Consider the following 456,771-nt stretch of genomic DNA (forward strand, 5'->3'; position numbering starts at 1 on the left):
ATGAAGAGAAAGGTCATTCGTAAAAAGGTTTGTGGTGAGCATCTAGCTTGCCGCTTGTTCTGTTTGACATTGTAAAGAGAAGATTTGTTCGAACTTCATGAGCCGAAAGGTTTGTGATTTGTCGCGGGAGACGCTCAATCTCCCGCATATGATGGGCTTGCCTAACCGCACCCTCGAACCGATCTCGAGAAGCTGGTCTTTTTGTGTCAATGACATCGAAGTTTGATCCCGCACAGGATCTGCTTCAGGCGACAATTCCTTCGGAATTGCGCGGACGCCAACCCCGCAAGGGAGAGGCTGAAGCGACAATCCTTCGGATTGCGCGGGTGGGCATTGGCAATGAGAACGATCAAGTGTCTTAAGGGCAATTGGTGGATGCCTTGGCATGCACAGGCGATGAAGGACGTGATACGCTGCGATAAGCTACGGGGAGGTGCGAATACCCTTTGATCCGTAGATTTCCGAATGGGGAAACCCACCTAAGGTACTTGGAAAATCAGAGCAGCCAGAAGGTCGCAAGGCTGACTTGCTGCTGTGGTTTCCAAGTATCGATAATAGGTAACTTACCCTGAATACATAGGGGTAAAGTGGCGAACGCGGGGAACTGAAACATCTAAGTACCCGTAGGAAAGGACATCAACCGAGACTCCGGAAGTAGTGGCGAGCGAACCCGGACCAGGCCAGTGGCGATTGAGAGACAAGCGGAACCTTCTGGAAAGTAGGGCCATAGTGGGTGACAGCCCCGTACGCGTAATGCAATCAATCGTCCTCGAGTAAGGCGGGACACGTGAAATCCTGTCTGAAATTGGGGGGACCACCCTCCAAGCCTAAGTACTCGTGCATGACCGATAGCGAACTAGTACCGTGAGGGAAAGGTGAAAAGCACCCCGACAAGGGGAGTGAAAGAGTACCTGAAACCGATTGCCTACAAACAGTGGAAGCCCAAGGTTCGTCCTGGGTGACCACGTACCTTTTGTATAATGGGTCAGCGACTTAGTGTGACGAGCAAGCTTAAACCGCTAGGTGTAGGCGCAGCGAAAGCGAGTCTGAATAGGGCGTTCAGTTCGTCGCATTAGACCCGAAACCGAGTGATCTAGCCATGAGCAGGTTGAAGGTAAGGTAACACTTACTGGAGGACCGAACCCATAACTGTTGCAATAGTTCGGGATGACTTGTGGCTAGGGGTGAAAGGCCAATCAAACTCGGAAATAGCTGGTTCTCCGCGAAATCTATTTAGGTAGAGCGTCGACCGAATACCCCAGGGGGTAGAGCACTGGATGGGCTAGGGGTCCTCACCGGATTACCAAACCTAACCAAACTCCGAATACCTGGGAGTACTAGTCGGCAGACACACGGCGGGTGCTAACGTCCGTCGTGAAAAGGGAAACAACCCTGACCTACAGCTAAGGTCCCCAAGTTATGGCTAAGTGGGAAAGGATGTGAGGATCCCAAAACAACCAGGATGTTGGCTTAGAAGCAGCCATCATTTAAAGAAAGCGTAACAGCTCACTGGTCTAAATAAGGGTCTTTGCGCCGAAAATGTAACGGGGCTAAAGCCATACACCGAAGCTTAGGGTTTGGTCCGCAAGGGCCAAGCGGTAGCGGAGCGTTCTGTAAGCTGATGAAGCCATACCCGTGAGGGGTGGTGGAGGTATCAGAAGTGCGAATGCTGACATGAGTAACGTAAGGGGAGTGAGAGACTCCCCCGCCGAAAGACCAAGGGTTCCTGCTTAAAGCTAATCTGAGCAGGGTTAGCCGGCCCCTAAGACGAGGCGGAAACGCGTAGTCGATGGGAACCACGTTAATATTCGTGGGCTTGGAGGTAGTGACGGATCATTGAGGTAGTCCAATCTTATCGGATTGAACGGGCTGCTGCGTGGTTCCAGGAAATAGCTCCTCCTTATAAACCGTACCCGAAACCGACACTGGTGGTCTGGTAGAGTATACCAAGGCGCTTGAGAGAACTATGCTGAAGGAACTCGGCAAATTGCACGCGTAACTTCGGAAGAAGCGTGACCCTTTTCTACGCAAGTGGAGGAGGGTGGCACAGACCAGGGGGTAGCGACTGTTTATCAAAAACACAGGGCTCTGCGAAGTCGCAAGACGACGTATAGGGTCTGACGCCTGCCCGGTGCTGGAAGGTTAAGAGGAGGGGTGCAAGCTCTGAATCGAAGCCCCAGTAAACGGCGGCCGTAACTATAACGGTCCTAAGGTAGCGAAATTCCTTGTCGGGTAAGTTCCGACCTGCACGAATGGCGTAACGACTTCCCCGCTGTCTCCAGCATAGACTCAGTGAAATTGAATTCCCCGTGAAGATGCGGGGTTCCTGCGGTTAGACGGAAAGACCCCGTGCACCTTTACTATAGCTTTACATTGGCATTCGTAGTGGCATGTGTAGGATAGGTGGTAGGCTTTGAAACCTGGGCGCCAGCTCAGGTGGAGCCACCCTTGAAATACCACCCTTATTACTATGGATGTCTAACCGCGGCCCGTTATCCGGGTCCGGGACAATGTATGGTGGGTAGTTTGACTGGGGCGGTCGCCTCCTAAAGAGTAACGGAGGCGCGCGATGGTGGGCTCAGAACGGTCGGAAATCGTTCGCTGAGTGCAATGGCATAAGCCTGCCTGACTGCGAGACTGACAAGTCGAGCAGAGACGAAAGTCGGTCATAGTGATCCGGTGGTCCCGCGTGGAAGGGCCATCGCTCAACGGATAAAAGGTACGCCGGGGATAACAGGCTGATGACCCCCAAGAGTCCATATCGACGGGGTTGTTTGGCACCTCGATGTCGACTCATCGCATCCTGGGGCTGGAGCAGGTCCCAAGGGTATGGCTGTTCGCCATTTAAAGCGGTACGTGAGTTGGGTTCAGAACGTCGTGAGACAGTTCGGTCCCTATCTGCCGTGGGTGTAGGAATATTGAAAGGATCTGTCCCTAGTACGAGAGGACCGGGATGGACGGATCTCTGGTGGACCTGTTGTGGCGCCAGCCGCATAGCAGGGTAGCTATATCCGGACGGGATAACCGCTGAAGGCATCTAAGCGGGAAACCCACCTTAAAACGAGTATTCCCTGAGAACCGTGGAAGACGACCACGTTGATAGGCCGGGTGTGGAAGAGCGGCAACGCTTGAAGCTTACCGGTACTAATAGTTCGATCGGCTTGATCGTTCTCATTCCTTGTGCCCATCGTGAAACACGGTGGATGGCACAACAAAGACCAGCGATAAGCTCCGAGAGAGCATCAGGATGGGGATCTCCCTATTCGCTACTCTCTCATTGCTATTCGCTCAAAAAGCTTCTCGAACAACGTGCGTTTTGCCGACCTGGTGGTTATGGCGGAGCGGCTGCACCCGATCCCATTCCGAACTCGGCCGTGAAACGCTCCAGCGCTGATGGTACTTCGTCTCAAGACGCGGGAGAGTAGGTCGCTGCCAGGTCTGCTAAACGCACGTTGAAATCTTCTCTCTACGAAAAGGCCCGCCAATCGGGAAACCACGGGCCGCGAAAGCGGCCCTTTCAGTTGGTAAGCCATCTACCTATTTGTAGGCCTCGGCTTACGTCCAATAAAGCAAGCAAGTGCTTGCCTAGGAACGCAAGCAAACGCTTGCCTAGAGGTGACGCGGGGTGGAGCAGCCCGGTAGCTCGTCAGGCTCATAACCTGAAGGTCACAGGTTCAAATCCTGTCCCCGCAACCAAATATCAAAACGGCCCGCCGCGTGCGGGCCGTTTTGATATTCGGCTGTGGTGGCCATCGATCTGCCCTGGCTCAGCGGCCCGCAAGCAGGCCAAGCCGACGCTGCGGGACAAAAACCAAATCCTGTCCCCCCAACCAGACTTCTGTAAGCAAACGGCCGCTCTGCGGGCCGTTTGCGTTTGGAGGCACTGGCTTCTCGGAACACGCCGGAGGGACGCCATCGTTGATCAATCTTGGAGGCTTTAGGAGCCTTTGTCCTGGAGGCGGTTCCAGGCGTGCATGCGGTTGGCGACCTGCACTGCGATCGGATGGAACGGGACCGGCTTCATATTGGTGACCGGAAGCGACATCTGCTCATCCGTGCGCCGCCCTGCCGCCCAGCGGCCGATTTCCTGGCCGAGCGACATCGAGAGTGCCACGCCACGACCGGAATAGACGCCGCCAAACACGAGACCGGGCGCCAGGCGATAAAGGCGTGGCCTGCGGTCGGGCACCACGGCGAACGTTCCGTGCCAGTACTCCACCATCTCCGGTTCGCCGCCAAAGGCGGGAAAGGCCTTGCCCAGCATGCGCGAGACCTTGGCGCGGCCGCGATCGGCCTCGCCGAACCAGAACGTATGCGTCCCGCCGCTCACCAGCCGATTGTCGCGGTCATAGTGGAAGTAACGGATGTCGTTGCGCATATCGGACACGGCTGGATTGCCGACAAGGATTTTTGCGCGCACCTCCTGCGGCAGAGGATTGGTCGCCGCCTGGAACACTTTTAACGGCACCAGCGTCTTCTTGAGCCCCGGCCAGACGTCACCGGTCAACGCATTGGTCGCCAGCACCACCTCCGGCGCGGTGACGCTTCCCGATGCGGTGAAGACGCGCCAGCCTCCTTCCACCTTCTCGATGCGCGTTGCCTTGGAGTTTTCGTGGGCGGTCACGCCTTCGCGTTCCAGCGCCGCGGCAAGGCCGATGGTCATGGCAAACGGGTTGATATGGCCTGAATTGTGCACCATCCAACCGCCGAGATACGGACTGCCGATGCGCGCGGTGGCTTCGTCGCGGTCCAGGCTGGAGACATTGGCGCCGAAGGCTTTCCACTCCTCGTAGAACTGGCGGGTCCGGGCAAGCGTCGCCTCGGTGTGCGCGGGCTGAATCCAGCCCTCCTGCACCTGGTGCGCATCGATGTTGAAGCGCTGCATCAGGCCGAAGGCCACACCGGCCGCATCAGCGACCATACGGTTGTAGCGGGTGCCGACGGTCTTTCCGTATGCCGCTTCGAATTCCGAAGGCGATGCCTTGGAATGGTGGGAGATGACGAGGCCGTTGTTGCGGCCGGAAGCCGCCGAACCGATCTCGTTGCCTTCGAGCATGATGACATCGACGCCGCTGTCGCGCGCGCCGAGTGCAGCCGCCATGCCGGTGAAGCCGCCACCGACGACCAGCACATCCGTCTTCAAGTCGCCCTGCAGCGCCGGGGCCGTCTGGCGCAGATCCGCAGTCTTGCGCCAGAGATGCGGCTTCTTCCAGTCGACCTCAAACATGAAGGACTTCCACGGTGGCGCCGCCGAGATAGTGCTCGCTCAAGGCGGAATGCTCGGCCATTTCCTGTGCGGGGGCGTGAAGCTTCACCTTGCCGGTGTTCAGCAGATAGGCGTAGTCGCCGCATTCGAGCGCGAGCTGGACGTTCTGCTCGACGAGCAGGATGGAGATGCCGTTGCGCGACAGGTCAAGGATGATGCGGAAAATCTGATGAACGATCTTCGGGGCAAGGCCGAGCGACGGTTCGTCGAGCATCAGAAGTTTCGGCTCGGCCATCAGCGCCCGACCAATCGCAAGCATCTGTTGCTGGCCGCCGGACATCCGGCTCGCCATACTGTTGCGCCGCTCCTTCAGCACCGGAAAGAGATCGAAGGCCTCGGCGCGCAGCGCCTCAAAACTCTTGCCGCCGCGACCGACATGGGCGGCGACCAGGTTTTCTTCTACTGTCAGGCGCTGGAAGATCTGGCGGCCTTCCGGGCAATGGGTGATGCCCAGGCGCACGACCTGCTCCGGCCGCAGGCCGGTGATGTCGCGCCCTTCGAAGGTGATGCTGCCGGCGGTCGGACGCGCAACGCCGGAGATGGAGTTGAGCAGTGTCGTCTTGCCGGCGCCGTTGGGGCCGAGAACAACGACGATCTCGTGCGGATCGACGTCGACGTTTATGTCTTCAAGAACGCCGACGCGTCCGTATCCCGAGCTGAGCCCGGCGATCCTGAGCAGCGGCTCGGATGTCGTCGATGTCATTGGCGGTTCCCAGATAGGCGAGTTGGACGTCGGTGCTGGCCTGCACCTCGGCGGGTGTTCCCTGAAAAAGCAGCTTTCCGTGATGCATGACAATGATGTTGTCGCAGAGCGCCATCACCAGATCCATGTCGTGCTCGACGATGATCGTGATCCGGTCGGGCGAGCGCTGGGCGGCGAGCTTCGCGGTCAGATCCGCCGTTTCATGATGGTTCAGCCCGGCGGCAGGTTCGTCAAGCAGCAGCAGGCGTGGATTGCAGACCAGCGCGCGGGCGATCTCCAGCATGCGCTGCCGGCCATAGGGCAGGCTGCCGGCCTCCGCATCGGCATGGCCCTGCAGATCGAAGAAACGCAGGATCTCCATGCATTTTTCGCGTCGGTGGTCGCGGCGGGCCGAGGCATAGGGCGGCCACACGACTTCTTTCCAGGTGCCGCCGACGTCGCTCGGATAGAAGCAGACCTCGAGGTTTTCGAGCGCGGTCATCTGGTCGAAGAGACGGATGTTCTGATAGGTGCGGGCGACTCCCGAATTGGCGATCTGATATTTCTTGAGCTTGTCGAGGCGTTTTCCGTCGAGCGCTATCGATCCCGAGGAGACGGTGTAGGAGCCGGCGGTCATGTTGATGAGCGTTGACTTGCCGGCGCCGTTGGGTCCGATCACGCCGTGGATCAGCCCGGGGGCGAAGGAGGCGGTCACGTCATCGATGGCGACGACTTGGCCATATTCCTTTCGCAATTTGTCGAAGACCAGGGTCATTTGCCGAACAGCCTCCGGATGAGCTTGTCTGGCCCGAAGCTGCGCGGAACGATGCCGGCCGGGCGCACGATGATCAGGAAGATCATCAACAGGCCGAGGAAGAGGATGCGCCATTCGGCGAATTCGCGCAGCACTTCCGGCAGCAGGATCAGGATTGCCGCACCGGCGACGATGCCGAGAATGTTGCCGATGCCGCCGATCACGATCATCAGCACGATCAGCACGGATTCCTGAAGCGTGAAACTCTCGGGGCTGACGAAGCGCTGCGAGGCGGCGAAGATCGCGCCCGCGATCGAACCGATTGTCGCGGAAGTGGCGAAGGCGGCAAGCTTGGCGTTGGTCGTGTTGATGCCGATGCCGCGCGCGGCGTCCTGGTCTTCGCGGATCGCTGCCCAGGCCTTGCCGAGGATGGACCGCTCCAGTCGCCAGGCGACAAGCCCGGCCAGCAGCACGACGACGAGCAGAAGCCAGAAGAAATCGACGGGCCGGGCGATCTGGATGCCGAGGATCGAAGCCTTGTCGAGGCGGGCTATGCCTTTCGGCCCACCGGTAAGCCAGTCGACATTATTGATGATGATGCGCACGATCTCGCCGAAGCCGAGCGTGACGATGGCAAGATAGTCACCGCGCAGTCTCAACACCGGGATGCCGAGCAATATGCCCGTGATCGCGCCAAGGCAGGCGGCGACGACCAGAATGAGCAGGAAGGGCAAATGCAGGTCGAGCTGGGGACTGGCGAGCAGCGCGTAGCTGTAGGCACCGACCGCGTAGAAGGCGACGAAGCCGAGATCGAGCAGGCCGGTATAGCCGATCACGATGTTCAGGCCGATGCCGAGCAGGATGTAGATCAGCAGGCTGTCGATGACGCGGATGTAGTAGTTGGGCAGGAAGGGCGTCGCCGCGATCAGCGCGATTGCGATGGCAAAGACAAGGAACGCGACCGCCCGGCTTGAACGCGGCCTGGCAGCCGCGAGGCTCTCGGCGACGGACATCAGAACTCCCTCTTGTACACGATGCTTTCCTCGGACACGGCCTCGCCCAATATGCCGGCGGGGCGAACGAGAAGCACGAGTATGAGGATCGCGAAGGTGAGCACATCGCGATATTCGGTGCCCAGCACGCCATGGGTGATGACGGGCAGCAGCGCGGTTCCACCAACTTCGACGAAGGCGAGGATGAAGGCGCCAAGCATGGCGCCGGGAATGGAACCGATGCCGCCGAGGATCGCGGCGGTGAAGGCCTTCAGGCCAATGACGGCGCCCATCGTCGGCGACATGATGCCGTAATAGCTGGCATAGAGGATGCCGCCGGCCGCGCCGAGCAACGGACCGACGAAGAACACCATCGAGATCGCGCCGTTGACGTTGATGCCCAGAAGCTGTGCGGTGGGGCGGCTTTCCGAAACGGCACGCACGATGATGCCGATACGGCTGCGGTTGACGAGGAAATGCAGACTGAGCATCAACACGAAGGCGGCGACGAGGATGCCGATCTGCATGGAGGTGATGGTGCCACCCATCACTTCATAGCGGATGACGGGGAAGAAGCTCGGAAAGGCGACCGGCTGCGGGCCGGCAAGAATCTGCATGCCGGTGACCAGCGAGAGCGAAACGCCAAGCGAGGACAGCATCGGCGCCAGCCGGGTGGAATTTCGCAATGGTTTGTAGGCAACGCGCTCGATGCCGACGCCGATGAAGCCCACCAGGAAGACAGCGACGACAAAGGCCACGGTAAGCGCAATCGCGCCCGCCATGCCGACATCGCCGACGAGCATGCTGAGGACCAGAAAGGCGACATAGGCACCGAGCATGAACATCTCGCCATGAGCGAAATTGATCATGCGCAGCACGCCATAGACCATCGTGTAGCCGAGCGCGATCAGCGCGTAGATCGAGCCGATGGTCAACGCGTTGACCGTCTGTTGAATGAGGTTTCCCAGCATGGGCCGGTGTCCTGTGCAATGGGTTCCCGATCGACGGTCCGTCGCACTTTTGTCAGGCGCGGCCGTCGACAGGCAAGAGGAGCCGCCTTTAAAAAGGCAGGCGGCTCCGGCGCCCGGCTGCTATTTCGAGCCGACAAGCTGGAACTTCGACCCCTCGACCTTGTAGAGGTACGATGGGGCAACTTTAAGTTCGCCCGTTTCGTCGAATTCCAGTTCACCCACGGCGGTCTTGACCTTGACCGCGTGCAGCGCCGCATTGATGTCCTCGCGCGTCAGGCCCTTGGTCGTCTTCAGCACCTGTTCGAGGATCTGGCCCTGTACATAGCCATAGATCGAGTAGGGACCTGCCTCCTCGCCGTACTTGGCCTTGTAGAGTTTGGCGAACTCGGCGATCTCGGGCGAGGCATCCATCGGTGGCACCTGGATGGCGACGAGCGTGCCCTGAACGTTGGGCTCGCCGGCCTGCTTGATCAGGTCCGGCGTATAGCCGCCGTCCGGGACGATCAGGGTGGCGGTGATGCCTTGCTCATGCATCTGCTTTGCAAAGAGCGCCAGCTGCGGCATGACGGCACCGAGATAGATGACGTCGGGTTTCTTCGGCTTGATCTGCGCCAGCACGGCGGCGAAGTCCACATCGCTTGGCGCGACCGAAATCGTGTCGATGACCTTGCCGCCGCCATTCTCGAAGTTCTTGGCGAAGATTTCGGAGATTCCCTGGCCGAAAACCTGCTTGTCGTTGACGACCAGCGCCGTCTTGGCGCCAAGCTTGCCAAGCGCATATTCAGCCGGCAGCAGCGCGCCCGCCAGATCGTTCGCGACCGGGCGCACCATGAGCTTGTAGCCCTGCTTGGTCAGCGATGGGTTGGAGCCGAAGGTCATCGTCGGCAGCGAGCAATCCTCATAGATCGGCAAGGTGGACTGGGCGACGCCGGAATTGAAGTTGACGAGGCCGAGGACGACCTGGTCATTGTCGCAGAACTTCTGCGCCACGAGCGTTCCCTCGCGCGGATCTGCCTTGTCGTCTTCCTGTTCATAGGCGACGGTCACACCATTGACCCCGCCATCGGCGTTCAGCTTGTCGACATAGAGCTTGAAGCCATTATGCCATGTGGTGCCGAAATAGGCCTGCGGGCCGGAGAGCGGAGCGGATAGACCAATCGTGATCTGCTCGGCCATGGCTGGGCCCGCGAATAGCGATGCTCCGAGAAGGAGTGTGGCGATAAATTTTCTCATGATGGTTCCCCTTGGCTACTGGTCAACAGCAGGAGCGGCCGTTCCGGTCTTCTCTCCCTTGGAACCCATCGAAGCAGACAAAGAGACTGTCGTCAAGAAAGTGTCGACACTATTGCGTTCAATTTTGTGCTCAGATATCGATTATGCGTCGCGCGCCCTTCGCCGGCGCTTCAGATCGGCGCCGTTACCGGGCGCGAACACCTTGAGCAGGGCGTCCTTGAGCGCCTGTTGCGTGGCGGAGACGGTCATTTCGATATGTTCTCGCAGCAGTTTCATGCCGTTTTCGGCATCCCGCCTGACGGCGGCATCGACGATGGCCGAATGAGAGGTGATCTGCGCCTTGTCATGCGAGGGATGTTCGATCTGGATGCGGCGGATGAAGCGGATGCGCGCATTGATGGAGCTGAGTTGGCCGACAAGTTCCGGATTTCCCGACAGTTCGGCAATGAGCAGATGGAAGCCTTCGTCCTCGGCCAGGATGACATCCGGCGGCTGGTCCGGGTAGGCGTCGACGATCGCTTCCCAGTAGCTCCGCAGCCGGTCGATTTCACTGTCGTCGGCGCGTTCGCACATCAGCTTGAAAGCAGCGCATTCGATGATCGAGCGGAACTCGTAGAGGTCGAGCAGGCCCTCGGTGCTGAGGCTTCTGACGAAAAAGCCGCGATTGGGCGTGAGCGAAACGAAACCCTCGGAGGCGAGCCGGTTCAGCGCCTCGCGGATCGGTGTGCGCGAAACGCCGAGGCTGCGCGAAAGCTGGACCTCATTGATGCGTTCCCCGGGCTTCAGCTTGAACTCGACCAGAAGCTTGCGGATGGTGTTGTAGGCGCGTTCGCTGCTGTCGGCAGCGCGGCGCGTTTCGGCCTCGGCGGCAAGGGACGGATCGCTATCGGCGCTGGTCTCGGCTCGTTCGGTCACGACGATTCTCATCTGATTTGTATGCAGGTTGTGTCTACACTTTGTAGAGCGCCTTTCTTTCCCAACTTCGTGTGAATGGCAAGCAGCAGGTTCAAATCCGGGGGACAACAATGATTGTAGGCATTCTTGGTGTCGGGCATCTGGCGACGTCCATGCTGGCCGGGTTCCTGCGTTCCGGGCTCGATCCCACGGCAATCGTGCTGTCGCCGCGCGGAAAGGCGGCTGCGCTTTCCGCCCTCTACGGTTTTCGGCTGGCGATCGACAATCGCGATCTCGTCGAACGGTCCGATGTCGTCATTGTCGCCGTACGGCCCGCCCATGCGCCGGACGCGGTCGCCGGCCTGCCGTGGCGCAAGGACCAGATGGTGATCTCGGTTTGCGCCGGCGTGCCGCTGTCGCGGTTCGCTGTCGCGCCTGCGCGCGCTGTGCGTGCCATGCCGTTCACGGCTTCTGAAATCTGTGCCAGTCCGACAATCTATTTCCCCGACCTTGAGCAGGCTCGGGCGGTTCTCGACCGGCTCGGCCCCTCGATCGCTCTGGTCAGCGAAACGGACTTCGAGGTGGCCACCGTCAATGCCGCCATCTATGGCTGGGTGCAGGATCTGATCCGCAGGACGACTGAATGGTCGAGTGCCCGAAGTCTCGACCCGGCAATTGGCCGCCGGCTGACGGCGATGACGTTCGTGGCTGCCGGGCGGCTGATTGATGAGAAAGACCAGCCGATGGGTCAGATGCTCGAAGAGCTGGTGACACCGGGCGGCATCACCGAGCGGGGGCTGCAGGTGCTTTCGGCGCGCGGCGTGCCGGCGGCCTGGGAGGAGGCTTGCACGGCCGTGCTCGACAAATTGACAAGCCCAGGCTGATGCGAGGCGTTGCTGATACCCCGCAGTCCGCTCATCGTTGGGGTGCGGCCGGATAGACATGGCCGCCGGGTGCCTGTTCGCTTGGCGCGACAGTCAGTTCGGCGATGTCGACATGGTCCGGCATCCGCAGCGCGGCAACAAGCACGGCGGCAATGTCGCCCGGGCCGAGCGGCCGCTGTTGCGAGTACATGCGCTTGCGCAGGCCCTCGCGGTCGCCGTCGAAGGCCTTCAGGTAGAAATCCGTTTCCACGCGACCGGGGGCGATCTCGGTCAGCCGCACGCCGGTGCCGGCGAGATCGAAGCGCAGGATGCGGCCGGCTTGGGAAAGGCCGGCCTTGGCCGCACCGTAGGTCGTCGTGCCGGGAAAGACGGCCCTGGCCGCCGTGCTGGTCAGGTTGAAGATGTGGCCGCGCTTGCGCGCGATCATGCCCGGCAGCAACAGACGGATGAGCTGCAAGGGCGCGGTGAGGTTCAGCGCCACCACCTCGGCTGTTTCCTCCGCGCTTTGCTCATGCAGCGGGCGCACCGTCGCCAGACCGCCGGCGTTGTTGATCAGCACATCGATTTCCGCCGCACCGAGCGCAGCCGCGATCGCTTCGTGGTCGCGCACATCGGCGATAAGCGGTTTTACGCGTGGCCCGAGCCGCGCCTGCAGGACCCGCAGCGCATCATGGTTGCGCGCCAGTGCATGGACGGTCAATCCTTCCGCGATCAGGCTCTCGACGATTGCCGCGCCGATGCCTTTCGAGGCGCCGGTAACGAGGGCAGTGCGGTAACTCATGGGTGTTCTCCTGAGCTGCGATGTCAAAGCGCGCCGTGTTCAGCCACCGTTTTCAAAATGCCGACCAAACCTGCCTCACGCTCGGCCTTCAGGTCGTCCTGGCTGCGTCCGTTCACGGCGGCCCCTGTCGAAGCCGTGATCGCGCGGATGGTCTCGTTGTCGAGCTTTGCGTCGAGCAGCGTGTCCCAGATCGCCTGATAGGTCGGGCCATATTTGCGCAGGAAGTCCTCGATGCCATCGGCGTTGAGGCTGTTGGAAATGAACGAACCTTGCAGGGTCCATTTCGCACCCGGCCCATACATGAAGGCACGATCCACGTCCTCGACCGAAGCGACGCCGTCGCGCACCAGCGCGATCGCCTCGCGCCACATGGCGCCCATCAGGCGCAAGGCGATATGGCCGGTCACTTCCCGGTTGAGCGTGACCGGTTTCTTGCCGATGGCCTCATAGATGGCGTGTGCCCGGACGATTGCCTGCGGATCGGACGCCTTGCCGCCGACGATCTCGACCAGCGGCATCAGATGCGCCGGATTGAAGGGATGACCGAGCACGACGCGGCCGGGCAAGCGGCACTCGTCCTGCATGTCGGACACCAGCAGGGCCGAGGAGGAGGAAGCGATGACGACCTCGTCAGCGACATGGTCTTCGATTTCGGCCAGCAGCCGGCGCTTGAGGGCCAGGTCTTCCGGACCGTTCTCCTGCACGAAATCGACGCCCTCCAGCGTCTCGGCGAGCGTCGGAAAAAGATGGATCGCGCCAAGCGCGTGCGAGGATCCTTTCAATGCATCGAGGTCGGCCATGAGTGCAGGCAGCACCTCATTGAAAGCCGCTTCGCGCCGCTCCGTCGGATCGAACACGCGCACCGCGTGGCCGGCATGGGCAAAGCAAGCCGTCCAGCGCTGCCCGATGACGCCGAAACCGACAATGCCGATGGTCAGTTTTTGCATCACCTGGCCTTCCTGCCGTCAAGCGCTGCGCGGAAGGCCTCGTTGAGGTCGTTCCACGGGATGAGAAGATCGAGCCAGGCGCCGATTCGTCCGGCAACCAGGATTGCCTCGTCGATCAGGATGTCGAAAGGATGCCGATCGTCCATCGCCGCCTTGAGCCGGAAAAGCAGGGCCGGCGTTTCCTCCATGTGGCAGAAGTCGCGCAGGCGGGTCGCGGTCTTGTCGAGTGCGATTGCTGCCACCTGGCGCAGCACCAATTCGTCCTTCCTGCCGCGCTCGGCGCGGACCCACCACAGGAATTCGTGCAGCACCCGCGCTTCCGACTCCGCGGTGAAAACGGGACCTGCCGGGTGCATGATGGCGCGTGACGCGGTGACCCGGCTGATGTCGGCGGGACAGGACGCCCACAGCGCCTTGCGCGCGGCGATGATATCCTGCGGCAGCGACAATGGCGGCGAAGGCTCGGACACGCCGCCATCCGACCGGACAAGCGTGCCTTCCAGAATACGGCGGCCCTGATCCCGCTTCAGCGTCGCGGCAAGCTCGGCAATGCCTTCCACCGGCGCGTCGAGATGGCCGAGAACGGTGATCTCGGCATTTTCCGCCTGGAGCGGCGCGAAGGTGATTTCGAGGAACTGCCGCACCGGCCAGTAGATGAAGGCGCCGGCGGTTGCGGAAAGCACATGCGTAGCACCCTCGATATCCTCGACGAAGGGAGCATGCCAATAGATGTGGCTGCCGGCGATCTTGGGCGTGTGGAGCTGCAGGCGCATGGGCAAGGCCGAAAGCAGCGCGCGGCGTGTGCGGTCGGCATCGCCGGTCAGGCGCAGCGGCCAGCTGCGCCCTTCAGCCGAGAAAATCAGGTCCATCTTACTTTCCGGGATTGAAGAAGGAGACGGGTTTGAGGATCTGGTTGCGCATCTCGAGAAGATAATCGGTCTCGATCACCTTGTGCCGATAGGCCTGCCATTCGGGATCGGCCTCCATGCGGTCGCGACGCTCTTCCCGATCGGCCAGGCTTTCATATTTCCACAGATGCACTGTGCGCGACAGGTCGCCGATATGTGTCTGGAAGAAGCCGAAGGGCTCGCCCAGATAATGCTGTTGCATCGGCAGGCCGACGTCCTCGTAGAGCTTGAGGAAATGCGACAGCTTGTTGGGGCGGGCGGTGTAGGTGCGATGGTCGAAGATCATATTGGGCACTCCTTCTGGCATCCTGTTCCGGCGTGCTTGACGCCGTCGTCCTGTGGTCTTGTCTGCCTCCCACGGCTGATCCGTGGAGCCAGGCGGCTTGAGCGGATTGCCGGCTCAGCCGGCGCTCCGCACCGTCTCGGAAATCAGCCGGGCTGTGAGCGCCGGCGCCTCAATCTGCGCTACATGGCCAATGCCATCGAGAAGATGGACAGCAGTGAAGCCCGGCGCGCGGGCCGCATGGGTGGTAGGGATGATACGGTCGAGCCTGCCCCAGATGAGTCGTGTCGGTACGTCGAGTGCAGCGAGCGCACCCGTTAGGTCGAACCCCTGCGTGCCGTCCGGGAAGAGGCTTTCGGCCATCGCAGCGAGCGCGTCGCGATTGCCGGTCTTTTCCATCTGCCTGAGCGCGGCCTGCGCATAACCGACCGGCAAGGCCGAGGGGTCGCCGACCATCACCGTCAGCCACCGCTCCAGGGCCTGCGCCGTGGTCGCGCGCGCAAGTCCGGCAATGAAGCCTGCATTGATCTCGGGGCCAAGCCCGCCAGGGGCAAGGAGCGTGACGGAGCGTACCGCGAGATGGCCAAGCCGGGCGAGCGCGAGAGCCGCCGCGCCGCCCAGGGAATGGCCGACGAGATGGGCATTGCCCACGCCCATCTCCTCCAGCCGGTCTGAGAGGAGGAAGGCGATCTCCTCGATGCTCCTTGCAGGCTTTGCCGCTTCCGCACCATGGCCGGGCAGGTCGAGGCTGATCGTCTCGATCCCTGTTCCGAGCAAGGGCACGACCTGCCGCCACACGGAGCTATCCGCCCCGAAGCCATGGATGAGGACCACCGGCACCGTCTGTCGGGCCAGCGCCGGCGCGGCAACAGGCGATGCCTGGACTGCGGTCGTCCGCTGAACTGCACCGTCATGTTCGTTCGAGCGGGCAGCAAGGGCGGCATCGATGTCGCGCTTCTTGATGCGCCCGTGCGGGCCGCTTCCCGAAATGGTGGCAAGGTCGAGCTCGGCCGCGGCGGCAAGCCGCCGGGCCAGCGGGCTTGCGATTGCACGGCTGCCGGGCGGTCGGATGGAGGAAGGCGCTTCGCTGGCCACAGGCTCGCGCGGATTGGGTTCTACAGCCGTCGCAGTGGCCGGCGCGACCGGAGCCGCGTGACCAGGAACGGGCTTCTCGTCGGCGATCGTGCCGAGCACAGCGCCCACCGGCGCTTCCTGCCCCTCGACGAAGAAAATTTCCGCCAGCCAGCCGTCGCGGTCGGCTTCGATTTCGGTCGCGGCCTTGGCCGTTTCGACGGTGACGAGAAGATCGCCCGCCTTGACCGGATCGCCCGATTTCACCGCCCAGGCGATCACCAGCACGGCTTCCATATATTCGCCGCCGGCGCTGTCGATGATGATCGGATGGGTCGCCATCGCCGCCGCCGTCACTTCAGCGTCTTCAGCGCGGCCGTGCGGATCTTCTCGGCACTTGGCAGCATCGCCGTTTCCAGCGGTTCGGAATAGGGGATCGGCATGTCCGGCAGCGTGACGCGCGCGACCGGCGCGTCCAGTTCATCGAAGGCATGGTCCATGATCGTTGCCGAAAGCTCGGCGGCGTAGCCGCAGAAGCGCCAGCCCTCGTTGACCACCACGGCATGGTGCGTTTTCGCGATTGAAGCGACGATGGCGTTGACATCGAGCGGGCGCAGCGACCGGAGATCGACGATTTCGGCCGAAACACCATCGGCCGCGAGAAGGTCCGCGGCTTTCAGCGCCTCAACCACCATCTTGGAGGTGGCGAATATCGAGATGTCGCTGCCTTCGCGCAGGATTGCCGCCTTGCCGAGCGGCACGATCACATCGCCTTCCGGGACCTCGCCGCGGGTGTTGTAGAGCAGCTTGTGCTCAAGGAAGACGACCGGCTGGTCGTCGCGGATCGCGGCCTTCAGCATGCCCTTGGCGTCGGCGGGCGTCGAAGGGGCAACGACCTTGATGCCGGGTATGTGGGCAAGCATGGAATCGAGCGACTTGGAGTGCTGTGCGCCGGCACCGGCGCCGCCGCCGCCCTGCGTGCGCAGCACGAACGGCATCTTCACCTGGCCGTTCCAAATGTAGTTGTAGATCGAGGCCTGGTTGACCAGCGCATCGAGCGTCAGCGGCACGAAATCCGCATACATGATTTCCAGCACCGGCCGCGTGCCGGTCATAGCGGCGGTCACGGCCATGGCAGTCAGCGCCTGTTCGGAGATCGGCGTGTCGCGCACCCGCGTTTCGCCGAATTCCTCCATCAGCCCTTTCGTCACCTTGAAGACGCCGCCATAGCGGCCAATGTCCTCGCCGAAGACGAAGACGGAGGGGTCGGCCTGCATCTCTTCACGCAGCGCCGCATTGAGCGCTTCGGCATACCGCATCATGGCCATGTCAGTATGCCTCGCTGTAGGGGTTGCAGGCTTCGTCGAGCGAGAATTCGGGCATCGGGTCAGAGAGGGCGGCCACGAATGCCTCGTCTACCTCGGCCTTGGCCGCGGCCTCGATCGCGGCGAGTTTCGCCTCGCCGACATCGCCCAAAAGCGCCTTGCGCGAGACGAGCAGGGGATCGCGCGCCTTCCAGGCCGCAATGTCCTCCGGCTTCTGGTAGCCGCCCATGTCGGAGGTGGAAAAACCTTCGATGCGGTAGGTCTTGCATTCGACCATGCCGGGGCCCTCGCCGCGCCGGGCACGCTCGACCATGGTCGACACGGCGCGGTAGACGGCCACCGCGTCGTTGCCGTCGACGATCTCGGCCGGCATCGCATAGCCGGCGGCGCGGATCGACAGGTCTTCGACCGGCGACTGGACCTCGGTGGGAACGGTCAGGCCGAACTGGTTGTGTTCGAGCACGAAGACGACCGGCAGCTTCCACAGCCCAGCCATGTTCATGGCCTCGTGGCAGATGCCGGTCTGGGCGGCGCCATCGCCGAAAACGCACATGGCGACATTGCCGGTGCCGAGGATCTGCATCGACAGCGCCATGCCGGTGGCGGCTGGAATGCCCGCGCCGACTATGGCGTTGCCGCCGATCACGCCCTTTTCGGCATCGGCCACCAGCATGTGGCCGGCGCGCCCGCCGCAGGCACCGGTGGCCCGGCCGAAGATCTCGGCCACCACCGGATGCACGGCCATGCCCTTGCCGATATAGACCGCGTGGCCACGATGGGTGGTGGCGACCTTGTCGCCCGCCTCCAGCACCGCGGTCGCGGCGACGCCGACGGCCTCCTGGCCATCGCAGCGATGGATCGGACCGCGCGTGCGTCCCTCCTTGTGAAGGGCTCCAAGGCTCTCTTCCAGATGCCGCACCAGCAGCATCCGGCGATAGATTTCCAGATGTTGTTCGACGGAAGGAGTGTTTTTCACTGGTATCCCCGAGTTCGTGCCGAAATTAAATACAAAAGTGTCGACACTTTGCAAGCGCTTCTGCAAAATAGGGCAAAACAAGTTTTTGAAAAGGGGATCGATCATGCGTTTGAAGGGCAAAGCGGTCATCGTCACCGGAGCCGGCGCCGGTATCGGCGCCGCCGTCACGGAACTGTTTGTGAAAGAGGGCGCGCGCGTTCTGGCCGTCGACCGCGACGGCGCGCGGGCCAGCGAGGTGGCCGGCAGGACCGGAGCGCTGGCCTCTGAGGCGGACGTCTCGGACGAAGCCTCCGTGGCGACGATGGTGCGCCGCGCGCAAGAGGCATTCGGCCGGGTGGACATCCTGGTCAACAATGCCGGCTACGGCATACGCGGTTCGGTCGTCACCACTGCGGCGGCGGATTGGGACGCGCTCATGGCCGTGAACCTCAAGGGCGTCTTTCTCTGCTCCAAATATGTCGTTCCCGTCATGGCCGCGGGCGGCGGCGGGGCGATCGTGAACACCGCTTCCAACGTGGCCCATGTCGGACTTGCCGATCGGGCGGCCTATGTCGCCTCCAAGGGCGGCGTCGCGGCGCTGACGCGTGCCATGGCGCTTGACCATGTTGCAGACAAGATCCGCGTCAACGCCGTGGCACCGGGTGTGACCTGGTCGAGTTATTTCGAAGCCATGCTGGAAACTCATCCCGATCCTCAGGGGTTTGTCGCGGCATTGAATGCGCGTTCGCCGATGAATCGCGTCGCGCAACCGATTGAAATCGCAAATGCAATCCTGTGGCTCGCCAGCGACGAATCCTCTTTCGCCACCGGCTCGATCCTGACAATCGACGGCGGCATGACCGCCTGGTGAGGCGCGCCTGTCGGTGGCGGAAAACGAAGCCGGCCGCTTCAGGCAACAGGCCGGATGGAACGCAGGGCGCTCAGCATCTCGTCGAGGTCGGCGCAGGGCAGGCAGCCAAGGTCCGCGATATCCTTGGTCACGTCGACCGGCAGGCCCGAATTGGACTCCTTGGGCACTTCGTTCAATCGTCCGCCGATGAGCACCGGCAAGGCAAGTCCGCGTGCCGCCATCGCCGTTTTCACCGCCTGTGCATAACGCAGCGCCACGCCGTTGTAGGTGCTGACAGCGATGGCATCGGCCCCGGTTTCGGCGGCGCGGGCGACGAGCGTTTCCGGGTCGACGGCTACACCGGCATCGGCGATGACGATGCCCAGACCTTCGAGCGCCTGTTCGACGAGATATTTGCCATGCTCATGCACGTCGGTGGTGCCGATGCAGACGGTCAGGGGTTTAGGGCTTTCCAGCGGCTTTTGCGTTGCGACCCAGGCGACGGCCTTGTGGTTGAGCTCGCGTGCCCATTCGGCATGGATCAGCGGCGTGCGCCCGCGCATGCCGTCCGCGCCCGGGCCGAACAGCGCCTCCATGCGTTTCGGCCCCATGCGGCGGATGGCGAACATCAGCGCGGCCGGGTCTTCAGTATCCACCCCCCGCTCGGCCAGCCCCTTCATGACGGCACCGGCAAAGCGGCGCCCGCCTTCGACCAGCACATCGGCCATCGCCTCCACTTTGGCCCAGTCGAAGACGGGGTCGTAGAAGGGTGCGTGCAGCGTGAGCCGGTGCGCGAAGGTCTGCGCGTCGATGATCTCGTCGACATCGGGAATGCGCTGGTTCTCGGTCACCGGCACCGGATTGATCGCATGGCCGGAGGGCCATCGCCCCACAGCGAGAATGTCGGCCAGGAGATAGCTTGCCAGGCTTGCGTAATTGCCTGCCGGGGTCGACTGGTAGGAGACGGTGTTGCCGAAGATCATGGTGCCTGGTGTGTCGCTGACCCGCACCAGCGCGGCATGGAAGGCAGCACGCGACAGCGGATCGCTGAAGTGGTGTCCGTAACAATGGCCGAGCCGAGCGCCGATCAGATCCTCGACGATGTGCTTTTCGACCAGCACCATGCCGAGCGCGCAAGCCATGTCGATGAACAGCCCGGCGAAGCCGTCGTCGAGATTGGAATGGACGAGGATTTCGGCATCCTGCGCGGCAATCAGGCCGAGCGCGGTGACGGTCGCTTCGGTGGTCGCCACATCATCGTCCCAATAAGGCAGCCGGAAGGTGAAATACTGTCCCAGATTGCCGATGGCCGTCGCCCCGGCGGCGATCGCGGCGCGGGTATTTTCCACCGCGCCCGGCAGGCCGAGCATGAAGTCGCCGAAATGAGCGGCAGCGGGCGCGGCATTGGTGATGCGTGCGAAATCCTCCGGGCCGGTGAGCACGATGCCGGTGCCGCGCGCGGCCTTTGCACGCATGGCCTGGGGATAACCCATCGACCAGTCGAGGGTGATGCCGAAACGGTCGACCGTTACGCCTGCCTTGCGGCATTGCTTATGCACCTCGCCGATCGCTGCCACGGTGCGGTCGACGCTTCTGAAGCCGATATGGGCGTGCTGCATGACGCGCTTATCGGCCGCCGCCTTGCGCTTCCATGCGGCCTCGGATGGCATTCCGGTTTCAGCGAGGAAGCGGCAACTGCCGAGGCGCCAGTCGCGCGCCATGGTGCGCCCTTCGGCGAGGAGATCGATGCCGGGCTTGAGGCGCGGATCGATGAGAGCGGGGGCGATTTCAGCGGTCATGATGTTTGCTGTCGGCTCCGGCAATGAAACGGCGAATGATGGCGGCAAAACCCTCGGGGTCGGCGAGGGGATGAAAATGCGCACCGGGAACGGTTACATAGGTCGCCTGCGGTATCGCGGTGGCAATGGCTTCCGAAAGGGCGGGTGGCGTCAGGATATCGCCGGTGGCGGCAATCACCTGAACCGGAGCGTCGATACGCGGCAGGTCGGCAAGGCGATCGTGGTCGAGCAGCATGCGCACGCGCGCGGCGCTCACAGTCAACGGCGCCAAGGTGCGGGGAGCGGCGGCGATGGCCGCTTCGAGCTGACTGGCATGCGTTTCGAGGTAGGACGGTTCGTGGCAGAGCACATGGCCAAGGCGCTGGTAGGTCTCGGCCATGCCGGCCTCCAGCAGTTCGGCGCGGGCGCTGAAAAGCGTGCGGAAACGGGTGTCGGCTCGCGCCCACGAACTGCTGATCGTATAGCTCAGGCCGAGTTCCGCATGATCAAGCGCCAGCACTTGCGCGATGGCGCCACCGGTGGAGTGCCCGACAATGTGCGCCGGGCCGCCCGTCTGTGCCAGCAGACCGGCAATGTCGCTGGCGATCAGGGGAATGGAATAGGGGCTTTCCGGTCGATCGCTGCGGCCGGCGCCGCGATGGTCGGCGACGATGATGCGATGGTCGGCCTCGAGCAGGCGCACCACGCCAGCCCAGAACCTGCCGTCACCGCCGAGCCCCGGGATGAGGATGAGGCGCGGGCCAGCGGTGCCTGATGTCTCGCAGTGGATGCGGCAGCCATCGGCGGCGGTGAAGAAGGGCATCAGCGAGGCCCTTCCCTGTCGAGCAACTCACCAAGGGCCGTGACGAGACTGAGCGCGGTGAGCCGCGAGGTTTTCGGATTGTCGGGCGAGGGGGCGTTGACGAGGCGGAAGGCAGCGGTGCCGGCGGTGCTCTCGACCTCAATTTCATGCGTGTTGCCGGTAGCCCTGGGATCGGCAACCACGCTTACGGTGACCTTGTCGATGCCTGCCGCGAGCGCCACGGCGAAGGCGGCGTTGAGGTTTTTCGGATAGAGTTTTGCCGCTTGCGCGGGCGTGCCCTCGAAGAGGGATACCGCATCGTGCTCGGCCGACAGGCCAAGGGCGGCGAGCTCGGCTTCCCAGGCTGCCGGCGGCTTGCGCGAAGTGTAGCGCACCCGCGCATTGGGAAGTGCCGCTATCGCCCTGAGATAGTCGAGGCCGCCCAACGCGCCTGACGGCAGGACCAAGCGCGCGCCGCCGTTGCGCGAAGCATTGGTCAACCGGGCGGCAAGTATCGGATCGGAGAACGCACCGATCGAAGCGATGATGGTCGGGATGCCGGCTTCGAGAAGTGCTGGCACATAAGCGGCGACTGCCTCCTGGCTTGCCGCCTCCACCACCGCCTTGGGCCGCGCGTCGATCAGCGCGTCAAGCTGCGTGACAGTGCGAACATTTGCCGGCAGTGCGGGGTGAGCGCCTTCACGCACCAGAACTACCCAGCGAACCGAGTCCACTGGGAAAGCCGAGACGATCTCGCGCGCGATCGTGCCGAAGCCGATGAGACCGAACGTGACCATCCGGCTTCTTCAGGGGTTCTGTTTCAGAGGATCGAACTTGTCGGCGAGGTCTGCTCCGAACACCGTCTTGCGCTCGATCTCCAGGACGTTTTCCGGGCGCGGAAAATTGGACGGCACGCGGTCGCCCGGCTTGCGCGGCTTGCCGATCAGTCGAAAGAAGTCCTCGAGCCCGTTCGGCACGATCAACCAGATCCAGCGCAGGCGTGTCTCGCCATCGTTGATGAACATGTGCCGGACATTCTTCGGCAGGAACACCACGCTGTCCGGTTCCAGCGGATATTCCTTGCCGTCGATGACGGCGCGGCCACGGCCTTCGATGACGTAAACCGTCTCTTCGTTGCGGTCGTGCGTGTGTTCACGCACATAGCCGCCGGGCGCCACCGATTGCGTGCCCAGCGCGAAGGGGTGCTCCATGCCGACGATGTGCGGCGCGAGCGCGACGTCGATATGGCCGTTTGCCGGCACCGGCTGCCAGTAGCTTTCGCGCGTTTCGGGTCCGGAAACATGGATGCCTGACGGAGCGGGTTGAAGGCGGGTGTCGTCCATGGCTCTGCCTCTCGAAAGGAGCTGCGAAGGTCGTGCGGGGCACGCTGCTGACCAAGCGAGGGTACAGCGCAAAAAGTGTCGACACAATAGTAGACAGATTAAATTTCCTGCCTCTATAGTGCTGTGGTGATGATGGCAGGGGAATGCCGATGGGCGAGTACGACGTTCTGGTGATCGGTTCAGGATCCGCGGCCTGTTCGGCGGCTTTGCGAGCCGCCAAGGGCGGCCTCAAGGTGCTCGTCATCGAAAAGAGCGAATGGCTGGGCGGCACCTCGGCCATGTCCGGTGCCGGGGTCTGGATACCCGCCAACCATGTCGCTGCGGAGGCCGGCATCGCCGACAGCCGCGAGGATGCGCTCGCCTATCTGCGTGCCGTCGCACCCGAAGGGTGGGAGCAGAAGGAAGATGCCCTCTGGGGCGCGTTCGCCAAGGCCGCACCCGACATGCTTCGCTTCCTGTCCGTTAACACGCCACTCGATTTTCGCTTGATCAACGAGCCGGACCCCTTTGCCGAAGCGCCTGGCGGCAAGCTCTACGGTCGCATGCTCTCGCCGATGCCGCTCAGCCGCCGTATCCTGGGCAGGTTTGCACGGAGCCTGCGCCGCTCCACCTTGCCGCACAGCTTCACCTACCAGGAGATCGTCGACCTCGATCTTTACCACCATCCCATCCGCGCCGGGTTCAAGGTCTGGCCGAAGCTTCTATGGCGGTGGCTGACGAATTCCGGCGGCCAGGGCACGGCGCTGATGACAGGACTCATCAAGGGCTGCCTCGATGCCGGCGTCACTTTTCAGCCGGGAACACGCGCCGTCACCCTGCTTCAGGACCTGGATTCGCGCATCACCGGCGCGGAGGTGGAGAATGAGGGCCAACGCACGAAGATCGTCGCGCGCCGCGGCGTCGTCATCGCAACCGGCGGCTTCGAATGGGATGCCGAGATGCGTGCGCGCCACTTCCCCGGCGCCTTCGACCGGATCGGCAGTCCGCGCGGCAATGAGGGCGACGGCCAGAAGCTTGCGGCTTCCGTTGGCGCGCAGCTGGACCGCATGGACCAGGCGAACGTCTATCCCTGCCTGCCGACGCGCTACCAGGGACAGAAGCACGGCTTGCCGATGACCTTCCAGGCCGAACCGCATTCGATCGTGGTCGATCGCGGGGGAAAGCGCTTTGTCAGCGAAAACGCCTTCAACATCGGCGAGGCGATCGATGCGCGCGGGCCGGATGGCGCGCCTATCCATCTGCCCTGCTATCTCGTTGGAGATCATCGTTTCCTGAAAACGTCGCTGCCTTTCCGCTGGTATGCCTCCTACGAGCGCGACTGGATCAAGAAGGCCGATACGGTCGCCGGTCTTGCCGCCAAGCTCGGGCTGCCGGCAGCGGCACTCGAGGAGACAATCGCGCGCTGGAACGGTTTTTGCGCGAAGGGGCACGATGCGGACTTCCAACGTGGCGACAACGGTTGGGAGGCATACAAGGCGCATGGCCCCGAGAACCGGCTGAAGCCGATCGACAAGCCGCCCTATCTCGGCATGACGATCAATCGCTCGATCCTCGGCACCAAGGGCGGCGCCCGCACCAACGAGCGCGCGCAGGTGCTGAGACCGGACGGCTCGATCATCCCCGGCCTCTATGCGGCAGGGCTTGCCATGGCCAACCCCATCGGTACGCGCGCCGTAGGAGCCGGCACGACGCTGGGTCCCAATTTGACATGGGGCTTCATCGCCGCCGAGACAATCCTGCATCAAAACCGGTGATCGCGGGGCCTTGCGCACCATAAGGGCGCGCGCTCATACCGCCACGACCCGCTGATGTCCCGTGGCCAAGTGGCGGGACGTATCCAGGCCCCTGCGGCATGGCGTCGATGACGCTCGTGCTTCCAGACACTCCGAAGTGTTGGGCACGCGGGACATGGCCATCGGTGGCGGTCGCAACTTTCCGGCCGATCCGCAGCCTTGGTACGCATCATTCGCCGCCGAGCACGGCTTGTCCATCGAGCGCGCGGACGCTGCTGCAGCGCTATGCCGCGTCGGCCAGATGTTTCGTTACGCACCCGGCTCGCGAACAGCCGCAATCGGAGTATTCGGCAAGCGAGATCCGGCACATCATCGAGCGGGGGGAGCAGGTGGAGTGTCTTGCCGACCTGCTCCTGCGCCGCACCACCATCGCCATTTCGGGGGCCTCGGCTTAGACCTCATCAACGCCTCTCTCTACATGCTGGCGGCGTACAAAGGCTGGAGCGCCAACGAGGCCGCCGCCGAACGCTCGACCTTCCTCGCCTTGCTGGCCGCCCGGTACGGCATCGACCTCCAGATGCAACAAAGGAGCGTCCTATGGGAGCGGCGATCGCGGCGGGCACCGGCGTCGGCATCTTCGTGGACTACAGTGCCGGTGCGGCCGCCATGACGGCGGCCGCCCGACATTTTGTGCCCAACGAGGCGGTTGCCGACGCCTATGCACGGCGGTATCGACTGTACGGCGAGATCAACCAGGCGATGACCCCGATGTGGGAGCGCATCGCCGGACAGCAGGCGCGCACGTGACCGAAGCTCCACCGTCCCCGTTCGGCAGTTACGACTACGTCATCGTCGGCGCCGGCTCCGCCGGCTGCGTGCTCGCCAACCGGCTTTCGGCCGATCCGCGCAACAGCGTGCTGCTGCTCGAGGCCGGCGGCAGCGACCGCTACCACTGGGTCGATATCCCGATCGGCTACCTCTTCTGCATGGGCAACCCGCGCACCGACTGGATGATGAAGACCGAGCCGGAAGCCGGCCTCAACGGACGCAGCCTCAACTATCCGCGCGGCAAGGTGCTTGGCGGCTGTTCATCGATCAACGGCATGATCTACATGCGCGGCCAGGCAGCCGACTATGATGGCTGGCGTCAGGCCGGCAATGCCGGCTGGGGCTGGGACGATGTCCTGCCTTACTTCCTCAAATCGGAAGACTTCCATGGCGGCAAGAGCGCCATGCACGGCAGCGGCGGCGAGTGGCGGGTCGAACGGCAGCGGCTGTCATGGCCGATCCTGGATGCCTTCCGGGACGCGGCCGAGGAACTCGGCATTCCCCGCACCGACGACTTCAACACCGGCACCAATGAGGGCTCGGGCTATTTCGAGGTCAACCAGAGGAAGGGCGTGCGCTGGAACACATCGAAGGCGTTTTTGCGCGGCATTGCCACGCGCAAAAATCTGCGCGTGGTGACTGGCGCGGAGACGGAAAGGCTCGAATTCGACGGCCGGCGCGTCACCGGACTCGTCTTCCGCCAGGGCGACCGCCTGCTTCAGGTCCGCGCTGGGCAGACGATCCTTGCAGCTGGCGCCATCAACTCACCCAAGCTGCTCGAACTGTCGGGGGTGGGTCGCCCCGACCTGCTTTCGAGCATTGGCGTGAATGTCCGTCACGCCTTGCCGGGCGTCGGTGAAAACCTGCAGGACCATCTGCAGATCCGCACCGTCTTCAAGGTCGCCAACACCGCCACGCTCAACCAGCGCTACCACAATCTGTTCAGCCGTGCGTCGATGGGGCTGGAATATGCGCTCAGGCGCAGCGGGCCGCTGTCGATGGCGCCGAGCCAGCTCGGCATCTTCGCCAGGAGCGATCCGCGCCTTGCAACGCCCGACCTCGAATATCATGTGCAGCCACTGAGCACCGACCGGCTGGGCGAGCCGCTGCATCGCTTTCCCGCGGTCACCGTCTCGGTCTGCAATCTGCGTCCGGAAAGTCGGGGTACCGTACACATGGGTTCATCCGATGCGCGGGAGGCGGCGAAGATCCGGCCGAACTATCTTTCCACCGAGGGAGACCGCAGCGTGGCCATCGCGTCGTTGCGCCATGTCCGCAGTCTGATGAAGGCCCGGGCCGTGGCGCGCTTTGCGCCGGAAGAAATGCTGCCCGGCACGCAGTATGACAGCGACGAGGACCTCATCCGCAAGGCCGGCGATATCGGCACGACGATCTTCCACTCCGTCGGCACCTGCAAGATGGGGGCGGACAACATGGCGGTGGTCGACGACGGCCTGCGTGTTCACGGGCTTGCCGGGCTGCGCGTGGTCGATGCCTCGATCATGCCGACAATCGTTTCGGGCAACACCAACTCTCCGGTCGTCATGATCGCGGAGAAGGCAGCCGAGATGATCCTGCAAGAGGCCCGCTGACCGCCATCGCCTTCAAGCCATGGCAACGCCGCGCGATCGCCTTTTCTCGGCGGCAGCGAGCAGGTCGACGAAGGCGCGCACCTTGGCGGGCCGGAACCGGGCCGGCGGAAAGACCGCATGGATACCGCCAGTGGGCAAGGTCCAGTCGGCAAACACCGGCACCAGCCGCCCTTCGGCGATATCGTCGCTGACGCTGTAGTCCGGAAACACGCCCAGCCCGATGCCGGCGAGCACGCAAGCCAGGGCAGCCGGGCTCTTGTCGCACATGACCACCGGATTGAGTTCGGTCAGCACTGTCTCAGTGTCCCTGGAGAACAGCCATTGGCCGACGCTACGCAGCTGGGCGTTGCCGACCCAGGCCAGCGATCTTGCCTGGCGCGGCGTCACGTCGGGTGGCAGGCTCGCCGCGAAGCCAGGGCTCGCCACCACGGTTTGCCGGATCGTACCCAGGCGCCTTGCTTGGTTCGAGGAATCGGTGAGCCAGCCGACACGGATGCCGAGATCGATCTGCTCGTCCACCAGATTGGCGACCGCGTCATCGAAGATCGCCTCGACGCGCATATGCGGATAGGTTCTGAGATAGGCCGCCATGACCGGGGCCACCATCTTGGTGCCGTAGTCGAGCGGCGCGGTCAGTCTCAGCGTTCCGCTCGGTTCGACGGCTCCGCGCGAGATTTCGCCATAGGCCGCCTCCGCTTCCCGCAGGATGATCATCGCGCGGTCATAGAAGAGGCGGCCCTCTTCGGTCGGCGTGACACGCCGCGTCGTGCGCTGCAGCAGTGTGGCGCCCAGTTCTTCCTCGAGCTTGCCGATCTGATGGCTGACCACGGCCTTGGCGACGCCAAGCCGGTCTGCCGCTGCGGTGAACGAGCCGGTTTCCATCACCGTGGTGAAGTAGGCCAGCCGATTGAGGTTCAGAAGTTCGGCCAAGACGGCAACCTTTTGTCTGATTGGATCAGACAGTTTGTATTATTGGGCGCTATTTATCGCAAGGTCGCCACCTGCCACATAGGAGCCAAGGCATTCGACGAAGCCGGCAGCCGGACCAAGGATGGCAGCAATCATGAGCAATTCAGAAGTGATCTATCTTTTCGATCCGCTCTGCGGCTGGTGCTATGGTGCGACCCCGATGCTCGACAGGCTGTCGGCCACCGGCCTGCACGTCGACCTGCTGCCGACCGGCCTGTTCTCCGGTGCCGGCGCGCGTCCGATGGATGACAGTTTTGCTGCCCACGCCTGGGCGAACGACCAGCGCATCGAGCGCCTGACCGGACAGGTGTTCACGCCGGCCTACCGGCGCAATGTCCTCGATATCAGCGGGACCCTGCTCGATTCGCATGCCGCCACGCTCGGCATCAGCGCCGCCGGCCTGGAAGATCCCAGCCGCCGGCTTGCCGCGCTGAAGACGATCCAGCGGGCGCGCTATGTCGACGGCAGCGATGTCGTGACGACCGGCGGTGTGGCCGAGGTGCTCGCCGCCGCCGGCATGGCGGACGCTGCCGAGATGCTTGAGGCGCCGACCGAAACATTGCTGACGGCCCACCGCGAGCTGGTCGGCCGCGGCCGCGCGCTGTTCCAGCGCCTGAATGCCGATGGCGTGCCTTCGCTGGCGGTCATCCGCAACGATGCGCTCAGGCTGATCGGCTCGAACGCACTGTTCGGCAGCTTCGACAACCTCGTCGCCCATATCGCGGCGGCGTGATCCCATCTTCCAGAAAACGTCCAACAAGGAACAAGGAAATAGACATGGCAAAAGTCGCTCTCATTGGTGCATCCGGCGCGGTCGGTTCGCGCCTTCTCAGGGAACTCTCCGATCGCGGCCATACCGTCACCGGCATTGCGCGCAACCCGGAAAAGATCGCCGCGCTTCCGGGCGTGACGGCCAGGAAGGGCGATCTCTTCGACGAGAAGGGTCTCACCGACCTGCTCCGCGGCCATGATGTGGTGATCAGCGCCGTGCATTTTCTGGACAGCGATGCCGATACGCTGATCGCCGTGGTGCGGGCCTCCGGCGTGAAGCGCTATCTCGTCGTCGGCGGCGCCGGCAGTCTCGAAGTTGCGCCCGGCAAGCGGCTGGTCGACACCCCCGAATTCCCGGCGATCTACAAGGCCGAAGCCCAGAAGGGCACCGACTTCCTGGACAGATTGAAGACGGTCGGCGATCTCGATTGGACCTTCCTGTCGCCATCCGCCATGTTCGTCCCAGGCGAACGCACCGGAAAATTCCGCCTCGGCAAGGACACGCTTCTCGCCTCGGACAAGGGCAGCAGCATTTCCTTCGAGGACTATGCGATCGTCATGGTCGACGAGATCGAGAAGCCGGCTCACATCAGGCAGCGCTTCACCGTCGGCTATTGATCGAACGGGCGGTGGCGGCTGAGCCTCAATCGAGGCCGACCGACGCCAGCCGCATCAGCGCTTCGCAGACACCGGCACGCCGGTAGGTCTCGGTGACGAGGCCGTCCTGTCTCAGCGCCTCGCGGCGGCGTTCGACAAAGGCGCGTTCCTCGCTGGTCAGGTCGTGCTCCCGCTTGCGGAGCCATTCCTGGTAGGACGGATCGACCTCCTTGACCGGCTTGGCCGCCGTCGAAATCGAAGCCGGCCGGTTGTCGGTATAGCGGGGCCGCAAGGCGCTGTTAGGGTTGTATTCGGTTCGCCTGTCGTTGCCTGAAATGACGAGGTCGGGATCCGAAACCCGGCCTGACGGGCTGTAGACGAATGCCGAGACAACCCGGTCGAGCGCCGCGTCGACCTCCTTTGGCCGGTGCACGACTTCCCGCGGCTGGCGATCGGGGACGGCAAGCCGGGTGATGCCACGATCGTTGATGGCGTCGAGGACCTCGCGGTGATCGCGCGAGGTGATGACCTCGCGCCGGGCCGGCCAGAAATCATAGGGCGCATGCGCGCCGTGTCCCTTGCCGATGTGGAAGGCATAGATTTCCGGATAGACCGTCAATTCCGTGCGGCGGCTTGGCTTGACGTCATAGAACGAAGTGATGGCGATCTGCAGCAGATGGGTTGCGCCGATGCCGCCAAGCGCGTCGTCGATCACCAGGCCGAAACGGTCATGCGGGTTCCAGTCCGGCAAAGCCTCGGCGATCGAAGCGGGCTTGCCGTCGATCTCGACATCGAACATGTTCGCTTTCAACAATGTCACGACATGCATTGGGCTCTCCTGACGGCCTGTCGATTCGCCAAGGCTCCATCAGACCAGCCATGAACACGCTTGTCAGCCCATATCGCCACTCACGCTCCTTTCCCACCGGCGTCCGCGTCGCTCTAACTCTTTGTTTTGGCACAATTCCGGACGGAAAACCGTTTCACACTTTTCCTGGAATTGCTCTAATGTCCCCGACTTAGCGGAGGATTGATCATGGAGCATAGCCGGCTGTCGAAGAAGGAGCGGCATGAGCTCATCCTGTCGGAAGTGCGCCGGTCGGCCTCGATCCGTATTTCCAGGCTCGCCATACGCCTCGGCGTCGCCGGCGAGACGATCCGTCGCGACCTCATCGAGCTTGGTGATGCGGGGCTGCTCAACCGAACCTATGGTGGCGCGACGATCTCGCTGGTGACATCCGAGCCGGTGATTGCCGAGCGCAGCCAGACCATGGTTGAGGAGCGTACCCGGATCGGGCGCGGCGCGGCCGGATTGGTCAAGAAAGGCCAGATCGTGATGATCGACGGGGGCTCGACAACCTACGAGGTGGCGCGCAATCTCTCGCAGCTGAGGCGCGACCTGACCGTCATCACCAACTCCATCGGGGTGGCCTCGGTAGCCGGCGCCAATCCGACTTTCCGGGTTGTCTTGTGCCCCGGCACCTATGACAGCCGCGAAGCCAGCGTGTTCGGCGAGGATACGGTCGAATTCATCAGGCGCTACAATGCCGACATTGCCATCATCGGCGCCTCGAGCCTGTCCGCGGATGGACCCAGCGACATGATCTCGGGGGCAGCGGCGGTCAAGCGGGCGATGATCTCGCGAACGCTGTCGACAGCGCTGGTGGTGACCAACGACAAGTTCGGCCGCAACAGCCTCGAGCGCGTGTGCGGCCTCGGCGAGCTTTCCGACATCGTCACCGATCGCGAGCCGCAGCCGGCGCTGCGCGCCGTCATTGAAGCGGGCGGAACGGAACTTCACGTCTTTGACGGCGGCTGAGCCTATCCGGTATCCCGGTTTGTCAGCGCGATATGACAGCAGCCGGAGCCATGGCCCGGGGTCCAGGTGACATTGTCGAAACGCACGCCGGTCGCCTCGAACAGGCCGCGGTCGAAGGCACCGGCAATGCGGCAGAGCGTGGCGAGTTTCTCATCTCCGACGCCGGCCTCGACCCAGGCATCTTTCAGCGGGCAGCGTTTCACCTTGAAGGCGATATGGTCGTCGTCGCGTTCGACATCGGTCGGATACATCAGGCCGCCATCCGGGCTGACCGCCAGGAAGGCCTCGCCGATCGCACGGGCGTCGTTGGCGCCGAAGCTGGCGAAAGCGACTGCCGCGACTTCCTTGCCGCGCTGTTCGATGGCGCGGATCATGATCGCTTCGGCCTTTTCGGCGCCCAACTCTCCGGTCAGTTCCTCGAGGAACAGGCGGTATAGATCGGCTCGGTTGCGAAAGGCCGAATCGAGTTCGCGCGACAGTTTCGCGGCTCTGGCTTCGGAGTCGGTCATGATGCGTCCTGTGTGGTCCGGTTCAATCTCGGTGCGGCCGCCACCAGCGCCTTGCCTATGGCTGATTGCGGCGCGTCGATGACGGCACAGGCATCGCCACTCTCGGCAATCCGCCCGGCATCGAGAAGGACGACGCGGTGGGCGATCGCTCTGATAACGCCAAGATCATGTGAAATGAAGAGGTAGGCGATCCGTTCCTGCCGTTGCAGGTCAAGCAAAAGGTCGAGGATCTGTCCGCGCACGGAAACGTCGAGCGCCGACACCGCCTCGTCGAGCACGATCAGCGACGGTTTCGTCGCGACAGCGCGGGCAATGGCGACGCGCTGCCGCTGGCCACCGGAGATTTCATGAATGGCGCGCGGGGCGAGATCAGCCGTCAGCCCGACCCGCTCCAGCAAGGCGGCGATGCGGCGCGGGCGCTCGGAGCGGGAGGCGATGCCATGGATGCGCAAGGGATCGTCGAGCACACGCGCCACCGTGGCGCGCGGGTTGAAGGCGGCCAACGGGTCCTGGAACACCATCTGCAGACGTGCGCGGCGTGCGCGCAGCGCTGCGCCGCGCAAGGCCAGAAAATCGTCGCCTTCGAAGTCGATGTGTCCGGCGTCCGGCTCGATCAATCGCAGCACCAGTCGCGCGATCGTCGACTTGCCGCTGCCGGAGGGCCCGGCCAGCGCCAGCGTTTCGCCGGGGTCGATGTGAAAAGAGACATCATCGACGGCAGCGATGGTCTTGTCGCCCCGACGGTAGCGTTTGGTGAGGTTGGACACCGCCAGCAGGCTCATGCGTGGAGCTCGGCTCGGCTCAGAAACGGCTTGGCGTCGAGGCCGATATGGGCGTCGAGCAATGCGCGCGTATAGGGCTGGGCTGGGGCGCCGATAATCTGCGCAGTGGTGCCTAGCTCGACCAACTGGCCATGACGGAAAACGGCGATGCGCTCGGCAAGCTCGGCTGCCAGCGCGATGTCATGGCTGATGAACAGCAGCGTCATGCCGTCTTCGGTCACCAATCGTCGGATCAAGGCGACGATCTCGGCCTGCACGATGGTATCGAGCGCGCTGGTCGCCTCGTCGGCGATCAGCAATTTAGGACCGGCCGCAATGGCTGCGGCGATCGCCACACGCTGCTTCTGGCCGCCGGAGAGCTGATGCGGAAAGGCGCGCAAGGCTGAGTCCGGGTCCGGCAGGCGGACGCGCTCGAGCATTTGCTTTGCCTTTGCATACGCCTGTGCCCATGTGAGGCCGAGATGCGTGCGCGCGACTTCGGCGATTTGTTTGCCGACCGTCACGACAGGATCGAGGCTGGCGGAAGGGTCCTGGAAGACGAAGCCGATGTCGCGGCCGCCAAGGGGGATGTGGCTCGGTGTAGCGAAGGATTTTTGAGGGTTGCGTTCCGTCACACCCCCCTCTGTCCTGCCGGACATCTCCCCCGCAAGGGGGGAGATCGGCAGTTTGGCTGTCGGCCCATATCCGGCAACATTGGTGATTGGCGAAAGCGGAGATGAGGGCGCAATCTCCCCCCTTGCGGGGGAGATGTCCGGCAGGACAGAGGGGGGTGCCTTGGCGCCTGGCGCTGGCGGCTGCCGCAAGAACCAATCGATGCTTCCCTCGATCCGGGCGCTCGCCGGCAGCAACCCCGCAAGCGCCAACGCCAGCGTGCTCTTGCCCGAACCGCTCTCGCCGATGATCGCCAGGCGTTCGCCGACCGCGAGATCGATGTCGATGTCTTCCAGTGCCGCCACCTCGCTGCCGTCGCGGCGGTAGGTCACCGTCAGGTCGCGGATCGAAGCCAGGGCGGTCACGACAGGCCTCTCCTGACCGCCGTCGTCTCGACGATGCCTTCACCGGCGAGATAGACGCCGAGCACGGTCAACACCAGCGCTATGCCCGGGACGATGGACAGGAAGGGTGCGGTGCGCAGGACAGTGCGGCCTTCGGCGATCATGCCGCCCCAGGTGACCCGGTTGGGATCTCCCAAGCCGAGGAAGGACAAGGCCGCTTCGGTGAGGATCGCGGCGGCGACGATCACCGATGACATCGCCAGCACCGGAGGCAAGGCATTGGGCAGCACCTCGCGAAAGGCGATCGCCAGCGGGTGCATGCCGATGACCCTGGCCCCGGCGACATAATCGCGCTCGCGAATGGAGAGGACTTCCGCGCGGGCTACCCTGGCAGGTCCGGTCCAGGTGCCGAGCGCGATGGCAATCACGACGACGCCGAGCGACGGTCCGACCACGCTGACGAAGGCCAGCGCCAGCAGGAAGCTCGGCACGGTCTGGAAGGCGTCGGTGATGCGCATCAGCGCCTCGTCGACGATGCCGCCGGCAAAGCCGGCCAGTGTGCCGACCACCGCGCCGACGACAAGTGCGGCGGCCGCGGCCGCGAGCCCGACAGCCAGCGATGTGCGGGCGCCATGAAAGAGCTCGGCCAGCACGTCGCGGCCAAGCCGGTCGGTGCCGAGCGGCAGCGACCAGTCCTGGAACGGCGGCAGCAGCGCCGGCCCGGCAATGGCTTGCGGATCGCCGGGGAACAGCAGCGACGCCGACAGCGCCATGGCGATCAGCGCCGCCAGGAGGATGGCGCCGGCGACCGCCTCGGGGGTGCGCAGAAAGCGGCGGAGCGGGCTCATGCGTCAACCTCGCTGGCGCCGACACGAGGATCGAGGAAGGCGTAGGCGATGTCGACGGCAAGGTTGATGACAATGACCAGGACGGCGCTGGTGAGAATAATCCCGAGCAGCAATGGGGTGTCCCGCGCCGCCACCGCTTCCTGCGCCAGCCGGCCGAGGCCGGGCACGGAAAAGACGCTCTCGATGACGACGCTGCCGCCGAGCATCTGCGCCGACTGCAGGCCGAGCATGGTGACCAGCGGCAGCAATGCATTGCGGGCGACGTGGGCGAGCACGATGCGGCGGCGTGACAATCCCCTGGCGCGTGCGGCCAGCACGAAATCCAGGCGCCAGACCTCGGCCATGCCGGCGCGCATCATGCGCAGATAGAGCGCCAGATAGATGAACCCGAGGGCGGAAACGGGCAAGACGAGATGGATGGCAATGTCGGCGGCGCGATCAGGACCTGTCTTGTCAGAGGCCAGCGTTTCGATGCCGCCGATCGGCAGCCAGCGCAGGTCGACGGCAAAGACGACGATCAGCACCAGTCCGAGCCAGAAACCCGGCACGGCATAGAGCGCCAGCGAGCCGATCGACAGGAAGCGATCGCGGAAACTGCCGGGCCGTGCGCCGGCATAGATACCGAGTGCCGAGCCAAGCCCGAAGGAGAGCGCGGTGGCGCTGACCATCAGGAGTAACGTGTTGGGCAGGCGTTCGAGGATGACATCGCGGATCGGCCTGGAGAACGTCACCGACTGGCCGAGATCGAGATGCAACAGGGCCCAGAGATAGTTGGCCAGCCGCGTCAGCTCCGACTGGTCGAGGCCCCAGCGATGGCGCAACAGCTCGATCATGCCGGCGTCGCCGCCGGTCGAGACGATATAGGCGTCTACCGCGTCGCCGGGAGCGGCTTCGAGCAGCAGGAAGGTGCCGACGACGACGATCAGCACCGCGAAGACGCTGCCGACCAGGCGACGGCGAAGCAGGGTGAGGGCGCGGGTCATGGGGGCGGCGTGACGCTGTGCCGATCAAGAGAAGTGGGGTGTCTAGGCACCCCCCTCTGTCCTGCCGGACATCTCCCCCGCAAGGGGGGAGATTGGATGTCACCTCTGCTTTCGCTAATCTTGGATGCCGAATTTGTGCGACGGTGAAACTGCCGATCTCCCCCCTTGCGGGGGAGATGTCCGGCAGGACAGAGGGGGGTGTGACGGAACGCGGCCGTAGGCCATGTTTCACCACCGATTTCTTCGCGAATTTTCATCCGCGCAAGTGTGTCACGATTCCAAATACGTGTCCGCCCAGTTCGATACCGCCCAGCGCGGATTGTTGGCGATGTTGCCGACCGTGTCGCGGGCGACGCTGATGAAACTCCATTCGGCGACGTTGATCAGCGGCAGGTCGGTGGCCACCTCCTTCTGGAACTCCTTGTAGAGGTCGGTGCGGGCAGTGGTGTCGAGCGTTTCGGAGGCCTTGGCGATCAGCGCGTCGAGCGCGTCGTTCTTGTAGCCGCCCTGGTTGGAGAACGGGACGCCGTCCGGAATGCCGCTCTGCACCAGGATGGTGGTGGAGATCGCCGGGTCGCCGCGGAACACCGGCGGGCCGACCGCGAGGTCGAAGGCGTGGTCGGTGTAGACCGCCTTGATGTGAGCGGCCGAGTCGTTGTTGACCAGTTGCGCATCGATGCCGATGGCGGCGAGTGCCTGGCGCAGATAGTCGCCGAACTGCTTGGTCTCGTTGAAATAGGGCGCGGGCAGCAGCTTGAGCGAGAAGCGGTTGCCATCGGCGCCTTTCTTGTAGCCGGCCTCGTCAAGCAGTGCGTTGGCCTTGGCGACATCGAAGGCATAAGTCGGCACGTCGGCGGTGTAGAACTGCGGATCGTTCTTCGGCACCGGACCGGTTGCTGTCGCGGCATAGCCGAGGAACACCGTCTTGACGACGAAATCCTTGTCGATGGCATGCGCGATCGCCTGCCGCACTTTGACGTCGGCGAGTTCCTTGCGGCGATGGTTGATCTCGACGACCAACTGATAGGTCAGCCCTTCGTAACCCTTGGAGATCACCTTCAAGCCCGGCACTTTGGAGATGCGGTCGAGGTCGGCCAGCGGCACGGCGGAAAAGGCGGCGAGCTGGATCTCTTCGGCCTCCAGCGCGCTCGCCGCGGACGTGCGATCCGGCAGCACCTGGTAGATGATCTCGTCGAGATAGGGCTCGTCCTTGCCCCAGTAATCCGTGTTCTTGGTCAGCCGGTAATATTGGCCGGCCTTGTACTCGCCGAATTTGAACGGCCCGGTGCCGATGGGCGCGTTGTTGGCCGGGTTGTCCTCGATCTTGCCCACCTCGTAGATGTGCTTCGGCACCACCGCTGCTCAGCGCCGGCAGTGCGTTGCGGATCAGCTGGAAGGGTGTCGGCTTGGCGAACTTGAACACGGCGGTGAGATCGTCCGGCGTGTCGACGCTGGCCAGATCCTTGAACACGGTGCGGCCGAGATTCTGCAGCGGCTTCCAGATCTGCAGCGCCGAGAAGGCGACGTCGGCCGAGGTGAATGGTTTGCCGTCATGCCATTTGACCCCGTCGCGCAGCTTGAACGTCACTGAGAGCCCGTCGGCGGCACCCTCCCAGCTCAGCGCCAGCCGTGGAGCGAGACCGTCCTTGCCGTCGAAGGAGGCTTCGGCCAGCGTTTCGACGATCTTGCTGGAGATGAAGAACACGCCATTGGAGGCGACGATCGCCGGATTGAGGTTGCGTGGTTCGGAATCGGCGGCAAGCACCAGCCGGCCGCCCTTCTTCGGCGTCTGGGCCCAGACTGATGCCGGCATGGCGGTGGAGGCCAGCAGCATTGCCGAGCCGGCAAGCATCGTGCGTCTGGAAATCGTGAAACCTGACATGATCGAACTCCGTCCTCTCCGCGACCCGGTCGGGTGCGCCAATACCGCTCAGACACCGGCAAGCCCGCCAGCATCCTTGCGGTGGCGATTATGAGCCTTGCCGAGGGTTTCGCCAGAGACGGAATTGGCGCATCCTTGCTTGGCTTTGAAATTTTCGTCCGCTGGACCAGTTTGGAGGAATCGGCTCAATCAGCTTAATCTGGTCGGACCAGATTGACCTGATATATTGGTGGATGACGGTATGGTGACATCGAACGGTGCTGTTTTTCCTATTTCTGGCTGGACCAGAGCGGGCAAAATGGTGCAGATTTGAGCCATAGCCAAGGGATCGGGAGCAGAACAGCCGGCGATCCCAGGCAATTCAGGGAGAGAGAGATGAACATTGCTCCGGGCAAGAATGTCGTCGGCAATATCCCGTTCGACCAGGCAAGGGTCGACCGGCTGATGGAGGAGGCCGGCATCGATGTGCTGCTCGCCACCTCCAAGCACAACACGCAATATCTGCTTGGCGGCTACAAGTTCATCTTCTTTGCCGCCATGGATGCGATCGGCCATAGCCGTTACCTGCCGATCGTCGTGTACGAAAAGGGCGGGCCGGACCATGCCGCCTATATCGGCAACCGCATGGAAGGCGGGGAGCATCAGAACAACCCGTTCTGGACGCCGACGCTGCACGCCGCCTGCTGGGGCACGCTCGATGCCGCCAATCTCGCCGTCGAGCATCTGCAAAAGATCGGCAAGGCCGGCGCCCGCATCGGCATCGAGCCCGGCTTCCTGCCGTCGGACGCCTATACGCTGATCCGCAAGGCGTTGCCGGACGCCAGACTGATCGATGCGACCGACATGCTGGAGCGCATGCGCGCCATCAAGACCGATGCCGAGCTGGAGAAGCTGCGCACCGCCTCCGAACTGATCACCGATTCCATGCTGGCAACCATTGCCTGGGCAAGCGAAGGCACGACCAAGAGCGAGATCATCGAGCGGCTGCGGCGCGAGGAAACCAATCGCGGCATCCATTTCGAATATTGTCTGCTGACGCTGGGTTCCAGCCACAACCGCGCCACCTCGCCGCAGGCATGGAAGCAGGGCGAGGTGCTGTCGATCGATTCCGGCGGCAACTATCACGGCTATATCGGCGACCTCTGCCGGATGGGCATTCTCGGCGAGCCGGATGCCGAACTCGAAGACCTGCTGGCCGAGGTCGAGACGGTGCAGCAGGCAGCCTTCTCCAAGGTCAAGGCGGGCATATTGGGCGGCGACATGATTTCACACGCGGAGGGCGTGCTGAAAGCCTCGAAGGTCGCGGCCTACACGGATTTCTTTGCCCATGGCATGGGCCTGATCACGCACGAAGCGCCGTTCCTGATGACCAATCACCCGGTGACCTACGAAGGCACCTATGCGGCAAAGCCGCTGGAGAAGAACATGGTGCTGTCGGTGGAGACAACCATGCTCCACCCGACGCGCGGCTTCATCAAGCTGGAGGATACGCTGGCGGTGACGGATGCTGGTTATGTGATGTTCGGTGATCGGGGCCGGGGGTGGAACAGGGGTGCGACAGCCTAGCTGGTATTGAGGCGGCTGCCCCCTCACCCGGATTGCCATCCGAATTGCGAAGAGCAATTCGGGGCAATCCGACCTCTCCCCGAGGGGAGAGGAGGGAGCCGGCGATGATGCTCGTCTCTTCTCCCCTCGGGGAGAAGGTGGCCGCGAAGCGCCGGATGAGGGGCCCCCCAGCAAACGCGGGAACGGAGGAAAGATCACGGCCTCGGCGGGATCAGCCTGAAATCCGGCAGCTCGCGCAGGACCAACTCCGGGCCGGCCGGCGAATAGACGACGAAAAGCTGCATCGGCCCGTCACTGGTGTTGAGCGTCGAATGAAAGCGGCTTTCCGGCACATAGATGGTGCAGCCGGGGCCGATCTTCTCGACCACCGGATTGCCCTTCTCGTCCTCGACCATCTGCTCACCATGGCCTGAAATGACGAAGATGATTTCTTCCGCACCCGGATGATTGTGGCGCGTGTGGCCCTTGCCAGATGGCAGGTCGACGACGCCGCCGGAAAAGCGCGTTGCGCCATTCACCTCGGGTGCTACGGTCAGCGCCAGTCTGCCCCAGTCGAAGCCGAAAGCGCTGACATCCTTCGGGTAGACAAATATCTTGCTCGTGTCGGTCATCTCTCATCATCCCTTCTTTTTCTTTGGCATCGTCTTCTCGCCACCAAGCGTCACCGCCTTGAAATCGGCGGTCTGCTTGGCGATCGCGGCTTCCGCTGGCAGCCGTTCCATCGAGCTGGCGCCATAGAAGCCGTGCAGGCCCTTGGCATGGGAGAGAATGTAGCGGGCGTCGTCCGGCATCGAGATCGGCCCGCCATGGCAAAGCAGGATGACATCCTTGCGCACCGAGCGGGCGGCATTGGCGATGGCGTCGATCTCGACGATGCAGCCGTCGAGCGACTTGGCCGAGGTGGCACCGATCGAGCCGCCCGTCGTCACGCCCATATGGGCAACGACGATGTCGGCGCCGGCCTTGGTCATGGCGCGGGCCTCATCCGGGTTGAAGACATAGGGCGTGGTCAAGAGGTCGAGCTTGTGCGCCTCGGCGATCATGTCGACCTCGAGCCCGAAGCCCATGCCGGTCTCTTCGAAGCTCTGCCGCATGCTGCCGTCGAACAGGCCGATGGTGGGGAAATTCTGCACGCCGGAAAAGCCCATCGTCTTCAGCTCGGCCAGCAGCAGCGGCATGATGACGAAGGGATCGGTGCCGTTGACGCCGGCCAGCACCGGTGTCTTCTTGACCACCGGCAGCACCTCGTAGGCCATCTCCTTGACGATCTCGTTGGCGTTGCCATAGGCGAGCAGGCCGGCGGCCGAGCCGCGCCCGGCCATCCGGTAGCGGCCGGAATTGTAGATGATGATGAGGTCGATACCGCCGGCTTCCTCCGCTTTGGCCGACAGGCCGGTGCCGGCGCCGCCGCCGACGATCGGCACACCCTTGTCGATCATTCCCCGGAATCTCTTCAATATGTCCTTGCGCGGTATGGCGGGCATGTTTTTGGATCTCTCACTGTCTGGCGATGTCGAGGAAGGCCGATGTTGCAGCCTTTGCGAATTCCGGGTCGTTGATGTGGAGCGGAAGGCGCGTCACGCGACGCTTGCCGTTCGGCCTGATGGTGCGCTCGATGGCTTCGAAGAGAACAGCGTCGGCCTCGAGGTCGAAGAAGGCGCCGCCTTCGATGTCGAGCGCCGAGACGCCTTTCTCCGGAATGAGAAAATGCACCGGCCCCTCGCAGCGGGCGAGCCTGGTGCCAATCCATTCGCCGATCTTGTGGCATTCCTGCGCCGTGGTGCGCATCAGCGTGACGTTGGGATTGTGCTCGTAGAACAGCCGCCCGCGATGGTGTTCGGGAATGGTCGAAGGCGCCCAGAAGTTCACCATGTCGAGCGCGCCGACCGAACCGACATAGGGCAGCCGCGTGCGGGCGATGGCGCCGAAACGGTCCTCGGTTGCCGGCAGGACGCCGCCGAACAGCAAGTCGCAGACTTCTGTCGTGGTGATGTCGATGATCCCGGACAGCAGGCCGCTGTCGGCCAGCTTCTCCATGCTGCGGCCGCCTGTGCCGGTGGCGTGGAAGACCATGCAGTCATAGGTCGAACGGAGCTGGTCGGCGATGGCCGTCACGCAAGGCGTGGTGACGCCGAACATGGTGAGGCCGATTGACGGTTTGCCGTCGGGTGGCGGCGCCGGGTTGGCGGCCATCCCCGATATTGCCTGGGCGGCATTGTGCAGCACGACACGAGAGAGCCGATTCAGTCCGGCCATGTCGGTTACCGATGGCATCATGACGATGTCGGAGACATCGACATAGGGGGCAGTGTCGCCGGAGGCGAGCGTCGAGACCATGATCTTGGGCAGGCCGAGCGGCAGCGCGCGCATGCCCGACGTGATGATCGAGGTGCCACCGCCGCCGCCAATGCCGATCATGGCGGCGATGTCGTTTCGCGATTGGACAAAGCGGGCGAAGGCGACGCCCATTGCGGCAACCGCTGTGCCGCGGTCGTCGATATCAAGCACGGCGACGCGACCGTCGGGGTGATGGCCGGCAATTTCCTTTGCGGTGATGTCGACGGGAATGGTTGCGTCGCGCGTTCCGACATCGACGCGGGACACCGCTGCGCCCGTAGCAGCGATCGCATCGGCCAGGAAGGCAAGCTCTTCGCCCTTGGTGTCGGCGGTGCCCACCACATAGATGCGCTTCATCGCATTTCCCCGCCGGCTGTTTGCCCGGCCTTTCGGCAAGCGAAGGCCATTGCAATTTTTTGAGACGCGCGTATCGTATTGATATGGATGTCTCACGTCAACAATCCACGGCGAGCGACGACACTGAGCGGGGAAACGGCCAGGCGATAGAGCGCGGGCCGCGCGCGCGCACGAAACGGCTGATGCTGGAGACAGCGACGCGGCTGATGCAGGCGGGCGTCACACCGTCGGTCAGCGAGGTCGCCGAGGCGGCACAGGTTTCCCGTGCCACTGCCTATCGTTATTTCCCGAGCCAGGCGGCACTGGTGCAAGCGGTGGTCGACGAGGGGCTGGGGCCAATCCTGACCTGGCAATCGACCTCCGCCGATGCCGAGCGACGGGTCGCCGAGCTGTTCGACACGGCCATGCCGCGCATCGAGGCCTTCGAAGCCACGTTCAAGGCAGCGCTGAAGCTGTCGCTCGATCAATGGGCGCGGCGTCAGGCCGGCACGCTGGGTGGCGAGCCGGCTTTCACGCGCGGCCACCGCATCGACTTGCTGAAAGAGGCGATTGCGCCGCTCAAGGGCCGTTTGCCGCCGCGCGACTTCAAGCGGCTGGCGCAGGCGCTGTCGCTGATGTTCGGCGTCGAGGTGCTGATCGTGCTCAAGGATATCTGGGGTCTGGACAGTCGCCGGACGATGTCGGTCGCGCAATGGGCGGCCGGGGCGCTGGTGCGTGCAGCGGTCGCGGAATCGATCGGCGACGAACACAGCATCGATCTGACGGCAGCCATGAAATAGCCCTATCTGGTTCGACCAGATTCGCATGTCGACTACCGATCTTAACCGCAGTGCGGGGTACCGGACAACACCCACGCGTATCACTGAGTAGGAAAATCTTGGTAAAACAGGCAGATAAAGCCGGAATCCGATAGCAATGGGCAAGTCGAGCTGCCAAGAAAGGGCTTGACGCGCATGCAGAATTGGTAATACCAGATCAGACAAGAAAAGCGGATCGAAAGTGAGGGCTGCGATCCATTTTCCGGCAGGGCGAGGAGGCCCGGAACCGGAAAGGTGCGATCACGGGAGGAACTACCAGGGCCGGCCCCGTTGCTGGCTCGCATGACAAGGTAGAATGCGCACAAGGGAGGAAATCATTATGCGCAAGTTAGTGACCAGCGTACTTGCTGGTATCGGCTTAACGCTTGCCTGCGGAACGTCCGTTTACGCGCAGGAAAAGTCACTCACCATCTTCTGGGCCGAATGGGATCCGGCCAACTATCTGCAGGAACTCGGCAACGAGTACGAGAAGGAAACCGGCGTCAAGATCACGGTGGAAACCACGCCCTGGTCCGACTTCCAGACCAAGGCTTTCACCGAGTTCAACGCCCATGGCGACGCGTATGATATGGTCGTCGGCGACTCGCAATGGCTCGGCGCCGGCTCGACCGGCGGCCACTATGTCGACCTCACCGACTTCTTCAACAAGCATAAGCTCGGCGAGGTGATGGCACCGGCGACGGTGAAATACTACGCCGAATATCCAGGCGGCAGCAGCAAGTACTGGGCCATCCCGCTTGAAGGCGACGCCGTCGGCTGGTCCTATCGCAAGGACTGGTTCGAGGATCCCAAGGAAAAGGAAGCGTTCAAGGCCAAGTACGGCTACGACCTTGACGTGCCGAAGGATTTCAAGGCGTTGCGCGACATCGCCGAATTCTTCTACCGGCCGGATCAGAAGCGCTACGGCATCGCCATCTACACCGACAATTCCTATGATGCGATGGCGATGGGCTTCGAGAACGCGCTGTTCTCCTATGGCGGCGAACTTGGTGATTACTCGACCTATAAGGTCGATGGCTTCATCAACTCCGACAAGGCGGTCGCGGCACTCGACGCCTACAAGGAGCTCTACAAGTTCACGCCTCCAGGCTGGGCCAAGTCGTTCTTCGTCGAAGACAACCAGGCGATCACCGAAAACCTGGCCGCGATGAGCATGAACTACTTCGCGTTCTTCCCCTCGTTGATCAACGAGGCGTCGAATCCGAATGCCAAGAATACCGGCTTCTTCGCCAATCCTCCCGGCCCGGGCGGCGATCAGTTCGCCGCGCTCGGCGGGCAAGGCATCTCCATCGTTTCCTACTCGCAGAAGCAGGAAGAGGCGACGAAGTTCCTTGAATGGTTCATCAAGGACGAGACCCAGAAGAAGTGGGCGGCGCTTGGCGGCTACACCTGCAGTGCGGCCGTGCTGAAGTCGCCTGAATTCCAGAACGCCACGCCCTACAACAAGGCCTTCTACGAGACCATGTTCAAGGTGAAGGATTTCTGGGCGGTGCCCGAATATGCCGAACTGCTGCAGCAGCTCAACCAGCGCGTCTATCCCTACATGATCGGCGGCGAAGGCACCGCCAAGGAAACGCTGGACGCATTGGCTGCCGACTGGAACGCGACCTTCAAGAAGTACGGCCGCGGTCAATAATATCGTGTCTCACGGAGGGGGCGTTGGTGCCTCCTCCGTTTCTTTTTCTGCAAACGGGAGCAGGGTCTTGGCGACCACGATGATCACCACACTGGACAGGTCTTCAAGAGCGGCCGCGCGCGGCCTCAGCGACATTTCGATCCGCAACCTCTTCATCATTCCAACGGTCCTGTTCCTGATCGTCTTCAACATCTTTCCGCTGATCTATTCGCTCGGCTATTCCTTCACCGATTTTCGCGCGTCGACCAATGCGCCGGCGAATTTCGTCGGGCTGCAAAACTATCGCGACCTGCTCAACGACCCCTATGTCTGGTCCAACTTCGCCATCACCGCGAAGTACGTTATCATCTCGGTCGCGGGACAATTGCTGGTCGGCTTCGGCGTGGCGATGCTGCTCAACCGCGACATCCCGCTGAAGGGCCTGCTGACGACGCTTCTCCTGCTGCCGATGATGCTGTCGATGGCCGTCGTCGGCCTGTTCTGGAAGTTGCTCTACGATCCTTCCTTCGGCATCATCAACTACGCGCTCGGTCTCGGCACCTTCGAATGGCTGTCGGATCCGAAGATGGCGCTCTACGCCGTTGCGCTGACCGACATCTGGATGTGGTCGCCCTTCGTCATGCTGTTGTCGCTGGCCGGCCTGTCGGCGGTGCCGAAGCATCTCTACGAAGCCGCCGCGATCGATCGTGCCGGGCCGTTCTACACCTTCTTCCGCATCACGCTGCCGCTGGTGGCGCCGATCCTGATGATCGCCGTCATCTTCCGCACCATGGAAGCGTTCAAGACCTTCGATCTCGCCTACATCCTGACCAGCCAGCCGACCACCGAGCTGATCTCGATCCGGCTCTACAAGATGGCGTTCCAGGAGTGGCAGACGGGGCGCTCCTGCGCGCTCGCCTACATCGTGCTGATCATGGTGCTGGCCATTACCAACATCTACGTCAAATACCTCAACAAGGTGAAGGAGCGCTGAGATGGCTGCCGTCCGCACTTCTTCCGAAATCGGCTTCAACCGTGTCGCCATCGTCGCCGTTCTGGTGGTGACGATCATTTTCCTGGCACCGATCTACTGGATCGCCTCGACGGCGTTCAAGCCGCGCAATCTCGCGACCACCATCCCGCCGACGGTGGTTTTCCAGCCGGAAATATCGCCTTTCGTGAAGCTGTTCACCAAGCGCTCGCAATTGCGCAGCCCGCCGACGCCGGAAGAGTATGCGGCCGCCCCGTGGTGGGAGCGCGTCGTTTTCGACGGCGGTGAGAAGATCGTGCGCGACGGCAAGGGCCAGGTGCAGTGGTCGGGCTATCCAAGCCGCTTCCTGAACTCGCTCATCATCGCCATCACCTCGACGGTGCTGGCGGTCGGCATGGGAACGTTCACCGCCTATGGCTTCTCGCGCTTCAAGGTGAAGGGGGAGGCGGATCTGCTCTTCTTCATCCTGTCGACGCGCATGCTGCCGCCGGTCGTGGTGGCGATCCCGATGTTCCTGATGTACCGGGCGGTCGGCCTCAACGATTCCCATATCGGCCTGATCATCCTCTACACCGCCTTCAACCTGTCCTTCTCTGTGTGGCTGATGAAGGGCTTCATGGACGAGATTCCGAAAGAGTATGAGGAGGCGGCCCTGGTCGACGGCTATACGCGCATGGAGGCCTTCTTCAAGATCGTGCTGCCCGAGGCGGCCACCGGCATCGCCGCCACCGCCGTGTTCTGCTTCATCACCGCGTGGAACGAATATGCCTTCGCGCTGATCATGACCAACCGCCGCGCCCAGACCGCGCCGCCGTTCATTCCCAGCCAGGTCGGCTCCGGCCTGCCGGACTGGACGGTGATTGCCGCTGGAACCTTCCTGTTCCTGCTGCCGGTCGCGATCTTCACCTTCCTGCTTCGCAATCATCTGTTGCGCGGCATGTCCTTCGGAGCGATCCGCAAATGAGCTTTCGCGCCATCAATCAGAAATATCTGGAGCCCGGCAGCCAGGTGCTGATGGTGCTAGGCATCATAGCGCTCTGCCAGCCCTGGAACCTGCTGTTGCACACATACGGCCTGACCATCATCCTGATCGGGCTGATCGGCTTCAACATCACCTCGAAGATCGCGCCTGAGGAGAAGGCCGGCACCGGCCAGGTGCGAAATCCGGGAGCACAGCATTGACCCAGATAGAGCTTCGCGGCGTCCAGAAATTCTTCGGCGCCGTCCAGGTCATCAAGGACCTCAACCTGAAGATCAGCGACAACGAATTCATCGTCCTGCTCGGCCAGTCGGGCTGCGGCAAGACGACGACGCTGCGCGCCATCGCCGGACTGGAGACGATCGACGAGGGCGACATCCTCATCGACGGCAAACCGATCCAGCATCTGAAGGCTGCTGACCGCGACATCGCCATGGTCTTCCAGTCGTTCTCGCTCTACCCGCATATGAGCGTCTACGAGAACATCGCCTTCCCCTTGCGCGCCACGCGCAAGAGCAAGGCCGAGATCGACTCGGAAGTGCGCTCGGTCGCCAAGACGTTGCAGATCAGTGAATTGCTCGACAAGAAGCCGTCGGCGCTTTCGGGCGGCGACATGCAGCGCGTGGCCATCGGCCGGGCGCTGGTACGGCGGCCGAAGGCGATGCTGATGGACGAGCCGATCGGCGCGCTCGACGCCAAGCTGCGCGAGGAGATGCGGGCCGAGATCAAGCGGCTGCACATCAAGCAGGGCTCGACCACCATCTATGTCACGCACGACCAGATCGAGGCGATGAGCCTCGCCGACCGCATCGTCATCATGCATGAAGGCGTGCTGCAGCAGGTCGGCTCGCCGGACGAGGTCTATTCGCGTCCGGCAAACCTGTTCGTGGCGCAATTCGTCGGCAGTCCGGTGATGAACGTCGCCGATGCGGCGGTGGCCGAGACAGGGTCCTCGGTCTCGGTGACGGTCGGCGGCGCTGCCGCCGGCTTCGAGTTCCCGCGGGCGCTGCTGTCGAAGCTCAACGGCCATGCCGGTGGCCAACTGGCGCTCGGCATCCGGCCGGAAGGCGTCCTCATCCGCCGCGATGCGGCCGACGGGTTCCTGCCGGTCGAGACGCAGATCGTCGAGCCGCTCGGCTCCTTCGATATCGTCGACCTCAAGGTCGGTTCCAGGATGCTGCGCGCACGCACCAAGAGCGGCTTCGTCAGCGGTCCCGGCGAGATGGTGTTTGCCAGGATCGATCCGGCCCAGGCGCATTTCTTCGACACGGCAAGCGGCAAGTCGCTGGAAGTGAGATTGTGATGGCCGAAGGACACGAAAGGCCAACGATTTGGCCTTTCGAACAGTCGAACAGCCGGAGCCATAGCGGAGGGCAGACCGCCCTCGAACAGCATCGAGACAACTGACCATGGCCCATATCCAGCTCAAGAATATCTCGAAGACCTTCGGCAATCACACCGCCTTGACCGGGCTCGATCTCGACATCGCCGATGGCGAGTTCTTCGTGCTGCTCGGCGAAACGGGCGCCGGCAAGACGACGACGCTGCGGCTGATCGCCGGGCTGGAAAAGCCCAGCGAAGGCCAGGTCTTCATCGACGGCGTCGACGTCGCCGACTGGGGTGCGGCCGAGCGCGACGTGGCGCTGGTGCTGCAGCAATACTCGCTCTATCCGCGCTATACGGTGCGCGAAAATCTCGAGTTCCCGCTGAAGCCGAAGATCCGCCGGCTGCCCGACGCCGAGATCAAGGATCGCGTCGACCGCGCCGCCCGCACGCTGAGGATAGAGCATCTACTCGACCGCAAGACCGACAAGCTGTCCGGCGGCGAGATGCAGCGCGTCTCGATCGGCCGCGCCATCGTGCGCAAGCCGCGCGTGTTCCTGATGGACGAGCCGCTGTCGGCGCTCGACGCCAAGCTGCGCGAGGCGCTGCGCACGGAACTGAAGAACCTGCAGATGCAGCTCGGCGCCACCTTCCTGTTCGTCACCCACGATCAGATCGAGGCGATGTCGATGGGCGACAAGGTCGGCGTGCTCAACCACGGCCGCATCGTCCAGACCGGCACACCGCACGAGATCTACAACAATCCGCGCGACACCTATGTGGCGAGCTTCGTCGGCTCGCCGCCGATGAACCTCATCGACGGCAAGCTTGTGAACGGCCGTGCGGTGATGGCGCCGCTGAATTTCGAACTGCCTTTTTCAGGGGGAGCCAAGACTTTTGGGGGGCTAAAGGCGAGTGCGGCGACCGATGGTCGCCCGCTCGTCTTCGGCATTCGTCCCGAGGATGTCTATCTCGAGAGCGGCGCGCCGGTCGAGGCGCGTGTCCACGACGTCGAGAACCATGGCGTCGAAAAGATCCTGACGCTGCGCGTCGGCGACGCGACGCTGCGTGCCACCGTGCCGGCCAGGACCGATGTCGCGATCGAGCAAGCGGTGCGCTTCGCCTGGAACCCGGACAAGGTGGTGCTGTTCGACAAGGGCAGCGGCGTCAGCTTGCGGCACGCTGGATAGAGCGAGCCGCTTCGGCTCTGCCGAAGCAAACCCGTGCAAGACTGCGGCTCAACTCGCCTGGCGGATATCAGCCTGTTCCTCGGCGCGCAGGTGGCTGGGCGCTGAACCGATAACGCGCTTGAAGGCGCGGCTGAAGGCGGCATCCGATTCATAGCCGAGACGCGCGGCAACGACGGAGATCTTCATCCTGTCGCGGACCAGCCATTGTCGTGCCTGATGCATTCTGACCTGGGTGACATATTTCGCCGGCGTTTCGCCAACGATGGTGGCGAAACGCTCGGCAAAGCCCGAGCGCGAGGCGCCCATCATCTTGGCCAGCGACTCGACCGTCCAGTCGTGGTTCGGTTCGAGATGGATGGCGGCCAGCACGCGGCCGATCTCGCGGTCCCTGACGGCGGCGATCCAGCCGGACGAGTCGCCGCAGCCGCGCTCGACCCATGAGCGGATAACGGTGGCGGCAAGCACGTCAGCCAGCCGCGCCAGGATGCCGCCGGAGCCGACGCGTTCCATGGTCACTTCACGCGCCATCGACTCCAGCAGATGCGGAATTCCAGGCTCGTAGGCTTCCAGCTCATGCGTACGCATCACGTCCGGCATCATGCCGAGCAGGGGGTGCAGGCCATCGAGATTGAAGTACATGCTGCCGCAAAACAGCAGCGTTCCCGGACGGCAACATTCCGACATGCCTTCGTTCGACATGCAGTAGACGTCCTTGCAGACCTCTTCCACTTCGTAGCCGTGGATCGGCCAGGCCTGGGCGCCGGGTTCGCTGGCAAGCACATGGGCCGCCCCTCGCGGCAGCAGGATCGCATCGCCTGCGTTGAGTTCCACCCATTCGCCGGACGGCTGCTTCAGCCAGCAGCCTTTGCGGCCGATGAAATGAAACCGTGCCGCCGGCTGGGCTGGGAACTGGATGCCCCAAGGTTCCTTCAGTTCGAACCGGCCATACTCGACGCCATCGAGGCGCAAGCCGCGCAATATGTCGGTGAGCGGGTCGCCAGTGATTGGAATTTTGGACGAATGGTCAAGCATGATGGGGTTTCTAGCATGGAAACTCCAAGGGGTCACTCCCTATGTTGCATTTGCAGCCAAATGCTGCGCTGCAAACACATCGGAGACTGACCATGGCCGAACCCGCGACAGGCGTCATCGACGCCGCTCTTCTGAACCCCGCAGACTCCGACGAACGAACCGAGCCGGCATGGGGTGCCGTTGTCTCGCTGGCGCTTGGCGTTTTCGGTCTGGTGACGGCGGAATTCCTGCCCGCCAGCCTGCTGACGCCGATGGCGCGCGATCTCGGCGTCAGCGAAGGCGTTGCCGGGCAAGCGGTGACGGCCACCGCGATCGTCGCGGCGATCGCCGCGCCGACCATGGCGATCATCACAAGGCGCATGGACCGCAGGCTGGTGATGTGGATGCTGACAGGGTTCCTGATCCTGTCCAACCTTCTGGCCACCTTCGCCTCGACGCTTACCGTGCTTCTGCTGGCCCGCGTCGTGCTCGGCGTTGCACTCGGCGGCTTCTGGGCGATGTCGGCGGCGATGGCGTTGCGGCTGGTGCCGATGCGGCTGATGCCGCGCGCCATGTCGATCATCCTGACGGGCGTTTCACTGGCGACCGTCACGGCCGCTCCAGTGGGCGCCTATGTCGGCGATATCTGGGGCTGGCGCACCGCGTTCATGATCGCGACAGTTGTCGCTGCGCTGGCGCTGCTGGTGCAGGTAGCCGCCATTCCGAAGCTGCCGCCTGTGGGTGTTGCGAGCTTCCGCACCTTGCTCGAAGTGCTCGAGCGGCCGTCGATCCGGGTGGCGCTGCTGGTCGTGCTGCTGGTCGCTTCGGGGCACTTTGCCGGCTTCACCTATGTCCGCCCCTTCCTCGAGAAGGTGCCCGTGCTTGACATCGAGACGATCTCGCTGGTGCTGCTGGCCTACGGCATAGGCGGCTTCTTCGGCAATGTCGCCGGCGGCATCCTGGCCGAACGCAGCCTCAAGGCAGCCGTTGCGCTGGCGCCCCTGCTGATTGCGCTGGCCGCCGCCTCGATGCTGGTGTTCGGGGCTTCGCCGACGGTCGCCGCTGCCGCCGTTGCGGTCTGGGGCTTTGCCTTCGGCGCGGTGCCGGTCGGGCTGCAGAGCTGGCTGGTGCGGGCCGCGCCCGATCAGGCCGAAAGCGCCGGTGGACTGATGGTGGCGACGTTCCAGGTGGCGATCGCGCTCGGCGCCGTCTTCGGCGGCTTGCTGGTCGACCATGCCGGCGTGGCCAGCGCCTTTGCCTATTGCGGCGCGGCGACTTTGCTGGCGGCCATCGTGGTGTTCCTGCGCGGCCCGAAGCGCGCCGAGTAGCTTCCCATTAGCGGGACCAGCCTTCACTGACGCTGTGCATCGGCCCGAGAACCATCACGGTTTTCGGGTTGATGCCATTGTGATGGCATCAACAAAGCGGTTCAGGCTGTCCTCGACATGGGCAGCCACTTCGATCGCCGGGTTAAAGCTCCACCACAGCAACGAGCCTTGCCAATGCGAGGCCATCAGCAGGCCGATGTCGCGTGGCGGGTTGGGCGTCTCAGCAAAACAGGCTGCAAGAGCGTCGCACAGGAATGCCTTCCACGCCGCCCCCCGCGCCCTGAGCACGGGATCGCGCAGATCCTCGCGCAGGACCAGCAGGCCTTCGGCATAGGATTCGATGCCGCCATAGCCTTGCGACAGCGCCACCAGCAGCGTGATCGCACCAGTGGGGGTTCTGGGAACGGTGGCTGCCAGCGTTCTGGTGTCGTCGTCGAGACCGTCCCAGGCGTGCAGCAAGGTGCGCTGTTTCAGTTGCGCCTTGTTCTTGAAGCGCTGCACCAGCGTTGCACCGGAGAGACCACAAGCCTTTGCCAGACGCTCGAAGGTGAGTGCTTCCGGACCATGCTCGTGGATCAGCCGGTGCGCGGTCTGCAACACCTGCTCGTCGGACTGGGTTTTTGGCCGTGTCATCTTGACATCCTGATATAACCGAATGATCATTTATATATGATGTGAGCAGCACAGGCCAGCCCGTGTCTGATCGATGAGTGCGTTCTTGGGAGAGTTCAATGACGTTGCAAGGGAAAGTTGCCCTGGTCGCCGGCGGGACGCGCGGCGCCGGACGAGGCATAGCGATCGAACTTGGCGCTGCCGGCGCCACCGTCTATGTCACCGGGCGTAGCACGCGCGCCCAACAATCCGAATATGCCCGACCCGAAACCATCGAGGAAACAGCGGAACTGGTCTGCGCGAACGGAGGCAAGGGCATCGCCGTGCAGGTCGACCATCTGGTGGCCGACGATGTGCGCAAACTGGTTGAGCGCATCCGCAGCGAACAGGGCCGGCTCGACATACTGGTCAACGACATCTGGGGTGGCGAAAAGCTGTTCGAGTGGAACAAGCCGGTCTGGGACCATAATCTGGACAACGGCCTGCGCATGCTGCGGCTTGGCATCGACACGCATCTGATCACCGCGCACCATGCACTGCCGCTGTTGATCGAACGTCCGGGCGGGCTGCTCGTCGAAGTCACAGACGGTACGGCCGAATACAATGCCGACCACTACCGGCTGTCGCCCTTCTACGACCTTGCCAAGGTCGCGGTGACGCGCATGGCATGGGCGCACGCCAAGGATCTCGCGAAATACGACGCAACGTCCGTGTCGCTGACGCCCGGCTGGCTGCGTTCGGAGATGATGCTGGAAACCTTTGGCGTGAGCGAGGACAATTGGCGCGACGCCACCGCCAAGGTGCCGCATTTCGTCATTTCCGAGACGCCGCGCTTCGTCGGTCGCGCCGTTGCGGCTTTGGCGGCGGATCCGGATCGCTCGCGCTGGAACGGGCAGTCGCTGTCCAGCGGCGGGCTGGCGCAGGTCTACGGCTTTACCGACCTCGACGGCTCACGGCCCGACGCCTGGCGTTATGTTCCGGAGGTTCAGGACGCAGGCAAGCCCGCCGATGCGACGGGCTATCGATAGGTAGTTTGGTTCCTGCGCAATTCCGGGCGGAAAACCGCTGCGTACTTTTCCTGGAATTGCTTCAGGCCGAACGCCCGTCGAAATCGAAGACCGACAGGGTCGAAAGGTCCAGATCCGCAACGCAGTTGACGTTGACATAGGCACTGCGTTCGCTGCCTTCGCGAACGTCCTCCGCAAAGGGATGGATGCCGCAGGCCCGGCAGAACCGGTGCGCGATGGCATGGTTGCCGAATGTGTAGGTGCCGAGATCGTCGCCCCAGGCCAGGACCTGCAAGGTCCCGTGCGGGATGGCACACAACAGGGCGCCCTTGCGCGAGCATATCGAGCAATTGCACCTGATGGCGCCGGTCAGTTCGGCCTTGAATTCGAAGGCCACCTTGCCGCAGTGGCAACTGCCTTTGTAGAGCATCGGATTTTTCCTCGTATTCGACAGGGTGCAAAACCGCCTGCGCCGGGTTAAGTCTCGGCTAGCCATGCCCCAAGGACGTTCAAGGCGTCTGGAGTCCGACAGCGAAAATGCAATCAGTCCGTGATCAACTGGAAATCATCCTTGCGCGCCTTGCTGCCCGTGCAGGCGAAGAGCGCGTGTTCACGAAGCTCTATGCCGAAGCCGCACGGGCCGCGGCTGATGCCAGCGATGCCCGCAAGCGGGCGGGGGTGAGCCTCGGCCCACTCGACGGCACGATTGTCTCGATCAAGGATCTGTTCGATGTCGCCGGCCAGGCGACAACGGCCGGGTCGCTGATGCGCAAGACCGCGTCACCCGCCCAAGGCGACGCGGCAATCGTCAGCCGGCTGCGGCAGGCCGGCGCGGTTATCATCGGCAAGACCAACATGACCGAATTCGCCTTCACCGCGATCGGCGACAACCAGCATTTTGGCACGCCGGGCAATGCCGTGGACGCCAGTCGCATCTCCGGCGGTTCTTCCTCGGGCGCCGGCGTTTCCGTCCGCGAGGGGACGAGCGAAATATCGATCGGTTCCGACACCGGTGGTTCGATACGCATTCCGGCTTCACTCAACGGTGTTGTCGGCTTCAAGCCGACAGCGCGGCGCGTGCCACTCGCCGGTGCGTTCCCACTGTCCGCCACGCTGGACTCGATCGGTCCGCTTGCCCGAACCGTCGCCCAGTGTGCCGCCGCCGACGCTGTAATGGCCGGCGCGGAAGCGGCAGCGCTAACGCCGATTGCCTTGGCTGGGCTTCGCATAGGCATCCCGCGGGGCATCCTTTTCGAAGAGACGCAAGGCGAGGTGACGACCGCGTTCGACCACTGCCTTCGCAAAACCGAATTGGCGGGCATGTCGATCGCGGACCTGTCGATCGATGATCAGCTTGCCGACATGCGCGCGGCCACCAAGCGTGGTTCGATCGCCGCGATGGAAGGGGCCGAAGTGCATGCCGACTGGCTGGCGACAGGAGCATCGGTGCCGGTCGACCCGCATGTCAGCGGGCCTTTGTCGCGGGCGGCAATGCTGCCGACGCCTATCTACATCAGGGCAATGCGCCGCCGCACAGCGCTCGTCGCCGCCATGGACGAGCGGCTGGCATCGGTCGATGTGCTGGCCCTGCCGACCACACCGGTGACGGCGCCGACCATCATTTCGATGTCTGAGGATGCCGAGTTGCGCGACCGCACCGAAGGCCTGCTGCTGCGCAACACGCAGGTCGCCAACCAGTTCGACCTCTGCGCGATCTCGCTGCCGATGCCGGGCACGACGCTGCCGGCCGGATTGATGCTGGTGGCGCGCAACGGGCATGACCGGCGTCTGCTGCGGATTGCCGCCGAAGTGGAGAGGCTGCTGGGCTGCTGACAGGCAATTAGCGGATCAGGGCAACGAACAGTGCCTGCGTTCGCTGTCCTTGGCGGTCCGTACGATACGGGTCGCGACCAGCCAGGGCAGGCTGTAGTCCTTGCCGGTGATGGTCTGGGTGCGCTGCTCTATCGTTCCCCTGACCACGATCTTCCCGGCATAAAGCGCGTCGGAATGATCCGTTATCGCCTTGTCGGCCTGCGGCAATCCGCTGGGGTCGATCGATACGCCCTTGATGATCGTGCCGGTGGCAAGGTCGAGTGCACTGTTCGACGGGCACGGCGCCTTGAAGCAGCGCAGGCCATTGTCGCAATAGACGTAGCTGCTCTCGGTCGCGGCAAGCGACGGCAAGGTGCAGAGCGAAGAAGCAACAACCAGAGACGCGAAGCGCAGAGTGAACATGGGTTCAGCGTCGCCGAGAATTGGGGCGAAACAGCGATGTGTTACACGCTCGCCGGGAACCGTCGCCGATAGTGATCGACCACTTCGGGATTGCGCAGGTTGACCGGCAGTTTGCCCGCCAGCACGAGCAGAGCCTCGCCCGCCGCGCCGACACCCATGCGCATCATCGATTCCTCGGTGATGCCGGCCATGTGCGGGGTGATGATGACATTGTCGAAACCGAAATAGGGATGGTTCGACGGCAGCGGTTGCGTCGAAAACACATCGAGCGCGGCACCGCCGATGCGGCGCTTCTGCAAGGCCTCGATCAGCGCGTCGTCATCGATGACCGGCCCGCGCGACACGTTGATCAGCAGCGCATGCGGTCTCATGCGGGCGATCCGCTCACGGTTGATCAGACCGCGCGTCTCCGGCGTCAGCGGACAGCACAGAACGATGATGTCGCTCTGCTCGACCAGAGCGTCGATCGACAGGAAGCCGACCTTCTCCGGCGCCGGCTGCATGCTGCGCGTCGTTGCCACCACCTTCAGGTCGAAGCCGTGCGCGGCGATATGGCCGACCGCCTGGCCGACGGCACCAAGGCCGACGATGCCGATCGTCTTGCCGGCAAGCTCGATGTTGGAATTGGCGTGCTCGCGCCCGGCAAGCCAGCCTTTGGTACGCAGGTCGCGGTCGACCCTGCGGAATTGCCGGAGCAGTGCAAGCGCGGTGAACATGACATGCTCGGCGACCGAGCGGGCATTGACCGCCGGCACGTTGGCCACCAGCACGCCGGCGGCGGTCGCCGCTTCCATCGGGATCATGTCGAGCCCGGCGCCATGGCGGATCGCCGCCCTCAGCTGCTTCGCGTCGTCGAAAAGCTGTGGTGGCAGCGGCGCGCGCACGATGACGATGTCGGCATTCTTCGCCTCGGCGGCAAGCGTGGCTGGATCGATGGCGGAGGCGACGACGAGCTCGCCGGCGCCGGCCAGCATGGCCGAGGCGCGCGGGTGTAGCGGGTGTGTCGTGAGGATACGGGCCATGTCGGTCAGGCTTTTTCGAGCGCCGGGCTTTGCGGTTCCCCGCCATGGCCCTCGATCAGGCCTTTCCAGTAGCTCTCAGCGCCCTGCAGATGGGCGCTCATCAAAGCCTGGGCGAGATTGCCGTCGCGGCGCAGCAGCGCCTCATAGATCTGGATGTGCTCGGCATGCGAGCGCACGCTGCGCTCCGGGTCGTTGAAATAGATCGGCAGGCGCTGCTCGCCCATCATGTAATAGACGCTGCAGACATTGTGGAAGACGCTGTTCTTGGTGGCGCGCACGATCTCGAGGTGGAATTCGCGGTCTTCCCTGGCAAGGCCTTCGCCTGCGGCGATGCGCTCTTCCGAAGCTTTCAGGATTTCGCGCAGCCGCTCGAAATTCTCCTCGGTGGCGCGTGAACAGGCAAGTTCGGCCGCCTTGATCTCGTGGATCTTGCGCAGTTCGACCGTCTCGTAGATCTGGATCGGATCGAGCGGCAGGCCCGCGCGGGCAAAAAGCGCCATGGCTTCGACGCTGGCCTGCTTGGTGTCGATGTAGATGCCGGACTTGGCGCGGCGCTCGACGATGCGCATGGCTTCGAGGATGGCGAGCGCCTCGCGGATCTGGCCGCGGCTGACAGCGAAATGCTCCGCCAGTTCGCGTTCCGACGGCGTGCGGCCGGTCTCCTTGTCCGAATGGGAGAACAGGTAGGCGGCGAGTTCGGCGAGTAGGTTCTTTTCTTTCATCGTCAACCGCGTTGCGCGTGCGCCTCCAGGAACCGCTCCGAAATGGTGAATCCCAGACCCGGTCTTTCCGGGATCGCTATCATACCGTCGGTGGCTTCGACAGTCTCTTCGATCAGATCATGGATCATCGGGTTGGCGCCGAGCGAATATTCGACGGTAAAACTCGACGGCGAGGCGGCGCAGATATGCAAGCCGGCGAAGAAGCAGGGTGCGCCGGCCCACAGATGCGGCGCAAAGCGCAAATTGAAGGCGCTGGCGATGGTGCCGATCTTCATCGCCTCGCTGATGCCACCGCAGAAGGCTGGATCGGGCTGGAAGATGTCGGCGGCTTTCAGCACGGCGAGGTCGCGGAAGGCATAGCGTGTCGCCTCGCTTTCACCGGTGGCGATCGGAACGGAGCCTGATGCGCGCACTTCAGCCATGCCGGGCTTGTCGTCGGCGATGATCGGCTCCTCGAACCAGGCGAGGTCCAGATCGTTGACAAGGTGGATGAAGCGCTTGGCTTCGGCCACCGTGTAGGTACCGTGCGCGTCGACCATCAGCTCGACATCGGGGCCGAGCGCCTGACGTGCGGCGCGCACGCGGGTGGCGGAAATGTGTGCTGCGCCGTCCATGGCGCCAACCCGCATCTTCAGCGCCTTGAAGCCGCCCTTGGCGATATAGGACTTCAACTGCTCGCCGATGGCGTCGGCGGCCGCCCAGCCGCCGGAGGCATAGGCCGGCATGCGATCGAGTTTGCGGCCGCCGAGCAGCCGCCAGACGGGAACGCCAAGCGATTTGCCGAGGATGTCCCACAGCGCGATGTCGACGGCGCTGATGGCGGCGATGCTCATGCCGCGCCGCGCCAGCTGCGGCATGGCGTGGCCGGCGCGGGCGGCGCTGTCGTGGCGCACGCCATTGTAGAGCATCTCCCAGATGACGCCGATGTCGGCCGGATCTCGGCCGATCAACTGCGGCCCAATCTCATGGTTCAGCATGTGGATGAGGGCGCCGTAGCTGCCGGCGCTGCCGGCGGCGTTCTTGCCTTCACCCCAGCCAACCAGCCCGTCATCGGTTTCGACGCGCAGGATGGCGGCGTCGAAGGTCGTCACCTGGCCGAAATCGCTGCGGTGTTGCCGAGCGGCTTCGATCGGGATGCGGACCCACCAGGCTTGGACGGTCTTGATGCGCATATTCTTCCCCAGCCCTGCCGCCGTCTGGCGGAAGGGCAAATTTCCCAACAGGCAGCCGGCTACTTGATCAGCGGCAGCAACGTTTCGGCGTTGATGCGCATCTGGTCGGTGTAGAATTTCTCGGTGAGCACGCTGGAGCCGTGGTCCTGGATGAACTTCAGCTGTTCGGGCGAGATGTCGACCGGATTGCGCTCGACCATGTCGGGATAGGGTGCAGCCGGTGTCCGGTCGACGGGCGCAACGAACTCGTTGGTCAGCGCGCCGTCGTAGCCGATCTCCCGCAAGGTGGCGACGATCTTCGGCCAGTCGATCTGGCCGAGACCGGCGGCGAAGCGGTTGTTGTCGGCGACGTGGAAGTCGAACAGGCGCTTTCCGGCCTGCCGGATCGCGTCATAGACGTTAAATTCTTCCATGTGGATGTGGTAGGCGTCGAGGCAGACGCCACATTCGGGGCTAACCGCGTCAGCCAGCGCGAGCGCCTGCGCGCCGCGATTGAACAGATAGGTCTCGAAGCGGTTGAGCGGTTCGACCGCAATCTTGACGCCGACCTTCTTGGCATGGGTGAAGCATTCACGGGTCGCGTCGACAACCCACTTCCATTCCTCTTCCTCGGTGCCGTCAGGCACGACCTTGCCGACGGTTGCCGGAACCAACGTGATGATCTCGCCATCGAGTTCGCTGACCATGGTCAGCACGTCCTTGACATACTGAACGGAGCGCTCGCGCTGGCCCTGGTTTTTGGCCGCGAGGTTGCGCTCGCCCAGCATCAGCGTCACCGCGCCCCAGCAGCGGATGCCATGCTCCTTCAGCAGCACGCGCGTCTCCTTGGTTTTGTACTGCTCGGGCTCGCCGGAAATCTCGATCGACTCATACCCGAACTTCTTGATGCGCTTGAGCGTCGTCTCCAAGGGTTCCGCGCGCATCCAGTTGTGCGTCGAAAGATGCATGGTCTGTCCTTCCCAATTCGTCTCTATGGTTCGCCTGCGACATGCATCGCCAAAAGGCGACGCAAGGGTTCCTCCCCAAGGCGTCCCCAGCCTTTTCTCGCAAACTGGTTCGACCAATTGGGCCTGAAGGGAGGTCTACAGCAAATTCTGCGGGACGGCAAGAAGCGCGGGAATGCAACTTTCTTTTGGAATTACTTCATTGATTATATTGAGATATATATCATTGTTTCGTGCGAACTCACGGCCTCGATGGCGTATCGCGAGGCTTGACCAAATTCGCATATTTGGTAATACCAGAATGGCGGTGCGTGCAAGCGCCCGTTGAGAAAAGACCAAAGTGGCTGGCCCTGCTTTCAATCGGCGCTATGCTCGGTCGCGAGAACAATGAGGGAGGATGCCGATGCCGACGACAATGAAGGGCCCTGGACTGTTTCTGGCGCAGTTCGCGGGCGACGCCGCGCCGTTCAACTCGCTGGCGTCGATCACCAAATGGGCGGCCGGTCTCGGCTACAAGGGAGTGCAGATTCCGACCTGGGACGCGCGGCTGTTCGATCTCAAGAAGGCGGCCTCTTCCAAGGCCTATTGCGACGAGGTGAAGGGCACCTGCGCCGACGCCGGCGTCGAGATCACCGAGCTGTCGACGCATCTGCAGGGCCAATTGGTGGCGGTGCATCCGGCCTATGATGCGCAGTTCGACGGCTTTGCGCCGGCTTCGGTGCACAACAATCCGAAAGCGCGGCAGAAATGGGCGGTCGAACAGATGAAGTTCGGCGCCAAGGCGTCGAAGAACCTTGGCCTGAAGGCCTCGGTGTCTTTCTCCGGAGCGTTGGCTTTCCCTTACCTCTACCCGTGGCCGCAGCGGCCGGCCGGGCTGATCGAGGAAGCGTTCGCCGAACTCGGCAAGCGCTGGAAGCCGATCCTCGATGTCTATGAGGACAATGGCGTCGATGTCGGCTACGAGATCCATCCCGGCGAGGATGTGTTCGACGGCGCCACCTTCGAGATGTTCCTCGATGCGGTCGGCGGCCACAAGCGCTGCAACATCAACTACGATCCGTCGCACTTCCTGTTGCAGCAGCTCGACTATCTCGAATTCATCGACATCTATCACGAGCGCATCAAGGCGTTCCACGTCAAGGACGCCGAGTTCAATCCGACGGGCCGGCAAGGCGTCTATTCCGGCTATCAGAGCTGGACCAACCGCGCTGGCCGCTTCCGTTCGCTGGGCGACGGGCAGGTGGATTTCGGCGGCATCTTTTCCAAGCTGACGCAATACGATTATGATTCCTGGGCTGTGCTGGAGTGGGAGTGCTGCCTGAAGCATCCGGAAGACGGTGCGGCCGAGGGCGCGCCCTTCATCGAGCATCACATCATCCGGGTGACGGAAAAGGCATTCGACGATTTCGCCGGAGGCGCTACGGACAAGAAGGTGCTGCGCGGGATGATGGGAATCTGACGCGGTGTTACCTCCCCCTTGAGGGGAGGGTCGATCCGCGCAGCGGATCGGGGTGGGGTCGCCGGGCGTAGAGCTCGGCATGAACCGACCCCACCCGGCCCTTCGGGCCACCCTCCCCTCGAGGGGAGGGATATCTCAGACACGAGGGAGAAAAACATGGTCGGCGCATCGAAGTCGGAAACGGGAGGCGGCCCGATCCGCTACGGCATGGTCGGCGGCGGGCAAGGCGCCTTCATCGGCGCGGTGCACCGGATCGCGGCGCGCCTGGACAATGACTTCGTGCTGGTCGCCGGGGCGCTGTCATCGGACCCCGCTCGTGCAAAAGCCTCGGCCGCCGAGCTCGGGCTCGACCCCGATCGCAGCTACGCGTCCTATGCCGAGATGGCCAAGGCCGAGGCCAAGCGGCCCGACGGCATCGAGGCGGTGGCCATCGTCACGCCCAACAATGTGCATGTACCGGCGGCAAAGGCTTTCCTGGAGGCCGGCATCCACGTCATCTGCGACAAGCCGCTGGCAACCACACTGGCCGAGGCGAAGAAGCTGGCCGCCGTGGTCGAGAAGACCGGCAAGGTGTTCGTGCTGACGCACAACTACACAGCCTATCCTATGGTGCGGCAGGCGCGCGAAATGGTCGCCAAGGGCGTGCTCGGCGACATCCGCATCGTGCAGTCCGAATATCCGCAGGACTGGCTGACCGAAGATTTGGCGGCGACAGGCCAAAAGCAGGCGGCGTGGCGCGGCGATCCGAAACAGGCAGGCGCCGGCGGCGCGCTGGGCGATATCGGCACGCATGCCTACAACCTCGCCCGTTTCGTCTCCGGGCTGGAACTGGACTCCCTTTCAGCCGATCTCGACGCCTTCGTGCCGGGACGGTTGCTCGATGACAACGTCAACGTCATGCTGCGCTTCAAGCCTGCGGGCAAGACGCATCCGGCCAAGGGCATGATCTGGGCAAGCCAGGTGGCGCCGGGTCATGAGAACGGGTTGAAGCTGCGCATCTATGGCTCGAAGGGCGGGCTGGAATGGGTGCAGGCCGACCCGAACTATCTCTGGTACACGCCGTTCGGTCAGCCGAAGCAATTGATCACCCGCAACGGTGCCGGCGCGCTGCCGGTGGCGGGCCGTGTCAGCCGCGTGCCGTCAGGCCATCCCGAGGGCTATCTCGAAGGCTTCGCCAACATCTACCAGGAGGCCGCGAGGGCCATCCGGGCGGCGCGTCGCAAGGGCGGCAAGCCGGCAAAGGATGTCGTCTTTCCGACCATTCACGACGGCGTCGAAGGCATGGCCTTCATCGAGGCCTGCGTGAAGTCGTCGAAGAAGAATGGAGCATGGACGAAGCTCTAAAATAAAAAATCCGGGGGGATTCAAGGGGAGGGGGCGTCGATGAAAATCGGCATGTGCATGTTCTTGTGGACGACGGCCGTGTCGAAGAAGCACGAGAAGCTGCTTCGCGACATCAAGGCGACCGGCTTCGATGGCGTCGAGATACCGATCTTCGCCGGAACGCCGGACGACTACAAAAAGCTCGGCGAGCTGCTCGACCGGATCGGGCTGGAGCGGACCGCGGTTTCGGCCATGGGCGATCCGGCGATGAACCTGATCGCGGCCGATGCGGCAACGCGCAAGGCCGGTGTCGACTATATGAAATGGGCTATCGACTGCGCCAATGCGCTCGGCGCCACTACGCTGAGCGGCCCGCTGCATTCGACGCTCGGCGCCTTTTCCGGCGCTGGGCCGACGGTCGCCGAGAAAAAGCGGTCGGTCGCCTCGCAACGCGCCATCGGCGATCATGCCGGCAAGAGGAACGTCACCATCGGGCTCGAGGCGCTCAACCGCTTCGAATGCTATCTCCTCAACACGATGGCGGATCTATCGGAGCATATCGACGCCATCGACCGGCCGCACATCAAGGCGATGTACGATACCTTCCACGCCAATATCGAGGAGGCCGACCCGATCGGCGCCTACACAAAACACCGCCGGAATGTCGTGCACATCCACATCTCTGAGAACGATCGCGGCGTGCCGGGACGCGGCAACATTCCGTGGAAGGAAACGTTCTCGGCCATCCGCAAGAGCGGCTATGACGACTGGCTGACCATCGAGGCGTTCGGCCGTTCGCTGAAGGATTTGGCGGCGGCGACCAAGGTGTGGCGCGATTTTTCCGAGAGCCCGGAAGCGGTGTACCGGGATGGGTACAAGCATATCAGGAATGGTTGGAAGAAGGCGGCTTAGGCGCCCTCCTCATAGTGGGGCTGAGCAAAGCCGCCCGACACCTGCCGCCGCGTTCCTTCACACCCCCCTCTGTCCTGCCGGACATCTCCCCCGCAAGGGGGGAGATCGGATGTCCGTCGGCCTTCGCTAATCTTAGGCGTTGGAAGGACGGCGCCGTCAGCGGAACCGCCCGATCTCCCCCCTTGCGGGGGAGATGGCCGGCAGGCCAGAGGGGGGTGCTGTCCCGCCGACTTTTCGCCCAATTGACGATCATCCCTGCTCGACCTGGATCCTGTTGTAATCGTGGATGGTCTGGCTCAGCCGGCGGCGCAGGAAGTTGGAAATGTTGTCGAAGATGAAGACGACGAGCAGGATCAGCAGCACCATGTAGAAGACGTTGGCCCAGTTCGAGTTGGTGCGCATCGCCTCCCACAGTTTCAGGCCGATGCCGCCGGCGCCGACGGCGCCGATGATGGTTGCGCCGCGGGTGTTGGATTCCCACTGGTAGAGCGTCTGGCTGATGAACACCGGCACCACTTCCGGCAGCACGCCGTAGCGTTGCACCAGGAGGCCGTTGGCTCCGGTCGAGGTGACACCTTCGCGCGGCTTGTCGTCGATGTTCTCCAGCGCTTCGGAATAGGTTTTGCCGAGCGTGCCGATCTCGGTGAAGAAGATCGCCGCGCTGCCCGCCAGCGGCCCGGGGCCGAAGGCGCGGGTGAAGAACAACGCCCAGATCAGCATGTCGATCGAACGCATGAAGTCGAAGAAGCGCTTGAGCACCTGGTTGACCAGCCGGCTGGGCGTGATGTTGCGGGCGGCGAAGAAGGCCAGCGGGAAGGCGACGATGCCGCCCAGCATGGTGCCGAGAAAGGCCATGACGATGGTTTGCAAGAGTTTCGTCCAGACATCGCCATGCTGCCACTGGGCGTTGTTCCAGATGTTGTCGCCGGCCAGCGCCAGATTGGACGTGCCCGGTTCCAGTTCCGGTCCGGAGACGATCAGCGAGGTCACTTCGCTTGCCGACTTGCCGAAGAAAGGCGAGCGGGTGTCGAAGACGAAGTTTGCCCAGCCGAGAAAACGCTTGCGTATCCTGACGCGGTCGACGGCGACGCGGGCCTCGCCGGCAAAGCCCATGTCGGCGACGACCTCATCTTCATGCGCGGTGATCCAGCCGGGAACCGGTCCGGAGATCAGCGGCTTGCCGGTGTCTAGCCCGACTGCAACGGTTTCACCGTTGGAAACTATCGTCGCTTGCGTCTTGTTGAAGGTGATCGACTTGGCGGTGCCGTCGATCAGGATCGTCACCGAACCATCGGCATTGGTCTTGACCCAGTCCGGATTTGGATTCGGGCCGAGCACCGAGAAGCGTGGATATTTGGCGGTGATCTGCGGTTCATCGAGGCGGAAGATCGGCTGCACGTCGTAGCTGATCCACTGGGTCAGAAACAGCGGCAGGCGCTCCCAGTGCGATTCCCGCATGACCTGCGGCAGGTTGAAAAACCACAGCGCGTAAAGGAGGTAGAGAAAGATGCCGCCAGCCAGCAGAAGCGGCCCGAAGCGCTTGTGGAGCGGCCGCCGGAACACCTGCGGGAAGCGCTCTTCGATCGACTGGATTTCATCGGCGGTCATTGTGGCCATGGGTAGCCTTCCTGGTTTGCCATGATCTTTGGACAAAACGGGTTCCCGTTTGTCCGAGAAAACCGGATGCCACTTTTCGGGATCATGGTCATGCCCCCATCACGAAGGCCTGCTCGCCGACAAGCTTGCGGCGCAGCCAGGCGGAGAACTGGTCGACGATGAAGATCGTCGTGAACAGGAGCAGCACAAGAGCTATCGTTTTGGCGCCGAAGCCACGCGAGATCGACAGCTTCAACTCCTCGCCGATGCCGCCGCCGCCGACCGCGCCCATGATGGTGGAAATGCGGACGTTTATTTCAACGCGCAGCAGCGTGTAGGACATGAAGTTGGGCAGCACTTGCGGCAGGCCGGCAAAGCGCACCCGCTCGAACCAGTTGGCGCCGACCGCCCTCAGGCCCTCCTCGGCGCGCATGTCGATGTTCTCGTTGATTTCGTAGAAGAGCTTGCCCAGCGCGCCGATCGAATGCAGGCCGATGGCGATGATGGCGGCAATCGGACCGATCGAGACGATGGCCGCAAACAGGCCAGCGATGACGATCTCGGGAAAGGCGCGCAGCAGTTCCATGAAGCGCTTGACGATCAGCCGCAGCACCGGATGCGGCGTCAGGTTGCGCGCGGCGATGAAGGAGAACGGCACGGCGAAGACGAAGCCGATGAAGGTCGAGACCAGCGCCACGTTGAGCGTGGTCAGCATCAGCTCGAAATATTCAGGGATGTAGAAGCCGCCCCAGACATAGGCGCGGCCAAGCGGAAAGTTGAATTCCTGGGTACCGGTGTCATGCGGAGAGGCGATGTCGAACATCGCCCGCCAGACATCGTTCCAGTCCTTGGGGACGAGCCAGCTCAGGAAATCCAGCAAATGCGGCAGCCGGTCGAAGAAATGTCCGGCATTGGCCTCGTTGGCGAACCACATGGTGCTGCCGAGCGCGACAATGAGCAGGCCGACACCGATGGCTGTGTAGAGCCGGCGCAGCGACGTCTGGCGACGCCAGGCGTCGGCCATCTGGTGAGTGGCGCCGGAAGGGGCTGTCTCGGAAAGGGTCATGATCGGACATGCAAGAAGGGCGGCGTTTTCTCGACGCCGCCCTTCCTGATTTTTGCCGTTAGCCGCCGATGGCTGCCTTACGGGCTTCGACGATGACGTTGTAGAAGTCTGCCTTCACCGGGACGTAGCCGGTAAAATCGCCACCTTCGACGCCTTCGAAGCAAGCCTTGTCCTTCTTGGGCAGGCCGGTGAAGAAGGCAGCAAGCTTGGCGGTCATGTCGTCGCCGAGCGCGGTGCGCACGACCAGCGGGCCGTTCGGAATCAGGCCCGAGCGCCAGACTTCGACGAAGTCGTTGGGGTCGACGGCGCCCTTGGCGACTTCCTTGTGGAAGGTGCCGGAGGTGTAGCCGTCCTTGAAGTCGCCAATGCCGGAGGAATCGTCCACCGCCACGTCGACCTTGCCGTCACGCACGGCCAGGACGTTGTTCTCGTGGCCGCCGTTGAACTGGGTCGAAGCGAAGAAGGTTTCGTTCGAAGCGCCGGTGTCCTTCGGGATCTGGGTCAGCGGGATCAGGTAGCCGGAGGTCGAATCCGGATCGGCGTAGCCGAGCTTCTTGCCCTTGGCCGACTTGATGTCGGTGATGCCGGAGGATTTCAGCGCCAGGCCGATCGAATAATAGCCGGTGGCGCCATCGGTCTGCTGGGTGGTGAGGATCGGGGTGACCGCCTTCGGGTCCTTGAGAACGACGCTGGCATAGCCGGAAGCGCCGAGTTCGGCGAAGTCGAGCGTGCCGCCGAGCAGGCCCTGGATGACGCCGTCATAGTCGGCGGCGGGGAACAGCGAGACCTTTTCGAAGCCGAATTCGGTCTTTAAATGGTCGGCGAGGCACTGGTAGTTGCGCAGCCGGTCAGTTTCGTTTTCACCGCCGAGAATGCCGACGCGAAATTCCTTCATATCGGCGGCATGCGCCATGCTGGTCGCCATGGCGAGCACCGAAACGGCGCCGAAAACCATCTTCCTGAACATTGGATATCTCTCCTGTAGGTTCCGGCCCCGCGCCGGCAGCGTTATCGATTTTGACAGGTGCCCTTGACGTGGGCTGGCGATCCCAGCCGCTCTTTTTTGGTCCATGATCTCTGGACAAAACGGTTCCCGTTTGTCCGAGAAAACCGGTTTCCACTTTTCGGGATCATGGACTCAATATCCCGGGAATGCGGGCTCGAGCGGTCCGGCGGATGCGGCGATCTTTCGGCTGAAGGCAACGGTGGTCGAGGTGATGGCCTCGGAGATTTCCTGGCCATTGCTGTCGGCGCCATAGACGAGACGCACGGCCTCGCGGTTGAGCTCTTCCGGCGGGCCGTCGAAGACGACCTTGCCGGCGGCCATGCCGATGATGCGGTTGCAATAGGTGCGGGCGGTATCCAGCGTGTGCAGATTGGTGACGACGGTGATGCCTTCGCGCAAATTGATGTCCTGCAGCGAATCCATCACCACCTTGGCGTTGAGCGGGTCGAGCGACGCGATCGGCTCGTCGGCAAGGATCACTCTGGGCTGCTGCATCATGGCGCGGGCAATGGCGACGCGCTGCTGCTGGCCGCCCGACAAGGTGCCGGCGGGCTGCAGCGCGGTGCGGGCAATGTCGAGCCGCTCGAGTGCTGCGATCGCCTCGGCGCATTCGGCGCGAGAGAACATGCCGAACAGGTTGGTGATGGTCGAGCGGTGGTTCAGCTTGCCGAGCAGCACATTGGTCAGCACGTCGAGGCGCGGCACCAGGTTGAACTGCTGGAAGATCATGGCGCAGTCACGCTGCCAGCGCCGCAGCGGCGAGCCGCGCAACTGGGAGACCTCGGCGCCGTCAAAAAAAATCGACCCCTGGCTGGGGTCGATGAGACGGTTGATCATGCGAAGAAGGGTTGATTTGCCGGCGCCCGAACGGCCGATAATGCCAACCATCTGACCCTGCGGGATCGCGATGTTGATGTCGCTGACGGCAGTGTTCTTGCCAAATCGTCGGGTGACACCGCGGATTTCGAGCGTGGCAGAGGTTGCTGGCATGGGGCAGGTTCCAGTCCGGACCATTGATCGTCAGGCTCTCGCCTAACGCAGCCACATGAACCTGCCGTGTCGCGATGATGTCAGTTTTGTTACGCTCCACAGGCGCGACGACCGGCGCCTGGCTGGCGATCAGCCGAGCACCTGCAATTCCTCGAAATGCTTCATGTCTCGGAAGGCGCAGAAGGCGGGCGCCTTGATCTCGATCTCTGGTGCCTGCCGGTCGAAAAGTGCCAGGCAATCGTCGAACAGCGCCTGCCACGCTGCCGCACGGTCGTCTGCAAGGCGCTGGATCTGGTAGGCGAAGGTGATGTGGAAGACGTAGGTATCGTGATCGGGATGCCGGTAACCGAACGGCCCGGCCAGCGCGTCGCGCCAGGCGCGCATGATGCGCAAATCGTCGTCGGTCGCGCCGGCAACGGTGAGGCCGGTCGGCAGAACTTCGACGACCTTGATCTTGAACGGGCCGAAGCCCTCGAAGCCCTTCAGGCGTTCCAGATAGAGGCGGGTCATGGCGTCGATGCTGGTGTCGAGCGGCACGTCCTGCGGCCAGTAGGGCAAGCGGCGGCGATATTCGATGATGCCCTGGAACAGCGTCATGTGCAGGCTGGAGACGGGCGTGAAAGCCAGCCGGTCGGCGTCTTGCATCGCCAGCATACGGTCGCGCACCGCAAGCACCACAGCCTCCGACGATGAACCGCTGACGAGGTGGCTGACGACCGTGTTGCCGGGCTCGATCAGGAAATTGCCTGATGTGTCGTAGCGCGTACCGAGATGAACCGGCGGCTTCGGATTTGAGCCGGCAAAGAATGCGGCGAGCGACGATTTGACAGAAACGGACATTGCGATCTCCAGGGAAAGGCCTGCGTCCTGCCCGGGCGATGTGTCAGGGATATGAAACCGGTTAGCCCATGACGATGATGTGAAGACTATCCGCCATGCTTTTCCAGAAAAGCCTCAGCCTCAAGCGAACGAAAATCATCGAGCGACGCGCGTAGCCTTGCATGGTCCCAGTCCCACCAGGCGAGTGCCTGGTAGCGTTCGGCGGTGCGGCGGTCGAAGCGTTCGCGGATCGGCTTTGCGGGTACGCCCGCGACGATGGTGTAGGGGGCGACATCCTTGGAGACCACTGCGCCGGCACCGACCGCGGCGCCATCGCCGACGGTGATGCCGGGCAGGATGGTCGAGCCGTGACCGAGCCAGGTGTCATGGCCGATGGTGACCCGCCTGGCGCGGCGCTGGGCGAAGAACTCGCTCTCGTGCTCGGCGTCGTCCCAATAATCCGAGGCGCGATAGGTGAAATGGTGCAGCGTCGGCCGCCAGGTCGGATGATTGGTGGCGTTGATGCGCACGCTGGCTGCAATGTTGGAAAACTTGCCGATCGTTGCGCACCAGACAGCGCAATCCTGCATCATGTAGGAATAGTCGCCAAGCTCGCTTTCCGACACGCGGCTGCGGTCGGCGATCTCGGTCCAGCGGCCGAGCGTCGAGTTCTGCACCTCCGCTGTCGGATGGACCAGCGGTGTCTCGGACAATTTCCTCGTCATGCGGCGATTTTTCCGGGAGCGAAAGCGGTGACGTCGATGACGCGGTCGGCAACCGCCTCACGCACGTCGTGGTCATGGAAGATGCCGAGCAAGGCGACATCAGCCGCCTTCTTGGCGGCGATGAGTTCGATCACGACATCGCGGTTCCTGGCATCGAGCGAGGCAGTCGGCTCGTCGAGCAGCAGGATCGGGTGCTCGGTGATGAAGCCGCGTGCGATGTTGACGCGCTGCTGCTCGCCGCCGGAGAAGGTCGCCGGCGGCAATGCCCACAGTTTCTCCGGCAGGTTGAGCTGCGCCAGCAAGGCGCGTGCCTTGCCACGGGCAATCTCGCGATCCTCGCCGCGCTCGACCAGCGGTTCGGCGACGACATCGAGCGCCGAGACGCGCGGCACGGTGCGCAGGAACTGGCTGACATAGCCGATCGTCTGCCGGCGCACGGCAAGCACGGTGCGCGGGCTGGCCGTGGCGAGATCGATCAACCCGTCATCGTGCATGACGATGATCTGGCCTTCGTCGACGGCGTAGTTGCCGTAGAGCATCTTCAGGATCGAGCTCTTGCCGGCACCGGACGGGCCGCCGAGCACGGTGCATTCGCCTGCCCTGATCGAGAACGAGACACCGGCGACAACAGGCAGTTTGATGCCGTCGCGCAGATGCATGGTGAAGCTTTTTGCTACGTCGGAAATGACGAGGGGGGTGGGCACTAGAAGGCCCTCCCATAGTCATTCGTTTGTGGGCCATGCGCTGGAGCAATCATCGTCAAACCTGCAGAATCGAGGAAACAAGCAATTGCGTGTAGGGCGCTCGTGGGTCGTCGAGCACGCGGTCGGTGAGGCCGCTTTCGACGACGCGGCCGTCCTTCATCACCATCATGCGCTGAGACAAAAGCCGCGCCACGGCAAGGTCATGGGTGACGACGATGGCCGCCAGACCAAGATCGGTGACCAGACCCCGCAGCAGGTCGAGCAGGCGCGCCTGCACCGAGACGTCGAGGCCGCCGGTGGGTTCGTCCATGAACACCAGTCGCGGCCCGGTGACGAGATTGCGGGCGATCTGCAGGCGCTGGCGCATGCCGCCGGAAAAGGCGCGCGGCTCGTCGTCGATGCGGTCCTCGTTGATCTCGACACGCGACAGCCAGTCGACGGCGGTGGCGCGGATCTTGCCGTAGTGACGGTCGCCGACCGCCATCAGCCGCTCGCCGACATTGGCGCCGGCCGATACCGTCATGCGCAGGCCGTCGGCGGGGTTCTGATGGACAAAACCCCAGTCGGTGCGCATCAGGAAGCGGCGCTCGGCCTCGCTCATGCGGTAAAGTTCGCGGAACTGGCCGTCGCGCATGCGGTAGCTGGCGGTGCCGGAACTGGGCAGCAGCCGCGTCGACAGGCAGTTGAGCAATGTCGTCTTGCCGGAGCCGGACTCACCGACGACAGCCAGGACTTCGCCCGGCCACAGGTCGAAGGAGACGTTGTCGCAGCCGACGCGCGAGCCGTAGAATTTGGAGAGCGCCGAGACGCGCAGCAGCGGTTCGTCGGTCATCGCGCCGGCTCCATTGTTTCAGAGGCAAGATGGGTTTCCGGGGCAAGATGGCCGCGATGGCCGTCCGCCCGCCGCTTCTCGCAGTGATCGGTGTCGGAGCAGACGAACATGTGGCCGCCATGGTCGTCGAGGATGACTTCGTCGAGATAGACATTCTCGGCGGCGCACAGTGCGCAGGGCTGGTCGAAGGTCTGCACCTCGAACGGATGATCCTCGAAGTCGAGGCTGACCACTTCGGTGAACGGCGGCACCGCATAGATGCGCTTTTCGCGGCCGGCGCCGAACAGCTGCAATGCCGGCGAGCGGTGCATCTTGGGATTGTCGAATTTCGGCGTCGGCGACGGGTCCATCACATAGCGACCTTCGACCTTGACCGGATAGGCATAGGTGGTGGCGATGCGGCCGTGCTTGGCGATGTCCTCGTAGAGTTTGACATGCATTAGGCCGTATTCCTCCAGCGCATGCATTTTCCGCGTTTCGGTTTCGCGCGGTTCCAGGAAGCGCAGCGGCTCGGGAATCGGCACCTGGTAGACCAGCACCTGGCCCGCCGTCAGCGGATGCTCGGGGATGCGGTGGCGGGTCTGGATGATGGTGGCGCTGGCGGTATCGGTGGTGACAGCGACATTGGCGACCTTCTTGAAGAAGGCGCGGATCGACACCGCGTTGGTGGTGTCGTCCGCGCCCTGGTCGATGACCTTCAGCACGTCATCGGGGCCGATGATCGAAGCGGTGACCTGGACACCGCCGGTGCCCCAGCCATAAGGCATCGGCATTTCACGAGAGGCGAAGGGCACCTGATAGCCGGGAATGGCGATGCCCTTGAGGATCGCCCGGCGGATCATCCGCTTGGTCTGCTCGTCGAGATAGGCGAAGTTGTAGGTGGCGATGTCGGTCATGATGCGACCTCAAATCCCTTGGCGTAGCGCGCCAGCCGCTCATTGAGCGTGCCGGTGTGCAGTTCGAACATGTGGTTGTCATCGTCGTAGAAATAGATCGAGCGGCCTTCGCCCTCGACGCGCGGGCGTGGCGGCCGCATGTCGAGCCCGAGCTTGCCGACGCGCTCGGCGTAGCGGTCGAAATCGGCGTCGTCGATCTTGAAGGCGATGTGGTTGTAGTTGCGCTCCGGCAAGGGCTCGCCCTCCATGATGGCGATCCAGATGTCGCCGATCAGGAAGAATTTTTCGCGCGACAGCGAGAACTGCTTGGCGTCGCTGGCATAGACTTCGCGCGCTTCGAAAACTCCGGTCAGGATTTCGGTCATCCGGTCGAGGTCGCGGACGATGAAAGTCATGTGGGACAGGCCTTCGATCATTCCGCGGCCTCCCGCTTCTCTTCGACCTTCGCGGGGTTTTCGTGCGCGTCGTATTCGGCGCGCATGCGGCGCACGAGATCGAGTTCGGCCTGGAAGTCGACATAATGCGGCAGCTTCAAATGCTCGACAAAGCCGGTCGCCTGGACGTTGTCGGAATGCGAGATGACGAACTCCTCGTCCTGGGCAGCGGCGACGACATCCTCACCGAGCTCGGAGGCGCGCAGCGCCCGGTCGCATAGCGCCATCGCCATCGCCTTGCGCTCGCTTTGGCCGAAGACGAGCCCGTAGCCGCGGGTGAATTGCGGCGGCGCCTTGGCCGAACCCTTGAACTGGTTGACCATCTGGCACTCGGTGACCCGCACCGTGCCGAGCGGCACAGCGAAAGGCAGTTCCGGCACGTCGAGCTCCAGCTCGACCTCACCGATGCGGATCTCACCGACGAAGGGATGGTTGCGGGCATAGCCACGTTGCGTGGAATAGCCGAGCGCCAGCAGGAAACCCTCGTCGCCGCGTGACAGCGCCTGCAGGCGGATGTCGCGCGCCATCGGGAATTCCAGCGGCTCACGGGTGATGTCGCCGGGGACATGGTCCTGCGGCATGTCGCCGTCCGGCTCGATCAGGCCTTCGCGGGCAAGGATCGCCGAAACGCGCGGCATGGCTTGCGCTTCAGTCTCGCGCTGCAGCGGCTCGGCGACATCGGCGCCGGCCGCAAGCTCGGGATCGAGCAGCCGGTGCGTGTAGTCGAAGGTGGGCCCAAGCAACTGGCCGCCGGGCAGGTCCTTGTAGGTCGCCGACACGCGCCGCTCGACCAGCATGTTGGCGGTGTCGATCGGCTTGGAGTAGCCGAAGCGCGGCAGCGTGGTGCGATAGGCACGCACCAGGAAGATTGCCTCGATCATGTCGCCGCGTGCCTGGACAATGGCGAGTGCCGCCAGTTCACGGTCGTAGAGCGAGCCTTCGCTCATCACCCGGTCGACGCCGAGCGCCAGCTGCTCGACGATCTGGTCGAGGCGAAGGGCCGGCACCGAACGGTCGCCGCGCCGGCGGTCGGCAAGCAGGCTGTGGGCGTTGGCAATGGCCGCTTCGCCACCTTTTACCGCGACATACATCTTACGCCTCCATCGTCTTGATGCGCGTCGTGCGCGGCAGGCAGGCTATGCCATCAGCGGTGGCGAGGATGATGTCGACGCCGCGCGGAAAACGCTTGTTGTTCTGCTTCCACTGCTCGACGAAATGACGCGGCATCTGCGCCGGTGCAATCGTGGCGCTGGTTTCGATGCCGGGACCTTCGAGCAACAGCGGTGTGCCGGAGACGAGATCGCTGACGTGCAGGATCAGTGTGGTCGAGCGGTCGGGATAGTCCTGCGTGCCCTGCGAAAAGCCGTCCAACGACATCATCTCGGCCGGCGTGGCGATCAAAGCGAAATGCGCATCGGCCGGCGTGTTGGCCAAGGGCGCGCCGGTGTGGAAGCCAAGCCAGGATTTGACCGCCGCGGAAGCTTGCAGAGCCGGGTCGAGCCACAGCGGCGTGTCGTTGTCGCAAAGCGCCAGCGCTATGGCGCCGGCGCTTGCCGAGAGCGGCGCCGGCGGGCGAGCGAAGGCCGGCAGGGGTTGCACACTGCCCGGCCGTGCCATCGCATCCATGACCGCTCGGAATACGGTCTGGGCATTGAAGACCGGATCGGCGAAACCGCCCTCGATCGATTGCGCTGCAATGTCCATCAGTCTTCTCCGCGAACCATGGTGAAGAAATCCACCTTCGTTGCCGCCGTCTCGGCGCGGCGTTTCTCGTGCGCCGTGGTCAGGGCCGACCGTAAAGGCGCCAGTATTCTGGTTTCGATATCGGCACGGCGGGCAGGGTCCTGCCACAGCGCGTCGGCGATGGCCGCCAGCCTTGCCTTTTGCTTGTCGCGGCCAAGCGCATAGCAATGGCCGACCTGTCCGGACGGCAGCCGGACTGTGGCGCGGGTGACGGTCGCTTCGCCGACATTGAAGGGCGCGGCCGCCACCACCGATGCGGCCGCGCAGGGTGACCAGGCCGGTCTCGGGGCCGCGCAGCAGCTCAGCGTCCGAAGGCAGGCCGGCCTCGTTCCAGAGCCGGACGATGTCATCGCCGCTGGATTGCGCCAATGTTGCCATGGCGGCCTTGCGTTCGGCCTGGTCGCGGGCTTCCTGTCCTCGCATCAGCATTCCTCTTTGCTAAATTTATCTATTGATATAGACAACTATACAAATTATACCCATTATCTAGCGCGAGTCCATGACGGGTGGATGACAGGGCTAAAAGGCGGGGCAATCAATGGTCGGACGGCTGGCAGCGGACAGCATCGAGCGGCGCAGCGGCGTTTCGCTGTGGCGGCAGATTGCCGACAAGATCCTGCATGCGATCGCCATCGGCGATTTCGCGGAGAATGCCGCGCTGCCGCCCGAGGTGGCACTGGCCGAGCGCTATGGCGTCAACCGCCACACGGTGCGTAGCGCCATATCAGCCCTTGTGCAGGAAGGCGTGCTGCGGGCCGAGCAGGGGCGCGGGACCTTCGTCTTGTCGCGCAAGCGGCTGTCCTATCCGATTGGCGCGCGCACACGTTTTTCGACAGGCTTGCAGGGGCAAACGTCCGAACGGCACATCGTCCTGCTCGCCTCGTCGGTCGAGCCGGCCAGCCAGCGCGTCGCCGAAGGCCTTGGCCTTGCCAGGGGGGCCGAGGTGATCCGGCTGGAGACGCGCGGCGAAGCCGATGGACGGCCGGTATCGCGCGCGGCCGGCTGGTTCGATGCCAGGCGCTTTGCCGGCATCGATGCAGCGATGGCTGAGACCGGCTCGATCACAGCATCGCTGGCGCGGTTCGGCATCGACGATTATCTCAGGCAATCGACCGTTCTGTCGGCGCGCCATGCCGATGCGGCGGACCTTGCCGATCTCGACCTGCAGCCGGGCGCCATCGTGCTGGTCACGGTCGCCGTCAACGTCACGCCGGACGGCCAGCCGATCCAGTTTTCCGAGTCGCGCTTCCCGGCCGAACGGGTGGAACTGAAGCTGTCGGCGCTGTAGGGAGTGACGGCCTAGCTCGGCCGCGCTCACTTGTCAGCGGCTTGGCGTTTGAGGACCGGCTTCCCCCACTCCGTCGCTGCTTCGCAGCGCCACCTCTCCCCCCTCCGGAGGGAGAGGAAGGGCGCCAAGGTCGGTGAACTCGCACCCTTCCTCTACCCCTTCGATCGGGGGAGAGGTGGCTCGGCGAAGCCGAGACGGAGTGGGGGTCGACCTGGCTCGGGCGTCGTCAATTCGGGCCGGGTTCACCGTCTGCCATGTTATGACCCAACCTCGATCACAGCCTTGATCAGGCCGGATTTCTCATGCGCCCAGCGGGCGAGATCGGACGGCGTTTCGGCAAGCGATGTGCGGTGGGTGACGAGCTTGGCCAGCGGTACGGCGCCGTTGCGGATCGAGGCGGCGACATGGTCGAAGTCGGCGCGCAGCGCGTTGCGGCTGCCGATCAGCGTCATCTCGCGTTTGTGGAATTCCGGATCGGAAAAGCTGATGTCGTCCTTGACGACGGAGACCAGCACCAGCGTCCCGCCATGCGCGACATGGGCGAAGGCCGACCGCACCGACTGGGTGTTGCCAGTGGCGTCGAAGACCACATCGAAGCCTTCGCCTGATGTCGCCTCCCTAACCAGATCGGGCTCCGCGCCGCACGAGCCGTCGAGGGTCTGGAAACCAAGCTCATTCGCGGCGAAGGCGAGCCTTTCGCTGCTCATGTCGAGCAGCGTCACGTCGAGCCCGGCGATGCGGGCGAAGATGGCGGTGCCAAGCCCGATCGGGCCGGCACCGATGACCAGGGTGCGGGCGCCGGGATCGGCGCGTGAGCGCCGCACGGCATGCGCGCCAATCGCCAGGAACTCGACGGCAGCGGCGTCAGCCAGTGACAGGCCGTTGGCCGGATAGAGGTTTTGCGCCGGCACCAGGATCCGTTCGCACATGGCGCCGTCGCGATGCACGCCGAGCACCTCGATCCTGACGCAGCAATTCGGCTTGCCGTGCCGGCAGGCGATGCACTTGCCGCAGGAAAGATAGGGGTTGATGACGACGGGTTCGCCAACCGCCAGTTCGACGCCGTCGCCGGTCTTGACGATCGTTCCCGATACTTCATGGCCCATGATGCGGGGATAGGCGAGGAACGGATGCTTGCCCTCGAAGATGTGGTAGTCGGTGCCGCAGATGCCGACATGGCTGACCGCCACTAGCGCCCACCCTGCAGGTGGCGCACCGGGCGCGGGACGGTCTTCCAGGACAAGGTCGCCGGGCGAGCGGCAGACGACGGCTTTCATGCTTCAATCCAGTCTGTCGAGAAATCGCCGGCCCGGCAGTCATGTCGGGCCGGCCATTGATTGTGGGGTTGGCTCACTTGCCGCGACGGCGCAGCCCGTCGAAGTAGACGATGATGATGATCAGCGCGCCGGTGATGATGCGCTGCCAGAACGAGTTGACGTTGAGCAGGTTGGCGCCGTTGTTGATGGTGGCGAGGATGAAGGCGCCGAGCAACGGTCCGTGCACCGAGCCGACGGCGCCGAACAGCGAGGTGCCGCCGATCACCGACGAGGCGATCGCCTGCAACTCCCAGCCTTCGGCCTGGGTCGGGTTGCCGATGCCGATGCGGGCGGCCAGCAGCACGCCGACGAAGGCCGCGCACAGGCCCGACAGCGTGTAGGCCATGTAGATGGTGCGCTGGACATTGACGCCGGACAGGCGAGAGGCCTCGGCGTTGGAGCCGACCGAGAACAGATACCGGCCCCAGCGGCTGTGATGCAGGAAGACATAGGCCGGAATGCCGACCAAGATCACCATCCAGAACAAATTGGGGATGCCGATGAAGGAATTGCGCGAGAACGCGGTGAAGGTGTCGCTGTTGATGTTGATCGAATTGCCGTTGGTCATCAAAAGGCCGATACCGCGCAGCGAGGTCAGCGTCGCCAGCGTGATGATGAAGGGCGGTAGGCCCATCTTGACGATGCCGAAGCCGTGGAACATGCCGATGGCAACACCGACCAGCAGCGTCACCAGGATGGCTAGCCAGATGGGGAAGCCGGCATTGATCATCATGGCGACGACGACCGTGGCGAAGCCGACCACCGCGCCAACCGACAGGTCGATGCCGCCGGTGATGATGACGAAGGTCTGGCCGACCGCCATGATGGCGATCATCGAACCCTGACGCAAAAGATTGGCGATGTTGTTGCCGGAGGCGAAGCTCGTCGTTGCCAATGAAAGCACGATCCAGAGCAGCACCAGCAGCGCCAGAAGCGTCAGCCCGAACAGGACGTTATAGTTGCGCTTCGGTTTTTCGACAGCAATCGCCTCGGTGCTCATATCTGTCCTCCCAGCTTTTCTTGTTTCTCGGCGAGCGCCTGCGTGAGAATGTCCTCGTGGCTGGCGGCGCGGAAACCGTGCGTCGCCACCAATTTGCCGCGCCGGAAAACATGCAGCGTGTCGGCGAGTTCGTAGACTTCCGGCAGGTAGGACGAGATCAGGATGATGCCGGCGCCCTTCGACAACAGCGCGCCGAACAGACGGTAGATTTCGGCCTTGGTGCCGACATCGACCCCGACCGTCGGCTCGTCGAAGATGAACAGCTTGGCACCATGCGCCAGCCATTTGCCGATGACGATCTTCTGCTGGTTGCCGCCCGACAGGCTGGACGCCAGCGCATTGCGCGTCGGTGTCTTGATGCGCAGATCGGCGATCTGGCGATCGGCTTGCGTCTTCTCCTGCGCGCTCGAAATCAGCAGATTGTTCGAAATGCGTTTGTAGATCGGCAGGTTGAGATTGAGGCCGACCGGCAGGTTGAGGCAAAGCCCCTGGTCGCGGCGGCTCTCCGGCGCCAGCGCCATGCCGAGCTTGATCGCGTCATGCTCGGAATTGACCTGGACATCCTTGCCTTCCCAGAGGATCTGGCCGGCAGACTTGCGGTGGCGGCCGTAAAGCGTGGTGACGAACTCGCTGCGCCCGGCGCCGATCAGGCCATAGAGGCCGACGATCTCGCCGGCGCGAACCGTCATCGAGACATTCTCGAAGCCCTTGCCGGACAGGTTTCTTGCCTCGATGATCGCGGCACCTGGCGTGAAATGCTCCTTGTGGTAGACCTGCTCGATCGAGCGGTTGATCATCATCTTGACCAGCTCGGCATCGTTGGTCTCGGCGATGTTGCGTGTGCCGACCAGCGTGCCGTCACGCAGCACGGAAACACGGTCGGCGAGTTCGAACACCTCTTCCATACGGTGGCTGATGTAGATGATCGTGACGCCTTCGCCCTTCAGCCGGCGGATCAGGGTGAAAAGCTGGTCGGCCTCCTTGCGGGTGAGGTAGGCGGTCGGCTCGTCGAAGATCAGGAACTTGGTGCCGCGCACGGTGGCGCGGGCCGCTGCAATCAGCTGCTGCTGTCCGATGGTCAGGTCGCCCAGCGTGACATGCGCCGGCAGGTCGAAGCCGAGATCGTCGATGATCTTCTGCGCTTGCCTGACCATGGCGCGCTGCTGCAGGATGCCGAAGCGCGAATTCTCCTCGCCGAGGAACATGTTGGCGGCGACCGTCAGGTGACGGCAGAGCACAACCTCCTGGTGCACGGCATTGATGCCGAGCGCCATCGCCTCATGCGGCGTCGCCAGGGCAGCCGGCTGGCCTTCCCAGATGACCTCTCCGGAGGTGCGCGGCATGACGCCGGTCAAAAGCTTGATGAGCGTGGATTTGCCGGCGCCGTTCTCGCCGACGATGGCGTGGATCTCACCGGATTTGAAAGCGAGGTTGACCGGCTTCAGTGCGTGGGTGCCGGGATAGCGCTTCTCCAGCCCGCGCAATTCGAGGATGGTCCGCCCCGGTTCCAGCACGGGTGCGGGATGCAGTTCCTGCGCCGTCGAAATCATGACAATCCTCCCAGATTGACCGCACGATTGGCACGCGGCGAGGCAAGGATATGCCTCGAAAACAGCCTAGCTTAAGCCTGTGGATTGCCAAGCCGTTTGTGCCGGCAGCTTATGTCTCCGGGGCCTGAGCCCCGGAGACAATTTCGGATGTGACGGCTTAGAGCTTCGGGTTGAGCAGCGCGTCGATCTTGGGGTCCTTCATATTGTCCTTGGTCACCAGATTGGCGCCGGTGTCGACATTGGCCTCGACCTTTTCGCCCTTCGAGGCGGCAAGCGCGGTCTTGATGCCGTCATAGCCCATCCGGTAGGGATCCTGGACGACGAGGGCGGAAATGACGCCGTCGTTGAGGAACTTGATCAGCTTCTCGTCGCTGTCGAAACCGACCAGCGCCAGTTTGCCGCCAAGGTTGTTTTCGGCGACAGCCTGACCGACGCCCTGCGCCATGATCAGGTTGGAGGCGAAGATGCCCTTGAGGTTCGGGTTGGCGGTGATCAGGTCGGTGGCGATGTTGAGGCCGGTGGTGGCCTGGCCGTCGGCGTACTTGTCGGCAACCAGCTTGAGGCCCGGATATTTGGCGGCCAGCTGTTCGGTGAAGCCCTGCTTGCGCTGTTCGAGCGAGCCGGCGCCCGGTGCGTTGGTGATCAGGGCGACGTCGCCCTCGATCTTGCCGCCGTTGGCGGCGCCGATGGCGGCCGCGAGGCCGTCGGCAGCGACGCGGCCGCCCTGCACATTGTCGGTGGTCAGGAACGAGGTGAAGGCCTTGGAGTCGGCGCCGGAGTCGATGCCGATAACCTTGACCTTGGCAGCGGCCTCATCGATCGGCTTGCCAAGCGCCTTGAATTCGGTCGGCGCAATGACGATCGCCGCGGGGTTGCTGGCAACGGCGTTCTCAAGGATCGAGACCTGGCCGTTGACGTCGGTTTCAGCCTGGGCGCCGAGTTCCGGCACGTTGACGCCGAGATCCTTGCCGGCCTTGCGGGCGCCGGCCAGAACGATCTGCCAGTAGAAGGACGTGGTGTCCTTGACGATAATCGGGATGGTCACATCCGCCGCCGAAACCGGCGCCGAATGCATGACGCCGGCGAGCATCGAAGCTGCTGCCAGCGCCATGACGGCGCGGCGGTTGAGAATGCTGGTCACGAATTTCATGAGGTTCCTCCCTAAGTCGCCCGGTGAACGTTACGGAAGCTCCGTCCGGATAGGCGTGGCCCAAACGGAACTTTATCAATAAAAAACATTTGCCATGTTTTGATAGAGCATCGATCCAGCCGATGCAAGCGGTGTTTGACGCCAGTCTTGCCGAGGTCTGGGCAGGGAAGATTGTGCGCCGCCACTCCCTTGCCGCAGTCAACACTCCCGTTTCAGTTCGTGAGCATATGGAATATTAATTCCACATATTCGTCAATATGGAATGTTCATTCTTTCAGTAGGATCGCAAGAATGTGAAGCACGGGTCACCGTTCACCGTGAGGTGGGTGCGCGTTTCACGCCAGCTCCTGCACCAGCGTATAGGGGCGATATTTGGCGTATTCCGTCTCCGGCACGTCGATGTCGAGCAGCTCGAGGTTGCGGGTCAGATTTGCCAGCTTGGCGGTGCCGGTCAGCACGGTGGCGACCGCGGGTTCATGCAAGGGGAACTGGAACGCGGCGGCGGCCAGCGGATAGCCGCCCTCGGCAGCGATCCGTTCCATCGCTCCGACGCGGTCGAGCACGTCATGGTTGGCAGGGCGGTAGTCGAAATGCGCGCCTTGCACCGGCCCGGTCGCCAGGATGCCGGAGTTGAAGACGCCGCCGATGACCAGGGATGTCTGTTGCGCCCGGCATAGCGGCAGCAATTCCGCTTCGGCGCTGCGATCGAGCAGGGAATAGCGGCTGGCGAGCAGGATGCAGTCGAGCGGCGCCTCGCGCATCACGTCGAGACAGATCTGCACCTCGTTGACGCCCAGCCCATAAGCGGAAATGACGCCGGACCGCTTCAGCTCTTCGAGTGCCTTGAGGCCGCCATCCATCAGCTCGCGAAAGTGCAGCTTGGTCTTCTCGACACCGTGTGTGTAGACGCCGATGTCGTGGACAAACAGGATGTCTATCCTGTTTAGGCCAAGCCGCGCATAGCTGAACTCGACCGATCGCATGATGCCGTCATAGGAATAGTCGTAGTCGAGCGCGAAGGGCAGCGGATCGACATAGGAGTGATCGGGAACCTGATCTTCCGGCACCGGGCGGAACAGGCGGCCGACCTTGGTGGACAGCACATAGGAATCGCGCGGCTTGTAGCGCAGGAAGTCGCCGAAGCGGCGCTCCGACAGGCCGAAACCGTAGAAGGGTGCGGTGTCGAAATAGCGCAGGCCGGCCTCCCAGGCGCCCTGCAGGGTCTCCATCGCCGCTTCACGCGAACAAGCGCGGTAGAGACCGCCGATCGCGGCACCGCCGAAACTGACCTCGGTGACCTCCAGCGCTGTCTGGCCGATGCGGCGTTTTTCCATGCACAACCTTCCCGTTGCCGGCCGCTGTTCGGCTCGGCAGTCTACTCGATATCAGTACAATCTAGAGCGTTGCGCCAAGATGCCAGGGCACGAACTCGTTGTCGCCGTAGCCGAAGTCCTCGCTCTTGGTCTTGCGGCCGGAAGCCGTCTCGACGATCAGTTCGAAGATCTCGCGGCCCATACCGGCGATGGTCTTTTCACCGGAGGCGATGACGCCGCAGTTGACGTCCATGTCCTCTTCCATCTGGTGATACATGGTCGAGTTGGTGGCGACCTTGATCGACGGTGTCGGGCGGCAGCCGAAGCAGGAGCCGCGGCCGGTGGTGAAGACGATGATGTTGGCGCCGCCCGCCACCTGGCCGGTGGCCGAGACCGGGTCGTAGCCGGGCGTGTCCATGAACACCAGGCCGCTGCCGGTGACCTTTTCGGCATAGCCGAAGACGCCGTTGAGCGGCGTCTGGCCGCCCTTGGCGACCGCGCCGAGCGACTTCTCCAGGATGGTGGTGAGGCCGCCGCGCTTGTTGCCGGGCGAGGGGTTGTTGTCGATCGAGGCGCCGTGCTTGGCGACGTGATCCTCCCACCACTTCACGAAGCCGTCGAGCTTCTGCGCGATCTCCGGCGTTGCCGCGCGATAGGCGAGCAGATGTTCGGCGCCGTAGATCTCCGTGGTTTCGGAGAGGATGCCGATGCCGCCGACGCCGGCCAGGATGTCGACGGCCGCGCCCAGCGCCGGATTGGCTGTAATGCCCGACATGCCGTCGGAGCCGCCGCACTGCAGGCCGACGACGATCTCGCTGACCGGGATCGGCTCACGCTTCAGCTGACCGACTTCCTCGGCAATCTCGGCCAGCACGCCCATCGCCTTTTCCACCGATTTGCGCGAACCGCCGGCGTCCTGGATGTTGAAATGGCGTTTGCCGGCGGCGACGCCCTTCTGGCCGTAGAGGGTGAGTTGGTTGACCTCGCAGCCAAGCCCGACCATCAGCACGCCGCCGAAATTCGGGTGACGGGTGTAGCCGGCAAGCGTGCGATGCAGCACCATCATGCCGTCGCCGGTGCCGCTCATGCCGCAGCCCTGGCCATGGACGATGGGCACGAAGCCGTCGATGCCGGGATATTTCGGCAGCAGCGTCCGGTTGGCGGTGTCGGCAATGGAATGGCAGACGGTGGCCGAGCAATTGACGCTGGCGACGATGCCGATGAAATTGCGCGTGCCGGCACGGCCATCGGCGCGACGATAGCCCATGAAGGTGCGGGCGCGGTCGGCCTCCGTCGCGTGCTCGGCCTCGCTCGGCGGCACGACCGGCAAGCGGCCGGATTCGAAAACCAGATTGTGCGAATGAACGTGCTCGCCCGCTGCAATATCCTGTGTCGCGCGACCGATCGCCTGGGCGTATTTCACCACGGCCTCGCCGGCGGCGATCGGCTTGATCGCCACCTTGTGGCCGGGCTCGATCAGCACACTGGCGACGGCACCGCCCGGCAGCGCGGTGCCGATCTCGATGCGGCCGTTGGCGACTGCCACATTGTCGGCGGGGGACAGAAGGATGCAGTTGGAGGCGTTCACGGGCGGTTTCCTGGGTGATCCTGGGATGCGCGGGCGGATTGACACGCGCCTGTTTAGAGATAATGTCTTTTATCGTGAAAAAACAGTTTTGCGTCAATTGTTTTTTCGCTGGGGAGTTCCGCATGCCCTTGGGTGTTCCGGAAAGCGATTTCGCTTTTCAGGGTCGTGGGAACGTCATATTGCGCTTCAAACCGGCCGCCGCAAGCGACGGCGTGCAACGGGTCAGGAATGTCGAAGAGCAACAACGTCTACAAGGATGCCTATAACCGCTGCCTGCGGCTGCTCGACGAAACGCGCAGCCTGCCTTCGGAGCCGGAACTGGGCACCTTGCTTGGCGTCAGCCGCACCACGGTGCGCACCATTCTCGCGCGCATGGAAGAGACCGGCCTGATCGCCTGGAACAAGCGCGCCAAGACGGTGCTGCGCGAACCGCGTCCGGATGATTTCTTCCCCGAGGAAGAAACAGACACGCTGGCCGAGATCATCGAGCGGTCGTTCATGCGCAGGCTGCTCGCCGGCGGCGCCGAGGCCGGCATGCAGATCAACGAACTCGAACTGGCGCGCGAGATCGGCGTTGGCACCACCAGCGTGCGCGAGTTCCTGATCCGCTTCTCCCGTTTCGGCCTGATCGAGAAACGCCGCAACAGCCATTGGGTGCTGAAGGGCTTTACGCGCGCCTTCGCGCTGGAGCTGACCGAAATCCGCGAGATGTTCGAACTGCGCTCGGCGGCCGCCTTTGCCGCACTGCCACAGGACAGCGCGGTCTGGGCCGATCTCGACCGTCTGGAAGACGAGCATCGCCAACTGGCAAGCGAGATCGCCTCTCGCTTCAACGAATTCTCCGAGCTGGACGAGCGCTTCCACCGGCTCATCCACCGGGCATCGCACAACCGCTTCATCGTCGATTTCTACGACGTCATCGCCATGATCTTCCACTACCACTACCAGTGGAACAAGGCGCAGGAACGCGAGCGCAACGAAGTCGCGATAGGTGAGCATCTGGTCTATATCGAGGCGCTGAAATCGCGTGACCTCGGCAAGGTCGACGCCGCCTGCCGCAAGCACCTGAAGTCGGCGCGCCAGACCTTGCTGACCTCGATCCCGGAAAGCCGGTCGCAACAAAAATCCTGAGGCGCGTCGCATCTGAAGGGCTGCGACGCGCCTCAGGGCTTTGTTCCATGCATGTCGTTGTCCCAAAACCGCTATACATTCTTGGGCGACATGCATTGAGCCTGCCGCGTTGCCGCAGCGGCGATTTGGCGATTTTCCACCCGCCAGCCCCGTGCTAGGTATGGTGCGTTGCTGCGAAGAGGCAGGGCTTTGGGCGTATCGAGGAGACGGTGGAGCATACTGGTCGCGCTTGTCGCGGCCTATCTGCTGTTGCTCCAGTCGACGCTTGGTGCCTTCGCCTTCGGCTCCGGTCCCAATGCATCGCAGTTCGACGCCTTCGGCAACGTCATCTGTACCCATGAGGGTGCAACCCAGCTTCCCGGCGGCAACCAGCCGCCGTCCCATCTGCCCGCATGCTGCGTGCTCGGCTGCAGCATGTTTTCGCCGGCCTTTGCGCCGCCGCCCGATGCCGGCCTGGCGCTGGGCAGCCTTTCCTATGAAACTGTCGCCTTTGTCTTCCCGGCGGCCATCCATCTCGACTTCGCGCGCGAGCGCTCGCCGTCGAACCCGCGCGCGCCGCCGCTGACGGCTTGAGCCTGTTTGCCCGGCGGAACCTTTCGTGGGCGTACCCATCCAAAGATCAAACTGCTCGCGACCGGCAACGGCGCGACCATCACTTCATGGAGCAACCATGTCCTATTTTTTCCGTATAGCGGCGGGCGATACGCTCGGCCGCATTCTGTCAGACTTTGAAGAGCGTCTTGGTATTGCCGTGCTGGCTCTTGCGCTGTCGTTCGTCGGCGCCCAGTCCGTCTTTGCGCATGAGTTCAAGGTTGGCGATCTCGAGATCGGCCATCCCTGGTCGCGTGCCACGCCAGCCGGCGCCAAGGTGGCCGGCGGCTATTTCACCATCACCAACAACGGCAGCGCGCCGGACCGGCTGGTGTCGATTTCCTCGGATGTTTCTGAAAAGGCCGAGCTGCATGAGATGGGCGTCAAGGACGGCGTCATGACCATGCGGCCGGTTGCCGGCGGGCTGGAGATTCCGGCCGGCGGCAAGGTCGCCCTTGCACCGGGCGGCTATCATCTGATGTTCATCGGCCTGAAGCGGCAACCCAAGCAGGGCGAGAAGTTTTCCGCCACGCTGACCTTCGAAAAGGCCGGCGACGTCAGCGTCGATTTCGCTGTCGAAGGCATGGGTGGTGGCGCCATGGATGATCACGCCAATTGATCGCGCCAGCTAGACAAATTTTGAAGATCTGAGGGACCATCATGAACAAGTATCTTCTGGCGGCCGCAGCACTTTTCGTGCTCGGGACAAATGCCGCCTTCGCGCATATCACGCTCGAAACCCAGGAAGCGGCCGTCGGTTCGACCTACAAGGCCGTCCTGCGCGTGCCGCATGGTTGCGACGGCAAGGCGACGACCGCCGTGCGTGTGCAGATCCCGGAAGGGGTGATCGCGGTGAAGCCGATGCCGAAGCCCGGCTGGACGCTGCAGAGCAAGAAGGGCAAGTACGACAAATCCTACCAGCTCTACGGTCAGGCGGTGACCGATGGGGTCAAGGAAGTCGACTGGAGCGGCGGCAGCCTGCCGGATGAATTCTATGACGAGTTCGTCTTCCGTGCGACGCTGACGGCGGATCTCCCGGTGGGCCAAAAACTTTACTTCCCGGTGGTGCAGGAATGCGATGGCACTGCCGATCGCTGGATCGAAATCCCGGCAGCCGGCCAGGATGAGGACGCGCTGGAAAACCCGGCACCCGGCATCAAGCTGTTGCCGAAGAAATGATCGTTCGGGCGGCGCGCTCTCAAAAGCGCGCCGCTATTCTCCTGGTGGCGGCATGAGCACGACGTCCTTCCTGCAAACGGCTTCCATGACCGGCCAACGCGCCGGCAGGCTTTTCGTCGGCCTGTTGGCCATGATCGTGCTTCTTGCCATCATGGCCGGGCCAGATCAGGCCTTCGCCCATGCCGCGCTGATCAAGACCGATCCGGCCGACGGCGCGGTGCTGGAACAAGGGCCGTCACAGTTCTCATTGACCTTCAGCGAGCCGGTGTCGCCACTGGTGCTGACCTTGGTGAAGCCCGACGGCACGCCGGTTTCGCTGACGTCATTCCGGCTCAGCGACCAGACGGTCGAGATCGACAATCCCCGGAAGCTTGCATCCGGTACGCATGTGCTGAGCTGGCGCGTCATTTCCGCCGACGGCCATCCGGTCGGCGGATCGCTGCTGTTTTCAATCGGCGCGCCCAGCGCGCCGCCGGCGGTGTCCGAGGCCGTCGACTGGCAGCAGCGGTCGGCCATCTGGGTCGGCAAGGTCTTACTCTATATCGGCCTTTTCCTCGGCGTCGGCGGCGCCTTCGCTCTCGCCTGGCTGGCCGGGGACGGACAGGCTGGCCGGCGTTTTGTCATCGTTGCAATCCTGTGCGGGCTGGTCGCGGCACCCTTGTCGCTCGGTTTCCAGGGGCTTGATGCGCTCGGGGTGCCGCTCTCACATCTGGCGCAGCCGGTCATCTGGCGCACCGGGCTAGGCACCAGCTTCGGATGGACGGTGCTGGTCGCCCTGATCGCGATGGGGCTCGGCCTGCTGTCGCTGGCCGGCCCCCGCGCCACCGCCAGGCCATTTGCGGTGGCCGGTCTGGCCGGGGTGGGGATTGCCCTTGCCGCCAGCGGCCATGCCAGTGCCGCGGAGCCGCAATGGCTGACGCGGCCGATGGTGTTCCTGCACGGCGTCGGCATCGCCTTCTGGGCTGGCGCGCTGGTGCCTCTCGGCCTGGCGCTGAAGGGGCAATCGGCGGAAGCCGCGCCATTCCTGCGGCGGTTTTCTCGCATGATCCTGCCCGTGGTGGCCGTGCTTGCCGTTGCCGGCATCGTCCTTGCCATCGTCCAGGTGCAGACACCCGCGGCGCTGGTCAACACCGCCTATGGCCGGCTGCTGCTGATCAAGCTGGGGTTGCTGGTCTTTCTGTTCACGCTTGCCGCCGTCAACCGCTGGAAACTCACCGCGTCGGCAGAGGCCGGATCGACGGAGGTTCAGCGCAGGCTGGTGCGCTCGATCGGCGTTGAGATGCTGATCGTGTTGGCGATCTTCGGTGTTGCCGCGGGCTGGCGCTTTACGCCGCCGCCACGGGCGCTGGCGATCGCGGCCGCCCAACCGGTCTCGGTCCATATCCACGCGCTGCAAGCGATGGCTGACCTCAGCATTACGCCTGGCCATGCCGGACCAGTCGCCGCCTCTATGATCATCATGAGCGGCGATTTCGGCCCGCTCGACGCCAAGGAGGTGACGCTGGTGCTGTCGAAGCCCGATTCCGGCATCGAGTCGCTGAAGCGCGCTGCGACCAAGCCCGGCGACGGCAGCTGGCGTGTCGACAATCTCGTCATCCCGGTACCCGGCCGGTGGACGGTACGCATCGATATCCTGGTCTCGGACTTCGAGATGGTGAAGATCGAGGCGCCCGTCGACATCAGGCCGTGACCGCCGGGCGCTTCAAGGCCGAACTCATCATGGTCTGCCGCAACACAATTCGGCGAGGCGGTTGACGCGGCCCGAAAGGCCCGTCAATCATCCCGTAAAGAATGGGATCCCCGCAAATCGCGGGCTCCAACCAACAAGATCCGAAAGCAGGGAAGAAACGATGGAAAAAGCCGAAATCGGCCTGATCGGCCTTGGCACGATGGGCTCCAACCTGGCGCTCAACATCGCTGAACACGGGCATCGCATTGCGGTCTTCAACCGCACCAGGGCACGCACCGACGCTTTCGTCGAGAATGCCGGCGCGCTCAGGGATATGGTCGTGCCCTGCTACAGCCTGGAAGAGCTCGCCGCCGCGATCCGGCCGCCGCGCCCGATCATTATCATGGTGCTGGCCGGCAAGCCGGTCGATGAACAGATCGCGGCTCTGCGCGGCGTGCTTTCGGCCAACGACATCGTCATCGACGCCGGCAACGCCAATTTCCGCGACACGATGCGGCGCTTCTCCGAGCTTTCCGGCTCGGGTCTCACCTTCATCGGCATGGGTGTTTCCGGCGGCGAGGAGGGCGCGCGCCACGGACCGTCGATCATGGTCGGCGGCACGGAGGACTCGTGGAAGCGTGTCGAGAAGGTGCTGACCGCCATCTCCGCCAAGTTCAAGGACGAACCCTGCGCGGCGTGGCTCGGCACCGACGGCGCCGGCCATTTCGTCAAGACCATCCACAATGGCATCGAATATGCCGACATGCAGATGATCGCCGAGATCTACGGCATCCTGCGCGACGGTCTCGGCATGGGTCCGAAGGACATCGGCACGGTGTTTTCCAACTGGAACAAGGGCCGGCTCAATTCCTATCTGATCGAGATCACCGCCAAGGTGCTGGCATCAGACGATCCGAAGACCGGCAAGCCGGTGGTCGACATCATCCTCGACCGCGCCGGGCAGAAGGGCACCGGCAAATGGTCTGTCATCGAGGCACAGCAGCTCGGCATTCCGGCGACCGCGATCGAGGCAGCGGTGGCGGCGCGCGTTCTGTCGTCGATCAAGGACGAGCGGCTGGCGGCGGAAAAGGCCTATGGCAACGCCGGCGTGACCAAGATTTCCGGTGACAAGGACGCCTTGCTGAAAGACCTCGAACTGGCGCTGTTCGCCGGCAAGATCGCTGCCTACGCCCAAGGTTTTGCGGTGATGAGCGGCGCCTCCAAGGAGTTCAACTGGAACCTGCCGATGCCGACCATCGCCAGGATCTGGCGCGCCGGCTGCATCATCCGTTCGCAGATGCTCGACACCATGGCCGAGGCCTTCAGCAAGGGCGGCGCCTCGACCAACCTTCTGATGGCGCCGGCCTTTATCGCGTTGATGCAGGAGGCGCATCCGTCGCTGCGGCGCATCGTGGCGAGGGCATCGGAGGCCGGCTCACCGGTTCCGGCGCTGTCTTCCGCACTGGCTTATTTCGACAGCTACCGCCAGGGCCGGGGCACTTCGAACCTGATCCAGGCGCAACGCGACTTCTTCGGCGCGCACGGTTTCGAACGCATCGACGGACCCGGTGCGTTCCATGGGCCATGGGGAAGTGGTGCGGCTGGCTAGCAAAGCCGGCCCATCAGCCATGCTTTAAGCGGGCACTGGCTGGTTTAGTGCCTGGACGCCGCTGGCCACGACCAGGCTCTGCAACGAGCCCGGCGCGGCGCCGCCGATCCAGCCGAGCACCGAGCGGGCAAGCTCGGAGCCGGCCAGCCGGAAGTTCTCGTTGACCACCAGCAACTCCGGCCGGAACAGGTGCAGCAGGTCCGACGACTGCTTGGACACCACGTCGACGTCGCGGCCGAGCTTGAGGCCGGCATCCTCGATGCCGGCAACGATGGCCAGTGTCGCGGCGGCAGCGCTGCTGACGAAGCCGTCCGGCCTGACGTCGCGGCGCATCACCTGCGCGGTCCTCATCCTGATCTGCTCGATCGTATGGTCGATCGAAACGGTGTTGAACGGAATTTCGCTCGCGCCGACCTCGCTCAGTGCATCGGCAAAGCCGTTCAGCGTATGGCCGTAATAGGTCAGTCCGGGCGGTGGCGACAGAAGCGCCAGCCTGCGCCGGCCCATGCTCGCCAGCCGGCGCACGGCTTCCATCGCGAAAGCGTGGTTGTCGAAGTCATGGTAGGGGTGGACGAGACCCATGTCGGTGCGGCCATGCGTGGCAAAAGGCATGCCGTGCTCCAGCATGTAGCGGGCACGCGGATCGTTCGGCTGGGTGCGCGAGATGATGACGCCGTCGGCCGAGCCGGTCTCGACGAGATAGCGGATCGGCTCCATCGGATCCTGCGAGCGGGAATAGGGCGTGACGATCAGGTGATAGGGCGTTTCGGCGAGCACTTCCGAAACGCCGTAGATGATGTCCGACACGAAGCTCATGATCTCGCGATCGGTGTTGAGCACGAGGCTGATGACATTGGTTCTACCGGTGCGCAGTCGTACGCCGGCGCGGTTCGGCCGGTAGCCGATCTGCTTGGCGACGAGCTGGACACGGCGCCTGGTCTCGGCGCCGATTTCCGGCGCATCCTTCAAGGCGCGCGACACGGTGGTAACGCCGAGCCCGGTCATGAAGGCGAGCGTCTTCAATGTCGGCCGCCCTTGCGCCGAGGTCTCCTCGTTCTTGTCCGTACGCTGTCTGTCCATTCGTCCCGCCCGTCCGGCGCATAGCAGCCGCAGGCCGGGTCGGCAATCGCCGCCATTGCAATACGATATGCGCTCCAGCCCCGGCAAAGTCTCAATATACTGAAACGTTACAGATTGCCAATATCGCCACCACGAAGCCACCAGTCCGTGGTTTTGGCGAGGGGTTTTGCGGCCAACGGTGTCGTGCAACCAAACGCGGCCTTGGCGGATTTCTTGCGCTGCAGCATGATTTTGCAGCGCAGCAACGACGTCCATGCCTTGCTTGCCGGTTTTCGTGCAGGGAATTTGTTCGCGCCTCGAAAAAATATCGGACCGCCTTTGCCCGAGGGGTTGCGCAGTCCAAGCAATTGCCGTATCGAAAATCTGTAACGTTTCAGATTCTGGGAGGAGCCGAAATGCGATACAAACTTTTGACTGCTGCGCTGACAGTGACGGTTGCGCTGCAACTTGCTGGTCCGGCCGCCGCGACGGACCTGGAAGTCACCCATTGGTGGACGTCGGGCGGCGAGGCGGCGGCGGTTGCGGAACTTGCCAAGGCATTCGATGCGACGGGCAATCACTGGGTGGACGGCGCCATTGCCGGTTCCGGCGGCACGGCGCGGCCGATCATGATCAGTCGCATCACCGGCGGCGATCCGATGGGCGCCACGCAATTCAACCATGGCCGGCAGGCGGAAGAGCTGGTCCAGGCCGGCCTGATGCGCGACCTCACCGACGTCGCCACCAAGGGCAAGTGGACGGAAGTCGTCAGGCCGAAGAGCCTGCTCGACAGTTGCACCATCGACGGCAAGATCTATTGCGTGCCCGTCAACATCCATTCCTGGCAGTGGCTGTGGCTGTCCAACGAGGCCTTCGAGAAGGCCGGCGTGCCGATGCCGAAGGACTGGAATGAATTCGTGGCGGCAGCGCCCGCGCTGGAAAAGGCCGGCATCATCCCGCTCGCCGTCGGCGGACAGGCCTGGCAGTCCTCCGGCGCCTTCGACGTGCTGCTTGCGGCAGTGGGCGGCACGGATACGTTCCTCAAGGTCTACAAGGACAAGGATGCCAAGTTCGCCGCCGGGCCCGAAGTCGCCAAGGTCTTCAAGGCCGCGGACGATGCCCGCAAGATGGCGAAGAACACCAATGTGCAGGACTGGAACCAGGCGACCAACCTGGTCATCACCGGCAAGGCGGGCGGCCAGATCATGGGCGACTGGGCGCAAGGCGAGTTCCAGGTTGCCGGCAAGACCGCCGGCAAGGATTATACCTGCCTGCCAGGCCTTGGGCTTAACGAAGTCATCGCAACCGGCGGCGACGCCTTCTACTTCCCGGTGCTCAAGGATGCCGACAAGTCCAAGGCGCAGGATGTGCTGGCCGAGACACTGCTCGATCCCAAGACGCAGGTCGCCTTCAACCTCAAGAAGGGTTCCCTGCCGGTGCGCGGCGACGTCGATCTCAATGCGGCGAACGACTGCATGAAGAAGGGCCTCGCCATCCTCGCCAAGGGCGCCGTCATACCGTGGACGGACCAACTGCTTTCGCAGGACACCCAAAAGCAGAAGGAAGACCTCTTCGCCGAATTCTTCGCCAAGCCGGAGCTGACCGTTGAAGATGCGCAGAAGCGCTTCGCCGACCTCATCGCTTCGGCGGACTGACGTTGGAGGCGACCCACCTTGTTCCCGGCCTTGCGAACGCTGGGCCGGGAACGCAACGCCCTTACCCAGCCGGCTGACGAGATGAGCAAGAGCGAACGCCCCAACCCGCTGTTCCGCAACCTCAATGCGAAGGTCGCGTCGATCCCGATGATCCTCACCGCAGTGGTGGTTTTCGTCGGCGGCACCATTTGGACGGTGCTCTATTCCTTCACCAATTCGAAGCTCCTGCCACGGCTGAATTTCGTCGGGCTCGACCAGTACTACCGTCTGTGGGCGACGCCGCGCTGGCTGATCTCGATCGAGAACCTGTTGATCTACGGCGCGATCTCGCTGGTGTTTTCACTGGTCATCGGCTTCCTCCTTGCCGCGCTGCTCGACCAGAAAATCCGCTTCGAGGACACGTTCCGCACTATCTTTCTCTATCCGTTCGCGCTCTCCTTCATCGTCACCGGCCTGGTCTGGCAGTGGCTGCTCAATCCGGATTTCGGCATCCAGCATGTGGTGCGGGACCTCGGCTGGACGAGCTTCAGTTTCGACCCGCTCTACAATTCCAGCATCGTCATCTACGGCATATCGATCGCTGCGCTGTGGCAAGGCACCGGGCTGATCATGTGCCTGATGCTGGCCGGCCTGCGCGGCATCGACGAGGACATCTGGAAGGCGGCGCGGGTGGATGGGATACCGATGTGGAAGACCTATCTGTTCATCGTCATCCCGATGATGCGCCCGGTCTTCATCACCACGCTGGTCATCATCGCGTCGGGCATCGTCAAGGTCTATGACCTCGTCGTGGCCCAGACCAGCGGCGGCCCGGGCATCGCCTCTGAAGTGCCGGCCAAATACGTCTACGACTACATGTTCTTCGCCCAGAATCTCGGCCAGGGTTTTGCTGCCTCGACCATGATGCTGCTCTCGGTGGTGATCGTCATCGTGCCGTGGGCCTATCTCGAATTCGGGGGCAGGAAGCGTGTCTGAGCAAGCCGTTTCCATTGCCGCCACGGCCAACAGGCTCGCTGCGTCCGGACCGAGCGGACCGCGGCCGCGGCATACGTTCTCGCGCCGCAACATCTTCCTCTATGGCACGCTGATCGTGATGGCGGTTTACTACCTTCTGCCGCTCTACGTGATGGTCGTCACCTCGCTCAAGGGCATGCCCGAAATACGGCTCGGCAACATCTTTTCGCCGCCGCTCGAAATCACTTTCGAGCCCTGGGTCAAGGCGTGGTCGACGGCCTGCACCGGCCTCAACTGCGACGGGCTTTCGCGCGGCTTCTGGAATTCGGTGCGCATCACCGTGCCGTCGGTGCTGCTGTCGATCGCCATCGCCTCGGTGAACGGCTACGCGCTGGCCAATTGGCGCTTCAAGGGCGCCGATACGTTTTTCATCATCCTGATCGTCGGCGCCTTCATTCCCTACCAGGTGATGATCTATCCCATCGTCATCATCCTGCGCGAGATCGGCCTCTATGGCAGCCTTAGCGGCCTGGTGATCGTCCATTCCATTTTCGGCATGCCGATCCTGACGCTGCTGTTCCGTAATTATTTCTCCTCGATGCCGGAAGAGCTGTTCCGGGCGGCGCGTGTCGACGGCGCCGGCTTCTGGGGCATCTTCTTGCGCATCATGCTGCCGATGTCGCTGCCGATCTTCGTCGTCGCCATCATCCTGCAGGTGACCGGCATCTGGAACGACTTCCTGTTCGGCGTCGTCTACACCCGCCCCGACACCTATCCGATGACGGTGCAGCTCAACAACATCGTCAACTCGGTGCAAGGCGTGAAGGAGTACAACGTCAACATGGCCGCCACCATCCTGACCGGGCTTGTGCCGCTCATCGTCTACTTCATTTCAGGCAAGCTTTTCGTGCGCGGCATCGCTGCCGGCGCGGTGAAGGGGTGATGGCGATGACGGCAGCCAGCGGCACCAGTGTTTCGATCCAGGACCTGTCGCTGAATTTCGGCGCGGTGACCGTCCTGGAGACACTCAACCTCGATGTCGCCGATGGAGAGTTCATCGTTCTGCTCGGGCCGTCCGGCTGCGGCAAGTCGACCTTGCTCAACTGCATTGCCGGCTTGCTTGACGTCTCCGAGGGCCGCATCTTCATCAAGGGCAAGAACGTCACTTGGGAAGAGCCCAAGGACCGCGGCATCGGCATGGTGTTCCAGTCCTATGCGCTCTACCCGCAAATGACGGTGGAAAAGAACCTGTCCTTCGGCCTGCGTGTCGCCGGCACGCCAAAAGAGGAGATCGCCAAGCGGATCGCGCGGGCGGCCGAAATCCTGCAGATCGAGCCGCTGCTGCAGCGCAAGCCGGCGGCGCTGTCCGGCGGCCAGCGCCAGCGCGTGGCGATCGGACGGGCACTGGTGCGCGATGTCGATGTCTTCCTGTTCGACGAGCCGCTGTCCAATCTCGATGCCAAGCTGCGCGCCGAGCTGCGCGTCGAGATCAAGCTGCTGCATCGCAAGCTGCAGAACACCATGATCTACGTCACCCACGACCAGATCGAGGCGATGACGCTGGCCGATCGCATCGCAGTGATGAAGGGCGGCGTCATCCAGCAGCTCGATGCGCCGCAGACCATCTATAACCGCCCCGTCAACCGCTTCGTCGCTGGCTTCCTTGGCTCACCCGCGATGAATTTCATCGATGGCGAGTTGCAGGACGGCGCTGGCCCGGTGTTCAAGACCGATGGTGTTGCGGTGCCGCTCGACCGCTATGGTTTCGAGGGCAGCGATCGCCCCACCGGCGCTTGCGTACTGGGCATCCGGCCAGAACATATTGCCTTCGGCGAAGCGGCGAGGTCGATGCCCTTTGCCGCTGACGGGGCTGTCGAGATTGTCGAGCCGATGGGCTCGGACACGCTGGTGTGGACGAAACTCGGCGGCCACAATCTTTCCTTCCGCGTCGAGGCGGAAAGGACACTTCGCAACGGCGACCCGATCCGGATCGGCTTCGATCCGGCGCGCGCTTCGCTGTTCGATGCCGCCACCGGCAACCGCTTATAACTCCCAAGCCCAAAGAAACGGACAGAGACGATGAACTGGTCATTCCAACTTTACAGCGCCCGCAATTTTCTGCCCTGGGAAGGCGTGCTCGCCACGCTCGGCAAGCTCGGCTACACCCAGGTCGAGGGCTTTGGCGGCGTCTATGACGATCCCAAGGCCTTTCGCACTGAGCTCGACAAGAACGGGCTCGCCATGCCGACGGGGCATTTCTCGATCGACGCGCTCGAGAACGATTTCGACGGCGTGCGCAGAACAGCCGACGCACTCGGCATCACGCTGCTCATCTGTCCTTTCCTGATGCCCGACCAGCGGCCATCCGACGCCGCCGGCTGGCGCGGCTTTGGCGAGCGCCTGGCCAAGGTCGGCGACGTCGCGAAAAAGGCCGGCTACGGCTTTGCCTGGCACAACCATGATTTCGAGTTCAAGAAACTTGCCGACGGCTCGGTGCCGCAGGACCACATCCTGTCGTCCGCGCCCGACATCAGCTGGGAGATGGACGTCGCCTGGGTGGTGCGCGGCGGCGATGATCCGCTGCCGTGGATCGAGAAACACGGCAAGCGCATCAGCGCCGTCCACGTCAAGGACATGGCCAAGCCCGGTGAAGGGCTGGATGAGGATGGCTGGTCGGATGTCGGCCATGGCACCATCGACTGGGCCGGCCTGATCAAGGTGCTGCGCGCCAAGAGTGCTGCCCAATACTACGTCATGGAACAGGACAACCCCAACGACATCGAGCGCTTCGCCAGCCGATCGATCGCAGCCGTCAAGACCTACTAGGAGCAATCAGCATGGCAAAGAAACTTGGCATCGGCGTCATCGGCTGCGGCAACATCTCGAAAGCATATTTCTCGCTGGCGCCACTGTTTCGCGGCATCGAGATGCGCGCCTGCGCCGACATCAACATGGAGGCGGCCAAGGCGCGGGCGAAGGAGTTCAAGCTGCGCGCCGAAACCGTCGAAGACCTGCTCAAGGCCGACGACATCGACATCATCGTCAACCTGACCATCCCGGCGGTGCACTACGAGGTATCGAAGCAGATCCTCGACGCCGGCAAGCACGTCTATTCGGAAAAGCCGTTCGTGCTATCGGTCAAGGAAGGGCTCGACCTGAAGAAACGCGCCGAGGCGAAGGGCCTGCGCATCGGTTCGGCGCCCGACACGTTCCTCGGCGGCGCGCATCAACTGGTCCGTGAACTGATCGACGAGGGAAAGCTCGGCAAGATCACCAGCGGCACCTGTCATGTGATGGGCCACGGCATGGAGCACTGGCACCCCAACCCGGACTTCTTCTTCCAGCCGGGCGCGGGTCCGGTGCTCGACATCGGACCGTACTACATCACCAATCTGATCCAGTTGATCGGGCCGGTGAAACAGGTCGCGGCCTTCGCGACGACACCGGCCAAGGAGCGCACAATCAGCTCAAAGCCACGCGCAGGCGAAAAAATCCCGGTCAATACGCCAACGACCATCCACGGCCTGCTGGAGTTCGAGAACGGTGCCGTGGTCACACTCAACACCAGCTGGGACGTTTGGGCTCATGGTCACGCGCCGATGGAACTCTATGGCGAGACGGGGACGGTGTTCGTGCCGGATCCGAATTTCTTCGGCGGCGACGTGCGTTTCACGCAAGACAGCAAGCCGGTCAAGAAGCTGCCGAAATGGAAGCACCCGTTCGGTGTCCCCAATGAAATGCATGGACAAGGCATGATGGCCAACTACCGCACATCAGGCCTCGCCGACATGGCGGTGGCGATCATGGAAGGCCGGCCGCACCGCTGCTCGATGGAACTGGCGCTTCACGCCGTCGATGTGATGACCGGCCTGTTGCGCTCCGGCGAAACCGGCAAGTTCGTCGCCATGCAGACCACCTGCGAACGGCCGGCCGCACTTGGCGTCAAGGAAGCCAAAGAGCTGCTGGCAAAGAAGAAGTAGTCCGTGCACCTCAACTCTCTCCCCGTTCCGATGGGGAGAGGGTAAGGGTGAGGGGGCAGAGCCGACTCGCCGCAATGGCAGTAGCCTGGCTCGCTTCCATTTGAGGATTTTCCGATGCCCTATAGTCCCGCCGAAAACCGCTACGAGAAAATGATCTACAACCGCTGTGGCCGCTCCGGCCTGAAGCTGCCGGCGATTTCGCTGGGGTTGTGGCACAATTTCGGCAACGACACGCCGCACAAGACCAAGCAGGCGATCGCGCGCAAGGCCTTCGATCTTGGCATCACGCATTTCGACCTCGCCAACAATTACGGTCCGCCGCCCGGCTCGGCCGAGACCGCTTTTGGCGAGATCCTGCGCACCGACTTCGCCGCTTACCGCGACGAGCTGATCATCTCGACCAAGGCCGGCTACGAGATGTGGGCCGGGCCTTACGGCGAATGGGGCGGCCGCAAATACATGCTTGCCAGCCTCGACCAGAGCCTGAAGCGGATGGGTCTCGACTATGTCGACATCTTCTATTCGCACCGTTTCGATCCCGACACTCCGCTGGAAGAAACCATGGGCGCGCTCGACCATGCCGTGCGCTCGGGCAAGGCGCTCTATGCCGGCATCTCCTCCTACAATTCGCAGCGCACGCGCGAGGCTGCCGATATCTTGAAGCAGCTTGGCACGCCTTGCGTCATCCACCAGCCGAGCTATTCGATGCTGAACCGCTGGGTGGAGGAGGACGGCCTGCTCGACACGCTCGAGGGGCTCGGCGTCGGCTCCATCGTGTTCTCGCCGCTGGCGCAAGGCATGCTGACCAACAAGTATCTCGGCGGCATTCCCGACGGCAGCCGTGCTTCCCAGGGCAAGTCGCTGAAGACAGCGTTCATCAACGACAAGACCATCGCCAACATCAAGGCGCTCGACGCCATCGCCGGCAAGCGCGGGCAGACGCTGGCGCAGATGGCGCTGGCCTGGGTGCTGCGCAAGGGCAGGGTGACCTCGGCACTGATCGGCGCCAGCCGGCCGGAGCAGGTCGAGGACTGCGTTGGCGCTCTCCAGGTGCTCGATTTCAGCGATGCCGAACTCACCGAGATCGATACCTATGCGCGCGAGTCCGACATCAATCTGTGGGCGGCTTCGGCTGAACGCAAAGGCCCGCCAAGGAAATAAGCTCTTTCGATAGCCGGCAAAACAAAAACGGCGGGCACTCCCGCCGTTTTTCATGTGAAGGCGAAGTGGCCGTGGTTCAGGGCGTCTTCGGCTTCTGCGCGGTGCCCAGTCCCGGCTTGGGTTTGGCAGGCGCCGGAGCAGAGGTTTTCATCTTCGCCTCGATCCAGCCGGTATAGTTGGCCAGCCGCGTGTAGATGCCGTAGGCGTCCTTGTGGCCGCAGGCCGCACTGCCGTCCGCCGGGCCTTCGCCCCAACTGACGACGCCGACCTGGACCGGGCCGTCGGCGCCGGTCATGAACAGCGGGCCGCCACTGTCGCCGTTGCAGGCATCGCGCACGCCACTGGTGGTGCCGGCGCAGATCATGTTGCCGGTCAGCGGGTCGGTCATGTCGGCGGCGATCGCGTTGGCGGCAGCGTCGATGCCTTTTTCCGAATAGCGCATACGGCGGGACAGATCGCCAAGTGCTGCCTTCAGATCATGTGCATAGATGGCCTTGATGCCGGTGTTGCAGGCGGTGTTCGGCTGGAGATCGAGGTCGGCAACCATCAGCGTTGTTGGAAAGGTGCCATCTTGCATCTTGCCCCAGCCGGTGACCGTCGTCTTGCCGGTGTCGGGCGTTGCGTCATGGGTGACCTTGATGGTCGGCGCATCGGCCGGCTCGGCAAGCCGAAGCAGGCCGAGATCATTGTCGAGCGTCTGCTCGCTGTAGCCTTCGTTGACGATGACCTCCACCACCTTGTGGCGCTTGCCCTCGCTGAGTTCTGTGGCTCCGGTCAGAACGGTGACGCTCTCGGGCGAAATCGGCTGCCCCTTGTCGTTGAGGCAGTGTGCTGCCGTCAGCACCCATTGCGGCGCGATCAGGCTGCCGCCGCAGAACTGGGCATTGGCCTGCGAGGCCGGATTCTCGTCCAGCCTGTCGGTGGTGAGCAATGCGACCTGGAACGGGTAGGCGCCTTTTTCGGCCTGGTTGCCGCCATAGACGCGATCGGCGCTGTCGGGATTCTCCGCCGCGGCCTTCGCCCTGGCTTCCGTCACGCGCTTCATTGGCGAGACCGCTGCCTCCGGTCGGGCGGCGCCTTCGTCCGCCTGGGCAGTGTTGGCGGCCGCAAGGGCCACTGCGATGCCGAGCAAAGACGCGGCGGCGATCGGCTTGAACCGATGGATGATGTGCACCTGAAATCCTCCTGAGACACGTTCCCGAACGAGCCAGCCCCGGCGCATGATCAACGAAACAGTCGCCGGCAAGCAGGCGTTGCTTCGCGGATCGCGTTCCCGTGCGGAACCCACTCAAAACCCTATAGCCCCCCACGGGCTACGTGGAAGCGATTTGTCATTCCAATGTTGTATTAATTTAGGCAATATATCCGTGCGGGTGTCTTTGGCGGGGGCCTTCGACAGACCGCATGGGGTGATGGTCAGGTTCAGGTGCTGGTAACCAAACTCATTTTTCGACTTCACCACGATCTCGACAATATTTCTGTATTTTGATCCAGTCCTTGCTGACTTTTGGGAGAGTCTCACCATGACAAAACTGACAAACGCACTTATTGCGTCCGCATTGCTTTCCACCGCGATGTGGGCAGTCCCGGTTTTTGCCGCCGATCCTGGCTCCGCCAGTGCTGGCAATGGCGAAAGCATGCGGGACGTGACTTCAGGCGACTACAAGCCCGGGCGGGCAAAGCCAATCGCACCACCGAAGCTGACTGACGAAGACAGCCGCGCCGCGCCGCTTGCTGACGAGGCAACGGCTGTCAAATCCTATGGCATCGTCGGACGTTCAGCCGATGGCAAGGATATCAAGATCGAGCCGAGCGAAGCGCTGCGGGAGCTTATCATCAAGGAGCTGAATGCTCCGGCCAATGGGAAGGACGGGGCTGAGCGCAAGACCGAGGATCCGGATCTCGGCGAAGGCGAAGCTGGCCGCCAGGTTTTCGGCACCGACGATCGCGAGCAGGTCAAGAACACCAAGACGTATCCGTTCTCGGCAATCGGCTATCTCGAAGCCAAGTCGCCGAAGACCGGCAGCTTTGGCAGTTGTTCGGCAACGCTGATCGGCCCCCGCACGGTGCTCACCGCGGCGCACTGCCTCTACAGCCATGAGGACAAGGACTGGCTCTCCGACTATCTGTTCGTGCCGGGTCTCAACGGCAGCACGGCCGACGACGCACCGTTCGGCGCATTCTCCTTTGAAAGCGCCTATGTGCTGCAAGGCTTCATCGACAACTACCAGGGCTATTATGGTTCGGTCCTCCTGTGGGATCTCGGCATCGTCACGCTGAAGCAGGACGTCGGCACCAACCTTGGCTGGCTGGGCTATGCCAACTATGACGATCTCGGCGACTTCACCGCCAATCTCGTCGGCTATCCCGGCGACAAGCCGATGGGCACGATGTGGAAGGCGAACTGCGAAGTGCATGCCGAAAACATCGCCCCGGAATATTTCCAGTATGACTGCGATACGTTCCCGGGGTCGAGCGGCAGCTCGGTCTATGCCTACGACAACAAGGCCAAGCAGCGCATCATCACCGGTGTCAACGTGGCGGAAAAGCCCTGACGCGAACACCGCCGTGCGTCTGAACGCTGCCAACGTCCAGTGGATCAACAGCCTGTATAAATAATCGCTGCGCATTCGCGATGGAGACAAGGCGGCGGGGCAATCCCGCCGCCTTTTTCTTGGCGGGCACTTCCTTTGCGGTTCTCTTGCACGAGGCCGGCTCGCCGACTACGGTTGATCTGCCAAGAGGTTGGGCATCCAAAGGGGTTTTTGGAATGGCGCGGGCAGGGGCAATGTTCGGGATCGCGGCCGCATCGATGCTGGCCGCCTTGATGCTTTTGCCTGCCTTTGCCGATCCGGCCGCCGCCCCTGCCAGCGGGACCTGGGCGGAACGGGTGCAGATCGTCTACCAGGCGGACACGCGCTCGGTGCTGCGCAGGACGGTCCGGGTGTGGGACTTCCATCCGGAAAAGAATCTCGACTTCGTCTGGGAGCCGGCAGCGGGCCAGTCGCCTGACCGGACGATTGCCCAGGACGGTACCATCAATGGCAAGGGCAGGTTGGTGTGGCGGGTGCGTGGCTCGGCGAGCTACGATCCCAAAACCATCTATTCCAGCTATTTCGGTGACATCAGGAATGGCCGGCCCGACGGGCAAGGCCGGCTCGAGCTGCGCTCGGGCGAGGTTTTCGACGGGCATTGGCTCGCCGGGGAACTCAACGGAAAGGGCATCCACGTCGATGCCGACGGCAACCGCTATGAAGGTCGGTTTGTCGCCGGCGTGCCGAATGGCGAGGGGCGACTGCTGACAAAGACGGGCGAGATTTTTGCCGGCTCATTTGTCGATGGGTTGAAGAATGGCAAGGGCCGCACCCGGCTTGCCGGCGGAACTGTCTACGACTCGCAATGGGCAATGGGCAATGAGGTCGGCGGCTCGCGCCCCGACGTGCTGGCCGATGCCAGGGTCGGCGGGCTCATCAAGGCGCAGACCGGCGGCGGCGACGCCGACAAGGTCGAGATCGGCGTCGTGGTCGACCAGCGCATGACCCAGCAATCCGACATGCAGTACCAGCATCTGGTGCGTGACGAGGACATCGCGATCTATCCGCAGTCCGACCAGTACAACGACAGCTGGAACGGCACCGGCCAGGTCGCCATCGGCAATGTCTATGAAGGCATGGACTGGGAGGAGGCGCCGGCCTTTGCCGAGGTCGATCTCAAGACGTCGGACCGGTCCAAGGTCAAGCTCGACAGCCTGGAGATGAAGGTCGCCGCCAGCGATGCCTATCGCAAGCCGATGCTGTCGATATCGGAGCATTTCGGCTGCGTCGGCTTCCGGCCGGATTTCTCGATCGTCAACAATGGCTGGGGCGACGCCAAGGACACGAAGATGTCGATCCAGTTCACCGCGGTCGACGACGAGGGCAACCCGACCGGTGAGCCAAGCCGCATATACAGCAAGGACATCGGCAGTTTCGGCGACGGCGTCGACGTGTCGGTCAAGAGCGTGCTCACAGAGGCCGGCGTCGACACTGCCAGCCTGGAAACAGGGCGCTTTCCCTGTCCCTCGGTGGACAGTCTCAATGTTTGCCGCAGCCAGCTGACCAACAAGATCAAGTTCGGCGAGGTCGCCGACTATCTCGGCAACATGCAACAGGCGATGACGCTGAATGCGATCGGCAAGTTCGACTATTCCTGGGCGGATGACGAAGGTCACGTCTACCAGCAGAGCGAGCCGTTCCGCACCTCCATCACCATGGCGGTCTTCGAAACGCCGGAATCGATGGCTGAATGCGGCGACGGCGGCGGCGGCACGCCGGAGGCGATGCGCTACCAGAACATCGAGTTCCCGATAGGCAAGCACGACTACACCATTGCCATGCCGGTGCGCGGCAACAAGAAGATCAGCGCCTATACGGCGCGGCTGAAGATGTGGTCGTCGATGTCGTCGATCCATAGCTTCAGCATTGCCGCGCATTTTGCCGACGGCAGCGTGCGCGAGAGCAAGCCGGTGACCTTCTTCTATTTCCGGCCGAAGCAGTCGCTGTTCGAGACCAAGACCGAGCCGGCGGCCTGCTATCTGCCGCGCGACATGGTCGGCTGCGGCTAGGCTATTTCCTCCCCATCTCGAAATAGTTGGGCAGCGGGATGAGCCTGACAAAGATCGTGCCCTGGGCGAAGACGCGCAGTTCCAGCATCGATCCTGACGACCGTTCGGCGCTCTGGTCGAACAGGAAATTGCCGAGTGAATAGACCTCCGCCACGTCGCCGCCGGCCAGCGGGACAATCGCTTCGCTCGATACATGCGGGTGGCTGCCAACGATGGCTGAGGCGCCGCGCAGCCGCATCTGGTCGGCAAGCATGTCTTCGCGCTCCGACGGTCCGGTCTTGTACTCGCGGCCCCAATGGACGAAAGCGACCACCGGCCGCCCGGCATCCTCGTGCAGCAGCCGGTCGAGCAGGGCAGGGGTGATAAGGTCGGTGTTCTTCGAACCGTTGGTGTCGATGTCGGTCAGGCCGACAAGGTCGAGATCGGCAAGCGCCAGCGTCTCGCCCTGGCCGAAATGCGGGATGCCAGCCTCATCCAGTGCGCGCAGCGTCTCCGCATAGCCTGAGGGGCCGAGATCATAGGCATGATTGTTGGCAAGGCCGACGCCGGCGACATGCAGCCGCTTCAGCATGTCGACAGCCAGGCCTTGCGGCATCGCCAGCGTCATGTCGTCGATCGCTTCGGGCACGTTGGGCAAGATGACGCCCTCGAGGTTGACGATCAGCGGCCGCGATCCGGTCAGGGCCAGGACGCTGTCGACGATGCGGTCGGCAACACCGTCGCGGACCAGGATCTTCTTCATGGCTCGGCCGAAATTCACGTCGCCGGCGAGGTAATAGATCCTGTCCTTCGGCCGCGCCGGGTTGTTGAAGCCGGGGCCGAAGGCGCCGAACAGCGCCACGACATAGCTGGTGGTCCGCTCGACATAGTCCGACGTGTGCTCCTGCGAGTTCTCATTGGCGACGACCAGCGGCTGGGCGCCGAACAATTCGCGCTGCAGACGGGTCTGGATGTAGAGTGCGCCGACGGAATCGGCATGATCGGGCTGGCGAAGTACCGATATGCCGTCGAGCGAGCCGGCGGCCAGCATGTTGAGCGTCTGCTGGTCGAAGCGTCTGGAATCATGCTGCGGCAGATAGTGCGAGAAGTCGGTGGATTCGACGATCAGTGTGTCCTTGTCGACAATCGGCTTCAAAGCCTCGGCCAGCCTGTCCCAGTCACTTTTGCGCGCCTTGACCGACATTGCCACCGGCACGATTTTCGCCTCGGGGAAATAATGGTGCAGGAAGGGCAGCATGGCGCGCACGCCATGCTCCTTGTCGAACAGGCAGGACTCCTCGACCATGTCGCTGTTCGTCTCGAGCCGCCGCACGGCGTCGGTGTCGGCGGCGACCGGGCCAAGCACGGTGTCGAAGCCGCGCAGGGAGGTGGCGTACAGTCTGTGCGTCTTGTGGAAATGGTCCGGCGACAGGATGACGATGCGCTTGTAGCGGAAGCCGGAAGCCGCCCGGAAACCGAGCGCCACCAGATCGGCGGCCAGGAGATGGTGCGGAACGGTGATGCCGGTCAGCCGCTGGTTGGATGGTGGGACATCGGCGACACTGGCGATGGCATCCTTGAACAGCGTGGCGTCGTCGTAGAAGGGCGGAAAGTTCTCGGTGCCGGGCGGGCAGACGACAGGCGCGGTGTGCGCCGCGCCGATGACAATCAGCGAAAAGGCGATAGCCGTCAGCAGGCGGGCAATCATGGCTCGGCGAGCACGATGTTCTCCACGCCGCCGACATAATAGAACGGCTTTTGCTTCGACGATGTCAGCCGCACCACTTCGCGTGAAATATAGTCGGCAAGCCCGAACAGCGTGACGCCGCCGTCCGACGTCCTGGCCTTGCCGCGCAGGCCTTCAAGGATCGAATAGGTGAAGACGCCATGGCCGAGTTCCGGCAGTTCGGCAGCGGTGTTGTTGGCGGCGGTTGCCGAAAACACCACGATGCGCGCGTCCTGCGCGTCTTTTTCCAGGCGTGGATTGAAGGCGTTGGCGGCATGGCAGGTGTCGAGCAGCATGAAGCGCATGCCTTTTGCACGCTCGACCGATTTCTGGATGTCCGACCAGTCGACAAGCGAGGAGCGCTTCCAACGCTCGGCATCCTGTTTGCGGCCATCGGTCGGGATGAAATAGTAGTCCTCGTCGATGTTGATGCCGTGGCCGGCGACGAAGATGATTGTGGTGTCGTGCTCGCCCGGCCGATCGAGGAAATCGGCGAGCTGGTCGTCGATCGTGTCGGAGTCAGGCTCCATGACGGTGTCGGCACTGGCGACGGCGTAGGTCTGCTTGGCCTTGTCGGGGCTCTCGTCGAGCGCCTCGCGGTTGACCAGAACCAGCGTCTCCATCGACGAGAACAGCGGCGACGATTTCTGCGAGATCACCTTGAGGAACTCGGTGGCGTCATCGACGGGGTAGCGCAGGTCGCAGGCGCGGCCCGAACAGGCATCGGTCAGGAACGGATATTTGTCGACGCCGATGACCGCGACATAGAGCTTGCCCTTGGCCTCGGCCTTCTCGGTCTTTCTCGCCAATGCCGTCACGCTGCGTTCGGTCAGATAGCCGAATTCGTTGGTGCCGGTGATGCGGATTGTGTTCTCGCCGTTCTCGACCGGTATCTCGACAATGGTGCTGCTGCCATCCACCGAGCGCGCGGTGACATCGCCGACATTGCGGCTGTTCGACAGGATCGAGAAATCGGCGACATCCGTTCCAGCTTCCCTGGCGCCTGATATCTCGACGGCGACGTAACCGTCGCGAACCTTGCTCTGATCATCTGCCACGCGGATGGCGAACTCCGGCGGCTTGCGCTGCAGCAGCTTCTGCAACTCGTTGTCGACTCCAGGCCGCATCTCCTTGACCGCCTGTTTGGCGCTGCGCAGGATGATTGCCCGACGCACCATTTCCGGGCTCCAGAGATATTTCTTCAACTGGCCGGCGCGGATGAAGCGTCCTTCATGATCGCGGCCCTGGTTGACCTGCCAGCCGATCAGCTTGTCGCCCTCATCGGAGGAATAGTAGTAGCCTTGCGGCATCCAGACGATCCATTGCGAGCCGGCAAAGAACATCGACACGATCAGCTCGTGCGTCTTCAGGTTCCACAGTCTCAGCGTCTGGTCGGCACTGCCGGTGACCAGCAGGCCGGCCTTCTCCGAGGCAACCATGGCGTTGATCTCGCCGGTATGGCCGGTGAACTCGCCGGACACTTTCGCGGTCGCGGTCCGGTATTCGATCAGCGTGCCGTCATTGCCGCCAGTGATCAGGCCAAGGCCCTTGTCGATCAGCGTGTAGGCCGAATGGACGAAGCCATTGGTGGCGTCGTTTTCGATGCCGCGCACCATTTTGCCGTCATTGACGATCTCCAGCACCGCATTTTCCAGCGTGTCCTTGCCGCCCGCTGTGGCGCGCAGCGACCACTGGCCGTCGGCCAGTGCGGCGCGCGCAAAAGAGCCCGGCTCGATCAGCGGCTGGGGATCCTCGAAGAAACGCTCCGTGGTCGGCAACGCCAGCGTTTTGTCCAGCGCGCCCTGTTGTTCAGGGCAGGCCACGCGATCGGGGCAAGGGTTGGCATTGCCCCAGGCGATGACATCGTTCGCCGCGTCGATGCCGACCGCCGTCACGGGTTCGCCGACCCCCTGCAGCAGCGCCTTGCGCTCGCCGGTCATGGGGTCCCAGACCTGGATAGCGTTGCGCGTGCCGCCGGCCGTCGCCAGCAGCGCGCCATCGGCATTAATGGCGCTGGCATAAACCGTGCCGTCATGGCCGGTGTAGTCGAGCACCTTCTCGCCGGTGTCGGTGTTCCAGACGATGGAACGGTGCTTGTCGGCGCAGCGATAGCCGCAGGAGGCGACCAGCCGCGACCCCTTGGCAAAGGTCAGCGAGCCAATGAGGAAATCCTGTTTCGGCATGGCGCGCGCCAGCGTGCCGTCGGCAGCCCGCCAGAGCTGCACCAGCCCGTCCTCGCTGCCGGTGGCAAACAGGCTGCCGTCCTGCGACACAGCCAGCGCCATGACGCCGATGTCCCGCAGCGGCTCGGCTTCGTCAGGCAGTGCGATCTCTTCGCCCTTCACGACGTCCCAGAGCCGGATGCCGTTGTCAGTGGTGGTCGCTGCCAGCCTTGTTCCCGCTGCGGCGAAAGCGAGCTTGTCGATGTGCCAGGAATCGGCGTCGAGCTTCTTGTCCAGCGTCCATCCACTCGCGGATTTGTCGTCAAGCCGCCAGAGATAGACGACGCCGTCGGCGCCACCGGCAGCCAGCGTCTTGCCGTCGGGAGAGAAGGCGAGATCGTAGGTCGCGTAGTCGGCGGCCTTGAGTACGCCCTTCATCTTGCCGGTGGCGAAGTCGAACAGCCTGATGTCGCCATAGGGCGGCTTGTCGCCAAGGCTGGCGCCGAAATAGCCGCCGGCGGCGATCGTCTTGCCGTCGGGCGAGACCGCGATCGCGAAGATCTTGCCGTCGCTGCCATTGCCGAGATAGCCGCGAATGGTGCGCAGCGTCACACCGCTCTGCCAGTCCCAGACGCGGATGGTCTTGTCATTGGATGCCGAGACGATGTCCTCGCCATCGGGTGTGAAGGCGAGGTCGGTGACCTGCGCGCTGTGCCCACCGGTGTCGAGATCGAGGTGGAAATCCGGTGCGTCCTCGGCACGGGCAACCGAAGCGGCAATCAAGACGCCGGCCATGGCCAGCCAGCGGCAGCTGCGCATCAGGAGGCCAGGTTTTCCCATCTATTTGGCTTCAGCCGCTGCTGGCCCGCTGCGCACATAGGTCTCGATTGCCGACGCGAAGGTGGGGGAACCCGCCTTGCGCTGCTTGTCGATGTAGCCGGCAAAATAGCTCCAGAAGGAGACGGCATAGTCACGGAAATAGGCGTCGGTCACCTTGCGCGAACACAGATCGCCGTCGACGCAGAAGGAGAGACGGTTGAGGAAATAGACGATGCGGTCGAAATTCTCGCTGAAATCGGCGAGCGGCATGTCACCGCCGGAGGCTGTCATCGCCTCGATGCCGATCCGTTGCCGGAACACCTGCTCCTCGGTCGGCGAGGGGTTGGCGCTGAGCAGATTGTCATATTTGGCGTTGAGGGCCGTCAGACGATCCTTCAGGGCGCGCTGCGCCTGCTGGTAGTCCTTGTTTTCCCAGAGCTCGACCAGCGACATGGTCTGCTCGACGCGCTTCTGTTCCTGGTTGGCCAGGAACTGATAGATCGAGAACATCAAGGTGAAGATGATGGCGAGACGCACTGCCATGCCCGACCAGGCATAGACCAGCATGCGCCAGTCGCGGTCGGTGAAGGGATTGCTCTCCTTCTTGATCTCGTGGCTGCTCGGCCACGGAAAGCCTTCGGTGGTTTCCGGCAACGCCGGTTTGCCGGCCGGCGCCGTTGCGGGTGCGGCGGCTGCTGTTTGTCTGGTGTTGCCCGCCGGTTTCTTCATCCGCAGGTGTCCAGTTCAATGGTGGCGGAGGGATCAAGCACGATGCCTGGCGCCTCCAGCTTCTTCTTCAGGCATTGCAGCTGCGGGCGCGATATCATGAACTGTACGTCGGGCTCCGCCGCCGCCTTGTTCGGTGATGGCAAGGCTTCGACGACGCCGCGCGAGGCGCAGTTGCTGAGATCGACGACAACCGCGCCGCTGCCGCTTTTGGCGATCTGGTCGTACTGATCGAGAAAACACGTCGCCAGTTCCGAGTTGGTGACGATCTGCTTGACGCACAGGCCGCAGGCCTCGTCCGCCGAAGCGTTGGCGATCAGCAACAGTCCGCCGGCAAGGCCGGCCACCGTTCCACGCCAGGAAAACACAGAATTCTTCACAATCGATCCTATCCGTTTCATCCGGCCGTCATGCGTCAAGGCTGCGGCCGGGAATGTTCTCATATCGCGCCGATCGCGCAAGGGCCGGCACAACAGAGCCATTACGGCCTTGGGCGCCGGCATTCGCTCAGGGGCGTGGCACCGTTTCCATCGGGAAGATCATCACCGCGCCTTTCGGGCCGCTCTTGTCGGCAAGCCGCATCACCGAGCGGGTTGCCGGCGCCATGCCGAGATCGGTCAGCATGTCGGAGAAGCCGGCGGAGCCCGTTCCGCGTGTCGCCGAGGCGACGCCGTCCTGCGCCAAGAAGCTCAGATCCTCCTTCTCGCTCTCCGGCGGCGCCTCGGTCAAAACCGCGATCATCCGTTCCATGCCGAAGCTGGTGTCGGTGAAGGCCAGCAGTCCCTCCTCGAGCGTGGCCTGCGGGGCGAGACGTTCGGCAACGATATGGGTGATCGAATAGTCGCTGCCGACATAGAGCACGTTGATGTCGACCAGAACGTCCGAGCTGTTCTTGGCCAGCACATGGACTTCGTCGCCCGGTGAGACGCGCGGCACCACCGAAGCCTGCAGCGGTTCGAGGCCATCCTTGTCGCGACGTTTGACCTGGAACTGGACGTCGACGTCCTCGGGCTTGTAGTCGGAGGCCGCCGCCAGCCGCGAAAGCCCGGTGGCGCGGAAGATAGTGCGCAGGTTCCTGGCCGTCGCATCGATCAGCTTCTGCCGGTTATCCAAGTGTATGATGATCAGCGGTGGCTTGCTACCGTCCTTCAAGGTCACGTCGCCCGACGCCGGCAGGAACCACAGCGCCGGCTTGTCGGTCGCATCCTTGGCGGCGCCGGGAACAGCATTCTCGCGCATCACCGCAAAGCGGAGCTCGGCGCTTTTGCCGGGCTCGACCAGCTCGATGTTGAAGCCGGTCTCCTTGGCTGCGGCCAGTTCGTCGAGAACCGAATTGACGAGAGCGGTTTCCTTCTCAAGTCCCTTGGCCGCGGCCGGTCGCGCCACGACGAGCTTGTAGTCGACGGCGATCTCCGCCACCCGCGCATAGGCATTGGCTGGAATGTCGGCGACTTTGAGCGCCGGCTTCGTGTCGAATTCGACTGGCTTGACGCGGCTTTCCAGGTTCTTGGCCGACTGCACTTCCAGAAATCCGACCGCGTCGGAAAGCGGCGACAGCGCCGAAGGCAGGATGGCGAGCTTGCTGCCAGGGGTGAGGCGGTGCAGCAGGCCGGCGCCGATCGTCGCTTCGCCGTCCTTGATGACGACAGGCCACTGCATGACCGCGTCGGTCTTGTCGGTGCCGAACACCCGTGCGTCCAACTCACCCTCGAACAGTGGTGTCGGCCTGGTGCGGCTGTCGGCCGAATATTGCTGCAGCACGGCCTGGCCGAGCTGGCGATAGGTGACGTTGGGATTTTCAGCCAGTTTCGACAGGATGGTGAAGGTGAACAGGCCGAACCGAGGCGCATCCGCCGTGCCCTTGGGCAGCGGCATTTCCGGCGTCGTCTCCACCGTCTGTGCGGCATAGAAGGCGACCAGCTTGCCCTTGGTGATCGGTTCGCCCCCGGTCGGCGTCAGGCTGAAGGCGGGCTTGCGCGTGCCGTTGTCGTCGATGCCGCGCGAGCCGGCGGCCGAGATCACCTCGTCATAGGCTTTGATCGCGGCGGCCCGCTCGTCTTCGTTGCCGCCGACAAGGTCGGCGAATTCGACCTTGCGCTCCATTTCGTCGTCGACCTCGACGGCGCGCGTCGCGGTGCCGGAATGGCAGCAGTCGAACACGACCCAGACGAAAGCACCCTTGTCGCGGATGGCGTCGAGCGCTGCGCCGATCTCGTTGTCGATCAGGGCATTCGGCACGCCGGCATCGCGGTTGATCCATTTGTCGATGTCGACGGGCAGGAAGATCTCGTCGAGCCCGTCGGTCTCGTCGCCCTTGACCATCTGCGGTTGCTGGGCGCCGTGACCGGACAGATGCAGATAGACGAAATCGTCGCGCTGCACCTTGGCCGCAAGGTCGGCCAGTGCGGCTTTGATCGCCGCATGGGTCGGCAGGCCAATGGCGCCGGGGACATCCTTGGCGAGCAGCGTGACGTTCTCCGGCGCGAACCGCACCGGGTCGGGCACGTTCTTCAGGAGATATTCGTGGACGAGGCCGGCATCGTTCTTCGGCCCGATCAGCCAATTCCTCTGCGGCAGAGCAGGATATTCGGTGCAGGCAATCAGCAGCGCATGGTAGGTGCGCGATGCGGCCATGGTTCGGAACGACACCATGCCGGCCATCGTCAGCGCAGACGTGCCGACCAGCAGCGTTCGCCGCGTCAATTGGATCATGATTGCTTCCCCAAGCCCGATCGAATTTCCAAGCGACATTACACTCGTTGAGGATTTTGTCAGTATTTTGAATGTTGTGCCGGCGATTTGCCGACAATCCACCTTCGCCTCATTTCCATCATGCCCAATCGACAATATCGTTACAGCACTGGGTTTTGGTGGAGATGGCCATGCCGGGCGGGCGGGTGCCGTGGAAACGCGCGACGGGCGCACAATGGGTGATCGCATGGCTGTTTGTGGCGATCATCGCCACAATCATGCCGGCCGGATTCGCGCATGCCGGACTGAAACCGCTCGACAAGGCGCCTGAGCCATCCACGTCCCTGGCCGTCGCGGCGGCGGATGCCTACTACGAATATTTGCTGGCGCACGTGCCGGGCGCCGTCACGCCGCTCGTCGATTACGCATCCGAGACAATTGCCGCGCCAAAATGCGACCGCTCGGCCCCGTCCAGGATGCACGCGGTGCTGATCGGCTCGATCAATTCCGGCGATCCGTTTCCGCCGCTGCAAGGACCGGACAACGACGTCAAGCTGCTCTATACCTCGCTTGTCGCGCGCGGCGTCGCCGACGACGACATCGCGCTGATGACCGGCCGCTTTGCCAGTCGGGCCGAGATCGCCAAGATGTTCAAGCAGACCTTGGAACGGGTCAATTGCGGTGACCGGCTGCTGCTTCACTTCGGCGGCAATTCCGTTCGCGCCCGCGACCTGATCGAAGGCCTCATCCCGCTCGACGTACGCGACCCCTACAAGACCATTTCCATCCAGGACATCTGGCAGGCGGATATGGTCAATCAGGGTCGCGAATCGGCACAGGCCATGGGCTGGGTCGAAAGGGCCGGCCTGTTTCTCGCGTTGAACAAACAGCAGGACGGCGTCGTTGAACTCATTTCGGCGCATGATCTCTCGGATTTCATCACCAATCTGCGCAACCGGCAGGTCGACGTGGCGGCGACCGTCGACACCAGCTTTGCCTCCGAAGCCGACATCGCCGGCTTGCAGGAGAAGGCTGGCGGCAGCATGATATGGAGTCTCGACACCGGCAACGACGGCGTCTCGACGAAGGCGCCCGACTACATTGCCACCACACACTTGCAGCCCAACCACGGCCAGTTGGCCGTGTTCTATGCCAGCATCGGCGACTCGCATTCGATGGAATTCACCTTCGGCAAAGAGGGCGCCAAAACCGCCTATGGGATCTTCACCTTCCGCCTTGCCAACGTCATTCAAAATCGGGACAGCGTGACGGTGCGGGCGATGGCGGAAAGCCTGAAGAAGCTGCCCGAGGCCGAAGCCAATATGCGACAGCAATATCGCGTCGAGTCCACTGATCCTGAGTTCGCCCTGTTTGCGGACGGGTCGCTCAGTCTGCCGCGGATCGATCCTATCGTCATCACCAAGCCGACGCCGAAACGGGGGGCGGCGGCGATGGAAAAGGCGGAAGTCGAGATCGAAGGCCAGGTCAGTTGGTCTTCCCCTGCGATGGCGGTCATGGTTGACGGCAAGATCGCCGAACTCAGGGCCGATAGCCGCTTTGCCTATACGTCCAAGCTCAAGGCCGGGCTCAACACCGTCGAGATCGTTGCCTTGACGGCGGACGGGCGCACGCATGAGAAGCGGCTGGAATTCCTGTTCGAGGGTGACAAGCAGGCGCTCGAAGGCGAGGGCAAGCGCTATGCGGTCATCATCGCCAACCAGGACTATGATCGCACCCGCACCGGCTTTGATGCATTGCGGACGCCGTTTGCCGACGCTGACGCGATTGCCGCCCAGCTGACCGGAACGTATGGGTTCGTCACCGAGGCCAGGCTGCCGGGTGGCGCCAGCTTTCCGCTGTTCCTGAAAGACGCGACCCGGCACGACATCGAGACGCTGCTCTACAAGATCGGGCTGGTTGCCGGCGAGAAGGACACGGTGCTGATCTACTTCGCCGGCCATGGCATCTATGAGGAGAAGACGACCATCGCCTTCTGGGTCCCGGTCGACGCCGAGGCCGGCGTGCCGATCAGCTATCTGTCGGCATCGACGATCTCGGAAGCCATCCAGCGCATGCAGGCCAACAAGGTGATGATCATCTCCGATTCCTGCTTTTCCGGCGCGCTGTTGCGGGGCGGAGGCGAAACGGCGCCGAAGATCGGCGATGGCGACCGCGAGCGGGCACTGCTCAGGCTCGCCCAGCGGCGCACGCGCATCCTGATTTCATCCGGGAACAACGAGCCGGTCGAGGACACTGGCGGCGCCGGCCACTCGATTTTCGCCAAGGCGCTGCTGACCGGGCTGGAGGACATGAACCACGATGCGTTTTCGGCGCGCGAACTCTATGACGGCTATATCCTGCCGCTGGTTGTCGGCAATGCCGATCAGGAGCCGCAGTACCGCCCGATCGAACGCTCGGGTCATGAAGGCGGCGATATCGTCTTTGTCAGGCAGAAGCAGTAGCAAAAACGGCGGTTCGTCGCTATCTCAGGGACAAGGATCGCGCGAGCGACGCAAGACGAGTTGGATCAGGACCATGGCGGCAAGGGATGTGCTGACGAAGAACCAGGTGTGCGTGCTCGAGAAGCTCGAGGCTGCCAGCGGCCCGCTCAGCGCCTACACCTTGCTCGACCAGCTGCGCGAGCAGGGCTTTCGCGCGCCGCTGCAGGTCTATCGGGCGCTCGACACGCTGGTAAAGTCCGGCTTCGTGCATCGGCTGGAAAGCATCAATTCCTTCGTCGCCTGCGCCGAGCCGCACGACCATAGCCACTCGATGACCGCCTTCGCCATCTGCGATACTTGCGGACAAGTCACCGAAATGTCCGACCACGATGTCGGCCACCGGCTGGACGAGTGGGTGCGCTCCACCGGTTTCGCCGCCAAGAGGGCGGTGATCGAATTTCGCGGGACCTGTGCCAAGTGCTTGGCTGAGGCCGCCTAAGATCGTCGTCGGTGACAAGCAGCCTGACGGTGCCGCGCCATGCTCTGCCCCGTCGCCATCCGGGTTGGCTGATCGGGTTCTCGTCTGCCGTCACCCCCCGCCTTCGGCGCCATGCCAGAATTCCTATCGATTGCGGGAAGCTCACTTGAGGGCAATGAGTGGTTCACACCGCTCCTGTGTTGCCCCAGCGTAAATTTGCTATTGTGCAGTGCAACAACGATGTTGCTGATTGTGCATTGTGCTCGAACTTCGCCACCCCGGCGGTCAAGGATCTCGTTTTGCGGAATATCTCAGATACGATCACTCGCCTGAGCGCGATGAGGGGCCAGACAGGCCTACAAAGCCACCATGACAATTTATCCGACATGGCGGCATTCGGGTCCAATCCAGGCGCCTTGCGGGCGCGCTTCCACGTTGCCGACAATCTGCCGCGCGGAGCTGCACTGGTGGTTGTCCTGCACGGCTGCACCCAAACCGCAGCTGGCTACGATCACGGGTCTGGGTGGTCACGCCTGGCAGCCGAGAAAGGGTTTGCGGTGCTGTTTCCAGAACAACAACGCGCCAACAATGCCAATCTCTGCTTCAACTGGTTCGTGCCCGAAGATGTCACGCGCGATCGCGGTGAAGCACTCTCCATCCGCCAGATGATCGAAGCCATGGTGACAAAACATGGCCTCGACCGCCGGCGCATTTTCATCACCGGGCTTTCGGCCGGCGGCGCCATGACGGCAGCGATGTTGGCCACATACCCGGAGGTTTTCGCCGGCGGCGCAATCATTGCCGGCCTCGCCTATGGCAGCGCTGCAACGATCCCGGAAGCGTTCGATCGCATGCGTGGCCATGGCGGTCCATCCAGGGCGGAACTCCAGCGGCGCCTGGCGAAGGCTTCGCCCCACAACGGGCCATGGCCGACGATTTCAATCTGGCAGGGCACGGCCGACAATACGGTGGTGCCGTCCAACGCGGACTCCATCTTGGCCCAATGGCAAGAGGTTCATGGTTTGGGTACCAGCCCCGATCGAAAAGAAATGGTCGATGGACAAACTCGGCAGGTCTGGAGCGACGCCGATGGCAACGTTTTGATCGAGAAATACACCATTGCCGGCATGGCTCATGGCACCCCCCTGAAGACGGCCGGTGATGACGGCTTGGGCAATGCCGCGCCATTCATGCTGGACGTGGGAATATCGTCGACACGCCGCATGGCGGCCTTCTGGGGGCTCACAAGCCAGGATGCACGAAATGAAGCGAGCTTCCAGGCTGCCCCGAGACCGCTCCCTGCAACCACGGCTTTGCGGACATATGTTGCTCCGGAAAAGTCGAGGCCAGCCCGTGTTGGCCTCGCCGAAGCTCCGCGTCCGGATAATCCACGCAGTTCCATAAATGGCATTGGCAAGGTGATCGAAGACGCTCTTCGCGCAGCCGGGTTGATGCGTTAGCTATCGCATTCTGCGCTCAGCAATGACCGATACCCTCGGTCCCGCGCCACTGGTCACGGTCACGGTGGCGATCATCGCGGATAAGAGCCTGTCCATTGGCTTTCCCGAGGGAAGTGTCCCTTTGGTGCGGCCGTGCTAATGCGCCTCGTCCCAGTTGTTGGCGGCCCGCGCATCGACATGCAGCGGCACCGACATCGATACCGCCGGCATCGCCGCGTTTTCCATGACATGACGCACGACCGGGATCGTCGCCTCGACTTCTGCCTCGACGGTCTCGAAGATCAGTTCATCATGCACCTGCAACAGCATGCGCGCTGAAAGGCCTGCTTTTTCCAGCGCCTCCTCCATGCGGATCATCGCGCGGCGGATGATGTCGGCGGCGGTGCCTTGCAGGCGTGCATTGATCGAGGCGCGCTCGTTGAACGCGCGGAGCGAGGGATTGGACGATCTTATATCGGGGTAATGGATGCGGCGCCCGAAGATCGTTTCGACAAAGCCGTGCTCGCGGGCATAGGCCTTGGTCTCTTCGATGTAGTCGCGGATGCCGGGGAAGCGCTCGAAATATTTCTTGATGTAGTTGCTCGCCTCCTCACGCGGGATCGACAGCTGGTTGGCGAGGCCGAAGGCCGAAATGCCGTAGATGATGCCGAAATTGATCGCCTTGGCGCGGCGGCGGACTTCCGAAGGCATGCCTTCGACCGGCACGTTGAACATTTCCGACGCAGTGATGGCGTGGATATCCGCGCCGTCGGCAAAAGCCTGCCGCAGTTGCGGAATCTCGGCGACATGGGCGAGGACGCGCAACTCGATCTGGCTGTAGTCGGCCGAGACCAGTCGATGGCTCTTGTCGGTGATGAAGGCGGTCCTGATCTTGCGGCCTTCGGCGGTGCGCACCGGGATGTTCTGCAGGTTCGGATCGGAGGATGACAGGCGTCCCGTCGTCGTCGCGGCCAGCGCGTAGGAGGTGTGAACGCGCTTGGTGTCGGGGTGGATGAAGCCCGGCAGCGCATCGGTGTAGGTCGATTTCAGCTTGGTCAGCTGGCGCCAGTCGACGATCTTGCGCGGCAGTTCATGGCCCTCGGCAGCAAGGTCTTCGAGAAGTTGCGCCGAAGTCGACCACTGGCCGGTCTTGGTCTTGGAACCGCCGGGCAGGCCCATGCGCCCGAACAGGATGTCGCCGAGCTGTTTTGGCGAGCCGATGTTGATGCGCTCGCCGATGAGCTGGTAGATTTCCTCCTCGAGGCGGGCAGCGCCCTGCGCCAGTTCGCCGGAGAGCCGCGACAGGATCTGACGGTCGACAGAGATGCCGCGCTGTTCCATGCGCGCCAGCACCGGCACCAGCGGCCGTTCCAGCCGCTCATAGACCGACACAAGGCCCTTGGCGGCAAGCCGCGGCTTCAGCACCAGCCAGAGCCGCAGCGTCATATCGGCGTCTTCGGCGGCATGAGCGGTCGCCTTGTCGATGTCGACCTGATCGAAACCGACGGAGCTTTTGCCGGAGCCGGTGACGTCCTTGAGCAGGAGAGGGGTATGACCCAGCCATTTCTCGGCGAGCGAGTCCAGGCCGTGACCATGGGGAGTGCCGGCATCGAGCACGTAGGAGATCAGCATGGTGTCGTCGAACGGTGCGACATCGATGCCGTAGCGGCTCATGACGACAAGATCGTATTTCAGGTTCTGCGCGATCTTGAGAACCGATCTGTCTTCCAGCAGCGGTTTCAGCAGAGCCAGCGCCTCGCGGAGAGGAATCTGGTTTTCGACCACGCCGCCGCCGAGCAGGTCACCATTGCCGCTCTTGTGGGTGAAAGGAATGTAGGCGGCGCGACCGGGCGCCGTGGCGATGGATATGCCGATCAACTCGGCTTGCATCGGATCGGCCGATGTCGCCCTGACGTCGAAAGCGGCAAGGCCGGTCCCGGTTGCCTCGGCGACCCAGGCTTTCAAGGTCGCGACATCGCGGATGCAGTGATAGGCCGATGTATCGATCTTGCGGGTAGCCGCACGCTCAAGCCGCAGCGCGGCGAGCAGGGAAGGGGTGTCGCCGTTGATGGGCTTCTCGGTCCCCGGCGCCCGGTCTGCAGCGCCGTCTTCGCCGGTCCCGGCAGGTCGCGCCTCGCTGGAAGCTCCCGCGCCGACATCGGGGCCATGCGCGTTATCGGCTCGCTCGACGGTCACGGCAACAGCCTGGACGTCACCGGCTTCGGTACTGGTCGCCTCCGCCACGCGGCGGGTCAGAGAGGTGAATTCCATGGTCTTGAGGAAGCCGATCAGCTTCGGTCCGTCCGGCGCATGCAGGACGAAATCGTCCAGCCCCTCGGCCACCGGGACGTCGTTCATCAGCGTCACCAACTGACGCGAAATGCGCGCCTTGTCGGCGTTGGCGATGATGGATTCGCGCCTCTTGTCCTGCTTGATCTCGCCGGCGCGGGCCAGCAGCGTGTCGAGGTCGCCGAACTGTTCGAGCAACTGCGCCGCCGTCTTCGGGCCGATGCCGGGTACGCCAGGCACATTGTCGACGGAGTCACCGGTCAGCGCCTGCAGGTCGACCATCTTCTCCGGCGGTACGCCCCATTTCTCGATGACCTCGGGAATGCCGATCTGACGGTCCTTCATCGGGTCGTACATGCCGACCGTGGCGCCGACCAGCTGCATCAGGTCCTTGTCGGAGGAGATGATGGTGGTGTCGCCGCCTGCTTCGCAGGCCAGCCTGGCATAGGTGGCGATCAGATCGTCGGCCTCATAGCCTTCGATCTCGATGCAAGGCAGGTTGAACGCCCTGGTCGCCTGGCGGATCAGGCCGAATTGCGGGATCAGGTCTTCCGGCGGGGCCGAGCGGTTGGCCTTGTATTCGGGGTAGAGGTCGTTGCGAAAGGTTTTCGACGAATAGTCGAAAATCACCGCGAAATGTGTAGGCACAATGCCTACATCGGTGTTGCGGGCGTCGAGCATCAGCTTCCACAGCATGTTGCAGAAGCCGGAAACGGCACCCACCGGCAGACCGTCGGATTTGCGGGTCAGTGGCGGCAGTGCGTGATAGGCACGGAAGATGTAGCCGGAGCCGTCGACAAGGAAGAGATGATCACCTTTTTTCATGTCGGCAGGGATAGCGCGGCGCGGCGGCTTGGTCCATGCCAAAGGCACCGGCACCCACCGGTTCCGGCAACACCCTGACAGACCGCTGACAGGCCCGCCCCGCTCACGCCCATGTTACAAAAGTGTAATGCTCGTGCCCTTGAATCGCCACGTTCAAAGACACAAATAAAGGTCATCGGCAGTTTTCGCCGAGTCCGGAGCAAGGCCCGTCCCCCGCCTATCCCGGACACCTGCGGCAGCCTATCCCCCCTCTCCGGGCTGCCGCATCGTTTCGAGTAGAAGGCCGCCGTGGTTCCCCCTCCACCACGGCGGTCTTTTTTTGCCTCAGACAGACGTTTGCAGCCCGTGGTCCAATGATCGCGGGCTTTTCGTTTTCCTGTCCTGCCTTTACGGTTCCGGTTCTGAATCGAAAGGCTTCACACATGTCCGCAGTTTCCCCCGTCCTCGACCGTCTCGACAAGAACCTCGACCAGAGCCTCGAACGCCTGTTCGGCCTGCTCAGGATCAAGTCGATCTCCACCGATCCGGCCTATGCCGCCGACTGCCGCAAGGCGGCGGAATGGCTGGTGGGCGAACTCAAGCTGATCGGCTTCGACGCCAGCGTTCGCGACACACCCGGACACCCGATGGTGGTCGCGCATCATGACGGGCCAGATGGTTCGCCGCATGTGCTGTTTTACGGCCATTATGACGTGCAGCCGGTCGATCCGATCGAATTGTGGGAAAGCGATCCGTTCGCGCCTGACATCAAGGAGGTCGGACCGGGCCACAAGGTGATCACGGGACGCGGCTCGGCCGACGACAAGGGCCAGTTGATGACCTTCGTCGAGGCTTGCCGCGCCTGGAAGCAGGTGCATGGCAATCTGCCTTGCCGCATCACCATCCTGTTCGAGGGCGAGGAGGAATCCGGCTCGCCGTCGCTGAAGCCGTTCCTCGAGGCCAATGCCGACGAGCTCAAGGCTGATTTCGCGCTGGTCTGCGATACCGGCATGTGGGATCGCGACACGCCGTCGATCTGCGTCGGATTGCGCGGGCTGGTCGGTGAGGAGATCACGGTGAAGGCCGCCGACCGCGACCTGCATTCCGGCCTCTATGGCGGTGCCGCCGCCAACCCGATCCGCATATTGGCCAGGGTGCTGGCCGATATCCATGACAGGGACGGCCATGTCACCATTCCCGGCTTCTATGACGGGGTCGAGGAAACGCCGTCGCAGATCCTGAAATCCTGGGAGACGCTTGGCGAGACGGCGGAGACGTTCCTGGGACCAGTCGGCCTGTCGATCCCGTCAGGCGAAAAGGGCCGCTCGGTGCTGGAACTCACCTGGGCGCGGCCGACGGCCGAGTTCAACGGCATCATCGGTGGTTATACCGGCAAGGGCTTCAAGACGGTGATCGCGGCGGAAGCCTCGGCGAAGGTTTCGTTTCGCCTCGTGCACAAGCAGGATCCCAAGAAAATCCGTGCGGCGTTCCAGAAATTCGTCCAGGAGCGGATTCCGGCCGACTGTTCGGTCGAATTCCATCCGCATGGCGGCTCGCCGGCAATCCAGCTTTCCTACGACTCGCCATTCCTGGCCAAGGCCAAGGATGCGCTATCCGACGAATGGCCGAAGCCGGCGGTGACAACCGGCAGCGGCGGGTCGATCCCGGTGGTCGGCGACTTCCAGACCTATCTCGGCATGGAATCGCTGCTGGTCGGGTTCGGCCTCGACGACGACCGCATCCACTCGCCCAACGAGAAATACGAGCTCAGCTCCTTCCACAAGGGCCAGCGCTCCTGGGCGCGGATTCTCGATGCCTTGACGCGCTGAGGCAGCGAAACCCTCGTTTTCCTGTTGATTTTTCAGCGGATCGCGGCGAGGACGGGCCACAAGACGAAGCGCTACAGCGTCCCTTGCGGGTCAAGAGACGCGCAAGGCCCGACCGGAGAAGACAATGGCCGATATCCGTTTCCACAAAAATGACCTGCCCGACCTCTCGCACTACAATGTCGGGGCAGTGGCCATCGACACCGAGACGCTGGGTCTCAATCCGCATCGTGACCGGCTGTGCGTGGTGCAGATTTCGCCTGGCGACGGCAGCGCCGATGTCATCCAGATCGCGCCCGGTCAGAAGAAGGCGCCGAACCTCGTCAGCCTGCTGAGAAATCGCGGCATAACCAAGCTGTTCCACTACGGACGCTTCGACCTTGCCGTGCTCTACAATGCGTTCGGCGTGATGCCCGATCCGGTATTCTGCACCAAGATCGCCTCGCGGCTGACGCGCACCTATACCGACCGGCACGGGCTGAAGGACATCTGCTTTGAGCTTCTCGGCGTCGGCCTGTCCAAGGCGCAGCAATCGTCGGACTGGGCGGCCGAGACGCTGTCGCCCGAACAGCTCGAATATGCCGCTTCCGATGTGCTCTATCTGCACCGGTTGCGCGATGTGCTGGCCGGACGGCTGGCGCGCGATGGGCGGACCAAGGAGGCCGATGCCTGCTTCCGCTTCCTGCCGACGCGTGCCAAACTCGATCTGATGGGCTGGGACGAAGAGGATATCTTCGCCCATAGCTGACGGTCGTCGCGGCGATCTGCTGCCGATGGCCGGCTGGAACCAGATGCAGGCCGCCGCGTTCTGTCGGCTCAATGGGGAATGACATGGCGGACAGAAAGCCCATAGCGACCGCGCCGACCGACGGCTCCAAGGTCTCCGTCACGTGGAAGGACAGCGACGGCGTAATCAACGAATCCATGGCGCAATATCGCGACGACGGCTGGTGGGTCTACACCGACAGCCACACGCAAAAGAAGGTCGAACCGACCAGCTGGCGGCCTGCCGCAAGCGATGATGACGATCAGTGAGCGCGCCGCTGGCGAGGCCGGCCGCTTTCGAATAGCCTGAAGCCGTTGATATCGAGGCCGATTCGGAGCTTTCCGTTCCGTCGTCGCCCTCTTGCTCGGAGGAAATCGCTATGGGCGTCGAAAGCCTGCTCGTCTTCATCATCATCGGTGCCATCGCCGGCTGGCTCGCCGGTCTCATCGTTTCCGGCTTCGGCTTCGGCCTGATCGGCAACATCATCGTCGGCATCGTCGGCGCGTTCATCGCCGGCTGGCTGTTTCCGCGGATCGGCTTCTCCATCGGCGGCGGCATTCTCGCCTCGATCATCCATGCCACCATCGGCGCCATCATCCTGCTGGTGCTGGTCAAGGTCCTGAAGCGAGCTTGACGCTCGACAACGAAAGAGCGCGCCATGAAGCAGAACACACTCTATCTCCTCATTGGCGCGCTCGTCGTCGTGGTCATCGCGCTTGGTATCTATGTCTATCGCGAGCAGACGAAACCCAAGGGCGTCGAGCTCAAGATCGACGACAAGGGCATCTCGATCCAGCAGAACTGAGCCGTCGAACGGCACATGCAGGAGCGCGACATGGTGGCTTCTGACGCTCCGGAAGACGTCGATCAGCCCAGAATTACCGTTGCGGAATGGGAGAGGCTGAACAGGCCGCCGAGGCGCGAGGCGTGGCTGCGTTATCATTGGCGGGTGTTTCGCTTCCTGAGGGCATCCGCGCCGGTCAGTGAATTGCAGGGGCAAGAGCAGGTATTCCGCGATGCGGTCGTCGCCACCGTGGCCTTCAACCGGCCCGAGGTGATCGAATGGCAAATCCATCTCGTGCGCCGATACCTGGCCGAGCACGACAGCTACATCGTCTTCGACAACAGCAAGAAGGACGAGGCCAGGAAGGCCATCCGCGACCTTTGCCGCCGCCAGCATGTCCCCTATGTCGCGTTGCCGAGGAACAGGCTGGTCGTCAGCAGATCGCACGGTCAAGCGCTCAACTGGATCGTGCGGAATTTCTTGCCCAGGTTCGGTCCGAGGCTCTTCGGCTTCATCGATCATGACATCTTTCCGACTGAACCATTTTCGATCCGCGCCCGGATGGAGGGCAAAAGCCTCTACGGCAGCGTGCGGCGCGACACGCCAACGCCGGGCGGCTGGTTCCTGTGGCCCGGGTTCTGTTTTTTGGATGGAAGCCTGTTGCGGCGACGGCTGGATTTCGCCCCGAGCTACAAGTTTCATATGGATTCCGGTGGCGGCAACTGGCCGTTGCTCTACAGGTCGATCGATCCGGCGCGGGTTCGGTTCGCTGAAAACAAATCGCTTCGCTTCGGCGCGGGGCATGACCAATCCGAGGATTTTTTCATGGTGGTCGATGGCTGGCTGCATGTGACGAACGCCTCGAACTGGAGACGGCAGCAGGTTGACAGGGGCGAACACATTCTCGCGCTTTTGCGGCAAGCCGGCGGTCCTGACCAGCCGGATGTGAAGTTCGAGCCTATCTGACCAGACATCAAAGCCCGGCAGGGTTTGGCAATAGCCGGGCCGACGAGACAGATTTTCAGCCTTCAATGCCAACGAGAGGCGCATGACGATACACCAGATCGATTTCAAGGCAGGCGACGCCGTGCGGGCCGCGCTTGCGGAAATCGGGCGCACAGAAGACCTGCGCTTTTCGCCGGACAACCGGCTGCTGGCAATTGCCGGATATGCCCGCAAGCGCTGCCTGATCCTGCGCATCGACGTCGAGACGGGACCTGATGGGCCACGCGTCACACTTCAAAATTTCATGGAATTGACGTCCGACAGCATGGGCGAGATCCATGGTCTAGATTTCATCGATGACCGTACCTTGGCGATCGCCAACCGCGATGGGCTGGTTGCGCTATTTGCGCTGCCGCGTGAAGAACCAGCTGGCCAGAGTCGCGAGATCGCGGCCATTCGCCAGATTCGAGGCAGGCGGCCCTACAAACTGAACTCGCCGGGCTCGATTGCGGTCAGGCTCGAGTCACACGGCCGGGTCAGCTTGCTCGTCTGCAACAACTACACGCATCTGGTCACCCGGCACGTCGCCAACCGGTGGCTTGGCTATCGCGCCACCAGCAATCAGCTGCTTCTGAAGCGTGGTCTTGATATACCGGACGGCATTGCGCTCAGCCATGATGGAAAGTGGATCGCCATCAGCAGCCACGGCACCAAGGATGTGAAGATCTACAGGATGTCCGCGTCGCTCGGACCGGACAGCGAACCGGTCGGTGTCCTGCAGAACGCCGGCTATCCGCACGGCGTGCGCTTTACCGCTGACGATCAGCACATCCTCGTCGCCGACGCGGGCAGCCAGATGGTGCATGTTTATGCCGGCGACGGTGGCTGGAAGGAGCATCGCGAGCCCGCGCGCTCGGTTGCGGTGCTCGACGAGGCAACCTTCCTGCGCGGCAGAGCCAGTTTTGATGAGGGCGGGCCGAAAGGCCTCGATATCGACCGGTCCAACAGCATCGTCGCGATGACGTGCGAAGAGCAGCCACTGGCCTTTTTCACGCTGGCGACGATACTCGGTGGAGTTGAAAATTGCCGGCAAGGCAGGGCCATTGCACCGGCGTAGCGCCGGAAGAGAGCCCAATCCGACATGGAATTAGAATGACGGATCGACGCTTCGGCGCTATCATGGCGGCAGAGGGCGTTTGGGCCAACCAACCTAACCATTAGGAGGTTGCCATGAAACACCAAACACTGGACCAACTGCATGCAGTGGCCGAGATCAACACTACACAGCCGGTAATGAGCCGAACCCAGCGTCTCGTACGTTGGGCCGAACTTCTTGAACGTGAGCCCAGCCGGCTCCTGAACGCGCTTGCCGGGACCGAATACCGTGCGCCGCCCGAGCGCGATGTGATGCGAGGCGATGGCTCGCCGATAGCGGTTGCCTTCACGGACCCCATTTTGCACGACGAGGGTCTGAAAGACGACAGCTATGGCGAAGCCAAGCGCTTCTTCGAGCTGACCGACCACCAACTGCACGAGATTGTCTGCTACTGCCATGTCGGCGAGGTTATGCAATCGTCCAGGGCAGCGTTTTCGGTTCGTGCGGCGATCGGCTGACGCATGCCCGCCAGGTGATCACCTGGTGACGAGATGAATTAGGGCGCGGTCCAACGCGAAGCTGCAACCACTTGCGATCGCGCCCTAACGAGGAACATAGTTGCAATGCCTGCAAAGGCTTGCCCGCGCAGCGGCTGGCAGGAGGTGGGTCTTTGGTGCCCGAACAAAAATGCTACGGTTTCTGATTGTTCTATCTTCGAGGGTGTGGAGCGCTTGCTAGCGCCAAAATAAGATGCCTCGAACCGAGCGACAACGGCCGGACCCCAAGCATTTGATTATCAATCCCTTTGAATTTTTCCGACTTAACCCGCCTTTAAACCGCCGCATCTACTCTTCAACCCGAACGCCATAGGCATCGGGGATATCAAAGCACAGCGCATGGCGAACCGCAGAGACAGCCGCATCGAACCCAGTTTCGAGGGGCCGCCGCAGGCGCGATCCTCGGCGGGTCTTTCGGTGAACGAGGAGGATCGCGTCGTGCCGAGCAATCGCAAAGCCTCCCCCAAACGCAAGCCGGCCAAAGGGAAATCGTCGCGAGCCAAGCGCGGCAGGAGCCGGCGCGGTCTGTTCGGCGTGCTCGGCCGGCTGTTCTACTGGTGCTTCGTGCTCGCCATCTGGGGTGGCATCGCGGTGGCCGGCATCGTCGTCTACTACGGCGCCAAGATGCCAGCGGCGACGACCTGGTCGATCCCCGACCGCGCGCCCAACATCAAGATCGTCTCGGCCGACGGCCAATTGCTCGCCAATCGCGGCATGAGCGGCGGCGAGGCGGTCGGCCTGCACGAAATGTCGCCCTATATCCCGGAGGCCGTCATCGCCATCGAGGACCGCCGCTTCTATTCGCATTTCGGCATCGACCCGATCGGCCTTTCCCGCGCCATGGTCACCAACGTGATTGGCGGGCATTTCTCGCAGGGCGGGTCGACGCTGACCCAGCAATTGGCCAAGAACCTGTTCCTGACGCCCGACCGCACGCTGGAACGCAAGGTGCAGGAGGTGCTGCTGGCGCTGTGGCTGGAGCACAAGCATACCAAGGACCAAATCCTCGAAATGTACCTCAACCGGGTCTATTTCGGTTCCGGAGCCTATGGCGTCGAAGCGGCCTCGCGACGTTATTTCGGCAAGAGCGCGCGCGACGTCACCCTGTCGGAAGCCGCATTGCTTGCCGGCCTGTTGAAGGCGCCGTCGCGGCTGTCGCCGGCACGCGATCCGAAGGCCGCCGAGGAACGCTCGCAGCTGGTGCTTGCCGCCATGCGCGACGAAGGCAAGATCAGCGCCAAGGAACTGACCTCGGCGATGAGTGCGCCGGCAACGCGCGCGCCGTCCTACTGGACCGGCTCGGAGAACTATGTCGCCGACACCATCATGGAAGAACTGCCCGACCTGATCGGCGACGTGCGCGGCGACATCGTCGTCGACAGTACCGTCGACCTGAACCTGCAGAAGCTCGCCGAGCAATCGATCCGCAGGCTGATCGACGACAGCGGCAAGAAGCTCAACGTCACCCAGGGCGCCCTGGTGTCGATCGATGATTCCGGTGCGGTGCGCGCCATGGTCGGCGGCTACGACTATTCGACCAGTCAGTTCGACCGCGCTTCGGAAGCGCGCCGCCAGCCGGGCTCGGCGTTCAAGCCGTTCGTCTACATGGCGGCACTTGAGGCCGGCCGCACACCCGATAGCGTGCGAAACGATGCGCCGATCAAGATCGGCAACTGGACGCCCGACAATTATGGCGGCAAGTATTTCGGCAAGGTGACGCTGGCCACCGCATTGGCCAAATCGCTGAATTCGGTCGCCGCCCAGCTGACAATGGAGGTCGGGCCGAACGCGGTTGTCGAGGCGGCGCACCGCATGGGCATCCAGTCCGACCTGATAGCCAACACCTCGATCGCGCTAGGCACTTCGGAAGTGACGCCGCTGGAATTGACTTCGGCCTATGTGCCCTTCGCCAATGGCGGCTACAAGCCGGACATCCATTTCATCCGCCGCGTGACGACCACCGACGGCAAGGTGCTCTACGACAGCGGCGGCGGCAGCGCGCCGCGTGTCGTCAAGCCCGAGATCGTCGGCATGATGAACTCGATGATGACCGGTACGGTCGAGATCGGCACCGCCCGGAAAGCGGCTTTCGCCTGGCCGTCAGCCGGCAAGACCGGCACCAGCCAGAATTCGCGCGACGCCTGGTTCGTCGGCTACACCGCCAACCTCACCACCGGCGTGTGGTTCGGCAATGATGATGGCAGTCCGATGAAGAAGGTCACCGGCGGCGCACTGCCGGCGCAGGCCTGGCACGAATTCATGGTCGCAGCCCACGAGGGCGTGCCGGTGCGGCCGCTGCCCGGCACCTGGAAATCGACGCCGGCCGACACCATCGTGCCCGACGAGATACCCTCGGCAAACAACACGCCGCCGGCGCCGGTTCCATCCGCGTCCGTCGGCCAGCAGACGCCGCAGGCGCGGCCAGCCGCGCCGGTTGCCCAGGCGCCGGCACCGGCCCGCGCGGCCCGTCCCGCCCAGACCGTCGATGCCGATGGTCTTTCCATGCCGGAGGATGACGGCGCCACCGCCTCGATCAAGCACCCGGTACCGCCAGGCGATGTCGGCGGCCCGCGCAAGAAGCGGCAGACCTCGATCCTCGATCTCCTTGGCGGCTGAAGCGCGTCGCGCGCTCCAGCTCTTTGTTTCCATGCATGTCGTTGCCTCAAACCCGGGGCCACTTTTGAGCGACATGCATTAGCGGCAACTCGCCTCTCGCCACCTCGGCGGCGTTCGGCTACATCTGCCGGCCGGAGACCCTGAAATGGCTGAACTCGACACCAGAAAGACCATTGTGCTGACCGGCGCCAGCCGCGGTATCGGCCACGCCACGGTCAAGCGCTTTTCGCGCGAGGGCTGGCGCGTCATCACCTGCTCGCGCCAGGCCTTTGCGGAGGATTGCCCGTGGCCGGCGGGGCCGGAAGACCACATCAAGGTTGATCTCGCCGACCAGGAAGATGTCGGCATCGCCGTCTCCGAAATCCGCCACCGGCTGGAAGCGCATGGCGGCCAGCTGCACGCGCTGGTCAACAATGCCGGGATCTCGCCGAAGCTCAAGGACGGCAACGGCCGTATGGACTCGATCGACACGCCGATGCATGTCTGGCGCGATGTGTTCCAGGTCAATTTCTTCGCGCCGATCATGCTGGCGCGCGGCCTGTTCAAGGAACTGGCGGCGGCCAAGGGCTCGATCGTCAATGTCACCTCGATCGCCGGCACCCGCGTGCATCCGTTCGCCGGCACGGCCTATGCGACATCGAAGGCGGCACTCGGCTCGCTGACGCGCGAGATGGCGCATGATTTCGGCCCGCACGGCATCCGCGTCAACGCCATTGCGCCCGGCGAGATCGACACCGCGATCCTGTCGCCGGGCACGGACAAGATCGTCGAGACCATTCCGCTCAGGCGCCTTGGCACCACGGCGGAAGTCGCCGACATCATCTTCTTCCTGTGCTCACAGCAGGCTTCCTATGTGACGGGTTCTGAAATCCACATCAATGGCGGCCAGCACGTGTGAGCGGCCGGCTTCAGGCCGAGGACTGCTCATTCGGCCATGGTGAGAACAGCCTTGCCGCTGAAGCTGCGCTGTCGCAATGCGTCCAGTGCTTGGGTGATGTCTGTCCACGGCATGGTCAAGGCCACGCGCGTTTCGAGCCGGCCGGCTGCGACCAGAGCGAGCAGCGAGGCGATGTCCTCGCCAATGCCTGGACCGGAGGTGTAGTACGCAAAAGTCTGAAGCCTCGCGCCTTCATGATCCGGAACGAACTGGCGGAATCCAATGGGCGTGAGTTCGCCGCTGCTGGAGCCGAACATGACGATCGTCCCGCCAGGTGCGACGCGTTCGATCGCGTGGGCGAGACTTTCGCCGCCGACTGACTCCGTTATCAGCGAAAACGGTCCCTCAGCCAGATCGATCGACTCGACCACCCGCTTGGCTCCCAGACCGCGGAGATCCCCGGCGTGCCGGGCACCGGCGACCGCGGTCACCGACGCGCCTTGCTCGCGGGCGATCTGGACCTGGAAACGACCGACCGCACCGCTTGCCCCGGTGATCAGGACCCGTTGGCCAGTCAGCTCACCGCCATGGCGCAAAGTCCTCAGCGCCGTCGTGCCCGCGACCGGAAGCGTGGCTGCGGAAACGAAGTTGACGTCATCCGGCAGGACCGCGAGACGGTCGGTTGGAACGGCGACCCGTTTGGCCCAGCCGGCCTGGTCGACCAGAGCCGCAACCCGGGCGCCCACGGCTGGCCCCGAACCATCGGCTGCTGCCCGTTCGACAAACCCGACGATGTCCTGGCCCGGTATCCAGCCGTCCGGGCGAATGGCGAGCAAGCGCAGCTCGCCGCGGTTCAACGAGGTTGCGTGGACCGAGACAAGCGCCTCGTTCGAGGCTGCTTGAGGCTCGGCAAGCTCCGCGATCCTCAGTCCGGTCACGCTATCGGAGGAGATGACTAGGGCGAGCATGGTTCATACCTCACTGCTGCGCGATGGACGCCTTCGAACGTTGCTATGCACGGTCTTGCTGGTTCGACTTTGGGGCGACGGCGGCCGCTGGCTGAAGAAAATTCGCCAGCTCCGTGCGCTCCTGAACTGCTCGTTCACAAGCGGAACCTATCGATTTTCCGCTTCGAATAATCTAGATATTGAAGCATCTGATCGCTAAAAACAGTCAATCATGAGACAGCCCCTCCGCTACCCCTGGCTCAATCTCGATGTGGATGATCCGTCCGCGCCGGCGATTGCCGTGCGCGTCGACGTCCCCGAGACTAGAGCGGAGGTACCCGCCCACCGGCATCGCAAAGGGCAGCTCGTCTTCGCGCTCGGAGGCGGTGTCACATGCCACGCCCCCAGCGGCCTGTGGATGGTGCCGCCTCATTGCGGGGTGTGGATTCCCGGTGACATGGAGCACAGCAATGTCGCCCACCGCCAACGCCCGGATTTTTTTCGTGTATATCGAGCCGGGAGCCGCTTATCTGCCGGACAGGTGTTGCACGCTTTCGATTTCGGCGCTGCTGCGCGAACTGATCATCGAGCTGGCTGATGGTGTGCAGGGCGATCAGGCGCGGGATGAGCTGTTGACCAAAACCCTGCTCACTGAGCTGCCGCGTATGCCTGTCCAGCAGTTGCATCTGCCGATCTCATCCGAGCCGCGCTTGCGGCGGATCGCCGAAGCGTTGGCGCAAGATCCTGCCGACCGCAGCACACTGGCAGAATGGGCCAATCGCGTTGCGCTCAGTGAGAGCAGTCTCGCCCGTCTCGTCGTGAAGGAGACTGGCTTAAGCTTCGGGCGCTGGCGTCAGCAATTGCACTTGATCGTCGCGATCCGAGAGCTGGCCTCCGGCGCCAGCGTGCAGCAGGTTTCGGGCGATCTCGGTTATGAATCCGTCACCGCCTTCATCACCATGTTCAAGAAGGCGCTCGGCAAGCCTCCGGCAAAATACCTCGCCAGTGTCGTGCTCCATGGCGGCTCTGCATTCGTCGCGTGATCAACCTGCCTGCGAGCAGATGGCCGCCTGCGAGCAGGCGGTCGAGATCGACACGGCAATCTGTCGCCGAGCAGGATCGGCTTAGGCAGCGGACGGTTCGGCAGCCCCCGGCTTGTGGCCAAGCACCTCTTCGACAATGCCGCGGGCGATTTCGCGCTCGCCCATGATCACCGTGTCGGCGCCGAGGCCCTTGAGGTGCTCGACCTCGGCGTCGGAATGGGCACGGGCGATGACGTTGATGCCGGGGTTGGCGGCACGTGCCCTGAGCACGATCTGGCCGGCCTCGAAGGCATTGGGAATGGCCAGGATCAGCCGCTTCGCGCCTTCGGGATTGGCGGCGGCAAACACTTCGGCGTTGGCCGCGTTGCCGGAGACCGTCTCGATGCCATCGGCCTTCAGTCTGGCCAGTGTCTTGTCGGCATCCTCGACCACCAGGAAGGGCAGCGCGGCCTCTTTCAGCGACGCACCGACGAGACTGCCGACGCGGCCATAGCCGATCAGGATGGCGTGGTCGGTGAGGATTGTCCTGGGCGGCGGCCCGTCTTCCGCTTTTGTCGGGGCTGCAACAGAGGCCACATGGCCCGGTTCCGTTGCCGGACCAACCGGCTTTGCCTCGACCGGCGGTGCCGTCCTGGCAGCGCGCCGCTCCAGCCATGGCTTCATCCAGTCGATGGCCAGGAACATCAGCGGGTTCAGCACGATCGACAGGATGGCGCCGGCCAGAATCAGGTCGCGGCCTTGTTCGGGCAACAGTTTCAGCCCGACGCCGAGCTCGGCCAGGATGAAGGAGAATTCGCCGATCTGGGCAAGGCTTGCCGAGATCATCAGTGCGGTGGCCAGGGGATAGCCGAAGGCAATGACGATGACGAACGCCGCCAGTGATTTGCCGATGACGATGATGGCCAGCGTCGCCAGGATTGGCCAGCCATTGCTGATCAGGCTGAACGGGTCGAACAGCATCCCGACCGAAACGAAGAACAGCACCGAAAAGGCGTCGCGCAGCGGCAGCGATTCTTCCGCCGCGCGGTGGCTGAGCTCGGACTCGCTCATGATCATGCCGGCAAAGAAGGCGCCTAGCGCCAGCGAGACCCCGAACAGCTTGGCCGCGCCGAAGGCGACGCCGAGCGCTATGGCGAGCACCGCCAGCCGGAACAATTCGCGCGAGCCGGTGTGGGCGACATAGTGCAGGATCCAAGGAATGACCCGGCGGCCGACCACCAGCATGACGACGACGAAAGCGGCGACCTTGGCCAGTGTGATGCCGACGACGCCCCAGATGCCGTAGCTGGCCGGCAGCGACAGCAGGCCGCTCGCATGGGTGTCCACCTGCTCCTGGCCACCGAGCACGCCGGCCAGCGCCGGCAGCAGCACCAGCGCCAGCACCATGGCCAGATCCTCGACGATCAGCCAGCCGACGGCGATGCGGCCGCGCTCGGTCTCGATCATCCGTCGCTCCTGCAGCGCGCGCAGCAGCACCACGGTCGAGGCGACCGACAGCGCCAGGCCGAAAACCAGCCCCGCGCCCATCGACCAGCCGAGCATCCACGACATCCCGGCGCCGAGCGCGGTGGCAAAGCCGATCTGGACGATGGCGCCGGGCACGGCGATGGCGCGCACCGACAGAAGGTCCTTCAACGAGAAGTGCAGGCCGACGCCGAACATCAGCAGGATGACGCCGATTTCGGCCAGTTCGTTGGCAAGGCCGGCATCGGCGACGAAGCCGGGCGTGTTCGGCCCAACCAGCACGCCGGCTACGAGATAGCCGACCAGCGGCGGGATGCGGAAGCGGTTGGCGAGAGCCCCGAAGACGAAAGCCAGCCCCAGACCGGCGACGATGGTGGCGATAAGGGGCGTGTCATGCGGCATTGTCTATGGAGCGCCTTTCAGAACCAGCAATGTTGGATGGGCGCCGCCCGAAGCCGCCGCCTGTTTGCAATATGGTGGATCGGGTGTCGGCGATGCAACCCGCAAAGCCATGAAATCGACGGTGCGGCCGCAAAAACTTGACCGGCGGCCGAAGAAGCCGCCGGTCGGATTTGAAGTCGCGCGATGATGTTCCGTTTCGATCCGGCGCGATCGATCGACAACGATCAGGCTGCCTGCAGCAGGGCCTCGATCTCGAATATGGCGTGGTTGGTCAGTGTCTTGGGAATTTCAGCGGTCACTTTGTCCCCGACTTCCTTGTGCAGCTTCTTGCGCATTGTCCCAAGCAGCATCGGTGGTGCGACAAGCACGATCTCGTTGAACTCGCCGCTATGCGCGAGCTTGTAGAGCCGGGCGGCGATCTCGTCGGCGAAACGCTCCTTGCCGATGCGGTGCCAGTCCGTATCCTCGACCGCGCTGCGGTGTACGGAGGGACCATCATTGTATCGGCCCGGGCTGTCACTGCCTTGCTCGCGGGTGGGCGGGTTGTCTTGCTGCATTTCCTGCACCACCTCGAGATTCGGATATTTGTTGTCGCCGGCGTTCCTGAGGAAAAGCGCCTTCTCGCCATCGGCCACCATGACCCAGATGCCGTGCTTCAGATTGATTGTGCTCATGATGACAGGTTCCTTCTTGGGCCGCCCGGGCATCTTGTGACATGCCGCGGCCGGGTTTCGATCCGACGTGATGGGCTTTTTGGGGAACGCGCCCCGAACCGGTAATGTTCCAACCAGGCCCTCGCGGGTGTGGGCCGTTCGGGTTGCCCAACGCCTGCGGCTTTAATCTACTAAATTGGTAGAATTTAGAAAAAACTGTTTTGCGACATTTCTCGTCGGGCGCTAAAAGACCTACAAATCAAGGCCTGCGACAGCAGCTTGAATCCGCTCCATCCGCCAACGAGGAATATTTTTCTCTTGGTCGGGATGCTTTCAGAAAAGCGATTGCATCCCGACAGGCGATGCGCGAGTGCGTTCCTTCTGGTTTTTCGCGCCCGCGCGTAGAACTGCAAGCCCGTTCAGGATTCCGCTCGCGCCCATGTCGCACACTGCTCCCAAACTCAATGCCTTCCCCGTCTTCATGCGGGTCGAGGGGCAGACCGTGGCCATCGTCGGCGGCGGCGAAGAGGCGCTGGCCAAGGCGCGGCTGATCGGACAGTCGAGCGCGGTCCTGCGGATCATCGCGGAACACGCCGAGCCCGACCTGCTGGCCTTCATCGCCCAGACCGGCACGAACCATTTTGCCGCCGCTTACGGCGCGTCGCAGCTCGAAGGCGCGGTCATGGTGTTTGCCGCCAGTGGCGACGAGGAACTCGACCGCCGCGTGGCCGCAGATGCGCGGCGCTTAAGCATTCCGGTCAATGCCGTCGATCGGCCCGAGCTTTGCGATTTCTTCACGCCGGCGCTGGTCAACCGCGCGCCGGTCGCCATCGCCATCGGCACGGAAGGTGCGGGCCCGGTGCTTGCCCAGATGCTGCGCGGCCGCATCGACCGCATGCTGTCGCCGTCGCTCGGGCCGCTGGCAATTCTTGCCGCTTCGTTTCGCGGTGCTGCCGAGAAGCTGCTGCCGAGAGGCAATGCCCGCCGTCGCTTCTGGAATGATTTCTTCGCTGGCGCTCCTGCCCGAGCTGCTGAAGCCGGCCAGCTTTCGCAAGCACATGACGCCGCCGTCGATCTTCTGCTGTCGAACACGCCTGCTTGCGGCCATGTCGCGCTGGTCGGCGCCGGCCCTGGGGCCGAAGATCTTTTGACCTTGCGTGCCCATCGTTTGCTGATGGAAGCCGATGTCATCGTCCATGATGCGCTGGTGCCGGAGGCGGTCGTTGCCATGGGCCGCCGTGATGCCGAGCGCCTGCCGGTGGGAAAACGCAAGGGCTGCCACACCAAGAGCCAGGCTGAGATCAATGCGCTGCTGGTCGAGCTTGGCCGTGAAGGCAAGCGTGTCGTGCGGCTGAAGTCGGGCGATCCGCTGGTCTTCGGCCGGGCCGGCGAAGAGATGGCGGCACTGCGTGATGCCGGCATTGCCTATGAGGTGGTTCCGGGCGTCACCGCGGCCTTTGCCGCCGCCGCCGATTTCGAACTGCCACTGACCTTGCGCGGTGTTTCCTCGTCGATGGTGTTCACGACCGGCCACGACCTCAAGGGCAATTCGCTGCCCGACTGGGCCAAGCTCGCCATTTCGGGCGCCACCGTCGCCGTCTATATGGGCCGCTCGGTGGCGGCCGAGGTCGCCGGCCGGCTGATCGAGGCCGGGCTGTCGCCGGATACGGCGGTGGCCGTGGTGGAGAACGCCAGCCTCGCCAACCGGCGTCGGTTCCATGGCACGCTTGCCGACCTGCCCTCGCTGGAAGCGCGCGCCGATCTTTCCGGTCCGGTCATGACCATCATCGGCGATGCGGTTGCCGGCGCCAACTTTGAACGGTCCGAACCGCTCGCGGCACACAGGCATGAAGGCGCGTCCAGTTCGGTCGCCGAAGGAGTTCAGCAATGAAGATACTGACCGCCAACCGCCTCACCGACGGCATTGCCGTATGGTATGCCGACGGCGGCTGGGCCGAGACGGTGAACCATGCCGATCTTGCCCATGACAAGGCGGCGGAGGATCGCCTGGAGGCGATTGGCGCCAAGGCCTATGCCGCCAACGAAGTGGTCGACGTCAATTTGATCGATGCCGATGTCGTCAACGGCGTCGTCGAGCCGGTGCGGTTGCGCGAGAAGATCCGTGCTGCCGGCCCGACAATCCGCAACGATCTCGGCAAACAGGCTGGCAAGCAATCGACTTGGGCAGCCTAACCAAGACACCAGGCATGGGCGGACGCGCCCTGAAAGACGAAGCATGTACCGTTACGATGAGTTCGACCACGATTTTGTCCAGGCCCGCGTCGCCGAGTTCAGCGACCAGGTCCAGCGCCGCCTTGCCGGCGAGATCACCGAGGACCAGTTCCGGCCGCTCAGGCTGATGAACGGCGTCTACCTTCAGTTGCATGCCTACATGCTGCGCATCGCGGTGCCCTATGGCACGCTGAACGGCAAGCAGTTGCGCATGCTCGGCCACATCGCCCGCAAATACGACAAGGGCTACGGCCATTTCACCACGCGCCAGAACATCCAGTTCAACTGGCCGGCACTGTCGGACATTCCAGCGATCCTGGCCGATCTGGCAAGCGTCGAGATGCACGCCATCCAGACAAGCGGCAATTGCATCCGCAACGTCACCGCCGACCATTTCGCCGGTGCCGCAGCCGATGAGGTCGCCGATCCGCGCCCCTATGCGGAAATCCTGCGCCAGTGGTCGTCAGTGCATCCGGAGTTCTCGTTCCTGCCGCGCAAGTTCAAGATCGCGGTGACGGGCGCCGAGCGCGACCGCGCCGCCATCCAGACCCACGACATCGGCCTGCACCTGAAGAAGAACGCTGCCGGCGAACTGGGTTTCGCCGTCTATATCGGCGGCGGCCAGGGCCGCACGCCAATGGTGGCCCGCAAGATCCGCGACTTCCTGCCGGAAGCCGACCTTCTGTCCTACTGCACGGCGATCCTGCGCGTTTACAACCTCTATGGCCGCCGCGACAACAAGTACAAGGCGCGCATCAAGATCCTCGTCCACGAGACCGGCGTCGAGGAAATCACCCGCCAGGTCGAGGCCGAATGGCAGGAATTGAAGGACGCCGAGCTGAAGCTGCCGGAAGCGGATATCCGCGCCATCGAGGCCTATTTCGCGCCGCCGGCGTTGACCGAGCGGCCGGAAGGCGACCAGGCGGTCAAGCTGGCGCGTCTGGATTCCAAAGGGTTCTCGGAGTGGCTCGACCAGAATGTCGTGACGCATCGCCATCCCGACTACGCGGCGGTGACGATCTCGCTCAAGGGCATCGGCGAGGTGCCGGGTGATGCCTCGGACAGCCAGATGGAAGCGGTGGCCGACATCGCCGAGACATATGCCTTTGACGAGCTGCGCGTCAGCCATGAGCAGAACCTGATCCTGCCGCATGTGGCGCGCGCCGACCTCAAGGCGGTCTATGATGCGCTGGTCGGCATCGGCCTGGCGACGGCCAATTCCAATTTGATATCGGACATCATCGCTTGCCCGGGTCTGGATTATTGCGCGCTGGCCACGGCGCGCTCGATCCCGATCGCGCAGGAAATCTCGCGCCGCTTCGCCTCGCTGGAGCGGCAGCGCGAGATCGGCGAACTGAAGCTGAAGATCTCCGGCTGCATCAATGCCTGTGGCCATCACCATGTCGGCCATATCGGCATCCTCGGTGTCGAGAAGAAGGGCTCCGAGCTCTATCAGGTGACGCTGGGCGGCTCGGCCGACGAGAACACCTCGGTCGGCGAGATCATCGGCCGCGGCTTCTCCTCGGAAGAGATCACCGACGCCATCGAGCAGATCGTCGAGACCTATCTCGGCCTTCGGCTCGACCCACAAGAGAAATTCATCGACGCCTACCGCCGAGTCGGTCCCGCGCCGTTCAAGGAGGCGCTCTATGCTGGCGAAGCCAAGGCCGCTTGACCGTATTGCCGACGTCGATGACGGCATCGCCGCCAAGGCGGCGGGACTCGATGCGCTTTACGGTCATCTGAAGCCGCTCGAGATCATCGAACGCTCGGCCCGCGAACTGTTTCTCGACGAGATCGCCGCGGTGTCGTCGTTCGGCGCGGACTCGGCTGTGCTGCTGCACATGATCGCCAAGATCGACCGGACGCTGCCGGTCATCTTCCTCGACACCGGCAAGCATTTCGAAGAGACGCTCGGCTATCGCGACGCGCTTGCCGCCGATTTCGGGCTGACCAACATTAGAGTGATCAAGCCCGAGGAAGCGGCGCTCGAACGGATCGATCCGACGGGCAATCTGCATCTGAGCAACACCGACGCCTGCTGCGACGTGCGCAAGGTTGAGCCGCTGGCGCGTGGCGTTGCCCCCTTCCGTGCCTGGTTCACCGGCCGCAAGCGCTTCCAGGCCTCGACCCGGGCAGCACTTCCGGTGTTCGAAGCAGTCGGCCCGCGCATCCGTATCAATCCGCTGGCACACTGGACGACATCGGACCAGGCCGACTATATGCGCGCGCATGCGCTGCGCGAAAATCCGCTGGTCGCCTATGGCTATCTGTCGATCGGCTGCTTCCCGTGCACGCAGCCGGTGCAGCCGGGCGAGGACGCGCGCAGCGGCCGCTGGGCCGGTCATGCCAAGACCGAGTGCGGCATTCACCTGTCGGGACTGGAGAAGTCGCTGACCGACGCATCCCTTTAGGGTATTTTGATATTCAGCCGGCCTGCAAACGGCAGCTTCCTGCGCTTCCGGTGCTCACGTACTTCAAGTACGCTCCGGTCGTCGCAGGGCGACCCCGGAAGCCATCATTTTCGGTGCGGCCTGACCTGACCCTCGACACACAATGAGCTTCTTTGAGTTTTTAGGAATTTTTGATGACTGAACCGACGATACTGGAGACCCGCCTCTGGACCCCGACGGGTTTTCGCGAGGACGAGTGGACGCATGCCGAAAGCGCGGACGCGCTTTTCGGCAATGGCCGCTTCATCCTGCCACTGCAGGCGTTCCTCGATCTCGATCCAGAGGTCCGCCGGTCCGCCAGCGAACGGCTCGGGGTGGCGCTGCAGCCGGGCGATCAGCTTGAGAAGATTGCCGACCTGCTCGACCAGTTGTCGCTGGTGGCGCTGGCCTTCCCGGCCTTCAGCGATGGCCGCTCCTTCTCCAAGGGCGAACTGCTGCGCAGCCGCTATCATTTCGAGGGGGCGGTGCGCGCCACCGGGCAGGTTCTGGTCGACCAGTTGCCGCATATGTTGCGGCTTGGCTTCGACGAGTTCGAGATTTCGAATCCGGTGCTGTTGAAGCGCTTGGAAGAGGGCCGTACCGGCGGGTTGGGGCTCTACTATCAGCCAGCCGCCGTATCGGAGCCCAACGGCCCAAAATATTCCTGGCGCCGCCTTCGCAACAGCTGACGCAGCGGTAATTCCCGACGTCTTTACATCGGCTCTGATCGGGCCTTCTCTGGGGCTATCCGTACGGAAATATCCGCCGGGTGCGAGGAGGAGACCATGGATTTCGACTACGTCATTGCCGGCGGCGGTTCCGCCGGCTGTACGCTTGCCGCGCGGCTCTCCGAAGTTCCATCGAAAACGGTCTGCCTGATCGAAGCCGGCGGCGAGGGCAAGGATCTGCTCATCCGTACCCCGGCAGGCGTCATTGCGCTGCTGCCCGGCCGGCCGAAAATCAACAACTGGGCTTTCGAGACCGTGCCGCAACAAGGTCTTGGCGGCCGCAAGGGCTACCAGCCGCGCGGCAAGACGCTGGGCGGTTCGAGCGCCATCAACGCCATGCTCTATGTCAGGGGCCACCGCAGCGACTATGACGAATGGGCCGATCTCGGCTGCGACGGCTGGTCGTGGGACGAGGTGCTGCCCTATTTCCGGCGTGCGGAAGGCAACCAGCGCGGCACGGATGCCCTGCACGGCGGCGACGGACCGCTGCGCGTCGCCGAGCAGCAAGAGCCGCGCGCTCTCTCGAGGGCCTTTGTCGAGGCTTGTGGCGAAAACCAGATCCGCCGCAACGATGATTTCAACGGGGTCGAACAGGAAGGGGCCGGACTTTATCAAGTCACGCAATTCTGGGGCGAAGGCCGCAGCGGCGAGCGCTGCTCAGCGGCCGCCGCCTATCTGCATCCCGCCATGGACCGGCCAAACCTTACCGTCGTAACTGGAGCGCACGCCACGGGCATCGTCCTTGACGGCAAGCGGGCCACCGGTGTGCGCTACCGCGTGGGCAAGGGCGAAGCTGTCGCGAAAGCCAGGCGCGAGGTCATTGTCTGCGGTGGTGCCTTCGGCTCGCCGCAGCTCTTGTTGCTGTCCGGGATCGGGCCGGCCGTCGAGCTCGCAGCGCACGGAATTCCGATCATTCATGAACTGCCTGGTGTCGGCAAGAACCTGCAGGATCATCTCGATTTCATCATGGGCTGGACATCGAAGGATGCCGACATGATGGGCATCGGCCTGCGCGGCCTGCCTAGCCTGCTGCGGCATCTGCGGCGCTGGCGCAAGGATGGCGGCGGCATGATCGCCACGCCCTACGCGGAGGGCGGCGCTTTCCTCAAATCCGACCCGGCAGTCGACCGGCCCGACCTGCAACTGCATTTCTGCATCGCCATCGTCGATGACCATGGCCGCAAGCTGCATATGGGCTATGGCTTCTCATGCCATGTCTGCGTGCTGCGGCCGCAGTCGCGCGGTGAGGTCGGGCTGTCGACGCCAGACCCGCTGGCGCCACCGCGCATCGATCCTCGATTTCTGTCCGACGAACGCGACGCCGAGCTTTTGCTCAAGGGCGCCAGAATGATGCGCGCCATATTGGAGGCGCCGGCGCTGGCCAAATACCGCCATAAGGAAATCTACACCGCCGGCGTTTCGAGCGATGCCGAGCTGATGGCGCATATCCGGGCTCGTGCCGATACGATCTATCACCCGGTCGGCACCTGCAAGATGGGCATCGATGACATGGCGGTGGTCGATCCGCAACTGCGCGTGCGCGGCATTCAAGCCTTGCGGGTCGTCGACGCCTCGGTGATGCCGACACTGATCGGTGGCAACACCAATGCGCCGACCATCATGATCGCCGAAAAGGCAGCTGATATGATCAAGGCTGCCTGATCGGGATTCTGGTCGAACCAGTGGTGCTGGTTTTGCCTGTTGTGGAATATCCTGTGATGATGCCGGCGCCAATCGACATCAACTGGTCGTACCAATTGTGCGATTTGCGCTTTCCCTTTCGCGATCCTGCCCTTAGGATAGGTTCATTATTTCGCGATCCGAAATAAATATGGCCACAAGGGAGGAATCGGGAATGGCTGGCAAGAAGATACTGATGCTCGTTGGCGAGTTCAGCGAGGAATATGAGATTTTCGTCTTTGAACAGGCGATGCATGCGGTTGGCCACACCGTGCATGTCGTCTGCCCGGACAAGAAGGCGGGCGATATATTGAAGACGTCGCTGCACGACTTCGAAGGCCACCAGACCTACACGGAAAAGCTCGGCCACGACTACATCCTCAACAAGACGTTTTCCGAGGTGGACCCGGCCGGATACGATGCCGTCTACGCGGCGGGCGGGCGCGGGCCGGAATACATCCGCATCGACAAGCGGGTACAGGCGCTGGTGCGGCATTTCCACGAGGCCGGCAAGCCGATCTTCACCATCTGCCATGGCGTGCAGATCCTGATCGCGGTGGATGGCGTGGTGCGGGGCCGGGAAGTCGCCGCGCTCCATTACTGCGAGCCGGAGGTCACGCTGGCCGGTGGCATCTATATCGACGTCGCGCCGACCGGCGCCCATGTCGACGGCAATCTCGTTTCAGCCAAGGGCTGGCCGGGCCTGTCCAACTTCATCCGCGAATGCCTGAAGGTGCTGGGCACCGAGATCCGCCATGGCGAGATCCTGATGCGCGACGAGCGTCAGGCGGCCTGATCCAGGATTTTGGAGGCCGCCGTGCCAATGGCGCGGCGGTCTTTCTACACCGCCAGCCGCGCCTCGCGGAACGACACCAGTTTGCGGCGGTTTTCGTCCCACAATGCCAGTTTGACGCAGCGCAGGCTTTCGAGCAGCGTGACGCGGCCGATGCTGCGCAGTTCGGGATAATCCCGCAGCACTTCCTGCAGCCGGTAACACGGTACCTTGGCGGAGAGGTGGTGGACGTGGTGGACACCGATATTGCCGGTAAACCAGTTCAGCACCGGCGGCAGGTCGTAATAGGACGATCCGTGCAGGGCGGCGTGCTGGAATTCCCAGTCGGCATCCTTCGCCCATTCCGTTTCCTCGAACTGGTGCTGGACGTAGAACAGCCAGATGCCGGCCGAACCGGCGAGGATGACGATCGGCAGATGGACCACCAGGAACGCGCCGGGGCCAACGAACCAGATGAGGAGGGCTGCTGCAACTGCGATACCAAGATTGGTGGTCATCGACGATACCCAGGGCGTCAGGCCGCCGCGCATCATGCCGACGGGCAGCCTTTGCTCGAAGATGAACAGCCAGATCGGCCCGAGCCCGAACATCACCAGCGGGTGGCGATAGAGACGATAGGCAAGACGGCCTCGCCATGACATTTGCCGGTATTCGGCAACGGTCAGCGTCCTGATGTCGCCCATGCCGCGTTCGTCAAGATTGCCGGCGCTGGCGTGGTGCGTCGCGTGAGCGCGCCGCCAGCAGTCGTAGGGTGTCAGCGTCAGGATGCCGAGCGCGCGGCCGATCCAGTCGTCCGCGTAGCGATTGGCGAAGAAGGAGCCGTGGCCGCAATCGTGCTGGATCATGAAGATGCGAACCAGAAACCCGGCCGCGGGAAGGATCAGGATCAGTCCCCACCAATGGCCATAGGCATAGGCTGCCGAGGACAATCCCCAGAGCACGGCGAACGGGATGAGTGTGATGGCAAGTTCGATGGTGCTGCGTCGCCTGTCAGGCTTCTTGTAGCGCGCCAGAATCTTCAACCAGGCGCGCTTGCTGTTGGCGACCGCCTCAGGGGAAATCATGTTCATCAGGAAGCATAGGCGGGGTGCCCCGCCACCGCAAGACAACAATCACGCAAAATTACTGTGCGTAATTGTCGCGTGGCTTGGCGGCCGAGCCAGCCAACCGCAAGCCCGACCCGCTTGATGATACGCCGCCGAAGCGGCTGGCTTTCAAGCCCGATCGTTCAGGAATCCGAAGCTCTCTTTGTCGTCTGAGCATCGGGTTTTCCAGTTTTGGGGGCCGATCTTCATTCGCGATCGAGGATAGGGCAGCCGCGCTCGGTTCCGAAGGTCACGCGCACGCGGTCGCCCCGCTGTATGCCACGGACCCGGATCTCCCGGCGGCCGACGGCCTCTATCCTGGCGCGGCGGATGCCCATTCGGTCCGCCTTGTCGAGAGCCCGGTCTTCCGTGCAGCCTCGCGACTGACGGCGGTCGCGCCGGTCGTCGCGACGGGGACCTTCACAATCGTCATAGGCGGGATCGCAATCTTCCATGAGCTTCAGCCGCGGGCCATGTTTGCCCAATTGCAGCTGCAGATCTTCTGCTTGTGCCGGAAAGGCCACCAAGGTGACGGCGCCGAGGCCGACAAGCGCCGAAAGCAATGATGTGATCGAAACCTTGCGCATTACGTCCTCCATTTGAACCACAACGCATCCATCCTTAGATGGTTCGGCTCTCTCAGGCTATTGCCGATAGAGGTTTGCTGCCAAGATTGGTCGTCGTGTTACCGTCGGCGCCAGCCGACGTCACCGTTCTCCGCTCCGTCGAGGCGGTCGAGCAGCTCTCTGAAGCGGTCGGGAAGGTCGGCCTCGGTGCGGAAGGCCGGCAAGGTGCGCAGAAAGCGCGTCACCGTCTCGGCGCCGAACTGACGCCTGACCTCGGTGGCCAGCCCTTCTACCTTTTCGCCCTTGTTGCGGGTCATCATCTCAAAATCCTGTGTCGGCTTCGAAACTCCTCCAGCAGGGGAATGGTTCCCCCATCACGCCGTTGTGGCAAGCAAAGCCGGCGGTCAGGGTAAAATTTGAATTAAAATCGAAATGTCTTGCCTGTCGTTGCTCAGCCCTGACTGATCGCCTCCACAATCGCTTACCCCTTGATTTTTGGCCGCCGAACCTCGATATCGGGCACAAAATCCACATCATTCGAGATTGACGGGAAACGGCGATGAGCGACCAGGCAAAAGACGAACGCGCGCCCGATGAAGTCGAGGCAACCGAGGCCACTGCCGAGCGCACGGAAGGCAGCATCGACGGCGACTATGAAGCCCTTGTGCGGCTGCTGAAGGAAAATGAAGAGCTGAAGGACCGCGCGCTGCGCGTGGCGGCCGAGATGGAAAACTTGCGTCGCCGCACGGCGCGCGACGTGCATGACGCGCGCACCTACGCGGTCGCGAATTTCGCTCGCGACATGCTGTCGGTGTCGGACAATCTGCGCCGCGCGCTGGACGCGATTCCCGCCGAGGCCAAGGCGTCGGGTGACACCGGCTTCAAGGCGCTGATCGAAGGCGTCGACTTGACCGAGCGCGCCATGCTGTCGGCACTGGAACGGCACGGGGTCAAGAAGCTCGCGCCGGAAGGCGAGAAGTTCGATCCCAATTTCCACCAGGCGATGTTCGAAGTGCCCAACCCGGATGTCCCGGCCAATACGGTGGTCCAGGTCGTGCAGCCGGGCTATTCGATCGGCGACCGCGTGCTGCGTCCAGCCATGGTCGGCGTCGCCAAGGGCGGCCCGAAGCTCGCCGCTGCCGAAGCGCCAGTCGAGCCGGGGCCTGTCAATGAGCAGGCCGAGAAAGATGCTTAATTGAGGGCAGTAGGGGGGGTAAGGCAGTAGGGCAGTAGGGCAGCAGGTAAAAAGGGGAGTCGCACCAAGGGTGCGGCTTCGTGCTAAACATACTGCCCTATTCCCTTGCTCCCTGGCCTGCCATGAACCCCATCGCGCTTCTCGACTATGCCGGTGTCGCCGTCTTCGCGGCGACCGGGGCGCTTGCGGCTTCGCGCAAGCAGCTCGACATTATCGGCTTCCTGTTCCTGGCCAGCGTCACAGGGATAGGCGGCGGCACGCTTCGCGACGTCATCCTCAACCTGCCGGTTTTCTGGGTCGCCAACTCCGGTTATGTGCTGATCTGCGCCGTGGTTGCGGTGCTGGTCTTCTTCAGCGCGCATCGTGTCGAATCGCGCTGGAAATGGCTGCTCTGGCTCGACGCCATCGGGCTCGCCGCCTTTTCGGTGATGGGCGCGGCCAAGGGACTGGCGATTACCGGTTCGCCGGTCGTCTCCGTCGTCACCGGCGTGCTCACCGCCACCTTCGGCGGCATTCTGCGCGATCTCCTGGCCGGCGAGCCATCGGTGCTGCTCAGGCCTGAAATCTACGTCACAGCGGCCCTTGCGGGTGCCGGCCTCTACACACTTGGCGACCTTGCCGGGCTGCCGCCGCTCGCCTCCGACCTCGCCGGTTTTGCGGCGGCGTTCCTGGTGCGTGGCGGCGCGCTCAAATTCGGCTGGTCGTTTCCGTCCTACAAGAGCCGACCAGGCCGGCGGCCGGAAGATATTCGGTGAAGAGAGGGAATAGGGAATAGTCACAAGAGCGTGAATCGTGGCGTCTTCTCTACTGCCTACTGCCTACTGCCTACTGCCTACTGCCTACTGCCTACTCACGCAGCGAAGCGCTGGGCTTCCCCGCCATAATAGTTGACGTAGCGGGCGCCGATTTCCTTGACCGGCATCACGACGAAGACGTCGACCGTCGAGAATTCGCGGTCGATGACGCAGCCGTCACCGATGCGGGCACCGACGCGCAGGTAGCCCTTGACCAAAGGCGGCATCGCAGCGATCGCCGCCTTGGCATTGACGGCCTCGATCGGCATCAGATCCATCGAGCAGTAGCGCCCGGACACGGCGCGCACGTCCCAGGCCGAATTCGTCCGGCAGTGGTGGGCGAGGTAGGTGAGCGCCTCTGCATGCGCTGCAGGCACGGTGCCGTGGAAGGACGCGCAACCGGTCATCACGCCGATTTCGTAATGGTTGATATAGGCCCAGATCCCTTGCCACAGCGCCTCGATGGTGCGCTTCGAGCGGTATTCCGGCAAAACGCAGGAGCGGCCGAGCTCGAGAAAACGCTGGCCGGGGTGACGGGCAATGAGCTTGGTCAGCTCAAATTCACCTTCCGAATAGAACCCTCCGGCCGTGGCCGCGATTTCTTGCCGCAGCAGCCGATAGGTGCCGACGATGCGGCGATGTTCGGGACCGGAAAGCGTGGTGTCCAAAACCAGCAGGTGGTCGCAGAGCGGATCGAACCGGTCAGCGTCACGGCGGTCATGGGCCCGGAACAGGTCCTTCTTGGCGCCAAGTTCATCGTAGAACACCCGGTAGCGCACTTCCTGCGCGGCCGCGATCTCGGCCTCGTTGCGAGCGAGCCGCACTTCAAGATTGCCTATACGGCCCAGTGCCGCGCCCTTTATGACGGAATCGACGTTACGTCCGGCAAGCAAGGCGCTGCTGGCGTTCGGCCGAGTGTCACATTCCGGCATAACTGTATGCACGAGTGATTCTCCTTCGAGCCATCCCTCTTGGCACGGGGATACGGTGTAGGTGCAACAGGATTGTGACAGTACCGTGATACGAGGTCGTGGGCAATACTTCGTCGGCTGGCGAATACGATCAACCGGCTACGTTTAAGTGATCGCACGGCGCGGAATGGGCGATGGAAAGCTCAGGCCGCGACCTGTCCCTCGACGGCATTGACCAGCGCCTCAGGGTCGAGCGGCTTGGTGACAAAGCCGCTGGCGCCATGGGCCAAAACCGCATGGCGGGTCTTTTCCTGGCTGTCGGCCGACAGCACCATGATCGGCACCGGGGACACGGCGGTTTCTTCCTCATGGCGGCGGATGGCGGCAATCGCGTCCAGCCCGTCCATGACCGGCATATGCAGATCCATCAAGACCACGTCGAAGCGGTCCCTGTGCCCGGCGCCGGTGACAGCTTCGACGGCGGCCTTGCCGTTGCCGACCACCTTGACGCGATGCCCTGCCTTCAACAGCGTGGCGCGGGCCAGCATGGCATTGATGTCATTGTCCTCGGCGATCAGCACCGACAGGCCCCGCTGGCGGTTGCCGACGGCGCGCAGCGACGGCGCGCCGCGCTTTTCCGGCTGCGGCTGGGCGAGGCTGGGAGCATGGCTGCTCAACAGCACACGCAGAAGCGTTCCGCCACGCACTGGCCTGGCCAGGAAGGTCGCGTAGCCGCTGGCGCGGAACTCGCCAAGCATGCCGCGGTCGGTCGGCGCGATCAGCGTGATGGCCTCGCAGTCGGAGAAACCGCTCTGGCGCAGGCGCTTGAGCAGCCTTCCATCGCTTTCTTCCATGGCCGCATCGACCAGAATCACATCGCAGCCGGCGGCGAAGGGCGCGGCCTGCGCAGCGGTGGTGGCGACGTCGACCGCGCCGCCATTGGCGCGGATGGTGCGGGCGATGGCGTCGGCCTCGACGGTGTTTTTCGACAGGATCACCGCGTGCCTGCCCGAGAGCGCGTTCTGGCGGCCCTGCGGCGCTTCGGTTGCCGCTATCGCCGGGATTTCGAAGACGAATTCGGAACCTTGGCCGAGCCGGCTGGATACCGAGATCGTGCCGCCCATGGCGGCCACCAGGCGCCTGGAGATGGCAAGACCGAGGCCGGCCCCGCCATGCGTGCGCGTCGACGTGCCGTCGGCCTGCTCGAACTCCTCGAAAATGCGATCCAGGTCCTCATCATGCAGGCCCGGACCGGTATCGGCGATGGTGAAGCATACGCGGTCGCTGGTTTCGGTGCGCGCGCGTGCGATGCTCACCAACACGCCGCCGCTGTCGGTGAACTTGATGGCGTTGCCGATAAGGTTGAGCAGCACCTGCCTGACCTTACCCGGATCGGCGGTGATCAATTGCGGCACGTCGGGTTCGACATGGCAGCCTAGCCCGATACCCTTGGCGAAGGCGCGCGCGGCCAGCAACTCGATGATGTTGTCGGCGATCTCGCGCACCGACATCGGCTGTGGCTCCGGGTCGAAGCGCCCGGCTTCGATCTTGGAGTAGTCGAGAAGATCCTCGATCAGGGCGAGCAATGCGCTGGCCGAGGTCGAGACGGCGCCGACATAGGTCTGCTGCTCCGGCGACAGGCTGGTGTCGGCCAGCAACCTGGCCATGCCCATGATGCCGTTCATCGGCGTGCGGATTTCATGGCTGACGGTGGCGAGGAAGCGCGATTTGGCCTGGCTGGCATATTCGGCCCGCTCACGTGCGGTGATCAGCGAGGATTCGGCGCGTTTGCGGGCGGTGATGTCGCGAGCGATCGCACGATGCGAAACCGCATCGCTGTCCTTGTCACGCACCGACAGTTCGATCCACGAGAACCAACGCGGGCCGCTCGGCGTACTGATGGCGACATCGGTGGAACTCAGGCACTCATGGTCGGAAAAGGCGGCATCGGGAACGATGCCAACCTCAATGCCGAGTGCCGCCAGGGTCTTGCCGGCAAGGTCGCGTTGATCGACTTCGACGAGATCGGCGAAGACCTTGTTGGCATAGACGATGTAGCCATCGCGGTCGCGATGGATGACGAGATCACCAAGCGCGTCGATCAGGCCGCGAAAGCGCTCATCGCTCTCCTGCATTTCCCACATGCGGTCGGCCAGCGTCTCGATCTCGGCGCGGCTGCGGGCAGTGGTTTCGTCAAGAAGGGCGGCGGTGCGGTGTTCGCTCCGCCTGGCGCGCAGATGTACGGCAAGACCGGCAAGGCCGGTTGCCAGCAATGCGACGCTGATGAAGATCGGTGCCCCGGTCAGATGCGCCAGCCCGGCCACCACCACGATGGCGACGAATGTCAGAAAGGGCAGGCCTTCGCGCCCGGAGAATTCCGGCTCGGGCACCAGCGACGGCGCGGCGACGAAGCGCCGCGTCGACGTCGGCGGGGGCGCCGCATCGACGTCGTCGCCAGTGTCCGCCTCTTGGCTGCCGGATTCCGCGATCATGCGAAATCCTTGCCAGACAGAGATTATGGAAAATTGCGGCGGATCGTTCGAATTTTAGCGGATGAGCGCTTTTTGCCGCCGCAGCGGCGGATTTGCCACCAGACATGGCGGTTTCCGTCCGCCTTCCCGGCAGTCGAGCGGGTTCACATGTCCACGACGACGCGGCCGCGGATCTTGCCGTCGACGATGTCGCGCGCGGCATCGATGATACCGTCGAAACCGATGGTCCTGGACAGGCTGGCGAGCTTCTGCAGATCGAGATCGGTGCCGATGCGTCGCCATGCCTCGAGGCGGACCGCCTTCGGCGCCATCACCGAATCGATGCCGAGCAATGAGACGCCACGCAGGATGAAGGGGGCCACGCTGGTCGGCAGGTCCATGCCGCCGGCCAGGCCGCAGGCGGCGACCGCGCCGCCATAGGAGGTCATCGAGAGCACATTGGCCAGCGTGTGGCTGCCGACCGCGTCGACGCCGCCGGCCCAGCGCTCCTTGGCCAGCGGCTTGGCCGGCTGGGCAAGCTCGTCGCGCGATATCACTTCGGCGGCGCCAAGGTCGATCAAATAGGGGCTTTCGGCATTGCGGCCAGTGGAGGCAATGACATGGTAGCCGAGGCTGGACAGGATCGAGACCGCGACCGAGCCGACACCGCCGGCCGCCCCCGTCACCACCACCGGGCCGCGATCGGGCAGGATGCCGTGCCGCTCCAGCGCCATGACGCAGAGCATGGCGGTGTAGCCGGCGGTGCCGACGGCCATCGCGTCATGCGGGCTGATGCCTTGCGGTAGCGGCACCAGCCAGTCGCCCTTGACGCGGGCGCGGCCGGCGTAGGCGCCGAAATGGGTTTCGCCGACGCCCCAGCCGTTCAGGATGGCCTTGTCTCCGGCGCGCCAGTCGGGATGGGAAGACGAGATGACGGTGCCGGCGAAATCGATACCCGGCACCAGCGGCCAGCGGCGGATCACCGGCGCCTTGCCCGTGATCGCCAGACCATCCTTGTAGTTCACCGTCGTCGCCTCGACCGCGACGGTGACATCGCCTTCCATCAAGTCGGCGTCGGTGAGATCGGTCACGGTGACCGACTGCTTTTTCTCGGCGTCACGCGAAATGAGGATGGCTTTGAAGGTTTCGGACATCTCTTTCTCCGCGATCTTGTTTGGTGACATGAACTGTGCGGCGATGGCCGCACGGGGTCAATCTTTGGAAGGCCTGGCTTTTGAAGGCTTGGCGTTTGAAGACCTGGGCTCGCGCCGCCAGCCGAACAGTTCATCGAAGACGACCAGTGCCGCGCCCACCGAGATGAAGGCGTCGGCAAGGTTGAAGACGGCGAAGGACCAGACCGGCGTGTGGAACAGGATGTAGTCGATGACGTGGCCGTAGACGGCGCGGTCGATCAGATTGCCGAGCGCGCCGCCGACGATCAGCGCAAAGCCGGTGCGGGCAAGGATCTGGCCCGGTGCGATCCGCGTCGCCAGGAACAGCACGAAGGCAACGACCGCAAGCGAAATGACGATCAGCCCGGTGTCGCCGAAGGACGAGAACATCGAGAAGGCGATGCCGGTGTTGTAGGTGCGAAACAGCGCCAGGAAGGGCACCAGATCGTGCTTTTCCTGAAAGGGAAGGCCGGTCTCGACCAGGTGTTTTATCCACTGGTCAAGCGCGATGGCCGCGACGACGAGCAGCGCGTAGGGAGACCATGATCTCACGGGCAGGCAACCTTCATTGCTGATCCAAGATTGGTTCGAGCTTCAGCGCGCCGCGCCGGATCTCGAACAGCATGATGCCGGTGGCAACGGCCAGATTGAGCGAATCGGCACGGCCCGCTTGCGGAATCCTGAGCAACCTGTCGCAACTCGCAGCCAGGCTCTCTGGCAGTCCCTGCTGCTCGTTGCCCATCATCAGCAGCACGGGCCCGCGGGAAAAGTCGACCGAGCGGTAGTCGACGGCGCCTTTCAGGTGGGTGCCGGCGACGAGGCCTGAAAACCCGCCTCGCCAGGCAAGGAAAGCCTCGGTTGTCGCCCTGGCCACCGGCACGGCAAAGATCGAACCCATGGTGGCGCGCACCGTCTCCACCGAAAAAGGATCGGTGGTGTCGCCGACCAGGATGACGCCCTTGGCGCCGACGGCATCGATGGTGCGGATGACGGTGCCGAGATTGCCGGGATCGCGCACCCGGTCGAGCGCCACCCAGACGTCGCCATTGTCAGCGCGGACATCCTTCAAGGCCAGGAATTTTTGCGAAAAGACGCCGACCACCATTTGCGGATTGTCGCGACGGGTGATGGCGACGAGTATCTTTTCCGACACTTCCAGCACCATGCCGCCGGCGGCAACCGTGCGTGCCGCGACCTTCTCCACCGCCGCGTTGCCACGCCCGGCCTTGGCGAAAACCAATGTCCTGATGTGCCAGCCGAGATCCAGCGCATCGATGACCAACTTCAGTCCCTCGGCCATGAAGGCGTTCTGCTGGTCGCGGAATTTCTTCTGCGCGAGCGCCTTGATGTCCTTGACCAGCGGATTGGCGAGGCTGGTGACCTCCTTCACCTGGCCGGGTGCGCCTGCGTGCCGCTCGTTCATTCAGGACTCCGGGGCATTCAGGCCACCCAACGCGAAAACAATGAGGTCGAAAGCGCCCGGCCGGCGGACTTTTCGCGGATGATCAGCTCACCCGATTCGATCTTGCCGCCCATGCCGGCAAAGGTGTCGCGCATCAAGGCATGGATGGCGAAGAAGGAGGCGCGGATCGAATAAGCGGTCAGCACCACGGCGAGCGGCTTCGGCGTCAGGATCGCGCGGCAAAGATCGGTCAGAGCAGGCAGGTCCTCGAACAATTGCCAGACCTCGCCCTTGGGGCCGCGACCATAGGCCGGCGGGTCGAACAGGATGATGTCATAGCGGCTGCCCCGGCGCTCCTCGCGCTCGGCGAATTTCACCGCGTCGTCGACGATCCAGCGGATCGGCTTGCCGCCGAGGCCAGCCATCTCCTGGTTTTCACGGGCCCAGCCGATCGCTTTCTTCGAGGCATCGACATGGGTGACCTCGGCGCCGGCGCGGGCCGCCACCAACGAGGCAAGACCGGTATAGCCGAACAGGTTCAGCACCTTGACCGGTCGCTTGGCCGACGCGATCAGCCCGGCCATGTGGTCCCAGTGCGAGGCCTGCTCGGGAAAGACGCCGACATGGCGAAACGAGGTGAAGCGGCCGAGATAATCGATTCCGCCATGCTTCATCGGCCAGGTCTCGCCGAGCGGCGTCTTGGGGAAGCGCCAGCGGCCGATGCCTTCCTCGTCGGTATCACCGGTGAAGATGGCGTCGGCGCGCTCCCAGTCTTTTGCCGGCAAGGCCTTTTGCCAGATCGCCTGGCCCTCGGGCCGCACGATCCGGTAAGGGCCGTATTGTTCGAGCTTCTGACCGGTGCCGCTGTCGAGCAGCGCATAATCGGCATTGGGCAACACTTCGAGGATCACAGGAAGCTGCTCGCTGGGCAGGGCGCCTTCGCGGCGGGCCAGGATGCGCGGCGCCGATTTCGGCTCGGAGCGGTCGTCCACCTTCGCCTCATGCCGCTCGCGCGGTTGCGCCTCCGGTTTGGCAGGAACGGGTCTGGTGCGCGGACGTGACACGTCCGCCGCACCCTTCGCGGATGGGTGCGGACGGTTGTCGCGGCGTTTGTCGCGAAAAGACTTCAAGCGGGGGCAACTCCGAGCGGCGTGGCCGCTTTTGACATAGGGCAACCGGCTTCGCAACCAAGTCCGACACGCCGGCCTTTCCGGTTTATGTCGGCCAGCGATGGACCAATGTCAAAGAAACAGGCAAATCTGCCGGATGTCCCGCTCCGAACGCCTGCTCGACCTGATCCAGACGCTGCGTCGGCACCGCCGGCCGGTGAGCGGGCAGGCCCTGGCCGATGAGCTTGGGATTTCGATCCGCACGCTCTACCGAGACATCGCAACGCTGCAGGGCCAGGGTGCGCCGATCGAGGGTGAGGCGGGGCTGGGCTATGTGCTCAAGCCCGGCTTCATGCTGCCGCCGCTGATGTTCAGCGACGAGGAGATCGAAGCCATCGTGCTCGGCTCGCGTTGGGTCGCCAAGCAGCCGGACCAGCGCCTCTCGGCCGCCGCCACCAATGCGCTGGCCAAGATCGCCGCCGTACTGCCGGACGATCTGCGTGAGGACCTCGATGCGAGTACACTGCTGGTCGGCCCTCCCGCCGCGGCCATCGAGGGCATCGACCTCGGTCTGGTGCGGCAGGCCATCCGCAACGAGCGCAAGCTCGGCTTTTTATACCGTGATGCTGGCGGCGCTGCGTCCGAACGCGTGGTCTGGCCGTTCGCGCTGGGCTTCTTCGACAAGGTGCGGGTGGTGGTGGCGTGGTGCGAGATGCGGCAGGACTTCCGCCATTTTCGCGCTGATCGCATCGCCGAACTCCAAGCAACAGACACGCGCTATCCGCGTCGTCGCCAGGCGCTGCTTAGGGAATGGCGGGCGACGCTAGACAAGCCGCGCGGTTCGTGATGGCTACTGCCAGAATCTGACAGTAGCCTATCTTATGTTCGCCAAGTCGAAACACCGAACCTTGGAGAGCAGACATGACCGCCCCGAATTTCGTCATCCTCTACGTCGACCAGCCGCAGCAGAGCGGTGCCTTCTACAGCGCGCTGCTCGGCCGTGAGCCGGTCGAAAGTTCGCCGACCTTCGTGCTGTTCGTTCTCGACAAGGGTTTCAAGCTCGGCCTTTGGTCGCGCCATAGGGTGGAGCCGGCGGCTGCCGCGGCAGGTGGCGGCGCCGAAATCGTCTTTGCGCTGGATACGCCTGATGCGGTCGATGCCACCCATGCCGACTGGTCCGGGCGCGGGCTGACAATCCTACAGACGCCGACCGACATGGATTTCGGCCGCACTTTTGTCGCGCTCGATCCTGACAATCATCGCCTGCGCGTCTACTGGCTGTCCGATGGGGAAGAGAAATGAGCGCGTACTGGATCGCGGTGGCCTCGGCCGAGCATGTCCGGCGCGGCCGCGCTAGCGGCTTCATGCAGGTCAACCACGGCAAGGCGGCACCGCTGCGTCGCGTGAAGCCCGGCGATGGCATCATCTATTATTCGCCGACCACCATTTTGGGCGAGAAAGACGGCCTGCAGGCCTTCACGGCGATCGGCACGGTGCGCGAAGGCGAACCCTATCAGGGCGAGATGGGCGGCGGCTTCACGCCGTTCCGCCGCGATGTCGAGTGGGCCAAGGCCGAGGAAACACCGATCAAGCCGCTGCTCGACAGGCTGCATTTCACCGCCGGCAAGTCGAACTGGGGTTATCAGCTGCGCTTTGGCCTTTTCGAAATCGGGAATCACGATTTTCGCGTCATCGCCGAGGCGATGGGCGCCAAAATGGCTGTACCGGCGAACTAGGCAGTGAGCGCCTTGTAGACGGCAATGCCGGCGGCAAGATCCTCGAGCGCCGCGCCGACCGACTTGAACAGCGTGATCTCACCGGCGCTCTCGCGGCCCTTCTTCTGGCCGCGCGCCAATTCGTGCAGATCGGCGACGATGGCTTCCGGCTTCAGCACGCCGGAGGCCAGCGGCTGGACGATGTCGCCGGCTTCCTTGGTGGCACCGGCGCGGGTGTCGACGTATACGCGGGCGAGCCTGATCGCGTCGTCATCGCTTTCGCGCATCGTAGGCGTAAAGCCGCCGACCAGGTCGACATGGGTTCCCGGCCGCAACAATGCGCCCTTGATCAGCGGCGTCGTCGTGATCGTTGCCGAGGAGACGATGTCGGCCTGCCCAAGCTCGGTATCGAGATCACTTGCCGCGCTGGCCGCGAAGCCTTCGGCGCGCAGATCGGCCGCGACCTTCTCGGCATTGGCCGGGGTGCGGTTCCAGATGCGGATGGTCTTGATCGGCCGCACGGCTGAGTGCGCCTTGGCGAGGAAGGGCGACAGCGCGCCGGCGCCGACCACAAGCAGCCGTGAGGCATCGTTGCGGGCAAGATAGGAGGCCGCGAGCGCCGAAGCGCAGGCGGTGCGCCACTGTGTCAGCCGCTGGCCGTCGATCAAGGCCTCGGGCTCGCCGGTGGCGCCATTGAGCAGGAGATAGAGGCCCATCACCGCGGGCTTGCCGATGGCGTTGTTGTCGGGTGAGACGGTGACGATCTTGACGCCGACGTGACCACCGGCCGATGTGCCGGCCGCGTTGAGGTCGGTCCAGGCCGGCATCAAAAGCAGGGTAGACGCCGCGCCGTCGGGCCGCTCGATCGTATGATGGTGCCTGACCGGCTGCACCGCGCCGTCGCGAAACGCCGTGCGCAGCGTCTCGACCAGTCCGGGAAAGGTCAGCGCATGGTCGACCTCTGCGGCCGAAATGGTCAGCATGAAAAACTCCGTGGGGACAAAACCGCCGACCGGCGGTTCAAATGGTCGGCTTCGGCAAGGCCGACCCTTGGGTCGACCCTTGAGCCACCCCCTGGGCGGGGCTTTGCGGTGCCGCCGGCGCACGGCTGACCGCCTGGCGCAGGTTCTCGGCCTCGACGCCGCGCTGCCGGGCCAGCTTGCGGTAGCGGCCCTGCTTGACCCAGGTTGCCAGGCTGCCGACGATCATGCCGATGGCAAGCGCCAGGAACAGGAAGATGAACAGCGGCAAAGTCAGCGTCAGCTTCGGATTGCCGGGGTTGAACGGATCCAGCGTGAAGGCGACCAGTTCGCGGTTGGCAACGGCGAGTGCGATCAGGATGATCGCCAGCGGCACGAAGATCACGATGAGAATGAAGCGATTGAACATTATGTTTTCCGTCGGAAGCTGGCCTGTCCGAAAGGCCGTCTGGCGCTGACGCCGCGCCTACTTGCCGCCGTTCAGCCTTTCACGCAATTCCTTGCCGGTCTTGAAGAACGGCACCCATTTCTCCTCGACCTCGACGGATTCGCCGGTGCGCGGATTGCGGCCGGTGCGGGCGGGACGGTTTTTCACCGAAAAAGCGCCGAAGCCACGCAGCTCGACCCGGTTGCCTTCGGCAAGGGCGTCGGTGATTTCATCGAAGATCGCGCCGACGATGTTTTCGACGTCGCGCAGGAAAAGATGCGGATTGCGCGTGGCAATAATCTGCACAAGTTCGGACTTGATCATGAGACGGGTCCCCGTGAAAGCAGTGCGGTCAAAATTATGAGGATGATTTTATTTGCTTTTTTCACTTGCCCCAAACGGCATCTCAAGGGTGCCAGACGGAAACGAGACCGTCAAGAAACAAGCGGTCGGCACCGAGTTCATGGATGATGTCGCCACTGTAGGCCGGCAGGCCGAGCGCACTGCCAATCGTTTGCGCCATCGCCTTGGAGAACAGGAAGCCGCCGCCCCGTTCAGTGTCCTTCCATTCGATGACCTTGAGCTTGGCGTCGACGCCCTTGGTCGCCAGCCAGTCGACCGCTTCGGTCTCGCCGCCGACGGCGTCGATCAGTCCGTTGGCGACACCCTGGCGACCGGTGAAGATCGAGCCATCGGCAAGCGCCAGCGCTTGCTCGCGGGTCATCTTGCGGCGCTCGGCAACGATGCCGACGAACCAGTCGTAGCTGTCGAGGATGAGTTTACGGACCATGGCGCGCTCATCGTCATTGGTCGGCTTGAAGGGAGAGGGGGCGGCCTTCAGCGGCGAGGATTTCACTTCCTCCAGCTTGACGCCGAGCTTGTCCATCAGGCCGCTGACGTCGGGATACTGGATCAGCACGCCGATCGAGCCGACGATCGAAGTCTTGCGAGCAACGATGTGATCGGCGGCACTGGCGATCATATAGCCCGCCGATGCGGCGAGCGTGCCGACTTCCGCCACCACCGGCTTGTCGGCGGCCAGCTTGCGCACCTCTTCGTAGATCGATTCACCGCCGACCGTGGTGCCGCCAGGCGAATCGATCGACAGAATCACGCCCTTCACCTTGGACGACAGGCGGATGGTTTCCAGCCGCTTGATCAGTTCCTCGTCCTCGGTGATCGTGCCTTCGATCTTGACCTTGGCGATGTGGTCGACCGTCGAACCCACCGAAATCGTCGCCATAGAACCAGGCTGAAAGCGCGATCACACCAAGTGCAACGATGCCGATGGCGACGACGCGCCAGAATGTCAGCTTGCGCCGCAAGCGGCGGCGGTCGATCAGGTCGTCGGCTCTCAGTGCCATGGTCAGCCTTTCAGTCGGCGGGAGGAGACGCTTTTAGACCATGATCCTCCCATCTGGAAGCAGTTCTCTTTCCCGGTAGTGTCTCAGTTTGAAATTTGCGGAAACGCCTAATCCTTTGGCCGAGTTGTGCAAACGCCCTATATACCTGCAAAAGGCATAGGAGACGTCATGATCGCCAAACACACAACCGCCGAGGATATGGCTCGAACCGTAGGCGTCGACCCGAACACATTCCGCCAAGCGTTGCGTAATGTGAAGCACCCTCGGAAACGCAACACTGATTGGGAAGTAAAAATTGGCAGCCCATCATATTCGGGAATGCGCACCGTTCTGGTTGGTCTCATACAGCGGAAGGCGGCCTGAAGCCGACCCGATCCAAGGCCAGAAGCGCCCCGCCGACGTGATCGGCAACGCCGTATCGACTGGGCCGGCCAGGCGGAGCATCCGACATCTCCCCTGGCGTATTTGCGCAATCACCGCGAGGTCGGGCGGCGAGACAGACAGCTGATAAATTTTACGCCGCGGGTCTGTTTCTGCTATGGAGAACGTGCGGTTGTGCAGACCTCGTTTTCAACTGTACAAGTGCGACTGTCACATTTTTGCAGTTTTCGTGGGCTTGTGCTTGCTTGAAGGCGCCGGCGTCCCACCTATAGGCGGTGCTCCCGGGTGGGCAGGGGTTTAGAAGAAAGCAGTGAATGTTAGCGCGACCGATTGAACCGACCGACGCCGAGATGGAGTTGGTCCCCCAGGCGGACGACCGGACGCGTGGCGACGCATTCGACCGCGCGCAACGTCATTCGCGCCGTGTGCGCATTCTCAAGTTTGCAGTGCCGCTGGCTGCGGCCCTGATCGCCATCGCTTTCCCGGTCTACTCCTATCTGGCCGCCCCCGTCTCCGTGAAGGTTCAGGCGGAAGGCACGGCTTTTTCCAATGGCAAGCTGGTGATGGCCAATCCCAAGCTCAACGGTTTTACCAAGCAGAAACAGCCCTATTCGATGACGGCGCTGCGCGCCATTCAGGATGTCAGCACGCAAGGTATCATCGAACTGGAAGGCATCGACGCCAAAGTGCCGATCGCGCCCGACAATGTGGCGGCGGTCAAGGCCTCGCACGGCACCTACGATCGCGACGGCAACACGATGAACCTGACCAGCGACGTGACGATCACCACAACCGACGGCATGCAGGCCAAGTTCAAATCGGTCTTCCTCGACATGGGCAAAGGCATTATGAAGACGGGAGATCCTGTCGATGTCAGCCGTGGCGGGTCGCGGATCACGGCGGATTCGATGTCGGTCCAGGACAATGGCAAGATTCTGGTTTTCGAGAACAAAGTGCGCGTCAACATCGATTCCGCCGCCTTGAAGACGGCAGAGGGAAACAGCGGAGAGACCAATGCGGCTCAGTAGTTCGACGCGGCTCGCGGCTGCAACTTCAGCGTTGCTGCTGCTCGGACTTGCGCCGTCATTGGCGCAGACCACCAGCCAATCAGGCCTCAAACTGTCCGGCGACAAGCCGATCCAGATCGAAAGCGACAAGCTGGAGGTCCGCCAGGCCGACAGTGTCGCCATCTTCACGGGCAATGTCAGCGTCGTCCAGGGGCCGACATTGATGAAGGCCGGCAAGATGATGGTCTATTACGTCAAGGACCCCAACGCCGGCGCCAAGGGCGCGGAAGCGGCTGGCGCGGCAGCCATGACCGGCTCCGCCAACATCGATCACCTGGAGATCTCCGACAAGGTTTACATCAAGTCGGATGCGCAAGTCGCGACCGGCGATCAAGGCAGCTTCGATATGAAAAGCCAGGTGCTGGTGCTTTCGGGCAAAAAGGTCGTTCTGTCGCAGAACGACAACGTCCTGGTCGGCTGCAAGCTCACCGTGCAGATGAAAAGCGGGCTGGCGCAGGTTGATCCATGCGCTGGGCAACGCGTCCAGATGTCGATCACGCCGCCGCCGAAATCGGGAGCGACGAACCCCTGATGGCCAGCCTGTCGTCGCTGACGGCGCGTCTTCCGGGACGGGCCGCCGGCAAGATTTCGGCGCCGGCCACGGTGACCGTCGATGCGGGAAAGTTCAAGGGAACCCTGATCGCCAAGGGTTTGACCAAGAGCTACAAGGGCCGCAAAGTCGTCAGCGGCGTCACCATCGGCGTGCGTGCCGGCGAGGCCGTCGGATTGCTTGGCCCCAATGGCGCCGGCAAGACAACCTGTTTCTACATGGTTACCGGCCTGGTGCCGGTGGATGAAGGCACGATCGAGATCGACGGCTTCGATGTCACGTCGATGCCGATGTATCGTCGCGCACGCCTCGGCATCGGCTATCTGCCGCAGGAAGCGTCGATTTTTCGTGGCCTCAATGTCGAGCAGAATATCCGTGCCGTGCTGGAAGTGGTCGAAAAGGACCGCAAGGTGCGCGAGCGCAATCTCGACGAACTGCTCGAGGAATTTCACATCAGTCATCTGCGCAAGGCGCCATCCATGTCGCTTTCCGGCGGCGAGCGGCGACGCCTGGAAATCGCACGCGCGCTGGCGACGCGTCCGGCCTACATGCTGCTCGACGAGCCTTTTGCCGGCATCGATCCGATCGCCGTCGCCGATATCCAGCAATTGGTACGCCACCTGACGGCGCGCGGCATCGGCGTTCTCATCACCGATCACAATGTACGCGAAACGCTCGGGCTGATCGACCGCGCCTACATTATCCATGCCGGCCAGGTGCTGACCCATGGAAGGGCCGACGAAGTGGTGGCAAACCCGGATGTTCGGCGGCTTTACCTCGGCGAGGGTTTTACGCTCTGACTCTTGACGCAATTTCCAAGGGAAAGGGCTGTGCGCTTTTCCCGGGAAAACCGTTTCACACTTTTCCTGAAATTGCTCTGAGCGTGAAATTTGTTTCCTGACACGATTTTTGCGGTTCGCCCGGCTCTTTTTCGTCGATTATGCTCCGAGATAACGCTCCGGTAAGCGGGTTTTGCTAGCAATTGCCTTGACAAGCAAAAGCCGGGCCAGTTTCTATGGCCGGCTGCAAAAATTCTTTTCCGGAAGTCCGGATGCGTAGACGAGGCGTTTGAAACCGAACCATGGCGTTGGCGGCCAAACTACTGCTACGACAATCGCAGTCGCTGGTGATGACGCCGCAGCTGATGCAGTCGATTCGGCTGCTGCAGTTCACCCATGTCGAGCTTGAGCATTTCATCGACGAGGAAATCGAGCGCAACCCGCTGCTGGAGCGCGCCGAACCGCAGGACGATGCCGCCAGCGACCAGCAGAAGATCGAGGCGGAGCCGCAAGCCACCACTGACGGAGACTGGTTCGAAAACGAGACGCAGTGGAGCGCCGAGGCGATCTCGGACAAGCTCGACACGTCGCTGGAAAACCTGTTTCCCGACGACCCGGGCACCAGCGAGCGGCTCGGTCCCGACCTGACGGCGCAATGGAAGTCGGCTTCCGGCAATGGCTCGAGTTCCTCATCCGAGGGCTTTGATGCCGGCGACATGGCGGCCGCGGCCATCACGCTGCGCGACCATGTCGGTGAACAGGTCGCGCTCGCCTTCGCCGACCCGGCCGCGCGGTTGATTGCCGCCGACCTCGCCGACGGCCTCGACGAGTCCGGCTATTTGCGCGCCGACATGGCCGAGATCGCCGCTCGTCTCGGTACCGACACCGCCGCGGTGGGTAAGGTGCTGGCGATGTGCCAGACTTTCGAGCCGGCCGGCCTGTTCGCCCGCGACCTCGCCGAATGCCTGTCGCTGCAGCTTGCCGTCCGGGACAGGCTCGATCCCGCAATGAAGGCGCTGATCGCCAATCTCGAACTGCTGGGGCGGCGCGATTTCCACGCGTTGAAACGGATCTGCGGTGTCGACGAGGAGGACCTGCTCGACATGCTGGCCGAGATCCGGGCACTCGATCCCCGGCCGGGCATGGCATTTTCGGGCGGCGCCAGCGACGCGATCGTCGCCGATGTCGAGGTGCGTGCGGCCAATGACGGCACATGGACCGTCGAACTCAACGCCGAAACGCTGCCACGCGTTTTGGTCGACCATATCTATTTCGCCCAGGTCTCGCCGCAGGCGAAGAACCAGGCGGAAAAGGATTTTCTGGCCGAATGCCTGCAGAACGCCAACTGGCTGACGCGCAGCCTCGACCAGCGGGCGAAGACCATCCTCAAGGTCGCCTCGGAAATCGTTCGCCAGCAGGATGCCTTCCTCGTCCATGGCGTGCGCCAGCTGAAACCGCTCAACCTGCGCACGGTGGCCGATGCCATCGGCATGCACGAATCGACGGTCAGCCGGGTCACTGCGAACAAATACATGCTGACGCCGCGCGGGGTGTTCGAGCTGCGGTACTTCTTCACCGCCTCGATCGCTGCGTCGGGCGGCGGCGATGCGCATTCCTCGGAAGCCGTGCGCGATCGCATCAAGCAGTTGATCGATGAGGAAAAACCCGTCGACGTGCTTTCCGACGATGCGATCGTCGACATGTTGCGGGAGAGCGGCGTCGATATTGCCAGGCGCACGGTCGCCAAGTACCGGGAAGGCATGAATATTCCTTCCTCGGTGCAGCGCCGGCGCGAGAAACGGGCGCTGGCCAGCGCCGGGCGCTGAGGTCGCCCGATTTTCCACAGGCCCGCACTTCATTGACAAGCCGCGGTGAAGTGGCTAGAAGCCCGCCCGCATGAGACGGGCTAGATGCCTGCATGCGGATGGTCCGTCACGACGTTGGCCTCGGGACGGTCAAAGGGCGGCTTGTGATCAACCGGAAAGTTCGGATTTAAAATCGGCGCGAGTGACGCCGCAAAGCTTGTGCGCACGGATCACGAGTATAAACTCGGGCCAGTTTGAAGCCTGAGCAAGGAAGGTCAGTTTTCAGATGAATCTGCGCATATCGGGAAAACACATGGATATCGGCGATGCGTTTCGTACACGCATCAACGATCGTGTCGGCGAAGCGATCGGCAAATATTTCGATCGCGGCTTTGCCGGACACGTCACGGTCATCAAATCGGGCTCGCGCTATTCGGCGGATTGCATGATCCGGTTGGATTCCGGCGCTTCGCTGCAGGCCACCGGCGATGCCCAGGATCCGACTCTTGCCTTCGAGGCGGCGGCGGATCGTCTGGAGACCCGCCTGAGGCGTTACAAGCGCCGGCTGAAATCGCACAATTCGGGCGCCGCCAATGGCGAACCGACCGACATTGCCTATACGGTGATGGCGCCGCTTGCCGATGACGACCAGGATATTCCGGAGAATTTCGCCCCGGCCATCGTCGCCGAATCAACCATGACGCTGAAAACCATGTCGGTGGCGTCGGCGGTCATCGAGCTCGACACCAAGGACAGCCCGGTCTTCGTCTTCCGCAACGCCGGAAACGACCATCTCAACATCGTCTATCGCCGGCCCGATGGAAACATCGGCTGGATCGACCCGTCCACGACCAAGGTCGCACAAGCGTGACGACTAGGATCGCACGGGCGTGACGACCACGGTCGCACGGGTGACGACAAGGGTCGCACTGGGATAAGAGCCGGCCGCACGAGGGGTGAGGACTGGTGACGGCAGGCGAACAAGGGATTTTCAAGCATGGATCTGAGCGATCTTATCAACGTTCCGGCGATATTGCCGGCGTTGAAGGCGAACTCCAAGAAGCAGCTGCTGCAACTGCTGTCCGAACGGGCAGCTGCGATTTCGGGCATTCCGGAGCGGGAAGTGTTCGACACCATCCTGCAGCGTGAGCGGCTGGGCTCGACCGGCGTCGGCAACGGTATCGCCATTCCGCACGGCAAGCTGGCCGGTGTGAAGCGCATCGCTGGAGTTTTCGCCCGGCTGGAGACGCCTGTCGATTTCGAATCGCTGGACGATCAGCCGGTCGATCTGGTGTTTCTGCTGCTGGCGCCGGAAGGGGCTGGCGCCGACCATCTCAAGGCCCTGTCGCGCATCGCGCGGGTGCTGCGCGACGCCGACACGGTGGCCAAGATCAGGGGTACGCGCGACGCCGCGGCGATCCACGCGCTGCTGTCGGACACCCAAGCCTCGCACGCGGCCTGATATTTTTATCTGCTCTTACGCAATTCCGGACGGAAAACCGTTACACACTTTTCCTGGAATTGCTTTGAATTGGGACGCCCTCAAGGGCCGCCATGGGCGGCCCTTTCCGTTTCAGCCGGAAATTGCTGTCAGTGAATGGCGACCGTGGTCAGGTCGTTTTCCATGGCGCCGGCCAAAGCGCGGTCACGCGCGTCGGAAAGCAGGATCGGCTGGCCATTGGCGGCAAACAGCGCCCACAGTTCCATGCCGGGAGCGATTTCGCCGAGATTCGGGAAACGGCCGAGCAATTCGTCGCTCGAGACCTTTCTGAGATAGGCGACCGAGCCCTCGCCGAGATGGGCGAATTCGCCATTGGTCATGGTGATGTTTTCAGTTCTGGTCATTTCAAAGCCTCCTTGGCGCGAGGACGCCGCTCAAGGCCATCCCGCATGAGAGCCATCGGTAAAGATCAGTCTTTCACCGATATGTTTATTTTCCGTACCAGCCGTTCGGACTCCGGCCGATCGAGATCGATCGACAAAAGGCCGTTCTTCAGCTCCGCCGCGATCACCCGCATGCCGTCGGCCAGCACGAAACAGCGCTGGAACTGGCGCGCGGCGATGCCGCGATGAAGAAATTCGCGCTCGGTGTCATCGGTCTGACGGCCGCGCACGACCAGCTGGTTTTCCTCCGTGGTGACATCGAGATCGCTTTCGGCGAAACCGGCGACCGCCAATGTGATGCGCAACCTTTCGGTCATGCCGTCGGCGCCGCTGAGGCGTTCGATGTTGTAGGGAGGGTAGCTGTCACCAGACTTCGCCAAGCGTTCCAGGGTCTTTTCCATGGCGTCGAAACCAAGGAGAAGCGGGCTGGAAAAGGGCGTCATTCGGCTCATGTTACACTGTCCTCTCAAGAGCGACATAAAGTGGAAAAACCCAGATGGCATTTTTCCCGATGGTCTTGATATGGTCCGCCCCGCGACCAAGTTCAAGCCGTCAAAGACCCGCCCAAAAAGACCAGGTCGTGGACTCACAGGAATGATCGACATGGCGCTTGAAACGGCAAGCAGATGCAAGGAGAAGCGCGCAGGTCGGGATTGTCTTCCCCGGTCGAGCGGTTCGCCATGGCAGCTCGCGGCCGCTTCGGCGTCATTTGAATGTTTCGATCAGATTCATTCAGGTCCATGGCCTCGCCAAACAAGGAATTGAAATGCCTCAATCACGCAAGATCATCATCGACACGGATCCTGGCCAGGACGATGCCGTCGCCATTTTGCTGGCGCTCGGCAGCACCGAGCTGGAGATCGTCGGCATCACCGCGGTTGCCGGCAACGTGCCGCTGAAGCTTACCGAAAAGAACGCCCGCAAAATCTGCGAGCTGGCTGGCCGCCCGGACATCAAGGTCTATGCAGGCGCCATCCGGCCCCTGATGCGCGAACTGGTCACCGCCGAGGAAGTGCATGGCAAGACCGGCCTCAACGGACCGCAATTGCCCGAACCGACGATGAAGCTGCAGGACCAGTACGCGGTCGATTTCATCGTCGAGACGCTGATGAAGGAAGAGAGCGGCACGATCACGCTTTGCGCGCTCGGGCCGCTCACCAACATTGCGCTGGCGCTGATCCGCGAACCGCGCATCGCACCGCGCATCAAGGAAATCGTGCTGATGGGCGGCGGCTTCTTCGAAGGCGGCAATGTCACGCCGACCGCCGAATTCAACATCTATGTCGATCCGCATGCCGCCGATGTCGTGTTCAAAGCCGGCATCCCGATCGTGATGATGCCGCTCGACGTCACGCACAAGGCGCTGACCACCGCCAAGCGCACGCAGACGTTCCGCGCGCTCGGCACCAAGGTCGGTACCGCGACCGCCGAGATGCTGGAGTTCTTCGAGCGCTTCGACGAGGAGAAGTACGGCACCGACGGCGGGCCGCTGCACGACCCCTGCGTCATCGCCTATCTTCTGAAGCCCGAACTCTTCAAGGGGCGCAACTGCAATGTCAGCGTGGAAACCGCCTCGGAACTGACCATGGGCATGACCGTGATCGACTGGTGGGGCGTGACCAAGCGGCTAAGGAACGCCATGGTGATGCGCGACATTGACCACGATGGCTTCTTCGCCCTGCTGGTGGAAAGGCTGGGGCGGCTGTGAAAGCTTCCTTCTCCCCCGTTTACGGGGAGAAGGTCCCGGCAGGGGATGAGGGGCGGCGCAAACATTGATATTTTGTCTGCAGACCCGGCGCTGCCCCTCACCCGATCGCTTCGCGACCACCCGTACCGGGGCGAGCCGCCTGTCTCGCCCGTCCTTCGGACCCCCGTAAATGGGGCGAGGGAAGAGGCGCTTACTTCGATCGCGAAAACGCCAGCCAGAGGCCGCCGCCGACCATGAAGCTGCCGCTGATCCTCGACAAAAGCTTGATGCGGCTGGCCGACAGCAGGCGCCCGGCGCGGCCGGCGGCCAGTGCATAGGTCGAATCCGACATGGCAGCGAAGATCATGGCGGTCAGGCCCATGACGGCGATCTGCAGCGAGTAGTTGCCTTGCGGCGAAATGAACTGCGGAAAGAAGGCGCCGAAGAAAATCAGCGTCTTGGGGTTGCTGAGCGCCACCAGCAGGCCCTGCAGAAAGAAGCCGCCGCGCGGCTTCCTCGCCGTTCCATCGGCGTTCAGCGTGCCCTTGGAACGGAACATCTGCACGCCCATCCAGATCAGATAGGCGGCGCCGATCAGCCTGACCCACTCGAACCAGTGGCCCATGCCCGAGATCAGCGTGTTGAGGCCGATGCCGACGATGGCGATCATCACGGCAAGCCCGGCCTGCGTGCCGGCGACATTGGCGAGACCGGCGCGGGAGCCATGGCGGATGCTGTTGGCGATGATCAGCGTGACCGTCGGGCCTGGCACCAGGATGATGACGATGCAAGCGAGGACATAGGCGGCGTAGAGTTCGAGCGACATGATCTTCCCGTAGTTGGAGCATGATCTTTTCCGAAAACCGGTTCCCACTTTTCGGGATCATGCTCTAGGAATGCCGCCGATGCGGCGCAGCTGAGGACAATCAATGCATGGCGGCGATAGCGTTGCAAGCCGGTGTGCGAAGCGTCGCGGCACGCCGGTGTTCCCAGCTCAGGCGCCGGCGCCGGTCTGCCAGGGCAGCGTCGCCTCATAGGCCGCCGCCGCCTTCAGCACCGCGAGGTCGCCGCGCGGCCGGCCGATCAACTGCATGCCCATCGGCCTACCCTTGTCGTCGAAGCCGACCGGTACGTTGACCGCCGGGCAGCCGCCCAAGGTCGCGAAGGCGGAAACCTGCATCCAGCGGTGGTAGCTGTCCATCGCGCGTCCGGCGACGTCACGGGGCCAATGCGTGCTTACTTCGAAAGGGAACACCTGCGCGGTCGGCAGCGCAATGAGATCATAGTGGTCGAAGAGCGACAGCAGCGCGCGATGCCAGGACGTGCGGATGACCGAAGCCGCGCGGATCTGCGGCGCCGTCAGTTGCATTGCGTTCTCCACTTCCCAGATGGCTTCCGGCTTGAGCAGGCGGCGCTTCGCGGGATCGTCGTAGTGGGTTTTGAGCGCGCAGCCGCTGCTGGCCTGGCGCAGCGTCACGAAGGCCTGCCACAGCGCTTCGAAGTCGAAATCTGGTAGCAGCGGTTCGGTCGCGAAGGACGCTTGCGCGAACCGACCAAGGGCTGCTTCGCACAGATCGAGGATGCCGGGTTCGACTGGCAGATGACCGCCGAGGTCACTGAGCCAGGCGATGCGACCGCCAGCCGCTTTTGTCGCGAGCCCTTCGAGGAAGGAGCCCGGTTTCTCGTAGGACAATGGCGCGCGCGGGTGGTAACCGGCCTGCACATCGAGCAGCAGCGCCATGTCACGGACGTTGCGGCCCATCGGCCCGTCGACGCCCATTTGCGCATGAAAAACCTCAAAGTCGGGTCCGCCGGGGACAAGTCCTTGTGACGGGCGAAAGCCATAGACATTGTTCCAGGCGGCCGGATTGCGCAGCGAGCCGCCGAAGTCGCTGCCATCGGCGACAGGCAGCATGTCGAGCGCCAGTGCCACAGCCGCGCCGCCGCTCGAGCCGCCGGCGGTCAGGGCCGGATCGAAGGCGTTCAGCGTCGGTCCGAACACGCTGTTGTAGGTGTTGGAACCAAGGCCGAATTCGGGGACGTTGGTCTTGCCGATGATGATGGCGCCGGCGTCGCGGATACGCTCGACGAAGAAATCGTCTTCCTGGGGCACGAAATCGGCGAAGATCGGCGAGCCGAGGGAGGTCCTGAGGCCCGTGGTCGAGGCGAGGTCCTTGATGGCGATCGGCAGGCCGAAGAGCGAGCCGGCTTCGATATTTGTCCGCCTGATATCGGCCGCATCGGCTTCGCGCAGGATGTCGCCGCGGTCGCGCAAGGAGACGATGGCGTTGACTTGCGGGTTGACCGCCTCGATGCGGTCGAGGAATGCCGCCACCACTTCGCGCACGGAGAGTTTCTTTCGGCGGATCGCGTCGGCGAGCTCGACCGCGGACAGGCGGCAGATGTCGCCGGCCGGCGGCACGGCGTGTTTCGTTTGAGGGCGCAGCATCTCAACGGGTTTCCTGCAAAGCCTGATCGACATCCTTGGCCAGCGGGATTGCCGGCTGGGCGCCAGGCTTCAGGCAGGCCAGCGAGCCGGCCGCGCCAGCGCGCACCAGCGCCTGTTCGAGTGCAAGGCCGGCCGACAGGCCGGCGGCGAAATAGCCGCAGAACGTATCGCCGGCGCCGACCGTGTCGACAGGGGTGATTTTTAGGGCCGGGATGGTGAGGAAATCGGTCGGCGTCGCCGCCATCACGCCGTCGCCGCCAAGCGTGACGACGATGGTGCGGCTGGTTTTTCCGGCAAAGTCGCGCATGCGTGCTGCCCGGTCGCGGCCTTGCAGCGAAAGAGCCTCGCCATAGAGGTCGAATTCGGTTTCGTTGGCGACGGCATAATCGGCCTTGGCGAGAAAGGCCGCTGCTTCGCCCTGGAAAGGGGCTGTGTTGAGCACGGTGATGGCTCCGGCCGCTCTTGCCTGATCGAGGGCGGCATCGACGGTCGCAAGCGGGATCTCATGTTGCAGCAACACGACATCGCCCTTTTTCAGGAAGGCCTTGGCGAGGTCGCCGGGCACCACGGAAGCGTTGGCGCCGGGCACCACGGCGATGATGTTCTCGCCGTCGTCGCCGACCATGATCAGCGCCGTACCGGTCGAGGCGAAGGTCTCGGCGACACCTGACAGGTCGACCTTGCCGTCGCGCAACAATGCCAGCGCCTCGGCAGCGAAGCTGTCCTTGCCAACGGCGCCGACCATGCGCACCGAGGCGCCGGCGCGCGCGGCGGCCAGCGCCTGGTTGGCACCCTTGCCGCCGGGAGCGGTGGTGAAGGCCGAGCCGCTTACCGTCTCGCCGGGGCTCGGCAAGCGGTCGACATTGGCGATAAGGTCGAGGTTGATCGAGCCGATGACGATAATCAAGCAAGGCCTCCTGGCAACGCAAATTCAAAGTGTCGGAGCGTCCTCTATGCGTTCGGGCGAACACGGGTCGTTCCAGTCGCGTGGGAAGCTAACCTGTAAGGCCGCGGCTTGCCAGACCACGCGAATGGTCCAGCTCGATTTGAGGTATCGTGGCCTTATTCACAGCGCACGGTAACCATGCCCTGATAGTTCCCGGCGGGAAAGATACCGCTCGACTTGGTGGCGGTGAGGTCGACCTGCATTGGATGGGTGCCGTTGACAACCCGCTGCGGCACACTTCCGTTGATGTCGACCCCCGAGCCATCGAGGCGGAAGACCGAGGCGAAGGTCACGTTGGTGCCGCCGCCGCTCGGCGCGGACGAGAATGCGGCAGGCGCCGGCGCCGAAACCGAATAGCAGTCCAGCAAGTTGAGCAAGGAGCACAGCAGCGAGCTTGCCACGATGGTGGCGCTCGCGCTCGATCCGCCTGCCTGCTTGGAACCCAGTATGCCGATGGCCGGGTTTGCTGTCATCGTTCCCGATGCCCCGACCATGATGGTGCAGGTGCCGATGATCGCGGCCTGCACCGGAAGGCAGAAGCCGGCAACTGCTGCCATCGCAAGCAGCGCGCGGTTATTTCTTCTTCTTTTTCTTGCCATCGCTTCCGGTCCTGATGCTCCAGCCTTCGTTGGCCCATCCGGGCGATGCGGCCGCGGGAGCGGTGGCGGCAATGCTCGCCGTCTGGCCGTCGGCGCCGAGGCCCATTTTGAGGAGTTTCAGCTCCAGCTGCAGGCGCTCGACCTCAAGCTCGTAGAGGCGGCTGCAATCGACGCGCTTCGGCGTACGCCCGATCGGGATCACCACCCGACCATAGGTGGCGACGTCATTGTTCGACTGGTTGTTGCCCCTGATGACGCCGAGATCGACATAGGCGCCGGTGCCCGATACCGCGGAACGGCAGGTGGTGCCGTCGGCAGCGTGGACCTCGTCCTGCCCCTGCGGCAAGGTCACGCCGGGCAGGTTGAAGCCGCTCTCGTTCTGGTTGAGGTTGTAGACATCCTCAGCCAGAACCTGCGAGATCACCGCCGACATTGCCGCGAGCGCGACTATCAGGATTTGCGGCGCCCAAAAAACTTTCCGCATATCTGTGCCCTTATCTGCGTCTGTTGATTGGGAAAGGGGATGCTTTCGGTACAGATACGCACTTTACGCTCGGCGGCGCCGTCAAAGGGCACGACCACAAGGACAGGACGGGAAGCCTGGGAAGCCAGTTGGAAGACATTTGGAGAGATCCTGGCGTCTACCGGCTGAAAATCCTGGTCGTAGACGTGGATTTCGACCCGGATCTTCCTGTCGTATGGATTGGCGGGGAAAACGCGGACCGCGAAGACGTCGGTGAAGCTGTTGACCTCGCCACGCATCGGCGACATCGACTGGGCCTTGGCGGCAATGGGCGCCAATCCGACGGCCAGTGCCGTCGCCAGGATTCGAGCATGTTTCAAGGACCCCTCCTTCGCTACGGCGTCATTCGCAGCGCAGTGTTACCGTTGCCTGATAGTTGCCGTTGGCGAAGCGGTTGCTGCCGCCCTTGGTGCCGGCGAGGTGGACCGAGACGAGGTCGGCGCCGGGGGTGCCGATGCTGGTTGCCGAGCCGGTCTCAACGATAGAGTGCGCACCGGCGGCGGAGTAGGTCGGCGTCCAGGTCGTCGATGTGCTGTCGGCCGATGGCACCGTCGTGGTGGTGACCGGATCGACGCTTAGCGAGACACCTCCGGTCGTCGTCAGTGTCACGGTTCCGGCAGAACCGCCGCTGTTGTGGGAACTGAGGGACTGGAGATCGGGGCTGGCCATCATCGTGCCATTGGTGGCAACGACAAGCGTGCAGGTCGGCGTGATCGTGCCATTGAAAATGACATTTTGCGTGGTGGCCAATGCGGGCTGGCCCAGACACGCGACCAGCAATACTGCACCGAAAGCGGTGCGGAACAAATTCATCGAGACCTCCTGTTAAGTCGGATCGCCCGAATTAATAGGAGTCATCATCACTTTATCGTAGTTAATTTAGGGTTAACTAAAATAACCTTTGAAGATAACAGACACGATAACCAGAGGTTGCCTTCGGTTGCAGGCAAGAAAAACGAAACAAGAAATCCTAATTATATTAATCGATATCTATATATTCCTTCGGCAATAATTGGAAAATCGATGTTCACGACACCTGCCCCGCTTCCCAGCCCAGGATGGCACGCTTGCGGGTCAGGCCCCAGTGATAGCCGGTAAGGTCGCCGGATTTGCCGATGGCGCGGTGGCAGGGCACCACGAAAGAGAGCGGATTGGCGCCATTGGCGGCACCAACGGCACGGCTGGCGGACGGCGCGCCGATGCTGGCGGCGATCGAGGAATAGGTGCGGGCCTTGCCCATCGGGATCTTGAGCAGCGCCTCCCAGACACGAACCTGGAAGTCGGTGCCGATCATGACGACATGCAGCGGCTGGTCGGGGCGCCACAGCGTCGGGTCGAAGATGCGCGCGGCATAGGGGCCTGTAGCAGTCATGTCCTCGACATAGAGGGCGTTCGGCCAGCGGCTGGACATGTCGGCGAAGGCGGCACGTTCCTCACCGGGGTCGCTGAAGGCTAGGCCGGCAAGCCCGCGGTCGGTGGCCATGATCAGGGCGGTACCGAAGGGCGAGGAATGGTAGCCGTAGCGGATGGTGAGCCCGGCGCCGCGCGTCTTGTAGTCGCCCGGCGACATCGCCTCATGGGTGACGAACAGGTCATGCAGCCGCCCCGGGCCGGACATGCCCAGTTCGAACGAGGTTTCGAGCAGCGGCATGCCGGAATCGAGCAGCCTGCGCGCATGATCCAGGGTCACCGCCTGCAGGAAGGCCTTGGGCGACAGGCCTGCCCAGCGGGTGAAGAGTTTTTGCAGGCCGGTCGGCGTCTCGCCGACTTCCTCGGCCAGCTCTTCGAGGGAGGGCTGGTCGCGATAGTCGAGGCTGATCTTCTCGATGGCACGGCGCACGATTTCATAGTCGCTGCCTTGCGGCGTGATGTCCTTTTTGAGGACTGCTGTGTGGGTGCTCATGGAACTATCTCCTTGAGCCGGAATATCGCCCCTTGGGGCGTCGATCGCCACCCGAAACTTGCCTTCTTGCGGCGCATACCCAGATAGACTCCGATTTCGAGCCCAGGAGTCGCTCATGGCCGGCGAAAAAGTAAATCTCACCGGGGCAAAAGAGACCTTGCTGATGACGCTCTACGGCAAGGCGCTGGAGAGCAGGTTGCCGGATTCGCTGCTTGGGGATCATTTCGCCGACGAGGCGGTTCGCAAGATCGACTATGATTTCTCTCGGCTCAAGGTTGACGACAATCTCGGCGTCGGCCTGGCGATTCGGGCAAAGACGCTGGACGTCCGCGTCGAGGACTTTCTCGCCAGAAATCCTGACGCCATCGTGCTGCATCTGGGTTGCGGGCTCGATACGCGTATCTTCCGTGTCGATCCACCACAAGGCGTGGACTGGTTCGATGTCGACTACCCCGAGGTCATCGAACTCAGGCGTAAGCTTTACCCGTTGCGCGACCATTACCACCTGATCGGTTCGTCGCTGACCGAACCGGATTGGCTGGCTGAAGTGCCGCGCAATCGCCCGGCCATCGTGGTGGCGGAAGGACTGACGCCCTATCTCCCAGCAGAAGAGGGGCCACGCCTGTTAGCGCGGCTCGTCTCGCATCTTGCCAGCGGCGAGCTGATCTTCGACGCCTACAGCCGTTTCGGCCTGAAGCTGCTTCGCCTCAATCCGACCATCAAGGCAACGGGCGCCGAGGTCCACTGGGCCATCGACGATCCGCACGAACTGGAGTTGGCGGTTCCGAAGTTGCGATTCGTCGAGGATATCTCGGCCTACAAGCCTGAACACGCCGCCCGCATGGGCTGGTCCGCGAAACTGTTCATCCGGCTGTGGCGACATATTCCTGCATTGCGAAAGGTCGGCAGGCTTTTGCGCTATCGGTTCTGAGACGTCCTCTTTGTTTGGCACAATTCCCTAGGGAAAGCGCCGCGCTTTTCCCGGAAAACCGCTTCACACTTTTCCTGGAATTGCTTCTAGCGCGTCTTGGCGGTCGCCAGCGCGCGTGAAAAAGCCGTGGCAAAGCTTTCTCGGGAGTCTGGGTCCAGGAAAGATCCGATCGGCACGGTCTGGCCTTGGCCTTCCACCGTCATCCTGGTGATGCCGATCTCGGCGTGACGGGCGACCGAAAACCGCGCCCAGAATGGATTGAAGCGATGCGATTCCGATTTGCCGGATGGCGCCGTCTTGCGGATATCGAGGCTGGTGCGCGAGACCGAGACCTCCTCGCGTGCGCGGGCGGCCCGGTAGTTGGCGCGAAAGGCGATGTACACGGCGACCACGTCGAGGCCGAAGAAGCCGAACACCGGCCAGGCGCCGCGCGACAGGAAAAACGCGCCTGTCACCAGCCAGCCGAACAGCAGCGCACCCATCAGGATGAAGAAGCCTGTCCGGCCCAGCGACCGGTGCGGGGTCAGCAGCGCCTGAAAGAATGGCTCGTCGGCCTGAAACGAGGCGTTTGTGTCGCTCATGAGGGGATATTATAGGAGGGAAATGGCGAGCCCCAAGTCCAAAGATTCTACCATGTCCAAAAAAGAGCTGTTGCCCGGACGACGCGATGGGTCGAACGCCAAGCCGCGCCCGCGGCCTGTGCGACGCACTTCGCGCTACAGCCCGGCCGAAGTGCACGAGATATTCCGGCGCTTTTCTGTCCAGCGGCCCGAGCCGAGGGGTGAGCTCGAACATGTCAACGCCTTCACGCTGCTGGTCGCGGTGGTGCTGTCGGCGCAAGCGACGGACGCCGGCGTCAACAAGGCAACACGGGCGCTGTTCAAGGCCGCCGATACGCCGCAGAAGATGCTGGTACTGGGCGAAGCCAAGGTCGGCGAGTACATCCGCACCATCGGGCTTTGGCGCAACAAGGCGAAGAATGTGATCGCGCTGTCGCAAGCGCTGATCCGAGACCATGGCGGCGAGGTGCCCGACGACCGCGATGAATTGGTCAAGCTGCCGGGCGTCGGGCGCAAGACCGCCAATGTCGTGCTCAACATGGCCTTCGGCCAGCACACGATGGCTGTCGACACGCATATTTTCCGCATCGGCAACCGGCTCGGGCTGGCGCCCGGCAAGACACCGGAACAGGTCGAGCAGGGGCTGCTCAAGATCATCCCTGACGAATATATGCGCCACGCGCATCACTGGCTGATCCTGCATGGCCGCTATATCTGCAAGGCGCGCAAGCCGGATTGCCCGGCCTGCGTCATTGCCGACATCTGCAAGGCGCAGGAGAAGACGACCGATGTGCCGGCGCCGCTGGTGCCGATCGCACCGCTTGAAACGGCTTCAGCGGTAGATCAGTAGCCGTAGCCGCGCGCCATCGCCGCGGCGAAGACCGGGATCAGCAGGAAGATGAAAGCCTCGGCGCGGATGTATGTCTTCACCGACGCAAGCTCGGTCGCCGGCACCAGGAACGAGGGATTGGCGCTCGCCTGCCTGTTCCAGGAAATGAAGCGGACGGTCGGGGTGATCGACAGCAGCCCGACCATGCCAAACGCCGCCATCTTGGCCCAGAACACCCAGTTGTAGACGTAGAATTCCCAACCCTTGAGGCCATAGAAGACGCGGCCGATGCCGACGATGATGATCAGCGTGGCGATGATGCCATAGTGGCGGTCGATGCCGGCGAGCCGCTTGAGCGTCGCGGCAGGAAGGTCGCCGCGGATCAGCACGAATTCGGCGCCGATGATCCCTGCCAGTGAAAACACCAGCAGATGATGGAAGATCGCAAGCACAAGATCGGTGGTGTCCATGCTCTTTCCCTTGGGTTTGACAGCACCAGCCCGCGCCTGAAAAAGGGTCGCGCTGGCAGGTGTTGAATCAGCCTGTCGTGAAAATAACACCGTCGCGCAAGATTCCCATAGTGGAGCCTGGATGATGGGCCGCGTTGCCCTGGCCCTTGCACCACACCGGCGATTTGCTAAGCGCTGACGATCCGTGCGAGGCAAATCCATGAACAATCCACCAGCGACCAGCGCTCCTGTCATCGAGACGAAGCGAACCATCCTGCGGGCACACCAGCTGGGCGATTTCGACGCCTACGCCGCGATGTGGACCGATCCCGTCGTCACCCGTTTCATCGGCGGCAAGCCGCGCACGCGCGAAGAAAGCTGGATGCGCTTCCTGCGTCACGCCGGCCTGTGGTCGCTACTCGGCTACGGTTTCTGGGCGATCGAGGAGAAGGCAACGGGCCGCTTCATCGGCGAGGCCGGTTTCCACGATCTGAAGCGTGATATGGAGCCGTCGATCGAAGGCATTCCCGAGGCCGGCTGGGCACTGGTTCCGGCCGTGCACGGGGCGGGCTTCGCCACCGAGGTGGTCGGCCGCGTGCTCGCATGGGGCGAAGAGACGTTCGGGAGGGAGAAGACCGTCTGCATCATCGATCCGGAAAACACGGCTTCGCTGAGGGTCGCGGCGAAGTGCGGTTACCGGGAAGTGGTGCAGACCACCTATCACGACGCCCCGACCATCCTGCTGGCGCGGTGATCCCAAGCGGCGTCATCGACTGGACCTACCCGCTCTGCTAGCATCGATCATAATGCGAAGGGGGACGATCGATGCGTGCATTCAAGACGATAGCCGTCACATTTTTCTGGGCGGTGCTGGTGCTCATGCTGGCCGGACGGCTGGCGGCAGCCGACGCAACTGTGCCGACCGCCGATATCGAGGGCGGCGCCGACAACCATCTCGCCAAACGGTACGAAGGCTCGTTCATCGTCTCCTATGAGAAATTGGCCTTCACGGATTTCAGCGTGCCGCTGTCGCCGCTGAAGCCGAGCGCCGACCCGGACGCGCGCGATGCGATGAACAATCGTGTCTTCACCCCCGACAAGAAGGCCGAGGTCGAGGGGGCTTTGACCCGCATCGCCTATGTGCTGCCGGCCGAGCGTTCGCCGCTCGAAGTGCTGCGCAACTATCAGGATGTGATCGAGGCGGCCGGCGGCGAAATCCTGTTCGAATGCAAGAAGGAGGAATGCGGCGGCGCCGCTGACCGCTCGTCGAGCGGCGGCGGCGGCGACATGAGCCTGACCATGTATTCCTTCCATGAGAGCGATCTGAAAGACGCGGCATTCTCCAATGGCGCCTGCGCGCTAACTTCCGGCATCAACGACCAGCGCTATTTCTCGGCCAAGGTGCCGCAGGACGGCGGCGACGCATATGTGACCGTGCAGACCTATACGATGACCGACGATCTCTACTGCAAGGAGCTCAACGGCCGCACCGTTGCCATCGTCCAGGTGCTGGAACCCAAGGCGCGCGACAAGAAGATGGTCGTCGTCGAGGCGGCCAAGATGGCGGATTCGCTCTCCGCCACCGGCAGCATTTCACTCTATGGCATCTTCTTCGACACCGACAAGGCCGACATCAAGTCGGAGTCGGAACCAACGCTGAAGGAAATTTCGACGCTGCTGGCCAACGACCCGAACATGGCCGTGATCGTCGTCGGCCACACCGACAATCAGGGCGCCTTCGATTACAATCTCGACCTGTCGTCGCGACGGGCGCAAGCGGTCAAGGCAGCACTTGTAGCAAAATACGGCATCGATGGGGCGCGGCTGACCGCTGCAGGCGCCGGCATGATGGCGCCTGTCGCCAGCAATGACGATGATGCGGGCCGCGCCAAGAACCGCCGCGTGGTTCTGGTCAAATTGAACTGAGCGAGCCTTCCCGACGAGGACGCATTCTAGCTGCTAGCTGGCCTTGCGGCGTAACTTCTGCGCCAGATCGACCCATGGATCGGCGTCGGTCTCGGCGGCCGGCGCGACGCTTTTGCAGAGCAATACCGTTGAAGCGTCAAACGGCTGCGGCCTGGCGATGGCATAGCCCTGGGCATAGTCGACGCCGATCTTTTTCAGCGCCGCAATGATGCCGTCGCTTTCGACGAACTCGGCGATGGTGCGCTTGCCCATGACCTTGCCGATGTGATGGATCATCTCGACCATGGCATGGTCGATACGGTCTTCCACCATGTCCTTGACGAAGCTGCCGTCGATCTTGAGATAGTCGACCGGCAAGTGCTTCAGATAGGCGAAGGACGACATGCCCGAGCCGAAATCGTCGAGCGCGAAGCGGCAGCCCAGGCCGCGCAGATCGGCGATGAAGCGCATGGCATTGGTCAGATTGGCAATGGCGCTGGTTTCGGTGATCTCCAGGCAGATCATCGCGGGCGAAATGCCATGGATGAGGAATTGCTCACGCAGGAAGCAGAGAAATGTCTCGTCGCCGAAAGTCGCTCCGGAAAGATTGATGGCGCAGGTGGAGATCGGCGCCGTGCGCGGATCGGCCTGCCGCGCGGCCAGGATGGCGAACGTGTTGCGCACCACCCAGCGGTCGATCGACGGCATCAGGCCGTAGCGCTCGGCTGCGGGAATGAAGCTTTGCGGGGTGACGAAGCTGCCGTCTTCATCGGTCAGCCGCAACAGGACCTCGATATGTGCGCCTGCCTCGGTGGCGTCGTCGTTGAGCGGCCAGATTTCCTGGGCATGAAGCCTGAAGCGGTTTTCTTCGAGGGCGGCGTGCAGGCGCTGCACCCAGGCCATCTCGCCGAAGCGCTCCTGCAAGGCCGTGTCGCAATCGCTGTGGATCTGGACGCGGTTGCGGCCCTTTTCCTTGGCCATGTAACAGGCGACGTCGGCGGCCCTGAGCGTTTCCTCGATGGTCACTTGCGCATTGGCGATCTGCACCATGCCGATGCTGACGCTGGTGTTGAAGGGCCTGCCATCCCAGGCGAAATGCAGGTCCTGCACGGCTGCGCGCAGCCGCTCGGCGATGTCGGCCGCACTGTCGGCATCGCAATCGACGAGCAGCACGCCGAATTCGTCGCCGCCCAGCCGGGCCAGCACATCGCCTGGCCGCAATTCATTGGTCAGCAGCGATGAAATCCGGCGCAGCAACTGGTCGCCCGCGGCATGGCCGCAGGTGTCGTTGACCAGCTTGAACTGGTCGAGGTCGAGATACATCAGCGCGTGCTGGCGGGGTCGGTCAGCCAAGTCCGCGATCGTTCTTTCCAGCCGGCTTTCGAAGTCGCGTCGGTTGGCCAGTCCGGTCAACGCATCATGCGATGCCTGCCATGAGAGCCGCTCGATATAGTCCTCTTCGCGCGTCATGTCGTGGAAGGCGAGCACCGCGCCGACGACGTAACCGGAAACGAGCAGCGGCGCGCCGGTCAACGCGACGGGGACAACCGAGCCGTCCGGTCGCTGCAGCAATTGCGGACGCGCGCTGGAACGGCACGGTTCCCCGGCTAGCAGGCGCTCGATCAGCCTGACATCCTCGACGCTGGTGTCCTTGTCCACAAGGCGAAACAGCGACTCGATCGGTTTGCCCCGGGCGGCACTGAGCGGGCATGCCAGCAATTTTTCGGCGACGGCGTTCATGTACTCCAGCCGTCCGTCGGCGCCGGTGCTGATCACTGCCTGTCCGATCGAAGCCAGGGTGATCTGCGCGCGCTCGCGCTCGGCGTTGAGCGCCAACTGGAACGCCTGACGTTGCGCCAGGAGTTTGCGCGTCCGCCACACGGCAAGCAGGATCAGCAGGGCGGCCGTGACGAGATTGGCAAAGGTGAGCAGCGTCTTGATGAAGCGCGATCCCTCGCCGAGGCTGTCCGAGAAGGCCTTGGAAAGCGGGGCGATCTGATAATCGAGCCGATGGATCTCCGCCTTCCAGGCGCTGATCTCAGCGGCTGATGCCGGACCCTTGCCCAGCGTCTCGTGCATGGCGTCGCCGAGTTGCTGGATGGCGAGGATCATGGTGTCGGCAGCCGTCCAGTGCCGGATGGCGGCATCGAGATAGCTGAAGCCGCGGAAATTCTGGAACAGCCAGATCATCCCGGTCACGTCGTCGGGGTGGTTTCTGCCCTGCAGGAAGCCAGCGCGCGCCGCGTCGGTGTCGGGCTCGGGCTGCTCAAGCGCCAGGCGCGCCGAACGATCGGCCAGCGGAACGGCGATCGCTTCACGGTACTCGCTGAAGAATTCCTCGTTGCCGGTATCGGCATAGAGGCTGAGAAAATAAATGGCGTGCTTCTGTCCCTTGGACCACTGACTCTCGCCGCCGACATAGGCGCGAACCGCCGACAGCGTGTAGAGACTGAGGCTGGCAACCAGGGCCTGAACAAGAACGACGGCGATGAAAGGCCAGACGAGTCCCGGAAGACGGGAGCTTGCATACATCGATGACGGCTTCATCGAATTTCCATGGACTTGCCATGATCCCTGTCAGTGCGTCTGTCCGACTGTTTCATCTGTCGGTTGAGACTGTGTTCGTCCCTCATGTCGCTCCGCTGGCGACAACAATCCGGTTATCATGGGGGGCTTAACAGCAAATAAAGACTTCAAATATTTCCAAGTTCGATTCTTGCTGCAGACGACCGAATATTATGCGGCGTCAAGAAATTGCTTCAAGTTGAATCGGATTGTATTCAAAGTCAGCGTGGGGCAACCAAGCCAATCGGCGCTATGCATCCGCCGCGAGGCTTGCCTGCTCGAGCATGGAGGCGTCCTCGCCGAAGGCGCGGGTGGCGCGGGCCGCGGCCTCGAGCAGCGGACGTTTCATGCGCTGGAGAAACGCCGCGTCGACGCGCGTGCTGGGTCCGGCCAGCGTCAGGGCGCCGAGCAGGACGCGCCCCGGCCCGAACACCGGTGCCGACACGCCCGCCGTGTCGGGGTCGCGGTCGCCGACGGCGAGGCAGTTGCAGGTCTTGCGAATGGTCTCGTAGGGTTCGCCCGGCTGGCCGGAAAACGCCGCAAGCACGCGCCCGCCCGAGCCGACCAACAAAGGCAGCACGTCGCCTTCACGGATCGTGTAGCGGATCGGGTGCTTGGATTCGACGCGGTAGAGACAGGTGCGGACGTCGCCCGAGCGAACATAGAAGGCAACGCTTTCCCAGCTTCGTTCGGAAAGGTCGCGCATGATCGGCAACAGGATATCGACCGCCACCACCGAACGCTGATAGAGCGCCCCGAGGCGAAACGTGGCGGGTCCGACGCGGTAGCGCCCGTCGTCGAGGCGCTCGAGCAACCCCCCGCGCAAAAGGGAATTCGCCAGCCGCAGGATGGTGCTCTTGTAGAGGCCGGTGCGCGCCGCGATTTCGGCCAGGCTGAGCGACCGGTCGGCTGTGTTGAAGGCATCGAGGATGGCGATTGCCCGATCAAGTGCTGCAACACCTTCGGCCGATGCGCGCCGGATTTCCGCATCTGCCGATTTGCTTGGTGAGTCCATTGCGGTTCCAGTTCGAAGAAAGCCGAGCGGAGCGACTGTGTCGCGCCACCAATTCGTTCTGTCTAGTAGAATATCGTTTCCGTTGACAGAACTCCGTAACATCTGCTTGAACTTGATTACGGGTCTGGATGCAGGCGCGTTTTGGCAGGCACCGGAGGAGGTGTCGTGATCTGGAGGAATCCCATGCTGAACAGACGCAGATTTTTGATGAGCACCGCAGCCGCCGGCGCCGCCGGGCTGGTGGCGTCGCATCTCACTCCCGCTTTCGCCGAGGGTGCACCCCAGATCCAGATTTTCGTACCGGCGGCACCGGGCGGCGGCTGGGATCAGACCGGGCGCACGATGGACCAGGTGATGCGTAGCGAGAAGCTCATCTCCGGCTCGCAGATCACCAATGTCGGCGGTGCTGGCGGCACGGTCGGGCTGCCGCAGTTCATCAGCCAATGGAACGGCAAGGGCAATTCGCTGATGGTTGCCGGCATGGTCATGGTTGGTGCCATCATCGCCAACAAGGCTGCCAACAATCTGACGCAAGTCACCCCGATCGCTCGCCTCACCGGCGAGTTCGAGGCTTTGGTCGTGCCGGCGGAGTCGCCGTTCAAGACGGCTGCCGATTTTGTCGCTGCGCTCAAGGCCGATCCGACAAAGGTTCCTGTCGCTGGCGGTTCCGCCGGCGGTTCCGATCACATCCTGTTCGGCTTGATTGCCAAGACGGTTGGCGTCCCGGCGACAAATCTGTCCTACGTGCCGTTCGCTGGCGGCGGCGAGGCGTTGTCGGCGCTGCTCGGCAACCAGGTCGCGGCCGGCATCTCCGGCTTTGGCGAGTTCTCCGAGCAGGTCAAGGCGGGCGCGCTGCGGCTGCTCGCCATCTCGGCAGACAAGCGCCAGGATGGCATCGACGCGCCGACGCTGAAAGAAGCCGGCATCGATGTCGAGTTGTTCAACTGGCGCGGCGTCTTCGCACCGCCTGGCGTTTCCGATGCCGACAAGGCGGCGATGATCACGCTGGTCGAGACGATGGCCAAGAGCGATGCATGGGCGACCGAATGCAAGAACCGCAACTGGACGCCTATCCTGCTCACCGGCGACGACTATGCGAAGTTCGTCACCGAGGATACGGCTCGCATCGAGGCGATCCTCAAGGATCTCGGGCTTGCTTGATCTCCCCGAGGGGCGGCGCGCGCCGCCCCTTCTCGAATGGAATGCAAAGCCGGCATGAACCTGCGGTAAGGACCGGCCGTGCGGTGCCGGGTATCTTAGCCAACCATATTGGGCCAGCTATCCTGGGGAGGACAATCATGAGCACCAGTGACCAGCAGGCGGCGCCGCCGCGCCTTGCCGTGCCGGAATTGTTGATCGGCGTCGGGCTTCTGGCCTGCGCTGGCGCGGTCGCCTGGCAGACGCTGGCGATCCCGGTGTCGCCGCTCTACTCGAAGGTCGGCCCGACCGTCTTTCCCTACCTCACCATGGTCGGTCTGGTGGTGCTTTCCCTGCTGCTTATCCTCGCCGCGCTTCGCGGCGGCTGGCAGCCGGAGGAGGAAAAGGAAACGCCGACAGACTGGAAGGCGATGGGTTTCGTCGTCATCGGCCTGATCGCCAATCTGCTGCTCATCCAGCCGCTCGGTTTCACGGCGGCATCCGTTATCATGTTCGTTCTCGTCTGCTACGGCTTTGGCAGCAAGCGCACGCTGCGCGACGCAGTGCTCGGCCTGATCCTGGCGCTGGCCGCCTATTTCGGCTTCGCCAGGGCGCTCGGCGTCAACATCGGCGCCGGCTTCATCGAGAACCCGCTGAACACGGTCATCGATGCGTTCATCGGCATGTTGAGGGGCTGACGCCATGGAAACGCTTGGACATCTCGCACATGGCTTCTCGGTCGCCTTCACCCCGGTCAATCTTCTGTGGTGCCTGCTCGGCACCACGCTCGGCACCGCCATAGGCGTGCTGCCCGGTCTCGGGCCGGCGCTAACCATCGCCCTGCTTTTGCCGATCACCTACCAGGTGGCGCCGGAAGCATCCTTCATCCTGTTTGCCGGCATCTATTACGGCGCCATGTATGGCGGCTCGACGACGTCGATCCTGCTCAACACGCCCGGCGAAAGCGCCACCATCGTCACCGCGCTGGAAGGCAACAAGATGGCGCGGTCCGGCCGTGGCGGTGCGGCACTTGCCACCTCGGCGATCGGCTCTTTCGTCGCCGGCACGATCGGCACGATGGGCGTCGCCTTCCTGGCGCCGGTGGTGGTCAAGTTCGCGCTGGCCTTCGGTCCGGCCGAATATTTCTCGCTGATGGTGCTGGCCTTCATCACCGTTTCTGCGGTGCTCGGCTCCTCGTCCGTGCGCGGCCTGACCAGCTTGTTCGCCGGCTTCGTCATCGGCATGATCGGCGTCGACCTGCAGACCGGCCAACCGCGCTTCACCTTCGGCATGGCCGAACTGCTGGACGGCGTCGACGTCATCATTGCCGCCGTCGGCCTGTTTGCCGTCGGCGAGACGCTCTACATGGCTTCGCGCCGCTATGCCGGCAAGGACGAGATCGTGCCGCTGAAGGGCTCGCTCTACATGACCGCGGCCGAGTGGGGGCGTTCGTGGAAACCCTGGCTGCGCGGCGCTGCGATCGGCTTCCCGATCGGCGCCATGCCGGCAGGCGGCGCGGAAATCCCGACCTTCCTGTCCTATGCGATCGAGAAGAAGCTGTCGAAGCACAAGGAGGAATTCGGCACGGTCGGCGCCATCGAGGGCGTCGCCGGCCCGGAGGCCGCCAACAACGCGTCCGCGGCCGGCGTGCTGGTGCCGATGCTGACGCTTGGCCTGCCGACCTCGGCGACGGCGGCGATCATGCTCTCGGCGTTCCAGAGCTACGGCATCAATCCCGGGCCGCTGCTTCTGACGACCCAGGGCGACCTCGTCTGGGGGTTGATCGCCAGCCTGTTCATCGCCAACGTCATCCTCGTCATCCTCAACCTGCCGCTGATCGGGCTGTGGGTGCGGCTGCTGAAAATCCCGGCGCCGCAGCTCTATGCCGGCATTCTGGTGTTCGCCACGGTCGGCACCTATGGCATTTCGCAATCGCCCATCGACCTCGTCATCCTCTATCTGCTGGGGGCGGCCGGCTTCCTGATGCGGCGTTTCGATTTCCCGACCGCGCCCGTCATCATCGGCATGATCCTGGGACCACTCGCCGAAACCCAGTTTCGCCGGGCGATGACCATTTCGAATGGCGACTGGTCGGTGTTTTACACACACAAGCTGTCGCTGACGCTGCTGACGCTCGCCTTCATCGGCCTCGCCGGCCCGCATATCTGGGCCTTCATCGAGCATCGGCGCCGGCGCGGACCGGAGCATGTGCCCGGCGATGCCTGATCGATCCCTGATGCCATGACAGAACTGCTTTCCGGTATCCGCGTCCTCGACCTGACCAACGTCCTGGCCGGCCCCTATTGCGCCTATCAGCTGGCGCTGCTCGGCGCCGACGTGATCAAGGTCGAGGCACCGCAAGGCGGCGACCTGGCACGCCAGCTCGGCGGCTCGCCAAAGCTGAACAGCGCCGGCATGGGCGCCTCGTTCCTGGCGCAGAACGCCGGCAAACGATCGGTGATGCTCGACCTCAAGAAGCCGGCCGATCGCGAGCGCTTCCTCGATCTGGTCGCCAGCGCCGATGCGCTGGTGGAGAATTTCCGCCCTGGCGTGATGGATCGGCTCGGCCTTGGCTACGAGGCGCTGAAGGTGGTCCGTCCCGGCCTCGTCTATTGCGCGATATCGGGTTTCGGCCAGACCGGGCCGATGCGCGACAATCCCGCCTATGACCAGATCATCCAGGGCCTGTCGGGGATCATGAGCATCACCGGCACGCCGGAGACGGCGCCGCTGCGGGTCGGCTATCCCGTCGCCGACACGCTTGGCGGGCTGGTCGGCGCGTTCGCCATCGCCTCGGCGCTGGTGCGGCAGAAGACAAGCGGCGAGGGCGCTTTTCTCGACGTCTCGATGCTCGAATGCACGCTTTCCGCACTTGGCTGGCCGGTCTCCAACTATCTGACCGCAGGTGTCGATCCCCAGCCCATGGGCAATGAGAACATGACCGCGGCACCCTCCGGCGCGTTTCGCACCGGCGACGGGCTGCTCAACATCGCCGCCAACAAGCAGGAGCAGTTCGTGACGCTGTGCCGGCTGATCGGCCGGCCTGAACTGGCAGGGGATCCCCGCTTTGCCGAGCGCGAGACGCGCAAGCTCAACCGTGCGGCGCTTAAAGTCGAGATCGAGGACGCCCTGGCGAGCGCCCCGGCGGCAGACTGGGAAGAGATGCTCAATCGTGCCGGCGTGCCCGCCGGCAGGGTGCTGACGATCCCGCAGGTGCTGGCCGAGCCGCAAGTGCTCGAACGCCAGGTGACCGCGAATTTTGATGATGTGGCTGGCATGGACAAGCCGCTGACCGTTCTGCGCGGCGGCTTCATGGTCGATGGCGTTGCACCCCTGCCGACGAAGCCGCCGCCAGCACTCGGCGAGCATATGGGCGAGGTGTTCGCGGACCTGCCACCCCGCGCCAAGGCAAAGGTACGGGCATGAGCGGCACGGAGAAGAAGACTGGCCGTGAGCGCGCCGAAGAATGGTGGCAGACCGATATCATCGAGATACGGCCGGGCGTCATCCGGCTGCGCGGCTACGAGATCCAGGATCTGATCGGCCGCGTCAGCTTTCCGGCGATGATCTGGCTGATGCTGCGTGGCGAACTGCCCAGCGAGGACCAGGCGGCGCTGCTCGGCATCGCCTTGGGTGCTGCCGTCGACCACGGGCCACAGGCGCCATCGATCGCCATCGCACGCATGGCGGCAACCTGCGGTGTGGGCATCAACAGCGCCATGGCCTCGGCCATCAACGTTCTCGGCGACGTGCATGGCGGTGCCGGCGAACAGGCATTGTCCTTCTACGGCGATATTGCAGTGGCGATGGATGCCGGGGTGACGCTGAATGAAGCGGTCTCGGCGCGGCTCGACCGGTTCTTCGCCGAGGAGAAAGGCTATGTGCCGGGACTCGGACACCGCTTCCATCCCGTCGACCCGCGTGCGCCGCGGCTGCTGGAACTGACCCGCGAATTTGCCGCCCGCAGTGTCGTCAATGGACGTTTTGCCGACATTGCCGAGGCAATCGAGGCGGAGGTCGCGCGGCGCAAGGGGAAAAAGATACCGCTCAACATCGATGGCGCCACCGCCGTCATCTATGGCGAACTAGGCTTTCCGCCGCCGCTGACGCGCGGGCTTTTCGTGCTGTCACGCTCGGTCGGCATCCTGGCGCATGCCTGGGAGCAGTCGCAGCAGGGCGAGCGAAACAAGGGACCGCTGCCGCGTGAGTGGCTGTGGGCTTATACGGGCCGGTCGGTACGGCCGTTTCCCGAAGGGGATGACACCGGCGAGTGAGGCTTTAGGCCTGATCGACGGGCACAGGCTGGGGAAGCTTCAGCGTCTTCACCAACGTCGAGAGGTCGGGCTCATCGATGAGCATGGCCGCGTCGGCCGGCGCCAGCCAGGCCCGCTGGCGTCGTTTGGCTTCCTGCCAGTCGGCGAGTTCCTCCGTCACCTCAAGCAGATAGACGATGACGTCGACGCGGACAAAGCGGTTGGCCAGCCGCTTCCAGTAGGAATAAGTGCCCGCCGGCTGTTTCAGCGTCTTGCCGAGCACGCCGGCTTCCTCCTGTGCTTCGATGGTGGCTGCCTTGCGTCCGCTCTTGCCCTTCATCGGCCAGCCCTTGGGGACGATGAAGCGCCTGGTGGTTCGCGACGTGACCAGCATCACCTCGATATCGCCGCGCGCGTTCAGCCGAAACGGAATAGCCGCCACCTGACGGATCCTCTCGCCCTTCTTTGCCTTGCGCACGGCCTTTTTCTTGGTGACTGCCATTCGTCAATCCAGTCGATGCAATGCCGCATAGCGCGACAAGGCATCGTTGCAAAACCAAAACTTTCGCGCGTGCCGGAAGGCACTCGGAACACATAAGTCGGCTAAATAAATGAAAAACGCCTGGATGTCAGCGGCAATTGCTCACGGCGGTGGTGCCGATTATCTGCGTCTGGCAGCTTGGCTTGAGTTGCTGCACGACCGGCGGCGGTTGCCGAACGATCTGACGGTCCTGCGCACGGTACTGCTGCTGTTGCTGCTGATATTGCTGCCGCTGCACCCTGTTTTGCAGGATTTGCAGGTCGTTTTGCCGGATCAGTGCGTTGTTGCCGGTGGCGGAATCGAGGGCCTGCGCGGAAGCGGGCAGGCCAGCGCCCACCAGCATTGCCATGGCCAGCATTGCCGATGTGAAGATCGTTGATGGTTGAAGCGCCGACATCCGCTCATTCCCGCGTGAAAGAAATCCTCGCTTTAATATAGGGCGTCTGTCCGGCTGTGCCATAGCTGGGTATTGATCGAAACGGATCGGCTTGTCGACCGCCGAAGGCCGCTTCGCGGCGGCGGAGAATCTGCCTGGCAACCCGCATTGCACTTGACGGAGGCCGTCGTTTCGCCGCTCTATCGGGTCGGCGCCGGACTTGAGCTGAATGGCGTCAATGGCGTCGGCGTGTCCGTCAGGTATAATGGCGCCTTCGGCGAAACGGTTAAACAGAACGCGATCAGCGCGTCTCTAAGGCCAGTTTCCAGCTGGCCCGAGGCGGAGCCGGGCGGGAGGGGTCTTGATGAGGAAGTACGCGTATTTCGTGGCGATGATGGGCATTGCCTGCGCCGTCGGTGTGCCGGCCATGGCAGCGCAAACCAAGGGCGACAAGGTCGCGGCGGCGCCCGCCGCCGATGCGCCGCAGCTGCCCGGGGGCGCGTCGGCACTGTCCGAAACCCATGGGGACTGGACGGTCAATTGCCAGGTATCGGGCACCACCAAGACCTGCAGCCTGTCGCATCAGCAATTCAACAAGCAAAGCAATCAGCGCCTGCTGGCGATCGAGCTGTCGAGCAAGACCGGCGAGGATGCCACGGGAACGCTTGCGCTGCCGTTTGGCCTGGCGCTGGCCAAGGGGGTCAGCCTGACCATCGACGATCAGAAGCTGGACGGCAGCCTGGCATTCAACACCTGCCAGGTCGTCGGCTGTCTGGTGCCGGTGGCGTTCGATGCGACTGTCACGCCCCTGCTGAAATCAGGCACCACCCTGAAGATCGACGCCTTCGCGGCCGACACCGGACAAGCGGTGAGCTTTTCCGTTCCGCTCAACGGCTTCGCCGGCGCGCTTGCCCGGACCGCGGAGCTTTTGACCAATTGACTGCAGAGGTCATGTCGAGCCGCAGGACTTAAAGCGCGCCGCCTGAATGCCGTCTCGCGGCAGGGGCGGCGCGTCACTGCGGCAGAACGTGGCGGCAGGGCATCTTTCAGCTCAAACGACGATCGTTTTAAGTCTTTCGGCGATCAGGGCGGCGAGCCGAGCCGCCACTTCGTCCTTGCTCATCTCGGGCCATTCCTCGACGCCGGCCTTGGACACGATCCGCACCCGGTTGCGATCGCCGCCCATCACGCCGGAAGGACCGACGCCGCTTCCCTGCGACACGTCATTGGCAATGATGAGATCGGCGCCTTTCTTCTTGAGCTTGGCCTCGGCGTTGCGCAGGAGATCCTGTGTCTCGGCGGCGAAGCCGATAACCAGGCCGGGTCGCTGGCTATGGTGGCCGACGCCGGCGAGAATGTCGGGATTCTCCACCATATGCAGCACCGGCGGCCCTTCACCCGCGACCTTCTTGATCTTCTCATCGGCCGAGTTCTGCGTGCGCCAGTCGGCAACGGCGGCGACGAACACCGCCGCGTCGGCGGGCAGGAGCTGTTCCACCGCATCGCGCATCTCTTGCGCACGTTCGACATGGATGGTCTTCACGGCTGCCGGATCGGCGATGCCGACAGGGCCGGAGACGAGGTGCACATCGGCGCCGAGCCTGGCCAATGCTGCCGCGATGGCATGGCCCTGCTTGCCGGACGAACGGTTGGCGATGTAGCGCACCGGGTCGATCGGCTCATGCGTCGGGCCGGAGGTGACGATGATCTTGCGCCCCGACAGCGGCCTGGGGCCGACATCGAGCAGCGACTCGATCGCGGCGACGATTTCCAGCGGTTCGGCCATGCGGCCTTCGCCCGCCTCATTGCTTTCGGCCATCTCGCCCTTGGCCGGACCGATAAAAGTGATGCCGTCCCTCTGTAGCGTCGCGCGGTTGCGGCGGGTGGCCGGATGCGCCCACATTCTGGGGTTCATGGCCGGCGCCATCAGCACCGGCTTATCGGTGGCTACAAGCACGGTGGAAGCAAGATCGTTGGCGTGGCCATTGGCAAGTTTGGCCATCAGGTCGGCGGTGGCGGGCGCCACCACCAGCAGGTCGGCTTCGCGCGACAGCCTGATATGGCCGACATCGTGCTCGTCATTGCGGTCGAACAGCTCGGTGAAGACATGGTCGGCGGAGAGCGCGCCAACCGACAGCGTGGTGACGAATTCCTGTGCCGCAGCTGTCATCACCACGCGCACCGCCGCACCGCGCTCGCGCAGCCGGCGGATCAGATCGAGCGCCTTGTAGGCGGCGATGCCGCCGCCGATGATGAGCAGGATGCGCTTGCCGGAGAGGCCGCGCGGCATGATTTTCCCCGCGACAACTGGGGCGACCAGGCCGCGCGCGCTCGCCAGTTCGCGCAAGGTCTGTTCGATCTGATCGATGCGGCCGGCCGAACCAAGCTGGCCTTCGACGGCAGCACGGATCATCACTCGCGCCTGCTCTTCCATCGAGCGGTCGTTCTCCGCAGCGAGCTGGCGCAGCAGATCCTTGACCTCGTCGTCAAGATTGCGAATGGTGATGCTGGCCATATGATTGCACTCTGCTCAACATTTCCGAATGCAATGATAGCAATGCAATCACTTTGGGACAAGCCGTTCCTGGCAGACCGCTAGATGATCTTCCAGGCGATATAGACGAGCGTCAGTGCGATAACCCACAGCGCCAGACGGCCGGAGCGGCTGTAACGCGCCTCGGCCTTGCCGATGGCGCGCGCGGTTGTCTCGTCGAAGCGCAAGCCGTGCTCGGCCATCAGGTCGATCTCGCGCGACAGCCGATCGGTGCGCGCCGCAAGCTCGGGCACCTGGCGGGCCAGCGTCAGCAGCGCCTTGGCGCCATCGCGCGCATCGATCATCATGCCACGTGGGCCAAGGTTGCCGGCGATCCAGCCGCCGACCACCGGTTCGGCCGTCTTCCACATATTGAAGGCCGGATCGAGCGTGCGCGCCACGCCTTCGACCACCACCATGGTCTTCTGCAGCAAGATCAGTTCCGGCCGCGTCGCCATGTCGAAGAGTTCGGTCACTTCGAACAGCAGCGTCAAAAGCTTGGCCATCGAAATGGTCTCGGCCGGCTGGCCGTGGATCGGCTCGCCGATCGCCCGGATCGCCTGCGCGAAGGCCGCGACATTGTGCTGGCGCGGCACGTAGCCGGCCTCGAAATGCACCTCGGCGACGCGCAGATAGTCGCGCGTGATGAAGCCGTAGAGGATCTCGGCGAGGAAGCGGCGCTCCTTCTTGCCGAGCCTGCCGGCAATGCCGAGATCGACGGCGACGATGGTGCCGTTTGCTTCGACGAATAAATTGCCCGGATGCATGTCGGCGTGGAAGAAGCCGTCGCGCAGCGTGTGACGCAGGAACGACTGAATGAGGTTGGCGGCGATCGCCTTCAGATCGTGGCCGGCAGCGTCGAGACCAGCAATGTCGTTCATCTTGACGCCGTCGACCCACTCCATGGTCAACACGTCGCGGCCGGTGCGCTCCCAATCGACGGATGGCACGCGAAAGCCGGGGTCGTCCTTGGTGTTCTCACCAAGCTCAGAGAGCGCTGCCGCCTCGAGCCTCAGATCCATTTCGATCTTGGTCGTCTGTGCCAGCGTCTCGGTGACCTCGACCGGCCGCAGCCGGCGTGACGACGGGATGTACTTCTCCTGCAGGCGGGCGGCGAGGAAATAGCTTTCGAGGTCCTGGAAGAAGCGGCGGCGCACGCCGGGCCGGATCACCTTCACCGCCACCTTGGTGGCAACGCCGTCATGCATGGTATCGGCGGCATGGACCTGGGCGATGGAGGCGGCTGCGACGGGATCGCCGAATTGCGCGTAGAGATCGCCGACCTTGCGCCCCAGCGAGGCTTCGATAGCCGCGACGGCTTCAGCCCTGGGGAAGGTGTGCATCTTGTCCTGCAACATGGCGAGATCGAGCGCCATGTCGTTGCCGACGACGTCGGGCCGTGTCGCCAGGAACTGGCCGAGCTTGACGTAGGAGGGACCGAGCCGGACGACCGCCTTGGCCAGCCGGTCGCTGCGCTCATAGGCCAGCGCCCGGCGGCGGGTGAACAGCCGCGCCAGCCGCCAGCCGAATTTCGGCAGGCCCGACAACTCCTCGCCCGGCAAGGCGGCGACGACGCCCTCGCGAACCAGCACCCAGCCGGCCCTTACGAGCCGAAATCCAGCGCTGACCGTGCTCATGGCCGCGCCCGTCCTGCCGGCTCGTTGAACCGGCACAGACCACATCGCGTGCGAGAAATGCGAGCCAGCCTCAAAGCTTCCAGCCCGAATGAAGCGCGGCAATACCGCCGGAATAATTGCGGAAGGAAACGCGATCGAAGCCGGCGCGGGAAATCATCGTCGCGAAATTCTGCTGGTTGGGGAACCTGGCGATCGATTCGACCAGATAGGAATAGGGCTCGCCGTCGCCGGTGACCATCTTGCCGATCTTCGGAATGGCGTTGAACGACCAGGCCTCGTAGGCCTTGTCGAGCAGCGGCATCTCGACCTCGGAAAATTCGAGGCACAGAAAGCGCCCACCTGGCTTCAGAACGCGGAACGCTTCTGCGAGCGCGACATCAATGCGCGGCACGTTGCGGATGCCGAAAGCGATGGTGTAGGCATCGAATGTGGCATCAGCGAAGGGCAGTTCCTCGGCATTGGCCTCGACGAAATCGGTGTTGCCGGACAGGCCTTTCTTTTCGGCCCGGTCGCGGCCGACGGCCAGCATCGAGCCATTGATGTCGAGCACGGTGGCATGGGCATTGCCGTGGCTGGCATCGACGATGCGGAAGGCGATGTCGCCGGTGCCGCCGGCAACATCGAGCACCTTCCAACCCGCCCGTTTCGGTGGATTGAGCCACGTCACCATGGCATCCTTCCACAGCCGGTGCAGGCCGGCCGACATCAGATCGTTCATCAGGTCGTAGCGGTTCGCGACCTTGTGGAAAACATCGTTGACCAGGGACTGCTTGTCGCCAGCCCCTACACGCTTGAAACCATAAGAGGTTTCCATGCCGCCCGCGGCCGTGGCTCTCTCAACTGACATTTTTTTGATCCGTCATAAAACCGGCGGGACCATAGCCGATCGATGGTGCGGGCGCTATTGTTTAAGGCGCGGTGTTCAGCCGCGCTTCCAGGTGGCGGGTTTTCAAGACCTGGACAGATCGACGGGATGACTGAATGCCTTTGAAAGCGGAACTGCACTGCCACATTGAAGGGGCAGCGGCGCCCGAACTCGTTATCCGCCAGGCGCAGAAATACGGCAAGGACACCTCGCCCTATATCCAGAACGGTTCCTTCGTCTGGCACGATTTCACTTCGTTCCTTGCCGCTTACGATTTTTCGGCCGATCTGTTTCGCACCGAGGAGGATTATGCGCGGCTGGCCGACCATTATCTGACCAGCCTCGCCCGCGACGGGGCGATATATTCCGAGGTCTTCACCTCACCAGACCATGCCAGGAAGGCCGGGCTGTCGCCGAAAGCCTATACCGACGCGCTCGGCGAAGGCATGGCCCGCGCCAAGGCCAAGACCGGCATCGAGGGCCGCATGATCGTAACCGGTGTGCGCCATGTCGGCGTCGAGTCGATCGAGCAGGCGGCGCGTTTCGCGGCGCGCTGCGGGCATCCGCTGGTCACCGGTTTCGGCGTCGCCGGGGATGAGCGGATCGGCGAGATGGAGGACTATGTCAGGGCTTTCGAGATTGCCCGCGAGGCCGGGCTGGGCATCACCATCCATGCCGGCGAACTGACGGGCTGGGAGACCGTCCAGGCGGCACTCGATCACATTCGTCCGTCCCGCATCGGCCATGGCGTGCGTGCCATCGAGAATCCGGACCTTGTCCGGCGCATTGCCGACGAGGGCGTCGTGCTGGAGTGCTGCCCCGGCTCCAACATCGCGCTCAAGGTGTTCGACAGTTTTGCCGACCATCCGTTTCCGGCCTTGCAGGCGGCCGGTTGCAAGGTGACCCTCAATTCCGACGACCCGCCCTATTTCTGGACCTCGCTGAAGCGCGAATACGACATTGCCGGCGAGCATTTCTCGATGAACGAAAAGGCGCTGACCGCCGTCACCAGAACGGCCATCGAGGCCGCTTTCGTCGACAAAAAGACCAAGACCGCGCTTCTTGCCCGGTTGAACGGCGCGGCACGCTGATTTCTGCCGACAAAGCTGTGGTCGGTGCGGGCCAAGCGGTTCCTTGGCCGGCGCATTGTCGCTAGGGTTCGCTCAAGCAGCTTGAAGCGCGGCGCGTCCGAAAGGATCATGCGCGCGCTTTCGGCGCAGGCATCAGGAGAACACCATGCAGGGCGTCACCGTCGTCGATCATCCGCTTGTCCAGCACAAGCTGACCATCATGCGCAAGAAGGAAACCTCGACGGCGGGCTTCCGCCGGCTGCTGCGCGAAATATCGCTGTTGCTTGGCTACGAGGTCACCCGCAACCTCGAACTGACGACGACGACGATCGAAACGCCGATGGAAACCATGGAGGCGCCGACGCTGGAGGGCAAGAAGCTGGTCTTCGCCTCGGTGCTGCGCGCCGGCAACGGCTTGCTGGAAGGCCTGCTCGACCTGGTGCCGGCGGCCCGCGTCGCTCATGTCGGTCTCTACCGCGATCACGAAACGCTGGAAGCGGTCGAGTATTTCTTCAAGGCGCCGAGCGACCTCGCCGATCGGCTGGTGATCGTCGTAGATCCGATGCTGGCGACCGCCAATTCGGCGATCGCGGCGATCGACAAGCTGAAAGAGCGCGGCGCCACCAACATCCGTTTCCTTTGCCTGCTGGCCGCGCCCGAAGGCATAGAGCGGTTCACCAAGGCGCATCCGGACGTTCCCGTCTTCACCGCTTCGATCGACCGCCAGCTCAACGAGAAGGGCTACATCATGCCCGGCCTCGGCGACGCCGGCGACCGCATGTACGGGACCAAGTAGTACCAGGCAAAGTTGCCTGGTACGATTTACCAAATATTTACGCAAAGGCGGGGTTTTAGCGTCCGTTAAAGCGGCAAACACCATCCGGGCTTAAGGATCGGCTTTCACGAAGGCCGATCCATGTTGCGCAAACTTCTCATCCTCGGCGTCTTCGCCGGTACGTCGGCATCGATACCGATCATGTACCAGTCGAACCCGCAATTCGTGGAAAACTTGCTGAAATCGGCGACGCCACGCGAACCCGTGATCGAAGCGCAGCCGAACGTCAATCTGGCATCAGTGCCCGATAAGCCGGCGGCGTCGCTGCCGATGGGCCGCAAGGTCGTCGTTGCGGCAGACGAGCGCGGACATTTCTCATCGGCCTTCAAGCTCAATGGACGTCAGGTCGACGGCATGATCGACACCGGCGCCACGCTGGTCGCCATCAACACCTCGACGGCGCGCAGGATCGGGCTGTCACTCAACGCTTCCGATTTCAGCCACGAGGTCAGTACCGCCAACGGCACCATCAAGGCGGCCGTGGCAATGATCGACCGCCTGCAGATCGGCAACATCACGGTCAATAACGTCCAGACCATTGTGCTCGACGACAGGGCGCTGCGTACCAATCTGATCGGCATGAGCTTCCTCAACCGGCTCGACAAATACCAGGTCGAGAACGGCACGCTGCTGCTCGTCCAATAACGGTTTTTGTGCATGTCGTTTTCCCAAAACCGCTGCGCACTTTTGGGCGACATGCATTAACCGCGCGGCAGAATCCGCCGGATGACTGATTTGTCGGCGGGCGGCTTCGAAGGGCCGACCGTATAGGCCGAAAGCACTGCGGCGGCAGCGACCTCGGCATCGGCCAATGAGCGGGCATGGACCAGCGCCAGCGGCTCGCCGCTCCTCACCTCCGCACCGACCGGCAACAGCCTGGTGATGCCGACCGTGGGGTCGACCTTGTCGTCCGGCCGCGTGCGTCCGCCTCCCAGGCCAACCACGGCGAGCCCGATGTCGCGGGTCGCGATGCCGGTGACGAAGCCGTTCGCGGTTGCCTTGACGGCAAACTCGGTCGCCGCCGCGGCCAGGTATTTTTCCGGCTTCTCGATGAAATCGGCGGGGCCGCCGAGCGCGGCGACCATGCGCGCGAAGGTGGCGGCCGCGCGGCCGCTGGCGAGCGTCTCGGTAGCGCGCCGCATGCCGTCCTGATTGGACGAAACCAGTCCCGCCGACTGTAGCATCTCGGCGGCCAGCGCCAGCGTCACATCCTCGAGCCGACGGTCACGAAACCGACCGGTGAGGAAATCGACGGCGTTGCGCACCTCGACGGCGTTGCCGGCGGCCGACGCCAGCGGCTCGTTCATGCCAGTGATCAACGCCGAGGCCTTCAGCCCGGCGCCATTGGCGATTTCGACCAGGCTGTTGGCGAGTGCGGTCGCGTCGCGCGATTTTTCCATGAAGGCGCCGTTGCCGACCTTGACGTCGAGCACCAGCGATTGCAGCCCGGCCGCCAGCTTCTTCGACAGGATCGAAGCGGTGATCAGCGGCACCGATTCGACCGTGCCGGTGACGTCGCGGATCGCATAGAGCCGTCGATCGGCCGGCGCGAGGTCGGCGGTCTGGCCGATGATGGCGCAGCCGGTTTCAAGCACCGCCTTGCGAAACAGTGCGATGTCGGGCTGGCTGGTGTAGCCGGGAATCGCATCCATCTTGTCCAGCGTGCCGCCGGTGTGGCCAAGGCCACGGCCCGATATCATTGGCACATAAGCGCCGCATGCGGCGACGATCGGCGCCAGCATGAGCGAGACATTGTCGCCGACGCCGCCGGTCGAATGCTTGTCGGTGACCGGGCCGGGCAGGTCCGACCAGTCGAGCACATCACCGGAATCGCGCATCGCCAGCGTCAGCGCCACCGCCTCGTCGCGGTTCATGCCGTTGAAGAACACCGCCATGGCGAAGGCGCCGACCTGGCCATCGGTAACGGCCCCTGACGTCACGCCCTCGACGAAACCGGCGATCTCCTGCTCCGACAGCCTCAGGCCATCGCGCTTGCGGCGGATGATTTCCTGCGGAAGCATCAGCTCTCCAGCAGTCCGTCGCGGAACACGTGCTGCAGGATCTTTGCCAGCCGCGCGCCGCCTACCGGCGCCATGTCCTTGGTCTCCTGGTGCGAAAGCTCGGCCCCGGTCATACCGGCCGCCAGATTGGTGATGACCGAACAGGCGGCGACGCGCAGTCCGAGGAAACGGGCGACAATGACCTCCGGTACGGTCGACATGCCGACCGCGTTGGCGCCCATGATGCGCGCCATGCGGATTTCAGCGGGTGTTTCGAAGCATGGGCCCGAGAACCACATATAGACGCCCTTGTGCAGCGTGGTGCCGGTCGCTTTCGCCGCCCGTTCGATGGCCTTCCGGATGCCGGCATCATAGGCCTCGGTGAGACCAACGAAGCGGCGGTCGCTGGGCTCGCCGATCAGCGGATTGGTGCCCGAGAAATTGATGTGGTCCGATATCAGCATCACCGAGCCCGGCGGCATGTCAGGATCGACCGAGCCGGCTGCGTTGGTGAGGATCAGTCTCGTGATGCCGATGCCGGCAAGCACCTCCAGCACCGGTCGCATCGCAGCCGCGTTGCCGTGCTCGTAGTAGTGGGCGCGGCCGGACAGCATCAGCACCGGCACACCGGCAAACAGCCCCGCGACCACTTCGCCGGCATGGCCGGTGACGCCGCTTCTGGGAAAGCCCGGCAGGTCGGCATAGGGGATGCGGATCGGATGCTCGATCTGGTCGACCAGCCCGCCCAGGCCCGAACCCAGCACCAGCGCTGTCAACGGCGCCAGGCCGTCCAGTCTTTCGATGAGATGGTCGAGAGCTTTTTCCGTCATTTCAGCCCGTTGTTCATTTCAGGATGTCGCCGCGGAAGCCGTAGGGCAGCATCTCGCCCATGGTCACGGTCTCGGCCACGCCGGCATTGTCGCAGAGATAGAGCTTTGTTTCCGGCCGGCAGAATTCAGCCAGCCGCTGCCGGCAGCCCCCGCAAGGCGAGCATTTCGCCATGCGCTCGGCAAGGACGGCGACTTCCACGATCTTGCCGCCACCCCCCATGATGTAGTGGCCGAGCGCCGTGGTCTCGGCGCACCAGCCCTCCGGGTAGGATGCGACCTCGATGTTGGCGCCTGTAAAGACACGTCCGTCCTCGGTGCGCAAGGCAGCGCCCACCGGAAATTTCGAATAGGGCGCATAAGCCTTGGCCATGGCAGCCTTGGCGGCCTCGAACAGATCATGCGACATTCAGGTGTTCTCTCCGATGATCGTGTCCAAAACCCGGCACCAGGCCGCCCCGCTGCTGCGGCTCAGCGTTCCTTGACGTACGGCACGCCGCCGGCGCGTGGCGGAATGGCTTTGCCGATGAAACCGGCGAGCAGGATGACGGTGAGGATGTAGGGCAGCGCCTGCATGAACTGCACCGGCACCTTGCCGATGATGGGCAGTGGCGAGCCTTGCAGGCGGATCGACAGCGCGTCGAGGAAGCCGAACAACAGGCAGGCGAACATGGCGTTGACCGGCTTCCACTTGGCGAAGATCAGCGCAGCCAGCGCGATGTAGCCCTTGCCGGCGGTCATGTCCTTCACGAAGCCGCCATTTTGCACCATCGACAGATAGGCGCCGGCAATGCCGGTGAGGATGCCCGTGCAGATCAGCGCCCGGTAGCGCAGCCAGGCGACGGAGATGCCGGCGGTGTCGACGGCGGCCGGGTTCTCGCCGACGGCGCGCAGGCGCAGGCCGAAGCGGGTGCGAAACAGCACCCACCAGGTGAACGGCACCATCGCGAAGGCGAGGTAGACCAGGATCGAGTGACCCGACAGAAGCTCGGCATAGATCGGCCCGACGATCGGCACGTCACGGATGACGTCGGCACCCGGCAGAGTGATGGCCTCGAAGCGCTCGCCCGGTTGCAGCGCCGGCGTGCGTCCACCCTGCTGGAACCAGGCCTGGCCGAGAATGATGGTCGAACCGGCGGCGATGAAATTGATCGCCACGCCGGATACGATCTGGTTGCCGCGATGGGTGATCGAGGCAAAGCCGTGGATCATGGCAAAGGCGACCGAGATCAGGATTGCCATGCCGAGGCCGAGAAAGGCCGAATGGAACACGGAAGCGGCCGCAGCACCGGCGAAGGCGCCGACCAGCATCTTGCCTTCGAGGCCGATGTCGAAGATGCCGGCGCGCTCCGAGTAGAGGCCGGCGAGGCAGGCAAGCAGCAGCGGCACCGAGAGGCGGATGGTGGAGTCCAGTGTCTGAACGATTGCGTTGAACACGTCCATCTCAGGCACCCTTTCCCTTGACCGCTTCCATACCGACCGATCGCGGGCTGAACGAGGCGAACAGGGCCTGGATGTAGGGCCGGAACATGTGCTCCAGCGCCCCGGCAAACAGGATCACCAGACCCTGGATGATAACGATCATGTCGCGGCTGATCGCCGGCATCTCGAAGGCGAGTTCGGCGCCACCCTGGTAGAGCATGCCGAACAGGATCGCCGCCAGGACGATGCCGACCGGGTGCAGGCGGCCCATCAACGCCACGGCGATGCCGACGAAGCCGGCGCCGGAAACGAAGTCGATGGCGACATTGTGCTGGTCGCCCATCACCGGGTTGAGCGCCATCATGCCGGCCAGTGCGCCCGAGATCATCATGGCGGTGATGATGATGCGGGTTTCTGAAATGCCGGCATAGCGCGCCGCTTTCGGGCTGTGGCCGTAGGTGCGCATCTCATAGCCGAGCTTGGTGCGCCAGATCAGCAGCCAGACTAGGAAGGCCATGGCCAGCGCCAGCAGGAAGGAAATGTTGAGCGGTGCCGAACGGATCTTGGCGCCGAACAGTTCGATGATCCAGTTGAGCTTCGGCAATTCGGCACCGGCGAGGAAGTTGCGCGTCTGCGGCGCTTGCGATGCCGCCGGCTTCAACGGGCCCACCAGCAGGTAAACCATGATCGAGGCGGCGATGAAGTTGAACATGATGGTGGTGATGACGATGTGAGAGCCGCGCTTGGCCTGCAGATAGGCGGGGATCAGCGCCCACAACGCGCCCACGAGCGCGGCAGCAACGATGGCCAGCGGAAAGGTCAGCCACCACGGCAGTGTGCTGTCGAAGCTCAGGCAGACGACGGCGATGCCGAGACCGGCAATGTAGGCCTGCCCCTCGGTGCCGATGTTGAACAGCCCGCAATGCGCCGCCACGGCCACCGAAAGCCCGGTGAATATGAACGTGGTGGCATAGAACAGGGTGAAGGCAATGCCTGTGCCCTTGCCGAAGGCGCCTTCGACCAGGATGATTGCGGCGCGGAACGGGTTTTCGCCGACCAGAAGCACCACGAAGCCGGCGACGACGAAGGCAACGAACAGATTGATCAGCGGGATCAGGCCATAGTCGGCCCAGGCCGGCAGTTTGGCGTAAGGCGTGCTCACTCTGCGGCCTCCCGATGCTCGACGCCGGCCATCAGCAGGCCGAGCTCGCCTTCGGTCGCTTCCGGGCCGCGTTCGCCGACGATGCGGCCGGCAAACATCACCAGGATACGGTCGGACAGCGAACGGATCTCGTCCAGCTCGACCGAGACCACCAGCACCGCCTTGCCCTGGTCGCGCATGGCGATCAGGCGCTTGTGGATGAATTCGATGGCGCCGACATCGACGCCGCGCGTCGGCTGGCCGACGATGAGAACACCGGGATCCTGTTCCATCTCGCGCGCGAGCACGATCTTCTGCTGGTTGCCGCCGGAGAAATTGGCGGTCTTGAGCCGGCAGTCGGCCGGCCGGATATCGTATTTGGCGATCTTGTCCTTGGCATCGTTGCGGATGGCATCGATGTTGAGGAACGGTCCCTTCAAATAGCGGGGGTCGTCATGATAGCCGAGGATGGAATTCTCGTTCTCCTCGAAGGCCAGCACCAGCCCGACATGATGGCGGTCCTCCGGCACATGCGCCAGGCCGCGGTCGCGCAACTCGCCCGGATCGGCGGCACCGGTCAGGTCGATCGGCTTGCCGTCGAGCATGACCGAGCCGGAGACGGCGCGCCTGATGCCGGAAATCGCCTCGAGCAGTTCGGATTGGCCGTTGCCGGCGACGCCGGCGATGCCGACGATCTCGCCGGCGCGGATGTCGAAGGAGATGTCGTCGACCATGGTGACGCCGCGCGTGTCCTTCACCGTCAGGTTCTTGACCGCGAGCTTGACGCCGCCGGCTTCCGCCTCGCCCTTCTCGACCCTCAAGAGCACGCGCCGTCCGACCATCAGCTCGGCCAGTTCCTCGACCGTGGTCTTGGCTGTCTCGCGCGTCGCCACCATCGTGCCCTGGCGCATGACCGACACCGTGTCGGTGATGGCCATGATCTCGCGCAGTTTGTGGGTGATCAGCACCACCGTCTTGCCCTGGTCCTTCAACTGCCTGAGGATGCGGAACAGATGGTCGGCCTCGGCCGGCGTCAAAACACCCGTCGGCTCGTCAAGGATCAGGATCTCGGCGCCGCGATAGAGCGCCTTGAGGATCTCGACACGCTGCTGCAGGCCGACCGGCAGTTCCTCGATGATCGCATCGGGATCGACTTCCAGCCCGTATTCGCGCTCCAGCCGCTCCAGCTCGGAGCGCGCCTTGGCAATGCTCTTCTTCAGCAGCGCATCGCTTTCGGCGCCGAGGATGACGTTTTCCAGCACCGAGAAATTGTCGACCAGCATGAAATGCTGATGCACCATGCCGATGCCGAGCGCGATCGCGTCATTGGGCGTCTTGATCGAGGCCGGCTGCCCGCCAACGCGGATCTCGCCGCTGTCGGCCTGGTAGAAGCCATAGAGGATCGACATCAGCGTCGACTTGCCCGCGCCGTTCTCGCCGACGATGCCGTGGATGGTGCCGCGCGCGATCTCCAGATTGATGTCGCGGTTGGCGCGCACGGCGCCAAAACTCTTGTTGATGCCGATCAGCTCAATTGCGGCTTGCGCCATGCAGCCTGTCCCACTCTTATTTTTTTATCGCTTGGTCAAAACGCCTAGCATGACGCTCCGTCCATGCCAATTGGCCGGAGCAGGGTTCACTCTCGACAAATCCCGGTGCGCTTGTCAATTTCCAACGTGGCCGGGGCCTTCACATTCGCTACTATGGCGAAGCCGAAATTCGCATCACGGCGCCTGACATTACGGTGCAAGACCGGGGATATTACATGATCATGCCCGCCGACCGGCTGACGACGCTGGAAATCCGCGCCACCGAACAGGAGAAGACCATCGAGGAACTGTCCGGCCAGATCGCCGAGCAGTGGAAGGTGATCGAACGCATGCAGCGCAAGCTCGACGCCCTGACGGACCGCTTCCTGGCGCTGGAGGAGCAGGCAGGAGATGACGTGCCTGTAACCAAGCCGCCGCACTGGTGAGGAAAAAGGGGAGGGTGCACGCCATGGCCAGTGAAAGCGATCGCATCGCGCGGGCCGGCGACTATGTGCTCGGCCTGATGAACGACAAGGACCGCGAACGGGCCGAGCGCGATCTGGAGATCGACCCGGCCTTCCGCGACGCCGTCGTGCGGCTTGCCGAACGCATGCATGTCTTCGACCGTGCCGAACCGGCGGATGGCGAAAAGCGCTGGCGGCTGATCTCGCAACGCATCGCCGAACTGCCGCAGATGCGTGTGATTGGCCAGGACGGGGCGAAACCAACGCCGGTGATCCGCAAGCTGGAGCGCCACACTTACGGCGTCGGCGTGCATTCGCTAGGCGGCCAGCGCGGCACCGTCATCGCCATCTTGCTGATTGTAGTCTTCGCGCTCGGCTATCTCGTGGGGCTTTGGTCGACGGGCGGTGCGCTCCTGCCCTGAGATTGAGAGCAATCGCATAGGGCGCTGTCCTATGCGACTGGCCTGCCCTGACCTCCGGCCTCCAAAGGCAAAACCGCCGGGCTGCGCCCGGCGGTTTGCAGATCTTGGCTTATGCCCGTGCCGCTCAGTACGGGCAGGCGTTGTCAGTCGTATAGTCGTGCACTTCGAGCTTGCCGGCGATGATGTCGGCCTTGGCCTTTTCGACCGCCGCCTTCATCTCGTCCGTCACCAGCGCCTTGTTGTTGTCGTCCATGGCGTAGTCGACGCCGCCTTCCTTGAGGCCGAGGTTCTCGACGCCACCCTTGAAGGTGCCGTTCTTGCCGTCCATGAAGGCGGTGTAGACGGCAACGTCGACGCGCTTCATCATCGAGGTCAGCACCTTGCCGGGCTGCAGACCGTTCTGGTTGGAATCGACGCCGATGCCAAGCTTGCCAGCATCAGCCGCTGCCTGCAGGACGCCGACGCCAGTGCCGCCGGCGGCCGCGTAGACCACGTCGGAGCCCTGGTCGATCTGCGTCTTGGCGATCTCGCCGCCCTTGGCCGGGTCGTTCCACGCCGCCGGCGTGTCACCGGTCATGTTCTGGATGACGTCGGTCGCACCGGCCGACTTGGCGCCGCCGACATAGCCGCATTCGAACTTGCGGATCAGCGGGATGTCCATGCCGCCGACGAAGCTGACCTTCTTGGACTTCGATGCCATCGCCGCCAGGATGCCGACGAGATAGGAGCCTTCGTTCTCCTTGAATACCAGCGAGCGAACATTGGGCAGGTCGACGGCGTCGTCGATGATGGCGAAGTTGAGATCGGGATATTCGGCCGCGACCTTCTTCAGCGCATCCTCCCAGGCGAAGCCGGCCATGACGATCGGGTTGTGGCCGTCCTCGGCGAAGCGGCGCAGCGCCTGCTCGCGCTGCGAGGCATTGGAGACCTCGAACTCGACATAAGCGACGCCGGTCTCGGTCTTGAACTTCTCGGCGCCGTGATAGGCAGCCTCGTTGAAGGATTTGTCGAACTTGCCGCCGAGATCATAGAGGATGGCCGGCTGGACATCCGCGGCGAAAGCCGGAAGAACCATTGCGGTTGCGGCCAGGAGGCCGAGAACGATACGTTTCATGTGATCCACACCCTGTCGGTTATTTTTCCGTTACGCACCGGATACCCGCCCGGTTCTCCGGCAGGCATACGACGTCAGCCAGGAGTGTACTCCCCTCCCGCTCGGGTCAATCTGGCATGGCCCGAAACAAAATTCACGCGGAATTTTGACCTTTTGGAAAAGCATGGCGCCGGCAAGCCGCGCCGCTGCTTGATCCTTGCGCTTAAAGCGCGTCGCGTCGAAATGGAATCATGCGCCACGCTTTAGATCCTTGTTTCCATGTCTCAAAACCGGGGCCACTTTTGAGCGATATGCATTAGGGCTTCAGGCGGAGGCGGCAGCCGGGATGGCGCAAGCGACGCCGGTGCCCTTGAGGTTGCAAGTGCCGTAAGGGTTCTTCGCCAGATATTGCTGGTGATCGCCTTCGGCAAAGTAGAATTCGGGCGCTGGCGCGATCTCGGTGGTGATCCTGCCATGGCCGCTACCGCGCAAGGCGGTTTCGTAGGTATCGCGCGAGGATCTCGCTGCCCGCAATTGCGCGTCACAGGTCGTGTAAATCGCGGAGCGGTAGATGGTGCCGACATCATTGCCCTGGCGCATGCCTTGCGTCGGGTCGTGGCTTTCCCAGAACAGCTTCAGAAGCGCGGCATAGGAGACGATCTTGGGATCGTGGACGACCAACACCACTTCGGCATGGCCGGTAAGGCCGGTGCAGGTCTCCTGATAGGTCGGATTGGGCGTGATGCCGCCGGCGTAGCCGGCCGCCGTGACCCAGACACCTTCGATCTGCCAGAACAGCCGCTCCGCACCCCAGAAGCGGCCCAGCCCGAACATCGCCGTCTCCAGCCCCTCGGGATAGGGACCCTTGAGCGGTCTTTTCAAGACCTTGTGCCTGGGTGCGGTCGGGATCGCCCGGGCGCGCCCCGGCAGCGCCTCGGACGGCTTCGGCAAATTGAGCTTCTTGTTCAGCATGTCGCTGAGAAAGAACATGCGCGGCTTTCCTCTCTGGGTGGAACGCAAGAAGCGGGTCAACTGGCCGCGAACTGTCCCGTGCGCCGTTGCCGCCTGTAGCCGATCGCATAGAGCAGGAAGGCCAGCACCGCGAACACGGCGAAGCCGGGCTGGTTCAGCACCCAGGCGATGGCGCCGTCCCAAAGCAGCGGACCGGCCTTGGCCCGAACGAAAGTCTCAAAAGCGGCTCGCGTGTCGGGCGAGACGGCCAGCCAGCTGGTGTTGAGCGGGGTCAGCACCAGCACTGAGGCCGCCACGGTGCGCGTTGTATCGAGCACCGCCATGATGACGGAAATCGACAGCGCGATCATTGCGGCAAGGCGGAAGACGAAGCGAAACATTAGAGACCTTCCTCCGGCCTTTCCTCAAGCTCCTCCCGAGGGCCTTCCGGTTTCAAAGCGAGAGATAGAATGCGCATGTCTGGTGCGCAATCGCCATACGCGAATTTGAAGCCCACGCTTCCTCCGGTCGACCCTATGCCGCAGGCTTGCGTTTGCGCCGATGGACACGCCAGACGGCGAAAATGCCGCCACCGATGGCGCCGATCACCAACCCGGCCAAGCCGATGAACACGGCGAAATAGCCGCAAGCGCCTTCGAAGCAGCTCATGTCGGTGCCATTCGCAATCACCGAGCCGGCGAAGAAGCCACCCAAGGCCCCGATGATCGCCCCAAGGATGATGCCGAGCAGGGCCGCGACGATCGAAACGAAGACCGGCGGGGCTTCGGTTCCCGGCTTGGCATAGACGGCCTCGGCTTCGGACCCGCGGCGCAGAAGATAAATGCAGAGAACCCCGATGGCGATTTCCGCAACGGTGATGGTAAGCGCCTTGCCTGAAAAGACGAAATCGGAAATCGTCAGCACGTAGGCCTGCCGCGCCAGCAGCCAGATGATGGTGGCGATCTGCCAGATGGTGAACTGACGCGGGAAGCGCACCGAGCGGCCGAAGGCGAGGCCGAGCAGATAGAGCCCCCATAGAATGGTGATGATGTCGACGGCGAGCCCGCCATAGATGAGATAGAAAACTCCGTCCGGCAGGCTGTAGTCCCACACCAGGCGCCAAGTGGATATCAGGCCGTAGACCGACCATGCCATGACGAAGACGATCCAGCCCGGCGGCACGAAGGACAGCCCGCTGTCCGGCCGCCCGGCCGGCGTCTGTCCATCGCTCGATGACATCTCCGGTCGATCCCCCCCCGCAAAAGCCTTGTCACTCGACAAGCGGCTCTGGGGGAAGTCAAGGGCGGCTGGCCCTGCGGTCCTGCCTGTGCACACAATTGCGGTCGCGGTGCTGCAAAAACGGCGGCGCCGGCGGCCTTACGAAACGCTGTGTGGCCGGCAAAGCGAATAGACTGCCGTTATGGCTTGGCATTCGCCGTCGGATCGACTAGATGAGCCCCGCGCCTGTTGCTTTGATGGCTCAGGTGCGGGGGAAGGCGTCTGCTGGTTGGGCGGCGCCGATGGCGGAAGTTCCGCCTTGCCCGAGGGAGATGCATCTCCCCAACCCGCGCGGCGAAACCGGCCGGCGCGACATGCAAAGACGGAGAGGTGGCCGAGTGGTTGAAGGCGCACGCCTGGAAAGTGTGTTTACGGGAGACCGTAACGCGGGTTCGAATCCCGCTCTCTCCGCCAGTCAATCCTGAAATCCCTTTATTTCCAAGGCATTTGGCAGTTTCAGGTTGGAAGGATGCTCAAGCCTTGCCCACCACGTGGGCCTGTGCAATAGCCCTTCGAGCGCCTTGAAGGCGCAATCGCGGTGAAGCCCGTCGATTGATCATTGGGCAATCCTATGAAAAGGCCGCTCACGAGCCGGGTTTGGAATTGTTGCGTGATCTGGTAGCGGTGATCCAAATCACAAGGAGACGGCATGCCAAACGATGTAATCGTGCGCGACAGCAATGGCGCTCAATTGAATGACGGCGATTCCGTCACGCTGATCAAAGACCTCAAAGTCAAAGGCACTTCGGAGACGATCAAGCGCGGCACGTTGGTGAAGACCATCCGCCTCAACGGCAATCCCGGTGAGATCGAATGCAACACCAGGCAAGTGAAGGGTCTGGTGCTCAAAACCGAGTTCGTGAAGAAGGCGTGACCCTCAAGGCGGCAATCAAGATGCAGCTTCGGTAACTGTCAATTCCACCGCCACGTCCTTGCCAAAGAGTAGCACAGGGGCGGGTGCTTGTTGGCAATCGCCTCTGTCTGCCGCCTTTCCGTCCAGCCCACTGGCAAGGCACCCTTCAGCAGCACATCGTCTGGCACTATCCTGTCTGGATCAGGTTCTTTCGGGTCGAGCGCGCCGGCGTACACTTCTCGGCCTGCCTGCGCGACCAGGCTCATGAAAGCTTTATCCGCATTTTAACTAATCTAGATCACCCTAGCAAATGGTGCGGTATCGACTCGCGGGGGCGGGGTGGAATGACTGACCTGGATGACGAAGATGACGTCCCAAGACCCAGCCCATCCAAACGCTGGCGAACAATAGCTCTGAAGACAGTACAGTTTGTCCCATCTGTTATTTCGATAGGGTGTGCCGTCACGGTTGGCTATTTTGTCTATATGGCCGCCAACCAAAAACCGCCCGCCGATATAGCGGCACTGGCAGTGTCGATCCTCAAGTCCAGCGATGCGTCCCCGGAAATGCGGGAATGGGCCGCGGACGCCATAGGAATACAGAACGATATTGGAATGCCGGCCAGATCCATTCAGCAATGAAACCGTGGCATGCGCAGCTCGCCAAGCGCATTGCCCGCCCAACGTCGGCGCTAGACCGGGCATCTGACGCAAGGCCCTCTGCGGGGTGCGGTCGTCTACCGATCAGCGGAACTTACTGCGGCACGCAAGTGGAAGGCGTGCAGTCGGCGGTGACGGAGCCTTCGAAGCAACCGCTTCGACGGCAGCCGGGCACATCCAAAAGAACGTCCAGACCCAGCTTGGAACCTCCTGCCTCGTTGCGCGTTTCTCGGCGTCCCGTTCGCGGACCCGCCCGGATATTTCTCCAAGCGCGCGATAAAATCAGGAGCCCGCTTCATGCACGACAAGCTGTTTCATTCACCGGTCGCATTGACCGTCGGCCTCGGCTTCAAGCGCGAGATTGCCTCGCTGGCCGAAATGCACGATTTTCTGACCGACTGGACGACCTCCCGACGCGACCCGCTTTACCGCAATGCAGTCAAGGCATGTGACCTCGCCATTCCGGGCTATGTGACAACAGAGCAGGCACGCCGGGCGCTGCTCGAATTTGCGCAAGCCACCGGTATCCTGTGGCCGGACCTCGATCCGGTCGAGGGCGTGCACGCCGTTGCGCGCGGTTATGGCGGTTACGCCGCCTGAGGATTGATGCCACCTTCCATCCTGGTGGCCAAAGCTATACCAGCCACCACAGAAAGCCCGGCTTGGCCCTCCCCAGCCGGGCTTCACTTTTTCAGCAACCCGGGAAACCGCTATCTTGCAGCTGAGGCTGACGACGTTGCGCGTTCCGTGGCAATCAACTTGTCGAACCTGTGCGTCGCCCGTGTCGGCTTGGGCCTTGCTGATGTCGGCTCATCAACGCTGTGCGGCAAGGCCCTCAGCAGCGGTGAGGGGCCGGTGACGATTACAAGTGACGGTCGGTTGAATTTTTGACTCGGGTGCTCGCGAAGGAGAGATTGTCAGTCACACCATCCCGAAGAGACGACCAGCGATGCCTCGAAGATTCGGCGCCCGCTCTCGTCCCTTACCTTGACCGTAATGGCCGTCCGGTCGTTCTCGATCATCTCGTCGCGAACGATGTCAGGCAAGATGCGGATCGCTTCCCGCCGCAGGCGTTCGCGCGTTTCGAAGACCTGGCCGTCATCGTCGACCGTCAGACCGTCGCCATTGTAAAGGTCGAGATAGTATCGAGGCATGGTGGGCTGAACCTCAAATGTGGGCGAGCGATTCAACTTTCAATTCGCGGGCCAAGCCGTTGTTCCATCGAGAGTGGTATTTGTCGGCGAATAAGTGCACGCTAACAAATGTTAATGCCCGTCATCGCCCGAAGGCCTAGGGCATCCGAAGCGGCCTTGCTTCCGACAGAACACTAGGCGATCGGCTCTCAAGCCCTTTCGCTGGAGATTGCGGTGCTGGAATCCCTCTATCTCAATCTCGGCCAGCACGACGCCATTTCCAATGCCGAAAAGGCGCTGCTGGCAGGCGCCATGACGTTCGAGCGGCATTTTGCCATCGGCCAGGACATCGTTGCTTCGGGATCGCGGCCGACCTACTCGACGCTGATCCTCGATGGCCTAGCGGCACGCTACAAGGTGCTGGAGAATGGCGGCCGGCAGTTCACCTCGTTGCAGGTGCCTGGCGACTTCGTGGATCTCCACGCCTTCCTGCTGAAGACCATGGATCACGGCATCGTCGCGCTGTCGCCTTGTCATGTCATGTTCGCTGATCACGGCCGGCTTCGTGCCATCACCGAGCAGGCGCCGCACCTGACCCGGCTTCTGTGGCTGGATACGCTGGTCGACGGCGCCATCCACCGTGAGTGGATCGTCGCTATGGGGCGCCGCTCGAAGACCTCGCATCTGGCCCATCTCGTCTGTGAGTTGTTCGTGCGTTTGCAGGTGGTGCAACGCACCAATGGCATGAGCTTCCATCTGCCGCTCTCGCAAGCAGAGATGGCAGATGTGCTCGGCCTGTCGGTCGTGCACATGAATCGTGTCATCGGCGCCTTACGCAAGGTCGGCGTGGTCAGCTGGGCAAACCACACAGTGACCATTTTGGACTGGCACCGGCTGCAGGAGATCGCCGAGTTCGATCCGACCTACCTCAGCATGATGCGGGAACCGCGCTAAGGGTATGTCGATATTCAGGTGACGCCGGCTTGCAAACGATGGCTTCTCCGCTTCCGATGCTGATGGACCTAATGTCCGCTCCGCTCCGGTTGGAAGCCCGCGTTTTCGGCTCGGCCTGACATGAACCTCGACACACCTCAGCTCGATCACATATCTTCGGCTACGCTGCTTCAGCCGCGACATTCACGGCCGACTCCGCAAGCTGCGTCAGCGCTTCGTCTGTGGCCTTTTCCTCCTTCAGCGTCGCTTCGAGCAGTGTCACGGCGTCGTTCAGGCCGAGTTCGCCAGCCCAGGTCCTGAGCGTGCCATAGCGTGAGATCTCATAGTGTTCGACCGCTTGCGCGGCAGCCAGCAGGCCGGCGTCGAGCGCGGGAGAGCCCTTGTACTCCTCCATGATCTCGGCGCCTTCCTCGGTGATGCCCATGATGGCCGCACAGGTCTTGCCGGCCGGCTTCTTGCCGATCACGCCAAAGACCTTCTCCAGCCTCGCGACATGTCCTTCGGTCTCGGTGCGGTGCTTTTCGAAGGCGGCTTTCAGGTCGGCACTTTGCGCGGCCTTGGCCATTTTCGGCAACGTCGCCAATATCTTCTTTTCGGCGAAATAGATGTCTTTCAGCGTGTCGTGAAACAGGTCGTCGAGCATTTTCTGCTTTGCCATTGTCGTGTCCTTTGGTTGGTGGGCCCTCAGGTCGACAATTTCGCATGGAGGGATTTGTTCCGTCCGGTCCGGCAATGCGTGCTCAACAGGGCCTGACCCGGGATGGCGACCCGCCAACCCGAAATCTTTATAAAATTCCTATTTCTTTCCACTGCGCCCCGTCTCGAACCTTTATGGCGATCGGGTCCATATTCCACCTTGGGAAAACACAACCGGCACCGCCGCCTAAATGCGACGGGCCGTTTCAGGGTATTGTGAGCCTTTCCATCAAGGGCGCAAAGTACAAAAGCAGACACAAGGAACAAACACGATGGATATCGTCGTTCTCGGGATTGGAATTTTGTTTTTCGCCCTTTCCTTCGCCTACATCAAAGCCTGTGACATTCTTTAACGCGAGGACCGTAAAAATGCTCGTCGACTATATTCTCGGTGGCGGCGTGACGCTGTTCCTGCTCGTCTACCTGACATACGCCCTCGTTCGCCCAGAACGCTTCTGACCGCAACTGGCGCAAGGCACGGAAAGCTACAACCATGACTCTCAACGGATGGCTACAGATCCTCGTCTACTGCGGGATCGTCGTTTTGCTGGTGAAGCCGCTCGGCGGCTACATGTATCGCGTCTTCAACGGCGACCGGACATTTCTTTCGCCGGTTCTAGGCCCGATTGAACACGGGCTCTATCGCATCGCGGGAACCAGCGAACGCGAGGAACAACACTGGACCGCCTATGCGGCAGGCATCATGTTCTTCAGCATTGCCAGCTTCCTGGTGCTTTATGTCCTGCAGCGGCTGCAAGGCGTCTTGCCTTACAATCCGGCTGGCATGACCGCAGTCGAACAGAATCTTGCCTTCAACACCGCGGCCAGCTTCGTGACCAACACCAACTGGCAGAACTATGGCGGCGAAAGCACCATGTCCTACCTCGTGCAGATGGCCGGCCTCACCGTACAGAACTTCATGTCGGCGGCCGTTGGTATCGCCATCGCGGTCGCGCTGATCCGTGGCTTTGCCCGCGCGTCGGCCAAGTCCATCGGCAATTTCTGGGTCGATATGACCCGGTGTACGCTCTATGTGCTGCTGCCGCTCTGCATCATCCTGACCCTTGTCTACGTCTGGCTCGGCATGCCGCAGACGCTCGGTCCATATGTCAACGCCACGACACTGGAAGGTGCCCAACAGACGATAGCGGTCGGCCCCGTCGCCTCGCAGATCGCCATCAAGATGCTCGGCACCAATGGCGGTGGGTTCTTCAACGCCAATGCCGCGCATCCTTTCGAAAATCCCGATGCGATCTCCAACCTGATCCAGATGGTGACGATCTTTGCGCTAGGCGCGGCGCTGACCAATGTCTTCGGCCGTATGGTCGGCAACCAGCGCCAGGGTTGGGCGATCCTGGCCACGATGGGCGTCCTGTTCATCGCCGGTGTCGCCGTCTGCTACTGGGCGGAAGCCGCAGGCAATCCGCTGGTGCACGCGCTCGGCATCGACGGGGGCAATATGGAAGGCAAGGAGAGCCGCTTCGGCGTCGCCATGTCGGCACTGTTCGCGGTCATCACCACCGCCGCATCCTGCGGCGCCGTCAACGCCATGCACGATAGTTTCACGGCAATCGGCGGCTTGATCCCGATGGTCAACATGCAGCTCGGCGAAGTCATCGTCGGCGGCGTCGGCGCCGGTTTCTACGGCATCCTGATGTTCATCGTGGTCGCGGTCTTCGTTGCCGGCCTGATGGTTGGCCGCACGCCGGAATATCTTGGCAAGAAGATCGAGGCCAAGGAGGTCAAGATGGCCATGCTGGCAATCCTGTGCCTGCCACTGGCGATGCTGACGTTCACGGCCATTGCGGTGGTTCTGCCAAGCGCTGTGGCATCGATCGCCAATAGCGGGCCGCATGGCTTCTCCGAGGTACTCTACGCTTACACCTCGGCGGCGGCGAACAACGGCTCGGCCTTTGGCGGCCTCACCGGCAACACGCCCTGGTACAACATAACGCTCGGCATCACCATGCTGATGGGTCGCTTCCTGGTCATCATCCCGGCGCTGGCCATTGCCGGCTCGCTGGTGGCCAAGAAGACGGTCCCGGCTTCCGCCGGCACCTTCCCGACCGATGGCCCGTTGTTCGTCGGTCTGCTGGTCGGCGTCATCCTCATCGTCGTCGGCCTGACCTTCTTCCCGGCATTGGCGATCGGACCGATCGTCGAACATCTGGCGATGATCCATGGGCAGACCTTCTGATACCGCCATGTGCTGGTTCAACACCATGCGTCGCAAGATCAGCCACAGGGGCGATCACGGAAAGGAGGAGAGACCTCCTCCTTTCCCGACCATGTCGACGTTTCTCGGCATTGCGGCAGTCATGCTCGCACTCTGGTTCCTGGCCTACGGGCCGCCACACTTCCTTTCGGCATCCGATCGCTCGGTGCCATCCAACAACACCGAAGCCGGAGCTTCAAAATGAGCCATTCAAAATCAGCGAGCATCATGGATGCTAGCATCTTGTGGCCCGCCATCGGCGGGGCCTTCAGGAAATTGAACCCGCGCACGTTGATCAGGAATCCAGTGATGTTCGTCGTCGCCGTCGTCTCTGCGCTGACGACTGTCCTGTTCGTCAGGGATCTGATCACCGGCGGCGGCGATTTCAAATTCACGCTGCAGATCATCATCTGGCTGTGGTTCACCGTGCTGTTCGCCAACTTCGCCGAAGCCGTCGCTGAAGGGCGCGGCAAGGCGCAGGCCGACTCGCTGCGCAAGGCACGCACCGAGACCCAGGCCAAGCTTCTGACTGGTGAAGACCGCACCAAATACAAACTCGTGCCCGGCACCAGCCTCAAGGTCGGCGACGCCGTGCTGGTCGAAGCCGGCGACATCATTCCGTCCGACGGCGAAGTGATCGAAGGTGTTGCCTCGGTCAACGAAGCGGCTATCACAGGCGAATCCGCGCCGGTCATCCGCGAATCCGGCGGCGACCGTTCGGCGGTCACCGGCGGCACCCAGGTGCTGTCCGACTGGATCCGCGTGCGCATCACCGCGGCTTCCGGCCACACCTTCCTCGACCGCATGATTTCGCTGGTCGAAGGCGCGGAGCGCCAGAAGACGCCGAACGAGATCGCGCTCAACATCCTGCTGGTCGGCATGACGCTGATCTTCGTGCTGGCCACCGCAACGATCCCGAGCTTTGCCTCCTATTCGGGTGGCTATATCTCGGTGACCGTGCTGGTCGCCCTGTTCGTGACCCTGATCCCGACGACGATCGGTGCGCTGCTGTCGGCCATTGGCATCGCCGGCATGGACCGCCTGGTGCGCTTCAACGTGCTGGCGATGTCCGGCCGTGCCGTCGAGGCGGCCGGCGACGTCGATACGCTGCTGCTCGACAAGACCGGCACGATCACGCTCGGCAATCGCCAGGCGACGCAGTTTCGCCCGGTCAAGGGTGTCACCGAGCAGGAACTGGCCGACGCCGCCCAGCTTGCCTCGCTGGCCGACGAAACGCCGGAAGGCCGCTCGATCGTCGTGCTGGCCAAGGAGAAATACGCCATCCGCGCTCGCGATATGGCAACGCTGCACGCTACTTTCGTGCCCTTCACCGCGCAAACCCGGATGAGCGGCGTCGATATCGATGATTCATCGGTGCGCAAGGGCGCAGTCGATTCGGTGCTCGCCCATGTCAACCAGTCAACAACCGCCTCTCATGGCACGCGGCCAAGCAGTGAAGCCGTCCGCGACCTCCAGGCCATCGCCGACGAGATCGCCAAGTCTGGCGGCACGCCGCTGGCGGTCGAACGCGACGGGCGCCTGCTCGGCGTCATCCACCTCAAGGATATCGTCAAGGGCGGTATCAGCGAACGCTTCACCGAACTGCGCCGCATGGGCATCCGCACGGTGATGATCACCGGCGATAACCCGATGACGGCGGCAGCCATTGCCGCGGAAGCCGGCGTTGACGACTTCCTCGCCCAGGCGACGCCCGAGGACAAGCTGAAGCTGATCCGCGACGAGCAGGCCAAGGGCAAGCTGGTCGCCATGTGCGGCGACGGCACCAACGATGCGCCGGCTCTTGCCCAGGCCGATGTCGGTGTCGCCATGAACACCGGCACGGTCGCCGCACGCGAGGCCGGCAACATGATCGACCTCGACAGCGATCCGACCAAGCTGATCGAGATCGTCGAAATCGGCAAGGCGCTGCTGATGACGCGCGGCTCGCTGACCACCTTCTCCATCGCCAACGACGTGGCCAAGTATTTCGCCATCATTCCGGCGATGTTCGCCGTCTTCTACGTCGCGCCAGGACAGACGACCGGCCCGTTGCAGGCGCTCAACATCATGCATCTGGCGACGCCGCAGAGCGCCATCCTGTCAGCCATCATCTTCAACGCGCTGATCATCATCGCGCTGATCCCGCTGTCGCTGAAAGGTGTCAAATATCGCGCCATCGGCGCTGGCGCGCTGCTGCGCCGCAACCTGCTCGTCTACGGCCTCGGCGGCATCATCGTCCCCTTCGTCGGCATCAAGGCGATCGACATGGTCGTCACCGCGCTTGGCCTCGCTTAACTCTTTGTTTTAACGCAACTCCGGACGGAAAATCGCTTCACACTTTCCTGGAATTGCTCTGAGGAATATGTCCATGCTCACCCAGATAAGACCCGCGATCATCATGATCGTCTTCTTTACGGTGCTGACCGGCCTGATCTATCCGATCGGCATGACCGGCATCGCCCAGGCCCTGTTCCCGCGTCAGGCCAATGGCAGCCTGATCGAGAAGGACGGCAAGGTCATCGGCTCCGAACTGATCGGCCAGGGCTTTGCCAGCGACCGTTATTTCCATGGTCGCCCCTCGGCCGCCGGCGACGGTTACAACGCCGCCGCCTCGAGCGGCAGCAACCTCGGCCCGACCAATCCCAAGCTGATCGACCGCATCAGGGGCGACGCCGAGAAGCTGAAAGCGGAAAACCCGAACCGGCCTGTTCCGATGGACCTGGTGACGACGTCCGGCAGCGGCCTCGATCCCGATATCAGTCCCGAAGCGGCCTACTTCCAGGTCGCCCGGGTGGCCAAGGCCAGGGGTATCGACGAAGCCAAGATCAAGGCGCTTGTCGACAGCCAGGTCGAGGGCAGGGAGCTCGGCTTCATGGGCGAACCGGTGGTCAATGTGCTCGGCCTCAACCTTGCGCTGGACGCCGCGAAATAGTGAATGGCGGCGGCCGGGGATCGACAGTATCCCCGACGCCATCCATGATCGATCCTGATGCCGGACGATAGAAGCAACGACACCAGACCTTCTCCCGACGCACTGCTTGATCATGCCGAGCGGGAGGGGCGTGGCCGTCTGCGGATATTCCTCGGCGCGGCACCGGGCGTCGGCAAGACCTACGAGATGCTGATGTCGGGCCGCGCCAGGCTGGCCGATGGCGTGGACGTGGTGATCGGCGTCGTCGAGACGCATGGCCGCAAGGAAACGCTGGCCCTGGTCGAGGGCTATGAGGTCATTCCCCGCCGCAAGGTCGACTACAAGGGGCGCATCCTCGATGAGATGGATATCGACGCGATCATAGCCCGGCGCCCGGCGCTGGTTCTCGTCGACGAACTCGCCCACACCAACGCGCCCGGCAGCCGCCATCCCAAGCGCTATCTCGACGTCCAGGAAATTCTGACGCAAGGCATCGACGTCTACACAACGCTCAACATCCAGCATGTCGAAAGCCTGAACGACGTCGTCGCCCAGATCACCAAGGTCAGGGTCCGCGAGACGGTCCCCGATTCCATCATCGACCAGGCCGACGATGTCGAGATCATCGATCTCACCCCCGACGACCTGATCAAACGGCTCGAGGAAGGCAAGGTCTATTTCCCCAACACCGCCCAGCGCGCGATCGAGAACTATTTCTCGCCCGGCAATCTGACGGCTCTCAGGGAACTGGCGCTGCGCCGCACCGCGCAGCGCGTCGACGACCAGTTGCTGATCCATATGCAGGCCCATGCGATACCCGGACCGTGGGCAGCCGGGGAAAGGGTTCTCGTCTGCCTCGACGCGCGCCCGGGAGGAGCGGCCCGCGTGCGCTATGCGCGCAGGCTCGCCGACCGGCTGCGTGCCCCATGGACGGCGCTGCATGTCGATAGCCCGCGCTCGGCCAGCATGCCCGAGGATGACAAGGACCGGCTCGCAAACAACCTGCGCCTCGCCCAGCAGCTTGGTGCCGAGGTGACGACCATTCCGGGTCAGAATGTGGCGCAAGACATCGTGCGTTACGCGACGGCGAACAATTTCACCCATATCGTGGTCGGCAGGCCGACCCGCTCGCGCTGGCGGGAATTGATCGAAGGCTCGCTCACCTATGATCTCATCCGCAATGCCGGTGATATCAGCGTCCACGTCATTTCGGGAAACGAACGCGGCACCGAGGCGGCGTCGAGGAGCATCAGGGCGGCGGACGAGCAGTGGCAGTTCGAGATCTGGCCCTATCTAAAGGCCACGGCCTTTGTCATGGGCTCGCTCGCCTTCGCCGTCCTTCTCGACCAGTTTCTCGACGTTCGCAATCTGGCGATCATTCTTCTCATCGGGGTGCTGGCATCGGCGGTAACCGGTGGTCTGTGGCCGGCTCTGTATGCCTGTTTCGTCAGCGCCCTTGCCTTCAACTATTTCTTCCTGGAACCGCGCTACACGCTGACCATCAGGGATCCGGAAAGCATTGTCGCGCTTGGCGTGTTCCTCGTTGTCGCTGTCATTGCCAGCAATCTGACGGCGCGCGTGCAGCGTCAGGCGGTCGCCGCCCGCTCGCGTGCGCGGGCTACCGAGGACATCTATCTCTTTTCCAAGAAGCTCGCCGGCGCCGGCACGCTCGACGACGTTCTCTGGGCCACCGCCTTCCAGATCGCCTCGATGCTGAAGCTGCGTGTGGTGCTGCTTCTGCCAGAAGACGGGACGATCACCGTCAAGGCCGGCTATCCGCCCGACGACACGCTGGCCGAAGCCGACATCGCTGCCGCCCGCTGGGCCTGGGAGCACAACCGCGCCGCGGGACGCGGCGCCGATACGCTTCCCGGCGCCAAACGCCTCTATCTGCCCTTGCGCACCGGGCGCACGGCGATCGGTGTCGTCGGCCTCGACAACGACAGGCAGGGGCCGCTGCTGACGCCCGAGCAGCAGCGCCTGCTCGATGCGCTGGCCGACCAGGCAGCAGTCGCCATCGAGCGCATCCAGCTCGTCGCCGATGTCGATCGCGCCAAGCTAGCGGCCGAGGCAGACAGGTTGCGCTCGGCGCTGCTGACCTCGATTTCGCATGATCTGAAGACGCCGCTCGCCGCCATCATGGGCGCAGCCGGCACGCTGAGGGAATTTGCACCGGCACTTCCTGAAGACGACCGGGCAGAGCTGCTGACGACCGTGCTCGATGAATCCGAGCGGCTGAACCGCTTCATCGCCAACCTGCTCGACATGACCAAGATCGAGTCCGGCGCAATGGAGCCGAACTACGCCTTCCACTATGTCGGCGACATCGTCGGCTCCGCCCTGCAGAGGGCCAGGAAAATCATTGCCGAGCACAAGACCGAGACTGACATCCCCTCCGATTTGCCGATGCTGAAGGTCGACCCCGTCCTGTTCGAGCAGGCGCTGTTCAATCTCCTCGACAATGCGGCGAAATATGCCCCGGCCGGCTCGACGATCCGCGTGCAGGGCTGGACCGACAATGGCTCCGTCCTCCTGCAGATCATGGATGAAGGGCCGGGCATTCCCCCTGGCGATCTGGAACGGATTTTCGATACTTTCTACCGGGTGCGCAAGCGCGATCAGGTCCGTGCCGGCACCGGGCTCGGGCTGTCGATCTGCCGCGGCTTCATCGAGGCGATGGGGGGCACGATCACGGCGGCGAACCGGACCGATCGTTCGGGCGCGGTCTTCACCATCAAGATGCCGAAGCCGGCAAACCCGCCCGAACTCGACGCCTCGAATACGGACGATGTGGGTGACTTGGCATGACAAACTCGAACGTCAGGATACTGGTCGTCGATGACGAGCCGCCGATCCGCAAGCTGCTTCGCGTCGGGCTCGGCAGCCAGGGCTACGCGATCAGCGAGGCGCCGAACGCCAGGGTGGCGATCGAGCTGATGGAGGCGGAGAAGCCGGACCTCGTCCTGCTCGACCTCGGCCTGCCCGGCATGAGCGGCCATGAGCTGTTGCGCAAATGGCGCGACGACGGTCTCGACATTCCGGTGGTCATCCTGTCCAGCCGCACCGACGAGGCCGGCATCGTCCAGGCTCTGGAACTTGGCGCCGACGACTATGTCACCAAGCCGTTCGGTATGAACGAACTGGTCGCACGCATCCGCGTGGCGTTGCGGCACAAGTTCCAGCAACAGGGCGAAAAACCGGTGTTCCACACCGGTGACCTCAGCGTCGATCTGGTCAAACGCATCGTCAAGGTCGAGGGCAAGGAGGTAAAGCTCTCACCGAAGGAATATGACATCCTGCGTATCCTCGTGCAGCACGCCGGCAAGGTGCTGACCCACCATTTCCTGTTGAAGCAGGTCTGGGGCGATTCAACCGACGTGCAGTATCTCAGGGTCTATGTCCGGCAGCTTCGGCAGAAGATCGAGAAGAGCCCCGACCAGCCGCGCTACATCACCACCGAGACCGGCGTCGGCTATCGCCTGCGCGAGGTCGAGTGAGCAGGCTGAAGTTTTAGCCGATAGCTTCCTGCGGCTGGCCAAGGGGCGTGGATACCCGCAAGGCCGCCAGGCAGCCGACAATGCCGAGCGGCACGAAGGCGAGAAACAGCCAGGACGCGACATTCGCCGCAGCGTCATGGTTCAAACCTTGCGAAAAGCCGCTGGCATTGGCGACGATGCCGGCAAGTGCGGCACCCACGGCATAGCCGATGCGCTGCATAGTCGGCACCGCCGCCGAGGCAATGGTCTGCTCGTCCTTGGGTGCGGAGGCGACGATGACGCGCGTCAGGAACGGCCAGGCGATGCCGAAGCCGCCGCCTTGCAACAGGGCGCAGATCAGGATCAGCGGAATGGAGCCCAGGGGTATCGTATAGGCAAAGCCGGCGATGCCGGCCGCGATCATCACCGCGCCGCCGATGATGATCAGCCGCTCGCGCTGCGGCGGTGCATTGGCGACGAGGATCGACAAGATCGACCAGGCGATCGATTCCGCTGCAATGATGTAGCCGGTGGTCAGCAGCGGAATGTCGTGCAGGCTGGTCAGCAGCAGCGGCCCGTAGACGCCGAAGGAACAGGTCGCCACCGAAAAGGCGGCAACCATGGTCATGCCGGCGCCGACCGGCGTGCGCCATGAGAACAGCCGCGCCGGGAACAGCCGCGAGCGCGGCTTCAGCGCGTCGATGTAAAAGAACAGCACCAGGCCGATGAGGCCAAGGGCCATCAGCAGCGAGGAGCGCAGCAAGGCGATGTCGACGCCGGCCGAGGCGATCAGCACCACGGCGACGGCAAGGCAGCCAAGGGCTGCGAACGGGAAGGGCGGCGCCTTGCCGGTGCTCGCCCTCGGTTTCGTCGCCTGCGGCGTGTTGAGCACGATGAAGCTTGCCAGCGCCATGGCGGTGCCGCCGAGGGTGAAGATGCCGAAGGCCCAGCGCCATGACAACAGCTCGGTCATGATCGCGCCGAGCAACGGTCCGCTGAAGGCGGCGACGCCCCAGATTGCCGACATGATGCCGAACAGCTGCGGCCAGATGGCGCGTGCGAACAGCCGTTCGACCGAGACGAAGGCCAGCGACACCAGCGCACCGCCGCCAAGCCCTTCGATCAGGCGGCCGGCAAGGAACAATTGCATGGAAGGAGAGGTGGCGCAGATCAGCGCCCCGGCTGCGTAAAGCAGCGCGGCGACCACCATGTTGGTGCGCAGGGGAACATAGCTCACCAGCCGTCCGGCTGCCGCGCCGGCAACGATGGCGCCAAGTTCATAAATCGCCAGCGACCAGCCGACGAGCTGGACGCCGGCCAGTTCGCCGACCATGGCCGGCATCACCGTTGCCACCATCGTTTCGTTGGTGGCGTGCAACAGGATGCCGAGGCTGATGAAGCAGAAGCGCGCCAGGTCGCCGCTTGCCCACAATGCGCGCCAGTCGACCCTGTTTGTGCTGATTTCGGTCATTTTCCCCCCTGCCTTGCATATCTCGACGCCAGCGCAGGGCGCCAGAAGCCAGTACGGGTTTCCGGCAGGACCATGCGAATCGACCGCGCCGGATTGCGCGCCGCATCGAGGCGTTGTTGCGTTCGGGGCAGGCTTGTAAAACCTCAACCGCGATTGAGCTCAAGCGAATTTTTCGGGATATGTTTGCGGTTCCGGTGGCGCGATCAGTTCTCGGTGCTGCGCAACTGGAACTGGCTGACGCCGATCGCGAGGTTCATGCCGGTCTGCGTCTGCAGGCTGAGTGGCTGCAAGGTGAAGGCTTGCGAAGAGCCGCCGACCAGCAGATTGGCGCCGGCGCCGACGGCGGCCGTCACCTCGGCGCTGGCGCCGATATAGTCTCCGGCCAGCGCACCCGGCGCATAGATGTTCTTCAGCGGCGTCAGCACGATCCACTGCATGACCGTCTGCTTCGTCGTGCCGATGTCGAGGCCGTATTTGTTGACCGCGCCGAAATAGGCTTCCGGCGCGAAGCTCTTGTCGGCAGGGTTGAAGGTGCAGCTCAAATCCTTGCTGGAGCCGAAGATGAAGCCGGTGCCGCCGCCGATGGCGCAATCGAGCGTGCCGAGCTCTATGCCTTGGTCCTGCGCTTGCGCCGCGCTGGCAAGCAAGCTGGCGAATACGGCAGCAGCAATGGCTGTCTTTGGCATGGCGGTCCCCCAAAAATCAAACGGCGCGGAACCATCCTATCTGGTTCCGCGCCGCGGGGTGAGGGGGCATGGAGCGCATGGCTCCATGCATTCACTTGAACGAGTGGATCAGTTGGAGCGAGGTCACAGCCACGGCAAGGTTGACGCCGGTCTGCGCCTGGACGCTGAGCGGCTCCAGCATGAAGGCGCTGTCCAGGCCACCAACCAGCAGGTTGGCGCCGCCGCCGGTCACGACGCTCGCCTCGGCGTTGACGCCGTAATAGCTGCCGGCGAGATCGCCCCCATCACGATCGCGGGTCGCAGCCAGCACGGCCCAGACCAACTGGCCCTGATGCGTCTGGCCGACATCGACACCGATCTTGGAGATGACACCCGTGTAAATCTCCGACGGTCCGTGATGGTGGGGGCGGAAGACACAGGACACGCCCTTGTTGGAGGCGACGATGTAGCCGGTGCCGCCGTCGATGGTGCAGTCGAGCGTGCCGAGCTGCAGCTTGCCGGCGCTGGCCGGAGCTGCGGCGAAGACCGTCATGGCGAGGGCAGCGGCGCAGGCGAGTTTCTTGATCATGGGAGGGTCCTTTCGCAAATCACTTTTTAACAACGGATTGGGTAGGCAGACCGTTCCGCTGAAAACTTGGCGCGATCAAGGCGAGGGCCAACAGCTTGTTGGCGGGGTTAATGCGCGGTTGCCGGATTGACGAGGTGAATCGCGCTGCGCGTCCTTTCGGACGCTGCGGCACCTGATGCGCACGTAGCCAGCTGAAGTCGATGTCAGCTGACGCGGGCGAGGCCGTCCTTGGCCGGCTGGTAGGTCGGATCAAGGTGCACGGCTTCGCGGTAGGATTTCCCGGCCTTGACCTTGTCGCCGCGCCGCTCGTAGATCAGCGCCTGATTGGCCCAGGCCTCGGCGTTCTTGCCGTCGAGCTTGATCGCCATGTTGAAGTCGGAGAAGGCATTGTCTTCGTCGTTGGTCGCCAGATAGGAGAGACCGCGGCCGTTATAGGGTTCGGCGGCGTCCGGCGCCAACGAGATGGCCGTCGAGAAGTCCTCGATAGCGAACTTGTGCTGGCCCTGGCTCTGATAGATCAGGCCACGATTGTGGTAGGCACGCGCGTCGGTCGTGTCGAGCTGGATCGCCTTCTGGAAGTCGTTGAAGGCGTCCTGGGTGCGACCTGCCTTGCGGTAGAGATTGCCGCGGCCGATATAGGCGGCGTCATAATTTGAATTGATCTGGATCGAACGGTTGTAGTCCTCGAGCGCGGCGGTCTGATTGCCGAGGAAGCGCTGGATGAGCGCGCGGTTCGAATAGGCCTGGTAGAAATTCGGGTTGAGCTGGATGGCCTGGTTGAAATCCTTGAGCGCTGCCTGGTACTGGCCGCCACGGCCATAGGCCGAGCCGCGCACATTGTAGCCTTCGGGATCCTGGGGATTGCGCTGGATGACCGCCGACAGCGAGGAGATGTTCTCGCTCGACCCTTGCGCCTTGTCGATGTTGTTGAATTCACCGGTTGGGCCGGCCGTTTGGCAACCGGCAAGCGCCAGTCCGGAGAGCAGAGCCGCTGTCAGGGCGAAACCACGCAATGCGGTCCCGCGCTCCACGCTTGTTGCGTTCATGTCTGCCCTGTCCTCACTTCAAGCCGCGTCGCTCAGGTCCGGTTCCCCCCTCCGGGCCGGGTCACAATCAAAACAAAAAGGTGGCGGCGATTCCGCATCGCGCCACCTCTGATATCCTTCGAAAAGGACGAAAAATTGGCGTTAGAACCGCGGCGGACGCGGAGCGCCACCTGGACCACCGGCGGCGCCAGCAGCAACAGGGCGCGGCGTCATCGGCAGCAGGCCTTCGCGCTGGGCGCGCTTGCGGGCCAGCTTGCGGGCGCGGCGGACGGCTTCAGCCTTCTCACGGGCGCGCTTCTCGGACGGCTTCTCGTAGTGACCGCGCATCTTCATTTCGCGGAAAATGCCTTCGCGCTGCATCTTCTTCTTGAGAGCGCGAAGCGCCTGATCAACGTTATTGTCGCGGACGAGTACCTGCACGGGCAATCCTGTCTTTCGGGTTTGATATCAACAGGCAAGCGGCCATAGCCACTAGCCTCCGCGGCGGTTTACACCACGAATTGGGGCGGCTGATAGCAGAATCATGCCGCGCTGTCCACAGCCGAAATGCACTTGGAGGGCCAAAGCGCAGTTGGTTTGCCCGGGACAAGTGTGCCACTTGCCCATGAGATAAGGAGCCGACTACGCCGTGGCGAGGTGAAGCCGCTCGAAATCCTCGAAGAACTCGCCGTAGTCGCAGGTGATCTCCTCGCCCGCGGCGATGTCGCGGGTCGCGGTGGCTCCGCCATACTGTGAAAAATCCGTGTTTGGATTGCCGGCATGGTTCATGAAGCGCCCATTGTCGACTTCATAGACCATGAAACCCGGCCGGTCCGGGCTCGGATAGGCATAGCGGTCTAGCAGTTCCCTGAGATGCGAGGGTGCTGCCTGGTATTTGTCCATCGGGATCAGCCGGTCGAAATCGGGATCGAGCCGCCAGATCGAAGCGCCTTTCCTGATCGGCTCGGCGGCGAACACGCCGACCCCCTCTATTGCGCTCGCAGCCACATAGGTTCTGATCAGCATCATGTTTGCAGGATCCGTTTGGCAAGAAGACCCGTTTCGACAGCAAACGGCATCGCCAAATCGCGGCGAAAAAGCAAGACCGGCCGTCTGCCTGGCGGCTATGAACATACGTGTTCGCTGCGAAAAACTCATCACGTCCGGTTGATCGACACGCCGCCATCGGCCAGCAGCGCCGTTCCTGTGGTGAAGCTCGAGGCGTCGGAGGCGAGGTAGAGCGCCGAGCGGGCGATCTCTTCGGGCACCGCGACACGCTTCAGCGCATGCAAACCTTCGACGAAGGCCCGTGATTCCGGAGTCTTGAAGGTTGCCGCCGGCGTGTCGGTGCCACCGGGCAGCAGCGCGTTGACCCGAACGCCTTTCGGGCCGTATTCGGCGGCCAGCACCTGCGTCAGCCCGATCAGGCCTGCCTTGCTCGCGGCATAGCTTGTCATGCCGGGCATGCCGACGGTGTGGCCGACGAAGGTGGAGGTGAAGATCAGCGAACCGCCGCCGCGCTCGATCATCGCCGGCACCTGGTATTTGGCGCCGAGAAACGCGCTGGTGAGGTTGGTGTCGAGCGTCTCGCGCCAGCCTTCCAGCGACAGTTCGGCTATCGGTCCCATCTGGCCGACGGCGCCGGCATTGTTGAAGGCGATGTCGAGCCCACCGAACTTTTCGACCGCCAGATCGACAAGGGCCTTTGCGTAGGCTTCGTCCCTGACATCGCCGGCAAGGGCGACCGCGGTGCCGTCGGTATCCGCGATCTCGGCCACGAGCGCATCAAGCTCGGCCTGGCGGCGGGCGGCGACGATGACCTTGGCGCCTTCCTCGGCAAAGAGTTTCGCGGTGGCGCGGCCGATGCCGGAACTGGCGCCGGTGACGATGGCGACCTTGTCGGCGAGTGCGAACATTTTCTGCATCCCTGTTATTTGCGCCGGCTTCACCGGCAGTTGGGATGCTTGGTCGCAGATCGAGGCAATGCGAGCCACCCGATACCCGCCAAGATGCTGGAAAGCGCCGCAGCGCCGCATGCGTCTTTTTCGTCGCGGCGCAAAACGGCAAGCGCCGTCGCAAACAGCGCAAGGGTGGAAGCGCTGTTTCGCTAGTGATACACCTCGCGCGCCGGGACCGAATGAATGCCCGGCCGCTATTTGCGAGGCCAGGTCGTTGAAGAAATATTCGGTATTCGCCATCGCCCGCGAGGCCATGCGCGGCCATAAGGGCTGGGAGGAACAATGGTCCTCGCCTGAGCCGAAGAAGGAATACGACGTCATCATCGTCGGCGCCGGCGGCCATGGCCTGGCCACCGCCTATTACCTTGCCACGGTGCACGGCGTCACCAATGTCGCGGTGCTGGAAAAGGGCTGGCTGGGCGGCGGCAACACCGGCCGCAACACCACCATCATCCGCTCCAACTATCTCTATGACGAGAGCGCCGGCATCTATGACCATGCGCTGAAGCTGTGGGACGGGCTCAGCCAGGAGCTCAACTACAACGTCATGTATTCGGCGCGCGGCGTCATGATGCTGGCCCACAATGTGCACGACGTCCAGGTGCTGAAGCGCCACGTGCACGCCAACCGGCTGAACGGCATCGACAATGAATGGCTGACGCCGGAGCAGGCAAAGGAATTCTGCCCGCCGCTCAACACCTCCAGGGACGCGCGCTATCCGGTCGTCGGCGCTGCCCTGCAGCGTCGCGGCGGTACGGCGCGCCACGATGCGGTTGCCTGGGGCTATGCGCGCGGCGCCTCAGCGCGCGGCGTCCACATCATCCAGAATTGCGAGGTCACCGGCGTCAAGCGGGCGGCCAATGGCGCGGTCATGGGCGTCGACACGACGCGCGGCTTCATCGGCGCCAAGAAGGTCGGCGTCGTTGCCGCCGGCCATTCCTCGGTGATCATGAACATGGCCGGCGTGCGCATGCCGCTGGAAAGCTATCCGCTGCAGGCGCTGGTGTCGGAGCCGGTCAAGCCGGTGGTGCCCTGCGTGGTGATGTCGAACACGGTGCACGCCTATATCTCGCAGTCTGACAAGGGCGAGCTGGTGATCGGCGCCGGCACCGACCAGTATGTCTCCTATTCGCAGACCGGCGGCCTGCACATATTGCAGCACACGCTCGACGCCATCTGCGAGATGTTCCCGATCTTCACGCGCATGAAGATGCTGCGTTCGTGGGGCGGCATCGTCGACGTCACGCCCGACCGTTCGCCGATCCTGGCCAAGACGCCAGTGCCCGGCCTCTATGTCAATTGCGGTTGGGGTACGGGCGGATTCAAGGCAACGCCGGGTTCTGGCCATGTCTTTGCCCATACGATTGCCAAGGACGACCCGCACCCGATCAACGCACCTTTCACCATCGAGCGCTTCCGCACCGGCCGGCTCATCGACGAGGCGGCAGCGGCGGCGGTGGCGCACTGATGATGGCGCAGATGGCTGTGGCGATGCCGCTGATGCTGGCGGGGGAACAAGTGCTGGCGGGGGAACGGGGCATGTTCCATTTTCCGTCGGCGGACGAAGTCCGTACGCAGCCGATCAGCCGTGCCGGAAACGAAGCCAACTGGCCGTTTTCGGTCGACGAGGGCATGCTGGCCTGCGTCTGGAGCGGCGGCCAGCGGGTGGTTGTCTTCTTCGAGAACAGGCCTTCCGATTTAGGCGTGGACGAGACATTCCAGCCACGTCAGGTGATCGTCACCACCGATCCGATGCAGCTTACCCTCGGCAACATGGCGTATCGCGACCTTTTTCGCCCAGCCGCAAGCGTGGAGGAGCGCATCCGGCTTGTCGCGCCGTTCGCGACGCTGGGACAGAAGCTTTGCGATCAACCGGCGGGCGCCCGCGTCGGCCACGGCGAATTGTAGGAACGAACCAAAATGCTTCTCATCCGCTGCCCCTATTGCGAGGAAGAGCGCCCGGAACTCGAGTTCCGCAACGCCGGCGAGGCGCATATCGCACGCTCGGCCAACATTGCTGGCGAGACCGACGACGATTTCGAAAAATTCTTCTTCATCCGCTCGAATCCCAAGGGCATCATCTATGAGCGCTGGCGGCACATGCACGGCTGCGCGCGCTTCTTCAATGCCGTGCGCGACACCGTCACCGACAAGTTCGTCATGACCTACAAGGCCGGCGAGCCGAAACCGTCGAAGCTCCCGGGAGTTGCCAAATGAGCGGCGCGTTCCGCATTCCCGGCGCCGGCCGCTTCAGCCAAGCCAAGACCGCGTGCTTCAGCTTCGACGGCCAGTCCTATGCCGGCATCGAGGGCGACACGCTAGCCTCGGCGCTGCTTGCCAATGGCGTCCATCTCGTCGGCCGCTCGTTCAAATATCACCGTCCGCGCGGTATCCTGTCGGCAGGTGCGGAAGAGCCTAACGCGCTGGTCGAGATCAAGCGCGACGCGGCACGCAAGACGCCGAACGTGCGTGCCACCGTGCAGGAACTCTATGACGGGCTGGACGCGCAGTCGCAGAACCGCTGGCCGTCGCTTTCCTTCGACGTCGGTGCGGTCAACGACATCGCGTCGCCGCTGTTTTCGGCCGGCTTCTACTACAAGACCTTCATGTGGCCGAAAGCGGCCTGGAAGAGCCTGTACGAACCCAAGATACGGGCCGCGGCCGGCCTCGGCGTTTCCCCGGACCTGCCGGATCCCGACCATTATTCGTCGCGCTACGCGCATTGCGACGTGCTGGTGCTGGGCGGCGGTGCGGCCGGCATCGCGGCAGCGCTTGCAGCAGCGGAAACCGGGGTGCGCGTCATCCTCGCCGACGAGCAGGCCGAGTTCGGCGGCAGCCTGCGTTTCGAGACCGGCGCTAAGATCGACGGCCAGGACGGTTTTGCCTGGGCTAAAGCTGCGGTGGCGAAGCTCGCCGCCATGGACAATGTCCGCGTGCTCTCGCGCACGACGGCGTTCGGCTACTACGCGCAGAATTTCGTCGGACTGGTCGAGCGTGTCAGCGATCATCTGAAAACACCCGGCCACGATCTGGCGCGCGAGCGGCTGTGGCAGGTCAGGGCCAAGCGCGTGGTGCTGGCATCCGGTGCGATCGAACGGCACATGGTGTTCGCCGACAATGACCGGCCGGGTATCATGCTGGCGGGTGCGGCGCGCACCTATCTCAACCACTATGGCGTCGCGGTCGGCAAAAATGTCGGCGTCTACACCGCTAATGACTCGGCTTACGCGGCCGCAATCGACCTGAAGAAGGCCGGCCTCAACGTGGCGGCGATCGTCGATTTGCGCGACAATCCGACCGGACCGGTGATCGACGAGGCGAGGGCGCTCGGCATCGAAGTCAATTTCGGCCGCGCGGTGATCCGCGCCGGCGGCAAGTTGCGCGTTTCCTCGATGACGGTGCAGCCGAAGAATGGTGGTGGCGAGCGCACCATCCCGGTCGACGCGATCCTGATGTCGGCCGGCTGGACGCCGTCGGTGCATCTGTTCTCGCAGTCGCGCGGCAAGGTCGCCTTCAACGACGAGACCAAGCGCTTCGTGCCGGGCACCTATGCGCAGGATTGCGTCTCGGTCGGCGCCTGCAACGGCACTGACGGGCTGTCGGCGACGGTGGACGAGGCCTATGCCGCGGGCGCCAAGGCGGCCAAGGACGCGGGTGCGAAAACCGCCAAGGGCAACAAGCCGAAGGTCGATGCCTCGGAGAGCTGGTCGCGCGGCATGCTGGGTGCGGCGCCCGGCGCCGGGCCGGACACGACGGTGAAAGCCTTCGTCGACTTCCAGAACGACGTCACCGCCAAGGACATCCGCCAGGCGGTGCACGAGGGCATGCGCTCGATCGAGCACGTCAAGCGCTTCACCACCAACGGCATGGCGACCGATCAGGGCAAGACCTCCAACATGCACGGCCTGGCGATTGCCGCCGAGACTCTGGGCAAGCCGATCCCGGAAGTCGGCCTGACCACGTTCCGGGCGCCCTATACGCCGGTGACCTTCGGCGCGATCGTCAGCCATGCACGCGGGCCGCTGTTCGACCCGACACGCAAGACGGCGATCCATCCCTGGGCCGAGGCGCAAGGGGCGGTGTTCGAGGATGTCGGCCAGTGGAAGCGCGCCTGGTATTTCCCCAAGGCGGGGGAAGACATGCACGCTGCGGTCGACCGCGAATGCGTCGCGGTGCGCAAGACGGCGGGCCTGTTCGATGCCTCGACGCTGGGCAAGATCGAAGTGGTCGGTCCGGATGCGGCCAAGTTCATGGAGCTGCTCTACACCAACCCGTGGGAGAAGCTGGAGCCGGGCCGATGCCGCTATGGCATCATGCTGCGCGAGGACGGTTTCATCTATGATGACGGCGTCGTCGGCAGGCTGGCGCCGGACCGTTTCCATGTGACCACGACGACCGGCGGCGCGCCGCGCGTCATGAACCACATGGAGGATTATCTCCAGACCGAGTTCCCGCATCTCAATGTTTGGCTGACCTCGATCACCGAGCAATGGGCTGTCATCGCCGTGCAGGGCCCGAAGTCGCGCGACATCATCGCGCCGCTGGTCGAAGGCATCGACATGTCGGACGAGGCGCTGCCGCACATGTCGGTGCGTGAAGGCAAGATCTGCGGCGTGCCGACCAGGCTGTTCCGCATGTCGTTCACCGGCGAGCGTGGCTTCGAGGTCAACGTGCCTGCCGACTATGGCCAGGCTGTCTGGGAAGCGCTGTGGGCTGAAGGGCAGAAGCATGGTGCGGCCGCCTACGGCACCGAGGCCATGCACGTGCTGCGCGCCGAAAAGGGCTACATCATCGTCGGCCAGGACACCGATGGCACGGTGACGCCGAACGATGCCGGTCTCGACTGGGCGGTCGGCAAGAAGAAGGTCGATTTCGTCGGCATCAGGGGCATGGCGCGGCCGGATCTGGTGGCCAAGGGCCGCAAGCAGCTGGTCGGTCTCAAGACCAAGGATCCCAAGGTGGTGCTGGAAGAAGGCGCGCAGATCGTCGAGGATCCCAAGCAGGCGATCCCGATGAAGATGATAGGCCATGTCACCTCGAGCTACTGGTCGGAAAATTGCGGCCGCTCGATCGCGCTGGCGCTGGTCGCCGGCGGCCGCGACCGCATGGGCGACACGCTCTATGTGCCGATGCCGAACGGGGTGATCGAAGTGGAGGTTACCGGCATGGTGTTCTTCGACGAGACGGGAGGGCGCCTCAATGGCTAAGGCCGCTGCAAGAAAGACGGCTCCGGCTGCATCGCCTTCGGTAGAACGCCGTCCGGCGATGGCTGGACGCAGCACTTCGGCGACCAGCGTCAAGGTCGAGGTGCTGCCGCCGGCTGAGCGCATGTCATTGCGTGCGCCGGAGGCTTCAGTTGCAGCGCTTTCGAAAGCGCTCGGCGTGACCTTGCCGAACAAGCCGAAGACGTCTGCCTCGAAGGGTGGGCGAACCGCCTTGTGGCTCGGCCCCGACGAATGGCTTGTTATCGACGAGGCCGGTAACGATCCGCTCGCCGATTGCGCCAAGGTTTCCGCGCTGCACTCGGCGGTCGGCATCTCGCATCGCAACATTGCGATCGCCGTGACGGGCGCCGGGGCAGCAGCGACGATCAATGCGGGTTGTCCGCAGGATCTGTCGCTCGACGTCTTCCCGGTGGGAGCAGCGTCGCGCACCATCCTGGGCAAGACGGAGATCGTGCTGCTGCGCACAGCCGCCGACACCTTCCGGGTTGAATGCTGGCGTTCCTTCTCGGACTATGTTTTTACTTTCCTGTCCGAGGGATCGCGCGACGCAGCGGTCTGAACTCGGAACGTTTTGCAGGGCACGCTCGTTCTGCATCCGCACGCCGAGGGAGAATGCCGATGCCGTCGAATTCCGCGCCGAAGTCGCCGGTCAAGAAGACATCGGCTGTCCGCTCGCTCGAACATGAGCGGCACGAAGCGCCGAGCGCCGAAGAGGAACTCGAGGAAGGTCTCGAAGACACGTTCCCGGCCAGCGATCCGATATCGATCACCAGCACGTCCATTCCCGGCGCGCCCGCGAAACCGGGCAAGGCCAAGACCGTGCCCGGGCGCAAGAAGCGCAAGACGTAGTTTTCCATCGGGCCAGGCTGCATCGGACCTTCTCAATCCCATTGGACATGCTATTTAAAGCGCTTTGGGAGATGAAAATGCCGACAAAAGCGATCGTTTGGGGCGAGAATGTCCACGAGCAGACCAATGCCGCCGTGCGCGACCTCTATCCCTTGGGCATGCATGGCACCATTGCCGCGGCGCTCAACCAGGACAAGGCTATCGAGGCGACCACCGCCACCTTGCAGGAGCCTGAACATGGCTTGAGCGAGAAGCGCCTGGCGGCCACCGACGTGCTGTTGTGGTGGGGCCACGCGGCGCATGGCGAGGTCAAGGACGAGATCGTCGAGCGGGTGCAGAAGCGGGTGTGGGAAGGCATGGGCCTGATCGTGCTCCATTCCGGCCACTACTCGAAGATATTCAAGCGGCTGATGGGCACGCCCTGTTCGCTGAAATGGCGGGAGGCTGGCGAACGCGAGCGCGTCTGGGCGATCAACCGCGGGCCACCCGATCGCGCAAGGCATCGGCGAGTGCCTGGAGATCGGGGAGACCGAAATGTACGGCGAGCCCTTCGCCGTGCCGGAGCCGCTCGAGACGGTGTTCGTCTCCTGGTACGAAGGCGGTGAGGTGTTCCGGTCAGGGCTGACCTACCAACGTGGCGCCGGCAGGATCTTCTATTTCTCGCCCGGCCACGAGACCTATCCGATCTATCACAATGAGGGCGTGCAGCAGGTGCTGCGCAACGCCGTGCACTGGGCGCATAACCCGGCGCCGGCATGGTCCGGCATCACCAATGCGCCGAACGTGCCGACGGAAGCGGCCAAGGAGAAGATCGTCCAGAAGGGGCTGCGCCTGCATGCCGACGGCGACAAGGGCCTGAGTTGATCGGGCTTGGGCTGATCGGGGACTTGGGCTGATCGGGGCGTGAGTTGATCGGAGCTTGAGCCGATTGGGGGCTAAGTTGATTGGGGGCTTGAGTTGACGCATCGAATTCTTCTGCTCGGCACCGGCGGCATCGCCGGGCATCATGTCGAGGAGTTTGCAGAAATCCCGGGCTGCAGCATCGTCGCTTGCGTCGATCAGGTGCCCGGCCGTGCGGCGGCGTTCGCCGCCGTCAGCAAGATCGACGATTCCTTCGAAAGCCTGGAAGCGGCGATCGCCTGGGGTCAGTTCGATGCCGCCATCAACGCGACGCCGGATGGTGCGCATATGGCGACGACGCTGGCCCTGTTGGCTGCGGGAAAGCATGTGTTTTGCGAAAAGCCGCTGGCGCCGAACCATGCCGATGCGCTTGCGATGACTGAAGCGGCCGAGGCAGCCGGGGTGGTCAACATGGTCAACCTGACCTACCGCAACTCACCGGCGATCCAGGAGGCACGGCGCATGGTGCAGGCCGGCGAGATCGGCGAGCTGCGCCATGTCGAGGCGAGCTACCGGCAGAGCTGGCTGGTCAGCAAATCATGGGGCGACTGGCGGGTCGAGGACAAATGGCTGTGGCGCTTGTCGAGCCGGCATGGCTCGACCGGCGTGCTCGGCGATGTCGGCATTCATATCCTGGACTTTGCCACCTATGGAGCCGATCAGGATATCGTCAGCTTGCATGCCGATCTGGTGACGTTTCCGAAGGCCGACGGCGAGCGCATCGGCGACTATGTGCTGGATGCCAATGACAGCGTGGCGATGACGGCGCGGCTCAATTCCGGCGCGCTCGCCGCGATCGTGGCGAGCCGCTACATGACCGGCCACGCCAACGACCTGTCGCTGGCCCTGCACGGCACCAAGGGCGCCATCAAGGTCGAGACCGACGGCAAGGTATCGAACCTGTCCGCCTGCCTGGGTGGGGATGTCGATCTTCAGCGCTGGCAAACGCTGGCGCTGCCCGATGTCAAGCGCAATGCCCGGCGCTTTGCCGATGCGCTGGACGCGGGCCGGAACGGCGATCCGTCGTTCCGGCGCGCTGCCGACATGCAGAAGCTGATCGACGCGGCCTTCGAGAGTTCAGCGGCTAAACTGCCGATCTCGGTCGGCTGATATCTTGTCGCGCCGGCCTTAACTCGGGCGGTCTGCCGCGAAGCGGTCAGCTGGCATTGCCATCGCGCCAGGCGGTCTGACCCATCAGCCCGCTCATGGTGGAAAGGTACTCGTCTTCGGAGGTTGACCAGCGCAGCCTTGCCATTTCCTCGGTATCCGGACCGGCGAGATAGCGCAGTCGGTGCGACGGATCGGTTGCCGCCGCAAAGATCGTCGCAACCACCTGCTGTTCGTCCGCATCCGGGAACGGGTAGTTCATCATCGATTGCATCATGTGGTCGAAGTAAGGCTTGTACGTTGCCGGGACCGAAACTGCCTCTGACGCCGTCATGGTGTTGGAGGTGAAACTGGTGGTACGCATGGCTCCGGGTTCGACGAGCTTGACCAGGATGTTCTGCGATTCAAGCTCGTAGGACAGCGATTCCGACAGGCCTTCCACGGCATGCTTGGTTGCGGTGTACAGCGCCAGCAGCGGTACGGCCGCCAACCCGACGCCCGAGGTGATGTTGACGATGGTGCCGCCGCCCTGGTCGCGCATATGCGGGATCACCGCCTGCATGACATTCATCATTCCGAAGACGTTGGTTTCGAAGATGCCGCGGATCGTCTCCTTCGCGGTGGCCTCGAAGATCGAGACGACACTGATGCCGGCATTGTTGACGACGGCGTCGATATGTCCGAAGCGCTCGATGCCGGCGGCAATCGCGGCCTCGATGCTTGCGGGATCGGTGACATCGAGCGGCACCACAAGCATTTGATCGGCATGGCCGGCGGCGAGGCTCTGGTCCGGCCTTCGCATTGTCGTGATAACGTTCCAGCCTTGGGTGGCAAAGTGCTTCGCCGTGGTCTTGCCGAGCCCGGACGAGCAGCCGGTGATGAGGACGGTCTTGGTCATTCACATAACTCCTTGAGGTTATGCGGCTGATCTATGTAAGGCGCTCTGGCTGATCTATAACGAAGAGTGCCAATTGCATTACGGATCGTCTCATTTGGACCCTTTGACCGATATTATCGCCCTGTTGCGCCCAAAGACGCTGCTGCTCGGCAATCTCGCCGCAACCGGTGAGTGGGGCATCCGCTCGCCCTACCAGACCGATCCCACCTTCTATCTGGTGACCGAAGGTGAATGCTGGTTCCAGGCCGAGAATGCCGACGCCGTGCGGCTGTGCGCGGGGGATTACCTGCTGGCTGCGCAGCCGTGTTCCGCGTGTTTCGTCAGCCATCTCGGCGCGAAGCTCGTTCTCTCCGACGCCGAGTTCAAGGAACGCAACACGGTCGACAACGAAGTCAGGGTCGGCACTAGGGCAGAGGGCCTGACGACGCGCATACTTGGCGGCCTGATCATCTGCGATCCGGCCAATGCCGACCTGCTGTTCGGCCTGCTGCCGCGCTTCACTCATATCCGTGCGGAGGAAGATGTCGGTGAACGGCTCGCAAGCCTCATGCGTATCATCGTCGACGAAACGCATGCTGCCAGGCCGGCCAGGGACATGGTGCTGTCGCGGTTGATCGAGGTGATGCTGATCGAAACGCTGCGCCGCGATGGCGCGCGACGCGCATCACGGCCGCAGGGACTGCTTGGCGGCCTTGCCGATCCGCAATTGGCCAAGGCGCTGACCCACATCCATTCGAATGTCGGCAGGGCGTGGACGATTGCCGAGCTGGCGAAAACCGCCGGAATGTCGCGCTCGCGATTTGCCCGACGCTTCGTCGATGTCGTTGGGGCGGCACCGGTCGAATATCTGCTGGCGTGGCGCATGGCGCTGGCCAAAGACGCACTGCTGCACAGTCAGAAGCCGCTCAGCCAGATCGCCGCCGATGTCGGCTATCAATCGCCAAGTGCTTTCAGCACCGCCTTCAGCGGCAAGGTCGGTTGCGCACCAACCCAGTATGCCGCTCGAAGTCGGGGCGAGACCATGCCTGGGGAAACCTGGGCGGATATGCAATCAAGCCTCAGAACGAGCTCGGCACGATCCATGGGTCGATGCTGATGCCGAGCCGCGGGCTCTTGCCTTCAGCGGTGTTTTCCGTGGCGCCCTTCTTCTCTACCGACCCGGTCGAAGCGCAATCGAGCTTCACGTTGGTCTTGGTGTCAACGCAGGTTGCGGCGGGCGCATGCTTGACGGGGTGGGTGGTGTTGGCGGCGAAGGCCGAGCCCGAAAGTGCCAGCACGGCGGCGAGGGTGAGAAGGGTCTTTTTCATTGTCAGTCTCCGTTTTCGACGGGTGAATTTTTCTCGTACATGTACGATAAGCCGTACAGATACGTCCGCCGATCGCGAAGTTCAAGTCAAAACCGTACGCGTACGGTAAATTTTTTGTTAACCAAGAAATTCGCCCGCTTCGGCTGGGGTAGAGAGAAAACATGGAACCGAAAGGAACTGGCGTTCAGCAGTTGACCGGTGTCTCGGTCAGCGGTGGCACGTTTTGCGTGCTGAGCGTGGCAAGCGTGAAATCGCACATCCGCTTCACGAAAGCCTGCGGATCGCCGAAGGGGTAGAACGGAAAGGTGATGAGCAGCGAGATCGTGCCGTGGCCGACCGCCCAAAGCATGGTGGCGATGGCGCGCGGGTCGCCTTGCAACTTGCCGGCGGCGACGCAGGCCTCGACCCGGCTGATCAGCGCTTTCATAGCCGGGTTGCCCTCTTCCATGTCCTCGTAGCTTCTGCCTTCCGGCAGCTTGGTCTTTTCGGTCATGAAGACAGTGCGGTATTCGTTGGGATTGCCAAGCCCGAAGGCGGCATATTCCGTCATCACCGCCTGCAAGGCCTCGATCGGATCGTCGGACGAATGCTCCTCGATGCGTCGGGCAAGCGTTTCGAATGCATCTTCCGCCAGCGCAAACAGGATGTCCTGTTTGTCGGCGAAGTAGGAATAGACCGACATCGGGGCATAGCCGACCCGCTTGGCCAATTTGCGGATGGTCAGGCCCTCATAGCCTTCTTCCTGGACGAGCTTATGGGCGGCCGCGACCAGCTCGGAGCGCTGTTCTGCCTTTTGTTTCTCGCGGCGTGTCTGGACGCTCGGCGGCAAGATCTCGTGCCTTTGGTTGGTTGGTGCCAAGCTAAATTATATACGCTGTACGGCAACGGACAAGGGCGCGGGAAGTTCCCAAACGGCAGGTGTCAGATCGCGCCGACGCCGCCGTCGACGGCCAGAGCATGGCCGGTCATGAAGGAATTGGCGGGGTCGGCGGCGAACAGGATGGCGGTGGTGATTTCGTCGACTTCGGCCACCCGCTTCATCGGCACGCCGCGCGTCAGCTCGGCCAAGGCCTCTTCTTCCGGCGCCCCGGAGACGCGCAAGAAGCCGTCCACCATCGCCGTCCTTGTGTGGGCGGGGCAGATCGCGTTGATCCGCACACCCTTGGTCGCGTATTCGGCCGCCGCCGATTTTGTCAGCCCGACGACGCCATGCTTGGCGGCCGCATAGACCGAAAGTTTTGGCGCGCCGACCAGCCCGGCGACCGAGGCGATGTTGACGATGGCGCCGCCCTTGCCGTCCGCCCTGAATTGACGCTCCATCTGCGGAATCTGGTGCTTCATGGCATAGAACACGCCGAGCAGATCGACCTCCAGGACGCGGCGGGCCTCGTCCGATTCGACCTGCGGCAGACGCACGAAGCTCTGGACGATGCCGGCATTGTTGACGGCGATATCCAGCCGGCCGAATGTCTCGACCGCCAGCCTGACCAGCGCCTCCGACAGGCTTTCGTCTGATATGTTGCCGGCGAGGATCGCCGTTTCGACCGGCAGTGTGCCTGCAAGATCCGCCAGCGCCTTTTCGTCGATGTCCGATAGCACCAGTTTTGCGCCTTCAGCGGCAAAGCCTTTCGTCGCACCTCGGCCAAGCCCGCCGGCAGCACCCGTGATCAGCACCGTTGCTCCGTCAAAGCGGCCCATCACGCCTCCCATCATGGCTGCTTGTCGATCAGTTTTGCGGCAAGATGCGAAAGCAGCTTCACCGCCTCGCCATAGGTCCTGGCTTTTTCCGGATTGGAGGCGTTGCCGTCCAGCGCCCGCTTGAAGACGCCCTGGCAGATTGCAGCCAGCCGGAAGAAGGAAAAGGCGAGGAAGAACGTCCAGTTGCCGATACCGGTGAGTCCGCGCCGCCGGCAGTAGCTGGCGACATAGTCCTCTTCGGAAGGCAGGCCGATCGCGGACCGGTCGACACCGCCCAGGCCGCGAAAACCCGACGCGTGCGGCAGCCGCCATTGCATGCACTGATAGGCGATATCGGCGAAGGGGTGGCCAAGCGTCGACAGTTCCCAGTCGAGCACCGCTAGAACCTTTGGCCGGTCCGGCGCGAAGATCAGATTGTCCAGCCGGTAGTCGCCATGCACCAGCGAGACGCGGCCGTCATCTGCGGGCATATGCGTTTCCAGCCAGGCAATCAGCCGGTCCATGTCGGCGACGGTGCCGGTTTCCGAGGCGCGGTACTGGCTGGTCCAGCGCGCCAGCTGGCGCTCGAAATAATTGCCCGGCCGGCCGAAATCGCCGAGCCCCACGGCCTCGACATCGACATCGTGCAGCGCGGCGAGGGTGTCGTTCATGGCATCGTAGATGGCGGCGCGTTCTTCGTTGTCGCCTGCCTCCGGCAGCGCCGGATCCCAGAAGATGCGGCCGTCGAGGAAATCCATCACATAGAACATGCGGCCGATCGGCGAGGCTTCGTCGGAAAGATGCAGCATCTGCGGCACAGGCACGGTGGTGCCGGCAAGCGCGCTCATCACCCTGAATTCGCGGTCGACCTGATGCGCCGATTTCAACAACTGCCCCGGCGGCTTGGCGCGCAGCACGTAACGGCCGCTTGCCGCCGTCATGAGATAGGTCGGGTTCGATTGGCCGGATTTGAATTTTTCGATTGCAGCAAGCCCGGAAAAGCCCGGTATGTTCGCCTCAAGGTAAGGCGCAAGCGCTGCCTGGTCGAGAACGTTCGGATCGCTCATGCCGTCTCGGGCTGGCGTTCGATCAGGGTCAGCGTCAGCCAGCGCGCGGTCAGCGCTGGTTTCTTCGAGCCCTCGATCTCGATCGTCACATCATGCGCCGTCTGCACCCAGCCCGATGGCCTGACCTTGACGTCGGCCAGCACGAAACGGGTGCGGATGCGCGCGCCGGTCTTCACCGGCGCCAGGAAGCGCAGCGAATCGAAGCCGTGGTTGACGCCCATCTTGCTGTTTTCCAGCGGCGGCATGGTCTCGAAGGTCATAGCGGACAACAGCGACAGCGACAGGAAGCCGTGCGCGATGGTGCCGCCGAACGGCGTCTCGCGCATGGCCCGCTCCGGGTCGCAGTGGATGAACTGGTGGTCGTCGGTGGCGTCGGCGAACTGGTCGATCATGCGTTGCGTGACCACCCGCCACGGCGACACGCCAACCTCCTTGCCAACATTGGCCAGAAGCACATCGAGACTGATCGGTTCCACGCTCATGTCCTCCAGTTCACCTCCGGCTTCTGCGGCCGGAAAATGTCATTCCTTGAACAGCGTCAGCCCATGCTGCACCGACTGTCCGCCGTCGATCGGCAGGATGGCGCCGGTGACATAGCTGCCTGCACGGCTGCACAAATAGAGCGTTGCGCCGGCAATGTCATCCGGTGCGCCGATACGGCCGATCGGAACGTGGTTGCCGACATGTCTGGCCTGTTCTTGCGTCCCGGTGGCAAACGCCGTCATGCGGCTCTGGAAGGGGCCGGGGGCGAAAGCGTTGACGGTGATGCGGCGGGCGGCGAACTCGAGCGCCAGTGTGCGCGTCAGATGATGAACCGCGGCCTTCGAGGCGGTGTAGGAATAGGCATCGTCGGCCAGCGGCTGCGTGCCCATCACCGAACCGAGGTTGATCACCCTGGCCGGATCGGCGTCACTGGCGGCGGCGTCGAGCAGCGGCAGCAATTCGCGGGTCAGGTGGAAGACCGCGGTGACGTTGACGCCGAGCACCTTGGCCCATGCCGAATAGGGAAAGCTCTCCAGCGGCGCGCCCCAGGAGACGCCGGCATTGTTGACCAGGATGTTCAGCCTGTCTGTCCGCGCCTTGACCTCGGCGACGAGTGCGGCAATGCCGGCTTCGCTGGAGACATCGCCGGCAAAGCCTTCGGCCCGGCCCGGTGCAGCAAGCCCGTTCAACTCTTCGGCGACCTTGACGCAATCTTCGCCCTTGCGCGACGCGATCATCACGTTGGCGCCGGCCTGCACCAGCGCGGTCGCCGCCATGCGGCCGATGCCGGTCGCGGCACCCGTCACCAGCGCGGTCTTGCCGGCCACCGAAAACAGCTCGTCCAGATAGCTCATCACAATCCTCCGCGCTCGGCATGCGGGCAAACAGTTCGCGTTGACAAGGCTATCCGAAGTACGGTCATCCTTGCCACTGACAAAATGCCTGGCATGTATGAAGGGTTAGCGACCGATGACGGAGATGAATCTCGGCATGACCGAGCGGCTGAAGCCGATCCACGCGCGCGTCGCGGCCATGGTGCGCGACGAAATCATGCCGCTCGACAGGGAGTTTCTGGGCGAGGTGGGCAAGGAAGGCGACCGCTGGGTCTATAGCGCGCGCCAGAGCGAGATCCTCGAAGGGCTCAAGAAGACCGCACGAGAGCGCGGCCTGTGGAATTTCTGGCTGACCGGCTCGGAACGCGGCTACGGCCTCTCCACCGTCGAATACGCCTATCTGGCCGAGGAGATGGGCAAGGCGCATCTCGGCGCCGAGACCTTCAACTGCTCGGCGCCCGACACCGGCAACATGGAGGTGCTGGAACGGTATGGCTCCGCTGACCACAAGCAGGCGTGGCTGGAACCGCTGCTCGACGGCAAGATCCGCTCGGCCTATCTGATGACCGAGCCGGATGTCGCCTCGTCCGACGCCACCAACATTGCCATGCGCTGCGAACGGCAAGGCGGCGACTACGTGCTCAACGGCGAGAAATGGTGGGCCTCGGGCGCCGGCGATCCGCGCTGCGCCATCTACATCGTCATGGTCAGGACCGGCGGCGATGGAGAGCCGCAGCACCGCCGTCATTCGATGATCCTGGTGCCATCGGGCACAAAAGGCGTGACCAAGGTCAGGGCCATGCAGGTCTATGGCGATGACGATGCGCCGCATGGCCACATGCATCTCCGCTTCGACAATGTGCGCGTACCGGCATCGAACCTGATCCTCGGCGAGGGCAGGGGCTTCGAGATCGCGCAAGGGCGGCTCGGCCCCGGCCGCATCCATCACTGCATGCGCGCCATCGGCCAGGCCGAGATGGCGCTGGAGATGCTGTGCCAGCGTTCCGTGCGCCGCGAGGCCTTCGGTCAGCCCCTGGCAAAGCTCGGCGCCAATTTCGACATCATCGCCGAATGCCGCATGGAGATCGAGATGGCCCGCCTGCTCTGCCTCAAGGCGGCGTGGATGATCGACCAGGGCGACGCGCGGGCCGCGGCTCCCTGGATCAGCCAGATCAAGGTGATCGCACCCCGCGTTGCGCTCAAGGTCACTGACGAGGCAGTGCAGATGTTCGGCGCGCAAGGCATCAGCCAGGACACGCCGCTGGCGCGTTCGTGGACGCATCTGCGGACATTGCGCCTTGCCGACGGGCCTGACGCCGTGCATCGCCGTCAGGTGGCGCGTACCGAGCTGAGAAAATACACGCAGGAAAAGGTCTGAGCACCGGCATCGTCATCCGGCGACGCCGGCAGGTCCAAGCAAGGAGTGTTCCGATGACGATCCCCTCCGAAATGAAGGCGCTGTTGCTGGTCGGTGACCGCTACACCAGGACGCCGAGCGGCAGTGTGCTGGAGGCGATGGAGCCCTATCTCGAGCCGGGCAGCATCGTGGTGCCGACGCCGGGCCCCAGCCAAGTGCTGATCAAGGTCAGCCTCGCCTCGATCAATCCGTCCGATGTCGCCTTCGTCAAGGGCCAGTACGGGCAGCCGCGCGTCAAGGGCCAGCCGGCCGGCTTCGAGGGTGTCGGCACTGTCGTCGCCAGCGGTGACGAGCCCTATCCCAAAAGCCTGATCGGCAAGCGCGTTGCTTTTGCCACCGGCGTCACCAACTGGGGCTCATGGGCCGACTATGCCGTCGCCGAAGCGGCTGCCTGCATTCCGCTGCTCGACACGGTCCGCGACGAGGATGGCGCGGCGATGATCGTCAACCCGCTCACCGCTCTCGCTATGTTCGACATCGTCAAACAGGAAGGTGAAAAGGCCTTCGTCATGACCGCCGGCGCCAGCCAGCTCTGCAAGCTGATCATCGGCCTGGCCAGGGAAGAGGGTTTCCGGCCAATCGTCACAGTGCGCCGCGACGATCAGATCGCTTTGCTGAAAGAACTTGGCGCGGCGCAGGTCCTCAATGAAAAGGCGCCGGATTTCAAGGCGGCGCTGCGCGAGGTGATGAAGGCCGAGCAGCCGCGCATTTTCCTGGACGCGGTGACCGGGCCGCTGGCCTCCGCCATCTTCGACGCCATGCCGAAGCGTTCGCGCTGGATCATCTACGGGCGGCTCGATCCCGAAGCCACCGTCATCCGCGAGCCCGGCCAGCTGATCTTCCAGCACAAGCATATCGAAGGTTTTTGGCTGAGCGAATGGATGCGTCAGCATCGCGACCGTCGCGGCGCGGCGATCCTGGAAGCGCAGAAGCGGTTTTCCGACGGGCGCTGGTCGACCGACGTGACGGCGGTGGTGCCGCTTGCCGAAGCCATGGCGCGGGTGCCGGCGGAACTGGCCAGACCCAACGGCAAGGTGTTCATCCGGCCATAGACGAATACGGCTGGACGAGATTAAGTCCGGCAGACTGATAAAAACGGGAGCTTTTTATGAGAAAATGGTGGTTTGTCCCGATCGTCGTGATGTCGATCGCCGGCACCATTGGCGCACAGGCTGCCGACAAGTTCCCGCCATTCTGGCGAAAGGCGATGACGAACGATCCGAATACGAACTACTTTCTCAAGAAATATTCGGCCCCTCTGGATGATCCTGCCGGGACCGCGGTCAGAAACATCATGCTGGCTCGGGTGATTGGCGCCGAATGTCAGTCGTCGAGACTCAACAAGGCCAAGGTCAAAGCCTATCGCGACAGAATGATCGGCCCGCTTTCACCCGAGCAACTCGAAGCGGCCGCATTCGAGGGTGGCAGTGCGCTGCGCAGTTTCAACTACCAGGATCTCGCTTACCTCTGTGCCGGCATCGACTATCAGTTCGGGCCGAAAGGCGTGCTGATCCCTGGGGCTATTTCAGCTGGCAAGGGCGAGCCAGAATATCCCTTTGATCCGCGCAACCCCTATTTTCGCCTGCCTGAGTTCACCGGCGATTAGTCAGTCGTCCGCGCCATTTAGGCGAACACGAAGGCGGGATTTGACGCTCGAGGCGGATGAAGTGTGGCCTTTCGCGTTCATCAAGCCCCCTATGCCACGCCGCTTTGTCCGTGATATGCCGCCGCCATCGAATGCCGGGACAAAGCCGGACTGAGCCAGTTCCGGGTGGTGTGGGATGCCTTGATGATGATTTCCAAGCCGGTTTTCGACCGTTTGGGTTTTAGCCTTTGGATCGGAGCGTTCCTGGTCGTTCTCGCCCTGGTCCTGTGGTCGCCCCACACGCGGACGGTATGGAAGGCCTATATAGACGGCAGCGAGGCGCTTCTGGCCGGTCTGCCACTCTACGACACCCAGTCCGAGATGGGGTATCTCTACGCGCCGGCCTTTGCCGCGCTCTATATTCCAATAGTCAAACTCGGTCCGCATCTGGGCGGCGTGGTGTGGCACACCCTTGGTTTTGCGGTGCTGACCTACGCCGCGATGCGGCAGGTGCGCAAGCTTGGTGGCGGCGAACTGACGTGGCTGCTTTCTTTCGGTCTTTTCCTCGCTTTGCCGATGGCGGCGGGGGCGATCCGCAACGGCCAGGCAACAATCCTTTTGACCGGCGCCTGCTGGCTTCTCACTCTGTCGGCGCTCGACGGGCGGCGTGCCGAGACCTTTTTCTGGGCCTCGCTTGCCATCATCGCCAAGCCGACCGCGATCATCATGTTGTTGTTGGTAGGAGCCCTTCGGCTCCGGTTGATACCGGTTCTGGTGCTGGCGGTGCTGTTCGTACTTGCGCTGCCTTACGCTTTCGCTCCTGTCGGCTATCTCAACGATCAGTACCGTATCTTCGCCCAGATGCTGACGTCCATGGCGGTCGACAACACCAGCCATTTCGTGCCCACCGATTTCACGGCGCCATTCACCAGAATGGGGCTGCCCATTCCGGAATTCGGTGCCACGATCGTGCGCATCATCATGGCTCTGTTTACGCTCTCGGCCGTCATCTGGTTCGACCGCAAGCTCGAGCGTGGAACAGCGGGGCTGGTGATCTTCCTGACGGCCACTTTCTACATGTGCGTCTTCAACCCGCGCGTCGAACCCAACACCTATGCGATGATCGCGGTGCCCGCCGGTCTCGCCATCGCTCTGTTGTGGCGCGAAGAACAAGGCGGCGTCCTGGCTTCGGTGTTGTCCATTGTGCTTTTCGTGACCGGGCTGAGCGGTGTCGAGCGCCATGTGCATGATTTCCTCTACCCCTGGTTCCGGCCGATTGCGGTTACGTTCATCGCCGGTTCGCTGATCTGGTGGTTCTGGGCCAGGGCACGGGACAAGGTGGTGAATGCGGGGATCGCAAATGGCTGAGTTGCGGCCGACACTCGATATCGTCGCGCCGTTCTTCAACGAGGCGCCATCGGCATCAGCCTTCGCCCGCCTGCTCGGCGAGCTCGAAACGGCCGTGGCGCAGCGCTTCGGCATGACCGTGCACAAGATCCTCGTCGATGACGGCAGCCGTGACGATGGCGCCGGGCGGTTTTCGCAGGCGCTGACGGGGTCGTGGGAGATCATGCGTCTCAGCCGCAATTTCGGCAAGGAAGTCGCTGTGCTCGCCGGCCTCGACCAGTCGCGCGGCGACATGGTGCTGATCATGGACGCCGACCTCCAGCATTCCCTGGACATCAGCCTGAAGCTGATCGCCGAGTTGGTGGACCATCCGGACATCGACGTCGTCTATGCGCAGAACGACCGCCGTGAGGCGAGCTGGCGGCGCAGCCAGCTGGCCCGGCTTTTCTACAGCCTGATCAACAGCAGTCAGCGTTTCGACATTCCCGAAAATGCCGGCGACTTTCGCGTCATGCGCGGTGCTGTGGCGCGCGCGCTGACCAGCTTGCGCGACAAGCGTCGCTTCAACAAGGGCCTGTTTGCCTGGGCGGGCTTTCGCCAGAAGGCACTGCCCTATTCGCCGGAAGGCCGCGCCAGCGGAACGTCGAAATGGAGCCGGCTCAACCTGATCGCCTTCTCGCTCGAAGGGTTCACTTCCTTTTCCGTCATTCCCTTGCGTCTCATCAGCCTTAGCGGCTTGCTCGCTGCGCTTGCGGGTGCGGTCTACGGCGCCAAGGTGTTCTTCGAGGTGATCTTCTACGGCATCGCCGTTCCGGGTTACCCCAGCCTTCTGGTCGCGGTCGTCCTGCTCGGCGGCCTCAATCTGACCCTGCTTGGCCTGATCGGCGAATATGTTTGGGTCACGCTCAGCGAGAGCAAGGATCGGCCGGTCTATCTCGTGCGCGATGTCGTGCGCAGCGACGTCTCCGCCGACCGGCCGGAGCCGGGCGCTTCGGACAGATGACGCGGCGCATCCGCCTGATCGCCGATGATTACGGCCTGGCGCCCGGCGTTTCCGCCGCGATTCTCGACCTGCTCGATCGCGGCCGCCTGACCGGCACCAGCTGCATGACCGGCTTTCCGGAATGGGCTGATGAGGCGGCGCGCATAAGGCCTCTGTGCGGCCGTGTCGCGGTCGGGCTGCATCTCACCTTGACCGACCAACCGGCGGTCACCGGCCGGTCGAGCCTGGCGCCGGAAGGCCGGCTGCCGCCGCTCCGCTCGCTGGGACTGCCTGTTCTGCGCGGCCGCATAGACGATCGCGATGTCCATGCCGAGCTCGACGCCCAGTACAGCCGCTTCGTCGAAGTGCTGGGCCGCGCGGCCCGATTTCGTCGACGGGCATCAGCATGTGCACTTCCTGCCCGTGGTGCGCAAATGGCTGCGCACGCGCCTTGGCGAAGGAAGCGACAGACCGGCGCTGCGCGGAGCCCCGGCACTTGCGGGCCAATTCGCCTCGGCGCCGAAAGTCGCCGCGATTGCCGCGCTCGCCGCCGGCTTCAACCGGTCGATGCAGCGCGCCGGCTTCACCCTTTTCAAGCCGCTCACCGGCATCTATGACTGGCGGCAACCCGAAAAATTCGCTTCCGTGCTGCAGGCGGCCGTCGAGGCATTGCCGGAACGCGGGCTGTTCATGTGCCATCCCGGCCATGTCGACGAGACGCTGCGCGCGCGCGACCCGATGCAGAGCGTGCGCGAGGTCGAATTCGCGGCCCTGGCATCGGATGCGTTCGGCGCCAGCCTGGCGCGTGCCGGTGTCGCAATCATGGATGGCAAGGGATGAGCGGCGCGGACCAGCCCCGGCGATCGACCGGCAACAAGATCGTCCGCTTTGCCATTGTCGGGCTTGCCAATACGGCCATCGACCTTGCCAGCTTCTTCCTGCTGCTCAAGCTCGGGGTTTCGCCGCTGCCCGCCAACATCGCTGCCTGGTTCATCGCCGTCACCTTCTCGTTCGTGGCGAATGGCTTCTGGTCATTCGAGCGCAATCGAGCCATCAGGCTGCATGACGCGTTCCTTCGCTTCGCCTCGCTTGGGGGGGTGATTTCGCTCGGCGTCTCCAGCCTTTCGATCGCTCTGTTCGCCGGCATCGCCGGGGTGTGGCCGGCAAAGATCGGCGGTGTCGTGGTGGCGGCAGTGCTGAATTTCCTCGCCGCGCGCTGGTCGATCGAAGGCCGATTGGTGAAGTAGCGGCGAAAAACCGCCACACACTTTCCCTAGATGTCTCTATTCCGCGGGCTCTACATTGGTGTAGGCGGCTTCCTCGAGCTCGCGCTTCAGTCGGGCTTCCTCGTGGGTTTTCGGCGTGACGAAGCGGCCAAGCAGGAGATAGGCGACCGGCGTCAGGAACAGCGTCGAGACGGTGGCCAGCCCCAGTCCGCCAACGATGACCCAGCCGAGTGCGACGCGCGCCTCGGCACCGGCGCCGCTCGCCAGCACCAGCGGCAGGCCGCCGAGCACGGTGCAGATCATCGTCATCATCACCGGCCGTACGCGGATGATCGAGGCCTGCTCGATCGCTTCGCGTACGCCAAGCCCGCGATCGCGCAGCTGGTTGGCGAATTCGACGATCAGGATGCCGTTCTTGGCCATGACGCCGACCAGCAGCACCAGGCCGATCTGGCTGTAGGCGTTGAGACTGGTGCCGCTGAGAAGCAGTGCGAAGATGGCGCAGGCGAGACCGAGCGGCACCGTAGCCATGATAATGACGGCGCTGACGAAACTCTCGAACTGGGCGGCCAGCACCAGAAGGATGATGACCAGCGCGAAGCCGAAGATGGTGACCATGGCGCTGTTGGTCTCGCCCAGCGTCGCCGCCTCGGCCAGAGGCAGGATGCGGCTGCCTGGAGGCAGCAGCGGCGTGGCGATTTCCTCGGCGCGGGTGAGCGCATCGCCGAGCGCGAAGTCGCCGCCGAGGTTGGAGGTGATGGCCACCGACGGCTGCTGCTGTTCGCGCGACAGCGATGGCGGCACGGCACGTTCTGTCAGCGTGGCGATGGTCGACATCGGCACGAAGCGTCCGTCGGCCGTCTTCAGGAAGATGTTTTCCAGATCCGTCGGATCGTTGATCGGATTGGTGGTCGAGACCAGCTTCACGCCATAGCTGCGATCGGCGATGTAGACGTCGACGACGTCGTTGCCGTCGAGCATGGCCTGCAAGGTGTTGGCCAGCCCGGTGATGTCGATGCCAAGGTCCGAGGCGCGCTCGCGGTCGATGGCCACCGCCAGCTGCGGCTGCGTCGGGTCGATGGACAGGCGCGGTGTCTGGAAGCGCGGGTCCTTCTGCATTTCGGCGATGATCTTCACCGCCGCGTCGCCGAGCGCCTTGCGGTCGTTGCCGACCAGCGCGAACTGCAGGCCGTTGCCGGCGCCGCGGATGCCGAGGCTGTTGGGCTGCACCGGGAAGATGCGTACGCTCGGCACCTGCCTGGTCAGCCGGCTGATCTCGGCCATGATCTCCTGCTGGCTGCGGCTGCGCTCGTTCCACGGCGCCAGCGTCATCACCATGAAGCCGGAGTTGTAGGAACCGTTCTGGCCGGCGTTCTCGAAGGTGCTGCGGATCTCGCCGGAATCGCGCATCGGCTGGATGAGATTCTCGATCTTCTGCATCTGCTGGGTGGTGTAGTCGAGGCTGACGCCTTGCGGGGCGCTGATGCGCAACAGCACGGCGGCGCGGTCCTCGGTCGGCGTCAGTTCCTGGCGGATGGTGCCGAACAGGGTGAAGGCGGTGCCGGCAAACAGCACCGCGACCAGAAGCACGATCCATGGCGCATCGAGGCAGGCGTGCAGGCCGCGCATGTAAGCCGTATTGAGCGCGCCGCCGATGCGGGCGCCGATGCCGTGACCGCCTTCGTGGTGGAGGGAAGCGCTGGTCAGCATGCGCGAGGCGAGCATCGGGCACAGGGTCAGCGCCACCACGCAGGACAGAAGCACCGACATGGCGAGCACGAAGCCGAATTCGCGGAACAGGCCGCCGGTCTGGCCGGGCAGGAACGAGATCGGCACGAAGACGGCGACCAGCGTCAGCGTGGTGGCAATGACGGCGAAAAACACTTCCTGGGCGCCGAGCACCGCGGCCGCGCGCGGCCCCATGCCTTCGTTGCGTCTTCGCACGATGTTTTCGAGCACGACGATGGCGTCGTCGACGACCAGCCCTGTCGCCAGCACCAGAGCGAGCAGGGTCAGGATATTGACCGAGAAGCCGGCCAGATAGATGGCGGCGATGGTGCCGATCATGGCGACCGGCATCGACAGGCCGGGGATCAGCGTCGCGCGCCAGTCGAGCAGAAACACATAGATGACGATCAGCACCATGGTCACCGACAGGCCAAGCGCGATCTCGACCTCGTGCACCGCGCCCTTGACGAAGACCGCGTCGTCGCTGGTGATCTTTATCGACATGCCCTTGGGCAGGTTTTCCTGCAGCTTGGTGACGGCCGCCTGGACACCGGTTGAGATGTCCAGCGTGTTCGATTCCGCCTGGCGGATGATGCCGATGCCAATGCCGGTCTTGCCATCAGAGCGCAGCGTGGTCTGGCCGACATCAGGCCCGAGCGTGACGGTGGCGACATCGCGGATGCGCGTCGTGCCGCCGACAATGATGTTTTCGAACTCTTCCGGTGTGGTCACGTCGGCGGTCGTGCGGACGATCAGGTCCTGGTTGGTCGTGGTGATCGAACCGGCGGGTGAATCGAAGGCGACTGAGGCCAAGGCCGCCCTGAGGTCGGCAACGGTGAAGCCGAGGCTGGCGAGCTTGTTCTGGTCGACATCGATGCGGAAGATCTTGTCGCGGTCGCCATAGACCTGGACGTCGGCAACGCCGGGGCACGGCGGCCAGCTCGTCCTCGATCTGGTCTTGGACCACCACGGTCATGTCTTGGATCGACATGTTGTCGGAGGTCACCGCCAGTCGCATCACCGCGTCGGAATTGGCGTCGGCCTTGACGATGCGCGGCGGATCGGCGGTGTCAGGTATCTGGTTGGCGACGCGACCGACGGCATCACGCACGTCCGAGGCGGCGACATTGAGGTCGACGCCATCGTTGAACTCGATGGTGACGCGGCTCGAGCCGAATGAGGAAGACGACGAGATCGACTTGACGCCGGAGACACGGGCGACGGCGCCCTCGATCGTGTCGGTCAGTTCGCGATCGACGGTTTCGGCCGCCGCCCCTTCGAAGGCGGTGGAAACAGTGACGACCGCGCGGTCGACGTCAGGCAGTTCACGGATCTCGACGCCGTAGAAGGCGGCCAGGCCGGCAACTGCAATGAGGGTGTTCAGCACGAAGGCCATCACCGGCCTGCGGATGAACAGCGCGGTGAAGCCGGTATCGCTGGCGGCGTTGATGGTTCCGGTCATGAGCCTTCGGCCGCGTCCGCGGCACGCTGCTCTTCGCCGGCGAGACGGACCGCGCTGCCCTCGCTGACGCTCTGGGTGCCTTCGGTGACCACCATATCGCCGCTGTCGATCTCGGCGTCGATCAGCACGGTCTCGGTGTTGCGCTGGATGATTCGCACCGGGACCCGCCTGGCCTTGCCGTCCTCGACCTGCCAGACATAGGCGCCGTCCGACCCCCAGAGGATCGCCAGCGGGCTGACGGCCGGATAGGTCTGCCCCGGGAATTTCATGGTGATGCCGAACGACATGCCGGCACGCAGCGAATCGGCCGGATTGGCGATCTTGGCCTTGACCAGCAAGGTGCGGCTCTTTTCATCGATGTGGTTGTCGATGGCCGAAACCGTGCCGGTATAGGCATTGCTGGGATTGGCGATCGGCGTCGCCGTCAATTGCGCACCGACCTTGACGGCGGCGGCGAAACGTTCCGGCACCAGGAAATCGACCAGAATGCTGGAGCGATCGTCAAGCGTCGCGATCGCCGACTGGTTGGTGACATAGTTGCCGGCGGAGATCGGCAGGATGCCGACGGTGCCGGCGATCGGCGCCAGGACAGACCGGCGCTGCAGCGCAAGTTCCGCATCCTGAAGCGCCAGCTTGGCGCCCGCCAACACCACTTCGGCGTCGGCAACCGCGACCGGTGTCGCGGCGTTGGAGGCACGCAGCGACTTGACGCGGTCGAGCTTGGATTGCGCATCCTGCAAGGCGAGCTTGGCCCGGTCCTGAGAGATCACTTCGGTCTCGGAATCGAGGGTCGCGAGTATCTGTCCCTTGTCGACATGGCTGCCGGATTCGACCAGCAGTTCGGCGAGGCGGCCGGAACTGTAAGGATTGACGGTTACCGAGGCGTTGGCACGGCCGGTGCCGATCGCCTGCAGGCGGTCGTTGATAACAGCCGAAGTGGCCGCGAGGGCGAGCACGTTCACCCGCTGGTTGCCGTTGCGGCCGTTTGCCTGTTTTGTGTTGGCGGCGCCTGTCTCAGCCGGGGGCGCTGCCGCATAAGCCCAGTCGATGCCCCAGCGTGCAAGCACGTCGTGAGCGCCCGGATAAAAGCGCAGCCATGCGCCTGCCGCCACAACCAGCACCACAAGCGCGACAAGTATCTGTTTCCAGGCGGCCATCGGCACTCCGGTTGGTAAAACAATCCTTCCGTCTACCGGTTTCCCGAAATGAAGCAGACGCAGCGAGGCTATTGTAAGGCGAAGAAGCCACCCCGATATCGCGTCCTTATGACAACTCTCCAGTGACTGCGCACATTAAATATACGTAACGTTTGAAGCCTAACGCAGACTTTCCATCTCGCGGATGCGTTTGGCGCCCTCTGCTTCCAGTTGGCGAGTAACAGCGCCGATCAGCGTTTCCGCAACGACGAACAGAGCGGCCGAGGAGTCCCATGCCGACGGCACCGCGGTTCGTCCGGCAATGACATGGCGAGCAAAGCGGGCGATCGGCGACAGCCACTGGTCGGTGAACAGCACGATCTGCACGCCGCGCTGATGCGCCTTCTCGGCGAAGCGGACGAGGCTGTCCTGGTAGCGCCTGATGTCGAAGATCACCAGCACATCGCGTTTGCCCATGTCGATCAGCCGGTCGCGCCACATGCTTTCCTGGCCGGCGAGATGATAGACATCCGGCTGGATGACGGCGAGGTGGGCGGCCATGTAGCGCGCCAGCGGATCGGTGAAGCGACCACCGATCAGGAAGGTCTTGCCGCGCCGGTCGGCGAGCCGGGCGGCGATATCGGCAAGCTGCTTGTCGGACAGGTGCCTGAACGTCTCGCGCATATTGTCGAGCGTTGCTTCCAGCATCGGCGACACCGTGCCGCCGCCGGGCGAGGGCGGATTGAGCGTCCTCGTCGCCGGCGATTGCAATTGCGCCGCCAGTTCGTCCTGCAGGCTCGACTGGAATTCCGGATAGTTCTGGAAGCCCAGCCGGGCAACGAAACGCAGGATCGTCGGCGAGGAAACGCCGGCCGCGGCCGAGAATTCGGCCACCGTCTTCAGGCCGATCATCGGATAGGAAGCGATCAGCGTCTGGGCCGCACGCCGTTCGCTGGCCGGCATCGTGCCGATGCGGTCGGCGATCAGTTCGGCAATGTTGGAAATCATCTTTTCCCCACCCCTGGAGCGGGATGGTGAACCCATCCCGCTCCGTCTGTTTGTCCTAGCCGCATTTCTGCGACGCCAAGTGATTCCACTTGGCTGCAAAATGCTTCGGCTCGGTCGATGGTCTTTTCCGAAATCGCATTTGACAAAGCCGGACAAACTGTATGAAATCATCCACAGGGACGCAATGAGGCAAAATACGTAACATACGATACAGCGCTCCCCGGGGACGGCAGACTATGGAGAAAGCACGGCCCGCCAGCCTTGCATCGTCTGATACCGTGAGGGTGACGAACCCCAGCGGATCGAGCCCTTTCGTGCTGACCTGCGATCACGCCTCGAACTTCCTCCCCATCGAATTCGGTACGCTCGGCCTTGCCGCCGAGGATCTGTCCCGCCACATCGCCTGGGATCCAGGCGCGCTGCCGGTCGCCCGCCGCATGGCGCAGGCGCTTGACGCGACGCTGGTCGAAACCCGCATTTCGCGTCTTGTCATCGACTGCAACCGGCCGCTCGACGCGCCCGACCTGGTACCGCCGGTCAGTGAGACAACGGCCATACCGGGCAATACCGGCTTGTCGGAAAAGCAGCGTGCGGCCCGTGTCGCCCTGTCGTGGCAGCCGTTTCATGCCACCATCGAGCAGATTGTCGATGACCGGCTGGCGCGTGGACAGGCGACCCGCCTGGTTTCGGTGCATTCCTTCACGCCGGTCTACAAGGGCCGCAACCGGCCCTGGCATATAGGCATCATCCATGACGAGGATCGCCGGTTGGCAGCACCGCTGATATCGGCGCTGAAGCGGCTTGCCGGCGTCACCGTCGGCGTCAACGAGCCCTATTCGCCTGATGACCGCGTCTATTTCACGCTGGAACGCCATGCGCGCTCGCGCGGGCTGCCCTGCGCGATGATCGAAATCCGCAACGACGAGATCGCCGGCGAGACCGGGCAGCGGAAATGGGCGGATCTGCTCACAGGCATTTTTTCGGATCTGGAGCCAGAGGAGGCCGGACACACCAGATCGCATTCAGTCGGAAAGTCAGTTCAATCGGCCAGCTAAGAGCGAAATGAGACTGACTCATTTCGCTTGAGAACCAATAGGGGACACCAAAATGGCAGCACCGGGTTATACTGAAGTTGACAAGGCGGAGGACGTAAAGCACCTCCACAGCATGGGCTATGCCCAGGAATTGGAGCGGCGCCTCAGCCGCTTTTCGAATTTCGCCGTTTCCTTCTCGATCATCTGCATCCTGTCGGGCGGCATCAATTCGCTGGCGCAAGGCACTTCCGGCGCCGGCGGCATCGGCATCGGCATCGGCTGGCTGGTGGGCTGCTTCGTCTCGCTGACCTTCGCTGTCGCCATGTCGCAGATCAGCTCGGCCTACCCGACGGCCGGCGGCCTCTATCACTGGGGTTCGATCCTCGGCAACCGCGGCACCGGCTGGGTCACCGCATGGCTCAACCTGCTTGGTCTGATCACCGTGCTCGGCGCCATCAATGTCGGCACCTGGACGTTCTTCATAGGCGCTTTCGGGCCGACGCTCGGCATTGAAGGCACGCTGACCAACCAGATGATCTTCCTGGTCATCATCACCGGCGCCCAGGCGCTGATCAACCATCTAGGCATCAAGCTGACGGCCAAGCTAACCGATTTCTCGGGTTACCTGATCTTCTTTGGGGCGATCCTGATCGCCGTCGTCTGCCTGATCTCCGCCGAAACCTGGGATTTCAGCCGTCTCTTCACCTTCCACAATTACTCCGGCGATGCCGGTGGCGGCGTGTGGCCGGCGGTTTCGAATGCCTGGGTGTTCGCGCTCGGCCTGTTGCTGCCGATCTATACGATCACGGGTTATGACGCTTCCGCGCATACCTCGGAGGAAACCATCAAGGCGGCATCGTCGGTGCCGCGCGCCATGGTCATGTCGGTGATCTGGTCGGCCGTCTTCGGCTACCTGTTCCTGGTCGCCTTCGTCCTGATGATCCCGAACATGGACGACGCCGCCAAGCAGGGCTGGAACGTGTTCTTCTGGGCCTTCGACCAGCGCGTCAGCCCCGGCGTCAAGGAGTTCGTGTACCTCGTCGTGTTCGTCGCGCAACTGCTGTGCGGCCTCGCGACCGTCACCTCGGCTTCGCGCATGATCTTCGCCTTCTCGCGTGACGGCGGTCTGCCGGGCTCGGCGGCGCTCGCCAAGGTCAGCCCGACCTATCGCACGCCGGTGGCGGCGATCTGGACGGCCTCGATCCTGTCGGTGTTGTTCGTCTGGGGTTCGACGCTGGTTTCGGTCGCCGGCACCTCGGCCTACACCATCGTCGTGTCCTGCACCGTCATCTTCCTGTTCCTGTCCTTCACCGTGCCGATCGTGCTCGGTATGCTGGCCTGGGGCACGCCGAAGTGGGACAAGATGGGGCCATGGAACATGGGGCGCGGTGTGTTCATGCTGTTCGCCTTCCTGTCGATCGTCTCGATGATCCTGATCTTCATCATCGGCATCCAGCCGCCGAATGACTGGGCGCTCTACATTACCGTCGGCTTCTTCATCCTAACGGCGGTCGTCTGGTTCGGCTTCGAGAAGCGCCGCTTCCAGGGCCCGCCGCTCGGCGACATCATCGCGGCGCGTCAGGCAGCCATCAAGGCGGCCGAACAGGCCGTCGGCGAAACCGGCCACTGACATCAACCATCATGGCCATGGCCGGCATCGTGCCGGCCATGGTTTCGTTCAACTCATTCAAAGCCCAAGCGCTGGAGTGCCGAAGGAATGGCCGGAAATTTCTCGTTCGATCAGTTGAAGAAAGCGGTCTCCAGCGGCGAGATCGACACGGTGCTCGCCTGCATCGTCGACATGCAGGGCCGGCTGGCGGGAAAACGCTTCCTGGCGCAGTACTTCGTCGATTCCGCCCATGACGAAACGCATGGCTGCAACTATCTGCTGGCTGCCGACATCGATATGGAACCGGTGCCCGGCTACAAGGCGGCGAGCTGGTCGAAGGGCTATGGCGATTTCGTCATGAAGCCGGATCTCGCCACGCTGCGGCGAATTCCGTGGTTGGAAAAGACCGCTCTGGTGATCTGCGACGTGCTCGACCACCACACCCATGACGACCTGCCGCATTCGCCGCGCGCCATCCTCAAGAAGCAGGTCAAGCGGCTGACGGAGCACGGCTATATCGGCTATTTCGCATCCGAGCTTGAATTCTATCTGTTCAACGAGACCTACGATTCCGCGCGCAAGAAGCACTGGCAGGGTCTCGACACGGCTTCGCCCTATATCGGCGACTACCAGATCGGCATCACCACCAAGGAAGAAGGCGTCATGCGCCGGCTTCGCAATGAGATGGAAGCAGCCGGCATTCCGATCGAGAATTCCAAGGGCGAGTGGGGTCCGGGCCAGGAAGAGATCAATGTGCGCTATGCCGAGGCGCTCGATATGGCCGACCGCCACGTCATCCTGAAGAACGGCGCTAAGGAAATCGCCGAGTCGGAAGGCAAGGCGATTTCGTTCATGTCCAAGTACAATTACGGGCTCGCCGGCAATTCCAGCCACATCCACAATTCGCTGTGGACCGCCGACGGCAAGACGCCGTTGTTCTTCGACAAAAAGGCCGACTGGACGCTGTCGACGCTTGGCCAGCAATGGGCCGCCGGCCAGCTCAAATACGCCAAGGAATTCACCTGGTTCCTGGCGCCCTACATCAACTCTTATAAGCGCTTTCAGGCCGGCACCTTTGCGCCGACCAAGATCATGTGGAGCGAGGACAACCGCACCGCCGGCTTCCGCCTGTGTGGCGAGGGCACCAAGGGCATCCGCATGGAATGCCGCATCGGCGGCGCCGACCTCAACCCGTATCTTGCTTTCGCAGCGCTGATCGCCGCCGGTCTTGCCGGCATCGACGAGAAGCTGGAATTGCAGAAACCTTTCGTCGGCGATGCCTATCAGGCATCTCGTTTGCCGGAGATCCCGAAGACGCTGCGCGATGCCACCGAGACGCTGGCTAAGTCGAAGATGCTCAAGCAGGCGCTCGGCGAGGATGTGCTTGAACACTATGTCCACACCGCAAAATGGGAGCAGTTCGAATACGACCGCCGCATCACGGATTGGGAGTTGCACAGGGGGTTCGAGCGGTATTAAAGCTGTATCCAGCATTGACTGAAACCTAATTACAGCTGTATTTAAACCCGGTTAGGTTTCAGGAGTTCGAAAATGGGAAAGTATTCGCCTTTGCGTTCGTATCTGATGTCCCAGGCCGGTGAACGGGTTCCCATGTCCTTCGGCGACATCGAGAAGCTGCTTGGCGAGAAACTGCCGGCGTCCAAGCAATACCCGGCTTGGTGGAGCAACAATCCCAGCAACAATCCAATGACAAAGGAATGGCTGGCGGCGGGGTTCCAAACCGAGTCGGTCAACATAGCCGGCGAAAATCTGGTGTTTCGGCGGGCCAAGGGTCGTTCGAACGGGCCAAAAGGTTTTGCTGAATCGGCGCAGTCTGAGATCAATGGAACACCGTCGCGCCATCCGATCTTCGGCTGCATGAAGGGGACGCTTACGATCAATCCCGACGTCGATCTGACAGAACCTGCCGATCCTGATTGGGGCAAAGTCTATGAAGACTGAGAGCTTCCTTCTGGATACCTGTGCGGTCATCTGGATATCGCAGGATGAGCCGATTGCCGAAACGGCAATCGAGGCCATCAGCAAGGTTCCTCAGTCAGGCACGCTGAACGTGTCGGTGATGACGGCATGGGAGATGGGAATGCTGGTCTCGAAAGGCAGGTTGCCGTCGACCAAGACTCCCGAGCGCTGGTTCGACGAGTTCGTCGAGGCGGCCGCCGTTGAGGTGGAAGGGGTTACGCCGCGCATCCTTGTTGCCGCGTCTTATCTTCCTGGCGTCGCGCACAACGATCCTATCGACCGGATACTCATTGCCACTGCGCGCGAGCGCGATCTGACGATCATAACACGCGACCGCGCCATTCTGGCCTATGCCGCGCAAGGACACGTTCGGGCAATAGCCTGCTAGGAAAACAACCGGAGACGTTTAATTGGACATCGTGAAGCTCATATCCCCCATCGACGGCTCGATCTATGCTGAGCGGCCGATCGCAATGGATCAGGCGATCAATGCCACGGTCGAGCGCGCCAAGGCAGCGCAGGAGAAGTGGGCTGAGACGCCTGTCGTCGAGCGCGGCAAGTACATGTTGGCCATGCTGGAAGCGCTGGTCGCGATGACCGACGAGATCGTGCCGGAGATCGCCTGGCAGATGGGGCGGCCCGTGCGCTACGGCGGCGAGTTCGGCGGCGTCAAGGAACGCACCAACTACATGGTCGAGATCGCCGAGGCGGCGCTCAAGTCGGTGCCGGCCTCCAACCCGAAGGATGGGTTCCGCCGCTATGTGAAGAAGGATCCGCTCGGCGTCGTCATGGTGATAGCGCCATGGAATTATCCCTATCTCACCGCCGTCAACACCATCGTGCCGGCGCTGATGGCCGGCAACACCGTGATCCTCAAGCATGCGGCGCAGACGCTGCTGGTTGGGGAGCGCTTTCAGCAGGCCTTCGACAAAGTGGGCCTGCCCAAGGGCGTGTTCCAGAATGTCGTGCTGAACCACGCCCAGACCGAAAAGCTGCTCGGCTCGGGCAAGATCGACCATGTCAATTTCACCGGTTCGGTCAGTGGCGGCCGCGCCATCGAAAAGGCAGCGGCGGGCACCTTTATGACGCTCGGCCTCGAACTGGGCGGCAAGGATCCGGCCTATGTGCTGCCCGACGCCAAGATGGACCATGCGGTCGCCAATCTGGTCGACGGCGCCTTCTACAATTCCGGCCAGTGCTGCTGCGGCATCGAACGCGTCTATGTGCACGAAAAGGTCTACGACGAATTCGTCGAAGGCTTCATCGCCGAGACGAAGAACTATGTCGTCGGCAATCCGCTCGACCAGGCGACGACGATGGGCCCGATGGCGCAGGCGCGCTTCGCTGACCTGATCCGTGAACAGAAGGCCGAAGCGCTGCGCAAGGGCGCCAAGGCGCACATCAACATGAAGGTGGCGAACGACAAGGCCGGTTCGCCCTATCTGGCGCCGGAAGTGCTGACCAATGTCGACCACCAGATGAGCGTGATGCGGGAGGAAAGCTTTGGCCCGATCGTCGGCATCATGAAGGTGCGCAACGACGAAGAGGCGATCGCGCTGATGAACGACAGTCCGTACGGGCTGACGGCTTCGATCTGGACGCGCGATACCGAGCATGCGGTGGCGATCGGCAACCGCGTCGAGACCGGCACGGTGTTCATGAACCGTTGCGACTACCTCGATCCGGCACTGGTCTGGACCGGTGTCAAGGACACCGGCAAGGGCGCGGGCCTGTCGGCCATCGGCTACGACAATCTGACCAGGCCGAAATCATTCCATCTGCGCGAAGCCATCTGATTTATTGAAAGACAAAAATGTCCAAGCTGATCTCCAAATGGAACTACCCCACCACCGTTCGCTTCGGCGCCGGTCGCATCAAGGAATTGCCGGAGGTGCTGTCGGCCATCGGCATCAAGCGGCCGCTGTTCGTCACCGATCCGGGTCTGGCGAAACTGCCGGTCGTCGCCTCGACCCTCAAGATCCTCGACGATGCCAAGGTTCCCTACGGCGTGTTCTCCGAGGTTAGGCCGAACCCGGTCGAATCCAATCTGACCGCCGGCATCGCCGTGTTCAAGAAGGGCAAGCATGACGGCGTCATCGCCTTTGGCGGCGGCTCGGCGCTCGATCTGGGCAAGCTGATCGCGTTCCAGGCCGGGCAGACGCGGCCGGTGTGGGATTTCGAGGATGTCGACGACTGGTGGACGCGCGCCAATTCGGATGCCATCGCGCCGATCATCGCCGTGCCGACCACCGCCGGCACCGGATCGGAGGTTGGCCGCGCCGGCGTCATCACCAATGAGGCGACGCACACCAAGAAGGTCATCTTCCATCCGAAACTTTTGCCGGCCATCGTCATCGCCGATCCGGAACTGTCGGTCGGCATGCCCGGCTTCATCACCGCCGGCACCGGCATGGATGCGCTCGCGCACTGTCTCGAGGCCTATTGCGCGCCGGGCTATCATCCGATGGCCGACGGCATCGCCGTCGAAGGCGTGAGGCTGGTCTTCGAAAACCTGCCGAAGGCCTATGCCAACGGCAAGGATCTCGTCGCGCGTGCCCATATGATGAGCGCCGCCGCGATGGGCGCCACCGCCTTCCAGAAGGGGCTCGGCGCCATCCATTCGCTGTCGCATCCGGTCGGCGCGCTTTACGACACCCATCACGGCATGACCAATGCGGTGTTCATGCCCTATGTGCTCGCCTTCAACCGTGACTCCATCGAGGAGCGTATTGCCCGGCTCGCCGCCTATTGCGGCATCAAGGGCGGCTTCGACGGATTCGCCAAGGCGATCATCAAGCTGCGCAAGGAATTGAAGGTGCCGCACGCCCTGCCGGGTCTGATCAAGGGGCTCGACATGGACAAGAAGCGCAAGGCGCTGATCGCCGACATGGCGGTGGTCGATCCGACCGCCGGCGGCAACCCGGTCAAGCTGACCAAAAAGGCGGCGCTAACCCTCCTCGAAAACGCCATCGCGGGGACGATCTGAGGCGTTTTCGGCACAGGAAAGTGATCTGAAAAGGGGCTGCAAAAACAAGGGGGAGGATGACGGGCAAGGCACAAACTAGTTAGCCGGAAAAAGAATCGCGAAGCGATTGCTACATCAGGTTAAAAAGAGTTTACTTTTTCGCACTGCGAGCAGCCGGTTTCACAAAGCTTTCATCTGGCTGTCACATGAAAACGATACCGCATCGCAGGCGTCCAACGGCGTCAGTTCAACGGAGAGAACACATGTTCAAATTCACGGGGAAAGTGCTTTCCCTTTCGGCCGCGGCGCTTTTCGCGTCGACGGTGATTTCGTCCGCGGATTCGATGGACGATCTCGTCAAGGCCGCCAAGGCCGAAGGCCAGCTTACGACCATCGCGCTGCCGCATGACTGGTGCGGTTACGGCGACGTCATCGCCGGCTTCAAGGCGAAATATCCGGAAATCACCATCAACGAACTCAACCCCGATGCCGGCTCCGGCGACGAGGTCGAAGCGATCAAGGCCAACAAGGACAACAAGGGCCCGCAGGCGCCTGACGTCATCGACGTCGGCCTGTCCTTCGGCCCGACCGCCAAGGCCGATGGCCTGATCCAGCCCTACAAGGTGTCGACCTGGGACTCGATCCCCGACAGCGCCAAGGATGCGGAAGGCTACTGGACCGGTGACTATTACGGCGTGCTGTCCTTCCAGGTTAACAAGGACATCGTCAAGGAAGCCCCGGCCGACTGGGCCGATCTTCTGAAGCCGGAATTCGCCAACACGGTCGCACTCGCAGGTGATCCGCGCGCTTCGAACCAGGCCATCCAGGGCGTTTATGCCGCCGGCCTGTCGACGGGCGCCGCCGCCGGTGAAGCCGCCGGTACTGCTGGCCTCGACTTCTTCAAGAAGCTCAACGCCGCCGGCAATTTCGTGCCGGTCATCGGCAAGGCTGCGACACTCGCCCAGGGCCAGACCCCGATCCTGATCACCTGGGACTACAACGCGCTCGCCGGCCGCGACACGTTGAAGGGCAACCCGCCCGTCGACGTCGTCGTGCCGAAGACCGGTGTCGTCGCCGGTGTCTACGTGCAGGCGATCAGCGCCTACGCGCCGCATCCGAATGCAGCCAAGCTCTGGCTGGAATATCTCTACTCCGACGAAGGCCAGATCGGCTGGCTGAAAGGCTATTGCCACCCGATCCGCTTCAACGATCTCGCCAAGAACGGCAAGATCCCTGCGGACGTGCTGGCCAAGCTGCCGCCGGCCGAAGCCTATGCGTCCGCCGTGTTCCCGACACTCGACGAGCAGGGCAAGTCCAAGGAAGCCATCACCAAGAACTGGGATGCCGTCGTTGGTGCAAACGTAAAGTAGGCTCACACCATTCCGGGCGGCCTCGAGGCCGCCCGGTCCTTCTCTCGAAGACGGTAGCCGGCGCATGACCGATCTCTCAATGTCCGACCACGCTGTCACCGGTAAAACCGCGCCTCCCGCCGAGGCACGTAGCATGCGGCTGCCGACACAATGGCTTGGTGTCGCGCCTTTCTTCATCTTCGCCATCATGTTCCTGATCCTGCCCACGCTCTATCTGATGCTGGGTGCATTCCAGAACGATGCCGGTGAATTCACCTTCGAAAATATCGCAGCACTGGCGCAGCCGTCGATCGTTGCCGCCTACTGGATTTCGATCAAGGTCAGTCTTGCTTCATCGCTGATTGGCGCCTTTGCAGGCCTGGCGATTGCCATTGCCATCGTGCGCGGCGGCCTGCCGGAGTGGATACGCTCGGCGACGCTGACCTTTTCCGGTGTCGCCTCCAATTTCGCCGGCGTGCCGCTGGCCTTCGCCTTTATCGCCACGCTCGGCCGGCTGGGCCTTGCGACGGTGATCCTGAACACCCTGTTTGGCCTCAACATCTACGCGCACGGCTTCAACATCCTGTCGTTCTGGGGGCTGACGCTGACCTATGTCTACTTCCAGATTCCGCTGATGGTGGTGATCATCGTGCCGGCAATCGATGGTCTGAAGAAGGAATGGGGCGAGGCCGCTGCAACGCTTGGCGCGACCATGGCGCAATACTGGCGCATGGTGGTCATCCCGGTGATCTGGCCGAGCTTCCTCGGCACGGTCATCCTCTTGTTCGCCAACGCCTTCGGCGCCATCGCCACTGCCTATGCGTTGACCGGCTCGTCGCTCAACATCGTGCCGATCCTGCTCTATGCGCAGATCCGCGGTGACGTGCTGCACAATGCCCATCTTGGATACGCGATCGCCTTCGGCATGATCTTCATCACCGGCCTGGCCAATGTCTTCTACATCTGGTTCCGGACCCGCTCCGAGAGGTGGCTGAAATGAAGTCGGGAAAGTTCTGGGCCTGGGTCGTTTTTGCGCTTGGCGCGGCCTATTTCTTCATTCCGCTGATCGCGACCGTGGAGTTTTCCATGCGCATGCGGCGTGGCGAGTACTCCTTCGACGCCTACAAGGTCGTGCTGGGCGATGCCCGTTTCCAGGCGACCTTCGGCTATTCGGTGCTTGCCGCCGTCTTCACCATCATTCTCGGGGTGCTCATCGTGGTGCCGGCTGCCTACTGGATCCGGCTTCGCCTGCCGCAGTTGCGGCCGATCGTCGAGTTCATCACGCTGCTGCCGCTGGTCATCCCGGCCATCGTCATCGTCTTCGGCTACATCAGAATGTACGGGTCGAATTCGCCGCTGCCGTTCCTGGCGACCGATACGGGCACCAATGCCTTGCTGGTCATTGGCTATGCGACACTGGCGCTGCCCTATATGTATCGCGCCGTCGACACCGGGCTTCGCACTATCGACGTGCGTACCTTGACGGAAGCGGCGCAGATCCTTGGTGCCGGCTGGGGGACGATCATCACCCGTGTCATCTTGCCCAATGTGCTGATCGCGGTGCTCTCGGGCGCCTTCCTCACCTTCGCTATCGTCATCGGCGAATTCACCATGGCCAGCCTGCTCAACCGGCCTGCTTTCGGCCCGTATCTGCAGAATATCGGCGCCAACCGCGCCTATGAGCCGGCGGCGCTCGCCATCATCGCCTTCGCCATCACCTGGGGCTGCATGTCGCTGATCCAGATCCTGTCCCGCTTCGCGCCGAGATCGGCGAACCGCCCCAATTGATCGAAAAGTACTGATCGAAAGAACAACACCATGGCCGACCCGTTCCTCTCCATCCAGCACGTTCGAAAATCCTTCGGCGCCACAACAGTCGTGGAGGATTTCAATCTCGACGTCGAGCGCGGCGAATTCGTCTCCTTCCTCGGCCCGTCCGGTTGCGGCAAGACCACCGTGCTGCGCATGGTGGCGGGCTTCGAGGAGCCGAGCGCGGGCACCATCGTCGTCGGCGGCAAGGACATTACCAGGCTGAAGCCCAACCAGCGCAATGTCGGCATGGTGTTCCAGGCCTATGCGCTGTTTCCGAACCTGACCGTGGCGCAGAACATCGGCTTCGGCCTCAAGGTCGCTGGCATGCCCAGGGCGGACATCGATGCCCGTGTCGCCGAGATGCTTGGCATCATCAAGCTGCCGCAGATGGCGGACCGCTATCCCTACCAGCTCTCGGGCGGCCAGCAGCAGCGTATCGCGCTGGCCCGCGCCATCGCGCCGAAGCCGAAGCTGCTGCTGCTCGACGAACCGCTGTCGGCGCTCGACGCCAAGGTGCGCGTGTCGCTGCGTGAGGAAATCCGCTCGATCCAGAAGAAGCTCGGCATCACCACCATCTTTGTCACGCACGACCAGGAAGAGGCGCTGTCGATCTCGGACCGCATCGCGGTCATGTATGGCGGCAAGGCCGAGCAGGTCGGCACGCCGTTCGAGATCTACAACCGTCCGGCGACCAAGTTCGTCGCCAATTTCGTCGGCACGCTGAACGTGCTGGAAGGCACCGTCACCGATGCCGCGGCAGGTACGGTGCGGGTCAATTCAGAACAGGTCTCGCTCAAGGGCAAGCTCAACGGTTCCAAGTCGGGTGACACGCTGTCGCTGGCGTTGCGTCCGGAAGCCATCTCGCTCGGCCGCCAGCCCGGCCGCGACTCCAGCCTTTCCGGCGAGATCTCCGAAGTGCATTTCCTCGGCTCGGTCATCCGGGTTCGCGTCGGCATCGGCGGCAACACGGTCTCGCTCGACACCTTCAACAGCCCGGCAACGCCGCCCCCCGCGGTCGGTGAAAAGGCGGAAATCTCGTTCTCGTCGAGCGATATGCTGGTGCTGCACTAACAGCGGCGGCGTTCGGTCAGGCCGGCGCAATGAATGGCTGCATCACGGTCTGAAAGACGGGCAGTGCTTCCATCCGCGTGGCATGGGCTCCCAACGCCGGGAAGTCCGTGAGCGAAACCAGCCCGGGATGCGCCTCGCCGATGAAGCGGAGCACTGCGGCAACCGCGATGTCGGCGTGACCGAGGCGGTCGCCGAACCAGTATGGTGTAGGCCTCTCCTGACGATCGGCCTCCAGCGCAGCCAGAACGGCTTCGATTTGCGCACGGCAGCGCCTGATCCAGACGTCCGAGACTTTCTCGTGCAATCTCAATTCATAAAACAGGCTGACCGCCTTGTCGCCGAGCCCGGTCGCCAGGGCCGAAATCTTCAGCGCCTGATAGCGGGTCGGTTCGGTCGTCGGAAACATCCTTCGCTCGGCCGGAACGAGACTGTCCAGATAGTCGAGCATCAAATGGCTCTCGATCAGCACTTCGCCATCGTCGAGCACCAGCGTCGGCACCCGCGTCAATGGATTGTAGGGCCGAATCTTGTCGGCATCGCCGAAGGCAGACCACGGCCGGTGCTCGAATGAGATGCCGTACAGGGTCAGCGCAATGCCGACGCGGCGAACGAAGGGCGAGTCATATTGGCCGATCAGGATCATACCGGCCTTGTACAGCAGGAGGCGGTTAGAGGCGTACTGCCAGAGGGCTTGAGTTTGATGGCCAATCGACCGCATCCTGCAGGTGTATTTGCGCCGGCAATCCCGTCTCACTGAAGTAACAGCCCATGGCTCTTTTCGAACTCACCCTTGTCCTGCTTTTGATCGCTGTCGCGCTGACGGCGCTGTCGCGACGGCTGGAGGTTCCCTATCCGTCCCTGCTGGCTTTGGCCGGGGTCGGGATTGCCTTCGTGCCTGGTGCGCCAACGATCGAGATCGATCCGGAACTGGCGCTTGCCCTGTTCATCGCGCCTGTGCTTCTCGACGCCGCCTATGACACGTCGTTGCGCGACCTGAAGCGCTACCGGCTGTCGCTGGCGCTGCTGGCGCTTGGCGCGGTTGTCTTCACCACTGCGGTGGTTGCGTTCGTCGGCTGGAAGATGGCCGGTCTGCCGATCGCGGCGGCGATCGCGCTCGGCGCCATCGTAGCACCTCCGGATGCGGTGGCGGCATCTGCTGTTCTCGGACAATTCAAGGTGCCGCACCGCATCACCGCCATCCTGCAGGGCGAGAGCCTGCTCAACGATGCCACGGCGCTGCTGATCTATCGACTGGCGGTTTCGGCAGCGCTCGGCTCGATCATGCTGAGCAACGCCATTCCGACGATCCTGCTGTCAACCATAGGCAGCCTGGTTGCGGGTTATCTGCTTGGCCGCTTCTCGCTCATGATGCTCACCCGGATCGAGGATGCGGCGAGCAGCACGGTGGTGCAATTCGCCGGAACTTTCGGAGTCTGGATCCTCGCTGACAGGCTCGGCCTTTCGGCCATCATCACCATCGTCGTCTACGCCATGACCATCGCGCGCAGCGCGCCGCGACGCATGTCGGCGAGACGCCGGGTCAGCACTTATTCGGTTTGGGAGTCGGCAGTGTTCGTGCTCAACGTGCTGGCTTTCGTGCTGATGGGCCTGCAGGCGCGGTCGATCGTCGGTCGGCTCTCCGGAGAAGGGCAAGGCGAAGCATTTCTCTTCGCCACAACGGTGCTGGTCGTGGTCATCGTGGCGCGCCTCGTCTGGGTGGCGAGTTATGTTGCGATCATACGATGGTTTGCCCGCTTCGGCAGCGAAGACAGGAGGCGAGATGTGCCTACGTTTGGCGGCGCGGTGCTTGTTGGTTGGTGCGGTATGCGGGGGCTGGTGACGCTGGTGGTTGCCATTGCCCTGCCGATCAATTTTCCCAGCCGTGATCCCATTGTGCTTGCCGCCTTCGCGGTGGTTCTGGGCACGCTGGTGCTGCAAGGCATGACGCTGAAGCCGCTGCTGCGGATACTCAACTTCGATCCAGACCGAACAGTCGATAACGAGGTGGCGCAGGCGCGTGTTGCCATCATGCAGGCCGCGCTCGACGTGCTGAGCCGCAAGACGTCGGCGGCAGCAGCCGTTGTGCGCGAGCAGTATGAGGCTCAGCGCCTGGTCGCGGAAAACCCGGAGGACGCACAGGCGGCGACCGAATATGACCGGCTGCGCCTCTATGCCATCAATCGCCAGCGCGACACGCTGGAGGAACTGCGCCGCAACGGTACGATCGGTGACGAGGCCTACCACCGGCTTGAAGAGGAAATCGACTGGTCGGAACTGGCGGCATCGCCGGCTGGAAGTTTCCAGCCGCTGACGACGACCTGACCGCTGGCCCAGCCCCGTCGCTCGCTCGGCACATTGCAACGTTGTTGCCGAACGGCTACTGCCATCACAAAATTGAGCCGGATAAGCAATGAAGCTGGTCAGCTACAACATCCAGTACGGGTTCGGCGGCGACGGCCGCTACGATCTTAAGCGCGCCGCGCGCATCGTTGCCGGCGCCGATATCATTGCTTTGCAGGAAGTCGAGCGGCACTGGCAGCGCAGCAATCACGACGACCAGCCGGAGCTGCTTTCCCGCCTGCTGCCGGACTATCACTGGGTCTATGGCCCGGCCTTCGACATGGACGCCAGCGAGCGGCACGACGGCCGTCTGGTCAACCAGCGTCGCCAGTTCGGAACCATGGTGCTGTCGAAACTGCCTATCGTCTGGTCGCGGCTGCATGCGCTGCCGATGCGCCGCACGCTGCGGCCGCTCAACACGCGCAATGCGGCACTCGAATGCATGATCCGCACGCCGGCCGGCCCGGTGCGGGTGTTGTCGCTGCATCTCGCCCATATCGCGGTCGAGGAGCGGCTGGAGCAGATCGACTATCTCATGGCCGAGCATCGCCGGGCGCCATCCGATGGCGGGCCGTGGAGCGGCGTCGACGACGAGCCCACGCGCAATTGGACCAGTGGCGAAGCGGAGCCGGAAAACCCGCTGGCGGCGATCTGGATGGGCGATTTCAACATGGAGCCGGGCAGCGCCGAGTATGGCCGCATCGTCGGCAGCACGCCCTACCATCGGGGTGCTGCCTATCTCGACGGCTTTGTCGACGCCGCCGCTGTCGCCAGCGAGCCGGCTCAGGATTTCCACACCCATGTGAAGACCATCGACGGCAAGGTGGCAAAACGCCGGCTCGATCATTGCTTCGTCGGCGGCATGTTTGCCGGGCGCGTGCGCTCGATCAGTGCCGACATCGGCGAGGTTGCGTCGGATCATTTCCCGCTGCGGGTCGATATCGATCTCGAAACGCCCGGCATCGCCCCATGAGCCGCGCATGACACTTTTTGTCTTCTTCGCGGTGCTTGCCGCCGCCGCCATGCACGCGATCTGGAACGCGCTGGTCAAGGTCCATCTCGATCGCTTCCTGTCGATCACGCTGATGACGCTCGGCATGGGTGCCGCAGCACTCGTGGTGCTGCCCTTCGTCGAAGTGCCGGGGGCGGAAGTGTGGCCCTACATCATCGCCTCCGTGATTTTCCACATGGGCTACCGGACCTTCCTGATCGGCGCCTACAAGGCCGGCGATTTCGCCCAGACCTATCCGCTGGCGCGTGGCACCGCACCTCTGCTCTCGGCCTTTGGCGGCATGTTCGTCGTTGCCGAAATCCCCGGCCCGTTCGCCATGCTTGGTATCTTCCTGTTGTCGGCCGGCACGCTGGTGATGTCGTTTCGCGGCGGCGCGCATCTGGAAAAGCTCAATCTGCGCGCGGTCGGCTTCGCTCTGGGCACTTCCATCTTCATTGCCAGTTACACGCTGTCCGACGGCAGCGGTGCGCGGCTGGCCGCCACGGCGCAGAGCTATGCCGCCTGGCTATTCATCTGCGATGCATTTGGCGCCTTGGTGCTGTGTCTCATCTTCCGTGGGCCGAAGGCGCTGCCTGTGCTGGCGCGTGACTGGAAGGTCGGACTGTTCACCGGCGTGCTCAGTGGTGCGGCCTACTGGATCGTGATGTGGGCGATGACCAAGGCGCCGATCGCCTCGGTGGCATCGCTGCGCGAAACCTCGATCCTGTTTGCCATGCTGATCTCGGTCTACGCGCTCGGCGAGAAGATGACGGGCTGGCGCGGTGCTGCCGCGCTCAGCATTGTTGCCGGTGTCATCGCACTCCGGATGGGTTAGCCACGCTCAACCTAGAACCGTCATCACCTGGCCACGTCGTTCCGGACTAAAGCGGATGACGACGATGATGCAGACGGCGACCACGCCTGCGAACAGCGCCAGCGCATAGCCATAGCTGCCCCCGGCGCTCTCAGCGATTCCTGCCTGGTACGGTCCGCCATAGGATGCCGCGAGATTACCCGCCTGATAGATGAATCCTGGCAAGGTTGCCCGCACCGCGCCGGGCGAAAGCTCGTTGAGGTGCACCGGGATGACGCCCCAGGCGCCCTGGACCGCGACCTGCATGATGAAGGCGCCGATGGCGAGCATGAACGGCGTGGTCGAGTAGGCCCACAGCGGAATAGACGGCAGGGCGATCAGGCACGCCAGCGTGATGGCGTTGACGCGGCCGATCTTCTCGGACAGCGCGCCGAATGCCAGGCCGCCGACGATGGCGCCGATATTGGCGACGATGGTGATCCAGCTCACCGTATGCGGATCGAAGCCATGCTGCTTCTTCAGGAAGGTCGGGTAGAGGTCCTGCGTGCCATGGCTGAAGAAATTGAAGAACATCATCAGCACGACGGCATAGAGCGCGACGCCCCAGTGCTTCTGCAGCGTTTCCCACATACCCGGTCTCGCGGTCTTCTGGGCTTCGACGAAGGCCGGCGATTCCGGCACATGCGAGCGGATGAACAGGACAATCAGGGCAGGCACGAAGCTAAGCAGGAACATGGCACGCCAGCCGATTGTGTAACCGCCGATCGTCTGCTGATAGAGCAGGCCGTAGACCACCGCCGCCAGCAGATAGCCGGCCGGATAGCCGCACTGCAGGATGCCCGAAACCATGCCGCGCGCACTGGGTGGGATGGATTCCATGGCCAGCGAACTGCCAAGCCCCCACTCGCCGCCCATGGCGATGCCGAACAGAGCGCGCAGCGCCAGGAAGATGCCGAGATTGGGCGAGAAGGCGGCCAGCGAGCCGATCACCGAGTAGCTGACAATGTTGAGCATCAGGATGGGCTTGCGCCCGTATTTGTCGGCAAGCATGCCGAAGAAGAACGCGCCGATGAAGCGCGTCGCCAGTGTCAGGAACAGCGCCTTGGAGACTGCAGGAACGTCGGTCTGGAATTCGGTCGCAATATCGGTGAGCAGGAATGTCAGAAGGAAGAAATCAAAAGCATCGAGCGTCCAGCCCAGGAATGAGGCCAGGACGGTCTTCTTCTGCTGCGCAGTGAGGTTCAAGGCGTGCTCCTTTGCATCCCCCGGGGAACGATATGTCGCCCGGTTTGCAAAAGAGAACAGCGATCAGCCGGCTTTCGAAAAGCCGGCGGTCACTTTTTCGTAAGATCGAGATCGAAGACCATCAGTCCGTCCGTGCCGCCTTCGAGAGCAGCCACCAGCCGCGCGCCGGCATGCTGATGGGCCTCATGCACCAGATAGGCGTCGCGCGCCGCGGCATCGCGGAAATCGATGGTGAAGCCATGGCTGAAGCCGCGTGCGAACGGCTCCGGGCTGACATTGGCGCTGAATTTTACCGCGTCCATGCCGTCGATCACCTGTCGCAGCGCCTCGAGATCGGTGTGGATCGCCTTGCGTTCGCCCTCACCAACATCATTGCGGAATCTAGCGAAAACACAGTGCCTGATCATTTCTTGCTCCTAAATGGCTAAAGCAGCCCGGTTTCCGGAAAACACCGCCGGCGGCAGTGGCTCGCGGCCGAGGACCAGGTCGGCGCCCTTTTCGCCGACCATGATGGTCGGCGCATTGGTGTTGGAGGAGGGCACGCGCGGCATCACCGAGGCGTCGCAGACCCGCAGGCCCTCAATGCCGCGCAGCCGCAGATCCGGCGTCACGACAGCCATGTCGTCGTGGCCCATGCGGCAGGTGCCGACGGGATGATGGTCGGTCTTGGAACTGCGGCAGGCATAGTCGAACAACTCGTCGTCGCTGACGAGTGACGGGCCGGGCAGCACTTCGCGCATCACATAAGGGGCAAGCGCCTTCTGCCGCATGATCTCGCGCGCCAGCCTCAGCCCCTTGATCGACATGGCGCGGTCATAGGGATCGGACCAGTAGTTCGGATCGATCAACGGGTGGTCGGCCGGGTCGGCACTCTTCAGCCGCACCGTGCCACGCGAACGCGGGCGCAGGAAAGCCGAGTTCAAGGTGACGCCGGGGTTTTTCAGCTTCTCGACGCCGGCTTCGATGCCGGAGCCCAAACCGAGATGGAACTGGATGTCGGGCGAGGCGGCGGTCGGGTCGGCGTACCAGAAGCCACCGGTCTCGAACAGGCTTGAGGCCACCGGCCCTTTCTTCAGCAGCAGATATTGCAGGCCGGCCCAGGCCGTGCGGTGCAGCTTGGCGTAGTTGTCGTAGGTGTGGTCGCCGGTGCATTCGGCGATGACGAACAAATCGAGATGGTCCTGCATGTTGGAGCCGACGCCGGGCAGATCGTGCACCGGTGTGACGCCGACCGCCTTCAGATGGTCGGCCGGGCCGATGCCCGACTGCATCAAGAGCTTCGGCGAGCCAATGGCGCCGGACGAGACGATCACCTCGCGCTCGGCGCGCAGGATTTTTTTCTCGCCGCCTGGTTTGTCGACCACCTCGACGCCGATAGCGCGGCCCTTCTCGACGACGATGCGGGTCACCAGAACATCGGTTCGGACGGTCAGATTTTTGCGGGAGCGGATTGGCCTGAGGTAGGCCACCGAGGCGGAGGAGCGCCGGGCGTCCTTCTGGGTCAGCTGGTAATAGCCGACGCCTTCCTGGCTGGCGCCGTTGAAGTCCGGATTGAAGGGAATGCCCATCTCCTGGCCGGCACGGAAATAGGCCTCGCAGATCGGCAGTGGCGAAATCGGGTTGGACACGCCGAGCGGGCCCTGGTCGCCATGAAAGTCGTTGGCGTAGCGCTGGTTGTTTTCGGCGCGTTTGAAGTAAGGCAGCACGTCGCGATAGCCCCAGCCGGTCAGGCCCTCTTCCTTCTCCCAGGCATCATAGTCGCGGGCATTGCCGCGCGTGTAGATCTGGGCGTTGATGGACGAGCCGCCGCCGACCACCTTGGCCTGCGTGTACCAGAAGACGCGGTCCTTCATATGCTTCTGCGGCACGGTCGACCAACCCCAGGAGGCAATGCCCTTGGTCATCTTGGCAAAGCCGGCCGGCATGTGGATGTAGGGATGCCAGTCCTTGCCGCCGGCTTCCAGCAGCAGGACAGAATTCGCCGGATCCTCGCTCAGCCGGTTGGCCAGAACGCAGCCGGCCGGACCGGCGCCCACGATGATGTAGTCGGTCATGACACTGTCCATTTACAGTCGCGGCACGGAGAGCGCGCCGTCGACATTGATGATCGAGCCGGTCGAAAAGCCGAGCTTGCCGCTGGCGAGCGTCGCCACCACCACACCGATGTCTGATGCTTCGCCCCAGCGATTTGCCGGCACCAGCCCGCCGTCGATCAAGGCATCGTATTTGGCGGTGACGCCTGATGTCATGTCGGTGCGGATGATGCCGGGCCGAACCTCGAACACGCCGATGTTTTCAGGCGCAAGCCGCAGCGCCAGGTTCTTCACCCACATCGAAAGCCCGGCTTTCGAGATGCAGTAGTCCGGCCGTTCCGGCGATGCCATTTCGGCGCTGACCGAGGTGATGGTTATGATTGATCTCCGATCGCCCGGTGTGGCCAGCATCGCCTTGGCCACGGCCTGGCTTAGGAAGACGGTGCCGCGCAGATTGATGTCCAGCGTACGGTCGAAATTTTCCGGCTCAAGATCCAGCAAATCCCCCCGCACGACGGCGCTGACGCCGGCATTGTTGACCAGGCAGTCGATGCGGCCGAAGGCGTTCGTTGCGGCATCGACAAGTGCGGTGTGGCTGACGAGATCGGCAATGTCGCAACGGACATAGACGAATTTCACGCCGCGCCCGGCGATGTCGGCGGCAAGTCTATCAGCGGCTGTTTCGGCAAGGTCGGCGACCAGAATATCGAAGCCGGCATCGGCAAGCGCCTGGGCGCAGGCAAGGCCAATGCCGCGTGCGCCGCCGGTGACGATGGCCGCCGGGCGGGTCATGCGGCGAGGTCCGTCTTGCGGATGTGGTCGGCGACGCGCAGCGCCTGCGCGGCGATCGACAGCGCCGGGTTCACGGCGGCCGAGTTGGGCAGGAAGCTGCCATCGACGACGAACAGGTTCCGGTGGTCGAACGACCGACAGAAGGGATCGAGCGGCGCGGTCGCCGGATCGTCGCCCATCTTGACCGTGCCGCACTGGTGCGACGGCGTGCGCTTGTCGAAGGGCCGCGACAGCACCAGTGGGTAACCGCAGGCGCGGAAGTTTTCGCGCATCACCTTGGTCAACCCCGTCGAGCGACTGCATGTTGGAGCGCCGCCACTGCATGACGATGTCCTTGCCGTCGACCATGATGCGGCTTTCGGGATCGGGCAGGTCTTCGCACATCAGGTACCAGTCGACGGCGTGGCCGGCCATGAAATCGAGCGCGAATTTTGGTGTGTATTTGACGTTGGCCTTCAGCATGTTGCCGTCGATCTTGCCGAGCAACTGGACGTTGCCGAGCGGCTTGCCGCCCTTGCCGTCGGACAGATAATAGTCGTTCAGCATCAGCGTCTTCTGGTAGACGGCATTGTTCCTGCGGCGCGGGTCGATTGCCAGCATGGCACTCGAATTGTGGTTCATGAAATTGCGGCCGACCTGGTCTGAGCGGTTGGCAAGGCCCTTGCCACCTCCATTTCCGTTGTTGGGCGAGGGCGAGCGCAGCAGGATGACGGCGGAATTGACCGCGCCAGCGGAGAGGATGACCAACTTCGGCGTGACTTTCTTGGCCTCGCCGTTCTGCCGATAGTGAATGGCTGATATGGTTTTGCCATCGGCCGACGCTTCGAGATAGTCGACGTAAGCGCCGGTCTCGAGCCTGATGTTGGTGTCGGTCAGGGCTGCCGTCAGCGGTCCCGTTTGTGCGTCGACCTTGCCCTGGCCGGTGTTCGGGAAAGCATCCCAGCCGGTCTTGCCCTCTTTCAGCCAGGTGTCGATGTCGACGCCGAGCGGCAGCGAGGCCGGATGCAGGCCGAGCCCCTTGAGCTCGGCGCGGGCGCGCGCGATGGGCGCCTCGTCGGGCACCGGCTTGAAGGCATAGGGGAGCGAATGGAACGGCTCGGTCGGGTCCTCGCCCAGCGTGCCGCGCACGCGAAACAGCTGCTCGGCTTTCGAATACCAGGGCTCGAACTCCTCATAGGAAAACGGCCAGGCCGGCGAGACGCCGCCGAAATGCTCCATGGCGGCAAAATCTTCTTTGCGGTAGCGGATCAGCACCGCGCCGTAGAATTTCGAGTTGCCGCCGACATAGTAGTAATTGCCGGGGTTGAAGGCGGCACCGCCGGCCTCGCGCCACATCTCCTTTGGCCGGTAGTGGCCGTCGACGAAGATCGAGCGCGTGTCGCGTGCGTGCGGCGTCGCCGGCAACGGTTCGCCGCGTTCCAGCATCAGGATCGAGGCGCCGCTGCCGGCAAGGCCGGAGGCGATCGTGGCGCCGCCAATGCCGGAGCCGATGATGACGATGTCCGGATTTGTCATGGCCGTCAGCGAATGCGGTTCTCGGTCGCCGGATCGAAGAACACCGCCTTGGTCAGGTTGAAGGCGAGCGGCGTGCTGGTGCCCGGCTGGATGTTGGCGTCGGCGCGCAGCCGCGCCACCACGCCCTTGCCGCCGAGATTGGTGACGGCGAAGGTGTCGGAGCCGGCCGGTTCGACGACCTCGATATGGCAGTCGGCGGTGGCGATGTTCGACGCATTGCGCTCGGCACCTTCCGGATCGGTCAGGGCTTCAGGGCGGACGCCGAAGATGATCGGCTTGCCCTGGAATGCCGACAGGCCTGCCGGCGCATTGGCCATGGGCAGGTTGATCGGCTCGCGCGCCTCGCGCTGCAGCACGACGGACAGCGCGTTGCCTGACGTACCGATCGTCGCCGGGATCAGGTTCATCGCCGGCGAGCCCATGAAATCGGCGACGAAGAGATTGGTCGGGTTGTTGTAGATTTCGGCCGGGGTGCCGAATTGCTGCACCTCGCCGTCGCGCATGACGGCGATCTTGGTCGCCAGCGTCATCGCCTCGATCTGGTCGTGGGTGACGTAGACGATTGTTGTGCCGGTGGTGGCGTGCAGGCGCTTGATCTCGATGCGCATGTCGACGCGCAGCTTGGCGTCGAGGTTGGACAAGGGCTCGTCGAACAGGAACAGTTTGGGGTCGCGCACCAGCGCCCGGCCCATGGCGACGCGCTGGCGCTGGCCGCCGGACAGCTGGCTCGGCTTGCGTTGCAGCAAGTGACCGATCTGCAGCACCTTGGCCACCTTGTCGATCGCCTTCTGGCGCTCTGCCGCCGGTACGCCGCGCATCTCCATGCCGAAGGAGATGTTTCCGGCCACCGTCATGTTCGGATAGAGCGCATAGCTCTGGAACACCATGGCGATGTCGCGCTTCGACGGATGCAGGTCGTTGATGGTGCGGCCGTCGACGCGGATTTCGCCCGAGGTGATCGTCTCCAGTCCGGCAATGGTGTTGAGCAAAGTGGACTTGCCGCAGCCGGACGGGCCGACCAGCACCAGGAAGCCGCCTTTCTCGAGTTCGACATCGATCCCTTTCAGGATCTCGACCTGGCCGAAGCGCTTTCTCAGACCATCAATTTCCAGAAAAGCCATCAGATTATCCTTTGACGGCGCCAGCCATGAGACCGCGCACGAAATAGCGGCCGGCGAGCACATAGACGAGAAGGGTGGGCAGTGCCGCGATCATCGCGGCGGCCATGTTGACGTTGTATTCGACGACGCCGGTCGAGGTGTTGACGACGTTGTTGAGCGCCACCGTCATCGGCATCGCGTCGCCGGTGCCGGCGTAGGCAGAGGCGAACAGGAAGTCGTTCCAGATGTTGGTGAACTGGTAGATCACGGTGACGACGAAGATCGGCATCGAATTCGGCAGCATGATGCGACGGAAGATCTGGAAGAAGGAGGCGCCATCGACCTGGGCCGCCTTGACCAGTTCGGTCGGGAACGCCTCGTAGTAATTGCGGAAGAACAGCGTGGTGAAGCCGATGCCGTAGACGACGTGGACGAAGACGAGGTTGACCGTCGGGTTGCCGAGGCCGAAGCTCGTTCCGACCGAGTTCTGCAGCGTGACGCCGAAGCGGCCGAGGCTGCCGAGGATCGTTGCCATCGGCAGCAGCACCGACTGGAACGGAATGAAGCAGGCAAACAGCATCAGCCCGAACACCAGCGTCGCCCCGCGAAAACGCCATTTGGTCAGCACGTAGCCGTTCAGCGCCCCGAGCATCGTCGAGATCAGCACGGCTGGAACCACCATCTTGATGGAGTTCCAGAAATAGCCCTTGATACCGGCGCAGGTGAGGCCAACGCAGGTCTCGCCCCAGGCCTTGAGCCACGGGTCGAAGGTCGGCGCCTTGGGCAATGCCAGCATGTTGCCGTTCTGGATCTCGTCCATGGTCTTGAACGAGGTCACCAGCATGACGAACAGCGGCATCAGGTAGAACAGCGCAAACAGCGCCAGCAGCCCGTAGATGACGATGCGGTTGATGATCTTGACGTTGACGCCGCCGGAGGCCTGGCTGGCGGGAGTGGTGACAGCGCTCATCGTGGCTTCTCCCGCAGTTCCGAATAGAGATAGGGCACGATGATGGCGACGATGGTCATCAGCATGATCACCGCGCTTGCCGAGCCGACGGCCATCTCGTTGCGCTTGAACGTGTACTCATACATGAAGTTGGAGGGCAGCCAGGCCGAGCCGCCCGGCCCGCCGCTGGTCAGCGCCACCACCAGATCGTAGGACTTGATGGCGAGGTGCGCGAGCACGATGAAGGCCGACAGGAAGATCGGCCGCAGCAGCGGGATGACGATGCGGCGATAGAGCTGGAAGGTGGTGGCGCCATCGATCTGCGCCGCCTTCATGATCTCGCCGTCGATGCCGCGCAGACCGGCCAGGAACATCGCCATGATGAAGCCGGAGGCCTGCCAGACGCCGGCGATGACCACCGTATAGATGACGAAATCCTTGTTCTTGATCCAGTCGAAATGGAAGCTCGTCCAGCCCCATTGATGCAAGGTCTGCTCAAGGCCGAGGCCGGGGTCGAGGAACCATTTCCAGGCGACGCCGGTGACGATGAAGGACAGCGCCATCGGGTAGAGATAGATCGGCCGCAACACGCCTTCGCCGCGGATCTTCTGGTCGAGCAGGATGGCCAGGAACAGGCCGAGCGCCAGGCAAATGGCGATGTAGAGAAAGCCGAAAATGCCCATATTGACGATCGACGTGTACCAGCTCGACGGCGGGTCGGAATCGAAAGTCCAGCCCCATAGTCGTTGATAGGCGCGCGGTCCGGTGATGACATAGGAAGGGAAGGTCTTGGAATTGGTGAAGGACAGATAGACCGTCCACAGGATGAAGCCGTAGACGAAGACAATGGTGATGGCGAAGCTTGGCGCCAGCACGATCTTCGGCAGTGCGTCCTGCAAGCGCGAGCGCACCGAGGCGCGGTGTCGCTCCGGCGTCAGCTTGATCTGTGTTGTCGCTACACTGCTCATGAGGCTCCTCCCGTTTCGGGTCGTCCGTGCTCTGCCGTCAGGCGGCAGGGCGACCCAGTGCATACGGGTCTTTGGTCGGCATGGTGTTCAAGCCGGCCAATCCTGAGGTGAAACCTTCCCCGCCGAAGCGGGGAAGGTGTTTTAGGCGTGGCGCTTACTTGGCGTCGTCGATCGCCTTGACCAGCTCGGTCACGGCCTCGTCCGAGGTCTTGATCTGACCATGGACGAACTTGGAGACGACATCCTTGTAGGCATTGGCGACCGCCGGAGGCGCGCCATAACCCTGAGCCAGCGAGCCGAACAGCGTGCCGCCGTCATTGGCTGCCTTCAGGTCGGCGATGCCCTTCTTGCCGCAAGCGTCGAAGTCGGTGTCCGGAACGTCGGTACGAGCCGGAACCGAACCCTTGACGACGTTGAAGGCCGACTGGAAGCTCTTCGACAGGGTGGCGGTGGCCAATGCGATCTGGGCGGCCTTGCGGTCATCCGGAACATTGAACATGCCAAACATGTCGGAGTTGTAGATCACCGAGCCGTCGGTGCCCGGGAAGCGATAGCACAGGAAGTCCGTGCCCGGGGTCTTCTTGGCGGCGTGGAACTCACCCTTGGCCCAGTCGCCCATGACCTGCACAAGGGCGTCGCCCTTGATGACCATGGCGGTGGCAAGGTTCCAGTCACGGCCCGAGAAATTCGGGTCGACATAGGTGACGAGCTTGGCCAGGTTGTCGAACGACTTCTTCATCGTGTCGGACTTGAGCGAAGCGTCGTCGAGGTCGTTGAAGGCCTTCTTGTAGAACTCAGGTCCGCCGGTCGACAGCACCACCGAGTCGAACATGGTGGCTTCCTGCCAGTTCTGGCCGCCGAGAGCGAGCGGGATCACGCCTGCCGCCTTTGCCTTGTCGAGCAGGGCAACGAAGTCGTCGAAGGTCTTCGGCTCGGTGCCGCCGATCTTGTCCATGACGGCCTTGTTGATCCACAGCCAGTTGACCGAGTGGACGTTGACCGGAGCCGCGACCCACTTGCCTTCATAGACCGAGAACTTCTGCAGGGCCGCCGGAACGGACTTGTCCCAGCCTTCCTTCTTCGCCGTTTCGGTCAGGTCGCCCATGACGCCGGCGGCCGCATAGTCGAGCACGGTGTAGCCGAGCATCTGCGAGGCGGTCGGATAGTTGCCAGCGGCAACCATCGCCTTCAGCGCGGTCATGGCAGCGTCGCCGCCGCCGCCGGCCACCGGCACGTCCTTCCAGGCGTAGCCTTCCTTGGCCAGATCACCCTTGAGGACGTTAAGAGCAGCCGCTTCGCCGCCCGAGGTCCACCAATGCAGCATCTGGACTTCCTTGACGTCCTCGGCATGAGCCGCGAAAGCCAGACCCGATGCGAGAGCCGTTCCGATAAGCAGTTTGCGCAACATGTACTTCCTCCCTTGTTGCATTACACGACCGGTGGAAGCCCACCGGGTTCTTCTCAACTCAGCCGACCCACCACCCGGTGCGTTGGCCGCGATGAAACTGTATTGTCTTTTCCTCGGTATAATCCTCGACGGCACGCTTGCCGAGTTCGCGTCCGAGACCGGACTGCTTGTAGCCTCCGAAAGGCAGCTCGGGATAACCTTCCATGAATGTGTTCACCCAGACGGTCCCCGAACGCACCCCACGCGCCACCGACATGCAAGTGTCGATGCTGGCGCTCCACACGCCTGCCGACAAACCATAGGGCGTGTTGTTGGCGATGTGCAACGCCTTTTCAATCGATTCAAAAGTCAGCACCGAGAGCACCGGGCCGAATACTTCCTCGCGCGCTATGGCCATGTCCTCGGTGACGCCGCGGATGATGGTGGGATCGAGGTATTGGCCGGCATTGGAGGCCAGTTGCTTGCCGCCGCTGTAGACGCTGCTGCCGTCGGTCGCGGCTGACGCAACGTAATCTGCAACCTTGGCCAAGTGGTCGGATGAGATCATCGCGCCAACCTTGGTTTGGTCATCGAGCGGATCGCCGACCGTCACCCTGGCGGTGAGCGCCTTGACGACGCTCAGAAAATCATCGGCGATCGCCTCATGCACGATCAGACGGCTGCCGGCATTGCAGCATTCGCCGGCATTGAAGAAGCCGCCGAATACCGCCGCGTCGGCGGCCGCTTCGAGGTCGGCGTCGGGGAAGACGATCTGGCCGTTCTTGCCGCCGAGCTCCATCGAGACTTTCTTCAGCGATTGCGCGGCCGCGGCCATCGTCATCTTGCCGACCCGGGTGGAGCCGGTGAACGACACCATCTCGACCAGGGGATGGCTGACCATCGGCGCACCGACGTCGGCGCCCAGGCCAGCGAGGATGTTGACGACGCCGGCGGGCAGGCCGGCCTGCATCAAGATGTCGCCGAGCACGAAGGTCGAGGCCGAGGTCATTTCACTCGGCTTGACGACGGCCGTGCAGCCGGCGGCGAGCGCGAAGGGCAGTTTCTGGCTGACGATCAGGAACGGGAAATTCCACGGCGTGATGATCGAGACGACACCGATCGGCTCGCGCAGCACGACGCCCAGCATGGTGTCGCCGAGATTGGCGTAGGATTCGCCGTGCAGCGTGCGGGCCAGCGCGGCGGCATAGCGCCAGATGTCTACGGCGCCGCCGATCTCGCCGCGCGCCTGGGCGATCGGCTTGCCCGATTCCAGCGCGTCGAGCCGGGCGATGTCTTCCAGACGAGCCTCGATCAGGTCGGCCGCCTTGAGCAGGATCGCGGCACGTTCGGCGGCCTTCATGCGCGGCCATGGACCCGTTTCGAAAGCTTTGTGAGCGGCCTGCATTGCCGCTTCCACTTCGGCCTCGCCGGCCTGCGCATAGTGCGAAACAGTGAAGCCGTGGCCGGGGCTTTGGCGCGCAAGCGTGCGGCCGTCACGGGCATCGACATGCTTGCCATCGATAAGCAGCCGGTACGCCTTTGGCGCTGCTGAAGCCTCGACGGGCATGGCGATCTTGAGGGGTGCGTTCATGTGTTTCCTCTAGGATCTCAAAAAGACCGGCTTCTGCTTGGTCTTGAAGGCGCCGACGCCGGCCTGGAGGTCGCCGGTCATGGCGATGAAGCCGCTGGCCAGCGCTTCGGTGGCGGCGGCACTTTCCTCGCCTTCGGCGACCGCGATCATCAATTTGGCGGCTTCCGTTGCCAGCGGTCCGCGCTCGGCGATCTTTTCGGCCCAGGCTTTGGCCTCGGCGAGTCCCTTGCCGGTCTCGACCGCGCGGTCGATAATGCCCAAGGCCAGCGCTTCAGGGGCGAGAAAGATCTCGCCGCCCAGCGCCATGCGCCGCACCGTCTGCGCGCCGAAGCGGCGCACGGCGCGCTGCGTGCCGGACCAGCCCGGAACGACGCCGATCGAGGTTTCGGGGAAGCCTAATTTCACCTGTGTCTCCGCCACGCGGAAATCACAAGCCACAGCCAGTTCCAGGCCGCCGCCCAATGCATGACCGGACAGAACGGCGATGGTCGGTTGCTTGAGCCGCGCCAGCCGGTCGAAGACGCGGTGACCGTAGCGCACCCATTGCACCTGGAAATCGGCGGCACTCATCTGTGCCCACGCCTCGACATCGCCGCCGGCGCAAAAGCCCTTGCCTTCGCCGCGCAGCAGCACGACGCGAACGGCGTCCGCCATCTCGGCCGCGTCGAGTGCTGTCTCCAGCGCCCGCAGCATCGGTATGTCGAGCGCGTTGAATTTCTCCGGCCGGCGCAGCGTGACGATGCCGATGGCGCCATCCTGCTCGAAGGTGACGAGAGGCTCAGCCATGCGCGCCTCCGAGCGAAGCGCCGCCATTCAGCGACAGACCTATCGGTTGATCGCGATAAAGCGCCTCTGGCGTTGTCTTGAGATCCTTGGCAACGCCAAGCGGTATTTCGGCCTGCGCCAGCACGTCGCGCTGCAGATCGATGCCGGGTGCGAGTTCTGTGACGACCAGGCCCTCCGGTGTCAGCTCCATCACGCAGCGCTCGGTGACATAGGTGATGTCCTGTCCCTGCGCGACCGCACGCTTGCCCGAAAACGAGATGTGCTCGACCTCCGCGACCACCTTCTTGACCTTGCCCTCCTGGTCGATGCGGATGCCGCCATCGGCCAATGAGAGTTTTGCCCCGGCGTTGAAGAAGCCGGAGAAGACGATCTTCTTTGCCCGCGCGGTGATGTCGACAAAGCCGCCGGCGCCAGCGGTGACATGCGGGCGCGCCGAAAGTTTCGAGACGTTGACCGAGCCGTGGCGGTCGATCTGCAGGAAGGACAACAGCGAGGCGTCGAAACCGCCGGCCTGGAAATAGATGAACTGGTGCGGCGAGGGCATGAAGGCGTCGGCATTCGACGAGCAGCCGAACTTGAAGTCGAGCAGCGGCACGCCGCCGACCGCGCCCTGTTCGATCACCCAGGTGACCTTGCCGTGCTGGCCTTCCTCGAGAAGGATGCGCGGCACATTGGCGGAAATGCCGAAGCCGATGTTGACGGCCATGCCGTCGCGCAACTCCATGGCGACGCGGCGCGCGATCACCTTCTGGACGTTCATCTCAGCGTTGCGGAAGCTCGACAGCGGCCGGAAGATTTCTCCGGAGATCGCCGGATCATAAGGTGTCAGCGTCGTCTGCAACTGGTCGGGCGCGACGACGATGTGGTCGACCAGGACGCCGGGCACCCGTACATCATGCGGTTTCAGCGTGCCGTTTTCGACGACACGCTTGACCTGCGCGATGACGACGCCGCCATTGTTGCGTGCGGCGAGCGCCTGCTCCAGCCCGCCGAGATAGGCGCCCTCATGCTCATAGGTGAGGTTGCCGCGCTCGTCAGCCGACGTGGCGCGGATGATCGACACCTGCGGGACGATGGAGCGGAAATAGAGCCATTCCTCGCCGTCGAACTGCTGCACCGAAACGATCGGCTCGCTGGCTGCGGCGTTCATGGCGCAGCCCTGGTGGCGCGGGTCGGCGAAGGTGTCGAGACCGACCTTGGTCAGCACGCCCGGCCGCTTGGCGGCGGCCTCGCGATGCATATCGAACAGGATGCCGGACGGCACGTTGTAGGCGGCGACCGAATTGTCGCCGATCATCTTCCAGATCTGCGGTGGTTCGGAAGAGGAGGGGCCGGATGGATAGGAGCCGCACAAAGTGCGCTTAAGCAGGCCGGGCTTGGCCAGATGGTCAATGCCCTTGATGCCATACATGTCGCCGGCGGCGATCGGGTGCAGCGTGGTGATGTTCTTCGGATGGCCTTCTGTGTCGAAGCGTTCGCCGATCGCGGCCAGCACGGCGTCGGGGCAGCCGAGGCCGCTCGACGACGACACGGATACGACCATGCCGTCCTTGATCAGGCCCGCTGCCTGCGCTGCCGAAACGACCTTGCTCAATTCATGCTCCCGAGTTTCGGGTCGATCTTGACGACCTTGCCGGAGCTGGCCGATTGAAGCGCTGCCTCGGCTGATGCCAGCGACCAGATGCCGTCGTCTCCGGTGGCGGCAGGGTGGCCCTCGCCGCCGATCGCGGCATGGAACTGGTTTACAGATCTTGTGTAGAGATCATCGCGGTCGAAGCTCAGTTGCTCCTCGCCCTTGGCAGTGCGCAACAACACCGAACCGTCCGGCTTCTGGGTCATCACATTGCTGGCGATCAGCGAGCCTTCCGAACCGTGCACCTCGAAGCCGGTGCCAGCGAATTTCGTGGTGAAGCCTTCATGCGACTGGGCGATGACACCCGATTTGAAGCGCCAGATGCACATGGCGCCATCCTCCAGGCCGCTGCCGGCCATACCGGCCGACTGGGTGAAGGCAGACACCTCGACCGGGTCGTCGCCGAGCACGAAGCGCAGCGTGTCGGCGTCATGCACGGTGATGTCGAGCACCACGCCGCCGCCGGCCTCGGGCTTTGCGATGCGCCAGCCCTGCAGATTCTCCGGCAGATAGACGGAATGGAAGACGCGCGCGGCGATCGGCTTGCCGATGCGGCCGGCGGCGATCGCCTCGCGCATGGCACGATGCGCGCCGGCGTTGCGCAGATGATGGTTGGTGCCGAGCACGATGCCGGCTGCCCTGGCGGCGGCAACCATCTTTCGGGCGTCGGCGCTGGTCAGCGCCAGCGGCTTTTCGCACAGCACGTGCTTTCCCGCCTTAATGGCAGCGAGCGCCTGCTCGAGGTGCAATTCGTTGGTGGTCGAGATGTAGACGGCGTCGATGTCGGCGCCGAGCAGGGCATCGAGCGTCGAGACGGCAAACGGAATGTGGTTTTCCCCGGCATAGGCGGTGGCGCGCTCCGGGCTGGAACTCATCACCGCGGTGATCTCGCCATCGCCTTGGGCGCGGATGGCGCTGATCATGAATTGTCTGGCGATCGTGCTGGCGCCGATCAACCCCCATCTGACGCTCATGCCGCATCCCCCGAACCTGCGGGTTTGTTTCGGGTGCGGCGATCCGGGCCGCAGCTTTCCCTGACAACGAGATTGACCGCGCCGATATGGTCCTCGGCCCGCGTGGTACGCGACTGGATCATTTTCAGCATGACATGCGCGGCGCGTTCGCCGAGACCCGCCGAGTCCACCGCGACGCTGGTCAGAGCCGGCATGTAATGCTCGGCCTCGACCACATCGTCGAAGCCGACGACGGCGAAATCGGCTCCCGGCTCAAGCCCACGCTTGCGCAGCGCCAGCATGGCGCCAAAGGCGACCGCGTCATTGAAGCACAGGGCAGCGGTCGGCGGTTCAGCCATTGCGAGAGCGGTTTCCAGGCACGCAATGCCGCCTTTGCGGCTGGTCTCGCCCTCGACGATCAGGATGTCGCGGGCGGCGATGCCAAGCGTCTCGCAGGCCTCACGAAAGCCACCCAGCCGTTCGTGATAGACCACGAGGTCGGACGAGCCGCCGAAGAAGGCCAGCCGGCGATGCCCCTTGCCGATGAGATGGGCGGCGGCAAGATAGGCGCCGCGATGATTGTCGGGCGCGATCACCGGGATGCGGCTTTCCGGCAGCCGGCGCATGGCGAAGACGACCGGCACGCCCGCCGTCTCGATCCGCCGGAAGGCGCCCGGCGTCGTGCCGCGTGCCGGCGACACTATGAGGCCGGCGACGCCTTGCTCCATCAGCGATTTCAGCACTTCTTCCTGGCGCACCGGATTTTCCGCCGTGTTGGCGATGAACGGCACGATGCCGGCCGACTGGAAGACGCGTTCCATGCCGACCGCCAGTTCCGCGAAAAAAGGATTGGTGAGATCGTTGATGACCATGCCGATGACGTTGGAGTGAGCCTTGCGCAGATTGGCGGCGCCGCGGTTGTAGACGTAACCGACATCCTCGATCGCCTTGCGAACCTTGCTTGTTGTCTCAGGCCGGATCAGCCCGCTGCCCTGGAGCACGAGCGATACCGTCGATTTGGACACGCCTGCTTCACGGGCGATGTCGAATATCGTCGCCTTGGCTCGGCTGGCCATCCAGATGCATCCTCCCAGCTTCATGATCAAAATCTATTGGAACGTTCTAATCATCGGTTCGATCCAGAGTCAATCAGGATTTTTTCTTGGCTTGGAAGATCGATTGTACGTACTCAAATGGCATGGTCTGCAAGGTTTTTCGTGTTGCGATGCAGCATTTGCCTGTGAATGAGCCCTGAATCTTAAAGGTTCTTGATTTATTGGAACGTTCCATTTATAGGCGCGGCAAAGGGAGAGATTGATGGACATTTCCTTGCCTAGTGAGGATGGCCGCAGCGCCAGCTACGCGCTTGCCGGTCAGCCGGTGTGGCCGGTGATCGGCGCGCGGTTTTCGCGCATCGCCTATGCCGCCGCGCACGTCGTTGCCGATCCGCTTGCGATGACCGATCCATGGTCCAGGCCGGTGGTCGACTGGGACAGGACAATGGCGTTCCGGCACCATCTGTGGCGGCTCGGCTTCCGCATCGCCGAGGCGATGGACACCTCCCAGCGCGGCATGGGTTTCGACTGGGCAAATGCACAGGAATTGATCCGCCGCTCGATCGCGGAAGCGCGCACCGTCGACGGCGCCGACCTCGCTTCGGGCGCCGGGACAGACCATCTGGCGCCGAGCGCCGCCAAGACGGTCGACGACGTCGTCAAGGCCTATGAAGAGCAGTTCGCTTTCATCGAAGGGCTCGGCGGCAAGGCGATCATGATGGCCAGCCGGGCGTTGGCAGCGGTGGCCAAAGGTCCGGACGACTATATCAGCGTCTACGACCGCATCCTGTCCCAGGCGTCCGGCAAGGTCGTCCTGCATTGGCTGGGCGACATGTTCGATCCGACGCTCAAGGGTTATTGGGGCAGCAGCGACTTCGAGGCCGCGCTCGACACAGTGGTTGCCATCATCGAACGCCACGCAACCAAGGTCGAAGGCATAAAGATCTCGCTGCTCGATGCCGGCAAGGAGGTTGCGCTCAGGAACCGGCTGCCGGACGGCGTCGTCATGTTCACCGGCGACGACTTCAACTATCCCGAACTGATCGCCGGCGACGAGAAAAGGCATTCGCATGCGCTGCTTGGCATTTTCGACGCCATTGCGCCGGTCGCCAACGCAGCACTGGCGAAACTGGCGGAGGGGGACCGCGCCGGCTATGACGCCTTGATGGCGCCGACCGTGCCGCTATCACGAAAAATCTTCGAGGCGCCGACCGAATATTACAAGGCCGGCATCGTCTTCATGGCCTGGCTGAACGGCCACCAGGACCATTTTGCGATGGTCGGCGGCATGCAGTCGGCGCGCGGCATCCGTCACTACGCCGATGTGTTCCGCCTTGCCGACCAGGCCGGATTGCTGGCCGATCCGGAACTGGCGGTTGCCAGGATGAAGAGTCTTTGCGCCGTGGCGGGCGTTTGAGCTGGGAGGGACCCTCTCGCGGATCTGACGTCCCGGCCTAACGCTTTCGCCACAGCCAAAAAGGCGCGATCGCCTCATCTGGATGAAAAATGGGCTTGGTCGACCTTCCCAGGTCGGCAGGTGGCATCCCCGTGGGATCATGGTCCGCCAGGTCTAGAAGCAGCGGCCCAAGCCGATCCGGATCGATGGTTTCGGTCGACATGGTGTGTGGCTTGTTCTCGTGGGCAACAAGCCAGCGCAGCGCCTGAACCAGCCCCAGTCCCTCGGCGGTCCGGTGCTGCCAGAGATTGTCGCCGACCGAAGACAGGACGCGGGCCAGCGAGGTCCAGCCTTGCAGGGTAAACATGGCGTAGTGCCTGGGCCGGGTGCGCGACAGTTCCCTGGGCAATGAACCGTCGGCCGCGATCTGGGCCGCGAATCTCTCCCGAGCATAAAGGCTGACCTTGGCCAGCGTGGCGCTGTCGCCAAGAAAAGTGGCGATCGATGTCCGCTGCAAATCGTAAAACGTCCCTTGGTTGCTGCTGCTACAGAAGGCGGTCGCGGCTGCCGGCGCGGTGTCCAGCCATTCGCAGTAGGAAGCGAGCCAGGCTCTGAACGCTTCGCGATCCTCGTCGCCCAGCACTCCTGTTCGCTCGATCAGGCGCACGGCATCCAGGAAGAAATAGAAATCCTTCAGTTCGATGATACCGTAGCCGGAACCTTCATTGTTGTCGTGGCCCGACCGCACCTGCGCATAACGCAAATGCGGATTCATTCTTGTCGTGGGATCGACAAACCATGCGCGGATCAGCCTCGCGGCGTGGGCGGCATAGTGATGTCCACCAAGCACGGTTGCGGCCAGCGCAAGCACGGTTGTGTCGTCGAAGACGCGCTGCAAGCGCGTACGATCGTAGGCCTCGCTTCCTGCTTCATACAATGCCGTGCCGGGCACGTGTTCGCCATCGCGTTGAACATAGGGCAGGCCATCGGGTCTGTCGGGGTCGGGCCACCAATAGGGCGCTGGATGAAAATAGTCCTGGGGATCCCCACTGGGGGCGAGGCCGGTCTTGTCGAGCACGCTGAAAGGGCCGCGGGCGAGCGCCTGGCCGGCCGCGACTTCGAGATGCCGCAGGATGGCCGCATCCTTCACCGCGTGGGCAACTCCCAGGGCGTCTTCGTCATAAAAAGTCAGGCGGGAAGCATCAAGCCGAGCGGCGATCGCCCTGGCGTCGCATTGATCGACCATGTCGACGATCGCCTGGTCGCGGCTGGCCAGGCGCGCGACGAAGCCGGCCTTGCCAATCTCCAGATGCGAGCGCCCTGAATCCAGACGCGCCACCCAGCCCGCTTTCTGGAACAGCCCAGCATCCGCTGCCCGGGTCGGGCGTGGAAAATCCCAGGCGTCGTCGCGGTAGCGATCCCAGGAGCCGGGAACTCCCAACCTCCACAGCATCTCGATTTTCGGGCGCCTTCCGTAGCCATAATTTTCGTCGAACAGATGCGTGGTGTCGGCGCGAAATATAATCTGCGGCTCTTCCTCGGCCGGCGGCTGGAACCCCTGGTCCAGCAGAAGCGCGTTGTCGACAATGCGCGCCATGGGCACCACAGCGTATGGAAGGTGCGGGCTTTTCTCGATCGCGGACCGTATCCGCTGGAACGCGGACCCTGTCAGGTAGCAGTTCCCGTCCCAGGGCATCAGCCATTTTGCCTTGCCGCGGGCAATCGCCAGCGCGGCGTTGCGAGCTCCATTGTTGTTCATCACATAAAGGTTCTTGCTGCGGCGAATGTACGTTTCGTAACGCCCGGACTGTGCTCCGCTCGCCCGGCCTTTCTCCGAGAATCTGAGGTCGCCGGCAGCAAGCCGATCGACGTCCCAGGATATCTTCCGGTACGCATCGAGCTCGAAGGGGATTGTGTGAAAATTCTGGAGGCGGCTTTCGAGCAGGCCGATGATCCGGGCTTCCTCGTCGGTGTCGACTATCCGGTTGACGATCCAGAATTTTTCGCATCCCTCGAAGGCCGGTTCGTTTTCCAGGATGAACAGCACGTTGTCGTATGACTGGCCTTTGCGGTGTCGCGGTTCCAGATCGTTGCCGATGATCCGGACGAGCATGAAGGTGTCGGCAATCCGCGAGATCGCCGACGCCGCGTAAGTTTCGCGGGCCGCCTCGATCCGCTTGCCGAGGCCGCGTCGGTATTCAGCGTTCTGCTTTGCCGAAATGAGCGCGCTGCTCAATGTCGACCACGGTGATTGCAGTTGGGTGCGCACACGTTTCAGTTCGCGATGGATCTTCGGCCAGGGCGACAGCTTTGCCTTTCCAGGCCGTGAACTCATGGCAGCATGTCGGGAGCCCAGGTCCCGACCGCCGCCTCGGGGACGCGCGCAATTTCGCCAACCATTCCGATTCCAGTGCGGAACCATTTCTGATCGTGAGGTGACCGAGCCCTGCGTTGTCCAACGCGATCAATCATGGAAAATTCTCTCGCATGCGACGTTGCGAATGTCCTGCTTACGGTTTCACGGCATCGGTGATGGCAGGTTGCCAGGCAACGCCGACAAGACAATGCGATAAATCACATCCGAAAACCACATAGCATGGCCAATGCCGCGGCATCGGCGATGTGCCTTATGGCGAAGGCAAGCTCGCAAAAGATTTTCCCGGTGGTCGCAGTTTTCTTTTGAACCAATTTCTCCCGAGGCGCGACCAAGCGGTGTGTCCAAATACGGTCCATCAAGGAGAACGTCTCATGTTTACTGTTTCAAGAAACGTCCTTTTGGCCGCCATCGCCGTTTCGGTGCTGGCCGGCTGCAAGACAACCGCTCCCAGGGAATGCGACAGGCTGAAGCCTGGCGTCACCTACAACGGCAAATGCTGCGGCATCGGCGAGCCTTGTCGCGAAGGCAAGGGCGGCACGCCGGACAGGCCGGGAAATACGCCTGATCCAGAGCCGCAATGATCTGATCGACCATGGCCCGTTCCGGTCAGCGCCGGGACGGGCGCGTTGCGCTCGAAAACTCGCCAATGTCCAGATCCCTTTGGGAGCGAACGAGGTTGCCCAGCTCTGGCGAGCCGGCCAGGATGTCGATCTAAGTCTGATTGTATGGATTGGATGGTGGGCGTGACAGGGATTGAACCTGTGACCCCTGCAATGTCAATGCAGTGCTCTCCCGCTGAGCTACACGCCCATCCGAAGCCGCGCATACACCATTTTTGATCCAGCGCGTCAATAGCAGGAAAAAGGAAAGAAGGCGTCGTCTCGCCGCAGCGGCGAACGGGCGCCGATGCCTAAAGCGCGCCGCGCTTCAGGTCTTTGTTTTTAGGCATGTCGTTCTCCCAAAACCGGGACCACTTTTGGGCGACATGCGTTGGCTCGGAAAGCGGCTCAGGCCGCCTGAAGCATCTTCTCGACCTCGTTGACGAGGTCGCGCAGGTGGAACGGCTTCGACAGCACCTTGGCGTCTTTCGGCGCCTTGGAATCCGGGTTCAGCGCAACGGCGGCGAAACCGGTGATGAACATGACCTTCAGATCAGGATCGATCTCGGTGGCGCGCCGCGCCAGTTCGATGCCGTCCATCTCCGGCATGACGATGTCGGTCAACAGCAGCGAGAACGGCTCCTCGCGCAGCCGTTCATAGGCGCTGGCGCCATTGTCGAAATCGCTGACCTGGTAACCGGCGCGCTCCAGCGCCTTGACGAGGAACCGACGCATATCGTCGTCGTCTTCCGCCAGAAGAATGCGTGCCATGATATCCCGTCCGAATCACCCGCCCGAGATTGCCGTTGGGCAAGCCCGTTAACCATCCTGTATATGAGGAGGTGAGGGTAAACATCAAGTGAACGACGACGGCGATGATCCATATTTGCCCGGCGGCGTGGCCGCTGAAATGCTGGACACGCGGCCAGCAAGGTGGCACTTTCACATCATGATGCACTGGTGTTTTCGGGTTCGCTCAAATTGAAGACGGCAGCCGAGGATTTTTCGGTCTTTCCACCCTTCGAAATCCGGTCGGGCGCCGAGCAGCGCGTCCCCTTCCTCTTCAACTCACCGCATAGCGGCCGCTATTATCCGGAGCGGTTCCTTGCCATGGCAAGGCTGGACCGCAACGCCATCCGCCGGTCTGAGGACTGTTATGTGGATGAACTGTTCGGCGGCGCTGTGGCGCTCGGCGCGCCGCTGCTGGCGGCAAATTTCCCCAGGGCCTATCTCGACGTCAACCGCGAGCCGTGGGAACTCGATCCGCGCATGTTCGCCGAGCCGGTGCCGTCCTTCTGCAACATCCGCTCGGCGCGGGTGGCGGGCGGGCTTGGCACGGTGCCGAAGCTGGTGGGCGAGGGGCTCGACATCTATTCCGGCCGCCTGCCGCTGGCCGAAGCGGTCGCCCGCATCGAGGCCGTCTACAAGCCCTATCACGAGACATTGAAGCGGCTTTTGACCAGGACCCATGCGCGGTTCGGCTTTGCCGTGCTGATCGACTGTCATTCGATGCCGGCAAGCATCCGTGTCGGCGACAGCGGCCTGCGGCCCGACTTCATCATCGGTGACCGTTTCGGCATCTCGGCCACCGCGGCCCTGACCGAGACCGCGATCGGCCTGCTCACCGCCATGGGCTATACGGTCGCCCATAACAAACCCTATGCCGGCGGCTTCATCACCGAACACTATGGCCGCCCGGCGCGCCATCTGCATGCGCTGCAGATCGAGGTCAATCGCGGGCTCTACATGAACGAGCGGACATTCGAGAAGGCCGCCGGCTTCGACGCGCTGGCCGACGATCTGACGCGATTTTCAGCCGACCTGATGTCGATGCCCGACCATCATTTCGTTGATCTGCCGCTGGCAGCGGAGTGAGCTCGGAATCGCGGCGTAAAAAAAGACCGCATCGTTTGCACGATACGGTCGAAGTCTAGGGAGGAAACGCCCAAGGAGGGCATGGACAGGAGAACCTGTCCGAGGTCGAGGGTATTGTGCGCTGCACAAATGTCAAGCGACCTTCAGGCTTTTTTAATTCACTCTGATGTGGAAATTGCGTTTCGACGGTGTATGTGTGACATCTAGGCAACAGATACCGTCGCGGATAAATCGATAAACCCCCTTGTTTTGGCACGGAATTGGCGGCAAAGCCCGGCTCGGGCGTGCTGCAATGCGGGAGAATCAGTTGGATATCAGCATCGATTTCATGCGTCGCATCGCGCGGGCGGCGGCGGCGGAGACCTTGCCGCGCTTTCGCAGCCAGGGTGCTGTCGCCAACAAGGAAAAGGGCAGTTTCGACCCGGTCACCGAGGCCGATCGCGAGGCCGAGCGCGCCATCCGTGCGCTGATATCGGCTGAGTATCCCGAGCATGGTATTTTGGGCGAGGAGCATGGCAGTGAGAACATTTCGAGCCGGCATGTCTGGGTGATCGACCCGATCGACGGCACGCGCGCCTTCATCTCCGGCCTGCCGGTATGGGGGACGCTGGTTGGGCTGACAGTCGATGGCGACGCCGTTGCCGGCATGATGGCGCAGCCCTTCACCGGTGAGCTGTTCTACGCCAACGCCTCGGGTTCCCACTATGAAGGGCCGGGCGGGCCACGCAAGCTTTCGACGCGCAAGACGACCAGTCTCGCTGAAGCGACGCTGTTCACCACCACGCCGGCGCTGTACAAGGGCGCGGCGCGCGAGCGTTACGACCAGTTTGAGAAGCAGGTCCAGCTCGCCCGTTACGGCGCCGATTGTTATGCCTTCGCCATGATCGCCTCAGGAAGCGTCGACATCGTCGCCGATCCCGGATTGAAGCCCTATGACATCGTGGCGCTGATCCCGATCATCGAGAAGGCCGGTGGTGTCGTCACCACATTCGATGGCGGGCCGGCGGAGAAGGGCGGCGACGTGCTCGCCGCAGCAACGCCGGAGCTTCACGCAGCCGCCATGGCTGCCTTGCGCGGCTGATATCTCAGCGCTTTGTCTGACCAATTCGGATGAAATCCGCTCACTTTCCAGAAATGCGTCAGCGCGACCTTATCGAGCGCTGGAATTCCGCTGGCGTGCGGCCGTAAACCTGTCTGAAGGCGGAACTGAAATGGCTGTGGCTGGAGAAGCCCAGGTCCATGCCCAGCGTGGTTAGATTGTCGTAGCTGCCCAGCAGGTCGAGCGCACGCGCCAGCCGCAGCCGCAGATGGTAGCGATAGAGCGGCATGGCCTCTACCTGCTGGAACATCTGCGTCAGATAGACCGGCGAGACACCGACCTCGATGGCGATTTCAGCCAGCGTCCAGCGTCGTGACAGATCCGAGGACAGCACAAGCTTGGCGCGGTCGACCAGCTTCTGGCGCCCAGCGCTGGCGTCGGCGACATGCGAGGTCCGCTCGCCAAGAGCGCGCCGCACCAGCGTCAGCGCCAGGGTTTCGGCCTCGAGTGTTTCGGCGATTTTGCGGCTCAGGCCGTGGCGCAGCAAAGCCACCAAAGCCTGCGCCCGCGGGTCGATGCGCCGGCGCTGACGGCGAAAGGCTGGAGCGGCGGCGCCGGTGCGCAACTGTTCCTTCGGCGTAAGTTCAAGCAGCTGAGCCTCCTCGACGACGAGATCGAGACAGGAATCGCCGCCCTCGACGGGATGGCTGATTTGATAGGCTTCCGCCTCGTTGAAGAACAGCAGTTGATTGGCCTCGGCGACTGCGTCGTTGCGGCCAACATGGCGCACGAAGACGCCGCGATAGGGAAACACCAAATGCGTGGCCGACGTGCACTCTTCTTCGCTCCGGTGCCGGCATTCGCCGCTGCAGACGACATCCCGCACCCTGACGGTGCCGGTGTCCAGAAGCGGTTGCACGGTGAATTGCGACATAGCCGTTGCGCTCTTTCCCTTGCGCCAGAACATGGTTCCGGCATTGCAGGGCATTCTACGCAATCGGTGCGTCCATTCCTGTCAGGAGACTTCCTGACAGGCCGCTTCTCAATCCCACAACCGGCGGATGGATTCGGAATAGGCTTCGCCGCGCGACAGACCGATGTCCTTGAGCTGGTCGTCGGTCATTTCGAGCAGAGCGCGGCGGCTTCGACGCCTTTCCATCTGGCGGCCGATCCAGCCGACGGCCGCAGCGAAGTGTGCACCCAGGGACTGCCGCATGGTCGCGGTGCGGATTGTCGGCGCCCGTGCCGGGGCAGGGCCGGCCAGGTATTGCGCCGCTGCTGTATGGTCGGGGCGCATCGCTCAGTCCTCCCTGGTGCCGGCGGCCGAGGCACCGGCTTCGTTCAGCGCTTGCGCGCATTCCTCGCAGCAGACTTCGACGGTCTTGCCGCCGACCTTGACGCGGATCGGGTTGGCGTCCAGCTGGCAATCGCAGGCGGCGCAGGTTTTCTCGGTCATGATCTCATCTCCATGGCGTTCAGTTCGACGCCGGCAGATGAGCAGTTGGGAGCGATGCAGGCTGTCAGAATCTTTAGCATTTTGCATGTCGCGGGCGCTGGCCGGCTCACGCAACTGACAACAGGGTGTCAGTAGGCACCGGCTATGGAAGGCTCATTGCCAGAGGGAGGACCAGACATGCCGAAGCACTCAACAGCCAGCCGCGCCCATGACATTCCCGCGGACGGCCGCAGCGATTTCGATTTCTTCTTCGGCACTTGGGATGTCAGCCATCAAAGGCTGCAAAAGCGCCTCGTGGGCGACACCAATTGGGACGCATTCGGCGGCACGTGCGAGGTGCGCCCGGTACTCGGCGGCCTTGGCAATGTCGACGACAATGTCATCGAACTGCCTGATGGCGCCTATCGTGCCGCCACGGTGCGGACCTTCGATCCGGCGACACGGCAATGGTCGATCTGGTGGATCGATGGCCGCACCCCCCTGACCATCGACGTGCCGGTGCGCGGCGCGTTCACCGACGGCGTCGGCACGTTTCTGTGTGAGGACGTCTTCGACGGTCGGCCGATCCAGGTTCGTTTCCTCTGGTCGGAGATCGAGCAAAACACGGCACGCTGGGAGCAGGCCTTTTCGCAGGATGGCGGCACCACCTGGGAGACCAACTGGATCATGGAGTTTGCCCGAAAGGCATGAACCGGCGATCGGCGCCTATCAGGCAGTCGGGTCGTCGCTGCCGGGAATGAAGGCGTCGAAGGCGGCGAGCAATTGCTCGCGGTAGATGTCGGCTTCCTGCAGGATTTCGTGGCGCGAGCCGTCGATCATCAGCAGCGAACCAAGCCGCAGACGCCTGGCGTAGGCTTCCACGGCCTTGGTCGAGACGACCTGGTCGGCGCCGGCGGCGATGATCAGCAGCGGGACCTGGATCCGAGCCATGAAGTCGGGGTCGCTGACGGCTTCGGAGGCTTTCGCGGCTGCCCGCAGCCAGCGGATCGTGGGACCACCAAGCGCCAGCTGCGGATACTCTTCGTAGATCCGCGTGTTGCGCCGATAGCGCACCGGGTCGCTCGTCAGCTTGTTGGTCTCGAAGGGGGCCGTCACTCTCGGCCGCGGGACCCCAGGCGGCATAGAGCCGGCCGAGGCCGACAGCGCAGAACAACGAACAGACGCGGCGAACCGTCGATATCGAGACAGGCAGATCTGGCAGCGTCAGGAATGGCGCGATCAGCACCATGCGCCGCACGCGGTTCACCATCGACGGCGCGGCAAGCAGGGTAATCAACGCGCCTGCCGAATGCGCCAGGATGTAGTATGGGCCGCGGCAATCGGGCAGCACGATCTCTTCGAAGAATTGTTCGAGGTCCGCGGTGTAGTCGCGGAAGCTCCTGACATAGCCGCGCTGGCGATCGCGGATCAGACGGTCGGAATCGCCCTGGCCGCGCCAGTCGAGGGTGGCGACGCCAAAGCCGCGATCGGCAAGGTTGCGGATGGTTTCGAAATATTTCTCGATGCACTCGTTGCGGCCGGACAGCAGCACCACGGTGCCCTTCATCGGGCGGGCGACCGCGCCGAACAGGCCGTAGCGGATCTTCTTGCCGTCGCGCGTTGTGAAGAAGCCGCCGGTGGCGTTTTCCGGTCGCGGATTGCCCTCAATTTCGTGAAAAAGGGGGATGTCGTGGAAAAGATCCGTCATTCGGCGCTTCGTGCTCGGCGTCTGCGTGCCTGCCCGTGCTGGCCGGCTCCGCTAAGGTGATAGACGCCCATGCGCCAAAAGCAAAGGAATTCCCGGCGACGGAGGCTGCAACGGGGAAGGCCGGAAGCCGCTTGAAAGCGTGCTTCCGGCCTCTGTCGATCCGGGAGGAAGGGACGTTAACACCCGGTCGGCTTCGTTGCGGCGCCTGTTGTGCGATCGGCGCCGCCAGTCCTTGATCCTGGATGCACTTTAGCGCCGGCTGTCTGAACGCGCCCCGAAGCGCCGGTTCATCTGCCGTTCATCAAGGGATCGGCTGCACGGTTTTTGCCGCCACATGAAATCTTGAAATGCTTTCGAGCGCTCCCCAAATGTCTCATGCGGTCGCCAATGTCGGGGCCGCTGGTCCAGCCGAAACGCCGCTCAAGGGTTTCGCACCGGCCATACGCAAACCATGTTGCTCAACAGGAGAACACCTCATGCGTCACGTTGATTTTTCCCCGCTTTATCGCTCGACCGTCGGCTTTGACCGTCTTTTCACCATGCTGGATTCGCTTGCGCAGCCGGATGGCGCGCAGACCTATCCGCCCTACAACATCGAGCGCACCGGCGAGGATTCCTACCGCATCTCGATGGCGGTTGCCGGCTTCTCGGACGAGGAAATCTCGATCGAAGCCCATCGCAACGTGCTGACCGTGAAAGGTGAGCGCAAGGACGAGGGCACCGGCGAAGGGTCCGAACTGCTCTATCGCGGCATTGCCTCGAGGGCTTTTGAACGTCGCTTCCAGCTTGCCGACCACGTCGAAGTCGTCGGTGCTTCGCTGAAGAACGGCCTGCTCTTCGTCGACCTCAAGCGCAACATCCCCGAGGAGCTGAAGCCGCGCAAGATCGCCATTACGGCGTCTTCGGCCAAGGCCAAGCAGATCGAGGCCAAGACCGCGGCATAAAGTACCTAAAGTACAAGTCTCCTCCCGAGACGGAAGCGGCGCCGAAAGGCGCCGCTTTTTTGTTGCCGGGGATATTGCCTATCCACCGATCAGCTGGCCAAAGCGGTCGACATCTTCGGCCGTCGTCGCAAAGCTGGTGACGAAGCGATAGAGCAACTCGTCCTCGCCGATATGGCCGTCGAAACCATGCGGCTTGTGCCAGTCGTAGAAGGCGGCGCCGGCTGCTTGCAGCTTTTCGGCTTCGGCCTTCTTGATCACCGCGAACACCTCGTTTGCCTGCGGCAGCCAGGCCAGCTTGGCCGTGGCCGAATCCTCGATCGCTGCCGCGAGGCGCGCGGCCATGGCGTTGGCGTGGCGGGCGGTGTCCAGCCACAATCCGTCCTTGAAATAGGCCTCGAACTGCGCCGCGATGAAGCGCGATTTCGAAAACAGCTGGGCGGCGCGCTTGCGCAGGAAGGCCAATTCCCTGGCTCGATCAAGATCGAACAGCACGATCGCTTCGGCGCACCAGCAGCCGTTCTTGGTGCCGCCGAAGGAGAGGATATCGACGCCGCGTTTCCAGGTCATTTCTGCCGGCGTCGTCTCGAGCGCGACCAGCGCGTTGGCAAAGCGGGCGCCGTCCATGTGCAGGGGCACCGAATGCTTCTTGGCGATCGCCGAGATCGTCTCGATCTCATCCAGCCCGTAGATTGTGCCGACCTCGGTCGACTGGGTGATCGAAACAGCCATCGGCCGTCCCCAATGGACGATTTCAGGCGCGAAACGGCCGATGGTCCTTTCCAGATTGTGCGGGTCGATCTTGCCCAGCGGGCCATCGATGTCATGCAGGCGCGAGCCGCCGGAAAAATACACCGGCGCGCCGCACTCATCCTCGATGACATGCGATTCGCGGTGGGCGAAGGAAATGCCGCCTGGCTTGTTGTAAGCGGTCAGCGCCAGCGAGTTGGCGGCCGTGCCGGTGGCGACGAAGAAAACCGCGACCTCGCGTTCGAAAATCTCGCTGAAGCGCTTGTAGACCGCCTGGTCGAGCGCACCGTCGCCATAGGCGGTGGAAAAGCCGCCGGCCGCGGCTGACAGGCCGGCAACGATATTGGGATGGGCGCCTGCCCAATTGTCGGAAGCGAAGAACATGCATTCTGCCTATGTCTTGGGAAATCGGGGTTTTGGGGAAATCAGCCTGAAGTTGACCGGTTTCGCGTGCTGATCGCAAGGGGCCAGACGCCGGAAAATCGGTAACGCCAGCCAGCCGGCAAGGAAGAGGCCAGCGACTGAAGCTTACGTTTTCCCTCAGCTTCACGACATTTTCTGTCGCGAAAGGCCCAAGTTTTTTGTGAATCGGTCTTGTGTGCGTCCGGGATTTCTGTCATAAAAATTTAGGACAGTAGTGCTGTCTTATTTTGTCGCACAAAACAAGCTGGATTGGCGTATCATTTGGGCCTCTCCGGCTGTTGCCGCGAGCGACAGGTGGACGGCCAGACTGTTGCCAGTAGGAATAACTCTGGCCTGTACGAATACGAACCATGCGGAAAGCCGTCTGGTTCGGCAAGGATTTCGCAAGACGTGCCGCAAGGATCAGGGTGAGCCAAGCGCTTGCCGAGGCAAACCAGCGCCCGATGGGCTGGGAATGGAGGACAGGAGATGACGGACATGACGCACTCTGCGACGAACGGCCAGGCCGCGCAGACGAAAGCGGCAACCGTCAAAAATACCTCCCGATCCAATTTGGGCCGATCCAATATTGGCCGAACCGCCAACGGCTTTTCCGCCCAGGGCCTCTACGATCCGCGCAACGAGCATGATGCCTGCGGCGTCGGCTTCATCGTCAACATGAAGGGCGTGAAGTCGCATCAAATCGTCAAGGACGGGCTTGCCGTGCTCGAAAACCTGACCCATCGCGGCGCCGTCGGCGCCGATCCGCTGGTCGGCGATGGCGCCGGCGTGCTGGTGCAGCTTCCCGACCGTTTCTTCCGCGAGGAGATGGCAGCCCAAGGCATCGAGCTGCCGCCGGCGGGCCAGTACGGCGTCGGACATTGGTTCATGCCGCAGGACGCTGCGATGCGCGCCCATATAGAGGACATCATCGCCGAATCGGCGCAATCCGAGGGGCTTCCGCTCATCGGTTTCCGTGACGTGCCCGTCGACAATTCGTCGCTGTCGAAGGCGCCTGACATCGTGGCGTCCGAGCCGTTCCATCGGCAGGTCTTCATCGGCCGCACGCCAGACATTACCGATGACGAGGAGTACGAGGCCAGGCTCTATCTGCTGCGCAAGGTCATATCGGGCCGCATCTATGCCGAGAACGACAACAAGGACATCGGCTCCTATTGCGTGTCGCTGTCGGCGCGCACCATCGTCTACAAGGGCATGTTCCTGGCCTACCAGGTCGGTGCCTATTACAAGGACCTGATCGATCCGCGCTTCGAGACGGCGCTGATCCTCGTCCACCAGCGCTTCTCGACCAACACTTTCCCGTCGTGGAAGCTGGCGCATCCCTATCGCATGGTCGCGCACAATGGCGAGATCAACACCGTGCGCGGCAACAACAATTGGATGGCGGCGCGGCAGGCTTCGGTCGATTCCGAACTGTTCGGCAACAACATCTCGAAGCTTTGGCCGATCTCCTATGACGGCCAGTCCGACACCGCCTGCTTCGACAATGCGCTCGAGTTCCTGTTCCAGGGCGGGTACAGCCTCAGCCACGCCATGATGATGCTGATCCCGGAAGCCTGGGCTGGCAACAAGCTCATGGATGCCGATCGCAAGGCCTTCTACGAATATCATGCAGCACTTATGGAGCCGTGGGACGGGCCGGCGGCGGTGGTCTTCACCGATGGCCGCCAGATCGGCGCCACGCTCGACCGCAACGGACTGCGCCCTGCACGCTACATCGTCACCGATGACGACCGCGTCATCATGGCCTCGGAAGCCGGCGTGCTGCCGGTGCCGGAGGAGAAGATCGTCAAGAAGTGGCGGCTGCAGCCCGGCCGCATGCTTCTGATCGACCTGGAGAAGGGGCGCATCGTCTCCGACGAGGAGCTCAAGTCGGAGATCGCGACCAAGCATCCCTACAAGACCTGGCTCGCCAACACGCAGCTCATCCTGGAAGATCTGAAGCCGGTCGAGCCACGCGCGCTGCGCAAGGATGTCAGCCTGCTCGATCGCCAGCAGGCGTTCGGCTATAGCCAGGAAGACACCAAGCTCTTGATGTCGCCGATGGCGACGACGGGCCAGGAAGCGGTGGGCTCGATGGGCACCGACACGCCGATCTCGGCGATGTCGGACAAGTCGAAGCTGCTCTACACCTATTTCAAGCAGAACTTCGCCCAGGTCACCAACCCGCCGATCGACCCGATCCGCGAGGAGCTGGTGATGAGCCTGGTGTCCTTCATCGGGCCGCGGCCGAACATCTTCGACCTGGTCGGCAATTCGCGCCGCAAGCGGCTCGAGGTGCGCCAGCCGATCCTGACCAATGGCGATCTCGAAAAGATCCGCTCCATCGGCCACACCGAGGACCGTTTCGACACCAAGACGATCGACATCACCTATGGCTCCGCCGAAGGGGCAGCGGGCATGCAGGGCGCCATCGATCGCCTGTGCGAGCGGGCGGAGGCGGCGGTCGCCGGCGGCTACAACATCATCATCCTGTCCGACCGCCAGGTCGGGCCGGACCGCATCGCCATCCCGGCGCTCCTGGCGACGGCGGCGGTGCATCATCACCTGATCCGCAAGGGGCTGCGCACCTCGGTCGGCCTCGTCGTCGAATCCGGCGAGCCGCGTGAAGTGCATCATTTCTGCTGCCTTGCCGGCTATGGCGCCGAGGCGATCAACCCTTACCTCGCCTTCGACACGCTGCTCGACATGCACAAGCGTGGCGAGCTGCCGAAGGAGGTGGATGCCTACGAAGTCGTCTCGCGCTACATCAAGTCGATCGGCAAGGGCATCCTCAAGGTGATGTCCAAGATGGGCATCTCGACCTACCAGTCCTATTGCGGCGCGCAGATTTTCGACGCCATCGGGCTGAAGACCGATTTCGTGCAGCAATATTTCACCGGCACCGCGACGCTGATCGAAGGCGTCGGGCTGGACGAGATCGCGACCGAGACGCTCAGCCGCCACAATGACGGTTTCGGCAACGACCCCGTGCTGCGCAACAGCCTCGAGGTCGGCGGCGAATACATGTTCCGCATGCGCGGCGAGGCGCATATCTGGTCGCCCGATGCGGTCGCCACCTTGCAGCATGCCGTGCGCCAGGGATCGTGGGAAACGTTCAAGGACTATTCCGCCCAGATCGACAGCGAGACGGCCCGCGCCCAGACCATTCGCGGCCTGTTCAGGCTCAAGCTGGCCGAGGAAACCGGCCGCGAGAAGGTCGCGCTCGACGACGTCATGTCGGCGGCCGACATCGTCAAGCGGTTCTCGACCGGGGCGATGTCGTTCGGCTCGATCTCGCGCGAAGCGCACACCACGCTGGCGCGCGCCATGAACCAGATCGGCGGCAAGTCGAATACTGGCGAGGGCGGCGAAGAGGCCGACCGCTATCTGCCGCTGCCCGGAGGCGGCAAGAACCCGGAACGCTCGGCGATCAAGCAGATCGCTTCCGGGCGGTTTGGCGTCACGGCCGAATATCTCGTCAATTCCGACATGATGCAGATCAAGGTGGCGCAGGGTGCCAAGCCCGGCGAGGGCGGCCAGTTGCCCGGCCACAAGGTCGACGCGACCATCGCCAAGGTCCGGCATTCGACGCCGGGCGTCGGCCTGATTTCGCCGCCGCCGCATCACGACATCTATTCGATCGAGGATCTGGCGCAGCTGATCTACGACCTCAAGAACGTCAATCCGGCGGCCGACGTGTCGGTCAAGCTGGTGTCGGAAGTCGGCGTCGGCACGGTTGCGGCGGGCGTCGCCAAGGCACGCGCCGACCACATCACCATTTCGGGCTATGATGGCGGCACCGGCGCCTCGCCGCTAACGTCGCTAAAGCATGCCGGCAGCCCGTGGGAAATGGGCCTTGCCGAGACGCACCAGACGCTGGTGCTGAACGGTCTGAGGTCGCGTGTGGCGCTGCAGGTCGACGGCGGCTTGCGCACCGGCCGCGACGTCATCATCGGCGCGCTGCTCGGCGCCGATGAATTCGGCTTCTCGACCGCGCCGCTGATCGCGGCCGGCTGCATCATGATGCGCAAGTGCCATCTCAACACCTGCCCGGTCGGCGTCGCGACGCAGGATCCGGTGCTGCGCAAGCGCTTCAAGGGCACGCCCGAGCATGTCATCAACTTCTTCTTCTACGTGGCGGAAGAGGTTCGCGGTCTGCTTGCCGAAATGGGCTACACCCATATCGACCAGATCATCGGCGACACCGACCTTCTGGAGAAGCGCGACCTGATCGTGCACTGGAAGGCACGCGGGCTCGATTTCTCGAAGATGTTCTTCAAGCCGGATGCGCCGCATGAGGCGGTGCACTGGACCGAACGGCAGAAGCATCCGATCGACGACGTGCTCGACCGCAGGCTGATCGAGCTGGCCAAGCCCGCGCTCGAAAGCAAGCAGCCGGTCAAGATCGAGGTCGACATCCGCAATGTCGACCGTTCGACGGGCGCCATGCTGTCGGGCGAAGTGGCCAAGCGCTTCAAGCACAAGGGCCTGCGCGAGGACACGATTTCGGTGAAGCTGACCGGCACCGCCGGCCAGTCCTTCGGTGCGTTCCTGGCGCGCGGCATCTCGTTCGAGCTTGTCGGCGCCGGCAACGACTATGTCGGCAAGGGCCTGTCGGGCGGACGCATCGTCATCCGGCCGCCGGAAGAGGCTAAGATCGTCGCCGCGGAGTCCATCATCGTCGGCAACACCGTGCTTTACGGCGCGACCGAGGGCGAGGCCTATTTCGCCGGCGTCGCCGGCGAGCGTTTCGCCGTGCGCAATTCGGGCGTGGCCGCCGTCGTCGAGGGCGTCGGCGACCATGGCTGCGAGTACATGACCGGCGGCATTGTCGTCGTCATCGGCAAGACTGGCCGCAACTTCGCCGCCGGCATGTCGGGCGGCGTCGCCTATGTGCTCGACGAGGCCGGCGATTTCGCCGAGCGCTGCAACATGGCGATGGTCGAGCTGGAGCCGGTTCCGGAAGAAGACGACCTGATGGAAAGGCTGCTGCACCATGGCGGCGACCTCGACCACAAGGGCCGCGTCGACGTGTCGGGCGACATGACCAGCCATGACGAGGAACGGCTCTACCAGCTGATTTCCAACCATGTGCATTACACCGGGTCGGTACGTGGTCGCGAGATTCTCGACGACTGGACGATTTTCCGGCCGAAGTTCCGCAAGATCATGCCGGTCGAATACCGCCGCGCCCTGATCGAGATGGAACGCATGCGCATGGGCGTCGCGGCGGAATAGGCTTTTGCAATTGCCGGGGAGCCCAGGCTTCCCGGCCCATCTTCATCGACAGTTTGACCTCGGGCGCAAGGTTGCCATGGCTGCCTTAAGAGGTTAACGGGTGCGACGAAAACCGCACCATCTGGACAGCAGGAACTGGACTATGGGCAAGGTAACAGGCTTTCTCGAAATCGACCGGCAGGTGCACAAGTACCAGCCGGCCTCCGACCGCATCCGGCATTTCCGCGAATTCACGCTGCCGATGTCTGACAAGGAGGTCGAGAAACAGGCCGCGCGCTGCATGGATTGCGGCATTCCCTTCTGCCACGGGCCGACGGGCTGCCCGATCCACAACCAGATTCCGGACTGGAATGACCTCGTCTACAATGGCGACTGGGACAACGCGATCCGCAACCTGCATTCGACCAACAATTTCCCGGAGTTCACCGGCCGCATCTGCCCCGCGCCCTGCGAGGAAGCCTGCACGCTGAACCTCGAGGACATTCCCGTCGCCATCAAGACGGTCGAGCAGGCGATTGCCGACAAGGCCTATGAAACCGGCCATATCAGGCCCTATCCACCGGAGAAGAAGACCGGCAAGCGGGTCGCCGTCATCGGCTCCGGCCCTGCCGGCATGGCGGCTGCCCAGCAGCTTGGCCGCGCCGGCCACGACGTCCATGTCTACGAGCGCGAGAGCCGGCCCGGCGGGCTGATGCGTTACGGCATTCCCGACTTCAAGATCGAGAAGCACTATATCGACCGGCGCATCGAGCAGATGCAGGGCGAGGGCGTGACCTTCCATTGCGGCGTCAATGTCGGCGTCGACAAGCCTGTTGCCGAGCTGCTCGCCGAACATGATGCCGTGCTTTATTGCGGCGGTTCGGAAACACCGCGCGCGGCCGGCATTCCCGGCGACGATCTTGGCGGCGTGCACGACGCGATGCCCTATCTGGTGCAGCAGAACCGGCGGGTCGGCGGCGAGCCGATCCAGTCGGTGGCATGGCCGTCGCATCCGATCATCGCCGGCGGCCAGCATGTCGTCGTCGTCGGTGGTGGCGATACCGCGTCCGACTGCGTCGGCACCGCCTTCCGCCAGGGCGCCGTGCGCGTCACCCAGCTCGACATCCGCCCGCAGCCGCCGGAGAAGGAAGACAAGCTTTCAGTCTGGCCCTACTGGGCGACCAAGATGCGCACCTCGTCCTCGCAGGCCGAAGGCGCGGAGCGCGAATTCCAGGTGGCGACGCTCGAATTCATCGGCGAGGAAGGCCAGCTGACCGGCGTCAAGTGCTGCGAGGTCGACGAGAAGCGCAAGCCGATCGCCGGCACCGAATTCGTCATCCGCGCCGATCTTGCCTTCATCGCCATCGGCTTTGCTGGCCCGGCCGCGGCCGGTGTGGCGAAGGAATTGGACGGGCAGATGAAGATCGCCACCGACAGCCGCCGTTCCAGGAATGTCGAGGCCAACGACCGCGACTACAGGACCAGCGTCGACAGGCTCTATGCGGCGGGCGACGTGCGTCGTGGCCAGTCGCTGGTCGTCTGGGCGATCCGCGAGGGCCGCCAGGCGGCGCGTTCGATAGACGAGGCGTTGATGGGGTCGAGCGTTCTGCCCCGCTGAGCCCGTTTGGAAACTCTGCGGCATCTGAGGCGTTTTTTGCCTCAGAGCGCTCTGCGATACTAACGATTGATCGCGGTCGTGGTGTCGGTGGCGGCAGCGGCCTTTGGCGGCCATGAGAAATCGTCGGCGCGGCCGGGCGAAGCCACGGGTGCCTTGCCCTCCACCACCAGCCTCTCGCCGGGCAGGTCCGGATTGGCCTTTGCCGGCGGTGCCGCGCCAAGCAGTTCGGAGCCGCCATCGAGTGCCGGATCGCTGAGCAGCATCGGCGCGGTGCGGTCGATGACGATGGGGGCCGCGGCCGGCGCCGGCGCCTCGACAGGAGCGCCTGCCGGCGCGGAAGCCGTCACCACGCTTCCCGGCGCGGTCAGGCCGAGGATCTTCAGCAACGGTTTTTCAGTATAGAAGGCGAGCTTGCGCTTGCCCGCCTTCGATACGTTGATGCCGTCATCGGCGCGCAGTCGCACCGGCTGACCGTTGATGTCGGGGCCGCTGGTGACGAAGGCGCCGTTCTCATCGACGAATCCGTCCCAGACGTCGACGAATTCACCGCCGTTGCTTTCGGCGGCCTGGTGATAGATGTCGTTGAAGGCCAGCATGTCGGAGGTCATCTTCGGCAGCCGGAAGGCCGGCATGCCGACCCATAGGAAGGGCACCTTGGCTGTGGCGATGGCTTTGCCGAGTGCGTCGGTGCGACGCTCATATTCCTTGGTCCAGTTTTCGGACCGGGGCTGTTCGCGCACCTCACCCACCTTCATCTGCTGGCGGTCGTTGGAGCCCAGCATGACGATCACGGCGGCGGGTTTTTCGGTCTCGATCAGTGCCTTGATCTGTTCAGGCCAGTTGTAGAAATCATCGCGCACGAAGCCGGACGAGCCATTGCTGCGAACGACGATCCTGACGCCGGCATTCTCGGCAAAGGCGGTGTCGAGGCCTTCGGCGAGGCCGGTCGCCATGAAGTCACCGACCACCAGGACGGCGCGGGCGTCCGGCGCCTTGTCGACTATAGGGGTTTCCGGTTCCGCGGGCGGGCGGGGCGCGCGGGGTTTTTTCGCCTTGGGCCTGGGCCTTGCCTTCTGGATGTCCAGCGGCGGCTCGATCCGCTCGCTGCGGCGCGGGAAGAGAAGATCGCGCAACGACCAGCCGCGGTTCTGCTGCTCCTGCGCCATGGCCGGCGCATGAAAGGCGCCAGCCACGCCAAGGGCAAGCACGATGACGGCCAGAATGAGCACCGGCATACGACGAACAAGCCCTGCGATGCGCGCAGCCGAAGCCAATCGTTCCTCCATCCCTGGCAGATTGCTACAGTGTCCTTTGCGCGCCCGAAAGGCCGTGCGGCACCGCAGGTGGCTCTATTTCTGCCGGAGCCACTTCAGCACTTCCATGCTCGGATAGCCATCCTGGGTCAAGCCGGCCTTGGCCTGGAAGGCCATGATGGCAGTCTTCGAGCCGTCGCCGATCTTGCCGTCGAACTTGCCGTCGTAAAGGCCATGCTGGGAAAGCCGCTTCTGCAGTTCCTGCCTTTCCTCGAAAGTGAGCTTGGTGAAAGGCCGCTTCCAGTCCTGCACGAGACCGCTGGAGCCGGCGATTTCGTCGGCAAGAAGACCGACGGCAAGCGCATATTTGTCGGCATTGTTGTAGGCTTTGATGACCGAGAAATTCTTGATCATCAGGAAGGCCGGCCCGCTGCGGCCGTCCGGCACCTTCAGCGTCGCCTTGTCGGAACCGTTCTTGAACGGCTTGCCGTTGGCCCTGACGACGCCGAGCGCCTGCCATTGCGACAGCGTCTTGGAGCCGCCTGGAAGCTTGCCGGCAGGCAAGGCGACCTCATAGCCCCAGGTCTTGCCTGCCTGCCAGCCATTCTTCTTCAGCAGGTTGGCGGAGGTCGCCAGCGCATCGGGGATCGAATTCCAGATGTCGCGCTTGCCGTTGCCATCCATGTCGACGGCATAGTGCAGATAGCTGGTCGGGATGAACTGGGTGTGGCCCATGGCGCCGGCCCAGGATCCGCTCAGATGGCTTTCGTCGATGTCGCCGGTCTGCAGGATTTTCAACGCGGCGATCAGCTGGGTGCGGGCGAATTTCGCCCGCTTCGGATCGGCATAGGCCAAGGTCGCCAGCGAGCGCACGACATTGCGCATGATGTCGTCGCGCTTGAGGATTTCGCCGTAGTTGGATTCCATCGACCAGATGGCCAGCAGGATGTAGCGGTCGACGCCGAACCTGGCCTCGATCCGGTCCAGCCACGGCTTCCATTTCCTGGCCATCTGCTGGCCGACGGAGACCGACTGGTCATGGACGCGGTTGTCGAAATAGTCCCAGGCAGGGGCCGTGAATTCAGGCTGCGTTCGCGCCTTTTCCAGCACCACCGGGTCAATATCCTTGATGTCCCTGAAGGCCTGGTCGTAAAGGGCGCCGGAAACGCCGCTCTGCACGGCGGTGGCGCGGAAGCCGGCGACCCATTGCCGGAAACCGGCATCGGCGAAAGCGGGGCCAGGCATCAGCAGGGCGAGCGAGAGGCTGGCTGCCGCCATGACGCTGGTAAAACGTTTTGCGGCATTGCGAACGGACATCTTTTCCTCCTTCTCTGTCTCAAGAAAGACCATTCATCGCCGAACCAGGTTAGGAATTAGTTTACCATAGGTGCCACCGGGAACGAAAAGACGCCTCGAAGCTTTACCGGTGAACGTTCCCCTCAGTCGCCCAGTAGTCCTCAATTCCGGCGTGAAAATGTCTTGAAACGGGGATTGCGGAGCTGGCCATCAAACGGATAATTGACAGCATGAAGAGAGTTCGCAAGGCAGTCTTCCCGGTCGCCGGTCTCGGCACACGGTTTCTCCCGGCCACCAAGGCCGTTCCCAAGGAAATGCTGACCGTCGTCGACCGGCCAGTCATCCAGTACGTTGTGGATGAAGCGCGCGAGGCCGGTATCGAGCATTTCATCTTCGTCACCGGCCGCAACAAGGCCGTCATCGAGGACCATTTCGACATCCAGTTCGAGCTCTACGACACGCTGGCCCAGCGCGGCAAGGACGACCAGCTCGCCCGTCTGCAACGGCTGCAGCCGGCGCCGGGGCAGACCAGCTTCACACGCCAGCAGGTGCCGATGGGGCTTGGCCATGCCGTCTGGTGTGCCCGCGAGCTCGTCGGCGACGAGCCCTTCGCGCTTCTGTTGCCCGACATGATCATGCAGTCGGAGAAGAGCTGCATGAAGGCAATGGTCGAACTCTACGAGGAAACCGGCAACAACATTATCGCTGTGCAGGAATGCGATCCCGCCGATGCCCACAAATATGGCATCGTCGGCCGCGGCGAGGACACGCATCACGGCTTCCGCATCACCGAGATGGTGGAAAAGCCGAAGGCTGGCACCGCGCCCTCCAATCTCTACATCAACGGCCGCTACATCCTACAGCCCGAGATCTTCAAGATCCTCGAAGGCCAGGAGAAGGGCGCCGGCAACGAGATCCAGCTCACCGATGCGATGCTGAAGCTGGAAAAGCAGCAGCCCTTCTACGGCTACCACTATCAGGGCCGCACCTTCGATTGCGGATCGCCGGAGGGCTTTGTCGAGGCCAATGTCGCCTTCGCGCTGTGGCGCAGCGACATGAACGAGAACATGGCCGGAATCATCCGCACGCTTCTCGATGAGATGAAGCCATCGGAGCGCCGCGGCGCCGCGTTCTAAGTCGATGTCGATATTCAGCCGGCCCGCGGAAGGGCCGGTCTGATCTCAATGCGAGTTTGGCATGGAAGCTCTCAGCGCTGGACTTTCACGCCCAGGAAGATGCTGTTGGCGGTGTAGTCGCGGCCCGGCAAATTGCTGGTCAGCTTCTCGGTCCTGACCCTCGTGGTGAGGCCGGCGTAGCGGTTCAGCCACCAGGTCAGTCCGGCCTCGGCGCTCAAGACCCTGTCATGGCCGTCGATGCCGATATAATCACGCCAGTCGAGGCCCAGAGCCGCGTTTGCGGTAAGATTGGCGCGAATCTGGCGTTCGCCCGTCAGGCGGCCGGAATAGAGGATGTCGCCGCTTTCGCCTGATGTGGTCGTGGGCTCGACTGTGGTCTTGCCGGTCAGACCGATCGTGGTGCCGCGCTCCGGCGACCATTTGAGGTCGGCATTGACGGTCGCACCCGAAATCGCCTCCAGGTTTTTGTCGTCGATCGCTTCCCTGAGCCAGCCGGCGGAAAACTCGCCCGACAGCTTCTCACCCATGTCGAGCGCAAGGCCGGCGCGGGCGCCAAGCCGTGTCGACGAGCGCTCGAAGCCTTCATTGTCGATGCGTTGGTCATAGGCCCGGCGGCCGACCTCGATTTCGGTGAAGGGGGTGATGGCGGGGGAGATCTCGTAGCCGGTCCGCAGGGTCGCGGTGTAGAGCGTGGAATCTTGATCCTTCTGCGACAGCGAGGTGCCGTTGGAAAGCTTGGCGTCGCCGTAGAAGTCGTGCGAGACCGCGCCCGTCAGCGTGTACTGCATCTTGCCTATGTGTTTTTCGACGGCCAGGCTGCCGTCGACGGTCTGCCGCAGTGGCTGCTTGCTGACGCCCGCGATGGCGTCCGGCGATGAGGCCGATTCCGGCACGGCCTCGTAGCCAAGCTTGGCGATGGCGCGCAGTTCATTGTCGAGGTCGACATTGAGCTGGCCTTCGATGCGGCCTTGCTCGTTATGGACCGGGTAACCCGAGACGGTCTCACGGAACAGGCCATAGCCGTCGATCGTTGCGGAGTTCTCGCGCCAGTCGGAGGCGGCGGAAAAGCGCAGCGCCGTCTCGGACAGCAGCGCCGACTTGCCGGCATTGCTCGAATCGCCGTTCGACGTGGCGGTCAGGCCCTGTTCGATCGTCGGCCGGATGACGAAGGAGCCCCATTTGACGCCGGTGGCGGCGAACGGATCCTCCTCCGGCTTCTTTTCCTGGCCCTCGATGGCGTCCGTGCGCTCTGCTCCCGGGTCGAGCTTCTGCTTGTCGGCGCTGTCGATGGTGAGGGCGCGACGGTTGGCCGTCTCCTCGTCGGTGTCTGCACCATCGGTGGCGTCCGTCGTGGAGGCGGTCGTTGACGCGGTGATGTCGGTGGTTGCCGCGGTCGACTTTTTCTTCTTTTTCGACTTGTCCGTAGCCTTGTCCTTGGCCTGGTCAGCCGCATTCTGCCCGGCGGTCGACGGGCGGCGGCGGGGCTTGGGCGGTGCCGGCGTGTCGGCGGAGGTGTCGTCGGTGGCTGCCGGCGGGTCAAAAACGCTGCCGGTCGCGGTTGCGTCGCCGGTGTCCGTGTCGTCAGGCACGGCGCCGGCGCTGGCCGGCAGATAGGTACGGGCCGGCGCATTGTCTTGCGCCGCATTGGTTGGCGCCTGACCCTGCGCTGCCAAAGCGAGTTGTCTCGCCTTGCGCTGCTGGTCCGACAGGATCGCCGACTCGGAGACTTCGCCGCGCAGTTCCGTTTCCTGCGCATGCAGCGCCGTTGGGCGCAGCAGGGCAAACATGCTGGTCGCCAGCAGCAAGGCGCAGACCGCCTTGCCCTTTCGTCCATTCGATTTTTCTGGCTGGACCCCGGACATCGCCACCACTGCTTGCGCGGCGCACGCGCGCCATACTTACCGAACCGTAAATGGGGATGGTTAACGGAGGGTTGAGGCGGCGGCCCGTCAGCCGCATGAAGCGCTGATTTCCAAAGGGATTCAAATCACGCGCGTTAAGCTCTTTGTTTTCACGCCTGCCGTTGTCCCAGACCACCGCACACGTCCGGCGACATGCCTGGGGCCATTTCTGTTGGACAGCGCGCCGGCAAAGCGCTAATCGCATCAGCCATGCATGCGGGATCCCTGGATAAGAAGCCTTTGGACAGGCAAGCCTCGATCGCTTCGGCGCTGAGGACGGTGGCAACCGAACAGGCTGGGGTTGCGGCCCTTGCCGAGGCGTTGGAGAACGGATTGGCCGCGCCTTTCGCGCAGGCCGTCGAGATGATCTCCGGGATCGAAGGCCGGCTCATCGTCACCGGTGTCGGCAAAAGCGGCCATATCGGATCGAAGATCGCGGCGACACTGGCCTCGACCGGCACGCCGGCCTTTTTCGTCCATCCCGCGGAAGCCAATCACGGCGATCTCGGCATGATCGCCAGGGACGACGCCATCATCGCCATGTCGTGGTCGGGCGAGAGCAAGGAACTGATGGGCATCGTCGCCTATTCCAGGCGCTTCTCCATTCCGTTGATCGCCATAACCGCAGGAGAGACATCGGCGCTGGCGCGGGCCGCCGACGTCGTGCTGCTGCTGCCGCGCGCGCCGGAGGCCTGCCCGCACGGCCTGGCGCCGACGACATCGACACTGCTGCAACTGGTGATGGGCGACGCGCTGGCGATTGCCCTGCTCGAAGCACGCGGCTTCACGCCGGATCATTTCCGGACCTTTCACCCGGGCGGCCAGCTCGGCGCCAACCTGACGCAGATCCGCGAGATCATGCATGTCGGCGACAGGCTGCCGCTGGTGGTTGCGGGCACCGGAATGCAGGACGCGATCCTGGAACTGTCGCGCAAGGGATTTGGCTGCGTGGCGATCACCGACGCCGACGGCGCGCTGGTCGGTATCATCACCGATGGTGACATCCGCCGTCACATCGGCAGCAATCTGCTGGCGATGACGGTGGATCAGGTGATGACAAGAGGACCGAAGACGGCAACGCCGGACACGCTGGTGGCGACGGCGCTGCAGACGATCAACAATTCGGCCATCACCAGCCTGATGGTGGTGGAGGGCAAGAGGCCGGTCGGCCTCATCCACCTGCATGATCTCTTGCGCATTGGCGCCGCCTAAGGTGGGCCTGATTTTCAGGTGATGCCGGCCTGACCCGGATCTCAACACACCTTCAACGGCGTACGCTCAGACCGCCTCGACGGTCAGTTCCAGATCCGTGTCGGCCGCACCCGTCACGCGCACCTGCGTGCCGGCCGGCAGGTCCGGACCGGAGACACGCCACAGCGTGTCGCCCAGCTTGATGCGGCCGCGTCCATCCCGGATCGGCTCGGCAAGTGTCGCCATCCTGCCGACCATTTGCGCGCCGCGCCGGTTGAGCAGCGGCTGGTCGGTCGGGTCATTGCGACTGCCGACCAGCTTCTTGCCGACATAGGCCGAGACCAGCGATAGCGCCAGGAAGGCGAGGACCTGGACCTGCCAGGTCCAGAAGCCGGCGTCCCAGATCAGCAGCGACACCGCGCCGATGATCAGGGCGGCGATGCCGATCCACAACATGAAGATGCCTGGCGCGATGATTTCCATCACCAGCAGGACGAAGCCGAGAACCATCCAGTTCCACGGGCCGAGTTCGGAAATGACACGATCGATCATGGCGTTCCCCCTATGTTGGAGACATCAATTGTCGCTTGGGCGCACGACTGGCGGGCGGGCGGCCTGCCTTTGCGCGCCGGTCGTGCCTTCGCTGCGGAAGACTTCCTTGGCGATCTCGCCAATGCCGCCGAGCGAACCAATCAGCGACGACGCCTCGAAGGGCATCAGCACGATCTTGCTGTTGGTGGCTGTGCCGATCTTGCCCAACGCCTCGGTGTACTTCTGGGCGACAAAGTAATTCAGCGCCTGCACGTCGCCCTTGGAAATTGCTTCCGACACCACCTGGGTGGCGCGGGCTTCCGCCTCGGCCGAGCGCTCGCGTGCCTCGGCGTCGCGGAAGGCGGCTTCCTTGCGGCCCTCGGCCTCGAGGATCTGCGACTGCTTGAGGCCTTCGGCGGCGAGGATCTGCGCGCGCTTGTTGCGTTCCGCGGTCATCTGCCGGCCCATCGATTCGATGAGGTTCGCCGGCGGGTTGATGTCCTTGATCTCGACGCGGGTGATCTTGATGCCCCACGGATGCGCTGCTTCATCGACGACGCGCAGCAGGCGCTCGTTGATGGCGTCGCGGTTCGACAGGAGTTCGTCGAGGTCCATCGAGCCCATGACGGTACGGATGTTGGTCATCGTCAGGTTGAGGATGGCGTTCTGCAGGCCGGAAACCCTGGTAGGCGGCCTGCGCCGCATTGAGGATCTGGAAAAAGGCGATGCCGTCGACACCGACGATGGCGTTGTCGCGGGTGATGATTTCCTGACTCGGAACGTCGAGCACCTGCTCCATCATGTTCATCTTGGCACCGATGCGGTCGACGAACGGGAAAATGAAATTGAGGCCTGGGCTCAGTGTCTTGGTGTAACGGCCAAAGCGCTCCACCGTATAGTTGTAGCCTTGCGGGATTGTCCTGATGCCTTTGATCAGAAGCACCAATACCAGAAGGGCAAGTGCACCAACCGCAATATCGAAACCACTGAAATCCATTTGGCTCTCCCTCAGACGAAGGCCGCACAAGCCATTCTCGCGCAGCCGACTTCACCAAAGACTTAAGTGTGTTTCAGATGCGTTACAATCAGGTGATGATGGATTGTTTGTGGGTTTGCACTCAGCGGTTGAAGGCAAACAGTCTCGCATCCGTGTCGTCCAGCCCGTCGATCGAGGCCGAGACAATCTCGGACGCGATCTGCGAGAAGGTGATGCCATTGCCGCCGTAACCCATCACCGCATGGATGCGCGGGTGGCGAGGAATGGCGCCGATATAGGGCAGGCCGGTGGTTGTTGTGCCGAACGAACCGGTCCAGGCAAAATCGGGCCTGGTGTCGAGATGCGGAAATATCAGGCCAAGCTTCTCGGCGATGCGAGCGCTCTTGTCGCCGATCAGCGCGTCGCGCCGGTTCTCGTCGACAAAATCCTCGTCCTCGCCGCCGCAGACGACTCTGCCGTCGGTGGTCGCCCTGACATAGAGGTACGGGTCTGACGCCTCCCATATGAAGGCCGCCTGTGGCCAGATCTTTCGCGATTGCGGGCGTGTCGCGATCGCCCATGTCGAGATGATCTGGTGGGCCGCGGCTGGCACGATGTCGACGAGCTCATAGCCGGTGGCCAGAACGACGTGTCGCGCGGTGATGGTCGGACCATCACTGGTCGCAACGACAACTCCGTCGGCACAGTCCTCGATCGTCGTCGCCTCGACTGGGGCGTAGAAACGTGCCTTGCGCTCGAGGGCCTTCAGCAACAAGCCGGCCGTCAGCTTGCGCGGGTCGAGTGCGATATTGCCATGGCTGAGGATGGCACTCTTGCGGTCGATGCCGAATGTCTCTGCCAGCGGTGCCGATGTGAGATAGGTCGCGACGATGCCGGCCTGCCGCCGTGCCTCGGCCTCGTCGCGCAGATCCGACGGGCCAAGCACGGTGCCGGCCAGGTAGAGCGACGGCATGCGGCTAGGACCGCAGTTGATGCCGAGTTCGGCGATGCGGGCGGCGAGATTGGAAACGGCGAGCCGCGAGCGCCGCCAGGCTTGTTCCGCCGCGGCTTTGCCGATCATCTTCGAGAGCGTCGAAAGTGGCTGGTCGATTTCGAATTGCACCAGCGCGGTGGTCGCCGACGTCGATCCTTTCAGTGGGCCGCGGCGGTCGATGCAGATCACCGCATGGCCGTTCGCCGTCAGCGCCTCGGCCATCATGGCGCCGCTGATGCCCATGCCGACGATCGCCACGTCGGTCTTGACGTCCCGGTTCAGACTGTCCGTCGGCACCTCGGGTGCGCGATAGGCGGACCAGACGGGCCGGCCAGTTCTGAGGTCGAGTTTGCGGGGCATCGAATTCTCCGGAGGGCGCGCCTTAACGCCCCGGAGCTTGTGTTGTTCCGGTTCAGAGCGGCTCACCGCTTCACGGAAGCGGCGAGCCGCTCTGACTCTTGTTTGAAGCAATTCCCAAGGGAAAGCGCTATGCGCTTTTCCCGGGAAAACCGTTTCACACTTTTCCTGGAATTTCTCCTATACCCAGCCGGACAGCTCGCGCCGCACCATCGCCTCGATCACAGCCATGCCCTCGGCGCTGTCGTTGAGGCAAGGGATATGGGCGAAGTTCTTGCCGCCGGCATGATGGAAGGTTTCCGCCGCTTCGCGGCCGATTTCATCGAGCGTCTCGATGCAGTCGACAGAAAAGCCGGGATTGACGATGGCAATCGATTTCACGCCGTCCTGCGCGAGTTTCTCGACCGTCTTGTCGGTGTAGGGCTGCAGCCATTCCTGTGCGCCGAAGCGCGACTGGAAGGTGATGATCAATTTCTTCTCGCTCCAGCCAAGCCGTTCGCGCAACAGCCGCGTCGTCTTCTGGCAGTGGCAATGATAGGGATCGCCCTTCTCGAAATAGGGCTTTGGAATGCCGTGATAGGAGGTGATGACCACTTCCGGTTCGAAATCCAGCGTCGCGAGATTCTGCTCGATCGAGCGCGCCAGCGCTTCGATGTAGACCGGTTCGTCATAGTAGGGCGGCACGCTGCGGATGGCCGGGGCGCGGCGCATCTTCATCAGCGCGCGAAACAGCTGATCGTTGGCGGTTGCCGTGGTGGTCGCCGAATATTGCGGATAGAGCGGGAACGAAAGAATGCGGTCGCAACCCTGTTCGACCAGGCCTTTGGCGACGCTTTCGGTCGAAGGATTGCCATAGCGCATCGCCCAGTCGACGACGATTTCGGGCAGGTCGCACAGCGCCTCGGCCAGCTTCTCGCCCTGGGCGCGGGTGTAGGTGCGCAGCGGCGACTCGTTCCTCTCCCGGTTCCAGATCCTGGCGTAGTTGGCGCCCGATTTCTTCGGCCGTGTGGTGAGCACCAACCCATAGAGGATCGGATACCAGATCGCCCTGTTGAGCTCGATGACGCGCGGATCGGACAGGAATTCACGCAGATAGCGCCACATCGGCTTGAAATCAGTGCCATCAGGCGTGCCGAGATTGACCAGCATGACGCCGATCTTGCCTGCCTTGACCGGCGGATGCCCGGCGGGCAGAGGGCCGAGCGCCTTTGCGGCTTTGGCGTCGACAGGGGTGGAAAGCGTCATAGAAATTCTCCTGACACCACGCGAAACCAGCGATGTCGCGGCGAAACTAGCGATGCGGCGCCAGTTTTCAATGCTGCGTCTGGCCGCACCTTACCTGGAAAACAGAAAACCCGCCCGGTTTCCCGGACGGGTGTTCTGGTCGCAGACGCGAAGCGAGGTTACTTCGGCGGAATGGTCAAAGTCGCACCTACGGGAAGCCGGCGTGGCTCGTAGCCCTTGTTGGCCTCCGAGATCACCTTCCATTTGGTGCCGTCGCCATAGGCCTTCTTGGCCAGATCCCAATAGGTGTCACCGGCAACGATGACGTGGCTGCCTTCGGCCGGGGCGGCCTCGGCGGGCTTTGCCGGTTCCGCAGGTGCTGGCGCGGGAGCCGGTGCTGCTTCAGCCGGTTTTGCGGGCTCGGCCGGTGCCGGTGCGGCAGGAGGGGCCGGCGCTGTCTCTGTCGATATGGCCGGTGGTGTGTTGGCGATATCGCCTGAATTGGCCGGCAGTTCAGGCATTGCAGGCGCGGCTTCGGCAGGCTTGGCGGGTTCTGCTGGCTTTGCCGGCTCGGCGGGTTTTGCCGGATCGGTTGCCGGGGCCGCGGGCGCCGCCGCGACGGTCGCCGCGATCTCGGTGATGCGGCCGTCGAGCTTCGGCGTGTAGGGCCGGTGGGCACCGAGATAGTCGGCAACCACCTGTTCGAGGCCCGGACCGTAGTCGTAGGCATTCTTGGCCTTGTCGGCGAAGACCTTGTAGCCGTCGCCGCCCTGGCGGACATAATTGTTGGTGGCGACCAGATAGTCCTTGTCCGGGTTGATCGGCGTCCAGGCGCCGCCTTCCATGACCTCCACCGACTTGACGCGGCCGGCATTGGGCGCGACGGATTTGTCGAAGGAATATTTCAGGCCGGCGACCTGCGGGAAGCGTCCGGCGCCGTCCTCGACCTGGCTGAGGCCGCTCTCGAGGCCGGCCACCAGGTCCTTGCCGGAAATCTGGAAGGTTGCCAGCGTGTTCTGGAACGGCAGCACGGTCAGCACCTCGCCCATGGTGACGGTGCCCTTGTCGATCGAGGCGCGCAGGCCGCCGCCATTGGAGATGACGATCTCGACGCCCTGTCCCTTGACGCGGTCGAGGATGGCGTCGGAGACGAGGTTGCCCATCGCGCATTCGCGGGTGCGGCAGCTCTCGCGGCTGCCGTCGATCACGTCGGAGGTTTCCGCCACTTCCTTATTCTTCAGCGCCTCGATCGGCGCACCAAGCTCCTTGATGCGGGCGAGCACTGCCGGATCGGGCGTGATCGACTTGTCGAGATAGATCGGGTCGCCGCTGGCCGATTTGACGACGCCATTGTCGTCGAACACCACCTTGAACTCGCCGAGATATTTCGAATAGGACGCCGCCTGCACGACCGGCACCTTGTAGCCGTCCGGGTTGTCGACCATCGTCGGGTAGGGGCCTTCGGCCTTGGGGTCGGTGTTCGACAGCAGCGAATGGCTGTGGCCGCCGACCACGATGTCGATGCCCGGGATCTTGGCAATGACGTCGCGCTCGCGCTTGTAGCCGATATGGGTCACGGCGATGATCTTGTTGACGCCTTCGCCCTTCAGCTTCTCGACCTCGGCGGTGATCGACTTGACGTCGTCCTCTATTGCGACGTTGGGGCCGGGGGAAGCGAGTTCCGGCGTGTCGTTGGTGATCGCGCCGATGATGCCGATCTTCTGGCCGCCGACCTCGACGACAACAGACGGCTTGACGCGGTCGCCGAGCTTGGATTGCGCGTTGGCCTTCACATTGGCGCCCAGCACGGGGAACTTGATCATGTCGAGGAACGGCCCCAAGGCCACTTCGCCGTCGTCGAATTCGTGGTTGCCGAGCGCCATGGCGTCGAACTTCATCTCGTTGAGGAATTCGCCTTCGACCTTGCCCTTGTAGGTCGTGTAGAACAGCGAGCCCTGGAAATTGTCGCCGGCGCTGAGCAGCAGCACGTTCTGGCCTTCCAGCTTCTTGCGCTCCTGGGCGATCGCGGTGATCAGCCGGCCCGCGCCGCCGATGCACTCGCCCTTGGTCTCCTCGTCGGCCGAGCAGGTCGATTCATATTTGTTGTTGCCCTCGATGCGGCTGTGCCAGTCGTTGATGTGCAGGATGTTCAGCGTGTAGTCGGCAAAGGATGCGCCGGCCGACAGGCCGAGTGCTGAGGCGGACAGGGCGGCAATGGCAGCAAGCTTCTTCATCTTCGTCTCCCGGAAAGCTGATCAGAGGCCTTTAACGCTCTTGCTTGACTGGAACATAACAGTCGGCGCTTTGGCCATGTTCCCATCGCGTTCCGGATGACGCAAGCGGAAATCCGGGAACCTTTGCCGGCACAAAAAAGGACGGCGGCCAATCGGCCGCCGTCCTTGGGCAAGCGAATGCTCGCTGGTTCAGGCGCGCCGTGTCAGCACGAAATTCTGGCCGCTTGAACTGGTGCAGTTGAGCTGGCTTGTCGAAACCATCAGGCAGTTGAAGCTGACCGCGGTCTGGCGGATCAGCGACGTGCCGTTGATCTGCACCGACGTGGCGCCGGTCATCGTGTAGCTGCCATCGGCAAGCTTCTGGCCGGTGTCGGTGGCGACGGTCGTGAAGGTGCCGCCGGCGAAGGTCGACAGGCCGGTTCCCTTGGCGTCGATCCAGGAGCCCTCGACGCCTTTCGGCGCCGACGCCATCGGCGGCTCATTGGGGCCACTGGTCGTACAAGCAGCAAGCCCGGCCAGGGCTGCCGCCGCTACGCTCATCGAAAGAACTTTGCGCGCAATGTTGTTCATATGAAAATCCTCTCCTCAGTCCGCATCCCTTCAATCGCCCGATTTCCGGGCGATTGCAAGGCAATGGAGTATCCGGGGCAGACCGCTATCGCACGAGGATGTTGCGGAACTGCCACGGGTCGTTGCGGTCGAGGTCTTCCGGGAACAGGCCGGGGCGATTATCGAGCGGCGTCCAGTCGGTGTAGTAGCCCTTGACCGGTCCGAGATACTGGGACTGCACGTCCAGGCAGCGCTTGTAATCCATCTCATCGGCTTCGACGATGCCGGCCTCGGGATTCTCCAGCGCCCAGACCATGCCCGAGAGCACCGCCGAGGTGACCTGCATGCCGGTGGCGTTCTGGTAGGGCGCCAGCTTGCGCGCCTCGGCGAGCGACAGCTGCGAGCCGTACCAGTAGGCGTTCTTGTCATGGCCGTAGAGCAGCACGCCGAGTTCGTCGACACCGTCGACCAGCTCGTTCTCGTCGAGCACGTGGTGCACCGGCTGAGGCTTGCCGGCGGCGCCGAACATCTCGTCCAGCGACAGCATCGCGTCATTGCAGGGATGGTAGGCATAGTGGCAGGTCGGGCGATAGTGCACCTTGCCCTTCTTGGAGCGCACGGTGAAGAAGTCGGCGATCGAGATCGCCTCGTTGTGCGTCACCAGGAAGCCGTACTGGGCGCCGGGCGTCGGGCACCATGAGCGCACGCGCGTGTTGGCGCCGGGCTGCTCCAGATAGATGGCGGCCTTCGAACCGTGCTTGTGCTTCTTGGCGTTCTTCGGCATCCACGTCTCATGCGTGCCCCAGCCGAGCTCGGCGGGCTGCAGACCCTCGGAGATGAAGCCCTCGACCGACCAGGTGTTCCAGAACACGTCCATCGGCTTCGGTTTCTTGGCGCGCTGGGTGTCGCGTTCGGCAATGTGGATGCCCTTGACGCCGGCCTTCTTCATCAGCTTGGCCCAGCCCTCGCGATCGTCTTGCGCGGGCTCTGAAAACTCGAGGCCAAGATCGGTGGCGAGGTTGACCAGCGCCTGCTTGACGAACCACGAGACCATGCCGGGATTGGCGCCGCAGGTGGAGACCGCCGTCGCGCCGCCGGGCTTGTCGTGCTTTTCCTTGAGGAGCGACTCGCGCAGAGCATAGTTGGTGCGGCTGGCGTTGTCTGCCTTGGCGTCGAAATAGAAGCCGAGCCATGGCTCGACGACGGTGTCGATGTAGAGCACGCCGAGCTTGCGGCAGAGCCGCATCAGATCCACCGAGCCGGTATCGACCGACAGGTTGATGCAGAAGCCCTGGCCGCCGGCATTGGTCAGAAGCGGCGTCAAGAGCTTCTTGTAGTTCTTCTCGGTCACCGCTTCCTGGACGAAGGCGATGCCGCGCTCGTCGAGCAGCTTGCGGTCGGTGTCGCGCGGGTCGATGACCGTCATGCGCGACTTGTCGAACTTGAAATGGCGTTCGATCAGCGGCAGCGTTCCCCGTCCGATCGAGCCGAAGCCGATCATCACGACAGGGCCGGTGATTTCACCGTAAACGGGCCAGTTTTCATTCGCCATTTTATCGAGCACTCCTTCAAAACCCAGGAAACTGGGAAAACACGCGCAAAACCGGGCATTTTTGCCCGGCGGCCATGCGCTACATCACAGATCATTGTCACAAACCAGCGAAAAGCGCCAACCAGCGGTCAGCCGTCATTGGCCATGTGGTTAAGGACCGACATAAGCCGGTCGCGGTCTGCGGTCAGGCCCTTGTAGTCGAGCTGGGCGAGATCGAGTGCTTCGAGCTGGGCGGCGAAAGACACAGCCAGCGTTGCCCGATCCGGGTGCCGGGCGAGCACGGCGAGAGGGTCGAGATGGATGCGGATGGTGAACAGGATATCGCGTGCAACAGGCAGTTTGCGCAGGGTTTGCCGCTCGACGCGGATGAAGGCATGGGCGTCGATGTCGCCATCGGGAAAGCGCGATGGCCGGTTGGTGGCGCGGTCGATGCGCTGCAGGTCGGAGAGCGGATGGTAGAGCGCGTTGTCGGACTGGATCGACCAGTTGTAACGCTCGACGGCCTGCCCCTGGAGGCCATCGAACATCCTGTTTATCAGTTCGGCCGGACGTGTGCCCGGGCCGAAACCCGGCACCGGCGCGTGGATGTCCTGCAGCGGCTTACCGAACTTTTCCAGAAGCGACCAGGACGAGGGAAAGCAGAGCGAGCCGGCAACCAGCCGCCAGCCGCTGTCACTGCGGCGCATCAGGATCAGGTCTTCCTGGATGAGCTGCGAGGCCCTGGCCAGCGGCGCATCGGCGAGGGAAGCAGGCAGGCGGCCGGCGGCGCCCACCACCTCGACACCTGATCCGGCGCGCCGATAGGTTTCGGGAAACCTCTCCAGCAGATGCGCGCGGAGCAAGTCGAGCACTTCCTGCTGCGCGTCCCGTGTGCCGTCCTCCTCGACGAAAACCCGCTCGGGGATTTCGGCATAGAGCCGGTGCTTCTCGGCGAGATACGGCAGCAGATGGTCATCGACCTCGATCCAGTCCGCCGGATCGAGCGGCTTCAGGCCGATGCTGAAGAGTTTCGACGAGCCGTCATAGGGCGTGTGGGTGGGCAGCGCCTCGGCCAATCTCATGCTTCCCTAAACGTATCGAGTCCGGCGGCGGTCATCCGCGCCAGGAATTCGGTGACATCATAGTCGGCCGCGCCTGCCTTGGCGAAAGGGTCGGCTGCCAGCCTGGCGTCGAGCACGTCGCGCGGGCATTGCGCGATGATGATGCCGCCGATTCGCGGTTTCTTCGGCCCGGAGGCGACGAAGATGCCTTCCACATAGCAGGCCTTCAGCCATTCGACATGCGCAGCCTGGAGCTGGTCGATCTCGGTCAGCGGCACCTTGTACTTCAGCGATACGACGAACACTGTCTTGGGCGCCTCTCAGGCAAGTTTGGCCGGGATCAGTCCGCGCAGCGAATTGCCGACGAACAAGGCCCTGGCGGATTTCAGATCGTCCAAGCTGTAGATCGCTTCGCGGGCGCGGCCTTCATCCAGAAGCGCGGCGCGCAATACGCCAGGCAGCAGGCCGCAATCGAGCCGCGGCGTCACCAGCACGCCGTCGCCGAAATGGGCAAAGACATTGGTGATGGTGCCTTCACAGATCTCGCCGCGCTCATTGGCCAGGATCACCTCGTCGGCCTGGGTGATGAGATATTCGGCGCGGGCATGCGTGTAGACCTGTCGCCGGCTGGTCTTGTGGCGCAGCAGCGTGTTGCTCGAATCGAGCCTCGTCCGTGCCAGCCGCAGCGTCCAGACCTTGTCGGCGGCGAGCGGTTCGTAGGGTTGCGCTGCGGCGGTCACCTCGCCGTCATGCGACAAAACGAGGCGCGTGCGCAGGGCAATGCCGGACCCGCTGACCGCGCTGCTCAGCGCCTCGCCGACCTTGCCCGGATCATAACGGAAGCCGAGCTCCGCCGCCGAGCCATAGAGGCGCGCGAGATGGCGATCGAAGCGCAGGAAGCCCGAGCCGGGTTCCCAGCGCATGGTTTCGATCAGCTGGAAATCGGCGGTGTTCCCGTCGCGAAGCGCGCTTTCAGCAGACACTCCTGATACTCCTCCTGCGCCGTCGAATCGAAGACGACGCCGCCACCGACATTGTAGACGGCCTCGCCGCCGGAAAAGAGCGAGATGGTGCGGATCGCCACGGAAAAGCGCATCGTGCCGCCGGGCGCGATCCAGCCGATGGCGCCGCAATAGGCGTCGCGCGGCGTGCCTTCCAGATCGCGCAGGATTTCCATCGCACGGATCTTTGGCGCGCCGGTGATCGAGCCGCACGGAAACAGCGCCGCGAAGATTTGGCGGATCGAAAGCCCCGGCAGCAGTTTTGCCCTGACGTCGCTCACCATCTGGTGGACCGTCGGATAGGTCTCGATGCGGAACAGCGCCGGCACGTCCAGCGTGCCGACCTCGCTGATCAGCGAGATGTCGTTGCGCAGGAGATCGACGATCATGCGGTTTTCGGCCTGGTTCTTCTCGTCGTTGCGCAGGAAGATCTTCTGCCGTTCGTCCTCGGCCTTGGTGGCGCCGCGCGGTGCGGTGCCCTTCATCGGATGCGTCTCGATCATGCCCTCGGCGTCGATCTCGAAGAACAGCTCGGGCGAGCGCGACAGCACGATGGGTTCGCCGAGCGCGACCAGCGCGCCATATTTCACCGGCTGGCGTTCGGTCAGCGCATCGAAGGCGGCCAGCGGGTTATCAGACCATTGCGCATGCACCGGAAAGGTCAGATTGCCCTGGTAGCAATCGCCCTGCCTGATGTGCTGGTGCAGTCGCGAGAACCGCTTCTCGTAGTCCTTGGGCGACCAGGACGCGCGGGCGTCGAAGATCGGACCATTGGTCGCCGCTGCGTTGCGGGGCGGCACCGCCTCTTCGACCGGCGCATCGAAAACCCCAAGGCAGACGAGTGGAGCGCGGCGCCCGTCCGGCAGCAAGGGAACGAGCTTCGGTTCGAGCAGATACCCCGCCTCGTAGGAGAAATAGCCGGCCAGCCATTTGCCGGCGTCGTGCGCGGCTTGCGCTGCCGCCAGTGCCGGCAGGAAATCCTTTGCCTCATGCGCGACGATGACATCGGCCGGCCGGTCGAAGACGAGCTGGCGCGCGCTTTCGTCGTTGCGGAAAATGGCGGCGGGCAGGGACATGGGCACCGGATGCTGCGGTCAATGAAGCCGTTGACCGCTCTATATGGGGGGCCGCTCGCGCGCAATCGAGGGAACGGCACGCTGCCACTCAAAGCCGACCTTTGGGCCGACCCCTGGGTCGACTTTGGGTCGCCTCCGGGCGAACCCGGGGGCAAAAGCAAACGGCGGCACCATATTGGCGCCGCCGGTTGCAATCTTCAGCTCTTGCCTGGCGATCAGGTGTTGCTGGCGGTTCCCGCGGTTGGAAACTGCTTGGCGAATTCCTTCTCGTTGCCGGCGGCGAGCAGCTTGGCCTGCTCGATCCAGCGTTCGCGCGCGATGCGGCCGTCGAAATTCATCACGTCCTCGATCCGCTTGACATCGGCGGCTGTCCAGCCGGCGATCTGGGCGAAGCTGGTGACGCCTTGCGCCTTGAGCAGCTTCTCATTGACCGGGCCGATGCCGATCAGCCGGCGCAGATTGTCAGGCTTGCCGGATGCTGGCTTGGCCGTTGCCGGTACAGCTTTCTTGGCTGGTGCTGGCTTTGGCGCGGTTGAGCTCTTGGCGGGCGAGGTCGCGGCCGCGGGCTTGCTCGCTGCGGCGGGTTTCGGCGCTGCCGGCTTTGGCGCCGCCGGTTTCGCAGCCGTCGGCTTTGCAGGGGCGGCCTTCGCGGCGGCCGGCTTAGCCGGCGCGGGTTTTGTGGCGGCAGATTTGGCGGTCGCGGGGGTCGACATCAGGGCTGCGGACGCCTGGCCTGCCGGCTTTGCCGCGCTGCTCCCGGCAGCAGGTGCGGCCTGCGCCTCGCGCAACCGGCGCTCGAGGTCGGCGCGGGTCTTGCCGCATGCATCGAGTTCACCGGTCAGGCGGTCGCTGTCGCCGCGCAGCCTGTCGCGCTCGCTGCGCGTACGATCGAGGTCGCCGCGCAAGCTGTCGAGTTCACCGCGCAGGCGTCCCCAGAGGAACCAGCCCACCAACACGCCTACCAGGAACGCCAGGAGCATGTAGAAAAAAGTGCCCATTGTCTCTCTCCAGTCAGATCCGTCTGCCGTGGGTCATGACCTTCGGCGAAGGACTACTCGATGGTGGTTCCGCGGTTCGCAGAACAGCCGGCTTCGGTTCGAGCTGTCGACGATCGGCTTTGCTCGCCCATGGCCAACGGCTGTTGTCGCGTTCGCCTGAGCGCCACGGCCGGCTGAGATTTTTTCCTCGCCGATCCGCACGCGCTCCGGCTGAGCTTGGCGCGAAGGCTATCATAGAGCTTGTGGAAAGCTATCGGAAAACTTCGGTGGAGAGTACTTCAAGAACAGATATTTAGGCCAATAATTGAGCCATCCCAACATGCATTCCGGCTAAACTGTTCTGCGAGTGGGCGCCGCTTGCGTTTCAAGCGTCGAGCGCTTCCAACTCATCGATCAGGCCGCTGATGACGCCAAGCCCGATCTGCCAGAAGGCGGGATCGGTGGCGTCAAGGCCGAAGGGCGCCAGAAGCTCGGAATGATGCTTGGTGCCGCCGGCGCGCAGCATCTCGAAATACTTGTCCTGGAACCCGCGCTCGGCGTTTTGGTAGACCGCGTAGAGCGAGTTCACCAGGCAGTCACCGAAAGCATAGGCATAGACGTAGAAGGGCGAATGGATGAAGTGCGGAATGTAGGTCCAGAACACCTCGTAGCCTTCGCGCAGCTTGATCGCGGGACCCAGGCTTTCGGCCTGCACTTCGAGCCAGAACTGGCCGAGCCTGTCGGAGGTCAGTTCGCCATTCTTGCGCTCGGCATGCACCTTGCGCTCGAATTCATAGAAGGCGATCTGGCGCACGACCGTGTTGATCATGTCCTCGACCTTCTGGGCGAGCATGGCCTTGCGCTCGCGCCGGTCGGTGGTCTGGTCGAGCAGCGAGCGGAAGGTCAGCATCTCGCCGAAGACGGACGCCGTCTCGGCCAGCGTCAGCGGCGTCGAGGCCATCAGCGCGCCCTGGCCGCTGGCCAGCACCTGATGCACGCCATGGCCAAGCTCATGCGCCAGCGTCATCACATCGCGCGGCTTGCCCATGTAGTTGAGGAGGACGTAAGGGTGCGCCGACGGTACGGTCGGATGCGCGAAGGCGCCGGGCGACTTGCCAGGCCGCACCGGCGCGTCGATCCAGTTGCGGTCGAAGAAGGTTCGCGCGATCTCAGCCATGTCGGGCGAAAAACGCTGATAGGCCGACAGCACGGTGTTCCTGGCCTCGTCCCAGCCGATGATCGCCTGCGGCGTATCCGGCAAAGGCGCGTTGCGGTCCCAGTGGTTCATCACCTCCATACCCAGCCAGCGCGCCTTCATCGCGTAGTAGCGGTGCGACAGGCGTGGATAGGCATCGCGCACGGCCGAGGCCAGGGCATCCACCACGCTGCGCTCGACACGGTTGGCGAGGTGGCGTGAATCGGCGATATCCTCGAAGCCGCGCCAGCGGTCGGATATCTCCTTGTCCTTGGCCAGCGTGTTGGTGATCAGCGTGAAGGTGCGCAAATGTTTGCGGAAGGTCGTGGCCAGCGCCTCGGACGCCCGTCGACGCACCTCGCCATCGGCGTCCTGCAGGCGGTTCAGCGCCGGCTCCAGCGTCAGTTCCTCGCCGTCGATGTCGAAGCGAAGGTCGGTCATCGTCTCGTCGAACAGCCGGTTCCAGGCGCCGCGCCCGGTGATCGATTTTTCGTGGAAGAGCTGCTCGACACGGTCCTCGAGCTGGTAGGGCTTGTCCTTGCGCAGATCGAGCACCCACGGCCGGTAATGGCCGAACGCGGGATCGCCGGCGAGCGCGCCTTCGATGGCGGCATCGTCGATCAGGTTGAGTTCGAGCGCGAAGAACAGAAGGTGCGCGCTGGCGTCGGTCATCCTCTCCTGGATGTCGCCATAGAGCTTGGCACGCTGCGGATCGGCGGTGTTGCCGGCATAGACCAGTCCCGCATAGGAGACGATGCGGCCGATCAGTTCCTCCAGCGCCTCGTAGGCGACAAGCGCCTCGCCCAGCCTGCCGGCACTGCCGCGCGCGGCCTCGGCGGCCAGCGTGCCCTTCCAGCGGCTCTCGAAGCTGATCGCATCAGTGGCGGCCTTGGCGATGTCGCGCTTCAGTTCCGGCGCATCCATGCCGGCATAAAGATCGGCAAGGTTCCATTCCGGCAGGTCGCCAAGCTCGGCCGCGCCCTGACTGGACGCCGGCGCCGCCAGCTGCCGAGCAGAAACCATGCGCCCAGTAACCATGTGCATTGCCGACACCTTCCGTGGCCGAGGTTCAAGGGGAAACGAGAAGCCGGTCAAATCCTAAGGAATTCATTCACCGGGTTTTTTGAAACCTTATTTAGAACCCTGTGCCAAGATGGTCCACAGGGCAGAATTCCTCGGGCGGGCGTAGTCATACCAGTCATGACAGGTTCCATACTCATAGTCGATGACGATCCCGTGCAGCGCCGGCTGCTCGAAGCGGCGGTGACGCGGTTCGGCTACACGGCCATCGTCGTCGATGGCGGCGCGGCCGCTCTCGATATCCTCGATGGGCCCGGCGCCCGCGAGGTTTCGGTGGTCATCCTCGATCTGGTCATGCCCGGTCTCGACGGTATCGGTGTGCTCAAAGCGATGCGCGAGCGCGACATAAATGTCCCGGCCATCGTGCAGACGTCGCAGGGCGGCATCGAGACCGTGGTTTCGGCGATGCGCCACGGTGCCTTCGATTTCGTCGTCAAGCCGGCGTCTCCCGACAGGCTGCAGGCGTCGATCGGCAATGCGCTCAAGGTCGAGGCCGTCGAGGGCGAGGTCAAGCGCACGTCGCGCCGGCGGGGCGGCCTTCTGACCTTCAAGGACATGATCACGCACAGCCCGGCCATGGACAAGGTGATCCGCCTCGGCCAGAAGGCTGCGGCATCCAACATTCCAATCCTGATCGAGGGCGAGTCCGGCGTCGGCAAGGAGCTGGTGGCGCGTGCCATCCAGGGCAGCGGCGACCGCCGCTCGAGACCCTTCGTCACCGTCAATTGCGGCGCCATTCCCGACAATCTGGTCGAATCGATCCTGTTCGGCCACGAGAAGGGCTCGTTCACCGGCGCCACCGACAAGCACACCGGAAAATTCGTCGAAGCGCATTCGGGCACGCTGTTTCTTGACGAGATCGGCGACTTGCCGCTCGACGTGCAGGTCAAGCTGTTGCGCGCCGTGCAGGACGGTGAGGTCGATCCGGTCGGCGGCCGCTCGACCGTCAGGGTCGACATCAGGCTGATTTCGGCGACGCACCGCAACCTCCTGCAGCAGGTCAAGGACGGCAAGTTCCGCGAGGATCTGTTCTATCGGTTGAACGTCTACCCGATCTTCGTGCCGCCGCTGCGCGACCGCCGCGACGACATCCCCTATCTGGTCACGCATTTCATGGACAAGGTGGCGCCGGCCGATCCGCGTCATCGCCTGCAAGGCATTTCGGCCGCGGCGCTTGCCGTGCTGCAGGCCTATGACTGGCCGGGAAACATCCGGCAGCTCGAAAATGCCGTCTTCCGGGCCTCGGTGCTTTGCGAAGGCGATGTGCTGACCACGGAGGACTTCCCGCAGATCCGGGCGCAGGTGGAAGGCACCGTCAACCTCGACATGCACGGCGATGCGCCGTCGTCGTCCCTGCCTCTGGAGGCGCGCGACGAGGAAGCCTTGCCCGGCGAGGGTGGCCCGGCGCCCGCGTCCGATCCGCCGGCCAGGCTTCAGCCTCGCTTCGGCACGTTGCGGGCGCTCGACGAACGCGGCAATGTGCGCGCGCTGGCCGATGTCGAACTCGAAATGATCAAACTCGCCATCGATCACTACAACGGTCAGATGAGCGAAGTCGCCCGCCGACTCGGCATCGGCCGTTCGACGCTCTACCGCAAGCTCAAGGAATACGGCATCGACCCGGAGACCGGCCGCGTCGACCGGCTCGCTTCCTAGAGCGAATCGCGTCTGGATTGAATCCGAAAGCCGTTCCCGTTTCCTACCGCGCTACCCCCGGTCCGGGATCACGCTTCGGCCACAAGGCCTGCGCCAGCTTGCAATGCCACAACAGGCCCTGTATCGGGCTTTCGGCGGGATTGTGGCAGGCCTGTGGGCCGCTCTGTTCACGCATTAAGGCTAACGGTAACAGATCGTGTTTGGGACGAAGGCGGAAATCTGATCTAAACCAGCGGTTTACCACGAAACCCTGTGAACGATTTTTGACGGGATATCGCCACGGTGTTACCGCATTTCGGCTTCAATAAGCGATGATTAACCATTAGGATCGATATTCGGATGTGAGGATGACACATCCGTTTGGACAAATCCGGGGACAAACGGCAGCCTGCAGGGCCTTTTGATTTGAACAGAATCGAACGACACACAAACGGGCGGCACCATCATTTGAGCGTCTGGCCGAAATGGCTGGCGGTGTTGATTGTCGCTTTTGGTTTTGTTGCCGCGGCCGCCACTGGGGCCAGCGCCGAAACACGTTCGCTGAAGCTCTATCACCTCCACACCCACGAGAAGGCCGAGATCGTCTACAAGCGCAACGGCCGCTACGTTCCCGAGGGTCTCAGGAAGATCAACATCATTCTGCGCGACTGGCGCCGCAACGAGCCGACCAAGATGGATCCGCGTCTGCTGGATCTGGTCTGGGAAGCGTACCGGGAAGCAGGCGCCACGGACTACATCCAGGTCGTCTGCGGCTATCGCTCGCCGTCGACCAACTCGATGCTGCGCAGCCGTAGCCGGGGCGTCGCCGAGAAGAGCCAGCACATGCTCGGCAAGGCGATGGATTTCTACATTCCCGGCGTGCCGCTGAAGAAGCTGCGCAACATCGGTCTCAAGATGCAGGGCGGTGGCGTCGGCTACTATCCGTCATCAGGCTCGCCGTTCGTCCATATGGATGTCGGCAATGTGCGGCATTGGCCCGGTATCAGCCGCCAGGAACTGGTCAGCCTGTTCCCCAATGGCAAGACGCTGCATGTGCCGAGCGACGGCAGGCCGCTGCCCGGCTTTGAGCAGGCGCTTGCCTCCTACAAGGCCCGCAAGGGTTCGGGCTCGCCGGCCATCGAGATGGCCAGCGCCGGCGGCAGCAGCAAGAAATCAGGTGGGTTCCTGTCGGCTTTCTTTGGCGGCGGCGACGACGAGGCCGACGACAGCGCCGATGTCGAGACCGCTTCGGCTGCGCCCCCACCCAAGGCCAGAAACCTGAAGCCGGCCGCGGCAGCCAGGACCAGCAACCTCCCGGGCATCGCCATCGTGGCGCCGGAGAATGCGCAGCGCGCCGAAATTCCGCAAATTGCCGAGGAGCAAGCTCCGGAGCTGGAACAGGATACGCCGGAGACGATCATCGCGGCGCTGCCGGCACGCAGCATTCCGCTGCCTGATTTCGCACCGCGGCCGAAGGCCGATGTCGGCGCCCAGCCGCCTGAGAACGTTCCTTTTGCCATGGCCGATGCGACAGCCACCACCGAGCAGGCCGTGGCGACCGCGCATGCGCCGGCGAATGTTCCTTTCGGCATGGCCGATGCAACGGCTGCCGATGCATCGGCTTCGGTTGATCCGGCCCAGGTCGCCGTCAACAACATACCGTTGCCGACATGGCGTCCCGACACTAAACTGCCAGCCGCTCTGGCTCCGCCGCCCAGCAAGGATGTGCTGATGGCGCTGGCCGAGACGGCTGATCACGGCAAGACCGCGACCGATGCGTTCTCGGTGCTGCCGACGGCGCGCCCCGAGATGGCCAGGCCGGATGCGGTCAAGGCCGTGCTCGACGAGGCCAATGCCCAGGTCGGCGCGGCCGACGCATACCAGGTTGCTTCCTTGTCCGAATCCGAGCCGCGTTCGGCCTTCAACGATCCGTCGGGCACTGACGCCGCAACGCCGCGCGAGGCTGTCGTTGCCCGCCCGGCCGGCTCCGATCCGGCAGCCGCGATCGGCGCCGGCGTCAAGACGACCCGCAAGGAATCGAGAGCTACGGCCCGCGACCTGAAGCCCGGTCCCAAGGCCATGGTGGTTGCCGCCGCGCCGCAGGCCGCCCGCTGGGCGCTGACCAGCGGCGAGCATGTCGCCGCCGTTTCAAGCTCGACGACGGCGCCGGGCTACGCCTACAGCATCGTGCACACGGCGCCGAGCGAGGTCTATACCGCCGGCTTCCAGCCGAGCAACCAGGTGGCCGATGCCAACCGCTTCACTGGCAACGCCGTCAAGTTCATGTCGGTCGCCCGCTTCCAGACCAAGTGACGACCAATCGATCGACAAAGCCGCGCCGGGCAACCTGCGCGGCTTTTTGTTGCGGGGCCGCACCGCTCGCCGCTGGTCCAATCACGCCGGTCTGACATTGCTGTGATCGTGGAACTGCCCGGCTTTTCAAGGGTTTCTCCGGTGTTCGTTCAAACCCGGGGATATCCATGAAGAACATTCTATTGGCATCGGTCATTGCGTTGGCAACCGCTTCGGCGGCCATCGCTCCCACGCAGGCCGCGACGATTGTCGTCAAGACCAACGACCATATGCATATGAAGAAGCACTGCCGGACCAAGCTGGTCACGACCTGGAAGCATCACCACAAGGTGGTCAGGGAAGTCAGGGTCTGCAACTGATCCCAGCTCAAGGCAGCTCTGGTAAAAACATCTGGCAAAACCCGGTCGACGCAAGTCGGTCGGGTTTTTCATGCCGAAAGCCTTATTTTGCGAGCTTGCTCGCCGCGCGCGCCAGGGCTTCGATCTCGTCCCACTTGCCGGCCTTGACCAAGTCGTCGGGCGCAACCCAGGAGCCGCCGACGCAGACCACGTTGGGCAGGCTGAGATAGTCGGCAGCGTTCTTGCCGGTGATGCCGCCGGTCGGGCAGAATTTCACGTCGGCGAGCGGCGAGGCGAAGGCCTTCAGCGAAGCGATGCCGCCCGACTGCTCGGCCGGGAAGAATTTGAGAAAGCGCAAGCCGGCTTCGCGCGCCGCCATGATCTCGCCAGGCGTGATGGCGCCGGGTAGCAACGGAACATCGCTGTCGGCGGCTGCCGCCAGAAGCTCGCGGGTGATGCCGGGGCTGACGATGAACCGAGAGCCTGCGCTGGCGGCCTCTTCGAACTGCCCCGCATCGAGAATGGTGCCGGCGCCGACGATGGCTTCCTCGACTTCACCAGCCACTCGCCGGATCGCTTCCAGCGCGTCGGCGGTCCTCAGCGTGATCTCGATCGCCGGCAGGCCGCCGCGTGCCAGAGCGCGGGCCAGCGGCACGGCATTGGCGACATCAGAAATCTTCAGCACCGGGATGACCGGCTGGCCGTTGAGGAGCGACAGGAGTTTTTCGGTCTTGCTGGGCATCTGTCTCTCCGTATCCTAGGGAATTTCAACCGATTAGCAGACAGGTGTTTGCCTGTCCATGAAACCGGTCGCGTCGCGATGTCACGCGTCGTCGTCGGACAGCTTACGGGCTCGTCCCCGACAGGGCCATGACAGGCACCCGGAGCCGTTTTGCCTTGAATCGGCTTTTACGAGCGTCTAGTTGCTCTGGCAATGACACCGTCCAATCCATCCCAGCCCCTTCGCGTCGCCGCGCTCTACCGGTTTGCCCGGCTCGATGCTTTCGAGGAGCTGCGCGCGCCGCTCGCTGCGTTCTGTTGCGGGCGCGGCATCAAGGGCACGCTGCTTCTGGCGCATGAAGGCATCAACGGCACCGTCGCCGGCAGTGAAACGGCGATTGCTGAACTGATCGGCTATCTCGAAGCCATCGAAGGGCTCGCCGGCCTCGAGGTCAAGTACAGCGTGGCTGCGGAAATGCCTTTCCATCGCATGAAAGTGCGGCTGAAGCGCGAGATCGTCACCATGGGTGTTGATGATATCGACCCTTCGAAAAGCGCCGGCACCTATGTCGCGCCGACCGATTGGAACGCGCTGATTTCGCAGCCCGATACTGTTATCATCGACACGCGCAACGCATACGAGGTGTCGATCGGCACTTTCAGGGGCGCGATCGACCCGGTCACCGCAAGCTTTCGCGAGTTCCCGGCCTGGGTGGAAGCGCACCGGGCGGAGCTCGAAGGCCGCAAGGTGGCGATGTTCTGCACTGGCGGTATTCGTTGCGAAAAGGCGACCGCCTATGTCAGGTCGCTCGGCTTCGAGGATGTGTTCCACCTCAAGGGCGGCATCCTCAAATACCTTGAGGAGGTTCCAGCCGAGCAGAGCCTCTGGCAAGGCGAGTGCTTCGTCTTCGACGAGCGGGTTTCGGTGTCGCACGGCCTCGCCGAAGGCGAGGCGGAACTCTGTCGCGCTTGCCGCCATCCGCTAACGCCGAGTGACCTGACGTCGCCTAAATTTGCCGCCGGTGTGTCGTGCCCGCATTGCTTCGATGCGCGTTCGGACGAGGACCGTCAGCGTTATGCCGAACGCCAGCGGCAGGTCGAACTCGCCGCAGCACGGGGCAGGGGCCGGCATATCGGATCTTAGGTTCGTCCTGGTTTTGACGGTTGCGGCAAGCGACGGTTTGTCATTGTAATGCTGGGGTACGGGACTTACCTCTGCGACGTTCGAAACCTGCCCGTTCGGCCGGGCAATCCTGGAGGCACAGAATGTTCGATCCCAAGAAGCTCCTCGACGATCTGCTCGGTTCGCAAATCCCCGGCACCAGCGGCACAGTCCGCGACAAGGCCGGTCAGGCCGTGCAGATGGCCAAGGACAATCCGCTGGCCGCCGGCGCACTGGCCGCCGTGCTGCTCGGAACCGGCGCCGGCCGTGAGGTGACGGGCGCTGCGGTGAAGCTTGGTGGACTGGCCGCGATCGGCGGCCTCGCCTACAAGGCCTACCAGAACTACAAGGCCGGCAACGCACCTGCGGAGGCGCCGGCGGCCGGCGAACCGGAATTGCTGCCGCCGCCCAAGGACACCGCCTTCCACCCGTCGCAGGCGCCACAGGGTGAGGACGAATTCACCCTGACCCTGGTGCGGGCGATGATCTCGGCGGCGAAGGCCGACGGCCATATCGACGATGACGAGCGCCAGAGGATCGCCGGCAAGCTCAGCGTGGCCGGCATAGGCTCCGATGCCGAAAAGTTCCTGATGGCGGAGCTGGCAAGCCCGCTCGACCTCGACACGCTGGTGGCCGGCGCCAAGACCGATGCGCAGAAGCTCGAACTCTATACGGCGTCGCGCCTGACCATCGATGCCGACACACGCGCCGAGCGCGGCTATCTCGATCTGCTTGCCGGCCGGCTCGGCCTGCCGGACGCGCTGGTAGACCATGTCGAGGCAACGGTTTCGGCGGCCAAGGTGCCAGCCAAGGCAGGGACCTCACCCAATCCGCGCTGGTAAGAGCCTGTTTGGAAACTCTACTCTGGCGGCCATCTGATGGCGTTTTCTGCGCTTCCGTTGCTCACGGACCCAAATGTCCGCTGCGCTCCGGTTCTCGAAACCACCATCATATGACTCGCCAGAGCGAATTTCGAAACAGACTCAAAGCCAAAACGGCACAGGCCGCCCTTTTTGTGTTAACCTTTCGTTAACCCAGCAAGCGCATCATTCTAGACAGTCGGATCGGCTTTCCTCCTCCCAAGCCCGGTCCAGATCAGGGCGGTCGCCAATGACCGCCCTTTTTGTCGAGACCTATAGGTGGACTCGCTTGCCATCGCCGCCGTCATTTGCGATGCCTTCTTTTCTCGAGCCAAACCCCGAAAATCAGTCGAGCAAGCGCAGCGCTGCCGGAGACAACAGCCATGACCGAGCAAAGAACCGCCATCGTCACCGGCGCCGGCACGGGCATCGGCAAGAGCGTCGCCACGGCGCTGCTCAAGGCCGGCTGGAACACCGTGTTCTGCGGACGCCGCAAATCCGTGCTGGATGCTGCTGTCGCCGATGCCGGCCGCACCGGTGCCAAGGCATTGGCGGTTGCCTGCGACATCTCCAAGGCTGAACAGGTCGACGATCTGTTCGAGACGGTGGCGGAGGCCTTCGGCCGTGTCGACCTGCTCTTCAACAATGCCGGCATGGGCTACAAGTCGACGCCGATCGACGAGATCCCGGTCGAGGTGTGGAACGATATCGTCGGCGTCAACCTCACCGGTTCGTTCCTGTGCGCCCGCGCCGCCTTCGGCGCCATGCGCAAGCAAAGGCCGATGGGTGGCCGCATCATCAACAACGGTTCGGTGTCGGCCTATGCGCCGCGCCCGGGCTCAGTGCCGTATACGGCAACCAAGCATGCCATCACCGGGCTGACCAAGACGCTGGCGCTCGACGGAAGGCCCTATGACATCGCTTGCGGCCAGATCGACATCGGCAATGCGCTGACCGACATGGCGCAGCCGATGACGGTCGGCGTGCCGCAGGCCAATGGGTCGATATCAGCCGAAGCTGTGATGGACGTCCAGCGCGTTGCCGACGCCGTCGTCCACATGGCCAGCCTGCCGCTCGACGCCAATGTGCTGTTCATGACCGTGATGGCGACCAAGATGCCGTTCGTCGGGCGTGGGTGAGCAGCCGGTTCGCGCAAGCGAATTCATCGTGCCAGTGACACGATGAAAGGCCGGCGAACGCCGGGACGCTGCGGAGCAGTGGGGACCCGGCTGGCTGACCTATTTCCCCGCCAGCGGCACGCCGGGCTTGAAGAGCAGAATGGGCCTGATCTCGTAAACGGCGGTAGGATTGACGCGGCGAAGGTCGCGGGCGATCGCGATTGCGTCGTCTCTCGCGGTGCAGTCGACCACATAGAGGCCGAGCAACTGTTCCTTGGTTTCGGCGAAAGGGCCGTCGATGATCATGCCGTCGCCGGGGCCACGCAGCGTGCAAGCATCGTTTGTCGCTCCCAGACGCGCGGACGGTCCAAGCGTGCCTTCCTCGTGAAGCCGGGTGTTGATCTTCAGCAGTTCGGTCATCAGTGCCGCATCTTCCTGCGGCGTCAGCGCCTTGATCGCGTCTTCCACGTGATAGGCAAGGATTGCATAGAACATCTAAGGTACCTGCTTCGATCCTGATCCAGGGGAGCGTAGCTGTTCCCAACACGCACGCCCAGCCCTCGCCGTGCGTCTCCGGACGGATCATGACACCATCATTGTCGCCAGTCGCAACCACCCGGAAAGAGGCAGCCGGCCCCCTTTGAAGCTCACTTCGCCAGGAACGTCCCGATCCTGTCCAGCGCGCGCAAGATGTTCTCCTCGGAGTTGGCGTAGGAGAGCCTGATATAGCCTTCGCCGAGAATGCCGAAATCGGGGCCGCCGATCAGCGCCACGCCGGCCTCGTCAAGCAGCGCCGAAGCGAGCTTCTTTGCTTTCCAGCCGGTCTTCGACACGTTGGGGAAGGCATAGAACGCGCCCTTGGGCGTGATGCACGAGATGTTGGGCAGGGCGTTCAGCCCCTCGACCACGATCTTCCGGCGGCGGTCGAAGGCGCGCATCATCTTGTCGACATCATCCTGCGGGCCATCGATTGCCGCGATGCCGGCAAACTGGCTCGGCGCGTTGACGCAAGACCAGCAATTGACCGCCAGCTTGCGCACCTTGTCGTAGAGATGGGCGCCCTTGTCGCCATTCGGCCAGATCGACCAGCCCATGCGCCAACCGGTCATCGCCCAGGTCTTCGACCAGCCGTTGAGCACGATCAGCCGGTCGCGGATCTCGGGAAAGCCGAGCAGCGAGCAATGCGTCTCGCCGTCATAGGTCATGACGTCGTAGATCTCGTCGGAGAGGATAGCGACCTGCGGATGCGCCGCCAGCCCCTTGACCAGTTTCTCGATCTCGGCACGGGGCGTGACGCCGCCGGTCGGATTGGCCGGCGAGTTGAGGATCAGCAGCCTGGTCTTCGAGGTGATCAGCGCCAGCGTCTCCTCGGCGGAGAAGGCAAAGCCGTTCTCCTCGCGCATCGGCACGGGAATAGGTGCGGCGCCGGTGAACTCGATCATCGAGCGGTAGATGGGAAAGCCCGGATCGGGATAGAGGATCTCGGCGCCAGGCTCGCCGAACATCAGGATCGCGGCGAACATGGTCGGCTTGCCGCCGGGCAGGATCATCACAGCTTCGGGCGATATTTCGACACCGGTGGTGGTCAGCGTGCGCCGCACCACTGCCTCGCGCGTCGCCAGCAGCCCATTGGCCGGCGTGTAGCCGTGATGGCCGTCGCGCAGCGCCTTGATCGCCGCCTCCACGATGTGCTGCGGCGTCTTGAAGTCCGGCTGGCCGATGCCGAGATTGACAATGTCGCGGCCCTGGCTCGCCAGGGCCGTCGCCCGTGCCAGGACGGCAAAGGCGTTTTCCTCGCCGAGACGGTCGAAGGCCGAAATCGTGTGGAGCATTTTTCCCGTCCGTGTGGTTCTTGCTGTTGGGTCGCGTTTTTGTGAGCCTCGGGCCGCAAAAGTCAAACGGATTGGAGCTTTCGGTGTCGGAAAATCTCAAGGATTGGCAACCGCGTCCGCGGCCCGAACGCAAGGCCATCGACGGAAGCTATGTCCGGCTTGAGCCGCTGAATGCTGCAAAACACGGCGATGGCCTGTATGAAGCGTCGTCCGTGTCCGATGTCGACGGCCGCTTCGCCTGGTTGCCCGATTATCCGCCGGAGACGCGCGCCGCCTTCCAGCCATGGCTGGACAAGGTCGAGGCCAGCGAGGATCCACTGTTCTTCACCGTCATCGACAAGGCCAGCGGCAAGGTCGCCGGACGCCAGACGCTGATGCGCATCGATCCGGCCTATGGCGTCATCGAGATCGGCAACATCTATTGGGGACCGCTTATCTCGCGCAAGCCGGGAGCGACCGAAGCGCAGTTCCTGTTCATGAAATACATCTTCGACGACCTCGGCTATCGCCGCTACGAATGGAAATGCAACAACCGCAACGAGCCCTCGAAGCGGGCGGCCGAACGATTCGGCTTCAAGTTCGAGGGCATTTTCCGCCAGCATCTCATCGTCAAGGGTGAAAACCGCGATACGGCATGGTATTCGATCATCGACAAGGAGTGGCCGGCCTTAAGCAAAGCCTATGAAGCGTGGCTCGACCCGGCCAATTTCGATGGCGACGGCCAGCAGAAGCGACGGCTTGAGGATTTTCGCGCGCAATTCGGGGCGTGAGATCAGGCGCGTAACGGGAGTTGCCATTGGCGCATACCCACGATCACAGCGGGCATGATCACGGCGCTGGCCATGTGCATGGCTCGACCGACAAGAAGCGCGTGCTTATCGCGGCCTGCCTGACCGGTGGCTTCATGGTCGCCGAAGCGCTTGGCGGCGTCCTCACCGGGTCGCTGGCGCTGCTGGCCGATGCCGGCCACATGCTCGCCGACTCGATCGCGCTCGGCCTTGCCTGGTATGCGTTTCATCTTGCCGGGCGACCGGCGACCGGTCGTCTCACCTATGGCTTCGGCCGGGTCAAGACGCTGGTGGCCTATACCAACGGCATTGCCATCTTCGTCATCGCGCTGTGGATCGTCTACGAGGCCTGGGGGCGCCTGCAGGCGCCGGCGCCAGTGCTTGGCGGGCCGATGCTGGCGGTGGCAACCCTCGGCCTGCTGGTCAATATCGGCTCGTTCTTCGTGCTGCATGGCGGCGACCGCGAGAGCCTGAACATGCGCGGCGCCATCCTGCATGTGCTGGGCGACCTGCTCGGATCGGCCGCGGCCATCGTTGCGGCGCTGGTCATCCTGGCGACCGGCTGGACGCCGATCGACCCGATCCTGTCGGTTCTGGTCTCGCTGCTGATCCTGTACACCGCGTGGTCGCTGATGCGTGAAGCCGCCCATGTCCTGCTCGAGGGCGTGCCGCCAAGCCTCGACCGTGATCTGATCGCCAGGGATATCGAGGCGACGGTTAAGGGGGTGCGCGAAGTACACCATATGCATGTCTGGTCGCTCGATGGGACCAGCAACATGGCGACGCTGCATGCCTGCCTCGAGGAGAGCGTCGATGCTTACCAGGCGGTCAGCGCCGTCAAGAAGCGGCTTGCCAGCGAGCACGGCATCAGCCATGCCACCGTGGAATCGGAATTCGGACAGTGCGCCGACGATGGCGACGACCACGACGATCACGAGCACGAGCATGACGCGCCCGCGCATCACGACCACCATCACTAGGACCGATCGATTGATGTCGGTTGGTCCTGCCGCAGGAGTTGCAAAACCTTGAAAACCAGCTTGATGAACACCCGCTGCCCCGGTGCGGCGTGATGGACCGCGACACCAGGAATGCTGTTATCGCCGCGGTGTGGATCATGCTTCTGTTCGGTATCGGCGCCTATTATCTGCCGACCGTAATGTTGGCTCTTGGCAGCCTTTCGACCGTGCTGGCCGGCGCCTTTGGCATCGTCTTCGTGCTGGCGTTTTTCTCGGTGTTCTGGCTGCGGGCCCGCAACCAGCGCAAAAACCAGGGTAAGTAGGCAAGGGATTTTCGACATGCGCATTCTGATCACTGGCGCCGCGGGCATGGTCGGCCGCAAGCTCATCGCCCGGCTGGCCAAGGACGGCACACTGCGCGGCGGCAAGATCACCGCGCTCGACCTGCATGACATCGTGCCGCCGCAGGCACCTAGCATGGACGGCATCAGCGTCACCCTCCACACTGGGGATCTCGCCGAGGCCGGTGCCACCGAGCGCCTGGTCGCGTCGCGTCCCGATGTCGTCTTCCATCTCGCGGGCATCGTATCCGGCGAGGCGGAAGCCAATTTCGATCTCGGCTACCGCGTCAATCTCGACGGTACTCGCGCCCTGTTCGACGCCATCCGGCTGGCGGGCTTTGCGCCGCGCGTCGTCTTCACCTCGTCGATCGCGGTGTTCGGCGCGCCGTTCCCGGATGTCATACCGGATGAGTTCCATCCGACGCCGCTGACCTCCTACGGCACCCAGAAGCAGATGAGCGAAGCGCTGCTGGCCGACTATTCTAGGCGCGGCTTCTTCGACGGCATCGGCATCAGGCTGCCGACCATCTGCGTGCGGCCGGGCAAGCCGAACAAGGCGGCGTCCGGCTTCTTCTCCGGCATCATCCGCGAGCCGTTGAGTGGCCACGAGGCGATCCTGCCGGTGCCGCGCTCGGTCGTGCACACGCACGCCAGCCCGCGTTCGGCGGTCAATTTCCTGATCCATGCGGCGGAGATCGACAGCGCCGCGGTCGGGCCGCGCCGCAACCTGACGATGCCCGGCGTCGCCGTCACCGTGGGCGAGCAGATCGAGGCGCTGGAACGCATCGCTGGGCCGAAGGTGGCGAGCCTGATCCGCGAGGTGCCGGACGAGACGATCTGGGCGATCGTCAAGGGCTGGCCGACGCGGTTCGAGGCAAGGCGCTCGAGGGAACTGGGCTTCAGTGCCGAAAAGAGTTTTGACGAGATCATCCGCGCTCATATCGAGGATGAGCTCGGCGGCAAGGTGTATTGATATTCAGGTGATGCCGGCCTGCGAACGGCTGATACCTGCGCTTCCCCGTTCTACTGCGTCGCAGTAGAACTGTGCTCACGTACTTAAGTACGCTCCGCTCCGGTTCTCGGTATCAACCTAGTCTGGTCGCTTCGCGCCCGTCTTCGACTCCGGCACGGCCTGACCTGAATCTCAACACACCTTCTGGCGCTCCTTATGGGTCAAACGCTGCCCGTTAGGCTGGCCGACAGCAGCAGCAGTCCGAACAGGAACACGAAGGCCGCGCCGCCGATCTCGACGATCGAATGGATACGGTTGCCCATGCGGCCGTCGCCGGCGAAATACACCGCCCAGTTCTTGGCGGTCACCGCGAGGGTGGCCAGGGCTGAAACGGTGATCGCGGTGCCCAGCGACATGGCCAGCACCGACAGCAGGCCGCCGAGCCAGAGCCCGTTGAGAAGCGCGAAGCTGAGCACGATCAGCGCACCGGAGCAGGGGCGGATGCCGACCGCCGCCACCGCCGACCAGGCCGTGCGCCAGTCGAAGCGGTCGCCCGACAGCAGTGCCGGGTCGGGTGCGTGCGAGTGGCCGCAGGTGTCACAGACCTCGCCCGCCGCGTGATTGTGATGGGCATGATCGTGTGTGGCGTGATCATGGTCGTGATCATGCGCGCCGTGGTCGTGATGATCGTGGGAATGGCCATGCGCGTGGTCGTGATCGTCATGCACCTGCAGCGCATGCGAATGGGCATGCGCCGAACGGCTGTGAGCTGCATGCGAATGACCGCCATGGGAATGACTGGCATGAGCCGCCGATAGGCTGTAGGCGGGTCCTTTGCCGAACAGGCGCAGGACGGCGGGTCCGAGCTTGCGCCACAGCAGCCAGGCGCCGAACAGTGTGACGAAGACGAAGCTCATGATCTCCATGAACCAGGCTGCGTCCGTCATCGAGACGGAGGTGCCGCGCAGGACGAAGTAGGCGACCCCCATTACCGCGATCGCCGTCAGGCCCTGCAGCAGCGCCGAGACGAAGGACAGCAGGATACCGCGCCGCAGCGCCACTTCATTGGCCACCATGTAGGACGAGATCACCGCCTTGCCGTGGCCGGGGCCGGCGGCATGGAAAATGCCATAGGCGAAGGACAGGCCGACGAGTATCCAGATTTTGCTGCCGTCCTGGCGCATCGCCTTCATCGCCGTTGCCAGCGCACGATAGAATTCCTGCTGCCTGAGATTGATCCACATCAGGATGTGGGCAAACGGGCCGGTGGTGGGCGCCATGCCGTCATTGACGCCGATGCCGAGCGAACTCTGGGCATGGGCGACGTTGGCAAAATGCATCATGACAAAGGTGACGGCCAACAGGCCGAATGCCAAACGCAGGGACGGTTTCGTCACCGGCTTCATCCTTCTGGCTGACAGGTCAGTTCGAGCTTGGTGGCGAAGATCTTGCTCATGTCGGTGCCGGTCGGATCGTTGAAGAAGGCATCGGTGAGGGTCTTCTGGTTTTCCTTGATCGCCTCGTCCGGATCCGGACGGATCACCTTGCTGGTGCAGTTCGACGGCAGGCCTTCAACCGTGATGTTGGAATCCTCGGTGAAGTCGATCGCCGTGTAGAATGTCGGGTCGTAGACGCCGATATCGATCTTGCCGTTGAGCTTGATCGGCACCTTCGGCTCGGATTCGAACAGGATGATCAACTGGTCGTTGTCGAAATTAGCCATCAAATGCGGCGGTGGCGTCATCGTCACATCCTTGCCGTCGACGGTGACGAGCTGGAAGTAGTTGAACTCGGCCAGCGAGGCATGAACGGTGTCGGCGACTTCCTTCAGCTCCTTGTCGTCGAGCTTCAGGTCGGAGTTCTTGTCGAACTCCATCATCACCGTCGAGGAAAACAGATCGTCGAAGCGCCAGAGGTGACGCAGCGCTTTCACACTTTGGTGATCCGGGGAGAGGATCACGTCGAGGCGGGCTTCGGCGAAGACGTGCGGGTGCACTTCAGCCGGTCCAGTGGCGGCAAAGGTCGCCGCCAAGGCCGAAGCCAGCATGATTGCGTGCCGTTTCAGGTGCATTCTCGGTCGCGATTCCATCGGCCTCGGAGAGAGATGTCGAGAGTTACCAGAAAGGGGGCGAAATTGGGACCGGGACTCGGCTGAGGTGGTCAGGCAGCTTCACGCGTCCTGAACCACTGCACAAGGAAGTCGACGAAGACGCGGACTTTCGCCGGCAGATAGCGACGGTGCGGGTAGACGGCGAAGATGCCGCCGCCCGACAGGATGCGGTCATCCATCACCGACACCAGTTGGCCGCTCGCGAGGTCGGGTGCGGCAATGAAATCGGGCAGGACGGAAAATCCGAGCCCCGCTACGGCCGCCGCGCGCGCCGTCATCGGGCTGTTGACCTCGATCGGACCCGACACCGAAACGCTCACCGGATCGCCATTGTCGCCCTTGAACGGCCAGTTGTTCAGTCCGCGGCCATTGGTGTCGACAATGCAGGGCATGCGGCTGAGATCCTGCGGCCGTGTCGGCGTGCCGTGCTTGGCGATCAGTTCGGGAGAGGCGCAGAGCTTTATCGAAAACGGCGCCAGGCGCCTGGCGATCAGCGACGAGTTCTCCAGCCGCGAGATGCGCACCGCCAGGTCGAAGCCTTCCTCGACCAAATCGACGAAGCGGTCGTCGAGCTGGATGTCAAGCACGATGTCGGGATGCTGCTTGGCGAAATCGATCAGCGACTGGCCGATCGGCGCGTCGGCGAAGGTGCGCGGCGCCGACAGCTTGATCCGGCCGCGCACGTCGCCGGAGGATTCGCGCACGGCGTCGGCCAGGCTGTCGACCTCGCGCACGATCTCCGAGGCGCGCCGGTAATAGGTGTGGCCGGCCTCGGTCATCGAGAACTGGCGTGTGGTGCGGTTGAGCAGCAGCGCTCCGAGCTCGTCCTCCAGCTCGCGCACATATTTCGACAAAAGGGCCTTGGAACGGCCTATCTTGCGCGCAGCCGCCGAAAAGCCCTCGGCTTCGACCACGTCGATGAAGGCACGCATGCGGGTCAGTGTGTCCATGGTCAGGCCTTTCGTGCGGCGTCGAGAAGTTTCCGGCCGAGCCGTATCAGGGCAATGTCGCTACCGGAAGGCCCAAGCAGCGACAGGCCGAACGGGGCACCGGCGACCGCGCCGATGGGCAACGTGATTTGCGGGAAGCCGGCCAGGCCGGCCAGGCACAGAAGTTGGAGCGCCCGTTCGCGATAGGCCTGGAATTGCTCCGGCGTGCTGTCCACATACGGTGCCGGGCCTGGCACCGTCGGCAGGATAAGGAAGCCGTCCTTGCCGAGCAGAGCGCTCAGTTCGCCGCGAAAGGTCAGCCGGCGCACCTTCTCGGCCTGGGCTGTCTTGTCGTCGACGGCACGGCCAAAGCCGAAGCGCTCTTCGACGCCGGGACCGAGGTTGCGCTCGCCGCTGGTGATCCATTCGCCATGCACCGCCCAGGCCTCCTTGGCCTGAAGCCGGCGAAAGCACCAGTAGAGTTCATCCGCAGATGAGGTGAAGCGGATTGCCGGCGTCGCCGGCGCGCCGAAGACCGTGCTCGCCAGCGCCTTCATTCCTGCATATTCGGCAATCGCCGGGCGGGCGACCATCCCATCCAGCCATTCCAGCGCCAGCGGCCGGTCCAGTGTGTGCTGGTGCGGGTCGCGGCCGAGCAGCAGCTTGCCGACGGTCTCGTAGGTCTCGATATCGTCGGCGAACCAGCCGAACGTGTCGAAGCTGGGCGCCAGCTTCATGGTGCCATCGAGCGAAATGCGGCCATGCGTGGTGCGCAACCCGATCAATCCGCAAAAGCTCGCCGGCGCGCGGATCGAGCCGCCAGTGTCGGACCCGGTGGCGATGTCGGCCAGCCTGCCTGCCACCGCCGCCGCCGATCCCGATGACGAGCCGCCGGTGACGCGGTCCGGTGCTGCCGGATTCACCGGAAACGAGAAATGCGCATTCTGGCCGAACAGCGCGAAGGCAAGCTCGTCGGTCTGGGTCTTGCCGATGAAGCGTGCGCCGGCGTCCAGAATCATCTGCACAGTGGGCGCCGTGCACGAAGCGGCGGGGCTTGCGGCGAATTTTTGCAAATTGCCGCAACCGGTGCGGTAGCCGGCGACGTCGTAGATGTCCTTGACGGCCAGCCGCAGGCCGGCCAAGGGCCCGAGTTCGGCATGTGCCACCGGCATCTGGCGAAGATCGAGAAAGGCGTTGAGAGGGCCGTGCGTGCCTGTCATCGTTCGATATCCGGATACGGTTGCCGCAACATCGTTCGATGCCAGAAATTTTACAACCTGGGATACGATTTTTATTGATTGTGACGGCAACCAGCCATATATCGCGCTTGCCCAAAGTCGCACGTGCCTGTGGGTGTCCGCCGATCCTCGAATGGTGAGGGAAATCGGTAAGGTAGCTGGAGCCAACCCCTCCAGTCGGTCTAGCGGCCAACCGCCAGCCCGAGGACACCTTGAAGCAACGACGGTGCGGGCCTTTCTGGTGTTCTGCCGGTTGTCCAAAAACCGGGGTTACTGAAGAGGCACACCTTCATTGCCGGCAGTGCGGACGGGTCTCCCATCCAAGCCAAGGCAGACAAAGCGAACCGAGGTCGGGCAAGGCCAAGGTTCACCGCCGCGAGACGGCGCTTCATGGTTCCGGGGTCTCCACCGGCTGGTTCCATGGATTTCCGTCCCGCCTTTGTCCACCGCGTGTTCGCGAGGCCGACAGCCCGCGTTCCGCAGCCTTATTGCGCGCCGAAAGGCGCTGATGGAGAGACCCCGATGGCTACCCAGCGCATCCTTGACTTCCTCGCCACCCGACGTCCGACCGGCCCCTGCCTCGTCGTCGACCTCGATGTCGTGCGCGACAATTTCCGCGCCTTCGAGAAGGCGCTGCCCGATTCGAAGATCTACTATGCGGTGAAGGCAAACCCGGCGCCGGAAATCCTGCGCCTGCTTGCTGCGATGGGCTCGTCCTTCGACACCGCTTCCGTTGCCGAAGTCGAGATGGCGATGGACGCCGGTGCGCCGGCGGACCGCATCTCCTTCGGCAACACCATCAAGAAGGAGCGTGACATCGCACGCGCCTATCAGCTCGGCATCCGCCTGTTCGCCGTCGATTGCGTCGAAGAGGTCGAGAAGATCGCCCGTGTCGCTCCAGGCTCCCGCGTGTTCTGCCGCGTGCTGACCGATGGCGAGGGCGCCGAGTGGCCGCTGTCGCGCAAGTTCGGCTGCGTGCCGGCAATGGCCGTGGACGTGCTGCGCCACGCCAAGGGGCTCGGCCTCGATGCCTATGGCGTGTCGTTCCATGTCGGCTCGCAGCAGACCGACCTGACCGCCTGGGATCGTGCGCTGGCCGACGCCAAGGTGGTGTTCGCGACGCTCGCCGAGGAAGGCATCGTCTTGAAGATGGTCAATATGGGCGGTGGTTTCCCGACGCGCTATCTGCGTGACGTGCCGGCCGCCCAGGCCTATGGCCAGGCGATCTTCTCGGCGCTGCGCAAGCATTTCGGCAATGCGCTTCCCGAAACCATCATCGAGCCGGGCCGTGGCATGGTCGGCAACGCCGGCGTCATCAAGTCGGAAGTCGTGCTGATCTCGAAGAAGGCAGCCAACGACAATGTGCGCTGGGTGTTCCTCGACATCGGCAAGTTCGGCGGTCTGGCCGAGACGATGGACGAGGCGATCCGCTACCCGATCGTCACCGCGCATGACGGCACGGAGACCGCGCCCTGCGTCCTCGCCGGCCCGACCTGCGATTCGGCCGACGTGATGTACGAGAAGACGCCCTATCCGCTGCCTTTGTCGCTGACGATCGGCGACGAGGTGCTGATCGAAGGCACCGGCGCCTACACGACCACCTACTCGGCGGTCGCCTTCAACGGCTTCGAGCCTCTCCGATCCTACGTGATCTGACGGTTCGAAAGAACCGATCAGATCATCCGGCGCGGGCGAACAGATCGCCCGCCCGGGCTCGCCTGTGGAACAGTCTCCGCTCGCCAGGGATCACGGAAATGGACATTGCAAATTTCATTGTTGAGGGCGCTGCGCGCGCAATCTCCCCCCTTCAGGGGGAGAGCGCCATTGCCATTGTTGCCGAAACCGCGACCGACATTGCCGCGCGTGAAGCGCTGTTGGACGAGGCCATGGGGCCGAAGCGGCGGAAAAAATCGTCGGAGAAACTGCGGCGCGGCCGCCGGCCTTCGGAAGGCCTGGCCTTCGTTGCACGCGATGCATCGGGTGGCGTGGCTGGCACGGTGCGGCTGTGGGACGTCTCGCTAGGCGAGGGCGGCAAGGCCGCGCTGCTGCTTGGCCCGCTCGCCGTCGACCCGTCGCTCAAGAGTGCGGGCATCGGCTCGGCGCTGATGCGCCATGCCATCACCGAGGCGGCGCGTCTTGGCCACGCCGCGATCCTGCTGGTCGGCGATGCGCCCTACTACGGACGCTTCGGCTTCTCCGCCGCCAGGACCGGTTCGCTTGCCATGCCGGGACCCTATGAGCGCCACCGCCTGCTGGCGCTGGAACTGGTGGAAGGCGCGCTTGATGGCGTGCACGGCACGCTGAAGGCTGCCGGCCGCAAGCTGAAGGCGCAGGAATTGACATCGGCGGCCTGAGACACGAAGCCGCCAGCAAGTCATGCAAAAACGCCGCCCGAAAAGGCGGCGTCTTTTTCGCGATTGGCGGGCGCCGCTTTGGGCGGCTGCATGCCTTCAGCCGATCAACTGGCTGAGCGCCATGGCGACGGTCATGTCGCCTTCGACCTTTATCTTGCCGGTCATGAACGCCATCGTCGGGTTCAGGTCACCAGCGATCAGCGAATCCAGATCGTCAAGCGAGAGCTTGATGGTGCAGTCGGCGGGTGCATCTGATGTCGAAACGGTCGCGCCGTCGATGACGATGACGCCGTCGCTGCCGGTGTCGAATTTCACGGAACGATCGAACCCGCTGCTTGCCACGCGCGACTTGATCTTCTCGGCAATCTCCTGAACGCTCACGCTGTTCTCCTTGTCTGGTTGCATCTGTCTCGCAACGGCGCTTCGATCCAGCCGAAGCCCATGCCGCGGTTTCGCGATCACGGTCGCTGCCGCATATAGCTTTGGGTTGACGTTTACGTCAACGCGGATTCCGGCGGCTGGTTCCTGCCCGCGCGGTGGGTGAGGCTCGACGGGATCGCGGCCTGTGAGCAGGGCAACTCAATGTTCCTTGAACGGCTTGGTCATTTCGCTCGCCGTCTCGCTTTTCTTGCGGCGCAGCCAGTTGTCGCGGATTTCGTCCTTCGACAGGAAATTGACCTGATCGATCAGAACCTCATGCACCAAGGGTGCGCCGACACGCGCGTTGACTGTATCGCGGATGGCGGCCCGGAAGGCATCGAGATCGATCGTCGCCTTGTTGGTGAAGTCGATCTGCGGATTGGAATAGAGATAGGAATAGACCTGGTCGGTGATCAGCGCTTCCGCCGGAATGGACAACTTCTTTATCTGCTCGGGTTCGACCGTGTAGACAAGCTTGGTCAGGAAATAGCCGCCGATCTGGGAATCGCGGATCAGCGGCACCGAAATGATGTCGGTCTTGACGTAGTCGAGGCCGCCCAGCATCGGCTTCGGCTTTTCGCCGACACCCTTTTCGCCCGCAGCCTGGAACGAATAGAAAACAGCACCGAGTGTGGCGGCGCAGATCCAGATGGCGATGGCGATGACCTTGATCATCAGGCCTTGTCAGTCCCTTGGTCATTCCGTTGCGATGGCAACGCGGCACTGCGTTGCTGCCTGAGCAGGATCGCCGATCTGCCCGTTGCGTTCGGCATCATGCCTTTATCCAGCCGAACTCGCCGGCGGAATAGGTGCCGTCGGTTTCGGCGCGCTGGATGGCGTGCCGCAGCAGGCTGGCGACTTCGTTGACCGCGCTGAGATGCGCCAGGATCGCCGCCTCGTTCTTCGCCAGCTTCTGGCGCAGCCGGGTCAGGCCCTCGCGGTGCTGTTCGAGGAATTCGGCTTCGCTGCCGCCCTTCATGGCGCGGGTCAGCTCGTAGAGATAGCGGCTCTTGCGGGCGTTCGACGCCTTGAGATCGTAGTTGGTGGCGTTGCGGATGCCGGCCGTCTCTTCCTCGACCACTTCCTCGATGCGGCCGATGATGGCGGCGAGGTTGCCAGGCCGCGCGAACGGGATCGGCGCTTCCGACGCGGTCGTGCGGGCTGGCAGGTTGGGGGTGAATTCCGAAAAGTCGGCCATGAAAATCCCGGTCTGGTTAGATTGAAACTCGGATACGCATTATCTCGGTGGTTGAGCATGATCCCGAAACCGGTTCCCGGTTCCGGGGCATGCCCTAGATCTTGATGTCTGTCTTGATGGTGGTCTCGTCACCGGTGATCGACCGCGCCGCCCTGCGCTGCAATTCATGCACCAGCGAGGTCGACAGGCTGTTCTGTTGATCGATCTCGGTCTTTTCCGGCCCGCCCGAGACCGGACCGACCGGCACGACGCGCTTGCCTTCGAGATAGTGGTCGGCAAGCATCGACTTGGCGATGCCGATGCCGCCGCGTTCGGCCATCACGTCGGCCACCCGCTCGGCAAGCTGCGACTTCCACATGTCGCCGGCCAGGCCCTTGCCGTAGACGCCTTCGGTGTCCTTGGGCAGCATGTTCTGGATGAAGGTCTGCAGCACCATCGCCTCGAACTTCTTGAACTTCTTGGCGGGATCGGTTGAGGCGGCAGCCTTGTCGGCGGTGGCGCGCGACAGGATCGAGCCGGCATCGACCGAAGCGGCGCTGTCGACCGAAAATGTGCCCGCGGCACCGCCAGCCCGCTTTGTCAGCGCGGCACGGGCGGCCTCGATGTCCGTCGGGTCGACGGCTCGGGCCACATCCATAACGATGTCGCTGGGTGGAGAAATCGCCAAGAAAGTCCGCCTTTTGTCGGTTTTCCTTAGCCAGACAATGCCTCAACAAGCTTGTGGCAGGCTTGCGCGGTGAGGGGAGCGGAATGCAAGCGTGTGATCGGTTGCTGCTTCGCGGCGGGAGCGGCAGCCTGCGCACCGACCTCCAATGTCTTGTTAACCGGACCGTCAGATTACGGCTGATTGACCACGATAGCGGACGTTACTCCCGACCGATTGGAGTTTTCGTTTGCCCGCTCTCTGCGGGCTTTCCAAGTATGCCGAAGAGCCACGCCAGCCCCGTGTCCAGCATCGCGACCTTGGGCGCGACCGCACTGAGCCGGAAGTCTGGCAGCGGAATGGGGGCGTCCAGGAACCTGACCCCGAAGCGCGCCGCGTGCATGACGACGAACCGCTTCGGCAGGGCCGAGATGAGGTCAGTCTCCGCGATGACCGAGAGGGCGAACATGAAGTTGGGAACGGTCAGCGCTATCCGCCGCGTCCGGCCTTGCCTCGCAAGCTGCTCGTCGACGAATCCGTAAGGATCGCCGCTTTCCGAGACCACCAAGTGGCGCATTTCGCAATATTGCTCGATGGTCGGGTCGTTGGCGAAGGGATGTCCCACCCGCATGGCGACGACGAAAGTCTCCTCGTAGATGAGGCGCTTCTCGAAACGCAGCGGAACGTCGCCGCTGGGAATGATCGCGATGTCCATGGCGCGCGCCTCGAGATCGGCGATCGCCGAGTGCCAGACGCGGGAGGGCGATGGAAGGACCTGGCGTATGCCTATGTCGATGCGCGGCGCGATCCGCGCAAGCTCGGCGAGAAGCGGGTGCAAGACAACGGCCGAGACGCCGTCCGGCGCGCCGATCGTGAAGCGGCGCGCGGATGTCGCCGGGTCGAACCGCTCGGCCGTGGATATGACGCTCCTCACCCGGGCGAGAATGTCGGCCACGGGTTCGGCGAGTTCCACGGCCCGCTCGGTCGGAACGACACCCTTTGGTGTACGCAGGAACAGGGGATCGCCGAGAAGCTGCCGCAACCTGCCCAGGCCGTGGCTGACGGCGGAAGGCGACAGGTTCAGCCGCACCGCCCCGCGACCGACATGACGTTCCTCCAGCACGACCTGAAACAGGACGAGGAGGTTGAGGTCGGCGCGCGATAAGTCAATTTCATTCAGCATATTGCTGAAATCATACCACTGGCTTCATCGAGTTCAAAATGCGATCCCCCCGAAGCACACGCGGCGGACCTGCTGCGACGAATGCAACCTTCAATGGAGAAGGAAGATGTCGGTGATGATGATTTCGGAAGTCAGCGACCAGTCGCGGCAAGGTTATGACGCCATGCTGGCCTTCGTGGGCGACGCGCTGCAGCAGGCGCCGGGCTTCGTCATGCACATGTCGCATCCGGCGGAAACCGGCTGGCGCGTATGGAACTCCCGCGAGGACGCGACGCGGTTCTTCGCCGCCCATATCGCCCCGAACTTGCCCGAGGGTATCCGGCCGAAGCTGACCTTCCAGCCCCTGCACAGCCTTTTGCAGGCATGAGCGAAACGGGCTTCGCACCCCTTGAGATAACGACAGGAACGAGACCAATGCCAACATCGCGACGCTCACTTCTCGCCGCGGCCGGCGCCGCGGGCATCACGTCGCTTGCCGCCAGCGCTCCAGCCGAGTCGCATCAGGATCCCGCCATCGACCGGACCGTCGCCGAACTCGCCCGGCGATCCGAGGAGGCGAATGATGCGCTGATGCAAGGCGACATCGACCGGTACCGCGCCCTGGTCCCGCTCGCTGACGACTTCACGCTGATGTCGCCGTTCGGCGGAACGCCCTCGCGCAGCGCGCGCCTGACGGACGAGCAATGGGCGGCCATCGGACGGTTCTTCCGGAACGGCATGCTGAAGCAGGAACTGGTCGAGGCCTATGGCTCGGCCGACATGATCGTCCTGGCGGTCATGGAACACGCGCAGCAGGTCGAGGTTGGCGGCCTGCCGGCGCAGGACTGGTTGCTGCGCGTCACGCTGGTCTATCGGCGCGAAGGCTCCGAATGGCTGCTGGCCCATCGCCACGCCGACTCCCTCGGCAAGGGCATTACCTTGGAGCAGGCGGCGGCGCTCGCCCGAGGCTGACCGCCGCGTATGGCGACAGCGTTTATTCGCCTTCCGCGGTGGGCATCAGGGAGATGATTGACAGTGATAATGCCAATATGGCATTTAAACTGCCATGAACACGAAAGTACAGGTTCGCTTCTCGGCCCGCGAAGAGCTCACGGCCGTCACGCAGCAACGCATCATGGATGGTCTCGCCGACCTGCTTCGCAGTGGCGGCGACGACGTGACGTTCCATCTGGTGGCCCGCGAGTCTGGCGTGCCACTGCGTACACTTTACAGGCGCTTTACCAACAAGGAGGCGCTGTTCGGCGCCTTCTGGCAATGGGTCAACGAACTTATCGAGGTACCTGCGCTTCCGACCTCGCCGGATGAAGTGGTGGCCCATATCCCCGATTTGTTCGACGCGTTCGACCGGGACGAGCCGTTGGTGCGGGCGATGCTACACACCCCCTATGGCCGCGCCGTGCGGCTGGCGCATGCCGAGGCGCGACGCGACAAGTTTGCCAAGGCCCTGCGCGAGATCGCCGCAGCGCTTCCGGAAGACGCCGCCCGGCAATTCCTCGCCGCCGTGACGGTGCTTTGCTCAGCTTCGGGATGGGAGAGCATGAAGGACAATTGGGGGCTTTCCGGGCCTGCCGCGGCGACAGCCGCGCAATGGGCCGTGCAGGCCCTGATCGATGCGGCGCGGAAACAGTCAATGACGGCCACGCCACGAGCATAGGCTGAAGATCAATTCGCATTTGTCGAAGGAGATCCCATCATGATCCATCACATGTCGTTTGGCGTGCGCGATCCCGATCGTGCCGCACACGTACTCGCCGAGCTCATGGACGCGACCGCTGTGCAGGCGCCGACACCGCCCTTTCCCTATGGCGCATGGCTCGTCGTCTCCGGTGACGATTGGGGATCTTTCCTAGAAATCCTGCCGGCGACCTCGGTGTTCGATCCGGACGCGCCGCTTGGCATCCGCCAGCGCCCCGCGACGTTCGAGCCGGTCACCGCTCACGTGCTGGTCAGCGCCACTGTCGGCAGCGAGGCGATCCAAGCCGCCGCTGCGCGCGAGGGCTGGCGCACCCAGGAGGTGGAGACCGGCCTGTTCAAAATAGTAAAGCTCTGGATCGACGACATCGTGCTGGTCGAGTTCCTGGCAAAGGGCGAGACAGGCCGCTATGTAGAGGCGTTCGGCGCCGCCGGCATGCCCTCGCTTGACGGAAGGCTGCGGGACCTCGAAGCAAGGCTTTCCGATGCCCTGTCACAGAAGCTGGCGCCGGAAGCGTTGACGGAGGCACTGGGGCAGCCGCCTGCGTAAGTCACTCCTCCCCCCGCTTCTGCGCGATCAGGTCCAGCCGCTCGCGGTCGGAGCGTTCGCGCTCGTCGCGGTCGCGCACGTCCTTGTAGGCGCGCTCGACCATGTTGGTGCGCGCGGTCGCGGCGGCGATGAGGCTGGCTTCCTGCTTGGCGCTTGCCAGGTTCGCCTCCTGGCGGACAACGGCCTGGGCGATGCGGCGGTGGTAGAGATCGGGAAACAGGCCGGAGAGAGAATTGTCCTGGTCGAAATGCCCGACCAGATCGCGGGCTTCGGCCTCGGCGGCGGTGGCTGCGGCAAGGAAGGTGGCGTGGCGGGTTTCGTGCAGCGCCTTCAGCTGTTCCTGCACCTTGACCAATTTCCGGAGGCGGTCCTTGCGCGCGCTCATGGTCATCTCGCCAATGTCAGGTCGACAAAGCCGTCGACGAACAGCGACAGCATGGTGCCGATGGCGAAATAGAAGATGATCATGCCGCCGGCGATGATGAAGGGCTGGGAGATAAAATAGATCGGGATCTGCGGGGTCAGCTTGTTGACGAAGCCGATCGTCAGGTTGACGAGAATGGCATAGGCGACGAACGGACTGCCGAGGCGGATGACCAGGAAGAACGTGTCCGAGACCGTGTCGGTCACATCGACGAGAGCGGCCTGCGGGTTGAAGAAGATGTTGACCGGCGCGACCGTGTAGGAAGACACCAGCGCGCGTATGATCTCATGGTCGAAATCGAAGACGAACAGCATCAAAAGTGCCGAAAACGAGATGATGGCGGCAAGGGCCGCCTGCGGCTCCGGCTCCTCGATCGCCGGTCCGCCCGAGCCGCCATAGCCGACCAGCATGGCGATGGCCGAGCCCATGAAGCGCAAGGCTTCCATGTAGAGCCTGGTCATGGCGCCGATCAGGCCGCCGACCAGAAGTTCCGAGATGATCATCGGCACCAGGATCTGCGGGCGCGGGTCGACGAAGGGAAAGATCTTGTCCCACAGGAAGGCGAGCAGGCCGCCGGTGGCGGCGACCGCGACGAACAGCCTGACCTGGACCGGGACGCGGGCGCTGGACAGGCCCGGCATCAGCATGAAGCAGGCGCCGATGCGGCAGAAGGCGAGGAACGCCGCGATGACGACGCCTTGCGAAAGCACGCTCACGATATGGTTCCGAGCACCCTGATCTCGACGCCCTTGGCGATCTCGACGTGGCTGAGAACCGGCAGCGTGGTGAACAGCCGCTCGATGATCATGCGCACATAGGGGCGGGCGTCGGGCGCGGTGACGAGGACGAAACGCTCGCCGGCTTCCAGATATTTCTTGATCGCCTTGGTCGCGTCCTGGCCGAATTCTTCCAGCTGGCGCGGGTCGATGTCGAATTCGCGCACCTCGCCCTTGGCGTCACGCTTGAGGCTCTGGTGGAAGGCAAGGTCCCAGCGGTTGCCGAGGCGCAGCACCTTCAGCACACCGCCTTCGGAGAGGTCGCCGCAGATTTGCTGAGCCATGCGGATGCGGACATGCTCGACGATCTGCTCGGTGCGGCGCACATGCGGCGCGATCTCGGCGATCGCTTCGATGATCAGATGCAGATTGCGGATCGAGACGCGCTCGGCGAGCAGCAGCTTCAGCACCGCCTGCAGGCCAGGATAGGAGATGTGCGTGGTGCAGATCTCGTCGGCGAGCTTGCGATACTCCTGGTCCTGCCGTTCGAGAAGCGCCTTCATGTCCTTGTAGGACAGAAGCTGCGGCAGGTTGTTGCGGATGACCTCGGAGAGATGGGTGAGCAGCACCGACATGTTGTCGGCGAAGGTGTAGTTCTCGCGCTTCAGATCCTCGGCGAAGGCTTCGACCACGGAATAGGCGCGCATGCCGAAGGCCGGCTCGCGGATTTCCTCGCCCGGTATTTCGGGTATGTCGCGATTGCCGAGCAGCACCATGATCTCGCCGACGCGCATCTGGTACTCGGCCACCACGGTGCCGTGCACCTTGATCTGGTAGCTCTTCGGCGGGATGGCGAAATCGTCGGCGACACGCACTTCTGGTACGACGAAGCCATACTGGGTGGCGAATTTCTTGCGCATCTTGCCCATGCGGAAAACCAGTTCCTGATGCGACGTCAGCAGCCTTGTCGACAGCTGCTTGCCGATCAGAAGCTCGATCTCGGCGGTGGCGAGCGAGGCCTTGACCGAATTCTTCTCCTCCTCGACCTTGGTCGCCTTTTCCTGATCCTTGATCGCCTCGGCTTCGGCGAGGACGCGGTTGGCGCGCATCGGGATGATGTAGCCGAGGCCGGCCATGCCGGCGGCGAGCGCAAAGAACGGGAACAGCGGTAGGCCGGGCATCAGGCCGAGCAGCACCAGCAGCGATGCCGCCACGTAGAGGGCGCGCGGATGGGCGCCGAGCTGGCCGAACACCGCCTGGTTGGTCGAGCCGCGGGTGCCGCCCTTGGAGACGAGCAGGCCGGCGGCGAGCGAAACGATCAGCGCCGGAATCTGGGTGACGAGGCCGTCGCCGACCGACAGCTTGATGAACACGTCGGCTGCTTCGCCCATGCCCATGCCGTGCCTGATGTAGCCGATGGCGATGCCGCCGACGATGTTGATGGCGGTGATGATGAGGCCGGCGATGGCGTCGCCGCGGACGAACTTCGAGGCGCCGTCCATCGAGCCGAAGAAGGAGGACTCTTCCTCCAGTTCGCGACGCCGAAGCTGTGCGGTCTTGTCGTCGATCATGCCAGCGGAGAGATCGGCGTCGATCGACATCTGCTTGCCGGGAATGGCGTCGAGGGTGAAGCGGGCGCCGACTTCGGCGATACGCGTGGCGCCCTTGGTGATGACGATGAAGTTCACCACGATCAGGATCATGAAGACGATGAGGCCGATGACGAAGTCGCTGGCCATCACCAGCTTGGAGAAGCCGGCGATGACATAGCCGGCGGCATGCGTGCCCTCATTGCCATGCGACAGGATCATGCGCGTGGTGGCGATGTTGAGCGACAACCTGAGCATGGTGGCGATCAGCAGCACGGTCGGGAAAGACGAGAAATCGAGCGGCCGCTGGATCCACAGCGCCACCATCAGGATCAGCACCGAAAGCGCGATCGAGAAGGCAAGGCCGATGTCGATGAGAAAGGCCGGGATCGGCAGGAACAGCACGGCCAGGATGATGACGATGCCGATGGCAAAGAAGACGTCGCGGCCATTCTTGGCCACCGCGCCGGGCTGGATGCTTTCGCTGATCGCCATGTCGTCCCCAAAACCATAGACTGCCGAGCGCGCGACAGCCCTGTGAGGGTAGCCGGCCAAGCTTGCGCGAGGGTGGGAGACTGGCTAGTTCGAACGATCATGTGCGGGTAGCCGTGCGGGCCGGCTTCGCAAAGAAGGGAAAACCCATGCTTCTGATCATCGGCACCATCCGCTTGCCGCCAAACAAATTGGAGGAAGCCAAGCCCGCCATGGAACGCATGGTTTCCGGCAGCCGCGCCGAGCCCGGTTGCCTCCAATATTCCTATGCGCAGGATGTGTTCGATGCCGGGCTCATCCGGGTCACGGAAGTCTGGAGCGACAGGGCAGCGCTTGATGCGCATTTCGCCTCGCCGCACATTGCGGATTGGCGTGCGAGCTGGCCGGCACTTGGCATCGGTGAGCGCAACCTCGTGCTCTATGAAGCCGGCGAGCCCATGCCGACCTGATCGATCCGCCGGCCGGCTGCTCGCCGGTCGCCGGCGAGCGCCGTTGCGTTCCAGCCAAGGCAGTAACGGCCGCAAGCTGCTGGTCCATGCCACAAGGGCGCCTTGTCTGTCGCCATTGTGGTTGCCATGCCGTGTCGCCGGGCGTATCAGGCGGGCTTTCCACTGCCTTTTCCGATATCGGCGAGCCGCCCCGGTGCTTTCCAGAAACCAACCGCAAGTTTATGCCCGCCGGCTGCGCGCGGTGCTGATCCGATCGGTGCCGCTGCTCGAGGCGCGCGGCATCGCGGTGGTCATTCTGGCCGGAATCGTCGGCGTCATGGCGGGCATATTGGTCACGGCGATGAGCCAGATCGTGCAGGATCTGCACGGGCTGTTGTTCGGTGTCCAGCCCGGCGGCCGGCTTTCCGGCATGTTCTCGCTCGCCAATCCGATGCAGGCGCTGGTACCGGCGATCGGCGGCATCCTGCTTGGGCTGACGGTGATCTGGCTCAGAATACGGAAATTCCGCACGCCGATCGACCCGATCGAAGCCAATGCACTCTATGGCGGGCGCATGTCGCTGACCGACACCTTCATCATCGCCGGTCAGACGATGATCTCCAGCGGTTTTGGCGCCTCGGTCGGGCTGGAAGCCGGCTACACGCAGGTTGGCTCCGGCCTGGCATCGCGGCTGGCGGGCATCTTCAGGCTGCGCCGCAACGATGTCCGCATCCTGGTTGGCTGTGGTGCGGCAGGCGCCATCGCCGCCGCCTTCGATGCACCGCTGACCGGCGCCTTCTACGGCTTCGAACTGGTCATCGGCATCTACTCGGTCGCCAATGTCGCGCCTGTCATGACCGCCGCGATCTGCGCCTCTCTGACCGCCGAAATGTTCGGCGGCGTGCCGTTTCCGCTCGAGCTTTCGGGCCTGCCGGCGCTCACCGCCAGCCAGTACGTGCCGTTCCTGCTGCTTGGCCTGCTCGGCGGTGCCGCCTCGATCGCCATCATGCACCTGGTGACGCTGATCGAACGCGGTTTTGCTAGGCTGTCGATCGATGCGTCGCTGCGCCCCGTCATCGGCGGCGTTATCGTTGGCTTGTTGGGGCTGATCACACCGCAGGTCCTGTCCAGCGGCCATGGTGCGCTGCATCGCGAATTCTCGATGAATTACGGGCTGGCCGTGGTGGCCAGCGTCTTCGTGCTCAAGCTGGCGGCATCGGCGGTCTCGCTGGGGTCGGGCTTTCGCGGCGGACTGTTCTTTGCCTCGCTCTTCCTCGGCGCTCTGCTCGGCAAGGCGTTCGCGGATGTGATGGTTGTCGTCTCGCCGGCAACCGGCATCGACCCTGCGGTTGCCGCCGTCGTCGGCATGACGTCGCTCGCCGTCGGTGTCGTCGGCGGTCCGCTGACGATGACCTTCCTGGCGCTGGAATCGACCCGCGACCTGACGCTGACCGGTGTTGTCCTTGCCGCCTCGATCATGTCGGCGATCCTGGTGCGCGAAACCTTCGGCTACTCGTTCTCGACATGGCGCTTTCATCTGCGCGGCGAGACCATTCGCAGCGCCCACGATGTCGGCTGGATGCGTAGCCTCACCGTCGGCTCGATGATGCGCAAGGACATCAAGACCATCTATGCCTCGACGACGCTGGCGGCCTTCCGCAAGGAGGTGCCGCTCGGTTCAGCCCAGCGCGTCATCGCTGTCGATGCGGGCGATCACTATGTCGGCGTGCTGATCGTGGCCGAACTGCACAGCGATCCCTCCGATGGGGAGGTGCCGGTGCGCGATCTTGCCAAGTACAAGGACGCGGTGCTGGTGCCGAGCATGAACGTACAGGCCGCCGCCGAGACGTTCCAGCGCGCCGGCGCCGAAGAACTTGCGGTGGTCGAGGATTTCACCGACCATATCGTGCTGGGGCTTTTGACCGAAGGCCATTTGATGCGGCGCTACGCCGAGGAACTCGACAAGGCGCGCCGGGACCTGTCGGGCGAGGGTTAGCGGGCAAGGGGTCCCGGACTCAGTGCTCAATAGGTCCTTTGGCCATCACAAGCGCCGTGCCGGCGGTTGTCGGGCGTTCGATCATGCGCCGCACGCGGGGCGGCTCGTCGCCGCTGTGCAGTGCCCGCACACGTTCGCCGATGACGGCGTCGGCATGGGTGATGCGTCCATTGTGGCGCACATATTCGATCCAGGTCGGCGTGTGGTAGTGCTCGATCCATATGGTGGGATTCTCAAGATCGCGCGCCAGCGTCCAGTTGCGGGCGCCGTCACGGCGGCGGATGCGGCCGCGTTCGGCCATGATGGCGAGGAATTCCGGTTCGTCCTCGTGCCGGATCACATACTCGATCATGATGGCGATGGGACCACTGCGCGGCTTCAGGTCAAGCGCCAGGTGCGGTTCCTTGAAGCGATTGAGCGGGTCGAGGTTGAGCACCTGCTGTTGCGGTAGCGGGAGCAAAAGACCGATAGCGCCGCCGGCCAGCATGGCGATGCTGGCGGCGATCAGGGCTGTTTCGGCGCCATGCGCATCGGCGACGACGCCCCAGATCCAGCTGCCGAGCGCGATGCCGCCGAAGGTCGCCGTCTGGTAGACCGACAGCACCCGGCCGACCACCCAGCGCGGTGTCGCCATCTGCACCGTGACGTTGAAATGCGAAAGCGCGATCACCCAGCAAGCGCCGCCGACAAGCAGGCCGAGCGACGTCTGCCAGGCATGCTGGCTGACGGCGGCATTGAAGGCGCAGACGGCGAAGCCAGCGAAAGCACAGCGCACCATCGTCTCGCTGGACAGCAACTGCCGCAGCCTGACGCTGATCAGCGCGCCACCGACCGCGCCGATGCCGAAGGCGCCGAGCATGATGCCGTAGGTCAGCGCGTCGCCCTTGACGACGTCACGCGCCACCAGCGGCAGCAGTGCCAGCACAGCACCTGCGCTGAAACCGAAAGCGGCGCCTCTGACCAGCACCTTGCCGATGTTGGGCGACATGGCGACATAACGCAGGCCTGCGCCCATGGCGGCACCCAGCGACTCGCGCGGCAAGGTCGATACCGGCACGTCCGGCTTCCAGCGCGCCAGCACGACGATCAGGCCGATATAGCTCACCGCGTTCGCCGCGAAGGCGGCCGCCGCACCGGCCGCGGCGACGATGATGCCGCCGATCGCCGGGCCGACGCTACGCGTCAGATTGAAGCCCAGGGAATTGAGCGCGACGGCGGCCGGCACCTTGTTGCGAGGAACGATGTCGCCGACGGAGGCCTGCCACGACGGGTTGTTGAGCGCCGTGCCGCTGTCAATCAGGAAGGTGAAGGCAAGCAGCGTCCACGGCGTGATCAGGCCGGAATAGGTGAACAGGGTCAGAAGCACCGACACGGCCAGCATGAAGGTCTGGGCGACCAGCATCACCTTGCGCCGGTCGAAACTGTCGGCGATGGCGCCCGCGACGAGCGCAAACAGCATGATCGGCAAGGTGGTCGAAGCCTGGACCAGGGCCACCTGATAGGGCGAGGTGGCGATCGTGGTCATCATCCAGGCGGCGCCGACGCCCTGGATCAGGCCACCGAAATTCGAGACGAGACTTGCACCCCATACGGCGCGGAAAATGCCGTGCCGGAAGGGCGCCAGCGCCGAGACGCTCTCGCTGTCCGGCTTTTCGTCAATCATCGGGGGTTCCTGCCATGTCGTGCCGATTCGTCAGATGATCCGTTTGCTCAAGATCATTTGCCGAAAGTAGGGCACGGCGCTGCAAAGGGCGAATATCTTTCGAAAAAGCTCATGGTCCAACAATGGGATAGAGGCGGTCCACGCTCTGTCTCCCGGCATGCCCGGAGGCGTAGGGATCGGCGGGCGTCTGTCTTCGCGCAATTGCGGACGGTATGTCGCGGCACACCCTGGACCTGGCTCAGAACCCGTTCTGGATGCGCTCGAAGATGACGTTGGTGAAGGCCGATATCTGGCTGCCGATGAAGGGACCGGTCAGCGCCACCACCAGCATGATGGCGACGATCTTTGGCACGAAGGTCAAGGTGATCTCCTGGACCTGAGTCAGCGCCTGGATGAGGGCGATGCCGATGCCGACCACCATGGCGACCAGCACCACCGGCGCGGACGCGGTGAGCACCGTCCATACCGCGTACTGGACGATATCGAGAGCGTCGGCCTCGTTCATGGGACTGGCTCTCTGTCGAAAGCGTCAGCTCGCCGCCTTGACCGAGACTCCCGGGCCGACCGCGACTTCGGTGCCGTTCTGCAGCACGGCGATGAGACCGCTGCTGGCGAGGCGCACCGAGGCCACCGTGCCCGTCGTCTTGCCGTCGGCGGAGGTTATCGAGCGCCCGATCAGCGCGTCGGCCTGCGACAGTGCCGAGGATTGCATGATCTGGTCGAGCTTGGTGTTGGTCTGCACCGATTGCTCGACCTGCGAGAAGGTGGCGAGCTGGGCGACATACTGCGTCGAATCCATCGGCTTGGTCGGATCCTGGTTCTTCATCTCGGCGATCAGAAGCTTCAGGAAGGACTGGTAGTCGACCGCTGTCTTCGAAGTCGACGCGGTGGCCAGGTTGGCGCCGGTCGGTATCGTCGTCGTCATGTCCACATTCATCAGTATCGTGCTCCCACAGCCAGCGGGCGCTCGGCACCCGGAACGTCGTCATTGCCACCCAACGCGCGGCGTTCGAGCGGATAGAGCGCGCGGATTGCCTTCAGCGCCTCGTAGATATGATCCTCGCCGACCATGCGGTCGATCTGTTTCAGCGCGGCGCAGATCAGGGTGTCCTCGAAGCTTGCCAGCAGCAGTGGCAGCGAACGGCGGAACATGTCGCGCGCCCCGGCCGCGCCGGCCGGGTTCATCAGCATGACCTGCAGGATGAAATACAGCTGCTTGAGCGGTGTCGAGGCGTCATCGGCCTGGATCACATGGTTTTCGAGCAGGAACTGGACGTCGTTCATCAATTCCACGGTGACCTTGCGGTCGACCCGGATGACGGCACCGTTGATGTAGATCTTCTCGTTCGGCTTCAGAGATATCTTCAGCGTGTTGGTCATTGAATGCCGTCCCTGATGATCTGGGACACCTCGATCAGCCCTTCGAAATTGTTCGTGCGGCCCTGGCGAATGTCCTCCGCTTCGCGCAACAGCCACAGGCCGATGGAAATGAGGTTGGCGCGCAGCTCCTTGGGCAGGGCATTGTCGCTGGAGCCGAGATCCTCGACGAAGGCGGTCCAGACGCGGTTGGTGAAATGCAGCGCCTCGATCGCCTCCATCGAACCGTGGCCGGCCGCCGCCGCCGCTGCCAGCATGTCGATCGAGCGGGTCAGGAGTTCCCGCTCGCGGTCCTTCGCGTCGGCAACGGAGGTGCTCTGGATGTCGGCGTAGGAGAATTGGTACATCGTTGGGGCTCTACCGTTCCGTTAAGCGTTGTCAGGTCAGGTAATTCAACAGGCTTAGCTGCTGCAGGCGTGCGGTCAGCGCGAAAGACGTTTCGATGTGCTGGGTCAGGTCGGCGACACGGGTCGCGGCTTCGGCCGGATCGACGGCTTCCAGATCGAGAATGTGCCGTTCGAAAAGATCGACCTGCGTTTTCATGCGGTCGTTTGCATCGGAAACCCGCTTCTGGACGATGCCGGTCTCGGACTGAACCTGGGCAATGCCGCTCAGCGCTTCGCCGACGATTGCCGTCGAGCGGCTGACGACCGTATTCTTCGCGGCCTGGCTGATGTTGCTGGACATCAGGCTGGAGACCATGGCTGCGGCCATTGCGAGCTTCTGGATGCCGTCGCTGTTGGCGCTGGTCGAGGTCGGTGTGGTTTCGTTGAGGGCGATGCGGCTGACGATCTGCTGGTCGGTGGCGTTGGACCAGTTGCCTTGCCAGCCCGCGCCCGTGAACTGCGGCGCGACATCATTGGTGATGAAATCGTCCATCTGGGCAGCCGTGATGTTGGCCGCGGCCGGGTCGTCCTGGGTGAAGCCGAAATTGGCGACGAAGGCGGCGTCGAATGCCGCCTTGGCCGGAGAGCCGGCAGCCATGAAGTCGTTGATCGGCTTGACGTCGGTGTTGGTGCCGGCGAACAGATATTCGCCGTTGACGCTGGTGTTGAGGATCGATGTCAGCTGCTGGATGGTTGCCTTGCCGGAGTCTCTGGTGAGACTGTTGGAAGAATCGCTTGATGAGGCGGTGGTCAGGCTGGACAGCAAGGTCTGCGCGGCGCTGGAGAGCTGACCAAGCGAGGTCTGCGTCGAGGAGAGCCGGGCGCCGACCAGGCCGTTGGAATCGATGATGACATTGAGCCGGTCGAGATCGCGCTGGAAGGTGACGGCCTGGGTGGTGCGCCCGCCGAGAGCCAGCCCGACATCGGCGACCCTGCCCGTGGAGGATTCTTTCGTGGCTTTGACGAGATCGGCCTGCATGCGCATCTGCTGGGAGCGCATGGCATTCGACAAAGCGGCTGATGAGACTGAAGTCATGGATTATCCCACCGCGTTGAGCAAGGCCGTCAGCATGTCGTCGACGGTTTTCATCATCCGGGCCGATGCCTGATAGGTGTGTTCGAGGTCGAGCAGCAGCGACATTTCCTGGTCGACATTGACGCCGGTCGCGTTGGAAAGCGCCTCGGCGCTGCGCGACGCCAGTGCTTCCTTGGCGTCGGAGGCAGTCGAAGCCTGCTGGCGCACGCCCTCGAACCAGCCGATTGAATTGGCCGCGTAGTCGGAAACGCTGGACGTTGCCGAAACCCCGGCGGCGGGGTCGAAAGTCATTGGCTGGTCGAGCCGGTCGCCATAGGCAACCAGAAGGGTGGAATAGGACGCGCCGCCACCGGTGTTGGCGACATAGGCGGCACCATTGGCGCCGCCGTCGCGCAGCAGCGTCGGATTGCCGCCGCTGCTCGGGTCCATCGCCGCATTGACGCTGATGGACGCGGCAAGGCCGTTGACCAACGTGCCTGCGGCCGGGATGGCCGGCGCCCCCGACCAAGTGAACAGGCCGGCGGCATTGGGCATCGAAGGTGCGGTCTCGGCAAAGGCGGTGATCAGGCCACGCGCGGTCTCGTCGAGCTGGCTCTGCATGGTCGAGGCGACGCCGTCGCGCAATTGCAGCAGGCCGGCAAGCGTGCCGCTGGCGCTGGTGTTGCCGCCGGCTCCCGCCGAGATCGGCACATTGTCGATATAGACGGCATTGCCGGCGGCGCCCGCAGTGTAGCCGGCGGATGCCGCGAAGGTGACCGTGCGCGGTATCGTTTCGAACAATGTCGTGCCGTCGCCGGTGGTGATGACCATGTCATTGTCGCCACGCGTGAAGGTCGATACCGGGACATAGTTCGAGATCTTCTTCAAAAGCGCGTCACGCTGGTCGAGCGCGTCGGAAACGTCGGTGCCGGAACGGGTTCCGGACATGACCGCCGTGTTGGCATCCTGGAACTGGCTGAGCAGCGAGTTCAGGTCGTCGACGGCCGTGGCGATCTGGCCATCGGTCTGGGTGCGGAAATCCTGGACGGCCTTGGAGCCCTCGTTCAGCGAGCGCACGACCTGCTTGGCCGCGTCGATGACGCTGGCGCCGAGGTTCTGGTTGGACGGCGAGGTGGCGTAGAGCTGCAGCGCCTTCTGCAGGTCGGCAATCGCGGTCGAGGGCGAGGACGCATTGTCGACGCCATTGACCGCAACACCCAGCTGATCCATGCCGCTGTAGAGCGCGTTCTGGCCGCTCCAGGCCGACAGCGCACCGAGGTTCTGGCGGAACAGAAGGTCGTTGGTGGCGCGCTGAATATCAACCGAACGCGCGCCCGGCGCCGTGCTGGTGACGACGGCCTGACGGCGTGAATAGTCCGGGTTGGAGGCGTCGGCGACGTTGCGCGAGACGACGCTGGTCTGTCGCGCGGTGTTCATAAGCGCCGACTGGGCGATACTCAATGCGGTAGACAGTGACATGCGGGTCTTTCGCGGGCGGCGCCCGTCTTATCGCTTCAGGTTGACAAGGACGTCCATCAGATCGGAACCGGTCTGGAAGACTTTCGAATTGGCGGTGTAGCTGCGCTGCGCCGCGATCATGTTGGTCAGTTCTTCGGCGATATCGACGTTGGAATTCTCGAGCGCGCCGGAGATGATGGAGCCGAGCTTGCCTTCATTGGCGAAGCCGACGCGGACCGCGCCGGATTCGGTGCCCTGTGAATAGACGTTGCCGGGCAGCGCGGCGAGCTGGTCCGGGCTCTGCACGTCGGCCAGTGGAATCTTGTAGAGCGGCTTGGTGGAACCGTCCTTGTACTGGGCGTAGATGGTGCCGTCCTTGCTGATCTGGACCTTGTCGATGGTGCTCGGCGCGTTGCCGTTGACCTGGGCGTCGGAAACGGTGAAGCCGGTACCGAGCTGGGTCAGCGCCGACAGGTCGAGATTGAGGCTGGCGCCGTTCGGCACGGTAAATGAAACGCCGGTGGGCGTGCCGGTGAGCTTGCCGGTGGTGGTGTCGAAAGTCAGGTTGGCCGAGCCCAGCAAGCCGCCGGCGGTGTAGGGGAACGATGTTCCGGGCGTGGCCTTCGACTGATCGAAGACCGCCACCTGCCAGGTGCCGACGCCGGTGTTGGTGAAATAGACGTCGAGCAGCTTCTTGTTGCCGAGGTTGTCATAGGCGACCATCGAGGATTTCGACGTGTATTGCGCGCTCGCAGCGTTGGCGGCGGGCAGGTTGGCGGTCGCGACCGGTGTCGCGCCTGCCGGCAGGTTGCCGGCATAGCTACCCTCGGTGCTCGGCGTTGCGGTCATTCCCTGGTCGGAGATGACAACCGGAACCAATCCCTCGAAGCCGTTGACCGTCGCTGCCGGCACGCCATTGTCGTAGCTGTAGGCCATCAGCTGGAAGCCGGCCGAGTTGACCAGCCTGCCCTGCCCATCGGGAACGAAGGCGCCGGCACGGGTCAGGTAGGGCGTACCGCTCGGATCCTGAACGACAAAGAAGCCATCGCCGCTGACGGCAAGGTCGGAGACCGAGGTCGTGTACTGAAGGACGCCCGGATCGCTGACCGCCTGACGGATCGTCGTGGTGACGCCGCCGGAATTGTAGGCACCGCCCGTAGACGGCATGACCAGCGTCGAAAATTCGGCGGAGGACCGCTTGTAACCGGTGGTGTCGGAATTGGCGATGTTGTCGGCGACCGTCGACAGGCGGTTTGCCTGCGCGTTCATGCCGGAAACGCCGGTCCGCATCATTCCATAGAGGCTCATCGAAACGTCTCCGCTGTGTCCATGCCACTGGCTGCGAGGCTACGCGTGTTTTCTTGCGCGAGGCTGGCGCGGCGCTGCATCAGAAGACGAGCCGGTAGCCAAGGAAACGCTTGGAATCGATCGGGTCGGTGCCCAGCTTTTCGCGCAGCTTCTTGCGCAGTTTGCTGATGTGGCTTTCCACCACGTTCTCCTCGACCTCTTCGTCGAAGATGCCGTAGATGGCGTTGAAAACCTGGGTCTTGGTGACGCGACGCCCGCGATTGCTCGCCAGATATTCGAGGATGCGGCGCTCGCGGCGCGGCAGGGGCAAGGGCTGACCGTCGATCTCGGGGTCGCGGCCGTCCATGAAGATGCGCATGGCGCCGATCTCGGTGTAGGCGACGTCTTCCTGGGCCCGGCGGCGGATGGCGGTGATGCGGGCCAGGATTTCGCGGATGTGGACGGGCTTGCGAATGACGTCGTCGACGCCGCTCTCGAACAACCGCAGCGTGTTCTCCAGGGAATGCTGTTCGCTGAGTGCAATGACCGGGGCGCCGGTGCGGTCTCGGATCTGGCGGGGAGAGATGGAGCCTTCGCGGCAGTCGCCGATGAGGAAGGCCCGGACCGAGCGCAGATCGGTGTCGGCGGCCGAGTTCACCCACTCACCGAACTCGCCGGACGCAAAGCCCGCACAGGCGATGCCCTCACGATCGAAAAGTGAATTGTATCCCTCTGTTACGAGCTCGCGCTCATCAACGATTACAATCATCGGCCCCGCCTTCCGAATCAAATCATTTGCCCCGTGAAGAGAGGCGTATCCGCTGGCGAGAATCCTGAACAACCGTCATTTCTTGTAGCTAGTTTTTTGGGAGTCTGGAATCGCATCGGTTGCATTAGCGTGCAACCAGATGTGCTTTCGGCGGCAAGATCTGGCCAAGTCAGAAGGACAGATCACGGTTGCGCGCTTGGCTTATTAGAAGCGGAAAATACGCTTATGGGTTGCAGAAACCGCGCGCGTTTGCGGTCCATTTTCCAAAGCCGGTGGCGACCATGTTGGCAATGACGCGGCAGACATAGATCTTCTGCGCCGGATCGTTGTCGGGGCCGGCATGATAGCGGGCGACGGCCATCGACCAGGTCTCGTGGCGGGCATGGAGGCTGGCCAGGAAGCGCGCCGCGTAGTCGACGTTCTGGCGTGGGTCGAGCATGTCCTCGACGCTGCGAAAATGCGATGCGTGGTAGTGGTGGTTGATCTGCATGCAGCCTAGATCGATTAGCGTCTTGCCCTCGCGCCGGGCATTGGCGAAGGCGGCAAGGGCCTCGGTCCGGCTCTTCGGAAAGACTGCTTTTCCTTCTATATTCAATGCGTTGGGTTGAAGGCTGCCCTTGTTGCCGGTCTCCGTCAAGCCGACGGCATAGAGGATGCCGGCGGGCACGCCATAGCGATCGGCGGCACGCAGAATTTCCGGTTCGCAAGGGTTGGGCGCGGCCGCGGCAGCGCTTGCCCCGCTAGATAAAGATATCGCCGCCAGCGCGCTCGCGAGAAGGCGAAGTGCCGCGGCCGTAGTCCTGCGCGTCATCTTTGCGGTTCCCTGAGGATTGCTGACCCGGCTGCTGGCCGCCGGCTCCACCATTGCCGCCGCCCGAATTCCCAGGCTGGAAGGACGATGGATCGCGGCCTGACGCCGCCGGCAAAGGCGTGGTTGGATCGGTTCGGGTTGTGGCAGGGACTGCTACCGAGGGTTGTAGGATCGTAACCTTGTCAACCTCGAAGCCGAGCCCCCGCAACGACTTGACGATGGCCTCGCTGTCAGCGGACAGCCGGCGATAGGCGTCGTGTGTTTCGGGCTTCAGCTCAATCGAAAGTTGTTCTCCGGAGAGGCGAAGATGGGCCGTCACCATGCCGAGTTCGGCGGGGTGAAGTTCTATCTTCAACACATGTGTCGGAACGGCAACAGGGCTGGCCAGCTGCGCGGCCGCGGATGAGGCTGAAAGTGCCTTTTGCGGGCCGCTATCGGCGGCTATGGCGTTGATCACATTGAGGGCTGCCTGACTGATGGGACTCTGCGGCGGTGCGGGGAAGCTCTGTTCGGACACCACGTCGATGCGTGCGGCGGACAGGGATTGTTTTCCCGCTTCGGGCCGCATCGAGGACTGGACATCCTCGATACTCTTCATCGCCGACGTGGCGTGCTTCGACTGCACGCCGGGCACGTCGGCATCCGGCGCGTCCGGCAGCTTCAGGGCCGCCACTGTGTTGTCGCGTTTCGGCGCGCTGGAGGCAGCGCCGGGAGAGGTTGCGAACTTGCCGTCAAGCTCCGTTAAAGGCCCGTCGACGATCGAAGCCTTTTCCGGCTTCGACATGGTTTCGACGGCTTCGCGTCCGGCAGTGGATTTTGACCGGTAGTTTTTTGGCAGGGGAGCTTGTCCATCGATCGCCGGGTTCGGCGGGCTCTCGCCGGGTGCCGTGTCGCGCCCGGCCGCTTTGGCCGACGTCGAGAAATGGCGCAGGTCATGAAACGCGATCAGCATCGACAGGTCGTCCTGAAGCGGCAGGGCATCGCCATCCGGCGCCGTCTCTTTGTCGTCGTCGTCCTTGTGTGCCTTTGCTTCCAGATCGTCCTTGCCGGTTTTCACGGTCGGCACTTTGGCCGAGGCGGTCTTTCCGGGAGCAGCCGATGCCGGTTCAGCCTTGCCGGCAAGGCCGGCAGCGAGCTTGCCCCAGCGCTGGTCGTGCGAGCCCGCCTCGGTAGGCGGCTGCCGTTCCGGGCGGGTAGGGACTGCGTCGCCGCGCAGCATCTTGCCGAAGCCGGCGTCATCGTTCCTGCCATTCGCAGCCGGCTGCTCCGACGTCGCGCGCGTCGAGGCAAATCCTGGCAAGGCCGAGCCGAGGCTGGTGGTCATTTTGGGGCGGCTCCAAGCATCTGGTCGATCAGGTCGAGCTGTCGACGTGTTCTGTTCATGGCGGCATCGGTCGGATCGGGGGGCTCGGCAGCGGGCGATGGCGCCGCCGCCGGCATGGCAGCCGCCGCATCGGCGGACGCGGCCGTAACCGCCGACGAGTCCGGCGCATTGGTGGCTGGTCCGCCGGAGGCCGCGCTGACGGCAGGTTGCTCCGAGATCGCGCCTTCGACCGGTGGCAGCCCGCTGTCATCGGCGCCTTGCGCCGTGGCGATGTCGGGCACCAGTGGTTGCTTGGCCGCGACAGGTGCGGGCTTTTCCTCGGGAAGGGCGGCGGGCGGGGCGACGACCTCGCCGGCAATGGCCTGCGCGGCGTCGAGCAAGGCGCGGTCGCCTTCCGAGAGCCTGCTGCGGTCGATCTTGCCAAGCTTGGCGCGGACGTCCTCGATGGTGCCCGAGGTAACGGTGGAAAGGCTGGCATAGAGCAGGGCGCGTGGATCGTCCTGGTTGGTGTTGCCGTTGCGGCCCTGCTCCGCCCGTGCCGAGGCGAAGGCCGACAGCTCGTTCAGGCCGTCGATCGCGGCGCGGCGGGCGATGCGCAGATAGATCACCTTCTCGCGCTCGGGATCCATCATCGAGGTGATGTCGCCCAGCTTATCCTGGCTGATCGACATATGCAGCGCGATGACGCCGGAGACGAAGGAGTCGGCGAACTGGCTGGCATAGGGCGAATAGAGGTAGTGCTCGACATATTGGGTGGAGGCAAGCGCGAAACGTGCCGCGTCGCCTTGCGCGACAGCAATGCCGACCGAACGGCGAAGTGCGGCTTCCTCGACCAGCGTGCCAGGGCTGAGCAATCTTGCCTGGTCGAGCAGACCGAGTGCGGCCGCCGGTTGGTCGCCGGCAAGCAACGAGCCTTTGACCAGGGCAAGGAAAGCGCCGAGATCGGGAGGCAGCGCCATGGGGTCGATAGGCTTCAAGGCTTCGATCGCCTCGCCGGGCCGGCCGGTAAGGTAGTCGATCACGCCTTTGGCTATGGCAAGGCTTTGCGGGTCCGTCGTGGCGCGCGACGTGGCGGCTTCGACGGTCACCGGGTTGCCGCCGCTCATGCCGTAGACGAGCAGGGCGCGAAAGTTCTTGGGATCCTTGTAATCCTCGGCATCCGCCGTGCGCAGGCGCGCATCTGCCATCTCCAGCAGTTTGGCCTGCATCGGCAGGGCGGCATGGTCGCCGGTGGCAATGCGGTCCTGGATGAGCTGCAGCGAGCGCACCAGCTGATATGGCTGCAGCGCCTCCTGGGCGAAGCCGGTCGACGGGTGTCCGCCGGCCAGCAGCAACAGGCCAAGCAACCGGCTGGTGACGGCCGCTCGCCTCATCCGCCGGTTGCCATCAGGATTTCGATGCGGCGGTTCACGGCCGACAATGGATCCGTGGGATCCTTCGGCTGGCGATCGGCGAAGCCGGCGACCTCGGTGATGCGGCGTTCGTCGACGCCACCGCGCACGAGCATGTAGTAGGCGGAATGCGCGCGCGCCGTCGATAGGCGCCAATTGTCGTAGCTGTCGCTGCGGAACGGCCGGGCGTCGGTGTGGCCGTTGATGCTGATGGTGCCCTTCTGGCTGTTGACGATGCGGCCGATCTTCTCCATCGCCAGCACCAGTTCACGGCTCGGCAGCGCCGAGCCAACCTCGAACATGCCGAAGTCGAGCTGATCGGTGATCGAGATGACGACGCCCTTGTCGGTGGCTTCGACGGAGACGCCGTCGTGCAGCTTGTCGCCGGGCTTGAAGGCATCGGCCAACTGCTGCTTGACGTCGGCCGCGGCCTTGACGGCAGCCGCGGTCGGCGCCTTCCCGCCGGTGTCGGACTTGGCAGCCTTTTGCGCATCGGCCTCGACCTTGGCTGCGTCCGCGGCCTTGGTGTCGTCCGGCTTGGTCTCGCCCGGTTTGATCTCGCCCGGTTTGATCTCGCTTGGCTTCGTGTCGCCGGCCTTGGCCATTGCCGTGGCGGGGTTCGTGGCTTGCTTGCCGGTCGCGTCCTTGGCCAGCGGCTCGAGCGGCGCGGCCGCGACAGGCGGTACGGCTTTGACTTTGGGCACTTGCGTTTCGGCGGCCTTGTCGCCGGGCTTGACCGGATCGCCGTCGATCCTGGTGCGCTCGGCACTGGCCTCGGCGGCGGGTGCAGCCATCTGCTGCGACCAGAAATCCGGCTCGAAGGGATCGCGATAGGAGGCACCGCCGGAGGCGCCCGTCGCCGGGCCGGCGGCCTGCGCGCCGCCGTCACCCTTCTGACTGACATTCTGCATGACGCCGGTATCGGTGGCGATTTCCGAAAGCACCGCGTAGGGATCGGCGAACAGATGCTCGTCGGAGTGTTCCGCCTGCGGGAGTTCTTGCTTGTCCTGTTTGCGGTCCGCCGAGCCATCGCCGTCCTGGCCGGCCTTGCTGGTCGCCTTCTTCGGATTGTCGGCCGTCGTCCCAATCGCGCGCGGACCGTCGCCGAGATCCTCCAGGCCCTTGCGGCTCGAATTGCGGTCGACCAGCTTGACCGGGTTGAAGTAGCTGGCGACGGCTGCCTTGGTCTGTTCGTTGGCGGCGTTGATCAGCCACATGACCAGGAAGAAACACATCATGGCCGTCATGAAATCGGCGAAGGCGATCTTCCAGACGCCGCCATGGTGGGCCTCGTCATGGTCATCATGACCACGCCGCACGATGATGATTTCGTGGGGTGTGTGTCCGGCCTCGGCGACGCTCATGCCAGAACCTCTGAAAGGGTCGTCGACCATTCGGCCATGCGTGTCTCGAACACCGCTTCGTCGATGGCGACGGTGAGGTCGAAGCTTGGTGCCTCGACGAAGTCGAGATTCGCGGCGCGAGAGCCGAGCGATGCCTTCAGTGTCTCGAACAGCGAGAGCGGCCCGCGCACGGCGATGCGCACCGCTTCGGCATCGCCGACCGCTTCGCGTATCGCGCTGGCGAGCGCCTCGATAGAGCGTTTCTGCAGATCGTCGCTGACGATGCCGCCGATGATGCGGGCGACCGTGGTCGCGACAAGCCCGGTCACGCGCGCCTCCATGGCATCGATGCGCGACGAGACCGCCTTGCCGACATCGTCGCCGAGGCTTTCGAGAAATACCCTTGCTTCCTCTGCATTGGCCTGGCGCTCGGCCTCGAGCGCGGCTTCATGCGCGATCGACAGGCGTGCCTCGAGCGCCGCCTCGGCCTGAACAACCGCTTCCGCGATCAGCGTGCCGATATCGGCTTGCGACGCCGGCGCCTCGGGCTTGTGTTCGGCATCGGCCGCGACGCGAGGCTGGCCGGCGCGGTGCGTGCGGGTGCCGAAATCAGGCAGGAGGTCGAAAAGGGCTGCGGAGGGCATGGCTTACACCGCGACTTCCTGGGCAGCCCATTTGCGCAGGATCTGCGCGGTGCGCTCCTCGTTGAGGTCGACCATCCGGGCAAGTCGATCCTGCGGGGCCGGCCTGATCTTCTGGCGAAGATCGTCGAGCGGCGTCGGACCTGGGCGCGAGCTGGGCAAGGCGGCAACCGCGGCATTGTCGGCGGCGGCAGTTGCTTCCGGCGTCGGCAGCGAGCGCTGGACGTCATCGAAGCTGGGGCCTGACAGGGCCGGCGTCGCCTTTGCCGTCAGCGCCGACGCCATCGGCCTCAGGCCGAAGAAGGCGACCAGGAACACCACGACGATGAAGGCGCCGGCGTTGATCAAGGTGCCGGCATGCTGGCCGATGGAATCGAGCATTCCAGCCTGCGGGATCGCCTCGCCATCCAGCCCGTCGATGAACTCGACCGCCGAGACGTCGATGACGTCGCCGCGCTTTTCGTCCAGGCCGGTGGCCGAGGTCACCATTTTCTGGATGTCGGCGACGCGCTTGGCAAGCTGCTCCGGCGTGGCGTCCTTGCCGAGGATGGTCATCAGCCGCTGCTGGTTGACGACGACGGCAATCGACATCTTGGTGACGCTGTAGCCGTTGGAGACGGTGGCGATCTTCTTCGAATTGATCTCGTAATTGGTGATCTCTTCCCTGCGGTCGTTCTGCGAAGAGGATTGCGGTCCATCTGTGGCGGTTGCCTGGGTCTCGGGCAGGTTCTGCTCGACGCTGGCCGGGGTCGAGGCTTGCTTCTGGTTGTTGTTCTCGTTGGCGCGAACCGACTGCACCGAGCGCTCGACGCGGGAGTTCGGATCGAAGATGGTTTCCTCGGTCTGGCGGGTGTCTGTGTTGACCTCGGCCTTGACGCTGGCGCGGAAATTGTCGGGGCCGAGATAGGCCGTCAGCGCGCGGCGGATGTTGTCGCCGATCTGCGCCTCGACGGTCTGCTCGACGCCGAGCGTGCGGGCGGCGCTGGTGTTGGAAGGATCATCGCCTGCGGCCAGCAGATTGCCGCTGGAATCGAGCACCGTCACCTTGTCAGCCGACAGGCCGGGGACGGCGGCGGCGACGAGATGGCGGATCGACATGGCGCTCTTCTCGGCGTCGATGCCGGCGTAGCGGATGACCACAGAGGCGGAGGGCTGCTGCTCGTCGCGGCGGAAATTGGCACGCTCGGACATGACGATGTGTACGCGCGCCGCCTTGATGCCCGATATCGACTGGATGGTGCGTGCGATCTCGCCTTCCAGCGCGCGCACACGGGTGATCTGCTGCATGAAGGAGGTGAGGCCGAGCGAGCCGACATTGTCGAACAGTTCGTAGCCGGCATTGGCGCTGGTCGGCAGGCCCTTTTCGGCAAGCAACATGCGCGCCTGCGCGGTGGTACCGGCCGGCACCAGCACCGAGGTCCCGTCGGCGCCGACATCGAAGCCGATGCCGGCTTCCCCCAGCACCAGGCCGATCTGGTTCACGTCGGCGCGGTCGAGCCCGACATAGAGCGTGTCGTAGGCAGGGCGGTTGAGGTAGACCGAGGCGATGCCGATGACGCCCATCACCAGAACGGCGATACCCGCCAGCATGGCGAGGCGCTTCACGCCAAACCCGCGGAGATTCGAGATGATGCTCTGGATCTGTTCCGGCACGGTTCAACGACTCCCAGCATGATTGTCCGCCGGAACTCTAGTCGTCGAAGCTTGTGCGAAAATGAAATCGGGCCGCGCTTGCGGCGCGGCCCGTCAATCGGAATGAGAAAGGGAGGGCGGGATGCGAAAGGAGGGCGCCGGTGGCGCCCGCGATTAGTTCTTGAACAGCGACAGGATCGACTGCGAGGCGCTGTTGGCGATCGACAGCGACTGGATGCCAAGCTGCTGCTGCACCTGCAGCGCCTGCAGGCGGGTCGATTCCTTGTTCATGTCGGCATCGACGAGCTGGCCGACGCCGCGGTCGATGGAGTCCATCAAGCTCTGGGTGAAGGTCTTCTGCAGGTCGATGCTGCTCTTGGCCGAACCGAGGATGGTGGCGGAATCGGTCAGCTGGGCCATGACCTTGTCGATTCTGGTCACCATCTGCGTGATGATGTCGTCGGTTACGCCTGATGCCGTGATGTCGAGGTTGTAGGCGGAAATATTGTCGACCTTGGTGACTGCTCCCGCCGCCAACTGGCCGGCGGCGTTCGCGGCGATGTCCGTTTGTCCGAGCGCGAGCGAGGCCGCATAGGCATTGTCATACAGGGTCTGGGCGGCTCCCGTGGAATAGATCGAGGTCTGGCGATCGAGGGTGCCGTAATTCTTGACGCCGGTGGACAGGCCGTAGTCGAAAAGCTTGGTGCCCTCGACGTCGATGTTGATCGTTCCGATCGAGATAGCGCCGGATGACGAGCGATTGAAGGAGGACACGATCTCGGAGTCGGGCTGGACGCCGTCATTGGCGGCTAAGACCTGCTTGGAGGTCACCGCAAGGAAGTTCGAGCCGGAGAAAGTGGCCGCATCGGCGAAGGACTTCATCTGTGCCTGAAGCGCCTTGATCTCGGTCTGGGTTTTTGCCTTGGCTGCGTCCGTCTGGCCGACGGTCGACAGCAACTTGGTCTTGATCTGGCCGATCGTCGTCAGCACATTGTTCATGCCGGTGTAGGCGGTATCGACTTTCGAGGCGCCGAGGCCGAGTGCATCCTGCACCGTCGACAGGGCCGAATTGTCCGAGCGCATCGTGGTGGCGATCGACCAATAGGCGGCGTTGTCCGAGGCCTCGGCGACCCGGTAACCCGTCGATATACGCGCCTGCGTCTGCTCGAGCGACTTGTTGGTGGCGCTGAGGCTTTGAAGTGCGGTTAACGCCGAGGCGTTCGTCATGATGCTCGCCAAGAAAGTCGCTCCTTCTCAAAGGCCGACATGCTCAGACATGCCGGATAGGCCTGTTCAACGATGGGACCGTGCCGGTAGGGACGATTCGCCAACTGTTGTAAGCTATTGGTTAACCATAACTAGCGCGACATGGTTAACAGCCTGTTAAACGCTGGCTTACGACAGTTAAGGAACAAGGGTTGTGCGGGGCTGGAGCAAACGCAAATCGGGCCGCGCTTTTGGCGCGGCCCGATTTTTTAGTACGAACTGTGGTTGAGCGGAGGCGATTAGCCGCGGAAGAGCGACAGGATCGACTGCGAGGAACCGTTGGCGATCGACAGCGCCTGAACGCCGAGCTGCTGCTGGACCTGCAGAGCCTGGAGACGGGTCGATTCCTTGTTCATGTCGGCATCGACGAGCTGGCCGACACCGCGATCGATCGAGTCCATCAGGTCCGAGGTGAAGGTCTTCTGCAGGTCGATACTGCTCTTGGCGGCGCCGAGCGTGGTGGCAGCGTTGGTCATGTCGGCGAGCGCCGAGTCGATGACGGTCATCATCTGCTTGATCTGATCGTCGCTTGCGGCTTTGCCCGTTGCGCTGTCGAAGATCTTCAGGCTGGAGGCGGAGTAGGTGTCGGTGGCCGTTGCGGCGGCGCCCAGGGTCACGGCAACGGCCGTGAGGGTGGCCACACCGGTGGAGCCGGTGCGCTGCGAGTCCAGGATGCCCTTGTTGAGTGTCGCGGTGGTACCAGCTTCATAGAGCTTGATGTTTTCCACCTTGACGTCGATGGTCGAGATCGAAGATGCGCCGGCCGCGTCACGATTGAACGCCGAAAGGATCTTCACATCGGAAGCCGTCGTGGCTGTTGCGCCACTGTCTACGGACAGCATGTTGGTGCCGGAGAAGGTGGCGCCGTCGGCGTAGGACTTCATCTGCGCCTGAAGTGCGGTGATTTCGGTCTGGGTCTTTTCCTTCGAAGCATCCGTCTGGCCATAGGAAGCAAGCAGCTTGGCCTTGATCTGGTTGACGGTCGAGATCGCGCTGTTCATGCCGGTGTAGGCGGTGTCGACCTTCGAGGCGCCGAGGCCGAGCGCGTCCGAAACGGTGGACATTGCCTGGTTGTCGGAGCGCATCGTGGTGGCGATCGACCAGTAAGCGGCGTTGTCCGATGCCTGCGAGACGCGGTAACCGGTCGAGATGCGGGCCTGGGTGTCGGTGAGGGATTTGCTGGTGGCGTTAAGGCTCTGCAGAGCCGTCAACGCGGCGGAGTTCGTCATGATGCTGGACATGGTACTCGTACCTTGATTTTACAGGTGTTCTTTTGACATACCGGGTCTCCCGGTATGACGGTGCGGCATCATGCCAATGATCTCTGAAATCGATCACCCGCCATCTGCGAGCGAATATGGCGGCAAGTCCCTACCAAAGGGCTAAACCGGACGGTTAATCGAAAATATATTGCGTGAAATTTCGTGTCGGAGCGGCGGGGCAGCGACCAGTTGCCAGGGATCGAATGCCAGCGGTCAGTTGAAGGAGCGCACCAGGCTGCCGACAAGCAGATTCCAGCCGTCGATCAGGACGAAGAACAGGATCTTGAACGGCAGCGACACCACCGTCGGCGGCAGCATCATCATGCCCATCGCCATGGTGATGGTGGCGACGATCAGGTCGATGACCAGGAAGGGCAGCACGATCAGGAAGCCGATCTCGAAGCCGCGCCGGATCTCCGAGATCATGAAGGCGGGGACCAGGATGCGCAGGTCCACGGTGTCGCGCGAAACGGTTTGCCCGCGCTCGCGGGCGAGGTCGGCGAACAGGTCGAAGTCCTTGTCGCGCACATTGCGCAGCATGAAGGTGCGGAACGGATCTGAAATCTTGTCGAAGGCCTCGGTCTGGGTGATCTGATTGTCCATCAGCGGCTTGACGCCGGTGTTCCAGGCCTGGTCGAAGGTCGGCGCCATCACATAGAAGGTCATGAACAGCGACAGTGAAATCAGGATGAGGTTTGCCGGCGTCGACTGCAGGCCGATGCCGGCGCGCAGGATCGAGAAGGCGATGACGAAGCGGGTGAAGCTCGTCACCATGATCAGCAGGCCCGGCGCCACCGACAGCACGGTCAGCAGGCCGAACATCTGGATGATGTAGCCGACGGTGGTGCCGTCGGCCTTGCCGATGCCGCCGAGATCGAGCTGCTGCGCCGCCGCGACGGAGGTGGCGGCGGCGATCATCGCCATGGCGAGAAGGAACTTTCTCATTCGAGCAGCAATGTCCTGATGAGGATCTGTTTGGCGTGACCCTGGCTGCGGATCGAGGCGCGTTCCTCGAGATCGGCCTTCAGGTGCTGATAGCCGCTGGCGCCCTCGATCTGATGCATCTTCAACGTGCGCACCAGGGCCAGCAGGTCCTGGTGGATGTCATCCGACATTGCCTGTGGCTGCGGCCCGTCATAGACGACGGACACCTCCATCCTGATCCAGGTATCGGCAGGCGATGCGATGTTGGTGGTGATCGGCGCCAGCACGACGAGCGTCGGCCCCACGCCTGGCTGCTCGGCCGCGGCCGGCTGCTCGGCCTTGCCTTCGTTCTCTGGCGCCACCGGTACCGACGCAGGGGCATCGACACCCTTCAGGTACGCCGCCGGACATCCAGCCCATGCCGATGGCGGCCGCCGTCACAACCAGCAGCATGGCGGCCTGGATGGCAAGTGAGGGACCCTTGCGCGGCTGAACCTGTTCGACATTTGCCACGGTGCGGTGCTCCCCCACCCTAGAACGGAAGAACCTGGTCGAGAATCTGCTGGCCGTAGGCAGGTTGCTGGACCTCGGTGATGCGACCGCGCCCGCCATAGGAGATGCGCGCTTCGGCGATGCGTTCGTAGGGGATGGTGTTCTCGGCGCCGATGTCGGCCGGCCGCACGATGCCGGCAATGGTCAGCACCCTGAGCTCGGCGTTGACGCGCACTTCCTGCGATCCCTTGATCATCAGATTGCCGTTTGGCAGGACATCGATGACAATGGCGGCGACATTGAGCTCCAGTGTTTCCGATCGCTTGATCTCGCCGTCGGCCGTCGTGTCCGTGGTGGAGTTGAGAGCGCCAGCACCCTTGCCGGCGGTGCTGCCAACCTTGTCCCATTCCGCGCTGATATCGAAACCGAGCTTGCGGTTGGCGGTGCGGCTCCTGTCGTTCTGGTTCTTGAAGTTGGCCCGATCGTTGATCTTGATCTTGACGGTCAGGATGTCGCCTTGGGACAGCGCCCGCGGGTCGGTGAACAGCCGGCTCTGGCGGTCATCCCACAACGAGAATTTCCTGGGCGGTGCCGGCGGCGTCTCCGGATAGCGATAGAGCGAGCTGGTGCTGCCGTCGTCGATGCCGGAGCCGACCGGCGAAAGAGCCGGATCCCTGCCGACCTCCTTGAGGTTGGTTCCGCAGCCGGACAGCACGGCAACCGCGCACAGGACGAGCATTTCGCGGATCATGACGGATCTACCCTTCGGGCTGCGCTGGCCATGATGCCGGTGAGCGTCGCCGCCGCCTTCTGGTCCATTTCGTTGAGAATGACGCTCGCCTTGCGTGAATCGAGCTTCATCAATATGGCCGCCGCCAGATCGGCGTTGACGATGGCCAGCCGCTCGGCGGCGGCGTCGGGTTTCATGCCGGCGTAGATCTGGACGACGCCGTCTTCGGCCCGGGCCAGGAAAACCTCGCGCCGCTTCAGCCAGGTCTCATACTCGGCTTTCTTTGCATCCAGAGCTTTCATGCGCTCGTCAATGCCGGCCTGGAGCTGCTTCAGTTCCTCCGCCTGCAAAGCATAACGGCGGTCGCGGGCGGCGTCGGCGATGTTGGAGCAGAAGCGCTCGATCTCGCTTTGGTCGGGTGCCTTTTCCCGCGCCAATTGCGGCGCCGCCGGTGGGACCGGTGCTCCCGGCAAGACCTGGCGGACCGTCTCCTCGCCGCGTGCGGTGCCGCCGGCAAGGGACATGGTGGCAACAGCGGCGGCCGCGAGCAGGATTGCGGCGGGGCGGCGTCTTTCGTGGCGTGAGAGGGAGATCATCGGCATCGCCTATTGCAGAACCAGGTCGGCCTGCAGGGCGCCGGCCGACTTGATGCCCTGCAGAATGGCAATAATGCCGTCCGGCTTGACGCCGAGACGGTTGAGGCCGGAAACGAGGGTCTGGAGATCGGGTCCGTCAAGCACCGCGACGCGGGCGTCGGGCCGGCTGGCGTCGATGGCGGTGAACGGTTCGACGGCTGTCTCGCCCTTGGAGAAAGGCTCGGGCTGCACAACGCGCGGCGCTTCGGTGATGCGCACGGTGAGCGTGCCGTGGCTGATGGCGACCCGCGAGATCTTGACGTCGTTGCCGATGACGATGGTGCCGGTGCGCTCGTCGATGACGACACGCGCCGGCGTGTCGGATTCGACCACCAGGTTCTCGATCTCGGCATAGAAGCGGGCGGCTGAAACCCCCTTCGGCCTTCTGATCTGCACGGTGCGCGAATCGCGCTCGGCGGCCACACGCATGCCGAAGCGCTGGCTGGTGTAGTCGTTGATGGCGTCCGCAATGCGGATAGCGGTCGAGAAATCGGGATTGCGCAGCTGCAGTGTCAGCGTCGCCTGATCGTCGAACTCGGCCTGGACAGCACGCTCGACGATGGCGCCGTTCGGCACGCGGCCCGAGGTCGGCACGCCTTGCGTCAGCTGCTCGGCCTGGCCCTGTGCGGTGAAGCCGGACACGATGACCGAGCCCTGGCCGACGGCATAGATCTCGCCGTCCGCCGCCTTCAGCGGCGTCATGATCAGCGTGCCGCCGGAAAGCGAGGTCGCGTCGCCCATCGAGGAGACGTCGATGTCGATGCGGGCGCCCGACTGCACGTAGGGCGGCATGTTGGCGGTGACGATGACGGCGGCGACATTCTTGGCGCGGGCGCTGCCGCCTTCGGTGGCGATGCCGAGATTTTCGAGCATGGCGCGGATCGACTGTTCGGTGAACGGCGAGTTGCGCAGGCTGTCGCCCGATCCGGCAAGGCCGATGACGAGGCCGTAGCCGACCAACTGGTTGTCGCGCGAGCTCTGCAGCTGGGCGATGTCCTTGATGCGCGAGGCAACCTGGCCCGGCGGCAGCGAACTCGGCCCGGACGAAACCCGGAACATGCGGCTGGTGGTGGCCGGATCATATTCGGGATCGTTGTAGACGCCGCCATTCTTGGCGGCGAGCTCGCGCTTGGCCTTCGGCGTCAGCCCATCGGCCAGTGCCGGTTGCAGGCCAATCACGGTTGCCAATATCAGGGCAAGCCCGCGCATCATGAAGCGCTGACCTGGATGGTTCCATCCGCCATCACGACGCCGGACAGGATCTTGCCGCTGTCGATGTTGCGAACCTTGACGAGGTCGCCCGCGGCGCCTGGCTGCAACGTCACGGCGGTCGCCGAGATCGTCAGTCCTCCGGCGATGAAGAAGACCTGCACGGAGGCGCCCTGTTCGACCAGCCAGGCCTCGCGGATGGCGGTGGAGGGGATGTAGCGGCCGGGCAGCAGCGTGCGCTTGGCGACCTTGCCGTCGAGTTCCTCGGCCCGTGTGACGACTCCGTCCGGCTTGTGCTTGCCGGCGATGAGGGTCACCTGTTTCAGGGCAGTGAGTTCGATGGTCTGGCCGGGATAGATCACCCGATTGGGAATCAGCACGACGTCGCCGACAGGTTGATTGCTGGCGATCTGAGTGGCCGATTGGCTTGTCGATTCCTGGGCAAAAGCCGGCGTGCCGCTGGCCACCAGCGCCAGGACGAGCGCGGTGCGGCGGAATGCGGACAGGCGGCCAGGCGTCGACATCATGCGTTACCTGATGTTCTTGGAGACGACGGAGGCCATGTCGTCGGCGGCCTGGATGACCTTGGAGTTCATCTCATAGGCGCGCTGCGCCGAGATCAGCTCGGTGATTTCCTTGACCGGGTCGACGTTGGAGGCTTCGAGATAGCCTTGCTGGATGGTGGCAAAGCCTGGATCGCCCGGGACGCCGACATTGGCCGGTCCCGAAGCCGTGGTTTCCTGGAACAAATTGTCGCCGAGCGGCGCCAGGCCGGCCTCGTTGGCGAAATTGGCGATCTGAAGCTGGCCAAGGTTCTGCAGGTCGGTCTGGCCGTCGATGCGGGCGAAGACCTGGCCCGTCTTGTTGACGATGACCTCGACGGCATCGACGGGGACGTTGATTGCCGGAATGACGGCAGCGCCATCGACTGTCACCAGCTGGCCGGTGGCGTTGGTGTTGAGCGCGCCGGCGCGGCTGTAGAGCGTGCCGCCGTCGGCACCCTCGATCTGGAACCAGCCCCTGCCGGTGAGCGCCAGGTCGAAACTGTTGCCGGTGCTGGTCAGTTCGCCCTGTGTGTGCACGTTGCGCACGGCCGTCGTCTTGACGCCGAGGCCGATCGAGACACCCTCCGGCACGAGCGAGGCGTTGGAGCGGTTGGGCACACCCTGCGTGCGGTCGACCTGATAGAGCAGGTCGGAGAATTCAGCACGGGCGCGCTTGTAGCCGGTGGTGTTGATGTTGGCGATGTTGTTGGCGATGACTTCCAGATTTGTCTGCTGGGCATTCATGCCGGTGGCGGCGATGGCGAGTGCTTTCATGGTGGAACTCCTCAGATGCCCATTCGACTGACTTCGAGATAGGCGGAAACCACCTTGTCGCGAATGGCGACGGCGGTCTGAAGCGCCTGCTGCGCGCTCATCACGGCGTCGACCACCTGACGGGTGTCGACGTCGCCCTTGAGCGCCTGCACCGACACCTGCTCGGCATGCTGCAGCGTGTTGACGGTCTTGGAGGCTGCCTGGCTCAGCGCCTCGGCGAAGGAGGTGCCGATGTTGCCGCTGGCCGAAGGTGTCGCGCCGCCCTGGAGCAGACTTGTCACCGCGTCGTCGCCGCCGATCGACGACTTGAACTGAAGGGCTCCGATACCGCCGATCATTACTGGTTCCTCATCAGGTCGATGGTCATGGAGATCAGGTCGCGCGCCTGCTTGACGACCTGAAGATTGGCCTCGTAGGAGCGGTTGGCCTCGGTCATGTCGGCCATTTCGATCAGCACGTTGACGTTGGGCATCTTGACGTAGCCCTTGTCGTCGGCCGCCTCGTTGCCTGGCTGGAACTCGACCGGAAAGTCGCTGGGATCACGATCGATCGAGTTCACCGCAACCGTCGAGCTGCCGGAGGTCCGGTCGAGCTCGGAGACGAAGCTGATGGTCTTGCGGCGATAGGGGTCGGAGCCGGGCGCGGTGCCGGTCGACTGGGCGTTGGCGAGGTTTTCGGAAACCACGCGCAGGCGCTCCGACTGAGCGCCGAGGCCGGATGCTGCGACTTTGAGGGCTGCGGTCAGCGCGTCCATGGTCAGCTCTTCACCGCCATCATCATCATCGAATGGAACGCCTTGACGATCGCCGTGTTGAGCTCGAAGGAGCGGCGCACCTCGCCGGCCTTCAGCAACTGGTCTTCCAGCACGACCGAGTTCTTCGATGGCATGATGACGCCGTCATCTTCCTGCGGCTTGATGGTGAAGCCGGCATTGGTCGCTGCGTTGCCGAGATGGCCGGTCTGCGTGGCCTGCAGCGATACGGCTGTGCGGTCGAGCACCTTTTCGAACGGCTCGACATCGTTTGCCGTGTAGCCCGGCGTGTTGGCGTTGGCGATGTTGCCGGCGACAGCGGACTGGCGCACGGCCAGCCACTGGGCTTGCTTGGCGGCAAGGTCGAAAAGGGAAACGGGCTCCATGGGAATCTCCGGGCGGGTTCCCGAAGACTAGGCCGCCAGTCTTGCGCGGACCTTGCGGATGGCCGGAGGCCTGAGACAGGGATGTTTATTTGGAGAGTTCGATCACCTGGTCGGCGGTAGTGACCATGACCCATTTGCCGTTGCGCTGCTCGATGGAGGCTACCTGGCTGGAGTCAGGCAGTATCGAGCCACGCTGGACGATCCAGAGGCCAGCATCATCCTCGATCATGGCGCGGCCATTGGCGACATGAACCATGCGGAATTTCGCCGCGTCGGCCGGAAAGGGTTGCTCATCGGGCGCAGGTGCTGGATTGGCGTCATCCTGCACGGTTCCCGTGGCAAGCAGATCGAGATTGGCCGCAGGCACGTCCTTTGCCGTCAGCGGCGCGCTGCGTTCGGCGACCACGCCCCCGCCCGCCCGTCCCGAATTGGTGCCGGTGCCGCCGAACTTCATCGCCTGGACGCCAAACTGGTCCTGGTTGAAGAAGATGTACCAGGGAAACGAAGCGCAGATCAGCCCGAGCGTGATGCCGAGCGCGGCAATGACGAGATCGCTGCGCCGGTCGGACTTCTTGTTCAGCCGGGGAAACTGCGCCTTTGGCGGCTGCGGCCATTCGGTGAGCGGGAACAGTCCGTCGATCAGCGACTCGCGGCTGGCCTGCGTCATCTCGGCAGCCTGCGCCTGGGGAGCCCGGGGCAGAGCGGGCTCGGCCGCCCTTTCCGGAACAGGATCGGCTCTGGCAGCCCGTGGCAGGGTTGGCTTTATGGCTCTGGCCAGAACGGCTTCGGCCTTGGCGGCTATGGCACGGGCAGCCTTTGCCTTGGCAGCTCGGGCTTCGCCAGCCCGGGTTTCCTCGGCGGCGTTGGCCTCGGCGATCATGTCGCGCAGGATGCGCTCGGTATATTCGCGTTCAGTCTCCGGCATCGGCGTTCAGCTTGCTCTTGAGGTGGCGGGCGAGGTCGGAGAACGGGTCGGCCGACGGGCGATCCTTTGGCGCTTGCGTCAGTGCCTCGTAGATCAGCGGCACCTGGCGAACGGCAATATCCAGTTCGGCATCGACGCCGCCCTGATAGGCGCCCAGCAGGCGGATATCGCGCGTGTCCTCGAAGCGCGAGATCATCGACTTCAGCCTTGTAACCAGCGCGCGCTGTTCGACGCTCCAGGCCTTGCCGGCCAGGCGCGATATGGACGACAGCGGATTGACCGGCGGATAGCGGCCCTGTTCGGCGATCGAGCGGTCGAGCACGACATGGCCGTCGAGGATGCCGCGCACGGAATCGGCGACTGGATCGTTGTGGTCGTCGCCGTCGACCAGCACGGAGATGATGGCGGTGATCGACCCCTTGCCCTCCGCGCCTGGCCCGGCGCGCTCGAGCAGCTTGGGCAGTTCGGTGAACACCGATGCCGGATAGCCGCGGGCGACCGGCGGCTCGCCGGTCCCCGTCGCCACCTCGCGCAAGGCGTGAGCGAAGCGGGTGATCGAATCCAGCACCAGGAGCACACGGTGCCCCTGGTCGCGAAAATGCTCGGCGACGCGCATGGCGGTATCCGGCGCCCGCCGGCGCATCATGGCGCTCTCGTCGCTGGTGGCGACGACGGCGACGGTCTTGGCCATGCTGTCGCCGATCGTGTCCTCGAGGAATTCGCGGACTTCGCGGCCGCGTTCGCCGATGAGCGCCACGACGACGGTGTCGAATGCGTCGGCGCCGGCAAGCATGGCAAGCAGCGTCGACTTGCCGACGCCGGAGCCGGCGAAGATGCCGAGGCGCTGGCCGAAGCAGAGCGGCGTGAAGATGTCGATGACCTTGACGCCGGTCATGAAGGCGGTGCCGACACGTTGCCGCGCCATGGCGCCGGGCGTCGTCTGCGCGCCGCTCGATGCATCGTCGCCCCTGACCAAAGGCGGGCCGCCATCGATTGCCCTGGTGAGAGCGTCGATGGTGCGGCCGCGCCACGAGGCATGCGGCGTCACCGCGAGCGGACCGCGGCGGAACACGGCATCGCCGATGCCGGCATCGGCGCTGCGTTCGAAGGGTGCCACGACGACCTCGTCCCGGCTGATCTTGACGATCTCGCCGCGGCGCGCGCCAGCATGGCCGCGCTGCTCGACAATGTCACCCAGCCGGGCAAAATCAGAAAGGCCGTGCACCTTGTAGTGCGTGGGCGTGACTTCGGTGACGCGGCCGCCACGCTTGAGCAGCGCCTCGGTGTCGGCGAAACGCCGCCAGACCCGTTCCAGCGCGGCCAGCCGGTCTTCCGGCGCCGGCTGGAGCTGTCTTTCGGGTGCGCGCAGGGATGGCTGGTCGAGCAACATGGACTATTTCGAGCCGAGCGTCTTGATCGCCTCGTCGGTGGAGGAGTCGGTCTGCCGCATCAGGGCGGCGGTGTTCTCGAAGGCACGCTGGACCATGATCAGCCGGGTGATCTCCAGCACCGGATTGACGTTGGATTCTTCAAGAAAACCTTGCGCGACGCCAATATCGGAGCGATCGGTGACAGGCTCTGGCGTACGCGCCGGAACGATGCCGGAATTGCCGTAGCGGACGAAATTCTCGCCCGGATCGAAATTGTAGAGACCGATGGAGCCGACAAGCTGATCGTTCTGGCGCAGCGAACCGTCGGCCCCGGCCTTGGGCGGACCGTTGCGCGGGTCGAGCTGGATCGGCGAGCCGCCGGCATCGAGCACCGGGTGGCCCTCGATCGACATCAGTTCGCCGTTCTCGTTCATCGAAAAGCGTCCGTCGCGGGTCATGACGGTGCCGACAGGCGTCTCTATGGCGAACCAGGCATCGCCCTGAATGGCGAAATCGAAGGGATTGCCGGTCTCGCTCAAAGCACCGTGAGCGCCGGAAAGATAGGTCTTGCCAGAGGAGGCGAAAGACACCGATTTCGGTCCGGTGCCGGACACGACGTCCTCGAATTTCACGCCGGTGGCGCGAAAGCCGATCGTCGAGGCGTTGGCGACGTTGTCGGCGATCGTGTCGAGGCGGCGAAAGACACCGATTTCGGTCCGGTGCCGGACACGACGTCCTCGAATTTCACGCCGGTGGCGCGAAAGCCGATCGTCGAGGCGTTGGCGACGTTGTCGGCGATCGTGTCGAGGCGGCGCTCGAGCGCGATCTGCGAGGAAAGGGCGACGTACAGGCTGTCCCGCATGATGGTTTCAGAACCTCAGTTTCTGCATGGCCATCATCAGGTCGGTGGAGATGCCGACCGTGATCGGCTTGGCAAACAGCACGCTGACCGAACTGACGGCCGACGAAGTCGGGTTGTTGATCTCGTACATGCTGGTGAAGCGAGTCAGAAACTTGCCGAGTTTCTCGGGGTCGGAGAAATCCGAGATGTCGAGTTTCTGCTCGAACAACTGCGCCTGCTTGTCGACATCGGCGGTGGCGAAGGAATCGGGCAGGCCGAGTACGGTGCGCACGACGCTGGCAAGCGCGGTGTCGGCCAGCACGTCGTACCAGTTGGTGATGGTCGGGGCCTTGCGGTCGAAATAAAGCGCCAGCCGCACGCCCTGGTTGGTCTGGCCGGCATCCTCTTCGAGGGTCTGGCGCATGTATTTGTCGACAGTCGGTTGCTGCGCCGGATTGATGGTGGTGGTGTTCGCACCATAAGCTTCGAAATTGAAGGCGGACGCGAGCGCGGCATAGGTCTTGTCCGTCATCTTGTTGGCAACGCTGTCGGGGTCGCTGACGCCACCCTGCAGTACCTGCTTGATGAGATCCTTGTCCTCCGTCGTCGAATCGAGACCGAAAGACGCCAGCGCGTATGTGTAGAGCCGGTTGTTCGACATCAGATCATCGATCGACTTCACCTTGGTGATGTTGGCGAGATAGTATGTCGTCTCGCCCTTCACATAGTCCGAATCCGGATCGAGGCCGGCGATTTTTGCCTGCGCGGCGTAGTTCTTGGTCACCATCTGCTGCGTCTTGTTGTAGATGGTCGCATCGGCGCCGTTGGCGGCGAAGTTGAAGGCGGTGACGAATTCGGCGTAGCGCTTGTCGGTCAGCTTGTTGGCGAAGCTGTTGGGATCGGAGACGCCTTCCTTGAGTGCCTTGACCATGAAGGCCTTGGCGTAGTCCATGTCTTCGAGCCCATAGGCCTTCATCGCATATTTGAACAAACGGTCATTTTTGACGAAATCGTCGATCGATTTCACCTTGGTGATGTTGGCGAGATAATATTTGGTATCGCGATCAACCACGGGCTGCTGCTCGATCCTGTCGATCGACTTGGTGATGTCCTTGGTGATCAGCTGGTAGCTGGTAAAGGTATTAAGCAAAGACGTGCCTCCGGCCGAAGCTAATGTCGGCACAATATCCCTACTTCCTTGCGCGAAACTGAATCGGATCCGGTGGCTTCGATTCAAGCCTCACACAAGGCACGGGGACTATCCCTTGCTTCCGATGTGAAATGCGGAAGGACCTTTCGTGGGCATTCTGATTGGACTGGTGGTTACGCTCGGCTGCGTCCTTGGCGGCTTCATGGCCATGGGCGGCCATCTTCACGTGCTGGTCCAGCCGTGGGAAGCCGTGGTCATCTGCGGTGCCGCGTTCGGCACGTTTCTGGTGGCCAATCCGATGAAGACGGTCAAGGATACCGGCAAGGCCATCCTCGAGGCGTTCAAGCAGGCGGTGCCGAAGGAACAGAACTACCTGGAAACGCTGGGCGTGCTGCACAGCCTGATGCGCGAGTTGCGCTCGAAGTCGCGCAGCGAGGTCGAGGCGCATATCGACAATCCCGAGGAATCGGCGATCTTCCAGGCCTTTCCGACCGTACTCAAGAATCACGATCTGATGAATTTCATCTGCGACTACTGTCGCATCATCATCATCGGCAATGCCCGCTCGCATGAGATCGAGGCGCTGATGGACGAGGAAATCCAGACCATCAAGTCCGACAAGATGAAGGCCTATCACGCAATGGTGGCGGTCGGGGACGGCTTGCCGGCGCTCGGCATCGTCGCCGCCGTGCTCGGCGTGGTCAAGGCGATGGGTGCGCTCGACCAGTCGCCGGAAATCCTCGGCGGTCTGATTGGTGCCGCACTTGTCGGAACGTTCCTCGGCATCTTCCTGTCCTATGCGGTGGTCGGGCCGGTCGCCACCAAGATCAAGACGGTTCGCGAGAAGAACAACCGCCTCTACATCATCGTCAAGCAGACGCTGCTGGCCTACATGAACGGCGCGCTGCCGCAGGTGGCGATTGAGTTCGGCCGCAAGACCATCTCATCCTATGAACGGCCGACAATCGACGCCGTAGAGCAGAGCACGATGAACACCGGTGCCGTCGAAAAGAAGGCCGCCTGAACGATGCGCGACAGATCGGTCCCAGCATTGTCATGACCAGTCCGGGCAGCCCAGCGGAAGCGCGCTCGCTGATCATCGAGCGTTTGGTCGGCGATAGCGGCGAGGCCGCCCAGGTCATCGATGCTGGCCGGGCCATGGCCGAGCGCGCCGTGCCGCTGCTGCAGAAAAGCCTGACCGGCGAGCTTGGCGTCCCGGTCATTGTCGATCTCAAGGCGGTTGAGGTCAGCCGCGTTCCCGAAGCACGTTCGCGCGCCGGCGACACGTTCGCCCTGACCGTCGTCAGCTCGTCCGTGTCCTCCGATGCTATGACCCTGGTGATCGATGCTCCGGCGATCGCGATCATGGTCTGCACGCTGTTCGGTGGCGATCCGGACCTGCCGGTATCGCCAATCGAGCGCGATCTGTCGCAGATCGAAACCGATGTCTCGACCATGGTGTTCCAGCAGGTCGCGCAGGCCCTCAATGGATCGGGAAAGCGCTCGCTCGACCTGCGCCTGCCGGCGCCGCGGGCAATGTCGGGCACCGAGGCGAAGCGGCACGTGCTGCGCGACGGCGCGGCGATCCGTATCGTCCTTGGCATCTCGACGCCGGCCGACAGCGGCACCGTTACCGTGACGATGCCGCAGCGTGTCGTGCTGGCCAGCCGCGACGGGGCTGTCGCCGTCAGCGACGACGATCACGGCCCCAGCTGGCGCGCGCGCTTTTCGGAAGAAGTGATGCGCTCCACGGTAGCACTCGAGGCCACGATGCCGCTGGCCCGGCTGACACTCGGCGACCTTGCCGGTTTCGAAATTGGCCAGGTCATCGAATTCGAGGAAACAGCGCAGTCGCAGGCGCGTCTCAGCGCGCGCGGCAAGACGCTGTTCGTGTGCGAGTTCGGCAAACTGGGGCAGAATTACACCGTCCGGATCAGGCATCCCTACGATGCCGGGCAGGACTTTATCGAAGCGCTGATGCCGGCTTCCGCCGGCCGCGCCTGACATTTGGAGACGACGCATGGCCAAGACCAAGGTGGAAGCCGACCTCGACCAGCCGGACGAGCAGCTCGACCGTGCCATTGAAGAGTTGCGCGGTGTCCTGCATGAAGAGGAGCAACGCCCTGATGCGGCGTTCAGGGCCGCTTCCGGTGCCAATTCGAGCGTCATCATGAACATCCCCGTCGATGTCCAGATCATCCTCGGCAGCACCGAGATGCCGGTCTCCGAGCTGATGGCGCTGCAGAAGGGGTCGACGGTGGCGCTCAATCGCCGTATCGGCGAACCTGTCGACGTCGTGGTCAACGGCCGCAAGATCGCGCGCGGCGAGATCACCGTGCTGGAAAGCGATCCGTCGCGCTTCGGCATCAGGCTGACCGAAATCATCGCCGGCACGAAGGTCGCCTAGGACATGGGTTGCGGAGCTTGCGGGTGGCAGCGGAGGCAAGTGGGATGACGACGCCGGTGACCTTGACCCGCGCGCAGAAGGCGGCCGCCATCTTGGTGGCGATGGGCAAGCCGTCGGCCAGTCGCCTGCTGAAATTCTTCAAGCAGGAAGAACTGAAGGCGCTGATCGAGGGCGCCCGTCTGCTGCGGACGATTCCGCAAAGCGATCTCGAGCGCATCGTCGCCGAGTTCGAGGCCGAGTTCACCGAAGGGGCGGGATTGCTCGATTCCGCCGACAGGATGGACACCATCCTCAATGAATCGCTGTCGCCCGAAGAGATGAGCGCGATCATGGGCGACAAGAGATTCGAGGTCGCCCCGGAAGGCCCGCCGCCGATCTGGCCCGAGCTCGAAAAACTCGAGCCGGCGCGGCTTGGTGTCTTCCTGGCCGGCGAGCATCCGCAGACCGCGGCCATGGTCTTGTCGAAGCTCGCGCCGCAAGTGGCGGCGAGCGTACTGTTGACGTTGACCAAGTCGACGCGCGGCGAAATCATCAAGCGCATGGTGACGATGGCCAATGTTCCTGAAGCCGCAAGCAGGATCGTCGAAAACCGGCTGCGCAGCAGTGTGCTGACGGAAACCTCGACCAAGGATACGTCGGCCGGGCAGGCGCGCGTCGCCAGCGTTCTCAACGAACTGGACAAGCCGCTGCTAGAGGAGGTCATGCAGGACCTGGAAGCCGCCGGCACGCCCGATCTCGATGGCGTCCGGGCTCGTCTGTTTGCCTTCGACGACCTGCCGCTGCTCACCCAGAAGGCGCGGGTGCTGCTGTTCGACGGACTGTCGACCGAACTGGTCACGCTGGCCCTGCGCGGTGCGCAGGCGGGACTTGCCGAGTCCGTGCTGTCGGCGATCGGCGCGCGGTCGCGGCGCATGATCGAAGCCGAACTCGGACAGGGATCGGAAGGGGTTCCTCTCGCCGACATTACGGCGGCGCGCAAGACGATCGTGACGACGACGATCCGGTTGTCACGCGAAGGCGCCTTCGAACTTCCCTCGACCCAGAACGCCGCCTAAGACCGCGCCATGGCTGATGCGGTCGACAAGGATTCGAAAACCGAAGAGGCGACGGAAAAGAAGATCCGCGACACCATCGAACAGGGCAAACTGCCCCATTCGCGGGAAACGGCGCTCCTTGCGTCCTTCGTCGCCATACTGGTGTTCACCGTCTTCTACGCCAAGGACGCCGTCATCGACCTTGGCATGTTCCTGTCGATGTTCCTGGAGAAGCCGGAAGCCTGGCCGATGGACACTGAGACGGACGTCATCGCGCTCTACAAGATCGTCCTCCTCGAGGTTGGCCGCGCGGTCCTGAGCTTGATGGTGCTGCTGACCGTCGCCGGTGTCGGCGCCTCGGTGTTCCAGAACATGCCGCAATTCGTCGGCGAGCGGGTCCGGCCGCAACTCTCACGTATTTCGATTGCCAAGGGCTGGAACCGGCTGTTCGGCATCCAGGGTTGGGTTGAGTTCGCCAAGGCGCTCGGCAAGGTCGGCTTTGCCATCCTGGTGCTCGCTTTCACGCTGTCGGAAGACCACCGCAAGCTGCTCGCCGGGATGATCACCAATCCGGTCGCCTTCGGTCTCGTCATCCGTGGCATCGCCGTCGACATCCTGGTGGCGATCGTCTTCGTCATGGGGCTGATCGCAGCAATCGACATCGTCTGGTCGCGCTTCCACTGGAAGCAGGACCTGCGCATGAGCAAGCAGGAGGTCAAGGACGAGTTCAAACAGTCCGAGGGTGACCCGATCGTCAAATCGCGGCTGCGCTCGCTGGCGCGCGATCGGGCGCGCAAGCGGATGATGGCGGCGGTGCCGCGCGCGACGCTGATCATCGCCAACCCGACGCACTTCTCGATCGCGCTGAAATATGTTCGCGACGAGGACTCGGCACCGATGGTGCTGGCCAAGGGGCAGGATCTGGTTGCGCTCAAGATCCGCGAGATCGCACGCGAACACAACATCCCGATCTTCGAGGACGTGGCGCTCGCCCGCTCCATGTACAAGCAAGTTTCGGTCGATAATGTGATCCCGTCACAATTCTATCAGGCCGTCGCCGAACTGGTGCGGATCGTCTACTCGAAAAAGGCTGAGCGGAGACAGATTTCATGAACCGCCAACCGCACGCAAAATCCCGCGAGATCATCGTCGCCAGCGCCATCGAGCAGGTGGTGGGGGAACTGAGGCTGATCGATGTCGCCGACTACATTGCCTTCATCCGGCTGGAGCATTTCGCCTGCCTGTCGGATCTGGTCGATTCAGCGGTGGAGCTGTTCTTCATGCCTGGCACGCTACGGCTTGGCCATGGCGGCGAGGCGCATGTCGACTGGAGCGGCAGCCCGCGCATCGTGCTCGATCTGGAGCTGAGGCCGCCCGGCGTCACCGTCTATTTCCAGCTGACACTGAGCGAGCTCGGCGCTTCGGTGGTGGTCAACTACGTATCATTCGAGAAGCCGGGCGAAGACCCCGAGCACAACACGGCGCTGCTCGAGGCTGTGATCGAAGAGGCGCGTATCCGCAAGGCCGAACCGCTCGCTTATCGCTGACATCGATCGCTTCCTGACAGCCGCTGAAAGATCCTCGAATTGTCCTATTCGATCAGGCCGAGCCGCAGCGCCTTGGCCACGGCCTGGTTGCGGTTGACGGCGTTGAGCTTCTGGGTCGACTGGGTCAGATACTGGTTGGCGGTGTGCACCGACAGCTTCAGCAGCCGCGCGATCTCCTCGCTGGTGTTGCCATTGGCGGTCAGCTTCAGGCATTCGAGCTCGCGCTTGGAGATCGCGCGCATGCGGCCGGCATCGACCGGACGGATGCGGGCGACGGCAGCGAACAATGAAAAGCAGCGGGCGTGGATCTCGTAGAGCGCGTCCTGCGGCAAGGCGATCTCCGAGCCCAGGAACACGACAAGGCCGCATTGGCCGCGGTCGGCGTGGACGGGGAAGGCGATGCCGCTGGTGCCGGGCGCCAGCGCCGCCATCTGCTCGGTCCAGGCGAGATTGCCGAACATCGCCGCCATGGCGGCGACACCGTCATCGGCCCACCAGCGCGGTTCGGTCGAGATGCGGGTGTGACGCACGATCTCCTCGCCATTGGCGCCCGAAATGAACTTTGTCGCCACCGCGATCCCGGGATAGTCGGAATCGAAGCAAGGAACGAGCCGTGCCCGTTCGGGCGAGGGGCTGACGAAGAACAGGCCGAAAGCCGAGGCGCCGATGTCGACGGAGATCCAGCGGCAGCGGCGCACGGCATCGGGAATGGTGACGGCGTGATGGGTTTCGGAGCTGAGCGAGAAGGCGCCGAACGGATTGCGCTGTTCGTTGAAAAGGGCTTCGGCAGCCTCCTTGATATCGGCGTGTTTCAAATGATGCCGCTCCTGATCGCCGTGGCGATGGCCATCGCCCGGTTGCTGGCCGCGAATTTCTGGATGGCGTGGGTGATGTAGCTGTTGACGGTGTTGGAGGAGACGCCAAGGATGACGGCGACCTCGTCGGTGGTCTTGCCCTCGGAAACCCAGAACAGGCATTCGCGCTCGCGATCAGACAGCGGATCCTGCATGGCGGCGGCGGCAATCAATTGTGGGATATGCGAGAGCGCGTAGCAGCATTTCAGCTGCGCCCTCATCAGCGCCGGCTGGTCGATGCCGCCGGCAGTCGCCGCCGAGAACAGCGCGAACAGTCGCTGGCGGCCGACATTGAGGCGCAGCGAATAGATCTCAGCATGGCCGAGCACGTCGAGAAGGCGCGCCTCTTCGCCGGTGATCAATCCGTCTGCTTCGGGTGCCTGAGATGCTACCAGCGGCTGGGGACGGATGCCGGGCGCGACGGTGAGCGCGCCTTGCGCAAGCCCGGCGATCAGCCGCTTGCCGATCAGCTCGATGGCATCGAATATCCAGTTGGACGAGACGATGCGCGCATCGTTGCGGTCCTGGTCGTGGACGATGGCGACCAGCATGTAGCTGTCGGCACCGATCTCGGCGGTCAGTTGCATGAAAAAGCTGGTCAGATCGCCGCGCGACGTCAGGCGCGAGCCCAATGTATCGGATTGAAGTAGCGCGGCGGGACTGCTCATTCTTGTTGCTTTTGGCCGGAATCGCTTCTGCTGTCCGGATGCTGGAAGCCAGCCGCCGAACCCGAATACGCATTACTTTGACGAAGACACACGCGTGGCGCAGGGTTGCGCCAACCAGATCCGAATCCATTCAGGGAACGCGAAGCCGTCCGCGTCTGGTGCCGGAAAAACTCCGGAACAAGAGACTTTGGGTGGTCGCCGCGCCCCCCAAGGACCGGCTGATTCGGGTCTAATCTACCCGCAGTTGAATCCGACATCAAACGCGATTTGACAAAATCGAATCCAGTGGACTCAGGCGCGACTCAGAGGCGGGAGCCAAGCCCCTTCGCTGCTCCGGGGTCGCTGAAGCGCCGACACGAAAAAGCCAGACGTTGTTGCAAAGCTGCCGTATCGAGGACCGATCGATTCCGATAGGTTTTCGCCGACCGGCAGGGATGGGCATCCCTTCGATCGGACTGGGCGAGATGGGTGGCGCTTGTTCGCGGCCATCGGCATGGGGGGTGATCATGAAGCGGGTTTTCCTGGCGTTCACGGTGGTGCTCGCGGTTCTGAGCGGTGCGTGGGCTGCAGCATCCGCGCCGGCCGAGCCAATCGTCACCTATGCACTCGACAACGGGCTGCAGGTGGTGCTCGTGCCAGACCATCGCGCGCCGAAGGTGGTGATGAACCTGCGCTACCGCGTCGGCTCGATGAATGAACCGGCGGGACGCTCGGGTTTCGCGCATCTGTTTGAGCACCTGATGTTTTCCGGCACACCAGCTTGGCCGAACGTGTTCGGCGCACACGCTGCACTCGGCAACGAGATCAATGCATGGACCACCGAGGACGGCACCGTCTACTATGTCGATGGGCTGTCGTCGTCGCTGCCGATGATCCTGTCGCTGGAGGCCGATCGCATGGCCAATCTCGGCCGCTCGGTAACACAGGCCAAGCTCGACCTGCAGCGCTCCGTGGTCAAGAACGAGATGCGCCAGAACGTGCTCGACAAGGCCGGCGCATCCGGCTGGGAAGCCTTCTGGTCCGGGCTGTTCCCGAAGCCGCATCCCTATAGCCGCATGGTCATCGGCTCGGTCGCCGACCTCGATGCGGCGACGCTCGACGACGTGCGCGGTTTCTTCAACACCTACTACCTGCCCAACAATGCGGTGCTGGTTCTGGTCGGCGACCTCAAGGTCGACGACGCCAAGGCGCTCATTGCCGATACGTTCGGCCTTGTGCCGCGCGGCGCCGGCGTGGCGCGGCCGGCAGTGCCTGAGCCGACCCAGGCGCGGCTCAAGCTGGTGCTCGAGGATCGTGTGCCGAGCCCCGTCGTGGTGGTCGGCTTCAGCGGCCCCGCGGCGCAATCATCGGACAATGGCGCGCTCAGCATCGTCGCCGAACTGCTCGGCAATGGCGAGTATGGTTTCTTGCGCAACCGGCTGGTCTCGGATCAGGGCGTTGCCACTTATGCCAGCGCGAGCTGGACGGGCGGCTTGCTCGGCGGCCGCTTCACCTTCGAGGCGGGTGCTGCGGCAGGCGTCACGCCCGAAACGCTCGAGAGCGCGATGAAAACGGCATTTGCGGATTTTGAGAAGACGCCGCTCGATCCGGCTGACGTGGAGCGCGCACGCAACGGCATACTGCTGGCGACGCGGCTGGGCAGCGAGGCGCTGAAGGATCGCGCCGGCACGGTTTCCTACAGCGCCGACATTCTTGGTGACGCCCAGAGCGCGCTGGTCGACGATCCGCGCGTCAAGAATGCCAGCGTTTCGGATATCGAAGCGACGATGAAGCGGCTGCTGAAGCCGGAAGAGGCCAGCGTGCTGGTGTTGAAACCCGGCCCGCGCGGCGGCTACCCCGACGCGCTGATCGGATCGTCGGGCACGCCGCAACCGTTCACCGCGCCGGAGCGGGCAGCCATCGACATCCCGAAACACGCGGCCGGAGACGCGCCTTCGGCGGTGTTGCCGGCCATGGAAACGGCGACGCTGTCGAACGGTATCAAGCTCGTCCACTACACCATGCCGGAAGCGCCGATGGTCTATGTGGCGGCCAGTGCCCAAGGCGGCTGGAACAGTGTGCCGGAAGGCAAGGAAGGGCTGCTCGAACTGGCAGCAAGCATGGCGACGCGGGGCGCTGGCGCGCGCGGTTCGGCGGACTTCGCCAAGGCGACCAGCGATATCGGCGCCGGCATCGGCTACCAGGCCGGTTATCTGACCACCGCGATGACGCTCGGCGTGCCGCCGGAAAAGCTCGATCAAGGCATTGCGCTGCTTTCCGACACTGTGCTGAAGCCGCGTTTCGACAAGGCCGACTGGACGGTGCTGATGGCGCAGACCGTCGACTGGCTCAACGGCCGCGAGGCGGATTTGCCGGGCGTTGCCGGCCGCGTGGCAAAGGCGGCGCTCATTGCGCAGGTTCCAGGCAAAGCGGCTGTCGACTGGTCGGCAAAGGCGCTGGCCTCGATCTCGCTCGACGATGCGAAGGCCGCCTTCAAGACGGAGTTCACGCCGAAGGCGGTGACGTTCTACAGTGTCGGTCCGATGCCGGTCGCAACTGTCGCTGCAAGTCTCGAAAAAACGTTCGGGACTTGGGCGGATGACGCCGCCGGCTACATGGTCGAGCCATCGCCGGCCGCACATTTCAACGGCGGCCAGAAGGTGCTGCTGGTGCCGGAACCCGGCGCCAGCCAGTCGGCGCTGTTCGTGGCACGGCCGGCGCCCGGCACCGACGAAAGCGAGCGCGCGGAATCGACCGCGGTCGCCAATCTGCTGGGCGATGATTTTTCCAGCCGGCTGAACTCGGTGATCCGCGAGGAGAAGGGCTATTCCTATGGCGTGTCGAGCTATCTGTTGAGCCCGATGAAGGCCGGTTCAGGGCTGGTGGTGGCAACCACCGTCGAACGGGCCAATACCGGTCCGGCGATCACCGAAATACTCAAGGGCTTTGCCGGCTTGACCAGCTTGCCGGTGGCGCAGGACGAGGTTGACCGCACGGTGACCGTCTATCGCCGGGCGCTGGCTGGGTCGGCGGAAACCTCGGCTGGCCTGTTCGGTTCGTTGATCGGTGCCGTCGGCTCCGGTTCGACGCTGGAGGACCAGCAGAGCCGGATGACGGTGCGCACGAAACTGACGCTCGACGCGGTGCAGAAACAGGCACTGGCTTTGTCGTCGCTCGATCCGTCGCTGATCGTCGTCGCGGGCGACCCGGATGTGGTGATGCCGCAGCTTGCCGCCATCGGCCTTGGGGATGTCGAGATCGTCAAGCGCGAGGATGAAGGCGAGCAGACGGCGATGCGAGCGCTTGACCTTCTTGGCGGCAAGCAGCAAGCCCCGCTGTCCGCATCGCCATGGCGGATCGGTGACGGCGGCACGACGCGGGCGGTGCATTCGTGTACTTCAGCCAGGGATTGCGGCGCGCAGATCCACGCCGATTGATCGGTTCCAGGCGCGGCCACCGGCCGCGCTCCAATTTTAGCACCAGTGGTTTCGGGGGAAACAATGAGCGATTCATTTCGGGAAGTTACATCCGTCTCGTGGTTCGGGCGGATCAAGCGTGCTGTCGGTGGGGTGATCTTCGGCCTGCTTTTAATCGTGCTGATGGTGATCGGGCTGTTCTGGAACGAGGGTCGCGCGGTGCAGACAGCACGCTCGCTGGCCGAAGGGGCCGGCGCCGTCGTTTCGGCCAGCGCCGACAGCGTCGATGCCGCCAATGACGGAAAGCTGGTGCATGTCAGCGGCCCGGTGACGGCCGACAGCGGTCTCGCGGATCCGGATTTCGGCATTGCGGCGCAAGGGCTGCGGCTGTCGCGCAGCGCCGAGATGTACCAGTGGAAGGAAGAGTCCAAATCCGAGACCACCAAGAAGCTTGGCGGCGGCGAGGAGACGGTGACCACCTACAGCTATTCGAAGGTATGGGACGACAGCCAGATCGACTCGTCGGATTTCAAGAAGCCGGACGGCCACCAGAACCCGCCGATGGCGATCCACAGCCGGACCTTCCAGATACCGCAGGGCAAGCTCGTCGCCTTCGATCTCGACACGCCGGTGCTTGATCGCATCGAGGGCGACAAGGCGTATGCGCTGTCGTCCGATCAGTCGGCCGCGATCAAGGCCGCCTATACCGGGGCAAAGCCGCTCAGCATCGTCGACGGCAAGATCTATCTCGGCGCCGACACGACAACGCCGGCGCTGGGCGACTATCGCATCGGCTACGAACTGGCGCCGCTCGGCGTGGTAAGCATCGTCGCGCGGCAGGCCGGCAGCCGGTTCGAACCTTATCAGACAGAGGCGGGCGATGCGTTGCTGATGGTCGACACCGGCACTGTCCCGGCCGACAAGATGTTCGCCGAGGCGGTCAGTGCAAACACGCTGATCACCTGGCTGCTGCGCGCCGCCGGCCTGCTGTTGCTGACTATCGGCTTTGCCCTGTTCCTCAGCCCGATCGGCGTGATCCTCGACGTCATCCCGTTCCTCGGCAGCATGGCGCGGATGGGAACCGGCATCATCGCCTTCTTCCTGGCGATCCTGGTCGGTACGACGACGATTGCCATTGCCTGGTTCTGGTATCGGCCAGTTCTGGCGGTGGGCATCCTGGCGGCCGGCGTCATCGCGGCGGCGGCGGTCTACTATCTCGGCCGCTCGCGCAAACCGGCCGCGCCAGTTGTCGCGCCCAGCGTTGGCGCCACCACCTGATCGCGAGAGCCGGGCGGCGCTGCCGCCCGGTCCTGGTGGTCTTATGCCTGTCGTTGTCCCAAAACCGCTACACACTTTTGGGCGACAGGCATTTACCGATCCTCGAATCCGGCCAGCACGCCGACGGCGTTGACGCCGATCTCCTCGACGGCATAGCCGCCTTCCATGACGAACAGCGTCGGCAGGCCGAGCTTGGCGATGCGGCGGCCGATCTTGGGATAGTCAGATGTTTTCAGCTTGAACTGGCTGATCGGATCCTTCTCGAACGTGTCGACGCCGAGCGAGACGATGACGACATCCGGTGCGTAAGCGGCGAGCCTGGCGCAGGCATCCTCCAGCGAGGCGTTCCAGGCGTCCCAGTCGGTGCCGAAGGGCATCGGATAATTGATGTTGAAGCCTTCGCCGGCACCTGCGCCGCGTTCGTCGGCATGGCCGAGGAAGAACGGGTACTCGACCATCGGATCGCCATGCAGGTTGAGCACCTGGACGTCGGCGCGGTCATAGAAGATCTCCTGCGTGCCGTTGCCGTGGTGGTAGTCGACATCGAGGATAGAGATGCGATTGGCGCCCTGGTCGCGGAACCATTGCGCGGCGACGGCGGCGTTGTTGATGTAGCAGTAACCGCCCATGAAGCCGGCACCGGCATGGTGGCCGGGCGGACGGCAGAGCGCGAAGGCAGAAGGCTCGCCGCTCTTGACCAAGCCGGCGGCGGTCAGCGCCACGTCATAGGACGATTTGATCGCGGCCCATGTGCCTTCGACGAAGGTGGCGCCGGCATCGAAGGAATAATAGCCGAGCAGGGCGTCGACACGCTTTGGCGGCACGTCGCCGCGCAGGCCGCGCGTCGGCCAGGTGAAGGGCATCGCCGTGCCCGTGAGGCCGGCTTCCACCCATTGCGGCCAGACCGTCGGCAGGAAGTCGATGTAGTCCGATTTGTGGATGCGCTTGGCAGCGGCGAGATCGTGCTCGAGCGGCAGGACGATTGGCCCCAGTTTCTCGCTTTCGACCCGCGCCTTGATGAACTCGGCCCGCGAAGGCTTTTCGAAACCCGGCACGATCGCCGAGGTGACGAGTTCCATCTGGCCGGCGTGGCCGGCATGAAGCGGCGAATAGACAGTCTTCATAAATTCCTCTCGAAGTGCGAAGTCAGTCAAGGTTGAGATAGGGGGTCACCAAAGCGAGCCACATTCTTTCCACATCGTCCTCGATGAGGTCGTATGTCTTGCGGTCTCTCTTCAGCCCCACGAGCCGGCAGGCGTGCCCGACGTCCATCATCAGCACGCCGAGCCGGCTGGCGATCTTGTCTTCAAGCGCCGGGTTCACATGCTGCAGCCAGGCGGCGTAGAGCGCGATGATCTGCTCGTCATATTCGTCCTGGATCGGCCTGAGGTCGGCATTGCCAGATATGGCCTCGATCACCGGCATGAGGGTGGCGTTTTCGAGATATATCCTGGAGGTGTCGATGAAGAGCTTGCGCACTTCCTGCCGAAACTCGTCGCGGTTGGTAGGCGGAGCGACCTTGATGCGCTTGGCGATCACCTCGGGAAAGGATGACAGCCAGCGCCGGGCGAGGTCGAGAAGAATGGCTTCCTTGTTGGGGAAGTACTGGTAGATCGAACCGACCGACAAGCCTGCGCGCTGCGCAATGGCGAGCGTCGTCGGCGTCTTGGTCCCTTGCTCCCGCGTCAAGATCAGCGCCGCGTCGAGAATCCTGTCGACCACCTTGCTCGACCGTTGTTGCCGCGGCTGCTTGCGCGGTTCGAGCGCTATCCTGGTTTTGCGGTCGAGACTCCGTTTCACTGCTTGATGTCCTCGTTCCCCGCCCTGTCTCAGCACAGGTGCAGGGTGCTGCCCGCAATACATTCCATATTCCGTATGTTGACAAACGCGAATAATCAGTCGCATTCTTTATCCACGCTGCCTTCCGGGATGACAAGGGGAATTTCGAAGGCAGCGCGCTGGCATCTTTCATCCCATGGCGCCTCCGGTGGAGTGGCAGGCCGTTGGACGCAGGTTGTCGGTTTCAGTCAGTCGTCAAAAGCGCGGAGTCGCGATGTCTGTCACAGGTGCTGGTCATAATGCGGATATGATCGTCATCAACGGTCGTGTGCAGACCATGGACGATGACAATCCCACTGCCGAGGCCGTTGCCGTCAAGGACGGCGCCATCATCGCCATTGGCAGCCGCGCCTCCATCGAAGAACTCAAGGGACGGGCCACCAAGGTCATCGACGCCAAGGGCGGATCTGTCGTGCCGGGTTTCATCGAAGCCCACATGCACCTGTTTTCAGGCGGGGCTGAACTTGCCCACCTTCAGCTCACGGGTATTCACGGCTTCGAGGCGCTGCAAAAAGCGATCCGCGACTATGCGCCGACGCGGCCGGATGCTCCGATGCTGGTCGGCCAGGGCGTCGACTACACCGTACTCGGCAGCGAGCGGGTGACGCGCCATCACCTCGACGCCATTTTGCCCGATCGCCCGTTCTGCATGGCCGCGCCCGATCATCACACCATGTGGGCCAACACCAAGGCGTTGGAAATGGCCGGCATCCTGCACGGACGCACACTTGGTCCCGGCAATGAGATCGTCATGGGTGATGATGGTCTGGCCGCCGGCGAATTGCGCGAAGGCGAGGCCTTCGGTCCGGTGCTCGACCTTGCCGGCGAAAGCCGGGTGCGGCTGGGGTTGTCGACCGGCGGCGAGCCAGACCCGATGCCGACGGCGGCCGAGCGGGACGCCGACCGCGACATCATGCGGCGCGGCCTTGCCTGGTGCGCCCGCCACGGCATCACCTCGATCCAGAACATGGACGGCAACCTCTATCAGCTTGAGCTGCTGGCCGAGATCGAAGCCGCGGAAGGCTTGCCCTGCCGCGTCAAGATCCCATTCCACTACAAGAATTTCATGACGCTCGACATGCTCGACAAGGCGTCAACGATGGCCGAGCGCTACAACAGCGAATGGCTGTCGTCGGGCATGGTCAAGGTGTTTTACGACGGCGTTCTCGATTCCTGGACGGCTGTCATGGTCGAGCCCTACGCCGACCGGCCCGACTGGGTCGGCGAGCCTCTGTTCACGCCGCAACAATTCATCGATCTGGCCGTCGCGGTCGACAGACGCGGGCTGCAGATCGCCGTGCATTCGATTGGCGACGGCGCGGTGCGCGCGGTGCTCGATGGTTACGAAGCGGCGCAGAAGGCGAATGGCAAGCGCGACAGCCGCCACCGGGTCGAGCACATCGAGGTCACCACCACCGCTGATGTGCCGCGTTTCGCCGAACTCGGCGTCATCGCCTCCATGCAGCCGCCGCATCCGCCCGGCGCCATGGATTTTCCGCTGGAGCCGACGGTGTCGCGCATCGGGCCGGCGCGCTGGCCGTTGAGCTATGCCTGGCGGACCTTGAAGGATGCCGGCGCGCATGTCGTCTTCGCATCGGACTGGCCGGTGTCGCCGATCGATCCGATCCTGGGCATTCGGGCGGCAGTGTTGCGCAAACCGTGGGCAGACAGCGACCCGGACCAGAGCTTCTCGCTGCATGAAGCGCTCGCCGCATACACGGTCGAGGGCGCCTATGCCGAATTCGCCGAGCACCGCAAGGGCACGCTGAAACCCGGCTACATGGCCGATCTGGTCGTTTTATCAGCCGATATCGAGAAAACGGCGCCGGCCGATCTGCATAAGGTGCGGCCGGTGACGACGATCTGTGGCGGCAAGATTACCTACCAGGTCTGACAATGGCATGCGGCTTGCTAGCCGAAAATAACTGACTGAACTGTGATTCAATGCCGGGCTTGCCAACCTACCGGCCATGTGGTCACATCGAACAGGGGAAGAGCTCCGCCAGCAAGAGCGGGGTCAACAGTGAGGCGTAATCGTGCCGGACAAACCGGATCGGAATGCGATTGAAGTAGTAAACGTCAGCAAAATTTTCGGATCAGGTGAGGGGCAAGTCGCTGCCCTCGACACGGTCTCGGTATCCATCCGCGAGAACGAGTTTTTCACGCTGCTTGGCCCATCCGGCTGCGGAAAGACGACGTTGCTCAGGCTGATCGCAGGCTTCGACTTTCCAACCGCTGGTGAAATCCTGCTCTATGGCCAGGACATTGCGCCGCTGCCGCCCTTCAAGCGGCCGGTCAACACCGTTTTCCAGTCCTATGCGCTGTTCCCGCACATGACGGTGGCCGACAATATCGGCTTTGGCCTGGAGATGCTGGGTAAGCCGAAGGCGGAGATCAAGGCGCGCGTCGCCGAGATGCTGAAGCTGGTCAAGATGGAGGCACTCGCCGGTCGTCGCACCAGCCAGATCTCAGGCGGCCAGCAGCAGCGCGTGGCGCTGGCCCGGGCGCTCGCACCGCAGCCGAAGGTGCTGCTGCTCGACGAGCCGCTGTCGGCGCTCGACTACAAGCTGCGCAAGGAAATGCAGATCGAATTGAAGCGGCTGCAGCACGAGACCGGCATCACCTTCATCTTCGTCACCCACGATCAGGAAGAGGCGCTGACCATGTCGGACCGCATCGCGGTGATGTCGTCGGGCAAGATCCTGCAGGTCGGCTCGCCCTGGGATATCTACGACAAGCCGGCGGAACGCTTCGTCGCCGACTTCATCGGCGAAACCAACTTCCTCACCGCTGCCATATCAGGCATCGGCAATGGCAAGGCGCGCGCGACGCTCAAATCCGGCACGACCATCGAGGCGACCGTTGCCGAAGGTTTCCAGCCCAAGGACAACGCCACCGTGGTGGTGAGGCCCGAGCATGCCAAGCTGACCAACAGCAAGGGCGACTTGTCGGGCACGGTCGAGAACGTCGTCTATTTCGGCACCGACACCCATATCCACGTCCAGCTCGACAGCGGCGAGGACTTCACCGTTCGCCAGCAGAACACACGCAGCGCCGGCTGCGGTTTCGAGCGTGGCGACAAGGTCGGTATCCTGATCGGCAACGATGCCGCGCAAGTGCTGAAGGACTGATCATGGCGACCGCGGAAGAAGTCGCCAAGGCAGCGGAGCGGCGCGATGTGCGTGACCGCTGGCTCCTGTCAGCGCCAGCGCTGCTTGTCATTTTCCTCGCCGCGACCGGCCCCTTGCTGATCGTGCTGGTCTACTCTTTCCTGACGCCTGGCTCCTATGGCGACGTGAAGTGGCAGTTCTCGCCGGAAGCCTGGATAGCGGTGTTTCTGGAACGCGATATCTTCGACGACACGCTTTCGATTGCCGCCGCCCACGTCACCATCTTCCTGCGCTCGATCAAGCTTTCGGTGGTAACGACTATCGCCACTTTGGCGCTTGGCTTCCCGACCGCCTATTTCATGGCCACGCGCAGTGAAAAGACGCGCGATCTCTGGCTGTTCCTGATCACCATTCCGTTCTGGACCAACCTGCTGATCCGCACCTTCGCGGTGCTGCAGATCATCCGCAACGAAGGCATCATCAACACGATCCTGCTCAAGCTCGGCATCATCTCGGCGCCGATCCAGATCCTCTACACCGACACGGCGATCCTGATCGGCATGGCCTATGTCTACCTGCCGCTGATGGTGCTGCCGATCTATGCCAGCATGGAGAAGCTCGATTTTCGGCTGGTCGAGGCGGGCTATGATCTCTACGCGACACGCTTCCAGGTGCTGCGGCGGATCATCTTTCCGATGGTCAAGCCCGGCGTCATCGCCGGCTCCATCCTGGTCTTCATTCCAGCACTTGGTGCCTATGTGACGCCGAGCGTGCTGGGTGGCGGCAAGAACATGATGCTGTCCAACCTGATCGAGCTGCAGTTCGGGCAGGGCCGCAACTGGCCGCTCGGCTCGGCGCTGTCGATCGCCGTCATGATCATCGTCATGGTGGCGCTGCTTGCCTATGTGCGCAATGCCGGCAAGTCGGGGGTGCGGCATGGCTAAGAACTTTTCCATCAAGCACCAGCCAGGATTCACCGCGATCGCCGCGACCTGCTTTATCGTGCTCTATCTGCCGATCATCGTGCTGGTCATCTATGCCTTCAACGCGGCGAGCTCGACTTCCGAATGGGGCGGTTTTTCGCTGAAATGGTTCCAGTCGGCATGGCAGAACACGCAGGTCGTCGATGCCACCTTGCGTTCCTTCCAGATTGGCTCGATCGCGGCAGTGTTTTCCACCATCTTTGCCACCATGGCGGCGCTCGCCACCACGCGCACCGCGCCCTATCCCGGGCTGACCTTCAAATATGCGGCAATCAACCAGCCGCTGATGGTGCCCGAGATCGTCACCGGCGTGGCGCTGCTGATCTTTTTCTCGCGCATCAAGATCTTCACCGGCTATTCCGGCATCGGTTATCTGGTCGCCGCGCATACGGCGTTCTGTATTCCCTTCGCCTATCTGCCGATCCGGGCCCGACTTGAGAATATGGACCTGACGCTGGAGCGTGCCGCAGCCGACCTCTACGCGACGCCCTGGAAAACCTTCCGCCGCATCACGCTGCCGTTGCTGTGGCCCGGCATCCTGGCCGGGCTGATGCTGGCCTTCGTCATCTCGCTCGACGATGTCGTCATCACCGAGTTCGTCAAATCGGGCGGCCAGGACACGCTGCCCACCTATATGCTCGGCCAGATCCGCCGCGGCATCACACCCGAGATCAACGCGATATCGACCGCCTTCCTGCTGCTTTCGGTCGCGATCGTCACGTTGTTTTTCTTCGTCAGCAGGAAACGAGACTGAACCGAAAATGGGAGTTAAAACCATGAACTGGAAGACAACAGCAACCGCCATGGGGTTGGCGCTGCTAGCCTCGACGAGCCTGGCGCGCGCCGACGGCGAACTGAACATCTACAATTGGGGCAACTACACCAGCCCTGACGTGATCAAGAAGTTCGAGGCCAAATACAACATCAAGGTGACCATCACCGACTACGATTCCAACGACACCGCGCTTGCCAAGGTCCGCCAGGGCGGCACCGGCTTCGACATCGCGGTGCCTTCGCAGACCTACGTACCGATCTGGATCAAGGAAGGCCTCGTTCTGGAGACCGATCCGGGCAAGATGGAGAACTTCAAGAACGTGGCGCCGGAATGGGCCAATCCCGACTTCGACCCGGGCCGCAAATATTCGGTGCCGTGGGCCCTGGGCACGGTCGGCGTGGTCGTCAACACCGACGCCTACAAGGGACCGGCTGACAGCTGGGGCATCATCTTCAACACGCCCGATGAGCTGAAGGGCAAGGTCAATGTCGTTCCCGAGATGAATGACGTCATCTTCGCGGCGATCAAATATGTCGGCGGCCAGCAATGCACCGACGACAAGGCGGTGCTGAAGAAGGTGCGCGACACGCTCGTCGCGGCCAAACCGAACTGGATCGCCATGGAATACAACACCATCGAGAAGATGGGCGCCGGCGACTTCAAGGCAACCAGCGACTGGAATGGTTCGGCGCTGCGCCAGCGGCTGGCCAACCCGGCCATCCATTACAACTATCCGAAGGAAGGCTATGGCCTGTGGAGTGACAACGTCGTCGTCCTGAAGGAAGCCAAGAACGTCGAGAACGCCAAGCTGTTCCAGAACTTTATCATGGATCCGGAAAACGCTGCCGGCCTCTCGGCGTTCCATCGCTACGCCAACGCCATTACCGGATCGGACAAGTACATGCCGGCCGACATGAAGGATGCGCCGGAAGTTGTCATTCCGGCCGATGCTAAGCCACAGGGCGAGTTCCAGAAGATGTGCGCGCCTGAAATCCAGGACATCTACACCAAGATCTGGACCGAACTGCAGAAGTAACTGCGTTTCGATGGACCCGGCGGCACACGCCGCCGGGTCCTTTTTTACGTTCAAGGGGCGGCCGTCATGGAATCCTACCGCAACTCCGATCCACGGCCGCCGATCATGCAGGGCTCGCCGCCCGCCATGGTGCCGCCGAAGCTCGACTGGGACCGGCCACCGTGGAACCGCTGGGCGTTCCAGCACATCCGCGAAATTCTGCCGACCGCCGAAGTCTGGCGCGGCAATGGCCATCGCCACCGTCTCGAACGCGCCGAGGTCGAGCTCGACGGGCTGGCGGTCGAAGACAGCGAAGGCAAGCCGACAACGCTCGCCGGGCTGCTCGACGAGACCTATACGGACGGCTTCCTGGTGCTCAAGGACGGCAGGATAGCCTATGAGCGCTATTTCAACGGCATGAATGACCGCACGCTGCACCTGTCGCAGTCGATGGCGAAGTCCGTCACCGGTTCGGTGTTCGGCATACTGGTCGGGCGCGGCCTGATCGATCCGGCAAAGCCGGTGACCGACTACCTGCCGCAGCTCGGCGTTACCGGCTGGGCCGGCGCCAGCGTCCAGCATGTGCTGGACATGACCAGCGGGGTGCGTTTCTCCGAGGAATATACCGACCGCTATTCGGATATCGGCCAGGTCGATGTCGCCACCGGCTGGAAGCCGGTGCCGCCGGGCAGCGATCCGGCCTTTCGCTGGCCCGCGCACATGTTCGAGCTGATCCTGGGCTTGAAGGACACGGTCCGCGCGCATGGTGCTGCGTTTGAATACCGCTCGATCGAGACCGACGTGCTCGCCTTCATCATGGAACGGGTGACGGGCAAGCGTCTGCCGCAGCTGGTTTCCGAAGAGCTCTGGCAAAAGCTCGGCGCCGACGAAAGCGCCTGCTTCACCGTCGACAGCGCCGGCTATGCCGTCGCCGATGGCGGCTTCAACGCCACGCTGCGCGACTATGGCCGCTTCGGCCAACTGATCCTGGACAATGGCGGCGGCGTCGTGCCGGCCGACTGGATCGAGGCAACGCGCAACGGCACGCATGGGCCGGACTTCAGCCCCAGCCTGCCGGAGGGCAGCTACCGCAACCAGTTCTGGATCGAGGACCCGCGCTCGCGCGCGTTGATGTGCCGGGGCGTGTTTGGGCAGATGATCCATATCGACTGGAACACCGGAATGGTCGTGGTGAAGCTTTCGACCTATCCAGATTTCGGCAATGTCGCCTATTCCATGGCGACGCTGAAGGCCGTGCACGCCATCGCCACGGCACTTCGCTGAGCCCCACAAGAAGAAACGACCCGGAAGGAACCGCCATGACCGGCAAGACCGCGTTCGAGACCCGATACGGCTTCCGCCGCAACCAGGTGCTGCTCGCCAACTGGCGCGAGAACCCGTTCAACCGGTGGTCGTTCCAGAATCTCGGCGAACTGGTGCCGACCGCTCGCGTGGCGGCGGCACCGGGCGTTGTCGAGGCACCGGTTCGGGACATGGGCGGGCTGCTCGGTGAAAAGGTTTCGGTCGGCAGTGCGCCGGAGACGGTGGCTGAATTTCTCGCACGTTCGAGCACCGACGCGCTGACGGTGATGAAAGGCGGCAAATTCATCGGCGACTGGTTCGCGCCGCATATGGATTTCGGCGCCCGCCACATCATCTTTTCGATCAGCAAGTCGCTGACCGCCATTGTCGCCGGCATACTGGAAGGCGAGGGGGTGTTCGACCCGGAAGCACCGGTGACGGCCTACATCCCTGAAGCCGCCGGCTCGGCCTATGGCGATGCCAGCGTGCGGCACGTGCTCGACATGAGCGTCAGCCTCGATTTCGAGGAGGCCTATCTCGATCCGGAAAGCGCTTTCGCCCGCTATCGCCGCGCCACGCTGTGGAATCCGGGCGGCGGCACGGAGAGCCTGCGCGAATTCATCCTGACCTTGCAACGCCTTGCCGAGCCGCATGGCCAGACCTTCCGCTACCGCTCGCCCAATTCCGACCTGCTCGGCCTGCTGCTCGAACGCGCGTCCGGCCAGCGCTTCACCGACCTGATGCGCGAGAAGCTGTGGCTGCCGCTCGGCGCCGTCAGCGAAGCATCGATCGGCGTCGACATGGAGGGCACGGCCCGCACCGCCGGCGGCATTTCGGTGACGCCGCGCGATCTGGCGCGCGTCGGCGAGATGATGCGGCAAGGCGGCATGGCCAATGGCCGCCGCATCGTGCCCGAGGCGTGGGTGCACGACACGATCAGCATCGGCGGCAGTGCGGACGCCTGGCAGCGCGGCACGATGGCGCTGCTGTTCCCGAACGGCCGTTACCGCAACAAATGGTACCAGACCGGTTTGCCGAGCGGCGCCTATTGTGGCATCGGCATCCATGGCCAGTGGCTGTATGTCGATCCCAAGACCGAAGTCGTGATCGCCAAGATGTCGTCGCAGCCGGAGCCGGTGGACGATCCGCTCGATGTCGAGATTGTCGCCTTCTTCGAGGCGCTGAGCCGCCTGGTCTAGCTGCCCGGGTCGCCACATTAGCGCACGCTTTCCTGTGGACCCGCCGGGCTGATCAAAGCGCGGCGGTTGGCGGACCGGATGTCTGCGCCTATGGTCGCCGCTCTTTGGATGAGAGCAGGAACGACATGGCATCCGACATCAAGCGCATTGCAGCCATCATCGCGACCGAGATCGCTGCCCGACCCGAACAGGCGGCCGCGGCGATTGAACTGCTCGACGAAGGCGCGACGGTGCCGTTCGTGGCGCGTTACCGCAAGGAGGTGACCGGCGGGCTGGACGACACGCAACTGCGCGACCTTGCCGAGCGGCTTGCCTATCTGCGCGAGCTCGATGCGCGCCGCGACACCATCCTTGGCTCCATCCGCGAACAGGGCAAGCTGACCGCGGAGCTTGAGGGCAAGATCGTCGCCGCCACCACCAAGGCTGAGCTGGAAGACATCTACCTGCCCTACAAGCCCAAGCGCCGCACCAAGGCCGAGATCGCCAGGGAGCGCGGGCTGGGGCCGCTGGCCGAGGCCATTCTCGCAAACCGCGCGCTGGTGCCTGCCGAACTGGCATTGGCCTATGTTAGCGAAGAGGTAGCCGACGCCAAGGCGGCGCTCGATGGCGCGCGCGACATCCTGTCAGAACAATTCGCCGAGAATGCCGATCTGGTCGGCAAATTGCGAACCTACATGAAAGAGCGCGCCTTCATGCGGGCCAGGGTGGTCGACGGCAAGCAGGAGGCCGGCGCGAAATTCTCCGATTACTTCGACCATGTCGAGCGCTGGGCCAATGTGCCGAGCCATCGCGCGCTGGCCATGCTGCGCGGCCGCAACGAGGAAGTGCTGTCGCTCGACATCGAGGTCGATGCCGATGACACGTCGCCGGTGAAGCCGGTCGAGCGGATGATCGCCAATGCCTATGCCATTGGCGGCAGCCTGCCGGGCGATCGCTGGCTGATGGAGGTCGCCGGCTGGACCTGGCGCATAAAACTGTCGCTGCACCTGACGCTCGATTTGATGCGCGATCTACGTGAGCGTGCGGAAGAAGAGGCGATCCACGTCTTTGCCCGCAACCTCAAGGATTTGCTGCTGGCGGCCCCCGCCGGGTCGCGCGCCACGATGGGGCTCGACCCCGGCATCCGCACCGGCGTCAAGGTGGCGGTGGTCGACGGCACCGGCAAGGTGCTGACAACGACGACGGTCTATCCGTTTCCGCCCAGGAACGACGTGCGCGGCACCCAGGCGGAACTCGCCAAGCTCATTCGCCTGCACAAGGTCGAGCTGATCTCGATCGGCAACGGCACCGGCAGCCGCGAGACGGAGAAGCTGGTGGCGGACATGCTGTCCGACATGCCGGCGGACGGTGGCCCGAAGCCGCTCAAGGTGATCGTCAGCGAGGCGGGCGCCTCGGTCTATTCGGCATCGGCGACGGCGGCGGCGGAATTCCCGGGTCTCGACGTGTCGCTGCGTGGCGCCGTGTCGATCGCCCGGCGCCTACAGGATCCGCTAGCCGAACTGGTCAAGATCGAACCCAAATCGATCGGCGTCGGCCAGTACCAGCACGATGTCGACCAGTACCGGCTCGGCCGCTCGCTGGAGGCGGTGGTCGAGGACGCGGTCAATGCCGTCGGCGTCGATCTCAACACCGCCTCGGCGCCACTGCTGGCGCGCGTCTCCGGCCTTGGCGCATCGCTGGCCGACGCCATCGTTGCGCATCGCGATGCGACGGGACCCTTCGCCAGCCGGAAGGATTTGCTCAAGGTGCCGCGGCTCGGGCCGCGTGCGTTCGAGCAAAGCGCCGGCTTCCTGCGCATCGCCAATGGCAGCGAGCCGCTCGATGCCTCGTCGGTGCATCCAGAAGCCTATGGCGTCGCCAAGAAGATCGTCGCCGCCTGCGGCCGCGACGTTCGCTCGCTGATGGGCGACAGCGCAGCGCTCAAGGCGCTCGATCCGCGCGTCTTCGTCGATGAGCGTTTCGGCCTGCCGACGGTGCGCGACATCCTGGCGGAGCTGGAAAAGCCCGGCCGCGATCCGCGCCCTGGCTTCAAGACCGCGACCTTCGCCGACGGCATCGACGACATCAAGGATCTGAAGCCTGGCATGCTGCTGGAAGGCACCGTTACCAATGTCGCCGCCTTCGGCGCTTTCGTCGATATCGGTGTTCACCAGGACGGGCTGGTGCATGTCTCGCAACTGGCCGACCGTTTCATCAAGGACGCGCATGAGGTGGTCAAGGCCGGGGACGTGGTCAAGGTGCGCGTCGTCGATGTGGACATCAAGCGTAAGCGCATCGCCCTGTCCATGCGCAAGGATGGCGGCGAAGGTGGTGCACCGCGCGGCGGACCGCGCGACAATGGCGGCGGCAGGCCGGCCCCACGTTCGCCGGCGCCGCAGCGTCAACCGGAGCGGCCGGCGCAGCAAGGGGCGTTCGGTGCGGCACTGGCGGATGCACTGAAGCGGAAGTAGCTACCAAGCCAGAACAGCCGGTTCCTTCTCAACCTCTCCCAGCAGCCAGTCGCGAAAGCTGGTGACCGGCGGATGGCCGCGCTTGTCGTGCGGGACGACGAGATAGTAGGCGCTGCGGCTTTGCATGGGCTGGCCGGGCGCCGGCACCAACTGGCCGCGCTGCAATTCGCCTGCGATGAGGATCAACGGCAACAGCGCCACGCCGAGTCCCGCCATGCAGGCCTGGGCAGCGGTGCCGAACTGTTCGAACTGCATGCCCGGTCCGGTCGGCGCGCTCAGGCCCTGATGCTCGAACCATTCGGTCCAGGCGCCAGGGCGCGTCGCCATATGCAGCAGCGGCAAGCGGCCGATATCGGCCGGTGAGGCGATGGCGCGACCGGCGAGGAATGCGGGCGACACAACCGGCGCCACCGTTTCGCGCACCAGCAGTGTCGAGTCGGCCTCCGGCCAGTCCGGCAGCCCATAGTGGATGGCGGCATCCAGCCGCTCACGGGCGAAGTCGAAGCGGCCGACGCGGGTGACGAAGTTGATGGTGATGTCAGGGTTGGTTTCGACGAAATCGGGGATCATCGGCATCAGCCAGCGCGTGCCGAAGGTCGGCAAAATGGCAAGGTTCAGGATGCCACTATGCCGATTGCTCATCAATCCAAGGGCTGCGTCACGCAACTGGCCAAGCGCTGAACGCACCGCCTCGGCGTAGATTTCGCCCGATGCCGACAGCCTGACATTGCGGCTATCGCGCTCGAACAGCCGGCGGCCAAACTGATCTTCCAGCAATCTGATCTGCCGGCTGACCGCGCCCTGGGTCAGATCGAGCTCCTGGGCGGCGGCGGTGAAGGAGCCGAGGCGGGCCACCGCCTCGAAGGCGGCAAGGGCGCTGATGCTGGGCAAGAGGCGACGTTGGACACTCATGATCCATTCCTAACGCTCATTGATCGGTGAAGCAATTTCGTTTGATTTTTTCGAGGCGCAGGTCGATAAGCCGGGCCAAGATTTTGCTTCATGCATGTCGCATCCCAAAACTGCTGGGCACTTTGGGCGACCTGCATTGGTTTGGGAGAACGCCATGGCCGCCGACAAGAATGCATTCGTCTGGGAAGACCCGTTCCTGATCGAGGACCAGCTTTCGGAAGACGAGCGCATGGTGCGCGATGGCGCGGCGGCCTTCGCCGCCGACAAGCTGGCGCCTCGGATCGAGGACGCCTATCTCAACGAGACATTCGACACGGCGATCTTCCGCGAAATGGGCGAGGCCGGCCTGCTCGGCATCAACATCCCTGAGGAATTCGGCGGGCTTGGCGCCAACTATGTGACCTACGGGCTGGTCGCGCGCGAGGTGGAGCGGGTTGATTCGGGTTATCGCTCGATGATGTCGGTGCAGTCGTCGCTGGTGATGTATCCGATCTACGCCTATGGCTCGGACGAACAGCGCAAGAAGTACCTGCCCAAGCTTGCCAGCGGCGAGTGGATCGGCTGTTTCGGCCTGACCGAGCCGGATGCCGGCTCCGACCCGGGCGGCATGAAGACGCGCGCCGAGAAGACCGCCAACGGTTACAAGCTGTCCGGCTCGAAGATGTGGATTTCCAACGCGCCGGTCGCCGATGTGTTCGTCGTCTGGGCAAAGCTGAAGGGTGACAACGGCAAGGACGAGATCCGCGGCTTCGTGCTGGAAAAGGGCATGAAGGGGCTGTCGGCGCCGAAGATCGGCGGCAAGCTTTCGCTGCGGGCTTCGATCACCGGCGAAGTGGTGATGGAAGGCGTCGAAGTCGGCGAAGACGCGCTGCTGCCCAACGCCAAGGGCCTTGGCGGCCCGTTCGGCTGCCTCAACCGGGCCCGCTACGGCATTTCCTGGGGCTCGATGGGCGCCGCGGAAGATTGCTGGCATCGCGCCCGTCAGTACGGTCTTGATCGCAAGCAGTTCGGCAAGCCGCTGGCCGGCACGCAGCTTTACCAGAAGAAGCTCGCCGACATGCAGACCGAAATTGCGCTCGCGCTGCAGGCATCCTTGCGCGTCGGGCGGTTGCTGGATGAAGGTAAGATGGCGCCGGAAATGATCTCGATCGTCAAGCGCAACAATTGCGGCAAGGCGCTCGACATCGCCCGCCAGGCCCGCGACATGCATGGCGGCAACGGCATCCAGATCGGCTATCACGTCATGCGCCATGCGCAGAACCTGGAGACGGTCAACACCTATGAGGGCACGCATGACGTGCATGCGCTGATCCTCGGCAGGGCGCAGACCGGAATCCAGGCGTTTTTCTAAGCGTTCGGTAGCCGTTTAAATTAGGTGCACCGCAACATCTCTGCTTGGAGAATGGCCGCCAAATGTGTCAGGGTTCAGCGAATTCGTTTGAAACGCTGAATTCCGGGGTCCCATGGCAATTCTGGCAGCTGTCTACCACCTGACCCACTACAAGTATGACCGGCCGGTGGTTCTTGGGCCCCAGATCATCAGGCTGCAGCCGGCGCCGCATTCGCGCACCAAGGTGCTCAGCCATTCGCTCAAGGTCGAGCCGGCGAACCATTTCGTCAATCTGCAGCAGGACCCCTACGGCAACTTCCTTGCCCGTTTCGTCTTTCCCGAACCGGTGACCGAGCTGAAGATCGAGGTCGACCTCGTCGCCGACATGACGGTCTACAATCCGTTCGATTTCTTCGTCGAGCCATCGGCCGAGACATTTCCGTTCGAGTACCCGGAAGAGATCCGCGATGATCTCACGATCTACCGGACGCCTGAGCCGGCAGGTCCGCTGCTGTCGGCCTTCCTGAAAACCATCGACACCAGCGCGAGGAACACCGTCAATTTCCTCGTCGACCTCAATGCCCGGCTGCAGCGCGAGATCGCCTATATCGTGCGGATGGAAACCGGTGTGTTCTCGCCGGAGGAAACGCTGGCCGCCGCCAAGGGATCATGCCGGGATTCGAGCTGGCTGCTGGTGCAGATCCTGCGCAATCTCGGTATCGCCGCGCGCTTCGTCTCCGGCTACCTGATCCAGCTCAAGCCTGACCTTGTCGCTCTCGATGGCCCGCCGGGAACCGCAGTGGACTTCACCGACCTGCATGCCTGGTGCGAGGTCTATCTTCCCGGCGCCGGCTGGATCGGCTTCGACCCGACATCGGGCCTGCTCACCGGCGAAAGCCATGTGCCACTAGCCGCTACCCCGCATTTCCGCAATGCAGCACCGATTTCCGGGATGGCGAGCTTCGCCAACGTCGAATTCGGCTTCGAGATGCGGGTCGACCGCATCGCCGAACATCCGCGCATCACCAAGCCATTCTCCGATGAAAGCTGGCAGGCGCTCGATGCACTCGGCAGCAAGGTGGATGCAGCACTTGCGGCGGGCGATGTGCGGCTGACCATGGGCGGCGAGCCGACCTTCGTGTCGATCGATGATTTCGAGTCCGCAGAATGGAACACCGCTGCCGTCGGGCCGACCAAGCGTGAGAAGGCCGATGCGCTGATCCGGAAGCTGCGTGAGCGTTTCGCGCCGGGTGGCTTTCTCCACTACGGCCAGGGCAAATGGTATCCGGGCGAAAGCCTGCCGCGCTGGACCTTCTCGCTTTACTGGCGTGCCGATGGCCAGCCGGTGTGGAGCGATCCCTCGCTGATCGCCCGCGAAAAGAATTCGGCCGATATCGGCCTGAAACAGGCGGAAAGCCTGCTCACCGCGATTGCTGGTGAACTCGGCATCGACAGGACCATGGTCAGCGAAGCCTATGAGGATCCGGCCGAATGGCTGCTCAAGGAAGGCAAGCTGCCCGACAATGTCGATCCGTCCAATTCCATGCTCGAGGATCCGGAAGAACGCAGCCGCATGGCGAAAGTGTTCGAACGCGGGCTGACCAAGCCGTCCGGCTACGTGCTGCCGGTGCAGCGCTGGAACAGCCAGGCGTCGGGGCCGCGCTGGCGCTCGGAAAAATGGAAGACGCGGCGTGGCCGGCTGTTCCTGGTGCCCGGCGATTCACCGGTCGGCTACCGCCTGCCGCTCGGTACGTTGCCCTATGTGCCGCCGGAGCAGTTCCCCTACATCGTGCCGGTCGATCCGTCGCTGCCGCGTGGAGCGCTGCCCGCGCATGAAGCCATACTGCCCTCAGCGGCTCCGGCCGAACTCGAAGGCGCCGACGAGATGGCGCGCCGCCAGCAGGCGGCCTCCTTTACGGCCACGACCGGCCAGCAGGACCGGGTCGAACAGGAGATCACCGAGATCGGTGGCGCGGTGCGCACTGCACTTTCGGTCGAGCCGCGCGATGGAAGGCTCTGTGTGTTCATGCCGCCGGTCGAGGCGCTGGAAGACTATCTCGAACTGGTCGCGGCGGCCGAGAATGCGGCAAAGGCGATCGGTCTGCCGGTGCATATCGAAGGCTATGGTCCGCCACATGATCCGCGCCTCAACGTCATCCGCGTTGCGCCCGATCCCGGCGTCATCGAGGTCAACATCCATCCGGCGTCCAACTGGCAGGATTGCGTGGCGACGACGACAGCGATCTACGAGGAGGCGCGGCAGACGCGGCTTGGCGCCGACAAGTTCATGATCGATGGCCGCCACACCGGCACCGGCGGCGGCAACCATGTCGTGGTTGGCGGTGCGACGCCCAACGACAGCCCGTTCCTGCGAAGGCCGGACCTGTTGAAGAGCCTGGTGCTGCAATGGCAGCGGCGTCCGTCGCTGTCCTATCTGTTCTCCGGCCTGTTCATCGGCCCGACCAGCCAGGCGCCGCGCTTTGACGAGGCGCGCCACGATTCGCTCTATGAGCTTGAGATCGCTATGACGCAGGTGCCGCATCCGGACCAGGGCGCGGCACCCTTGCCGTGGCTGGTCGACCGGCTGTTCCGGAACCTGCTGACCGATGTCACAGGGAATACGCACCGTTCGGAAATCTGCATCGACAAGCTGTTCTCGCCGGACGGGCCGACAGGCCGGCTGGGGCTGGTCGAGTTCCGCGGCTTCGAGATGCCGCCAAATGCGCGCATGTCGCTGGCGCAGCAATTGCTGGTTAGGGCGATCATCGCCCGCGCGTGGAAGACCCCGCTCGACGGTCGCTTCGTGCGCTGGGGCACGTCGCTGCATGACCGTTTCATGCTGCCGCATTATGTGTGGGCTGATTTCCTCGACGTGCTCGATGACCTCAAGCTCAACGGTTTCGAGTTCCGACCCGAATGGTTCGATGCCCAGCTCGAATTCCGCTTCCCGTTCTGCGGCGAGGTCCAGCATGCCGGCATCAAGCTGGAGCTGCGCCAAGCGCTCGAGCCCTGGCATGTCATGGGCGAGCAGGGCGCTATCGGTGGTACCGTGCGCTTCGTCGATTCCTCGGTCGAACGGCTGCAGGTCAAGACGGAAGGGCTGAACCCGGAGCGCCATGCGGTCGTCTGCAACGGCCGCATCGTGCCCATGAAGGTGACGGACAACAGAGAGGTCGCGGTGGCGGGCGTCCGCTTCAAGGCCTGGCAGCCGGCTTCCGGCCTGCATCCGGCGCTACCGGTCAACACGCCGCTGGTGTTCGATATCTATGACCGCTGGTCGGGTCGGGCGATCGGCGGCTGCGTCTACCATGTCGCCCATCCCGGCGGGCGCAATTACGACACCTTCCCCGTCAATGGCAACGAGGCGGAGGCCCGGCGGCTCGCCCGCTTCGAACCGCGCGGCCATACGCCGTCCGCCTATGTGATCCGCGAGGAACAACCGGCGGAAGATTTCCCGATGACCCTTGACCTTCGGCGGCCGGCAAGACTCTGATCAGCGATGGCAAAGGGGAATCACAAGAGGGTACGCGGCAAGCCGCAGATCCACAGCCTGCTGGAGCACTACCAGCCGATCGACGGCGTCGTCGACGAGATGGTCGATGCGTCGGGCAATCCCCGCCCGGTCTGGAAGCACTTCATCGAAGCGCTCGACGAACTGGGGCCTGAAAAGCTCGGCCAGCGTTTTGCCCGCGCCGACCAGTATCTGCGCGATGCCGGCGTCTACTACCGCGTCTACGACAAGGCCGGCGCCAATGAGCGCGAATGGCCGCTGGCGCATGTCCCGGTTCTCATCGAGGAGAGCGAGTGGGCTGCGATCAGCGCCGGCCTCGTGCAACGCGCCGAGCTGTTCGAGGAAACCATCGCCGATATCTACGGGCCAAATCGGCTGGTCGAAAAAGGCATCCTGCCGGCGGGATTGATCGCGGCCAGTCCGGAATATTTGCGGCCAGTCGTCGGCACCAGGCCGGCCGGCGGCCATTTCCTGCATTTCTGCGCCTTCGAGCTCGGCCGCGGGCCTGATGGCCAGTGGTGGGTGTTGGGCGATCGCACCCAGGCGCCGTCCGGCGCCGGCTTCGCGCTGGAGAACCGCGTCGCCACCACACGCGCGCTGTCCGATATTTATGGCGAGATGCATGTGCACCGCCTTGCCGGCTTTTTCCGCCGTTTTCGCGATGCGCTGATCGGCATGGCCAAGGAAACGGACGGCCGCGTCGCCATCCTGACGCCGGGGCCGCTCAACGAAACCTATTACGAACACGCCTATATCGCCCGCTATCTCGGCATCATGCTGCTCGAAGGCGAGGATTTGACCGTTTCCGGCGGCCGGCTGATGGTGCGCACGGTTTCCGGGCTGATGCCGATCAGCGTGCTGTGGCGGCGGCTCGATGCCGCCTTCGCCGACCCGCTCGAACTGCGCCCGGATTCGCAGATCGGCACGCCGGGCCTGGTCGAGGCGATCCGCCAGGGCGCGGTTGCGACCGTCAATGCGCTGGGCTCCGGCCTGATGGAGACGCGCGCGCTGCTTGCCTTCCTGCCCAAGATATCACGTGCCTTGCGGGGCGAGGAATTGCTGCTGCCAAGCGTCGCGACATGGTGGTGCGGGCAAGCAACCGAACGCGCGCATGTGCTGGCCAATATCGATCGCATGGTTATCGGGCCGGCGCTGTCGACGAGACTTGCCTTCGAGGATGACGAACAGACGAAGCTCGGCTCGGCGCTGTCCGCCGGCGAGCGGGCGGAGCTGGTGGCGCGCATCGAACGCTATGGTGGCGACTTCGTCGGCCAGGAAGCAGTGACGCTTTCGACGACGCCCGTCTATGTCGGCGGCTGGCTGGAGCCGCGGCCGGCGAGCCTGCGCGTCTATCTGGCGCGCACGCCAGAGGGCTGGACGGTGATGCCGGGCGGTTTTGCCCGCGTCGGCCTGTCGCTGGACCCGACGGCGATCGCCATGCAGCGCGGCGGCCAGGCGGCGGATGTCTGGGTTGTCAGCGACAAACCGGTGGAGCGCGAGACACTGTTGCCGCAAGAAGGCGACAGCTTTACCCGCACCAGGCCTGGCAGCCTGCCCAGCCGCGCGGCGGAGAACCTGACCTGGCTCGGCCGCTACATCGAGCGCTCGGAAGACACGGTGCGCATCCTGCGCGCTTATCATGTGCGGCTGGCCGAAACCTCCGACCCGGACATGCCGCTGCTGGCCGACATCAGGGATTATCTCGAACCGTTCGGTATCGATGTCGAGACGGCGATCCCGTCGGGGCTGATCGGCACGCTCGACAGCGCCGTCTACAGCGCCGGGCAGATCCGCGACCGCTTCTCGCCCGATGGCTGGCTGGCGCTGAAGGACCTGTCGAAGACCATCCATCAGTTCGCGACGACGGTGGCGCCCGGCGACGACGCGACCCGGGCGATGACGGTCATCCTGCGCAAGCTCGCCGGCTTTTCCGGCTTGCTGCACGAGAACATGTACCGCTTCGCCGGCTGGCGTTTCCTCGAGATCGGCCGCCGGCTGGAGCGTGGCATCCAGATCGCCCGCACCCTGTCGCGGCTGACCAGCGCCAAGGCGCCGGACGGCGCGCTCGACATGATGCTGGAGATCGGCGACAGCGTCATGACCCATCGCCGGCAATATCCGGTGCAGGCCGGCCGGCGCACGGTGATCGACCTGCTGGCGCTCGATCCGCTCAATCCGCGTTCCATCCTGTTCCAGCTCGAAAGGCTGAAGGCCGAGATCGGCCTGTTGCCGTCGGTCGGCGGGGAGGGGCACATGTCGCCGGCGGCGAAAGAAATCCTGCAGCTCAACACCCAGATCGCCATCAAGGAGCCTTCGGATATGACGGCAAAGGCGCTGGACGAGCTCGCCTACGAAATCGGCGGCCTCTACAACAGCCTCGCCAAAGCCTATTTCGGATAAAGCATGCTTTACGATATCAGGCTTCATCTCCACTACGACTATGCCGCGGCGGCCGGCGGCGGCCGTCATCAAATCCGCGTGCTGCCGTCGACGATTTCCGGCGTGCAGCGCGTCATCGCCGCATCCTTGTCCTTTGCACCGGCGCCCAACGAGCGTTCGGATTTTTCGGATTTCTTCGGCAACAACGTCACCTCGATCGCCTTTCGCGATGCGCATGACACGCTCGACATAAGGATGAGCGCACGCGTCTCGGTGTCGCGACCCGAGCCCGGGCTCGACGTGTCGCCCGATCTCGGCCGGCTCAGGCAGGAGCTCGCCGCGGTGCGGTCGCTGGCGCCTGATGCACCGCACCATTTCCTGACGGCCAGCGCCCATGCCGGCATCGATGCTGCGATCACCACCTACGCACGAGACAGCATTGCCGGCTCTGCCGCCGGCACGGCCATGAACCTGTGCAATCGGATTCATCACGATTTTACCTATGATGGCGAAGCGACCACGGTGCGAACCCGGGCCAGCGATGCCTTCAAGCTGAAGCGTGGCGTCTGCCAGGACTTTTCGCACATCATGATCGCCGGTCTGCGCGGGCTCGGCATTCCGGCTGGTTATGTCAGCGGCTTCCTGCGCACCATCCCGCCGAAGGGCAAACCCCGGCTGGAAGGCGCCGACGCCATGCATGCCTGGGTCAAGGTCTGGTGCGGACGCGACGCTGGCTGGCAGGAATTCGACCCGACCAACGGCATGCGGGCCAGCAACGACCACATCACGGTCGGCTACGGCCGCGACTATTCGGACGTGGCGCCGATCGTCGGCGTTCTCAAGACCACCGGCGGACAGGTCGGCGAGCAAGCTGTCGATGTCATTCCGGTCGTGCTCGAAAAGGCCTAAAAGCAGGCCGCACACGCAGCGGGTTCTTTCCTGCAATTCTGGATGGAATGGACAAGACTGCTTCTCAAACACCGATGTGGCCGCTAATCTGCATTCGTTTCGAGGTGGACGATAATTGTATCCTCAAGCGCGAGGCGCGGGGTTTTGTAATTGAGAGCGATCAGCGTCGTCATTCCTGCCTGCAACGCGGCGGCGACCATCGGGGTAACGCTGGCGTCGCTTCGCAGCGAGGCCGAGATCATCGGCGAGATCCTGCTGGTCGACGATGCATCGACGGACGGCACGGCAGCCGTGGCGCGGCAGGTCGCGGCGGAACTGTCGCTGCCGTTGCGCGTGCTGTCGGCCAGTTGCCGCGATGCCGGCGGCGCCCGCAACGTGGCGTTGGCGGAGGCGGTCTATCCCTGGGTATACCTGATCGATGCCGACGATCTGCATCTGCAAGGCGGATTGCGCGCGCTGCTGCGGCAGGCAGGGAAGCAGCCGAAGGCCGATATGATCGTTGGCGCCTACCGGCGACGAGTGAACGGCCAGGATCGGCAGATCAAGGTGCCGAACGGCTATCAGGCCGCGTGCCTGGCGAACGCTTCGGCCTATGTGAAAGGCGACATACGGTCGGTCGCCGTGGGCAGCGTTCTGGCATCCCGATCCCTGATCGGCGAGACGAGGTTCCCGGTCGGATTGGCCTATGACGAGGACACGCTGTTCTGGGCGCGGCTGATGAGCAAGGCATCGCTGGCCATGGTTTCGCAACCCGTCATGGTCTATGAGGTTTCGCCGGTGCGTTCCGACGACCGCTATGCGATCAACCCGGTACGGCGCTTCCTGGATTGGCGCCGAGAACTGCGCACGCTCACCGACTGCAACATCCCGTTGTCGGCGCTCAAGGCCAGGGAAGGGCTTGTCGCCCTCAAGATCGCCCGGGTCCACTATGCGCGCGGCGATCTGGACACCGCGGCACGCTTCCTGGCGGTGGCCGCGGCAGCCCCCAAGCGGCGCTCGGAAGCCTGGCGCTGCCTGCGCTACAGGTTCAAGCTCGCGGCGCGACGGCGTTTGTCCGCGCCGTCGATCCAGCTGCAAGGCGCTCTGTAGGCGCCAGTTCCGCCGCAACCGACACAATATCGGCGCACAGGCTTTTCCGGCGCGTGTGGAACCAGCAATCGGCCAACAGCTTATCTACGGATATTTGCGTGGAGCTGACATGCTGCAAAAATCCGGATTGTCGCCCAGCCGCTCGGCTGAGGAAGATGCTGTGCCGAAAAGTAGCGCGCCGAAGAACGGGTCGCAAAGCTCGGCCGATCATGCGTCGCTTACCTATATCAGCGACGCCGAGCCCGGTATCCGGCGGCTAAAGACAGGCAAGGGGTTTTCCTACAAGGGTCCGGAAGGACGGGCGGTTCCGGACGCCACCAGGGCTCGCATCGAGGCGATCGTCATTCCGCCGGCCTGGACGGATGTGTGGATTTCGCCCGGCGCCGACGGCCATATCCAGGCAACGGGCAGGGACCAGCGCGGACGCAAGCAATACCGCTACCATCCCCAATGGGCCGAAGAACGCGACGGCGCCAAATATTCGAGCCTTGTCGCCTTTGCCGAAAGCCTGCCGGCCCTGCGGCGCAGGATCGACAGCGATCTGCGCCGTCGTGGCCTGCCGCTCGAGCGCGTCGTCGCCGCGGTCGTCTGGCTGCTCGACAACACCATGATCCGGGTCGGCAATGCCGCCTACGCCCGCGACAACAAGAGTTTCGGGTTGACCACATTGCGCGACCGCCATGTCGATATCGTCGGCTCGAGCCTTCGGTTTGCCTTCAAGGGCAAGTCCGGCAAGGAGTGGAAGCTGAAGCTGATCGACCGCCGCATCGCTGGAATCGTGCGTGGCGCGCAGGATTTGCCTGGCCAGAAGCTGTTTCAGTATCTCGGTGAGGACGGCGGCAGGCGGCCGGTCCGCTCCGAGGACGTCAACCGCTATATCCGCGAGGCCCTGGGCGATGCGTTCAGTTCGAAGCATTTCCGCACCTGGGGCGGCACCATCCATGCAGCCTCGTTGTTTGCACAGACGGAATTGCCGCAAAGCCTGGCGCAGCAAAAGCGGGTGATGAACAGCGTCATCGACAAGGTTGCCGAGCGGCTGGGCAACACGCGCGCCGTCTGCCGCAAATGCTACATCCATCCGCAAGTCTTGGACGCCTGGTCAGAAGGGCGATTGCTGGACGAAATGGCGCAGGCAAACAAGCGCAAGCGCGCGATCGATGGTCTCGATGACGAGGAAGCTCTCGTGCTGCGATGGCTGAAGATTCGCGAAAGCTGACTAGCGACCACCGGCCGCCGTCAAATCCACGGCATCGGGATTTTTTTATCGACGTCGTGTCGGGATCGGTCTTACTGTTTCGTCCTTTGACAGAGAAAAGGACCAGCCATGCTCTACGCAATCCTCTGCTATGCTTCCGAAGACGTCATCTGCTCCTGGAGCAAGGCACAGGACGACGAGGTCATGGCCAATCTCCTCGACGTTCAGGACAAGTATGCCAAGGCTGGCCGGCTTGGCCCGGTGGCGCGGCTTTTGCCGACCACGGCGGCGACGACGCTGAGGAAGGTCAAGGGCGAAGCGATCGTCATCGACGGCCCGTTTGCCGAGACCAAGGAACAATTCCTCGGTTTCTACACGCTCGAATGCGCCGATCTCGACGAGGCCGTGGAGTTCGCCCGCGAGCTTTCCGAGGTCAATCCGAGCGGCGGCTCCTATGAGATCCGGCCGGTCTCCGTCTTCAATCCCACCAAGATTTCCGCATGACCGAACTCGCCTGGATCAGCTCGGCGATCAGCGCCGCCCGTCCGCAGGCGATGGGCGCGCTGCTGCGTTATTTCCGCGATCTCGATACGGCGGAGGAAGCTTTCCAGGATGCGTGCCTCAGGGCGATCAAGAGCTGGCCGCAGAACGGGCCACCGCGTGATCCGGCGGCCTGGCTGATCTTTGTCGGCCGCAACAGCGGCATCGATGCGGTGCGCAAGCGCGCCAAGCAGGCGCCGATGCCGGAGGAAGACCAGATTTCCGACCTGGAGGACGCCGAGAGCGATATCGCCGAGCGGCTGGACGGGGCGCATTACCGCGATGACATCCTGCGGCTGCTGTTCATCTGCTGCCATCCCGATCTGCCGGCAACGCAGCAGATCGCGGTGGCGCTGCGCATTGTCTCGGGCCTCACCGTCAAGCAGATCGCGCGCGCCTTCCTGGTTAGCGAAAGCGCCATGGAGCAGCGCATCACCCGCGCCAAGGCACGCATCGCGGACGCCGGCGTGCCGTTCGAGACCCCGGGCGCCGTCGAGCGCTCCGAGCGGCTCGCCGCTGTCGCCGCCATGGTCTACCTGATCTTCAACGAGGGCTATTCGACCAACAGCGGCGAGGCACCGGCTCGCGCGCCGCTGTGCGAGGAGGCGATCCGGCTGGCACGGCTGTTGCTGCGGCTGTTCCAGACCGAGCCGGAGATCATGGGGCTGGCGGCACTGCTCCTTCTGCAGCATGCGCGGGCACCGGCTCGTTTTGACGAGAGCGGCGAGATCGTACTGCTCGAGGATCAGGATCGCGGCCTGTGGAGCCGCAAGATGATCGATGAGGGGCTGGCGCTGGTCGACAAGGCGCTGCGCCATCGCAAGCCCGGCCCCTATCAGGTGCAAGCGGCTATTGCCGCGCTGCATGCGCGGGCCGAAAAGGCCGAGGACACCGACTGGAACGAGATCGACCTGCTCTACCGCTTGCTCGAGCAGATGCAGCCATCACCGGTGGTCACGCTCAACCGGGCCGTCGCGGTCTCCAAGGTGCGTGGTCCGGCAGAGGCGCTCGCCATGATCGAGCCGCTGGAAGACCGGCTCTCCGGCTATTTCCACTTCTTCGGCCTCAAGGGTGGCCTTTTGATGCAGCTTGACCGGGGCGAGGAGGCGCGTGTCGCCTTCGACCGTGCCATTGCGCTGGCAAACACAGCGGCGGAAGCGGCCCATATCCGCATGCATATCGACCGGCTGATGAAGGACGGTGCCGTGCGCCCGCCGGCGAAAAAGGCAAACTGAGCGTCATCTGCCCATCTGGCTTAATCGTGTCAGCCGACCTTGGACCATACCGGGGTGGCGATTCTTCCCTGAAACGAGTAATGCCACGCCATGACTGTGCCTGAAGTACCTTTCGGTACGCGGGCGACACGGCGAAGGCTTGACCCAGCGCCATATGATGGTGACGGGATCTGAAAGGGACAAAAATGACGATAGCGAAGGAAACGACCGAGCTTCTGGCGAAACTGGGTGTGGCCAAGGACGCGCTTGTCGGCGGCGACCTGATCGTGAAGAGCCCGGTGACGGGCGAGCAGATCGCGGCGCTGAAGACGATCTCGCCGGCTGACGCAGCCAAGGTGATCGATGCCGCGCACAAGGCCTTCCAGGCGTGGCGGATGGTGCCGGGCCCGCGGCGTGGCGAACTGGTGCGGCTGCTCGGCGAGGAACTGCGCGCGCACAAGGCCGAGCTTGGCCGGCTGGTCTCGATCGAGGTTGGCAAGATCCCGTCCGAGGGGCTCGGCGAAGTGCAGGAAATGATCGACATCTGCGATTTCGCCGTCGGCCTCTCCCGGCAATTGTACGGTCTGACCATCGCCACCGAGCGCCCTGGCCACCGGATGATGGAAACCTGGCATCCGCTCGGCGTCGTCGGCGTCATTTCAGCCTTCAACTTCCCGGTCGCGGTTTGGTCGTGGAATGCGGCACTGGCACTGGTCTGCGGTGACGCGGTGGTGTGGAAGCCATCGGAGAAGACGCCGCTGACCGCGCTCGCCTGCGAGGCTATCTTCAAGCGTGCGGTCAAGCGCTTCGGCGCGGACGCACCGCAAGGCCTGGCGCCGGTGCTGATCGGCGACCGTGCCGTCGGCGAAATCCTGGTTGATCATCCCAAGGTGCCGCTGGTTTCGGCAACCGGCTCGACCCGCATGGGCCGCGACGTTGGCCCGCGCCTGGCCAAGCGCTTTGCACGCGCGGTGCTGGAGCTTGGCGGCAACAATGCCGGCATCGTCTGCCCGACCGCCGATCTCGACATGGCGCTGCGCGCCGTCGCCTTCGGCGCCATGGGCACGGCGGGTCAGCGCTGTACGACGCTGCGCCGGCTGTTCGTGCATGACAGCGTCTATGACGCCCTGGTTCCGCGTCTCAAGAAGGCCTACGAAAGCGTGTCGGTGGGCAATCCGCTGGAGACGTCCTCGCTGGTCGGGCCGCTGATCGACAAGGCGGCCTTCGACGCCATGCAGAAGGCGCTGACGGAAGCCACCGCCCATGGCGGCAAGGTGACCGGCGGGGCGCGGGTGGAGAACGGCCATCCGGACGCCTACTACGTGCACCCGGCGCTGGTTGAAATGCAAAGCCAGGTTTCGCCGGTGACGGAAGAGACCTTCGCGCCGATCCTCTATGTGATGAAATATTCAGATTTCGACGCCGTGCTCGACGAGCACAATGCGGTGGGAGCCGGCCTGTCGTCATCGATCTTCACCCGTGACCTGCAGGAATCCGAGCGCTTCCTCGGCGTCGATGGGTCGGACTGCGGCATTGCCAATGTCAACATCGGCACCTCGGGCGCCGAGATCGGCGGTGCGTTCGGTGGCGAAAAGGAAACCGGCGGCGGCCGCGAGAGCGGCTCCGATGCGTGGAAGGCCTATATGCGCCGCGCCACCAACACGGTGAATTATTCCAAGGCGCTGCCGCTCGCCCAGGGCGTCTCGTTCGATATCGACTGACGGAGCCCGCCGGCTTTGTGCATCCCCCCGCACGGGGGATGCCGCACCGATCAGCTGTCTGCCGGTGGGCAAAAGGCCGCGGCGAAGGCGGCATCGATGATGGCCAGCTTGACGGTCTGGGCGGTCATGTACTCCTGGTAGAAATCGCCCGACACCCACATCACTGAGTGACCGCGCTGGCCGAGCCAGCCGACGCTGCCGAGGTCTTCGGCATCGCGCAGTTTGCGTGCCAGGTGGGTTCGCGACAGCTTGAGCCATTTGGCGAAATCGCCGATCGAGACGATGCCGGTCGGAATCTGGGCAAGGTCGGCATGGTCGGGGTCGACGCCCGATATCAGCCAGTCCATGACGACGCCGCCATTGTTGAGCCAGGTGAACAGCGAAAAGGTCTGCTTGGGCTCACGCACGGGACTGGAGGAGATCAGGCCGTCAGCCACCAGCGGCTGCACCCTGGCGAGCGCATCGGGTCGCTCCAGGAACGTCGCCAGGCGGTTCGCGCCGTCGAGACTGTCCAGCGTGTGCAGATGAGCCATCATCCAGCCGGCGAGCGTGTCCAGCGTGTTCACCGTGGGCTGTATGGGGCGGATGCGGCCGTCCTGTGTCGCCGGCAGGTACTCGATGAAATTGTAATGCAGCATTTCCTTGAGGAAGGCATCTGCGGTGTTGCGGCTGGCGACGGAGTTCTCGCGAATCACGTCAATGAAACGCGCAGCCGTCAACTGCTTGCGGTAGTCATCGGGCTCCCGTCTGAAATGCAGGGCAAGGCCGATATGCGCCATCAGCCAACGCTGCTGGGTGGCAAATATCGAGGCAAGCCTCGGGTTCATCTCGTAGGCCTGGATCAATGCCTGCGCCTGGGCACGGACACAGCGATACAATGCCGGGTGACCGGCAATATGGTCCAAGGTCTGCGCCATTTCCCCCCATGCTCCGATTCAGCCTTACGGCTGCGGAGACACAAACCACATTTTCAGCCTTCGGCTGCTGTGTCCAGATGCAGGGCGGCGATAGCGGTCAACAGGCTGCGAGGAGTGTGGCTCATGACCTCTATCCGGCCCAATTTCAGCCAGCCGGCGGAAAACAGGCGCCGAAGGCGGCATCGACGATGGCCAGCTTGGCGGCCTGGACGGTCATGTACTCCAGGTAGAAGGTGTTCGACACCCACATCACCGAATGGCCGCGCTGGCCGAGCCAGCCGATGCTGCCGAGTTCCTCGGCGGCGCGCAGCTTGCGGGCCAGGTGGGTCCGCGAGAGCTTGAGCCATTTGGCGAAATCTCCGATCGAAACCACGCTCGTCGGAATCTGGTCCAGGCCGGCATGATCGGGGTCGATGCCCGACATCAGCCAGTCCATGACGATGCCGCCATTGTTGAGCCAGATGAACAGGGAGAATGTCTGGTTGGGCTCGCGCACCGGCTTGGAGGCAAGCAGGCCATCCGCCACCAGAGGCTGCAGCCTGGCTACCATGTCCGGCCGCTCCAGGAACCTGGCCAGCCGGTCGCCACCGTCGAGATGATCCAGCGTCTGCAGATGGGCAAGGACCCAACCGGTAAAAGTCTGCACGGTTGCCGCTGTCGGCTGCAAGGGGTGCGTACGGCCATCCCCGCCCGACACATATTCAGCAATATGATAGTGCAGCATCTCCTTGATGAAAGCGTCCGCCGTGTTGCGGCTGGCCACAGCGTGCTGGTGCACGAACTCGATGAAACGCGATACCGTCAGCTCCTTGCGGCGGTCGTTCGGGTCGCGCCTGAAATGCATGGCAAGGCCGACATGGCCCATCAGCCAACGCTGCTGCGTGGCGAAAATGGAAGCCAGCCGCGGGCTCTGCTCATAAATCCGGATCAGCGCGAGCGACTGTGCCTGAACATAGCGATGCAGGGCCGGATGGCCGGCAATGTCTTCCAGATTCAGCGCCATCCTCCTCATGTTCCGATTCAACTCCAAACGCGGAGTTGCGTTCCACATTTTTCAGCCTTCCATAGCTGTGTCCAGAGGGTACCAGATATGCAGAATAGGCGCCGTGCGATAGCGGCGGGTTCATGAAACCGGCGCGCCCCGAAAATCGCCGGGGGCGCCGCGCGATCATTGTCGGCCTGCGTCAGCCGTTTGGATAATAGCCGCCATCGGCGCCGTCGCCGATGTAGAAGCCGCCGCCTGAATCGTCTTGCAGTCGCTGATCCAGGTTCTCGATCTGGCTGAGCAAACCTTGGTATGCGCCGCCGCCCGTGGCCGAGCGATGGATGCTGTCGGCCCTCGTCATCAGATCGTGCTCCTGCTCAGGGGTGATCGCCTTGGCATCCCTTGCCTCGACAATCCCTTGCTTCACCCCCTGCAACTGGTCGAAGACCGCTCTTGCCTCGACAGACATACCCTGCGGTTCGACCCTGTGGCGGTGGGCCGCGTAAGCACTCGATAGCGGCACCGCCGCCAGTAGCGATGCGATTGCTATGATCCTTGGTGTGAAATTGCGCATGGTCGCGCCTCCCTTCAAAGGGAAAAGCGGTATGGATATCGCTTTCCGGACACGGGCAATCTGCTCCGTCGCGTCGCGGTGATCCTGTCATCGCCGGCGGTTCGTGGCCCGCAATATCCATATAGGGGCGTTCCAATCCCTGGGATGGCATGGAACGGAAAGTTGACAGATTGTGATCGCTGAGAGAGCCGGCAATTCTCGAGCTCGCGGTCTGGACCATGGCCTCCGGCGTGCTGGCTACATGCGCATCAGCAGGCCGCCGTCGACGGCAAGCTCGATGCCGGTGATGTAGCTCGCCGCGTCGGAGAGCAGGAACAGGGCCGCGTTGGCCATGTCCTGTGGCGTGCCGATGCGGCCGAGCGGTGCGTAGCTCGCCACGGCCGAGCGCTTCTCCTCGGTGTCCCAGCGCGCCTGCAGTGGGGTCAGCGCCATGCCGGGACAGATGGCGTTGGAGCGGATGCGCTCACCCGCCAGCTGCATGGCGAGCGATTTGGACAGCGCGCAGACGCCGGCTTTCGATGCCTGATAGGCGTCCTGGGGGTTGGCGTCGCCGCGATACCACTGGATGGTCGAGAAATGCACCATGGCGCCGCCACGTCCGCCCGAGCGCATATGCGGGACGACCGAGCGCGCCGTGTGTACGAAGGATTTCAGATTGATCCTGAACACCTCGTCCCAGACGTCGAGATCCATCTCGAGGGCCGATTTGTCGCGACCGAACCACAGCACGCCGGCGACATTGGCGAGATAGTCGATGCCACCGCGCTCGCGGCCCGCCGTACCGATCGTCTGTTCGACAAAGGCGGCGTCGGTGAGATCGCCCTGCGCGAAGGTGAGCCTGTCGTCATAAGAAGCGAGGGAGGCCGGCCGGCCCTTCACGTCGATGGCGGTGACCGAGGCGCCAGCATCGAGCAGCGCCAGCGTGATCGCCTCGCCCATGCCGCCGCCTGCGCCGGCGACGACCGCATGCCTGCCGGTGAAATCGTAAGCGATCATCTGAACCCCTCTGCTTCTGCCGAAATGCCGATCGAAGGGGACAATAGGGGCGGACCAGAAATCCATCAAGCGGTATTAGAAAAAATTTGCCAAAATGGAAAATCGCGATATCGTAGCCAAAATGACCTCTCAGCTCGGATGGATTTCAACAGCATGAACCTGCATTCCGGCGCGCGGACCTTTTCCGTGACTTCTCCCGTTGACGGCTCGACCTATACGACGCGCTCCTATGCCGACGGTTCCACCATCGAGGCAGCGCTGACCCGGGCGCGTGCCGCCCTGCCGTCCTGGCGGCGGACGCCGCTGACCGACAGGCTGGCGATCCTGCTGCGCTTCGGCGAGGAGATGAAGGCGCGGGCAACGCCGCTGGCCGAGATGGTGGCATGGCAGATCGGCCGGCCGCTGTGGCAGGCCGACGAGACACCGCGCCTGGCGCTGGTTGGAGAGCTGCTTGCCGAAATCGCGCCGGAAACGTTGGCCGATGTGGCCTATCCCTCGGATGAGACCATCCGCCGCTATGCCCGGCCGACCCCGGGCGGCCTGCATCTGTCGATCTGCGCCTGGAACTATCCGACTGCCATGCTCGGCTATCTGGTGACGTCGCCGCTCGCGGCCGGCAATGTGGTGATCTTCAAGCCTTCGCCGCAGACGCCATTGATTGCCGAACTGGCGGAAGAGGCTTTCCGTGCCGCTGGCGGCCCTGAGGGCGTGTTCCAGAGCCTGCATCTCGACCATGCCGATGCCGAGCAGCTGATCGCCTCGGGCGCCTTCAATGCGGTGAATTTCATTGGCTCGGTCAATGGCGGCCGGCGCGTCCATGCTGCCGCCGCGGGCACCTTCACCCAGGTGCATCTCGAACTCGGCGGCAAGGATCCGACCTATGTCCGCGCCGATGCCGACCTCGAGGCGACGATCCCGCAGATCGCCGAAGGCACCTATTCCAATGCCGGCCAGTCCTGCTGCTCGGTCGAGCGCATCTATGTCGACCAGGCGATCCATGACCGCTTCGTCGAAGCCTTGGTCGCCGAGACGGCGAAATGGACGATTGGACATCCCATCGGCGAAAAGCCGATGGTCGGCCCGGTGGTGCGGGCAAGTGCCGCCGATACGATCCGCGATCTCACCGAGCAGGCGGTGCGGGCAGGGGCTCGGCGGCTGATGCCGCGGGACGGCACGCTCAAGGCCGCTGGCCTCGGCGCCGCCTATGTCGCGCCGGAAGTGCTGGTCGGTGTCGACCACGGCATGCGGATCATGCGTGACGAGCTGTTCGGGCCGGTGGCCTGCATCCAGTCCGTCGGCAGCGATGACGAGGCGATCCGTCTGATGAACGACAGCGATTTCGGCCTCAGCGCCTCGATCTGGACCAGGGATATCGACCACGGCGTGGCGCTGCTTGACGAGGTCGAGGCCGGCACGGTCTATCTCAACCGCTGTGACCACGCCGATTTGCATCTGCCCTGGGGCGGCATCAAGAACTCCGGTCTCGGCCGCACCAATGGCCGTGCCGGCCTGGCGGAGGCGACAGCGGCGAAAGCCTATCATGTCCGCTCCGTCATCGGCTGATCCAGAGGTGGCTTGGTGAGCACCGCGAGCCTTGCAGGGCTTGATGATGGAGCAATCGCCGCGCTGGCCGCGGCCAGCGTCGAGCGGCTGCGGATCGAGGCGGCAAGCCCCTATCTGCTGATCGCCGAGCATGCGGGCAATTCTGGTGCCCGCGCCATGGCATGACCTTGGCCTCGCAGCATCCTATCTCGGCACGCATTTCGCTGTCGATATCGGCATCGATGCCTTGACGCGCCGGCTGTCGCAGACATTGCGGGCGCCGGCCGTGGTCGCGCATTATTCGCGGCTGTTCCTCGACTACAACCGGCCTGCCGGCGAATGGGATTTCATGCGCCCGGATCTTGGCGGCATTCCGGTGCCCGGCAATCTGACGCCCGATGCAGTCGATGTCAGGCTGCGCAAGATGATCGCCTGGGCGCCGGTCGAACAGGCTGTTATCGAGGCCGCGGCGGGCCGGCAGGCGCTGATCTCGGTGCATTCCTTCACCCCGGTGATGGGCGGTGTCAGGCGCAATGTCGACATCGGCGTGCTGTGGCGGGAGCCGTCCCCCTTCGTCACCTCGGTGCTGAAGACGCTTGGCGCGCGGGGCGCCGAGGCCGGGTTGAGGATCGGCGACAACGAGCCGTATGACTGGCGTCAGGCCGTTGGTTACACACTGAACCGGCACGGGCTGGAGCAGGGCAGGCCTTGCCTCTATCTCGAAGTCCGCAACGACCTGCTTTCCGATCCGGAAACATTCGCGCTCGTCAGCCGCACCCTGGAGGATATCTTTGCCACCGTCGCGATGTCGCTATGGCCGAAACCAGCCGTACCCGTCTAAAGGCTGGACGCCCCAAGGTCGCCCCGCTAGAGGTTGTCGAATTGGAAACACGACAGCCAAGGGCGCGCGCGATGCAAGGCAATGTGGGCAGCAAGATCCGCGATGCGCGCAAGGAGCAGAACATCACGCTGCGCGATCTCAGCGAGCGCTCCGGCCTTTCGGTCTCGCAATTGTCGAAGCTGGAGAATGGCAAAGCGCGGCTGACGGTCGACGTGGCGCTGATGATCGCCGGCGTGCTGCATGTGCCGGTGGCCTCCTTCCTGTTCAGCCCGAAGCCGGGCATGCAGGCGCGCCGTTCGATCACACGTGCCGGCAGCGGCATCCTGCACCAGGGCAATGCGATGGAATTCGAGGTCCTGTGCAGCGATTTTCGCGACAAGACCAACATTTTCTGGCGTGTCACGCTGCGCGCGCGGAGCTTCGAGGAGAATGGCGGCTGGCGCAGCCATTCGGGCGAGGAGTTCATCCACGTGCTGAGCGGCAGCCTGGAACTGCACACGATCCATTATGACCCCACAGTGCTGCAGCCGGGCGACAGCATCTTGTTCGACGGCGAAATGCAGCATGCCTATATCGCGCTGGGCGACGAGCCGGTGATCATGCTGATGTCGAACACCGTGCCGCGCGACGGGCTGCCGGCCGGAGCCGGGGTCTGATCCCGGCCTGACCGCAATCCGGGCCCGAAAGTTCGACCTCTCAAGAATATTTTCTAAAATGGAAAAAAATGCTTGTTATGGAAAAGTCCGGGGTCTAGCATCCTGTTGACCGGCCGACAGGAGAAATAGCCATCGGCCGGATGGGAGATGGAACCGATGCTGTCGGTTGAGGCAGTCAGCAAGACCTTTGGCGGCGTGCAGGCGTTGCGCAGTGCCTCGCTGGCCTGCGAGGCCGGCGAAATCCTCGGCCTGATCGGCCCCAATGGCGCCGGCAAATCCACCCTGGTCAATGCCATCTCCGGCGTGCTTAAACCGGACACCGGCAGTGTCAGACTGGCGGGCAAGGAGATCACCGGCCACGGCCCTGAACATTGCGCACGGGCGGGCGTCGCGCGGACGTTCCAGACCATCCGCCTGTTCAAGGATTTGACCGTTCGGCAGAATGTCGAGGTCGCTCACATCACGTGCCAGGCGGTTCGGCCGGAAGCGGCGGCACGCATCGGCGTCGATCAACTGCTTGCGCAATATCAGTTGGACGGCTTCGCCGACGTTCCGGCCGGCACGCTGTCCTATGGCAGCCAGCGCCGGCTCGAAATCGCCCGCGCGCTGGCGCTGGGGCCGTCGCTGCTGCTGCTCGACGAGCCAGCTGCCGGCCTCAATGAAGGCGAGTCCGAAACATTGGCGGTGGCCATCGAGGGCATTCGCAGGGATGTCGGCTGCGCGACCATCGTCATCGATCACGATCTGCGCTTCATCAACCGGCTGTGCGACCGGCTCTGTGTCATGGACCAGGGCCAGGTGATCGCGTCCGGGCAGACCGAAGCGGTGTGGCGCGATCCGCGCGTCATCGAGGTTTACGTCGGGCAGTCCGCAACATCGTGACGGCGCCCTAACGCCAACAACAAGGGAGAAGGAGGGGTCAAATGGAGAAGATGATTTTGGGGGCCGCGGTCGTGGCGGCGGGGCTTTTGCAGGTTGCGCATGCCGGGGCCGCCGATCTGAAGATCGGTCTCGCGGTGGCGATGACCGGCACCTACGCGCCCTACAGCGAGGCCGAAGGGGCGCGCTGCATGGCCGACAAATTGAACAAGGCCGCAGGCGCCGGTGACCCCAAGGTCGAGCTGATGATCGAGGACAACCGCTCCGATCCGCAGCTTTCGGTGTCGCTCGGCCAGAAGTTCCTCGATGCCGGCGCGCAGATCATCACCGGCGTGCCGTTCCCGGATGCGCTGATCCCGACCGCCCAGATCGCTGCGCCCTACGGAGCCACAGTGTTCTCGGCGCCGAACACGCAGCTCGAGATGCAGCAGGCCGGCCTCGACAATTTCATCGCCGGCGCGGTGCCGGATCCGATCAATGCGGCAGCAACCGCCAATGCGCTCTACGGCAAGGGTGCGCGCACCGTGGCGCTGATGGTCTCGCCCGATGCCGGTTCCTATTCGGAAAAGTTGCCGGAATGGTTCGGCGAAGTGTTCGAACATCTCGGCGGCAAGGTCGTCTCCAAGCTCAACTATTCCTGGGGCACATCAGACTGGTCGCCGCAGATCGCCAGCATCAAGGCGCTGCCGCAGAAGCCGGACGCCATCCACATCTGCGGCGTGCTGCCGGATGTCGGCATTTTCATCCGCCAACTGCGAGCCAATGGCTATGATGGCTGGGTCGCTGGCTGCGACGCCTTCGACGACAAGTCGCTGGAAGGCACGGTCGGTGATCCGGCATCGCTGGAGAAGGTGATGTTCGCCACCCATGGCGCGACCGGCGTCGACAGCCCGATCGACAAGTTCCTCGCCCAGTGCAAGGCCGATGGCTACAAGATCAACGGCATCTTCGACGCGCTCGGCGCCGACATGGTGCAGATCAGCTATGAGGCGGCGAAGAAGTCCGGCACGGTCGAGCCCGCCGCCTTGCGCGAGGCGATCCGTGCGCCAGGCGGCTATCCCGGCACCACGGCCCCGATTATCTCCTTTGCGGAAAAGAAGGGTTATCCGGTCAAGGCCGTGCCGGTGATGGGGTTTGCGAGCGGCAAGCGGGTGCTCATCACCGACACGCCGCCGACCTTCGTTCCGGCGCTGAACTGACGGGCAGCAAGTGATGATGGATCGAGCCTTCGCAGTGCAGGCCCCGTCGTGCTGAGCGTCGACAATCTGGTCGTCCGCTACGGCGCGGTGAACGCGGTGCGCGACCTCAGCCTGAAGGTCGGGCGGGGCGAACTTGTCGCCCTGCTCGGCCCCAACGGCGCCGGCAAGAGCTCGACCATCAATGCGCTGACGGGTCTGGTCACGCCGGCTTCCGGCCGCATCGTTCTCGACGGCCAGGACATTTCGCGTGTCCGCACCGAGGACCGTATTCGCGCCGGTCTGACCTCGACCCCGGAAGGCCGGCACATCTTCGCCAATCTGACGGTTGGCGAGAATCTGCGGCTTGGTGCGGCGACACGGCGCGACCCCAAGGGCGTGCGCCAGGACATCGAGCGCTTCCTGGCGTTGTTTCCGGTGCTTTCCGAACGCTACGGGCAGGCGGCCGGCACGCTATCAGGCGGCGAGCAGCAGATGCTGGCCATCGCCAGGTCGCTGATGTCGCGGCCGAAGCTGCTGTTGCTCGACGAGCCGTCGCTGGGGCTGGCGCCGAAGATCGTCGTGCAGATCTTCGATTTCATCGGCGAGCTGAAGGCGGAAGGGCTGACGCTGCTGGTGGTCGAGCAGAACGCCAGGCAGGCGCTGCGCTTCGCCGACCGCGTCTATGTCGTCAGTGCCGGAACGCTTCGCCACAGCGGGCCTCCCTCCAGCCTTGCCGACGAACACGGCCTCTTCAACCTCTATATTGGCGGGTAGGCGGCGACATGGACTATGCCTTGCAGCAGCTTCTCAATGCGCTGGCCTTCGGCGCCGAATATTCGCTGGTGGCGCTCGGCCTGGCCGTGGTGTTCTCGATCATGGGCCTGGTCAACTTCGCGCATGGCGAGATCATCGGTGTGTCGGCCTACAGCGTGTTCCTGGCGGCGGCGCTCGGACTGACCTCGCCATTCGTCGCCGTGTTGCTTGCTGTCGCCGCAGCAGCACTTGCGGCCATCGCCTTCGAGCGGGTGGCGTTCCGGCCGGTTCGCTATGCGCCGACGACGACCGGGCTGCTCACCGCCTTCGGTGTCTCGATCGTCGTGCAGAACCTGTTCATGCTGCTGATCTCGCCAAAGCCGCAGTCGGTTTCGATCCTCAATGGGCTGAACCAGATGTGGTTCTTCGGCCCGTTCGCGGTGTCGTCGCTGCAGGTGATGGAGCTCATCGTCTCCGGCCTGACCATCCTGGCCCTGGTGCTGTTCCTCAACCGTTCGACACTGGGCTTAGCTATCCGCGCGGCGTCGCGCGATTTCGCCACGGTGCGGCTGATGGGTATCAAGGCGAACCGGGTGATCGCCACGGCCTTCGCCATCTCCGGCGCACTGGCCGGCATCGCCGCTGTCTTCATCATCGCGCGGCGCGGCAGCGTCTCGCCCGATCTTGGCTTCAGCCTGGTCTTGAAGGCGTTCGTCGCCTGCGTCATCGGCGGCTTCGGCTCGCTGGCGGGCGCTGCGGCCGGCGGCATGCTGCTCGGCTTCATCGAGGTCGGCCTGCTGGTTGCGTTGCCGCAGGAATACGGGGGTTTCAAGGATGCGCTCACCTACGTGATCATCGTCGCGCTGCTTGTCTACCGGCCGGAAGGCCTGCTCGGCCAGCGGGTCGAACTCGGCGACAAGGAGATTTGAAGTGTCGCAGACAATTGAAAACACCGCACCTACTGCTGTGGTTGTCGCGCGGCCCGGCAGCGCGCTGACGCGCTCGCTCATCGGTGGGCTGGTAACGTCGCTGCCTGTGCTGATGGTCGGGCTGCTGATCCTGAATTTCGCACCGACCTACTACACCTATCTGGCGCTCGGCGCCTTCGTGAACCTGATCGTCGTCGTCGGCCTGCAAGTGTTCATGGGCAACAGCAACATCGCCAATCTCGGCCATAGCGCCTTTGTCGGCCTCGGCGCCTATGGCGTCGCCATCCTGTCGACGCCGCTGGCCATGAAGAAACTGTCGATCCCCAATGCGCCGTTCGGCTTCGCCACGCTGCAACTCGATCCGGTGCCATCGGCGCTCATTGCGCTCATCGCGGTCGGCATCGTCGCCGCCGTCAGCGGCAAGGTGATCAGCCGCCTGTCGGGCGTCGCCGCGACCATCGTCAGCCTGGCGCTGCTGATCATCGTCCATTCGGTGTTTCTCAACTGGACCGATCTGTTCAAGGGCAACCAGGCCTTCTTCGGCATCCCCAAGGTGGTCGGCCTGCCCTGGATGATGGTGTTTTCGGTGGTGGTGATCGTGCTGGCGCGGCTGTTCAAGGACAGCCGCTGGGGCCTGCAACTCAGGGCCAGCGCCCAGAGCCCGCAAGCCGCGGCAGCGCTCGGCATCGACGCTAGGGGCCTGCGGCTGATGTCGTGGGTGCTGTCGGCGCTGATCTGCGGCCTGGCCGGGGTGCTCTACGCCTATTTCGCGGGCACGATCAGTCCGAAACTGTTCTACTTCCAGATGATTTTCAACACGCTGGCGATGCTGATCCTGGGTGGCATGGCGACGGTGACAGGCGCGGTGACCGGCGTGATCGTGCTTTCGGTCGGGCTGGAATTCATCCGCAGCATCGAATCCGGCGTGACGATCGCCGGCATCCAGCTGCCGCAATTGCTCGGGCTGTCCGGCGTGGCGCTCGGCGTCGTCATCGTGCTCTGCATGGCCTTTCGGCCAAGCGGCATCAGCGGTCGCCACGAGCTCGACGAACTGTTGTCGCGATTTTTCAGGCGCAGCGCGAAGTAGCGTAGCCCGGCATTCTCTGGTGGAGGTTTGAAAGTGGAATTTGAGGACAAGGCCGCGACCTACAAGCCCAGGCTCGAGGCGTTGCAGAGCAAGCTGGCAGCTGCCGGCGTCGAATTCATCGAGATCCATACGGTCGACACGTCAGGGGCGTTCCGCTCCAAGATCACGCCGCTGAAGCTTTCGACCTATGGCGAATCCATCAACGCCATCCTTTATTGCGTCACCCATGGCGACGGCCAGCCGATGGGCGACGTCGCCTTCGCCTCGCCGAGCGCCAATGAGGAGAATGGCTTCCCGAATATCAAGGGGATCATCGATCCGGCGACGGTCGTCCAGCACGGCTGGAAGCCGAAATTCGCCTCGGCCATCACCAGTTCCTACATGCTCGACGGCGCGGTCTGCCCGTTCGATCCGCGCGGTGTGCTCGCCCGCGTCGAGGAACGCGCCAGGGCGCTCGGCTACGAGCCGATGGTCGCGCTCGAATACGAGTTCGGCATCTTCCACGCCGACCACGACCTGATGCGCGCCGGGCGCTACCGCGAGCTGAAGCCGTGGGGCCATTCGCTGATCAATTATGATCTGGTGCGCAGCGGCGAGTATCAGGATTTTGCCGCCGAGTTCATCACCCGCATGAAGAGCATCGGCATCGGGGTGGCCTCGCTGGTCACCGAATATGGCTATGGCATGTATGAATATGCGCTGACGCCGAAGTCGGCGCTGCAGGCAGCCGACGACGCCATGCGCGCCAAGCTGCATCTGCGTGAACTCTGCGCCGAGCGTGGCCTGGTCGCCACTTTCATGACGCGCTTCCAGCCGCCAGGCAAGGAAAGCGCCTGCGGCGCGCATCACCATGTCAGCCTGTGGCGCGACGGCAAGCCGGCCTTCGCCGCCGGTCCGAACCGGCTGACGCCGGTCGCCGAAAAATTCCTTGCCGGCCTGCTCAACCGGATGCAGGAAACGCATCTGCTGTTTCGGCCGACGGTCAATTCCTATCGCCGCTTCGATCGTGGCGCCTGGTCGCCGGAAGACGTCGCCTGGGGTTTCGAGAACCGTACGGCACCCATCCGCGCCATCACCACGCCGAATGACGGCGCCTGCCGGCTGGAACACCGCGCGCCTGGCGCCGACATCAATCCCTATCTGTCGATTGCCGCGATCCTGGCAGCGGGCTGCGAGGGCCTCGAAAACGACCTGCCGCTCGAAGCGCCGGTGACATCGAACCTGGCCAATCTCGACAAGCCGAAATTACCGCGCACGCTAAATGGTTCGATCGAGGCGTTTGCCACATCGGATTTCTGCGCCGACGCCTTTGGCGCGGCCTTCCGCGACAATTACGCCGAAAGCCGACGGGCCGAGCAGGCAGCATTCGACGCCTGGCAGGCGTCACACATCACCGAATTCGAATGGCAGCGCTATTTCGTCAGCTAGTCATGCCAGAAACCGGCCGGCTTTCGCTGGCGGGTTGGTCTGACCAGGATCAGCCGCAGACGCGGACCTCTTCAATCACCCTGTGGTGGTGGCGCCAGTGCTTGACCAGTTCGATATGGCAGCGGTGATGCCGATGGTGGCGGCGATATTCGCCACCTTGGTAATCACCGAACTGGACGCTGCCGTTCTGATCGTCGCCATACTGGTTGTCGTTGTTATACCGGTGATGGCGGCGAACGACAATTTCGCCGTTGTCGGACTGATCGTCCGGTGAATACTGGTTGTTGTCGTCGGACTGGATAATCACGCTTGCAGCTTGCGTTGGCACAATGACCGCAGCTGTCGCGGCAAATGCCAATACGGAAGCTAAAATCAGCTTTTTCATTTCATCCTCCTGCGAGTCAAAGACATATCAACTCGACATATCAACTCGCGGAAGAACCGGGCGTTCCACTTTAAATCAACACGCTTTGCGACGCCGGAGATATCAAGCCGTTATCGGAGACACGCTCCAGGCGCACGAAAGCTGTCAGCGGCAGGTGGTCGGAGGCAACGCGCGAAAGCGGCGTGTCATGCGCGTCGACGGCGGCAATCATGCCATGCCTGTTGGCCATGATCCGGTCGAGCGCCAACAATGGCAGGTTTGAGGGGAAGGTGGGGACCGCCGGCGGCTGCGGGCCGAAGCTCGCATGCAGCGTGTTGAGCGCCGAGCGGTTGCCGAGCCGCCATTCGTTGAGGTCGCCGAGCAGCAAGGTGGGCTTTTCGTCCGGGCTGTTCATCAGGTCAAGCACGACACGTGCCTGCTGGGAGCGCGAACGGCGCAGCAGGCCAAGATGGGCGGCGATGATGCGCAGCGTCTGGCTTCCATCGAGGTCGATCTCCGCCACCACCGCGCCGCGCGGCTCCAGCCCTGGAAGCTTGATCTGATGCACGTCACGAACGACGCCCTTCTTGAACAGCAAGACATTGCCATGCCAGCCATGGCCCTTGCCGGTCGCGGAAATCGGCACCGGAACCAGGCCGGTTTCCCGCTCGAGCCGGGGCAGGTCGAGAAGCCCATCACGGTCGCCGAAACGGTTGTCGGCTTCCTGCAACGCAATGACATCCGGATCGATTTCGCGGATAACGCGGATGGTCCGCTCCGGGTCGAACTTCCTGTCGACGCCGATGCATTTGTGGACATTGTAGGAGGCAACCAGCGTGCCAGTGGTGGCCGTCGTCTTGTGTGCGGCGGCGTTTGCCTTCTGCATCCGGCGGTCACGAATGGATAAAAGCATGCTTGCCGGGAGGCTGCGTCCGTTCAGTCGCATCGAGTGCCTGCCATTTCAGCTGCTTTCACCATGCACCTCAAATAGAGTCTTTGGGCTTATGTTCCATGATCAACATCAAACTATCCGGCGAACACGTCGTTTTGTTAAAGATAGGGTGAACCCAGCCAAAGCACCCGGTCGAACAGCCTGATAAGGAATGGCCGGGCCCGCAACGTTTCCAGCGTTACCGGCACGGCGGAGGCGATCGCCGACCCGATCCGCGCCTCAATCTCGCTGGCAAAGCCGGCGTCGAGCACCTCCAAGTCGATCTCGAAATTGAGCCGCAGCGACCGGGCGTCAAGATTGGAAGAGCCGACATAAGCCCACACACCGTCGATCGAAAGCAGCTTCGAATGGTCGAACGGTCCTTCGGTACGCCAGACGCGGCAATAATGTTTCAGCACCTGGTCGAACTGGGCGGTCATGGCGCGGTCGACCAGGAAGAGATTGTTCACGGCCGGCACGACGATGTCGATTTCGACACCGCGCCTGCCTGCGGTGATCAGCGCACTGATCAGTTCCCGATCCGGCAGGAAGTAGGGCGACATCAGGCGGATCGACTTGCGGGCAACGGAGAATGCACCGATCAGCAGCTTGTGGTTGGTCTCGTTGCTGGCGTCCGGGCCGGAAGCGACCGCCCGCACCAGCATCGGCACGCCGGGCGACGGTGACAGCGGGGCGATTCGCCAGGCATCACCCTTCAACGCCTCGTTGGTGGCGAAGCGCCAGTCCTCGGCAGCGACCGAAAAGAGGTCGGCGACGACCGGACCGGTCACCCGGAAATGTGTGTCCCTGGCGCTGTTGGAGCCGGCGAATTCGGCCGAGAAGCCCTTCCGGATGTTCATGCCGCCGGTGAAGGCGGTCATGCCGTCCACCACCAGGATCTTCCGATGGGTCCTGAGATTGGCGTAGGGCAGGCGCAGGCCCATGACGATGTTGCCGTTGAAGACATCGGCGGGGATGTTGGCCTCGCGCAAATGCCCAAGGATGCTCGGCACGGAGTAGCGGGCGCCGACGGCATCGATCAGCACGCGGACGGTGACGCCACGCCGAATGGCGCCGGCCAGCGCCTCGACGAAGAGCAGGCCGACGGCATCATTGTCGAAAATATAGGTCTCAAGCAGGATGCTGCGCTCGGCACCATCGATCGCCGCGCACATGGCGGCATAGGCCTCGTCGCCGGTCTCCAGCACATCGATTGCATTTCCCGGGTTGAGCGCGCGCCGCGCCACCCTGTCGCCCAGTGTTCTGAGACCCGCGAAGCGCTGGCCGTACCGCTCGACGATCAGGGCCTCTTCGGCGGCAAGGTCGAGCTCGTGCTTGGCGGAAACAGCATCACCGGCAAGCGGACGCTGGGCGGTGATCGTGGCACGACGAATGCGGTTGATGCCGGCGACGGCATAGATCAGCACGCCGAGGATCGGCGACAGCACCATGATGCCGACCCAGCCGGTGGCGGCGCGGACATCCTCCTTGGTCATGACGGCATGGCTGATGCCGACGGTCGCCATCACCACCGAGATGATGGCGAGAATTTGCGGCCAGTGAGTCGCCAGGGTCTCCAACATGGCCGAGACTATCCAGCGAGCGATTGCAGAAGGCAATGCGGCCGATCGTGTCGCCGGATTGTGCGGGCCGCATGTCCGCAGATAGCCGCTAGAGGCCCAGAGACGCCTTGAAAGCAGAAAGCTCCTCGTCGGTGGCCGGAACCACATGCTGCGGCTTGGGATAGGCGCCGGTTTGCACGTCGGATATGAACTCGCGATAGGCGGCGATGCGCTCGCGTTGCAGCCGCGACGCGGCACTTGGCGTGGCGTTGTCCAAAATAGTGATCCAACTCCGGATTCAGTCGTCAATAGCGGCTGTTCGCGCCTGCTACGATTCTGCCCGCATTGGCCGGCGGCCCTCATGTTTTTTCGGTTTCCCACACGCGACAGCGTCCGGGTGCAACCGCAGCGGGTCGATGTTTATGTGCTATTTTTGCTACATCGAGCAGCCTTGTAGCGCGAATTTACCTTTTTAGCGTTCTCTAAATTAATAATCACTCACATATTTCGTGAATCTGTTGGATAGTTCTCCAACGGCTGGCCCCTGGGCTTGGTTGTAGCGCTGTGAAAAGGCGCTGGGGAAACGTTAGGGTGGGTTGAATGAATACGACAAGCGTGTCGACCATAGGCAGGCGCCTTGGTCTCTTGATGACGGCCACCATGCTGACCTGCGGGGGTGCTCATGCGCTCACGCTCAAGGAGGCGATGGCTGTTGCGGTGGAGTCCAATCCCGAGATTGGGCAGGCAATCGAAAACCGCGAAGCAATCGAGTTCGAGTTGCGGCAGGCCAAAGGCCTTTATCTTCCCAGTGTCGATGTCGAGGCATCGGCTGGCGTTCGACGGCTCGACAACCCATCCCGGCGCTCGCTTTCCATCCAAGACGATGCGCTCTATCCGGCTGAAACGGACCTTACCGTTTCGCAGACGCTTTATGACAGCGGCGCAAGGCGGGCCGAATTGAACCGTCAGGCATCGCGCGTCGATGGCGCTTCATTCCGTGTGCTGGAACGGTCCGAATTCATCGGGCTGTCCGTTGTCCAGGACTATTTGGAATACATGCTGCAGGCTTCGATCGTTGCCGAAGCGAAGAAAAATCTCGGCTTCCACCAGGCAATTCTCGGCGACATCCGGCAAGGCATCTCGGGCGGTGCGCTGAACGAGGCCGACCGGCAACAGGCCGAGGAACGGCTGTTCGCCGCCAAGGCGCGCATGCAGGAGGCGACCGAGGAACTGGAAGCGGCCAAGATCCGCTTCTTCAAGACCGTCGGAAAGCCGCTGACCAGCCCTTCGAGGCCGGGCGATGTCTCGGCCGCACTCCCGCGCTCGCTTGACGAGGCAATAGGGTTGGCGCGGGAAAGCAATCCGCGCGTGCACATGGCCAACAGCGACATAGACGCGGCGGCCTCCCTCGTGGATGCTGCGCGGGCAAAATTTGGCCCCTCCATCATTGCTGAAGGTGTCGCCCGGGCGGGAACCGACATTGACGGTGACGATGGCGACACCTCCGACCTGCAGGCCCGCGTGGTCCTGCGCTGGAACCTCTACCGCGGTGGCATCGACAAGGCCAATGAGCAGGAGCAGATCCGCCGCACCAGTGAACAGCGTCTCGCGCTGCATCAGGTTCAGCGCGAAATCGAGGAAGCTGTTCGCACGTCGTGGGATCGCCGTTTCCGGCAAGCCGATCTGGCAAAGACCCTGAGGCAACAAGCCGCCGCCAATGAGAAGCTAGTCGCTTCCTATCGCGAGCAGTTCAAAGTCGGACAGCGCTCGCTGCTCGACGTGCTCGATGCGCAGAATACGCGGTTCAACACGGCGACGCTTGCGGACACCGCGTCCTACGCATCGCTGTTTGCCCAGTACCGGCTTCTGGCCGCGACCGGACAGTTGCTGAAAACGATGAACCTTCAGCCGGCAAAGCAAGCGACGGCCTATGCGCGAGCCGAGTTTGCAGCACCGGAAACCGCGGACACTGAAACCTATGCGCGGACGCCATCGGAGCAGAAGAACGACCTGCCTTTCGATATCCTCGCCCCGGTGAGGAAGAAGTAAGACGGCACAAGGTCCAGCGAGAGTCCTGACGGGCAGATCGTGAACCAGCAACCCAACATCCTCTCCCCAAAGGAGGCGTTCAAGGCCTGCTTCTCAGCTGTTGCCGGATATCTCGGCAGGCCGAGTGCGGAGACCGTGCTGTTTGCCGGCGTGCCGCTCTCGGACACGCGAATTGAGGTTGACGACATCAGGCACCTTGCCGAGCGCATCGGCCTGGAAGTCACCGAGTTCAGCCACCGGGACTTTCTCAGGGGACGCGTTGACCTTCCCGCCATCGTCTTTCGCGTCAGCCAGTTGCCAGTCGCCCTGCTCGCCCAAACCGAAGCCGGTGCATACATCACCGCGCCGCAGGAAGACGGCCGCACCGCAATCGACAGGTCGGAACTCGCCGCCAGCTATATAAGCGGCGGCGTATCGTTCTCGATAACCTACGCCAACGCGGCCGAAGGCATGACGGTCGGCTCGGCAGCCAAGATCGAGCGGAGACATTGGCTGACCGGAACGATGGGCGCTTTCTGGCGGACCTATTCTAAGGTCGTTCTGGCGGCGGTGTTCATCAATGTGCTGGCCATAGCCTCGCCCATCTTCACCATGAACGTCTACGACAGGATCCTGCCAAACAAGGCAGTCTCCACACTGTGGGTTCTGGCAATCGGCATTGGCGCCGTCATCCTGTTCGACCTGCTTTTGAAGACGGCCAGGGCTTCTCTCATCGACTATGCAGGGCGCAAGGCGGATCTTCGGATATCCTATCTTCTGTTCGAGAAAGTGCTGAACTCGTCGCTGTCGGCGCGTCCCGGCTCGACCGGTGAATACGCAAACAGGGTCACGCAATACGAGTTCGTCAGAGAGTTCTTCACCTCGAACACCATCAGCGTGTTCATCGACACGGCATTCGTCTTCATCTTTCTTCTTGTCATCTATGCGATAGGCGGCTGGCTGGTGATCATACCGGCGCTGGCCTTCGTGATGTCCGTCATTGTCGGCTTGATCACCCAGCGCCGCATCGGCAAGCGCGTTGCCGCCTCGATGAACGAAGCTTCGCAACGCCAGGCCCTGCTGGTCGAATCCATCTCCACGCTGGAGACGATCAAGTCGCTGCGCGCCGAGGCGTATCTGCTGCGCAAATGGGGGGAGCACTCCAAGAACGCCGCCAACACGTCCGAGAAGATCAAGCAGCTTTCGGCGGCTGCGGGCAACATAACCCAGTCCATACAACAGCTGGTGACCGTCGCTCTGGTCGTGGCCGGCGCTTATGCCTTCTCGGAGGGGCATGTTTCCACAGGAGCAATCATAGGGACGGTGATGCTGGCGAGCAGGGCCGTGGCGCCGCTCGGCCAGATCGCCATCACGCTGTCCCGGTTCCGCCAGGCCATGCTCTCGTTGAGGATGGTGAACTCGATCATGGCTCAACCGGAAGACCGACCGGACACGGTGGGGTTCGTCAACCGCCCCATTCGCAAGGGGGCGATGGTGTTCAGGAACGTCGGGTTTGTCTATCCCGGCTCGGAAAACGAGGTTTTGACCGGCCTGAATTTCTCGGTGAAGCCGGGGGAGCGGATCGGCATCATCGGCCGCATAGGATCGGGAAAGACGACGATGGGCCGGCTGGTCGGCCGGCTTTTCCTGCCGACCTCCGGTGAGCTGCTGCTGGATGGGATCGACATCCGCCAGTATCACCCGTCCGAGGTTCGCGCCGCGGTCGGCATCGTTGCGCAGGCCGGCGATCTGTTCTCGGGCACCATCAAGGAGAACCTCCTGATGGCATGCCCCGAGGCTACCGATGAGCAGATCATCGAGGCGGCGAAGGCTGCCGGCGTCGACGATTTCGTCTCGCGCCACCCGCGTGGCTACGACATGAATGTCGGCGAGCGCGGCACCAATCTTTCAGGCGGCCAGAGGCAGACGGTGGCGATCGCACGCCTGCTGCTGACCAAACCGAAAATCGTCTTTCTGGATGAGCCGTCGGGCTCGATGGATCTCGCATCGGAACGTCAGTTGATCAAGCAGCTCAAAGTCGCCTTTGACCGCGACACCACGCTGATCGTCTCCACGCATCGGTTCAGCATGCTTGAACTGGCCGACCGCCTGATCGTTATCGAACAGGGCAAGATCGTTGCTGACGGACCGAAGGACCAAGTCATACAGGCGTTGCAGAAAACGAGCGCCTGACAAACAAATATTGCTGCATCCAATGCGTTGGGGCGTGGGAAATGCTTGCCAGAGAAGATCGACCGCCGCTGTTTGCGTCGGCGTCCATATTCATAATCGGAGCGCTCTTCGTCGTTTTTGTCGCCTGGGCATCCTTTGCCGAGGTCGATGAGATCGCACGCGGCGACGGCAAGGTCATACCCGCTTCCAAGACCCAGATCATTCAGGCGAGCGAAGCCGGGGTCGTTCAGGAAATCGCCGTGACGATTGGCCAGATCGTCAAGAAGAACGATCTCATCATCCGCCTGGACAACACGCTCAACACGTCCAGCCTTGGCGAACAGCAGGCCAAGGCGCGCGCGCTGGAAGTGCGCATAGCAAGGCTGAAATTCGAACAGGCCGGCAATCTCTCGGGCCCATTTCCCTGCCCGCCGGACATTCAGTCCATAGCTCCGCAAATCTGCGACAATGAACAGAAGCTGCTCATCGCCCGACGCGGGAACTTCGACAACAAGCTGTCCGTGCTCAAGTCGCGCCTCGATCAGCGCGAGAGGGAACTGGCGGAGGCGGTGGCCAATTCCGACCGTCTTACCAAGAACCTGGTCGTCAGCGACCAGGAGGCAAAACTGGTCGACGCGATGGTCAAGAAAGGCCTGATGGCAAGGACCGAGCAGCTCCGGGTGGAGCGCGAACAGACCGAACTCAACGGCCAGCTGAACCTGGCGGGCGAGACCATCAAGAAGGCCAAGGCGGCGATCACGGAAGCTCAGCTTCAGGTCGAAGAACTTGGCCTGCAGTTGCAGCAGGAGGCGTTGGACGACCTTACCCAGGCGCTGGCGGACCTTTCGGTGGTGGATGAAACCATAAGGGGGGCCACCGACAAGGTCGCGCGCACGGATATCCGGTCTCCCGTGGACGGTATCGTCAACACGCTGGAGCTGAACACGGTCGGCGCCTTTGTCCAGCCTGGCGCTGTCGTGGCCGGCATCGTGCCAACGTCCGAGACCTTGCTGGTAGAGGCACGGGTCTCGCCGCGGGATGTCGCATTCATCCGCCCCGACCAGGAGGCACTTATCAAGGTCACCGCCTATGATTTCTCGATCTTCGGCGGCATCGAGGGCAAGGTCTCGAATATCACAGCCGACAGCCTAGTCGATCAGAAGACAGGGGAGCCCTACTACCAGGTGCGCGTGTCGACTGACAAATCGACTCTTCAAAGAGATGGCAAGGCCTACTCGATCATCCCCGGCATGATCTGTTCGGTCGACATCAAGACCGGGCGCAAGACGATCCTGCACTACCTCTTGAAGCCGATTAACAAGGCGCGCGAGGAGGCGATGAGTGAGCGGTAGCGCAACCTCTTATCCCGATCGCGAGCGGCTGCTTCCTGCAGTCGCGGCCGAGGATTTTGGGCTGGAATTTCGGGTTGTGGCGCGTGGCGGCATACGACGCGGCATCCGTCTGGAGCGGGCATTCTGGGTGTCGCTGAAGCAGATGGCCGAGCGCCGGAAATGCACGATCGGCATGCTCATCGACGAGATCGCCGAAAGCCAGGCGCAGACAGGCAACCTGACATCCGCGATCCGGGTGGCCTGCATGCGTGGATTGGCAGACGAAAACCTGACTTTGCGAAGGCTTGCATCGATCAATACCATCAGCGCCATACTGGTCGCTTGCCCGTCGCCGGCCTTTGCCCTGGCATCGTCGAAGAAGATCCTGACGTTCAACGCGCCGTTCCAGCAGCTGGTCAAGCGTCAATTGCCGATCGTTCCAAACGATGATGCCCGGCACGACCTCAAGCTGGCGCTGGACCTCAATGTGGCCGACATCTTCGCGCGGCTCGATGCCAATGGCGAAGCGCCGGTGGCCACCGGTTTTGTTATCGGCGCCGGTGACCGTCGATACCGGGGTCAGTTGAATGCGGTGCGGGCCCCGGTGCTCGAGCCGGAACTGCTGATGGCGTTCGTCTTCGGCGGCTAGACCACGGATAGACTGTCCCCCGCGCCGGAATGCACCGCACAATCTTGCCGAAACCTATGGCTGGAAACCTTCGCCAGGTGCGACGGTTGCGAAACCGCCCTTGATCTCGGCCATCTGGGCACTGCCGGGTCTTGAGCCGTGGATCCAGGCCCGGTCCGTGCTGAACGAATAGAGCGGAACGTAATCAGGGAGATCGCTATCGCGCATAACGGTGTTGTTGAGGCTGTCGAGAATGAAGGTGCCGCTGCCCGTGCTCACCGACAGCACGGCGTGAAAGAAGCCGCGCTTGCGGTCCTGGAGAACAACGAGCGCCATGCTTTGCGTTGGAATGCCGGCCCTCAGCAGAGCCGTCATCTTGAGGATGGCAAAATCCTCGCAGTCGCCGGCTCGCCGTTCGAGAATCTCCGAAGGCTTCGCCCAATAGTCGAGTTTGCCGTAGACGACGCTGTCTTTCCTGTAGGCGATCAGGCGATTTACGCTGCTGTTGACGAAGGATAGTTTCTCGCTGAAGCCCTTGGCCTGAGCGGCGGAGATCATCCCGGCAAATGCTGCACTCTTGCGCTCGCAGGGACTGCCTGCCAAGCAGGCGGTGATTGCCCGGTAGACGGGCGCCCAGCGCGCCGCGACGGGAAAATTGCGCATGGACAAGGCAACCGATCCGAATACGCCCGGAATGATCGATGCCGTCTGCACCGGATCTATGCCGGCCTCATTTTGTGCCGTTGACGAGCCATCCCCGAGGTCGGCAACCGCCGCGCCATAGCTGCCGAAAACCATACCGATCCGATAAGGGGTCGCAGGCTGCCATGGCTGAGGCCTCGCCAGCGAAACACCGCCGAGACAGGGCGGCGTCTGGACCTTGTCCAGAGCCGTGCCGGGTGCAGCGCTATCGCTGGAAATGGCGTTCGCGAATGATGGCCCCGCCAGGCCGACAAGCCCGATTGCCAGCAGGAGCACCTTGAGCCCGGTTTTTCCCGAGGCTGAGTTTTCTTTTTTCATAACGCCCACCTTTGACTGTGGACGCTACCAATCTTGTCTCAAATTATCGGAAAGGAAGGTGGATAACTTTCTTGCAAATCACTACGTCTATTTTCTATAAAATTTTATTCAATTTTATACTTTCGTTTACCAGGAAGTTTCGGCCTGCCAGCCGCCAAGCAAGCCACGTGGAAGCCGGCATATATCCAGTTATATTATTGCGGTTTACCACGTGTAAAAAATGCCAAACCATGCATATCAGAATATATGAAACAGATTACGGGACTGTTGCAAAGTAGAGGCGGTCACTGTCTCTTTCCGGGAAATACCGGAGGGGTTTCAGCAATGACCACCAATATCGATTTGGACAGTTTTTCGGGTTCCTTGAACGAGCATTCCGCGTCCAAGGAACACAACAGCCAGACATCGCCGGCAGAGATGCAGGTCGCACAGGCAACTTCGACGCAGCAGGCTGCACCGGCAGCGTCCGAGCCGGTGCCGGTCGATGTCGGCGGCGAAGCGCCTGTCAAACCAGAAGCCCCCGCGGAAGCAAAGGCACCGCCGGCAGCTACGCCGCACGAATATGTGGCCGATGCCAGCCACGTGGTAAGGCTTCCGGCCAACGTCTCGATCGACAACATCAAGGTCGACGGCCATAACCTTGTGCTCGAACAGGCTGACGGCTCGGTGATCGTGATCAAGGATGGCGCCCTGAACGTGCCAACCTTCATCATTGGCGACGTCGAGGTGCCGCGCGTCGCGTTGCTGGCGGCGCTGGAAGCCAGCCATGTCGACGTTGCCTTCGGCGCCGACGGTTCCATGTCGGCCGGCCCTGGTGGTTCGAATTCGAGTGCGGGCGGAGACTTCTCGGTTCCCCCCGGCGGCATCGGCGACGGGTTCGACCTGTCGGCCCTGTTGCCGCCGACCGCCTTGCAGTTTGGGCTGCTGGATCGCCGCGAACTGTTCCCGTCCATCGTCGACAGGCCGGTTACGGTTACGGCCACGTCATTGCTTGCTCCCAGCGAAGCGGCTAGCGAAACCGGCCTTAATGGCGGTGCGGGTCAATCGCCGGGCAGCGAAGCGCCGACCCTAGCTGAAACCTCTGGCGTCGGATCGATCAGCATCACCGCGCCCGATGGAATCGGATCAATCGTCATCAACGGCGTTACCGTCACCGGCGTCGGCCAGCAGATCCCGGGCGATTTCGGCTTCCTGACGATCGTCTCCTACAATCCGAGCACGGGTGCTATCCAATACAATTACACGGTGACCGAATCGGTCACCCATTCCAATCAGACGAACGGATTCGACCCCGACGACACGGTTCCGGACAATTTCAGCATCACGGTCACGGATGTCGACGGCGACACGGCCAGCACCACCTTTGCCGTAGCCATCGTCGATGACGTGCCGACAGCGGTTGCCGACAGTGCCACGCAGGCGACCGAGAACGCCGCCGTGACGGTGAACGTGTTTGCCAACGACGTGCCCGGCGCGGACGGGGTGGCCATCACCGATCCGACGAAGGTGAGCTATGTCGCGGGATCGCTGGCGGGCGGCACCGGAACGGTCACTTACCACAATGACGGCACCTTCACCTACGCGCCGGTTGCCGGCGAGGAAGGGACGGTGACGTTCCAGTACCAGATCATCGACGGTGACGGAGACTCGTCGGTGGCGACGGTCACGATCAACCTGTTGAAGGACTCGACGCCGACGATCGATGTGACGCCCCAGGCTCCCGATGCGTCGGGACACAGCGCGGTGAACGAAGCCGGCCTTGCGGTGCGCGGTATCGAGCCGGCGGGTTCCGGCGAGATTGCTGACAACAACGGCACCAACAACAGCGATCCGAGCGAGACGGCGACGGGTTCGCTGAACATCACCACGGGCGGCGACACAATCGACCACCTCTATGTGACCGACAAGGACAACACCCAGATCGAGGTGACCAACGCGGCCGGCGGCATCCTGGTGCATGGCCAGTATGGCGACTTGACCATCACCGGCACGCCGGGGACCGGCTACACCTATTCTTACACGCTGCTGGACAACACCTCGGGCAACACCACGCATGACGACTTCGCCGTCCGGGTGGTTGATACCGACGGCGACCCGGCCTCCACCACGCTCACCATCAATATCGTCGACGATGTGCCGACGGCGCATAATGACAGTGCCACGCAGGCGATCGAGAACGCCGCGGTGACGGTGAACGTGTTTGCCAACGACGTGTCTGGCGCGGACGCAGTGGCCATCAGCGATCCGACCAAGGTAAGCTATGTGGCGAACTCGCTGAGCGGCGGCGCCGGAACGGTCACCTACCACAATGACGGCACCTTCACCTACGCACCGGTTGCCGGCGAGGAAGGGACGGTGACGTTCCAGTACCAGATCGTCGACGGCGACGGCGACCCGTCGACGGCGACGGTGTCGCTGACGCTGAAGGCGGACTCGACGCCGACGATCACGGTGACGCCGGAAGGCGGAACGCCGTCGGTCAACGCGACCGCGGTTGTCGACGAGAAGGGCCTGCCGGCGGGGACCGGCGAGCTTGCCGACCCGGCCTTGAACTCGGATCACTCGGAAACCACGGCGGGCACGTTCAACGTCAGCACGGGCGGCGACACGCTGCAGAAGCTCGAGGTGATGGACAAGGACAGCACCCTGGTGGATGTGACTTCCGGCGGCACGGTCCAGGGCGTCAACGGCGTGCTGACGGTGAGCGTGAGCGGCGGCGTCTACAGCTACAGCTACACGCTCTCGAACAATGTGGCGAACGCCAATCCCAACCAGACCGGGGCCGCCGACCAGGCGACCGGGGAAAACTTCGCGGTGAAGGTCACCGACAGCGACAACGACACGGCCAATGCGTCGCTGACCGTCAAGGTCAACGATGACGGGCCGCACGCCAGCAACGACAGTCAGACGCAGACGACGGAGAATGCGCCGGTCACGATCGACGCGCTCGCCAACGACGTGTTCGGTGCCGATGGCGTTGCGATCGGCGATGCGTCGAAGGTGACGTTCACGCAGGCCACGCAGGGCGTGGTGAGCTACGACACGACGACCCATCTGTTCACCTACACCCCCAATGCCGGGGCGGGCAGTTCCTCGACGGCCGACAGCTTCACCTACACGATCATCGACGGTGACGGGGACAAATCGACGGCGACGGTGTCGCTGACGCTGAAGGCGGACTCGACGCCGACGATCACGGTGACGCCGGAAGGCGGAACGCCGTCGGTCAACGCGACCGCGGTTGTCGACGAGAAGGGCCTGCCGGCGGGGACCGGCGAGCTTGCCGACCCGGCCTTGAACTCGGATCACTCGGAAACCACGGCGGGCACGTTCAACGTCAGCACGGGCGGCGACACGCTGCAGAAGCTCGAGGTGATGGACAAGGACAGCACCCTGGTGGATGTGACTTCCGGCGGCACGGTCCAGGGCGTCAACGGCGTGCTGACGGTGAGCGTGAGCGGCGGCGTCTACAGCTACAGCTACACGCTCTCGAACAATGTGGCGAACGCCAATCCCAACCAGACCGGGGCCGCCGACCAGGCGACCGGGGAAAACTTCGCGGTGAAGGTCACCGACAGCGACAACGACACGGCCAATGCGTCGCTGACCGTCAAGGTCAACGATGACGGGCCGCACGCCAGCAACGACAGTCAGACGCAGACGACGGAGAATGCGCCGGTCACGATCGACGCGCTCGCCAACGACGTGTTCGGTGCCGATGGCGTTGCGATCGGCGATGCGTCGAAGGTGACGTTCACGCAGGCCACGCAGGGCGTGGTGAGCTACGACACGACGACCCATCTGTTCACCTACACCCCCAATGCCGGGGCGGGCAGTTCCTCGACGGCCGACAGCTTCACCTACACGATCATCGACGGTGACGGGGACAAATCGACGGCGACGGTGTCGCTGACGCTGAAGGCGGACTCGACGCCGACGATCACGGTGACGCCGGAAGGCGGAACGCCGTCGGTCAACGCGACCGCGGTTGTCGACGAGAAGGGCCTGCCGGCGGGGACCGGCGAGCTTGCCGACCCGGCCTTGAACTCGGATCACTCGGAAACCACGGCGGGCACGTTCAACATCAGCACGGGCGGCGACACGCTGCAGAAGCTCGAGGTGATGGACAAGGACAGCACCCTGGTGGATGTGACTTCCGGCGGCACGGTCCAGGGCGTCAACGGCGTGCTGACGGTGAGCGTGAGCGGCGGCGTCTACAGCTACAGCTACACGCTCTCGAACAACGTGGCGAACGCCAATCCCAACCAGACCGGGGCCGCCGACCAGGCGACCGGGGAAAACTTCGCGGTGAAGGTCACCGACAGCGACAGCGACACGGCCAATGCGTCGCTGACCGTCAAGGTCTACGACGACGGCCCGTCGGTGACGGCGGTTGCGAACGCGACTGCGGCCCTTTCCGTCGACGAGACGGCAGGCTCGCAGGTGGGCGACCATGACTTTGCCGGCGCTGTGTCGCAGAGCGCGTCGGTGAGCATCGCGGGTCTGTTCAATCCGGCGGTGTATGGCGCCGACGGGAACGGCGGGACGACGTATGCACTGACGCATGCGGACGGGACGGCGTTCGGAACAACGGCGGGAACGGGAACGGCAACGGGACTTCATGCGACGTCGGCGCCGGGGACGGAGATCTATCTGTTCGTGAACGGCACGACGATCGAAGGCCATGTCGGCAACGATCCGGCGGGAGCGCTGGCGTTCACGGTGGCGCTCAGCGGCACGAACGCGACGCTGACGCAGGTGCTGGCGCTGGATCATCCGAACGCGGCGAACCCGAACGACCTGCTGGCGCTGTCGGACAAGGTGTATGTGACGGCGACGGCGACGGATGGCGACCTGGACAAGGCCTCGGCGACGTCGGCGAGCGGTCTGACCTTGAACTTCTACGACGACGGTCCGTCGGTGACGGCGGTTGCGAACACGACTGCGATCCTTTCCGTCGACGAGACGGCAGGCTCGCAGGTGGGCGACCATGACTTTGCCGGCGCTGTGTCGCAGAGCGCGTCGGTGAGCATCGCGGGTCTGTTCAATCCGGCGGTGTATGGCGCCGACGGGAACGGCGGGACGACGTATGCACTGACGCATGCGGACGGGACGGCGTTCGGAACGACGGCGGGAACGGGAACGGCAACGGGACTTCATGCGACGTCGGCGCCGGGGACGGAGATCTATCTGTTCGTGAACGGCACGACGATCGAAGGCCATGTCGGCAACGATCCGGCGGGAGCGCTGGCGTTCACGGTGGCGCTCAGCGGCACGAACGCGACGCTGACGCAGGTGCTGGCGCTGGATCATCCGAACGCGGCGAACCCGAACGACCTGCTGGCGCTGTCGGACAAGGTGTATGTGACGGCGACGGCGACGGATGGCGACCTGGACAAGGCCTCGGCGACGTCGGCGAGCGGTCTGACCCTGAACTTCTACGATGACGGTCCGTCGGTAACAGCGGTTGCGAACACGACTGCGATCCTTTCCGTCGACGAGACGGCAGGCTCGCAGGTGGGCGACCATGACTTTGCCGGCGCTGTGTCGCAGAGCGCGTCGGTGAGCATCGCGGGTCTGTTCAATCCGGCGGTGTATGGCGCCGACGGGAACGGCGGGACGACGTATGCACTGACGCATGCGGACGGGACGGCGTTCGGAACGACGGCGGGAACGGGAACGGCAACGGGACTTCATGCGACGTCGGCGCCGGGGACGGAGATCTATCTGTTCGTGAACGGCACGACGATCGAAGGCCATGTCGGCAACGATCCGGCGGGAGCGCTGGCGTTCACGGTGGCGCTCAGCGGCACGAACGCGACGCTGACGCAGGTGCTGGCGCTGGATCATCCGAACGCGGCGAACCCGAACGACCTGCTGGCGCTGTCGGACAAGGTGTATGTGACGGCGACGGCGACGGATGGCGACCTGGACAAGGCCTCGGCGACGTCGGCGAGCGGTCTGACCTTGAACTTCTACGACGACGGTCCGTCGGTGACGGCGGTTGCGAACACGACTGCGATCCTTTCCGTCGACGAGACGGCAGGCTCGCAGGTGGGCGACCATGACTTTGCCGGCGCTGTGTCGCAGAGCGCGTCGGTGAGCATCGCGGGTCTGTTCAATCCGGCGGTGTATGGCGCCGACGGGAACGGCGGGACGACGTATGCACTGACGCATGCGGACGGGACGGCGTTCGGAACGACGGCGGGAACGGGAACGGCAACGGGACTTCATGCGACGTCGGCGCCGGGGACGGAGATCTATCTGTTCGTGAACGGCACGACGATCGAAGGCCATGTCGGCAACGATCCGGCGGGAGCGCTGGCGTTCACGGTGGCGCTCAGCGGCACGAACGCGACGCTGACGCAGGTGCTGGCGCTGGATCATCCGAACGCGGCGAACCCGAACGACCTGCTGGCGCTGTCGGACAAGGTGTATGTGACGGCGACGGCGACGGATGGCGACCTGGACAAGGCCTCGGCGACGTCGGCGAGCGGTCTGACCCTGAACTTCTACGATGACGGTCCGTCGGTAACAGCGGTTGCGAACGTGGCGGGCGTTGCGGTTCTGGACGAGACGGCGACATCGAGCACGGCGCCGACGCTCGGCGTGTCGAACGTCGGCGATGATCCGGATGTTGGCGGATCTGGCGCCATTGCGCATGCGACGAGCGCTGCGGCCCTAGTGTCGCTGACGACGGAGGCGTACGGCGCCGACGGTCAGGCGGCTTCCGGTGCCAAGAGCTATGCGCTGACGGTGACGAACACGGCGTCCGGCCTGATGGTGACGGACGGCTCGGCGATCACCCTGGCTGTGGAAGGCAATGTCGTGGTGGGCCGCGTCGCCTCAGGGGCGTTCGCCGGCCAAGCTGCGTTCGCGATCGGCATCGATACTTCGACGGGCGTTGCGACGGTCGAGCAGTATCTGTCGCTTAAGCATCCCGATGGAACCAATGCGGACGACGCGGTGTCGATGACGGCCGGCCATATCGGCGTGACGGCGACGCTGACGGACGGCGACGGCGACAAGGCGACGTCAAGCGCGGCGGACGTGTCGGGGCAGTTCACCTTCCACGACGATGGCCCGGCTATGGGCGTGTTCACCTCGGGTGTTATTCCCAATGAGATCGGGTCGGTTGGGGGATTCTTCTCGTTGGCTGCAGGTGCTGACGGGCTCCATCACTTCAACATCACGGGAACGCCTATCAGCGGGATCACCTACGCAACGACGGTGGCTTCAGACGGGACAACGACCCTTCATGGGCAACCGAGTGGCGGTGGCGCCGACGTTTTCTCGCTGACTGTCGCTCCCGACGGGACCTATCATTTCGATCTAAGTGCGCCACAAACCGCAACGTCGTCCACGGTGAGCCTGACCAATCTGCCAGGTGGGAATGCAGCATTCAGGGAGACTGCCGACCGGCTCATTGAATTCTCGACAACCGCAGGACACACGGTGAATAGTTCCGGTCAGGGATTTGGTGTGGATGATCAACGCATCTCAAGCGGTGAACAGTTTACTATGGAGTTCCACAGCGTTGGCAGTCTTGGAGACAACCTTGCTACCAGCAATCCGAAATATGTGAGCAGTGTGGATTTGAATTATGGTGATGCGAATCTTGGAAATTCAGCGTCCACAGATCATGTGACATATAAATGGACGGTCACTAATACGGGTACCAACGCAACGACATCTGGAATTATCGTCGTCGACACCTCAGCCGGAGGTCTTTTGCATATTGATCCAGGATTTGACTTCAATGTGCTTACGGTTGAGGGTATTGACGGAATTTCGGGATCGGGTAAGGGAGCTCGCTTCACATCAGCAGACATCTCCACGACAATCTTACCCTCCAGTCAGAGCTACGATTTTCATGTCACTGCGGTTGATGGAGACGGGGATGCCACGGCTACCCAGACTCTTCATATTGATCAGGTCGCGGCCGGGTCGGGAGGGATTTACACGCTCACAGGGACCGCGGGAGACGACGTGCTGGCCGGAAGCACGCACACTGACACGATCTCAGGCGGCACCGGGACCGACATTGTCGACTACACGGGTAGTGTAGCGGCCGTCTCGATCCATCTCGCCGACAACGGGTCTGCATTGGTTGCACCGGTAGACCCACACAACCCGCTCGCGGGCACGATCGATGGTGGCGATGCCCATGGCGATACCCTTACCGGCATCGAGGGTCTGATCGGCGGCTCCTACGACGACTATCTGTTCGGCAACTCCGGAAACAATTACCTCGCGGGCGGGGCGGGCAACGATACCTTGAATGGTGGCGGTGGTAACGACACGCTCATCGGCGGTGATGGGAACGACATCCTCTACGGTGGTGGCGGGACGAACACGATGACCGGCGGTAGCGGTAACGACACATTTGTGATCGACCCGTCCAAGCTTGCAGCGATCCAAATGGTCGATGTCATCGCAGATTATACACCGGGCCATGACGTTATCGACCTGTCCGATTTGCTCCAGTCCCTTGGAGGCAACGCACCGACTACGGATGGGCAGGCAGGCGCCTCGATCGAGGTTACCTTCTCAGGCGGCGCAGCCCATGTCATGGTTGACAATAACGGTACCGCCGCCGGCGGGAGCATGGTCGAAGTGGCCTCGTTGACCGGAGTTGGTGCCGGTTCCGCGATTACCATTCTTTATGATCATAATATGCCCACTCATACGGAAACGGTGCCCTGACGATGTTGGCAACACTCCCGTCGCAAGCACGATCACGCCGCTTTACGACGATGGCGTGACCCAGCTTACGACGACGGCAAGCACGATCTAACGGCATGGCGCGTGGCCACGCGACTATGTTATACATCGCTAATATTTAGGGGAGCTCAACATGAAACGTTCTGCAAGACTGCTGGTTTCCGCTGCGACGCTGTTGCTGGCAGTCGGGTCGACGGGGTATGCCGCCGATATCATCGAAGGTCCGACGGGCGACTATTGCCGTGTCGTCGGCACGTCCAACCTGGTGTTGAACGACAACATCGTCGACCTCAAGGAGCAGGTGGTGAAGCTGATGGACGAGTCGGTCGCCGCCGCCAACAGCTCGGAGTGGATCAACTCGTCCCGGCCCGTCTTCGTCTGGGCGTCGGAAGCCAAGGTCGCCTGCGGCATGGCTTACGGCTACCTGAAGACGAACTATAAGGACGAAGACACCCTCAACAAATGCGAGTGTTTTCACGATCGCATGGTCGAGTACATGCACTGACCGGATAGGCGAACCCACGCCTGTTGGCCATCATGATAGCCGACGGATCATTCTCGAAGGCGATCGCAGGCGCGATCGCGTTCGTCGGCCTTGGCCTCACTGTCACGCTGGCCCACGCCAACTGGCTGGAACGGCCTTTTGCGGAACAACGGCAGCCGTCCAGCCTGCCGCGGCCGGCACACTGTAACGCAGCCACGGAGTGGACCCGGCAGACATTCAAGGCGTTTGCGAGCTGCCAGGCATCGATCTATGGGCTGGAGCCGATGCTGGCGCATGCCGTGATGGAGATCGAAAGCGGGTTCGATCCCGGCGTGCAAGGCGCCGACGGCGAAGTCGGCCTGATGCAGGTTATGCCGGCGACGGCCAGGATGCTTGGCTTTCGAGGCTCCCTGGACGATCTGAGCGCGCCAGAGACCAACATCGCGCTTGGGGTCAAGTATCTTGCACAGGCCAACAGGCTCGCCGCGGGCGATCTGTGCACCACCGTCATGAAGTATCGCGCCGGGCACGATGAAAGCCGGTTCTCGGCCCTTTCGGTCCGCTACTGCCAGCGTGCACGGGCAATCCTGGCAAGGGAGGGGATTGAAGTGACCGGGCCGTTGCCGGTGGCGACATTCGGCTTTTCCGCATTCTCGCCAGGAGGAGAGGGTGGAGCCCCTGCCCAGGGAAAAGGTGTGTGCGTGCGCCGCGTGTTCGTGCCTGGGCCGCGATACATGAAATGCGCCGACTATCGAAATGCTGGGCAAGCAAGGCAGATCAAGGCGCTCAGAGCCAGGCTTTTCGGCAGCTAAAAGAACTGCAGACGGAACAGCAAGTCCGCCGTAACATGACTTGAAGATCAGACCGGTAAGAAATACCCGGCGACGTAGAGGGTGGAGCATTCATGGAAGCTGGCCGACAGGTCCACTGTCTACGGACATGGGCAATCGCCTTGGCGCTCGCCGTGATCGTGTCGGGCTGCCAGTCGAAAGGCGGCGTTTCCGAAGTGCTCGATCCGGCGGCGGTTACCGTGCCTGCCGGGCAGAATGGCGCCGCTGTTGCCGGTCCCGTCCAGGCGACCCAGTCGCTGGGCACCGGTTCGACAAAAATCACGATGTTGCTGCCGTTGTCCGCCGCCGGAACGGCAGGGGAAAACGGCAGGAAGATGCTGGATGCCGCCAAGCTGGCGATGACGGATATCGGCAATGGATTGCTGACGCTGACGGTAGAAGACACCAAGGGCGACAGCACACTGGCCAGCAAACTGGCGATAACGGCCATAACGACGGGGTCGAAGGTCGTGATCGGCCCGACCGAACTGCCGGCAGCCCAGCACATTGCCACGCTGTCCGGATCGAAGCGGCCACCGGTCCTGGCGCTTGCCGATAATTTCGCAGGCGGCGCCGGGGTTTATGCCGTGCTCCTCGGCGAAGCGGACAGTGCCGCGGCGGGCGCCGCGGGACTGGCGGCGAAAGGCAGCAAGAAGTTCGTATTGCTTGTCGCGGAGGGCCCAGGCGCCAGCGCCATGGAGAAGCGGGTCGCCAACAGCCTCAGCATCTATGGCGCGACGCTTGCAGTCACTCTCCCGTATTCGTCCGGTGACGGTGGCGCGAAGGCGGTCGACGAAATGGGCTCACTCGTGGACGCCCCCGACGCCGTCATCGTTGCCAGCGGCAATGGCAGCCCGGCGCCCATCCTCGCCGCCCTCAAATCAAAGGGCATTCCGGGAAAGACAATCTCCGTCGTCGGAACGAACCGTTGGCTAGAACATCCCATGGATCCGCTGTTTGGGGGGGCATATATCGCCACGCTCGATCCAAGTGAAACCGGTCCGATCGCCGACCGCTTCAGGACGGCATACAACTATCCGGCCGACGTCAATGTGGCCTACGCCTATGATATGGTTGCCCTGACGGCAGGGATCGCCAGCGCGGTCGGGCCTGATGGTTTCAGCAAAAAGGTTCTCGAGAATCCAAACGGGTTTCGTGGGTCGACCGGCCTGTTCCGGTTTCGGGCCGACGGATCCAGCGAACGATCGATGCCGTTCTATCGGATTGAAAAAGGTGCGCTCAAACTGGTTGCCAAATCAACGTCGGGTTTCTGACCGGCGAGACTCCTTGAGACCTTGTTCGTGCTGATGGGCAGGCCGGGCGGCAGCCGCTTGGCGATCGCGCTCGGAAGCCTGTTGCTTCTGGCCGGAGTCGTGCTGATCATTCAGGGCGGGGCTTTGCTCGATAAGCCTGTCCTTGCCCCTTCGCAGGCTGTTGGCGATACGCAGCCAATCCGGCCGGTTGCCCCCGTTACCGGCGCACAACGCCGAGAACCGGCGCGCAAGGTTGCTCAAGACCTGATCGCTCCGCCACGGCTCGATCCCGCGGAGATCGAACGGGCCGAGCCCCGTCCGCCGCTCAGCGAACTTGGTCTCGCCGTGCCCCCGAAAACGCCGATGCCAAAGGATTGGCGGGAGGTCTTGCTCTTCCGCCCGATTGCCACATCGTCGGCGATGTTCGAATCCATGGGCCGCAAGGTCGTCATCAGCGGGGTGCAAGGCATCGACCTCGACAGATCCTGCTCGTTTCACGATGTCACCTGGCCTTGCGGCCAGCGCGCACGCGCCGCTTTCAATTCCTGGCTGAGGGGGCGCGCGCTGAAATGTTTCGTGCCGCCGGACGTCGAGCGTTTTGCCATAGCCGCACCGTGCAGCCTGGGCGAGCAGGACGTCGGCGCCTGGCTTGTCTCCAACGGCTGGGCCACGGCGCTGCCGAGCGGCATCTACGGCAAGGCGGAGGCGACGGCCAGGGACGCGGAGATGGGCATATTTGGCCCGGCACAATAGCTGGTCGCTCAGTTCCTAATATTTTGTTTGTTAACCGTCACGGGCGCAGCTTTCCCTGGGACAGACCGATTTTCGTCCGCGGCCTCGACGAGATCATTCCGCTGATGCATCAAATTGGAAGGTTCCTTGAAACCGAATTGCAGCACGCCGGCTCTATACCAGCCCATCCACAGGAGATCGGCCAGTGACAAAGACAATGGCGACCACCACCGCCCAGGCATGGAAAGGCGTCGCTTGGCTGACCTTTCTGGGAACCACTGCAATCCTGGCCCTTTCCGTCGGCCTCAACTATCTGCTCCTGTTCTCGGAGGCGCTGACGCCCTTTGGGCGCAGCACGGTCACGGCAATCCTGTTGCCTGTCGTCCTTGGTGTTCCGCTGTTTCTGTTCATTGGATTGAAGCAGGTCGAGCTTCGTCGCTATCGCCGGGAACTCGACAAGTCGGCAACCTTCGACACCATGACAGGCTGCCTGAACGGAGCGGTCTTCACGTCGATGGTCGAGAGAAGAACAGCAAGGCCATCGGCGCCGGGTCCGGGATCGGGCGCCTTCCTGGTCATCCATTCGGAACATCTGCGCTCCATCAACCTGCGCTTTGGCCTTGAATGGGGCGATGAGGCTTTGCGGCTCGTTGCCTCAACCATAAAATCATCGGTGCGCGCGGAGGATCTGGTTGGACGCATGGGGGCTTCGATGTTCGGGGTTTTCCTCTCAGGCGCCACCGAAGCAGAAGCCAGGGAAATCGGCGAGCGTATCCGGGCGCGTATCGCGCAAGTCTATTTCGCGCCAAAAGGAACCGAGGATGCACTGACGGTCAAAGTCGGCGGCGTGGTGTTCGAAAACGAGGTGGAGTTCGCGGACATGTTCCGGTCGGCCGAGCAGCGCATGGCCGGCATCCAGGACGGAGCCACGTTTGAACTGACGCATCTGCACAGCTGACAACCGCCGGGCGCCAGCACCATTCAAACCCCAGGGGAATTGGCGGACGCAGCGGCCGCTGTCGACGCGGTAACCCCTGAAGACGCCGCCCACGTTTCCGCGATGGCGACGATTGCGGCGTTGATCGGCCCGCTCGGGATCGCCGGCATCACCGAGGCGTCGACGACAAAGATGTTGTCGAAATCGTTCAGCCGCAGGTCGGGGTCGACGACGGCGCCGGCGTCACGACCCATACGGCATGTGCCGGCCGGATGATGATGGGTGGAAGCGGCCCTGGCGATGAAGGCATCGAGCTCGTCATCGGACTGAGCCGGTGGGCCCGGCAGGATCTCCGCGTTGCGCCATTCGTGCAGAGCCGCATGATGACCGACCATGCGCGCCCGCTTCAAGGCCATCCTGAAGACCGTGCGGTCGTGTTCGGTTTCGAGATAATGCGGATCGATGATCGGCGTATCGTTACGGCCCGGCCCGCTTGGGGTGATGTGCCCGGCGCTTGTCGGATGGGTGATGCCGCACAGAATGGTGAAGGCGGAGCCGTAGGGCGGGGCCTTCAGGCCCTCTGCCGCTGACGGAGCGACGACGCAGGCGAGCACTATGTCGGGACTTCCCGTGGAACGGGTCGGGTCGTCGCCATGCAGGTACATCAGCGATTCGGAGTGCTGCAGGCGGGATGGCGGCACCGCTTGATCTCCACCGACCTCGAAGAATTGCTTGGTATGTGCGATCGTATCGCCGTCATCGCGAACGGAGCTTTGGACGGTACCGTCGAGAATGCCGACGATGCCCGCACCAAGGTCGGTCGCCTGATAATCGGACTTGCTGCATGAGCATCGACACCGCACCGACGGTCAGTGCCACCGCACTCGATGCCACGAGCGGGGCGGCGACGCACCGGGCCGTCGGCACATCGTCGGCGCTTGGCCTGCTCATCGCGCTTCCGGCGGTGGCCGGCTTCGTCTGGTCGGGTCTCGAGATTGCCGGCAGGCCTCCGCTCAGCCTGGGTTACGTCAGCCTGCCGGCTGTTGCCATCATAGCGCCCGTGAGCTTTCTGTGCGCACCCCTGGGCGCCAGGCTCGCCCACGCGCTCAACCCGCGCTACCTGAAACTTGCCTTTGCGTTTTTCCTGGCGATCACGGCCGGGCGAATGTTGCTTTCCTGAATTCCGGCTGGGCGGCCTACGGCTATTTTTCCCGCATGGCTCGGCGGATGTTCTGCGTGATCGGCTCGGCGAGGTAGGAAAGCACCGTGCGAGCACCCGTCCGGATCATCGTCTCGCTCGACATGCCGGGCAGCAGCTTGCGGCCCTCCAGCTTGGCGAGTTCGCTCTTGTCGATCAACACGGTGGCGGCGAAATACGGTGCCCCACTGCGCTCCTCCACCATGCGGTCGGCCGACACGATCTCCACGACGCCCTCGAGTGGCGGCAGGTTGTAGCGAGCGAAGGCCGGGAAGCTGACGCGCGCGGGCTGTCCAGGGGCGATCGTCTCGACATCCTCCGGCTTGACCATAGCCTCGACCACGAGCTGTTGTCCAAGCGGCACGATGGTCATCAATGTCTCACCGGCTTTCACGACACCGCCCGCCGTATGGACCTTCAGGTCCATGACGATACCGTCAACCGGTGCGACAACATCGGTACGGGTAAGCACGTCCCTGGCGGAACGCTCCTCCTGTCCGAGGTCAAACAACTCCGCCTCGATCTTGCTCAACTCGTCGACGGCTTCGTTCAGCCGCACTGTGCTCAGGTTCAAGATTTGCATGTCAATCTCGGCCATAGCGCTTCTGGCACGAGCGATTGCCGCGACATTGGTAGCACGCTCCCCCTCGATCTCCTGCTGTTGTCGTCTGAGCAACAGGTTCCGCTCGCGGGTGGTCAGCCCCTTATCGAGCAGAGTCTGAAGGTCCTTGGTTTCACCCTCGATCGCCGCGATCTGCTTGTCCTTGGTGACGATAAGCTGCTCCAGTCCCGTTATCTCTTCCTCGGTCTGGTGACGGCGCTGGTTGAGAATTTCCTGCTCGTCCGTCAAGTTGTGGTGCTTCGCCGCGAACACGTCACGCTGCGAGGCGACCGCGTCCTTTGCGGCGGTGGCGGGGTTTGCGAGCAACGCCGGATCAAACTCGATCTCGGCCTTGCCGTCGCGCTCGGCCCTGAGACGCGCGGCCAGCGCCTCGCGCGTTGCTATCCGGTTCTGGATCAGGTCAAGCTGCGCCTTTGCCTGGGTGTCATCGAGGCGGATGAGGATCTTGCCCGCCTTGACGATATCACCGTCGGCGGCGTTCAACTGCGCGATGATGCCGCCCTCGAGGTGCTGGATGAGTTTGCGGTCGCCGGCGACCTTGATAACGCCCGGCGCCACAGCGGCGCTATCCAACGGTGCCAGCGCCGCCCACCCCCCGGCCACCCCGAAGAACAGGAACATGATCGCGAACCCGGTGCAGGTCACGCCTGTGAGGCGCAGGGGTACCGGTTCCAGCACAGAGGGGGGTGGCAGGGGTAGCGGGACGACGTTCATGGCTGTTCCTGTCTTGACGGTTGCGCAGCGCCTGCGTCGCCACCTGGAATGGTCCCTGAAACAAGGTTGAACTTTGGCGACAGTTTTCGTGCGGCGTATCGGCGGACCGGATCGGGGACGACGCTATCCTCGTTCGCTGCTATGGCTGGGAGCTGGTTCGCCTCGCGGACGCGCCGGGCGAGTTCATTGAACACGGCGTCTCGCGGCCCGAACAGGTCCTGTACGCCGTGGTTAAGCACCAACACCTTGTCAACTTTTTCCAAAATGCTTGGCCGGTGCGAGATCAAGATCAGGGTCGTACCTGCCGCCTTGAGCCCACCGATGACTGTAGCCAGTGCTTGCTCTCCGTCGTGATCGAGATTGGAGTTAGGCTCGTCAAGGACAAGGAATGCCGGGTCGCCGTAGAGGGCTCGCGCCAGCCCGATGCGCTGGCGTTGCCCGCCGGACAGTGCCGCACCACCTTCACCGATCTCGGTGGCGTAGCCCTTCGGCAACCCCTTGATCAGTTCGTGGACGCCGGCCAACTCCGCGGCCTTGACCACATTGTTGAAAACCGCGGGGTTGAGCGACGCAAAACGGGCGATGTTCTCGGAGACGGTGCCGGCGAAGAGTTCGATATCCTGTGGCAGATAGCCAACGTGTCGACCCCTGTCCTCGGCCGCCCATTCGACAACGCTCATGCCGTCAAGCAACGCGCGACCGCCGGTCGGACGCCAGGTGCCGACCAGCACGCGCGCCAGACTCGTCTTGCCCGCCGCGCTCGGTCCGACCAACGCCATCGCTTCACCCGGCTTGAGTTGGAAGCTGATCCCACGCAGGATCGGTTCGCTGCCCTGCCTGGCGAGCATAATGTTCTCGGCCTCAAACCTACCCCTGGGGCGCGGCAACGGCAGGGCTGGTGTGGCCTCCGGTCGCTGACCGGCCATTGCAGCGAGACGCTTGTAAGCAGCCCGTGCCCCGATCGTCGCCTTCCACGTGCCGATCGCCTGTTCAACCGGGGCCAATGCGCGACCCATCAGGATTGAGGCGGCGATCATGATACCGGGTGAAGCCTCGTTTCTCAGCACCAGATAAGCGCCGAGGCCGAGTACGGCCATCTGCAGGGCCAGCCGGAAAGAGCGCGCGAGGGCCGAGATGGTGCTGGACCGGTTACCGGCGCGAGATTGTTCTCTGTTTGCCTCGTCCTGCTGGGCCTTCCAGCTTTCGAGCAGGGGATACAACATGCCCATGGCCTGGACGACCTCGGCGTTGCGGATCGTTTGCTCGGCCTGCATGTAAGCCCGCGTCTGGGCGATTGCGGCTTCCGCCAGCGGCTTGCGGGTCAGGTACTCGGTGAGCAACGCCAGCGCGAACAGCACGATCCCGCCGCAGGTTGCCAGCCAGCCCAACCAAGGGTGCATGA

425 protein-coding genes, 3 tRNA genes, 2 rRNA genes and 12 pseudogenes (1 of these 442 running past the window's edge) are annotated in these 456,771 nt (G+C 63.3%); 208 read left to right on the top strand and 234 right to left on the bottom strand.

Translation table 11 applies throughout. The features are described 5' to 3' along the window. Positions 1-347 precede the first annotated feature (347 nt). The 3 genes from ACZ89F_RS00025 to ACZ89F_RS00035 all read left to right on the top strand — a co-directional run bounded on the left by ACZ89F_RS00025 (position 348) and on the right by ACZ89F_RS00035 (position 3,696). A 23S ribosomal RNA gene (locus ACZ89F_RS00025) occupies positions 348-3,169 on the top strand. A 154-nt stretch (positions 3,170-3,323) separates the two neighbouring features. Further along, positions 3,324-3,438 (top strand): 5S ribosomal RNA (gene rrf / locus ACZ89F_RS00030). 181 nt (positions 3,439-3,619) lie between these two features. Beyond that, a tRNA-Met gene (locus ACZ89F_RS00035) sits at positions 3,620-3,696 on the top strand. Positions 3,697-3,937: 241 nt separating this feature from the next. Here ACZ89F_RS00035 and ACZ89F_RS00040 read toward each other — a convergent pair. The 7 genes from ACZ89F_RS00040 to ACZ89F_RS00070 form a co-directional block, all read right to left on the bottom strand. Continuing rightward, positions 3,938-5,227, bottom strand: coding sequence for an NAD(P)/FAD-dependent oxidoreductase (locus ACZ89F_RS00040; protein ID WP_476089849.1), 1,290 nt, complete (start codon positions 5,225-5,227; stop codon positions 3,938-3,940). After that, positions 5,220-5,969: an ABC transporter ATP-binding protein gene (locus ACZ89F_RS00045; protein ID WP_476089850.1), complete on the bottom strand. Its 750-nt coding sequence runs from the start codon at positions 5,967-5,969 to the stop codon at positions 5,220-5,222. The genes ACZ89F_RS00040 and ACZ89F_RS00045 overlap by 8 nt, the downstream gene beginning before the upstream one ends. Then, on the bottom strand, positions 5,893-6,723 hold the full coding sequence (locus ACZ89F_RS00050) for an ABC transporter ATP-binding protein (protein WP_476089851.1): 831 nt from the start codon (positions 6,721-6,723) through the stop codon (positions 5,893-5,895). Before ACZ89F_RS00050 ends, ACZ89F_RS00045 begins: the two co-directional genes overlap by 77 nt. After that, complete coding sequence (locus tag ACZ89F_RS00055; RefSeq protein ID WP_476089852.1) at positions 6,720-7,715, bottom strand: branched-chain amino acid ABC transporter permease; 996 nt, start codon at positions 7,713-7,715, stop codon at positions 6,720-6,722. Before ACZ89F_RS00055 ends, ACZ89F_RS00050 begins: the two co-directional genes overlap by 4 nt. Further along, positions 7,715-8,665, bottom strand: a complete 951-nt coding sequence (locus tag ACZ89F_RS00060) for a branched-chain amino acid ABC transporter permease (RefSeq protein ID WP_476089853.1) — start codon at positions 8,663-8,665, stop codon at positions 7,715-7,717. Before ACZ89F_RS00060 ends, ACZ89F_RS00055 begins: the two co-directional genes overlap by 1 nt. 120 nt (positions 8,666-8,785) lie before the next feature. After that, positions 8,786-9,841, bottom strand: a complete 1,056-nt coding sequence (locus ACZ89F_RS00065; RefSeq protein WP_476089854.1) for a branched-chain amino acid ABC transporter substrate-binding protein — start codon at positions 9,839-9,841, stop codon at positions 8,786-8,788. Positions 9,842-10,039: 198 nt separating this feature from the next. After that, positions 10,040-10,813 carry a GntR family transcriptional regulator gene (locus tag ACZ89F_RS00070; RefSeq protein WP_164548788.1) on the bottom strand — a complete coding sequence of 258 codons (774 nt, stop codon included), beginning with the start codon at positions 10,811-10,813 and terminating at the stop codon, positions 10,040-10,042. A 110-nt stretch (positions 10,814-10,923) separates the two neighbouring features. Between ACZ89F_RS00070 and ACZ89F_RS00075 the strand changes: the two genes are divergently transcribed. Next, the gene (locus ACZ89F_RS00075) at positions 10,924-11,676 is read left to right on the top strand and encodes a pyrroline-5-carboxylate reductase family protein (protein WP_476089855.1); all 753 of its coding nucleotides are present in this window, start codon (positions 10,924-10,926) and stop codon (positions 11,674-11,676) included. 31 nt (positions 11,677-11,707) lie between these two features. Here the strand turns inward: ACZ89F_RS00075 and ACZ89F_RS00080 are convergent, their stop codons facing one another. From ACZ89F_RS00080 to ACZ89F_RS00110, 7 genes are all read right to left on the bottom strand, one after another. Then, complete coding sequence (locus tag ACZ89F_RS00080) at positions 11,708-12,457, bottom strand: SDR family oxidoreductase (protein ID WP_476089856.1); 750 nt, start codon at positions 12,455-12,457, stop codon at positions 11,708-11,710. Positions 12,458-12,480: 23 nt separating this feature from the next. Further along, positions 12,481-13,404: a 3-hydroxyacyl-CoA dehydrogenase NAD-binding domain-containing protein gene (locus ACZ89F_RS00085; RefSeq protein ID WP_476089857.1), complete on the bottom strand. Its 924-nt coding sequence runs from the start codon at positions 13,402-13,404 to the stop codon at positions 12,481-12,483. Then, positions 13,404-14,273: a hypothetical protein gene (locus ACZ89F_RS00090; protein WP_476089858.1), complete on the bottom strand. Its 870-nt coding sequence runs from the start codon at positions 14,271-14,273 to the stop codon at positions 13,404-13,406. The genes ACZ89F_RS00085 and ACZ89F_RS00090 overlap by 1 nt, the downstream gene beginning before the upstream one ends. 1 nt (position 14,274) lies before the next feature. Next, on the bottom strand, positions 14,275-14,598 hold the full coding sequence (locus ACZ89F_RS00095) for an NIPSNAP family protein (RefSeq protein ID WP_476089859.1): 324 nt from the start codon (positions 14,596-14,598) through the stop codon (positions 14,275-14,277). A gap of 114 nt (positions 14,599-14,712) precedes the next feature. Beyond that, on the bottom strand, positions 14,713-16,008 hold the full coding sequence (locus ACZ89F_RS00100) for an alpha/beta fold hydrolase (protein WP_476089860.1): 1,296 nt from the start codon (positions 16,006-16,008) through the stop codon (positions 14,713-14,715). 11 nt (positions 16,009-16,019) lie between these two features. Beyond that, positions 16,020-16,994, bottom strand: a complete 975-nt coding sequence (locus ACZ89F_RS00105; RefSeq protein WP_476089861.1) for an alpha-ketoacid dehydrogenase subunit beta — start codon at positions 16,992-16,994, stop codon at positions 16,020-16,022. Between the two features lies 1 nt (position 16,995). Then, positions 16,996-17,967, bottom strand: a complete 972-nt coding sequence (locus ACZ89F_RS00110) for a thiamine pyrophosphate-dependent dehydrogenase E1 component subunit alpha (protein WP_476089862.1) — start codon at positions 17,965-17,967, stop codon at positions 16,996-16,998. 103 nt (positions 17,968-18,070) lie between these two features. Here ACZ89F_RS00110 and ACZ89F_RS00115 point away from each other — a divergent pair, with 103 nt between their 5' ends. After that, positions 18,071-18,817, top strand: coding sequence for an SDR family oxidoreductase (locus ACZ89F_RS00115; RefSeq protein WP_476089863.1), 747 nt, complete (start codon positions 18,071-18,073; stop codon positions 18,815-18,817). Between the two features lie 38 nt (positions 18,818-18,855). On the opposite strand, the gene ACZ89F_RS00120 is transcribed toward ACZ89F_RS00115, so the two are convergent. From ACZ89F_RS00120 to ACZ89F_RS00135, 4 genes are read right to left on the bottom strand one after another with little or no spacing between them, the layout of a single operon-like run. Next, a complete protein-coding gene (locus tag ACZ89F_RS00120; RefSeq protein ID WP_476089864.1) occupies positions 18,856-20,595 on the bottom strand; it encodes a cobalamin-dependent protein in 1,740 nt (579 codons plus the stop codon). Beyond that, positions 20,585-21,397, bottom strand: a complete 813-nt coding sequence (locus tag ACZ89F_RS00125) for an alpha/beta fold hydrolase (protein ID WP_476089865.1) — start codon at positions 21,395-21,397, stop codon at positions 20,585-20,587. Before ACZ89F_RS00125 ends, ACZ89F_RS00120 begins: the two co-directional genes overlap by 11 nt. Next, positions 21,397-22,173: an aspartate dehydrogenase gene (locus ACZ89F_RS00130; protein WP_476089866.1), complete on the bottom strand. Its 777-nt coding sequence runs from the start codon at positions 22,171-22,173 to the stop codon at positions 21,397-21,399. The genes ACZ89F_RS00125 and ACZ89F_RS00130 overlap by 1 nt, the downstream gene beginning before the upstream one ends. Before the next feature lie 9 nt (positions 22,174-22,182). Beyond that, a complete protein-coding gene (locus ACZ89F_RS00135; protein WP_476089867.1) occupies positions 22,183-22,719 on the bottom strand; it encodes a cupin domain-containing protein in 537 nt (178 codons plus the stop codon). A 149-nt stretch (positions 22,720-22,868) separates the two neighbouring features. Between ACZ89F_RS00135 and ACZ89F_RS00140 the strand changes: the two genes are divergently transcribed. From ACZ89F_RS00140 to ACZ89F_RS00155, 4 genes are all read left to right on the top strand, one after another. Then, positions 22,869-24,473: an FAD-dependent oxidoreductase gene (locus ACZ89F_RS00140; protein WP_476089868.1), complete on the top strand. Its 1,605-nt coding sequence runs from the start codon at positions 22,869-22,871 to the stop codon at positions 24,471-24,473. Positions 24,474-24,637: 164 nt separating this feature from the next. Further along, complete coding sequence (locus ACZ89F_RS00145; protein WP_476089869.1) at positions 24,638-24,907, top strand: hypothetical protein; 270 nt, start codon at positions 24,638-24,640, stop codon at positions 24,905-24,907. Positions 24,908-25,049: 142 nt separating this feature from the next. After that, a complete protein-coding gene (locus ACZ89F_RS00150) occupies positions 25,050-25,259 on the top strand; it encodes a hypothetical protein (protein ID WP_476089870.1) in 210 nt (69 codons plus the stop codon). Further along, entirely contained in the window at positions 25,256-26,872 is a 1,617-nt protein-coding gene (locus ACZ89F_RS00155; protein WP_476089871.1) for a GMC family oxidoreductase, read from the top strand. Before ACZ89F_RS00150 ends, ACZ89F_RS00155 begins: the two co-directional genes overlap by 4 nt. A gap of 12 nt (positions 26,873-26,884) precedes the next feature. On the opposite strand, the gene ACZ89F_RS00160 is transcribed toward ACZ89F_RS00155, so the two are convergent. After that, entirely contained in the window at positions 26,885-27,802 is a 918-nt protein-coding gene (locus ACZ89F_RS00160; protein WP_476089872.1) for a LysR family transcriptional regulator, read from the bottom strand. Positions 27,803-27,935: 133 nt separating this feature from the next. Here ACZ89F_RS00160 and ACZ89F_RS00165 point away from each other — a divergent pair, with 133 nt between their 5' ends. Continuing rightward, a complete protein-coding gene (locus ACZ89F_RS00165; RefSeq protein ID WP_476089873.1) occupies positions 27,936-28,574 on the top strand; it encodes a DsbA family protein in 639 nt (212 codons plus the stop codon). A 44-nt stretch (positions 28,575-28,618) separates the two neighbouring features. Next, on the top strand, positions 28,619-29,230 hold the full coding sequence (locus ACZ89F_RS00170; protein WP_476089874.1) for an NAD(P)-dependent oxidoreductase: 612 nt from the start codon (positions 28,619-28,621) through the stop codon (positions 29,228-29,230). 25 nt (positions 29,231-29,255) lie between these two features. Here ACZ89F_RS00170 and ACZ89F_RS00175 read toward each other — a convergent pair whose 3' ends face one another. Beyond that, positions 29,256-30,038 (bottom strand): hypothetical protein, encoded by a 783-nt coding sequence (locus ACZ89F_RS00175; protein ID WP_476089875.1) that lies wholly within the window; start codon positions 30,036-30,038, stop codon positions 29,256-29,258. 207 nt (positions 30,039-30,245) lie between these two features. Here ACZ89F_RS00175 and ACZ89F_RS00180 point away from each other — a divergent pair, with 207 nt between their 5' ends. Beyond that, entirely contained in the window at positions 30,246-31,028 is a 783-nt protein-coding gene (locus ACZ89F_RS00180; protein WP_476089876.1) for a DeoR/GlpR family DNA-binding transcription regulator, read from the top strand. A gap of 2 nt (positions 31,029-31,030) precedes the next feature. Here ACZ89F_RS00180 and ACZ89F_RS00185 read toward each other — a convergent pair whose 3' ends face one another. From ACZ89F_RS00185 to ACZ89F_RS00210, 6 genes and pseudogenes are all read right to left on the bottom strand, one after another. Beyond that, the gene (locus ACZ89F_RS00185) at positions 31,031-31,537 is read right to left on the bottom strand and encodes an L-2-amino-thiazoline-4-carboxylic acid hydrolase (RefSeq protein ID WP_476089877.1); all 507 of its coding nucleotides are present in this window, start codon (positions 31,535-31,537) and stop codon (positions 31,031-31,033) included. After that, complete coding sequence (locus tag ACZ89F_RS00190; RefSeq protein ID WP_476089878.1) at positions 31,534-32,319, bottom strand: ABC transporter ATP-binding protein; 786 nt, start codon at positions 32,317-32,319, stop codon at positions 31,534-31,536. The genes ACZ89F_RS00185 and ACZ89F_RS00190 overlap by 4 nt, the downstream gene beginning before the upstream one ends. Next, positions 32,316-33,335: an ATP-binding cassette domain-containing protein gene (locus ACZ89F_RS00195; protein ID WP_476089879.1), complete on the bottom strand. Its 1,020-nt coding sequence runs from the start codon at positions 33,333-33,335 to the stop codon at positions 32,316-32,318. Before ACZ89F_RS00195 ends, ACZ89F_RS00190 begins: the two co-directional genes overlap by 4 nt. Next, complete coding sequence (locus ACZ89F_RS00200) at positions 33,332-34,162, bottom strand: ABC transporter permease (protein ID WP_476089880.1); 831 nt, start codon at positions 34,160-34,162, stop codon at positions 33,332-33,334. The genes ACZ89F_RS00195 and ACZ89F_RS00200 overlap by 4 nt, the downstream gene beginning before the upstream one ends. Further along, positions 34,159-35,145: an ABC transporter permease gene (locus tag ACZ89F_RS00205; RefSeq protein ID WP_476089881.1), complete on the bottom strand. Its 987-nt coding sequence runs from the start codon at positions 35,143-35,145 to the stop codon at positions 34,159-34,161. Before ACZ89F_RS00205 ends, ACZ89F_RS00200 begins: the two co-directional genes overlap by 4 nt. Positions 35,146-35,415: 270 nt before the next feature. Then, positions 35,416-37,027 (bottom strand): annotated as a pseudogene (locus ACZ89F_RS00210) (ABC transporter substrate-binding protein). Positions 37,028-37,402: 375 nt separating this feature from the next. On the opposite strand from ACZ89F_RS00210, the gene ACZ89F_RS00215 reads away from it, so the two are divergent. After that, the gene (locus ACZ89F_RS00215) at positions 37,403-38,593 is read left to right on the top strand and encodes a M24 family metallopeptidase (protein ID WP_476089882.1); all 1,191 of its coding nucleotides are present in this window, start codon (positions 37,403-37,405) and stop codon (positions 38,591-38,593) included. Between the two features lie 194 nt (positions 38,594-38,787). Here ACZ89F_RS00215 and ACZ89F_RS00220 read toward each other — a convergent pair whose 3' ends face one another. The 3 genes from ACZ89F_RS00220 to ACZ89F_RS00230 are packed head-to-tail and all read right to left on the bottom strand — an operon-like array spanning position 38,788 to position 41,287. Next, complete coding sequence (locus ACZ89F_RS00220; protein ID WP_476089883.1) at positions 38,788-39,204, bottom strand: cupin domain-containing protein; 417 nt, start codon at positions 39,202-39,204, stop codon at positions 38,788-38,790. Positions 39,205-39,210: 6 nt separating this feature from the next. Continuing rightward, entirely contained in the window at positions 39,211-40,077 is an 867-nt protein-coding gene (locus ACZ89F_RS00225; protein WP_476089884.1) for a phosphoenolpyruvate hydrolase family protein, read from the bottom strand. 13 nt (positions 40,078-40,090) lie between these two features. Continuing rightward, complete coding sequence (locus tag ACZ89F_RS00230; protein WP_476089885.1) at positions 40,091-41,287, bottom strand: Tm-1-like ATP-binding domain-containing protein; 1,197 nt, start codon at positions 41,285-41,287, stop codon at positions 40,091-40,093. An 83-nt stretch (positions 41,288-41,370) separates the two neighbouring features. Between ACZ89F_RS00230 and ACZ89F_RS00235 the strand changes: the two genes are divergently transcribed. The 7 genes from ACZ89F_RS00235 (at position 41,371) to ACZ89F_RS00265 (ending at position 48,203) form a co-directional block, all read left to right on the top strand. Next, complete coding sequence (locus ACZ89F_RS00235; protein ID WP_476089886.1) at positions 41,371-42,066, top strand: TetR/AcrR family transcriptional regulator; 696 nt, start codon at positions 41,371-41,373, stop codon at positions 42,064-42,066. Between the two features lie 358 nt (positions 42,067-42,424). Continuing rightward, the gene (locus ACZ89F_RS00240; RefSeq protein WP_136617212.1) at positions 42,425-43,741 is read left to right on the top strand and encodes an ABC transporter substrate-binding protein; all 1,317 of its coding nucleotides are present in this window, start codon (positions 42,425-42,427) and stop codon (positions 43,739-43,741) included. A 67-nt stretch (positions 43,742-43,808) separates the two neighbouring features. Continuing rightward, a complete protein-coding gene (locus ACZ89F_RS00245; protein WP_056594760.1) occupies positions 43,809-44,714 on the top strand; it encodes a carbohydrate ABC transporter permease in 906 nt (301 codons plus the stop codon). 1 nt (position 44,715) lies between these two features. Next, on the top strand, positions 44,716-45,675 hold the full coding sequence (locus ACZ89F_RS00250; RefSeq protein ID WP_127259786.1) for a carbohydrate ABC transporter permease: 960 nt from the start codon (positions 44,716-44,718) through the stop codon (positions 45,673-45,675). Then, positions 45,672-45,893: a hypothetical protein gene (locus tag ACZ89F_RS00255; protein ID WP_056594768.1), complete on the top strand. Its 222-nt coding sequence runs from the start codon at positions 45,672-45,674 to the stop codon at positions 45,891-45,893. Before ACZ89F_RS00250 ends, ACZ89F_RS00255 begins: the two co-directional genes overlap by 4 nt. Continuing rightward, complete coding sequence (locus tag ACZ89F_RS00260; RefSeq protein ID WP_476089887.1) at positions 45,890-46,993, top strand: ABC transporter ATP-binding protein; 1,104 nt, start codon at positions 45,890-45,892, stop codon at positions 46,991-46,993. The genes ACZ89F_RS00255 and ACZ89F_RS00260 overlap by 4 nt, the downstream gene beginning before the upstream one ends. Before the next feature lie 106 nt (positions 46,994-47,099). Further along, positions 47,100-48,203, top strand: coding sequence for an ABC transporter ATP-binding protein (locus ACZ89F_RS00265; protein WP_476089888.1), 1,104 nt, complete (start codon positions 47,100-47,102; stop codon positions 48,201-48,203). 48 nt (positions 48,204-48,251) lie between these two features. On the opposite strand, the gene ACZ89F_RS00270 is transcribed toward ACZ89F_RS00265, so the two are convergent. Continuing rightward, positions 48,252-49,235, bottom strand: a complete 984-nt coding sequence (locus ACZ89F_RS00270) for an AraC family transcriptional regulator (protein ID WP_476089889.1) — start codon at positions 49,233-49,235, stop codon at positions 48,252-48,254. A 92-nt stretch (positions 49,236-49,327) separates the two neighbouring features. Here ACZ89F_RS00270 and ACZ89F_RS00275 point away from each other — a divergent pair, with 92 nt between their 5' ends. After that, entirely contained in the window at positions 49,328-50,542 is a 1,215-nt protein-coding gene (locus ACZ89F_RS00275) for an MFS transporter (protein ID WP_476089890.1), read from the top strand. Positions 50,543-50,596: 54 nt separating this feature from the next. On the opposite strand, the gene ACZ89F_RS00280 is transcribed toward ACZ89F_RS00275, so the two are convergent. Continuing rightward, positions 50,597-51,175, bottom strand: coding sequence for a TetR/AcrR family transcriptional regulator (locus tag ACZ89F_RS00280; protein ID WP_476089891.1), 579 nt, complete (start codon positions 51,173-51,175; stop codon positions 50,597-50,599). A gap of 98 nt (positions 51,176-51,273) precedes the next feature. On the opposite strand from ACZ89F_RS00280, the gene ACZ89F_RS00285 reads away from it, so the two are divergent. After that, on the top strand, positions 51,274-52,182 hold the full coding sequence (locus tag ACZ89F_RS00285; protein ID WP_476089892.1) for an SDR family oxidoreductase: 909 nt from the start codon (positions 51,274-51,276) through the stop codon (positions 52,180-52,182). A gap of 61 nt (positions 52,183-52,243) precedes the next feature. On the opposite strand, the gene ACZ89F_RS00290 is transcribed toward ACZ89F_RS00285, so the two are convergent. Beyond that, entirely contained in the window at positions 52,244-52,591 is a 348-nt protein-coding gene (locus tag ACZ89F_RS00290; protein WP_476089893.1) for a GFA family protein, read from the bottom strand. Positions 52,592-52,698: 107 nt separating this feature from the next. Between ACZ89F_RS00290 and ACZ89F_RS00295 the strand changes: the two genes are divergently transcribed. Next, the gene (locus ACZ89F_RS00295) at positions 52,699-53,994 is read left to right on the top strand and encodes an amidase (RefSeq protein WP_476089894.1); all 1,296 of its coding nucleotides are present in this window, start codon (positions 52,699-52,701) and stop codon (positions 53,992-53,994) included. 15 nt (positions 53,995-54,009) lie between these two features. Here ACZ89F_RS00295 and ACZ89F_RS00300 read toward each other — a convergent pair whose 3' ends face one another. The 5 genes from ACZ89F_RS00300 to ACZ89F_RS00320 are packed head-to-tail and all read right to left on the bottom strand — an operon-like array spanning position 54,010 to position 58,259. Further along, complete coding sequence (locus tag ACZ89F_RS00300; RefSeq protein WP_476089895.1) at positions 54,010-54,396, bottom strand: hypothetical protein; 387 nt, start codon at positions 54,394-54,396, stop codon at positions 54,010-54,012. A gap of 41 nt (positions 54,397-54,437) precedes the next feature. Next, a complete protein-coding gene (locus ACZ89F_RS00305) occupies positions 54,438-55,418 on the bottom strand; it encodes a hydroxyacid dehydrogenase (RefSeq protein WP_476089896.1) in 981 nt (326 codons plus the stop codon). Between the two features lie 5 nt (positions 55,419-55,423). Beyond that, complete coding sequence (locus ACZ89F_RS00310; protein WP_476089897.1) at positions 55,424-56,140, bottom strand: FadR/GntR family transcriptional regulator; 717 nt, start codon at positions 56,138-56,140, stop codon at positions 55,424-55,426. Positions 56,141-56,142: 2 nt separating this feature from the next. Further along, positions 56,143-57,312, bottom strand: coding sequence for a mandelate racemase/muconate lactonizing enzyme family protein (locus tag ACZ89F_RS00315; RefSeq protein WP_476089898.1), 1,170 nt, complete (start codon positions 57,310-57,312; stop codon positions 56,143-56,145). A 59-nt stretch (positions 57,313-57,371) separates the two neighbouring features. Beyond that, positions 57,372-58,259, bottom strand: coding sequence for a sugar phosphate isomerase/epimerase family protein (locus ACZ89F_RS00320; RefSeq protein ID WP_476089899.1), 888 nt, complete (start codon positions 58,257-58,259; stop codon positions 57,372-57,374). A 400-nt stretch (positions 58,260-58,659) separates the two neighbouring features. Between ACZ89F_RS00320 and ACZ89F_RS00325 the strand changes: the two genes are divergently transcribed. The 3 genes from ACZ89F_RS00325 (at position 58,660) to ACZ89F_RS00335 (ending at position 61,950) form a co-directional block, all read left to right on the top strand. Beyond that, the gene (locus ACZ89F_RS00325; RefSeq protein ID WP_476089900.1) at positions 58,660-59,715 is read left to right on the top strand and encodes a sugar phosphate isomerase/epimerase family protein; all 1,056 of its coding nucleotides are present in this window, start codon (positions 58,660-58,662) and stop codon (positions 59,713-59,715) included. A gap of 156 nt (positions 59,716-59,871) precedes the next feature. After that, positions 59,872-61,059 carry a Gfo/Idh/MocA family protein gene (locus ACZ89F_RS00330; RefSeq protein ID WP_476089901.1) on the top strand — a complete coding sequence of 396 codons (1,188 nt, stop codon included), beginning with the start codon at positions 59,872-59,874 and terminating at the stop codon, positions 61,057-61,059. Between the two features lie 39 nt (positions 61,060-61,098). Continuing rightward, positions 61,099-61,950: a sugar phosphate isomerase/epimerase family protein gene (locus ACZ89F_RS00335; RefSeq protein ID WP_476089902.1), complete on the top strand. Its 852-nt coding sequence runs from the start codon at positions 61,099-61,101 to the stop codon at positions 61,948-61,950. A 249-nt stretch (positions 61,951-62,199) separates the two neighbouring features. Here the strand turns inward: ACZ89F_RS00335 and phnE (ACZ89F_RS00340) are convergent, their stop codons facing one another. From phnE (ACZ89F_RS00340) to phnG, 13 genes and pseudogenes are all read right to left on the bottom strand, one after another. Beyond that, entirely contained in the window at positions 62,200-63,567 is a 1,368-nt protein-coding gene (gene phnE, locus ACZ89F_RS00340; RefSeq protein WP_476089903.1) for a phosphonate ABC transporter, permease protein PhnE, read from the bottom strand. A gap of 88 nt (positions 63,568-63,655) precedes the next feature. Continuing rightward, positions 63,656-64,612, bottom strand: a complete 957-nt coding sequence (gene phnE / locus ACZ89F_RS00345) for a phosphonate ABC transporter, permease protein PhnE (RefSeq protein WP_476089904.1) — start codon at positions 64,610-64,612, stop codon at positions 63,656-63,658. Between the two features lie 58 nt (positions 64,613-64,670). Continuing rightward, entirely contained in the window at positions 64,671-65,579 is a 909-nt protein-coding gene (phnD, locus tag ACZ89F_RS00350) for a phosphonate ABC transporter substrate-binding protein (protein WP_476089905.1), read from the bottom strand. A gap of 171 nt (positions 65,580-65,750) precedes the next feature. Next, positions 65,751-66,608 carry a phosphonate ABC transporter ATP-binding protein gene (phnC, locus tag ACZ89F_RS00355; protein WP_476089906.1) on the bottom strand — a complete coding sequence of 286 codons (858 nt, stop codon included), beginning with the start codon at positions 66,606-66,608 and terminating at the stop codon, positions 65,751-65,753. A gap of 129 nt (positions 66,609-66,737) precedes the next feature. Then, complete coding sequence (locus ACZ89F_RS00360) at positions 66,738-67,448, bottom strand: DUF1868 domain-containing protein (RefSeq protein ID WP_476089907.1); 711 nt, start codon at positions 67,446-67,448, stop codon at positions 66,738-66,740. Positions 67,449-67,534: 86 nt separating this feature from the next. Continuing rightward, a complete protein-coding gene (locus tag ACZ89F_RS00365; protein WP_476089908.1) occupies positions 67,535-68,152 on the bottom strand; it encodes a DapH/DapD/GlmU-related protein in 618 nt (205 codons plus the stop codon). Then, positions 68,149-68,856 (bottom strand): phosphonate C-P lyase system protein PhnL, encoded by a 708-nt coding sequence (gene phnL, locus ACZ89F_RS00370; RefSeq protein WP_476089909.1) that lies wholly within the window; start codon positions 68,854-68,856, stop codon positions 68,149-68,151. Before phnL ends, ACZ89F_RS00365 begins: the two co-directional genes overlap by 4 nt. Before the next feature lie 55 nt (positions 68,857-68,911). After that, positions 68,912-69,688, bottom strand: coding sequence for a phosphonate C-P lyase system protein PhnK (gene phnK / locus ACZ89F_RS00375; protein ID WP_476089910.1), 777 nt, complete (start codon positions 69,686-69,688; stop codon positions 68,912-68,914). Next, the gene (locus ACZ89F_RS00380) at positions 69,685-70,584 is read right to left on the bottom strand and encodes an alpha-D-ribose 1-methylphosphonate 5-phosphate C-P-lyase PhnJ (protein WP_476089911.1); all 900 of its coding nucleotides are present in this window, start codon (positions 70,582-70,584) and stop codon (positions 69,685-69,687) included. The genes phnK and ACZ89F_RS00380 overlap by 4 nt, the downstream gene beginning before the upstream one ends. Next, on the bottom strand, positions 70,581-71,000 hold the full coding sequence (fosX, locus tag ACZ89F_RS00385; protein ID WP_476089912.1) for a FosX/FosE/FosI family fosfomycin resistance hydrolase: 420 nt from the start codon (positions 70,998-71,000) through the stop codon (positions 70,581-70,583). The genes ACZ89F_RS00380 and fosX overlap by 4 nt, the downstream gene beginning before the upstream one ends. Continuing rightward, positions 70,997-72,109: a carbon-phosphorus lyase complex subunit gene (locus ACZ89F_RS00390; RefSeq protein WP_476089913.1), complete on the bottom strand. Its 1,113-nt coding sequence runs from the start codon at positions 72,107-72,109 to the stop codon at positions 70,997-70,999. Before ACZ89F_RS00390 ends, fosX begins: the two co-directional genes overlap by 4 nt. 1 nt (position 72,110) lies before the next feature. Then, the gene (phnH, locus tag ACZ89F_RS00395; RefSeq protein WP_476089914.1) at positions 72,111-72,722 is read right to left on the bottom strand and encodes a phosphonate C-P lyase system protein PhnH; all 612 of its coding nucleotides are present in this window, start codon (positions 72,720-72,722) and stop codon (positions 72,111-72,113) included. Beyond that, positions 72,722-73,184: pseudogene (phnG, locus tag ACZ89F_RS00400) on the bottom strand (phosphonate C-P lyase system protein PhnG). The gene phnH and the pseudogene phnG overlap by 1 nt, the downstream one beginning before the upstream one ends. Positions 73,185-73,299: 115 nt before the next feature. Here phnG and phnF point away from each other — a divergent pair. Further along, entirely contained in the window at positions 73,300-74,049 is a 750-nt protein-coding gene (phnF, locus tag ACZ89F_RS00405) for a phosphonate metabolism transcriptional regulator PhnF (RefSeq protein ID WP_476089915.1), read from the top strand. A gap of 257 nt (positions 74,050-74,306) precedes the next feature. On the opposite strand, the gene ACZ89F_RS00410 is transcribed toward phnF, so the two are convergent. The 6 genes from ACZ89F_RS00410 to ACZ89F_RS00435 all read right to left on the bottom strand — a co-directional run bounded on the left by ACZ89F_RS00410 (position 74,307) and on the right by ACZ89F_RS00435 (position 81,966). Then, entirely contained in the window at positions 74,307-75,326 is a 1,020-nt protein-coding gene (locus tag ACZ89F_RS00410) for a zinc-binding alcohol dehydrogenase family protein (RefSeq protein WP_476089916.1), read from the bottom strand. Between the two features lie 73 nt (positions 75,327-75,399). Beyond that, the gene (locus ACZ89F_RS00415) at positions 75,400-76,365 is read right to left on the bottom strand and encodes an ABC transporter permease (RefSeq protein ID WP_476089917.1); all 966 of its coding nucleotides are present in this window, start codon (positions 76,363-76,365) and stop codon (positions 75,400-75,402) included. Further along, positions 76,362-77,915, bottom strand: a complete 1,554-nt coding sequence (locus ACZ89F_RS00420; protein ID WP_476089918.1) for a sugar ABC transporter ATP-binding protein — start codon at positions 77,913-77,915, stop codon at positions 76,362-76,364. Before ACZ89F_RS00420 ends, ACZ89F_RS00415 begins: the two co-directional genes overlap by 4 nt. A gap of 157 nt (positions 77,916-78,072) precedes the next feature. Next, the gene (locus ACZ89F_RS00425) at positions 78,073-79,065 is read right to left on the bottom strand and encodes an ABC transporter substrate-binding protein (protein ID WP_013529529.1); all 993 of its coding nucleotides are present in this window, start codon (positions 79,063-79,065) and stop codon (positions 78,073-78,075) included. A gap of 335 nt (positions 79,066-79,400) precedes the next feature. After that, positions 79,401-80,399: an aldo/keto reductase gene (locus ACZ89F_RS00430; protein ID WP_476089919.1), complete on the bottom strand. Its 999-nt coding sequence runs from the start codon at positions 80,397-80,399 to the stop codon at positions 79,401-79,403. 61 nt (positions 80,400-80,460) lie between these two features. Beyond that, positions 80,461-81,966 carry a UxaA family hydrolase gene (locus ACZ89F_RS00435; RefSeq protein ID WP_476089920.1) on the bottom strand — a complete coding sequence of 502 codons (1,506 nt, stop codon included), beginning with the start codon at positions 81,964-81,966 and terminating at the stop codon, positions 80,461-80,463. 228 nt (positions 81,967-82,194) lie between these two features. Here ACZ89F_RS00435 and ACZ89F_RS00440 point away from each other — a divergent pair, with 228 nt between their 5' ends. From ACZ89F_RS00440 to gndA, 6 genes are all read left to right on the top strand, one after another. After that, the gene (locus ACZ89F_RS00440) at positions 82,195-83,097 is read left to right on the top strand and encodes a GntR family transcriptional regulator (RefSeq protein ID WP_476089921.1); all 903 of its coding nucleotides are present in this window, start codon (positions 82,195-82,197) and stop codon (positions 83,095-83,097) included. A 216-nt stretch (positions 83,098-83,313) separates the two neighbouring features. Beyond that, complete coding sequence (locus tag ACZ89F_RS00445; RefSeq protein WP_476097185.1) at positions 83,314-83,670, top strand: DUF2946 family protein; 357 nt, start codon at positions 83,314-83,316, stop codon at positions 83,668-83,670. Positions 83,671-83,767: 97 nt separating this feature from the next. Next, complete coding sequence (locus ACZ89F_RS00450; RefSeq protein ID WP_476089922.1) at positions 83,768-84,307, top strand: copper chaperone PCu(A)C; 540 nt, start codon at positions 83,768-83,770, stop codon at positions 84,305-84,307. 41 nt (positions 84,308-84,348) lie between these two features. Further along, complete coding sequence (locus ACZ89F_RS00455) at positions 84,349-84,867, top strand: YcnI family copper-binding membrane protein (RefSeq protein ID WP_476089923.1); 519 nt, start codon at positions 84,349-84,351, stop codon at positions 84,865-84,867. A 52-nt stretch (positions 84,868-84,919) separates the two neighbouring features. Beyond that, a complete protein-coding gene (locus tag ACZ89F_RS00460; RefSeq protein ID WP_476089924.1) occupies positions 84,920-86,557 on the top strand; it encodes a copper resistance CopC/CopD family protein in 1,638 nt (545 codons plus the stop codon). A gap of 160 nt (positions 86,558-86,717) precedes the next feature. Then, complete coding sequence (gene gndA, locus ACZ89F_RS00465; protein ID WP_476089925.1) at positions 86,718-88,145, top strand: NADP-dependent phosphogluconate dehydrogenase; 1,428 nt, start codon at positions 86,718-86,720, stop codon at positions 88,143-88,145. A gap of 24 nt (positions 88,146-88,169) precedes the next feature. Here gndA and ACZ89F_RS00470 read toward each other — a convergent pair whose 3' ends face one another. Further along, positions 88,170-89,225 carry a LacI family transcriptional regulator gene (locus ACZ89F_RS00470; protein WP_476089926.1) on the bottom strand — a complete coding sequence of 352 codons (1,056 nt, stop codon included), beginning with the start codon at positions 89,223-89,225 and terminating at the stop codon, positions 88,170-88,172. Between the two features lie 107 nt (positions 89,226-89,332). Then, entirely contained in the window at positions 89,333-89,572 is a 240-nt protein-coding gene (locus ACZ89F_RS00475; RefSeq protein ID WP_476089927.1) for a hypothetical protein, read from the bottom strand. 48 nt (positions 89,573-89,620) lie between these two features. Between ACZ89F_RS00475 and ACZ89F_RS00480 the strand changes: the two genes are divergently transcribed. The 7 genes from ACZ89F_RS00480 (at position 89,621) to mgrA (ending at position 96,954) form a co-directional block, all read left to right on the top strand. Next, positions 89,621-90,859 (top strand): ABC transporter substrate-binding protein, encoded by a 1,239-nt coding sequence (locus tag ACZ89F_RS00480; RefSeq protein WP_476089928.1) that lies wholly within the window; start codon positions 89,621-89,623, stop codon positions 90,857-90,859. Between the two features lie 81 nt (positions 90,860-90,940). Next, positions 90,941-91,834, top strand: coding sequence for a carbohydrate ABC transporter permease (locus ACZ89F_RS00485; protein WP_476089929.1), 894 nt, complete (start codon positions 90,941-90,943; stop codon positions 91,832-91,834). Continuing rightward, positions 91,827-92,756, top strand: coding sequence for a carbohydrate ABC transporter permease (locus ACZ89F_RS00490; RefSeq protein WP_476089930.1), 930 nt, complete (start codon positions 91,827-91,829; stop codon positions 92,754-92,756). Before ACZ89F_RS00485 ends, ACZ89F_RS00490 begins: the two co-directional genes overlap by 8 nt. A 5-nt stretch (positions 92,757-92,761) precedes the next feature. Further along, complete coding sequence (locus ACZ89F_RS00495; protein ID WP_476089931.1) at positions 92,762-93,862, top strand: ABC transporter ATP-binding protein; 1,101 nt, start codon at positions 92,762-92,764, stop codon at positions 93,860-93,862. A gap of 30 nt (positions 93,863-93,892) precedes the next feature. Continuing rightward, positions 93,893-94,639, top strand: coding sequence for a sugar phosphate isomerase/epimerase family protein (locus tag ACZ89F_RS00500; protein WP_476089932.1), 747 nt, complete (start codon positions 93,893-93,895; stop codon positions 94,637-94,639). Positions 94,640-94,650: 11 nt separating this feature from the next. Next, positions 94,651-95,793 (top strand): Gfo/Idh/MocA family protein, encoded by a 1,143-nt coding sequence (locus ACZ89F_RS00505; RefSeq protein ID WP_476089933.1) that lies wholly within the window; start codon positions 94,651-94,653, stop codon positions 95,791-95,793. Positions 95,794-95,907: 114 nt separating this feature from the next. Beyond that, a complete protein-coding gene (gene mgrA, locus ACZ89F_RS00510; RefSeq protein ID WP_476089934.1) occupies positions 95,908-96,954 on the top strand; it encodes an L-glyceraldehyde 3-phosphate reductase in 1,047 nt (348 codons plus the stop codon). A gap of 76 nt (positions 96,955-97,030) precedes the next feature. On the opposite strand, the gene ACZ89F_RS00515 is transcribed toward mgrA, so the two are convergent. Further along, positions 97,031-98,128, bottom strand: coding sequence for a S1 family serine peptidase (locus ACZ89F_RS00515; protein ID WP_476089935.1), 1,098 nt, complete (start codon positions 98,126-98,128; stop codon positions 97,031-97,033). A gap of 349 nt (positions 98,129-98,477) precedes the next feature. On the opposite strand from ACZ89F_RS00515, the gene ACZ89F_RS00520 reads away from it, so the two are divergent. Both ACZ89F_RS00520 and ACZ89F_RS00525 read left to right on the top strand, forming a co-directional pair. After that, complete coding sequence (locus tag ACZ89F_RS00520) at positions 98,478-99,509, top strand: trypsin-like serine peptidase (protein ID WP_476089936.1); 1,032 nt, start codon at positions 98,478-98,480, stop codon at positions 99,507-99,509. Positions 99,510-99,742: 233 nt separating this feature from the next. Further along, complete coding sequence (locus ACZ89F_RS00525) at positions 99,743-101,557, top strand: MORN repeat-containing protein (protein ID WP_476089937.1); 1,815 nt, start codon at positions 99,743-99,745, stop codon at positions 101,555-101,557. A gap of 1 nt (position 101,558) precedes the next feature. Here ACZ89F_RS00525 and amrB read toward each other — a convergent pair whose 3' ends face one another. From amrB to ACZ89F_RS00550, 5 genes are all read right to left on the bottom strand, one after another. Next, positions 101,559-103,244 (bottom strand): AmmeMemoRadiSam system protein B, encoded by a 1,686-nt coding sequence (gene amrB / locus ACZ89F_RS00530; RefSeq protein ID WP_476089938.1) that lies wholly within the window; start codon positions 103,242-103,244, stop codon positions 101,559-101,561. Then, on the bottom strand, positions 103,241-106,264 hold the full coding sequence (locus ACZ89F_RS00535) for a caspase family protein (protein ID WP_476089939.1): 3,024 nt from the start codon (positions 106,262-106,264) through the stop codon (positions 103,241-103,243). Before ACZ89F_RS00535 ends, amrB begins: the two co-directional genes overlap by 4 nt. After that, a complete protein-coding gene (locus ACZ89F_RS00540; RefSeq protein ID WP_476089940.1) occupies positions 106,265-106,972 on the bottom strand; it encodes a DUF4760 domain-containing protein in 708 nt (235 codons plus the stop codon). Next, positions 106,969-107,349, bottom strand: coding sequence for a hypothetical protein (locus ACZ89F_RS00545; protein WP_476089941.1), 381 nt, complete (start codon positions 107,347-107,349; stop codon positions 106,969-106,971). The genes ACZ89F_RS00540 and ACZ89F_RS00545 overlap by 4 nt, the downstream gene beginning before the upstream one ends. Positions 107,350-107,476: 127 nt before the next feature. Then, positions 107,477-109,681, bottom strand: a complete 2,205-nt coding sequence (locus tag ACZ89F_RS00550) for a caspase family protein (protein WP_476089942.1) — start codon at positions 109,679-109,681, stop codon at positions 107,477-107,479. Positions 109,682-109,851: 170 nt separating this feature from the next. On the opposite strand from ACZ89F_RS00550, the gene ACZ89F_RS00555 reads away from it, so the two are divergent. The 3 genes from ACZ89F_RS00555 to ACZ89F_RS00565 all read left to right on the top strand — a co-directional run bounded on the left by ACZ89F_RS00555 (position 109,852) and on the right by ACZ89F_RS00565 (position 114,039). Next, positions 109,852-112,122, top strand: a complete 2,271-nt coding sequence (locus tag ACZ89F_RS00555; protein WP_476089943.1) for a caspase family protein — start codon at positions 109,852-109,854, stop codon at positions 112,120-112,122. Positions 112,123-112,195: 73 nt separating this feature from the next. Further along, complete coding sequence (locus ACZ89F_RS00560) at positions 112,196-112,600, top strand: Fur family transcriptional regulator (protein WP_476089944.1); 405 nt, start codon at positions 112,196-112,198, stop codon at positions 112,598-112,600. A gap of 278 nt (positions 112,601-112,878) precedes the next feature. Continuing rightward, positions 112,879-114,039 (top strand): extracellular catalytic domain type 1 short-chain-length polyhydroxyalkanoate depolymerase, encoded by a 1,161-nt coding sequence (locus ACZ89F_RS00565; protein ID WP_476097187.1) that lies wholly within the window; start codon positions 112,879-112,881, stop codon positions 114,037-114,039. Between the two features lie 135 nt (positions 114,040-114,174). Here ACZ89F_RS00565 and polA read toward each other — a convergent pair whose 3' ends face one another. After that, positions 114,175-117,132 (bottom strand): DNA polymerase I, encoded by a 2,958-nt coding sequence (polA, locus tag ACZ89F_RS00570; RefSeq protein WP_476097188.1) that lies wholly within the window; start codon positions 117,130-117,132, stop codon positions 114,175-114,177. Between the two features lie 422 nt (positions 117,133-117,554). Between polA and ACZ89F_RS00575 the strand changes: the two genes are divergently transcribed. The 10 genes from ACZ89F_RS00575 (at position 117,555) to ACZ89F_RS00620 (ending at position 126,599) form a co-directional block, all read left to right on the top strand. Then, positions 117,555-118,940 (top strand): M20/M25/M40 family metallo-hydrolase, encoded by a 1,386-nt coding sequence (locus tag ACZ89F_RS00575; RefSeq protein WP_476089945.1) that lies wholly within the window; start codon positions 117,555-117,557, stop codon positions 118,938-118,940. Positions 118,941-119,064: 124 nt separating this feature from the next. Continuing rightward, a complete protein-coding gene (locus ACZ89F_RS00580) occupies positions 119,065-119,685 on the top strand; it encodes a ribonuclease D (protein ID WP_056594906.1) in 621 nt (206 codons plus the stop codon). A gap of 83 nt (positions 119,686-119,768) precedes the next feature. Beyond that, positions 119,769-119,972, top strand: a complete 204-nt coding sequence (locus tag ACZ89F_RS00585) for a hypothetical protein (RefSeq protein ID WP_476089946.1) — start codon at positions 119,769-119,771, stop codon at positions 119,970-119,972. A 110-nt stretch (positions 119,973-120,082) separates the two neighbouring features. Next, entirely contained in the window at positions 120,083-120,337 is a 255-nt protein-coding gene (locus ACZ89F_RS00590) for a GlsB/YeaQ/YmgE family stress response membrane protein (protein WP_056594910.1), read from the top strand. Between the two features lie 24 nt (positions 120,338-120,361). Further along, on the top strand, positions 120,362-120,508 hold the full coding sequence (locus ACZ89F_RS00595) for a hypothetical protein (RefSeq protein WP_082525739.1): 147 nt from the start codon (positions 120,362-120,364) through the stop codon (positions 120,506-120,508). A gap of 30 nt (positions 120,509-120,538) precedes the next feature. Continuing rightward, a complete protein-coding gene (locus ACZ89F_RS00600; RefSeq protein WP_476089947.1) occupies positions 120,539-121,453 on the top strand; it encodes a hypothetical protein in 915 nt (304 codons plus the stop codon). A gap of 121 nt (positions 121,454-121,574) precedes the next feature. Continuing rightward, a complete protein-coding gene (locus tag ACZ89F_RS00605; RefSeq protein WP_476089948.1) occupies positions 121,575-122,549 on the top strand; it encodes a hypothetical protein in 975 nt (324 codons plus the stop codon). Between the two features lie 113 nt (positions 122,550-122,662). Further along, positions 122,663-123,046, top strand: a complete 384-nt coding sequence (locus tag ACZ89F_RS00610; protein ID WP_476089949.1) for a hypothetical protein — start codon at positions 122,663-122,665, stop codon at positions 123,044-123,046. A 378-nt stretch (positions 123,047-123,424) separates the two neighbouring features. Further along, positions 123,425-125,701, top strand: a complete 2,277-nt coding sequence (locus ACZ89F_RS00615) for a transglycosylase domain-containing protein (RefSeq protein WP_476089950.1) — start codon at positions 123,425-123,427, stop codon at positions 125,699-125,701. 145 nt (positions 125,702-125,846) lie between these two features. Next, positions 125,847-126,599 carry an SDR family NAD(P)-dependent oxidoreductase gene (locus ACZ89F_RS00620; protein WP_056594919.1) on the top strand — a complete coding sequence of 251 codons (753 nt, stop codon included), beginning with the start codon at positions 125,847-125,849 and terminating at the stop codon, positions 126,597-126,599. Positions 126,600-126,625: 26 nt separating this feature from the next. On the opposite strand, the gene ACZ89F_RS00625 is transcribed toward ACZ89F_RS00620, so the two are convergent. Next, a complete protein-coding gene (locus ACZ89F_RS00625; RefSeq protein ID WP_476089951.1) occupies positions 126,626-127,546 on the bottom strand; it encodes a zinc-binding dehydrogenase in 921 nt (306 codons plus the stop codon). A 211-nt stretch (positions 127,547-127,757) separates the two neighbouring features. Here ACZ89F_RS00625 and ACZ89F_RS00630 point away from each other — a divergent pair. After that, positions 127,758-128,568 (top strand): annotated as a pseudogene (locus ACZ89F_RS00630) (AraC family transcriptional regulator). A gap of 81 nt (positions 128,569-128,649) precedes the next feature. Here the strand turns inward: ACZ89F_RS00630 and ACZ89F_RS00635 are convergent. Both ACZ89F_RS00635 and ACZ89F_RS00640 read right to left on the bottom strand, forming a co-directional pair. Continuing rightward, on the bottom strand, positions 128,650-130,434 hold the full coding sequence (locus tag ACZ89F_RS00635; protein ID WP_476089952.1) for a cation:proton antiporter domain-containing protein: 1,785 nt from the start codon (positions 130,432-130,434) through the stop codon (positions 128,650-128,652). A gap of 224 nt (positions 130,435-130,658) precedes the next feature. Beyond that, positions 130,659-131,108 carry a baeRF12 domain-containing protein gene (locus ACZ89F_RS00640; RefSeq protein ID WP_126070546.1) on the bottom strand — a complete coding sequence of 150 codons (450 nt, stop codon included), beginning with the start codon at positions 131,106-131,108 and terminating at the stop codon, positions 130,659-130,661. Between the two features lie 418 nt (positions 131,109-131,526). Between ACZ89F_RS00640 and cysG the strand changes: the two genes are divergently transcribed. The 7 genes from cysG (at position 131,527) to ACZ89F_RS00675 (ending at position 138,955) form a co-directional block, all read left to right on the top strand. Further along, complete coding sequence (gene cysG, locus ACZ89F_RS00645) at positions 131,527-132,978, top strand: siroheme synthase CysG (protein WP_476089953.1); 1,452 nt, start codon at positions 131,527-131,529, stop codon at positions 132,976-132,978. After that, the gene (locus ACZ89F_RS00650) at positions 132,975-133,280 is read left to right on the top strand and encodes a DUF2849 domain-containing protein (protein WP_476089954.1); all 306 of its coding nucleotides are present in this window, start codon (positions 132,975-132,977) and stop codon (positions 133,278-133,280) included. Before cysG ends, ACZ89F_RS00650 begins: the two co-directional genes overlap by 4 nt. Positions 133,281-133,323: 43 nt before the next feature. Beyond that, the gene (locus ACZ89F_RS00655; RefSeq protein WP_476089955.1) at positions 133,324-134,994 is read left to right on the top strand and encodes a nitrite/sulfite reductase; all 1,671 of its coding nucleotides are present in this window, start codon (positions 133,324-133,326) and stop codon (positions 134,992-134,994) included. After that, complete coding sequence (locus tag ACZ89F_RS00660; RefSeq protein WP_476089956.1) at positions 134,969-135,733, top strand: phosphoadenylyl-sulfate reductase; 765 nt, start codon at positions 134,969-134,971, stop codon at positions 135,731-135,733. Before ACZ89F_RS00655 ends, ACZ89F_RS00660 begins: the two co-directional genes overlap by 26 nt. A gap of 173 nt (positions 135,734-135,906) precedes the next feature. After that, complete coding sequence (locus tag ACZ89F_RS00665) at positions 135,907-136,440, top strand: DUF934 domain-containing protein (protein WP_476089957.1); 534 nt, start codon at positions 135,907-135,909, stop codon at positions 136,438-136,440. A 96-nt stretch (positions 136,441-136,536) separates the two neighbouring features. Beyond that, entirely contained in the window at positions 136,537-138,141 is a 1,605-nt protein-coding gene (locus ACZ89F_RS00670) for a GMC family oxidoreductase (RefSeq protein WP_476089958.1), read from the top strand. A gap of 193 nt (positions 138,142-138,334) precedes the next feature. Then, positions 138,335-138,955 carry a DJ-1/PfpI family protein gene (locus ACZ89F_RS00675; protein WP_136618515.1) on the top strand — a complete coding sequence of 207 codons (621 nt, stop codon included), beginning with the start codon at positions 138,335-138,337 and terminating at the stop codon, positions 138,953-138,955. 44 nt (positions 138,956-138,999) lie between these two features. On the opposite strand, the gene ACZ89F_RS00680 is transcribed toward ACZ89F_RS00675, so the two are convergent. From ACZ89F_RS00680 to ACZ89F_RS00690, 3 genes are all read right to left on the bottom strand, one after another. After that, positions 139,000-140,022: a fatty acid desaturase gene (locus ACZ89F_RS00680; protein ID WP_476089959.1), complete on the bottom strand. Its 1,023-nt coding sequence runs from the start codon at positions 140,020-140,022 to the stop codon at positions 139,000-139,002. A 221-nt stretch (positions 140,023-140,243) separates the two neighbouring features. After that, positions 140,244-140,624 (bottom strand): hypothetical protein, encoded by a 381-nt coding sequence (locus ACZ89F_RS00685; RefSeq protein ID WP_476089960.1) that lies wholly within the window; start codon positions 140,622-140,624, stop codon positions 140,244-140,246. Between the two features lie 98 nt (positions 140,625-140,722). Beyond that, the gene (locus ACZ89F_RS00690; protein ID WP_476089961.1) at positions 140,723-140,923 is read right to left on the bottom strand and encodes a hypothetical protein; all 201 of its coding nucleotides are present in this window, start codon (positions 140,921-140,923) and stop codon (positions 140,723-140,725) included. A gap of 239 nt (positions 140,924-141,162) precedes the next feature. Between ACZ89F_RS00690 and grpE the strand changes: the two genes are divergently transcribed. Further along, positions 141,163-141,798 carry a nucleotide exchange factor GrpE gene (gene grpE, locus ACZ89F_RS00695; RefSeq protein ID WP_476089962.1) on the top strand — a complete coding sequence of 212 codons (636 nt, stop codon included), beginning with the start codon at positions 141,163-141,165 and terminating at the stop codon, positions 141,796-141,798. A gap of 122 nt (positions 141,799-141,920) precedes the next feature. After that, positions 141,921-142,553 (top strand): trimeric intracellular cation channel family protein, encoded by a 633-nt coding sequence (locus ACZ89F_RS00700; RefSeq protein WP_476097189.1) that lies wholly within the window; start codon positions 141,921-141,923, stop codon positions 142,551-142,553. Between the two features lie 95 nt (positions 142,554-142,648). On the opposite strand, the gene olsB is transcribed toward ACZ89F_RS00700, so the two are convergent. From olsB to ACZ89F_RS00730, 6 genes are all read right to left on the bottom strand, one after another. Continuing rightward, on the bottom strand, positions 142,649-143,524 hold the full coding sequence (olsB, locus tag ACZ89F_RS00705; protein WP_476097190.1) for a l-ornithine N(alpha)-acyltransferase: 876 nt from the start codon (positions 143,522-143,524) through the stop codon (positions 142,649-142,651). A 182-nt stretch (positions 143,525-143,706) separates the two neighbouring features. Further along, entirely contained in the window at positions 143,707-145,995 is a 2,289-nt protein-coding gene (locus ACZ89F_RS00710; RefSeq protein ID WP_476089963.1) for a hybrid sensor histidine kinase/response regulator, read from the bottom strand. A 143-nt stretch (positions 145,996-146,138) separates the two neighbouring features. Further along, positions 146,139-147,128: an acrylyl-CoA reductase (NADPH) gene (gene acuI, locus ACZ89F_RS00715; RefSeq protein ID WP_476089964.1), complete on the bottom strand. Its 990-nt coding sequence runs from the start codon at positions 147,126-147,128 to the stop codon at positions 146,139-146,141. A gap of 57 nt (positions 147,129-147,185) precedes the next feature. Continuing rightward, complete coding sequence (gene lspA / locus ACZ89F_RS00720) at positions 147,186-147,698, bottom strand: signal peptidase II (RefSeq protein ID WP_476089965.1); 513 nt, start codon at positions 147,696-147,698, stop codon at positions 147,186-147,188. Between the two features lie 13 nt (positions 147,699-147,711). Beyond that, positions 147,712-148,569, bottom strand: a complete 858-nt coding sequence (locus tag ACZ89F_RS00725) for a TrmH family RNA methyltransferase (RefSeq protein WP_476089966.1) — start codon at positions 148,567-148,569, stop codon at positions 147,712-147,714. A gap of 17 nt (positions 148,570-148,586) precedes the next feature. Further along, a complete protein-coding gene (locus ACZ89F_RS00730; protein ID WP_476089967.1) occupies positions 148,587-149,678 on the bottom strand; it encodes an RsmD family RNA methyltransferase in 1,092 nt (363 codons plus the stop codon). Positions 149,679-149,814: 136 nt separating this feature from the next. On the opposite strand from ACZ89F_RS00730, the gene ACZ89F_RS00735 reads away from it, so the two are divergent. The 3 genes from ACZ89F_RS00735 to ACZ89F_RS00745 all read left to right on the top strand — a co-directional run bounded on the left by ACZ89F_RS00735 (position 149,815) and on the right by ACZ89F_RS00745 (position 151,393). After that, positions 149,815-150,504 carry a helix-turn-helix transcriptional regulator gene (locus tag ACZ89F_RS00735; RefSeq protein WP_476089968.1) on the top strand — a complete coding sequence of 230 codons (690 nt, stop codon included), beginning with the start codon at positions 149,815-149,817 and terminating at the stop codon, positions 150,502-150,504. A gap of 74 nt (positions 150,505-150,578) precedes the next feature. Next, on the top strand, positions 150,579-150,959 hold the full coding sequence (locus ACZ89F_RS00740) for a VOC family protein (RefSeq protein ID WP_476089969.1): 381 nt from the start codon (positions 150,579-150,581) through the stop codon (positions 150,957-150,959). Next, the gene (locus ACZ89F_RS00745; protein WP_476089970.1) at positions 150,956-151,393 is read left to right on the top strand and encodes an EVE domain-containing protein; all 438 of its coding nucleotides are present in this window, start codon (positions 150,956-150,958) and stop codon (positions 151,391-151,393) included. Before ACZ89F_RS00740 ends, ACZ89F_RS00745 begins: the two co-directional genes overlap by 4 nt. Here the strand turns inward: ACZ89F_RS00745 and lhpI are convergent. The 4 genes and pseudogenes from lhpI to sppA all read right to left on the bottom strand — a co-directional run bounded on the left by lhpI (position 151,390) and on the right by sppA (position 154,143). Continuing rightward, positions 151,390-152,355 carry a bifunctional Delta(1)-pyrroline-2-carboxylate/Delta(1)-piperideine-2-carboxylate reductase gene (lhpI, locus tag ACZ89F_RS00750; protein ID WP_476089971.1) on the bottom strand — a complete coding sequence of 322 codons (966 nt, stop codon included), beginning with the start codon at positions 152,353-152,355 and terminating at the stop codon, positions 151,390-151,392. The two genes, ACZ89F_RS00745 and lhpI, sit on opposite strands and share 4 nt — an antisense overlap. Positions 152,356-152,392: 37 nt before the next feature. Next, positions 152,393-152,761 (bottom strand): DUF1049 domain-containing protein, encoded by a 369-nt coding sequence (locus tag ACZ89F_RS00755; RefSeq protein ID WP_476089972.1) that lies wholly within the window; start codon positions 152,759-152,761, stop codon positions 152,393-152,395. 57 nt (positions 152,762-152,818) lie between these two features. After that, positions 152,819-153,103 (bottom strand): integration host factor subunit beta, encoded by a 285-nt coding sequence (locus tag ACZ89F_RS00760; protein WP_006200394.1) that lies wholly within the window; start codon positions 153,101-153,103, stop codon positions 152,819-152,821. Between the two features lie 82 nt (positions 153,104-153,185). Next, a pseudogene (sppA, locus tag ACZ89F_RS00765) lies at positions 153,186-154,143 on the bottom strand (signal peptide peptidase SppA). A 168-nt stretch (positions 154,144-154,311) separates the two neighbouring features. Here sppA and ACZ89F_RS00770 point away from each other — a divergent pair. The 7 genes from ACZ89F_RS00770 (at position 154,312) to ptsN (ending at position 160,187) form a co-directional block, all read left to right on the top strand. Then, a complete protein-coding gene (locus tag ACZ89F_RS00770; protein ID WP_127296383.1) occupies positions 154,312-154,506 on the top strand; it encodes a hypothetical protein in 195 nt (64 codons plus the stop codon). A gap of 332 nt (positions 154,507-154,838) precedes the next feature. Then, entirely contained in the window at positions 154,839-155,552 is a 714-nt protein-coding gene (lptC, locus tag ACZ89F_RS00775; protein ID WP_476089973.1) for an LPS export ABC transporter periplasmic protein LptC, read from the top strand. Then, entirely contained in the window at positions 155,539-156,123 is a 585-nt protein-coding gene (locus ACZ89F_RS00780; RefSeq protein ID WP_476089974.1) for an LptA/OstA family protein, read from the top strand. Before lptC ends, ACZ89F_RS00780 begins: the two co-directional genes overlap by 14 nt. Continuing rightward, positions 156,123-156,941: an LPS export ABC transporter ATP-binding protein gene (gene lptB / locus ACZ89F_RS00785; protein ID WP_056594977.1), complete on the top strand. Its 819-nt coding sequence runs from the start codon at positions 156,123-156,125 to the stop codon at positions 156,939-156,941. The genes ACZ89F_RS00780 and lptB overlap by 1 nt, the downstream gene beginning before the upstream one ends. Before the next feature lie 281 nt (positions 156,942-157,222). Then, a complete protein-coding gene (gene rpoN, locus ACZ89F_RS00790; protein WP_476089975.1) occupies positions 157,223-158,746 on the top strand; it encodes an RNA polymerase factor sigma-54 in 1,524 nt (507 codons plus the stop codon). A gap of 265 nt (positions 158,747-159,011) precedes the next feature. Continuing rightward, positions 159,012-159,596 (top strand): ribosome hibernation-promoting factor, HPF/YfiA family, encoded by a 585-nt coding sequence (hpf, locus tag ACZ89F_RS00795; protein ID WP_476089976.1) that lies wholly within the window; start codon positions 159,012-159,014, stop codon positions 159,594-159,596. Between the two features lie 126 nt (positions 159,597-159,722). After that, a complete protein-coding gene (gene ptsN, locus ACZ89F_RS00800) occupies positions 159,723-160,187 on the top strand; it encodes a PTS IIA-like nitrogen regulatory protein PtsN (protein ID WP_013529589.1) in 465 nt (154 codons plus the stop codon). A 128-nt stretch (positions 160,188-160,315) separates the two neighbouring features. Here the strand turns inward: ptsN and ACZ89F_RS00805 are convergent, their stop codons facing one another. Together ACZ89F_RS00805 and ACZ89F_RS00810 are read right to left on the bottom strand one after the other, a co-directional pair. Then, complete coding sequence (locus ACZ89F_RS00805) at positions 160,316-160,570, bottom strand: BQ00720 family protein (RefSeq protein WP_023760740.1); 255 nt, start codon at positions 160,568-160,570, stop codon at positions 160,316-160,318. A 65-nt stretch (positions 160,571-160,635) separates the two neighbouring features. Continuing rightward, positions 160,636-161,061 (bottom strand): Hsp20 family protein, encoded by a 426-nt coding sequence (locus ACZ89F_RS00810; RefSeq protein ID WP_476089977.1) that lies wholly within the window; start codon positions 161,059-161,061, stop codon positions 160,636-160,638. Between the two features lie 314 nt (positions 161,062-161,375). Between ACZ89F_RS00810 and ACZ89F_RS00815 the strand changes: the two genes are divergently transcribed. Beyond that, a complete protein-coding gene (locus ACZ89F_RS00815; RefSeq protein WP_476089978.1) occupies positions 161,376-162,317 on the top strand; it encodes a nucleoside hydrolase in 942 nt (313 codons plus the stop codon). A 190-nt stretch (positions 162,318-162,507) separates the two neighbouring features. On the opposite strand, the gene ACZ89F_RS00820 is transcribed toward ACZ89F_RS00815, so the two are convergent. From ACZ89F_RS00820 to ACZ89F_RS00855, 8 genes are all read right to left on the bottom strand, one after another. Further along, positions 162,508-163,122, bottom strand: a complete 615-nt coding sequence (locus ACZ89F_RS00820) for a LysE family translocator (RefSeq protein WP_476089979.1) — start codon at positions 163,120-163,122, stop codon at positions 162,508-162,510. Between the two features lie 168 nt (positions 163,123-163,290). Further along, a complete protein-coding gene (locus ACZ89F_RS00825; RefSeq protein ID WP_476089980.1) occupies positions 163,291-164,745 on the bottom strand; it encodes an amidase in 1,455 nt (484 codons plus the stop codon). Position 164,746: 1 nt separating this feature from the next. Then, the gene (locus ACZ89F_RS00830) at positions 164,747-165,652 is read right to left on the bottom strand and encodes a ribokinase (RefSeq protein WP_476089981.1); all 906 of its coding nucleotides are present in this window, start codon (positions 165,650-165,652) and stop codon (positions 164,747-164,749) included. 155 nt (positions 165,653-165,807) lie between these two features. After that, complete coding sequence (locus ACZ89F_RS00835; protein ID WP_476089982.1) at positions 165,808-166,290, bottom strand: hypothetical protein; 483 nt, start codon at positions 166,288-166,290, stop codon at positions 165,808-165,810. Then, positions 166,265-166,774 carry a hypothetical protein gene (locus tag ACZ89F_RS00840; protein ID WP_476089983.1) on the bottom strand — a complete coding sequence of 170 codons (510 nt, stop codon included), beginning with the start codon at positions 166,772-166,774 and terminating at the stop codon, positions 166,265-166,267. The genes ACZ89F_RS00835 and ACZ89F_RS00840 overlap by 26 nt, the downstream gene beginning before the upstream one ends. Next, a complete protein-coding gene (locus tag ACZ89F_RS00845; protein ID WP_476089984.1) occupies positions 166,741-167,133 on the bottom strand; it encodes a hypothetical protein in 393 nt (130 codons plus the stop codon). The genes ACZ89F_RS00840 and ACZ89F_RS00845 overlap by 34 nt, the downstream gene beginning before the upstream one ends. Before the next feature lie 22 nt (positions 167,134-167,155). Next, positions 167,156-167,626 (bottom strand): hypothetical protein, encoded by a 471-nt coding sequence (locus tag ACZ89F_RS00850; RefSeq protein WP_476089985.1) that lies wholly within the window; start codon positions 167,624-167,626, stop codon positions 167,156-167,158. A 214-nt stretch (positions 167,627-167,840) separates the two neighbouring features. Next, positions 167,841-168,716 (bottom strand): methylated-DNA--[protein]-cysteine S-methyltransferase, encoded by an 876-nt coding sequence (locus tag ACZ89F_RS00855; protein ID WP_476089986.1) that lies wholly within the window; start codon positions 168,714-168,716, stop codon positions 167,841-167,843. A 115-nt stretch (positions 168,717-168,831) separates the two neighbouring features. Here ACZ89F_RS00855 and ACZ89F_RS00860 point away from each other — a divergent pair, with 115 nt between their 5' ends. Beyond that, positions 168,832-169,647 carry a class I SAM-dependent methyltransferase gene (locus ACZ89F_RS00860; protein ID WP_476089987.1) on the top strand — a complete coding sequence of 272 codons (816 nt, stop codon included), beginning with the start codon at positions 168,832-168,834 and terminating at the stop codon, positions 169,645-169,647. 86 nt (positions 169,648-169,733) lie between these two features. On the opposite strand, the gene ACZ89F_RS00865 is transcribed toward ACZ89F_RS00860, so the two are convergent. Next, a complete protein-coding gene (locus ACZ89F_RS00865) occupies positions 169,734-170,228 on the bottom strand; it encodes a DUF2244 domain-containing protein (protein WP_476089988.1) in 495 nt (164 codons plus the stop codon). 22 nt (positions 170,229-170,250) lie between these two features. Here ACZ89F_RS00865 and nth point away from each other — a divergent pair, with 22 nt between their 5' ends. Next, positions 170,251-171,057: an endonuclease III gene (gene nth / locus ACZ89F_RS00870; protein WP_476089989.1), complete on the top strand. Its 807-nt coding sequence runs from the start codon at positions 170,251-170,253 to the stop codon at positions 171,055-171,057. Here the strand turns inward: nth and ACZ89F_RS00875 are convergent. Further along, complete coding sequence (locus ACZ89F_RS00875; protein WP_476089990.1) at positions 171,051-171,506, bottom strand: DUF2214 family protein; 456 nt, start codon at positions 171,504-171,506, stop codon at positions 171,051-171,053. The two genes, nth and ACZ89F_RS00875, sit on opposite strands and share 7 nt — an antisense overlap. Positions 171,507-171,705: 199 nt before the next feature. Here ACZ89F_RS00875 and ACZ89F_RS00880 point away from each other — a divergent pair, with 199 nt between their 5' ends. Next, positions 171,706-172,239, top strand: a complete 534-nt coding sequence (locus tag ACZ89F_RS00880; RefSeq protein ID WP_476089991.1) for a GNAT family N-acetyltransferase — start codon at positions 171,706-171,708, stop codon at positions 172,237-172,239. A 71-nt stretch (positions 172,240-172,310) separates the two neighbouring features. Next, the gene (locus ACZ89F_RS00885) at positions 172,311-173,411 is read left to right on the top strand and encodes an OmpA family protein (protein ID WP_476089992.1); all 1,101 of its coding nucleotides are present in this window, start codon (positions 172,311-172,313) and stop codon (positions 173,409-173,411) included. 33 nt (positions 173,412-173,444) lie between these two features. Here ACZ89F_RS00885 and ACZ89F_RS00890 read toward each other — a convergent pair whose 3' ends face one another. Continuing rightward, positions 173,445-175,937, bottom strand: a complete 2,493-nt coding sequence (locus tag ACZ89F_RS00890; RefSeq protein ID WP_476089993.1) for an EAL domain-containing protein — start codon at positions 175,935-175,937, stop codon at positions 173,445-173,447. 268 nt (positions 175,938-176,205) lie between these two features. After that, entirely contained in the window at positions 176,206-176,970 is a 765-nt protein-coding gene (locus ACZ89F_RS00895; RefSeq protein WP_476089994.1) for an IclR family transcriptional regulator, read from the bottom strand. Between the two features lie 183 nt (positions 176,971-177,153). On the opposite strand from ACZ89F_RS00895, the gene ACZ89F_RS00900 reads away from it, so the two are divergent. The 5 genes from ACZ89F_RS00900 to ACZ89F_RS00920 all read left to right on the top strand — a co-directional run bounded on the left by ACZ89F_RS00900 (position 177,154) and on the right by ACZ89F_RS00920 (position 182,381). Beyond that, a complete protein-coding gene (locus ACZ89F_RS00900) occupies positions 177,154-178,131 on the top strand; it encodes a Bug family tripartite tricarboxylate transporter substrate binding protein (protein WP_476089995.1) in 978 nt (325 codons plus the stop codon). A 137-nt stretch (positions 178,132-178,268) separates the two neighbouring features. Then, positions 178,269-178,805: a tripartite tricarboxylate transporter TctB family protein gene (locus ACZ89F_RS00905; RefSeq protein ID WP_476089996.1), complete on the top strand. Its 537-nt coding sequence runs from the start codon at positions 178,269-178,271 to the stop codon at positions 178,803-178,805. A gap of 4 nt (positions 178,806-178,809) precedes the next feature. Further along, the gene (locus ACZ89F_RS00910) at positions 178,810-180,333 is read left to right on the top strand and encodes a tripartite tricarboxylate transporter permease (protein WP_476089997.1); all 1,524 of its coding nucleotides are present in this window, start codon (positions 178,810-178,812) and stop codon (positions 180,331-180,333) included. A 15-nt stretch (positions 180,334-180,348) separates the two neighbouring features. Further along, positions 180,349-181,533: a CaiB/BaiF CoA transferase family protein gene (locus ACZ89F_RS00915; RefSeq protein ID WP_476089998.1), complete on the top strand. Its 1,185-nt coding sequence runs from the start codon at positions 180,349-180,351 to the stop codon at positions 181,531-181,533. Continuing rightward, entirely contained in the window at positions 181,530-182,381 is an 852-nt protein-coding gene (locus ACZ89F_RS00920; protein ID WP_476089999.1) for a citryl-CoA lyase, read from the top strand. Before ACZ89F_RS00915 ends, ACZ89F_RS00920 begins: the two co-directional genes overlap by 4 nt. A 4-nt stretch (positions 182,382-182,385) precedes the next feature. Here ACZ89F_RS00920 and ACZ89F_RS00925 read toward each other — a convergent pair whose 3' ends face one another. Together ACZ89F_RS00925 and ACZ89F_RS00930 are read right to left on the bottom strand one after the other, a co-directional pair. Beyond that, positions 182,386-182,862, bottom strand: a complete 477-nt coding sequence (locus tag ACZ89F_RS00925) for an NUDIX hydrolase (RefSeq protein ID WP_476090000.1) — start codon at positions 182,860-182,862, stop codon at positions 182,386-182,388. Positions 182,863-182,989: 127 nt separating this feature from the next. Continuing rightward, positions 182,990-183,298, bottom strand: a complete 309-nt coding sequence (locus ACZ89F_RS00930; protein WP_476090001.1) for a hypothetical protein — start codon at positions 183,296-183,298, stop codon at positions 182,990-182,992. Between the two features lie 343 nt (positions 183,299-183,641). On the opposite strand from ACZ89F_RS00930, the gene ACZ89F_RS00935 reads away from it, so the two are divergent. After that, positions 183,642-184,217 carry an invasion associated locus B family protein gene (locus ACZ89F_RS00935; RefSeq protein ID WP_476090002.1) on the top strand — a complete coding sequence of 192 codons (576 nt, stop codon included), beginning with the start codon at positions 183,642-183,644 and terminating at the stop codon, positions 184,215-184,217. A 111-nt stretch (positions 184,218-184,328) separates the two neighbouring features. Here ACZ89F_RS00935 and coaBC read toward each other — a convergent pair whose 3' ends face one another. From coaBC to ubiE, 3 genes are all read right to left on the bottom strand, one after another. After that, positions 184,329-185,792, bottom strand: a complete 1,464-nt coding sequence (gene coaBC / locus ACZ89F_RS00940; protein ID WP_476090003.1) for a bifunctional phosphopantothenoylcysteine decarboxylase/phosphopantothenate--cysteine ligase CoaBC — start codon at positions 185,790-185,792, stop codon at positions 184,329-184,331. An 80-nt stretch (positions 185,793-185,872) separates the two neighbouring features. Next, a complete protein-coding gene (gene ubiB, locus ACZ89F_RS00945; protein ID WP_476090004.1) occupies positions 185,873-187,447 on the bottom strand; it encodes a 2-polyprenylphenol 6-hydroxylase in 1,575 nt (524 codons plus the stop codon). Positions 187,448-187,517: 70 nt separating this feature from the next. Continuing rightward, a complete protein-coding gene (gene ubiE / locus ACZ89F_RS00950; RefSeq protein ID WP_476090005.1) occupies positions 187,518-188,294 on the bottom strand; it encodes a bifunctional demethylmenaquinone methyltransferase/2-methoxy-6-polyprenyl-1,4-benzoquinol methylase UbiE in 777 nt (258 codons plus the stop codon). A 134-nt stretch (positions 188,295-188,428) separates the two neighbouring features. Here ubiE and ACZ89F_RS00955 point away from each other — a divergent pair, with 134 nt between their 5' ends. The 3 genes from ACZ89F_RS00955 (at position 188,429) to ACZ89F_RS00965 (ending at position 190,862) form a co-directional block, all read left to right on the top strand. After that, positions 188,429-189,403, top strand: a complete 975-nt coding sequence (locus ACZ89F_RS00955) for an adenosine deaminase (RefSeq protein WP_476090006.1) — start codon at positions 188,429-188,431, stop codon at positions 189,401-189,403. A gap of 145 nt (positions 189,404-189,548) precedes the next feature. Then, positions 189,549-190,178: a uracil phosphoribosyltransferase gene (upp, locus tag ACZ89F_RS00960; protein WP_023671129.1), complete on the top strand. Its 630-nt coding sequence runs from the start codon at positions 189,549-189,551 to the stop codon at positions 190,176-190,178. A 120-nt stretch (positions 190,179-190,298) separates the two neighbouring features. Beyond that, on the top strand, positions 190,299-190,862 hold the full coding sequence (locus ACZ89F_RS00965; RefSeq protein WP_476090007.1) for a TIGR02281 family clan AA aspartic protease: 564 nt from the start codon (positions 190,299-190,301) through the stop codon (positions 190,860-190,862). A 56-nt stretch (positions 190,863-190,918) separates the two neighbouring features. Here ACZ89F_RS00965 and deoA read toward each other — a convergent pair whose 3' ends face one another. The 6 genes from deoA to ACZ89F_RS00995 all read right to left on the bottom strand — a co-directional run bounded on the left by deoA (position 190,919) and on the right by ACZ89F_RS00995 (position 197,157). Continuing rightward, on the bottom strand, positions 190,919-192,238 hold the full coding sequence (deoA, locus tag ACZ89F_RS00970; protein WP_476090008.1) for a thymidine phosphorylase: 1,320 nt from the start codon (positions 192,236-192,238) through the stop codon (positions 190,919-190,921). Continuing rightward, the gene (locus ACZ89F_RS00975; protein WP_476090009.1) at positions 192,238-193,047 is read right to left on the bottom strand and encodes a purine-nucleoside phosphorylase; all 810 of its coding nucleotides are present in this window, start codon (positions 193,045-193,047) and stop codon (positions 192,238-192,240) included. Before ACZ89F_RS00975 ends, deoA begins: the two co-directional genes overlap by 1 nt. Positions 193,048-193,060: 13 nt before the next feature. Then, positions 193,061-193,453 (bottom strand): cytidine deaminase, encoded by a 393-nt coding sequence (gene cdd / locus ACZ89F_RS00980; protein ID WP_476090010.1) that lies wholly within the window; start codon positions 193,451-193,453, stop codon positions 193,061-193,063. Between the two features lie 62 nt (positions 193,454-193,515). Next, on the bottom strand, positions 193,516-194,487 hold the full coding sequence (locus ACZ89F_RS00985) for an ABC transporter permease (protein WP_476090011.1): 972 nt from the start codon (positions 194,485-194,487) through the stop codon (positions 193,516-193,518). Position 194,488: 1 nt separating this feature from the next. Further along, entirely contained in the window at positions 194,489-195,628 is a 1,140-nt protein-coding gene (locus ACZ89F_RS00990; RefSeq protein WP_476090012.1) for an ABC transporter permease, read from the bottom strand. Next, entirely contained in the window at positions 195,625-197,157 is a 1,533-nt protein-coding gene (locus ACZ89F_RS00995) for an ABC transporter ATP-binding protein (RefSeq protein ID WP_476090013.1), read from the bottom strand. Before ACZ89F_RS00995 ends, ACZ89F_RS00990 begins: the two co-directional genes overlap by 4 nt. A gap of 215 nt (positions 197,158-197,372) precedes the next feature. Here ACZ89F_RS00995 and ACZ89F_RS01000 point away from each other — a divergent pair, with 215 nt between their 5' ends. Then, a complete protein-coding gene (locus ACZ89F_RS01000) occupies positions 197,373-197,582 on the top strand; it encodes a SlyX family protein (RefSeq protein WP_476090014.1) in 210 nt (69 codons plus the stop codon). Positions 197,583-197,605: 23 nt separating this feature from the next. Beyond that, positions 197,606-198,022 (top strand): hypothetical protein, encoded by a 417-nt coding sequence (locus ACZ89F_RS01005; RefSeq protein WP_476090015.1) that lies wholly within the window; start codon positions 197,606-197,608, stop codon positions 198,020-198,022. A gap of 124 nt (positions 198,023-198,146) precedes the next feature. On the opposite strand, the gene ACZ89F_RS01010 is transcribed toward ACZ89F_RS01005, so the two are convergent. From ACZ89F_RS01010 to ACZ89F_RS01025, 4 genes are all read right to left on the bottom strand, one after another. After that, the gene (locus ACZ89F_RS01010) at positions 198,147-199,136 is read right to left on the bottom strand and encodes a BMP family lipoprotein (RefSeq protein ID WP_476090016.1); all 990 of its coding nucleotides are present in this window, start codon (positions 199,134-199,136) and stop codon (positions 198,147-198,149) included. Positions 199,137-199,439: 303 nt separating this feature from the next. Further along, entirely contained in the window at positions 199,440-200,105 is a 666-nt protein-coding gene (gene msrA / locus ACZ89F_RS01015) for a peptide-methionine (S)-S-oxide reductase MsrA (protein WP_476090017.1), read from the bottom strand. Positions 200,106-200,143: 38 nt separating this feature from the next. Then, on the bottom strand, positions 200,144-200,467 hold the full coding sequence (locus tag ACZ89F_RS01020; protein ID WP_476090018.1) for a hypothetical protein: 324 nt from the start codon (positions 200,465-200,467) through the stop codon (positions 200,144-200,146). A 133-nt stretch (positions 200,468-200,600) separates the two neighbouring features. Further along, positions 200,601-201,305 carry a hypothetical protein gene (locus tag ACZ89F_RS01025; RefSeq protein ID WP_476090019.1) on the bottom strand — a complete coding sequence of 235 codons (705 nt, stop codon included), beginning with the start codon at positions 201,303-201,305 and terminating at the stop codon, positions 200,601-200,603. A 363-nt stretch (positions 201,306-201,668) separates the two neighbouring features. Here ACZ89F_RS01025 and ACZ89F_RS01030 point away from each other — a divergent pair. After that, a tRNA-Ser gene (locus ACZ89F_RS01030) sits at positions 201,669-201,758 on the top strand. Between the two features lie 235 nt (positions 201,759-201,993). Continuing rightward, positions 201,994-202,218: an alkylphosphonate utilization protein gene (locus ACZ89F_RS01035; RefSeq protein ID WP_476090020.1), complete on the top strand. Its 225-nt coding sequence runs from the start codon at positions 201,994-201,996 to the stop codon at positions 202,216-202,218. Between the two features lie 38 nt (positions 202,219-202,256). On the opposite strand, the gene ACZ89F_RS01040 is transcribed toward ACZ89F_RS01035, so the two are convergent. After that, the gene (locus ACZ89F_RS01040; RefSeq protein WP_476090021.1) at positions 202,257-202,463 is read right to left on the bottom strand and encodes a hypothetical protein; all 207 of its coding nucleotides are present in this window, start codon (positions 202,461-202,463) and stop codon (positions 202,257-202,259) included. A gap of 78 nt (positions 202,464-202,541) precedes the next feature. On the opposite strand from ACZ89F_RS01040, the gene ACZ89F_RS01045 reads away from it, so the two are divergent. Together ACZ89F_RS01045 and ACZ89F_RS01050 are read left to right on the top strand one after the other, a co-directional pair. Beyond that, positions 202,542-202,838 carry a hypothetical protein gene (locus tag ACZ89F_RS01045; RefSeq protein ID WP_476090022.1) on the top strand — a complete coding sequence of 99 codons (297 nt, stop codon included), beginning with the start codon at positions 202,542-202,544 and terminating at the stop codon, positions 202,836-202,838. A gap of 315 nt (positions 202,839-203,153) precedes the next feature. Then, positions 203,154-203,456 carry a DUF982 domain-containing protein gene (locus ACZ89F_RS01050; RefSeq protein ID WP_476090023.1) on the top strand — a complete coding sequence of 101 codons (303 nt, stop codon included), beginning with the start codon at positions 203,154-203,156 and terminating at the stop codon, positions 203,454-203,456. Between the two features lie 317 nt (positions 203,457-203,773). Here ACZ89F_RS01050 and ACZ89F_RS01055 read toward each other — a convergent pair whose 3' ends face one another. Beyond that, entirely contained in the window at positions 203,774-204,010 is a 237-nt protein-coding gene (locus ACZ89F_RS01055) for a DUF6894 family protein (protein ID WP_258581554.1), read from the bottom strand. Positions 204,011-204,223: 213 nt separating this feature from the next. On the opposite strand from ACZ89F_RS01055, the gene ACZ89F_RS01060 reads away from it, so the two are divergent. Then, positions 204,224-204,943, top strand: coding sequence for a Crp/Fnr family transcriptional regulator (locus ACZ89F_RS01060; protein WP_476090024.1), 720 nt, complete (start codon positions 204,224-204,226; stop codon positions 204,941-204,943). Between the two features lie 160 nt (positions 204,944-205,103). Here ACZ89F_RS01060 and ACZ89F_RS01065 read toward each other — a convergent pair whose 3' ends face one another. Further along, positions 205,104-205,601 (bottom strand): YciE/YciF ferroxidase family protein, encoded by a 498-nt coding sequence (locus ACZ89F_RS01065; RefSeq protein ID WP_476090025.1) that lies wholly within the window; start codon positions 205,599-205,601, stop codon positions 205,104-205,106. A gap of 407 nt (positions 205,602-206,008) precedes the next feature. Between ACZ89F_RS01065 and ACZ89F_RS01070 the strand changes: the two genes are divergently transcribed. From ACZ89F_RS01070 to ACZ89F_RS01095, 6 genes are all read left to right on the top strand, one after another. After that, the gene (locus tag ACZ89F_RS01070; protein WP_023669708.1) at positions 206,009-206,098 is read left to right on the top strand and encodes a K(+)-transporting ATPase subunit F; all 90 of its coding nucleotides are present in this window, start codon (positions 206,009-206,011) and stop codon (positions 206,096-206,098) included. A gap of 34 nt (positions 206,099-206,132) precedes the next feature. Continuing rightward, positions 206,133-207,836, top strand: coding sequence for a potassium-transporting ATPase subunit KdpA (kdpA, locus tag ACZ89F_RS01075; RefSeq protein WP_476090026.1), 1,704 nt, complete (start codon positions 206,133-206,135; stop codon positions 207,834-207,836). Positions 207,837-208,055: 219 nt separating this feature from the next. Next, positions 208,056-210,149 carry a potassium-transporting ATPase subunit KdpB gene (gene kdpB, locus ACZ89F_RS01080; RefSeq protein ID WP_476090027.1) on the top strand — a complete coding sequence of 698 codons (2,094 nt, stop codon included), beginning with the start codon at positions 208,056-208,058 and terminating at the stop codon, positions 210,147-210,149. 73 nt (positions 210,150-210,222) lie between these two features. After that, entirely contained in the window at positions 210,223-210,786 is a 564-nt protein-coding gene (gene kdpC / locus ACZ89F_RS01085; protein ID WP_476090028.1) for a potassium-transporting ATPase subunit KdpC, read from the top strand. Between the two features lie 57 nt (positions 210,787-210,843). Then, positions 210,844-213,573 carry a DUF4118 domain-containing protein gene (locus tag ACZ89F_RS01090; RefSeq protein WP_476090029.1) on the top strand — a complete coding sequence of 910 codons (2,730 nt, stop codon included), beginning with the start codon at positions 210,844-210,846 and terminating at the stop codon, positions 213,571-213,573. Next, positions 213,570-214,262 carry a response regulator transcription factor gene (locus ACZ89F_RS01095; protein ID WP_476090030.1) on the top strand — a complete coding sequence of 231 codons (693 nt, stop codon included), beginning with the start codon at positions 213,570-213,572 and terminating at the stop codon, positions 214,260-214,262. The genes ACZ89F_RS01090 and ACZ89F_RS01095 overlap by 4 nt, the downstream gene beginning before the upstream one ends. A gap of 13 nt (positions 214,263-214,275) precedes the next feature. Here ACZ89F_RS01095 and ACZ89F_RS01100 read toward each other — a convergent pair whose 3' ends face one another. The 7 genes from ACZ89F_RS01100 to ACZ89F_RS01130 all read right to left on the bottom strand — a co-directional run bounded on the left by ACZ89F_RS01100 (position 214,276) and on the right by ACZ89F_RS01130 (position 219,907). Then, the gene (locus ACZ89F_RS01100; RefSeq protein ID WP_476090031.1) at positions 214,276-215,712 is read right to left on the bottom strand and encodes an MFS transporter; all 1,437 of its coding nucleotides are present in this window, start codon (positions 215,710-215,712) and stop codon (positions 214,276-214,278) included. Positions 215,713-215,915: 203 nt separating this feature from the next. Continuing rightward, positions 215,916-216,398, bottom strand: coding sequence for a DUF992 domain-containing protein (locus ACZ89F_RS01105; RefSeq protein ID WP_476090032.1), 483 nt, complete (start codon positions 216,396-216,398; stop codon positions 215,916-215,918). Positions 216,399-216,489: 91 nt separating this feature from the next. Further along, the gene (locus tag ACZ89F_RS01110) at positions 216,490-216,966 is read right to left on the bottom strand and encodes a DUF992 domain-containing protein (RefSeq protein ID WP_476090033.1); all 477 of its coding nucleotides are present in this window, start codon (positions 216,964-216,966) and stop codon (positions 216,490-216,492) included. 203 nt (positions 216,967-217,169) lie between these two features. Continuing rightward, a complete protein-coding gene (locus ACZ89F_RS01115; protein ID WP_476090034.1) occupies positions 217,170-218,012 on the bottom strand; it encodes a tetratricopeptide repeat protein in 843 nt (280 codons plus the stop codon). A 141-nt stretch (positions 218,013-218,153) separates the two neighbouring features. After that, the gene (gene rpsU, locus ACZ89F_RS01120) at positions 218,154-218,432 is read right to left on the bottom strand and encodes a 30S ribosomal protein S21 (RefSeq protein WP_023671138.1); all 279 of its coding nucleotides are present in this window, start codon (positions 218,430-218,432) and stop codon (positions 218,154-218,156) included. Positions 218,433-218,633: 201 nt separating this feature from the next. After that, complete coding sequence (locus ACZ89F_RS01125) at positions 218,634-219,020, bottom strand: SET domain-containing protein (protein ID WP_476090035.1); 387 nt, start codon at positions 219,018-219,020, stop codon at positions 218,634-218,636. 128 nt (positions 219,021-219,148) lie between these two features. Further along, complete coding sequence (locus ACZ89F_RS01130) at positions 219,149-219,907, bottom strand: SDR family oxidoreductase (RefSeq protein ID WP_476090036.1); 759 nt, start codon at positions 219,905-219,907, stop codon at positions 219,149-219,151. A gap of 256 nt (positions 219,908-220,163) precedes the next feature. Between ACZ89F_RS01130 and ACZ89F_RS01135 the strand changes: the two genes are divergently transcribed. From ACZ89F_RS01135 to ACZ89F_RS01170, 8 genes and pseudogenes are all read left to right on the top strand, one after another. Further along, entirely contained in the window at positions 220,164-221,417 is a 1,254-nt protein-coding gene (locus ACZ89F_RS01135; RefSeq protein WP_476090037.1) for a sarcosine oxidase subunit beta, read from the top strand. Beyond that, complete coding sequence (locus ACZ89F_RS01140) at positions 221,417-221,857, top strand: hypothetical protein (protein ID WP_126070401.1); 441 nt, start codon at positions 221,417-221,419, stop codon at positions 221,855-221,857. Before ACZ89F_RS01135 ends, ACZ89F_RS01140 begins: the two co-directional genes overlap by 1 nt. A gap of 12 nt (positions 221,858-221,869) precedes the next feature. Next, positions 221,870-222,166: a sarcosine oxidase subunit delta gene (locus tag ACZ89F_RS01145; RefSeq protein ID WP_109659161.1), complete on the top strand. Its 297-nt coding sequence runs from the start codon at positions 221,870-221,872 to the stop codon at positions 222,164-222,166. Further along, entirely contained in the window at positions 222,163-225,156 is a 2,994-nt protein-coding gene (locus ACZ89F_RS01150; protein ID WP_476090038.1) for a sarcosine oxidase subunit alpha, read from the top strand. The genes ACZ89F_RS01145 and ACZ89F_RS01150 overlap by 4 nt, the downstream gene beginning before the upstream one ends. Continuing rightward, a complete protein-coding gene (locus ACZ89F_RS01155; protein ID WP_476090039.1) occupies positions 225,149-225,733 on the top strand; it encodes a sarcosine oxidase subunit gamma in 585 nt (194 codons plus the stop codon). The genes ACZ89F_RS01150 and ACZ89F_RS01155 overlap by 8 nt, the downstream gene beginning before the upstream one ends. Positions 225,734-225,792: 59 nt before the next feature. Then, positions 225,793-226,023 (top strand): hypothetical protein, encoded by a 231-nt coding sequence (locus tag ACZ89F_RS01160; protein WP_109661205.1) that lies wholly within the window; start codon positions 225,793-225,795, stop codon positions 226,021-226,023. A gap of 77 nt (positions 226,024-226,100) precedes the next feature. Beyond that, positions 226,101-226,887 (top strand): annotated as a pseudogene (locus ACZ89F_RS01165) (ThuA domain-containing protein). Between the two features lie 93 nt (positions 226,888-226,980). Then, on the top strand, positions 226,981-228,033 hold the full coding sequence (locus ACZ89F_RS01170) for a Gfo/Idh/MocA family protein (RefSeq protein WP_476090040.1): 1,053 nt from the start codon (positions 226,981-226,983) through the stop codon (positions 228,031-228,033). A 46-nt stretch (positions 228,034-228,079) separates the two neighbouring features. Here the strand turns inward: ACZ89F_RS01170 and ACZ89F_RS01175 are convergent, their stop codons facing one another. Beyond that, positions 228,080-228,928, bottom strand: a complete 849-nt coding sequence (locus ACZ89F_RS01175; RefSeq protein ID WP_476090041.1) for an SDR family oxidoreductase — start codon at positions 228,926-228,928, stop codon at positions 228,080-228,082. Between the two features lie 94 nt (positions 228,929-229,022). On the opposite strand from ACZ89F_RS01175, the gene ACZ89F_RS01180 reads away from it, so the two are divergent. Beyond that, positions 229,023-230,024, top strand: a complete 1,002-nt coding sequence (locus tag ACZ89F_RS01180) for an AraC family transcriptional regulator (RefSeq protein ID WP_476090042.1) — start codon at positions 229,023-229,025, stop codon at positions 230,022-230,024. Here ACZ89F_RS01180 and ACZ89F_RS01185 read toward each other — a convergent pair. The 6 genes from ACZ89F_RS01185 to ACZ89F_RS01210 all read right to left on the bottom strand — a co-directional run bounded on the left by ACZ89F_RS01185 (position 229,987) and on the right by ACZ89F_RS01210 (position 234,316). Then, positions 229,987-230,235 (bottom strand): DUF680 domain-containing protein, encoded by a 249-nt coding sequence (locus ACZ89F_RS01185; RefSeq protein ID WP_476090043.1) that lies wholly within the window; start codon positions 230,233-230,235, stop codon positions 229,987-229,989. The genes ACZ89F_RS01180 and ACZ89F_RS01185 overlap by 38 nt on opposite strands. 184 nt (positions 230,236-230,419) lie before the next feature. Further along, complete coding sequence (locus tag ACZ89F_RS01190; protein WP_136616661.1) at positions 230,420-231,064, bottom strand: TetR/AcrR family transcriptional regulator; 645 nt, start codon at positions 231,062-231,064, stop codon at positions 230,420-230,422. Positions 231,065-231,156: 92 nt separating this feature from the next. Then, on the bottom strand, positions 231,157-231,933 hold the full coding sequence (locus tag ACZ89F_RS01195) for an SDR family NAD(P)-dependent oxidoreductase (RefSeq protein WP_476090044.1): 777 nt from the start codon (positions 231,931-231,933) through the stop codon (positions 231,157-231,159). An 11-nt stretch (positions 231,934-231,944) separates the two neighbouring features. Then, positions 231,945-232,979, bottom strand: a complete 1,035-nt coding sequence (locus ACZ89F_RS01200; RefSeq protein ID WP_476090045.1) for a phosphotransferase — start codon at positions 232,977-232,979, stop codon at positions 231,945-231,947. Next, positions 232,976-233,461, bottom strand: coding sequence for a MaoC family dehydratase (locus ACZ89F_RS01205; RefSeq protein WP_263495443.1), 486 nt, complete (start codon positions 233,459-233,461; stop codon positions 232,976-232,978). The genes ACZ89F_RS01200 and ACZ89F_RS01205 overlap by 4 nt, the downstream gene beginning before the upstream one ends. 39 nt (positions 233,462-233,500) lie before the next feature. Beyond that, complete coding sequence (locus ACZ89F_RS01210; protein ID WP_476090046.1) at positions 233,501-234,316, bottom strand: SDR family oxidoreductase; 816 nt, start codon at positions 234,314-234,316, stop codon at positions 233,501-233,503. Between the two features lie 115 nt (positions 234,317-234,431). On the opposite strand from ACZ89F_RS01210, the gene ACZ89F_RS01215 reads away from it, so the two are divergent. From ACZ89F_RS01215 to ACZ89F_RS01250, 8 genes and pseudogenes are all read left to right on the top strand, one after another. After that, complete coding sequence (locus tag ACZ89F_RS01215) at positions 234,432-235,673, top strand: acyl-CoA dehydrogenase family protein (protein WP_476090047.1); 1,242 nt, start codon at positions 234,432-234,434, stop codon at positions 235,671-235,673. Between the two features lie 53 nt (positions 235,674-235,726). Further along, a complete protein-coding gene (locus ACZ89F_RS01220) occupies positions 235,727-236,764 on the top strand; it encodes a zinc-binding dehydrogenase (protein ID WP_476090048.1) in 1,038 nt (345 codons plus the stop codon). A gap of 89 nt (positions 236,765-236,853) precedes the next feature. Further along, entirely contained in the window at positions 236,854-237,318 is a 465-nt protein-coding gene (locus tag ACZ89F_RS01225; RefSeq protein WP_476090049.1) for a hypothetical protein, read from the top strand. 183 nt (positions 237,319-237,501) lie between these two features. Beyond that, complete coding sequence (locus tag ACZ89F_RS01230) at positions 237,502-238,665, top strand: glycosyltransferase 87 family protein (RefSeq protein WP_476090050.1); 1,164 nt, start codon at positions 237,502-237,504, stop codon at positions 238,663-238,665. After that, positions 238,658-239,647 carry a glycosyltransferase family 2 protein gene (locus ACZ89F_RS01235; RefSeq protein WP_476090051.1) on the top strand — a complete coding sequence of 330 codons (990 nt, stop codon included), beginning with the start codon at positions 238,658-238,660 and terminating at the stop codon, positions 239,645-239,647. Before ACZ89F_RS01230 ends, ACZ89F_RS01235 begins: the two co-directional genes overlap by 8 nt. Beyond that, positions 239,644-239,940 (top strand): annotated as a pseudogene (locus ACZ89F_RS01240) (ChbG/HpnK family deacetylase); the annotation flags it as partial. The gene ACZ89F_RS01235 and the pseudogene ACZ89F_RS01240, both read left to right, overlap by 4 nt. A 7-nt stretch (positions 239,941-239,947) precedes the next feature. Then, positions 239,948-240,466: a ChbG/HpnK family deacetylase gene (locus ACZ89F_RS01245; protein WP_476090052.1), complete on the top strand. Its 519-nt coding sequence runs from the start codon at positions 239,948-239,950 to the stop codon at positions 240,464-240,466. After that, positions 240,463-240,873, top strand: a complete 411-nt coding sequence (locus ACZ89F_RS01250; protein WP_476090053.1) for a GtrA family protein — start codon at positions 240,463-240,465, stop codon at positions 240,871-240,873. The genes ACZ89F_RS01245 and ACZ89F_RS01250 overlap by 4 nt, the downstream gene beginning before the upstream one ends. Before the next feature lie 36 nt (positions 240,874-240,909). Here ACZ89F_RS01250 and ACZ89F_RS01255 read toward each other — a convergent pair. From ACZ89F_RS01255 to ACZ89F_RS01265, 3 genes and pseudogenes are all read right to left on the bottom strand, one after another. Then, positions 240,910-244,042, bottom strand: a pseudogene (locus ACZ89F_RS01255) (efflux RND transporter permease subunit). Beyond that, positions 244,039-245,199 carry an efflux RND transporter periplasmic adaptor subunit gene (locus ACZ89F_RS01260; protein WP_476090054.1) on the bottom strand — a complete coding sequence of 387 codons (1,161 nt, stop codon included), beginning with the start codon at positions 245,197-245,199 and terminating at the stop codon, positions 244,039-244,041. Before ACZ89F_RS01260 ends, ACZ89F_RS01255 begins: the two are co-directional and overlap by 4 nt. A 159-nt stretch (positions 245,200-245,358) precedes the next feature. Then, positions 245,359-246,186 carry a MurR/RpiR family transcriptional regulator gene (locus tag ACZ89F_RS01265; protein ID WP_476090055.1) on the bottom strand — a complete coding sequence of 276 codons (828 nt, stop codon included), beginning with the start codon at positions 246,184-246,186 and terminating at the stop codon, positions 245,359-245,361. Between the two features lie 236 nt (positions 246,187-246,422). On the opposite strand from ACZ89F_RS01265, the gene ACZ89F_RS01270 reads away from it, so the two are divergent. The 11 genes from ACZ89F_RS01270 (at position 246,423) to ACZ89F_RS01320 (ending at position 258,006) form a co-directional block, all read left to right on the top strand. Next, the gene (locus ACZ89F_RS01270) at positions 246,423-247,241 is read left to right on the top strand and encodes an N-formylglutamate amidohydrolase (RefSeq protein ID WP_476090056.1); all 819 of its coding nucleotides are present in this window, start codon (positions 246,423-246,425) and stop codon (positions 247,239-247,241) included. A gap of 52 nt (positions 247,242-247,293) precedes the next feature. Further along, complete coding sequence (locus tag ACZ89F_RS01275) at positions 247,294-248,850, top strand: amino acid permease (RefSeq protein WP_476090057.1); 1,557 nt, start codon at positions 247,294-247,296, stop codon at positions 248,848-248,850. Positions 248,851-248,937: 87 nt separating this feature from the next. Further along, a complete protein-coding gene (locus tag ACZ89F_RS01280; RefSeq protein WP_476090058.1) occupies positions 248,938-250,308 on the top strand; it encodes a glutamine synthetase family protein in 1,371 nt (456 codons plus the stop codon). Between the two features lie 72 nt (positions 250,309-250,380). Beyond that, positions 250,381-250,791 (top strand): DUF7662 domain-containing protein, encoded by a 411-nt coding sequence (locus tag ACZ89F_RS01285; RefSeq protein ID WP_476090059.1) that lies wholly within the window; start codon positions 250,381-250,383, stop codon positions 250,789-250,791. After that, positions 250,781-251,197 (top strand): type II toxin-antitoxin system VapC family toxin, encoded by a 417-nt coding sequence (locus tag ACZ89F_RS01290; RefSeq protein WP_476090060.1) that lies wholly within the window; start codon positions 250,781-250,783, stop codon positions 251,195-251,197. The genes ACZ89F_RS01285 and ACZ89F_RS01290 overlap by 11 nt, the downstream gene beginning before the upstream one ends. A gap of 22 nt (positions 251,198-251,219) precedes the next feature. Continuing rightward, positions 251,220-252,605 (top strand): aldehyde dehydrogenase family protein, encoded by a 1,386-nt coding sequence (locus ACZ89F_RS01295; RefSeq protein WP_476090061.1) that lies wholly within the window; start codon positions 251,220-251,222, stop codon positions 252,603-252,605. 17 nt (positions 252,606-252,622) lie between these two features. Then, positions 252,623-253,795 carry an iron-containing alcohol dehydrogenase gene (locus tag ACZ89F_RS01300; protein ID WP_476090062.1) on the top strand — a complete coding sequence of 391 codons (1,173 nt, stop codon included), beginning with the start codon at positions 252,623-252,625 and terminating at the stop codon, positions 253,793-253,795. Between the two features lie 242 nt (positions 253,796-254,037). Continuing rightward, positions 254,038-255,144, top strand: a complete 1,107-nt coding sequence (locus ACZ89F_RS01305) for an ABC transporter substrate-binding protein (RefSeq protein WP_476090063.1) — start codon at positions 254,038-254,040, stop codon at positions 255,142-255,144. Positions 255,145-255,208: 64 nt separating this feature from the next. Further along, the gene (locus tag ACZ89F_RS01310; RefSeq protein WP_126070380.1) at positions 255,209-256,123 is read left to right on the top strand and encodes an ABC transporter permease; all 915 of its coding nucleotides are present in this window, start codon (positions 255,209-255,211) and stop codon (positions 256,121-256,123) included. Next, the gene (locus ACZ89F_RS01315) at positions 256,120-256,911 is read left to right on the top strand and encodes an ABC transporter permease (RefSeq protein ID WP_136616681.1); all 792 of its coding nucleotides are present in this window, start codon (positions 256,120-256,122) and stop codon (positions 256,909-256,911) included. Before ACZ89F_RS01310 ends, ACZ89F_RS01315 begins: the two co-directional genes overlap by 4 nt. Positions 256,912-256,941: 30 nt before the next feature. Next, positions 256,942-258,006, top strand: coding sequence for an ABC transporter ATP-binding protein (locus tag ACZ89F_RS01320; protein ID WP_023810097.1), 1,065 nt, complete (start codon positions 256,942-256,944; stop codon positions 258,004-258,006). A 16-nt stretch (positions 258,007-258,022) separates the two neighbouring features. Here ACZ89F_RS01320 and ACZ89F_RS01325 read toward each other — a convergent pair whose 3' ends face one another. Beyond that, positions 258,023-258,649 carry a glutathione S-transferase family protein gene (locus ACZ89F_RS01325; RefSeq protein WP_476090064.1) on the bottom strand — a complete coding sequence of 209 codons (627 nt, stop codon included), beginning with the start codon at positions 258,647-258,649 and terminating at the stop codon, positions 258,023-258,025. Positions 258,650-258,774: 125 nt separating this feature from the next. Between ACZ89F_RS01325 and ACZ89F_RS01330 the strand changes: the two genes are divergently transcribed. The 3 genes from ACZ89F_RS01330 (at position 258,775) to ACZ89F_RS01340 (ending at position 262,172) form a co-directional block, all read left to right on the top strand. Then, positions 258,775-260,328 carry a cation:proton antiporter gene (locus tag ACZ89F_RS01330; RefSeq protein WP_476090065.1) on the top strand — a complete coding sequence of 518 codons (1,554 nt, stop codon included), beginning with the start codon at positions 258,775-258,777 and terminating at the stop codon, positions 260,326-260,328. 88 nt (positions 260,329-260,416) lie between these two features. Then, on the top strand, positions 260,417-261,319 hold the full coding sequence (locus tag ACZ89F_RS01335; RefSeq protein ID WP_476090066.1) for an endonuclease/exonuclease/phosphatase family protein: 903 nt from the start codon (positions 260,417-260,419) through the stop codon (positions 261,317-261,319). 7 nt (positions 261,320-261,326) lie between these two features. Next, positions 261,327-262,172, top strand: a complete 846-nt coding sequence (locus ACZ89F_RS01340; protein ID WP_476090067.1) for an EamA family transporter — start codon at positions 261,327-261,329, stop codon at positions 262,170-262,172. Between the two features lie 6 nt (positions 262,173-262,178). Here ACZ89F_RS01340 and ACZ89F_RS01345 read toward each other — a convergent pair whose 3' ends face one another. The 14 genes and pseudogenes from ACZ89F_RS01345 to ACZ89F_RS01410 form a co-directional block, all read right to left on the bottom strand. Continuing rightward, complete coding sequence (locus tag ACZ89F_RS01345) at positions 262,179-263,396, bottom strand: MFS transporter (RefSeq protein ID WP_476090068.1); 1,218 nt, start codon at positions 263,394-263,396, stop codon at positions 262,179-262,181. A gap of 89 nt (positions 263,397-263,485) precedes the next feature. Then, on the bottom strand, positions 263,486-263,803 hold the full coding sequence (locus ACZ89F_RS01350) for a Dabb family protein (protein ID WP_476090069.1): 318 nt from the start codon (positions 263,801-263,803) through the stop codon (positions 263,486-263,488). Positions 263,804-263,812: 9 nt separating this feature from the next. Then, positions 263,813-265,450, bottom strand: coding sequence for a GMC family oxidoreductase (locus tag ACZ89F_RS01355; RefSeq protein ID WP_476090070.1), 1,638 nt, complete (start codon positions 265,448-265,450; stop codon positions 263,813-263,815). A gap of 12 nt (positions 265,451-265,462) precedes the next feature. Further along, a complete protein-coding gene (locus ACZ89F_RS01360) occupies positions 265,463-266,221 on the bottom strand; it encodes a 3-ketoacyl-ACP reductase (RefSeq protein ID WP_476090071.1) in 759 nt (252 codons plus the stop codon). Next, positions 266,218-267,736: pseudogene (locus tag ACZ89F_RS01365) on the bottom strand (GMC oxidoreductase). Before ACZ89F_RS01365 ends, ACZ89F_RS01360 begins: the two are co-directional and overlap by 4 nt. A 5-nt stretch (positions 267,737-267,741) precedes the next feature. Beyond that, positions 267,742-268,857, bottom strand: a complete 1,116-nt coding sequence (locus ACZ89F_RS01370) for an ABC transporter ATP-binding protein (protein ID WP_476090072.1) — start codon at positions 268,855-268,857, stop codon at positions 267,742-267,744. Between the two features lie 4 nt (positions 268,858-268,861). Beyond that, positions 268,862-269,806, bottom strand: a complete 945-nt coding sequence (locus tag ACZ89F_RS01375) for a carbohydrate ABC transporter permease (protein ID WP_476090073.1) — start codon at positions 269,804-269,806, stop codon at positions 268,862-268,864. After that, positions 269,803-270,753, bottom strand: a complete 951-nt coding sequence (locus ACZ89F_RS01380; RefSeq protein ID WP_183448756.1) for a carbohydrate ABC transporter permease — start codon at positions 270,751-270,753, stop codon at positions 269,803-269,805. The genes ACZ89F_RS01375 and ACZ89F_RS01380 overlap by 4 nt, the downstream gene beginning before the upstream one ends. Positions 270,754-270,907: 154 nt before the next feature. Next, positions 270,908-272,161, bottom strand: a complete 1,254-nt coding sequence (locus tag ACZ89F_RS01385) for an ABC transporter substrate-binding protein (protein WP_032938068.1) — start codon at positions 272,159-272,161, stop codon at positions 270,908-270,910. A gap of 58 nt (positions 272,162-272,219) precedes the next feature. Continuing rightward, positions 272,220-273,731, bottom strand: a complete 1,512-nt coding sequence (locus ACZ89F_RS01390) for an aldehyde dehydrogenase family protein (protein ID WP_476090074.1) — start codon at positions 273,729-273,731, stop codon at positions 272,220-272,222. 9 nt (positions 273,732-273,740) lie between these two features. Continuing rightward, positions 273,741-274,517: an enoyl-CoA hydratase/isomerase family protein gene (locus tag ACZ89F_RS01395; RefSeq protein ID WP_476090075.1), complete on the bottom strand. Its 777-nt coding sequence runs from the start codon at positions 274,515-274,517 to the stop codon at positions 273,741-273,743. Further along, a complete protein-coding gene (locus ACZ89F_RS01400) occupies positions 274,510-276,111 on the bottom strand; it encodes an acyl CoA:acetate/3-ketoacid CoA transferase (RefSeq protein ID WP_476090076.1) in 1,602 nt (533 codons plus the stop codon). Before ACZ89F_RS01400 ends, ACZ89F_RS01395 begins: the two co-directional genes overlap by 8 nt. Continuing rightward, positions 276,108-277,124 (bottom strand): Gfo/Idh/MocA family protein, encoded by a 1,017-nt coding sequence (locus ACZ89F_RS01405; RefSeq protein WP_476090077.1) that lies wholly within the window; start codon positions 277,122-277,124, stop codon positions 276,108-276,110. Before ACZ89F_RS01405 ends, ACZ89F_RS01400 begins: the two co-directional genes overlap by 4 nt. Then, the gene (locus tag ACZ89F_RS01410; RefSeq protein ID WP_476090078.1) at positions 277,121-278,179 is read right to left on the bottom strand and encodes a LacI family DNA-binding transcriptional regulator; all 1,059 of its coding nucleotides are present in this window, start codon (positions 278,177-278,179) and stop codon (positions 277,121-277,123) included. Before ACZ89F_RS01410 ends, ACZ89F_RS01405 begins: the two co-directional genes overlap by 4 nt. 241 nt (positions 278,180-278,420) lie before the next feature. On the opposite strand from ACZ89F_RS01410, the gene ACZ89F_RS01415 reads away from it, so the two are divergent. Further along, positions 278,421-279,575, top strand: coding sequence for a dihydrodipicolinate synthase family protein (locus ACZ89F_RS01415; protein ID WP_476090079.1), 1,155 nt, complete (start codon positions 278,421-278,423; stop codon positions 279,573-279,575). Positions 279,576-279,612: 37 nt separating this feature from the next. On the opposite strand, the gene ACZ89F_RS01420 is transcribed toward ACZ89F_RS01415, so the two are convergent. Next, positions 279,613-281,976, bottom strand: a complete 2,364-nt coding sequence (locus ACZ89F_RS01420; protein WP_476090080.1) for an alginate lyase family protein — start codon at positions 281,974-281,976, stop codon at positions 279,613-279,615. A 326-nt stretch (positions 281,977-282,302) separates the two neighbouring features. Here ACZ89F_RS01420 and ACZ89F_RS01425 point away from each other — a divergent pair, with 326 nt between their 5' ends. Then, positions 282,303-282,512 (top strand): hypothetical protein, encoded by a 210-nt coding sequence (locus tag ACZ89F_RS01425; protein WP_476090081.1) that lies wholly within the window; start codon positions 282,303-282,305, stop codon positions 282,510-282,512. A gap of 154 nt (positions 282,513-282,666) precedes the next feature. Here the strand turns inward: ACZ89F_RS01425 and ACZ89F_RS01430 are convergent. Next, positions 282,667-282,741 (bottom strand) — tRNA-Val (locus tag ACZ89F_RS01430). 197 nt (positions 282,742-282,938) lie between these two features. Next, positions 282,939-283,301, bottom strand: a complete 363-nt coding sequence (gene cpdR / locus ACZ89F_RS01435; RefSeq protein WP_006199474.1) for a cell cycle two-component system response regulator CpdR — start codon at positions 283,299-283,301, stop codon at positions 282,939-282,941. 162 nt (positions 283,302-283,463) lie between these two features. On the opposite strand from cpdR, the gene ACZ89F_RS01440 reads away from it, so the two are divergent. Together ACZ89F_RS01440 and hisN are read left to right on the top strand one after the other, a co-directional pair. Then, positions 283,464-284,405 carry an N-formylglutamate amidohydrolase gene (locus ACZ89F_RS01440; RefSeq protein WP_476090082.1) on the top strand — a complete coding sequence of 314 codons (942 nt, stop codon included), beginning with the start codon at positions 283,464-283,466 and terminating at the stop codon, positions 284,403-284,405. Between the two features lie 307 nt (positions 284,406-284,712). Further along, positions 284,713-285,486 carry a histidinol-phosphatase gene (gene hisN / locus ACZ89F_RS01445; protein ID WP_476090083.1) on the top strand — a complete coding sequence of 258 codons (774 nt, stop codon included), beginning with the start codon at positions 284,713-284,715 and terminating at the stop codon, positions 285,484-285,486. Between the two features lie 58 nt (positions 285,487-285,544). Here the strand turns inward: hisN and ACZ89F_RS01450 are convergent, their stop codons facing one another. The 3 genes from ACZ89F_RS01450 to ACZ89F_RS01460 all read right to left on the bottom strand — a co-directional run bounded on the left by ACZ89F_RS01450 (position 285,545) and on the right by ACZ89F_RS01460 (position 286,900). Next, entirely contained in the window at positions 285,545-286,378 is an 834-nt protein-coding gene (locus ACZ89F_RS01450; RefSeq protein ID WP_476090084.1) for a helix-turn-helix domain-containing protein, read from the bottom strand. A gap of 108 nt (positions 286,379-286,486) precedes the next feature. Beyond that, the gene (locus ACZ89F_RS01455) at positions 286,487-286,741 is read right to left on the bottom strand and encodes a DUF1127 domain-containing protein (RefSeq protein ID WP_476090085.1); all 255 of its coding nucleotides are present in this window, start codon (positions 286,739-286,741) and stop codon (positions 286,487-286,489) included. A gap of 3 nt (positions 286,742-286,744) precedes the next feature. Continuing rightward, the gene (locus tag ACZ89F_RS01460; protein WP_167392101.1) at positions 286,745-286,900 is read right to left on the bottom strand and encodes a hypothetical protein; all 156 of its coding nucleotides are present in this window, start codon (positions 286,898-286,900) and stop codon (positions 286,745-286,747) included. 177 nt (positions 286,901-287,077) lie between these two features. Here ACZ89F_RS01460 and ACZ89F_RS01465 point away from each other — a divergent pair, with 177 nt between their 5' ends. After that, positions 287,078-287,590, top strand: a complete 513-nt coding sequence (locus ACZ89F_RS01465) for a DUF1579 domain-containing protein (protein WP_476090086.1) — start codon at positions 287,078-287,080, stop codon at positions 287,588-287,590. A gap of 18 nt (positions 287,591-287,608) precedes the next feature. Here ACZ89F_RS01465 and ACZ89F_RS01470 read toward each other — a convergent pair whose 3' ends face one another. Both ACZ89F_RS01470 and ACZ89F_RS01475 read right to left on the bottom strand, forming a co-directional pair. Then, on the bottom strand, positions 287,609-287,953 hold the full coding sequence (locus tag ACZ89F_RS01470; RefSeq protein ID WP_476097191.1) for a serine aminopeptidase domain-containing protein: 345 nt from the start codon (positions 287,951-287,953) through the stop codon (positions 287,609-287,611). Beyond that, positions 287,853-288,587 (bottom strand): annotated as a pseudogene (locus tag ACZ89F_RS01475) (alpha/beta hydrolase); the annotation flags it as partial. The pseudogene ACZ89F_RS01475 and the gene ACZ89F_RS01470, both read right to left, overlap by 101 nt. Positions 288,588-289,063: 476 nt before the next feature. Between ACZ89F_RS01475 and ACZ89F_RS01480 the strand changes: the two are divergent. After that, the gene (locus ACZ89F_RS01480) at positions 289,064-289,531 is read left to right on the top strand and encodes an Hsp20 family protein (RefSeq protein ID WP_013529716.1); all 468 of its coding nucleotides are present in this window, start codon (positions 289,064-289,066) and stop codon (positions 289,529-289,531) included. A gap of 78 nt (positions 289,532-289,609) precedes the next feature. Here the strand turns inward: ACZ89F_RS01480 and ACZ89F_RS01485 are convergent, their stop codons facing one another. Next, positions 289,610-290,662: a threonine aldolase family protein gene (locus ACZ89F_RS01485; RefSeq protein ID WP_476090087.1), complete on the bottom strand. Its 1,053-nt coding sequence runs from the start codon at positions 290,660-290,662 to the stop codon at positions 289,610-289,612. 507 nt (positions 290,663-291,169) lie between these two features. Between ACZ89F_RS01485 and gltB the strand changes: the two genes are divergently transcribed. Together gltB and ACZ89F_RS01495 are read left to right on the top strand one after the other, a co-directional pair. Further along, positions 291,170-295,921: a glutamate synthase large subunit gene (gltB, locus tag ACZ89F_RS01490; RefSeq protein ID WP_476090088.1), complete on the top strand. Its 4,752-nt coding sequence runs from the start codon at positions 291,170-291,172 to the stop codon at positions 295,919-295,921. Between the two features lie 142 nt (positions 295,922-296,063). Beyond that, positions 296,064-297,518, top strand: a complete 1,455-nt coding sequence (locus tag ACZ89F_RS01495; protein ID WP_476090089.1) for a glutamate synthase subunit beta — start codon at positions 296,064-296,066, stop codon at positions 297,516-297,518. A 59-nt stretch (positions 297,519-297,577) separates the two neighbouring features. On the opposite strand, the gene ACZ89F_RS01500 is transcribed toward ACZ89F_RS01495, so the two are convergent. Further along, positions 297,578-298,792, bottom strand: a complete 1,215-nt coding sequence (locus tag ACZ89F_RS01500; protein WP_476090090.1) for an SGNH/GDSL hydrolase family protein — start codon at positions 298,790-298,792, stop codon at positions 297,578-297,580. Between the two features lie 75 nt (positions 298,793-298,867). Further along, a complete protein-coding gene (locus ACZ89F_RS01505) occupies positions 298,868-300,088 on the bottom strand; it encodes a lytic murein transglycosylase (RefSeq protein ID WP_476090091.1) in 1,221 nt (406 codons plus the stop codon). A gap of 209 nt (positions 300,089-300,297) precedes the next feature. Here ACZ89F_RS01505 and galU point away from each other — a divergent pair, with 209 nt between their 5' ends. Then, on the top strand, positions 300,298-301,203 hold the full coding sequence (gene galU, locus ACZ89F_RS01510) for a UTP--glucose-1-phosphate uridylyltransferase GalU (protein ID WP_476090092.1): 906 nt from the start codon (positions 300,298-300,300) through the stop codon (positions 301,201-301,203). A gap of 71 nt (positions 301,204-301,274) precedes the next feature. Here the strand turns inward: galU and ACZ89F_RS01515 are convergent, their stop codons facing one another. Continuing rightward, positions 301,275-303,065, bottom strand: coding sequence for an outer membrane beta-barrel protein (locus ACZ89F_RS01515; protein WP_476090093.1), 1,791 nt, complete (start codon positions 303,063-303,065; stop codon positions 301,275-301,277). A gap of 249 nt (positions 303,066-303,314) precedes the next feature. Here ACZ89F_RS01515 and ACZ89F_RS01520 point away from each other — a divergent pair, with 249 nt between their 5' ends. Further along, positions 303,315-304,316 (top strand): KpsF/GutQ family sugar-phosphate isomerase, encoded by a 1,002-nt coding sequence (locus ACZ89F_RS01520; RefSeq protein WP_476090094.1) that lies wholly within the window; start codon positions 303,315-303,317, stop codon positions 304,314-304,316. 66 nt (positions 304,317-304,382) lie between these two features. Here the strand turns inward: ACZ89F_RS01520 and ACZ89F_RS01525 are convergent, their stop codons facing one another. From ACZ89F_RS01525 to ACZ89F_RS01585, 13 genes and pseudogenes are all read right to left on the bottom strand, one after another. Beyond that, on the bottom strand, positions 304,383-304,847 hold the full coding sequence (locus ACZ89F_RS01525) for an NfeD family protein (protein WP_476090095.1): 465 nt from the start codon (positions 304,845-304,847) through the stop codon (positions 304,383-304,385). A 24-nt stretch (positions 304,848-304,871) separates the two neighbouring features. After that, a pseudogene (locus ACZ89F_RS01530) lies at positions 304,872-305,823 on the bottom strand (SPFH domain-containing protein). Between the two features lie 121 nt (positions 305,824-305,944). Further along, positions 305,945-307,156, bottom strand: a complete 1,212-nt coding sequence (locus ACZ89F_RS01535) for an NAD(P)/FAD-dependent oxidoreductase (protein ID WP_476090096.1) — start codon at positions 307,154-307,156, stop codon at positions 305,945-305,947. A 177-nt stretch (positions 307,157-307,333) separates the two neighbouring features. After that, positions 307,334-308,398: a ferrochelatase gene (gene hemH / locus ACZ89F_RS01540; protein WP_476090097.1), complete on the bottom strand. Its 1,065-nt coding sequence runs from the start codon at positions 308,396-308,398 to the stop codon at positions 307,334-307,336. Positions 308,399-308,556: 158 nt separating this feature from the next. Beyond that, entirely contained in the window at positions 308,557-310,611 is a 2,055-nt protein-coding gene (locus ACZ89F_RS01545) for a 5'-nucleotidase C-terminal domain-containing protein (protein WP_476090098.1), read from the bottom strand. Between the two features lie 189 nt (positions 310,612-310,800). Continuing rightward, positions 310,801-311,181, bottom strand: coding sequence for an outer membrane lipoprotein Omp10 (gene omp10, locus ACZ89F_RS01550; RefSeq protein ID WP_476090099.1), 381 nt, complete (start codon positions 311,179-311,181; stop codon positions 310,801-310,803). A gap of 85 nt (positions 311,182-311,266) precedes the next feature. Next, entirely contained in the window at positions 311,267-312,712 is a 1,446-nt protein-coding gene (locus tag ACZ89F_RS01555; RefSeq protein WP_476090100.1) for a homospermidine synthase, read from the bottom strand. 128 nt (positions 312,713-312,840) lie between these two features. Next, positions 312,841-313,773, bottom strand: a complete 933-nt coding sequence (locus ACZ89F_RS01560; protein WP_476090101.1) for a heme-dependent oxidative N-demethylase family protein — start codon at positions 313,771-313,773, stop codon at positions 312,841-312,843. After that, the gene (locus ACZ89F_RS01565; RefSeq protein WP_476090102.1) at positions 313,770-314,057 is read right to left on the bottom strand and encodes a YciI family protein; all 288 of its coding nucleotides are present in this window, start codon (positions 314,055-314,057) and stop codon (positions 313,770-313,772) included. Before ACZ89F_RS01565 ends, ACZ89F_RS01560 begins: the two co-directional genes overlap by 4 nt. Before the next feature lie 15 nt (positions 314,058-314,072). Then, positions 314,073-314,735 carry an aminotransferase class IV family protein gene (locus ACZ89F_RS01570; RefSeq protein ID WP_476090103.1) on the bottom strand — a complete coding sequence of 221 codons (663 nt, stop codon included), beginning with the start codon at positions 314,733-314,735 and terminating at the stop codon, positions 314,073-314,075. After that, positions 314,684-315,829: an aminodeoxychorismate synthase component I gene (locus tag ACZ89F_RS01575; RefSeq protein ID WP_476090104.1), complete on the bottom strand. Its 1,146-nt coding sequence runs from the start codon at positions 315,827-315,829 to the stop codon at positions 314,684-314,686. Before ACZ89F_RS01575 ends, ACZ89F_RS01570 begins: the two co-directional genes overlap by 52 nt. A gap of 215 nt (positions 315,830-316,044) precedes the next feature. Next, positions 316,045-316,827 carry a proton-conducting membrane transporter gene (locus tag ACZ89F_RS01580; RefSeq protein ID WP_476090105.1) on the bottom strand — a complete coding sequence of 261 codons (783 nt, stop codon included), beginning with the start codon at positions 316,825-316,827 and terminating at the stop codon, positions 316,045-316,047. A gap of 364 nt (positions 316,828-317,191) precedes the next feature. Next, positions 317,192-319,039, bottom strand: a complete 1,848-nt coding sequence (locus ACZ89F_RS01585; protein WP_476097192.1) for a M3 family oligoendopeptidase — start codon at positions 319,037-319,039, stop codon at positions 317,192-317,194. 162 nt (positions 319,040-319,201) lie between these two features. Between ACZ89F_RS01585 and ACZ89F_RS01590 the strand changes: the two genes are divergently transcribed. The 3 genes from ACZ89F_RS01590 to ACZ89F_RS01600 all read left to right on the top strand — a co-directional run bounded on the left by ACZ89F_RS01590 (position 319,202) and on the right by ACZ89F_RS01600 (position 323,388). Further along, a complete protein-coding gene (locus ACZ89F_RS01590) occupies positions 319,202-320,737 on the top strand; it encodes a sigma-54-dependent transcriptional regulator (protein ID WP_476090106.1) in 1,536 nt (511 codons plus the stop codon). Between the two features lie 447 nt (positions 320,738-321,184). Continuing rightward, positions 321,185-323,029 carry a peptidoglycan L,D-endopeptidase MepK gene (locus ACZ89F_RS01595; protein ID WP_476090107.1) on the top strand — a complete coding sequence of 615 codons (1,845 nt, stop codon included), beginning with the start codon at positions 321,185-321,187 and terminating at the stop codon, positions 323,027-323,029. Between the two features lie 167 nt (positions 323,030-323,196). Further along, positions 323,197-323,388: a hypothetical protein gene (locus tag ACZ89F_RS01600; protein ID WP_476090108.1), complete on the top strand. Its 192-nt coding sequence runs from the start codon at positions 323,197-323,199 to the stop codon at positions 323,386-323,388. A gap of 82 nt (positions 323,389-323,470) precedes the next feature. Here the strand turns inward: ACZ89F_RS01600 and ACZ89F_RS01605 are convergent, their stop codons facing one another. Beyond that, the gene (locus ACZ89F_RS01605) at positions 323,471-324,109 is read right to left on the bottom strand and encodes a 2-dehydro-3-deoxy-phosphogluconate aldolase (RefSeq protein WP_476090109.1); all 639 of its coding nucleotides are present in this window, start codon (positions 324,107-324,109) and stop codon (positions 323,471-323,473) included. Positions 324,110-324,301: 192 nt separating this feature from the next. Between ACZ89F_RS01605 and trhO the strand changes: the two genes are divergently transcribed. The 3 genes from trhO (at position 324,302) to ACZ89F_RS01620 (ending at position 327,248) form a co-directional block, all read left to right on the top strand. Beyond that, positions 324,302-325,231 carry an oxygen-dependent tRNA uridine(34) hydroxylase TrhO gene (trhO, locus tag ACZ89F_RS01610; protein ID WP_476090110.1) on the top strand — a complete coding sequence of 310 codons (930 nt, stop codon included), beginning with the start codon at positions 324,302-324,304 and terminating at the stop codon, positions 325,229-325,231. A gap of 122 nt (positions 325,232-325,353) precedes the next feature. Beyond that, positions 325,354-326,091, top strand: a complete 738-nt coding sequence (locus ACZ89F_RS01615) for a tellurite resistance TerB family protein (protein WP_476090111.1) — start codon at positions 325,354-325,356, stop codon at positions 326,089-326,091. A 401-nt stretch (positions 326,092-326,492) separates the two neighbouring features. Beyond that, positions 326,493-327,248, top strand: coding sequence for an SDR family oxidoreductase (locus ACZ89F_RS01620; RefSeq protein ID WP_476090112.1), 756 nt, complete (start codon positions 326,493-326,495; stop codon positions 327,246-327,248). A 99-nt stretch (positions 327,249-327,347) separates the two neighbouring features. On the opposite strand, the gene ACZ89F_RS01625 is transcribed toward ACZ89F_RS01620, so the two are convergent. Both ACZ89F_RS01625 and ACZ89F_RS01630 read right to left on the bottom strand, forming a co-directional pair. Continuing rightward, on the bottom strand, positions 327,348-327,722 hold the full coding sequence (locus ACZ89F_RS01625; protein WP_476090113.1) for a YciI family protein: 375 nt from the start codon (positions 327,720-327,722) through the stop codon (positions 327,348-327,350). 152 nt (positions 327,723-327,874) lie between these two features. Further along, positions 327,875-329,059, bottom strand: a complete 1,185-nt coding sequence (locus ACZ89F_RS01630) for a pyridoxal phosphate-dependent aminotransferase (protein ID WP_476090114.1) — start codon at positions 329,057-329,059, stop codon at positions 327,875-327,877. An 83-nt stretch (positions 329,060-329,142) separates the two neighbouring features. Here ACZ89F_RS01630 and ACZ89F_RS01635 point away from each other — a divergent pair, with 83 nt between their 5' ends. The 4 genes from ACZ89F_RS01635 (at position 329,143) to denD (ending at position 332,120) form a co-directional block, all read left to right on the top strand. Then, positions 329,143-329,829, top strand: a complete 687-nt coding sequence (locus ACZ89F_RS01635) for a GNAT family N-acetyltransferase (RefSeq protein ID WP_476090115.1) — start codon at positions 329,143-329,145, stop codon at positions 329,827-329,829. Positions 329,830-329,855: 26 nt separating this feature from the next. Further along, a complete protein-coding gene (locus tag ACZ89F_RS01640; RefSeq protein WP_476090116.1) occupies positions 329,856-330,827 on the top strand; it encodes a cation diffusion facilitator family transporter in 972 nt (323 codons plus the stop codon). 89 nt (positions 330,828-330,916) lie between these two features. After that, entirely contained in the window at positions 330,917-331,129 is a 213-nt protein-coding gene (locus ACZ89F_RS01645) for a hypothetical protein (RefSeq protein WP_082583170.1), read from the top strand. 16 nt (positions 331,130-331,145) lie between these two features. Further along, on the top strand, positions 331,146-332,120 hold the full coding sequence (gene denD, locus ACZ89F_RS01650) for a D-erythronate dehydrogenase (protein ID WP_476090117.1): 975 nt from the start codon (positions 331,146-331,148) through the stop codon (positions 332,118-332,120). Positions 332,121-332,320: 200 nt separating this feature from the next. On the opposite strand, the gene ACZ89F_RS01655 is transcribed toward denD, so the two are convergent. From ACZ89F_RS01655 to ACZ89F_RS01670, 4 genes are all read right to left on the bottom strand, one after another. Continuing rightward, complete coding sequence (locus tag ACZ89F_RS01655; RefSeq protein ID WP_476090118.1) at positions 332,321-333,505, bottom strand: nickel/cobalt transporter; 1,185 nt, start codon at positions 333,503-333,505, stop codon at positions 332,321-332,323. After that, complete coding sequence (locus ACZ89F_RS01660; protein ID WP_476090119.1) at positions 333,502-334,170, bottom strand: DUF1007 family protein; 669 nt, start codon at positions 334,168-334,170, stop codon at positions 333,502-333,504. Before ACZ89F_RS01660 ends, ACZ89F_RS01655 begins: the two co-directional genes overlap by 4 nt. Before the next feature lie 89 nt (positions 334,171-334,259). Continuing rightward, positions 334,260-335,159 carry a LysR family transcriptional regulator gene (locus ACZ89F_RS01665; protein WP_109659329.1) on the bottom strand — a complete coding sequence of 300 codons (900 nt, stop codon included), beginning with the start codon at positions 335,157-335,159 and terminating at the stop codon, positions 334,260-334,262. A 2-nt stretch (positions 335,160-335,161) separates the two neighbouring features. Further along, positions 335,162-336,358: an amidase gene (locus ACZ89F_RS01670; RefSeq protein WP_476090120.1), complete on the bottom strand. Its 1,197-nt coding sequence runs from the start codon at positions 336,356-336,358 to the stop codon at positions 335,162-335,164. Between the two features lie 540 nt (positions 336,359-336,898). Here ACZ89F_RS01670 and odc2 point away from each other — a divergent pair. After that, the gene (gene odc2 / locus ACZ89F_RS01675; RefSeq protein ID WP_127265948.1) at positions 336,899-338,032 is read left to right on the top strand and encodes an ornithine/lysine decarboxylase; all 1,134 of its coding nucleotides are present in this window, start codon (positions 336,899-336,901) and stop codon (positions 338,030-338,032) included. 98 nt (positions 338,033-338,130) lie between these two features. After that, positions 338,131-338,730, top strand: a complete 600-nt coding sequence (locus ACZ89F_RS01680) for a GNAT family N-acetyltransferase (protein WP_476090121.1) — start codon at positions 338,131-338,133, stop codon at positions 338,728-338,730. Between the two features lie 96 nt (positions 338,731-338,826). Here ACZ89F_RS01680 and ACZ89F_RS01685 read toward each other — a convergent pair whose 3' ends face one another. The 5 genes from ACZ89F_RS01685 to ACZ89F_RS01705 all read right to left on the bottom strand — a co-directional run bounded on the left by ACZ89F_RS01685 (position 338,827) and on the right by ACZ89F_RS01705 (position 342,174). Then, complete coding sequence (locus tag ACZ89F_RS01685) at positions 338,827-339,111, bottom strand: SCP2 sterol-binding domain-containing protein (RefSeq protein WP_056582750.1); 285 nt, start codon at positions 339,109-339,111, stop codon at positions 338,827-338,829. Between the two features lie 198 nt (positions 339,112-339,309). Continuing rightward, the gene (locus tag ACZ89F_RS01690) at positions 339,310-339,825 is read right to left on the bottom strand and encodes a hypothetical protein (RefSeq protein WP_476090122.1); all 516 of its coding nucleotides are present in this window, start codon (positions 339,823-339,825) and stop codon (positions 339,310-339,312) included. Between the two features lie 97 nt (positions 339,826-339,922). Next, positions 339,923-340,348: a hypothetical protein gene (locus ACZ89F_RS01695; RefSeq protein WP_136616750.1), complete on the bottom strand. Its 426-nt coding sequence runs from the start codon at positions 340,346-340,348 to the stop codon at positions 339,923-339,925. Positions 340,349-340,442: 94 nt separating this feature from the next. Next, on the bottom strand, positions 340,443-341,054 hold the full coding sequence (locus ACZ89F_RS01700; protein WP_476097193.1) for a rod-binding protein: 612 nt from the start codon (positions 341,052-341,054) through the stop codon (positions 340,443-340,445). Positions 341,055-341,214: 160 nt separating this feature from the next. Next, a complete protein-coding gene (locus tag ACZ89F_RS01705; protein WP_476090123.1) occupies positions 341,215-342,174 on the bottom strand; it encodes a LysR family transcriptional regulator in 960 nt (319 codons plus the stop codon). A gap of 106 nt (positions 342,175-342,280) precedes the next feature. On the opposite strand from ACZ89F_RS01705, the gene ACZ89F_RS01710 reads away from it, so the two are divergent. The 4 genes from ACZ89F_RS01710 (at position 342,281) to ACZ89F_RS01725 (ending at position 344,416) form a co-directional block, all read left to right on the top strand. Next, positions 342,281-342,541 carry a hypothetical protein gene (locus ACZ89F_RS01710; RefSeq protein ID WP_476090124.1) on the top strand — a complete coding sequence of 87 codons (261 nt, stop codon included), beginning with the start codon at positions 342,281-342,283 and terminating at the stop codon, positions 342,539-342,541. A gap of 47 nt (positions 342,542-342,588) precedes the next feature. Then, the gene (locus tag ACZ89F_RS01715) at positions 342,589-343,125 is read left to right on the top strand and encodes a YybH family protein (protein ID WP_476090125.1); all 537 of its coding nucleotides are present in this window, start codon (positions 342,589-342,591) and stop codon (positions 343,123-343,125) included. Between the two features lie 94 nt (positions 343,126-343,219). Further along, entirely contained in the window at positions 343,220-343,828 is a 609-nt protein-coding gene (locus ACZ89F_RS01720) for a TetR/AcrR family transcriptional regulator (RefSeq protein WP_476090126.1), read from the top strand. Between the two features lie 39 nt (positions 343,829-343,867). Further along, entirely contained in the window at positions 343,868-344,416 is a 549-nt protein-coding gene (locus tag ACZ89F_RS01725; protein ID WP_476090127.1) for a LytTR family DNA-binding domain-containing protein, read from the top strand. Position 344,417: 1 nt separating this feature from the next. Here ACZ89F_RS01725 and ACZ89F_RS01730 read toward each other — a convergent pair whose 3' ends face one another. Genes ACZ89F_RS01730 through flhA form a run of 3 tightly spaced genes read right to left on the bottom strand, consistent with a single transcriptional unit; the run spans position 344,418 to position 347,640 of the window. Next, positions 344,418-344,801, bottom strand: a complete 384-nt coding sequence (locus ACZ89F_RS01730) for a hypothetical protein (protein WP_476090128.1) — start codon at positions 344,799-344,801, stop codon at positions 344,418-344,420. A 2-nt stretch (positions 344,802-344,803) separates the two neighbouring features. Further along, positions 344,804-345,556: a flagellar biosynthetic protein FliR gene (gene fliR / locus ACZ89F_RS01735; RefSeq protein WP_476090129.1), complete on the bottom strand. Its 753-nt coding sequence runs from the start codon at positions 345,554-345,556 to the stop codon at positions 344,804-344,806. Further along, positions 345,553-347,640 carry a flagellar biosynthesis protein FlhA gene (flhA, locus tag ACZ89F_RS01740; RefSeq protein ID WP_378982832.1) on the bottom strand — a complete coding sequence of 696 codons (2,088 nt, stop codon included), beginning with the start codon at positions 347,638-347,640 and terminating at the stop codon, positions 345,553-345,555. Before flhA ends, fliR begins: the two co-directional genes overlap by 4 nt. 146 nt (positions 347,641-347,786) lie before the next feature. On the opposite strand from flhA, the gene ACZ89F_RS01745 reads away from it, so the two are divergent. Continuing rightward, the gene (locus ACZ89F_RS01745) at positions 347,787-348,086 is read left to right on the top strand and encodes a putative quinol monooxygenase (protein ID WP_476090130.1); all 300 of its coding nucleotides are present in this window, start codon (positions 347,787-347,789) and stop codon (positions 348,084-348,086) included. Between the two features lie 193 nt (positions 348,087-348,279). Then, positions 348,280-350,061, top strand: coding sequence for a chloride channel protein (locus ACZ89F_RS01750; RefSeq protein ID WP_476090131.1), 1,782 nt, complete (start codon positions 348,280-348,282; stop codon positions 350,059-350,061). A gap of 19 nt (positions 350,062-350,080) precedes the next feature. Here the strand turns inward: ACZ89F_RS01750 and ACZ89F_RS01755 are convergent, their stop codons facing one another. From ACZ89F_RS01755 to ACZ89F_RS01910, 32 genes and pseudogenes are all read right to left on the bottom strand, one after another. Continuing rightward, a complete protein-coding gene (locus ACZ89F_RS01755; protein ID WP_476090132.1) occupies positions 350,081-351,724 on the bottom strand; it encodes an MFS transporter in 1,644 nt (547 codons plus the stop codon). 238 nt (positions 351,725-351,962) lie between these two features. Then, entirely contained in the window at positions 351,963-352,229 is a 267-nt protein-coding gene (gene fliQ / locus ACZ89F_RS01760; RefSeq protein ID WP_023761707.1) for a flagellar biosynthesis protein FliQ, read from the bottom strand. 24 nt (positions 352,230-352,253) lie between these two features. Continuing rightward, positions 352,254-352,661: a flagellar hook assembly protein FlgD gene (flgD, locus tag ACZ89F_RS01765; RefSeq protein WP_476090133.1), complete on the bottom strand. Its 408-nt coding sequence runs from the start codon at positions 352,659-352,661 to the stop codon at positions 352,254-352,256. Beyond that, positions 352,661-353,104, bottom strand: a complete 444-nt coding sequence (flbT, locus tag ACZ89F_RS01770) for a flagellar biosynthesis repressor FlbT (RefSeq protein WP_476090134.1) — start codon at positions 353,102-353,104, stop codon at positions 352,661-352,663. Before flbT ends, flgD begins: the two co-directional genes overlap by 1 nt. Beyond that, a complete protein-coding gene (flaF, locus tag ACZ89F_RS01775; RefSeq protein ID WP_109659362.1) occupies positions 353,101-353,448 on the bottom strand; it encodes a flagellar biosynthesis regulator FlaF in 348 nt (115 codons plus the stop codon). The genes flbT and flaF overlap by 4 nt, the downstream gene beginning before the upstream one ends. 31 nt (positions 353,449-353,479) lie before the next feature. After that, positions 353,480-354,523 (bottom strand): flagellar hook-associated family protein, encoded by a 1,044-nt coding sequence (locus ACZ89F_RS01780; RefSeq protein ID WP_476090135.1) that lies wholly within the window; start codon positions 354,521-354,523, stop codon positions 353,480-353,482. A 3-nt stretch (positions 354,524-354,526) separates the two neighbouring features. Next, positions 354,527-355,981 carry a flagellar hook-associated protein FlgK gene (gene flgK / locus ACZ89F_RS01785; protein WP_476090136.1) on the bottom strand — a complete coding sequence of 485 codons (1,455 nt, stop codon included), beginning with the start codon at positions 355,979-355,981 and terminating at the stop codon, positions 354,527-354,529. Positions 355,982-356,008: 27 nt separating this feature from the next. Beyond that, complete coding sequence (locus ACZ89F_RS01790) at positions 356,009-357,268, bottom strand: flagellar hook protein FlgE (protein WP_476090137.1); 1,260 nt, start codon at positions 357,266-357,268, stop codon at positions 356,009-356,011. 79 nt (positions 357,269-357,347) lie between these two features. Further along, a complete protein-coding gene (locus ACZ89F_RS01795) occupies positions 357,348-358,016 on the bottom strand; it encodes a response regulator transcription factor (RefSeq protein ID WP_013529780.1) in 669 nt (222 codons plus the stop codon). A gap of 223 nt (positions 358,017-358,239) precedes the next feature. Further along, positions 358,240-358,827, bottom strand: coding sequence for a transglycosylase SLT domain-containing protein (locus ACZ89F_RS01800; protein ID WP_476090138.1), 588 nt, complete (start codon positions 358,825-358,827; stop codon positions 358,240-358,242). Continuing rightward, entirely contained in the window at positions 358,757-360,151 is a 1,395-nt protein-coding gene (gene fliK / locus ACZ89F_RS01805) for a flagellar hook-length control protein FliK (RefSeq protein ID WP_476090139.1), read from the bottom strand. Before fliK ends, ACZ89F_RS01800 begins: the two co-directional genes overlap by 71 nt. Beyond that, the gene (locus ACZ89F_RS01810; protein ID WP_476090140.1) at positions 360,148-361,524 is read right to left on the bottom strand and encodes a chemotaxis protein MotC; all 1,377 of its coding nucleotides are present in this window, start codon (positions 361,522-361,524) and stop codon (positions 360,148-360,150) included. Before ACZ89F_RS01810 ends, fliK begins: the two co-directional genes overlap by 4 nt. Beyond that, on the bottom strand, positions 361,521-362,906 hold the full coding sequence (locus tag ACZ89F_RS01815) for a MotB family protein (RefSeq protein ID WP_476090141.1): 1,386 nt from the start codon (positions 362,904-362,906) through the stop codon (positions 361,521-361,523). The genes ACZ89F_RS01810 and ACZ89F_RS01815 overlap by 4 nt, the downstream gene beginning before the upstream one ends. Beyond that, a complete protein-coding gene (locus ACZ89F_RS01820) occupies positions 362,903-363,529 on the bottom strand; it encodes a hypothetical protein (RefSeq protein ID WP_476090142.1) in 627 nt (208 codons plus the stop codon). The genes ACZ89F_RS01815 and ACZ89F_RS01820 overlap by 4 nt, the downstream gene beginning before the upstream one ends. Positions 363,530-363,532: 3 nt before the next feature. Beyond that, positions 363,533-365,179, bottom strand: coding sequence for a flagellar basal-body MS-ring/collar protein FliF (gene fliF, locus ACZ89F_RS01825; protein WP_476090143.1), 1,647 nt, complete (start codon positions 365,177-365,179; stop codon positions 363,533-363,535). A gap of 153 nt (positions 365,180-365,332) precedes the next feature. Beyond that, complete coding sequence (locus tag ACZ89F_RS01830) at positions 365,333-366,397, bottom strand: flagellin N-terminal helical domain-containing protein (protein ID WP_476090144.1); 1,065 nt, start codon at positions 366,395-366,397, stop codon at positions 365,333-365,335. A gap of 266 nt (positions 366,398-366,663) precedes the next feature. Beyond that, the gene (locus ACZ89F_RS01835) at positions 366,664-367,665 is read right to left on the bottom strand and encodes a flagellin N-terminal helical domain-containing protein (RefSeq protein ID WP_476090145.1); all 1,002 of its coding nucleotides are present in this window, start codon (positions 367,663-367,665) and stop codon (positions 366,664-366,666) included. A 234-nt stretch (positions 367,666-367,899) separates the two neighbouring features. Continuing rightward, positions 367,900-368,631 carry a flagellar type III secretion system pore protein FliP gene (fliP, locus tag ACZ89F_RS01840; RefSeq protein WP_476090146.1) on the bottom strand — a complete coding sequence of 244 codons (732 nt, stop codon included), beginning with the start codon at positions 368,629-368,631 and terminating at the stop codon, positions 367,900-367,902. Beyond that, a pseudogene (locus ACZ89F_RS01845) lies at positions 368,628-369,123 on the bottom strand (flagellar basal body-associated FliL family protein). The gene fliP and the pseudogene ACZ89F_RS01845 overlap by 4 nt, the downstream one beginning before the upstream one ends. 19 nt (positions 369,124-369,142) lie before the next feature. Next, positions 369,143-369,853: a flagellar basal body L-ring protein FlgH gene (gene flgH / locus ACZ89F_RS01850; RefSeq protein WP_476090147.1), complete on the bottom strand. Its 711-nt coding sequence runs from the start codon at positions 369,851-369,853 to the stop codon at positions 369,143-369,145. Continuing rightward, a complete protein-coding gene (locus ACZ89F_RS01855; RefSeq protein WP_476090148.1) occupies positions 369,850-370,434 on the bottom strand; it encodes a MotE family protein in 585 nt (194 codons plus the stop codon). The genes flgH and ACZ89F_RS01855 overlap by 4 nt, the downstream gene beginning before the upstream one ends. A gap of 3 nt (positions 370,435-370,437) precedes the next feature. Then, positions 370,438-371,679 (bottom strand): flagellar basal body P-ring protein FlgI, encoded by a 1,242-nt coding sequence (locus tag ACZ89F_RS01860; protein WP_476090149.1) that lies wholly within the window; start codon positions 371,677-371,679, stop codon positions 370,438-370,440. After that, positions 371,676-372,203 (bottom strand): flagellar basal body P-ring formation chaperone FlgA, encoded by a 528-nt coding sequence (gene flgA, locus ACZ89F_RS01865; RefSeq protein ID WP_476090150.1) that lies wholly within the window; start codon positions 372,201-372,203, stop codon positions 371,676-371,678. Before flgA ends, ACZ89F_RS01860 begins: the two co-directional genes overlap by 4 nt. A gap of 3 nt (positions 372,204-372,206) precedes the next feature. Beyond that, complete coding sequence (flgG, locus tag ACZ89F_RS01870) at positions 372,207-372,995, bottom strand: flagellar basal-body rod protein FlgG (RefSeq protein WP_013529795.1); 789 nt, start codon at positions 372,993-372,995, stop codon at positions 372,207-372,209. A gap of 11 nt (positions 372,996-373,006) precedes the next feature. After that, on the bottom strand, positions 373,007-373,333 hold the full coding sequence (gene fliE / locus ACZ89F_RS01875; protein WP_476090151.1) for a flagellar hook-basal body complex protein FliE: 327 nt from the start codon (positions 373,331-373,333) through the stop codon (positions 373,007-373,009). Beyond that, complete coding sequence (gene flgC, locus ACZ89F_RS01880; protein ID WP_111547815.1) at positions 373,333-373,749, bottom strand: flagellar basal body rod protein FlgC; 417 nt, start codon at positions 373,747-373,749, stop codon at positions 373,333-373,335. Before flgC ends, fliE begins: the two co-directional genes overlap by 1 nt. A 2-nt stretch (positions 373,750-373,751) precedes the next feature. After that, the gene (gene flgB / locus ACZ89F_RS01885; RefSeq protein WP_476090152.1) at positions 373,752-374,132 is read right to left on the bottom strand and encodes a flagellar basal body rod protein FlgB; all 381 of its coding nucleotides are present in this window, start codon (positions 374,130-374,132) and stop codon (positions 373,752-373,754) included. An 85-nt stretch (positions 374,133-374,217) separates the two neighbouring features. Continuing rightward, on the bottom strand, positions 374,218-375,057 hold the full coding sequence (locus ACZ89F_RS01890; RefSeq protein WP_476090153.1) for a hypothetical protein: 840 nt from the start codon (positions 375,055-375,057) through the stop codon (positions 374,218-374,220). Continuing rightward, the gene (gene fliI / locus ACZ89F_RS01895) at positions 375,044-376,447 is read right to left on the bottom strand and encodes a flagellar protein export ATPase FliI (protein ID WP_476090154.1); all 1,404 of its coding nucleotides are present in this window, start codon (positions 376,445-376,447) and stop codon (positions 375,044-375,046) included. The genes ACZ89F_RS01890 and fliI overlap by 14 nt, the downstream gene beginning before the upstream one ends. Positions 376,448-376,450: 3 nt before the next feature. Then, entirely contained in the window at positions 376,451-377,137 is a 687-nt protein-coding gene (flgF, locus tag ACZ89F_RS01900) for a flagellar basal-body rod protein FlgF (RefSeq protein ID WP_476097194.1), read from the bottom strand. Then, a complete protein-coding gene (locus ACZ89F_RS01905) occupies positions 377,056-377,289 on the bottom strand; it encodes a flagellar basal body protein (RefSeq protein ID WP_476090155.1) in 234 nt (77 codons plus the stop codon). Before ACZ89F_RS01905 ends, flgF begins: the two co-directional genes overlap by 82 nt. 7 nt (positions 377,290-377,296) lie before the next feature. Beyond that, positions 377,297-378,418 carry a DUF1217 domain-containing protein gene (locus tag ACZ89F_RS01910; protein WP_476090156.1) on the bottom strand — a complete coding sequence of 374 codons (1,122 nt, stop codon included), beginning with the start codon at positions 378,416-378,418 and terminating at the stop codon, positions 377,297-377,299. Between the two features lie 148 nt (positions 378,419-378,566). Here ACZ89F_RS01910 and motA point away from each other — a divergent pair, with 148 nt between their 5' ends. From motA to ACZ89F_RS01940, 6 genes are read left to right on the top strand one after another with little or no spacing between them, the layout of a single operon-like run. Further along, positions 378,567-379,442, top strand: a complete 876-nt coding sequence (gene motA / locus ACZ89F_RS01915) for a flagellar motor stator protein MotA (protein WP_476090157.1) — start codon at positions 378,567-378,569, stop codon at positions 379,440-379,442. A 32-nt stretch (positions 379,443-379,474) separates the two neighbouring features. Continuing rightward, positions 379,475-380,422, top strand: coding sequence for a FliM/FliN family flagellar motor switch protein (locus ACZ89F_RS01920; protein WP_476090158.1), 948 nt, complete (start codon positions 379,475-379,477; stop codon positions 380,420-380,422). A 16-nt stretch (positions 380,423-380,438) separates the two neighbouring features. Then, the gene (gene fliN, locus ACZ89F_RS01925; protein ID WP_476090159.1) at positions 380,439-380,825 is read left to right on the top strand and encodes a flagellar motor switch protein FliN; all 387 of its coding nucleotides are present in this window, start codon (positions 380,439-380,441) and stop codon (positions 380,823-380,825) included. Positions 380,826-380,869: 44 nt separating this feature from the next. After that, positions 380,870-381,880: a flagellar motor switch protein FliG gene (locus ACZ89F_RS01930; protein WP_476090160.1), complete on the top strand. Its 1,011-nt coding sequence runs from the start codon at positions 380,870-380,872 to the stop codon at positions 381,878-381,880. Between the two features lie 9 nt (positions 381,881-381,889). Further along, the gene (gene flhB, locus ACZ89F_RS01935) at positions 381,890-382,972 is read left to right on the top strand and encodes a flagellar biosynthesis protein FlhB (protein ID WP_476090161.1); all 1,083 of its coding nucleotides are present in this window, start codon (positions 381,890-381,892) and stop codon (positions 382,970-382,972) included. Continuing rightward, a complete protein-coding gene (locus tag ACZ89F_RS01940) occupies positions 382,969-383,406 on the top strand; it encodes a hypothetical protein (RefSeq protein WP_476090162.1) in 438 nt (145 codons plus the stop codon). Before flhB ends, ACZ89F_RS01940 begins: the two co-directional genes overlap by 4 nt. A gap of 44 nt (positions 383,407-383,450) precedes the next feature. Here the strand turns inward: ACZ89F_RS01940 and ACZ89F_RS01945 are convergent, their stop codons facing one another. Together ACZ89F_RS01945 and ACZ89F_RS01950 are read right to left on the bottom strand one after the other, a co-directional pair. Beyond that, the gene (locus tag ACZ89F_RS01945; RefSeq protein WP_476090163.1) at positions 383,451-384,221 is read right to left on the bottom strand and encodes a helix-turn-helix transcriptional regulator; all 771 of its coding nucleotides are present in this window, start codon (positions 384,219-384,221) and stop codon (positions 383,451-383,453) included. After that, positions 384,218-384,928 carry a helix-turn-helix transcriptional regulator gene (locus tag ACZ89F_RS01950; protein WP_183448947.1) on the bottom strand — a complete coding sequence of 237 codons (711 nt, stop codon included), beginning with the start codon at positions 384,926-384,928 and terminating at the stop codon, positions 384,218-384,220. The genes ACZ89F_RS01945 and ACZ89F_RS01950 overlap by 4 nt, the downstream gene beginning before the upstream one ends. 506 nt (positions 384,929-385,434) lie before the next feature. Here ACZ89F_RS01950 and ACZ89F_RS01955 point away from each other — a divergent pair. Continuing rightward, positions 385,435-388,344: a M16 family metallopeptidase gene (locus ACZ89F_RS01955; protein WP_476090164.1), complete on the top strand. Its 2,910-nt coding sequence runs from the start codon at positions 385,435-385,437 to the stop codon at positions 388,342-388,344. A gap of 63 nt (positions 388,345-388,407) precedes the next feature. Beyond that, positions 388,408-389,601, top strand: a complete 1,194-nt coding sequence (locus ACZ89F_RS01960; protein ID WP_476090165.1) for a TMEM43 family protein — start codon at positions 388,408-388,410, stop codon at positions 389,599-389,601. A 92-nt stretch (positions 389,602-389,693) separates the two neighbouring features. Here the strand turns inward: ACZ89F_RS01960 and ACZ89F_RS01965 are convergent, their stop codons facing one another. Both ACZ89F_RS01965 and ACZ89F_RS01970 read right to left on the bottom strand, forming a co-directional pair. Continuing rightward, positions 389,694-390,725: a histone deacetylase family protein gene (locus ACZ89F_RS01965; protein ID WP_476090166.1), complete on the bottom strand. Its 1,032-nt coding sequence runs from the start codon at positions 390,723-390,725 to the stop codon at positions 389,694-389,696. Positions 390,726-390,747: 22 nt separating this feature from the next. Continuing rightward, positions 390,748-391,401: a TetR/AcrR family transcriptional regulator gene (locus ACZ89F_RS01970; protein WP_476090167.1), complete on the bottom strand. Its 654-nt coding sequence runs from the start codon at positions 391,399-391,401 to the stop codon at positions 390,748-390,750. 253 nt (positions 391,402-391,654) lie between these two features. Here ACZ89F_RS01970 and ACZ89F_RS01975 point away from each other — a divergent pair, with 253 nt between their 5' ends. From ACZ89F_RS01975 to ACZ89F_RS02010, 8 genes are all read left to right on the top strand, one after another. Beyond that, positions 391,655-393,334 carry an amidohydrolase gene (locus ACZ89F_RS01975; protein WP_476090168.1) on the top strand — a complete coding sequence of 560 codons (1,680 nt, stop codon included), beginning with the start codon at positions 391,655-391,657 and terminating at the stop codon, positions 393,332-393,334. Between the two features lie 142 nt (positions 393,335-393,476). Further along, positions 393,477-394,571, top strand: a complete 1,095-nt coding sequence (locus ACZ89F_RS01980; protein ID WP_109659436.1) for an ABC transporter ATP-binding protein — start codon at positions 393,477-393,479, stop codon at positions 394,569-394,571. A 2-nt stretch (positions 394,572-394,573) separates the two neighbouring features. Then, complete coding sequence (locus tag ACZ89F_RS01985) at positions 394,574-395,494, top strand: ABC transporter permease (RefSeq protein ID WP_476090169.1); 921 nt, start codon at positions 394,574-394,576, stop codon at positions 395,492-395,494. Further along, positions 395,487-396,287: an ABC transporter permease gene (locus ACZ89F_RS01990; protein WP_476090170.1), complete on the top strand. Its 801-nt coding sequence runs from the start codon at positions 395,487-395,489 to the stop codon at positions 396,285-396,287. The genes ACZ89F_RS01985 and ACZ89F_RS01990 overlap by 8 nt, the downstream gene beginning before the upstream one ends. Before the next feature lie 22 nt (positions 396,288-396,309). After that, on the top strand, positions 396,310-397,344 hold the full coding sequence (locus ACZ89F_RS01995; RefSeq protein WP_476090171.1) for an ABC transporter substrate-binding protein: 1,035 nt from the start codon (positions 396,310-396,312) through the stop codon (positions 397,342-397,344). Between the two features lie 66 nt (positions 397,345-397,410). After that, positions 397,411-398,607 carry a serine hydrolase domain-containing protein gene (locus ACZ89F_RS02000; protein ID WP_476090172.1) on the top strand — a complete coding sequence of 399 codons (1,197 nt, stop codon included), beginning with the start codon at positions 397,411-397,413 and terminating at the stop codon, positions 398,605-398,607. 35 nt (positions 398,608-398,642) lie between these two features. After that, positions 398,643-399,824, top strand: coding sequence for a serine hydrolase domain-containing protein (locus ACZ89F_RS02005; protein WP_476090173.1), 1,182 nt, complete (start codon positions 398,643-398,645; stop codon positions 399,822-399,824). A gap of 125 nt (positions 399,825-399,949) precedes the next feature. Next, complete coding sequence (locus ACZ89F_RS02010) at positions 399,950-402,274, top strand: Tex family protein (RefSeq protein ID WP_476090174.1); 2,325 nt, start codon at positions 399,950-399,952, stop codon at positions 402,272-402,274. Here the strand turns inward: ACZ89F_RS02010 and ACZ89F_RS02015 are convergent, their stop codons facing one another. Beyond that, positions 402,275-403,186 (bottom strand): LysR family transcriptional regulator, encoded by a 912-nt coding sequence (locus ACZ89F_RS02015; RefSeq protein ID WP_476090175.1) that lies wholly within the window; start codon positions 403,184-403,186, stop codon positions 402,275-402,277. 154 nt (positions 403,187-403,340) lie between these two features. Here ACZ89F_RS02015 and ACZ89F_RS02020 point away from each other — a divergent pair, with 154 nt between their 5' ends. The 9 genes from ACZ89F_RS02020 (at position 403,341) to amaB (ending at position 417,074) form a co-directional block, all read left to right on the top strand. After that, entirely contained in the window at positions 403,341-404,537 is a 1,197-nt protein-coding gene (locus ACZ89F_RS02020) for an acyl-CoA dehydrogenase (RefSeq protein ID WP_476090176.1), read from the top strand. Between the two features lie 112 nt (positions 404,538-404,649). After that, a complete protein-coding gene (locus ACZ89F_RS02025) occupies positions 404,650-408,009 on the top strand; it encodes a transglutaminase family protein (protein WP_476090177.1) in 3,360 nt (1,119 codons plus the stop codon). Positions 408,010-408,015: 6 nt separating this feature from the next. Continuing rightward, entirely contained in the window at positions 408,016-410,427 is a 2,412-nt protein-coding gene (locus ACZ89F_RS02030) for a circularly permuted type 2 ATP-grasp protein (protein WP_476090178.1), read from the top strand. Positions 410,428-410,430: 3 nt separating this feature from the next. Continuing rightward, positions 410,431-411,315, top strand: coding sequence for a transglutaminase family protein (locus ACZ89F_RS02035; protein WP_476090179.1), 885 nt, complete (start codon positions 410,431-410,433; stop codon positions 411,313-411,315). A 150-nt stretch (positions 411,316-411,465) separates the two neighbouring features. After that, entirely contained in the window at positions 411,466-412,404 is a 939-nt protein-coding gene (locus ACZ89F_RS02040) for a glycosyltransferase family 2 protein (RefSeq protein ID WP_476090180.1), read from the top strand. A gap of 109 nt (positions 412,405-412,513) precedes the next feature. Further along, positions 412,514-413,620, top strand: coding sequence for a DNA topoisomerase IB (locus tag ACZ89F_RS02045; RefSeq protein WP_476090181.1), 1,107 nt, complete (start codon positions 412,514-412,516; stop codon positions 413,618-413,620). A gap of 108 nt (positions 413,621-413,728) precedes the next feature. After that, positions 413,729-414,103, top strand: coding sequence for a YciI family protein (locus ACZ89F_RS02050; RefSeq protein ID WP_476090182.1), 375 nt, complete (start codon positions 413,729-413,731; stop codon positions 414,101-414,103). After that, the gene (locus ACZ89F_RS02055; RefSeq protein WP_476090183.1) at positions 414,100-415,374 is read left to right on the top strand and encodes an RNA polymerase sigma factor; all 1,275 of its coding nucleotides are present in this window, start codon (positions 414,100-414,102) and stop codon (positions 415,372-415,374) included. The genes ACZ89F_RS02050 and ACZ89F_RS02055 overlap by 4 nt, the downstream gene beginning before the upstream one ends. 185 nt (positions 415,375-415,559) lie before the next feature. After that, positions 415,560-417,074, top strand: coding sequence for an L-piperidine-6-carboxylate dehydrogenase (amaB, locus tag ACZ89F_RS02060; protein ID WP_476090184.1), 1,515 nt, complete (start codon positions 415,560-415,562; stop codon positions 417,072-417,074). Positions 417,075-417,124: 50 nt separating this feature from the next. Here the strand turns inward: amaB and ACZ89F_RS02065 are convergent, their stop codons facing one another. The 4 genes from ACZ89F_RS02065 to ACZ89F_RS02080 all read right to left on the bottom strand — a co-directional run bounded on the left by ACZ89F_RS02065 (position 417,125) and on the right by ACZ89F_RS02080 (position 420,546). Then, entirely contained in the window at positions 417,125-417,991 is an 867-nt protein-coding gene (locus ACZ89F_RS02065) for a hypothetical protein (protein WP_476090185.1), read from the bottom strand. Between the two features lie 145 nt (positions 417,992-418,136). Next, positions 418,137-418,994: a hypothetical protein gene (locus tag ACZ89F_RS02070; RefSeq protein ID WP_476090186.1), complete on the bottom strand. Its 858-nt coding sequence runs from the start codon at positions 418,992-418,994 to the stop codon at positions 418,137-418,139. 181 nt (positions 418,995-419,175) lie between these two features. After that, positions 419,176-419,550: a hypothetical protein gene (locus ACZ89F_RS02075; protein WP_476090187.1), complete on the bottom strand. Its 375-nt coding sequence runs from the start codon at positions 419,548-419,550 to the stop codon at positions 419,176-419,178. Positions 419,551-419,787: 237 nt separating this feature from the next. After that, complete coding sequence (locus ACZ89F_RS02080; RefSeq protein ID WP_476090188.1) at positions 419,788-420,546, bottom strand: SDR family NAD(P)-dependent oxidoreductase; 759 nt, start codon at positions 420,544-420,546, stop codon at positions 419,788-419,790. Between the two features lie 153 nt (positions 420,547-420,699). Here ACZ89F_RS02080 and ACZ89F_RS02085 point away from each other — a divergent pair, with 153 nt between their 5' ends. The 10 genes from ACZ89F_RS02085 to ACZ89F_RS02130 all read left to right on the top strand — a co-directional run bounded on the left by ACZ89F_RS02085 (position 420,700) and on the right by ACZ89F_RS02130 (position 429,839). Then, positions 420,700-422,109, top strand: coding sequence for an aldehyde dehydrogenase family protein (locus ACZ89F_RS02085; protein WP_476090189.1), 1,410 nt, complete (start codon positions 420,700-420,702; stop codon positions 422,107-422,109). A 15-nt stretch (positions 422,110-422,124) separates the two neighbouring features. Then, positions 422,125-422,274 carry a hypothetical protein gene (locus ACZ89F_RS02090; protein WP_476090190.1) on the top strand — a complete coding sequence of 50 codons (150 nt, stop codon included), beginning with the start codon at positions 422,125-422,127 and terminating at the stop codon, positions 422,272-422,274. Further along, the gene (locus tag ACZ89F_RS02095; protein WP_476090191.1) at positions 422,240-422,929 is read left to right on the top strand and encodes an N-formylglutamate amidohydrolase; all 690 of its coding nucleotides are present in this window, start codon (positions 422,240-422,242) and stop codon (positions 422,927-422,929) included. Before ACZ89F_RS02090 ends, ACZ89F_RS02095 begins: the two co-directional genes overlap by 35 nt. A gap of 71 nt (positions 422,930-423,000) precedes the next feature. Further along, positions 423,001-423,585 (top strand): helix-turn-helix domain-containing protein, encoded by a 585-nt coding sequence (locus ACZ89F_RS02100; RefSeq protein WP_109659477.1) that lies wholly within the window; start codon positions 423,001-423,003, stop codon positions 423,583-423,585. Positions 423,586-423,741: 156 nt separating this feature from the next. After that, positions 423,742-424,467 carry an ABC transporter ATP-binding protein gene (locus ACZ89F_RS02105; protein WP_476090192.1) on the top strand — a complete coding sequence of 242 codons (726 nt, stop codon included), beginning with the start codon at positions 423,742-423,744 and terminating at the stop codon, positions 424,465-424,467. 41 nt (positions 424,468-424,508) lie between these two features. Then, a complete protein-coding gene (locus ACZ89F_RS02110; protein WP_476090193.1) occupies positions 424,509-425,663 on the top strand; it encodes an ABC transporter substrate-binding protein in 1,155 nt (384 codons plus the stop codon). Positions 425,664-425,711: 48 nt separating this feature from the next. After that, a complete protein-coding gene (locus tag ACZ89F_RS02115; RefSeq protein ID WP_476090194.1) occupies positions 425,712-426,416 on the top strand; it encodes an ABC transporter ATP-binding protein in 705 nt (234 codons plus the stop codon). An 8-nt stretch (positions 426,417-426,424) separates the two neighbouring features. Then, positions 426,425-427,324 (top strand): branched-chain amino acid ABC transporter permease, encoded by a 900-nt coding sequence (locus ACZ89F_RS02120; protein WP_127262910.1) that lies wholly within the window; start codon positions 426,425-426,427, stop codon positions 427,322-427,324. A 1-nt stretch (position 427,325) separates the two neighbouring features. After that, positions 427,326-428,411 (top strand): branched-chain amino acid ABC transporter permease, encoded by a 1,086-nt coding sequence (locus tag ACZ89F_RS02125; RefSeq protein ID WP_476090195.1) that lies wholly within the window; start codon positions 427,326-427,328, stop codon positions 428,409-428,411. Between the two features lie 33 nt (positions 428,412-428,444). Beyond that, on the top strand, positions 428,445-429,839 hold the full coding sequence (locus tag ACZ89F_RS02130; protein ID WP_476090196.1) for a glutamine synthetase family protein: 1,395 nt from the start codon (positions 428,445-428,447) through the stop codon (positions 429,837-429,839). A gap of 49 nt (positions 429,840-429,888) precedes the next feature. On the opposite strand, the gene ACZ89F_RS02135 is transcribed toward ACZ89F_RS02130, so the two are convergent. The 4 genes and pseudogenes from ACZ89F_RS02135 to ACZ89F_RS02150 form a co-directional block, all read right to left on the bottom strand. Then, positions 429,889-430,224 (bottom strand): hypothetical protein, encoded by a 336-nt coding sequence (locus ACZ89F_RS02135; protein ID WP_476090197.1) that lies wholly within the window; start codon positions 430,222-430,224, stop codon positions 429,889-429,891. A gap of 70 nt (positions 430,225-430,294) precedes the next feature. Then, positions 430,295-431,149, bottom strand: coding sequence for an endonuclease/exonuclease/phosphatase family protein (locus tag ACZ89F_RS02140; protein ID WP_476090198.1), 855 nt, complete (start codon positions 431,147-431,149; stop codon positions 430,295-430,297). Between the two features lie 104 nt (positions 431,150-431,253). Then, on the bottom strand, positions 431,254-432,717 hold the full coding sequence (locus ACZ89F_RS02145; RefSeq protein ID WP_476090199.1) for a phospholipase D-like domain-containing protein: 1,464 nt from the start codon (positions 432,715-432,717) through the stop codon (positions 431,254-431,256). An 88-nt stretch (positions 432,718-432,805) separates the two neighbouring features. Next, a pseudogene (locus tag ACZ89F_RS02150) lies at positions 432,806-432,943 on the bottom strand (3-methyl-2-oxobutanoate hydroxymethyltransferase); the annotation flags it as partial. A gap of 353 nt (positions 432,944-433,296) precedes the next feature. On the opposite strand from ACZ89F_RS02150, the gene ACZ89F_RS02155 reads away from it, so the two are divergent. Genes ACZ89F_RS02155 through ACZ89F_RS02170 form a run of 4 tightly spaced genes read left to right on the top strand, consistent with a single transcriptional unit; the run spans position 433,297 to position 438,876 of the window. Beyond that, positions 433,297-434,745 carry a TolC family protein gene (locus ACZ89F_RS02155; RefSeq protein ID WP_476090200.1) on the top strand — a complete coding sequence of 483 codons (1,449 nt, stop codon included), beginning with the start codon at positions 433,297-433,299 and terminating at the stop codon, positions 434,743-434,745. Between the two features lie 39 nt (positions 434,746-434,784). After that, positions 434,785-436,917 carry a type I secretion system permease/ATPase gene (locus ACZ89F_RS02160; protein WP_476090201.1) on the top strand — a complete coding sequence of 711 codons (2,133 nt, stop codon included), beginning with the start codon at positions 434,785-434,787 and terminating at the stop codon, positions 436,915-436,917. A 41-nt stretch (positions 436,918-436,958) separates the two neighbouring features. Then, a complete protein-coding gene (locus tag ACZ89F_RS02165) occupies positions 436,959-438,248 on the top strand; it encodes an HlyD family type I secretion periplasmic adaptor subunit (RefSeq protein ID WP_476090202.1) in 1,290 nt (429 codons plus the stop codon). Next, on the top strand, positions 438,238-438,876 hold the full coding sequence (locus tag ACZ89F_RS02170; RefSeq protein ID WP_476090203.1) for a ribbon-helix-helix domain-containing protein: 639 nt from the start codon (positions 438,238-438,240) through the stop codon (positions 438,874-438,876). Before ACZ89F_RS02165 ends, ACZ89F_RS02170 begins: the two co-directional genes overlap by 11 nt. 54 nt (positions 438,877-438,930) lie before the next feature. On the opposite strand, the gene ACZ89F_RS02175 is transcribed toward ACZ89F_RS02170, so the two are convergent. Continuing rightward, on the bottom strand, positions 438,931-439,875 hold the full coding sequence (locus ACZ89F_RS02175) for a transglutaminase-like cysteine peptidase (RefSeq protein WP_476090204.1): 945 nt from the start codon (positions 439,873-439,875) through the stop codon (positions 438,931-438,933). A gap of 324 nt (positions 439,876-440,199) precedes the next feature. Here ACZ89F_RS02175 and ACZ89F_RS02180 point away from each other — a divergent pair, with 324 nt between their 5' ends. From ACZ89F_RS02180 to ACZ89F_RS02205, 6 genes are all read left to right on the top strand, one after another. Then, positions 440,200-448,581, top strand: coding sequence for a DUF5801 repeats-in-toxin domain-containing protein (locus ACZ89F_RS02180; protein WP_476090205.1), 8,382 nt, complete (start codon positions 440,200-440,202; stop codon positions 448,579-448,581). A gap of 151 nt (positions 448,582-448,732) precedes the next feature. Further along, positions 448,733-449,104 carry a hypothetical protein gene (locus tag ACZ89F_RS02185; protein ID WP_127257749.1) on the top strand — a complete coding sequence of 124 codons (372 nt, stop codon included), beginning with the start codon at positions 448,733-448,735 and terminating at the stop codon, positions 449,102-449,104. 32 nt (positions 449,105-449,136) lie between these two features. Beyond that, a complete protein-coding gene (locus ACZ89F_RS02190) occupies positions 449,137-449,895 on the top strand; it encodes a lytic transglycosylase domain-containing protein (RefSeq protein WP_476097195.1) in 759 nt (252 codons plus the stop codon). 92 nt (positions 449,896-449,987) lie between these two features. Beyond that, a complete protein-coding gene (locus tag ACZ89F_RS02195) occupies positions 449,988-451,187 on the top strand; it encodes an ABC transporter substrate-binding protein (protein WP_476090206.1) in 1,200 nt (399 codons plus the stop codon). A gap of 33 nt (positions 451,188-451,220) precedes the next feature. Next, positions 451,221-451,919 (top strand): thermonuclease family protein, encoded by a 699-nt coding sequence (locus ACZ89F_RS02200; protein WP_476097196.1) that lies wholly within the window; start codon positions 451,221-451,223, stop codon positions 451,917-451,919. Positions 451,920-452,103: 184 nt separating this feature from the next. After that, positions 452,104-452,856: a GGDEF domain-containing protein gene (locus ACZ89F_RS02205; protein WP_476090207.1), complete on the top strand. Its 753-nt coding sequence runs from the start codon at positions 452,104-452,106 to the stop codon at positions 452,854-452,856. A 23-nt stretch (positions 452,857-452,879) separates the two neighbouring features. On the opposite strand, the gene ACZ89F_RS02210 is transcribed toward ACZ89F_RS02205, so the two are convergent. Continuing rightward, on the bottom strand, positions 452,880-453,536 hold the full coding sequence (locus tag ACZ89F_RS02210) for a GMC oxidoreductase (protein ID WP_476090208.1): 657 nt from the start codon (positions 453,534-453,536) through the stop codon (positions 452,880-452,882). Positions 453,537-453,539: 3 nt separating this feature from the next. Between ACZ89F_RS02210 and ACZ89F_RS02215 the strand changes: the two genes are divergently transcribed. Next, complete coding sequence (locus tag ACZ89F_RS02215) at positions 453,540-453,683, top strand: hypothetical protein (RefSeq protein ID WP_476090209.1); 144 nt, start codon at positions 453,540-453,542, stop codon at positions 453,681-453,683. Continuing rightward, positions 453,680-454,015: a TSUP family transporter gene (locus ACZ89F_RS02220; RefSeq protein WP_476090210.1), complete on the top strand. Its 336-nt coding sequence runs from the start codon at positions 453,680-453,682 to the stop codon at positions 454,013-454,015. Before ACZ89F_RS02215 ends, ACZ89F_RS02220 begins: the two co-directional genes overlap by 4 nt. A 22-nt stretch (positions 454,016-454,037) precedes the next feature. Here the strand turns inward: ACZ89F_RS02220 and ACZ89F_RS02225 are convergent, their stop codons facing one another. Both ACZ89F_RS02225 and ACZ89F_RS02230 read right to left on the bottom strand, forming a co-directional pair. Further along, complete coding sequence (locus ACZ89F_RS02225; protein ID WP_476090211.1) at positions 454,038-455,369, bottom strand: HlyD family type I secretion periplasmic adaptor subunit; 1,332 nt, start codon at positions 455,367-455,369, stop codon at positions 454,038-454,040. Continuing rightward, positions 455,366-456,771: the 3' portion of a type I secretion system permease/ATPase gene (locus tag ACZ89F_RS02230; protein ID WP_476090212.1), read on the bottom strand. The gene runs 451 nt beyond the window's last position; the window shows 1,406 of its 1,857 coding nt (coding positions 452-1,857); its start codon lies off the right edge, out of view; it ends in the stop codon at positions 455,366-455,368. The genes ACZ89F_RS02225 and ACZ89F_RS02230 overlap by 4 nt, the downstream gene beginning before the upstream one ends.

The sequence above is a fragment of the Mesorhizobium sp. USDA 3734 genome (assembly GCF_056279665.1).

Coding starts and splice junctions, on each gene's coding strand:
- ACZ89F_RS00040 (WP_476089849.1), bottom strand. CDS start 5,227: ATGTTTGAGGTCGACTGGAAGAAGCCGCATCTCTGGCGCAAGACTGCG.
- ACZ89F_RS00045 (WP_476089850.1), bottom strand. CDS start 5,969: ATGACATCGACGACATCCGAGCCGCTGCTCAGGATCGCCGGGCTCAGC.
- ACZ89F_RS00050 (WP_476089851.1), bottom strand. CDS start 6,723: ATGACCCTGGTCTTCGACAAATTGCGAAAGGAATATGGCCAAGTCGTC.
- ACZ89F_RS00055 (WP_476089852.1), bottom strand. CDS start 7,715: ATGTCCGTCGCCGAGAGCCTCGCGGCTGCCAGGCCGCGTTCAAGCCGG.
- ACZ89F_RS00060 (WP_476089853.1), bottom strand. CDS start 8,665: ATGCTGGGAAACCTCATTCAACAGACGGTCAACGCGTTGACCATCGGC.
- ACZ89F_RS00065 (WP_476089854.1), bottom strand. CDS start 9,841: ATGGCCGAGCAGATCACGATTGGTCTATCCGCTCCGCTCTCCGGCCCG.
- ACZ89F_RS00075 (WP_476089855.1), top strand. CDS start 10,924: ATGATTGTAGGCATTCTTGGTGTCGGGCATCTGGCGACGTCCATGCTG.
- ACZ89F_RS00080 (WP_476089856.1), bottom strand. CDS start 12,457: ATGAGTTACCGCACTGCCCTCGTTACCGGCGCCTCGAAAGGCATCGGC.
- ACZ89F_RS00085 (WP_476089857.1), bottom strand. CDS start 13,404: ATGCAAAAACTGACCATCGGCATTGTCGGTTTCGGCGTCATCGGGCAG.
- ACZ89F_RS00090 (WP_476089858.1), bottom strand. CDS start 14,273: ATGGACCTGATTTTCTCGGCTGAAGGGCGCAGCTGGCCGCTGCGCCTG.
- ACZ89F_RS00095 (WP_476089859.1), bottom strand. CDS start 14,598: ATGATCTTCGACCATCGCACCTACACCGCCCGCCCCAACAAGCTGTCG.
- ACZ89F_RS00100 (WP_476089860.1), bottom strand. CDS start 16,008: ATGGCGACCCATCCGATCATCATCGACAGCGCCGGCGGCGAATATATG.
- ACZ89F_RS00105 (WP_476089861.1), bottom strand. CDS start 16,994: ATGGCCATGATGCGGTATGCCGAAGCGCTCAATGCGGCGCTGCGTGAA.
- ACZ89F_RS00115 (WP_476089863.1), top strand. CDS start 18,071: ATGCGTTTGAAGGGCAAAGCGGTCATCGTCACCGGAGCCGGCGCCGGT.
- ACZ89F_RS00120 (WP_476089864.1), bottom strand. CDS start 20,595: ATGACCGCTGAAATCGCCCCCGCTCTCATCGATCCGCGCCTCAAGCCC.
- ACZ89F_RS00125 (WP_476089865.1), bottom strand. CDS start 21,397: ATGCCCTTCTTCACCGCCGCCGATGGCTGCCGCATCCACTGCGAGACA.
- ACZ89F_RS00130 (WP_476089866.1), bottom strand. CDS start 22,173: ATGGTCACGTTCGGTCTCATCGGCTTCGGCACGATCGCGCGCGAGATC.
- ACZ89F_RS00135 (WP_476089867.1), bottom strand. CDS start 22,719: ATGGACGACACCCGCCTTCAACCCGCTCCGTCAGGCATCCATGTTTCC.
- ACZ89F_RS00140 (WP_476089868.1), top strand. CDS start 22,869: ATGGGCGAGTACGACGTTCTGGTGATCGGTTCAGGATCCGCGGCCTGT.
- ACZ89F_RS00150 (WP_476089870.1), top strand. CDS start 25,050: ATGGGAGCGGCGATCGCGGCGGGCACCGGCGTCGGCATCTTCGTGGAC.
- ACZ89F_RS00165 (WP_476089873.1), top strand. CDS start 27,936: ATGAGCAATTCAGAAGTGATCTATCTTTTCGATCCGCTCTGCGGCTGG.
- ACZ89F_RS00170 (WP_476089874.1), top strand. CDS start 28,619: ATGGCAAAAGTCGCTCTCATTGGTGCATCCGGCGCGGTCGGTTCGCGC.
- ACZ89F_RS00175 (WP_476089875.1), bottom strand. CDS start 30,038: ATGCATGTCGTGACATTGTTGAAAGCGAACATGTTCGATGTCGAGATC.
- ACZ89F_RS00180 (WP_476089876.1), top strand. CDS start 30,246: ATGGAGCATAGCCGGCTGTCGAAGAAGGAGCGGCATGAGCTCATCCTG.
- ACZ89F_RS00185 (WP_476089877.1), bottom strand. CDS start 31,537: ATGACCGACTCCGAAGCCAGAGCCGCGAAACTGTCGCGCGAACTCGAT.
- ACZ89F_RS00190 (WP_476089878.1), bottom strand. CDS start 32,319: ATGAGCCTGCTGGCGGTGTCCAACCTCACCAAACGCTACCGTCGGGGC.
- ACZ89F_RS00200 (WP_476089880.1), bottom strand. CDS start 34,162: ATGAGCCCGCTCCGCCGCTTTCTGCGCACCCCCGAGGCGGTCGCCGGC.
- ACZ89F_RS00205 (WP_476089881.1), bottom strand. CDS start 35,145: ATGACCCGCGCCCTCACCCTGCTTCGCCGTCGCCTGGTCGGCAGCGTC.
- ACZ89F_RS00215 (WP_476089882.1), top strand. CDS start 37,403: ATGAACATTGCTCCGGGCAAGAATGTCGTCGGCAATATCCCGTTCGAC.
- ACZ89F_RS00220 (WP_476089883.1), bottom strand. CDS start 39,204: ATGACCGACACGAGCAAGATATTTGTCTACCCGAAGGATGTCAGCGCT.
- ACZ89F_RS00225 (WP_476089884.1), bottom strand. CDS start 40,077: ATGCCCGCCATACCGCGCAAGGACATATTGAAGAGATTCCGGGGAATG.
- ACZ89F_RS00230 (WP_476089885.1), bottom strand. CDS start 41,287: ATGAAGCGCATCTATGTGGTGGGCACCGCCGACACCAAGGGCGAAGAG.
- ACZ89F_RS00235 (WP_476089886.1), top strand. CDS start 41,371: ATGGATGTCTCACGTCAACAATCCACGGCGAGCGACGACACTGAGCGG.
- ACZ89F_RS00240 (WP_136617212.1), top strand. CDS start 42,425: ATGCGCAAGTTAGTGACCAGCGTACTTGCTGGTATCGGCTTAACGCTT.
- ACZ89F_RS00250 (WP_127259786.1), top strand. CDS start 44,716: ATGGCTGCCGTCCGCACTTCTTCCGAAATCGGCTTCAACCGTGTCGCC.
- ACZ89F_RS00255 (WP_056594768.1), top strand. CDS start 45,672: ATGAGCTTTCGCGCCATCAATCAGAAATATCTGGAGCCCGGCAGCCAG.
- ACZ89F_RS00265 (WP_476089888.1), top strand. CDS start 47,100: ATGGCCCATATCCAGCTCAAGAATATCTCGAAGACCTTCGGCAATCAC.
- ACZ89F_RS00270 (WP_476089889.1), bottom strand. CDS start 49,235: ATGCTTGACCATTCGTCCAAAATTCCAATCACTGGCGACCCGCTCACC.
- ACZ89F_RS00275 (WP_476089890.1), top strand. CDS start 49,328: ATGGCCGAACCCGCGACAGGCGTCATCGACGCCGCTCTTCTGAACCCC.
- ACZ89F_RS00280 (WP_476089891.1), bottom strand. CDS start 51,175: ATGACACGGCCAAAAACCCAGTCCGACGAGCAGGTGTTGCAGACCGCG.
- ACZ89F_RS00285 (WP_476089892.1), top strand. CDS start 51,274: ATGACGTTGCAAGGGAAAGTTGCCCTGGTCGCCGGCGGGACGCGCGGC.
- ACZ89F_RS00290 (WP_476089893.1), bottom strand. CDS start 52,591: ATGCTCTACAAAGGCAGTTGCCACTGCGGCAAGGTGGCCTTCGAATTC.
- ACZ89F_RS00295 (WP_476089894.1), top strand. CDS start 52,699: ATGCAATCAGTCCGTGATCAACTGGAAATCATCCTTGCGCGCCTTGCT.
- ACZ89F_RS00300 (WP_476089895.1), bottom strand. CDS start 54,396: ATGTTCACTCTGCGCTTCGCGTCTCTGGTTGTTGCTTCTTCGCTCTGC.
- ACZ89F_RS00305 (WP_476089896.1), bottom strand. CDS start 55,418: ATGGCCCGTATCCTCACGACACACCCGCTACACCCGCGCGCCTCGGCC.
- ACZ89F_RS00310 (WP_476089897.1), bottom strand. CDS start 56,140: ATGAAAGAAAAGAACCTACTCGCCGAACTCGCCGCCTACCTGTTCTCC.
- ACZ89F_RS00315 (WP_476089898.1), bottom strand. CDS start 57,312: ATGCGCATCAAGACCGTCCAAGCCTGGTGGGTCCGCATCCCGATCGAA.
- ACZ89F_RS00320 (WP_476089899.1), bottom strand. CDS start 58,259: ATGCATCTTTCGACGCACAACTGGATGCGCGCGGAACCCTTGGAGACG.
- ACZ89F_RS00325 (WP_476089900.1), top strand. CDS start 58,660: ATGCCGACGACAATGAAGGGCCCTGGACTGTTTCTGGCGCAGTTCGCG.
- ACZ89F_RS00330 (WP_476089901.1), top strand. CDS start 59,872: ATGGTCGGCGCATCGAAGTCGGAAACGGGAGGCGGCCCGATCCGCTAC.
- ACZ89F_RS00335 (WP_476089902.1), top strand. CDS start 61,099: ATGAAAATCGGCATGTGCATGTTCTTGTGGACGACGGCCGTGTCGAAG.
- phnE (WP_476089903.1), bottom strand. CDS start 63,567: ATGGCCACAATGACCGCCGATGAAATCCAGTCGATCGAAGAGCGCTTC.
- phnE (WP_476089904.1), bottom strand. CDS start 64,612: ATGACCCTTTCCGAGACAGCCCCTTCCGGCGCCACTCACCAGATGGCC.
- phnD (WP_476089905.1), bottom strand. CDS start 65,579: ATGTTCAGGAAGATGGTTTTCGGCGCCGTTTCGGTGCTCGCCATGGCG.
- phnC (WP_476089906.1), bottom strand. CDS start 66,608: ATGCCAGCAACCTCTGCCACGCTCGAAATCCGCGGTGTCACCCGACGA.
- ACZ89F_RS00360 (WP_476089907.1), bottom strand. CDS start 67,448: ATGTCCGTTTCTGTCAAATCGTCGCTCGCCGCATTCTTTGCCGGCTCA.
- ACZ89F_RS00365 (WP_476089908.1), bottom strand. CDS start 68,152: ATGACGAGGAAATTGTCCGAGACACCGCTGGTCCATCCGACAGCGGAG.
- phnK (WP_476089910.1), bottom strand. CDS start 69,688: ATGACCGACGAACCGCTGCTGCGCGTCTCGGCGCTCTCCAAATTCTAC.
- ACZ89F_RS00380 (WP_476089911.1), bottom strand. CDS start 70,584: ATGACCGACATCGCCACCTACAACTTCGCCTATCTCGACGAGCAGACC.
- fosX (WP_476089912.1), bottom strand. CDS start 71,000: ATGATCGAAGGCCTGTCCCACATGACTTTCATCGTCCGCGACCTCGAC.
- ACZ89F_RS00390 (WP_476089913.1), bottom strand. CDS start 72,109: ATGTATGTCGCGGTAAAAGGTGGCGAAGCGGCCATTGCCAACGCCCAC.
- phnH (WP_476089914.1), bottom strand. CDS start 72,722: ATGGACATTGCAGCGCAATCGATCGAGGGCGGTTTCGCCGATCCGGTC.
- phnF (WP_476089915.1), top strand. CDS start 73,300: ATGGTCGGACGGCTGGCAGCGGACAGCATCGAGCGGCGCAGCGGCGTT.
- ACZ89F_RS00410 (WP_476089916.1), bottom strand. CDS start 75,326: ATGAAAGCCGTCGTCTGCCGCTCGCCCGGCGACCTTGTCCTGGAAGAC.
- ACZ89F_RS00415 (WP_476089917.1), bottom strand. CDS start 76,365: ATGAGCACCGAGGCGATTGCTGTCGAAAAACCGAAGCGCAACTATAAC.
- ACZ89F_RS00420 (WP_476089918.1), bottom strand. CDS start 77,915: ATGATTTCGACGGCGCAGGAACTGCATCCCGCACCCGTGCTGGAACCG.
- ACZ89F_RS00425 (WP_013529529.1), bottom strand. CDS start 79,065: ATGAAATTCGTGACCAGCATTCTCAACCGCCGCGCCGTCATGGCGCTG.
- ACZ89F_RS00430 (WP_476089919.1), bottom strand. CDS start 80,399: ATGGAAAAACGCCGCATCGGCCAGACAGCGCTGGAGGTCACCGAGGTC.
- ACZ89F_RS00440 (WP_476089921.1), top strand. CDS start 82,195: ATGTCGAAGAGCAACAACGTCTACAAGGATGCCTATAACCGCTGCCTG.
- ACZ89F_RS00450 (WP_476089922.1), top strand. CDS start 83,768: ATGTCCTATTTTTTCCGTATAGCGGCGGGCGATACGCTCGGCCGCATT.
- ACZ89F_RS00455 (WP_476089923.1), top strand. CDS start 84,349: ATGAACAAGTATCTTCTGGCGGCCGCAGCACTTTTCGTGCTCGGGACA.
- ACZ89F_RS00460 (WP_476089924.1), top strand. CDS start 84,920: ATGAGCACGACGTCCTTCCTGCAAACGGCTTCCATGACCGGCCAACGC.
- gndA (WP_476089925.1), top strand. CDS start 86,718: ATGGAAAAAGCCGAAATCGGCCTGATCGGCCTTGGCACGATGGGCTCC.
- ACZ89F_RS00470 (WP_476089926.1), bottom strand. CDS start 89,225: ATGGACAGACAGCGTACGGACAAGAACGAGGAGACCTCGGCGCAAGGG.
- ACZ89F_RS00480 (WP_476089928.1), top strand. CDS start 89,621: ATGCGATACAAACTTTTGACTGCTGCGCTGACAGTGACGGTTGCGCTG.
- ACZ89F_RS00485 (WP_476089929.1), top strand. CDS start 90,941: ATGAGCAAGAGCGAACGCCCCAACCCGCTGTTCCGCAACCTCAATGCG.
- ACZ89F_RS00495 (WP_476089931.1), top strand. CDS start 92,762: ATGACGGCAGCCAGCGGCACCAGTGTTTCGATCCAGGACCTGTCGCTG.
- ACZ89F_RS00500 (WP_476089932.1), top strand. CDS start 93,893: ATGAACTGGTCATTCCAACTTTACAGCGCCCGCAATTTTCTGCCCTGG.
- ACZ89F_RS00505 (WP_476089933.1), top strand. CDS start 94,651: ATGGCAAAGAAACTTGGCATCGGCGTCATCGGCTGCGGCAACATCTCG.
- mgrA (WP_476089934.1), top strand. CDS start 95,908: ATGCCCTATAGTCCCGCCGAAAACCGCTACGAGAAAATGATCTACAAC.
- ACZ89F_RS00520 (WP_476089936.1), top strand. CDS start 98,478: ATGACAAAACTGACAAACGCACTTATTGCGTCCGCATTGCTTTCCACC.
- ACZ89F_RS00525 (WP_476089937.1), top strand. CDS start 99,743: ATGTTCGGGATCGCGGCCGCATCGATGCTGGCCGCCTTGATGCTTTTG.
- amrB (WP_476089938.1), bottom strand. CDS start 103,244: ATGATTGCCCGCCTGCTGACGGCTATCGCCTTTTCGCTGATTGTCATC.
- ACZ89F_RS00535 (WP_476089939.1), bottom strand. CDS start 106,264: ATGGGAAAACCTGGCCTCCTGATGCGCAGCTGCCGCTGGCTGGCCATG.
- ACZ89F_RS00540 (WP_476089940.1), bottom strand. CDS start 106,972: ATGAAGAAACCGGCGGGCAACACCAGACAAACAGCAGCCGCCGCACCC.
- ACZ89F_RS00550 (WP_476089942.1), bottom strand. CDS start 109,681: ATGATCCAATTGACGCGGCGAACGCTGCTGGTCGGCACGTCTGCGCTG.
- ACZ89F_RS00555 (WP_476089943.1), top strand. CDS start 109,852: ATGCCGGGCGGGCGGGTGCCGTGGAAACGCGCGACGGGCGCACAATGG.
- ACZ89F_RS00560 (WP_476089944.1), top strand. CDS start 112,196: ATGGCGGCAAGGGATGTGCTGACGAAGAACCAGGTGTGCGTGCTCGAG.
- polA (WP_476097188.1), bottom strand. CDS start 117,132: ATGAAAAAAGGTGATCATCTCTTCCTTGTCGACGGCTCCGGCTACATC.
- ACZ89F_RS00575 (WP_476089945.1), top strand. CDS start 117,555: ATGTCCGCAGTTTCCCCCGTCCTCGACCGTCTCGACAAGAACCTCGAC.
- ACZ89F_RS00580 (WP_056594906.1), top strand. CDS start 119,065: ATGGCCGATATCCGTTTCCACAAAAATGACCTGCCCGACCTCTCGCAC.
- ACZ89F_RS00585 (WP_476089946.1), top strand. CDS start 119,769: ATGGCGGACAGAAAGCCCATAGCGACCGCGCCGACCGACGGCTCCAAG.
- ACZ89F_RS00590 (WP_056594910.1), top strand. CDS start 120,083: ATGGGCGTCGAAAGCCTGCTCGTCTTCATCATCATCGGTGCCATCGCC.
- ACZ89F_RS00595 (WP_082525739.1), top strand. CDS start 120,362: ATGAAGCAGAACACACTCTATCTCCTCATTGGCGCGCTCGTCGTCGTG.
- ACZ89F_RS00600 (WP_476089947.1), top strand. CDS start 120,539: ATGGTGGCTTCTGACGCTCCGGAAGACGTCGATCAGCCCAGAATTACC.
- ACZ89F_RS00610 (WP_476089949.1), top strand. CDS start 122,663: ATGAAACACCAAACACTGGACCAACTGCATGCAGTGGCCGAGATCAAC.
- ACZ89F_RS00615 (WP_476089950.1), top strand. CDS start 123,425: ATGGCGAACCGCAGAGACAGCCGCATCGAACCCAGTTTCGAGGGGCCG.
- ACZ89F_RS00620 (WP_056594919.1), top strand. CDS start 125,847: ATGGCTGAACTCGACACCAGAAAGACCATTGTGCTGACCGGCGCCAGC.
- ACZ89F_RS00625 (WP_476089951.1), bottom strand. CDS start 127,546: ATGCTCGCCCTAGTCATCTCCTCCGATAGCGTGACCGGACTGAGGATC.
- ACZ89F_RS00635 (WP_476089952.1), bottom strand. CDS start 130,434: ATGCCGCATGACACGCCCCTTATCGCCACCATCGTCGCCGGTCTGGGG.
- ACZ89F_RS00640 (WP_126070546.1), bottom strand. CDS start 131,108: ATGAGCACAATCAATCTGAAGCACGGCATCTGGGTCATGGTGGCCGAT.
- cysG (WP_476089953.1), top strand. CDS start 131,527: ATGTCGCACACTGCTCCCAAACTCAATGCCTTCCCCGTCTTCATGCGG.
- ACZ89F_RS00650 (WP_476089954.1), top strand. CDS start 132,975: ATGAAGATACTGACCGCCAACCGCCTCACCGACGGCATTGCCGTATGG.
- ACZ89F_RS00655 (WP_476089955.1), top strand. CDS start 133,324: ATGTACCGTTACGATGAGTTCGACCACGATTTTGTCCAGGCCCGCGTC.
- ACZ89F_RS00660 (WP_476089956.1), top strand. CDS start 134,969: ATGCTGGCGAAGCCAAGGCCGCTTGACCGTATTGCCGACGTCGATGAC.
- ACZ89F_RS00665 (WP_476089957.1), top strand. CDS start 135,907: ATGACTGAACCGACGATACTGGAGACCCGCCTCTGGACCCCGACGGGT.
- ACZ89F_RS00670 (WP_476089958.1), top strand. CDS start 136,537: ATGGATTTCGACTACGTCATTGCCGGCGGCGGTTCCGCCGGCTGTACG.
- ACZ89F_RS00675 (WP_136618515.1), top strand. CDS start 138,335: ATGGCTGGCAAGAAGATACTGATGCTCGTTGGCGAGTTCAGCGAGGAA.
- ACZ89F_RS00680 (WP_476089959.1), bottom strand. CDS start 140,022: ATGAACATGATTTCCCCTGAGGCGGTCGCCAACAGCAAGCGCGCCTGG.
- ACZ89F_RS00685 (WP_476089960.1), bottom strand. CDS start 140,624: ATGCGCAAGGTTTCGATCACATCATTGCTTTCGGCGCTTGTCGGCCTC.
- ACZ89F_RS00690 (WP_476089961.1), bottom strand. CDS start 140,923: ATGATGACCCGCAACAAGGGCGAAAAGGTAGAAGGGCTGGCCACCGAG.
- grpE (WP_476089962.1), top strand. CDS start 141,163: ATGAGCGACCAGGCAAAAGACGAACGCGCGCCCGATGAAGTCGAGGCA.
- ACZ89F_RS00700 (WP_476097189.1), top strand. CDS start 141,921: ATGAACCCCATCGCGCTTCTCGACTATGCCGGTGTCGCCGTCTTCGCG.
- olsB (WP_476097190.1), bottom strand. CDS start 143,524: ATGCCGGAATGTGACACTCGGCCGAACGCCAGCAGCGCCTTGCTTGCC.
- ACZ89F_RS00710 (WP_476089963.1), bottom strand. CDS start 145,995: ATGATCGCGGAATCCGGCAGCCAAGAGGCGGACACTGGCGACGACGTC.
- acuI (WP_476089964.1), bottom strand. CDS start 147,128: ATGTCCGAAACCTTCAAAGCCATCCTCATTTCGCGTGACGCCGAGAAA.
- ACZ89F_RS00725 (WP_476089966.1), bottom strand. CDS start 148,569: ATGAACGAGCGGCACGCAGGCGCACCCGGCCAGGTGAAGGAGGTCACC.
- ACZ89F_RS00735 (WP_476089968.1), top strand. CDS start 149,815: ATGTCCCGCTCCGAACGCCTGCTCGACCTGATCCAGACGCTGCGTCGG.
- ACZ89F_RS00740 (WP_476089969.1), top strand. CDS start 150,579: ATGACCGCCCCGAATTTCGTCATCCTCTACGTCGACCAGCCGCAGCAG.
- ACZ89F_RS00745 (WP_476089970.1), top strand. CDS start 150,956: ATGAGCGCGTACTGGATCGCGGTGGCCTCGGCCGAGCATGTCCGGCGC.
- lhpI (WP_476089971.1), bottom strand. CDS start 152,355: ATGCTGACCATTTCGGCCGCAGAGGTCGACCATGCGCTGACCTTTCCC.
- ACZ89F_RS00755 (WP_476089972.1), bottom strand. CDS start 152,761: ATGTTCAATCGCTTCATTCTCATCGTGATCTTCGTGCCGCTGGCGATC.
- ACZ89F_RS00760 (WP_006200394.1), bottom strand. CDS start 153,103: ATGATCAAGTCCGAACTTGTGCAGATTATTGCCACGCGCAATCCGCAT.
- ACZ89F_RS00770 (WP_127296383.1), top strand. CDS start 154,312: ATGATCGCCAAACACACAACCGCCGAGGATATGGCTCGAACCGTAGGC.
- lptC (WP_476089973.1), top strand. CDS start 154,839: ATGTTAGCGCGACCGATTGAACCGACCGACGCCGAGATGGAGTTGGTC.
- ACZ89F_RS00780 (WP_476089974.1), top strand. CDS start 155,539: ATGCGGCTCAGTAGTTCGACGCGGCTCGCGGCTGCAACTTCAGCGTTG.
- lptB (WP_056594977.1), top strand. CDS start 156,123: ATGGCCAGCCTGTCGTCGCTGACGGCGCGTCTTCCGGGACGGGCCGCC.
- rpoN (WP_476089975.1), top strand. CDS start 157,223: ATGGCGTTGGCGGCCAAACTACTGCTACGACAATCGCAGTCGCTGGTG.
- hpf (WP_476089976.1), top strand. CDS start 159,012: ATGAATCTGCGCATATCGGGAAAACACATGGATATCGGCGATGCGTTT.
- ptsN (WP_013529589.1), top strand. CDS start 159,723: ATGGATCTGAGCGATCTTATCAACGTTCCGGCGATATTGCCGGCGTTG.
- ACZ89F_RS00805 (WP_023760740.1), bottom strand. CDS start 160,570: ATGACCAGAACTGAAAACATCACCATGACCAATGGCGAATTCGCCCAT.
- ACZ89F_RS00810 (WP_476089977.1), bottom strand. CDS start 161,061: ATGAGCCGAATGACGCCCTTTTCCAGCCCGCTTCTCCTTGGTTTCGAC.
- ACZ89F_RS00815 (WP_476089978.1), top strand. CDS start 161,376: ATGCCTCAATCACGCAAGATCATCATCGACACGGATCCTGGCCAGGAC.
- ACZ89F_RS00820 (WP_476089979.1), bottom strand. CDS start 163,122: ATGTCGCTCGAACTCTACGCCGCCTATGTCCTCGCTTGCATCGTCATC.
- ACZ89F_RS00825 (WP_476089980.1), bottom strand. CDS start 164,745: ATGCTGCGCCCTCAAACGAAACACGCCGTGCCGCCGGCCGGCGACATC.
- ACZ89F_RS00835 (WP_476089982.1), bottom strand. CDS start 166,290: ATGGCAAGAAAAAGAAGAAGAAATAACCGCGCGCTGCTTGCGATGGCA.
- ACZ89F_RS00840 (WP_476089983.1), bottom strand. CDS start 166,774: ATGCGGAAAGTTTTTTGGGCGCCGCAAATCCTGATAGTCGCGCTCGCG.
- ACZ89F_RS00850 (WP_476089985.1), bottom strand. CDS start 167,626: ATGAATTTGTTCCGCACCGCTTTCGGTGCAGTATTGCTGGTCGCGTGT.
- ACZ89F_RS00855 (WP_476089986.1), bottom strand. CDS start 168,716: ATGAGCACCCACACAGCAGTCCTCAAAAAGGACATCACGCCGCAAGGC.
- ACZ89F_RS00860 (WP_476089987.1), top strand. CDS start 168,832: ATGGCCGGCGAAAAAGTAAATCTCACCGGGGCAAAAGAGACCTTGCTG.
- ACZ89F_RS00865 (WP_476089988.1), bottom strand. CDS start 170,228: ATGAGCGACACAAACGCCTCGTTTCAGGCCGACGAGCCATTCTTTCAG.
- nth (WP_476089989.1), top strand. CDS start 170,251: ATGGCGAGCCCCAAGTCCAAAGATTCTACCATGTCCAAAAAAGAGCTG.
- ACZ89F_RS00875 (WP_476089990.1), bottom strand. CDS start 171,506: ATGGACACCACCGATCTTGTGCTTGCGATCTTCCATCATCTGCTGGTG.
- ACZ89F_RS00880 (WP_476089991.1), top strand. CDS start 171,706: ATGAACAATCCACCAGCGACCAGCGCTCCTGTCATCGAGACGAAGCGA.
- ACZ89F_RS00885 (WP_476089992.1), top strand. CDS start 172,311: ATGCGTGCATTCAAGACGATAGCCGTCACATTTTTCTGGGCGGTGCTG.
- ACZ89F_RS00890 (WP_476089993.1), bottom strand. CDS start 175,937: ATGAAGCCGTCATCGATGTATGCAAGCTCCCGTCTTCCGGGACTCGTC.
- ACZ89F_RS00895 (WP_476089994.1), bottom strand. CDS start 176,970: ATGGACTCACCAAGCAAATCGGCAGATGCGGAAATCCGGCGCGCATCG.
- ACZ89F_RS00900 (WP_476089995.1), top strand. CDS start 177,154: ATGCTGAACAGACGCAGATTTTTGATGAGCACCGCAGCCGCCGGCGCC.
- ACZ89F_RS00905 (WP_476089996.1), top strand. CDS start 178,269: ATGAGCACCAGTGACCAGCAGGCGGCGCCGCCGCGCCTTGCCGTGCCG.
- ACZ89F_RS00910 (WP_476089997.1), top strand. CDS start 178,810: ATGGAAACGCTTGGACATCTCGCACATGGCTTCTCGGTCGCCTTCACC.
- ACZ89F_RS00915 (WP_476089998.1), top strand. CDS start 180,349: ATGACAGAACTGCTTTCCGGTATCCGCGTCCTCGACCTGACCAACGTC.
- ACZ89F_RS00920 (WP_476089999.1), top strand. CDS start 181,530: ATGAGCGGCACGGAGAAGAAGACTGGCCGTGAGCGCGCCGAAGAATGG.
- ACZ89F_RS00925 (WP_476090000.1), bottom strand. CDS start 182,862: ATGGCAGTCACCAAGAAAAAGGCCGTGCGCAAGGCAAAGAAGGGCGAG.
- ACZ89F_RS00930 (WP_476090001.1), bottom strand. CDS start 183,298: ATGTCGGCGCTTCAACCATCAACGATCTTCACATCGGCAATGCTGGCC.
- ACZ89F_RS00935 (WP_476090002.1), top strand. CDS start 183,642: ATGAGGAAGTACGCGTATTTCGTGGCGATGATGGGCATTGCCTGCGCC.
- coaBC (WP_476090003.1), bottom strand. CDS start 185,792: ATGGCCAGCATCACCATTCGCAATCTTGACGACGAGGTCAAGGATCTG.
- ubiB (WP_476090004.1), bottom strand. CDS start 187,447: ATGAGCACGGTCAGCGCTGGATTTCGGCTCGTAAGGGCCGGCTGGGTG.
- ubiE (WP_476090005.1), bottom strand. CDS start 188,294: ATGTCAGTTGAGAGAGCCACGGCCGCGGGCGGCATGGAAACCTCTTAT.
- ACZ89F_RS00955 (WP_476090006.1), top strand. CDS start 188,429: ATGCCTTTGAAAGCGGAACTGCACTGCCACATTGAAGGGGCAGCGGCG.
- upp (WP_023671129.1), top strand. CDS start 189,549: ATGCAGGGCGTCACCGTCGTCGATCATCCGCTTGTCCAGCACAAGCTG.
- ACZ89F_RS00965 (WP_476090007.1), top strand. CDS start 190,299: ATGTTGCGCAAACTTCTCATCCTCGGCGTCTTCGCCGGTACGTCGGCA.
- deoA (WP_476090008.1), bottom strand. CDS start 192,238: ATGCTTCCGCAGGAAATCATCCGCCGCAAGCGCGATGGCCTGAGGCTG.
- ACZ89F_RS00975 (WP_476090009.1), bottom strand. CDS start 193,047: ATGACGGAAAAAGCTCTCGACCATCTCATCGAAAGACTGGACGGCCTG.
- cdd (WP_476090010.1), bottom strand. CDS start 193,453: ATGTCGCATGATCTGTTCGAGGCCGCCAAGGCTGCCATGGCCAAGGCT.
- ACZ89F_RS00985 (WP_476090011.1), bottom strand. CDS start 194,487: ATGGACGTGTTCAACGCAATCGTTCAGACACTGGACTCCACCATCCGC.
- ACZ89F_RS00995 (WP_476090013.1), bottom strand. CDS start 197,157: ATGGCGCAAGCCGCAATTGAGCTGATCGGCATCAACAAGAGTTTTGGC.
- ACZ89F_RS01000 (WP_476090014.1), top strand. CDS start 197,373: ATGATCATGCCCGCCGACCGGCTGACGACGCTGGAAATCCGCGCCACC.
- ACZ89F_RS01005 (WP_476090015.1), top strand. CDS start 197,606: ATGGCCAGTGAAAGCGATCGCATCGCGCGGGCCGGCGACTATGTGCTC.
- ACZ89F_RS01010 (WP_476090016.1), bottom strand. CDS start 199,136: ATGAAACGTATCGTTCTCGGCCTCCTGGCCGCAACCGCAATGGTTCTT.
- msrA (WP_476090017.1), bottom strand. CDS start 200,105: ATGTTCTTTCTCAGCGACATGCTGAACAAGAAGCTCAATTTGCCGAAG.
- ACZ89F_RS01020 (WP_476090018.1), bottom strand. CDS start 200,467: ATGTTTCGCTTCGTCTTCCGCCTTGCCGCAATGATCGCGCTGTCGATT.
- ACZ89F_RS01025 (WP_476090019.1), bottom strand. CDS start 201,305: ATGTCATCGAGCGATGGACAGACGCCGGCCGGGCGGCCGGACAGCGGG.
- ACZ89F_RS01035 (WP_476090020.1), top strand. CDS start 201,994: ATGCCAAACGATGTAATCGTGCGCGACAGCAATGGCGCTCAATTGAAT.
- ACZ89F_RS01040 (WP_476090021.1), bottom strand. CDS start 202,463: ATGAGCCTGGTCGCGCAGGCAGGCCGAGAAGTGTACGCCGGCGCGCTC.
- ACZ89F_RS01045 (WP_476090022.1), top strand. CDS start 202,542: ATGACTGACCTGGATGACGAAGATGACGTCCCAAGACCCAGCCCATCC.
- ACZ89F_RS01050 (WP_476090023.1), top strand. CDS start 203,154: ATGCACGACAAGCTGTTTCATTCACCGGTCGCATTGACCGTCGGCCTC.
- ACZ89F_RS01055 (WP_258581554.1), bottom strand. CDS start 204,010: ATGCCTCGATACTATCTCGACCTTTACAATGGCGACGGTCTGACGGTC.
- ACZ89F_RS01065 (WP_476090025.1), bottom strand. CDS start 205,601: ATGGCAAAGCAGAAAATGCTCGACGACCTGTTTCACGACACGCTGAAA.
- ACZ89F_RS01070 (WP_023669708.1), top strand. CDS start 206,009: ATGCTCGTCGACTATATTCTCGGTGGCGGCGTGACGCTGTTCCTGCTC.
- kdpA (WP_476090026.1), top strand. CDS start 206,133: ATGACTCTCAACGGATGGCTACAGATCCTCGTCTACTGCGGGATCGTC.
- kdpB (WP_476090027.1), top strand. CDS start 208,056: ATGAGCCATTCAAAATCAGCGAGCATCATGGATGCTAGCATCTTGTGG.
- kdpC (WP_476090028.1), top strand. CDS start 210,223: ATGCTCACCCAGATAAGACCCGCGATCATCATGATCGTCTTCTTTACG.
- ACZ89F_RS01090 (WP_476090029.1), top strand. CDS start 210,844: ATGCCGGACGATAGAAGCAACGACACCAGACCTTCTCCCGACGCACTG.
- ACZ89F_RS01095 (WP_476090030.1), top strand. CDS start 213,570: ATGACAAACTCGAACGTCAGGATACTGGTCGTCGATGACGAGCCGCCG.
- ACZ89F_RS01100 (WP_476090031.1), bottom strand. CDS start 215,712: ATGACCGAAATCAGCACAAACAGGGTCGACTGGCGCGCATTGTGGGCA.
- ACZ89F_RS01105 (WP_476090032.1), bottom strand. CDS start 216,398: ATGCCAAAGACAGCCATTGCTGCTGCCGTATTCGCCAGCTTGCTTGCC.
- ACZ89F_RS01110 (WP_476090033.1), bottom strand. CDS start 216,966: ATGATCAAGAAACTCGCCTGCGCCGCTGCCCTCGCCATGACGGTCTTC.
- ACZ89F_RS01115 (WP_476090034.1), bottom strand. CDS start 218,012: ATGAACGCAACAAGCGTGGAGCGCGGGACCGCATTGCGTGGTTTCGCC.
- ACZ89F_RS01125 (WP_476090035.1), bottom strand. CDS start 219,020: ATGATGCTGATCAGAACCTATGTGGCTGCGAGCGCAATAGAGGGGGTC.
- ACZ89F_RS01130 (WP_476090036.1), bottom strand. CDS start 219,907: ATGTTCGCACTCGCCGACAAGGTCGCCATCGTCACCGGCGCCAGTTCC.
- ACZ89F_RS01140 (WP_126070401.1), top strand. CDS start 221,417: ATGATGGCGCAGATGGCTGTGGCGATGCCGCTGATGCTGGCGGGGGAA.
- ACZ89F_RS01145 (WP_109659161.1), top strand. CDS start 221,870: ATGCTTCTCATCCGCTGCCCCTATTGCGAGGAAGAGCGCCCGGAACTC.
- ACZ89F_RS01150 (WP_476090038.1), top strand. CDS start 222,163: ATGAGCGGCGCGTTCCGCATTCCCGGCGCCGGCCGCTTCAGCCAAGCC.
- ACZ89F_RS01155 (WP_476090039.1), top strand. CDS start 225,149: ATGGCTAAGGCCGCTGCAAGAAAGACGGCTCCGGCTGCATCGCCTTCG.
- ACZ89F_RS01160 (WP_109661205.1), top strand. CDS start 225,793: ATGCCGTCGAATTCCGCGCCGAAGTCGCCGGTCAAGAAGACATCGGCT.
- ACZ89F_RS01175 (WP_476090041.1), bottom strand. CDS start 228,928: ATGACCAAGACCGTCCTCATCACCGGCTGCTCGTCCGGGCTCGGCAAG.
- ACZ89F_RS01185 (WP_476090043.1), bottom strand. CDS start 230,235: ATGAAAAAGACCCTTCTCACCCTCGCCGCCGTGCTGGCACTTTCGGGC.
- ACZ89F_RS01195 (WP_476090044.1), bottom strand. CDS start 231,933: ATGGGCCGCTTTGACGGAGCAACGGTGCTGATCACGGGTGCTGCCGGC.
- ACZ89F_RS01200 (WP_476090045.1), bottom strand. CDS start 232,979: ATGAGCGATCCGAACGTTCTCGACCAGGCAGCGCTTGCGCCTTACCTT.
- ACZ89F_RS01205 (WP_263495443.1), bottom strand. CDS start 233,461: ATGAGCGTGGAACCGATCAGTCTCGATGTGCTTCTGGCCAATGTTGGC.
- ACZ89F_RS01210 (WP_476090046.1), bottom strand. CDS start 234,316: ATGAGCTATCTGGACGAGCTGTTTTCGGTGGCCGGCAAGACCGCGCTG.
- ACZ89F_RS01215 (WP_476090047.1), top strand. CDS start 234,432: ATGACGGAGATGAATCTCGGCATGACCGAGCGGCTGAAGCCGATCCAC.
- ACZ89F_RS01220 (WP_476090048.1), top strand. CDS start 235,727: ATGACGATCCCCTCCGAAATGAAGGCGCTGTTGCTGGTCGGTGACCGC.
- ACZ89F_RS01225 (WP_476090049.1), top strand. CDS start 236,854: ATGTCGATCGCCGGCACCATTGGCGCACAGGCTGCCGACAAGTTCCCG.
- ACZ89F_RS01230 (WP_476090050.1), top strand. CDS start 237,502: ATGATGATTTCCAAGCCGGTTTTCGACCGTTTGGGTTTTAGCCTTTGG.
- ACZ89F_RS01235 (WP_476090051.1), top strand. CDS start 238,658: ATGGCTGAGTTGCGGCCGACACTCGATATCGTCGCGCCGTTCTTCAAC.
- ACZ89F_RS01245 (WP_476090052.1), top strand. CDS start 239,948: ATGTCCATGCCGAGCTCGACGCCCAGTACAGCCGCTTCGTCGAAGTGC.
- ACZ89F_RS01250 (WP_476090053.1), top strand. CDS start 240,463: ATGAGCGGCGCGGACCAGCCCCGGCGATCGACCGGCAACAAGATCGTC.
- ACZ89F_RS01260 (WP_476090054.1), bottom strand. CDS start 245,199: ATGGCCGCCTGGAAACAGATACTTGTCGCGCTTGTGGTGCTGGTTGTG.
- ACZ89F_RS01265 (WP_476090055.1), bottom strand. CDS start 246,186: ATGATTTCCAACATTGCCGAACTGATCGCCGACCGCATCGGCACGATG.
- ACZ89F_RS01270 (WP_476090056.1), top strand. CDS start 246,423: ATGGAGAAAGCACGGCCCGCCAGCCTTGCATCGTCTGATACCGTGAGG.
- ACZ89F_RS01275 (WP_476090057.1), top strand. CDS start 247,294: ATGGCAGCACCGGGTTATACTGAAGTTGACAAGGCGGAGGACGTAAAG.
- ACZ89F_RS01280 (WP_476090058.1), top strand. CDS start 248,938: ATGGCCGGAAATTTCTCGTTCGATCAGTTGAAGAAAGCGGTCTCCAGC.
- ACZ89F_RS01285 (WP_476090059.1), top strand. CDS start 250,381: ATGGGAAAGTATTCGCCTTTGCGTTCGTATCTGATGTCCCAGGCCGGT.
- ACZ89F_RS01290 (WP_476090060.1), top strand. CDS start 250,781: ATGAAGACTGAGAGCTTCCTTCTGGATACCTGTGCGGTCATCTGGATA.
- ACZ89F_RS01300 (WP_476090062.1), top strand. CDS start 252,623: ATGTCCAAGCTGATCTCCAAATGGAACTACCCCACCACCGTTCGCTTC.
- ACZ89F_RS01305 (WP_476090063.1), top strand. CDS start 254,038: ATGTTCAAATTCACGGGGAAAGTGCTTTCCCTTTCGGCCGCGGCGCTT.
- ACZ89F_RS01310 (WP_126070380.1), top strand. CDS start 255,209: ATGACCGATCTCTCAATGTCCGACCACGCTGTCACCGGTAAAACCGCG.
- ACZ89F_RS01315 (WP_136616681.1), top strand. CDS start 256,120: ATGAAGTCGGGAAAGTTCTGGGCCTGGGTCGTTTTTGCGCTTGGCGCG.
- ACZ89F_RS01320 (WP_023810097.1), top strand. CDS start 256,942: ATGGCCGACCCGTTCCTCTCCATCCAGCACGTTCGAAAATCCTTCGGC.
- ACZ89F_RS01325 (WP_476090064.1), bottom strand. CDS start 258,649: ATGATCCTGATCGGCCAATATGACTCGCCCTTCGTTCGCCGCGTCGGC.
- ACZ89F_RS01330 (WP_476090065.1), top strand. CDS start 258,775: ATGGCTCTTTTCGAACTCACCCTTGTCCTGCTTTTGATCGCTGTCGCG.
- ACZ89F_RS01335 (WP_476090066.1), top strand. CDS start 260,417: ATGAAGCTGGTCAGCTACAACATCCAGTACGGGTTCGGCGGCGACGGC.
- ACZ89F_RS01340 (WP_476090067.1), top strand. CDS start 261,327: ATGACACTTTTTGTCTTCTTCGCGGTGCTTGCCGCCGCCGCCATGCAC.
- ACZ89F_RS01350 (WP_476090069.1), bottom strand. CDS start 263,803: ATGATCAGGCACTGTGTTTTCGCTAGATTCCGCAATGATGTTGGTGAG.
- ACZ89F_RS01355 (WP_476090070.1), bottom strand. CDS start 265,450: ATGACCGACTACATCATCGTGGGCGCCGGTCCGGCCGGCTGCGTTCTG.
- ACZ89F_RS01360 (WP_476090071.1), bottom strand. CDS start 266,221: ATGACCCGCCCGGCGGCCATCGTCACCGGCGGCGCACGCGGCATTGGC.
- ACZ89F_RS01370 (WP_476090072.1), bottom strand. CDS start 268,857: ATGGCTTTTCTGGAAATTGATGGTCTGAGAAAGCGCTTCGGCCAGGTC.
- ACZ89F_RS01375 (WP_476090073.1), bottom strand. CDS start 269,806: ATGAGCGCTGTCACCACTCCCGCCAGCCAGGCCTCCGGCGGCGTCAAC.
- ACZ89F_RS01380 (WP_183448756.1), bottom strand. CDS start 270,753: ATGAGCAGTGTAGCGACAACACAGATCAAGCTGACGCCGGAGCGACAC.
- ACZ89F_RS01385 (WP_032938068.1), bottom strand. CDS start 272,161: ATGTTGCGCAAACTGCTTATCGGAACGGCTCTCGCATCGGGTCTGGCT.
- ACZ89F_RS01390 (WP_476090074.1), bottom strand. CDS start 273,731: ATGAACGCACCCCTCAAGATCGCCATGCCCGTCGAGGCTTCAGCAGCG.
- ACZ89F_RS01395 (WP_476090075.1), bottom strand. CDS start 274,517: ATGGCTGAGCCTCTCGTCACCTTCGAGCAGGATGGCGCCATCGGCATC.
- ACZ89F_RS01405 (WP_476090077.1), bottom strand. CDS start 277,124: ATGAGCGTCAGATGGGGGTTGATCGGCGCCAGCACGATCGCCAGACAA.
- ACZ89F_RS01410 (WP_476090078.1), bottom strand. CDS start 278,179: ATGGCCAGCCGAGCCAAGGCGACGATATTCGACATCGCCCGTGAAGCA.
- ACZ89F_RS01415 (WP_476090079.1), top strand. CDS start 278,421: ATGGACATTTCCTTGCCTAGTGAGGATGGCCGCAGCGCCAGCTACGCG.
- ACZ89F_RS01420 (WP_476090080.1), bottom strand. CDS start 281,976: ATGGTTCCGCACTGGAATCGGAATGGTTGGCGAAATTGCGCGCGTCCC.
- ACZ89F_RS01425 (WP_476090081.1), top strand. CDS start 282,303: ATGTTTACTGTTTCAAGAAACGTCCTTTTGGCCGCCATCGCCGTTTCG.
- cpdR (WP_006199474.1), bottom strand. CDS start 283,301: ATGGCACGCATTCTTCTGGCGGAAGACGACGACGATATGCGTCGGTTC.
- ACZ89F_RS01450 (WP_476090084.1), bottom strand. CDS start 286,378: ATGTCGCAATTCACCGTGCAACCGCTTCTGGACACCGGCACCGTCAGG.
- ACZ89F_RS01455 (WP_476090085.1), bottom strand. CDS start 286,741: ATGCGCCCCGACCATACAGCAGCGGCGCAATACCTGGCCGGCCCTGCC.
- ACZ89F_RS01460 (WP_167392101.1), bottom strand. CDS start 286,900: ATGACCGAGAAAACCTGCGCCGCCTGCGATTGCCAGCTGGACGCCAAC.
- ACZ89F_RS01465 (WP_476090086.1), top strand. CDS start 287,078: ATGCCGAAGCACTCAACAGCCAGCCGCGCCCATGACATTCCCGCGGAC.
- ACZ89F_RS01480 (WP_013529716.1), top strand. CDS start 289,064: ATGCGTCACGTTGATTTTTCCCCGCTTTATCGCTCGACCGTCGGCTTT.
- ACZ89F_RS01485 (WP_476090087.1), bottom strand. CDS start 290,662: ATGTTCTTCGCTTCCGACAATTGGGCAGGCGCCCATCCCAATATCGTT.
- gltB (WP_476090088.1), top strand. CDS start 291,170: ATGACGGACATGACGCACTCTGCGACGAACGGCCAGGCCGCGCAGACG.
- ACZ89F_RS01495 (WP_476090089.1), top strand. CDS start 296,064: ATGGGCAAGGTAACAGGCTTTCTCGAAATCGACCGGCAGGTGCACAAG.
- ACZ89F_RS01505 (WP_476090091.1), bottom strand. CDS start 300,088: ATGTCCGTTCGCAATGCCGCAAAACGTTTTACCAGCGTCATGGCGGCA.
- galU (WP_476090092.1), top strand. CDS start 300,298: ATGAAGAGAGTTCGCAAGGCAGTCTTCCCGGTCGCCGGTCTCGGCACA.
- ACZ89F_RS01515 (WP_476090093.1), bottom strand. CDS start 303,065: ATGTCCGGGGTCCAGCCAGAAAAATCGAATGGACGAAAGGGCAAGGCG.
- ACZ89F_RS01520 (WP_476090094.1), top strand. CDS start 303,315: ATGCATGCGGGATCCCTGGATAAGAAGCCTTTGGACAGGCAAGCCTCG.
- ACZ89F_RS01525 (WP_476090095.1), bottom strand. CDS start 304,847: ATGATCGATCGTGTCATTTCCGAACTCGGCCCGTGGAACTGGATGGTT.
- ACZ89F_RS01535 (WP_476090096.1), bottom strand. CDS start 307,156: ATGCCCCGCAAACTCGACCTCAGAACTGGCCGGCCCGTCTGGTCCGCC.
- hemH (WP_476090097.1), bottom strand. CDS start 308,398: ATGACGCTTTCCACCCCTGTCGACGCCAAAGCCGCAAAGGCGCTCGGC.
- ACZ89F_RS01545 (WP_476090098.1), bottom strand. CDS start 310,611: ATGAAGAAGCTTGCTGCCATTGCCGCCCTGTCCGCCTCAGCACTCGGC.
- omp10 (WP_476090099.1), bottom strand. CDS start 311,181: ATGAACAACATTGCGCGCAAAGTTCTTTCGATGAGCGTAGCGGCGGCA.
- ACZ89F_RS01555 (WP_476090100.1), bottom strand. CDS start 312,712: ATGGCGAATGAAAACTGGCCCGTTTACGGTGAAATCACCGGCCCTGTC.
- ACZ89F_RS01560 (WP_476090101.1), bottom strand. CDS start 313,773: ATGAGATTGGCCGAGGCGCTGCCCACCCACACGCCCTATGACGGCTCG.
- ACZ89F_RS01575 (WP_476090104.1), bottom strand. CDS start 315,829: ATGTCCCTGCCCGCCGCCATTTTCCGCAACGACGAAAGCGCGCGCCAG.
- ACZ89F_RS01580 (WP_476090105.1), bottom strand. CDS start 316,827: ATGGGCACTTTTTTCTACATGCTCCTGGCGTTCCTGGTAGGCGTGTTG.
- ACZ89F_RS01585 (WP_476097192.1), bottom strand. CDS start 319,039: ATGGTTACTGGGCGCATGGTTTCTGCTCGGCAGCTGGCGGCGCCGGCG.
- ACZ89F_RS01590 (WP_476090106.1), top strand. CDS start 319,202: ATGACAGGTTCCATACTCATAGTCGATGACGATCCCGTGCAGCGCCGG.
- ACZ89F_RS01600 (WP_476090108.1), top strand. CDS start 323,197: ATGAAGAACATTCTATTGGCATCGGTCATTGCGTTGGCAACCGCTTCG.
- ACZ89F_RS01605 (WP_476090109.1), bottom strand. CDS start 324,109: ATGCCCAGCAAGACCGAAAAACTCCTGTCGCTCCTCAACGGCCAGCCG.
- trhO (WP_476090110.1), top strand. CDS start 324,302: ATGACACCGTCCAATCCATCCCAGCCCCTTCGCGTCGCCGCGCTCTAC.
- ACZ89F_RS01615 (WP_476090111.1), top strand. CDS start 325,354: ATGTTCGATCCCAAGAAGCTCCTCGACGATCTGCTCGGTTCGCAAATC.
- ACZ89F_RS01620 (WP_476090112.1), top strand. CDS start 326,493: ATGACCGAGCAAAGAACCGCCATCGTCACCGGCGCCGGCACGGGCATC.
- ACZ89F_RS01625 (WP_476090113.1), bottom strand. CDS start 327,722: ATGTTCTATGCAATCCTTGCCTATCACGTGGAAGACGCGATCAAGGCG.
- ACZ89F_RS01630 (WP_476090114.1), bottom strand. CDS start 329,059: ATGCTCCACACGATTTCGGCCTTCGACCGTCTCGGCGAGGAAAACGCC.
- denD (WP_476090117.1), top strand. CDS start 331,146: ATGCGCATTCTGATCACTGGCGCCGCGGGCATGGTCGGCCGCAAGCTC.
- ACZ89F_RS01655 (WP_476090118.1), bottom strand. CDS start 333,505: ATGAAGCCGGTGACGAAACCGTCCCTGCGTTTGGCATTCGGCCTGTTG.
- ACZ89F_RS01660 (WP_476090119.1), bottom strand. CDS start 334,170: ATGCACCTGAAACGGCACGCAATCATGCTGGCTTCGGCCTTGGCGGCG.
- ACZ89F_RS01665 (WP_109659329.1), bottom strand. CDS start 335,159: ATGGACACACTGACCCGCATGCGTGCCTTCATCGACGTGGTCGAAGCC.
- ACZ89F_RS01670 (WP_476090120.1), bottom strand. CDS start 336,358: ATGACAGGCACGCACGGCCCTCTCAACGCCTTTCTCGATCTTCGCCAG.
- odc2 (WP_127265948.1), top strand. CDS start 336,899: ATGGCTACCCAGCGCATCCTTGACTTCCTCGCCACCCGACGTCCGACC.
- ACZ89F_RS01680 (WP_476090121.1), top strand. CDS start 338,131: ATGGACATTGCAAATTTCATTGTTGAGGGCGCTGCGCGCGCAATCTCC.
- ACZ89F_RS01690 (WP_476090122.1), bottom strand. CDS start 339,825: ATGATCAAGGTCATCGCCATCGCCATCTGGATCTGCGCCGCCACACTC.
- ACZ89F_RS01695 (WP_136616750.1), bottom strand. CDS start 340,348: ATGGCCGACTTTTCGGAATTCACCCCCAACCTGCCAGCCCGCACGACC.
- ACZ89F_RS01705 (WP_476090123.1), bottom strand. CDS start 342,174: ATGCTGAATGAAATTGACTTATCGCGCGCCGACCTCAACCTCCTCGTC.
- ACZ89F_RS01710 (WP_476090124.1), top strand. CDS start 342,281: ATGTCGGTGATGATGATTTCGGAAGTCAGCGACCAGTCGCGGCAAGGT.
- ACZ89F_RS01715 (WP_476090125.1), top strand. CDS start 342,589: ATGCCAACATCGCGACGCTCACTTCTCGCCGCGGCCGGCGCCGCGGGC.
- ACZ89F_RS01720 (WP_476090126.1), top strand. CDS start 343,220: ATGAACACGAAAGTACAGGTTCGCTTCTCGGCCCGCGAAGAGCTCACG.
- ACZ89F_RS01725 (WP_476090127.1), top strand. CDS start 343,868: ATGATCCATCACATGTCGTTTGGCGTGCGCGATCCCGATCGTGCCGCA.
- ACZ89F_RS01730 (WP_476090128.1), bottom strand. CDS start 344,801: ATGAGCGCGCGCAAGGACCGCCTCCGGAAATTGGTCAAGGTGCAGGAA.
- flhA (WP_378982832.1), bottom strand. CDS start 347,640: ATGGCGATCAGCGAAAGCATCCAGCCCGGCGCGGTGGCCAAGAATGGC.
- ACZ89F_RS01745 (WP_476090130.1), top strand. CDS start 347,787: ATGCTTCTGATCATCGGCACCATCCGCTTGCCGCCAAACAAATTGGAG.
- ACZ89F_RS01755 (WP_476090132.1), bottom strand. CDS start 351,724: ATGATTGACGAAAAGCCGGACAGCGAGAGCGTCTCGGCGCTGGCGCCC.
- fliQ (WP_023761707.1), bottom strand. CDS start 352,229: ATGAACGAGGCCGACGCTCTCGATATCGTCCAGTACGCGGTATGGACG.
- flgD (WP_476090133.1), bottom strand. CDS start 352,661: ATGAATGTGGACATGACGACGACGATACCGACCGGCGCCAACCTGGCC.
- flbT (WP_476090134.1), bottom strand. CDS start 353,104: ATGACCAACACGCTGAAGATATCTCTGAAGCCGAACGAGAAGATCTAC.
- flaF (WP_109659362.1), bottom strand. CDS start 353,448: ATGTACCAATTCTCCTACGCCGACATCCAGAGCACCTCCGTTGCCGAC.
- ACZ89F_RS01780 (WP_476090135.1), bottom strand. CDS start 354,523: ATGACTTCAGTCTCATCAGCCGCTTTGTCGAATGCCATGCGCTCCCAG.
- flgK (WP_476090136.1), bottom strand. CDS start 355,981: ATGTCACTGTCTACCGCATTGAGTATCGCCCAGTCGGCGCTTATGAAC.
- ACZ89F_RS01790 (WP_476090137.1), bottom strand. CDS start 357,268: ATGAGCCTCTATGGAATGATGCGGACCGGCGTTTCCGGCATGAACGCG.
- ACZ89F_RS01795 (WP_013529780.1), bottom strand. CDS start 358,016: ATGATTGTAATCGTTGATGAGCGCGAGCTCGTAACAGAGGGATACAAT.
- ACZ89F_RS01800 (WP_476090138.1), bottom strand. CDS start 358,827: ATGACGCGCAGGACTACGGCCGCGGCACTTCGCCTTCTCGCGAGCGCG.
- fliK (WP_476090139.1), bottom strand. CDS start 360,151: ATGACCACCAGCCTCGGCTCGGCCTTGCCAGGATTTGCCTCGACGCGC.
- ACZ89F_RS01810 (WP_476090140.1), bottom strand. CDS start 361,524: ATGAGGCGAGCGGCCGTCACCAGCCGGTTGCTTGGCCTGTTGCTGCTG.
- ACZ89F_RS01815 (WP_476090141.1), bottom strand. CDS start 362,906: ATGAGCGTCGCCGAGGCCGGACACACACCCCACGAAATCATCATCGTG.
- ACZ89F_RS01820 (WP_476090142.1), bottom strand. CDS start 363,529: ATGCCCTCCGCAGCCCTTTTCGACCTCCTGCCTGATTTCGGCACCCGC.
- ACZ89F_RS01835 (WP_476090145.1), bottom strand. CDS start 367,665: ATGTCCAGCATCATGACGAACTCCGCCGCGTTGACGGCTCTGCAGAGC.
- fliP (WP_476090146.1), bottom strand. CDS start 368,631: ATGAGAAAGTTCCTTCTCGCCATGGCGATGATCGCCGCCGCCACCTCC.
- flgH (WP_476090147.1), bottom strand. CDS start 369,853: ATGATCCGCGAAATGCTCGTCCTGTGCGCGGTTGCCGTGCTGTCCGGC.
- ACZ89F_RS01855 (WP_476090148.1), bottom strand. CDS start 370,434: ATGCCGATGATCTCCCTCTCACGCCACGAAAGACGCCGCCCCGCCGCA.
- ACZ89F_RS01860 (WP_476090149.1), bottom strand. CDS start 371,679: ATGATGCGCGGGCTTGCCCTGATATTGGCAACCGTGATTGGCCTGCAA.
- flgA (WP_476090150.1), bottom strand. CDS start 372,203: ATGATGTCGACGCCTGGCCGCCTGTCCGCATTCCGCCGCACCGCGCTC.
- flgG (WP_013529795.1), bottom strand. CDS start 372,995: ATGAAAGCACTCGCCATCGCCGCCACCGGCATGAATGCCCAGCAGACA.
- fliE (WP_476090151.1), bottom strand. CDS start 373,333: ATGATCGGCGGTATCGGAGCCCTTCAGTTCAAGTCGTCGATCGGCGGC.
- flgC (WP_111547815.1), bottom strand. CDS start 373,749: ATGGACGCGCTGACCGCAGCCCTCAAAGTCGCAGCATCCGGCCTCGGC.
- flgB (WP_476090152.1), bottom strand. CDS start 374,132: ATGGAGCCCGTTTCCCTTTTCGACCTTGCCGCCAAGCAAGCCCAGTGG.
- ACZ89F_RS01890 (WP_476090153.1), bottom strand. CDS start 375,057: ATGCCGGAGACTGAACGCGAATATACCGAGCGCATCCTGCGCGACATG.
- fliI (WP_476090154.1), bottom strand. CDS start 376,447: ATGTTGCTCGACCAGCCATCCCTGCGCGCACCCGAAAGACAGCTCCAG.
- ACZ89F_RS01905 (WP_476090155.1), bottom strand. CDS start 377,289: ATGCGGGACAGCCTGTACGTCGCCCTTTCCTCGCAGATCGCGCTCGAG.
- ACZ89F_RS01920 (WP_476090158.1), top strand. CDS start 379,475: ATGACCAGTCCGGGCAGCCCAGCGGAAGCGCGCTCGCTGATCATCGAG.
- fliN (WP_476090159.1), top strand. CDS start 380,439: ATGGCCAAGACCAAGGTGGAAGCCGACCTCGACCAGCCGGACGAGCAG.
- ACZ89F_RS01930 (WP_476090160.1), top strand. CDS start 380,870: ATGACGACGCCGGTGACCTTGACCCGCGCGCAGAAGGCGGCCGCCATC.
- flhB (WP_476090161.1), top strand. CDS start 381,890: ATGGCTGATGCGGTCGACAAGGATTCGAAAACCGAAGAGGCGACGGAA.
- ACZ89F_RS01940 (WP_476090162.1), top strand. CDS start 382,969: ATGAACCGCCAACCGCACGCAAAATCCCGCGAGATCATCGTCGCCAGC.
- ACZ89F_RS01950 (WP_183448947.1), bottom strand. CDS start 384,928: ATGAGCAGTCCCGCCGCGCTACTTCAATCCGATACATTGGGCTCGCGC.
- ACZ89F_RS01955 (WP_476090164.1), top strand. CDS start 385,435: ATGAAGCGGGTTTTCCTGGCGTTCACGGTGGTGCTCGCGGTTCTGAGC.
- ACZ89F_RS01960 (WP_476090165.1), top strand. CDS start 388,408: ATGAGCGATTCATTTCGGGAAGTTACATCCGTCTCGTGGTTCGGGCGG.
- ACZ89F_RS01965 (WP_476090166.1), bottom strand. CDS start 390,725: ATGAAGACTGTCTATTCGCCGCTTCATGCCGGCCACGCCGGCCAGATG.
- ACZ89F_RS01975 (WP_476090168.1), top strand. CDS start 391,655: ATGTCTGTCACAGGTGCTGGTCATAATGCGGATATGATCGTCATCAAC.
- ACZ89F_RS01985 (WP_476090169.1), top strand. CDS start 394,574: ATGGCGACCGCGGAAGAAGTCGCCAAGGCAGCGGAGCGGCGCGATGTG.
- ACZ89F_RS01990 (WP_476090170.1), top strand. CDS start 395,487: ATGGCTAAGAACTTTTCCATCAAGCACCAGCCAGGATTCACCGCGATC.
- ACZ89F_RS01995 (WP_476090171.1), top strand. CDS start 396,310: ATGAACTGGAAGACAACAGCAACCGCCATGGGGTTGGCGCTGCTAGCC.
- ACZ89F_RS02000 (WP_476090172.1), top strand. CDS start 397,411: ATGGAATCCTACCGCAACTCCGATCCACGGCCGCCGATCATGCAGGGC.
- ACZ89F_RS02005 (WP_476090173.1), top strand. CDS start 398,643: ATGACCGGCAAGACCGCGTTCGAGACCCGATACGGCTTCCGCCGCAAC.
- ACZ89F_RS02010 (WP_476090174.1), top strand. CDS start 399,950: ATGGCATCCGACATCAAGCGCATTGCAGCCATCATCGCGACCGAGATC.
- ACZ89F_RS02015 (WP_476090175.1), bottom strand. CDS start 403,186: ATGAGTGTCCAACGTCGCCTCTTGCCCAGCATCAGCGCCCTTGCCGCC.
- ACZ89F_RS02020 (WP_476090176.1), top strand. CDS start 403,341: ATGGCCGCCGACAAGAATGCATTCGTCTGGGAAGACCCGTTCCTGATC.
- ACZ89F_RS02025 (WP_476090177.1), top strand. CDS start 404,650: ATGGCAATTCTGGCAGCTGTCTACCACCTGACCCACTACAAGTATGAC.
- ACZ89F_RS02030 (WP_476090178.1), top strand. CDS start 408,016: ATGGCAAAGGGGAATCACAAGAGGGTACGCGGCAAGCCGCAGATCCAC.
- ACZ89F_RS02035 (WP_476090179.1), top strand. CDS start 410,431: ATGCTTTACGATATCAGGCTTCATCTCCACTACGACTATGCCGCGGCG.
- ACZ89F_RS02045 (WP_476090181.1), top strand. CDS start 412,514: ATGCTGCAAAAATCCGGATTGTCGCCCAGCCGCTCGGCTGAGGAAGAT.
- ACZ89F_RS02050 (WP_476090182.1), top strand. CDS start 413,729: ATGCTCTACGCAATCCTCTGCTATGCTTCCGAAGACGTCATCTGCTCC.
- ACZ89F_RS02055 (WP_476090183.1), top strand. CDS start 414,100: ATGACCGAACTCGCCTGGATCAGCTCGGCGATCAGCGCCGCCCGTCCG.
- amaB (WP_476090184.1), top strand. CDS start 415,560: ATGACGATAGCGAAGGAAACGACCGAGCTTCTGGCGAAACTGGGTGTG.
- ACZ89F_RS02065 (WP_476090185.1), bottom strand. CDS start 417,991: ATGGCGCAGACCTTGGACCATATTGCCGGTCACCCGGCATTGTATCGC.
- ACZ89F_RS02070 (WP_476090186.1), bottom strand. CDS start 418,994: ATGGCGCTGAATCTGGAAGACATTGCCGGCCATCCGGCCCTGCATCGC.
- ACZ89F_RS02075 (WP_476090187.1), bottom strand. CDS start 419,550: ATGCGCAATTTCACACCAAGGATCATAGCAATCGCATCGCTACTGGCG.
- ACZ89F_RS02080 (WP_476090188.1), bottom strand. CDS start 420,546: ATGATCGCTTACGATTTCACCGGCAGGCATGCGGTCGTCGCCGGCGCA.
- ACZ89F_RS02085 (WP_476090189.1), top strand. CDS start 420,700: ATGAACCTGCATTCCGGCGCGCGGACCTTTTCCGTGACTTCTCCCGTT.
- ACZ89F_RS02095 (WP_476090191.1), top strand. CDS start 422,240: ATGCGGGCAATTCTGGTGCCCGCGCCATGGCATGACCTTGGCCTCGCA.
- ACZ89F_RS02100 (WP_109659477.1), top strand. CDS start 423,001: ATGCAAGGCAATGTGGGCAGCAAGATCCGCGATGCGCGCAAGGAGCAG.
- ACZ89F_RS02105 (WP_476090192.1), top strand. CDS start 423,742: ATGCTGTCGGTTGAGGCAGTCAGCAAGACCTTTGGCGGCGTGCAGGCG.
- ACZ89F_RS02110 (WP_476090193.1), top strand. CDS start 424,509: ATGGAGAAGATGATTTTGGGGGCCGCGGTCGTGGCGGCGGGGCTTTTG.
- ACZ89F_RS02120 (WP_127262910.1), top strand. CDS start 426,425: ATGGACTATGCCTTGCAGCAGCTTCTCAATGCGCTGGCCTTCGGCGCC.
- ACZ89F_RS02135 (WP_476090197.1), bottom strand. CDS start 430,224: ATGAAAAAGCTGATTTTAGCTTCCGTATTGGCATTTGCCGCGACAGCT.
- ACZ89F_RS02140 (WP_476090198.1), bottom strand. CDS start 431,149: ATGCGACTGAACGGACGCAGCCTCCCGGCAAGCATGCTTTTATCCATT.
- ACZ89F_RS02145 (WP_476090199.1), bottom strand. CDS start 432,717: ATGTTGGAGACCCTGGCGACTCACTGGCCGCAAATTCTCGCCATCATC.
- ACZ89F_RS02155 (WP_476090200.1), top strand. CDS start 433,297: ATGAATACGACAAGCGTGTCGACCATAGGCAGGCGCCTTGGTCTCTTG.
- ACZ89F_RS02165 (WP_476090202.1), top strand. CDS start 436,959: ATGCTTGCCAGAGAAGATCGACCGCCGCTGTTTGCGTCGGCGTCCATA.
- ACZ89F_RS02175 (WP_476090204.1), bottom strand. CDS start 439,875: ATGAAAAAAGAAAACTCAGCCTCGGGAAAAACCGGGCTCAAGGTGCTC.
- ACZ89F_RS02180 (WP_476090205.1), top strand. CDS start 440,200: ATGACCACCAATATCGATTTGGACAGTTTTTCGGGTTCCTTGAACGAG.
- ACZ89F_RS02185 (WP_127257749.1), top strand. CDS start 448,733: ATGAAACGTTCTGCAAGACTGCTGGTTTCCGCTGCGACGCTGTTGCTG.
- ACZ89F_RS02190 (WP_476097195.1), top strand. CDS start 449,137: ATGATAGCCGACGGATCATTCTCGAAGGCGATCGCAGGCGCGATCGCG.
- ACZ89F_RS02195 (WP_476090206.1), top strand. CDS start 449,988: ATGGAAGCTGGCCGACAGGTCCACTGTCTACGGACATGGGCAATCGCC.
- ACZ89F_RS02200 (WP_476097196.1), top strand. CDS start 451,221: ATGGGCAGGCCGGGCGGCAGCCGCTTGGCGATCGCGCTCGGAAGCCTG.
- ACZ89F_RS02220 (WP_476090210.1), top strand. CDS start 453,680: ATGAGCATCGACACCGCACCGACGGTCAGTGCCACCGCACTCGATGCC.
- ACZ89F_RS02225 (WP_476090211.1), bottom strand. CDS start 455,369: ATGAACGTCGTCCCGCTACCCCTGCCACCCCCCTCTGTGCTGGAACCG.